Source organism: Variovorax sp. 38R, from assembly GCF_014843395.1.
Classification (GTDB): Bacteria; Pseudomonadota; Gammaproteobacteria; order Burkholderiales; family Burkholderiaceae_C; genus Variovorax; species Variovorax paradoxus_H.
In genome coordinates this window covers 6439071-6807500 of sequence record NZ_CP062121.1, presented here as the reverse complement: position 1 = coordinate 6807500, position 368430 = coordinate 6439071, and the positions used below count along the sequence as shown (strand labels likewise).

Sequence of the window (368430 nt, the reverse complement as noted above, 5' to 3'; positions counted from 1 at the left end):
AGCACGGCGGCCGCGAGGGCCAGCACGAACAGTGCGATCAGCGGACGGGCGCCATGGGCACCGGCACGGGCGGCCTGGATCTGGCCGAAGAGAACTTCGGCGCGACGGACGCCGGGATGTTCGGTGGGTTGGTCAACGTGGACAAAGCTGGTCATGATGCATCCCTCCTAGGGATAAGTGGTAATCAGTGGTGGCGAACAAGGCCGATGGGTCGATATTAGGGATTACCCCAGTGTTTGGCCACTTTATCTTTCTGATGCTTATCATTCACATCGCTGATGGATGTCAATTTCCGCACATTCGACCTGAACCTGCTTCGCGTCTTCGATGAGGTGATGGCGGAGCGCAACCTCACGCGCGCCGCACGCAACCTCGCAATCACCCAGCCGGCCGTGAGCAACTCGCTGCGCCGCCTGCGCGAGCTGCTGGGCGACGAGCTGGTGCGGCGTTCCGGTGCGGGCGTCGAGCCCACGCCGCGGGCGCAAGCCCTCTGGCCGACCGTGCGCGACGCCTTGCGCCAGCTGCAGCACACGCTGGCACCGGGTGAATTCGATGCCGGCACAGCCGACACGACCTTCCTGCTGGCCATGGCCGATGCCACGGCCGCCGAACTGATGCCGGGGCTGGTGAAGATCGCAGAAGAAGAAGCGCCCGCCATTTCACTGCGCGTGCTGCCGCTGACCACGCGCGACCCGCGCCGCATGCTGGAACATGAAGAGGTCGACATGGCCGTCGGCTACTTTCCGGCGGTGATCGCGAGCCTCGCAGCGCGCGGGCAGTCGGGGGTGGGAGTGCCGTTCGAGACCCAGCGGCTCTACCTGGGCCAATATGTATGTGTGATGCGGCGCGGCCATCCGCTGGCAGGTGCGCCGTTGACGCTCGACAGCTACTGCGCGGCGCGTCACCTGCTGGTGAGTTTTTCGGGCCGCCCCTACGGCTTCATCGACCAGACGCTGGGCGCCATGGGGCGCGAGCGGCGGATCGCGGTGACGGTGAACCAGTTCTTCACCGCCGGGCGCGTGGTCGCCAATTCGGACCTGCTGGCGGTGCTGCCGCGCCACTTCGTGAGCGTGACCGGCATCGAGGAGCAACTGGTGGTGCACGACCTGCCGTTCGACCAACCGCCGGTGCACGTGGATGCCATCTGGCATCGGCGCGCCCAGCACGGGCATTCCCACGAGTGGCTGCGAACGGCGCTGTTGCGCTCGGCGGCCGCGGCGTTCGCGGGCTCGGTTCACGGGCAGGCGTGACCCGCCCCTTGAACCAGGGTGCGCCGCTCGAGGCGGCGCGGGTCAGTCAGTTACCTGACGACGCTGAGCCAGGCGGAAGCCGCAGCACGCAGCTCTTGCGCGTGGTGCGCGCCACGGCCGGCACGGCTGTCGGCGCTTTCCATCAGCGCAGCGGCGTGGCTGGGGGTCTGGGTCGGCGACGAACGGAAGAAACGGGCCACTTGGGCAAGAAGACTGAACATGACGGTACGCGGCGTGTGGCTGCGACAGAGTTGATTAACGATGGATGTAGATTAAGGGTAATCCCTAGTAAAACAAGCCCCACGTTATGCATCTCGCGCATAGTGCGATTCACCTAGACTGATCCGACGATGAAGTTGCAACTGCTCTCCGACCTGCACCTGGAATCCCACCCGCGCTTCCATGCCGACCCCATTCCGGGCGCCGACCTGCTGGTGCTCGGGGGCGATATCGGCTCTTATCAAGAAGGCTCCCGCCTGACCGACACCGATTTCGGCCTGGGCCGCTTCTCGCCACGCAACGGCTGGCCGACGCCGGTGGTCTATGTGCCGGGCAACCACGAGTACGACAATCTCGATTTCGACGCCACGCATGCACGCCTGCGTGCGCTGTGCGACGAGCTCGGCATCCTCTGGCTCGAGCGCGAGACCCTGGTCATCGAGGGCATCCGCTTCATCGGCACCACGCTGTGGGCCGATTTCGACGCGCTGGTCGAGCCCCGCGACGGGCTCGCCGAAGCGCTCAAGAAGCGCGGCAAGGCGATGCGTGCGGCCGACTTCTACCTCGAGAAAATGGCCGGAACGCGAAACGGATTGCCCTTCATGGCTGCCGAAATGCGAGAGCAAGCGCTCACCTGCCAGACTTGGCTGCGCGACGCGCTGGCCCAACCCTTCGACGGCACGACGGTGGCCATCACCCATTTCGCGCCCAGCCTCGCCAGCGCCGACCCCCGCTACGGGCTCACGCCCGGCACCGCGGGTTTCTGCAATTCGCTCGACGAGCTGCTGCCGCACGCGCAACTCTGGCTGCACGGTCACCTGCACTGCCCGTTCGATTACGTGAAGGACGGCTGCCGCGTGGTCGCCAATCCACTGGGCTACCGCAGCAACGGCGAACAAGAGGGCTACCAGCCCCAGTTGCTGATCGAGGTCCGCTGACCGGCCGCTTCGCCCGTCAGGCGTTGCGGCCCTTCGCCACGAGGCGAATGCCCGGCATGAGTTCGGCGGCCAGTTCGGGCCGCTCCAGCGCGTAGTCGAGATTCATGCGCGCGATCTCGACGTGCTCTTCGCCGAGCGCCTGTGCGCGCGAGCCTTGGCCGCGCTCGATCGCCTGCACCATCGCGTGGTGCGTGCGATGCGCCTGCCGCATCCACTGCTGCCCCTCTTCCATCGACGACTGCATCGGCAGCATCGCGCTGGGCGCGGCAAAGGGCTGGCCGCCGAGCATGTCCATCACGCGCTTGAGCGCGAGGTTGCCGCAGCCTTCGAGGATCAGCTTGTGGAAGCGGTCGTTCATCTCGACGTACGCGGCGTAGTCGTCGATCTCCATGCTGGACTTGTTGACGGCGCGGTCGCCGTCTTCCAGGCAGTCTTTCAGATCGCGCAGCAACTGGCGCGAAACGCCGTCTTCGGCCAGCAAGCGTGCGGCGAAGCCTTCGATCACGCCGCGCACGCGGATCGCGTCGGCCACTTCCTGGGAGGTGAAGCGGCGCATCTGGTAGCCGCCGCTGGGCGACTGCTCGATCAGGCCTTCGTGCTCGAGGCTGGCCAGCGCCAGGCGCACCGGCGTGCGCGAGGCCCCGAGCTTCTCGGCCAGCGGGATCTCGGCCAGCCGCTCTCCAGGCACGAATTCGCCCTTGAGGATCAGGTCGCGCAGTTGCACGAGCACGCGGGATCGTTGGGAGTCCATCGGGAGGCGCCAGGGCAGCAGGGAGAGGGATGAATGGGCGGATTCTAGGAGAACCGCCCGCCGCTGCACGCAGCATAGCCAAACGGGCGCGTTTGTTGCATGCAGTGCAAATAGATGTGTGTCAAAAACCCACAAACACCTCAGCGTTAACCCTATATATAGCGCCTCACAGCCCCAAAGCAGGGCGAACGAGTCGATGAAAGTTTGACCTTTGTCAAAAATCACCAAGACAATGCATACAACTGCATGCAATGCCTGCAGGCCTTCTGACAAAGACCTCTCGATGGAGCCCGCACGATGATCAGCGCCGAGCAAAACGATTTCATCACCCGCGTCGGACCCGGCGCACCCGCCGGCAAGCTGCTGCGCCGCTACTGGCAGCCGGTGGCCCTAGCCGACGAACTGGCGGGCCCGCGCCCGGTCAAGCCCGTGAAGCTCATGGGCCAGGACTTCGTGCTGTTCCGCGACGAGAGCGGCCAGCTCGGCATGCTCGACCGCGACTGCCCGCACCGCGGCGCCGACCTCGCCTTCGGCCGACTCGAAAACGGCGGCATCCGCTGCGCCTTCCACGGCTGGCTGTTCGACGCCAAGGGCAACTGCCTGGAGACGCCTGCCGAGCCCGCCACCAGCAAGCTGTGCAGTCGCATCAAGCAGTCGGCCTACCCGGTGGTCGAGAAGGCCGGCGTGGTCTTCGCGTACATCGGCGAGGGCGAGCCCCCGGCCTTCCCCGACTTCGACTGCTTCGTCGCGCCCGACACCCACACCTTCGCGTTCAAGGGCCTGTTCGAATGCAACTGGCTGCAGGCGCTCGAAGTGGGCATCGACCCCGCGCACGCCTCGTACCTGCACCGCTTCTTCGAGGATGCCGACACGTCGGAAAGCTACGGCAAGCAGTTCCGCGGCGCCTCGGCCGACTCCGACATGCCCATCACCAAGGTGCTGCGCGAGTACGACCGCCCCGACATCAGCGTCGAGCCCACCGACTACGGCTTCCGCCTCAAGGCGCTGCGCAAGCTCTCGGAAGACACCACCCACGTGCGCGTGACCAACGTGGTGTTCCCGCAGGCCTTCGTGATCCCGATGAGCGCCGAGATGACCATCTCGCAATGGCACGTGCCCGTGGACGACACGCACTGCTACTGGTATGCCGTGTTCACCAGCTTCACCGGACCAGTCGACAAGCAGCAGATGCGTGACCAGCGCCTGAAGCTGTACGAGCTGCCCGACTACACCTCGCGCAAGAACAAACGCAACAACTACGGCTTCAGCATCGAAGAGCAGCTGACCGAAACCTACACCGGCATGGGCGACGACATCAACGTGCACGACCAGTGGGCGGTGGAGTCGCAGGGCGCCATCCAGGACCGCACGCGCGAGCACCTGGGCAGCACCGACAAGGGCATCATTGCCTACCGCCGCGTGCTCGTGAAAGCCATCGAGGCCACGCTCGCAGGCGAAAGCGCGCCGATGCTCATCGATGCCGCGCAGGCCAGCGCCATGACCGGCCCGCCGTCGATCGACGGCATCGGCAAGGTCGTCGATGAAGCTGCCACCGAGGCCTACTGGCAGGACGCCGACCGCGCGCGCCGCCTGAAGTCCGACTGGGCGTCCGCACGCCTGGCCGCCACGGCCTGAGCACGCGCCATGAACAGCCACACCTTCGTCGACCGCTTCGGCCTCTGGTCGGCCGACCAGCATGCGCAAGCGCGCGAACTCGTGCGCCGCATCGACAGCGGCGAGGTGGACACCGTCCGCTTCGCCTGGCCCGACCAGCACGGCCTGCTGCGCGGCAAGACCCTGGTCGCGAGCGAGGCGCGCTCGGCCCTGTGGGAGGGCGTGAACCTCACCTCCACCTTGCTGGCCAAGGACACCTCGCACAAGACCGTGTTCCCCGTGTTCAGCGCCAACGGCGGCTTCGCTATCGAAGGCCTGCAGGGCGGCGCCGACTTCACCATCGTGGCCGACCCCGCCACCTTCAAGGTGCTGCCCTGGGCGCCGCGCACCGGCTGGATTTTGTGCGACGCCTACATGGCCGACGGCCGGCCCTGCCCCTTCGCGACGCGGCAGATCCTGCAGCGCGCGGTGGCGCAGCTCGACGAACTGGGGCTGGACTTCATCGCCGGCCTCGAGGTCGAGTTCCACGTCTTCAAGCTCGAAGACGCACGCATGGGCCTGTCCGACTCGGGCCAGCCCGGCGAACCGCCGCGCGTGTCGCTGCTGTCGCACGGCCACCAGTACCTCACCGAGCTGCGCTACGACCGCGTCGACGGCCTCATGGAGCTGCTGCGCTCGCAGCTCGTGGCGCTCGGCCTGCCGCTGCGCTCGCTCGAGATCGAGTTCGGCCCGAGCCAGTTCGAGCTCACCTTCGGCCCCACGGCCGGCGTGACGCCCGCCGACACCATGGTGCTGCTGCGCAGTGCCATCAAGCAGATCTGCCAGCGTGCCGGCCTGCACGCCACCTTCATGTGCCGCCCGAAGATCCCCAACGTGATGTCCAGCGGCTGGCACCTGCATCAGTCGTTGCGCCGCAAGAGCGACGGCGTCAACGCCTTCATGCCCGAGCCCGGCGGACGCGACCTCAGCGAGATCGGCATGCACTACCTCGGCGGCCTGAAGGCGCACGCCTGCGGCGCAGCGGCACTGGCCAGCCCGACGATCAACGGCTACCGCCGCTACCGCCCCTTCTCGCTCGCGCCCGACCGTGCGATCTGGGCACGCGACAACCGCGGCGCGATGCTGCGTGTGCTTGGCGGCCCGGGCCAGAACGCCTCGCGCATCGAGAACCGCGTGGGCGAGCCGACGGCCAACCCGTACCTGTACCTCGCGTCACAGCTGTTCTCGGGCCTGGACGGCATCCGCCACCAGACCGACGCGGGCCCTTCGGCCGATGCGCCCTACGAAACACCGGCCGAGCAACTGCCGCGATCGTTGAGCGACGCCCTCGCCTGTCTGCGCAAGGACGAAATGCTCAACGCGCAGATGGGCAAGGTCTTCGTCGACTACCTCTGCCACATCAAGGAAGCGGAAATCGCCCGCTTCAACCTCGAAGTCTCGGAGTGGGAACACCGCGAGTACTTCGACATGTTCTGAGTCATTCAATGCCCACGATCCACTACATCCTCAAGGACGGCACCACGCGCGAGGTCGACGCCAAGGTCGGCGCCAGCGTGATGGAAACCGCCATCCGCGGCAACGTGCGCGGCATCGACGCCGAGTGCGGCGGCTGCTGCTCGTGCGCGACCTGCCACGTCTACGTCGACGACGCGTTCCTCGAACTGCTGCCGCCGCCCGACGACATGGAAAGCGCGCTGCTCGATGCCGTCGCCTCCGAGCGCCGGCCCGGTTCGCGCCTGAGTTGCCAGCTCAGCGTGAGCGCCGCCCTCGATGGCCTCACGGTGCGTGTGCCCGATACACAGGTCTGACCAGCGCGTCGGGCATCATCGCCCGCTGCCAAACATCCGGTTACAAGCCAGCGACGCCCGCGCGGCGCATTCCACTCCCACAGAAAGGCGTTTTTTCATGACGACGACGATGACCAAGCGAACCCTCCTCTCGACCCTGCTGCTCGCCGGCCTCGGCATGGCGGGTGCTGCGCAAGCCCAGACCACCGAGCCGCTGCGCATCGGCCTCATCGCGACCTACTCCGGCCCCTACGCCGACTACGGCCGCCAGTTCGACGCCGGCATCGCGCTCTATCTGAAGGAGCACGGCGGCAAGGTGGGCGGACGCACCGTCGAAATCATCAAGAAGGACACCGCCGGCCCCGCACCCGACGCCGCCAAGCGCATCGCGCAGGAACTCGTCGTGCGCGACAAGGTGAGCATCCTCACCGGCCTGGACTTCAGCCCCAACGCCTACGCCGTGGGCGCCATCGCCACGCAGGCCAAGATCCCCACGCTGGTGATGAACGCCGCCTCCTCGGCCATCACCACCAGCTCGCCCTACGTGGCGCGCCTGTCGTTCACCGTGCAGCAGGTCACCGACCCGATGGCGCGCTACATGCTCAAGCAGGGCGTGAAGGACGCCTACACCGTGGTCGCCGACTACGCCTCGGGCGTCGATGCCGAGACCGCGTTCAAGAAGGCCTTCACCGCCGGCGGCGGCAAGGTCTCGGGCGAGGTGCGCACGCCGATGAACAACCCCGACTTCTCGGCCTACGTGCAGCGCATCAAGGACGCCAAGCCCCAGGCCGTGTTCTTCTTCTTCCCCTCGGGCGTGATGCCGCCGGCCTTCCTCAAGGTGTGGAAGGAGCGCGGCATGGAGCAGGCCGGCATCAAGCTCTTCGCCACCGGCGAAGCCACCGACGACAGCTACCTGGACGCCACCGGCGACGTGGCGCTGGGCCTCGTTACCAGCCACCACTACTCGTTCGCGCACAACTCGCCGAAGAACCAGAAGTTCGTCAAAGACTTCGCCGCCGACAACGGCACCAAGCTGCGCCCCAGCTACTTCGCCGTGACCGCCTACGACACCATGGCCGCCATCGACCTCGCACTGGCCAAGACCAAGGGCGACACCGGCGGCGACAAGTTCATGGACGCGCTCAAGGGCCTGAGCTTCGAGAGCCCGCGCGGCCCGATCGAGATCGACGCGGTCACGCGCGACATCGTGCAGACCGTCTACATCCGCAAGACCGAGCGCGCCAACGGCCAGCTGGTGAACGTGGAGTTCGACAAGTTCGAGCGCGTCAAGGACCCGGCCAAGGAAGCCGCCGCCGCCAAGTAAGCCAACGCCAGCCAGCACGCAGCAGCAAGCAGGAAATTCATGGGTATCGTGATCTTCGATGGAGTGGCCTACGGCATGCTCCTGTTTCTCATCGGCGTGGGCCTGTCCATCACGATGGGACTCATGAATTTCGTCAACCTCGCGCACGGCAGTTTCGCGATGGTGGGCGGCTACGCGGCCAGCGTGCTCATGAACCAGTGGGGCCTGGGCTTCGGGCTCTCTCTGGCGGCGGCCTTCGTGGCCGCAGCGCTGGTGGGCGCGGTGCTGGAGTTCGTGTTCTACCGGCGGCTGTACCGCGCGCACCCGCTGGACCAGGTACTGCTGTCGATCGGCGTGGTGTTCGTCTCGATCGCCGCGTTCACCTACTTCTTCGGCCCGACGATGCAGCCCTTCACGCTGCCGAAGGCGCTCGAAGGCCAGGTGTCGTTGCTCGGCCTCGAAGTGGGCCGCTACCGCCTGTTCCTGATCGGCTGCGGCGTGGCCGTGCTGGTCGCGCTGCTGCTGGGCCTGGGCAAGACACGCTACGGCGCCATGGTGCGCGCCGCCGTCGACAACCAGCGCGTGGCGGGCGGCACGGGCATCCATGTGCAGCGCCTGTTCTTCCTCACCTTCTCGCTGGGCTGCGGCCTGGCGGGCCTGGGCGGCGCATTGAGCCTGGGCATGCTGGGGCTGGAGCCGTCGTTCCCGCTCAAGTACCTCGTCTACTTTTTGATGGTGGTGTGCGTGGGCGGTGCGGGCACCGTCACCGGGCCCTTCATTGCGGCGCTATTGGTCGGCATCGTCGACGTGGCGGGCAAGTACTACCTGCCTGAAACCGGCGCCTTTCTCATCTACGTGTTCATGATCGTCATGCTGCTGGTGCGCCCGAATGGCATCGTCGCCAAGAAGGGGCTCGCATGAAGCCGCTGAGCCTCTCCCCTGCGCAACTGCGCGTGGCCGAAATCGCCTTCTGGCTCGCGCTCGCATCGAGCTTCTTCCTGCTGCCCGACAAGCTCACGCTGATGAGCCAGATCATGATCTTCGGACTCTTTGCCGTGTCGCTCGACATGGCGCTGGGCTACGCGGGCATCCTCACCGTGGGTCACGCCGCCTTCTTCGGCGCAGGCGCCTACGCGGCCGGCCTGCTCGCCAAGTACGGCTGGAGCGAGCCCTTCAGCGGCCTGGTGTTCGCGCTCGCCGTGTGCGCCCTGCTGGGCTACGTGCTGAGCTACCTCGTGGTGCGCGGCGCCGACCTCACGCGGCTGATGATCACCATCGGCGTGTGCGTGCTGCTGTTCGAGCTGGCCAACCGGCTCTCGGGCATCACGGGCGGCACCGACGGCCTGCAGGGCGTGGTGATCGCGCCCGTGCTCGGCCTGTTCGACTTCGACCTCTACGGCAAGACCGCGTTCGGCTATGCCTTCGGCGTGGTGCTCGCGATGTTCCTGCTCGTGCGGCTGGTGCTGCGCTCGCCCTTCGGCCTGGCGCTGCGCGGCATTCACGACAGCCGCAAGCGCATGACGGCCATCGGCTCGCCGGTCGAAGCGCGGCTGCGCATGGCCTATGCGATGTCGGCCGCGGTGGCCGGCGTGGCGGGCGCATTGCTGGCGCAGACCACGCAGTTCGTCGGCATCGAATCGATCAGCTTCAACCGCTCGGCCGAAGTGCTGATCATCCTCGTGCTCGGCGGCACCGGGCGGCTGTATGGCGGGCTCATCGGCGCCATCGTCTACATGCTGGTGCACGACTGGTTCGCCGACATGAACCCGCAGTACTGGATGTTCTGGCTCGGCATCTTCCTGATCGCGGCCGTCATGCTGGGACGCGGCGGGATCATGGGTGCGCTCTCGCGCGTGGTTCGCACGGGGAAGGCGCGATGACATCCTCCACCACCACGAACACCACGCACGCCCTGCGCACGCAGAACCTGGGCATCCGCTTCGGCGCCTTCCAGGCCGTGAGCGAGGTCAACCTGTCGCTCGAGCCCGGTGCGCGGCAGGCGCTGATCGGCCCCAACGGCGCCGGCAAGACCACGCTCATCAACCTGCTCACGGGCGTGTTCAAGCCCACCAGCGGATCGATCCGCCTGGGCGATCGCGACATCACGCGGCTGCCCGGCGACAAGCGCGCCCGCATGGGGCTGGCGCGCACCTTCCAGATCAACACGCTGTTCCCCAGCCTCACGCCGCTCTTGTCGGTGGTGCTGGCCATCAGCGAGCGCGAAGGCCTGGGCGCCACGTGGTGGCGGCCGCTCAAGGGCTGCACGGCCGTGTTCGACGAGGCGCATGCGCTGCTCGCCACACTGAAGCTCGATGCCCTGGCCGACGTGCCCGTGGCCGAGCTGGCCTACGGCAAGCAGCGGCTGCTCGAGATTGCGTTGGCGCTCGCCGCCAAGCCCCGCATCCTGCTGCTCGACGAGCCCGCCGCCGGTGTGCCGGAAGACGAGAGCGGCGAACTCTTCGAAGCCATCGCGGCGCTGCCGGCGGACATCAGCGTGCTCTTCATCGAGCACGACATGAAGCTCGTGTTCCGCTTTGCGCGCCGCATCTCGGTGCTGGTGGGTGGACGCATCCTCACCGAAGGCACGCCCGCCGAGATCGGCGCCGACCCGCGCGTGCGCGAGGTCTACCTGGGAAGCTCGCACCACCATGGCTGAAACCGCCGCACTCGCCTTCGACCGCGTCACCGCCGGCTACGGCAACGCCGTGGTCCTCGACCGCCTCGATTTTTCGCTGCGGCCCGGCGAAAGCCTGGCGATCCTCGGGCGCAACGGCGTGGGCAAGACCACGCTGCTCGAAACGCTGATGGGCAACACCCGCGTGATGCAGGGCGCGATCCGCTGGCAGGGCGCCGACATCACGCGCTGGCCTTCGCACCAGCGCGTGCGCGCGGGGCTGGGCTGGGTGCCGCAGGAGCGCGAGGTGTTCCCGTCGCTCACGGTGGAAGAAAACCTCACGGTGATCGCCCGCCCCGGCAGCTGGACCTTGCAACGGGTTTATGAATTCTTTCCGCGCCTGCGCGAGCGGCGCGGCAACTACGGCAACCAGCTGTCGGGCGGCGAGCAGCAGATGCTCGCCATCGGCCGCGCGCTCATGACCAACCCGAAGCTGCTGCTGCTCGACGAGCCGATGGAAGGCCTCGCGCCGATCATCGTGGAAGAGCTGGCGGCAGCCATCCGGCGCCTGTGCGAATCGGAAGGCCTGGCCTCGATCGTGGTCGAGCAGCACCCGGTGCTGGCGCTCGACATGACGCACCAGGCGATCGTGCTGGAGCGCGGCACCGTCGTGCATGCCGGCCCGAGCGCGGTGCTCGCGGCGGACAAAGACTTGCTCGAAGGCTTGCTGGGCGTCGGCATCGCCGAGGCGCCGGCCGGCTGAACCGTCAGACCAGCAGGCCGATCCGCCGGGCTCCGGCGAAGAAACGCCACGACGCCACCCCTGCGGCGATCAGGCTCACGCCCCACGACAGCCACAGGCAGGTGTAGAGGATGAAGGCCAGGCCGATGTCCACCACGCGCGCGAGGAAGGTCGTGTCCTGCCCGAACAGCACGTGGGTGCCCAGGCCCCACCACACGAAGTACGGCAGCGCGGCCAGGCACAGGCCGTAGACCAGGCTGGCCGCCAGCGGGCCGAGGTGCTCGCGCAGCACGGCCCAGCGCACGAGGAAGAACAGGGCCAGGTCCATCAACACCAGGGCCAGCAGGCCGAGGCCCAGGATGAGTTCGAGGGTCATGGCCGCACTGTAAGCACGTCGCCCGGCGAAAGGCGCGCGCTGGTGCCGGCGTACCGGCAGGCGCTACCGCACGCCGCAGCGCGCGGTACGCCTCACCGGCATCAGCTCAGCATCTGCCCACGGCTGCCGATGACGGCCACGTCCACGAACTGGCCGCCTTCGCGGTTCGAACGGCCGTAGTTGATCTTCACGCCGCCGAGGTCGAAGTTCTCGATGCTCGCCATGCCGCCGAGCACGGCGGCGCGCGTCGGCGAAGGACCGGCGCGGCGCAGGCCTTCGGCCAGCACGGCGGCGTTCATGTAGCCCTCCAGGCTGGTCAGCGAGAAGTCCTTGGTGCCGTTGGCCACCATGTCGGCCTGGTAGCGGCGCACGATCTCGAACTTGGTCGAGTACGGCGACGGCACCACGATCACGAAGCCTAGGCCGCGTGCCAGGTCGCCCATGGCCGACAGCGCGCTGGCCGTGATCGACAGGCCGTAGGCCGAGCTGCTGTTGCCCGCGCCGCGCAGCGCCTTCAAAAACACCGGCGCCGTGCCGGCCAGGCCGACCACCACCACCTGCGGCTTGGCCTTGGCGATGGCTTCGGCGGCCGGGCCCACTTCCATGCTCGTGGTGTTGGGCGTGGTGGCGATCACCGCCGGCTCCAGCTTGGCCTTGGCCAGCGCGTTCTTGAACGCCGCCAGCACCGACTGGCCCAGCGGGTCGTTCGAATGCACGAGGCCGATGCGGGTCTGGCCCAGCACGGCGGCCGTGCTCACCAGCTTGTCGACCTCCTGGTCGTAGTTGGCGCGCACCCAGAAGGTGTTGGGCGAGGTCTTCTTGCGCAGCGCGATGGTGCCGGTGATCGGGCCGACCACGGCCATGCCGGGCACCGCGTCCATCACCTCGGCGGTCTGGCGCGTGCCCAGCGGGTGCACCAGCGCGAGCACCGAGCTGTCTTTTTCGAAGGCCAGCGCGTTGGCCTTGGCCACGTCGGGCTTGAAGGTGTCGTCGGCCATCACGAGTTCGACCTTGCTGCCGTGCAGGCCGCCGGCCTTGTTCAGCGCGTTGAAGAACGCGCTGGAGCCCTGGTACAGCCCCTGGCCGTTGGCCTTTTCCACGCTGCTGTTGTCGAAGGTCGTCCCGATGCGGATCGCACGGTTCTGCGCGAACGCCGGAAATCCCAGCCCGACGCCGGCCGCGGCGGCCGTCGTGGCGGCCAGCCCGGAAAGGGCACGGCGGCGGCTGGTGGAAAGCGGCGCGGTCGACTCGCGCGGCACGGGGACGGTCATGATCAAAGCCTCCAATAGTCGGTGACAAAAGTTCACATTTCAAACAGAAATGTAACGCACCTCACTGGATCGGTCATGACAAACCCTAAAGCAGCTCCTCGCCCACGATGGGCAGCAGCAGCCAGTTCTTGAAGCGCAGCCAGAGGAATTCGCCCGGTTCGTCCTCGTGCACGATGTCGCCGCCGGCATCGTCGTATTCCAGCCACTGCACGCGCCGCCCGCCCGGCGCGAGCCGCAGCCGGTAGCCCAGGTTGACGCGCTCGCCGTTCATGAGCTTGTCGTAGTCCTGCACCAGCCGCGGGCTGTCGATGACCAGCCCCATCTCGGTGTTGACGGCGGCCGAGCGGTGGTCGAGGTTCATCGAGCCGACGAAAAAGCGCTGGTCGTCCACGATGGCCAGCTTGGCGTGCAGCCGGCTGATCGACTTGCCGAAATCGCCGAAGCGCCCCGAACGCCCGGAGAGCGTGGGCGCGATCTCGTAGATGGTCACGCCGATCTTCAGCATGTCGGCGCGGTAGCGCTCGTAGCCCGCGTAGGCCAGCGGCTCGTCGGTGGCGCCCAGTGAGTTGGTGATGACCGTGATGCGCCCGCCGCGCTCGATGGCCGTCTTCATCATCGCCATGCCGCGCGCGCCCGGAATGAAATACGGCGAGCCGATCTTCACCTCGTGCTTGGCCGCCTGGATCACGCCGAGCGCGCCCTCGGTCACGCTGCCGCCGTAGGCCGCCTCGGCCTTGCGCGTGATCTTGTCGGGGTCGTCCACGAACAGCGTGGCCGGCGCCCAGTAGCGGTCGATGCGGCCCGTGGTGAGCTGCTCGCCGACCGGCGACTTGCCCAGCACGTCGCGCGGCTGCATCGGCACGTCGGGCACGGCCGCACGCGCCAGGGCATCGAAGCGCCGCTGGGCTTCTTCGAGCGGCAGGCGCTGCGGCACGATGCGCTCGATGGGCCAGGCGTGGTCGCTGTTCCAGTAGCGGTCGAAGCCCTCGGACATGCGGCGCACGATCGGCCCGCTGGAGAGCACGTCCATGTCGATGAAGTTCGCCGCCGTGCTGCGCATGAAGTACTCGTTGGCGATGTTGCGCCCGCCCGAGACCGCGAAGCTGTTGTCGGCCACCAGCAGCTTGTTGTGCATGCGGTGGTTGATGCGGCCGAAGTCGCCCAGCGAGAACAGCAGCCGCGCGGGCAGCGAGCTGGCGCGCGACGGCAGCGGGTTGAACAGCCGCACCTCGATGTTCGGAAAGGCCGAGAGGGTGCTGAACACCTCGTCCTCGCCGCCCGTGTAGAGGTCGTCCACCAGCAGCCGCACGCGCACGCCGCGCGCGGCGGCCTCGCGCAGCTCCTTGAGGAACAGCAGGCCGACGTCGTCGTTGCTGATGAGGTAGTACTGCACGTCGAGCGACTTCTCGGCGTGCCGCGCCAACGAGATGCGCGCGTCGAACGCAAACGCCGCCTCGGGCAGCAACCGGAAGCCCGACAGCGGCACCGCGCTGCCCTGCGGCGCGTCCTTGGCGGCCAGCCGGCCCAGGTCGGTGTCGGCCACGTCGGTGATCGCATTCGTGAGCACCGGGTGCGGTTGCGGCGGCGGCAGGCTGGCGCAGCCCGCGAGCCAGGCGATGGCCAGCCCCGTCGACACCAGGGCGACGAAGCGACGGAGGCGGGAGAGCGCGGCGGCCATGGGTCGCACTGTAGCTCCGCCCTATGATCAACGGCACACACGGCAGCCAACGAAAAGAAGGAAAAAACGCGTGCTCAATGGGTTGTGGCTGGGGTTCTTCGGGATGGCGGCGCTGGCAGCGCTGGGACGCTGGCTCGTCGGCGGCGACCCGACCGTGTTCGCGGCGCTGGTCGAAAGCCTGTTCACGATGGCGCGGCTGGCCGTCGAGGTGATGGTGCTGCTGTTCGGCACGCTCACGCTGTGGCTGGGCTTCCTGCGCATCGCCGAAGCCGCCGGCCTCGTCGGCTGGCTCGCGCGTCTGCTCGGGCCGCTGTTCCGGCGCCTGATGCCGGGCGTGCCGGCCGGGCACCCGGCGCTCGGGCTCATCACGATGAACTTCGCGGCCAATGCGCTGGGGCTGGACAACGCCGCCACCCCCATCGGCCTGAAGGCCATGCGCGAGCTGCAGCGCCTGAACCCCGACCCCGTGACGGCCACCAACGCGCAGATCCTGTTCCTGGTGCTCAACGCCTCGTCACTGACCTTGCTGCCCGTCACCATCTTCATGTACCGGGCGCAGCAGGGCGCGAGCGACCCGACGCTGGTGTTCCTGCCCATCCTGCTGGCCACGAGCGCGTCGACGCTGGTGGGTCTGCTCACGGTGGCGGTGGCGCAGCGCCTGCGGCTGTGGGACCCGGTGGTGCTGGCCTACCTCGTGCCGGGCGCGCTGCTGCTGGGCGGCTTCATGGCGCTCCTGGGCACGCTCTCGGCCGCGGCCATCGCCTCGCTGTCGTCGCTGCTGGGCAACCTGACGCTGTTCAGCGTGATCATCGTGTTCCTGGCGGCCGGGGCCATCCGGCGCATCAAGGTCTACGAGGCCTTTGTCGAGGGCGCGAAGGAAGGCTTCGACATCGCGAAGAACCTGTTGCCGTACCTCGTCGCGATGCTGTGCGCGGTGGGCGTGCTGCGCGCCTCGGGCGCCCTCGACTTCGCACTCGACGGCCTGCGCTGGCTGGTGCAGGCGGGCGGCTGGGACGCACGTTTTGTCGACGCGATGCCGACGGCGCTCGTCAAACCCTTCTCGGGCAGCGCGGCCCGCGCCATGCTCATCGAGACCATGAAGACGCAGGGCGTCGACAGCTTCCCCGCGCTGGTGGCCGCCACCATCCAGGGCAGCACCGAGACCACGTTCTACGTGCTGGCGGTGTACTTCGGGGCCGTAGGCATCCAGCGCGCGCGGCATGCGGTGGCGTGCGCACTGCTGGCCGAGCTGGCGGGGGTGGTGGCCGCCATTGCGGTCTGCTACTGGTTCTTCGGATAGCTCAGGGTCATTCAGGGCGACACTCCCGCCGACGGGGAACCTTGCTCCGCGAATGTCCCCCGCCCTTCGGGCTCCTCCTTGATTTCGCTGCGCAAGGCACCCCATCGACGTGAGCGTTGGGCAGTGCGGTCGTTGATCGACCCGCACAACGACCGCGCTCGGTGTGCGCAGGACACTGGGTGCTTCCCGCAGCGAAATGAATGCGAAGGGACTTCTCGCTTTCTGGTCACGGCATCGAGTGCCAAGATTGATTTGCGAAGTCAATCTGAAACCTTTGAAAGGAGAAGCCCTATGAACGAGATTACCCGAGTCGGCGTGGATTTGGCAAAGCGCGTGATCCAGGTCTTTGCGGTCAATGCCGCGGGCTTGCGCGTCACAGGGGCGCGCCTTGGCACGCGATAAATTCCTGGCTTGGTGTGTGCAACTGTCGGCAGGCTGCCTGATCGCCATGGAGGCCAGCTCCAGCGCCCATTACTGGGCGCGCAAGCTGCTTGCTCTGGGGCTGGATGCCCGCATCATTGCCGCCCCGCACGTCGTGCCTTATCGCCTCCAAGGCAAGAGCGGCAAGAACGACGCCAACGATGCCGCTGCGATCTGCGAGGCGGCCTCGCGCCCGCACATGCACTTCGTGCCGATCAAGAGCGTGGAGCAGCAAAGCATGCTGTGCACTCACCGCCTGCGAGAGGGCGTCAAGGCAGACCGCACCGCCTGCATCAACCGCATCCGGGGCCTGTTGGCGGAGTTCGGATTGGTGTTCGCCCAAAGCCCCGAGGCGCTGCGCCAGGTGCTTCCCGACGCGATGGAAGATGCCAGCAATGAACTGGGCGCTCTGGCCCGGTTGACGCTGCAGCGGGCCTATGCGCAATGGCAAGAACTCGATGCACACCTGCGATGGTGCGACGAGCGCATCGCTGCACACGGCAAGGCCAGCGATCAGGTGCGCCAGGCCGAGCAGTTGCTGGGCGTGGGACCGGTCACGGCATCCGCGGTGGTGGCCACGGTGGGCGACTTCAAGCAATTCAAAAATGGTGCGCAGTTCGGCGCTTGGCTGGGCCTGACGCCCCGACAGAACTCCAGCGGCGGCAAGAACAACCTGGGGCGCATCACCAAGCGAGGCGACGCGTACCTGCGCACGCTGCTAATTCAGGGGGCCAAGTCGATCGTGCTGACGGCGCACAGACGCGACGACCCGATCTCGCGCTGGGTGCAGGCCTTGCGCGAGCGCTCCGGGTGGCAGAAGGCCGTGGTGGCGTTGGCCAACAAGAATGCGCGCATCCTGTGGGCCGTGTTCGCACGCGGGCGGGCCTTCGATGCGCACCACGTCAGTACCAAACCACCAGGCGCCATCGCTGCGGTCATCGCGGTGTAGCGCGAGCTGTTCGAAGAGCCTTTGTTGATGTTTGTTTGTTTGCCAGACGTGAGTTCCAAGATGCAATGAACAGGTCAGACCGGCAGCGGGCAAGCTCGACTCCCCCTTGGTGATGCCAATTGAAGTGGGCATCACGAGAAATGAATGGAGCCCCGCTGAGCGGTTCGTATCTGGGTCCGCACGGCCACACGCCCGTGCAACAAGACCGTCGGTAGATGTGCAGTCTGTTCCTCGTTTCGTTGCGACTCGATCCTCACCGCCTTGCAGGCAATACAGCATGGCAAGAAAACAACCCTGAACCCGTGCTTGACCGCGCGAGAAGTCCCGGTACAAGGGGGAGGCCGCAGGCCGGAGGACATTCGCGGAGGGAAGTACCCGGTGGCCTGTGCACGCGCCCTGAAAAACCTACTTCCGAGGTTCGACCACAGGAAACATCAGGTCGAAGTTATCGAGCATCCCGAACAGCTCACCCAGCTTCGCGCGGTTGCCATCGATCTTCACCTGCCCCGACTGCACCGCCTCAGGAAAGGTCGTCTGCTTCAGCGTGATCGCATCGAGCGTCGCCCGGCTCAACGTGACGGTAGCGTCCGCACCGGCGGCCTGCTGGTTCTTCACATGCGTGAGCGCCGAGTTCTCCAGCGTCAGCACGAACTTCTGGTTCGAATCGGTGAAGTTCCAGTTGACCACCATCGTCTTGCCTTCGGCCTTGGCCGCGTCGAGCCGCACGCCGAGGTAGTCGAAGAACAGCTCGTTGCTCACCGCCTTCAGCGTGTCGCCGTTCGCGCTGCTGCCGCCCGGGATCTTCGGCACGCCATTGCGCAGTTCCATCGCCCCCACGAGGTAGGCGCTGCGCCAGGTGCCCGCCTCCGACTGGTAGCCCATCTGTTCGAGCGCGTCGGCGCCGAGTTCGCGTGCCGCGCGGTTCGCCGGGTCGGCGTACACCACCTGGCTCATCGCGCTCGCCACCCAGCGGTACTCGCCCTTCTTGAAATCGTCGCGGGCACGCGCCACCACCGCGTCGGCGCCGCCCATGTACTCGACCGTCTTCTTCGCTTGCGCCACCGGCGGCAGCGGGTTCAGGTTGGCCGGGTTCGCGTCGTACCAGCCCAGGTACTTCTGGTAGACCGCCTTCGCGTTGTGGCGCAGCGTGCCGTAGTAGCCGCGCGTGGACCACTCCTGCTCCAGGCTCGCGGGCATGCGCAGCGTCTCGGCGATCTCGGGTGCCGTGTAGCCATGGTTCAGCAGGCGCAGCGACTGGTCGTTGATGAACTTGTACATGTCGCGCTGCTTCTTCAGCAGGTCGACGATGCGCGCGCGTCCCGTGGTGGGCCAGTGGTGCTGCGCGATGAGCACGTCGGTCTTGTCGCCGAAGGCCACGCGGGCCTCGTCGATGTACTTGGCCCACAGGTTGCCGTCGCGTACCTCGGCGCCGCGGATCGTGTACAGGTTGTGCATGTTGTGCGTCACGTCCTCGGCCATGTTGAGCACGCGGAACTGCGGCATGTACATGAGCATCTCGGACGGCGCCTCCGAGCCCGGCACCAGCTGGAACACGATCTGCACGCCGTCGATGGTGCGCTCCTCGGTGGTCTTCTCGATGGTCGAGGTGGGCGCGATCAGCGTCACGCTGCCGCGCGCCAGCGCCTTGCCCAGCCCCGTGTCGACCTGCCCGCGCGCACCCGGCGGCAGCAGCGTGCCGAACTGGTACTGCGAGCGCCGGTTCATCGCGTTGCCCGCCAGGATGTTCTCGGCCACCGCCGACTCCATGAAGCCCGAAGGCGCGATCACCTGCACCTTGCCCGCAACCACGTCGGCCTCGCTGACCACGCCCTTCACGCCGCCGAAGTGGTCGGCATGGCCGTGCGTGTAGATCACCGTGCCGACCGGCTTCTTCGGGCGGTGCTGGTAGTACAGCTCGAGCGCGGCGCGCGCCGTCTCGGCGGCCAGCAGCGGGTCGATCACGATCAGCGAGGTGTCGCCTTCGACGATGGTGATGTTCGCCAGGTCGAAACCGCGCACCTGGTAGACCCGGTCGGTCACCTTGAACAGGCCGTGAATGGCATTGAGCTGCGCCTGCCGCCACAGGCTCGGGTTGACCGTGTCGGCCGCCTCGTTCGCCTTCAGGAAGTCGTAGGGCTTCATGTTCCAGACCGGGCGCGGACCGCTGCCCGTCACCAGCGCGTCGGGCACGGTGCCGATGAAGCCGCGCATCGCGTCCTCGAAGTCCTGCTTGTTGGCAAACGGCAGCGCCTTCGCCATGTCGGCGTTGGCCTTCAGCGTGACGGCCTCGGCCGCCTTGGGCGCCACCACCGGCTGCGCCATGGCAGTGAAGGCACAGGCCCAGGCGACGAGGGCCAGGGAGAAACGGGTAGGCACGGAAGCAATGCGGGTCATCGATGTCTCGGGGTTGTTGTCTGTCGAACGACGGGGCACGGGAAAGCACGGGGAAGCCGTGGCCGATTCTCGGAAGCACCCAACCCCTTGGCAAATGCAAAATGTGATCTTGCTTTTGAACCAGAACGCAAAATGCAGCTGCGCCACCTCCAGCACCTGATCGCCCTCGCCGAGCAAGGCAGCTTCGGGCGTGCCGCGCAGGCCGTGCACCTGTCGCAACCCGCGCTGTCGCGCAGCATCGACGCGCTGGAGCAGGCGCTGAAGGCCCGCCTCATCGACCGCGCCTACGGCACCGTGCGCTTCACGCAGGCCGGCGAGCTGGTGCTGGCGCGGGCCCGCGAGCTGGTCGCCGACGCGCGGCAGATCCAGCGCGAGGTGCAGCAGCTCGAAGGCCTCACGCTCGGCAGCCTCGACGTGGGCCTGGGCCCGTTCGCGGCCGGCCTGCTCGGGCGCGCGGCGCTGTCGCTCATGACGCAGCGCCACCCGCAGCTGCTGATGCGCATGGAAGTGGCCGACACCGTCACGCTGTGCGAGCGGCTGCACAAACGCCAGATCGACCTGTTCATTGCCGACACCCGCGACCTGAAGAAACCGTCGGGCCTCAAGCTCGTGCGGCTGCCCAACGTGCCGGTGTCCTTCTTCGTGCGGCCCGGGCACCCGCTGCTGAAGCAACCGGCGCCGCTCACGCTCGAACAGCTCATGGACTACCCCGTGGCCGGCCCGCACCTGCCCAGCGAGGTGGCCGCGTATTTCGACCGGCAGATCCGCCGCACCGACCGCGGCGTGTTCAACGTGACCTGCGACGACGCCGACACGCTGCGGCACCTGGCGCTGACCGCGCACGCGGTGATCCTCGCGCCCCACGCACCCGGCCTCACGCCCGAGACCGCCGCGCTCGCGCCGCTGGCGGTGACGGGCCTGTCGCGCATGCGCACCCACTACAGCCTGGTGACGCTGGCGGGCCGCACGCCCACGGCCGCCGCCACGGTCTATACCCGGCTGGTGACCGAGTTGCTCGGCCCCGCCAAGCAGCCCGGCAAGGCCTGAGCCAAAATGGCCGCTCCTTTGCCGCTCACCGCCTTGCCGTCCGTTCTCCCGTGACCACCTCCCGCCGGGCCCAGCCCCCCACCTTCTCGCCCGGCGAATTTCGCAAGGCACTCGGCATGTTCGCCACCGGCGTGACCATCGTCACCGCGCGCGCGGCCGACGGCAGCCTGGTCGGCCTCACGGCCAACTCGTTCAACTCGGTGTCGCTTGCGCCGCCGCTGGTGCTGTGGAGCCTGGCGCGCGCGGCCGCGTCGATGTCCGCGCTGCGCGCCGGCTCGCACTACGCGGTCAACATCCTGGCCGCCAACCAGAAGACGCTGGCGGAGCGCTTCGCCACCAAGAACATCGACCGCTGGGCCGACGTGGCCTACACCGAAGGCCTGGGCGGCGCGCCGGTGCTGCAAGGCGCGGCGGCCAGCTTCGAGTGCTTCAACCGCAGCCGCTACGACGAAGGCGACCACGTGATCTTCGTGGGCGAGGTGGAGCGCTGCATGCACGACCCCGACGCCTCGCCGCTGCTGTTCCACGGCGGGCGCTTCTACACAGAGCATCCCTTGTGAACCGCCCCACGCTGCTGGCCGTCCTGCTGCTCGCCGCGCGGATTGCCACGGCGCAGGGCACGCCCGAGCCGCCATCGCCGCAACCGCTGCGGCAGAACTGGTTCGACGACCCCTTCTTCCAGGTCGCCACGGGCCTGCCGGCCTGTCCCATGCCCCAGGGCCCGTACTACACCGCCGAGGAACGCCGCGCGCAAACCCACTCGCGGCTGGAGCGCGGCACCAGCTGCTGGCTCGCCGGCAAGTGCACCGACAGCAACGCCTACCGCTACGACAAGCCGCTCGCGCCCAAGGTGCGCGCCGCGCTGCTGGCCGTGCCCGGCGTGCGCCGCAGCAGCGTGTGGGTCACGGTGCAGCGCCGCTGGGTCTACCTGCAGGGCTGCGTGCCCGATGCGGCCCTGGCCCGGAAGCTCGAACGCGCGGCGCGCACCGTGCCCGACGTCGAGACCGTGGTGCCCGACCTGATGGTGGGCACGCGCGGCAAGCCGCCCTACCCGCTGGCCGGGCACTGAGCGACGTCGCACGGCGTTGGCGCCGTCGCGATACGATCATCGGATGAATTCGGCGGCCCTTCCGCCGCCCCTGCCGCCACCGATTGACCGCGAATGATCCAGCGCAAGACCCACCTCGACTCCCTGGCCATCGGCCTGCTCATCGTCTGCTGCGCGTTCTGGGGCCTGCAGCAGATCCTCATCAAGACCACCGTGACCGAGGTGCCGCCGCTGTGGCAGGCCACGGTGCGCATGGTCGGCGCGGTCGCGCTCCTGTGGCTGTGGTGCGCGGTGCGGCGCGTGCCGCTGTTCGAGCGCGACGGCACGCTGTGGCCCGGGCTGCTGGCCGGCCTGCTGTTCGCGGGCGAGTTCGCCGGCATCTACCTGGGCCTGCAGCACACCAGCGCCTCGCGGCTCACCGTGTTCCTCTACACCGCGCCCTTCTGGGTGTCGCTGCTGCTGCCGCGCTGGGTGCCGGCCGAACGGCTGCGCGGCTTCCAGTGGCTGGGCCTGTTCATCGCCTTCGCGGGCGTGGTGCTGGCCTTCAGCGAGGGCTTCGGCCACATGAGTTCGTCGCAGCTCATCGGCGACGGCATGGCCCTGGCGGCCGGCATGCTCTGGGGCCTGACCACGCTCACGCTGCGCACCACGCGCCTGGCCACGGCCAGCGCCGAGAAAACGCTGTTCTACCAAGTGGCCGTGACCGCCGCCGCGTGCCCCCTGCTGTCGCTCGCGCTGGGCGAGACCTGGGGCTTGTCGTACTCCGCCTGGGCCTGGACCTCCATCGGCCTGCAGACGGTGGTCGGCGCGTTTGCCAGCTACCTCACGTGGATGTGGCTGCTGCGGCACTACCCGGCCACGCAGATGTCGTCCTTCACCTTCCTCACGCCGCTGTTCGCGCTGATCTTCGACGTGGCGCTGCTGAAGGAGCCGCTCACACTGCAGCTGGTGGTGGCGCTGATCGGCGTGGCGCTGGGCATCGTGCTGGTGAACCGGCGGCCTGCGGTACAACGCTCGGCATGAGCACGAAGACCCCGACCCGATTCCAGCCCGTCCTCGACGAGATCGTCGCCACCCTGCGCCTGCAGCTCGGCCAGGGCGGCACCGTGGCCAGCTACATCCCGGCGCTGGCGCGCGTCGATGCGCGGCAGTTCGGCATTGCGCTGCGCACCTGCGACGGCGAAGAAGCCGGCGCGGGCGACTTCGAAACACCCTTCTCGATCCAGAGCGTGTCCAAGCTCTTCACGCTCACGCTCGCCATGCAGCGCATGGGCGACGCGCTGTGGGAGCGCATCGGACGCGAGCCCTCGGGCAACCCCTTCAACTCGCTGGTGCAGCTGGAGAACGAACAGGGCAAGCCACGCAACCCCTTCATCAATGCCGGCGCCATCGCGGTGGCCGACCGGCTCGTGAGCCAGGCCAAAGCCAAGGGCGGCAGCGCCAAGACCGACATCCTCGCGCTCATGAGCAGCCTGTGCGGCGAGCGCATCGGCTTCGACGGCGAGGTGGCGCAGTCGGAGGCCGACACGGGCTTTCGCAACGTGGCGCTGGCCAACTTCATGAAGAGCTTCGGCAAGATCGACAACGACGTGGCCGAGGTGCTCGACACCTACTTTCACCAGTGCGCGCTGCGCATGAGCTGCCGCCAGCTCGCACGCGCCGCCGCCTTCCTGTGCCGCGACGGCGCCCACCCGATCGCCGGCGAGCCCGAGGTCACGGGCGAGCGGCAGACGCGCCGCATCAATTCGCTGATGCTCACCTGCGGCACCTACGACGCGGCCGGCGACGTGGCCTTTTCGATCGGCCTGCCCTGCAAGAGCGGCGTGGGCGGCGGCATCGTCGCCGTGGTGCCTGACAAGCTCACGCTGTGCGTGTGGTCGCCGGCACTCGACGCCACGGGCAATTCGCTGCTGGGCATGAAGGCGCTGGAGATGTTCGTGGCGCGCACCGGCCTGTCGGTGTTCTGACGCACGTTCAGGCCGCGACGGCCACCGGTGCCGTCGGCAGGCACCCCATGCCGTCGAGCGCCGCCTCCACGGCTTCTTCGAGCGGCGTGTGCGGCTCGCGTCCCAGAAAAGCCACCAGCTTCGCGTTGTCCATGCCCACGGGCGTGCGCCACAGGTAGCGCATCTCGCGCAGTTCGCGAAAGGTCGCGACGAAGGGCGAGGCCAGCGTCAGCAGCCCCCACGCAAAGGCGCGCACGGGCACCTCGGCGCCAGTGCGGCGCGCCACCACGCTGCGGATGGCGGTGCTCATGCGCGTGCCGTCGGGGTCCCAATGCCCGGCCATGTGGAAACGCGCGAAGGCTTCGAGCCGGTCGCGCCGCGCCAGCAGCTCGACCATGGTGCGCGCCACGTCCGGCAGGTACGACCAGTGGTGGCCCGCGCCCGCATCGCCCGGGTAGCTCACAGCCCGCACCGGCTGCCCCGCTTTCACCAGCCCCTGCGAGAACCAGTTGTTGCCGGCCTTCGGGCCGAAGAAGTCGCCGGCGCGCACGATCAGCACGCGCGCGCCCTCGCGGCTCGCGGCCTCGAGGCGCCGCTCCATCTCGACGCGGATCGCGCCCTTGCGCGTGGCGGGATGTTGCGGCGACGCTTCGGCCAGCAGCGGGAACGCGTCGGGTCCGAAGTTGTAGACGTTGCCGGGCAGCACGAGGGTCGCGCCTTCGGCCTTGGCGGCGGCGATGCTGTGGTCGAGCATCGGCAGCACCAGCTCCGACCAGCGGCGGTAGCCCGGCGGGTTGACCGCATGCACGATGACCGCGCAGCCCTTGGCGGCCTGACGCACGGCCTGCGCGTCCATCGCGTCGCCGGCCATCCAGGTGATGCCGTCGCGCTTCCCCTCGGTGGCGCCGCGCTTCAGCGCGCGCACCTGCCAGCCTGCATCGCGCAGCTGGCCCGCCACCTCGCCGCCGATGCCGCCCGTAGCGCCCAGCACCAGAACCGTGTTGTCGTTGCCTGCCATGAAATGCTCCAGAAGAGTGATCGATGGACGAATTCTGGGCAGGATGGGGTTCGAATGGAATTGCCGAACATATGCCATCGGCCATACATTTCTGTATGACATGGAACATCAGCTGGGAGCTGTACCGCTCCTTCCTCGGCGTGCTGCGCGAGGGCTCGCTCTCGGGCGCGGCGCGCGCACTCGGCATCACGCAACCCACCGTGGGGCGCCATGTGGCGGCGCTCGAAGAGGCGCTCGGCGTGGTGCTCTTCACGCGCTCGCAGGTGGGCCTGCTGCCCACCGAGGTGGCGCTGGCGCTGCGCACGCACGCCGAGGCCATGGAAAGCACCGCGGCCTCGCTGCAGCGCGCGGCCAGCAGCCAGGGCGACGGCGTGCGCGGCGTGGTGCGGGTGTCGGTCAGCGAGGTGGTCGCGGTGGAGGTGCTGCCGCCCGTCGTGGCGCGGCTGCGCGAGGCGCATCCGGCGCTGAAGGTCGAGCTGGTGTCGACCAACCGCGTGCAAGACCTGCTGCGGCGCGAGGCCGACATCGCCGTGCGCATGGTGCGGCCCCGGCAGGCGCAGCTGGTGGCGCGCCGCATCGGGAACATCGAGCTGGGCTTTCATGCGCACACGAGCTACCTCGCACGCCACGGCACGCCGCGCACGCCCGACGACCTGGCGGCGCACGCGCTCATCGGCTACGACCAGCCCTCGGCCTTCGTGCGCGAGGCGATCAAGTCGCTCAAGTCGGCCACGGGCTTCACGCGCGACGCCTTTGCGCTGCGCACCGACAGCGACCTCGCGCAGCTGGCCCTCATCCGCGCGGGTGCGGGCATCGGCGTGTGCCAGGTGGGCCTGGCGAAGCGCGACGCCGCGCTGGTGCGCCTGCTGCCGCGCGCGCTCTCGCTCAAGCTCGACACCTGGGTCACGATGCACGAAGACCTGCGCCACAGCCCGCGCTGCCGCGTGGCCTTCGATGCGCTGGTCGAGGGCTTGCAACAGTACGTTGGCGCGGCGGCGGCCCCCGCGCCCCGGGCGACAATGCCCCGCGCAAGACCCAAAGCTTCTCCCTGAATGACGACGACCGACTCCCCCGACCACCTCCCCCTGCAGGAACCCCGCCTCTGGCGCGACGACCTCTGGACCGCCCGCATCATCAAGAACGAGGAAGACGACGGCTGGGCCGTCGAGATGACCCGCCACGGCGACCCCGAGCCCGCGCTCGTCGGCCCCTGGACCATGGGCCGCGACAAGAAGAACCCCAAGCCGCTGGACACCCCCGCCTTCCACACGCTGGTGAAGACCGCCGCCGAGGTGATCCGCCGCCACGAGCAGCAGCTGCACGCCACGCTCAACAAGAGCGTGACGGTCACCGCGCGCAACGACCAGCGCATTCGCGTGGCGCTGTCGATCGTGCCCGACGAAGACAACCCCTCGGCCACGCTCACGGCGTACGACGATGCCGACGATTCGGAACTGGCGAGCGTGAACGTGTCGCCCGCGTTCCGGCTCACGACCTCGAGCGCGACCGCGTGGATCGAGTCGGACTACGCGCGCCCGCGCAGCTAGCCGCCTCTGATTCACGCAGGCGCTGCGCGCGAATAGCACACGCACCGCCCTTTCGCCAATTAGCGAAAAAGCGTATGTTCACGCCGGGGTGAGGCGAGAAGAATCCGCCCCAACGAGCAATCGTTCCCAGTCATACGACGCCCGCTGCCAGTGCTGCCAGCGAGGTGTCGGGCAATAAAGCCCGAACCGGTTTCACCACCGGTTCGGGCTTTTTTGTTTTTTCGGTCGCAACAACGCCTTTTCAAAACGGATGCGCGTCATCCGGTGGCGCAGCTTTGCCCGAAGAAAAAGCACTGGCAGCACTGCGCTCGTTTGCAGGGGCCGCGCGGCGGGAGGAGACACCCACCCCGCGGTTCCGAAGGTCGGATGTTCCTGATGACTCGCACAAAACCAAAGCAAAGGAATTTGACATGACGAACGCTTTCAACCGCCGCCAGATCGTGAAGACGGGCGGCTCGATGATCGTGCTGGGCGCCGCCGGCGGCGTGGCCGGCCTGGCCCGCGCGCAGGACGGCGCCACCGTGAAGCTCGGCCTGCTGCACTCGCTCTCGGGCACCATCGCCATCGCCGAGGCCTCGCTGGTCGATGCCGAAAAGCTGGCCATCGAAGAGATCAACGCCGCGGGCGGCGTGCTGGGCAAGAAGATCGAGGCCGTGGTCGAAGACGGCGCGAGCGAGAACTCGGTGTTCGCCGAGAAGGCCCGCAAGCTGCTGGAGCGCGACAAGGTCGCGGCCATCATCGGCTGCTACACCTCGGCCTCGCGCAAGGCGCTGCTGCCAGTGCTCAACCAGGCCAAGGGCCTGCTGTTCTACCCGACCTACTACGAAGGCCAGGAGCAGGACAAGCGCGTGTTCTACCCCTCGCAGGAAGCCACGCAGTCGGTGATCGCGGCCGTGGAGTGGATGGCGCGCGAGAAGGGCAAGAACTTCTTCCTCGTGGGCTCCGACTACATCTATCCGCGCACCTGCAACAAGATCGCCAAGCCCGCCATCGCGAAAGCCGGCGGCAAGGTGCTCGGCGAAGAGTACGCACCGCTGGGCCACACCGAGTTCTCGTCGATCATCAACAAGATCAAGGCCGCCAAGCCCGACTGCATCTACAGCACGGTGGTGGGCGGCTCCAACGTGGCCTTCTACAAGCAGCTGCGCGCGGCGGGCCTCGACGGCGCCAAGCAGGTGCTGCTGTCGACCGTGGTGTCCGAGAACGAGATCGACGGCATCGGCAAGGACAACGCCGCGGGCTACTACGCCTGCATGGGCTACTTCCAGAGCATCAAGTCGCCGGCCAACGAAAAGTTCGTGAAGGCCTTCAAGGCCAAGTACGGGCAGGACCGCGTGATCGGCGATCCGATGGAGGTGGCCTACAACAGCGTGTACCTGTGGAAGCTGGCGGTGGAAAAGGCCAAGTCTTTCGAGGTCGACAAGGTCACGGCCGCCGCCGCGGGCGTGGAGATCGAGGCGCCCGAAGGCACGGTGCGCGTGCACGCCACCAACCACCACGTGTGGAAGAAGGTGCGCGTGGGCCGCGCGCGGCCCGACGGGCAGTTCGACATCGTGTGGGAATCGCCGCAGCTGGTCGAGCCCAACCCCTTCCCGAAGGTCTGAACGCGATGAACTTCGACATCGCGGTGATGCAGGTGTTCAACGGCGTGAGCCTGTTCACCATCCTGCTGCTCATGGCGCTCGGGCTGGCCATCGTGTTCGGCCTGATGGGCGTCATCAACATGGCGCACGGCGAGCTGATGGCGCTCGGCGCCTACATGACCTACCTGGCGGCGCGCTTCTTCGCGCACTACGCGCCGGGGTTCATGGACCTGTACCTGTTCGCCGCGATTCCGTTCGCGTTCGCCGTGACCTTCGCGTTCGGTTATGTGCTGGAGCGGGGTTTCATCCGCTTCTTCTACGACCGCCCGCTCGATACCCTGCTGGCCACCTGGGGCCTGAGCCTCATGCTGCAGCAGGCCTACCGCTCGATCTTCGGCGCGCAGGAAGTGAGCGTGCCGCTCGCCTCGTGGCTGGCGGGGGCATGGGAGCCGACGGCAGGCATCCAGCTGCCGCTGAACCGCATCTTCATCGTCGGGCTCACGGCCCTCGTCGCGGTCGGCGTGTACCTGCTGCTGTACCGCACGCCGTGGGGGCTGAAGGTGCGCGCGGTGACGCAGAACCGCGCCATCGCCGGCGCGGTGGGCATCGACACGCACCGCGTCGACGCGATGACCTTCGCGCTGGGCTCGGGCCTGGCGGGCATCGCGGGCGCAGTGTTCACGATGATCGGCTCGACCAACCCCGGCACGGGCCAGCTGTACATCGTCGACTCGTTCATCGTGGTGGTGTTCGGCGGCGTGCAGAGCCTCATCGGCACCGCGCTCTCGGGCTTTGCCATTGCGCAGTCGCAGACCTGGCTCGAGTACCTCATGAGCGGCTCGATGGCCAAGGCCACGATCCTGCTGCTGGTGATCGCGGTGCTGTACTTCCGGCCCAACGGCCTGTTCGCCACGCGCGCGAGGAGCTGACGCATGCACGGTCTTTCTCCTCAACGCACACGCGACCTCGGCGCGATGGTGGCGGTGCTGGTGCTGCTGGCCGTGGTGCTGCCGCTCACGCTCGATCCGTTCCGCCTGAACCTCATCAGCAAGTACCTGGCCTTTGCGTTCGTCGCGGTGGGCGTGGTGCTCACCTGGGGCTACGGCGGCGTGCTGAGCCTGGGCCAGGGCATGTTCTTCGGCCTGGGCGGCTACATGATGGCGATGTTCCTCAAGCTCGAAGCCTCCGCACCCGAACTGCCGGACTTCATGGTGTGGAGCAGCGTCGAGCAGCTGCCCGCATGGTGGCAGCCCTTCCACTCGCTGGGCTGGACGGTCGTGGGCATCCTCGTGATTCCCGCGGTGCTGGCCTATGTGTTCTCGTACGCGATCTTCAAGCGGCGCGTGAGCGGCGTGTACTTCGCGATCGTCACGCTGTCGCTCGCACTCACGCTCACGGTGGTGGTGGTCGGCCAGCAGGGCGACACCGGCGGTGCCAACGGCATCACCGATTTCCGCACACTGCTGGGCTGGGACATCGCGACCGACGAGGCCAAGCGCACGATGTACTTCGTCGAGGTCGCGGCCATCGCGCTGGTGATGATGGTGTCGCTCGCCATCGTGCGCAGCCGCTTCGGCAAGCTGCTGATCGCCATCCGCGACAAGGAAGATCGCGTGCGCTTCAGCGGCTACAACACGGCGCACATGAAGGCCTTCGTGTTCGCGGTGGCAGCCGTGCTGTCGGCCATCGGCGGGGCGTTCTACAGCCTGCAGGTGGGGCTGATTGCGCCGGGCGTGATCGGCGTGGTCGCTTCCGTCGAGATGGTGATCTACGCGGCGGTCGGCGGGCGGCTGTCGATCCCCGGTGCAGTGATCGGCGCCCTGCTCATCGGCTTTCTCAAGTCGTACCTGTCGGAGACCTTTCCCGAAGGCTGGCTGTACTTCCTCGGTGCTGTGTTCATCCTCGTCGTGTGGGCGATGCCGAACGGGCTCGCGGGCCTGGGTGAAAAGCTCATGCGCCGACGTGGAGTGGAGGTGGCGCCATGAACGCCACGATGACCATGCCCAACGGGGGCATGCCGCAAGCGGCGGCGGCGTTCTCGCACTCGAACGAACAGATCCTGCGCATCGAAGACCTCACCGTGTCCTTCGACGGCTTCAAGGCCGTGGACGGGCTGAGCCTCTCGGTCGAGCGCAACGAGCTGCGCGTGATCATCGGCCCGAACGGCGCGGGCAAGACCACGCTGCTCGACATGGTGTGCGGCAAGACCAAGCCCAGCGCGGGCCGCGTGCTGTTCAACGGCCAGGACCTCGGCCGCCTGAACGAGTACGAGATCGTGCGCGCCGGCGTGGGCCGCAAGTTCCAGACGCCTTCGGTCTACGAAGACCTCACGGTGCTCGAGAACTTCGAGATTTCGCTGCCGCGCATGCACGGCCTGCTGCAGTCGCTGACCTTTCGCCGCACGCCCGCCGTGCGCGAACGCATCGACGCGATGGCCGAGCAGGTCTTCCTGAGCGAGCGGCTCGGCCATCGCGCCGGGCAGCTCAGCCACGGGCAGAAGCAGTGGCTCGAGATCGGGATGCTGCTCATGCAGGAGCCCGAGCTGCTGCTGCTCGACGAGCCCGTGGCCGGCATGAGTCCGCGCGAGCGCGAGCAGACGGGCGACCTGCTGCGGCGCATCTCGGCCGGCAAGTCGGTGGTCGTCATCGAGCACGACATGGACTTCGTCAAGCGCATCGCACACCGCGTCACGGTGCTGCACCAGGGCAAGTTGCTGAGCGAAGGCACAGCCGCCGAAGTGCAGGCCGACCCGCGCGTGATCGACGTGTACCTCGGCCATTGAGAAGAAGGAGAAATTCACATGCTCGAAGTCTCCGACCTCAATGTGGCGTATGGCGAATCGCACGTCATCCGCGATGTGTCGCTGCGCGTCGCACCCGACGAAGCGGTCGCCATCATGGGCCGCAACGGCATGGGCAAGACCACCTTGCTGAAGTCGCTCATCGGCTTGCTGCCCGCGCGCGGCGGCCACATCCGCCTGGGCGGCGCCGAACTCACAAAGCTGCCCAGCTACCAGCGCGTGGCGCAGGGCCTGGCCTTCGTGCCGCAGGGGCGCATGGTGTTTCCGTTCCTCACGGTGGAGCAGAACATCCTCGCGGGGGCCGCGAGGTCGGGCCACCGCACGGTGCCCGACTACCTCTACACCTTCTTCCCCGTGCTCAAGGACATGAAGCAGCGCAAGGCCGGCAACCTCTCGGGCGGCCAGCAGCAGATGCTGGCGATTGCGCGCGCGCTCATCTCGGAGCCGAAGGTGCTGATCCTCGACGAGCCCACCGAGGGCATCCAGCCTTCGATCATCAAGGAGATCGCGCAGACGCTGAACGTGCTGCGCGCCGAGCGTGGCTTCGCCGTCGTGGTGTCGGAGCAGGTGCTGAGCTTCGCGCTCGACCTGGCCGACCGCTTTCTCGTCATCGATCGCGGCCGCATCGTGCACGACGAAGCACGCGCCACGCTCGACCAGGACAAGGTCAGGTCTTTCCTGACCGTGTAGCCCTTCCCTCTTTTTCCTCAACCACCCTTCAGGAGCAGCGTCATGAGACATGGTGATATTTCGAGCAGCAACGATTGCGTCGGCGTCGCGGTCGTCAACTACAAGATGCCCCGCCTTCACACCAAGGCCGAGGTGCTGGACAACGCACGCAAGATCGGCGAAATGCTGGTCGGCATGAAGCGCGGCCTGCCGGGCATGGACCTGGTGATCTTTCCCGAGTACTCCACGCACGGGATCATGTACGACGCCAAGGAGATGTACGACACCGCGTCGGCCATCCCCGGCGAGGAGACCGCGATCTTCGCGGACGCCTGCCGCCGCGCCAACGTGTGGGGCGTGTTCTCGCTCACCGGCGAGCGCCACGAGGAGCACCCGAACAAGGCGCCCTACAACACGCTGATCCTCATGAACAACCAGGGCGAGATCGTCCAGAAGTACCGAAAGATCATGCCGTGGGTGCCCATCGAGGGCTGGTACCCGGGCGACTGCACCTACGTGAGCGATGGCCCCAAGGGCATGAAGATGAGCCTCATCATCTGCGACGACGGCAACTACCCCGAGATCTGGCGCGACTGCGCGATGCGCGGCGCCGAACTCATCATCCGCTGCCAGGGCTACATGTACCCGGCCAAGGAGCAGCAGATTCTGGTGTCCAAGGCCATGGCCTTCATGAACAACACCTACGTGGCGGTGGCCAACGCGGCCGGCTTCGACGGCGTGTACTCGTACTTCGGCCACTCCGCGCTCATCGGCTTCGACGGCCGCACGCTCGGCGAATGCGGCGAGGAAGAGATGGGCATCAACTACGCCGAGCTGTCGATGAGCCTCATCCGCGACGCGCGCAAGAACGGCCAGTCGCAGAACCACCTGTTCAAGCTCGTGCACCGCGGCTACACCGGCACCATCAACTCGGGCGACGGCGACAAGGGCGTGGCAGCCTGCCCCTACAACTTCTACACGCAGTGGATCAACGACCCTGAAGGCACGCGCGAGATGGTGGAGTCGTTCACGCGCACCACCGTCGGCACGCCGGAGTGCCCGATCGAGGGCATTCCGAACGAGCCGGCGAAGCATCGCTGAGCCGCCGCCGAATCCCGCACTTCCGCCTTTCCCCCTTCAACGTCAAAAGCAAGAAAAAGAGGTATGCCATGAGTCAGACGCATGTCGACGACACGGTACTCGGCGACGAGTACGAGCACGACCCGGTGCCGCTCTCGAAGCGGCGCAGCACCTTCTCGGTCTCGATGGTGTGGCTCGGGTTCCCGATGATCATCACGGGGGCCATGACCGGCTCCATCCTGGTGGCGGGCATGGGCTTCCGGTCCGCGCTGCTCGCGATGGTCGTGGGCAACCTGCTGATGTTCGCGTACGTCGGGGCGCTCGGCGCGCTGGGCACGGCGCGCGGCCACAACTTCGCGCTGCTGGCCAGTGCCAGCTTCGGCAAGAAGGGCTACGTGTTCGCGTCGGGCCTGCTGTCGACCTTGCTGCTGGGCTGGTACGCGGTGCAGACCGGCATCACGGGCAACCTGATGCACACGGCCTTCAAGTTCGACTACCTGACGATGACGATCGCGGCCGGCGTGCTGTACCTGGGCATCACCTTCGTCGGCATTCGCGGCCTGCACTGGATCGGCATGGTGTCGGTGCCGCTGTTCGTGGTGCTGGGCGGCTGGGTCGCACTGCATTCGGCCGGCGCGGCGGGGTGGAACAAGGTGCTCTCGTACGCCGGCACGCAGCCCGCGCTGCCGATGTCCTTCGGCATCGGACTGACCATCGTGGTGGCGCTGTTCATCGACGCGGGCACGGTCACGGCCGACTTCAACCGCTGGGCCGCCGACCGCAAGAGTTCGCTGATCGCCACGGCCTGCGCCTTTCCCGTGGCCAACCTGGTCGCGATGCTGGTCGGCGGCGTCATGACGGCCGCACTGGCGCTGCCGCAACCGCAGCCCTTCGGCCTGGACAACATGTTCGGCTACCTGCTCGCGCAGAACGCGCCGTGGCTGGCCGTGGTGGCCTTCGTGTTCCTGCTGTGCAACCTGGGCTCGGTGTGCGCGCACTGCCTCTACAACTCGGCCGTGGGCTGGTCGCGCATCGGCAACGGGCGCATGCGCGTGTTCGCCGTGGCGCTCGCCGCGGTGGGCATCGCGATTGCCGCAGCCAACGTGTGGGCGCTGTTCATTCCGTGGCTGTCATTGCTGGGCATCCTGGTGCCGCCCATCGGCGCCGTGCTGATCGCCGACCTGTACTTCGTGCGGCCCGGCGCCGCCATCGGTGCCGACTGGCGCCCGCGCGCCTTCATCGCCTGGGGCGTGGGCTCGCTGGTGGCCTACGCCACCGAGACGATGGCGCCGCAGTTGTCGACTGCGGTGGCGGCCTTCATCGCGGCAGGCGTCTGCTACTTCGTGCTGCACATCGGCAGCGCCGCGCCGGTGGCGGCGGCCACGCCTTCCATCAAGAACTGAACACCTCTTTCGAAAGCGACAACGACCATGGACTACGAGATCTTCGACCTCGGCGACGTGCCCCTGCAACGCGGTGCGACGCTGCGCGATGCGCGACTCGCCTACAAGACCTACGGCAAGCTCAACGCCGACAAAAGCAACGTGATCGTCTACCCGACCTGGTACTCGGGCCAACACTACGACAACGAATGGCTGATCGGCCCGGGCATGGCGCTGGACCCCGAGAAGTACTTCATCATCGTGCCGAACATGCTGGGCAACGGCCTCTCTTCGTCGCCGAGCAACACGCCCGAGCCGTACAACCTGTCGCGCTTTCCGGACATCACGCTCTACGACAACGTGACGCTGCAGCACCGGCTGGTGACGGAGAAGTTCGGCATTCAGCAGGTCGCGCTGGTGGTCGGCTGGTCGATGGGCGCGCAGCAGACCAACCAGTGGGGCTGCCTGTACCCCGACATGGTGAAGCGCATCGCGCCTTTCTGCGGCTCGGCGAAGACGGCGCCGCACAACATCGTGTTCCTCGAAGGCGTGAAGGCCGCGCTCCAGGCCGACGTGGCGTGGAACGGCGGCTGGTACACCACACCGCCGAGCAAGGGCCTGCGCGCGGTAGGCCGCGTGTACGCGGGCTGGGGCCTGTCGCAGCCCTTCTACATGCAGGAGCTGTGGCGCGAGCTGGGCTTCAGCTCACTCGAAGACTTCCTGGTCGGCTACTGGGAAGGCTTCTTTTTGCAGAAGGACGCGAACAACCTGCTCGCGATGCTGTGGTCGTGGCAGCACGGCGACATCAGCGACAACCCGGTGTTCAAGGGCGACTTCAAGAAAGCGCTGGGCGCCATCCAGGCGCGCGCGCTCGTGATGCCGGCCGAGCGCGACCTGTACTTTCCCGTGGCCGACAACGAATGGGAGGTGTCGCACATGCCGAACGCCGAGTGCCGCCCGATTCCGGGCGTGTGGGGCCACTTTGCCGGCGGCGGCAGCAGCCCGGTCGACACCCGCTTCATCGACAACGCCCTCAAGGAACTGCTCGCCACGCCATGAACGCCCCCGTCCACGACCCGCTCGCCAGCTACCGCATCGAGACCGAGCCCTTCTACCGGCCCGCAGGCAATGAGGTGGCGCTGTACCGGCACGCCTACCGCCACCGCATGCCGCTGATCCTCAAGGGGCCGACCGGTTGCGGCAAGACGCGCTTCGTGGAGCACATGGCGTGGTCGCTCGGGCGGCCGCTGGTCACGCTCGCGTGCAACGAGGACATGACGGCGTCGGACCTCGTGGGGCGCTACCTGCTCGATGCGAACGGCACGGCCTGGCACGACGGTCCGCTGACGCTCGCGGTGCGCCACGGCGGCATCTGCTACCTCGACGAGGTGGTCGAGGCGCGGCAGGACACCACCGTGGTGATCCACCCGCTGACCGACGCGCGCCGCATCCTGCCGCTCGACAAGAAGGGCGAGCTGGTGCACGCGCACCCCGACTTCCAGCTCGTGGTGTCGTACAACCCCGGCTATCAGAGCAGCGCGAAGGACATGAAGCCGTCGACACGCCAGCGCTTCGCGGCGCTCGAATTCGACTACCCCGACGGCGCGCTCGAAGCGGAGATCGTCGCGCACGAGGCCGGCGTCGAACCCGCGCTCGCTGCGAAGCTGGTCGCCATTGCGCACTGCTCGCGCGAACTCAAGCACCGCGGGCTCGACGAGGGCGTGTCGACGCGCATGCTGATCTACGCGGGCGTGCTGATCCGCGACGGCGTGTCGCCGCGCGACAGCTGCGACATGACGATGACGCGCGCCCTCACCGACGACCCCGACATGGCGAGCGCGCTGCAGGGCTTTGTCGAGGCGCAGTTCGGATGAACGACGGGCACGGCGCCCTCTCGCTGCTGGCCCGCGGGCTGGCCGGCATCGATGTCGACGTGCAGCCGCTGGCCGGCGCACGCGCCGTGCTCAAGGGCCGCCGGCTGCTGTTGCCCGAAGGCGACGAGGCCGCGCGCCTGCACCGCGCGATGGTGGCGCATGCGGTCGCACACCTGCGCCACTCGACGCCCGCGCGGCCGGCGCGCACGCTCAAGCCGATGGGCATCGCCATCGTCTCGGCCCTCGAAGACGCGCGCGTCGAACGGCTGCTGTGCCGCGACTTTCCCGGCCTGCACGGCTGGTTCACCGCCGCGTTGCCGCCCGCGCCCGATCCGCTGGACCTGCGCTTTGCTGCACTGGTCGCGCGCATGGACCGCGTGCTGCTGCGCGCCGAAGCGACGGATGACAACCACTGGGTGAACAAGGCGCGCCGCCTGTTCGACGAGACCGTCGACCGCGCGGGGCTGGAGGACTACGACGCCTTCCGCGCCGTCGCCTCGATCCTCGCCAACGACCTCGGCCAGATGCGCGTGCGCTTCGAGCCGCAGGACTACGCCGTGCCCGCGCCCTGGCGCGACGACAACAGCTACCTGTGGGATTTCGGCGAGGCCGAGACACCGCCCGACGAAGCCATCGCACTGCAGCAGACGGGCGCGCGACCACCGCCACCATCTTCCGATGCACCGAACGAAGGCAACGAAGCGCCACCCGAAGGCATCGCCGAGATGGAGCTCGGCCGCTACACCTACCCCGAATGGGACCGCACTCAGGAGCGCCTGCGACCCGACTGGTGCACGGTGATCGAGAAGCTGCCCGCGTGGCAGGGCCTGGGCGCGATGGGCACTTCAACAGCGGCGGGCCATGAGCGCATCGTGCCGCTCGCCCTGCCCCGCGCGCGCCACCTCGACCGCACGCACCGCCTGCGCCGGCAGTGGGAAGGCGACGACATCGACCTCAATGCGGCCATCGAGGTGCTGGTCGATCGCCGCCTGCGTTTGCGGCCCGATGCGCGGCTGTTCATGCGCCCGGGCAAGGGGCCGCGCCCGTCGAGCGTGCTGGTGCTGCTCGACCTGTCGGAGTCGGCCAACGACGCGGGCCACGGCGATGGCGCCGTTTCGCTGCTCGACCTGGAGAAGCAGGCCGCGCTGCTGCTCGCTGCCTCGAATGCGCGCGGCATCGACCGGCTTGCCATCCACGGCTTCTCGTCGAACACGCGCGCCGAGGTGTATTACTACCGCCTGCTCGAATTCGGCCAGCCACTGGCCGCACCTTCGCGCGCCATGATCGGCGCGGTGCACGGGCGCTACTCGACGCGCATGGGCGCCGCGCTGCGCCATGCCGCCTCGCACCTGCAGGCCGAACCGGCGGGGCCGCGCGCGATCCTGCTGGTGACCGACGGTGCGCCGTCGGACATCGACGTGCACGACCCGAAGTACCTCATCGAAGACGCCCGCCAGGCCGTGGCCGAGGCGCGCGATGCCGGCGTGCGCAGCGCGTGCATCGCGCTGGACGGCGCGGCCGACGCGTATGTGCGGCGCATCTTCGGCTGGCGCAACTATTGCATCGCCGACGATGCGCGCAGCCTGCCCGCACGGCTGGCCCGCATGAGCACGCGGCTGGCCGCCGCCCATTGATGGAACGCGTGAAGAAAGACACGGAGGAGCACACAATGAGGGTCCACACATCCAGGAGACACCCCAGTGGCTGACAGGGACCCTCTTCGCGTCGGCATTCTGTATTCCGAGACCGGCGTCACCTCGACCATCGGCCTGTCGCAGCTGCAGGGCGCGCTGCTGGCCATCGAGGAAATCAACGCGGCCGGCGGCGTCGATGGCCGCGAGCTCGTGGGCGTGCGCTACGACCCGCAATCGAACCCCGTGCGCTACGCCCAGCTGGCCGAAAAGCTCATCGTGCAGGACCGCGTGAACGTGATCTTCGGCTGCTACATGTCGAGCAGCCGCAAGGCCGTGATCCCGGTGATCGAAAAGTGGAACAAGCTGCTGTTCTACCCCACGCTGTACGAAGGCTTCGAGTACTCGGGCAACGTGATCTACACCGGCGCGGCGCCCAACCAGAACAGCGTGCAGCTGGCCGAGTTCATGACCACGAACTTCGGCTCGCGCGTGTACCTGATCGGCTCCGACTACATCTACCCTTACGAGTCGAACCGCATCATGGGCGAGCTGGTGATGCAGCGGCCCGGCAGCGAAAAACTCGGCGAGCGCTACGTGGCACTCGACGCCACCGAAAAAGACTACCGCGCGATCATGGACGACATCCGCGACAAGCGGCCCGACTTCATCTTCTCGACGGTGGTGGGTGATTCGACGGCCAGCCTGTACCGCGCGTATGCCGAAGCGGGCTTCGATCCGAAGACGATGCCCATCTCGAGCCTCACGACGTCGGAGGCCGAGATCTCGCAGATGGGCCCTGGCGTGGCCACGGGCCACTTCACGGCGGCGCCGTATTTCCAGTCGATCGACTCGCCCGCCAACCAGCGCTGCCTGGCAAGGCTGCGCGCGCGCTTCGGCGACGGCTGCGTGCCCAACCTGTGCTGGGAAGCGTCGTACTTCCAGATGCACATCTTCGCCAACGCCTTCCGGCAGGCGGGCACCGACGGCATCGCGGAGATCCTGCCGCACATCCTGGGCAGCGAGTTCGATGCGCCGCAGGGCCGCGTGAAGATCGACCCGACGAACCACCACACCTGCCTGTACCCGCGCATCGGCCGCGTCGATGCGCACGGGCAGTTCACCATCGTCCGGCAGGCGACGCGCGCGGTGTACCCGGACCCTTACCTCGTCACCCACTCGCTGGGCGACTGGACGGCACGGCTCGACACGCTGGAGCTCTAGGATGACGTCGCGCTGCTTTTTCCACGTTGCAGGGAATGCTTCAGGGCGCACTCACGCCAACGGGGTACCTTGCTCCGCGAATGTCCTCCGCCCTTCGGGCTCCCCCTTGATTTCGCTGCGCAAGGCACCCCATCGACGTGAGCGTTGTTCAGTGCGGTTGTTGATCGACCGGAACAACGACCGCGCTCAGTGGGCGCAGGGCACTGGGTGCTTCCCGCAGCGAAATCAAGGAGGAGGGCGAAGCCCGGGGGACATTCGCGGAGGGAAGTACCCGGTGGCCTGCGCACACGCCCCGAACAGCAGCAACAGCGGCGCCCTGAGAAAGAGCTGACCGTGGACAGCACAGCCCCCAAGCGACACACCCTGCGGGTGACGCCACCGCAGCTCAAGGAGCTGCGGCTGCTGAAGATCGCGGTGATCCACCCCGACGACGCAGACGGCCGGCAGCTCACCCAGCAACTGCAGCGCATCGGCTGCCAGGTGCAGGCTTTCTGGCCACCCGTGCAGCACCTGCCCGAGGGCATCGACGTGGCCTTCATGGCCGTGCTGCCCGACTTCATCAACCTGCGTTTCGAATGGACCCAGAGCGAGGACGCACCCGCCGTCATCGCCGTCGTGACCTACGAGAACCCGACCATCGTCGAGGCCGTGCTCGAGATCGGCGCCAAGGCCGTGCTGCCGTCGCCGGTGCGTTCGTTCGGCTTGCTCTCGGCACTCGTCGTCGCACGCGAGGCGCACAAGGAAAGCCGCTCGCTCGCACGGCGCCTGCGCAAGACCGAGGCCAAGCTGCTCGGCGTGCGCCAGTTGGCCGAAGCCAAGGCCATCCTCATGAAGACGCACGACGTGTCGGAAGGCCAGGCGCACGACCTGATCCGTGAACAGGCCATGAGCAAGCGCACCACCATGGAAGACATTGCCGCGGCCATCGTCAACGCCAACGAAATTCTTTCGCTCGGCGCGCGCGGCAACAAGCCCGGGCCGGGCTGAACGAACTCAGAGCTGGCGAAAGCCCGTCAGCACCTTCAGCACGCTCTGCGTGGCACCGTCGAGCACGGCATGCTGGCGGTGCGCAATGCCCACGCGCCGCGTGAGTTTGGGCGTCACCGGGACGATCTGCATGCGGTCGTTGCGTGCCATGTCGGTGGACTTCTGCAGCGGCAACAGCGCGGCGCCGTAACCTGCTGCGACGAGGCTGCGGATGGCCGCGTCGTAGTTGAGCTCGATGCGCGCACGCGGCGCAAAGCCGGCGGCGGCAAACCACTCCATCGTGAGGCGGTACATGTGCGTGGTCGCCTCGTTGAAGATCAACGGCTGCGCCGCGAGCCACGCCGGCGTGACGCGCTTCGGTGCCTTCCAGCGCTGCGGCACGAAGGCCATCATGGGCTGCTCGCACCACGGCGTGACCACGATGCCGCGCACCGGCGGCTGCGGAATGGCGACGAGGCCGATGTCGAGCGTGCCCGCCGCGAGCCGCTCCATGGCCTCGTACGAGCCGCGGATGCTCACCTCGACGTCGATGCCTGCGTGCTCCGCGCCCAGCGCCTCGAGCACCTGCGGCAGCAGGTCGACCAGCACGCCGGTCGAGGTGCCCAGCCGCACGCGGCCCGTGCGGCCTTCGGCCTGGCGCTTGACGGCCTCCACCGCGTCGTCGGTGTCGCGCAGCAGCTTGCGCCCGCGCTCCACCAACGCTGCACCGGCCGGCGTGGGCAGCACGCGGCGGCTGCCGCGCACCACCAACGGTGCGCCCAGGCGCGATTCGAGTTCGCTGATGTGCAGGCTCACCGTCGGCTGCGCGAGGTGCAGCGCCTTGGCCGCGGCCGAGAAGGAGCCCAGGTCGGCAATGGCGATGAGCGTACGCAGTTGATCGAGGTTGAGCTGTCTCATCAGGAATGCTGATTGAAGGTGTCAGAAATCTCAACTTCCACAATAGCACGCGCCGCCGGAAGATGAGCGCTCCCCTACCAGGAGCCCACCGTGACCGCGCCGAAGCCACCGTCTTTTCATCAACGCCTGCTGCACGCCCTGCACGACTGGCGCCGCCGCGCCGTGACACGCCGCCGCGCCCGCGACGACGTGCAACTGCTGGCGGGCATGAGCGACCACGACCTGCGCGACCTCGGCATCGGCCGCAGCGAAGTGCCCGAGCTGGTCGACAGGCACCGCTACTGATTCACCGAAACGCGCGTGCGGTTTCTTCAGGGACCGCATGCGATTTGAGGTTCAATCCAGGGCGTGCCTTCCATCGCCACCCCTGCCCTTCTCTCCATCGAACTCACCTCGCCGCAGTCCGTCAACGGACGGCGCGCGGCCTTCCAGTCGCTGTGGCTGCTGGTGCGCATGCAGCACGCCCATGCCCACGGCGGCGGCAGTGGTGTCGTGCGGCTGGCCGACCTGCGCGGCGAGGTGTCCGACGCCAGCACGCTGCGCATGGTCGTGAGCCGCGCGTTCCGCGACTTCAAGGCCTGGGGCCTGGAGGTCGGCTGGGGCGAAGACCAGCAGCGCGAGCCGCGTTTTCTCAACGCCGAGCGGCGCAGCCAGGGCCCATTCTGGCTGCCGGCTGCTGAAGCGAAGCGCCTGCGCCTGCTCGTGGACGACCGCCCGGCCACCGCTGCAGAGATCGCGTCGTTTCTCGGCCTGCGTTCGCGCAAGGCGCAGGCCGCCGGCACGGTGACGCCACCCGACGCCGTGCACCTGCAGGACGCCGCGTTCTGGAAACAGCTGGTCGCCTCGCAGCAGGCCGCGCGCCAGGGCCGGTTGATGTCGCCGGTGGCGGGCGGCAACGGCAACGGCAGCGCGCTCGAGTCCATCCGCCTGGCCGGCACGCTGGCCGCGAGCGACTTCCAGCGCGCGCTGGTCACGCTCAACGAGGCGATGCTGTGGCGCCGGCTCGGCGACAACGAGCAGGCGCGCCGGCGGCTGCAGGCGCTCAAGAAGCAGCGGCTCGCGCACCACGTGGCGGGCAACGACTACCTGGGCGCGATGGAGTGCATCGTCTCGGCCTGGTGCGCCTACACCGCGCGCGACCTGCCGCTGGCGCAGTCGCTGCTGGGCGGCATGGCCGAAGACCCGGCGCGCGCGCTGGTGCTGCGCCACCACCCCGACGTGCGCTTCGAGTGGTGCAACCTGTGGGCACTGGCCTGCCGCTCGCGCGCCCTCGCGCTGGCCGCCGACGACCACCCGGCCGCGGCGGCACTCGCTGAAGAATCTTTGCAGCGCTTCGGCGAAGCGCTGGCGGCGGCCTTCGAATCGCACTCCTTCGATGCCGCGCAGCACGTGGCCGCCAACATGGGCATGGCCGCGTGGCTGTTCGACCGCGTGGGCTTGGGCGACCTGCCGGCGCTCGCGCACGACGGCCACCGGGCCGACACCACGCGCCGCGCGGTGCAGTGGATCGCCTTCAGCGAATGGCTGTGCGGCCACACCGACGGCCAGGGCCGCTCGGCATGGAACGCGATCTACCTGATGCGCATCGCGCGCGGCCACTGCAAGCCCGAGAAGCAGCCCACGCTCGCGCAGTTCCGCGCACAGAAGCCGCTCGACCCGGCCGCGATCTCGAAGCTCGCGGGCCCGCTCGCCGATGCCTTCGACGCCGCGAACTGGCCCGCGCGCTGGGTCGACGTGGCGCAGGCGCGGCTGGCCGACCACCAGGCCGGGCGACGCCGCTACCCCGGGCTGCAGCAGGGCAGCCTGCTGTTCGAGCACGCGTGGTACGCGGCGCATGCGGGCGACCTGAAAGCGGCCGAGCACTCGCTGGGCCTGCTGCGCGAGGTTCTGCCGCAGCTTGTGCCGAGCGACCGCGCCTACTTCACCGAGTCGTGGAACGACGCGCTGCCGGCCGAGCTGGTGCTGGAGGCGAAGCCGCCGCGGCGGCCGGCGGTACCTAAGAAAAAGGTGCGCTGAGCGCCTGCTGCACGCGCTCGCGCAGCACCGGCAACACGTCCAGCTCGAACCACGGATGGTGCTGGAACCACGCGGTGTTGCGTGGCGACGGATGCGGCAGCGGGACGAAGCGCGGCGCGTAGTCGGCAAAGGCTTCGACGGTTTCGGTCACGCCGCCGCGCGCAGTCTTGCCGAGGAAGTGGCGCTGCGCGTACTGGCCGATGAGCAAGGTCAGCGCGATGTGCGGCATCTGCGCCAGCAGGCGGTCGTGCCACAGCGGCGCGCACTCCTTGCGCGGCGGCAGGTCGCCGCTGGTGCCGCGGCCCGGGTAGCAGTAGCCCATCGGCACGATCGCGATGCGCGCCGCGTCGTAGAACAGCTCACGGTCGATGCCGAGCCAGCGGCGCAGCTGGTCGCCGCTCTTGTCGTTCCACGGCACGCCGGTCTGGTGCACCGTGAGGCTGGGCGCCTGGCCGACGATCAGCAGCCGCGCGCTCGCACTGGCCTGCACGATCGGGCGTGGCCCGAGCGGCAAATGGGCCTCGCACGCGCGGCAGGCGCGGATCTCGGCGAGCAGTGCATCCACGGTGCTGAAACTAATCGGCGAACGGACGAAAGAAGGCGTTGAGCTCAGTGCCCGGCGTGGCATCGGCAAAGCCGTCGAAGCGACCCTGCTCGGCCAGCGTGCGCGCGGCGCGGATGAAGCCGCCCCAGGCCGCGCGCGCCATGCCACCGCCCACGCTCACGCGGCGCACGCCGAGCGCGGCGATGTCCGCCATCGTGAGCTCGCTGGTCGCGCCGACCAGCAGGTTGACCGGCTTGGGCGCGACGGCGGCCACCACGGCGGCGATCTGCTCGCGCGTCTTGATGCCGGGCGCATAGAGGCAGTCGGCGCCGGCCTCGGCGTACGCACGCAAGCGCGCGATGGTGTCGTCGAGGTCGGGGCGGTTGGCAAAGAAGTTCTCGGCGCGGCCCACGAGCAGCGTGTCGCCGCCCGCCTCGTCGATGGCCCGGCGCGCGGCGCGCAGCCGCTCGACCGCGACGTCGATGGGGAACAGCGGATCGTCGGGGTTGCCCGTCGAATCCTCGATCGACAGGCCGGCCACGCCGGTCTCGACCGCGAGGCGCACGCTCTCGGCCACCCCCTGCGCGTCGGCCGCGAAACCGTTCTCGAAGTCGGCGTTCACCGGCAGGTCGGTGGCGGCCACGAGTTCACGCAGGTGGGCGAGTATCTGGTCGCGCGACAGCGCCCCGTCGGCATGGCCACGCGACCACGCGAAGCCCGAGCTGGTGGTGGCCAGCGCCTGGTAGCCCAGGCCTTCGAGGTAGCGCGCGCTGCCCGTGTCCCAGGGGTTGGGGATGACGAAGCAGCCTTGGGTGTGGAGGGCACGGAAGGCGGCGCGCTTTTGCGCGATGGAGCGGGTCATGAGAGCCTCATCTTTCCTTCGGGGTTCAGGGAGGGGTTGCGGCCACAGGTGCGGCCACCGGTGCCGCCGCGAGGATGTGTGACGCGAGCACGGCGAACTGGTCGGTGCGGACCTCGCTGCGTCGCAGCCAGCCCTTGCTGTTGTCGACACGGTGCACCACGACGAGGTCGCGCTTGCGATCGACCATCATGAACTGGCCGCCGGCGCCCACGGCCAGGAGCAGCTGGTTGGGCCCGCGCTGCCAGAACGGGAAGCCCTTGAGCGGCACCCACCACAGGTAGCCATAGCCGCTCCAACCTGGTCCGACGGTCGTGTACGAGGTGGTGCTTTCGGTCACCCAGCCGGCCGGGACGATGCGCTTGTCCTGCCACAAGCCGTCGCGCGCCATCAGCAGGCCGATGCGGGCCAGGTCGCGCGCCGACAGGTGCATCACCTGGGCCGGATGCTCGGAGCTGCGTTCGAGCCGGGCCTCGGTGTCCTGCGGGTAGCGGAAGTCCTGGAACTGCAGCGGCTCGGCCAGGTCGGTCTTCAGCGCCTCGAAGACGCTGCGTCCGGTGCGGCGTTCGAAGATGGTGCCCAGCACGTTGGCGTCCCAGTTGTTGTAGTACCAGAACTCGCCGGGTGCATGGCTGCCCCGGGCCGGTCGCTCGGCCTTGGCCTGGGCGGTCTCGTAGGCGGCCGGATGGTAGACACCGGAGCGCAGCTGCAGCAGCTGCCGCACGGTGGCCGTGCGCTCGGTGTCGCTGAGCCCGTCCTTGTCGCCGATGCCGAGCTGGCCCAGCGTCTGGTCCAGGTCGATCTCGCCGCGGCCGACGTGAATGCCGTAGAGCACGCTCTGCACGCTCTTGCGCACCGAGGCCAGGTTCATCGGCTTGTCGATGTCGCCGTAGGCATGCACGAGCACGCCCTTGTCGATCACGAGGTAGGCGTCGGACTTGATCGATGCGGCAAACGCATCGGCCACCTTGAGCTTCGCTTCGGACCAATGGCTCGGCTCAGTCGCGCTCGGGGTGGCCCACTGCTCGGAGGGGAACACGCCGGCCGCAGGCACGGCGTGCGCGGCGCACAGCAGCAGCACGGCAGACAGCGCGGTGCGCAACACGACGGGCAAGAAACTGCACGGAAGACCGGCCATGGGCATCTCGACTCCTGAAAGTCGTGCGCCTTGGAAACGACGTGGGAACCTGGGGCTGCGGAGCCCGGCGCGACGAGCCTCGCATTCTGACGCAGCGACGCCAGCCTTGCTGCCTCAGCACTCCACCACGTTCACCGCAAGCCCCCCGAGCGAGGTCTCCTTGTACGTGGACTTCATGTCCTCGCCGGTCTGCTTCATGGTGCGGATCACGGCGTCGAGCGAGACGTAGTGACTGCCGTTGCCGCGCAGTGCCATGCGCGAGGCGTTGATGGCTTTCACGGCGCCCATCGCGTTGCGCTCCACGCAGGGGATCTGCACCATGCCGCCGACCGGGTCGCAGGTGAGGCCCAGGTTGTGCTCCATGCCGATCTCGGCGGCGTTCTCGACCTGCGCGGGCGTGGCGCCGAGCACGGCGGCGAGCGCGCCGGCCGCCATCGAGCAGGCCACGCCGACCTCGCCCTGGCAGCCGACCTCGGCGCCCGAGATGGAGGCGTTGGTCTTGTAGAGCATGCCGATGGCTGCTGCGGTGAGCAGGAAGTCGACGATGCCTTCGTCGCTGGCCTGCGGCACGAAGCGCTGGTAGTAGTGCATCACGGCGGGCACCACGCCGGCCGCGCCGTTGGTGGGCGCGGTGACGACACGGCCGCCGGCCGCGTTCTCTTCGTTCACCGCCATCGCGAAGGCGTTGACCCAGTCCATGGCCGCGAGCGGATCGGCGGCGCCGGCCTGCGCCAGCAGCTCGCGGTGCAGCTCGGGCGCACGACGCCGCATGCGCAGCGGGCCGGGCAGCGCGTGCGCGGCCAGCGGGTTGTCGATGCCGAAGCCGCGCTGCACGCACTGCTGCATCACGCCCCAGATGCGCAGCAGGCCCGCGCGCACCTCGGCCTCGGGCCGCCACACGCATTCGTTGCGCATCACCAGCGTGGCCACGGAGATGTCGTGCGCATGGCACTGCGCCATGAGTTCGTCGCCGGTCGTGAAGGGATGCGGCACGGCCGCCGCGGCAGCGGCCGTTTGCGCCACGGCCTGCCCGCCCTCGACGACGAAGCCGCCGCCGACCGAGAAGTAGGTGCCTTCGGCAAGCACGGCGCCGTCGGCCGCGAAGGCGGTGAAGCGCATGGCGTTCGGATGCTCGGGCAGCGACTCTTCGCCGCGAAAGGCGATGTCGCGCACGCGGTCGAAGGCGATGGGCGTGGTGCCCAGCAGGCTCAGCTGACCGCTGCGGCGCAGCGCGTCCAGGCGCGGTTGCACGGTCTCGGGCCGCACGGTGTCGGGCGCGTCGCCGAAGAGCCCGAGGATCACGCCCTGGTCGGTCGCGTGGCCGTGGCCGGTGGCGCCGAGCGAGCCGAACAGGTCGACGTGCAGGCGTGCGACCTGCGCGAGCAGGCCACGCCGTTCGAGCGATTGCGCGAACAGCAGCGCGGCGCGCATCGGCCCGACGGTGTGCGAGCTGGACGGCCCGATGCCGATCTTGAAGATGTCAAAGGCGGAGAGCATCAGCGCATCATGCGACCGGAAGCTGCTGTTTGACCAGCGCCACCCAGTAGGCCGCACCGAGTGGCAGGATGTTGTCGTTGAAGTCGTAGTACGGGTTGTGCACGTTCGGGTCGTTCGGGCCCTCGCCCGCACCGATGCCGATGTAGGCGCCGGGGCGCTTCTGCAGCATGAAGGCGAAGTCTTCCGAGCCCATGGCGGGCGGAATGTCGGTGTGCACCTGTTCGAGGTCGACCAGGCTGGCCGCCGCCGCGATGGCTGCGTCGGTCTCGGCCGGCGTGTTGACGACGCCGGGGTAGCCGCGGCGGTACTCCAGCGCCACCTTGGCGCCGTGCGTGGCGGCCACGCCGTCGCAGATCTGCTGCATCGCCGCCTGGGTCTTGTCCTGGATGCCGGCGTCGAGGGTGCGCACGGTGCCGCGCAGCACCACGGTCTCGGGAATGACGTTCCAGGTGTCGCCGCCGTGGATCTGCGTGACGCTGACCACGGCCGCGTCGGTGGCGCCGGTGCGGCGGCTCACGATGGTCTGCAGCGCGTTGATGAGCTGGGCCGAGATCACCACCGAGTCGATGCCGGTCTCGGGCATGGCGCCGTGGCTGCCCTTGCCGGTGATGACGATCTCGAAGGTGTCGAGAAAGGCCGTCATGGTGCCCTTGCGGATCGCGAAGCGCCCGCGCGGCAGGCTCGGAAAGTTATGCATGCCGTAGACGGCGTCGGCCGGGAACTGGTCGAACAGGCCCTCTTCCACCATCACGCGACCGCCGCCTTCGTTTTCCTCGGCGGGCTGGAACACGAAGTGCACCGTGCCCTGGAAAGGCTTGTGACGCGACAGGTGCTCGGCCGCGCCCAGCAGCATGGCGGTGTGGCCGTCGTGGCCGCAGGCGTGCATCTTGCCGACGCATTTGGAGGCGTGCGCCTGCGTGCCCAGCTCCTGCATGTTGAGCGCGTCGAGGTCGGCGCGCAGCGCGATGCTGGGGCCCTCGCCGTTCTTCAGCGTGCCGACCACGCCGGTGCCGGCCAGGCCGCGGTGCACGGGCAGGCCCATGAGCATCAACGCATTGGCCACCACGTTGGCGGTGCGGTGTTCCTCGAAGGCGGTCTCGGGGTTGGCGTGGATGTCGCGGCGCCAGCTGAGCATGCGGGCACGGGTGTCTTCGGCAATCTCGGGGTCGCGGTACATGGCGTGAATCTCTCGTGGGATGAAATCAGTGGAAGAACTCGGCGATGAAGGTCGCGCCGAGGAAAGTGCCGGCCGTCGCGGTGAGCGACACCACCACGATGCGCCAGCCGAGGCGGCGGAACACGGGCAGGTCTTTCGCGACCGAGAAGCCGGCCAGCGCCAGCACCGGCGTGGTGAAGGCCAAAAAGTTGAGCTTGGCGGTGAGCGCGATGAGCGCGTCGGAGAACGGGAACAGGCCCGGGATGCCGACCACGGTGGCCACCACCGAGAGCACCAGCACCATCGGCAGGCGCGGCACGAAGCGCTTGATGGCTTCGACGGCGCCGGCAATCGCCACCACGGCGAGCACGCCTTCGAGCGACACCAGCACCGGCACCTTGTAGGTCACGGCATTGCCGATGAGCACGCCGCCGCCCACCACCAGCCAGGCCAGCAGCGTGTCGCGCAGCGAGGTCGGTGCGGCGTGGGCCACGTCGGCGCTCGACACGTTCGCGCCCGCGTCCACGGCGGCGCCCTGTTGGGCGCCGTGCTTGGAGAAGCGGCCCAGCACCGGCTCCAGCTTGCCGTAGAGCCACGAGCACAGCGGCAGCGACAGGAACAGCGTGAAGTAGAAGCCAGCCACCGTGGTCAGCAGGTTCGACGCGGCGGCAATCGCCGTGAGCTGCGGCAGCATCTCGGGCGGGCTCTGCGCGGCGATAGCGCCCAGCGCCGCCGCCATCAGGCTGCCCGAGCCCACGCCGGCGCCCATGGCCAGCGAGCGCGGATCGAAGATGTGCAGGCTGGCGATGAAGCCCGCCAGCACCGCGATGAACAGCGCGCCCAGCACGGTGCCGGTGATGTACTCGGCCAGCACGCCGCGGCCCTCGGGCGAGGCCATGCCGTACTTCTCGCCAATGATCACGAGGTTGCCCTCGCGGCCCACCGAGAAGGTGGCGCCCACGGCCTCGCGCTTGATGCCCAGCAGCAGCGCCAGCGGCAGGCCCAGCGCCAGGGTGCCCAGCGCATGACCGAACTCCTGGAACAGCAGCGCCCAGCCGGCCTGCTTGACCTGCGGCAGCGCAGCGCCGACCGTGAGGCCCAGCTTCACCACGAACAGCAGCAGGCCCGCGTTGAGCAGGCCGCCGGCCAGCGACTGCTGCGCCGTGGCGACGCGCACCACGCCCGGCACGCGCCGGTGCGCGATGCCCCAGGCGGCGGCCATGAGCAGCGCCCACAGCATCGGCAGCAGCACCACCTTGCCGGGGCCGACGCTGAACTGCGTCGGGCCGATGAGTTCGGCCACGGCCACGAGGACCAGGGTGACGACGAGGAGCTTGAGTTTGCCGGCGGCGCTGGAAGGCGCTACGGCTGCAATCGTGGAGGCAGCGGAGGTCATGGGTGGGCGTTTTCGAGGGGTGCCGGCGAGTTTCAGGCGATGAGCCTCTTGCATCAATGACCGCAAATAAGGATATTCGTTGCATTGAATGCAACACTCGGAGACGACCGCCATGGACGACAAGCTCGACACCCGCCGGGTGCGCTACTTCATGCAGGTGCTCGACAGCGGCTCGGTGCGCGGTGCGGCCGACGTGCTCGACATGGACCCCTCGGCCGTGAGCCGCGCCATCGGCATCCTGGAAACCGAGTGCGGCCTGCCGCTGCTGGAGCGCCACGGACGCGGCGTGGTGCCCACCGACGCGGGCCAGTTGCTGGCCGGCTACGTGCGAAGGCAGCAGGGGCAGAAGCAGCACCTGCTGGCGCAGATGGACAGCATCCGCAAGATCGAGAGCGGCCACATCGACATCGTGGCCGGCGAAGGCTATGTCGACTGGCTCATGCGGCACAGCCTGCGCATCTTCATGGCCAGCCACCCGAAGATCACGGTAAACCTCGACGTCGCCAGCACCGACGAGATCGTGCGCCGCGTGATAGAGGAGCGTGCGCACATCGGCATGCTGTTCCAGCCGCCGAAGGACGAGCGGCTCACCTCGCACCAGTCGCACGCGCAGCCGATCCAGGCCATGGTGCTGGGCTCGCACCCGCTCGCGCAGCTCGGACGCCCGCTCAAGCTGACCGACCTGCTGCCCTACCCCGGCGCCACGCTGCACCGCAACTTCGGCGTGCGCCAGCACATCGAGGCGGCCGAGATCAGCGAGGGCGTGCGGCTGCCCGCGCTGCTGACCACCACCTCGTTCAGCGCGCTGGGCCACTTCGTGTCGGCGGGCCTGGGCTACACGCTGGGCACGCGCATCTCGCTCACGCCCAACGCCGACCATCCGGCGCTGGTCGAGCTGCCGATGAAGAACCCGCTGTTGTCGCAAGGGCGCTCGCACATCGTGTCGCGCCACGGCCGCCTGTTGCCGCCGGCCGCTGCGACGCTGCTGCGGCAGGTGGTGGCGGACATGAAGCGCTATGCCGATTCGATCGCAGGCACCGGCACCAGCAAGCCCCGCGCGAACACGAGCACGCGCGGGCGCGGCGCGACGGGTTGAAGGCCATGGGGGCTTGCGTTGCGTGCGCGCACGGTTCGGTGTTCTGATCGGACCCCATGTCCTACCTCGCTCCCCTCTTCATTCACCTGCTGTGCGCCGCCTTCTGGGTCGGCGGCATGGCCGTCATGCACTTCGCAGTGCGCCCCGCCGCCGTCGCCACGCTGGAGCCGCCGCTGCGCCTGCGCATGATGGCCGCGACGCTCCGGCGCTTCTTCATCGGGGTGGACGCGTCCGTCACGCTGCTGTTCGTGACCGGCATCGGTTTGATCCACGCGACCGGCGGCTTTCGCGCCGTGCACTGGCGCGTCGAAGCCATGATGGGCATTGCGCTTGTGATGGCGGCGATTTATGTCTACATCCGCGCCTCGGTGTTCCGCGCGCTGCGCCGTGCGGTGGACGACAGCGCCTGGCCCGTGGCGGCTGCTCGGCTGAACACCGTGCGCCAGCTGGTGACGCTGAACCTCGCGCTGGGCGTGGTGGTGTTCGGGGTGGCGGTGATGGGGCGCGGCGCTTAGGCCGCAGGGCCCTTCAACTCCACGCCGTTGCCATCGGGATCTTCGAGATAGATCGAAGGCCCGTTGCCCTCGGCCCCGAAGTTGTTCTGCACCTCGCCGTGCACCGGCACACCGTGCCGCGCCATGCGCGCGCGGATCGCCGCTTCGTCGAAAGGCTCGACGCGCAAACAGAGGTGATCGACGTTGCGGCCCTCGCGCCCAGCCAGCGCGCCGCCCTGGCTGCCGAGCTTGCCGTCGTGCGTGACGAGGTCGATGAGGCTGCTGCCGGCGCGCAGGTGCACGAGGCCGAGGTCATCGCGACGCTTCTCGAGCGCGCAGCCGAGCACGTCGCAATAGAAGGCCATGGACCGCGCGGCGTCGCGCACGCGCAGCACGACGTGGTCGATGCGCAGCACCGCGAACGGCGCTGCATCGGCAGCGGAAACCACAGGAGACGGAGCAGGCGGGCGCGTCATGCCCGCCAGTGTGTCAGACCACCCCGGCGGCGCGCAATGCCTCGAAGCGCGTGGCGTCGACGCCCATCTCGGCCAGCACCTCTTGCGTGTGCTGCCCGAGCGCGGGCGGTGCGCGGCGCAGCACGGGCGGCGTGGCCGTGAGGCGCAGCGGGCTCGCCACGCCGGTGATGCTGGCGATGCCGTCGCCCGCATCGCGCGGCAGTGTGACGGCCAGACCGCGCGCCTTGACCTGCGCGTCGTCGAAGGCCTGCGCGATGTCGTTGATGGGGCCGCAGGGCACGGCCTTGTCTTCGAGCAGCGCGACCCAGTCGGCGGTAGTGCGGGTGCGCGTGAGCTCTTCCATCATCGGGATCAGCACGCCGCGGTGTTTCACGCGCAGCGTGTTGGTCGCAAAGCGTTCGTCGGCGGCCCACCCGGCATGGCCGGCGGCTTCGCAGAAGCGCGCGAACTGGCCGTTGTTGCCGATGGCCAGCAGCATCGAACCGTCTTGCGTCGGAAAGTCCTGGTAAGGCGCGAGGCTCGGGTGCGTGTTGCCCTGGCGGCCCGGCGCCTTGCCGGTGTTGAGAAAAGCGCTCGCCTGGTTGGCGAGGATGGCCATGCCCACGTCGAGCAGCGCCATGTCGATGTGCTGGCCTTCGCCGGTGCGGTCGCGCACCTGCAGCGCCGCGAGGATGGCGGTGCTGGCGTACACGCCCGTGAACAGGTCGGTGAGCGCCACGCCCACGCGCAACGGGCCGCCACCGGGTTCGCCGTCGGGACGGCCGGTGATGCTCATCATGCCGGTCATGGCCTGGATCATCAGGTCGTAGCCCGCGCGCTCGGCGTACGGGCCGTCGTGGCCGAAGCCGGTCACGCTGCAATAGATGAGGCGCGGGTTGGCTGCGCGCAGGCTGTCCTGGTCGAGGCCGTATTGCTTGAGGCCGCCGGTCTTGAAGTTCTCGACCACGATGTCGGCCTGCGCCGCCATCTGCTGGAGCAGTGCCTGCCCCTCGGGCGTGGCCATGTCGATGGTGACCGAGCGCTTGTTGCGGTTGCAGGACGTGAAGTAGCTGGCCTGGTCGGTGTCGTGGCCGTTCGCGTCCTTCACGAACGGCGGGCCCCAGGTGCGCGTGTCGTCACCGACGCCGGGGCGTTCGATCTTGACGACGTCGGCACCCAGGTCCGCGAGGATCTGCGTGCACCACGGGCCCGCGAGCACGCGGGACAGATCGAGGACCTTGATGCCGTCGAGAGCTGCGGGCTTGGTGATCATGCGTCTGATCAGTTCGCGAAAGCGGCAATACCGGTGATGGCGCGGCCGAGGATGAGCGCGTGAATGTCGTGCGTGCCTTCGTAGGTGTTCACGACTTCGAGGTTCACCAGGTGGCGTGCCACGCCGAACTCGTCGCTGATGCCGTTGCCGCCCATCATGTCGCGCGCCATGCGGGCGATGTCCAGCGACTTGCCGCAGTTGTTGCGCTTCATGATCGAGGTGATCTCGACGGCGGCGATGCCTTCGTCCTTCATGCGGCCCAGGCGCAGGCTGCCTTGCAGGCCCAGCGTGATCTCGGTCTGCATGTCGGCCAGCTTCTTCTGGATGAGCTGGTTGGCGGCGAGCGGGCGGCCGAACTGCTTGCGGTCCAGCGTGTACTGGCGGGCGCGGTGCCAGCAGTCTTCGGCGGCACCGATGGCACCCCACGAGATGCCGTAGCGGGCGCTGTTCAGGCAGGTGAACGGGCCCTTGAGGCCTTGCACTTCGGGGAACGCGTTTTCTTCGGGGCAGAACACGCCGTCCATCACGATTTCGCCGGTGATGCTGGCGCGCAGGCCGACCTTGCCGTGGATGGCGGGAGCCGAGAGGCCCTTCATGCCCTTCTCGAGCACGAAGCCGCGGATCGGGCCGACGGTGCCGCTTTCGCTGACTTCCTTGGCCCACACGACGAACACGTCGGCGATGGGCGAGTTGCTGATCCACATCTTCGAGCCGCTGAGCGAGTAGCCGCCCGGCACCTTCTTGGCGCGCGTGGCCATGCTGCCGGGGTCGGAGCCGTGGTCGGGCTCGGTGAGGCCGAAGCAGCCGATCCATTCACCGGTCGCGAGCTTGGGCAGGAACTTCTGCTTCTGCGCTTCGCTGCCGAATTCGAAGATCGGCACCATCACCAGCGAGCTCTGCACGCTGGCCATCGAGCGGTAGCCCGAATCGACGCGCTCGACTTCGCGAGCGATCAGGCCGTAGGCCACGTAGTTCAGCCCGGGGCCGCCGTACTGCTCGGGGATCGTCGGGCCGAGCAGGCCGAGCGCGCCCATTTCGCGAAAGATCGCGGGGTCGGTTTCGCCGCTGCGGAAGCCTTCGATGACGCGGGGCGCCAGGCGCTCCTGGCAGTAGGCGTTGGCCGCGTCGCGGATCATGCGTTCTTCGTCGGTCAGCTGCTGATCGAGAAGAAAGGGGTCGTCCCAGTGGAATTGCGCTTTGGCGGCCATGTGGATGTCTCCGGAAAAGGAAGAAGAAACAAAAGAAGGGGAATGCGGTCGATCGTAGCCACGCAGGGGGCTCGGCGCAAACGATGAATCCTCACCCAGATATGCGTCTAGCGCACATCTTGAGAGATACATCTTGTTGATTTACTGGTGAAACCATGACGCCAGTCATACACTCCCGGCATACATGCGCCGGAAGATCCCACCCCTGCAAACCCTCGTGTGCTTCGACGCCGCCGCGCGCCACGAGAGCTACACCCGCGCCGCGCAGGAACTGGCGCTCACGCAGAGCGCGGTGTCGCGCCAGGTGGGGTCCCTCGAGGCCTTCCTGGGCGTGGCGCTGTTCCGCCGCACGCGGCACGGCGTGGCGCTCACGGCCAGCGGCGCCGCCTACGCGCGCCAGATCGCCCGCCGCCTGGAAGCCATGGAGCGCGACACGCTCGACGCCATGGCCCACCAGGGCGAAGGCGGTTCGCTGTCGCTGGCCGCGGTGCCCACCTTCGCCACGCGCTGGCTGGTGCCGCGCCTGCGCGGTTTTGCGGCGCTGCAACCCGACGTAGTGGTGCACATCGAGACGCGCACCCGCCCCTTCCTGTTCGCCGACGCGGAGTTCGACGCCGCGCTTTACGCAGGCACACCCGCGCAGGTCGAGAACTGGGCCGGCACGCGCGCCGTGTTGTTGATGCATGAAGACGTGGTGCCTGTGTGCAGCCCTTCCCTGCTGCCCGATGGCCAGGCCGTGTCGCCCGACGCCATCGCGCAGATGCCGCTGCTGCAACAGAGCACGCGCCCCGACGGCTGGCGCCAGTGGTTCGACGCGCAACAGATCGATGCGCCCAACGCACGTGGCGGCCCGCGCTATGAGTTGTTCTCGATCCTTGCGGCGGCGGCCTCACACGGGCTCGGCGTCGCGCTGATGCCGACCATGCTGGTGGCCGACGAGCTGGCGCGCGGCGAACTGGTGGTGGCCTGCCCGCGGGCGCTGTCGGCGGAGCGCAGCTATTACCTGGTGACGCCGGAGCGGGCGGACCAGCGGCCGTTGTTGAAGTTGTTCAGTGACTGGTTGCTGGGGCAGGCTCGGGAGGTCTGACTCGGCCAAAAAAATGCATCTCATACTAGACATTTCATTAGTTTTGCCTAATATGAGATACACATATGCCATCCACCGCACCGCCGACCTTCGAAGGAGCCAGCCGACGCCTTGAAGCGTTCGGCCGGCATATCCATGCCCGGCGGAAGTCGCTCAGGATCAGCGCCACCACGGCCGCCGAAGCGGCGGGCATGTCGCGCATGACGCTGCATCGCATCGAACGCGGAGAGCCCTCCGTCACGATGGGGGCCTACATGAACGCGCTGGCGGCATTGGGTCTGGATGTCGAAGTGACCGCACCGGTCGAAGGTACCGCCAAAGAGATGGTGACGCCGGCGCCCTCGCGCACGCCGACGAAGACCGTCCGGGTCGGCGACTTCGCGCAGCTGCGTCGCCTGGCCTGGCAGTTGCCGGCGGACGCGGAGCTCACACCCGAGGAGGCCTGGGGCACTTACGAACGCAACTGGCGCCACGCCAATCCGTCCGCGCTCGAAGACAACGAGCGCCAGTTGCTGGCCGAGTTGGCCCGCATGCTGGGCCGGAAGCCGCTGGATGTTTGAGCGCGCGCACCATCGCCAGGTCGCCGAGGTGCTCGCGGCGCTGAACGCGACCCTGCTGGTGGACAACCAGTGCCTGTTCGGCGGCGGCACGGCCATCGCGCTGCGCCATGGCGAATACCGCGAGTCGGTCGACATCGACTTCCTCGTGTCCGATGTGGCGGGCTACCGTTGCCTGCGCCAGCTGGCCACCGGCAATGAAGGGCTGCGCGCGCTCGCCCGGGAAGGCGCGACATTGCAGCAGGTGCGCGACGTGCGCGCCGACCAATACGGCATCCGCAGTGCCGTGCGCGTGGGCGAGACCGACATCAAGTTCGAGATCGTGCTCGAGGCGCGCATCGCACTCGAAGTGCCCGGCGCTGCAGACCGCATCGACGGCATCGCCACCCTCACGCCGCTGGACATGGCGGCGAGCAAGCTGCTCGCCAACTCCGACCGCTGGGCCGACGACAGCGTGTTCAGCCGCGACCTGATCGACCTGGCCATGATGCAGCCCGGCAAGCCCTTGCTGCAGCGCGCGGCAAGCAAGGCCCGCCTCGCCTACGGGGACAGCATCGATGCCGATCTTGCAAAGGCGGCCGATGCGCTGCTGACGCGGCCCGGACGCATGGAGCGATGCATGCACATGCTGCAGATGACCGCGATTCCGCCGGCACTGCTGCGCAAGCACATCAAGGCCCTGCTGCCACGAACACCTCGCACGAAGCGCAGCCCCGGCGCTTGAGCTGGGACCCGGGCCGGGCCAGGTCCGATCAGGCCATTGGAGCCGGCCGCGCACCCTGCTCCGCATACGCCTGAATCAACGCCGGGAAGGCCGCGAACTCCGGCAGCTTGCCAAAGCTGTGCACCGCCGGCGTCGTCGCCCAGGGCAGTTTCTCGTCGGTCCAGGTTTCCACGAAGGGCACGACCCATTCGTGCCGGTCCAGCATCGTGGGCCGCAGGTTGACAAACTCGTTCATGCCTTCGGTACGGGTGAACATCCAGCTCTTGCAGTGCGGGCAGAAGAAATGGTGCGAGTCGCCGTGCAGGCCGCCGATGACGGGTTCGCCCGACACCACCTCGAAGCCCGGCGTCGGGATCGCCAACGACAGTGAGAACGCGCTGGCGCTCATGCGCTGGCAACCGGTGCAGTGGCAGGCCATGGCCAGCAGCGGCGGTGCGGCGATGCGCAAGCGCACCTGGCCGCAGCGGCAGCCGCCGCTCCACGGAAGTTGCCAGTCGCTGGCGGTGTCTTGAGGGGCGTTGCTCTGGGTGCTCATGAGGTGCTTTCTGGCTTGATTTTCAGAATGATCGCTCAAGACGTGTCCCGCTTCGTCAGCCGATTCAAAGCCCATGCGATCCCTTCGCGAAACAACAAGAACACTGCCGTCCAGCGCTTCGAAACCCGCGTCCGAAAACGGCGAGCCCGCATTCCGCAGCAGCGCGACACTGCTCCCCATGACCTCCCCCGTCCCCTCCCGCGTCGACGCCCTCGACTGGCCCCGCATCGACGCCGACCTCGCCACGCGCGGCTGCGCCGCCATCGGCGCGCTGTTCACACCGAAGGAATGCGCCGCACTCGCCGCGATGTACGAACAGCCGCAGCATTTCCGCAGCCGCGTGGTCATGCAGCACCACGGCTTCGGCCAGGGCGAGTACCAGTACTTCGCGAACCCGCTGCCGTCCAAGCTCGTGGCGTTTCGCAGCGCGCTGTACGAACGCCTCGCGCCGCTGGCCAATGCATGGGCCACTGCGATGGGCCAGCCGGCCGACTACCCGCCGGACCACGCAACCTACCTCGCGCGTTGCCACGCGGCGGGCCAGCTGCGCCCCACGCCGCTGCTGCTGCGCTATGACGAAGGCGACTACAACTGCCTGCACCAGGACCTGTACGGCGACCTGCAATTTCCGCTGCAGCTCACGGTGCTGTTGAGCCGGCCCGGTGAAGACTTCACGGGTGGAGAGTTCGTGCTGACCGAGCAGCGACCGCGCATGCAGTCGCGTGCCGAGGTGGTGCCGCTCGCGCAAGGCGAAGCGGTGATCTTCGCGGTGAACCAGCGGCCCGTGGCCGGCACGCGCGGCAGCTACCGCGTGACGATGCGCCATGGCGTGAGCCGCGTGCGCAGCGGACGGCGCCACACGCTGGGCCTGATCTTTCACGACGCGCGCTAACCAAAACGAACGCCCGTTCGCAAGCAAGCCCTCGGGCGCGGCAACGTTGCACCGAGCGTGCAAAGTTGCACATATGTACCAATTACAGGCGAAAATCCCGCGCGCATCTGGGGGGATTGCCAGGATGGCCGGCGCACACGATCGGCCCCGCAACCCCCTCCGGACGTCGGACCACGACCTCGTGAGGAGGAGCCGAGGTCCGTTCCGAGTTGTCGTCAGGGAGCTGTATGTACAAGAAATCGTCCGGGCCTCCGGATGTGGCGGGTCGCCCGTCTTTCGCGCACGCCACCACGCCGTTGCCACCGCCTTCGTCCCCCTCTTCTGCTGAACCTCCTGTGCCCCGGCGACCGCGTCGCTTCCGGGTCGATGTCGGCTCCATCGTCAGTGCCGTGGCGCTTGCGCAGTCGCTGCTGCTGGTGACGCTGGGCTACTGGGGCTCGCAGCGGCTGGTGACGACGATCGGCAGCTCGGCGCACAAGTCGAACCACGACCGCATCGAAGACAAGGTGCTGGCCTTCCTGTCCAAGGCCGAATCGGCGGTCGGCGCGATCGGCAGCTCGCCCAGCCTCACGCCCGCGGGCGAGAACGTCGAGCGCACGGCCGAGCTTTTGTGGACGCTGCTGCAGCAGTCGCCCGAACTCGACAGCGTCTACGTGGCGAACGTCGAGGGCAAGATGCTGATGGCGCTGCGCTACCCGGTGCCGGCCATCCGCCACATTGCGCGCAGCGCCGACTTCACCACCGAGACCTGGCAGTACAAGCTGCCGCTGGGCTCCGAGGCCGATGTGCAGCAGCGCTTTGCCACGCAGCGCGTGGAGGCCTACCGCAGCAACTACAACCCGACGCAGCGCAGCTGGTTCGTGCAGGCACGCAAGACGCAGGCGCCGGTCTGGACCAGCCCCTATGTGTTCGCCGCCGCGCAGGAGCTGGGCGTGACCTACGCGCTGCCGAGCCAGCGCCGCCAGGCCGAGGGCAGCCCGCAGGCGATGGTGGTGGCGGGCGACGTGTCGCTGGGCCGGCTGTCGGAGTTCGTGCGGCTGTTCAGCCGCAACGGCAATGGCAACAGCGCGCTGCTCAGTGCCGACCACAAGGTGCTCGCACGCAGCGACATGCCGGGCGTGCTGCACACGCTGGAGGCACCCACCGGCGCACTCGGCGCGCTCGATGCGCAGATGGCGGCCGACGGCATCGCCGGCAGCGGCAGCGACAGGGCCTTCGCGTTCAGCCACGAAGGCAAGCGCTACCTGGTGCAAGCCTCGCGCATTCCCGCCACGGGCTGGCAGCTGGTGAGCTGGGTGCCCGAAGACCTGCTGCTGGGTGGCCTGCGGCGTGCGGTGGCGTGGTCGCTGCTGCTGGCGCTGGTGTTCCTGGGGCTGGCACTGTACATGTCGCTGAAGCTGTCGAAGCTGGTGACGGCGCCGGTCGAGAACCTCTCGCGCATCGCGCACCGCATCGGCCGCCTCGAGCTTGACGACCTGCCGCGCGAGCCGAGCCGCGTGCTCGAAATCCAGCACCTCGATCAGGCGCTCGACGACTCGGCGCGCAGCCTCAAGGCCTTCCGCAAGTTCGTGCCGGTGGACGTGATCAACCAGCTGGTGGCACAGGGCCACGCACTCGCGCCCAACGGCTCGCCGCGCCAGGTGACGGTGATGTTCACCGACGTGGAAGGCTTCACGTCGATTTCCGAATCGATCGCGGCCGACGTGCTGGTGCGCCAGCTGACCGCGTACTTCAACCTCGCGGCCGACGTGTTCGCGCGCCACGGCGGCGTGATCGACAAGTTCATCGGCGATGGCATCATGGTGCTGTGGGGTGCGCCGGCCGACCTGGAAGACGCCGAGTACAAGGCCTGCTGCGCCGCGCTGGAACTGCACGCCGAAATGCACGCGCTCAACCGGCAGTGGGCCGAACAGGGCCTGCCCGAGTTCCGCACGCACATCGGCATTCACACGGGCGTGGTGGTGGCGGGGGTGCTGGGGTCGAACGACCGGCTGTCTTACACGGCGTTCGGCGACGTGGTGAACGTGGCGAGCCGCATCGAAGGCGCGAACCGCCAGCTGGGCACGCGCATGCTGATCTCGGAAGTCACCTACGCGGCCCTGAAGGGGCGGCTGGCCACGCGGCGCATCGAAGAGCTGGTGGAGCTGCGCGGCCGGCAGACGCGCATGGTGCTGCACGAACTGCTGACTTGATCGGGACGGACCCGCGCGAACGTCGCGCGGGTTGGAGTCGATCAGCGCGAGGGACGCGGCGGCGGCGGTGGCGTGGTCGCGCGCACCAGCATCAGGTTGGCGGTCGTGCCGTTGCCCTGCGTGAGCACCGAATACTGCGTGTCGTTGATGAACAGCAGTTGCTCGCCACGCGTGATGCGCGCCGCTACGGCGTAGCGCATGCGCGGGTCGATGCGTGCGGCATCGACGCTCAGTTCGAACGCGAAGGGCGGCTGCTTGCCGTTGGCGGGAATGCGCTGCTCAGCGAGCACGACCGAAGGCGCGTCCATGCGCGACACGTCGAGCAGTTGCACGCGCACTTCGGCTGCAGGGTCGAGCGCGATGCGCTCGCGGTAGGCCACGGTGCCGGTCACGCGCAGCGGTGCGGCGCCCGGTTTGGGTGTGCCCGACGTGTCCGGGGAAGCGCAGGCGCTCAGGACGGAGGCTCCGGCAATCGCGGAGAGCATGAGGAGGCTGGTGCGTCTTTTCATCGGCCCATTATGCGGAGGCACGCTCCGCGGCGAAAGCCACATACCAATCCAGGCTGCCGGGGTTTGCCATCGCCTCGCGGTTCACGACCTTCTCGATGGGCTGCCCCAGCAGCAGCTTCTTGATCGGCAGCTCCTGCTTCTTGCCCGACAGCGTGCGCGGAATCTCGGCCACCTGGAAGATGTCGTTGGGCACGAAGCGCGGCGACAGCGAGGTCTTGATGGCGTTGTTGAGGCGCGTGCGCATGGCGTCGTCGAGCGCCGCGCCGGGGCGCAGCACCACGAACAGCGGCATGTAGCTGTCGCGGCCCAGGTACTCGAGGTCGACCACCATCGAGTCGAGCACCTCGGGCAGGCCCTCGACCGCGCTGTAGATTTCGCTCGTGCCCATGCGCAGGCCCTGGCGGTTGATGGTGGCGTCGCTGCGGCCGTAGATGATGCAGCCGCCGTCGCTGCCGATCTTGATCCAGTCGCCGTGACGCCACACGCCCGGGTAGGTGTCGAAGTAGCTCGACACGTAGCGCGCGTTGCCCTCGTCGCCCCAGAAGTACAGCGGCATCGAGGGAATGGGCTGCGTGCACACCAGCTCGCCGACTTCCCCGATCACCGGCTGGCCCTGCTCGTTCCAAGCCTCGACCGCGTGGCCGAGTTCGCGGCATTGCATCTGGCCCGGCACTTCGGGCAGCTCGCGGTTGCCGCCGACGAAGGCGCCGCAGAAGTCGGTGCCGCCCGAGATGTTGCACCACCACACGCCGCTCGAGCCCGCATCGAGGATCTGCTGCGAGCCCCAGCGCTGCACCTCGTCGGGCAGCGGCGAGCCGGTGCTGCCGAGTGCGCGCACGCGCGACAGGTCGCCGCAGTCTTTCGCGACGAGACCGGCCTTCATGCAGTTGGTGAAGTAGGCCGCGCCCGCGCCGAAGAAGGTGACGCGGTGCTTCGCAACAAAGCGCCACAGCACGCCCCAGTCGGGCTTCTCCTTGCTGCCGGCCGGGTTGCCGTCGTAGATGCAGATGGTGGCGCCGAAGGCCAGGCCCGAGAGCTGCGAGTTCCACATCACCCAGCCCGTGGAGCTGTACCAGTGGTAACGCTCGCCGAGGTTGTTGGCGCCGTAGCTCGCGCCCACGTCGTTGTGCAGGCCGCAGGCGTGCATGGTCAGCAGGATGCCGCCCTGCCCGTGCACGATGGGCTTGGGCAGGCCCGTGGTGCCGCTCGAATAGACGATCCAGATCGGGTGATCGAAAGGCAGCCACTCGGGCTCGAAGGCCGCGACCTCGGCGTCGTCGCGCGCAATGGCCTGCTGCCATTCGACGTCGTGCGCCACCGCGTTCGCAGCAAAGGGCGTCTGCACGAGCAGCAGCTTCTGCACGCTCGGCAGCTGGCCGCGCAGCTCTTGCAACACGGTGCTGCGATCGAGCGGCTTGCCACCGTAGTGCACGCCGTCAACCGCGATGAGCAGCGTGGGTTCGATCTGGCGGAAGCGGTCGGCCACGGCGGCCGTGCCCATGTCGGGCGCGCACACGCTCCACACCGCGCCGATGCTGGAGCACGCAAGAAACGCCACCATGGTCTCGGGCACGTTCGGCATGTAGGCGGCCACGCGGTCGCCGCGGCGCACGCCGAGCGACTTCAGCGTGAGCGCCACCGCGGCCACCTGCCGACGCAGCTCGGGCCACGACAGCTCGCGCACCTCGCCGCGTTCGTTGTCGCTGACGATGGCGGGCAGGCCGGCCGCATGGGCCGCGTCGGCGTGGCGCAGCACCTCGCGCGTGTAGTTGACCTGCGCACCGGGGAACCAGCGCGCACCGGGCATGCGCCGTTCAGCGAGCACCGCGGTGTGCGGCGTGGGCGAGTGCAGGCCGGCGTAGTCCCAGATGCTCTGCCAGAAGGCATCGAGGTCGGTGACGGACCAGCGCCACAGCGCGTCGTAGCTGTCGAAGGCCAGGCCGCGCGTGTCGCGCAGCCAGTTCTGATAAAGGCGGATCTGGGGGATGTGGGGAGCGGGCATGCCACGAGGTTAGCGCCGCGAACGGCCCGGCTCAATGAGGGTTGACCTCAGGGTTTGTACGTGTGTTCAACATTTTTGTACAGCCGTTCAATACGCCCCATGAACGCTCGCACACCGACGGCCCGCAAACGCAGCACCTCACGCGCCTCAGCCGCCTCAAGCGCCGCGCCCGAGGCCGCGCGACCCGACCGCCGACAGGCGATCCTGCTGGCGGCCGAGAAGCTCTTTGCGCAGCACGGCTACCACGCGGTGACGATCCGCCAGATCGCCGAAGAAGCCGGTGTGCCGCTCGCGCTGGTGGGCTACTACTTCGGCCCGAAGCACGAGCTGTTCCACGCGATCTTCGAACACTGGAGCCACAGCATCGACGAGCGGCTCGCGCGCCTCGCGGCCATGACCATCGACCCCGACGACGCGCGCACGCTGCCGCGCATCATCGAGGCCTTCACCGCGCCCGTGCTGGCGCTGCGCGCGAGCACCGAGGGCGAGTACTACGCACTGCTGGTGGCGCGCGAGCTGTACCACGCGACTGAAGAAGCCGACCGCGTGCTGCGCGGCTACTTCGATCCGCTGGCCGAGGCCTACATCGACGCGCTGCATGTGGCGCTGCCGCACGCCACGCGCAGCCAGGTCGCGTGGGGCTACCAGTTCGCGCTGGGCGCGCTGCTGCACCACCTGACCGACAGCCGCATCGAACGGCTCTCGCGCGGCGAGAACACACGCGCCGACCCAGCCGTGGCGCCGATGCTCGTGAACTTCATTGCCGGTGGCCTGCGCGCCGCGCTGCCGAAACCGAAGGCGACTTCAAAGGCCCCCGCCGCCAAGTCCTCACGCACGAAAAAGACCATCCCCAGGAGACCCCAGCCATGATGAAAAGACGCACCCTGCTGTCGGCGCTCGCGGCCGCTTCGGCCACCGCCTCGTTGCCTTCGCGCGCACAGCAGGCGCACCCGAAGATCGTGTTCGGCTACACGGCGGTGACCGACTTCGCCTCGGTCTTCGTGGCGGCCGAAGAGGGCTACTTCAAGAAGCGCAGCCTCGACGTGGAGCTGAAGTTCATTCCGCTGAACTCCACCATCCCGGCCGCGCTGCAGTCCGACTCGCTGCAGATCGGCGGCCCCACGCCTTCGGTGTTCCTGCAGGCGGTGGACGGCGGGCTCGACCTGGTGCTGGTGGCCGGCGGTGGCCTCACCTCGAAGACGATCACGGGCTTCGGCCTCGTGGCACGCGCGGGCTCGGGCATCAAGAACGCGCAGGACTGCGTGGGCAAGAAGATCGGCGTGCCGGGGCTCGGCGCCTTCCTGCACGTGACCTTCCGCGCGTGGCTGAAGGACAGCGGCGTCGACTACCGCAAGGTGAACTTCATCGAGGCTGCGTTCCCGCAGCATGCCGACCTGCTGCGCGGCGGCTCGGTCGATGCGGTGGTGTCCGCCGATCCGTTCATGAGCCGCATCACCGAGAGCGGCGCGGGCTACGTGGCCTCGTACTACTCGACCTTCCTGCCCGAGAACAACCAGACCATCGTGCATGCGGCCAAGCGCGAGTGGGTGGCGAAGAACCCCGCCACGGCGCGCGCGTTCCGCGAGGCGCTGGTCGAATCCGCGGCCTTCATGCAGCAGACGAAGAACGACGCCAAGGTGCGCACGGCCATCGGCAAGTACATCAAGCTGCCGGCCGAAGTGCTGGCCAAGGTGCAGGTCTCGCCACCGGGCCCGGTCGTCACCGACAAGCAGCTGGGCTACTGGACCGGGCTCATGAAAGAGCAGGACATGCTCAAGACGAACATCGACGTTGCGAAGCTGATCGCCAAGTGATTTCCGCACCTGCCCCGATCACCACGCGCGCCGCGCTTTCCGCGAGCGTTGCAGGCTCGCCAACAAGTTCGGCGATGCAAGCCACGCCCTTCCTGCGCTTCGATGGCGTCACCATCCGCTTGGGCGGGCGCGAGATCCTGTCGCCCACGTCATTCGACGTGGCGCGCGGCGAGTTCGTCTGCATCGTCGGCCCGAGCGGCTGCGGCAAGACCACACTGCTGCGCGCAGCCAGCGGCCTCGTCACCGCCAGTGCCGGTGAGGTGCGGCGCAAGGGCGTTGCGATGACGGCGCCCTCGCGCGAAGTGGCCTTCGTGTTCCAGGACTACGGCCGCGCGCTGCTGCCGTGGCGCACGGTCGAAGGCAACGTGAGCCTCGCGCTCGAAGCGGCCGGCGTGCCCACGGCCGAGCGCGCGCCGCGCATCGCCGACGTGCTCGGCAAGGTCGGGCTCGCGAAGCACGCGCACAAGTTTCCGGTGCAGCTGTCGGGCGGCATGCAGCAGCGCGCGCAGATTGCGCGCTGCCTCGCGCAGAAGCCCGAGCTGATGATGATGGACGAGCCCTTCGGCGCCCTCGACGCACTCACACGCCAGAGCCTGCAGGACGAGCTCGCACGGCTGGTGCGCGACGACGGGCTCACGGTGCTGTTCGTCACGCACGACCTCGAAGAAGCCATCTACCTCGGCGACCGCGTGATCGCGCTGCAGGCCAACCCCGGGCCGGGGCGGCCCAGCCTTGCACGGATGATCGACGTGAAGATCCCGCGCCCGCGCGACCAGCTGACGACCAAGGAGCATCCGGACTACCTGCAGTTGCGGCGTGAACTGTTCGCTTTCATCGAGCAGGGCCATGACTGAAGGTCGCCTCTTTCGCTGGCTGCGGCCGTGGGTGTTTCCTGCGGTGCTGGTCGGCGCCTTCGAGTGGTACGCGCGGCGCGCGGCAGCGTTGGGCAGCGATGCACTGGCGCCACCGACCGCGGCCGCCAAGGCCTTCGTCGGCGCGGCGATGGACGGCTCGCTCTGGCAGGCCACGGGCTTCACGCTCGGCACGGCGGCACTTGGCCTGCTGCTCGGTGCGGTGCTCGGCATTGCGCTCGGGCTGGTGCTCGGGCTCTCGCGCCGTGCAGCGCAGCTGGGCTCCGTCTCCATCGAGGTGCTGCGCCCCGTGCCTTCCGTCGCGCTGATCCCGCTCGCGATGCTGGGCTTCGGTTTCGGCGTGCGCATGGAAGTGGCCATCGTCGCCTTCGCCACCTTCTGGCCGCTGCTGGTGCTGGTGCAGTCGGCGGTGCAGCAGATCGAGCCCCGGCTGCTCGAAGTGAGCCGCGTGCTCGGCCTGTCGGCGCGCGAACGTGCCTTCAAGATCGTGCTGCCGGCCATCGTGCCGCGCCTGTTCGTCGCGCTGCGCCTCGGTGTGGCCGTGGCGCTGGTGGTGGCCGTGACGGTCGAGATCGCCGCGAACCCGCACGGCATGGGCTACGCGATGATGATCGCGCAGCAGAGCTTCGACCCCGCGCTGATGCTCGCGTGGCTCGGCTGGATCGGCGTGGTGGGCTTCGCGGTCAACGCGGGCATGGTGCGCCTGCAATCCTTCGTCGCGCGCCGCATGGGGGTGCAGCCATGAACAACCGCAACGACCGACTGGGTCTGGGGTGGTTGGGCTCGGTGGGCGTGCTGCTCGCACTGGTTGCGCTGTGGTGGGTGGCCAGCAACGCGGGCTGGGTCAGCCGCGTGTTCCTTCCAACGCCGCAGGCCACCTTCGCGAGCCTGCTCGAAGGGCTCAACCTCTCTGCGGGCAACGATGGCAACGGCGAACTGCTCGCCTTCACGCAGGCCACGGTGGGCCGCATGGTCGAAGGCTGGCTGCTCGCCTCGCTGTTCGGCGTGCTGCTGGGCGCGGCCATCGGCGTGTCGCCCGCAGTGCGCGCGTGGGTGCAGCCGACGCTGGAGTTCATCCGCCCGCTGCCCGCCTCGGCGCTGCTGCCGCTGGCCATTTCGATCTTCGGGCTGAACCCCGGCATGGTGCTGTTCGTGGTCGCCTTCGGCGCGATGTGGCCGGTGCTGCTGGCCACGGTGCACGGCTTCGCGGCGGTGGAGCCGCGCCTGTCGGAAGTGGCGCGCTGCCTGCAGATGTCGCGCGCCGCGTACATCTGGAAGATGGGCCTGCCCAACGCCATGCCCGACATCCTGGCCGGCATGCGGCTGGCGCTGACCATCGCGCTGATCGTCGCGGTGGTGGGCGAAATGATCGCCTCGCAAAGCGGCCTGGGCCAGGCCATTCTGCTGGCGGCCCGCGCCTTCCGCGCCAGCGATTTGTTCGCCGGCATCGTGCTGCTCGGGCTCATCGGCTTCGTGAGCAACGCGCTGCTGGCCTTTGCCGAAAAGCGCCTGCTGCGGTGGCAGCAGCCCTGATCAATTCCATCAAATCCAACACCCCACAAGGAGCCTCGCCATGCCACGCAAGTTCGTCGACCTGTCGATCTTTCTCGAAAACGACGTGCTGTCCGATCCGCCGGCCTTCGCGCCGAAGATCCAGTACTTCACGCACGACAACACCTTCGAGCAGATCGAGCCCTTCTTTCCCGGCCTGAAGAAAGAAGACCTGCCCGATGGCGAAGGCTGGGCCGTGGAGCTGGTGCAGCTGTCCACGCACAACGGCACGCACCTCGATGCGCCGTACCACTTTCACTCGACGATGGACAAGGCGCTGGGCGAAAAGAAGCCCGCCATTGCCATCCACGATGTGCCGCTCGAATGGTGCTTCCAGCCCGGCGTGAAGCTCGACTTTCGCCACTTCGCCGACGGCTACGTGGTCACGGCCGCCGACGTCGAGGCCGAGCTGAAGCGCATCAACCACACGCTGAGCCCGTTGGAGATCGTGGTGGTCAACACGCGCGCCGGCTCGCGCTACGGCAACAACGACTATGTGTCGGCCGGCGCGGGCATGGGCTACGAAGCGACGATGTACCTGCTGGAGCGCGGCGTGCGCCTCACGGGCACCGACGCGTGGAGCTGGGACGCGCCGTTCGTGCACACCGCGAAGAAGTACGGCGAGACGCAGGACGCCTCGCTGATCTGGGAAGGCCACAAGGCCGGGCGCGACATCGGCTACTGCCACATCGAGAAGCTGCACAACCTCGAGGTGCTGCCGCCCACGGGCTTTTTCATCAGCTGCTTCCCGCACAAGATCCGCGGCGCTTCGGCAGGCTGGACGCGCGCGGTGGCGATCTTCGACGACGCGCTGATGGCGTCGGTGTGAACATGATCGAACTCAACCACACGCACGACGTTGGCGCCCGCAGCTGGGTCGCATCGGCCAACGTCGCGGGCTGCGACTTTCCGATCCAGAACCTGCCGTATGCGATGTTCCGTCGCACCGGCAGCCCCGAGCCGTTTCGCGGTGGCGTGGCGATCGGCGATCAGGTGCTCGACCTCGCGGCGCTGGCCGCCGGATCGCATGTCGACGGCCTCGCGCTCGATGCGGCGCGCGCCGCCGCCCTGCCCACGCTCAACGATTTCTTCGCGCTCGGCCCGTCCGCCTGGCAGGCGCTGCGCCATGCGGTCTTCGCGCTCTTGCGTAGCGATGCACCGTCAGCGACGGCGGATGATCTGCGCGGCTGCCTCGTGCCGCAGGCCGAGGTCGAATACGCCGTGCCCGCGCGCATCGGCGACTACACCGACTTCTACACCTCGATCGACCACGCGCTGAACATCAGCCGCTTGATGAACCCCGACGGCGACGTCACGCCCAACTTCCGCTGGGTGCCGACGGCGTACCACGGGCGCGTGTCGACCATCGGCGTGAGCGGCCAGCGCTTTCACCGGCCGATGGGCCAAGCCATGGCGCCCGGCGCGAAGGCGCCGACCTACCAAGCCTGCGCGCGGCTCGACTACGAACTGGAGCTGGGCGTGTGGATCGGCCAGGGCAATGCGCAGGGCGAGGCGATTCCGCTCGAACGCGCGGAGGCGCACATCTTCGGCCTCTGCCTGCTCAACGACTGGTCGGCGCGCGACATCCAGTTCTGGGAAATGGCGCCGCTCGGGCCCTTCCTCGCGAAGAACTTCGCCACCACGATCTCGCCGTGGATCGTGACGATGGAAGCACTGGCGCCCTACCGTCAGGCGTGGACGCGGCCCGCGAACGACCCGCAACCGCTGGCGTACCTGGAAAGCACCGCGAACCGCGAAGGCGGCGCGCTCGACATCCGGCTCGAGGTGTGGCTCGAAAGCGAAAAGGCGCGCGAACAGAAGACCGGGCCGTCGCGCCTGTCGGGCACGAGCTTCCGGCACCAGTACTGGAGCATTGCGCAGATGGTGGCGCACCACACGGTCGGCGGCTGCAGCCTGAACCCGGGCGACCTGTTCGGCAGCGGCACCATCTCGGGCCCCGGCGAGGGCGAGGCCGGCGCGATCATCGAGCTGACCCGCGCGGCGCAAAGCCCGGTGGCGCTGGCCAACGGCGAAACGCGCGGATTCCTGGAAGACGGGGATGCGGTGCTGTTGCGCGGCTGGTGCGAGAAGCCCGGCCATGCGCGCATCGGTTTCGGCGAAAGCCGGGGGACCGTGCTGCCGGCCCGGGGATAAAGGCGGCGCGCCAATGAAAAAGGCCACCTGGTGAGGTGGCCTTTTTCATGCGATTTGGAGCGGGAAAAGAGTCTCGAACTCTCGACCTCAACCTTGGCAAGGTTGCGCTCTACCAACTGAGCTATTCCCGCGTGAGCCTCAGATTATAGGGTGGTTCGGGGCCGTTTGCCAGCCTCCCCCGAAAAAATTTGAAATCAGGCCCCGAACACCAGCGCGCGGTGCATCGACACCCCGGCGAACAGCCCGTCGGCCGAGGCCAGCGTGGCGTTGGAAAAAGCCATCGCCACATCGCCCGCGGCGTACACGCCGGGCACTGTGGTCGTCTTCATCGCATCGACGCGCAGCACCCGGCCGGTCGGGCCGTCGTCGAATGCGCAGCCCAGCTGTTCGGCCAGCGGACTGGTCGGCCGCGTGTGCGGCGCCACGAACAGCGCCTCGATCGGCACGCGCCGGCCGTCGTCCAGGCGCACGGCCGCCAGGTCCGTCCCCTGCCCTTCGAAGCCGACGATGCGCCCGGGCTCGAGGGTCACGCCGTGCGATTGCAGCCGGACGCGCGCCTCGGCATCCGGCCCTTCCTCGCCATTCAGGAAGAGCGTGGTCGGGCCCCACTCGGCGATCAGCAGCGCGTGGTCCGACGGATGCGCGCTGTGAAAGAGCACGCCCAGCGGTCGATCGCCGAACTCGTAGCCGTGGCAATAAGGACAGTGCAGCACGCTCTTGCCCCACCGCTCGCCGAGGCCCGGAATGTCCGGCAGGCCATCCTGCACGCCGAAGGCCAGCAGCAGCTTGCGCGTCGACAGCCGCTCCCCATTGTTCAAGGAAACCGTGAATCCGTCCGCGCCATCGGCCGTCGCCGCAGTCGCCATGCCCTCGACGAAAGTGACGGACGGATAGGCGAGCAGCTTGTCGCGCGCATCGGCAATCATCTGCAGCGGCGGCATGCCGTCCTGCCCGAAGAAGCCGTGCGAGGCGGCGGCGAAGCGGTTGCGTGGCGCGCCCGCGTCGACAACGCAGACCTTCCTGCGTGCGCGCGCCAGTTGCATGGCGGCGGAGAGGCCGGCAAAGCTGCCGCCCACGATGAGTGCGTCATAACGCATGTGCGATGTCCTTCATGGTGAAGCCGCCGCCCGTCATGCGGCGATGAAAGTCCTTGGAAAGATCGGCCAGCGTGATCCCGTTGAGCCGTCGCAGCAGCAGCGCCTCGGCCTCCTGGCAGGCGCCGTCGAGCGCTGCGTTCACCGCCTGCTCGACGATGCAGCCCGGGCTCTCGGTGCGGTTGCCCATGGCCAGCAGCGCGGGCGCGCCGACGGCGTTGTGGATGTCGCCCAGCGTCACCGAGCCCAGCGAGCACGACAACACCCACCCGCCGCCATGCCCCTTCGCCGAACTGACGAAGCCGGCCTGCCGCAGCCCCGCCATGAGCCGGCGCACGACCACGGGGTTGGTCTGCATCGCCGCGGCGAGCGCTTCGGAGGTAATGGGTGCGTCCAGCTCGGCCATGTGCAACAGCACGTGGAGCACGCCGGAAAGCTTGCTGTCTCGTTTCATGCAACATTATGAGTTGCATGTTTTCACTGACGCGGCGCACCGCGCCCAGAAACCCCGGATCGCGCGGGGATTTGCGAACGCCGCCCTAACGCACGAGCCCCCGATTCCGCCGACGGCCGATTCCCACAGCGTCGAGCGAACGCGCCGCACATGGCGACAACCGAACGGCCCGTCATGGTTGCCCCCGAATCGATCGAACCCCGGTCGGTTCTGCAAACCGTGACTCAGCAACGAAAGGAACTGTCACTCATGACTACACATGCAACCAACCGCATCTTCATCGGCGCCATGCTGGCGGGCCTCCTGGCCCTCGGCGCAACGGCCCAGGCGCAAGGCGTCGGGGTCGGCGTGGGGGTCAACGCCGATGTGAAGGCTTCGGGCAACACCAGCGCGACGCAAGGCGGCGCAGCGGGTGCACGCTCGCAGACCGGTGCGTCGGCCGATGCCAACACGGACACGTCCACCTCCGGTGCGACCGGCGGCGCGGGCAATGCCGTCGGTGGCGTGCTCGGCACGGCCACGGGTGCGGTCGGCGGTGCCACCGGCGCCGTGGGCGGCGCAACGCAGGCCGTCGGCGGTGTGACCAACACCGTAGGCAGCACCGTGAACAGCGCGACCGGTGCCGCAGGTGCAGTGGGCAGCGCGGTGAAACCGGCCACGGCCGGCGCCAAGGCGAGCGGCAAGGCCCAGGGCTCGGGCGCGGTCGACCTGCACAAGAAGTAAGCAGGTCGCACAACGCCACGTTGCAGCGGCCGGACGCGGCTGCTGCAGCGCATCGCTTCGAAAGAAATCAAGCCCGCAACGCTCCGTGCGTTGCGGGCTTGTGTCGTTCAGAGGCCGGGTGCGGGCAGCTTGAAGAGACTGGTGACTTCGGTGTCGAGCACCACCAGCGCGCGCTGGTTGAACAGCCGCCAGCGCCAGCGCAGGATGCCGAGCGTGGGGCGCTTCTCGGAGCGGCGCACCTCGATCACGTCGGCCACGAGCCGCAGCGCATCGCCGGGCCGCACGGGGTTCGGCCAGCGCACGTGCTCGAGCCCCGGTGACGCGAACGATTCGGAGCCGGCCAGCGCGGCCTCGACCACCAGCCGCATCGCGATCGAACAGGTGTGCCATCCGCTCGCGATGAGCCCGCCGAACGGACTGTCGGCGGCCGCCTCGGCATCGGTGTGAAACCACTGCGGGTCGTAGGCCCGCGCGAACTGCAGCAGCTCGGCTTCGGTGAGCACATAAGGCCCGGCCTCGATGACCTGGCCCGCATGGAAGTCGGCGAACTGCATCCGCCGCAGCTTAGTACGTTTCCAAGTGCAGGCGGCCTTCACGCTTCAGTGCGGCGCCCACGGTGTCCCAGTCGAGCCCCGCTTCTTTCGCCACGTCGCGCAGTGCGAGCACCACGCCCTCTTCCATGCTCTTCAGGCCGCACACATAGAAATGGCTCGCGCCGTCTTTCAGCAGCGCGGCCAGGTCGGCGGCGCGTTCGCGCATCAGGTCCTGCACGTAGCGCTTGGGTTGCCCTGCGGTGCGCGAGAACGCGAAGTTGATGTCGATGAAGTCCTTGGGCAGCGACTGCAACGGACCGAAGTACGGCAGCTCCTGCTGCGTGCGCGCGCCGAAGAACAGCATGAGCTTGCCGCCCTCGAACTTGCCGCTCTTGCGCAGGCGCCGGCGCCATTCGGTCATGGCGCGCATCGGTGCGCTGCCGGTGCCGGTGCAGATCATCACGATGTGCGACTTGGGATGGTTCGGCATCAGGAACGACGAACCGAACGGCCCCACCACCTGCACCGTGTCGCCCACCTTGAGGTCGCACACGTAGTTGGAACACACGCCGCGCACCGGGTCGCCTTCGTGGTCCTCGGTGACGCGCTTCACAGTGAGCGAGACGTTGTTGTAGCCGGGCCGCTCGCCGTTGCGCGGGCTGGCCACCGAGTACTGGCGCGCATGGTGGCGCTTGCCGATGGCATCGACGCCCGGTGGCACGATGCCGATCGACTGCCCCTCGAGCACGGGGAACGGCACCACGCCGAAGTCGAGCACGATGTGGTGCGTCTCGCTGTCGAAGCCGGCTTCGGTGCAGTTGAAGTTGCCCACCACCGTGGCGGTGGTCGGCGTCTTCGGCGGAAAGAGGTTGGTGTACGCGTGCGCGGCCGACCAGGGCGGCACGCTGGCACCGTACTGCGCGGAGTTGAAGACCGGCTCGGTGGCTTCTGCCGCCGCCTGGGCCTGCGTCTGCGCGGGCGCTTCTGCAGCCTCAGCGGAAGCGCCGGACACGCCCGCGGCTTCGAGTTCTTCGGGCGACAGCTCGGCGGGGAGTTCTTCCCACGTGAGCTGTTCTTCGACGGTGTACGCGCGCACCAAAGGCATGGTGCGCCAGTTGTCGATCGAGCCCGTGGGGCACGGCGAGATGCAGGCCATGCAGCCATTGCAGACGTCCGCACGCACAACGTAGTTGTTGTCGTCGTGCGTGATCGCGTTCACGGGGCAGGTCGCCTCGCAGGTGTTGCAGCGGATGCAGATCTCGGGGTCGATCAGGTGCTGCTTGATGACCCCGGCTTCAACGACCATGTCCATGTTGTTCTCTCCTGAAAGCCCTCCCCTTCCGGGGGAGGGTTGGGTGGGGGCCAGCGGCGTTCGTCGTGGTCACGCTGCTGGCCCCCATCCCAGCCTTCCCCCGGGAGGGGAAGGAGCAATACCGAAATCCCGAATCAACCGAAACGCACGTACTCGAAATCGACCGGTTGGCGGTTGATGCCCATCACCGGCGGTGCGATCCAGCCTGCGAACTTGCCCGGCTCGATCACACGGCCCATCAACGATGCCACGAAAGCGAAGTCTTCGGAACTCGGCAGCCATTCGTCGCGCTTGGCGGCCCATTCGACCTCGTTCACCACGCGGCCCTCGGGCGACATCTTGATGCCGGCGAGTGCGCCGATCTGGCGGTTGAAGGCCTTGTGCGGCACCGACAGGCGTGTCGGAATGCCGGCCTTCTCGAGCACCTTGTTCCAGCGGCCGACGCCGGCCACCGAGTCCTTGATGAAGTCGTCGCGCAGCACTTCGTTCAGTGCGTTGAGCATCGGCACATCCTTCTCGACGAGCTGGCCGTCCTTCACCTCGAGCACCTTGTAGGTCTGGCCCTTGAGCACGTGGTCGTCGTCGCGCTTGCCTTCTTCGTAGCGGCCCTTCAGGCCCGAGCTGTAGAAGATGGCGGCATTGCTCGACTGATCGGCACCGAACAGGTCGATGGTCACCGAGTAGTGGAAGTTCAAGTAGCGCTGGATGGTGCCCAGGTCGATGCAGCCGGCGGCGCGGATCTTCTGCGCGTCGTCGGTCTTCAGCTCGTTCATGACCTGCGCGGTGCGCGCAATGACGCGCGACACGCCGCTCTCGCCCACGAACATGTGGTGCGCCTCTTCGGTCAGCATGAACTTCGTGGTGCGCGCCAGCGGGTCGAACGCGCTCTCGGCCAGCGCGGCCAGCTGGAACTTGCCGTCACGGTCGGTGAAGTAGGTGAACATGAAGAACGCGAGCCAGTCGGGCGTCTTCTCGTTGAAGGCGCCCAGGATGCGCGGGTTGTTGGCGTCGCCCGAGGTGCGCTGCAGCAGTGCATCGGCCTCTTCGCGGCCGTCACGGCCGAAGTGCTTCTGCAGCAGGTAGACCATGGCCCACAGGTGGCGGCCTTCTTCCACGTTGATCTGGAACAGGTTGCGCAGGTCGTACATCGAGGGCGCCGTGAGGCCCAGGTGGCGCTGCTGCTCGACCGACGCGGGCTCGGTGTCGCCCTGCGTGACGATGATGCGGCGCAGGTTGGCGCGGTGTTCGCCGGGCACGTCCTGCCAGACCTTCTCGCCCTTGTGGTCGCCGAAGTGCACTTCGCGGTTGGCGTCGCCCGGGTTCAGGAAGATGCCCCAGCGGTAGTCGCGCATCTTCACGTGGCCGAACTGCGCCCAACCCTGCGGGTCGACGCTCACGGCCGTGCGCAGGTACACGTCATGGTTGGTCGAGCCTTCGGGGCCCACGTCGTCCCACCAGTTGATGAAGTTGGGTTGCCAGCCTTCGAGCGCGCGCTGCAGCGTGCGGTCTTCGCCGAGGTTGACGTTGTTGGGGATCTTCTCGCTGTAGTTGATCGTGCTCATCGTTGTTCCTTGGGTTGTGCGGACTGCTCTGTGCTCAAACGCGGTTCAGGTCGAAGCCGGCTTTTTGACCGGTGCCGTAGACCTTCAAAGCGCCCTTTTCGCCGACGGCGTTGGGGCGGTTGAAGATCCAGTTCTGCCAGGCCGTGAGGCGGCCGAAGATGCGGGTGGCCATGTTCTCCTTGCTCGCGAAGCGCAGGTTGGCTTCGAGGCCGGTGAGTGCGTCGGGCGACATGGCGGCGCGCTCTTCGATGGCGATGCGGATCTCGTCGTCCCAGTCGATGTCGTCGGGCGCGGCGGTCACGAGGCCGAGCTTCATGGCCTCGTCGGCGTCCAGCGCCTGGCCGGCGGCGGCGCGCGCGGCTTCGAGCGGCGCGGCCTCTTCGTAGAAGCGGCGCTGCAGGCGGCTCTGGTCGTTCACCATCGGGAAGAAGCCGAAGTTGAATTCGTTGAGCGTGAGCTTCGGTGCGCGCGCGGCATCGTCGGGCAGCGCGAGCATGTAGGTGCGGTCGGCCGCAAAGGCCAGCTCGGCCAGCGTGCCGGCGAAGCACGAGCCGGCCTCGACCATCGCGAACAGGCTGCGCGACGACACGTCCAGGCGCGCCAGCGTGCGGCGCAGGCCACCGATGGTTTCGCGCACCAGCCAGTGCTCCTTGTGGGCGAACATCACGGCGTCGGAGGCGAGCACGGCGGCGGCGTCGCCTTCGGTCTTGAGCAGCCAGGTGCCGACGTCGAGTTCGTTGGTGCGCAGGTTGAGGATGGCGTCGTCGAGCTCGCGGCACACGGCCAGCGGCCACCATGCAGCGCCCGCGGCTTCGATGGCGGCGATGTCGGCCGGCTGCGCGCCAGTGGGCGCCTTCACGGTGATCGTCGCCGTGCGCTTGCTCCGGTCGATCTGCACATTGACGTTGGCGTACGCGATGCCGTCGGCGCTGTCGGTGCGCTCGACGCGGGTCAGGGCCACGCCCTTGGCGCCGGCCGGGCGGTCGCTGCCGGCGGCGAGCTGCGTGGCGCGGTCCTGCACGGCGGCGGGGAACTGCGCGGGCTTGGCCACGGCATCGACCAGGCGCCAGTCGACCGCGCGCTGGCCGCGCACGCCTTCGACGCTGGTGCAGAAGATGTCGGCGAGGTCGTGGCGCACGTGGCGCTTGTCGGTCACGCGGGTCAGGCCGCCGGTGCCGGGCAGCACGCCGAGCAGCGGCACTTCGGGCAGCGAGACCGACGAGGAGCGGTCGTCCACCAGCAAAATTTCGTCGCAGGCCAGTGCCAGCTCGTAGCCGCCGCCGGCGCAGGCGCCGTTCACGGCCGCGAGGAACTTCAGGCCCGAATGTTTGGAGGTGTCTTCCATGCCGTTGCGCGTCTCGTTGGTGAACTTGCAGAAGTTCACCTTCCAGGCGTGGCTCGAAACGCCCAGCATGAAGATGTTGGCACCCGAGCAGAAGATGCGGTCCTTGCCGCTGGTGACGATCACGCTGCGCACTTCAGGGTGCTCGAAGCGGATGCGGTTGAGCGCGTCGTTCAGCTCGATGTCCACGCCCAGGTCGTAGCTGTTGAGCTTGAGCTTGTAGCCGGGGCGAATGCCGCCGTCTTCCGCGATGTCGAGCGTGAGGCGCGCAATGGCGCCTTCGAAGCTCAGCGACCAGTGGCGGTACTGAGCAGGTTCGATGCGGTAGTCGACGCGCTGGGGCGCCTGGAGCGTGGTGTCGGTCATGCGGAAGTCTCCTGTGGGGCTGTGTTCAGAAAACCGTGAACAGGAATAATAATGCACTTCCTTGTTCCGATGACATGCATCATGCTGCATGCAAACAGGCAAGTCAATGCCTGTTGTGCTTTTTTTCAGATTGCAGAGGCCTAGACCAGGCCTATGGATTGGCGGGCGACCGTGCGCAGCGCCTGGAAGCTCTGCTGGAGCGTCTTTCCGCTCGTATCGACCGACAGGTCCGCCTTCGAATAGAACGCGGCGCGCCCGTTCAGGATGCGCCGCAGGTCTTCCATGGCTTCCTTGCTGGCGGCCATCGGGCGGGTGTCGCCCTGCGCGGCCACGCGGCCCATGTGCTCCTCGGGCGCGGCCTGCAGCCACACGGTGGTGCAATGGGCCAGCAGTTCGTTGAAGGTGGCCGGGTCGGACACGATGCCGCCGGGCGTGGCAATGACCACCTCGCTATAGATCTGCACCGCCTCTTCGAGCGCGCGGCGCTCGTAGCGGCGGTAGGCGTTGGTGCCATACAGGTCGTGGATCTCGCGCACGCTGCAGCCCGCGAGCTTCTCGATCTCGCGGCTCAGCTCGATGAACGGAATTTCGAGGTCTTCGGCCAGCATCTGGCCCAGCGTCGACTTGCCCGCGCCGCGCAGCCCCACGAGCGCGATGCGCCGGTGCCGCGCCGGGTCGACCGAGGCCGTGCCCAACATCTCGCCGAGCGCCACGCGCACGCGGCGCAGGTCGGCCTCGCTGCGGTGCTCGAGCAGTTCGCGGATCAGCAGCCACTCGGGCGAGCTGGTCGTCACGTCGCCCACCAGCTCGGCCAGCGAGCAGTGCAGCGCCCCGGCCACCTGCTGCAGCACCAGGATGGATGCGTTGCCGATGCCGTATTCCAGGTTCGCCAGGTGGCGCTCCGACACGTCGGCCGACAGGGCCACCGCCTTGCGCGTGAGGCCGCGCTGCGCGCGCAGATTGCGCACGCGGTCGCCCAGTGCCACCAGCAGCGGGTTCTTGGCCTCCCCGGCCACGGCGGCGCCGTGGTTGCCGGTGCCGCCCTCGGGCGCGGTGGCCAGCACCGCGTCTACATGCTCGTTCATGCCATTCCTCGTTCTTCGCCGGGATTGTGCGCGCTCAGGGTAAACACCATAGATGCACTATATTGCTTGACACCTGTTGTCTCGCTGCTTATTGTTCGATCACACGCAAGATACTGCACGCGCAGCCTTCCTGCAAGAAGTCGATAGTTCATCCGTTCGAGGCCCACGATGTCCGACACCCCCACGCCCGCCATCGGCAAGGCGGCATTTCACCAGCTGATCGCCGACCTGACCGCAGAGATCGCCGGCCAGCCGCTGGACGCCACGCTCGACCAGTGGCTCAACGCCACCCACGGCGCCGGCAGCGCCCGTTTTGCGCAACTGCGCCAGGCCTGCATCGGCGGCGTCGCCGAAGGCTGGCTGTGCGACCGCGAAGGTGGCGGCATCAAATACGGCCGCGTCTTCAAGGCCGAGGACGCGCTGCACCGCTTCTCGGTCGACGTGGTCGACATGCAGGACCTCGCCGGCCCGCACCACACGCACCCGAACGGCGAGATCGACCTGATCATGCCGCTGGACGACACCCCCGCCGCCACCTTCGACGGACGGCCCGCGGGCTGGTGCGTCTACGGGCCCGGCACCGCACACCGCCCGACCGTGGCCCAAGGCCGCGCGCTCGTCCTCTACCTGCTGCCCGAAGGGCAGATCAAGTTCACCCCATGACCGACCTTCTCGCCAACCACGTCGCCGGCCGCTGGCAAAGCGGCACGGGCGCCGGCACGCCCCTGTTCGACCCGGTGCTCGGCACCGAACTCGCACGCGTCGACGCCACCGGCCTCGACCTGTCCGAAGCTTTCAGCTTCGCCCGCGCACAGGGCGGCCGCGCGCTGCGCGCCCTCACCTACCGCCAACGCGCCGGCCTGCTCGCTGCCATCGTGAAGGTGCTGCAGGCGAACCGCGACGCGTACTACGAGATCGCCACCGCGAACTGCGGCACGGTGAAGAACGACTCGGCGGTCGACATCGACGGCGCGATCTTCACGCTCGGCCAGTACGCCAAGTGGGGCGACGCGCTCGGCGACGTGCGCGCGCTGCGCGACGGCGACGCCGTGAAGCTCGGCAAGGAGCCCGTGTTCCAGTCGCAGCACCTGCAGGTGCCGACGCACGGCGTGGCGCTGTTCATCAACGCCTTCAACTTCCCCTCGTGGGGCCTGTGGGAAAAGGCCGCGCCCGCGCTGCTGTCTGGCGTGCCCGTGATCGTGAAGCCCGCCACGGCCACCGCATGGCTCACGCAGCGCATGGTGAAAGACGTCGTCGATGCGGGCGTGCTGCCGGCCGGCGCGCTGTCGGTCATCTGCGGCAGCTCGGCCGGGTTGATGGACCAGCTGCAGCCCTTCGACGTGGTCTCGTTCACCGGCTCGGCCGAGACGGCCGCCCTCATCCGTTCGCACCCGGCCGTGGCCGAGCGTTCGGTGCGCGTGAACATCGAGGCCGACAGCCTCAACAGCGCCCTGCTGCTGCCCGGCGCCGCGCCCGGCAGCGAGGCCTTCAACCTGCTGGTGCGCGAAGTGGTGCGCGAGATGACGGTCAAGTCGGGGCAGAAGTGCACCGCCATCCGCCGCATCCTGGTGCCGGCCGAGGTGTACGACGCCGCCGCCGAAGCCATCGGCGCCAAGCTCGCGGGCGTGACCGTCGGCAACCCGCGCAACGAGAACGTGCGCATGGGTTCGCTCGTGAGCCGCGCGCAGCTGAACGCCGTGCGCGACGGCCTCGACGCCCTGGCCGCGCAGACCACCGTGCTGCACGACAGCAGCAACAAGCCCCTCATCGACGCCGACCCCGCGGTGGCCGCCTGCATCGGCCCCGTGCTGCTGGGCGCGCGCGACGCCGACGCGGCGCAGCGCGTGCACGACGTCGAAGTGTTCGGCCCCGTCGCCACACTGCTGCCCTACAACGACCTCGCGCACGGCATCGCGCTCGCGCACCGTGGCCAGGGCTCGCTCGTCACCTCTCTCTATGGCAGCGACGATGCCGCGCTCGCCCAGGCCGCGCTGTCGGTCGCACCGAGCCACGGCCGCGTGCACGTCATCACGCCCGAGGTCGCGCAGGCCCACACCGGCCACGGCAACGTGATGCCGATGTCGATGCATGGCGGACCCGGCCGCGCGGGCGGCGGCGCCGAGCTGGGCGGCCTGCGCGCGCTCGACTTCTATCACCGCAAGAGCGCGGTGCAGGCGAGCCCCGGCGTGCTCGCCGCCCTCGGCCTCTAGAGCCCGCCACGCACAGGCCCCAAGGAGACACACGATGAGCAGCCTGCCCGCACGATTCAACTTTGCCGAACACCTGTTCGCCCTCAACCGCGGCCGCGCCGAGCGCACCGCCTACATCGACGACCGCGGCACGCTGGGCTACGGCCCGCTCGAAGACCGCGCGCGCCGCCTGGCCGCCGCGCTGAAAGCCGCAGGCCTGCGCCGCGAAGAGCGCGTGCTGCTGCTCATGCTCGACGGCAACGACTGGCCCGTGAACTTTCTCGGCTGCCTCTACGCGGGCATCGTGCCCGTCGCCGTGAACACGCTGCTCACGCCCGACGACTACGCCTACATGCTCGACCACAGCCGCGCGCAGGCGGTGCTGGTGTCGGGCGCGCTGCTGCCGACCTTGCAGGATGCGATGTCGCGCGGTGGCCATGAAGTGCAGACGCTGTTCGTGTCGCAACCGACGGGTGCATTGCCCGAGGGCGCGCAAGAGTTCGAGGCCGCGCTCGCCGCCGTCGAGCCCCTGCCCGCACCGGCACCCACCGCGTCGGACGACCCTGGCTTCTGGCTCTACTCCTCCGGCTCCACCGGAAAGCCCAAGGGCACGGTGCACACGCACGCCAACCTGTGGTGGACCGCCGAGCTCTACGGCAAGCCGGTGCTCGGCCTCACCGAAGACGACGTGTGCTTCTCGGCCGCCAAGATGTACTTCGCGTACGGCCTGGGCAATGCGCTGACCTTCCCGCTGTCGGTGGGCGCCACCGTCGTGCTGATGGCCGAACGCCCCACGCCCGATGCCACCTTCCGCCGCTGGACCGAACACAAGCCCACCGTGTTCTTCGGCGCACCCACCGGTTTCGCGGGCATGCTCGCATCACCCAAGCTGCCGGCGCGCGAGGCGGTCGCACTGCGCATGTGCTCGTCCGCCGGCGAGGCGCTGCCGGGTGAGATCGCGCAGCGCTTCAAGGCGCATTTCGGCTGCGAGATCATCGACGGCATCGGCTCGACCGAGATGCTGCACATCTTCATCTCCAACCGCCCCGGCGACGTGCGCTACGGCACCACCGGCAAGCCGGTGGACGGCTACGAGGTCGAGCTGCGCGGCGAAGACGGCCGCCCCGTGCCCGACGGCGAGGTGGGCGACCTGTACATCCGCGGCCCGAGCTCGGCGCTCATGTACTGGTGCAACCGCGAGAAGTCGCGCGACACCTTCCAGGGCGGCTGGACCAAGAGCGGCGACAAGTACACGCGCGATGCCGACGGCTACTTCACGTACGCGGGCCGCAGCGACGACATGCTCAAGGTCAGCGGCATCTACGTGTCGCCCTTCGAGGTCGAGGCCACGCTGATGCAGCACCCGGCCGTGCTCGAGGCCGCGGTGATCGGGAAGGACGATGCGGATGGGTTGACGAAGACCAAGGCCTTCGTGGTGCTGAAGGATGGCGCCGTCGTTTCTGAGGACGAACTCAAGGCGTTCGTGAAGGAGCGGCTGGCGCCGTACAAGTACCCGCGCTTTCTGGAGTTCGTGAGCGAGTTGCCGAAGACAGCCACCGGCAAGATCCAGCGCTTCCGGCTGCGCGAACGCGAGAAGCAGGCATGAGTCGACCCCTGTCTTTTTCTTCCTCCCTCCCCCGCTGGGGGAGGGTTGGAGTGGGGGCTGACGGCCTCCAACGTCGCGCAGCCTCGAAGGCCGCTTGCCCCCATCCCCACCTTCCCCCGGAAGGGGAAGGAGCAATGCGATGAGCATCGACTTCGCCACCATCGACTGGCGCGGCCGCCCCATCCGCATCGAGTGCCAATGGATCGCCCCGGACCGCAGCCCCGACACCCCGCTCATCGTCTTCCTGCACGAAGGCCTGGGCTCCGTCGCCATGTGGAAGGACTTCCCCGCGCAAGTCTGCGAAGCCACCAGTGCACGCGGCCTCGTATTCTCGCGCCCCGGCTATGGCCGCTCCACGCCGCGCGCGGAAGACGAGATCTGGGACGTCGACTTCATGCACCGCCAGGCGCACGAGGTGCTGCCCGCGCTGTTCGCCGCACTGAAGTTCGGCGACGAAAAACCTTGGCTCTTCGGCCACAGCGACGGCGGTTCGATCTCGCTGCTGTATGCCGCGCGCTTCCCCGACAAGGTCGAAGGCCTCGTGGTGCTCGCGCCGCACCTCTTCGTGGAAGACAAGACCGTTGCGAACATCGAGATCGCGCGCAGCACCTACCGCACCACCGACCTGCCCGCCAAGCTCGGCCGCTACCACGACAGCGCGGACTCGGCCTTCTGGGGCTGGAACCGCATCTGGCTTCACCCGCCCTTTCGCGAATGGAACATCGAGGCCGAGCTGGCCACCATCCGCTGCCCCGTGCTCGCGGTGCAGGGCATCGACGACGAATACGGCACGCTCGCGCAGATCCGCGACATCGCACCGCGCGTCAGTGGGAAATGCGAGCTGCTCGAAATCCCTGAATGCGGGCATTCCCCGCATCGCGATCAGCCGGATCGTGTCATCGTCGCGACCGCTTCTTTCATCACCAACAACAGGAGACAGACACCATGACGAACCTTCGCACCGCGCGCCTGGCGCTCACGGCCATCGCCTTCGCCGCACTGGCCACCGCCGCCGGCGCGCAAGGCACGGCAAAGCTCAAGGTCGGCCTGATGCTGCCCTACAGCGGCACCTACACCGCCCTGGGCGTGGCCATTGAAAACGGCTTCAAGCTCTACGTGGAACAGCAGGGCGGCAAGCTCGCGGGCCGCGAGATCGAATACTTCAAGGTCGACGACGAGTCCGACCCCGCCAAGGCCACCGACAACGTCAACAAGCTCATCAAGCGCGACAACGTCGACGTGATCGTCGGCACCGTGCACTCGGGCGTGGCCATGGCCATGGCCAAGGCCGCCAAGGAAAGCGGCACCGTGCTCATCGTGCCGAACGCCGGCGCCGACGCGGTCACGGGCCCCATGTGCGCACCCAACATCTTCCGCAGCTCGTTCAGCAACTGGCAGCCGGCTTTCGCCATGGGCGAAGTGGCGGCCAAGCAGCAGGGCAAGAAGAAGGTCATGACCATCACCTGGAAGTACGCGGCCGGCGAAGAGTCGGTCAACGGCTTCAAGGAAGGCTTCGAGAAGAACGGCGGCAAGGTCGACAAGCAGCTCACGCTGCCCTTCCCCAACGTGGAGTTCCAGGCGCTGCTGACCGAGATCGCGGCGGCCAAGCCCGATGCGGTGTACGCCTTCTTCGCGGGCGGCGGCGCGGTGAAGTTCGTCAAGGACTACCAGGCCGCCGGCCTGAACAAGACCATCCCGCTGTACGGCCCCGGCTTCCTGACCGACGGCACGCTCGACGCGCAGGGCGAATCGGCGCAAGGCATGCTCACCACGCTGCACTACGCCGACGGCCTGAACACCCCGCGCGACAACGCCTTCCGCGTGGCCTATGCCAAGTCGTTCAAGCTGCAGCCCGACGTGTACGCGGTGCAGGGCTACGACGCCGCGCAAATGCTGGGCGTGGGCCTGAACGCCACCAAGGGCGACATCTCGAAGAAGGCCGAGTTCACGGGCGCGATCGAGAAGGCCAAGATCGACAGCCCGCGTGGCACCTTCACGATGAGCAAGTCGCACAACCCGGTGCAGGACATCTACCTGCGCAAGGTCGATGGCAAGGAAAACAAGCTCGTCAGCACAGCTATCAAGGGCCTGTCTGATCCTGCTCGCGGCTGCCGGATGTAAGTAGGTAGCGGGCCACAAGCCCCGACGTTCGTCTCGTTCCCTCGCGGCCCCCGATCAAGTTCACGGGGCTGCGAGCCGCCTTGCGGCAACCACAACCAACTGGGATCTCACGGTGGATTTCGGAACCTTTCTCGTGCAGTGCCTGAACTCCGTTCAGTACGGCCTGCTGCTCTTTCTCGTGGCCTCGGGGCTGACGCTGATCTTCGGGATCATGGGCGTCATCAACCTCGCCCACGGGAGCTTCTACATGATCGGCGCCTACCTGGCGTTCTCGCTGGCGCCGCTGTTCGGCGACCAGTTTCTGCTGATGCTGGTGGCCGGCGTGGTGCTGGCCGCGATCTTCGGCTACGTGCTCGAGTGGGCCTTCTTCAGCTACCTCTACCAGCGCGACCACCTGCAGCAGGTGCTCATGACCTACGGGCTCATCCTGGTGTTCGAGGAACTGCGCTCCATCTTCGTGGGCAACGACGTGCACGGCGTGAAGGTGCCCGCGTGGCTCGACGGCAGCTTCGCGCTGGGCAATGTCATGAGCTACCCCTGGTATCGCCTGTTCGCCTCGGCCGCCTGCATCGTGCTGGCCGTGGGCCTGTACTACGTGGTGAACCGCACGCGCCTGGGCATGATGATCCGCGCCGGCGCCAGCAACCGCGACATGGTGCGCGGCCTGGGCATCGACGTGAAGCGGCTGTACCGCATCGTGTTCGCGGCCGGCGTGGCGCTGGCGGCGCTCGCCGGCATGATCGCCGCGCCGATGTCCTCGGTGTACCCGAACATGGGCGCAAGCGTGCTCATCATCTGCTTCGTGCTCGTAGTGATCGGCGGCATCGGCTCGATCACCGGGGCGCTCGTCGCCTCGCTGCTGGTGGGTTTTGTCGACACCTTCGGCAAGGTGTTCTTCGCCGACCTCAGCGGCATCGGCATCTACCTGCTGATGGCCATCGTGCTGATCTGGAAGCCCGAAGGCTTGATGGGGAGGCGGCCATGAGCCCCGTGGTTGCATCCGCACCTTCGTCGCCCCGGCGCGGCGCCTTCGTCGTGCCCGTGCTGTGCGCCATCGCCCTCGCCGTGGCCGGTCCGCTGCTGGGCAACTACGCGTCGGACTTCATCGTCAAGGTGATGATCCTGTCGATCTTCGCGCTCAGCCTGGAGCTGCTGGTGGGCATGACCGGGCTCGTGAGCCTGGGCCATGCGGCCTTCTACGGCATCGGCGCGTACGTCACCGTGCTGGCCTCGGGCAGCGAGGGCGGCAACTTCGCGGTGCTGCTGGTGCTGTCGATGGGCGCGGCGGCGCTGTATGCGCTGTTCGTCGGTGCGCTGAGCCTGCGCACGCGCGGCGTGTACTTCATCATGGTCACGCTGGCCTTCGCGCAGATGGCCTTCTTCGTGTTCCACGACACCAAGGTCGGCGGCGGCAGCGACGGCATCTACCTGTACGTGCGCCCCGCCCTCGGCGCGCTCGACATGGAAAACCGCAGCGTGCTGTTCTACGTGGTGCTGGCCTCGCTGGTGTTCACCTACGGCCTGCTCGCGCTGGTGCGCCGCTCGCGCTTCGGCGCGGCGCTCGCGGGCATCCGCGTGAACGAGCAGCGCATGCGCGCCGCGGGCTTTCCGGTGTACGGCTACAAGCTCGCGGCCTTCGTGCTCGCGGGCGCGCTGGCCGGACTTGCAGGCTTTCTGCTGGCCTCGCGCGATGGCGTGGTCAACCCCGAGCTGATGGCCTGGCACAACTCGGGCGAGGTGCTGCTGATGGTGATCCTCGGCGGCCTCGGCCACCTGCGCGGCGCGGTGATCGGTGCGGTCGCATTCACGCTGCTGAAGGAAATCTTCTCGACGCATGCGGTGATGGGGCCGCTGGCCGATCACTGGCAGCTCACGCTGGGCATTGCGATCATCGTGTTCGTGGCGCTGCTGCCCAAGGGCCTGATCGGGCTCGTGCAGCGCCTGTCGCCGAAGGGAGGCGCATGACCCGCGTCCTGGCTTCGATTTTGAATTTCTCCCTCCCCTCCCGGGGGAGGGCCGGGGTGGGGGCTGATGGCCTCCAACGCCGCGCAGGCTCGAAGGCCGCGTGCCCCCATCCCAACCTTCCCCCGGAAGGGGAAGGAGCAACACCATGACCGCACTGCTGTCCGTCGACAAACTCACGCGCCGCTTCGGCGGCCTCACCGCCGTGAACGCCGTCACGCTCGACCTGCACATCGGCGAAGTGCATGCGGTGATCGGCACCAACGGCGCCGGCAAGTCGACGCTCATCAACATGCTCTCGGGCGAGATCGAGGCCTCCGAAGGCCGCATCGCGCTCGACGGCGTGGACATCACCGCGCGTGCGCAGTCGCGCCGCGCCCGCGACGGCGTGGGCCGCAGCTACCAGCGCACGACCATCTTCCCGGAGTTCAGCGTGCACGAGAACTGCCGCCTCGCCGCGCAGGCCGCCACGGCAAAACCGTGGGCGATCTGGCAGTCGTCGCAGCGCTGCGCCACCAGCAACGCGTCGGCCGACGCCGCGCTCGACGCCGCCGGTCTCACGGCCGAGGCCCGGCGCATCGCCGGCACGCTGAGCCACGGCGCGCAACGCCAGCTCGAAGTGGCGATGTGCCTGGCCACCCACCCGCGCGTGCTGCTGCTCGACGAGCCGCTCGCCGGCATGGGCGCCGAAGAAACCGACCGCATGCTCACGCTGCTCGCGCGGCTGAAGGCCACGCATGCCATCCTGCTGGTGGAGCACGACATGGACGCCGTGTTCCGCATCGCCGACCGCATCACCGTGATGGTGAACGGCACCGTCATCGCGACCGGCGACCCGAAGTCGATTCGCGAGAACCCCGAAGTGCGCACCGCCTACCTCGGCGAGGAGCAACACTGAAAATGCTGATCGTTCGCGACCTCAACACCTACTACGGCAACAGCCACATCCTGCGCGGCGTGCATGCCGGCATTCCGGCGGCGACCTCGGTCGGCCTGCTCGGGCGCAACGGCATGGGCAAGACCACGCTCATCCGCACGGTCATGGGCTACGTGCGCCCGGCGTCAGGCGAAGTGCAGGTCGATGGCCGCACCGTCACCGGCCTGCCGCCCGAGAAGATGGCCCGCCTGGGCATCGGCTACGTGCCCGAGGGCCGCGGCATCTTTCCGAACCTGTCGGTGCGCGAGAACCTCGTGATGAGCGAACGCGCCGGCGTCGACGGCCAGCGCGCCTGGACCTTCGACCGCGTGATGGCCACCTTTCCGCGCCTGTCGGAACGGCTCTCGCACGGCGGCCAGCAGCTGTCGGGCGGCGAGCAGCAGATGCTCTCGATCGGCCGCGCGCTCATGACCAACCCGCGCCTGCTGATCCTCGACGAAGCCACCGAAGGCCTCGCCCCGCTGATCGTGGCCGAGATCTGGCGCGTGATCAGCGAGATCCGCAGCACTGGCATCGCCACGCTGATCGTCGACCGCGACTACCGCAAGGTGCTCGCGCACACGGACCTGGCGGTGGTGATGGAGAAGGGGCAGATCGTGCGGCATGGGGCTTCGGCGGAGCTGCTGGCGGAGCCGAAGGTGCTGGAAGAACTGCTGGGCGTGTGAGCCTGCGTGGCGGGCATCACCCGGCTCGCTGCGCCATCAGGAAATCGATGAACACCCGCATGCGCAGCGGCACGTGGCGCCCGTCCGGGTACAGCAGCGTGTAGGGCCGCGAACGGCCCGCGAAGGGCTTTAGCACCTCGACAAGCGAGCCGTCCGCCAGTTCCTTCTCCACGACGAAGCGATAGGTCTGGAACAACCCGGCGCCGCTTTTCGCGAGCGTGACGCCGCCGAGCACGTCGTCGGAGCAGCTGTAGGCGCCGTCCGCAAACACTTCGCGGTCCTTGCCGTTCTCCTTGAAGAGCCACGAAATGCGGCGGCCGCTGCTGGGCAGCTCGAACTGGATGCACTCGTGCGCGGCAAGATCGTCCAGCGTGCGCGGCGTGCCGGCCTTCCTCAGGTATTTGCGCGTGGCGACCACGACCAGGTCCGCATCCTCGAGGTGCCGCGCGATCAGCGTGGAGTCGGGCTGGGCCCGCACGCGCACGGCCATGTCGTAGCCCTCTTCCACGAAATCGATGTTGCGGTTGCTCAGGTGCACGTGCAGCCGGATGTCGGGAAAGCGTTCGCGAAACGCCGGCAGCATCGGCAGGATGCGGTGGTGGCCGTAGGTGGTCGGCACGCTGATGCGCAGCGTGCCCGAAGGCAGCGCCTGCTGGCCCATCACCTCGCGCTCGGCCTCGGCGAGCTGCGCCAGCGCCTGCCGGCACTGCGCAAAGTAGGCGCGGCCCGCGTCGGTGAGCCGCACGCTGCGCGTGGTGCGCACGAACAGCCGCAACCCCAGCCGCTTCTCGAGCCGCGAGATCGATCGGCTCACGGCCGCGGGCGTCACGCCGGCCGCGAGTGCCGCCGAGGTGAAGCCGCCGCTCTCCGCCGCGAGGCAGAACAACTCGATGCTGCCCAGGAGGATGTCGCCGAACTGCCGCTGCATGGATTGATTACCTCGCGTATCAAGTGAAGTGCGAGTCTAGTGATTTATCTATGGATGCGTCATCAATACAGTTCTCCCCACGTCATCAACTTCCCTGGAGAACCGACATGCAGGACAACTCTTCCCTCACCGTGGTCATCACCGGTGCCTCGAGCGGCATCGGCCTGGGCCTTGCGCAGGCGTACCTCGCGCGCGGCTTCAACGTGGTCGCGAATGCGCGCACCGACGAGCGGCTCGCGGCCGCCGCGAAGCAGCTCGGCAACCCGGCGCGCCTTCTCGGCGTGGCGGGCGACATCGGCCGCCGCGACACGGCGCAGCAGCTCGTCGACCGCGCCGTGGCGCGCTTCGGCCAGGTCGACGTGCTCATCAACAACGCGGGCATCTTCAACGCGAAGCCTTTCGTCGACTACACCGAAGACGACCTCGAGCAAATGGTGGCCACCAACCTCAAGGGCTTCGTCTACGCCTCGCAGGCCGCGGCAAAGCACATGGTCGCGCGCCGCCAGGGACACATCGTGAACATCACCGCGAGCATCGCGCTGCAGCCGAACCAGCAGGTGCCGGCGGTGTTGCCGGTGCTGATCAAGGGCGGCATCAATGCCGCGACGCGCGCGCTGGCGCTCGAACTCGCGCCGTACAACGTCAAGGTGAATGCGGTGGCACCCGGCATCGTGGACACGCCGCTGTACACGCCCGAGCAGCACGGCTTTCTCAATGGCCTGGCGCCCGCCGGCCGCATCGCGACCGTGCAGGAGATCGCCGATGCGGTGCTCTACCTCACGAGCGCCGATTTCACGACGGGCGTCGTGCTGCCCGTGGATGGCGGCATGAGCACCGGCAAGTGGTAAGGAGCACACCATGCCTTTCATCAATCTGAAGATCACGCGCGACGGCGTCACGCGCGAGCAGAAGACCCAGGTCATTGCCGAGTTCACGGAAACGCTCGAACGGGTGCTGAAGAAGCCACCGGAATGGACGCACATCGTGATCGAGGAGATCGACACCGACGACTGGGGCTTCGCGGGCCTGACGACCACCGAGTACCGCAAGCGGCTGGCCGAGCGCGCCAAACCAGCGCAGTGAAGCAACAGCGGCGGATCGGGCGGCATTGCCCTCGATGTGAGGGGGAGTAACACGTCCGTTCCACCGGGTTTCACCTCTGTCCTGCGACAGTGCGACAGCCGAATCATGTCCGGCTGCGCAGCCTCTCCCCGAGCCGCGCCCACCCACGCACGAGGCTGCGCATGACGTCCCTGCAATCGCGCCACATCGACAACGTCTATTCGATCGCCACCGGCACGGCGCTGCTGGCCGATCCGGCGGCGAGCCTGGTGCACAAGTCATGGGCGCGCTGCGTGCGCGACCACGGGCTTGATCCGTCGAGGCCGACGCCGGCGCGCATCCTGCCGGCGCAGGAGGTGCGCGTGCACCAGCAGCAGCTCGAACACTTTCTGCGCGCCGCGCGTGCGGGCATGGAAGACATCTACCGCCGCGTGGCCGAGCTGGGCTACATGGTGCTGCTGACCGACGCCGAGGGCATCACGGTCGACTACATCGGCAACCCGGCCTGGGACGACCAGTTGCGCCGGGCCGGCCTGTACCTGGGTGCCGACTGGAACGAGGCGCACGCCGGCACCTGCGGCGTGGGCACCTGCCTGATCGAGCGGCAGCCGATGACCTGCCACCAGACCGAGCACTTCGACGCCACGCACATCGCGCTCACCTGCACGACGGCGCCGCTGTTCGATCACAGCGGCAAGCTCACGGCCATCCTCGACGTGTCGGCCCTGCGCTCGCCCGAGGCGCGCGAGAGCCAGCACCTGGTGCGGCACCTGGTGTCGATGTACGCGCGGATGATCGAGGACGCCGACTTTCTGCGGCACTTTCGCGGCCACTGGATCCTGCGGCTGGGCAGTGCCTTCGGGCTGGTCGACGTGGCGGGCGAGGTGATGCTGGCCTTCGACGATGGCGGTACGGTGGTGGGCGCCAACGGCGGCGCGCGCGAGGTCTTCTCGGGGCTGCAGCACCCCCTGCTGGGCGGTGCGGTGTCGGAGCTGCTGCACCTGCCGATGGACGCGATCTGGCGCCTGGGCAACGGCGGTGCATCGGCCCTGCCCTTCGCGCACACGGTGCTGCTGCCCGGCGGCGGCGAATACCACGCCTCGCTGATCGCGCCGCGCTTGCGGCGCTTGCCGGCCACGACGCCCGCATCACCGGCGCCCCAACCGTCGGACCGCCTGCCACCACTCGAACGCATCGCGGGCGACGACGACCCCGCGATGCAGCAACTGATCGCGCAGGCGCGCCGCCTGGTGGACCGCGGCATCCATGTGCTGGTCGAAGGCGAGACCGGCAGCGGCAAGGAGGTGCTGGCGCGCGCACTGCACGGCGCGAGCCGGCGCGCGGCGCTGCCCTTCGTGGCGGTGAACTGCGCGGCCATTCCCGATTCGCTGATCGAGAGCGAGCTCTTCGGCTACACGCCCGGCAGCTTCACAGGCGGCCGCGCCAAGGGCATGAAGGGGCTGATCGCACAGGCCGACCGCGGCACGCTGTTTCTCGACGAGATCGGCGACATGCCGATAGCGCTGCAGACGCGGCTGCTGCGCGTGCTGTCCGAAGGCGAGGTGCTGCCGCTGGGCGCCGAGTCGCGGCAGCGCGTGGACCTCGCCGTGGTGGCGGCCACGCACCGCGACCTGTCGGCGCTGGTCGCGGCCGGGCGCTTTCGCGAGGACCTGTACTACCGCCTGTGCGGCGCGGTGCTGAAGCTGCCGCCGCTGCGCGCGCGGCGTGACCGGCGGTACCTGATCGAGGCGATGTTCCACGAAGAAGCGGCGGCGATGGGCTCGACCGCGCGGCTGTCGGAGGCCGCGATGCTGCGGCTGATGGCGCATGACTGGCCGGGCAATCTGCGCGAGCTGCGCAATGTGCTGCGGTTGGCGCTGGCGCTCTGCACGGGTGCGAGCATCACGCCCGAGGAGCTGCGCCTGGCGCCGCATCGGCCGTCGCTCGACCACCGCGACGCCGCACCCGCGCCGGTCGACGATGAAGACAGCGCCGCCGACGCCACGCGCCTGCTCGACGCGCTGCAGCGCCACCGCTGGCATGTGGCGCGGGCCGCGCAGGCGCTCGGCATCAGCCGCGCCACCGCGTACCGCCACATGAAGCGCTTCGGCATCGTGGCGCCGCAGCGCGGCTGATCCGATCTAACGCGCGAGGATCTGCTCGATGGCGCGCACGGCCGTGCCCAGGCCGTCTTCCGCGCGCATGCGTTCGCCCAGCGCCCGGGCCCGCGCGCGCACCTGCGGGTCGTGCGCGAACGCGATGCCGCGCGCCAGGTCGTCGGCGCCGAACCGGGCACCCGCCACCGCGGGCGGTGCCACGCCCGCCTGCGCGAGGTGGTGCGCCCAGAACGCCTGGTCGCCCGCGAAGGGCACGACCACCGAGGGCACGCCCGCGCGCGCGGCCGAGTGGCTGGTGCCCGAGCCGCCGTGGTGCACCACCAGCGCCATCTGCGGAAACAGCCAGTCGTGCGGGGTGTCGCCGATGGCGTGGAAGTTCGACGGCAGTTGCTGCACATCGAGACCACTCCATCCGGGGTGCAGCACCGCGCGCCGGCCGGCCACGCCGTCGACGAGGGCCGCGAGCAGCCGCGTTTTGTCGAAGCCCGTCATGCTGCCGAAGCCGATATAGATGGGCGCCTCGCCGGCCGCGAGAAAGTCGCGCAGCGACGCCGGCGGTTGCCAGTCGGGCACGGGCGCGAGCCACTGGCCGCACACGACGGCGTTGGCGGGCCAGTCGGCCGGACGCGGCAACAGGCTCGGCGAGTAGCCATAAAGCGCGGGGTGCTTGGTCCACAGGCGCCGGCGCGGCGGCAGGCCGCAGACCTCGGCGCGCGCGGCATTCACGGCCGGCCGGAAGGCGCGCCAGAGCAGCCCGTTGACGAGGTGATGGCTCGCGCGGTTCAAAAAGCGCGGCACGCGGGCGGGCGGCAGAAAGGGCGAGGCGAATGCGCCCGTCGGCGTGAGCGGGAACATGCCCGCGCCGATGGCGGGCACGCCCAGCGCCTCGGCCGCCGACAGGCCCACGAAGGCCGCGAGCCCCGCACAGACGATCGCGTCGCAACCCTGCGCGGTCTCGACGGTCTGGCGCAGCCAGGGCGTGGCGTTGGCATTGGCGATGTCCGCGAGCGCCTTGGCGGCGGCGGCCGGCTTGTCGCCCTGCGCGATGACGCCGCCGAGCGCCTGCCGGATGTCGCCGGCCAGTGGCTGCGAGCGCACGCCGAGCCGTTCGGCCGCGCCGAGCGTGGTCGCGTCCGCCAGCAGCACCGACGCATGGCCCGCGTCGTCCATTGCGCGGCACAGGGCGGCGAGCGGGCGCGCGTCGCCCTCGGTGCCGTAGGTGAGCACGGCGATCTTCATGAGGCGCGCCTCCTTGCCGGGGGTTTGGGGGCCGCGCGTGCGCCACCGACGAAGAGGTCGACGACCACGGCGAACTCGTCGCGCAGCACGAGGCCGGGCAGCGTGAGCCAGCGCATCAGCGCGCCGAAGTACAGGTGGTGCAGCAGGCTCGCAAGGTGCGCGGCCGACACGTCGGTGCGCAGCGTGCCGGCCTGCTGGGCGGCGGTGATCAGCGCCTCGAACAGCCCCGACAGGTCGCGCGGCGTGCCGCGGTCGCCGCCGCCGAGTTCGCTCTCGATGTTGAGGAAGCGAAAGCGGAAGTAGTCGAGCAGGTAGGCCCGGTAGCGCTCGGACCATTCGGCCGAGGCATCAAGCAGGCCGGTGAGCTGCGCCGTGAAACCCGCTTTCGGATCGATCGACGCATGCAGGCGCTGCGCATCGACCACGAGTTCGAGGTGCACCCAGTGCGCCAGGATCGCTTCCTTGGTCGGGAAGTGGTTGTAGAGCGTGCCCTTGGCCACGTCGGACTGCTGCGCGATCTGCTCCATGGTGGTCGCGTCGTAGCCCTGGGCTTCGAACAGGCGCATGGCGGTGGACGCGACGTGGTCGAGCGTCTGGGTGCGGCGGCGTTCGCGGCGGCCGGCGGGATCGGGTTCTGTCACGGTATGCATCCCTGAATTTGAACGTCGTGCAATTTTATACGTCGTTCAACATTCCATACATCGCCGTCGCGTCGCGCATGAAAAAGCCCGCGACGCCGGTCACGGCGCGCGGGCTTCTCGGGTCAGCGTGGTGTTACTGGATCACGCCAATGTGCAGGTAGCCGCGCGTCGGCGACGAAGGACCCCGCTTGCCGATCAGAACGTCGAGCTTGCTCGAGCGCATGGCGAAGTACTGATCCGATGCAGCCGCACCATCGATGGCATCCCGCATGCCGACAGGGGCGTCGCTGCTCAACGCGGTCAGCGCCAGCGACTTGGTGATCACCGGACCAGCGGGCGCCGACAGCGAATACAGCCCGGTCGACACGTTCGAGAGGTTGATGTCCCCGTCCGTGGCCCAACCGGAGGCGTTGAAGTTCGCATAGGTCGCGGCGGCGGGCACACCGATGGCCATCACCTGATTGGCCAAGGCTGTCGACGTGCCGGCGCTCAGGTAGATCTTTTCGCCTTCCACCATGGCGATGCCGAACTTGCCGATGACCGCGCCACTGGCGTCCTTCAGCGTCCACAGACCGGCTTCCGTGTCGGCCGCGACCGCCGTGGTCGCCACGCTGCTGCTCGGGCAGTTCTCGATGCGGTAGATCTTCTGGTCGACGCACTGCTTCATTACCGTGCCGCCATCGGAAATCCGGATCTGCGCGATCGCGGATTCGCGGTCTGCGCTCGTGTAGTCGACGCGCGCGCGGTCGTACGTGCCATCCAGCTTGGCCTGCGTGGTGACAAAGGCGCGCGTTGCGATGAATGGCGCGTTCTTGTAGGTCACCGGCGACGAGAAGGGCACGGCGAACGGGAACCCGCCGGCGAAGCTGTCCTTCAGCGTCAGGAAGGTCGCGTTGTTGGGAATGCCGGGAACGCGGCTGTTGGAAAAGACCCAGCCGGTGCCGTTCGCACTGAAGGTGCCCGAGGTCTTGTCGCCTGCCGCATCGGTCACGTCGTAGGTCTTCGCATCGAAGTCGATGTGCAGCTTCTGGCGCGAGCCGTTGGCGGCGAACACCATGTAGTCGCCGTTGTCGTAGCTGCCGGTCTGGACCGCGAAGTTCACCTGCTTCGTGCGGCCTTCGGAGGCGGAGGCTTCGAGTTTGTAGCTGGCGGCGTCTGTCTTGCTGCTGTTCGCGAAGCGCGAGACCCACTGCGTGGCGCCGGTGTCGACGTCGTTGGTGAGGGTGGCCGTGCCGCCGCCACCGCTGGCGGCCCAGGCGACGCTGTCGCTCGACTTGACCACCACTTCCTGGCCCGGCCGCACGGTGTACGTGCCCGCGCCATCGGGGGTGGCCACGGTGCCTGCGATTTCGACGGTGAGCTTCAGCTCTGCCGCGGGGGGCGGCGTGGGTGCGGGCGCCGGAACGAACCCGATCGGCAACCCGCCTCCACCGCCCCCACCACCACCTCCTCCGCCGCATCCGGCCAGTCCCAAGACCACTGCCGCGGCGAGCGCGGTTCCGATGTTTGCCCTCATGTGTCCCTCGTCCTTTGTATGGATTTTTTGTGCGCTTCCGGCGGCGCCGAAAGGCTTCACGAATGTAACGAAAGCTTTGGATTCATAACCAAAAGTTCACGCCGAAGTGGCCACTGCGCCACAGCTTTTGCGGCGCATCGGATGCGGCCGCAGAAAAGTTAATTCAAAAGTTTTCTTCCTCTGTTCAGTGGGCTCGCCGGCCCGTCTCAGCCGCGTCGCATGTCTGTCGCACGGCGCATGCGACACGCCCGCCGCCTGCGACAAAACCCCGGCCAACCCCTTGATTCTTCGTCGCCCCTCGCACGGCACGAAAGCTGCGCCACGACTCCTGCGTGCGCCTTGCCGCGCCGCGATTCGTTCAACGACACAACGGAGACATGCAATGACAGACCCGACCACCGGCCCCACCCGGGCCGCCGCCCAATGGCTGGCCGACTTCGCCGCCGCGCTCGCACGCGGCGACATCGACACGGCCGTTTCGCGGTTCGAGGCCGACAGCTACTGGCGCGACCTCGTCGCCTTCACCTGGAACCTGCGCACGCAGGAAGGCCCCGGCGCCATCCGCGCGATGCTGCAGGCGCGCCTGGCCGACACGCAGCCCACGGCCCTTGCGCTCGAAGGCGACGCGACCGAGGCCGAAGGCGTGGTCGATGCATGGTTCACCTTCGAGACGCGCGTGGCGCGCGGGCGCGGCCACCTTCGCTTGCGCAACGGCAAGGCCTGGACGCTGCTCACCACGATGACCGAGCTGAAAGGCTTCGAGGAAAAGACTGGCGACCAACGCATCAAGGGCGCCGAGCACGGCGTGCACAAGGGCCGCAAGAACTGGCTCGAGAAGCGCCGCGACGAAGAGGCTGCGCTGGGCTACACCGAGCAGCCCGAGGTGGTGATCATCGGCGGCGGCCAGGGCGGCATCGCGCTGGGAGCGCGGCTGCGGCGGCTGGGCGTGCCGACGATCATCGTGGAGCGCAACGCCAAGGCCGGCGACTCCTGGCGCAAGCGCTACAAGTCGCTGTGCCTGCACGACCCGGTCTGGTACGACCACCTGCCCTACATGCCCTTCCCCGACGACTGGCCCGTGTTCGCGCCCAAGGACAAGATCGGCGACTGGCTCGAGATGTACACGAAGATCATGGAACTCAACTACTGGAGTTCCACGAACGCCACCAAGGCGCGCTTCGACGAGGCCACGCAGCGCTGGGAGGTGCAGGTGGAGCGCGAAGGCAAGCCCGTGACGCTGCGCCCGAAGCAGCTGGTGTTTGCGCTCGGCGTGTCGGGCTACCCGAACGTGCCGAAGGTGGCGGGCGCCGAGAACTTCCTGGGCGACCAGCACCACTCCAGCCAGCACCCCGGGCCCGAGGCCTATGCGGGCAAGAAGTGCGTGGTGCTGGGCTCGAACAACTCGGCGCACGACATCTGCGCGGCGCTGTGGGAGCACGGCGCCGACGTGACGATGGTGCAGCGCTCGTCCACGCACATCGCGCCCTCGCAGTCGCTCATGGAGCTGGCGCTGGGCGGCCTGTATTCCGAGCAGGCGGTGAAGAGCGGCATCGACCACCACAAGGGCGACCTCATCTTCGCCTCGGTGCCCTACAAGATCATGCACACCTTCCACATCCCGGTGTACGAGGAGATGAAGAAGCGCGACGCCGACCTGTACGCGCGCCTCGAGAAGGCAGGCTTCCTGCTCGACTTCGGCGTGGACGGCTCGGGCCTGTTCATGAAGTACCTGCGGCGCGGCTCGGGCTACTACATCGACGTGGGCGCCTCGGAGCTGGTGGCCAACGGCAGCATCCACCTGAAGAGCGGCGTGAACATCGAGCGCGTGAACGCAAACTCGGTCACGCTCACCGACGGCACCGAGCTGCCGGCCGACCTGCTGGTGTACGCCACGGGCTACGGCTCGATGAACGGCTGGCTCGCCGATCTGATCTCGCCCGAGATCGCCGACAAGGTCGGCAAGTGCTGGGGCCTGGGCTCCGACACGCCGAAAGACCCGGGCCCGTGGGAAGGCGAGCTGCGCAACATGTGGAAGCCGACGCAGGTCGAGAACCTGTGGTTCCACGGCGGCAACCTGCACCAGTCGCGCCATTACTCGCAGTTCCTGGCGCTGCAGCTGAAGGCGCGCATGGAAGGGATCGACACGCCGGTGTACGAACTGGCGGCGTCGCACCACAAGCGCTGAGCGGCCCGGTTCCCTCTCCCCTCGGGGAGAGGGAGTAAATCCTTCATTCCTGGATGAAGCGCCGCAAGCCTTCGAGGTCGGTCACCGTGATCCCGCCGTACTCGATGTGCAGGAACCCCGCTTCCTTCAGCCGGTTCAACGCCGCATTGCACCGCTGCCGCGACACACCCGACAGGTTCGCGATCTCTTCCTGCGAAGTCTGCAGATGCGACTCGCTGCCCGGATGCAGCCACGGATGGAACAGGCCGGCCAATGCGCGCGCCACCTGGCTGTCGGCATCGAGCAGGCGGTGCGCGGCGTAGCTGCCCATGAACCAGTGCAGCCGCTCGTTGATCTGCTGCAGCAGGAAGTGATCGAAGCCGCGCTGCGTGCGGTGCAGCCACTCGAAGGTCTCCAGCGGCAGTTGCGCCACGCGGCTGGGGCGCAGCGCAATGATGTCGGCCGAGCGCGGCACGGCGCGCAGCAGCGTGCCTTCGCCGAACCAGCTGCCCACCGACAGGCCGCCCAGCGTGACCGAGCGGCCGTCGCTGGAGGTGATCGACCACTTGAGCAGCCCTTCGAGCGTGCCGTACCAGTGCAGCGGCGTGTCGCCGCGCCGGCACAGCGCGGCGCCGGCCGCCACCTCGACCTCGCGCATCTCGTCGAGCACGCGCTCGCCCGCGCCCACGTCGAGCAGCGGGAACCAGGCCGAGCCTTGCAGCAGCTGGGCAATGGTCAAAGAGGCTGCGGGGATCGCCGGCTTGGTCGGGGGCATGCTGTCTTTTTTTGCTTGTTTACTGCGCGGCCTTGAGGTGCTGCAGCTCGGCCTGCGCCTCGTGCAGTTTCTTCTCGCGGTCGGCGATCTTGCTGGCGCGTCCCTTCTGCTGGGCTTCGCGCAGGTCGCGCTCGCGCTCGGCCACCTTGCGCTCCTGGCTGCGGACGCGCCGCTGGTGCTCGGCCGCCAGCTTGGCGTCGGTGCAGTTGCGGTTCACCTCGGCCAGCGCCGTTTCGAGCCCGCGCACACGCTGCTTCTGGCCCTTGGACTTGGCCATCTCGATGTCGCGGCCGATGGCTTCGCGCTTGGCGTCGCAGGTGGCAGGGCCGGCGGGTTGCGCGGCGGCGCCGAGGGTGGTGAACGCGGCCGCGGTGGCCAGCAGGAAGGGCATTAATTTCATAGAGGGTGCTCCTTGGTGCGCGATGGCGCGACGACGACTTTAGCGCCTGCGCCGCGTAAACCCTGCCCCGGAATGTCGTCGCGATGACTGAGTACAAACGCATCACAAAAAATAATGGCGCGCCCCCATGAACGACTGACAGACCGACCCCAGGAGCCCCGAGCATGTCGAAGCGCAAAGTGATCGTGACCATCGCCCCCACCGGCGGCATGGCGCACAAGTCGCAGAACCCCCACCTCCCCACCCAGCCCGTCGAGATTGCCGCCGACGTGCTGCGCTGCTGGAACGCCGGCGCCAGCGTGGTCGCCATCCACGCGCGCCGCCCCGACGACGGCGCCACCTGCAACGCCGAGGTGTACCGCGACATCAACAGCCGCATCCGCGCGGCCGGCTGCGACATCGTGCTCAACAACTCCACCGGCGGCGGCGTGCACGGCGACATGGTGAAGCCGCTGGCGGGCGACCGCTGGGAGATTGCGTGGGAAGAGCGCATCAAGGGCATGGACGCCGGCGCCGAGATGTGCACGCTCGACGCCACCACGCTCAACCTGAGCTTCGAGGGCAAGCAGATCCTGATGGACACGCCCATCACGCGCGGGCGCGAACTCGCCGCCGGCATGAAGGCGCGCGGCATCAAGCCCGAGTGGGAGGTGTTCAGCCCCACGCACATCCTGCAGGACACGACCACGCTGATCGAGGAAGGCCATGACGACGCGCCCTACTTCATCAACCTGGTGATGAACGTACACCGCAACTTCCAGAACGCGATGCCGTACTCGCCGCGCAACCTGCAGATGATGGTCGACACGTTGCCCCAGGGCGCCATCTTCGGCGTAAGCGGCATCGGCATGTCGCAGCTCGAGGCCAACGTGGCGGCGCTGCTGCTGGGCGGCCATGCGCGCGTGGGGCTGGAAGACAACCTCTACTTCCGCCACGGTGAGCTGGCCACCAACGTGCAGCTCACCGAGCGCATCGTGCGCGTGATCCGCGAGCTCGACATGGAAGTGGCCACGCCGGCCGAGGCGCGGCAGATCATGGGCCTGCCGCGCGTGGGTGGACCGCGGCCCGAGTTCGCACTCGGCTGACAAGACAACAACGACAACGAACAGAGACACGACATATGAACACTTCCCGCACCGCACTGGCCCTCGCACTCGGCGCACTCTTTGCATCGGGCGCCTTCGCCCAGGTGTCCGACGACACCATCCGCATCGGCTTCATCAGCGACATGTCGGGCATCTACCGCGACTACGACGGCCCGGCCGGCGCCGAGGCGATCCGCATGGCCATCGCCGACATGGGCGGCGCCATCGACGGCAAGAAGATCGAGCTGGTCACGGCCGACCACCAGAACAAGCCCGACATCGCCGCCGCCAAGGCGCGCGAATGGTTCGACGTGACCAAGGTCGACATGCTGATCGGCGGTGTCAACTCGGGCGCGGCCATTGCCATGGCGGGCGTGGCGGCCGACAAGAAGAAGCCGTACTTCGTGGTGGGCTCGGGCGCGTCGAGCCTCACCAACGAGTACTGCTCGCCCTACACCGTGCACTACGCCTACGACACGGTGGCGATGGCGCGCGGCACCGCGAGCGCGGTGGTCAAGGCCGGCGGCAAGAGCTGGTACTTCGTGGCGGCCGACTACGCCTTCGGTGCCGCGCTGCAAAACGACGCCACCAAGACCGTGCAGGCCAGCGGCGGCACGGTGGCGGGCTCGGTGAAGCACCCGCTGGGCGCGAGCGATTTCTCGTCGTTCATGCTGCAGGCGCAAAGCTCGAAGGCGCAGGTGCTGGCGCTGGCCAACGCGGGCGGCGACACGGTGAACGCCATCAAGTCGGCGGCGGAGTTCGGCCTCAGCAAGAACATGAAACTCGCCGGCATGATCATCACCATCAACGACGTGCACGCGCTGGGCCTGAAGGCCTCGCAGGGCATGTACCTCACCGACAGCTGGTACTGGAACCAGAGCCCCGAGTCGCGCGCGTGGGCGCGCCGCTTCTTCGACAAGCACAAGCGCATGCCTTCTTCTTTCCATGCCGGCGACTACTCGGCCACGCTGCAGTACCTGCAGGCCGTGAAGGCCGCGGGCAGCGACGACGCCGACAAGGTGATGGCGCAGCTGCGCAAGACGAAGTTCAACGACATGTTCGTCAAGGGCGGCTGGCTGCGCGACGACGGCCTCATGGTGCACGACATGCACCTCATGCAGGTGAAGACACCGGCCGAGTCGAAGGAGCCATGGGACTATTACAAGGTGATCGAGAACATCCCCGGCGAAGCCGCGTGGACCACCAAGACGGAGAGCCGCTGCGCGCGGTGGAAACAAGCATGACCCTCATCAACGACGTGAAGCGCGTCGCCGTCGTCGGCACCGGCGTGATCGGCGCGAGCTGGGCCGCGTACTTCCTCGCGCAAGGGCTCGACGTGAACGCGACCGACCCCTCGCCCGGCGCCGAAGACCGGCTGCGCGCCGCCGTGGCGCAGCACTGGCCGACGCTGGAACGCTTCGGCCTCGCCGAGCGCGCCTCGGTCGACCGGCTGCGCTTTCACGACAGCCTGGAAGACGCGGTGGCCGTGGCCGACTTCGTGCAGGAGAACGGCCCCGAGCGCATGGATTTCAAGATCGACCTGTTCCGCCGCATGGACGCGGCGGCGCCACCCGACACCATCCTCGCGTCGAGCTCCTCGGGCCTGGCGATCAGCGGCGTGCAGTCGGGCTGCACGCACCCGCAGCGCGTGGTGCTGGGACATCCGTTCAACCCGCCGCACCTGATTCCGCTGGTCGAAGTGATCGGCGGCGAGCAGACCTCGGCCGAGGTCATCGCCCGCACGATGGCGTTCTATGCGGCCATCGGCAAGCGGCCGATCCACGTGAAGCGCGAGGTGAAAGGCCACATCGCGAACCGGCTGCAGGCTGCCCTGTGGCGCGAGGCGTTCCACCTCGTCAACGAGGGCGTGGCGAGCGTGGCCGACATCGACACCGCCATCGCGCACGGCCCCGGCCTGCGCTGGGCCGTGATGGGACCGTTCATGAACCTGCACCTCTCGGGCGGCGCGGGCGGCATCGAGCACCTGCTCGCGCACCTGGGCGGGCCGATCGAAGACTGGTGGAAGGACCTGGGCGCGCCGTCGATGACGGACGCGTTGAAGCAGCAGGTGGTGCAAGGCGTGGCCGAAGAACTCGGCGCGCGCCACACCACCGACCTCGAAGCCGCGCGCGACACCCTGCTGTTGAACCTGATTCGCGCCAAGGCCGAGACGGGGTCGCTGGATTGACATGACCGACTTCCTTCTCGACGACACGCTGATCGCCCCGCCCCGCACGGTGCGCATCGACCTCGACGACGGCTCGTTCGTGCTGCGCTCGCCGACGACGTTGCAGCCGTATGCACGCTGCATCGGCGAATGGATCGAACGCTGGGCGCGCGAAACGCCCGACGCGCTGGCCTTTGCCGAGCGCGATGAAACGGGCGAAGGCTGGCGAAAGCTCAACTACCGCGCGCTGCGTGCAGCCGTCGGCGCGGTGGCGCAGGGCCTGCTCGACCTGAACCTGCCGCCGGGCCGGCCGGTCGTGATCCTCTCGGACAACGCCATCGATCACGCCGTGCTGATGCTCGCGACGATGCACATCGGCCGCACGGCCTGTTCGCTGTCCAGCGCCTACTCGCGCATGACCAAAGATCCGTCGCGGCTGCACGGCATGCTGCAGGCGCTGCAACCGGCGCTGGTCTACGCGTCCGACGCGAAGGTGTACGGTGCGTCGCTCGCCGGCTGCGGCATCGAGGCCGTGACGGTGTTCAGCCGCCACGCCGAAGCGCATCCCGGCGCGATGGCGTTCGACCGATTGCTCGCGGCGAAAGAAACGCCTGCCGTCATGCAAGCCTTTGCCGCCGTGGGCCCCGACACGCACGCCAAGTACCTGCTGACCTCGGGCTCCACCGGCAAGCCCAAGGTGGTGATCAACACGCACCGCATGCTGTGCGCCAACCAGCAGATGATGGCGCAGACCTGGCGCTTCCTCGCGCAAGAAAAACCGGTGCTCGTCGACTGGCTGCCATGGAGCCACACCTTCGGCGCGAACCACAACCTGCACATGGTGCTGTGCCACGGCGGCGCGCTCTACATCGACGAAGGCCGGCCCGCGCCGGGGCTCATCGAGAAGACGGTGCGCAACCTGCGCGAGGTGAAGCCCACGCTGCTGTTCAACGTGCCGCGCGGCTTCGACATGCTGCTGCCCTTTCTCGAAGCCGACGACGCACTCGCCACCGAAGTGTTCTCGCGGCTGCGCCTGGCCTTCTACGCGGCCGCAGCGCTCGCACCTTCGACCTGGCAACGCCTCGAAGCAGTGGCCCGGCGCGTGCGGCCCACGCGCCCGCTGTGGCTCACCACCTCGTGGGGTGCGACCGAGACCTCGCCCGCGATCACCTCGGCGCACTGGCAGCTCGACGGCGCCGGCTGCATCGGCGCACCGCTGCCGGGGCTGGCGCTGAAGTTCGTGCCCAACGGCGAAAAGCTGGAGATGCGCGTCAAGGGCGTCTCGGTGTTCCCCGGCTACCGCGATGCGCCGCGCGAGACCGCCGAGGCCTTCGACGCCGAGGGCTACTACCGCATCGGCGACGCCGGCTTTCTTGCGAACCCCGGCGACCCCGCGCAGGGCGTGATCTTCAACGGCCGCGTGGCGGAAGACTTCAAGCTCTCGACCGGCACCTGGGTGTCGGTGGGCACGCTGCGCGTGAAGCTGGTGTCGCTGCTGGCGCCGCATGTGCAGGACATCGTGCTCACGGGCCACGACCGCGACGCGATCGGCATGCTGGTGTTCGCCAGCCCGCAAGGTGCGGCGCTCGCGCCCGACGCGCTGGCCGCGCGCATCGCCGGGGTGCTGCGCGCCGTGCGCGACGAAGGCGCGGGCTCGTCGCAATGCCCGGCCTGTGCGCTGGTGCTGGCCGAACCGCCCAGCCTCGATGCGGGCGAGATCACCGACAAGGGCTACATCAACCAGCGCGCGGTGCTCACGCAGCGCGCGGCCGAGGTGGCACGGCTGCATGCGCAAGAGACTGGCGACATGGACGTGATCCGCGCCACCTGAGCGCGGCGGGGTTGGAGAACCCGGGAATGTTTTCTACGATGGCCGGATCGCCCCGCCACTTCAGCCTCCCGGAGACACTGCCATGACCACCCCGCCCTGCGTGACCTTCGACGTGGACGGCCCCGTCTGCACGCTCACGCTGAACCGGCCCGACAAACGCAACGCCGTGGACGGTGTGGTCGCCGCCGCATTGCGCGCGGCCTTCGAGCGCTTCGAGGCCGACGACGCGCTGCGCGTGGCCGTGCTGACGGGCGCGGGCGGCCATTTCTGCGCGGGAGCCGACCTGGGCGCGGTCGGCGACCCCACGCGCCGCAATGAGCTCGACCCCGAGGGCGGTGGCGCCGGCCCGATGGGCCCGACGCGCATGGCGCTGTCCAAGCCGCTGATCGCGGCGGTGAACGGCTACGCGGTCGCGGGCGGGCTCGAGCTCGCGCTGCTGGCCGACCTGCGCGTGGCCGACGACGACGCGGTGCTCGGCGTGTTCTGCCGCCGCTGGGGCGTGCCGCTGATCGACGGCGGCACCGTGCGGCTGCCGCGCCTCGTGGGCATGGGGCGCGCGCTCGACCTGATCCTCACGGGCCGGCCCGTTTCCGCGGCCGAGGCGCTGGCGATGGGCCTGGTGAACCGCACCACACCGCCGGGCGGCGCGCTCGCCGCAGCGCAAGAGTTGGCGCGGCAGATCGCCGCCTTCCCGCAGCAATGCATGCTGGCCGATCGCCGCTCCGCGTTCGAACAGTGGGACCTGCCGCTGGCCGAGGCGCTGCGCCGCGAAGGCGCGCAGGGCGTGCCGATCGTCGCGGCCGAAGGCGAGGCCGGCGCCGCGCGCTTTGCCGGCGGCGCCGGCCGGCACGGCACCTTCAAGGGCTAGTTCAAGGACTGGATCGCCGCCGCAACGCGGTGCGCAGCGCCTTCGCGAAGCGCGGGTCGGCCATGGCGCCGACATTGAAGCGCGACCAGCGCGAGACATGCGTCGAATCGACGCTGAAGATGCGCCCCGGCGCCATCACGATCTTGCGCGGCAGCAGCTCTTTCGCGAAGGCCAGCGAATCGTCCACGCCGGGCAGCGCGGCCCAGATGTAGAGCGACTGCGGGCTGCGCGCGAAGACCTCGGCGTCCACCGCGTCGAACAGCTTCAGCGCGTCGCGCGTGGCCTCGCCCAGCCGCTGCTGCAGGCGCTTGAGGTGCCGCTGGTAGTGGCCCTCGCTCAGGATGACATCGACCGTGCGCTCGCTGTACTCCGAGCTGCTCACGTGGATCAGCGCCTTCAGGTCGGCGAGGTCGCTCGCCAGGTCGGCCCCGCAGGCGATGAAGCCCACGCGCAGTGCGGCCGAGAACGACTTGGAGAAGCTGCCGATGTAGATCGTGCGTTCCAACTGGTCGAGCGCGGAGAGGCGCGGCAACGCGGTCGGCTTGAAGTCGGCCAGCGGGTCGTTCTCGACGATCAGCAGGTTGTACTTCTGCGCCAGCTGCAGCACGCGAAACGCCTTGGCCGGCGAGATGTCGGAGCCCGTGGGGTTGTGCGCGAGCGATTGCGTGAAGAACAGGCGCGGCCGTTCGGCGATGAGCAATTGCTCCAGCACCTCGAGGTCGGGCCCGTCGGCCAGGCGCGGCACCGCCAGCATCTGCGCGCTCGCGAGCTTGAGCTTGCCGAACAGCGGGTAGTAGCCCGGGTCGTCGACCAGCACCTTGCCGCCGGGCGGCACGAAGTAGCGGATGACGATGTCCATCGCCTCGTTGGCGCCGTGCGTGAGCACGATCTGGCGCGGCTCCGCGCCGATGCCGAAGTCCGCGAGCTTGCGCACGAGATGATCGCGCAGCGGCGCGTAGCCGAAGCGGCTGCCGTAGCGGAACAGCGCACCGAGCCCCGTGCGCACGACCTTCGGGTGGTACTTGTCCAGCCGCACATCGGCGAGCCATTCGACGGGCGGAAAGCCGTCGCCCACGGCCACCGCATCGGGCTGCGTCTTGAGCTGCTCGCGCATGAGCCACACGATGTCCATCGCGCGACCGAGACTGCCGGCGTCTTCCTCCGCCGGCTTGGGTGCGGCCGTGGCCTGCGCAAGCACGTAGTAGCCCGAACCGCGCCGCGGCTCGACGAGGCCGCGCGACACCAGCAGCTCGAAGGCGGCCACGACAGTGTTCTTGGCATAGCCGTGAAGTTGCGCGAGTTCGCGCAGCGAGGGCAGCTTGTCGCCGGCCTTGTAGGCGCCGCTCGCGATCTGGCGCGCGAGGGTGTCGGCGAGCGAATCGGCGATCGTGGTCATGGGCTTCGACTGTGACACAGCAGGCCGCGCTGGCGCACCACTGTCCGCACTGTCCCGCCAAACTGTGCCTTCCGCGGGCGGTACAGCTGGCCTAAATTGCCTGCTCCCGAATTCACCTTCCGAAGAGACACGCACCGATGGCCGCCGATTCCCGCATTCCCAATTTCCGCGCACTCACGCCCGCCCAACGCCTGGCCCACATCGCACAGGCCGCATCGCTCACCGACGACGAGGTGGCGCTGCTCGCGCAACCCGGCGCGCTGAGTGTGGAGCGTGCCAACGGCATGGTCGAGAACGTGATCGGCACCTTCGAGCTGCCGCTGGGCGTGGCCGGCAACTTCACCGTGAACGGGCGCGACTACCTCGTGCCGATGGCGGTCGAAGAACCCTCGGTGGTCGCCGCCGCCTCGTTCATGGCCAAGCTGGCGCGCGAAGGCGGCGGCTTCGAGGCGTCGAGCACCGGGCCGCTGATGCGCGCGCAGGTGCAGGTGATCGGCATCACCGACCCGTACGGCGCGCGGCTCGCGTTGCTGCGTGCGCGCGAAGAAATCCTCGCCGTGGCGAACAGCCGCGACAAGGTGCTGATCGGCCTGGGCGGCGGCTGCCGCGACATCGAGGTGCATGTGTTCGGTGACACGCCGCGCGGCGCGATGGTGGTGATGCACCTGATCGTCGACGTGCGCGACGCGATGGGCGCGAACACCGTCAACACGATGGCCGAGGCGGTATCGCCGCTGGTCGAGCGACTCACGGGCGGCACGGTGCGCCTGCGCATCCTGTCGAACCTGGCCGACCTGCGGCTGGCGCGTGCGCGCGTGCGGCTTGCACCTTCTGTGCTGGCCACGCGCGAGCGCAGTGGCGAAGAAGTGGTCGAAGGCGTGATCGACGCCTACACCTTCGCGGCCATCGACCCCTACCGCGCGGCCACGCACAACAAGGGCATCATGAACGGCATCGACCCGGTGATCGTCGCGACCGGCAACGACTGGCGCGCGGTGGAAGCCGGGGCGCATGCCTACGCCTGCCGCAGCGGACGCTATTCCTCGCTGACCACGTGGGAGAAGGACACGACGGGCGCACTTGTCGGCACCATCGAGATGCCGATGCCCGTGGGCCTGGTCGGCGGCGCGACGAAGACGCATCCGCTCGCGCGGCTCGCACTGAAGATCCTCGACGTGAAGTCGGCGCAGGAACTCGGCGAGGTCGCGGTGGCCGTGGGCCTCGCGCAAAACCTCGGCGCTTTGCGCGCGCTCGCCACCGAAGGCATCCAGCGCGGCCACATGGCGCTGCACGCCCGCAACATCGCGCTCGTCGCAGGTGCGACCGGCGACGAGATCGACCACATCGCCAAGCAGATGGCGTCGGAGCACGACGTGCGCACCGACCGCGCCGTCGCACTGCTCGACGCGCTGCGCAAGAAGTAAGCAACGCGGGAGGAGCCCGCACCACGGTCCGCGGCCGACACCGCGGCGGCTGCGCACGCGGCTGTCACACAACCCAGACGGAGACAACTCGAATGAACGCAGACAGTGCAACGCCCGCCCGCTGGCGGCTGGTGGAGATATGGGGCGACACGGCCGACCTGGGCCACCTCGCGTGGTCGATCGTGATCGGCGTCGCGGTGAGCCTCACGGGGTATCTCGTGGCGAGCCGCGTGCTCGCGAGCGTGGTCAGCACGCCTGAGCTGGCGCGCGCCTACGCGATGCTCGCAGGCCTCGGCGGCTGCGTCGTGTCGGGCCTGATCTGCGCGAAGCTCTTCGCGCCCAAGCGCGAGGTGGTCGAAGGCACCGACCCCGATCCGCGCTGGCGTGAGGAAGTGCTGGCCGAACTGGCCGGCGAGCACGGTGACCTGGGCTCGGTGGACGACCTGCCGCCCTCGGTGGTGCGCGAGATGAAGGAGCTGGAAATCTACGACCTGTTCGCGTCGTACAAGCCCCGCGCCAAGGGCGCCGAAGGAGCCGCACCGTGATCGACGCTGCCCTGTTCAACCAGATCCTCGTCGCCACGGGCATGGGCCTCGTGGGCGCCATCGTGTTCGCGGCCATCGGCCTCGTCTCGGGGACCGACGAAACCACCACGCTCGCACCGCTCACGCTGCTGGTGGTGCTGCTCGGCGTGCCGCCCGAAGGCGTGTTCACCTTCTTCCTGGCGGCGGCCGTGGCCAAGCACATGACGCACGCGGTGCCCACCGCGCTGCTCGGCATTCCGGGCGACACCATGGCCACGCCACTGCTGCAGGACGCGAACGTGCTGCGCAACCTGGGCGTGCCGCACATCGCGCTGCGCAAGATGGTGTCGGGCGCGATCATCGCGGCCTTTCTCGCGGTGCCGCTGGCCGTGCTGTTCGCGGTGCTGCTGGCGCCGTATGGCGCGGCCATCACCAAGGCGGCGCCGTGGATCTTCGTGGTGGCGGCCGTGGCCATTGCCTACTTCTCGAGCGGACGCTGGGCGTCGGTGGCCACGCTGGTTCCGTTCGTGATGGTGATCGTGGCGCTGCAGGCGCTCACCGGCAAGTACGGCGTGAAGCTCAGCATCAGCTATTTCCTGGGCATCGCGATCGGGCCGCTGGTGGCGGACCTGTTCTCGGTGATCTCGCCCGCCGCGCGTGCGCGCATGAAGCGCGACAAGGTCCGCACCTTCTCGCTCGCACCCGACGTGAAGGGGTGGACGGGCTACTTCCCGAACCCGTTCAAGGTGCTCGACCGCGCGCAGGTGAAGTGGACCTTCGCGACCGCCGCGATCTCCAGCGCCACCTTCGTGTTCAGCCCGGTCGCGATGACGGTGGTGCTCGGCGAGCTGGTCGGCTCGCGCATCAAGCACGCGTACCACCGCCTCACCACCACGCTGGCCGCGCGCAACGGTGTGACCGAGGCCACCTACATCGCCGAAGCATTGATCCCGCTGATCGCCATCGGCCTGCCGCTGAGCCCCGTGGCCGCAGGCCCGGCCGCGCCGCTCTTCAATGCACCGCCGGTGTTCACGATCGATTCGGCCACGGGCCAGACCCACAACCTGCACAACCTGTTGAACCACTGGGAGTTCCTTGGCTACGGCATGCTGGCCGTGGTGCTCGCGGCGCTGGTGGCCTACCCGTTCACGATGAACTTCGCGCGCCGCGCGGCACTGTTCGTGTCGCGCAAGGTGAGCCACGAAGCGATCATCGCGACCTTCGTCGGGTTGATCGTGGTGATCAGCGTGTGGGAAGGGCAACTGCTCGGGCTGCTGGTGATCCTCACCATGGGCCTGCTCGGCGGGCTGCTGTCGCGCGCCATCGGGTTCAACACGGGCGTGCAGTTCATGGGGTACTACACGGCGGTGCTGACGGTGCCTGCGGTAATCAAGGCACTGTCCTGATGGCTGGACGCGCGGTTCAGGGCGACGCTCCCGCCGACGGGGAACCTTGCTCCGCGAATGTCCTCCGGCCTGCGGCCTCCCCCTTTACCGGGACTTCTCGCGCGGTCAAGCACGGGTTCAGGGTTGTTTTCTCGCCATGCTGTATTGCCTGCAAGGCGGTGAGGATCGAGTCGCAACGAAACGAGGAACAGACTGCACATCTACCGACGGTCTTGTTGCACGGGCCTGTGGCCGTGCGGACCCAGATACGAACCGCTCAGCGGGGCTCCATTCATTTCTCGTGATGCCCACTTCAGTTGGCATCACCAAGGGGGAGTCGAGCTTGCCCGCTGCCGGTCTGACCTGTTCATTGCATCTTGGAACTCACGTCTGGCAAACAAACAAACATCAACAAAGGCTCTTCGAACAGCTCGCGCTACACCGCGATGACCGCAGCGATGGCGCCTGGTGGTTTGGTACTGACGTGGTGCGCATCGAAGGCCCGCCCGCGTGCGAACACGGCCCACAGGATGCGCGCGTTCTTGTTGGCCAACGCCACCACGGCCTTCTGCCACCCGGAGCGCTCGCGCAAGGCCTGCACCCAGCGCGAGATCGGGTCGTCGCGTCTGTGCGCCGTCAGCACGATCGACTTGGCCCCCTGGATCAGCAGCGTGCGCAGGTACGCGTCGCCTCGCTTGGTGATGCGCCCCAGGTTGTTCTTGCCGCCGCTGGAGTTCTGTCGAGGCGTCAGACCCAGCCAGGCGCCGAACTGCGCACCGCTCTTGAATTGCTTGAAGTCGCCCACCGTGGCCACCACCGCGGATGCCGTGACCGGTCCCACGCCCAGCAACTGCTCGGCCTGGCGCACCTGATCGCTGGCCTTGCCGTGTGCGGCGATGCGCTCGTCGCACCATCGCAGGTGTGCATCGAGTTCTTGCCATTGCGCATAGGCCCGCTGCAGCGTCAACCGGGCCAGAGCGCCCAGTTCATTGCTGGCATCTTCCATCGCGTCGGGAAGCATCTGGCGCAGCGCCTCGGGGCTTTGGGCGAACACCAATCCGAACTCCGCCAACAGGCCCCGGATGCGGTTGATGCAGGCGGTGCGGTCTGCCTTGACGCCCTCTCGCAGGCGGTGGATGCAGAGCATGCTTTGCTGCTCCACGCTCTTGATCGGCACGAAGTGCATGTGCGGGCGCGAGGCCGCCTCGCAGATCGCAGCGGCATCGTTGGCGTCGTTCTTGCCGCTCTTGCCTTGGAGGCGATAAGGCACGACGTGCGGGGCGGCAATGATGCGGGCATCCAGCCCCAGAGCAAGCAGCTTGCGCGCCCAGTAATGGGCGCTGGAGCTGGCCTCCATGGCGATCAGGCAGCCTGCCGGCAGTTGCACACACCAAGCCAGGAATTTATCGCGTGCCAAGGCGCGCCCCTGTGACGCGCAAGCCCGCGGCATTGACCGCAAAGACCTGGATCACGCGCTTTGCCAAATCCACGCCGACTCGGGTAATCTCGTTCATAGGGCTTCTCCTTTCAAAGGTTTCAGATTGACTTCGCAAATCAATCTTGGCACTCGATGCCGTGACCAGAAAGCGAGAAGTCCCTTCGCATTCATTTCATTTCGCTGCGCAAGGCACCCCATCGACGTGAGCGTGATTCAGAGCGGTTGTTGATCGACCGGAACAACGACCGCGCTCGGTGTGCGCAGGACACTGGGTGCTTCCCGCAGCGAAATAAAGGAGCCCGAAGGGCGGGGGACATTCGCGGAGGGAAGTACCCGGTGGCCTGGGCACACGCCCTGAACGCGACGCCAGACCGCTCAACGCTGCGGCGATGCAGGCGGCTTCGGCGCCTTCCTCTTCGCAGGCTCATCCCCGCCGAAGAGCTTCTCCACCTGTTGCCCCACACGCGCCCCGATGGCCGTGCCCACCCCCGGCAGCACCGCACTGCCGACGGCCGCCCCCGCGAGCGCGCCGCCGGTCATCGACACCTCGGGCTCGGCCACGCTGCCGCTGATCTTGAGCGGCACGCCGACGACGCCGTCGACCAGATCGACCGCCATCTCGCCCGTCATCTGGCGATTGAAAAGCCGCAGGTTGCCGCTCGCGGTGAGCACGCCCGAGCGCGCCTTGAGGTTCGTGTAGCGCATCACGATGCCGTCCTCGGTGCCCTGGGTGTCGAGCGTGCCCGTGAGCTCGTCCAGCGCCGTGGTGCCGCCGCGGCTGATGCCGACGGTGGTCACGGCCTTGGCGAGGTCGAGGCGGGTCAGCGTGGCGGGCTGCACCGAGAAGGTGGTGCGGGTGTGCAGGCCGCGGATCAGCGCGCCCACCTCGCGGGCCTCGGCCACCAGCGAGGTGTGGCCCGAGACCTTGCCGGCCACCGCCGAGCGGCGCCCGAAAGCCTGCACCAGCCCTTCGATGTCGACCTGCCGCGGGTCGAGCTCGGCCGACACGCGCAAGCCCCGCCCCTCGGGCAGCACCTGGAGCCGCGATTCGCCGTTCCACGTGCCGCCGCCGGCGTCGATGCGGGTGCGCCAGCGGTCTTCTCCGCCTTCGCGGTCCAGCCGCAGCCGCACGGGCGACGCGGCGCCGGCGCGCTCCAGGCGCAGGTGGCGCGGGCGCCAGTTGTCGTCGAAGGTCACGTCGCCGTCGTAGGCCAGCGCGATCTCGCGGCGGTCGATCCAGACCACGTCGCGCCAGCGCACGCGCTCCACCGGCACGGGCGCCAAGGCCCAGGGCGCGGGCAGCACCATGATGCGGTCGCCCTCCTGCGGCGCGGGGCCCTTGCCTCGGAAGGCGCGCACCGAGTTGCGCGGCAGCACCAGACTATCGACGTCGATCTCGTCGATGGCCACCACGCGGTGCAGCAGCAGCGGCCACAGGTGCAGCCGCACGCTCAGGCGCCGCAGGGTGATGGGCTGGGGCTGGTCGGTGGCCAGCTCGGACAGCGCCAGCACGGGCACCGGCCACAGCGACCAGTGGGCGCCGCCCACGGTCAGGTCGACGCCGTAGCGCTGCGAGAAGCCGGCGGCGATGCGGGCCGCCACCTCCTCGTCGTCGGGCAGGCGCGCGGCCACCACGAGCACCAGCGCGCCGAAGCCCAGCAGCAGCACCGCCACCGAGCCCAGGAGCCAGCGTCGCACCGAAGGGAAGGTCATCGGGCCAAGGTAGCACGCAAAGGCGACTGTCCCTGTCAGCCGTCGTCGCTATAGTGCCCTCGCACCCCCTGTATCTCGGAGACTCCCGCATGCGTATCTGGAAGAAAGACATCTCGGTCGAATCGCTGACCGCCAACCACGTGGGCACGGCCGTGGCCGCCCTGGGCATCGAATTCCTGGAGGTGGGCGACGACTTCATCCGCGCCCGCGTGCCGGTGGACGAGCGCACCCGCCAGCCCTACGGCATCCTGCACGGCGGTGTGTCGGTGGTGCTGGCCGAGACGCTGGGCTCCTGCGGCGCGCACTACTCGGCCCCCGAGGGCGACCGCGCCGTGGGCCTGGACATCAACGCCAACCACATCCGCTCGGCCACCAGCGGCTGGGTCATCGGCACGGCGCGCCCGGTGCACCGCGGGCGCACCACGCAGGTCTGGCAGATCGACCTGACGAACGAGGCAGGCGAGCTGACCTGCGTCTCGCGCATCACCATGGCGGTGCTGCAGCCGCGCTGAGCGCGGGCGCCCCCTTCGGGCGCTTTTCTTCTCCTCGTTTTCTTTCTCCCGCCGGTACGCCTCTTGCGGGTGGAACCCGTGTTCAGCACGGGGTGGATCGACCACAATCTCGCCCCAGGGAGCGCGTCGACCCCCCAACACACACCAACCGAGGAGAAGAAAACACATGTTCAACTGGACTGAAAAGCCGGTGTCCACACTGGCCAATGGCGCCGTCATCGCGCCCGACGAGCGGCTGCCCTGGCTGCAGACGGGCGCGATGGGCATCCAGCACGTGATCGCCATGTTCGGCGCCACGGTGCTCGCGCCGATCCTGATGGGCTTCAATCCCAACATCGCGATCCTGATGAGCGGCATCGGCACGCTCATCTTCTACTTCGTGACCGGCGGCAAGGTTCCCAGCTACCTGGGCTCGAGCTTCGCCTTCATCGGCGTGGTAATCGCGGCCAGCGGCTATGCGGGCAAGGGGCCCAACGCCAACATCGCGGTGGCGCTGGGCGGCATCGTGGCCTGCGGGGTGGTGTACATCCTGATCGGGGCCATCGTGCAGGCCGTGGGCACGGGCTGGATCGAGCGCTTCATGCCGCCCGTGGTCACGGGCGCCGTGGTGGCAGTCATCGGGCTGAACCTGGCCAGCATTCCCATCAAGAACATGGCGCCCACCAACTTCGACGCGTGGATGCAGGCCGTGACCTTCCTGTGCGTGGGCCTGGTGGCGGTGTTCACGCGCGGCATGGTGCAGCGCCTGTTGATCCTCATCGGCCTGATCCTGGCCACGCTGGTGTACGCGGCGCTCACCAACGGCATGGGCCTGGGCAAGCCGGTCGACCTGAGCGGCATCGCCAACGCGGCCTGGTTCGGCCTGCCGACCTTCACGGCGCCGGTGTTCACGACCAACGCGATGCTGCTGATTGCGCCCGTGGCGATCATCCTGGTGGCGGAAAACCTCGGCCACCTGAAGGCGGTGACGGCCATGACCGGCCGCAACCTCGACCCGTACATGGGCCGCGCCTTCATCGGCGACGGCATTGCCACGGTCATCAGCGGCGCCGCGGGCGGCACGGGCGTGACCACCTACGCCGAGAACATCGGCGTGATGGCGGCCACGCGCATCTACTCGACGGCGGTGTTCGTGGTGGCGGCGGTGATTGCGCTGGTGCTGGGCTTCAGCCCCAAGTTCGGCGCGCTGATCCAGGCGATTCCGCTGCCGGTGATGGGCGGCGTGAGCATCGTGGTGTTCGGCCTGATCGCCATTGCAGGCGCCAAGATCTGGGTCGACAACAAGGTCGATTTCTCGCAGAACAAGAACCTGATCGTGGCCGCGATCACGCTGATCATCGGCACCGGCGACTTCACGCTGAAGTTCGGCGACTTCGCGCTGGGCGGCATCGGAACCGCCACTTTCGGGGCGATCATCCTCTACGCCCTGCTGGGCAAAACAAAGAACTAACCCCCAGGCTTGCCCACTTCGTGTGGCCTCCGACCCCCTTGCAGGGGGCGATACCAGCGGCCCGGCAAAGCCGGTTCCGCGGTATCCCTGGAAGTGCAGCAAGATGAAACCTCGTGCAATAAGTGTTGTGCAGGGTCAGTGAACACGACACCAGCCATCGGGCTTTGGCCGGCGCCCGTTAGACTCCAACGCTTTTCGCACCGACGTTCACACACGTTTTCCAATGGCCGATGTTTCCGCCGCTCGTACCAAGGCGGTTTTCGAATTCAAGAGCGCCACACTGCCGCTGATCGCAGTGATCCTCAAGACAGCCGACCTCGACGTGCTGGCCGAGGCGCTCGACGCCCAGTTGGCGGATTCGCCCGACTTCTTCGAGCAGGAGCCGGTGGTGATCGACCTCTCGATGCTGCAGGAACTGGCGGCCGAGGCCGACACTCCCGCCCCCGAGATCGACTTTGCCGCCCTGCGCAGCCTGCTGGCGCGCCACCAGACCCAGCCGATCGCCGTGCGCGGCGGCAGCCCCGAGCAGCATGCCGCGGCACGTGAAGCCGGCCTGTCGGTGGCCGCCATGCCCTCGGCGCCCGCGCCCCGATCGCCGGCCCCGCCCGCCGAGGCGCCTGCGGCTTCGGAGGCCCCGCAGATCGTGCGCGAGCTGCCGGTGCCGGCCAACGGGACGCTGCTGATCGACAAGCCGCTGCGTTCGGGCCAGCAGATTTATGCGCGTGGCGGCGACGTGGTGGTGACGGCCATCGTGAGCTTCGGCGCCGAAGTCATCGCCGACGGCAACGTGCATGTGTACGCGCCGCTGCGTGGCAAGGCCATTGCCGGCGCGCGCGGGAACACCGAGGCGCGGATCTTCTCGACCTGCATGGAAGCGCAGCTGGTGGCCATTGCCGGCATCTATCGCACGAACGAAGTGCCGCTGCCCGAGCCCGTGCTGGGCAAGCCCGCCCAGGTGCGCCTGGACGGCAAAAAAATAGCGATCGACGCGATTCCCTGATGAAAAACCAGGAACGCGGCAGCGCTGAGCATCAATCGACAACTGAATCGAAACAAGAAGGAATGGCGATGGCCAAAATTGTGGTGGTGACCTCGGGCAAGGGCGGCGTCGGCAAGACGACCACGAGCGCCAGCTTCGCGTCGGGCCTTGCGCTCGCCGGCAAGAAGACGGCCGTGATCGACTTCGACGTGGGCCTGCGCAATCTCGACCTGATCATGGGCTGCGAACGCCGTGTGGTGTACGACCTGATCAACGTGATCCAGGGCGAGGCCAACCTGAGCCAGGCGCTCATCAAGGACAAGCAGTGCGACAACCTGTTCGTGCTGGCCGCCTCGCAGACGCGCGACAAGGAAGCCCTGTCGCAGGAAGGCGTCGAGAAAATCCTGAACGACCTGTCGGCCATGGAGTTCGACTACATCATCTGCGACTCGCCCGCGGGCATCGAAACCGGCGCGATGATGGCCATGCACTTCGCCGACGAAGCGCTGATCGTCACCAACCCCGAAGTCTCTTCGGTGCGCGACTCGGACCGCATCCTGGGCATGCTCAGCAGCAAGACCAAGCGCGCCAAGGACGGCGGCGAGCCGATCAAGGAACACCTGCTGATCACCCGCTACAACCCGAACCGGGTGGCCGGCGGCCAGATGCTCTCGCTGGAAGACATCCAGGACATCCTGCGCATCAAGCTGATCGGCGTGATCCCGGAGTCGGAAAGCGTGCTGCACGCCTCCAACCAGGGCGTGCCTGCCATCCACGACAAGGACACCGACGTGGCCCAGGCGTACAGCGACGTGGTCGCGCGCTTCCTTGGCGAAGACAAGCCGATGCGCTTTGTCGACGCCGAGAAGCCCGGCTTCTTCAAACGGATCTTCGGGAGCAAGTAGGCATGTCGTTTCTTTCGTTCCTGCTTGGTGAGAAGAAGAAGACTGCGAGCGTCGCCAAGGAGCGCCTGCAGATCATCCTCGCTCACGAGCGCTCCAGCCTCAGCGGCAAGAAGCGCCCCGATTACCTGCCCGAGCTCCAGCGCGAGCTGGTGGCGGTGATTTCCAAGTACGTGTCGATCAACGCCGACGACATCAAGGTGCACCTGGAAACCCAGGACAACCTCGAAGTGCTGGACATCAAGATCGAACTGCCCGATCCGATTCCGGCGCGCTGAGCGCCAGAACCCGGCAGCCGCCCTGAAGCCTCAGGGCGGACCCACTCACTCCGGTTGGGCCGCGGGCAGCGCCTCCACCCGCTGCGTCCACTCGCGGGCCTTGTCCTCGTCGAAGAGCGGGCTGTCGGGGTCGCCGTAGAACTGCTCCGCCAGAACCTCCATGCAGGCGCGCTGGCTCTCGAGGTTCTCTTCGCAGTCATCGAGCGCGGCGCCGGTGAGCAGCCAGCGCTCGGCGGCTGCCGCGTCTTCCGGCGCGCCCTGGCCCTGAAAGCGCATCCAGCCCAGCTCGTAGCAGGCCCAGCCCTGCTGGCGCTGGGTGCTGTCTTCCGCCACCTTCTGCATCGCGTAGAGGGCCTCGGCATACATGACGTTCACTTCCGCTTCTGGGTGGTCCTGTTCGGCCAGCGCCCCTGCGTGCCGGCACAGCGTGCGGCCGAGCTGCATCGTGGCGCTGGTGTCGCCGGCTTCATGGCCGCGGCGGAAGTAGCCGATTGCGCGCGCCAGGTCGGGCTCCCCGGGTTCGCCGAGCTTGCGGGCCAGCCCCAGGTTGTAGAGCGCCATCGTGTTGTTCTTCTCGGCGGCCCGCTCGTAATGCCGCACGCCGCCTTCCAGGTCGCGCTCGCCCCCCTCGCCTTCGCACAGCATGTAGCCGAGCTGGGCCTGCGTGGCGGCGTCGTCCTCGCCGCCATGGGCGATGGCGTGCAGCAGCCACGCACGCCCCAGGGGGGCGTCGGCGCCGAGGCCCGCCTTGTCCCAGCGCAGCATCACCGAGAGCTCGCGCATGGCCACGGGCAGGCCCTCGGGTGACGCGGTTGCGGGGGCGTCGCCGGGTTCGCGCACACCGGCGGCGCGCGCCATCCAGCGCAGGGCTTCGCGCGGGTCGGCCTCGATGCCCTCGCCGTCGCGCAGGTGGCAGGCCAGCTCGTAGGCGGCCCGCAGGTCGCCGGCGGCATGGCGCGCGGCCATGTGCTCGGTGTGCGCCTGCTCGCGGCCGTCGGCATGCAGCCAGACGTACAGGCCGGTGTCGTTGCGCACGGCCTTCACCGGCTCGCCCGCGCTCCAGCGCTTGCACAGGTCCGAGCGGACCACCGTGGACATCCAGCCGTCAGCGACGGACACGGCGGCGCTGATCCACGGATAGGCCTGCGGATGCAGCACGGCGCCATCGGCGCGCAGCACGCCCACGGCGAGTTGCCCCTTCTCCGCCTTCGCGCTGCGCGGCACCGGATCGGCGACCAGCCAGCCGATGTCCTGCGTGCCCCAGGCCAGCGGCTGGAGCGTGCGGTGCCGGCACGGCACCAGCTCGCGGCCGGCGGCCACGTCGTAGATGCCGCGCAGCCACGGCGCGTTCTTCGCCGTGCGCCCGCCCTTGGACGCCACGCGCACCAGGTCGCGCCGGACCATGGCGTGCGCGCGCTCCTCGCCGGTCAGCGGCTCCAGGGTCTCGAAGCGGCCATAGTCGAAGGGCACGAGCACGCGGCCCTGCCCGTCGACGAGGCCGCACAGGCCGTCGGCGCGTTCCACGGCAAAGCGCTTCGGCCGGGCCGGGGTGCCACGCTCGCTCGACGGATCGTTGTCTTCGCTCGTCAGGCTTTCGATCGGGTATTCCTCGAGCAGGTCGACCTGCTCATACACCGGCTCGATCACGACACGGCCCTGTGCATCGAGCAGCCCGCTCTTGCCGTCGCGTGTGGCTTCGAAGCCCTCCCAGTCGTGGCGCCACTGGATGTTTTCGAACTCCGGCGGCACGGCCCATTCGCCGTCCGCGCGCACCAGCCCCCAGCCGCCCGCGTCGGCACGCGCGGGCGCGAGGCCGAAAGGCGTGAAGTCTTCGGCCTCTTCGAACCGCGGCGCGATGACCCATCGGCCCTGCAGGTCGATGTACCCGATGCGCTCGCCCACGCGGGCACGCACCCGGCCTTCGACAAAGCTCCAGACCTCGTCGACCGAGGGCGCCAGCAGCCAGCTGCCGTCGGTGCGCAGCAGGCCGACGTGGTCGCCGACCAGGGCGGTGGCGATGTCGTCCTCGAAAGCCCAGACCTCGTCGAGCTGCGGCTCGAGCAGCACGCGCGGCGCTTCGACGTCGGCGAGCAGCAGGCCTGATTGCTCGCCCTGCGAGATCCAGAGCAGGCGTCGGTCGCTCCCGCCGGCGTAGCGGATGTCGTCCCACGCGGGCTCGACCACGGTGGTGCGCTGGCTGGCGCCCTCGTCGTCGTACACCAGGCGCATCACGCCCCAGCGGCCGTCGACCTCGAAACGCCAGAGGTCGCCGCCCAGGTGGTTGTCGTAGTCGGGGCGTTCGTCGTCGTCCTCGTCTTCTTCGGGCTCGAAGTCGGCAAAGCGCTCGTCGCGCGGCTCTTCGTAGCCGTCAAAGTACGGATGCGAGAGGCTGCCGAAGCCGAACTGCCAGGCCCAGGACTCCCAGTCGGCAAAACGCTTGATGCCCAGCGCCGCGTCGACACCCGGATGGTTGCCGCTGTCGATGCAGCGCCGCACCTCGGCCCACAGTTCATTGCACTCGCGGCGGTTGCGTTCGATGAAGTCTTCGCCTTCCGTGTCTCCGCCCAGCCAGGACAGTTCGTCGAGGTTGGCGGAGAAGCGCGGCGCGCTGTCGTCCGGCGTGTCGTCGATCAATTCGGCCAGATGCAGCGCCACCGCCTCGAACTGCCGCGCGATCTGCGGCAGCGTGTGCAGCATCGGATGCCGTTCGACAAAGGCGTGCAGCTGCCGGATGCGCGCGAGCGCGGCGTGCGCGTCGCTGGCAAGGTTGTCGGTGCCGGCATCGCCGAAGACGCGCTGGTGGTCGATGGCGTCGCCGGCCGCGCCATCGGCCAGCAGGAGCTGCCAGAGCACGGGGAAGTTGTTGTTGGCTTCGGCGATTTCGTCGGCCGAAGTTTCTTCGGGGTCAGCGACGTCGTCGTCGCCGGAAAGTCTGTGTTCGAGATAGAGCCAGGAACGATTGCCCATGTGTGGTCGCGTGTGTCGTCCACGGCGAAGGCCGTGGGTGGCGCCCAGTTTAGAGGCGCCGTTTCACGCGCACGTGACCGCCGCGGGCGACATCAGAAACTGCGTGACCTGCGCGAGCACGGCCTGCTCTTTCAGGATGCGGCGATGGCCCCAGCCCTGCGTGGGAAAGAGCCGCGCGCCGGCAATCGCATCGCGAAACGCTTCGGCGTCGGCGAAGCGGTTCACGCGGTCGTCACGGTCATGCACGATGAGCGTCGGTTGCGCGATGCGCGGGCCCACGGCGGCAGGCTCGAGCTGCTGCATCAGGATGCCTTCGCGCGCTTCGATCAGGCGCTGCATGCCCGCGCGCGTGCGCTCGCTGAGGCCGAACACCTGCGCGAAGTAGCGCGTGTACTCGCGCGGTGAAGCCGGCGGTGCGAGCAGCACCAGCCGCTGCGCCGGCAGCCCGCGCCCCGCCGCATAGGCCAGCGCATTGGCCCCCAGCGAATGCGCAACCGCCGCGCGCAGCACATGGCCGTCGGCCCCGAGCCGCGCCGCCACGTAGTCGATGGCGCGCGCGAACTGCGGCAGGTTGCTGGCCGTGCCCGCGCTGCGGCCATGGGCCGGCATCTCCAGCAGCACGGGCCGCAGGCCTTCGGCGGCGATGGCCTGCGCGAGCGGCAGCATCTGGCCCGCGTGGCCGCCCCAGCCATGAACCAGCAGCACGACCGGCGCCGACTCGGCGCCCGAGTCCTGTGCGGCGAGGTGGTAGATGCCGAGGTTCGCGTCCTCGAAGGACCAGGCCTCACGGCGCCAGTCGGTGCCGGGGTGCTGGCCGCGGTACAGCCATTTGGGTGGCAGCGGCGTGCCGAACACGCGGTACGCCGCGCGCACGCCGAGCGCGGGCCACAGGCGCTGCGAGGCGCCGAGGCCGAAGCGCATCGCGCGCATCAGCGGGCTGGCGCTGTAGTAGCCCGGGGGAACGGAAGGGGTGGTCGTGGTCATCGAAGAGGTTCCTTGTCGGGGCTCAGTACTGAGTGCTCAGTACCAGACCCAGTCCTGGTTGCTGCGCGGCAGGCTGCGCAGCGTGTCCCGCACGCCGCGCACACCGAGAAGGGCCGCGTAGGCGGCGAGGAAGAGGGCAATGATCAGCATGGTGCTTCTCCTTTTTTATCGCACGATGGTGCGAAATTAAGGCAAACGAAGAGGCAAAGTTCGTCGTCTGCGGGTGCGCCTCAGGCGCGGTAGCTGGAAAGAAGGCGCTGCCAGGTCTGGCCCGCGCGCTCGGCCGCATGCCCGTCACGCAGGAAGCGCGCGTCGTGCAGCTGGTTCATCATGATTCCGTTGATCTCGCTCACGAGCTGGGCGGGATCGGTGTCGGCCTGCAGCTCGCCGGTCTCGACCGCCTGCAGCACCGTGCGGCGCAGCGCGGCACGCCAGCGCGTGATCTCGTCGAACAGCAGGTCGCGCAGCTCGCCTTCGCGGTCGTCGAACTCGAAGGCCCCGGCCACGTAGAGGCAGCCGGTTTGTGCTTCGACGTCGCGCGTGCGGGCGATCCAGCGCGCGACGATGTCGTTCAGGCGGGGCAGGCCCTTGGGCTTCTGCATGGCGGGCACGAACACCTCGGCCAGGAAGCCGCGGCCGTACTCCTCGATGACGGCCTTCTGCAGCGCCTCGCGCGACCCCACGCGCGAGAACACGCCGCTCTTGGACAGCCCGAGCCGGCTCGCCACGGCCTGCAGCGAAATGGCCTCCAGCCCTTCGGCCAGCGCGAGGTGCATCGCCGCGCCGACGATGGCGGCGCGGGTGAGTTCGCTTTTCTGGGTCTTGGCGTCCATGCGGCGGACTTTAGCACAGTCGTGCGAAACATCAATCTCTACACGAAGAATGGCCTCATAGATGTTTTGCTCATGTGAAACCAACAAACGCATCGTTCCCTGCATAAGCGCTTCTACCGAGAATCGCCGGTCGGCCCCGTCCGGGGTCCGGACCTTTCACCTCCTGCGCGCCCGATGAACTTTCAACAACTGCGCTCGGTACGCGAGGCCGTTCGTTGCGGCTTCAACCTGACCGAGGTCGCCCACACCCTTCACACCTCGCAGCCCGGCGTGAGCCGGCAGATCCGCGAGCTCGAGGAAGAGCTTGGCATCGAGCTCTTCGTGCGGGCCGGCAAGCGGCTCACGGGCCTCACCGAGCCCGGCGGCCATGTGCTGCCGATCATTGAGCGCATGCTGATGGAGAGCAGCAACCTCAAGCACGCGGGCCAGGAGTTCGTGGCGCAGCAAAGCGGCCTGCTGTCGGTGGCGGCCACGCACTCGCAGGCGCGCTATGCAATGCCGGTGGCGGTGCAGGAATTTCGCGCGCAGTTTCCGAACGTGAAACTGCACTTGCACCAGGGTTCGCCCAAGCAGATCGCGCAGATGCTGCTCGACGGCGAGGCCGACGTGGGCATTGCCACCGAGGCGTTGGGCGACTACCCGCAGCTGGTCGCCCTGCCCTGCTACCGCTGGACGCACTCCGTGATCGTGCCGCCAGGGCATCCGCTGCTCGACGCGCCGCTCACGCTCGAAGCGCTCACGCAGCACCCGCTGATCACCTACGACACCGGCTTCACGGGCCGTTCGCGCATCGACGAGGCGTTCGAGCAGCGCGGCCTGCAGCCCAACATCGTGCTCGCCGCGATGGACGCCGACGTCATCAAGACCTATGTGCAGCTGGGCCTGGGCGTGGGCATCGTCGCCGGCGTGGCCTATGAGGCCGAGCGCGACACGCAATTGCGCGCGCTCGATGCGGGACGGCTGTTCGGCATCAACCTCACCAAGCTCGCGGTGCGGCGCGGCAACTACCTGCGCAAATATGTCTACGCGTTCATCGAGTCGTTTGCGCCGACATTGACGCGCGCGATTGTCGAGAAGGCGTTGGGCGACGAGGTCAAGGTTTCTCACTACGAGATTTAGCTCAAGCGCAACGAAATCGACACTTCCGGCTCCAGGGTTGAAAAGAATGCGCGCGGCTTCACACAAGCGGCGTACATTCGGGTTAATTCCTTGGCTCCCGGAACGGATCAGCAATGGCATCGACTTCGCAGCAGCAGCAGAAACTACAGGCCACCCGGGCCGCCCAAAAGGCGGCCGATGCAGCGGAGAAGCGCGAACGCCTGAAACGTGCCCTGCCTGCCACCGTTGAACTGCTGCAAAGCCGCCAGGCCGATCGCATCGACGATCGCGACATCGACGCGTATGTCGATCTCAACTGGCTCGAATGGCATGGCGGCGGTTTGCGCCTCACCATCACCGGGCGCAACGTCTGCGCCCAGTCGGCCGCTACCGCGGTGGCCTGACAAACAGCCCACCCGACAGTCCCCCAAAGAAAAACCGCCACAGTCTCCTGTGGCGGTTTTTTGCATGTGCGCGGTGTGAACGCGGAGTGAAGGTTTACTGGCCCGCGATGATCTGCGCGATGAGGCCGGTGGCGATGGCTGCGAGCACATAGTCACCGCCCACGCCGACCCACTGGTAGCCGCGCGGCGGCTGCTGCAGGCGGTAGGCGCGCCAGTCGTTCACCACGTAGTTGCGGCCCCGGTATTCGGTCGGCACGCGGCCACCACGGCGCCACTCGCTGTGCGGCTGCGGGAAGCCCCGGCGATCGAACTGGCGGCCGTCGCGGAAGTCCTGGTCGCCGCGGTAACCGGCGTGAGGACCGCGGTGCGAACGGTGGTCGTTGCGCTGTTCGTAGCGGCCTGCGCCACGGTGGTCGTCACGCTGCTCATAGCGGCCGCCGCCCGGACGTTGGTCGTCGCCCCGGCGATCTTGCGCCAGCGCGCTGCCTGCTGCCAGGGACAGTGCGAGCGCCGCAACGGCGGCAGTGGTGAGGCGCTTGGTACGGAAGATCATCTGGAACTCCTTTTGTTTGTCTGTGATGACGCCTCCATTGTGTGCAGCCCATGTGTCTGCTTGCGATGCATCAGGTCTTCGTCAGATGAAATACGGTAAGCGCAGGTATCTGCGCGGCGTGTTGTCCTGCGCGTCCTTCATGCCGGCGCGTAGCGGTTCACCACCATGCCGCAGTCGTAGGCGCTCGATCCGAGCAACCGAAGCGCATGACCGTGGCGCGTGTCGTGAAACACCGAGCGGCCCGCGCCCACGGCCGTGGGGTTCACGAAGAACTGGAACTCGTCGACCAGCCCCGCCGACGTGAGCGACGACGCAAAGCCGACACCGCCGATGGTGAGGATGTCTTGGCCCGGTTGGCGCTTGAGCGCATTCACTTCGTCTGCCATCGCGCCGCGCGCGATGTCGGTGCGTTCCCAGCGCGAGGCCTGCAGCTTGTTCGTGAGCACGACCTTGCGCACGTCGACGATCCGCTGAGCAAAGGCGTAGTCGGGGTTCGCCGGAAAGCGCGTCGCGGCGCGGCCCCAGTGATCGAGGTAGCCCTCTTCGATGATCTTGCGGCTCAGCAAAATCGTGTCGACGCCCGCGAACACGGCATTGAAGTCACGCTTGAGCGCCGCGTCCCAGCGCCACCGGTCGCCCCAGCCCCACAGCTGCCAGTCGATGTCGCCGTTGGCCGGCGACACAAACCCGTCGACCGACATCTGCATTTGCACGATGAGCTTTCGCATCGGAGTCTCCTGAAGGTCGCTTGCGAAAACCGATCTTGAAATGCAAGCAGTTTCAGTATTCTCAAACCGATGCGAAAATGCAAGCAGTTTCTTGAACCGACGGAATCCCGATGGCCATCCAGCAGAAGTCCCTGTGCCCGATCAACCTCGCGCTCGAAGTCGTCGGCGACCGCTGGAGCCTGCTGATCGTTCGCGACCTGATGTTTGCGGACAAGCGGCATTTCCGCGAGTTCCTGCAGTCCGAAGAAGGCATCTCCTCGAACATCCTCACGGAGCGGCTGAACACGCTGGTCGAACACGGCGTGCTCAGCAAGACCGACGACCCCACGCACAAGCAGAAGGCGCTCTACAGCCTCACGCCCGTGGGCATCGACCTGCTGCCGGTGATCACGCAGCTCGGCATCTGGGGACGCAAGCACCGGCCGGTGACGGCCGAAAGCGGTGCGCCCGCGGCCGCGCTGGAAAAGGGCGGGCCGGCGCTGCAGAAGAAGATGCGGGCCGCGCTGCGCAAGGCGCACCTGGGCGGCCGCCCGACCTGACCCGCCCGGTTCAGTACAGGCCGACCGCGAGCGCGAAGATGGCCAGGCCATGCGCCAGCGTGGCACCCAGCAGCCCCGCACGCCGGCACACGAAGCCGGCCACCAGCCCTTCGATCAGCGTGAACACCAGCACCGGCAGACCCACGCGGGTGACGATCCACGCCAACCAGGCATGGCACAGGCTGAACAGCAGGGCCGCGACGACCAGCGCGCGACTCGCCGGCATGTGCCGCGCCAGGCGCTGCTGCAGCAGGCCGCGGAACAGCAGTTCTTCGTAAGCATTGCCGAGCAGCGCGAAGATCAGGATCGGTGCGTACAAGGCAGGCCCGGGCACCGGCAACGAGGGCAGCGCCAACGCCGCCTTCAATGCCGCGGCGATGGCGCTGATGACCACGGCGCCCACCACGCCCCAGAGCACCGACGACACGACCGCCCCCTGGCGCCACCACGCCATGCCCTCACGTGCGGCGCGCTCGAGCCAGGCCACGCCAACCACCAGCGCGGCCGACATGCCCGCCAGCGCGAGCAGCACCGGCGCCGGCCCATTCAGACGCATCGACCCCGCATTCAACGCCCAGAACCCGGCGGGGCTCATGGCGTCGCGCGCCACCACAAAGAACAGGATGTGCACGGCCAGCCGCACGCCGACCTGCGTGCGCGGAATCAGCAGCAGCAGGACCAGCGCGAGCACGCCCGCAGGCAGAATCGAAACGAGGTAGCCGGACAGTGAAGAAGAAACCATCGAGGAAGTAGGTATGCCAGACCACGCCGTCGCAGCCGCCGTCATCTATGCCAAGGACGTGGCCCGCGTGGGCGCGTTCTACGCCAAGGTCGCGGGGGCTGACGCTCTCGTTACCGGAGCCGGGCTATGCGAGCCTCGCATCACCCGCGTTGCAACTCTTCATTGTCGCGATGAATCCGGACATCGCCGCCAGGGTGCAGATCGCACAGCCACCGGTGCCGCGCGAAGACACCGCGCTCAAATTCATCTTCCCAGTGGCCAGCCTCGCGGAGGCACGGCGCTTGGCCGCCGAGTCCGGCTGTGCGCTGAAGCCGGTGGCGGCCGAATGGGAATTCAACGGCTACCGCCATTGCGACGGGCACGACCCCGAGGGCAACGTGTTCCAGCTGCGCGAACGCGTGGGCTGAGCGCCGCCCTACCCGCCGACCGTGCTGCTCGCCGCGTCGTTGCGCGCGCTGCCCTGCACTGCCAGCCCATCCAGCGGCGGCAGGTCGAGTTCGATCCATGCACCGTGCGCGCGTGCGAGGTCGAAGGTGCCGGTCGATTGCGGCCGGTCGGTGTGCAGCACCAGCGCATACGGGCCCTCGCCGCGCACGGCGATGCGTTGTGCGAGCGCGTCGCCACCCAACTCTGCCGTCGAAGCGCGGTCGCGCGGTGACGACAGCACGAGCACGCTGCTGCCCAATGCGATCACCGCCACGCGCACCTGGCTGGCGGGTACGGCCACAGGTTCGCCGATGTGTGTGGCCGTGTCGTCGGACACGGTGCCCAGCAAGGCGCGGTAGCGCGCCAGCGTGGCGTCGAGGTCGCGCACGGCGATGGCCAGGCTGGCCACGCCGAGCACGCCGTTGGGATGCACGCGCGCGGCGCCCTCGGGCACGCGCAGGGCGCGCCGCGTGAGGTCGCCGCACAGGAACGGCAGGTCGGCCGACGGGGCGCGCGCAGTCTGCCAGCGCAGGTGTTCGCCGTCGGGGCGCACGCGCCCGCCGTCGAGCGGGCCTTCGAGCACGAGACCGCGCGCTTTCGCGTCGGCCACGGTGACTGCGGTGTCGCGCGGCAACAGCGCGAAGTCGACGATGCCTTCGCCGTGCCGCTGCAACAGCTGCCACCAGCGCTCGGCGGGCGCGGGTTCGCGCCACGCGATGAGTTCGAAGTAGCTGCCGTCGCTGAACACGACGAGCGCGTTGTGCGTGCTGCGGCCCGGATGGTCGCCGCCGCGCAGCACATGGAAGCCGAGCGCGACGTAGTCGGCGATGGCGCGGTCGAGATCGTGCACGGCGATCACGACGTGGTCGAGGGTCAAGGGCATGGTGAAGGTCTTCCTCGCAGCAAAAGTGTCGTGGTCAGGAGGCGGTGCGGGCGGCGCCCTCGCCGCCCAGGTAGGCGTCGCGGATGCGCGCATCGGCCAGCAGTGCGCGCGCCGGGCCCGAGAGCACGATGCGGCCCGTCTGCAGCACGTAGCCGTGGTGCGCGATCTGCAGTGCGAGGCTGGCGTTCTGCTCGACCATGAAGACCGAGACGCCCTGCGCGTTGATGCGCGCAATGAGCTCGAGCACCTTGTCGACGTACAGCGGCGACAGGCCCATGGTGGGTTCGTCCATGCACAGCAGCTGCGGTCGGCCCATGAGCGCGCGCGCCATGGCCACCATCTGCTGCTCGCCGCCCGAGAGCGTGCCGGCCAGGAAGCCCAGGCGCTCCGCCACGCGCGGGAACAGTTCGAGCATGCGCGCCAGGTCTTCGGCCACGCCCGCGCGATCGCGGCGTGCATAGGCGCCCATGAGCAGGTTCTCGCGCACGGTCATCGCGGGGAACAGGCGGCGTGCCTCGGGCACCGAGCCGATGCCCTTGCGGATGATCTGCGGCGTGCTGAGGCCGAGCGTCGATTCGCCGTTGAAGCGGACCTCGCCCGAGCGCGGCTTAAGCAGGCCGAGCACGATCTTCATCGTGGTCGACTTGCCGCTCGCGTTGCCGCCGAGCAGGCTGACGATCTGGCCTTTGCGCACTTCGATGTCGAGGTCGAAGTGGGCCTGCACGGGGCCGTAGAAGCTGTTGACCTTCTGGAGTTGCAGCAGTGGCGGGACGGTGCCCACCGAAGCTTGCGTGATGGCGCGTTCAGGCAGATCGTCGTTTCTCCCCTCTCCCCAGAGGGAAGAAGGCGACAGGCCGGTGCGGGCGACGGTCGCGATCATGCGGGCACCGCTTCTTTCTGTGCTTCGCCCACATGGCGATGGCCGAGGTAGGCCTCGATCACCGCGGGGTCGTTGCGCACGTCGTCCGGCAGGCCTTCGGCGATCTTGCGGCCGTCGTCGAGCACGGCCACGCGGTCGGACAGCTGCATCACGAGGTCGAGCTTGTGCTCGATCAGCAGGATGGTCTGGCCGCGCGCCTTGAGGCCGCGAATGATCTCCAGCATCTCGGCCGTCTCGCTCTCGTTCATGCCGGCCGTGGGCTCGTCGAGCAGCAGCAGGCGCGGTCGCAGCGCGAGAGCGCGCGCGATCTCCACGCGGCGGCGGTTGGCGTACGAGAGGCTGTAGGCTGGATGGTCGGTGCGCGGCGTGAGGCGTTCGCCGAAGAGCGCGATGATCTCGCGGGCTTCATTGCGCAAGGCTTCTTCCTCGCGCCGCACGGCGCTTGGTTGCACCAGCGCGAGCGCCAGTTCGGCCAATGCACCCAGGCCCGGTACGCCGCCCACGCGCGGTTTCACGGCACACAGCCGCGTGTGCGCGCCGACCAGCACGTTGTCGAGCACCGAGAGGTTCGCGAACACGCGCCCATGCTGGAAGGTGCGCGCGAGGCCGCGCTGTGCAAGCTGCTGCGCGGGCAGGCCGGTGATGTCGTGCCCGTCGAAGCGCACCTGCCCGGCGTCGGGCTTGTCGAGGCCGGTGACGAGGTTGAACAGCGTGGTCTTGCCCGCACCGTTCGGGCCGATCACGCTCAGCAGTTCGCCCTCGCCCACCTGCAGGTCGACGGCGTTGACGGCCGTGAGCCCGCCGAAGCGGCGCACGAGGCCGCGCACTTCAAGCAGTGGCGAGGGCATCGGCGGTTCGATCGGAAGTGAGGGCGGCCTTCGAGTTCACGAGCTTCACCTCGGCGCGGATGGCCTGCGGATTGCGCAGCAGGTTGAGGATGGGGCAGTTGCGCTCCACCGCTTCGAACAGCGCGTCGATCTCCTCGCGGCTCGCGGGCGAATCGATGTGCACCGTGTAGCCGATCTCGTGCGGCCAGATCGGCGTCTGCTCGTGGCCCAGCTTGCCGCCGCGCGGGTCGATGACGCCGGTCACCTCGACCTCGAGGCTTTCGAGTGGCACCTGCCGTTCGGCCGCCTGGATCAGGAAGATGTGCGTCACGCAGGTACCGAGCACGCCGAGCTGCAGCTCGGGCGAACTCGGGCCGAGGTTGTAGCCCGCGAAATCGGGCGGGCTGTCGCTGATGACCTGGTGCTCGCGGATGCGCAGGCGGCGCACGCCGCTGCGGCCTTCGGCGCGCACGCTGGCCTTGAGCTGCGAAGGCTGTGCGGTGCCGGCCGCGACGGCGGCGTTGCGTGCCAGCACGGCGGTGCGTTTCTCGGCGAGGTAGTCGTTCAGGTGGCTCATGGTGTGTGGTTCTTTCAGACGGTGCCGAGCAGGCCTTGGGGACGGAAGCGAATCAACAGAAGCAGCGCGACGCCGTAGATCAACATGCGGTACTCGGCCGTCACGCGGAACAGCTCGGGCAGGCTCACGAGTGCGACGGCACCCAGCAGTGCGCCGCTGATGTTCCCGAGCCCGCCGAGGATCACCATCGTGAGCGCGAGGATCGAGATCTGCGAGCCGAAGGTCTCGTGGTTGATGTACGAGTACATGTGCGCGGTGAAGGCGCCGCTCACGCCCGCCGCGAAACCGCCGAAGCCGAAGGCCAGCGCCTTGTAGCGGTCGGGGCTCACACCGTAGGCGCGCGCGGCCACCTCGTCTTCGCGCACCGCGCGGAAGGTGCGACCCAGGTGCGAGCGCAAGAGGCGCCACTGCAGCAAAGCCAGCAGCACCAGCGCACCGAACGAGGCCCAGTAGATGGCCTCGTTCGACGACGCATCGCGCCCGAACAGCGACAGCGGCGGAATGCCCGACACGCCGATCGGCCCGCGCGTGAGGCTTTCCCAGTTGAGGATGGTGAGCGCCACGATCTCGCCGATGCCCAGCGTGGCGATCGACACGTAGTGCCCGCGCAGCCGGAAGGCCGGGAAGATCAACGCCGTGCCGATCAGCGAGGTGAGCACGCCCGCGACGACGATGCCCGTGCCCACGGGCAGGTGCAGGTCGAGCACCAGCAGCGACGAGGCATACGCACCGATGGCCAGCAGCCCCGCATGGCCCAGCGAGATCTGGCCGATGGTGCCGGCCACCAGCGTGAGGCTCAGTGCGAGCGCACCGTAGAGCCACGCATTGGTGAGCGTCTGCAGCACGTAGGGCGACGGATCGAACAGCGGCAGCAGCACGGCCGCGGCGAACAGCGCGAGCAACACGCGCGGCGGCACGCGCCACGGCTTGCTCGGTGCGATGAAGGTGCCGGTGAGCGGTTCGGGCGGCAGCACACGCTTGCGGCCGAAGAGGCCGTTCGGCTTCCACACCAGAATGACCAGCAGCAGCGCAAAGGCAAACAGGTTGCGATAAGGCGTGCCGAGGATCGCCACGCCATAGCTTTCGATGAGCCCCAGCAGCAGGCTGCCGACGATGGCGCCGGGCACATTGCCCACGCCGCCGACCACCGTCGCCACCACGCCCTTGAGCGTGGCCTGGAAGCTCATCGCCGGGCTGATGTTGTTGTAGTACATGCCCACCAGCAGGCCCGAGAGCCCGCCCAGCGCGGCGGCGATGGCGAACACGGTCTGGTTCACGCGGTTCACGTCCACGCCCATCTGCTGCGCGGCATCGCGGTCCTGCGCGGTGGCGCGCACGGCCCAGCCGAGTTTCGTGAAACGCAGGAAGCCGAACAGCACGGCCGCGCTCGTGATGCCGATGCCCGCGATCAAGAGGTCGAGCGCGCCAATGGTGCCGGTGCCGATCTGCAGGCGCCAGTCGGGCAGCTGCGTGGGCAACGCGCGCGGGTCGGGGCTGAACACCAGCTGCACGAGGATGTCGAGCACGAAGCTGATGCCGATGGTGGCCAGCAGCGGCGCGATGCGCGCGGCGCCCTGCAATGGCCGCAGCCCCACGCGCTCGATCAGCATGCCCAGCGCCCCCGAGCCGATCACCACCAGCGCGATGGTGATCGGCAGCGGCGTGTGCAGGTAGGTGATGCTGGCCCAGCCGATGTACGCGCCCACGGTGTACACCGAGCCGTGCGCGAAGTTGATGAGGTGCGAGACGCCGAAGATCAGCGCGAGCCCGACCGCCAGCAACGCATAGATGTTGCCGATGATCAGGCCGTTGACCGTGTGGTCGAAGAAGGAGGTGAAACTCATCTACTTGGCCGATGCCAGCGCCGCCGCCTTCTCGTCGATCTGCGCCCACTTGCCGTCCTTCACCACCAGGTTGACGCTCTTCACGCCGATCACGCGGCGCGTCTGCGCATCGAAGGTGGCCTTGCCGAAGATGACGCTGGGCACGTCCTTGATCTTGTAGAACGCATCGCGCACGGCCTTGCGGTCGGCCTTCGGGCCGGCCTGGCGCAGCGCGGCGGCGGCGTACACCACGGCGTCGTAGGCATAGGCGTTGAAGGCGTCGGGCTCCTTGCTGTACTTCGCACGGAAGCTCTTCACGAACTCCTGCACTTCGGCGCGCGGCTCGTCGGGATAGAAGGCGGTGTTGGTGTGGATGCCGTTCACGGCCGCGCCGCCGAGCTCGATGAACTTGGGCGAGTAGACCGAGCCCACGGCGGCGATCGGCTGCTTCAGGCCCACGCTGCGCACCTGGCCCGCGATGAGCGCGCCGTCGGGGTAGTACGAGATCAGCACCAGCCCGTCGGGGTTGGCATCGCGCACGCGCACCAGGGTCGAGCGGAAGTCTTTCTCGTCGGGCTGGTAGCCCTCGGCAATGGCGAGCTGCGCGCCGCGTTCCTGCGCGGCCTTCACGAGCACGTCCTTGCTGGTGCGGCCCCAGTCGGTGTTCAGGAAGAGCACCGCGATGCGCTTGAAGCCCAGCGTCTTCACGGCGAGGTCGGCCAGCAGCGGCTGCGCGTCGGCCTGGCTGATCGACGGGCTCCAGATGTAGTCGCCGCCCTTGGTGAAGTCGGGGTGCGAGTTGGTGAAGCCCAGCTGCACGAGGCCCGCGCGCTGGTAGATGGGCGAGGCGGCCATCGAGGCGGGGCTGGAGAAGTCGCCCAGCTCGATGAGCACGCGCTTGTCGTTCACGAGTTTTTGCGCAATGGCGACGGACTGGCGTGGGTCGCTCTGGCTGTCCTCGAAGTTGTAGGCGAGTGGACGGCCGTGGATGCCGCCTTGCGCGTTGATGTGATCGATCGCGAGGTCGAAGCCGGCCTTCCACTGCGCGCCGTACTGCGCGTTCTGTCCGGTGAGCGGACCGCTCACGCCGAACCACACGGGCTCGCCGCTGGCGGGTGCGGCCCAGGCCGCGAGCGGCGTGGCCAGCAAGGCGGCGGACAGTGCGACCGCATGGCGCAGGAAACGATGGCGGGTGAACAGCGGCGGCATGGGGCGGACCTCGGTGGCAGTGAAGGGATGTGCAGAGCCGCGATTCTTCGCCGCTGTCCCCGTGCCGGAAACGAAAAAAAACGGAGAGGCTTATGCGCTTTCCGAGCAAGCGAAGGGGCAAGCGCCAAGCGCTGCGCAGCCTCGTTTAAGCTGCGCGCCACATGAAGCGACGCCACCTCCTCCACATGCTCGCCGGCGTGCCGGCCACCGCCCTGCTGCTCTCAGCGTGCGGCAAACGAAAGGCCTCAGCCAACGCGTTGAAGCCCGATGCCCGCGTGCTGGCGCTGGGCGACAGCCTGACCTTCGGCTACGGCGCGTCGCCCGAGACGGCATGGCCCGCGAAGCTGGGCGAGCTCACGGGCTGGCAGGTCGAGAACGCGGGCGTCAACGGCGACACGTCGGCGGGTGCGCTGGAGCGCCTGCCCGCGCTGCTGTCCGCCGGCAGCTACGACGCGATCCTGATCGGCATCGGCGGCAACGACATGCTGCGCGGCGTGTCGCCCGCCAGCACGCGCGAGAACCTCGCGGCATTGATCGAGCAGGCGCGCGCGCACACGCCGCACGTGGCGGTGCTGGCCACGCCGGCGCCCGATGCAATGCGCGTGGTGTTCGGCTCGCTCAGCGACGCGCCGTTCTACGAAGAGGTCGCGACGTCGGGGCAGGCGCTGCTGGTCGCGGGTGTTTATTCGGGCGTGCTGTCGGATGCGGCCCTGCGCTCGGACCGCATCCATGCGAACGCGAAGGGCTACGCCAAGGTGGCGGAGCAGCTCGCCGAGCAACTCAAGACTGCGGGCTGGCGCTGAGGCCTGTGGCGCGGTCGTCGGAGCGCATCGCTGCGCGCGCTGTGGCACCGCGCACCGGCAGGCTCTCCAGCACGCCGAACAACAGCTCCATCGCAGTGAAGCCGAGGATGATCAGGCTGGCGCCCTGCGTCACGGCGTAGACCTGCCAGGTGGCGAACAGGAAGCGCGCCACGGCGTCGTAGCGCCCATAGCGCAAGCGCGGATCGCGGATGCGCAGCACGGCCCAGACGGTGACCACCGAGCCGAGCAGGTTGGCCATCAGCATGTGGACCGGGTCGAAGGCCGGAAAGCTGCCCGGCAGCTGCAGCGTCTGGATGGTCCACAGCAGCATGGCGTGCACTGCGGCAAAGGTCCACGGCGTGGCGAAGCCGATGGTCACGACGAGGTCGTACCAGGCGCTGGCGCGGACGATGCGTTGGTAGGTGGGAAGCGCGATCATGAAGAAGAGCCCTGCAGCGAGTGAAGAAGCCCCGGAAGCTAAAGCCTCGGGTACGCTCCAGGGTCAAGCACATTCTTCGGCGAAGGAACAACGACCATGCAGATCGGCCAGCTGGCTTCGGCGACGGGCTTGAGCCGCGACACGCTGCGCTTCTACGAAGAGCGCGGCCTCATCCGCGCGCAACGTGGCAGCAACGGCTACCGGGTCTATGCAAAGGAAACCGTGCAGATGGTGGGCTACATCCGCACCGCGCAGAAGCTCGGCTTCAGCCTGCACGAGATCGGCGACAACCTGCCCGCGGTGTGGGAGTCGGCCGCACCCGACGATGCGATCGCGGCGCTGCTGGCCGACAAGGTCGCGGTCATCGACCAGAAGATCGCCGAGCTGAACGCGCTGCGGCAAGACCTGCTGGCGCGCGTCCCCGCCGGCTGCCCGATGGCTCAGGCGGCCTGCGCGCGCAACAGGTCGACGTAGGCGCCCTGCACCAACTGGCCCTCGGCCACGCCGAGCCGGGCCATGAGCGCATGGGCTTCGGCCACGCCGGCCTCGGCGGGCTCGCCCTCTTGCAGCACCACTTCGAGTTCGAGGAATTCACCGAGCCCTTCGACGCGGTCGAGGTGCACGCGCGTGCGGCCCACGAGGAACAGGCGGCGCTGCTTGCGCACGCGGCCAGCCTGGCCCCAGGCGAGCGTGAGCGATTCGCGCAGCGCATCGGGCGTGGCGGTGGGCGTGATCAGGTAGAACGATTCCTTCGGGCCGCTGCTGTCGGCGCGGCGGTAGAAGATCAGTTCGCCGCGGTCTGGGGCGAAGGTGCGCAGCTTGAGGCGGTCGGCGCTGTTTTCGCAGCGGAAGAAGGTGTCGTCTTGCGCGATCTCGGTGGGGCCCTGGTCGGCGAGCGTCGCGGCGATGTGTGCGATGCGGTCCACGCTGTCGATGCGGGCTTTGATCTCTATGTTTCTGGCCATGTCTTCTCGTTTTCTTGAGGCTGTGTTCGGGGCACGTGCACAGGCCACCGGGTACTTCCCTCCGCGAATGTCCCCCGCCTTCGGCTCCTCCTTGATTTCGCTGCGGGAAGCACCCAGTGCCCTGAGCACGAGAGGCGCTGTCGTTGTGCGGGCCGATCAACAGCCGCACTGCCCAGCGCTCACGTCGATGGGGTGCCTTGCGCAGCGAAATTAAGGGGGAGCCCGAAGGGCGGAGGACATTCGCGGAGCAAGGTACCCCGTCGGCGGGAGTGCCGCCCTGAACAGCAGCAGCGAAGACTCAGGGCGCGTTGCCCTGCGGCCCCACAGGCGGCGGTGCCGCGCGCCCGCTCGAGCCCGGTGCCAGCTTGCGTCCGAAAGACTCGCCCACGTTGCGCACGGGCCGGCTGGCTTTTTCCGACACATTGCTCACGCCGCGCCGCGTGGCCGCATCGGCGCGGTTGACGCCGCGGCCGGCGGCGTTGGTGCCGCGTTGCACGCTGCCCACCACCTTGCCGTTGCGCGACGGCGATGGAATGGTGTGGGCGCGTTCGGCTTGCGGCGGGTTGTCGGCGCTCTGCGCCTGCGCGGTGACGGGCAGCCAGAGCGCGGCGGCGATGGCGGCGAGCGATGCGGTGATGTGGAAGGTTTTCATGGCGTCGTCCCCTGGGAGTGGTCTTCGGATTCGGCGGCGGCCGCGCGGGCCATGCGCTCGCTCTTCCAGTACACGTCGTCGCCGCCGTTCATGCGGTTGAGCACGCGTGCGAGCACGAAGAGCAAGTCGCTGAGCCGGTTGAGGTACTGGCGCGGCGCGTCGTTGAGTTCGGTGGTGGCACCGAGCGACACCACCGCGCGCTCGGCACGCCGCGCCACGGTGCGGCACACGTGTGCGAGCGATGCGGCGCGCGTGCCGGCGGGCAGGATGAATTCGGCCAGGCGCGGCAAGGCGGCGTTGTGGTCGGCCAGGGCGTTGTCGATCTGCAGCAGCGCCTCGGGCTTGAGCAGCGTGAAACCGGGCATCGAGAGCTCGCCGCCGAGGTTGAAGAGCTGGTGCTGCACATCGACCAGCAGCTCGCGCACGGGCTCTGGCAGCGGTTCGCACAGCAACACGCCGATGTGCGAGTTGAGTTCGTCCACGTCGCCCATCGCGTGCACGCGCAGGTGGTCCTTGGGCACGCGGGTGTTGTCGCCCAGGCCGGTGGTGCCGTCGTCGCCGGTGCGGGTGGCGATCTGGGAAAGTCGATTGCCCATGGGCGCTCCTCTCGGTTCAGGTGGTGAGGCTGGCGGCGTCGATCTTGCCGGCCAGCCATTGCAGTCCGGCCAGATGCTGCTGGTCGTGGCTGCACAGGTAATGGATGAGGCTGCGCATCGTGAGCGGGCCGTAGCCCTCGAACACGGCGGTGCGCGCAAGCTGCACGTCGCTCAGCTGCGAGACGATTTCCATCGTCTGCACGCGTGCGAGGCGGAACTCGGCGAGCACGGTCGCCGCATCGGCCGCGCCGTAATGGCGCTCGATGGCCAGCGGCTCGCTGTCGATCGATGCGAGCGTCGGATGGGTCTCGGCCAGCGTGCGGCGAAAGCGCACGTGGTAGCCCTCGATCTCGATGTCGCGCACGTGGCACAGCTGCTCGATGGCGGTGAAGGCTTCGCTGGGCACGCCCTCCCACGAAGGCGGCGCCCAGTGCCGGAAGGCCTGGGGAATGGCCGCGTAGTGGGCTTCGAGCTGCGAGGGAAAGGCCGCAAGGGCTGCAAGGGTCGTGGGGTTCATGTCTTCTACTGAAGCGCATTATGGTGCGCGCTCCGTAAAATGACCGATCCCCCTCAGCCCCTCCAGGAGACGCCCGATGAACGCCCCGACTTCCACCTCGCACCTGATGCCGGCGCTCCATCTGCGCGACGTGCCCGCAGCCCTGATCGACGGGCTGAAGGCGCGCTTCGGCGACAACTGTTCCACGGCGATGGCGGTGCGCACGCAGCACGGGCGCGACGAATCGTCGTTCGACGCACCGCCGCCCTCGGCCGTAGTGTTCGCCGAAAGCACGCAGGACGTGGCCGACGCGGTGAAGCTGGCCAGCGAACACAGCGTGCCGGTCATCCCCTTCGGCGTGGGCTCTTCGCTCGAAGGCCACCTGCTCGCCGTGCAAGGCGGCATCAGCATCGACGTGTCGCGCATGAACCAGGTGCTGTCGATCAACGCCGACGACCTCACGGTGACGGTGCAGCCGGGCGTCACGCGCAAGCAGCTCAACGAAGAGATCAAGAGCACGGGCCTGTTCTTCCCCATCGATCCGGGCGCCGACGCGTCCATCGGCGGCATGACGGCCACGCGCGCCAGCGGCACGAACGCGGTGCGCTACGGCACGATGCGCGAGAACGTGCTGGCGCTCGAAGTGGTGACGGCTGCGGGTGAAGTGATCCGCACCGGCACGCGCGCGAAGAAATCGTCCGCCGGTTATGACCTCACGCGCCTCATGGTGGGCAGCGAAGGCACGCTGGGCGTGGTGACCGAGGTCACGCTGCGCATCTACCCGCTGCCCGAGGCGGTGTCGGCCGCGATCTGCTCGTTCCCGAGCATCGAGGCCGCGGTGCGCACCACCATCGAGACCATCCAGCTCGGCGTGCCGATCGCGCGCGTGGAACTGATCGACGTGAACACGGTGCGCATGGTGAACGCGTACGCCAAGCTGGGCCTGCGCGAAGAGCCGATGCTGCTGATGGAATTCCACGGCTCGCCGGCCGGCGTGAAGGAGCAGGCCGAGACGGTGCAGGAACTGGCCAGCAGCCACGGCGGCAACGCCTTTGAATGGGCCAGCACGCCGGAAGAACGCACGCGCCTGTGGACCGCGCGGCACAACAGCTACTTCGCGGCCGTGCAGTCGCGCCCGGGCTGCCGCGTGATCTCGACCGACACCTGCGTGCCGATCTCGCGCCTGGCCGATTGCCTGCTCGACTCGGTGGCCGAAGCCGATGCCAGCGGCATCCCCTACTTCCTCGTCGGCCACGTGGGCGACGGCAACTTCCACTTCGGCTACCTGCTCGATCCGAACATCCCCGAAGAGCGCGTGAAGGCCGAGGAGCTCAATCACAAGTTGGTGACTCGCGCGCTGGCGCTCGAAGGCACCTGCACGGGCGAGCACGGCGTGGGCCTGCACAAGATGGACTTTCTGGTGACCGAAGCGGGTGTAGGCGCGATCGACATGATGCGCACGATCAAGCGCGCGCTCGATCCGAAGAACATCATGAACCCGGGCAAGATCTTCAGCCTCTGATCTCTCGCGATCACACGTCAGTAAAAAAGCCCGGCGGCTCGCAAGAGCGCCGGGCTTTTTCGTGGGCCCGAAGGCCGACGGTTTCTTACTTACCTGCGGCGACGCGCCGGTGCGGGCTCCGGCGGCACGTAGGTCTGCGACGGCGCAGCACCGCCGTCCACGCCCAAGCGGCCACCGCCGCCCAAGCCCTGCCCTCGCACCGTCTGCGCCTTGTAGTTACGCAGCGAACGAACCATCTGGTTGAAGGCGTCCATGAAGGCCGCGGCAATCACCTTGCCTTGCGCGGTGTTGGTGTAGCCGCCGAGGCCACCGGCGCCGCTGCGGCCGGCCAGGCCACCGAAGGCGCCGAAGTCGGTCTTGGAAGCACTGCCCTCGGCTGCTGCGACCTGCACGCCCGAGCGGTTGTCGATGAGCGTCAGCAGCGCGCTGGCTTCCTTGGTCTGCATGCTGCCGCCGACGGCCGCGATGGCGCGGCCACGGCCACCACCCACGAGGCCGCCGAGCGCGCCGCCGATGCCGCCTGCATCGCTGTTGCTGAACACGATCTCGGGCGACAGGCCGTAGTCGGAGGCCACCATCTGGCCGCGGCCGAAGTTGCTGCCGCCGCGCATCTCGCCCGACTGTTGCAGTGCGCGTTCACGCGTCATGGCGTTCATGCCGGCTGCGCCGCGTTCGACCACGATGAAGCAGTTCGACTGCTGCACCAGCAAACGCAACAGATTTGCAGTAGGCGGCAGGCGGTATTCGCCCGTGAGGATGGTGTACCAGCCGGCGTTGACGTTCTCGACCAGCGACACGGTGCCCAGTGGCGATTCGCAGCGCTCGAGCTGGCTGCTCGCGCCCGCCGTGGCACCGCCGGCGGCGCTGCCCGTGGCCGTGGTCTTGGCCGATTGGCTGCCCATCTGCATGTCGGTGGTGGCGCAGCCCGTGAGCAGCAGCGCGCCGACGGCGACCGCGGCGAACGGGAACTTGGTGGCGAAGAACGGCATGGTGGACTCCCTCGGTTCGATGGTGGTGGTCTTGCAAAACTGGAAGAAAAACCGCGATCGAGGATACGCGGAAAGGATTGCAGGAATCAATCAACCAAACGAACGCAGGGGCCCGCGTTCACAACTAGGCCGTTCGGCGGATGCGCTCGATGAGTCCGTTGAGTGCTTCGATCGAGCCGAAGTGGATCGCCAGCTCGCCGCTTTCGCCGCGCTTCGTGCGCTTCTTGATGCGCACCTCGACCTCGGCCGTGAGCAGGTCGGCCAGCTCTTCTTCGACGCGCTGCAGGTCGCGCGATTTCTCGCCGGCATTGCCGCGCCGCGAGGGCGTGAGCGTGAACTCGGCTGCGAGCTTCTTCACCAGCGCCTCGGCCTCGCGCACCGACATTTTCTTGGCGGCGATCTGGTTGGCGGCAGTGATCTGTGTGCCGCGGTCGAGCGACAGCAGCGCGCGCGCATGGCCCATGTCGATGTCCCCGGCCATCAGCATCAGCTGCGCGGGCTCGGCGAGGTTCAGCAGGCGCAGCAGGTTGCTGGCGGCACTGCGCGAACGGCCGACGGCCTGGGCCGCCATCTCGTGAGTGAGCCCAAACTCTGTGACGAGGCGTTGCAGGCCTTGAGCTTCTTCCAGCGGGTTGAGGTCTTCGCGCTGGATGTTCTCGATGAGCGACATGGCCGCCGCGGCCTCGTTGGGCACGTCGCGCACCAGCACCGGCACGGTGTCCAGGCCGGCGAGCCGGGCGGCACGGAAGCGCCGCTCGCCCGCGATGATTTCGTACTCGGCGTTCTTGGCCGCGGCCGATTCGGCATCGAGCCGGCGCACCAGGATCGGCTGCATGATGCCCTGCACCTTGATGCTCTCGGCCAGCTCGTACAGCGCACCCTCGTCCATGCGGGTGCGCGGCTGGTAGACGCCGGCCACCATCTGGTCGAGCTTCAGGGTGTTGGGGTTCTGCGGGGCGCCGCCCTCTTCTGCCGAGGTGCCGCCGAGCGGGCCGCCCGGATCGGCGGAGGGTGCGGCCGTCGGGCCGAGCAGCGCTTCGAGGCCGCGGCCCAGGCCCTTGGGTTTCTTGGTCGCCATCAGTGCGTGTCTTTCGAGAGGTCGTTCAGGAGTTGTCGGCCTTCGGGCCAGTCGCCCAGGCCGGATTCGGCGTTCAGGTGGCCGCCCTTGCCGGCATCGACGAAGCGTGCGCCCCAGTCGCTGGCCAGCTGCTTCGAGCGCGAGGCTTCGCAGTACGGGTCGTCGTTGGCGGCGATCAGCACGGCCGGAAATGGCAGCGGCTGGCGCACGATGGGTGCCCAGCCGGGAATCAGTTGGCGCAGGTCGTCACGCTCCAGGTCGCCGGGCGCCACCAGCAGCGCGCCGCGCACCTTGTGCGTGTTGCGCGAGTGAGCGGCCCAGGCGGCGGTGAGGATGCAGCCGAGGCTGTGCGCGGCCAGCACCACCGGGCCCGGCGCGGCCAGCACTTCTTCTTCGAGGCGGATCGACCAGTCGCCGCGCAGCGGGCGCATCCATTCGTGCTGGTCGACGCGGCGGTCGCCGTAGACCGACTCCCAGCGGGTCTGCCAATGGCCGGGGCCGCTGTTCTGCCATCCGGGCAGCAGCAGGATGCGGGGTTCACTCATGGCTGGTTGCTACGAACTTGATAGCGCCTGCTGCCCATCGGGCGAGCATCAGACGGGGTTTGGGTCGGTATCGGCGACGGAAGCAGAAGGCGCAGCGGCCAGCACGTCGTCGGGAACCGGCAGGTCGGGCACCACGCGCGGTGCGGGCGTGACCGGCGGTGCCACCGCACCCGAGGCGAAGGCGCTCGCGGGCGGCATCTTGGCGACCAGCTCTTCTGCGAAGGCAATGAAGGCCTGGCTGCCGCGGGCGGACGGGTCGAACACCACGCCCGGCAGGCCGTAGCTCGGTGCTTCGGCGAGCCGCACATTGCGCGGGATCACCGTGTCGAACACCTTGTCGCCGAAGTGGGACTTGAGCTGCTCGCTCACCTGCTGCTGCAGCGTGATGCGCGGATCGAACATCACGCGCAGCAGGCCGATGATCTGCAGGTTCTTGTTGAGGTTGGCGTGCACCTGCTTGATGGTGTTGACCAGGTCGGTCAGGCCTTCGAGCGCAAAGTACTCGCACTGCATCGGCACGATCACGCCGTGGGCCGCGCACAGGCCGTTGAGTGTCAGCAGGCTCAGGCTCGGCGGGCAGTCGATCAGCACGAAGTCGTACTCGGCACCGACCGCGGCCAGCGCGGTGCGCAGGCGTTTTTCGCGCCGGTCGAGCGCCACCATTTCGACTTCGGCACCGGCCAGCTCACGGTTGGCGCCCAGCACGTCGTAGCTGGCTTCGGCCTCGACGAGCTTGTCGGACTTCACCCGCGCCTCGGCCACCGAGGCCGATTCGAGCAGCACGTCGTACACCGTGAGCTCCAGCTGGCGCTTGTCGATGCCCGAGCCCATGGTCGCGTTGCCTTGGGGATCGAGGTCGATCATCAGCACGCGCTGGCCTACTTTGGCCAGGCCGGCGGCGAGATTGACAGTGGTGGTGGTCTTGCCGACGCCGCCCTTCTGGTTGGCGATGCAGAAAATCTTGGCCATGTGTCGTCAGTGCGGGTCGTCGGGGTCGTTCAGCGCGAGATCGCGAGCTTGATGCCGAAGGCGATCAAGAAGGTGCCAGCCAGCTTTTCGAGCGTGGCCGAGATGCGGGGATTGGCGCGGATGCGCTCGGCCAGGAAGTGCGTGAGCAGCGTCGAGGTCAGGCCGTACAGGAAGGTCAGCGCGGCGATGGTCACAGCCATGGCGCCGAAAGTGATGAGGCCCTGGTGGCGCGCCGGGTCGACGAACAGCGGGAAGAAGGCCATGTAGAACACGATCGCCTTGGGGTTCAGCAAGGTGATCGTCAGCGCCTGGCGCAGGAAATGGCTCGGGCGGATGTTCAAAATCGGTGCTGCACCGGGCTTGGCCAGCAGCATCTTGAGGCCGAGCCACGCCAGGTAGGCGGCGCCCAGCCACTGCACGGCCTTGAAGGCGGCCGGATAGGCAGCCAGCACGGCAGACACGCCCGCCACCGCCGCCCACATCAGGACCTGGTCCCCCAGGATCACGCCGAAGGTCGCTGCCAGGCCGCCGCGAATCCCGCCTTTGCTGGTCGAAGTGATCAGCGCCAGATTGCCCGGACCGGGAATCAGAAGGAACAGGACGATGGCGGCGACGAATGCGCCGTAGTCAGCGATGCCGAACATGGGATTTGCCTCGAAAAAGAGAGCCAGGGGGAGGCTTCGAGTCTAAGGCAGGCCGGCGCTGGGAAGATTGCTCCGGCACCGGCTTTTGCCGGCGCCGTCGCATCTTTTACGAAATCAGGTGGCCTCTTTGCGCGCCCAGACGATGCAGCGCTCGGCGTCCAGGCCCGGCACCGTCAGTTGTTCCACGTGAAACACTGCAATGCCGGCCGGCAAGGCGGCCAGTTCATCGGTCGGCAGCTTGCCCTTCATGGCCAGCCAGACACCGCCCGGCGCCAGCAGATGCACCGAGCCGTTGAAGAAATCGGGCAGCGACGCGAAGGCGCGCGAGCTGATCACCTCGTAGCTGCCGGTCAGCGATTCGACCCGCGCGTGCAGACCGCGCAGGTTCGGCAGCTCCAGTTCGGCCGCCACCTGTTGCACGAAGGCCGCCTTCTTGGCGACGGCGTCAAGGCAGCTGACCTCGATGTCGGGTCGCATGATGGCAATCACCACGCCCGGCAGACCGCCGCCGGAGCCGACGTCGAGCAACTTGCCCTTCCCTGCCCACTCGCGCTGCAGCGGTGCGATGGCCGCGAGGCTGTCGAGCAGGTGGTGCGTCATGACCCCGGCCGGGTCGCGCACGGCCGTCAGGTTGTAGACCTTGTTCCACTTGAGCATCAGCGTGCCGTAGGCCAGCAGCTGTTCGCCCTGTGTATCGGACAGGGCCACGCCCAGGGCGGCTGCGCCTGCGCGCAGCGTGTCGAGGGGCGTCGCGCTCATGGGGCGGTGTGCGGCTCGGTGGCAGCAGCTTCGGTGGTGGTGGCGGTATCGGCTGCGGCATCGCGGGCGAAGGCCTTGTGCCCGCCCTTGCGCAGGTGAATCATCAGCAGCGAGATCGCAGCAGGCGTGACGCCCGAGATACGCGAGGCCAGCCCCAGCGTTTCCGGCCGGTGCTTGTCCAACTTCTGGCGCACCTCGAAACTCAGGGCCTTGACCTGGCCGTAGTCGAAATCGGCCGGCAGCTTCAGGTTCTCGAAATGAGCGGCGCGCTCCACCTCGTCGTGCTGGCGCTCGATGTAGCCGGAGTACTTGGCCGAAATCTCGATCTGCTCGATCTCCGATTCGCCCAAGGCCGTGCTGGCGGCGTACTTGCCACCGTCCAGCGACATCAGGGTTGCGTAGTTCACATCAGGCCGGCGCAGCAGGTCGGCCAGGTTGTATTCGTGCTCGATGGCCTTGCCCAGCACCCGCGCCGACTCGGCCGCCGGCAGGTTGCGCGGGTTCACCCAGATCGACTTGAGCCGCTCTGTTTCACGTGAAACAACGTCGCGCTTTCGGCTGAAAGCGTCCCAGCGCGCATCGTCCACGAGGCCCAACTTGCGCCCTGCTTCGGTCAGGCGCATGTCGGCGTTGTCCTCGCGCAGCTGCAGCCGGAACTCGGCGCGGCTGGTGAACATGCGGTACGGCTCGGTCACGCCCTTGGTGATCAGGTCGTCGACCAGCACGCCCAGGTAGGCCTCGTCGCGGCGCGGCAGCCAGGCATCTTCGCCCCGGCACTGCAGCGCGGCATTGATGCCGGCGAACAGGCCTTGAGCCGCCGCCTCTTCGTAGCCGGTGGTGCCGTTGATCTGTCCGGCAAAGAACAGGCCGCGGATCGCACGGGTCTCGAAGCTGCTCTTGAGCTCGCGCGGATCGAAGTAGTCGTACTCGATGGCATAGCCCGGGCGCAGGATGTGGGCGTTTTCCAGGCCCGCCATCGAGCGCACCAGCTGGTACTGGATGTCGAACGGCAGGCTGGTCGAAATGCCGTTCGGGTAGTACTCGTTGGTTGTCAGGCCTTCGGGCTCGAGAAAGATCTGGTGGCTGTCCTTGTCGGCGAAGCGGTTGATCTTGTCTTCGACGCTCGGGCAGTAGCGCGGACCGACGCCGTCGATCTTGCCGGTGAACATCGGGCTGCGGTCGAAGCCCGAGCGGATGATGTCGTGCGTGCGCTGGTTGGTGTGCGTCACCCAGCACGGCATCTGCCGCGGGTGCATCTCGACCTTGCCCATGAAGCTGAACACGGGCATCGGCCCTGCCCCACCGGGCATGCCGTCGCCGGGTTGTTCGGTGCACTTCGAGAAGTCGATGCTGCGACCGTCGAGCCGCGGCGGCGTGCCGGTCTTGAGGCGGCCTTGCGGCAGCTTCAGTTCCTTGAGGCGCGCCGACAGGCTGATCGCCGGCGGATCGCCCGCGCGGCCGGCCTGGTAGTTGTCGAGGCCGACGTGAATGCGGCCGTCGAGGAACGTGCCCGCGGTCAGCACCACGGTGCGCGCGCGGAAAGAAATGCCCACCTGCGTGACGGCGCCGACCACGCGATCGCCTTCGATCATCAGGTCGTCGACGGCTTGCTGGAACAGGCTGAGGTTCGGCTGGTTTTCCAGGCGGTGGCGAATCGCGGCCTTGTACAGCACGCGGTCGGCCTGCGCACGCGTGGCGCGCACGGCCGGGCCCTTGCTCGAATTGAGGATGCGGAACTGGATGCCCGCCTCGTCAGTGGCAATGGCCATGGCGCCGCCGAGCGCATCGACCTCTTTCACGAGGTGGCCCTTGCCGATGCCGCCGATCGACGGGTTGCAGCTCATCTGCCCCAGCGTCTCGATGTTGTGGGAGAGTAGCAGCGTCTTGGCGCCCATGCGTGCGGAAGCGAGCGCGGCTTCGGTGCCGGCATGGCCACCGCCGACGACGATCACATCGAATTCTTCGGGGTACAGCATTGGAAAAAAGGAGCGCACCACAGGACGCGTGCGCGGCGCAAAAAAAGGCACTAATTTTAAGCGGCGATGCCCTGTCGTGCCCCTGGTGTGGACAAGCTAGAGGGCCACGCCAAAAATGGCCAGAGCCCGCGTCAGGATTGCGGAGGGTGCTATATATTTAATAGCAAACAACCCGCGTCAGGCGGGCGATTGCGCGGGCTCTGGCACCGGATCTGGCTTCTCGATGCCTCGCAGCTCGCCGCTGGGGGCCGGCGTGCGCGGCGGCACCGCCTGTTCGTCCTGCAGTTCCTGCACCGTGAGCTTCTTGTCGGTCATGCGCACGGCGCCGAAGATCGTGGAGAAGGCCACGTCCTTCGCGTCGCGCCCCGTGCCCACGCGCACCAGCCGGTCGACGGGCGCCATGCGCGTCGGATCGAACAGCACCCACTGCCCGCCGAGCCAGGCTTCGAACACGGCGTGGAAATCCTGCGGCGGCTCGTCGAACCACACATAGCCCACCACCAGCCGCGCCGGGATGTTGAGCGCGCGGCAGAAGGTGATGCCCAGGTGCGCGAAGTCGCGGCACACGCCGGCGCGCTGCACGAACACCTCGCGCGCGGTGGTGGTCGAGTCGCTGCTGCCCGGCACGTAGACGATGCTGTCGTGAATCCAGTCGGCAATCGCCTGCACGCGGCCGATGCCCGGCGGCAGGTCGCCGAAGAGCTGCTGCGCGCAGCGCGCCAGCAGGTCCGACTCGCAATAGCGCGTGGGCAGCAGGTCGCCCAGCACGGCGTCGGGCAGCTGGCTCACCGGCACCTCGGGCAAGGTGGCCGGCACATGCACCACCGGGCGCCGCACCGTCGCGCGGTAGGCGATGGTCAGCGGGCCGGGTTGGGCGTCGAAGCGCACGAAGCGATTGCCGCTGTCGGCCTCGCAGCCCACCCGCAATCGCGCGGGCGGCTCGATGGCCAGCGTCTCGGCCAGCACCGCCTGCGCGCCCGTGCGCGCGGCCTCGATGTTCAGCCGCAGGTGCGCCGGCGCGTCGACCTCGTACGCCAGGCGCAGGCCGATGTGCGACAGGTGCATGGCATGGGGCAAGGCGGTCAATCGATCACTTTCTTCACCGCGCCCACACCGAGTGCTGCGAGCACCACGAACAGCACCGCCAGCACGAGGAACAGGCCGAACAGCAGCTTGGCGATGCCCGCCGCCCCGGCCGCCACGCCGCCGAAGCCCAGCAAGCCTGCCACGAGCGAGATGACCGCAAAAATGATCGCGTACTTGAGCATGGTGAACCACTCCTTTGCTTCGTTGCGACGGGCGTGCGCCGCCGTGTCCGGACTGTAGGAAGGCCCGGCCCGGCACCCGATAGTCGGCGCGCGCAAGCCGCCGTAGGACAAAAACGCGACGCAGCCAAACCCGCTAGCATCCCCTGCGGTCACACAGATCTTTCCCTTCTATCCATTGGAGTTTTTTTCGAATGAAGCTGTACTACTCGCCCGGCGCCTGCTCGCTCTCCCCTCACATCGCGCTGCACGAAGCCGGCATCGCCTTCGAACCCGTGCTGGCCAGCACCAAGAGCCACAAGCTGCAGGACGGCACCGACTACTACGGCATCAACCCGCTGGGCTACGTGCCGATGCTCGAGCTCGACGACGGCACCCGCCTGCGCGAAGGCCCGGCCATCGTGCAATACATTGCCGACCTCGCCCCCACCAAGAACCTCGCGCCCGCCAACGGCACGATGCCGCGCTACCGCCTGCAGGAGTGGCTGACCTTCATCGGCACCGAGATGCACAAGGGCTTCAGCCCGCTGTTCAACCCGGCCATGCCCGAAGAAGCCAAGACCATCTCCAAGGACAAGCTCAAGGCCCGCTTCGAATGGCTCGACAGCGAACTCGCCGCCAAGCAGTACCTGATGGGCGAGCATTTCAGCGTGGCCGACGGCTACCTGTTCACCGTCACCAACTGGACCAAGCCCACCGGCGTGGACATCTCGGCCTTCCCGAACGTGCTGGCCTGGCACGCCCGCGTGGCCGCCCGTCCCGCCGTTCAGGAAGCAATGAAGGCCGAAGGCCTGCTGAAGTAAGCCGAAGCCCACCGATCCGGGGGAAAACCCGGATCGATTCAGCCAGAAGCCGCCTTGCGCGGCTTTTCTTTCGCCCCATAAACTCTATAAATAGAACTTTAGAGATTGAGACCGATGTCTTCTCCTTCTTCCCCTCAGGACGAGCCCGGCGCCCGCGGCCCGCTCACCGGTGTGCGCGTCGTCGACGTCACCACCATCTTCATGGGCCCCTCGGCCACGCAGATGCTCGGCGATCTCGGCGCCGACGTGATCAAGGTCGAAGCGCCCGAGGGCGACGTGGTGCGCAGCATCGGCGCCCAGGGGCAGCAGAAGATGGGCCCGCTGTTCCTGGGCATGAACCGCAACAAGCGCAGCATCGCGCTCGACCTGAAGTCGCCCGAGGGCCGCGCCGCGCTGCTCGACCTCGTGCGCGACGCCGACGTGCTCACCTACAACGTGCGCCCGCAGGCCATGGAGCGCCTGGGCCTGGGCTACGACGCGCTCGCCGCCCTCAACCCGCGCCTGCTCTACGTGGGCATGTTCGGCTTCTCGCAGCGCGGGCGCCATGCCGCGAGCGCCGCCTTCGACGACCTCATCCAGGCCGCCTGCGCCCTGCCCCAGGCCATGGCCATGGGCAGCCCGGATGGCACGCCGCGCTACCTGCCCATCACCATCGCCGACCGCTCGGTGGGCCTGTATGCCTTCGGCGTGATCAGCGCCGCACTCTACGGCCGCGAGCGCACCGGGCGCGGCCAGCGCATCGACGTGCCGATGTTCGAGACCATGGTGCCGCAGGTACTCGGCGACCACCTCTACAACCAGACCTTCGTGCCGCCGCAGGGCGACTTCGGCTACCCGCGCCTGCTCTCGCCCGAACGCCGGCCCTACCCGACGCGCGACGGCCACGTCTGCTGCCTGATCTACACCGACCCGCAGTGGCGCGCCTTCCTCGCGGCCATCGGCCAGCCCGCGCTGTTCGACAGCGACCCGCGCTTTGCCGACATCCGCGCGCGCACGCGGCACATCGACGCGCTCTACGCGATGGTCGGCGAGGCGCTGGCCACGCGCACCACCGCCGAGTGCCAGGCCCTGCTTGCGGGCACCGACATCCCGGTGTTCCCGATGCACACCTTCGACACGCTGCTCACCGACGCCCATCTGCAGGACATCGGCTTCTTCAGCGAGATGGACCACCCCGACGTCGGCCGCATCCGCCAGATGGCCGTGCCCAGCGAGTGGTCCGGCACGCCGCCCGGCCCCGCCACGCCGCCACCGCGCCTGGGCCAGCACAGCCGCGAGGTGCTGCGCGAAGCGGGCTACGACGACGCGCGCATCGACGCCCTCATTCACAACGGCGCCGTGCGCGCATCCTGATGACCACCACCGCTTCTTCCTTCATCGCCTGCGACATCGACGGCCACGTCGCCACCCTCGCGCTCGACCGGCCCGAACGCCGCAACGCCTTCGACCTCGAGATGCGCGCGCAGATGTTCGATGCGATCCGCAATGCCGTCGAAGACTCGCAGGTTCGCGCCATCGTCCTCACCGGACGCGGCGGCCACTTCTGCGCGGGCGGCGACGTCAAGGGCATGCGCGAGATCGAGCGCCTCGAAGCATCCGCCGGCCGCCTTCGCATGAAGGACGCACAGGCCGGCATGCGCCTGCTGATGCAGAGCGACAAGCCCATCGTCGCGGCGGTCGAGGGCTGCGCCTACGGCGGCGGCTTCGGCCTTGCGCTGACGGCCGACATCGTGCTCGCCGCGCCGAGCGCGCGCTTCTGCATGTCGTTCATGAAGGTCGGCCTCGTGCCCGACTGCGGCGCGCTCTTCACGCTCGCGCGCAGCGTGGGCCTGAACCGCGCCAAGGCGCTGATGCTGTCGGCGCGCGAGCTCGACGCACAGACCGCGATGGACTGGGGCATCGTCCATGAAGTGGTCGCCGCCGACGCGCTGCTGCCGCACGCACAGGCCATCGCCGCCGCGCTGGCCCACGGCCCCGCCACCGCCCTCGCGCTCACCAAGCAAGGCCTGCAGCGCACCTTCGACAGCGACATTGACGCGATGTTCGAGTTCGAAGCCATGGCGCAAGGCCTCGCCTTCGCGACCGACGACCACCGCCAGGCCATCGACGATTTCACGCAGCGCCGGCCGGCACGCTTCCAGTGGCCCGCCTCGCCTTCCTCTTCCTCCTCTTCCTCTTGAACCAAGGACCCACCGCATGACCGACCACGCCCCGCCCCCCACCGAACTGCGCGAGGAAATGCGCGGCGCCGTGATGTGGCTCACCATCGACCGCGAAGCACGCCGCAACGCCATCAGCGCGGACGTGCTCGCGGGCCTGTCCGACGCGCTGGCGCGTGCCAACCGCAACACCGACGTGCGCGCCGTCGTCATCACCGGTGCCGGCACGCGCGCCTTCTGCGCGGGCGCCGACCTGCAAAGCGGCAGCGCGTTCAAGTTCGATTACTCGCAGCCCTACCAGGGCTTCGCCAACCTGTTCCGCCAGGCGAAGCAATCGACCGTGCCGCTCATCGCGCGCGTCAACGGCGCGTGCATGGCCGGCGGCATGGGGCTCATGGGCATGTGCGACATGGCGGTGGCCAGCAGCCAGGCCGTGTTCGGCCTGCCCGAGGTCAAGGTCGGCCTCTTTCCCGCGCAGGTGCTCAGCGTGCTCGGCGACCTGCTGCCGCGCCGCGTGCTGTCCGAGATGTGCATCACCGGCGAGCCGATCACCGCCGCGCAGGCGCTCGAACACGGTCTCGTCAACCGCGTGAGCGACGACGTCGACGAGAGCGTCGACTGGCTGCTCGGCCGCATGCTCGACAAGTCGCCCGCCGCCATTCGCCGCGGCCTGTACACGATGAAGAAGATCGAGGCCATGGCGTTTGAAGAATCGATGGCCTTCACCGAAAGCCAGATCGCGCTCTTCGCCCTGACCGAAGACGCCGCGGAAGGCCAACTCGCCTTCCGCGAAAAACGCAAACCGCAATGGAGTGGCCGATGAACAGCAAGACCAAGAACAGCAAGGACCGCGTCGTCCGCATCGGCGGCGCCTCCGGCTTCTGGGGCGACAGCAGCGTGGGCGCACCGCAGCTCGTGGCCAGCGGGCAGATCGACTACCTGGTCTTCGACTACCTGGCCGAACTCACCATGTCGATCCTTGCGGGCGCACGGCTCAAGAAGCCCGAGCTGGGCTACGCCACCGACTTCGTCTCGGTCGCCATGAAGGCCGTGCTCAAGGACGTGGTGGCGCAAGGCATCCGTGTCGTGAGCAATGCCGGCGGCGTCAACCCGCAAGGCTGCGCCGACGCACTGGCCGCGCTCGCGGCCGAGCAAGGCATCGCGCTGAAGATCGCCGTGGTGAGCGGTGACGACGTGTCGCCGCTGCTGCCCGAGCTGCGCGCAGCGCAACCGCCCGTGCGCGAACTGCAGAGCGGCGCGGCCCTGCCCGAGCGCGTGCTCACCGCCAACGCGTACCTCGGTGCGCGGCCCGTGCAGGCAGCGCTCGATGCGGGCGCGCAGGTGGTCATCACCGGCCGCTGTGTCGACTCGGCCGTCACGCTCGGCGTGCTGATGCACGAATTCAAATGGCAGCCCGGCGACCACGACCTGCTGGCGGCCGGCAGCCTCGCGGGCCACATCATCGAATGCGGCTGCCAGGCCACCGGCGGCCTGCACACCGACTGGGACACCGTGCCCGACTGGCCGCACATCGGCTATCCCATCGTCGAGTGCAGCGCCGACGGCGGCTTCGTCGTCACCAAGCCCGTGGGCACCGGCGGCAAGCTCACGCCCGCGGTGGTCGGCGAGCAGATGCTCTACGAAATCGGCGACCCCGCCACCTACCTGCTGCCCGATGTGGTGGCCGACTTCACGCAGGTGCGCATCGAACAGGCCGGCGAGCACCGCGTGGCCGTGCACGGCGCGCGCGGGCGCGCACCGACCGCCACCTACAAGGTCTGCGCTACCTACGTCGAAGGCTTCAAGACCGCGGCGCAGCTCACCATCGTGGGCTTCGATGCGGTGGCCAAGGCGCGTCGCACCGGCGAGGCGATCCTCACGCGCACCAGCGAGCTGATCGCAGCCGCCGGCTTCGGGCCCTACAGCGGCACGCAGCTCGAAGTGCTGGGCGCCGAGTCCTGCTACGGACCGCACGCCCAGGCCACGCCAACGCGCGAAGCCATCCTGCGTCTCGCGGTGACGCACCCGCGCAAGGAGGCCCTGGAGCTGTTCGCACGCGAGGTCGCGCCGGCGGGCACCTCGTGGGCGCCGGGCACCACGGGCTCGGGCGGCGGGCGCGCGTCGGTCTCGCCGTCGATCCGGCAGTACGCGTTCCTGCTCGACAAGGCGCGCGTGCAGCCGCGTGTCACGGTCGATGGTGCGCCGGTCGAGGTGCCGCCGACGCAGGCGGGCGATGGCGCACCCCGTGCGGCGGTCACTTCGGCTGACACGGTGGCCGACATCGACACCGCCGACAGCATCGAGGTGCCACTGATCCGCCTGGCCTGGGCCCGCAGCGGCGACAAGGGCGACACCTCCAACATCGGCATCATTGCGCGCCATCCCGCGCTGCTGCCGCTGCTGCGCGCGCAGCTCACCGAGGCCCGCGTGGCTGCGTGGCTCGCGCACCTGGTGAAGGGCCGCGTCACACGCTACGACGTGCCCGGCATCAATGCCTTCAACTTCGTCTGCGAACAGGCGCTCGGCGGCGGCGGCATGGCCTCGCTGCGCAACGACCCGCTGGGCAAAGGCATGGGACAGATCCTGCTCGCGATGCCGATGCGCGCAAGCACCGCCCTGCTGGCACTGCTGCCATGAACGCCGCGCGCATCCAGCGGCGCAGGCTGGTGCTGGGCAGCTGCGGCGCCGCAGTGCTCGGCGCGCCGCTGCATGCGCTGGCGCAGCCGGCCTGGCCGTCGCGGCCGATCCGCCTCATCGTCTCCTTCAGCACCGGCAGCGGCAACGACACCATCGCGCGCGAACTCGCCGTCGCGATGACGCAAAGCCTCGGCCAGAGCGTGGTGGTGGAAAACCGCGGCGGCGGCGGCGGCGTGATCGGCACCGAGGCCGTCGCCAAGGCCCCGCCCGACGGCTACACCATCGGCCTGGGCACCAGCTCGCAGCTGGTGATGAACGTGGGCCTGTACCGCTCGCTGCCCTTCGACGTCGAGAAAGACCTGCACGCCATCGGCCTGGTCTCGCGCACGCCACTCGTGCTCGTGACCAGCGCCGACATGCCGGGCACGCTGAAGGAACTCATCGCGCTTGCGAAGGCCAAGCCCGGCGTGGTCAGCTACGGCTCGGGTGGACCGGGCTCCATCAGCCATGTCGTCGGTGAAGCCTTCGCCAAGGCCGCCGGCGTGCAGCTGCTGCACGTGCCCTACAAGGGCAATGGCGCTGCGCTCGTCGACCTCTCGGGTGGCCATGTGAAGCTGCTGTTCGACGGCCTCATCTCGACCGCGCCGCTGGCGAAACAGGGCAAGCTGAAGATGCTCGCGATCTCGGGCGACAAGCGCAGCCCGATGGCGCCCGCGCTGCCGACCTTCGCCGAGCAGGGCCTGCGCGACTACGAGGCCTACACCTGGAACGAGCTGATGGCGCCCGCCGGCACGCCGCCCGAGGTGCTCGCCAAGCTCAATGCCGCGCTCAATCAGGCGCTCGCGTTGCCGGCCGTGCAGGCGCGGCTCGCGCAGGGCGCGTCTGATCCGCTGGGGCCGACCACGCCTGCGCAGGCCGAGGCCTATGGACGGGCCGAGCGCGCGCGATGGGTACCATTCATCCGCTCGCTGCGCATCGACACTCCCTGAGACGCAGTCCCGCCACGCAGCACCGCGCACCGCCCCGACATGAACCTTCCCGCCGCGTCCCCTCTTCCTTCGCCCCTGGGTGGCGACCACGGCGCGGGCGTCACGCAGTACCTGCAGTTGGCCAGCGTGCTGCGCCACCGCATCGCCCACGGCGAACTGCAGCCCGGCCAGCAACTGCCCACCGTGGCGCAACTCGCGGCCGACTACAAGCTCGCGCGCGTCACAGTGCGGCAGGCCTACGGCGTGCTGGCGCGCGAAGGCCTGCTCACCAGCCAGCGCGGGCGCGGCACCTTCGTCGCGGCCCGGCCCGCCGCGTGCGCGGACCCGCTGCTGCGCAACGCCATCAACGATCCGCGGGCGCGCAACATCCGCTTCGACATCCTCGAGCAGCGCCGCCAGCAGCCGCTGCCCGAAGGCCTGGCACGCGGCAGCGCCACCTTCCCGGACTACGCCTTCATCCGCAAGATCCACGTGCACGACGACGAGCCCTTCTGCCTCGTCGAGATCCATGTGGCGTCGGAGATCCACGCGCTGTTTCCGCCCGACAGCGAACAGCACCACAAGATCGCCCACCTGCTCGAACAGCATGCCGCCGAGCGCATGCACAAGGTGCAGCAGACGCTCACCGTGGCGCCGGCCGACCTGCTGCTCGCGCAGTACCTGCACTGCTCCTTCGCCACCCCCATCGCGCACATGGAGCGCCGCGTCTTCGACACCCAGGGCCGCATCGCGCTCGCCGGGCGCTTCTGGTACCGGGGCGACCGCTTCGTGTCCGACATCGAGATGCCCTTCGCCACCTGGGCCAACGCCGGGGCGTCGCTGATCCCCGAGGCCCTGGCGCTGCCCTGAGCTGACTTGCCGTCCCTAGCACCAATCGGGACAACCGTGCGACAGCAGGGTTGAGGCGGGCGGCTTAGCCTCGGGCCTGTTTCAACTCTGCCCCCTCAATCCGCGATGTCCACCCTTTTCGACCCCGTCCAAGCCGGCGACCTCCAGCTCGCCAATCGCATCGTGATGGCGCCGCTCACGCGCAACCGCTCGCCCAACGCGATCCCGCCCGACATCGCCGCCACCTACTATGCCCAGCGCGCCAGTGCCGGTCTACTCATCACCGAAGCCACCGCCATCAGCCACCAGGGCCAGGGCTACGCCGACGTGCCCGGCCTCTACGGCACCGAACAGCTCGACGCCTGGAAGCACGTGACCGATGCCGTGCACGCCCAGGGCGGCAAGATCGTCGTGCAGCTGTGGCACGTGGGTCGCGTCTCGCACACCGAACTGCAACCCGGTGGCGGCAAGCCCGTCGCGCCCTCGGCCATCACCGCCAAGACCAAGACCGTGCTCATCAAGGACGGCGTGCCGACTTTTGTCGAAACCTCGGAGCCCCGCGCTCTCGACGCGGCCGAGCTGCCCGGCATCGTCCACGCCTTTGCGGTGGCCGCACGCAACGCCGTCGAGACCGCGGGCTTCGACGGCGTCGAACTGCACGGCGCCAACGGCTACCTGCTCGACCAGTTCCTGAAGGACGGCAGCAACAAGCGCACCGACGACTACGGCGGCTCCATCGAGAACCGCGCGCGCCTGCTGCTCGAGTCCACGCGCGCCGTGGTCGACGCCGTCGGCGGCGGCAAGACCGGCATCCGCCTGTCGCCCGTCACGCCCGCCAACGACGCGCACGACAGCGACCCGCAGCCGCTGTTCACCTACGTCGTGAAACAGCTCGCACCGCTGAACCTGGCCTACATCCACATCATCGAAGGCGCCACCGGCGGCCCGCGCGAAATCGCCGACCGCCCCTTCGACTACGAAGCCCTCAAGGCCGCCTACCGCGCCGCCGGCGGCAAGGCCGCCTGGATGGTCAACAATGGCTACGACCGTCCGCTGGCCGAAGAAGCCCTGAAGGAAGGCGACGACCTCGTGGCCTTCGGCAAGCCCTTCATCTCGAACCCTGACCTGGTGCGCCGGCTGCGTGAGAACGCGCCGTTGAATGAACTGGACAAGGCGACGATGTACGGTGGGGGCGTCAAGGGCTATACGGACTATCCGGCGTTGGGCTGAGCCCCCGACGGGCCCCCGAGGGCCATGGCAAGATGCAGCGGACCTCTTCTTCATCAACGTCCGTCTGCAGGAGCGCAACGCCATGGCCCGCATCGAACAACGACTCGCAGCACTCGGCCTCGTGCTGCCCCCGCCGGTCACGCCACCGCCCGGCGTCCTCCTCCCCTTCCAGTTCGTCCGCCTCATCGGCCGACGCGCCATCATCTCGGGCCATGGTCCATTGAATGCCGACGGCCGCATCGCTGCGCCACTCGGCAAACTCGGCGCCGAGCTGACCGTCGAGCAGGGCTACACCGCCGCGCGCCTCACCGGGCTCGCCATGCTCGGCAGCCTGCAGCGTGCGCTCGGTGACCTGGACCGCATCACCGCATGGACGCGCGTGTTCGGCATGGTCGCTTCGGCGCCTGGCTTTCAGCAGCAACCGGCGGTCATCAATGGGTTTTCCGACCTGATCCTCGAACTCTTCGGTCCCGAAGTCGGCGCCCATGCGCGCAGCGCCGTGGGCATGGCCGAGCAGCCCTTCGGCATCCCGGTGGAGATCGAGGGCGAAGTCGAGTTCGACGCATGAGCGTCGAAGCCGCGCCCTGGCACCTGCGTCGCGCGAACGCCGACGACGTGGCAGCCGTCACTGCGTGCGCCGTCGAAGCCTTCCGCACCTACATCCCGCGCCTGGGCCTCACGCCGCGGCCGATGACACGCGACTACGCCGAGGCCATCGCGCACCTGCAGGTCTGGGTGGCCGAGCGGCCGGCGCAACAGGTCGGCGCGGCGTTGCTGCTCGATGTCACCGACGAAGGCTTCCTCATCGACGTGATCGCGGTTCACCCCGATCACCAGGGCAGCGGCGCGGGCCGCGCGTTGCTCGAGCTGGCCGAGCGCGAAGCGCTGCGCCAGGGCCATGCGTCGATCTACCTGTTCACGAACGAGAAGATGACCGAGAACCTCGCGCTCTACCAGTGCATCGGCTACGTCGAATACCGGCGCGAATCGCTCGACGGCCGCACGCGCGTCTATCTGCGCAAGCCACTGACGGCCGCGTGAAACCTCAGGCGTCTTCTCCGAAGGTCACGCTCACGCGCAGACCCGTCGGCTCCGCCGCTTCGAGCCGCAACTCCGCCCCCAGCAGCTCGGCATAACGCGCCACGATCGACAGCCCCAGCCCTGCGCCCTGCCCCAGCTTCTGGCCCGCGGGCCCTTGTGCCCAGCGCTGCATGAGGTCACGCTGCGCTTCGAGCGGAATGCCGGGTCCGTCGTCGATCACGCTCAGCGTGCGGCCCGCGAGTTCGACGGTGATCGTGCGCCCGCCGTAGCGCAGCGCGTTGTCGATGAGGTTGTCGAGGATGCCCTCCACCAGCGCTTCGTTCGCAAGCACCGTCACGCCGTCGTCGAGGCCGCGTGCACCCAGGTCCACGCCGCGTGCATCGGCGCGCGCCAGGTGGCGCAGCACGGTCTGCTCAGCCAGCATGTCGAGCGACACCGGCGTGCGCTGCAGGTCGGTGCGTGCCTCGTCGGCCAGCGCGAGCGCGAGCAGCTGGTCGATCAGGTGGCTCGCGCGCGCCTGCCGCTCGGACACGCGCGTGAGCTGCTCGCGCCACACCGCGGTGTCGTGTTGCGCGAGCCCGTACTCGGCCAGTGCGCGGATGCCGGCGAGCGGCGTGCGCAGCTCGTGCGCGACGTTGCCCACGAACTCGCGCTGCGCGCGCACGCTGTAGCGCAGGCGGTCGAACAGCGCGTTGACGGCATCGCCCAGGCGCTGCAGTTCTTTCGAGGTCTGCGCCACGGCCACCGGTGAGAGGTCGCGCACGTCGCGGATGTCGAGCGCGCGCTGCAGCTCGCCGAGCGGACGCAGATCGCGTCGGATGCCATGCCAGAGCCACACGGCCAGCAACACCAGCAGCAGCACCTGTGGCGCCATGGCATAGAACAACAACCGCTGAACGAGCGCGGCGCGGCTCAGCGTGGTCTGCGCCACGATCACGCGGTAGGGCATATGCAGGCCGGGCTCGGCGTCGTGATCGAGGACGACGGCACGCAGCACGTTCCCGTCGTAATCGATGTCGGAAAAACGGTAGCGCGAGCCTTCGCCCGGCAGCGGCGCCTGCAGGTCGGACTTGCCCGAAATCAGTGTGCCGTCGAGCCGCTGCACCGAGAAGTAAACCTTGTCGATCTGGTCGAACAGCACGGTCGCCACTTCGCGCGGCGTCAGCAGCAGCTCGATGCCGCGTTCGCCGGCCTGCACGTTGGCCGACAGCGCATAGGCGTCGTCGAGCATGCCGCGGTCGAAGGCCTGTTCCGAAAAGTAGTTGGCGATGACGAGCGCAATCACCGCGCCCGCCATCCAGGTCAGCGCCAGCGGCACCAGCACGTTGCGCAGCACGCGCCGCGTGAGCGACGGTGCAATGCGTGCGACCGTCGGCGTTGCCTCGCTCACAGGCGGCCTCACACCTCGGCTTCGAGCAGGTAGCCGATGCCGCGCAAGGTGCGAATGCCCGCACCCGAGCCGAGCAGTTTCTTGCGCAGGCGCGAGATGAAGGCCTCGAGCGCGTTGTCACCCAGTGATTCGTCGAAACCCGAGAGCTTGTCCGACAGCGCCCGCTTGCTCACCGTGCGGCCCGGCGGGCTCATGAGCTCCCACAGCACCTCGAACTCGCGCGCGGGCAAATCGAGCGGCGCATTCGCGACCGCGAAGCGCCGCGCCTTGCGGTCGAGCTTGAGCTGGCCGAGCACCACGATGTCTTCGGTGCCCTTGGCGCGCCGCACCAGCGCGCGCAGCCGCGCCTCCACCTCGGCGAGATCGAAGGGCTTGCCCAGGTAGTCGTCAGCGCCCGCGTCGAGTCCGGCGATGCGCTCTTCGGTGCGCCCCCGCGCCGTGAGCACCAGCACCGGCGTGCGGTCGCCGCGCGCACGCGCCTGTCGCAGCGCAGTGAGGCCGCTCGCCAGGCCGCTGGTGGGGCTGGCGGTGGCGGGCAGGTTCAGGTCGAGCAGCACGGCATCGAAGGGCTGCACGCGCCACAGGTGGTCGGCGTCCTCGACGTTGGTCGACACGTCGACCCGGTGACCGGCGTCGGCGAGGCTGCGCAGCATCACGTCGCGCAGCACGGTGTCATCTTCCACAAGCAGGATTCGCATGGTGAGTGAATGAGTGGTGGGTGGATTTGTGGGTCTGCCCTGGCGATGGACGCGTCAGCGGCCGGTCAGTCGCTCACCGCGATAAACGCGACATGAGCATACGACACACCTTCCGATGAGTGCACGCGATCCCTCCGATCCCTTGAGCCTGGTGTCCCCCGCCGTGCAGCGCACCGCGGTGGTTCTGCTCCATGGTTTATGCAGCACGCCTGACGAGCTGCTGACCGTGCAATCGACCTTGCAGCGCCACGGGTATGCGGTGCAGCCGCTGTGCATCGCGGGCTACTCGTTCGACGCCGCCGCGCCACTGCAGCAGGCCGTGCCTTTCGAACGCTGGCTCGACACGCTCGAAGCGCACGTGAAGGCGCTGCGGCGCACGCACGAACGCGTGATGCTGGTCGGCATCTCCGCCGGCGCGTCGCTGGCGCTCGGCGGTGCCATCCGTTGCGGGCGCGAGGTGGACGCGCTGGTGCTCTTGTCGACCACGCTGCGCTTCGACGGCTGGGCCGTGCCGCGCACGCGCTTTCTGCTGCCGCTGGCCTTCTACACACCGCTGGGCCGCTTCTGGCAGTACCGCGAGCGCCCGCCCTACGGCGTAAAGAACGAGCGCGTGCGCACCTGGATCGAGCGCGAGCTGCGCCATCGCCAGGTCTCGCGCGCCGGCAGCGCGGTGATCGGCGTGGGCCATCTGCGCGAGCACGACCGGCTGATCCGCCACGTGCGGCGACGCCTGAACGAAGTGCAATGCGAGCAGGTGCTGGCGCTGCATGCGCGCGAGGACGAAGTGGCCAGCCTGTCGAACCTCGACCTGCTCGTGCGCGGGCTGCGCTGCGCCTCGCTGCGCACCGTGGTGTTGAACAACAGCTACCACATGATCAGCATCGACAACGACCGCCAGCAGGTGGTGCGCGAGACCCTCGCCTTCGCCGAGACCGTGGCTCATGGCCCGGTGCCCGAACCCGTGGTCCGCGCCCGCGGACTGTCTGTTCTCCACGCCTGAAAGAAAGGAACCCCCTCATGTCTTCCTCTCCCACCTTCAACAGCATCGCCTCCATCCTCGAGACCGACTTCCGCGTCACCCGTGCGAACATCTCGCCGGCCACTGCGCTGTCGGACCTCGGCCTCGATTCGCTGGCGCTCATGGAGTTCGTCTTCGCGGTCGAAGACGCTTTTCACCTGCGCATTCCCGAAGACCGGCTCGATCCGCGTGAAGCGGGCATCACGCTGCAGCGGCTGTGCGAGGTGATCGATGCCGAAGGCGAAGCCGCCGCTGCACGCGCCGAGCCCATGGCAGCCGCCGCATGAGCAGCGGCGCCGCCCATGCCGTGCTCGCGGCCGCTTCGACTGCGCACACTGCTGCCGCGCCCGTGCACGTGAGCGGGCTTGGTTTCGTCACGCCGCTCGGCCGCAGCATCGAGGCCTTCGACCACGCGCTGTTCGCCGGCCGCTCTGCCGTGCGCGCGCAGACGCTCGATATCCCGGGCATGGACCCGATGGCGATCGCCGCCGCCACCTGCGACTTCGACGCGGGCGGCGTGCGCAGCGCCTCGCGCCTGCCACTCGACCGCGGCACCGCGATGGCACTGGCCGCCGCACAAGATGCCGCGGCCGATGCCGGGCTCGACCTCGACACGATCGACCGCGACCGCCTGGGCATCTTCTGGGGCAGCGGCCTGGCCGGCGCCGGCACCTTCGACGCCACCACGCGCGCGCTCTACGGCGAACAACGCCGCATGCGCCCCACCACCGTACTCACCGTGATGCCGAACGCGGCCGTTGCCGAACTGGCGCTGCACTTCGGCGCGCGTGGTGCGGCGCTGGCCTATGCATGCGCCTGCGCTTCATCAGCGGTCGCCATCGGCGAAGCCATGCGCGCCATCCGCGGCGGCTGGATCGACATCGCCATCGTCGGTGGCCACGATGCGATGCTCACGCCCGGGGTGATGGCCAGCTGGCACGCGATGCGCGTGATGGCGCCGCCGCCGATCGATGCGCCTGCGTCTGCCTGCCGTCCGTTCTCGGCCGACCGCGCGGGCTTCGCTATCGGCGAGGGTGCGGCTGCGCTGGTGCTCGAATCGGAGGCGCATGCGCGGGCCCGCGGCGCCGGTGCGCAGCCCTTCGTGCTCAGTGGCTACGCGAGCAATTGCGACGGCACGCACATCACGAATCCCGATCCGGCCGGCCAGGTGCGCGCGATGCGTGCCGCGCTGCGCGACGCCGGGCTCACGCCGTCAGACATCGGACACATCAACGCCCACGGCACGGCGACCACAGCAGGCGACGCCGCCGAAGCTGCATCGATCGGTAAACTGTTCGGAGATGCCGCGCCGGTCAGCGCGACGAAAGCAATTCACGGCCATGTGCTCGGCGGCGGTGGCGCCATCGAACTCGTGGCGGCGCTGCGTGCGTTGGCCCGCGAGACCTTGCCGCTCATCGCGCACCTGCAGACGCCAGATGCTGCGTTCGCCAACGTGGACTTCGTGCGCGGTGCGGCACGCGAGGCACGGGGGCTGCGCCATGTGCTGTCGAATTCCTTCGCCTTCGGCGGCACCAACGCGGTGATCGTGGCCAGCCGGCGCTGAACTTCGGGGGGAGAAAAAAAGCGGTGCAGTCGCCGGCACCGCCTTGCTATGCTCGGCCGCATCCTTCCTCTCAGCTGCTACAGAAGAAGCGCGACATGCCCCTGCACCGCCTCGCCACCCCCTCTGATTTCGACGCCGTCTTCGATCTCTACATGCACGAGCGGGTCGTGCCCTACCTGGGCTACGACCCGATGCCGCGCGATGACTTTCGCGCGGTCTTCCAGGGCCTGCTCGACAGCGGTGCTTTCTTCATCTTCGAAGTCGATGGCCAGGTCGCCGGTTTCTATCGCGTGACGCGCTACCCGGGCCGCGCGCAGCATGTGGCGAGCCTGGGCACGCTCGCGGTCGATCCCACACTACATGGCCGCGGCGTCGCGCAGACCATGGTGACCGACGTGCTCGCGCGGCTGAAGGCCGAAGGCGTTCGCCGCGTCGAGCTGATGGCCGAGAGCGACAACGCCACGGCCCTTCGTTTCTATGCCCGGCTGGGCTTCGTGCAGGAAGGCACGCTGCGCCAGTTCTATCGCCGGGCCGGTGAAGCGGACTTCATCGACGAGCACCTGATGGCGCTGCTGTTCGACTGATCCGCGTGTCGCTCGGTCAGTGTTGTTGCTGGTGCTTGGGCTTCCAGCGCCGCAGCAACAGCGCATTGGCCATCACGCTCACGCTCGACAGCGCCATGGCCGCACCGGCCACCACCGGGCTCAACAAACCGAAAGCCGCGAGCGGGATGCCGGCCACGTTGTAGGCAAAGGCCCAGAACAGGTTCTGCCGGATCTTCGCCACCGTGCGGCCCGAGAGCTCGAGCGCTTCGGCCACGAGCGCGAGGTCGCCGCGCATCAGCGTGATGCCGGCCGCTTCCATCGCCACGTCGGTGCCGCCGCCCGAAGGCGCCATCGCGATGCCCACGTCGGCCGCGGCCAGTGCGGGCGCGTCGTTGGCACCGTCGCCGACCATCGCGACGACGTGGCCGTTCTTGCGCAGCGCGCTCACCTGCTCGGCCTTGTCGGCGGGCAGCACGTCGGCGCGCACGTCTTCGGCGGGAATACCGAGCCGCGCTGCCATCGCCTGTGCCGCGCGCAGGTTGTCGCCCGAGATCATCACGACGCGAAGGCCACGGCCACGCAAGGTGCGGATCGCTTCGGCAGCCTGCGGCTTCGGCTCGTCGGCGAAGGCCAGCAGCGCCTGCACATGCGCGGAACCGGCATCATCGAAACGCAGCAGCGCGGAGACCGTGGCGCCTTGCGACTGCAAGCGTTCGATGTCGGCTTCAGCCGGCATCGCATCGAGCTCACGGCACCAGCGCAGGCTCGCGATGGCCCAGGTTGCGCCGTTCACTTCACCGCGCACGCCGCGTCCCGGCATCGCCTGCATCGCGCCGAGCGGCGGTGCCTGCACACCGCGTTCGGCAGCGGCCGTGAGCACAGCACGGGCAAGCGGGTGCTCGCTGCCGCCTTGCAGGCTGGCGGCCGTGGCGAGCAGGTCGTTTTCGTTGGCCAGCGCACCGGCCGCGGGCAGCAGCGCCGTGAGCACCGGACGACCCACCGTCAGCGTGCCGGTCTTGTCGAAGGCCACGGTGTCGACGCGGTGCGCAATTTCCAAAGCGCGCGCGTCCTTGATGAGAATGCCGTGCTTTGCAGCCACGCCAGTGCCCGCCATCACCGCCACCGGCGTCGCGAGGCCCAGCGCACACGGACAGGCAATGACCAGCACCGCGACCGCATGGATCAGCGCGGTCTCGACGCCGGCACCCGCGACCATCCAGCCCGCGAAGGTGACGAGCGCGATCAGCAGCACGACCGGCACGAACACCGCCGCCACCTGGTCGACCATGCGCTGGATCGGCGCCTTGGCGGCCTGCGCGTCTTCGACCAGCCGGATGATGCGCGCCAGCACGCTCTCGGCGCCGACCGCACGCACCTCGATGACCATGCGACCGTCGCCGTTCACCGCGCCGCCGGTCAGGGCATCGCCGGGGTTCTTGGCCACGGGCAGCGGTTCGCCCGTGAGCATCGATTCGTCGACCTCGGACTGCCCTTCGAGCACGCGCGCATCGGCCGGCACACGTTCGCCGGGACGCACGGCGAGGCGGTCGCCGACCATCACGTCGGCCAGCGGCACGTCGCTTTCCTTGCCGCGCGCGTTGATCAGGTGGGCCACTTCGGGCCGCAGCTGCTGCAGCGCGCGGATCGCCGAGGTGGCCTGGCGCTTGGCGCGCGCCTCGAGCCACTTGCCCAGCAGCACCAGCGTGATCACCACCGCCGAAGCTTCGAAATACAGGTGCGGCACCATGCCGTGCCCTGCATGCTCGCCGGTGGCGGCCCGCCACCACAGCCACAGCGACAGGCCGAAGGCCGCGCTGGTGCCCAGCGCGACCAGCAGGTCCATGTTGCCGGTGCGGGCCTTGGCCGCATGCCAGCCCGCGCGGTAGAAACGCGCGCCGAGCCAGAACTGCACCGGCGTCGCGAGCAGCAGCTGCACCCAGGGCGGCAGCATCCAGCTCTGGCCGATCAGGTCGCCGAGCATCGGCGCCATCAGCGGGATCGACAGCGCCAGGCCGACGGCCACGGGCATGAAGCCGTGCCAGGGCGACATCGCGGCCGCCTCGTCCTGCGCAGTGCTTTCAGCACGCGGCTCGTAGCCAGCGGCGCGCACGGCGCGGCGCAGCAGCAAGGCCATGTCCTCGCCGCCGGTGGCCACGATGCGGGCCGACTCGGTCGCGAGGTTGACGCTCACGTCCTGCACGCCGGGCACGTTCTTGAGCGCGCGTTCCACGCGCATCACGCACGAGGCGCAGGTCATGCCGCCGACCGAGAGGTCCAGCGTGGCGGCGGCCGATGAGGGTGGGGGCTGAATGTGTTCCATGGTGCCAAGGCTAAAGCCTGACACCATGGCAAGGTCAAGCGGCGATTCTTCAAAGCCCTAAGCTGGACGTTGACATCGTGAGAGGGTTGAAACTGGCGTTGTCCCCGATTCGGGTGTTCAATCCTTCCACCCTTCATTCAATCATCCATTCCTCACAAGGAGCAACGACGATGAGCCAGAAATTCCAGGTCTCCGGCATGAGCTGCGGCCACTGCGTGGACGCAGTGCAAGACGCGGTACAGACGGTCGACCCGCATGCGCAGGTCACGGTCGATCTTGAAACCGGCCATGTGGACGTGTTGAGCCAGCAGCCGCGCCAGGACATCGTGGCCGCGATCGAGAACGCCGGCTACACGGTTCAATGATGGCGGCGACCACGGCCTCCGGCCGCCAGGTGGCCATCGGCGAGGCCGCGCGGCTGTCGGGCGTGTCGGCGCGCATGGTGCGCCACTACGAAGGCCTGGGCCTGCTGCCGGCGGTGGCGCGCACCGAGAGCGGCTACCGCCAGTACAACGACGCCGACATCCACACGCTGCGCTTCATCAAGCGCTCACGCGATCTGGGTTTTTCGATGGAAGAAATCGCCGAACTGGTCGGCCTGTGGCACAACCGCCGCCGCGCCAGCTCGAGCGTGAAGCGCATCGCCGAAAAACACCTCGGTGAACTGGAGCAACGCATCGCCGACATGCAGTCGATGCGCAGCACGCTCGCGCACCTCGTGCATTGCTGCCATGGCGATGCGCGGCCCGACTGCCCGATCCTCAACGACCTGAGCCAGGTCTGAGCCTGAGCCGCGAGGCTCAGGCGTTCTTGACGAGCGACAGCACCTGGCTCGTGTCCAGCGTGCGCGCCCGTTCCTGGATCGCCGGCAGGTACTGCGTCTGCAGGCCCTGCCCTTCCTTCACCACGTTGGAGAACGCGTCCTTCAGCATCTGCGTGGACAGCGTGCGCCCGCCCGCGTAGTAGCGCTTGGCCACATGGCCCAGCGCATAGGTCGACGCGAAGCTCATGCCCGAGCTCACGGCCTGCTTGCCGAGTCCGCCCAGGAGGCCGCCGCCGACCTTGCCCAGCAAGCCGCCGAGCAGCTTGCGCCCCGCCTGTTCCAGGTACTGCGAGGTCAGGCCGACGCCCACGGTGGCCAAAAAATCCTTGATGTGGCCGGTGTCCAGCTGGTAGCCGTGCGCCTGGCCGATGCGGTAGACCAGCTTCATCTGCAGCGGAATGATCGCCATGGTCGACAGCGTTTCGGGCAGCAGCTCCAGCGCGCCGTTGAGGATGGCGGCGTTGAGGATCGCGCGGTCGAGCTCGGTGCTGTCGGGCGCCTGCGGCGCCGCGGGGGCTGCCGCTGCAACCGCTGTCGCGCCCGTGGCCGCCACAGCCGCCGGCACCGCGGCGGCAATGTCTTCCGCCCGCTGCGAGAACTGCGCCGCCGAGGCGTCCAGGCCGAGCGAGCTGCGCACGTCCATCAGAAAGAGCCGCTCGGGCTCCGACTGCACGCCGTCGGCGTCGCACATGCACACCGCCATCTCGTACGCCAGCTGCCGCGCCTCCGCGCTTTTCAGCTCGCCGGCCACCGAGGCCAGCGACACCCGCTTCATGAGCACGTCCTGGTAGATCGTCGGCAGGTTCACGCCGTCGGCCTGCGACAGGCCCTCGGCGATGCGCTTGATCTCGGCGCGCTCGCGTTCGTGCTTTTCGCCGTCGACGAAGGCCGTCAGCAGGCTCAGGGTGACGATCGCTTTTGTTTCAGAAGGTGTCATGTTCGAGTTTTTTCGTCACGTGAAGGAACGGATTGGGTCCGCGCCACGCCCGAAGGTTCCGCTTCGCGTTCTCCCCACAAAACTGGGACAACTCTGTGAGTAACCCCGGCACTGCTCTGTAGGGGCGTTGCAAGTCATTGATTTACAAGGGAAATCTACAACCTGCCTAAATAACAGGCACTTGATTTCTTTGTCGAAAAACCGCCTTTCGCAGAATTGTGGAAGGCTGTCAAAGGACAACTCTGGGGAGAGTTCTGGCACAAGCCATCGGTTATCCACAGGGCCGGCGGGTTACCCAATGTTGTCCAAGTTGCGGGTACACCACGGAAGCGGGGGTGCGCACAGTGACGCAAGCATGGCAAGTCGTTGTCACGTCAAGGAAAAAGTGACCTTTCCACAGACGAGGGCGACCCTTATCTACTACTACTAATTTGAATAAGAAGAATAAGAAGACAGGAAGAGGACAAGCCTCGCCCGAAAAAAAAAGCCGCGAAAGGCCGCGCCGGTCCCCGGCGCCTCGGGCGAAAAACCGGGCACGGGTCGTCCTTGGGCCTCGCTAACATCGCCGGATGAGCTTCAAACCCCGGATCCTGATTGCCGAAGACGAATCGGGCATCGCCGACACGCTCCAGTACGTTTTGAGCAGCGACGGCTTCCAGCCGGTGTGGTGCGCCACGGCCGAAGAAGCCATCGCGCAGTTCGCGCAGGAACGCCCCGCGCTCGCCATCCTCGACATCGGATTGCCCGACCTGAACGGCTTCGAGCTCTTCAAACGCCTCCAGGCGCTGAATCAGTCGATGGGCGGCCCGGAGGTACCGATGGTGTTTTTGACGGCCCGCAGCGACGAAATAGACCGCGTGGTGGGCCTCGAACTGGGTGCGGACGACTACATTGCCAAGCCGTTCTCCCCCCGGGAGCTGGTCGCCCGGGTCCGAACCATCCTGCGGCGCAGTGCCAGAAATGGCTCAGGAAGCCCGCCAGCGGCCGCAGCGCCAAACCATGGGGTACTTCCTCAAAACGCGCCGGCGCCGCTGGAGGCGGCGCCACAGACCCCTGCAACACCCTTTGCGCTCGACAGCGAGCGCATGCAAATCCGTTACTACGGACGGCTGCTGGAACTCTCGCGCTACGAATACGGCCTGCTGAAACTCATGGTCCAGCGCCCGGGGCGCGTGTTCACGCGCGACGAACTGCTGCAACTCGTCTGGGACGATGCCAGCGACAGCTTCGACCGCACGGTCGACGCGCACATCAAGACGCTGCGCGCCAAGCTCAAGACCATTGCGCCCGAGGTCGAGCCGATCCGCACCTTGCGCGGCACCGGCTACGCGCTGCACGAAGATCTGCCTGCCAGCAGGGCATGACCCGGCGCACGCGGATCTTCATCGGCATCCTGCTGATCTACACGGCGGGCATCGCCTTCCTGCTGTACCGCGTCGTCTCCGACATCGACCCGCGCTACCGCGAGTCGGCCGAAGAATCACTGGTCGAAACCTCGCAGCTCATGGCCAGCCTGGTCGAGCAGGACGTGATTGCGGGCGCCATCAACACGGCGCGGCTGGAACCGCTGTTTCGCAGCGTCTACACGCGCGAGTTTTCGGCCCAGATCTACAACCTGCACAAGAGCCGGGTCGAGCTGCGCGTGTACGTCACCGACCGCACCGGCCGCGTGATGTTCGATTCGCTCGGCCGCCACCTCGGCAACGACTATTCGCAGTGGAGCGACGTGAAACGCACGCTCGGCGGCCTGTACGGCGCGCGCACCTCGCGCGATGTCGACGGCGACCCGCGCACCTCGGTGATGTACGTCGGCGCACCGATCCGCTGGAACGACGAGATCGTCGGCGTCGTCAGCGTCGGCAAGCCGGTGCAGAGCTTCGGCCAGTTCGTCGAAGACGCACGCGTGCGCACCATCTGGGTCGGCGTCGGTTCGGCGCTGGCGCTGCTGCTGCTCACCGTGATCGTCTCGGTCTGGCTGGTGCGGCCCTTCGGCCTGATCCGCGACTACTGGACCTGGGTGCGCGCGCAGCGCAGCCTGAGCCTGTCGCGCATGGCGCGGCGCGCGGTCGATGCGGTGCGCACCGGCTTCGGCGAAATGCGCGACGCGCTCACCGGACGCAACTACGTGGCCGACTACGTGCAGACCTTCACGCACGAAGTGAAGAGCCCGCTGTCGGCGATTCGCGGTGCGGCCGAGCTGCTGCAGGAACCGCAGATGCCGCACGACCAGCGCGAACGTTTTCTGAAAAACATCGAACGCGAAACCCAGCGCATCCAGGAAATCGTCGACCGCATGATGGAGCTCACCGCGCTCGAAACACGGCGCACCCTCGACCGCACCGAACCGGTGGCGCTGGGCCCGTTGATCGAAGACATCGCGGGCAGCGCTCAACCCGCCGCGTCGCGGCGCGGCATCCGGTTGATCGTGAACATTCGGGAGCCCGCGCGGGTTGAAGGCGATCCGTTCTTGCTGCGCCGCGCGATCAGCAATCTGCTCGACAACGCACTCGACTTTTCACCGCCCGACAGCGAGGTGCTGCTGACGCTGGAAACGACCTCGCGTCTGGCGCGCATCAACGTGCGCGACCACGGCCCGGGCATTCCGGACTACGCGCAGGACAAGGTCTTCGAGAAGTTCTATTCGCTCGCCCGGCCGCACAGCCAGAAAAAAAGCACGGGGCTCGGGCTGGCGTTCGTGAAGGAAATTGCGACCCTGCACCGGGGCCGCATCGACCTGGGCAATGCGACGCGCGGCGGCGCCGTGGCGACGCTCACGCTGCCGCTGCTGTCAACGCATCACTGACCGACCAGGGCGCGATACGCGTTGCGCGTCTCGGGGCTCACGGCTTCGAGCAATTGCTCGTACGAGGTCTGATGCCGCGTCAGCATGCGCGCCGAGGCCACGGCCTTCGATTTGCAGAACCAGTGGCAGGTGTGCTGCATCAAGAACAGCTCGGCCGACATCGTGAAGGCCTTCGATTTCGGCGAGCGCTCCGCCGCATTTTTCGCCACGCCCGCGATGCCGCGCGCATGAATGCGCAGCGCTTCGCGCAGGTCGAAACTCGCGGACGGGAACAGCGTGGTGGCGAACGGCAAGGCCACCGGCAGCCGGCTCACGCGCGTGTCGGCTTCGGGTTCGCGCGCCAGGTCGGCGGCGAAGGTCTCGAACTGGGCGGCGAGCTTTTCCTCGGTGCTGTCGAGCAGGTGCCAGATCTGCTGGCGCCGCTCGGCGTCGTCTTCGCCGAGGCAGCGCAGGTAGCCCTGGGTCAGGCTCTCCATCAGCTTTTCGATCTGGTAGCGGCCCAGATGGCGACCGAGCAGCGCGATGCGCTGGCGCTGTTCCTTGGATTTCAGGATGTAGAAGCCGGCGGCAATGAGTGCCACCAGGGTGAGGATTTCCATGGATGCGAGAAAAGGGGAGAGAAGAGAAAAGACAAAAAAAATCGCGGGGGCCGCGGCACCGAGTGTAGGCACCGCAGACCGCCCGCGTTTTCCTCTGCTGGATCGTCTTTTCGTGAAACACCGCGGAACCGGCTTTGCCGGGCCGCTGGTGTTGCCCCCGGCGAGGGGGTTGGCGAAGCGACACGAAGTGCGCGTAGCCTGGGGGAGTGCCGTTACCTGAAGAAATCGAGGATGCGGTTGCGTTCTTCGGGTGGCGGCGGTGCACCGATCGGCGCGCCGGTCAGCACCTCCACCGGCTGTATCGGCTGCTCGGTGCTTTCCAGGCCCAGGCTCGCCACGTTGTGGCCCGGCGTGAAGTCGTCGAAGTACCACTCGCCGTCGATGCTCACCACGCCGGCCGGCTCGGCCGGCAGCATCACGGGCACGCCGCGCAGCGCCGACTGCATGTAGCCGGTCCAGATCGGCAGGCTCAGGCTGCCGCCGGTTTCGCCGCGCACGCCGAGCTGGCGCGGCGTGTCGTAGCCGACCCAGGCGATGCCCACGCGCGTCGGCTGGAAGCCGGCGAACCAGGTGTCGAACGAGTCGTTGGTGGTGCCGGTCTTGCCGAAGAGGTCGTCGCGCTTGAGCGCCTGGTAGGCCTTGAAGCCGGAGCCGCCCTTGACCACACTTTGCAGCAGCGATTCCATGACGAACGCGTTGCGCGCGGGAATGGCGCGGCGGCTTTCGTCGAGCGCCGGGGGCTCGGTTTCCATCAGCACCTTGTCCTTGAGGTCGGTGACGCGGGTCACGAGGTACGGGTTCACGCGATAGCCGCCGTTGGCGAACACCGAATAGCCCACCGCCATCTGCATCGGCGTGACCGAACCGGCGCCCAGGCCCATCGGCAGGTTGGCCGGGTGCTTGTCCTTGTCGAAGCCGAACTTGGTGACCCAGTCTTGCGCGTAGGGCGCGCCGATCGACTGCAGCACGCGCAGCGTGACCAGGTTCTTCGACTTCATGAGCGCGTTGCGCAGCGGCATCGGGCCTTCGAAGGTGCCGTCGAAGTTCTTCGGGTCCCAGGGCTGGCCGCCGTTGACACCGGCATCGAAGACCAGCGGCGCGTCGTTCACCACGGTGGCTGGCGTGAAGCCCTTTTCGAGCGCGGCCGAATAGATGAAGGGCTTGAAGCTGGAGCCCGGCTGGCGCCAGGCCTGCGACACGTGGTTGAACTTGTTCTTGCCGAAATCGAAGCCGCCGACCAGCGCAGTGATGGCGCCGCTGCGCGGGTCCATGGCGATGAAGGCGCCTTCCACTTCGGGCAGCTGCGTGATTTCCCAGGTGTTCTTCGGCGTCTTGGCGACGCGGATCACGGCGCCGCGGCGGATCTTGATGTTCGGCGCTGCCTTCGCGGCCAGGCCGGACTGCGCGGGCTTCAGGCCCTCGCCGGAAATTTCGAAGGCCTCGCCGTTGGCGCGCACCACGGTCACTTCCTTGGCGCTGGCTTCCAGCACCACGGCCGAGATCACGTCGCCGTTGTCGGGGTGCTCGGCCAGCGCTTCGTCGACGGCCTCGTCAATTTCCTTCTGGCCGCTGGCCGGCAGGTCGACGAACTTCTCGGGGCCGCGGTACACCTGACGGCGCTCGTAATCCATGATGCCCTTGCGCAGCGACTTGTACGCCGCCGCCTGGTCGGCCGCCACCAGCGAGGTGTAGACCTTCATGCCGCTGGTGTAGATGCTGTCGCCGTACTGCGCGTACATCATCTGGCGCACCGTCTCGGCCACGTACTCGGCATGCAGGCGGTTCGGGTCGGCGGCGTCGCGCAGGTGCAGTTCTTCCTTCTTGGCTTCGGCCGCCTGTTCGGCGGTGATGAAGCCGGTCTCGTGCATGCGGTCGATCACGTAGAGTTGGCGCGCCCGCGCGCGGCGTGGGTTGGCCACGGGGTTGTTGGCGCCGGGCGCCTTGGGCAGGCCGGCGAGCATGGCGGCCTCGGCGATGGTCACCTGCTGCAGCGGCTTGCCGAAGTAGGCCTCGGAGGCGGCGGCGAAACCGTAGGCGCGGTTGCCCAGGTAGATCTGGTTCAGGTAGATCTCCAGGATCTGGTCCTTGCTGAGCTGCTGCTCGAGCCGGAAGGCCAGCACGATCTCCGAGGCCTTGCGGCTCAGCGTGCGTTCCGAGCTCAGGTAGACGTTGCGCGCCACCTGCATCGTGATGGTCGAGGCGCCCTGCTTGCGCCCGCCCTTGAAGCTGGCCACGGCCGCGCGCGCGAAGCCCTTGTAGTCCACGCCGCCGTGGTCGTAGAAGCGCGCGTCTTCCACGGCCAGCACGGCGTCTTTCATGACCTTCGGAATGTTCGCGAACGGCGTGAGGTTGCGGCGCTCCTCGCCGAATTCGCCGATCAGCGTGCCTTCGGCGGTGTACACGCGCAGCGGCAGCTTGGGCCGGTAGTCGGCCAGCTCGGAAATGTCGGGCAGCTTCGGGTAGATGGCGACCACCCCCACGATGGCGGCGCCCAGCAGCACGACGGCGCCGGCACCGGCCACGACGGCGCTCCAGCCGGCGATGCGTTTCCAGGGGAGCTGGCGCAGCGCACCGGCGGGTTGGGACGAACGAGGTTCTTGGGACATTGGGATGGGGCCAGGGGGCTAGCGAAGAGGTTGGAGCCGTGGCGCGCGCGGGCGTTCCGTCACCCGGGGATCGAGCGCGCCGCGCCGCACGCCTTCCAGCGCGCAGTGCATGGCATCGAAATACTTGTCGTGGTCGTAAGCGATGAGCAGCAGGTCCACCCCGGCGTCGAGTGCGCCCAGGGTGGCGTTGCAAAGACCTCGGTTGTAGGCCCCGCCCATCGTGAGGTCGTCGGTGACGAGCAGGCCCTGAAAGCCCCATTCGCCTCGAATCACCTGCCGCACGATTTTGCGTGAGAAAGAGACCGGCGCGTCCGCGTCGAGTTCCCCAAGGATGACATGGGCCAGCATGATCGCGGCATCCGAATGTTTCGACACGTCTTGAAACGGCTTCCAGTCGTGCGCGGCGAGTCGGGCCACGGGCGTGCGCAGTTCGGTGCCCACGTGGTGCGTGTCTTCGGTCACGCCGGCGAGGCCGGGAAAGTGCTTGAGCGTGCCGCGCACCCCAGCCGATTCAAGGCCTTGCTCGTAAGCGAGCGCCACCTGCGTGGTGATTTCGGGGTCGCTCGAAATGGCGCGTTCCTCGATGCGGGTGTGCAGGTCCCAGCGGCCCGGGGCGCGGCCGGGGCGCAGGTCGACCACGGGGCTGAAGTTCAGCGTGATGCCCAGCGCGGCGAGCGCCCCGCCCTGCTGCGCGCCGTAGGCGCGGGCACGTTGTAACAGTTCGTGTGCGGGCACGTCGGCGTCCAGCAGGCTGGCGAGCGCCGGCTGGTGCGGCACCATCGGCGACAGGCGCGAGACGCCGCCGCCCTCCTGGTCGGTCGCCACCACCAGCGGCGGCAGGCCGGCCGCCTGTCGCAGCGCCTGCAGGCTGGCGATTTCCGCGCGCAGGGTGTCGGCGCTGCGGCCTTTCACATTGCGGCCGGTGATGAAGATGCCGCCGATCAGGCCCCGGCGGGCCAGTTCGTGCAGGTCGTTCGCATCGTCATAGCCGACGATGAAGCGCGCGCCGAGGGCCTGCGCCACCGGGCCCGCGGCTGCGTTCACTTCCAGCCGATGCTGGCGCGAGGCCAGCTCGTGGCCCAGCGCCGTCAGCGTCGCGCCGACCGTCAGGGCCAGCGCCACGACACGGCGTGCGCCGCGCGCGCTGCGCCAGGCGATCGCGCCGCTGGCACACAGCGCGGCGAGCAGCAGCGGCAGTTCCTCCTCGCGCAGGAAGCGCAGGTGCGGGTCCTTCAGGTGCCAGGCCCAGGCGCACAGCACGGCCAGCACCAGCCAGCCGAGCACGCCGGGGATGGCGCGCAGCAGTTTCATGCGTCCACTGCCGCCGGGGCGGCCTCGTTGCGGCGCGACAGCGCATACCAATCGACCTTGCGCGTCACGAGCATGAGGGTGGCCAGCATGCCGAAGATCAGCAGCGCGCCCAACAGCAGCGCATTGCTTTCCGAGGCCAGCAGGCCGTAGAGCGCGCCGTACAGCAATGCCACGAAGGCGGCGAACGACAGGCCGCGTTGCCAGCCGCCGAGCACCGCGCTGAAGTACACGGCCAGCAGCGCCACGCTGGCGCCGGCCGCGCCCGCGTAGGCGAAGTGGAAGGCGAATTTTTCCGACAGCGCGAGCAGCAGCAAGAAGAACAGCGCGATCGACAGGCCCACCAGCCCGTACTGCACCGGGTGCAGGCGCAGCTTGCGGAACAGCTCGAACATGAAGGCCGCCATCAACACCAGGCCGATGAAGAGTGCACCGTACTTGCCGGCGCGCGTGCTCATCGAATACACGTTGACGGGCTGCGCGAGCGACACGTCGAAGGTCTGCAGCGGGCCCGAGGCATGGCGCGGCGTGGACGCCGTGCGCACGACGGCCGCCGCGGCGCTCTGCGCGGCATCGCCTTCGCCGCCCGACAGGCCGGCGCGCACCTGCTCGCGCGCCGTGGTCACGAGCGAGGACACGCGCCAGTGCGCGTCGAAGCCCTGCGGCGTCACCTGGCGCTGCGTGGCCAGGAAGCGACCGCCGAAGCTGGGGTGTGCCCACGGCGATTTCAGGTGCGCGGTGGTTTCCTCGGCGATGGGCACCATCGAGAGCGTGTCCTGGCCCACCAGCGAGAGCTTCATGTCGAAGGCGAGCGGCTTGCCCGCCTGCCAGGCGGCGAGCGCGGCGCCCGAGAGCGGCGCGTGGATGCCGTCGGCGTACGTGGCGTGGTCGGGCAGGCCGGGCACGCGCTGGCGAAAGCGCAGCGCTTCGCCTTCGATCGTGAGCGCGGGCGAGCCGTCGAGGCCGCGCAGGTCGCTCACGTGAAAGGCGACGAGCGGCGGGCGGAACTCGATCGACGAATCGCTTTCGCTGTGCGGCACGGACCGCGGGTCGAAGCCCGCGAAGCCGCCGTCGAGTGCGGCCGTGAGCGTGTAGAACGGAATGCGGAAGATGCCGCGGTAGCGCTCCTGCGTGGCCATGTCGCCTTCGATGTGCAGCTTGTCGGGGAACACGGCGTGCGCCATCTCCTTGCGCTGCGGGGCCTGGCCGATCACCTTGCCCTGCGCGTCGCGCAGCGGCTCCATCCAGCGCTCCACATACGGCACCAGCAGCACGGGGCCGACCATGGTTTGCGGCCCGGCGTAAGACGCGGCAAGTTCGTGCGCGGCCTCCCGCTGGCTTTCGCCGCGGGCGCGGTTGAGGTCGTCGATCCGCGCCAGCGGAATGCACAGCACCAGCAGCAGGAAGAACAGGCCGGCCACCTTGACCAGCACCGAGGCCTGCAGGGCCTTCAACAGTTGAAGCATGGGTTTCTCCCCTCTTTTTTGGGTTTTTTCGTGATGAGGCGCCGATGCTCTGCGCCCGACCCGAAGGCCGTATGAAGCCGCCGCGCGGCGCACTTCACACAGACTTCACACAGCGGCGCATTCCCCTGTGGCGACTTCAACGCGCCTTCCAACTGCCTTCTCGCACGCTCACGACAGTGAGGGCTGTGCAAGTTCGCACGCAGAAGGACACCCGCCATGGACACCCCCACCACCCCACGCCCCGGCCGTTGGCTCTGGCTCGCCACCGTGAGCTTGGCGACCGTGGGTTTCATCGCCATGGGCGCCCGCCCGGCCCACGCGCAGGAAGCGCCCGCCGGTCCGCGCCTGAAGACCGAGAGCCCGTACTTCTTCGTCAAGAGCGACGACCCTTCGGTCGACCGCCTGCCGCTGAAGGGCACGGAGGTCTCGGTCAAGATTTCGGGCGTGATCGCCGATGTCACGGTCACGCAGACCTACCGCAACGAAGGCCAGCGCGCCATCGAGGCGAAGTACGTGTTCCCGGGTTCCACCAAGGCAGCCGTGAGCGGCCTCAACGTGCGCCTGGCCGACCGCCTGATCACGGCGCAGATCCGCGAGAAGCAACAGGCGAAGATCGAATACGACACGGCCAAGAAGGAAGGCAAGACCGCCGCGCTGCTCGAGCAGCACCTGCCCAACGTGTTCCAGATGAACGTCGCCAACATCCTGCCGGGCGACGACGTGAAGGTCGAGCTGCGCTACACCGAGCTGCTGGTGCCGCAGTCGGGCAACTACCAGTTCGTGTTCCCGACCGTGGTCGGCCCGCGCTACAACAGCCCGCAGTCGGAGAACGCACAGGCGAAGTGGCCGGCGCAGCCCACATTGCGCGCCGGCGTGGCCCCCAGCACGAGCTTCAAGCTCACGGCGAGCATCGACACGCCGATGGGCCTGAAGGAAATCCGCTCGGCCACGCACACGATCGACGTGAAGAAGCGCGACGAAGACCAGCACGCAGACATCACGCTGAGTGCCGACGGCCGTCCCGCCGACAACCGCGACTTCGTGCTCGACTACCGCCTGGCGGGCGAGAAGATCGAATCGGGCCTGATGCTCTACAAGGGCCAGGGCGAGAACGCAGAGAACTTCTTCCTCGCGATGGTTGAGCCGCCCAAGGCCGTGACGGCCAGCGCCATCTCGCCGCGCGACTACATCTTCGTGGTCGACATCTCGGGCTCGATGCACGGCTTTCCGCTGGACACCGCCAAGACCGTGCTCGAACGCCTGATCGGCGGCCTGCGCCCCAGCGACACCTTCAACGTGCTGCTGTTCTCGGGCAGCAACAAGATGCTGTCGCCGCAGTCGGTGCCGGCCACGCGCGCCAACATCGAACAGGCGCTCGCCACGATCAAGAACTACAGCGGCAGCGGCAGCACCGAGCTGATTCCGGCGCTCAAGCGCGTGTACGCCGAACCCAAGGCACCCAACGTGTCGCGCACCGTGGTGGTGGTGACCGACGGCTACGTGACGGTCGAGCGCGAAGCCTTCGAGCTGGTGCGCAACAACCTCTCCAAGGCCAACGTGTTCGCCTTCGGCATCGGCTCGTCGGTGAACCGCAGCCTCATGGAAGGCATTGCACGTGCCGGCATGGGCGAGCCTTTCATCATCACCGACCCGGTACAGGCGCCCGAGCAGGCCGCGCGCTTCCGTCGCATGGTGGAGTCGCCCGTGCTCACCAACGTGAAGGCCACCTTCGGCGGCCTCGATGTGTACGACGTGGAGCCGCAGGCGCTGCCCGACGTGCTGGGTGAGCGCCCCGTGATCGTCTTCGGCAAGTGGCGCGGTGAGCCCAAGGGCCGCGTGATCATCGAAGGCCAGAGCGCCACCGGCCCGTACCGCGAGGAAGTGCGCATCACGCCGCAGACGCGCCAGGACACCGCCGCGCTGCGCACGCTGTGGGCACGCCACCGCATCCAGAGCCTGAGCGACCAGGAAGCGCTCGAAGGCAGCGCCGCCTTCAAGGACCGCATCACCGAGCTGGGCCTGAAGTACAGCCTGCTCACGCAGTACACCAGCTTCATCGCGGTGGACAAGGTGGTGCGCAATGTCGCGCCGCAGAACAGCGTGGACGTGAACCAGCCGCTGCCGATGCCCCAGGGCGTGAGCGACCTGGCACTGGGTGCCGAGGTGCCGAGCACGCCGGAACCGGAAACGCTGGGCGCGATCGCCGTCGTGCTGTCGATGCTGGCCATGCTGCGCCGCCGCGCACGCCGCAACGACCCCCGTCGTTTCACCGCCTGAACACAGGACGCACGACCATGTCTCTGGCAACCCTGGCCCATCACCATCCGCGCGTCGTGGACTGGGCCATCCGCATCGACCGCACGCCGGCCTTCGGCTGGCTCGCGCTGCAGTGCGTCGCGCTCGCGCCCACCTGGGTCTGGATGGCCCGCCGCCTGCAGGACGGCTCCGACGATCCGCTGGGGCTCGTGGCGCTGGTCGCCCTGGCCGCGCTCGCCTGGCAGTGCCGGCGCGCGCTGCGGGCCTCGCCGCGTCTGGGCTGGCTCGCGCTGGCCGGCGTCGGCACCGTGCTCGCCACGCTGCTGCGCACGGGGCTCGGTGGCCTGCCCGCGCTGCCGCCGCTGGCTTCGGGCCTGGTGGCGGTGCTCTCGCTCGCGGCCGGGTTGCTGGCCTTCTTGCCACGCGGCGTGGCGGCGCTGCCGGTGGCCGGGCTGTCGGTGCTGGCGTTGCCGTTGCTGTCGTCGCTGCAGTTCTACGCCGGCTACCCGCTGCGCGTGGTGACGGCCGAGGCCAGCCGCTGGCTGCTCGCGCCCGGGTTCGAGGTGGCGCGCGAAGGCGCGACGCTGATGGTCGACGGCCGCCTGGTGATCGTCGACGCGCCCTGCTCGGGCGTGCAGATGGTGTGGCTGGGCTACTTCACGGCCTGCGCGGTCGCGCTGTGGGCGCGGCGCGGCGACCGCGCCTTCCTGCGCCGCCTGCCGGCCGTCGGGCTGCTGGTGCTGGCCGGCAACATCGTGCGCAACAGCGTGCTGATTGCCTGCGAAGGCGCCGGCCATGCGCTCGCGCCGTGGGCGCACAACGCGCTGGGGCTGGTGCTGCTGGCTGTGGTGTGCGGCGCCATCGCGCGCCTGATGGTGCCGGCGCGCGTGGCGCCGCGCATCGACCTCGAACGCCCGCTGCCGGGCCTGATCACCGCCGAAGGAGGCCGCCGTGTCGATACCGTTCGTTGAGCGCTGGTTCGCCAACCATTTCATCAACCGCGTGGGCCACAAGAGCGCCTTCGCGCTGGCGATGCTGCTGTGCGCGCTCTGGTCGGCCGCGGCGGCGCTGCGCGCGCCGGCCGCCGAAGCCGACGCGGTGGGTTCCCACGAATGGCCGAGCCAGTGGGACGGCGTGCCGCTGCGCCCGCTGGCGCTGAGCGAGGTCGAGCAGCGCTTTGCCGATCGCTTTCCGGGCGCCATCGGCCGCATGACCGACGGCCACCAGACGCTGGTGATGCGCGCCGTGAACCGGCCCACGCGCATGCTGCATCCGGCTGCCGACTGCTACCGCGCGCTGGGCTACCGCATCGAGCAGGCGCGGCTGGAACGCGACGCGCAAGAGCGGATGTGGCGCTGTTTTGTGGCGCAACGGCACGGTACGCCAAATTTCCGCGTCTGCGAGCGCATCGTCGATGCCCAAGGCACGGCTTTCACCGACACTTCGGCTTGGTACTGGGCGGCGGCCAGCGGCCAGTCGCATGGTCCATGGCAAGCTGTCACCGTGGCAAGACCGATGTGATGAGAACGCGTTTGTGAAGAAGACCCTGAGATTCGTGATTTACGGGCTGCTGGCCCTTGTGCTGACAGCCCTGGTGGCTATCTTCCTGATAGCCAAGATCGCCCTCGCCCCCTCCGCGGGCGAGTGGAGCACCACGGTCAAGGCCGGCCCGCTCGACTTCGAGGTCGGCGTGCCGACCGCGGTGCGCCTGGCCACCTCGTCGTGGTTCGCGCCGCGGCTGAACGGCCACGCGCTCGACACCCGCTTCGGCACCGTGCATTTCACCTGGGACGAGAAAACCGGCCAGCAGCAGATGCGCTGCGCGCCGTGCAGCGCCGACGTGCCGGCACTCGGCACGCAGCCCATCAAGGTCGAGCGGCTGGTGGCCACCGTGCGGCGCGACGGCAACACGCTGGCCGGCACCTTCGAGGCCACGCCCGAGGCGGCCAACGGCAACGCGCTGCTGCAGGGCACCTGGACCGGCCGCCTCGCGCCGAAGAACCTGCAGCTCGACGTCCGCGTGCAGGACGCGCCCATCGCCCGCTGGTACGCCGTGCTCGTGCCGGCGTTGCCCGAGCTGCAGCGCGCCCGCATCGGCGGCACGCTGGCGGTGCAGGCGCAGCTGCTGCTGCCCGACGCGACCTTCGCGGTGCAGCCGGCCATCAGCCAGTTCACCGTCGAAGGTCTGGGCACCGAGGCCATGCTGGGCGCGCGCACCAGCTGCGGCCCGTCGGGCAAGCTGGCCAACGACAGCTGGCTGGCGCGCGCCGTCATCGCGGCGGAAGACCAGCGCTTCTTCAGCCACGCCGGCTACGACCTGACCGAAATCCTCGCTTCGATCGACCACAACCAGAAGCCCGGCCAGACCCGGCGCGGCGGCAGCACGCTCACGCAGCAGCTGGCCAAGCTGCTGGTCACCGGCAGCGACCGCACGGCCGAGCGCAAGCTGCGCGAGCTGCTCTACGCGGTCGAGATGGAGCAGACGCTGGGCAAGGCCCGCATCCTGCAGCTGTACCTCGACAACGCCCCGTGGGGCGGCAACCTCTGCGGCGGCGAGGCCGCGGCGCGGCGCTACTTCAAGCGCAGCGCGCGCACGCTCGAACCGGCGCAGGCCGTGTGGCTCGCGGCCATGCTGCACAAGCCGCAGGCCGTGCTCGAGCAATGGCGGCGCGACGGCACGATCGATCCCGACCGCACCAAGTGGGTGGCCGAGAGCGTGCGCGGCATCAGCCGCAACCAGCGCGAGGCGCTGCTCAAGAACGTGGCCGCCGCCAAATACGCACCGCCGGAAGCCGTGCAATGAGCATGGCCCCGCACGACATCGAAGCCATCGAGCGCGCCACCGTCGCGGCGGTCGCGCCCGAAGCCTGCGAGGAGCTCGACGGCTGGCTGCTGCCCTTCGACCGCGGCACCGTCGAGCGCGCCCGCTCCGCCGTGCCGCTGCACCGCGACCCGGTCGATGCCGCCACGCTCGACCGCATCGAAGACCGCTGCGACAGCCGCAAGGTCGCGCCTGCGCTGCGGCTGGCCGACGCGGCCTGCTTCGACACGCTGCGCGCCGAACTCGCGCGCCGGCACTACATGGCCGACAACCCGACCTGCGTGCAGACCGGCTCGGCGCGGCGCATGCGCGACCTCGTGGCGGCGGATGTGCGGCTGGCCGATGTCGATGCGTCGCCCGATCCGGATTGGGCCGCGCTGTTCCTCGGTGAAGGCTTCGATCCGGTCGACGGCGTGCACCGCGTGCGTTCGCTGTCGCGCGCCACCGGCTCGCTGTTTGCGAGCGTGCGCGAGAACGGCGCCACCGTGGCCGCCGGCGCCATGGCCTTCGGCCACGGCTGGGCCAGCGTGCACGGCATGCGCACCGAACAGTCGCAGCGCGGGCGCGGCCTGGCCGGGCGCGTGCTCGCCGGGCTGGCGCAGGCGGCACTGTCGCGCGGCGTCGAACGCGTGTTCCTGCAGGTCGATGCGCAGAACCAGCCGGCGCTGGCGCTGTACCGCCGCGCGGGCTTCGAGACGCGCTGGCAGTACTGTTATTGGCAGCGCCAGCAGTGGCCGCGCTGAGCTGAACCCCACCGGCAGTGGGCGCCCCCACCGGTGGCGCGGTCGGGGCTTTGGTGCCACCATGGGCGGCATGACGAACGTTCATGCTCACCACCACCCCACCGATCCCGTCGCCACCCCGCGCGGCATCGACCACATCGTGGCCGGTGTTTCCACCAGTGACGGCGACGGCGTCAAACTCACCCGCGTGCTGCAGCAGCCGCTGCAGAAGCGGCTCGACCCCTACCTGATGCTCGATGCCTTCGGCAGCGACAACGCGGGCGACTACATCGGCGGCTTTCCGAACCACCCGCACCGGGGCTTCGAAACGGTCACCTACATGATCGCCGGGCGCATGCGGCACCGCGACAGCGCGGGCCACGAAGGCCTGCTCGAAAACGGCGGCGTGCAATGGATGACAGCCGGCCGCGGCCTCGTGCACAGCGAGCTGCCGGAGCAGGAAGAAGGCCTCATGGAAGGCTTTCAGCTGTGGCTCAACCTGCCCGCGAAAGACAAGATGCGCGAGCCCTGGTACCGCGACATCCAGAGCCACGAGATCCCCGAGTTCACCACCGCCGGCGGCGCGCATGTGCGCGTGATCGCCGGCATCAGCCATGGTGTCGCGGGCGCGGAGCAGCGCGCGCACACCCAACCGCTGTACCTGGACATCACGCTGCCGCCCGGCGCCGAGTTCGCGCAGCCGCTGCCTCATGATCACAACGCGCTGGTCTACGTGTTCCGCGAATCGCTGTGGATCGCGGGCAGCGAGGTGCCGACGCGGCGCATGGCCATTCTTGCGAACGACCCCGGCAGCGACGGCACGGTGCTGCGCGCTGGCGCCACCAACCACAGCCCGGCGCGCGCGCTGCTGATCGCGGGCAAGCCGCTGAACGAGCCCATCGCGCAGTACGGCCCCTTCGTGATGAACACGCAGGAACAGATCAAGCAGGCGGTGCACGACTTCCAGAACGGCAAGCTCGGCTGAGCCTGTAGTCGCTCGCCTACCGCAAGTCGGCGCAACCTTCGGTTCGCGCGGGCCGGTGCACGGCCTAGATTGCGGTCATGCCTCCCACGATACGCAAAGGTCAGGCGCCGCCGATGCTGCAGCGCGCCGAGTTCCATGACCGCTTCATGCAGAGCTTCCACGATCCGGCATTCCGGGCCGAGGCCGGGGCGCTGCAACGCCTGGAAGTCATCGCCTGGCAAGCGTACGACGAAGGCCGCAAGGCGCCCGTGACGCGCCGTGCCGGCCCGGGCTATGCCGACCCCGACTACGAACTCTCGGTCGACTGGCTCGACGCCCGCGCGCGCATCGACGCGGCGCAGGATGCCTGGGGCCGGCCCGAGACGCGCTCGCGCGTGCTGCTCGTCAACGGCTCGCCGCGCAACGACGGCACCTGCCCCGGCGAAATCTCCAAGACCTGGCGCCTCACGCAGTGCGCGCGCGAGGTGCTCGAAGGCAGCGGCATCGAGGTCGACGTGCTCGACCTGAGCCGGCTCACCTCCGACTACGGCCGCCACATCCACCCGTGCAAGGGCTGCGTCTCCACCGCGATGCCGCTGTGCCACTGGCCCTGCAGCTGCTACCCCAACCACGCGCTGCGCCAGACCGGCGACTGGATGAATGAAATCTACGAACGCTGGGTGGCGGCGCACGGCGTGATCGTGCTCACGCCCACGCACTGGTACCAGGCCGCGAGCCCGCTGAAGCTCATGATCGACCGGCTCGTGTGCGCCGACGGCGGCAACCCCGACCCCACCAGCACGCACGGCAAGAAGCCCGACGAAGCCAAGGCCCTGGAACTCGAAGGCTGGGGCTACCCGAAGCACCTGGAAGGCCGCGTCTACGGCGTGGTGGTGCACGGCGACGTGGCCGGCCCCGAGGGCCTGCGCCGCAACCTCACGGACTGGCTCGACTGGATGGGGCTGGTCGATGCGGGCGCGCAGGCGCGGCTCGATCGCTACATCGGCTACTACGCGCCCTATGCCACCAGCCACGAGGCGCTCGACGCCGATGCCGACGTGCAGGAAGAAGTGCGCAACGTCGCACGCGCCGTGGTGCTGGCGGTGACCGCGCTGCGCGCCGGCAAGCTGCAGGCGCCCGACCGCGGGCTGAAGCCGCCGAGGCCCAAATAGGTCACGCCGCAGGCCGGCAACCGGCGCTGCGGTTCATGCTTCTTTACGCAGGCTCACTCGCGGCTCACGGACGCGTTACAGAGGCGCTCCACACTTCGTCTCACCCGCTGCCCTTTGGCGGCGGACTTCTTCGAAAGGAAGCGACTCTCATGATCTCTCTTCGCCAACGCATCGTCTGGGCCAGCCTGCTGGGCTCCGCCGCCCTCGCCTCTTCGGGCGCCTTCGCCCAGGCACCGGCCGCCACCACGCCTTCGACGGCCGCACCCACGGCTGCCACGGCACCCGCCGATGCCACCGCCGCACCCAAGGCGCAGCACAAGCGCATGGACCCGGCCCAGCGCATGGAGCGCATGAAGGAGCACCGTGCCAAGCGCCTGGCCGCGCTGAAGGACAAGCTCAAGCTCACCGGCGCCCAGGAAGGCGCGTGGAGCAGCTTCACCGAGGCCAGCCAGCCGCCCGCCGGCGCTGCGCGCCCGCAGCGCATGGACCGAGCCGAGTTCGCCAAGCTGACCACGCCCCAGCGCCTGGAGCACATGCAGGCCCGCCAGGCCGAGCGCAGCGCCCGGTTCGCCAAGCGCGCCGAAGCGACCAAGACCTTCTACGCAGCGCTGACGCCCGAGCAGCAGAAGACCTTCGACGCCGAGACCGCGAAGTTCGCGGGCCACGGCCATCGCGGGCACCGCGGCCATGGCGGTCATGAAGGCCACCACGGCGCAGCGCCTGCCAAGAGCTGAGGCTGACCGGGTAGCCGGCTGAAGAGGCCGGCTTCCAGAAAAAGGGCAAGGAAAAGCCCGCGATGCTTCACGCATCGCGGGCTTTTTCGTGGGCGTGCGCAGCGCTACAGCGTTATTGCGGCGTGCCCGTCTTCTCGGTCGGGTTGGTCGGCACCGCCGGACGTTCACCCGGCTGGCCGAAGCGCGGCTTCACGTGCTGCGTCTCGGCGCGCACTTCCGCGCGCGAGCGTTCGCCGGTCGGCGACGGCATCGCGTTGGGCTGGTGGTTCACCGTGGTGCTGGCCTCGCCCTTGGGCACCACGCTGTTGGCGTTGTTGCGGTTCTGTGCGCGGGCCTCGGCCTTCACGGCTTCGCGCGAGGCGGGCACCGAGCTGTCGCCCGCCATGGGTTGCTGGACGGGTGTCGGCATCTGGGCCTGGGCGATGCCGGCGCCCAGCAGGGCGGCGAGCAGCGCGGTGGGGATCGTCAGGCGTTGCAGGGTGGTCATCATGGAAAGCTCCTTTGCAAATGAAAAAAGGGCACAAAGCCGAGCGCGATGGCATCAGCTTTGAAACCACCGTAGGAGCCCCGTTTCGGGCCTTGTGTGGGGGTGCGGCAGGCCTGCCTGTAGGAGCCCGCCGCCCTTGCGTGAAAGGCACGCGAAGAAGGTGGCGCGTTCCTACAGTCGGCGCGGGCGCGGCCACGTACAACGGGAAGACCGATGTCCTCCCCCTTCACTTCCCCGCTGCCCGAGGCCGCTGTCGCCGCCGCACCGGCCTCGCTCAAGGTCATGACCGTGAACACCCACAAGGGCTTCACGGCGCTCAATCGCCGCTTCATCCTTCCGGAGCTGCGTGACGCGGTGCGCACGGTGGGCGCGGACGTGGTGTTTCTGCAGGAGGTGATGGGCACGCACGTGCGCCATTCGCGCACGGTGAACAACTGGCCCGAGGCGCCGCACTACGAATTCCTGGCCGACACCATGTGGCCGCAGTTCGCCTACGGGCGCAACGCGGTGTATCCGAAGGGGCACCACGGCAACGCCGTGTTGTCGAAGTTTCCGATCGTGCATTACCGCAACCACGACGTGTCGGTGAGCGGCCCCGAGAAGCGCGGCCTGCTGCATTGCGTGCTGCGCCTGCCGGGCCGCACGGTCGACGTGCATGCGATCTGCGCACACCTGGGGCTGGCCGAGTCGCACCGCCAGCAGCAGCTGGAACTGCTGTGCCACATCGTGCGCGACGAAGTGCCGGCCGATGCGCCGCTGATCGTCGCGGGCGATTTCAACGACTGGCGCAGCCGCGCGCACGACGTGCTGGCCGAAGGCGCGTCGCTGCGCGAGGTGTTCGTGCATGCGCACGGCCGCGCGGCGCGCACCTTTCCGGCGCGCCTGCCGCTGCTGCCGCTGGACCGCATCTACGTGCGCAACGCGGGCGTGCATGCGCCCGTGGTGCTGCCGCGCCGGCCCTGGTCGCACCTGTCGGACCATGCCCCGCTGGTGGCGGACATCGAGCTGTGAACGCCGAGGCCCCCATGCGCGACACCCACGAGCGCGCCGGCCACTGGACCGGCGGCAACCGCATCGACCTGCTGGAGAACGGCGAGGAGTTCTTTCCGCGCGTGTTCGAGGCCATTGGTGCGGCGCAGCGCGAAGTGATCATCGAGACCTTCATCCTGTTCGAGGACAAGGTGGGCCTGGCGCTGCATGCGGCCATGCGCGCGGCGGCGCTGCGCGGCGTGAAGATCGATTTGATGATCGACGGCTTCGGCTCGCCCGATCTTTCGCACGAGTACCTCGCAAGCCTGGCCGCGGCCGGCGTCAAGGTGCGGGTGTTTGATCCGGGCCAGCGCTTCCTGGGCCAGCGGCTCAACGTGTTCCGCCGCATGCACCGCAAGATCGTGGTGGTCGACGGCGAGCGCGCCTTCGTGGGCGGCATCAACTACTCCGAGGACCACCTGCTCGACTTCGGTCCCAAGGCCAAGCAGGACTACGCGGTCGAGCTGGCGGGGCCGATCGTGGCCGAGATCCACCAGTTCGTGCTGCGCGCCATCGCGGTCGGGGGCAAGGGCGTGGGCTGGTTCCGGCGAAGGCTGAAGCAGGCACCGCCTGCGTCGCAGCTGCAGGCCGCGGCGGGCGAGGCCGATGCGATCTTCGTCACGCGCGACAACCGCCGCCACACCAACGACATCGAGCGCCACTACCGCGCCGCGATCCGCGCTGCGCGCGAGCGCATCGTGATCGCCAACGCGTACTTCTTTCCGGGCTACCGGCTCATCAAGGAGCTGCGGCGCGCGGCGCGGCGCGGCGTGGACGTGCGGCTCATCCTGCAGGGCGAGCCCGACATGCCGATCGTGAAGACCGCCGCCGGCATGCTCTACCACCACCTCCTGCACGCGGGCGTGCGCATCTACGAGTACTGCGACCGCCCGCTGCACGGCAAGGTCGCGCTCATGGACGACCGCTGGAGCACCGTGGGCTCGAGCAACCTCGACCCGCTGAGCCTGTCGCTCAACCTCGAGGCCAACGTGGTGGTGCGCGACACCGCGTTCAACAACCTGCTGTGGGAGCGCATGGACCATCTCATGCAGCACAGCTGCAAGCAGATCGGCGCGGACGACCTGGCCAGCGAATGGAGCGGCTGGCGGTTGGTGCGCAGCTTCTTCGTCTTCCACTTCTTGCGCTGGTACCCGTCGTGGCTCAACCGGCTGCCGCGCCATGCGCCGCGCCTCACGCCGGCCGAGGCGACCGACCTCATGGCGCAGCAACAGAAGAAGCGCGGCGATGAGGGCACGGCGCGCACGGAGACGGCATGAGCGCTTCTGTCGCGCTCACGCACCGGCCTTGGTGGCCATGGGTGCGGCGCGTGGCGATCTGGGCCTTCTTCGGCGGCATCGCCTGGCTGCTGCTGAAGCAGGCGCGCACCATCGACTGGGCCGAGGTGTTCGCCGCGCTGCGCGCGCTGCCGGCGCTCACACTGCTCGCGGCCGGCGCGTTGGCCGCGAGCAGCTTCCTGCTCTACAGCACCTACGACCTGCTCGGGCGCCACCTCACGAAGCACCGGCTCGGCGCCGGCACCGTGGTCGGCGTGACCTTCATCAGCTACGCCTTCAATCTCAACTTCGGCTCGCTGGTGGGCGGCGTGGCGTTTCGCTACCGGCTGTATTCGCGCCTGGGGCTCGGCAACGAAACCATCACGCGCGTGCTGGGCTTCAGCATGCTGACCAACTGGCTCGGCTACCTCGTGGTGGCCGGCGCCGCGTTCTGCTTCTGGCCGATGGCGCTGCCGCCCGACTGGAAGATCGACGGCGGCGGCCTGCGCGTGCTCGGCGCGGCGCTGCTGGGGGTGTCGCTCGCCTACCTGGCGCTGTGCGCGTTCTCGAACGGCCACGTCTGGCGCGTGCGCGGCCACGCGCTGCGCACGCCGACCTTGCCGATGGCCTTGCTGCAGCTGGCGATGTCGTGCGTCAACTGGTCGCTCATCGGCGGGGTGATCTGGGTACTGCTGCAGGGCGAGGTCGGGTATCCGCAGGTGCTCGCGGTGCTGCTGGTCGCGGCCGTGGCCGGCGTCGTCACGCACGTGCCGGCGGGGCTCGGCGTGCTGGAGGCGGTGTTCGTCGCATTGCTGGCGCACGAGGTGGCGGAAACGCGGCTGCTCGCCGCGCTGCTGGCCTACCGCGCGCTGTACTACCTGCTGCCGCTGGCCGTGGCGCTCGTCGCCTACCTCGTCACCGAGGCGCGCGCGCGGCGTCTGCGCGCGGATGCCGGCAACAACCATAAGAAACGTTAAATATTGCCCGCAGAAAGCGACCGATCGGTGAAATGACGGTCAGGAATTGTTGCACTGCAGCAATCTTCACTTCGCAGGCCTATAGTGGCCCTCTGTTCCCTCACGCACCCCTCTTCCCATGTCGTCCTTCAGTACCACCGCCCGTCTGGCCAGTCCGCTGATGCAATGGGTCGACTTGGCCCTCAAGACCCACGAAACCCTGCTGTCGTCCGGCACGGTGATCCGCGTGCGCACCGAGCGCATGGCCAAAGCCGGGCTCACGCCCAGCGCGGCCGACCTCGCGGAGTTTCAGCTGATGGGCCACGAAAAGCTCGCCGCGGCGAGCGAATCGGGCTTGGCCATGGCGAAGCAATGGCACAGCAGCCAGGCCTCGCTGGCCCAGCGCGCGTGGCAGCAATGGCTGCAGGGCACCACCGCCCTCTTCTCGCTGGCCGGCAGTTTCACGCCGGCCCAGGCGGCCACGCACGGCGATGCGCTCGTGCAGGCCACGGCGCGCGGCGCCAGCACGATGGGTCAGTTCACGGGCGTGGCAGCGCGCATTGCGCGCGAAGGCCTGAAGCCGATCCACACCGCCGCCACGTCGAACGCACGGCGGTTGCTGGCCGAACTGCAGGCCTGACGGCCCGCTTCTTCCGTCTCTTCAGGGTTGCGCCGGGACCAGCGTCACCAGCGTGATTTCCGACGGCGCGCCGAAACGCTTCGGCGGCCCCCAGTAGCCGGTGCCCCGGCTCACATAGATCCACATGTCGTGCAGCCGGTGCAGGCCGGCCGTGAACGGCTGCTGCATCGGCACGAACAGGTTCCACGGGAAGAACTGGCCGCCGTGCGTGTGGCCCGACAGCTGCAGCTGGTAGCCGGCCGCGGCCGCCACCGGCGCGCTGCGCGGCTGGTGCGCCAGCAGCACGCGCGTGTGGACCAGCGGCGGCGCGTCGTACAGCGCCAGGTGCGGATCGCTCGCGTGCGCGGCGTCGAAATGGCCGGCGGTGAAGTCGGTCACGCCGGCCAGCACCAGCGCGCTTTCGAACAGTTCTTCGTCGGTCTGCGCGCCGCGCACGTTGCGCGTCTGCAGCACCACGTGCTCGTTCAGCAGCACCTTCAGGCCGAGGCGACGCAGCTCTTCGATCCAGGCGTGCGCGCCCGCGTAGTACTCGTGGTTTCCCGTGACCACGAAGGTGCCGTGGCGTGCGCGCAGGCCTGCCAGCGGCGCGATGTGCTCGCGCAGTTCGGGCACGCTGCCGTCCACGAGGTCGCCCGTGATCGCGATGGCGTCGGCGCCGAGCCCGTTCACCGCGTCGACGATGCGCTGGATGTAGCCGTTGCGGATCGTCGGACCCACGTGGATGTCGCTGAGCTGCGCGATCGTGAAGCCCGCGAGCGCCGCGGGCAGGCCACGGATCGGCACCTCGACCTGCTTCACGCCGGCCGTGCGGCGCGCATTGAAGAAGCCGATCAGCGACACGCCCGTGGCCAGGGCCAGTACCGCCAGCGCGCTCCAGGGCGCGACCGTCTCCGGCACCTGCAGGCCGCCGAGCGCGCTGGCGAGCCACGCCAGCAGCAGGCCGAGGTCGCGCACCAGCGTCAAGATGAACAGCGAGGAGAACCAGCCCATGCTGATCAGGCCGATCCAGTGCAGCGTCTCGCCCGCCGGCTTGGCCTTGCGGTCGGCGCGGTGGCTGCGTGCCACGAACGGCAATGGCATCGTGATGGCCGACACCGCCAGCAGCACGAGCGCGAGCGGCCACGCAGGCGCGAGCGACGCCAGCGCGGGCAGCAGGCGCAGCGCGATATAGACGTGCAGGAGCGCGGTCAGGACGCTCAGGGGACGGATCGGCATCGGGACGGAGGGAGACGCGGGCATGGCCCGGGACACGTCATCTGCAAGGCGCATGCCGCGCATTCAAGGCGCCGAAAGCTGCCTGCGCCGCTATTTTTTCTATAGCGCAAGGCAACCGGATAGCGGGCGTTGTGGCGCCGCGGGCGTGACCGTTCGGTGTCGGCCGCGGTGCGATGCGGCTGCGCCTACCGCACCGTGCGCGTGCCGGCGGAGGCCATGTCGGTGCCCGCCGGCCATTCGAACACCGCCTTGGCCGGTGCGCCCAGTGACACCTGCAGCGTTTGCTTCAGCGTCTGGCCGCCGATGCGAGCCTCCACGTCATAGCGGCCGGGCTCGAGCCGCGCGACCATGAACGGTCCGCCCGAGACCACGTTGTCGAGCAGCGCGGTGCCGTGGCTGTCGCGCACGGTGACGTGCACGCCGGCCGCGAAGTCGGCGCGACGGCCGTCCTTGATCGCAAATTCGAAGCTCGCGGGCCAGCGCGGCGACACGGTTTCCATCAGCTGCGCCTCGTCCTGGCCGACGCCGCCGCTCATGTACTCGACGCCGTGCGCCATGAGGATCGGCGGGTTCATCGCGGCCTGGGCCGGCTGCGCCGAGAGCGCACCGCCGAGCAGCACGAGCAAGGCGGCGCCCGTCGCGGCGGCGATGGGCCGCGCGTGCGAGAACAGAAACAGGGGATTGGTGGTGGTGAGAGACATCGAGGCCTTCCTTTCCGGGCGGTGGTGGCGACAGGCCACGCAGGCAGGCACTGTGCCGGGCACGACTTAAGGAAGACTTAACTGCTGCGCGGGCCGCGGTGGCCCGCGTCCGGTCAGCGTGCGGCGGTTTGCGCGAGCGCCTGGGGCAGCGGTGGCGCGACCGAGGCCATGTCGAAGTTCGACGGCCAGACGAACGAGGCGCGTGCCGGAATGCCGGCGATCACGACCAGCTGCTGCGTGAGCGTGAGCCCGCCCAGCGTCACGTCGACGTCGTAGGCGCCCGGTTCGAGCCGCGCGAGCATGGTGGGCGCCTGGGTCTGCACTTCCATCACCGTCTGGCCCGTGTACTTCTGGCGGATCTGGATCGCTGCCTTGGCCGGGAAGCCGGCCTGCTGCGCGCCCTTGCCGTCGTTCACGCGGAAGTCGATGGTCGCGGCCCAGCGCGGCGCGACCATGTCCAGGAAGGCGGCTTCGCCCTTGGCGGCGCCGCCGCACATGTATTCGATGCCCTGCGCGATCTGGATCGGCGGGTTCGAGAACGCGTGGGCCGGCGACACGGCCCCGAGGAAGGCCGCGGCGACCGATGCGCCGCCCAGAACCAGTGCAGCCATGGGCCGCTGGAAACGCTTGGGGTTCATTGCTCTGTGTGTCCTCGATCTTGCGTGACAGGAAATCCGTCAGGAATTTTGCTTAGCAAGAGTCGGGCTAGATATAGCGTTTACGAGGAAGCTTCTGCGTTGCGCAGGTGAATGCTATTGTTTTCATAGCTAGTGACGCCCGTGTGACGGGCGCCATTCACACTTTTGGGGTGTCTTTCATCGGAAACCCTGAGACGGGGCTCGCGCGCACTCCCTGGGCCGGCGCCCCCCGCATGGTCTGTGCTGAACAGCAACAAAAGACGGAATTAGTGCGCAATTGACTGGGCATACCCTAGCTATTGGCGGGCGCACAAAGAAATTAGGCTCGGCCTTTCTCCCAAAGCGCTGAATCCAAAATGCCTCATTCAAATTACCAGTTCATCTTTTTGCTGATGGGTTTTGGAATGTCTGTCCAGGCCATGGCGCAGCAACCCGCGCCGATCCGCATCGGCGTCATCGGCCCATTCACAGGGCCGTCGGCCGATTTCGGCCTGCCCATGCTCAACGGCGTGAAGATGGCCGTCGACGAAATCAATGCCGTCGGCGGGTATCTCGGGCGCTCGCTCGAACTCGTGATCAAGGACGATCAGGCCAATCCGGACATCGGCTATTCGCAATCCCAGGCCCTCGTCAATGACAAAGTGGTCGCCACCATCGGCTTCTGCAATACCGGCGTGGCGATGAAATCATTGGCGGTTTTCAATGACGCGAAATTGCCGCTGATCGTGCCCTGTGCCACCGGTTCGGCGCTGACCTCGACCTATCCGTCGGCCACGAGTTATGTCTTTCGCACCTCGCCCAAAGACAGCATCCAGGCGCCTTTCGTGGTCGACGATCTGCTGGCGCGGGGCTGGAAACGGGTCGCCGTCCTGCACGACACCACCGGGTACGGCGAGGCAGGCGTGAAAGATGTGGAAAAAGCGCTGGCGGCCAAGAACCTCAAGCCCGTGTACGTGGGCCGCTTTCCGCTCGGCGTGAAAGATCTGACGAAGGAGCTGTCGGAAGCCAAGGCGGCCGGTGCGGACGTCATCTTCAGCTACACCGTGGGCCCCGAAAACGCCGTCATCGCGCGCGGCCGCCAGGCCCTGAACTGGAAGGTGCCGCAGGTCGGGGCCTGGCCGTTGTCCTTCCCTTCGTTCATCGACGGCGCGCGGGATGCTGCCGAGGGGGCGTTGATGGCACAGAGCTTCATCGCCGAGCCCAGCAACGAGCGCCGCTCGTCGTTTCTGTCCAACTACGTGCGGAAATTCAACACCAAGCGCATCCCGGTCCCGATGGCCGCCGCGCAGGCCTACGACGCCACGTACCTGCTGGCGCATGCGATGTTCAATGTACCGACCGGCAAGCTCGAAGGCCCGTTCATCAAGGCCTCACTCGAGCAGCCCAAGCGGCCGTACTACGGCGTGGTCACGACCTATGACAAGTCGTTCTCGGAGAACGACAAGGACGCGATTTCGCCCAACATGCTGGTGATGGGCGTGGTGCGCAACGGGCAGATCACCTTCGCGTACCCGGAGGACGCGAAGCGCAACCTGTTCGTGCAGCGCAAGCAGTGAAGGGGGCGTTTGCAGGACGTCCTCGGCTGAGCAGACGTGGGCGCGGGTTACGTCGGAGTGCTGCCTCAAAGCGCAGCAAGTATTCTCCGTATGCTTCCCTATAGGAAAGCAAATGTTTTGATTTTGCTGCGTCAAGGGCTATCATGAAACCACTAGATGTAAGCCTATGAGCTAGCAAAATGTCCTCTGAACTGAACCAGCTTCGACTTGAGCAACTGCAAGCCACCGTGTCCGCCTATGCCGAGATGGTGAAACGGCCCCGGCCGTCGCGCGGATGGCTGAAGCTGATTCGAGAAGCGCTGGGGCGCACGGAGCGCCAGCAAGCCCAGCGCCTGGGCATTTCAGGGCCGACGCTGCACAAATCCGAACAGTCGGAAGCGGACGACCGAATTACGCTTGGCCAGTTGCGCAAGCTCGCCGACGGACTTGACTGTGAGCTCGTTTACGCCCTGGTGCCGCGCCGCCCCCTCACGGAAATGGTCAAGGAACGCGCCCGAGCCATCGCCATCGAAGAGGTCGGCGGGGTGGCCCACACAATGAGCCTCGAAGACCAACGGCCAGCCTCGGAACGACTTCGCAAGCAGGTGGAACGCAGGACCGAGGAACTGCTGCGCGGCCGATGGTCAGACCTGTGGCGATAGACCTCGAAGCGCAGGATGGCCAGACACCCCTGGACCCCGACGAGAAGGCCGGACTCCTTCCTGAACACCTGGCCACCAAGAGCGACCTGAACGACTGGGAGCAGGAGAACATCCTGCGCGCCGTGCGTTGGCTGAAGCGCTTGCGGTCACCGGACGTCCTCAGCGAGGGGTTTTGCCGGGAGTTGCATGAACAGATGTTCGGCAAAACCTGGGCGTGGGCAGGCACGTTTCGCAAGTCAGACAAGAACATCGGCTGCGACTGGACACAGGTGGGCGTCAAGCTTGCGCAGCTGTTCGGGAACACACGCTGGTGGGTCGACAACGCCACGTTTCCCCCCGACGAAATCGCAGCGCGCTTTCACCGCGACCTGGTCTGGATTCACCCGTTCCCCAACGGCAACGGGCGGCACTCCCGCATGATGGCCGACGCACTTCTACGCAGCCTTGGCCAGCCTGCGTTCTCCTGGGGAAATGGTGGCAATCTGGTCGCCGCCGACGACGCGCGGGTGCGGTACCTGGCCGCCCTGCGTGCCGCGGACCAAGGCGACTACCAGCTGCTGCTCGCGTTTGTTCGCACCTGAGCTCACCCCGAAAACGAGCGAAGGGGCCGGCAAAGCCAGCGCCCTGCTGTGGCTTGAGGAGGAGACCTCCCGATCAAACGTCGATGTTCGACGCGCGCAGCGCGTTCTGCTCGATGAACTCGCGGCGCGGTTCCACCTCGTCGCCCATCAGCATCGTGAAGACGCGGTCGGCTTCGATCGCGTCGTCGATCTGCACGCGCAGCAGGCGGCGCACGGTCGGGTCCATGGTGGTTTCCCACAGCTGCTCGGGGTTCATCTCGCCCAGGCCCTTGTAGCGCTGGCGCGAGGTGGCGCGTTCGGCTTCGCCGATCAGCCACTTCATGGCCTGGCGGAAGTCGTCGACCTTTTCTTCCTTGGCGCGTTCGCCCTCGCCGCGCTTGACCAGCGCGCCTTCGGTGCTCAGCAGGCCGCGGAAGGTGTTGGCGGCTTCGGCCAGTGCCGCGTAGTCGGCGCCGTGCACGAAGTCCTGCGTGATCACGCTGGACTTGATGTTGCCGTGGTGGCGGCGGCTGATGCGCAGCAGCGGCTTGTCGGTGCGGGCGTCGAATTCGCTGCTCACCTCGGCCGGCACGCCGGTCGTGTTGAGCTCGCGCAGCTTGGCCTGCATCGCCACGGCCGAGGCCTCGGCGGCGGGCGGCGTGTCGAGGTCGAGCGCCACGCCGTCGGCGATGGCGCGCAGCGCTTCGGCATCCATGAAGTTGCGCAGGCGCGCAATCACGGCTTCGGCCACCTGGTGCTTGCGCGCCAGCTCGCCCAGCGTCTCGCCCGACAGCGTGGTCGAGGCGGCGCCGCCGGTCTGGATGCTCGCGTCCTTCAGCGCCACCTTGAGCAGGAAGGCGTCGAGCGCAGGGCCGTCCTTCAGGTACTGCTCTTCCTTGCCGACCTTCACCTTGTACAGCGGCGGCTGCGCGATGTAGATGTGGCCGCGCTCGACCAGCTCGGGCATCTGGCGGTAGAAGAACGTGAGCAGCAGCGTGCGGATGTGGGCGCCGTCGACGTCGGCGTCGGTCATGATGATGATGCGGTGGTAGCGCAGCTTGGCGACGTTGAAGTCGTCCGCGCCGCCGCCCGCCGTGGTCGCGCCGGCGCGGCCGATGCCGGTACCGAGCGCGGTGATCATCGTGAGAATTTCGTTGCTGGTGAGCAGCTTCTCGTAGCGCGCTTTCTCGACGTTCAGGATCTTGCCGCGCAGCGGCAGGATGGCCTGGAACTTCCGGTCGCGGCCCTGCTTGGCGGAGCCGCCGGCGGAGTCACCCTCCACCAGGTAGACCTCGCACAGGGCGGGGTCCTTTTCCTGGCAGTCGGCCAGCTTGCCGGGCAGGCCCATGCCGTCGAGCACGCCCTTGCGGCGCGTCATTTCGCGGGCCTTGCGGGCCGCTTCGCGGGCGCGGGCGGCCTCGACGATCTTGCCGCAGATGATCTTGGCGTCGTTCGGGCGCTCCTGCAGGTAGTCGGTGAGCAGGCGGCCGACGATGTCTTCCACCGGTGCGCGCACTTCGCTGGACACCAGCTTGTCCTTGGTCTGGCTCGAGAACTTGGGCTCTGGCACCTTCACGCTCAGCACGCAGCACAGGCCTTCGCGCATGTCGTCGCCGGTGACTTCGACCTTCGCCTTCTTGGCGAACTCGTTCTCTTCGATGTACTTGTTGATGACGCGGGTCATCGCGGCGCGCAGGCCCGTGAGGTGGGTGCCGCCGTCACGCTGCGGGATGTTGTTGGTGAAGCACAGCACCTGCTCGTTGTAGCCGCTGTTCCACTGCATCGCCACTTCGACGCCGATGTGCGTGCCGGGGATGCCGCCGTAGGTTTCGGCCGGCTTCTCGCCTGCTGCATAGAACGAGTTCGGGTGCAGGACGGTCTTGCCCTTGTTGATGAACTCCACGAAGCCGCGCACGCCGCCGGCGCCGGAGAAATCGTCTTCCTTGCCGGTGCGTTCGTCGAGCAGGCGGATGCGCACGCCGTTGTTCAGGAAGCTCAGCTCGCGCAGACGCTTGCTCAGGATCTCGTAGTGGAAATCGTTGTTTTCCTTGAAGATTTCCGTGTCGGGCAGGAAGTGCACTTCGGTGCCGCGCTTGTCGGTGTCGCCGATGACCTTCATGGGCGACACCTCGAAGCCGTTCACGGTGTCGAGCAGGCGGTTCTGCACGAAGCCGCGGCTGAATTCGAGTTCGTGGATCTTGCCTTCGCGGCGCACGATGAGGCGCAGCTTCACGCTCAGCGCGTTCACGCACGAGACGCCCACGCCGTGCAGGCCGCCCGAGACCTTGTAGCTGTTCTGGTTGAACTTGCCGCCGGCGTGCAGTTCGGTGAGCGCAATTTCGGCAGCCGAGCGCTTGGGCTCGTGCTTGTCGTCCATCTTCACGCCGGTCGGGATGCCGCGGCCGTTGTCGGTGACGGAAATCGAGTTGTCGGAGTGGATGGTCACGACGATGTCGTCGCAATGGCCCGCGAGCGCTTCGTCGATGGAGTTGTCGACCACTTCGAACACGAGGTGGTGCAGGCCCGTGCCGTCGGAGGTGTCGCCGATGTACATGCCCGGGCGCTTGCGCACGGCTTCCAGACCTTCGAGGATCGTGATCGCGCCTTCGCCATAACTGGAGTCGGCGACAACGCCTTCGGGCGCCACGATCTGGATTTCGGGGGTGTAGACCGGCTCGGTGTGCGGCACGTCGGGCTTGTTTTCTTCAGCACTCATTCGGATATTCCTCTGTCTCTCACGGCATTCACGTGATTTTTCGGGCTCTCAAAAGCTCAATTCGCCGCCTCTTGAAAGCGCAAACCCGCGGGGGGCCGCGGGTTGTGTGCGCAAGGCGCTGTGTCTTGGGGGGTCTAGATGCGCATCGGCATCACGACGTACTTGAAAGATGCGTTCTCGGGGATGGTTAACAAGGCCGAGCTGTTGGAGTCGGCCAGGTCCAGCTTGACCATGTCCTGGTCCATGTTCGACAGCGCGTCGATCAGGTAGGTGACGTTGAAGCCGATTTCGATGCTGTCGCCGCCGTAGTCGATGTCGAGTTCGTCCTGGGCTTCTTCCTGCTCGGCGTTGTTCGACGCAATGCGCAGCGTGCCCGGCTCGATGTTCAGGCGCACGCCCTTGAACTTCTCGCTGGTCAGGATGGCGGTGCGCTGCAGGCTGGCCAACAGCGGTGCACGGCCGAGCGTGACGGTGTTCTTGTGGTTCTTGGGAATCACGCGGTTGTAGTCGGGGAACTTGCCCTCGACCAGCTTGGTGACGAACTCCATGCCGCCGAAGCTGAACTTGGCCTGGTTGTTCGCAAACTGCATCTCGATGGCGCCTTCGGCGTCGGACAGCAGGCGCTGCATTTCGAGCACGGTCTTGCGCGGCAGGATCACTTCCTGGCGGGGCACTTCGACGTCGAGCAGCGCCGACGAGAACGCCAGGCGGTGGCCGTCGGTGGCGACCAGGCTCAGTTGCTTGCCTTCGGCCACGAACAGGATGCCGTTCAGGTAGTAGCGGATGTCGTGCACGGCCATCGCGAACGAGACCTGCGAGAGCAGGTCTTTGAGCGTCTTTTGCGGCACGCTGAACACGGGGCCGAAATTGGCGGCTTCCTGCACCAGCGGGAAGTCTTCGGCGGGCAGCGACTGCAGCGTGAAGCGGCTCTTGCCGCCCTTGAGCACGAGCTTGCTGGCGCTCGATTCGAGGCTCACGGTCTGGTCGGCCGGCATGGTGCGCAGGATGTCGATCAGCTTGCGCGCGCCGATGGTGGTCGTGAAGTTGCCCTCGTCGCCACCGAGCTCGGCGGTGGTGCGGATCTGGATCTCGAGGTCGCTGGTGGTCAGCTGCAGCTGGCCGCCGGTCTTGCGGATCAGCACATTGGCCAGGATCGGCAGGGTATGACGCCGTTCCACGATGCCAGCCACCGACTGCAGGGCGGCAAGAACTTTGTCTTGGGTTGCCTTCAAAACGATCATGTCTTCTTCCTCTTCTCTTATCTCTTTGAATCAGCTTTCAGGACGCCATTCTCCGCTGTCGCGAGGGGCGTTCTTGATGACATTCGGCTTCAGCCTTTGAGGGTCTGTTCGAGGACGTGGAGCTGCTGGTTGAGTTCGGTGAGCTGCTGGCGCTCGCCCGAAATCTTGCGCACCGCGTGGAGCACCGTCGTGTGGTCGCGACCGCCGAACAGCTCGCCGATTTCCGGCAGGCTCTTCTGCGTGAGCTCCTTGGCCAGGTACATCGCGATCTGCCGCGGCCGCGCAATGCTGGCCGGGCGTTTCTTGCTGTACATGTCGGCGACCTTGATCTTGTAGTAGTCGGCCACCGTCTTCTGGATATTTTCGACCGAAATCTGCCGATTCTGGATCGACAGCAGGTCGCGCAGCGCCTCGCGCGCCAGGGCGATCGAGATCTCCTTCTGGTTGAAGCGCGAGTACGCGAGGATCTTGCGCAGGGCGCCTTCGAGCTCGCGCACGTTGGAGCGCACGTTCTTGGCCACGAAGAAGGCGACTTCCTCGGGCATTTCGGTGCCTTCGACGCGCGCCTTGTTGATCAGAATGGCCACGCGCATCTCGAGCTCGGGCGGCTCGATCGCCACCGTGAGGCCCGAATCGAAGCGCGACACCAGCCGCTCGTGGATGTCGGCCAGACCCTTGGGATAGGTGTCGCTGGTCATCACGATGTGCGACTTCTTGGCCAGCAGGGCCTCGAACGCGTTGAAGAACTCTTCCTGCGTGCGGTCCTTGTTGGCGAAGAACTGCACGTCGTCGATCAGCAGCAGATCGAGCGAGTGGTAGCGCTCCTTGAACTCATCGAAAGTCTTGCGCTGATAGGCCTTGACCACATCCGACACGAACTGCTCGGCGTGGATGTAGAGAACTTTCGAATCCGGCCGGTCGGCCAGCAGCCGATTGCCCACCGCGTGCATCAGGTGGGTCTTGCCCAGGCCGACGCCGCCGTAGATGAAGAGCGGGTTGTACAGGTGGCCCGGCATGCCGGCCACGTGCATCGCCGCGGCGCGCGCCATGCGGTTGGCCGTGCCCTCGACCAGGGTGTCGAAAGTGAGCCCCGAATTGAGGCGGTTCTTGAAGCCGGCGGCGGCCGGCTCCTCGCCCGGGCCGGCCACGTCGCGCGGCACATCCGTTTCGGCCATGATGGCCATGGGAGCAACGCGGACGGGGGCTTCACGCGGAGCGAGCGCTAACTCGATGGTGACCGGCTGGCCGTACATCTTCTCGGCCATGGCCGCAATCTTGCCGGCGTACTGGGCACGGATCCAGTCGAGCTTGAAGCGGTTGGCGACGAACACCGTCATGCGCGAAAGGTCGTCGGCGACCTGCGCGTTGAGGGGTTTGATCCAGGTATTGAACTGCTGCTCGGACAGCTCCTGCGCGAGCTGGTCGACGCAGGCTTGCCACAGGCTTTCGCCGATGCCGTCAGTCGACATGGGTGCTTGAAAAAGTGAGGAAACCTTCGGGCATTTCTTGTATAGGTATTGTGGATATTCTCTGCTGGAAGGCGCCCGGCATTCTAACTTGTCAAAACCTTATCCACATGCTGCGCTGCACATGGAAAGGCCCGCAAATCCAGTCGAAGATTGTTCCCGCGGCCAATGTTTGCGATAATTGCGGGTTTCCCTGAAAAGCCTTCACAGCGTCTTTCGGGGGCCATCCGAAACTCGCTCCCCCAGCGCTCGTCGGGTTTGTGCATGCCTTCATGCGGAAACCGGCGCAAACAGGGAATCAGGAAACCATCATGAAACGCACTTACCAAGCATCCAAAGTCCGCCGCGCCCGTACCCACGGCTTTCTGGTCCGCATGAAGACCCGTGGCGGCCGCGCCGTGATCAACGCACGCCGCGCCAAGGGCCGCAAGCGCCTGGCCGTCTGACGGCACCCCACCTGCCGTTGTCAGCCGCCGATACGTCCGCGCAGGCTCCTGCAGCCTCTGCGCCTGGCCCCGCCAGCAGCGACGTTCGCGGCCCGGCTTCTTTGCAGCGGCTCAAGACCCGCGCGCAATTCCAGGCCGTCCTCGCAGGTGCCACCGTGGCGCGCACTGCCCATTTCGCATTGCACCGCTGTGCGCTCGATGTTTCCGCATCGGGCGTCGCTTTGCTGTTTCCGTCCGATGAGGTCTGGCTGGGCGCCATGGTGCCCAAGCGCTGGGCACGCCGCGCGGTGACGCGCAACGCCATCAAGCGCCAGATCTACACCGTGAGCGCCGCGCCCGGTGTTGTGTTGCCGCGTGCCGCGCACGTGGTGCGTTTGCGCGCCGGTTTCGATCGCAAGGTATTTGTGAGCGCCTCTTCGGACAAGCTCAAGGCCGCCGTGCGCGCCGAGCTCCAGCAATTGCTGGCGCGCGCCGGACGTCCGCCAGCCGCCCCTTCTCCTGCACGCGCCTCCGCATGAAACGCCTGCTGATCGGCCTCGTGAAGGGCTACCGCCTGCTGCTGAGCCCCTGGCTCGGGCAGTCGTGCCGCTTCACGCCGACCTGCTCGGTGTATTCGATCGAGGCACTGGAAGTGCACGGCGCGCTCAAGGGCAGTTACCTGACTCTGTACCGCATCGCGCGCTGCCAGCCCTGGTGCCAGGGCGGCCACGATCCGGTTCCACCGAAATCACAGCGTCGCACTGACAAGTCAGGATCGCTGTTTTCGTCTCTTCTCTCCTCCGACAAGAAGTCTTCGTCATGAACGATATCCGCCGCACGATCCTGTGGGTGATTTTTGGTTTCTCGCTCGTGCTGCTGTGGGACCAATGGCAGGTCTTCAACGGCAACAAGCCGACCTTCCTGCCGTCGACCAAGCCCGCCGTCACGGCGCCGGCCGCCGGTACTGCCACCAATAACGGCGTGCCGACCGCGGCTGCCGCAGCCGGTGGCACCGCAGGTGCCGTGCCCACGCAGGCGGCGCCGGCCGCGCCGCGTGAGCAGGTCGTGGTGACCACCGACCTGTTCAAGGCGACGATCGACAGCGAAGGCGGCACGGTCAACCACCTCGAACTGCTCAAGTTCGACGAAGCCGACCGCACCAAGCGCGTCGTGCTGTTCGAAAACGGTTCGCCCGCCACGCGCTACGTCGCCCAGACCGGCCTGCTGAACCCGGTGGCCGGCGACGCCTTCCCCAACCACCTGACGGCCATGACGCCGAAGGCCGGTCCGCGCGCGATGGCCGACGGCCAGAACACGCTCGAAGTGAGCTTCGAAAGCGCCCCGGTCGGCGGCCTGAAGTACATCAAGACCTACGTGTTCAAGCGTGACGACTATGTCATCGGCGTGCGCCACGAAGTGGTCAACGTGAGCGACCAGCCGCGCGACGCGCAGTTGTACATGCAGCTGCTGCGCCACGGCACCGTGGCTGCGGGCACCATGTTCGGCACCAACACCTTCACCGGTCCGGCCGCGTACACCAACGAGAAGAAGTTCCACAAGCTCGACTTCAAGGACATCGCCAAGGGCAAGATCGAACCGCCGCCGCCGGCCAACGACGGCTGGATCGCGATGGTGCAGCATTACTTCGCGTCGGCCTGGCTGCTCAAGGGCGACCCGGCCAGCGAACAGCTGCGTCGCGAATTCCGCGTGAAGGACCTGGGCGACAACCTCTTCACCGTGGCCATGGTGGCCACGCTGCCGAAGATCGCCCCCGGCGCCACGCAGGTCGTGAACAGCGCGCTGTTCGCCGGCCCCGAAGAAGAAAAGAAGCTCGAAGCCATCGCCCCCGGCCTGGACCTGGTGAAGGACTACGGCATCTTCGCGATCATCTCCAAGCCGCTGTACTGGCTGCTGACGCAGCTGCACGGCATCCTGGGCAACTGGGGCTGGTCGATCGTCGCGCTCGTGGTGCTGCTGAAGGCGGCCTTCTACTGGCTCAACGCCAAGGCGTACGCCAGCATGGCCAAGATGAAGGCCATCAACCCGAAGATCATGGAAATGCGCGAGCGGCTGAAGGACAAGCCGCAAGAAATGCAGCAGGAAATGATGCGGATCTACAAGACCGAAAAGGTCAATCCGATGGGCGGCTGCTTCCCCATCGTGATCCAGATCCCGGTGTTCATTGCGCTGTACTGGGTGCTGCTGTCGTCGGTTGAAATGCGCCACGCCCCGTGGATTGGCTGGATCACCGACCTGTCGGCACCCGATCCCTGGTACATCCTGCCGGTCGTGATGACGCTCACCTCGCTGTTCCAGACCTGGCTCAACCCGACGCCGCCCGATCCGATGCAGGCCAAGCTGATGTGGATCATGCCGCTCGCGTTCAGCGTGATGTTCATCTTCTTCCCGGCCGGCCTGGTGCTGTACTGGATCACGAACAACGTGCTGTCGATCGCGCAGCAGTGGTTCATCAACAAGCGACTGGGCGTGCTGGGCAAATAAATAAGCCGCACGGCCTCCGCCACCCGCAAAGGGCCGCATCCGCGGCCCTTTGCTTTTTGCTGAAAGAATCGCGCTGTCATGACCCTCGCCCGCACCTCCGATCCCATCGTCGCCATCGCCACCGCCCCGGGGCGCGGGGCGGTCGGCATCGTTCGCGTGTCGGGTGCCCGGCTGGCGCCGCTGGTCGAGGCGCTGTGCGCCCGTGTGCTCAAGCCGCGCGAAGCGACCTACCTGCCCTTTCGCGATGCGCAGGGCGAGCCGGTCGATCACGGCCTGGCGATTCACTTTCCGACGCCGCATTCCTACACCGGCGAAGACGTGCTCGAGCTGCAGGCGCATGGCGGCCCGGTCGTGCTGCAGCTCTTGCTGTCGCGCTGCCTCGAGGCTGCGGCTGAAGTCGATCCGGCCACCCACCGCCCGCGCCTGCCCGGCCTGCGCGTGGCCGAGCCGGGCGAGTTCAGCCAGCGCGCCTTTCTCAACGGCAAGATCGACCTGGCGCAGGCCGAGGCCATCGCCGACCTGATCGATGCGAGCACCGAAGCGGCTGCGCGCAGCGCCGGGCGCTCGCTGTCGGGCGCGTTCTCGCGCGAGATCCACACGCTGCGCGACGCGCTGATCCACCTGCGCATGCTGGTCGAAGCCACGCTCGACTTCCCCGAGGAAGAGATCGATTTCCTGCAGAAAGCCGACGCCACGGGCCAGCTGCAACGGCTGCAGGCACAGCTGGCCGCCGTGCAGTTGCGCGCCAAACAAGGGGCGTTGCTGCGCGAAGGCATCAAGGTGGTGATCGCCGGCCAGCCCAACGCGGGCAAGAGTTCGCTGCTCAACGCACTGGCCGGCGCCGAGCTGGCCATCGTGAGCGCCATCGCGGGCACCACGCGCGACGTGGTCTCGCAGACCATCCAGATCCACGGCGTGCCGCTGCACGTGGCCGACACCGCCGGCCTGCGTGACAGCACCGACGAGGTCGAGCAGATCGGCGTGGCGCGCGCCTGGGGGCAGATCGAAAGCGCCGACGCCGTGCTGTTCCTGCACGACCTCACGCGCGCCGACCAGCCGGACTACGCCGCCGCCGACGCTGAGATCCTGGCGGGCCTGCGGCGCAAGCTGCCGGCGAGCGTGCCGGTGCTCGATGTGTGGAACAAGCAGGACGCCGCGTCATTGGCCGCGCCGTCGGCCGAAGGCATCGCGTTGTCCGCCAAGACCGGCGCGGGCATCGAGGCGCTGCGCGACCAGCTGCTCGCCATGGCCGGCTGGCGGGCCGTGCCCGAGGGCGTCTACCTGGCGCGCGCGCGCCACGTGCAGGCGTTGGCCCGGGTCGAGACGCACCTTGCGCTGGCGGCCGCCCACCTGGCGGCGCAGGCCCAACTGCTCGACCTGCTGGCCGAGGAGCTGCGGCTGGCGCAGAACGCGCTCAACGAGATCACCGGCGAGTTCGGCGCGGACGACCTGCTGGGTGTCATCTTTTCGCGCTTCTGTATCGGCAAATAGCGACACATGCGTGCGCTTCGCCGGGGAAAGCGTAAACAGTTGTAGCCGAACCTCGGGGCCTTCGCGGATACTTCGGATCACTTGCGGGGGTTGAGAAAAACATGTCCATCCAGAACCTGAGCCGCTCCATTGCGGAGAACCCGAGCGCCGACGCGTTCGCGCTGACCTTGAGCGTCGCGCAATGGGACACGCTCGCGGGCTACTTGCAGCCCATCGAAACAGCCATCGGCGACGTGCTGATCTCGCAGGGCACGCACGACCGCTCGGTGTACTTCGTCGAAAGCGGCGCCATCAGCGTGCACCGCGTCAGCAGCAAAGAGCAGATGCGCCTGGCCGTGCTGTCACCCGGCTCGGTGGTGGGCGAAGGCTCGTTCTTTTCGCGCGAGCCGCATGCGGCCAACGTGGTGGTCACGGGCGCGGGGCGCGTGTGGCGCCTCACGGCCGTGCGGTTCTCCGAGATGTCGAACCGCCAGCCCAACACGGCGCTGGACATCGCGATGGCGCTCGGCGCCGTGATCGCCAAGCGCATGGCGCACCGCTCCAAGCGGGTGGCCGTCACCTGAGCTGAGCCTTCCAGCTCGCCGCGCGCTGCCAGCCGCTGCACAACAACAAGAACAAGTCTTCGTTTCCGATCCTGAGAATTGCTGGTGAGCCATGGCCTTGATCTGCCCGGTCTGTGACGCGGACAACCGCGACGGTGCCAACTTCTGCAGAAGCTGCGGTGGCCGGCTGTCGGCCGCCGACCGCGTGCCACCCCCGGCACCGAGTCCTGCCGACCGCGAATGGGCCACCACTGCACCGGCCCAGCTGCGTGCGCCGACCATTCCGGCGCCGTTGTTCGATCCCGCCGAGTCGAAGCGCGCATCGTCGCCTTCATCCAACGGCTGGATGCCCGAGCCGCCGCCACCACCGCCGGCGGACGAACGCACCGTGATCGTGGCACCGGGGCGCGGAGGCGCCGCATCGTCCTTGCCTCCCTCCCCACGGGTCGCCCGGCCAAAGACGCGGATCAAGGTCAAGCGCATCAAGCCCCCCGAACCGGTGCTGCGTCCGCGCGGCATCGGGCTGTGGCTGGGGCTGCTCACGGTCGCGTTGCTGTTGGTGGTCGCGGGCTGGCTGGGCTATGGGACCGACAACAAGGCGCCCGAACTGGCCGTGACGCCACCTCCTGCCACTGCGCCAGCGCCGGTCGTGGCGCCTCCAGCGGTCGAGCCACCGCCCCTTGCGACCGAGCCGGCGCCGCCCGTGGTCGAACCGCCACCCGCAGAGGCGGTCGCCGAGCCCGCGGAAGCCGCACCCAAGCCGACGCCTGTCGCCAAGCCGCGCAAGCCGGTGACACCTCCCACACCGACGCCCCAGGCCCCGGCCGCCGCCGCGCCTGTGGCGGCCGCCCCGGCACCCGCGCCCGCAACACCGGCCCCGCCGGCCGATCCGCAGGCCCAATGCGGCGACCGCAACTTCATCGCCAAGGCGCAATGCATGGCGGCCCAGTGCACGAAGCCCGAATACAAGTCGCACGCGCAGTGCGAAGCGGTGCGCCGTCAGCAGCGCATCGACGAAGAAAAGCGCAATCCGTCGCTCTTGAACTGAGCGCGCGCCCGCGCTGGCAGCCTCAGCCTTTCTGCAGCCGCTCGATGGCAATCGCCAGCGCGGCGGGCTTGCCCGACAGCACCAGGGTGTCGCCGTCCGACAGCAGCGTGTCGTCGTCCGGCACGCGCGCCTGACCGTCCTGGCGGCGCAGGTTGGCCACGCGCACGCCCAGCGTCGGCAGCGCCATCCGTCCCAGCGTCTGGCCGATGGCGCGTGCGCCCGGCGTGAGCGTGAAGCTGTTCAGGCGCTCGTGATCGATCTCGTCGGCGTTGTCGTCGTCGGCGCCGTGGAAGTAGCCGCGCAGCAGGTTGTAGCGCGCGTCGCGCTGGTCCTGCACCACGCGGATCACGCGCCGCATCGGCACGCCGACCAGCGCCAGCGCATGGCTGGCGAGCATCAGCGAACCCTCGATGGCCTCGGGCACCACCTCGGTCGCACCGGCGGCCTGCAGTTTCTCGAGGTCGTGGTCGTCCTGGGTGCGCACGATCACCGGCACGTGCGCCGCGTGGGCGCGGGTGTTGGCCAGCACCTTCATCGCGCCCCCCACGTCCAGGTAGGTGACGACCACCGCGCTGGCGCGCGCCAGGCCCGCCGCCATGAGCGCCTGCAGCCGGGCCGCGTCGCCGAACACCACCGAATCGCCGGCTGCGGCGGCCTGGCGCACGCGGTCGGGGTCGAGGTCGAGCGCCATGTAGGGAATGCCTTCGCGCTCCAGGATGCGCGCCAGGTTCTGGCCGCAGCGCCCGTAGCCGCAGATGATCACGTGCTGCGCGGTGTTGATGGTCTTGCGCGCGATGCTGGTCATCTGCAGCGATTGCTGCAGCCAGTCGCTGGCCACCAGCTTGCGCACGATGGCGTTGCTGTACATGACGATGAAAGGCGTGGCCAGCATCGACAGCACCATCGACGCCAGCACCGGGTTGGCCAGCCACGGCGGCAGCAGGCTGCGCTCTTGTGCGAGGGTAAGCAGCACGAAGCCGAACTCGCCGGCCTGCGCCAGGTACAGGCCGGTGCGCAGCGACACGCCCGAGGTCGCGCCCAGCACCCGCGCCAGCACCGTCACCAGCCCCAGCTTGAACAGCAGCGGCACCAGCAGCAGCACGGCCACCAGCAGCCAGCGCTCGACCACGATGTGCCAGTCGAGCGACATGCCGACGGTGATGAAGAACAGCCCCAGCAGCACGTCGTGGAAGGGGCGGATGTCGGTCTCGACCTGGTGCTTGTATTCGGTTTCCGATACCAGCATGCCGGCGATGAAGGCGCCCAGCGCCAGGCTCAGGCCGGCCAGCTCGGTGAGCCATGCCAGCCCCAGCGTGATCAGCAGCACGTTCAGGATGAACAGCTCTTCGCTGCGCCGCCGCGCGACCAGCGTGAGCCACCAGCGCATGATGCGCGGCCCGCCGTAGAGCAGCACACCGATGAGGAAGGTCGCCTTCACCAGCGCGAAGCCCAGCGCCTTGGCCAGCGCCTCGGGCGGCGCACCCAGGGCGGGAATCAGCACCAGCAGCGGCACCACGGCCAAATCTTGAAACAGCAGCACGCCCATCACGCGCTTGCCGTGTTCGCTCTCCAGCTCGAGCCGCTCGGCCATGAGCTTGACCACGATGGCGGTGCTGCTCATGGTGAGTGCGCTCGACAGCGCCAGCGTGGTCTGCCACCCCAGCTGCCAGGCCGGCGGCAGCTGCGTAGCGATGAGCAGCGCGCCGACGGTGGCCAGCGCCATGGTCAGCAGCACCTGCAGCAGGCCCAGCCCGAACACGTGCTTGCGCATGGCGCGCAGCTTGGGCAGGCTGAACTCGAGCCCGATCACGAACATCAGGAACACCACGCCGAATTCGCCCAGGTGGCGGATGCCTTCGGAGTTCTGCGCCAATGCCAGCGCATGCGGGCCGATGAGCACGCCGGCCGTCAGGTAGCCGAGCATCGGCGGCAGCTTCAGCGACCGGCAGGCCACCACGCCGATCACCGCGGCCAACAGATACAACAGCGTGAGATCGAACGAAGACATAGGCGCCGATGCTAGAGCAATGTCCGTGCCCCGGGCTTCCCCGGGCCATGTGATCGCCGACCGCGCCCGCCTCGTAAAATCCGGCGATGAGCTCCCGCCCCGCCCCGACCCCCATGGTCGACCCCGAAGCCATCCTGGCCCGGGCACGCGTCACATTCGACATCGAAGCCGAAGCCGTTCTCGGCCTGAAGGCCCGCGTCGGTCCGAGTTTTGTCGAGGCCGTGCGCAAGATCCTTGAAGTGCGCGGCCGCGTGGTCGTGATGGGCATGGGCAAGAGCGGCCATGTCGGCCGCAAGATCGCCGCCACCCTCGCCTCCACCGGCACGCCCGCGATGTTCGTGCACCCGGCCGAGGCCAGCCACGGCGACCTCGGCATGATCAAGTCGGTCGACCTCGTGCTCGCCATCTCCAACAGCGGCGAGGTCGACGAACTCACCGTGCTGCTGCCGGTGGTCAAGCGCCAGGGCGTGCCCCTGATCGCCATCACCGGCCGTGCCGACTCCACCCTGGCGCGCCATGCCGACATCGTGATCGATGCCGGCGTCGCCAAGGAAGCCTGCCCGCTGAACCTCGCACCCACCGCAAGCACCACCGCGCAGATCGCCATGGGCGACGCGCTGGCCGTGGCCCTGCTCGACGCGCGCGGTTTCGGCTCCGAAGACTTCGCGCGTTCGCATCCCGGCGGCGCGCTGGGCCGCAAGCTGCTCACCCATCTGAGCGACGTCATGCGTTCGGGCGACGAGGTGCCGTGCGTGCCGCCGAACGCCACCGTCAGCGAGCTGATGCGCGCGATGAGCATCAAGGGCTTCGGCGCCGCCGCGGTGGTCGAGCCCGACGGCCGGGCGCTGGGCATCTTCACCGACGGCGACCTGCGCCGCCTGATCGAGGCCGGCGCCGACCTGCGCACGCCCAAGGCGGCCGACATCATGCACCGCGACCCGCGCACCATCCGCGTCGACGCGCTGGCGGTGGAGGCGGCCGAACTCATGGAGCAATGCGGCATCACCCGCCTGTTCGTGATCGACAGCGCGGGGGTGATCGTCGGCGCGGTGAACACCAACGACCTGATGCGCGCGAAGGTCATCTGATGCCGCTTGATTTCCAGGCCGAGACCCTGCTGGCCGCGCAAGATGTGCGCATCGTCTTCTTCGACATCGACGGCGTGCTGACCGACGGCGGCGTGTACTTCACCGAGCACGGCGAGACGCTCAAGCGCTTCAGCATCCTCGACGGCTACGGCCTCAAGCTGCTGCGCAAGGCCGGCATCACGCCGGCCGTGATCACCGGGCGTGACTCCAAGCCGCTGCGCGTGCGGCTCGAGGCACTGGGCATCGAGCACGTGCGCTACGGCACCGAAGACAAGCTGCCCGCCGCCGAGGCCATGCTGAAGCAGCTCGGCTTCACCTGGGCGCAAGCCGCCGCCATCGGCGACGACTGGCCCGACCTGCCCGTGCTGACCCGCGTCGGCTTCGCGGCGGCGCCGGCCAACGCGCACGCCGAGGTGCGTGCCGTGGCGCGCTACGTCACCACCGCGCGCGGCGGCGAAGGCGCGGCGCGCGAATTCTGCGACCTGCTGCTGACGGCCTGCGGCCAGTACCGCCCGTTGCTCGACGCTGCCCTGGGACCCCGACCATGAGCCCACAGCTGCAACGCGCCTGGAACCTCACGCGCGATGTGCTCGATCGCAGCACCATCTACCTGCCGATCATCCTGATGTTCGGCGTGGCGCTGGGCACCTACTGGCTGGTGCGCAACGCGCCCAAGCTGCTGGAGCCCACCGTCAAGGCCGCACCCACGCACGAGCCCGACTACTTCATGCGGGACTTCGTCATCAAGAACTTCCTGCCCAACGGCGACCTGCGCAGCGAGCTGCACGGCGTCGAGGGGCGGCACTACCCCGACACCGACACCATCGAGGTCGACCAGGTGCGCATGCGCTCGATCTCGCCCGAGGGGCTGGTCACGCGCTCGTCGGCGAACCGGGGCTTGTCGAATGCCGACGGCAGCGAGATCCAGCTGTTCGGCAACGCCATCGTGATCCGCGAACCGGCGGTCAGCGCGGGCGGCAAGGCGACGCCGAGGCTGGAGTTCCGGGGCGAATTCCTGCACGCGTTCCTCGACACCGAGAAGGTGAAGTCGAACAAGCCGGTCACCCTCATCCGCGGCAGCGACCAGTTCACCGGCGATTCGCTCGACTACGACAACCTGAGCGGCGTGGCCAACCTCACAGGCCGCGTGCGCGGCATGCTGGTGCCGTCGGCCGCGGTGGGCAAGCCGCGCTGAGCGGCTGCAATACAAAAACAAGTTCCCGGGAGACGACCGATACATGACCACCGCCGCACCGCTCGTCTTCATCACCGGCGCTTCCAGCGGCATCGGCCAGGCCCTGGCCGCGTCTTTCTACGACGCGGGCTACCGGCTGGCGTTGGTCGCGCGGCGCACGGCGGAGATCGACGCCTGGGCTACGGGTCGCCAGCTCGACGCGGGCCGCTACCAGGTCTACGGCGCCGACGTGGCGGAGACCGACAGCATCGTGGCCGCCGGCACCGACTGCATCGCGCGCCAGGGCGTGCCCGACGCGGTGATCGCCAACGCGGGCATCAGCATCGGCATCGACACGGCCGATCGATCGGACCTCGACGTGCTGGCGCGCACCTTCGCCGTCAACAACGTGGGGCTGGCCGCCACCTTCCATCCTTTCGTGCAGGCCATGGTGCAGCGCGGCAGCGGGCGGCTCGTGGGCATCGGGAGCGTGGCCGCCATCCGCGGGCTGCCGGGGCACGGCGCTTACTGCGCGAGCAAGGCTGGCGTGGTCGCGTACTGCGAGAGCCTGCGCGGGGAGTTGCGCACCAGCGGTGTGAAGGTCGTCACGCTCTGCCCGGGCTACATCGACACGCCGCTGACGCAGGGCAACCGCTACGGCATGCCCTTTCTCATGCAGCCCGAAGACTTTGCGGCCCAGGCGCTGCGCGCCATCGAGGCCGGCACCAGCTACCGCGTGATTCCGTGGCAGATGGGCGTGGTCGCCAAGGTCATGCGCCTGCTGCCCAATGCGCTGCTCGACCGCGCGGTGCAGGGCCGGGCGCGCAAGAAGCGCAGCGGCGAAGCCTGAGCGTCAGTACCGAACGGCGGGCGCGCAGGCAAAGAAAAAGGCTCCCGAGGGAGCCTTTTGTGTTTGTGTGCCGTGAGGCATGCGAAGAAGTGAACGGGGGTCAGTACCCACCGTTGCCGCCGCCGCCGTAGCCGCCACCACCGCCGCCGCTGCGACCACCGCCGCCACCGCCACGGGGACCTGCGCCGTAGGGGCTGCGGAAACCGCCATCGCCACCACCGCCGCCGCCACCCGAACGACCACCACCACCGCCGCCGCCGTAGCCGCCGCCACCGCCGGAACGGCCACCGCCGCCACCACCGTAGCCGCCACCACCGCCGCCGTAGCCACCGCCACCACCGCCGCCATAACCACCACCACCGCCGCCGTAGCCGCCACCGCCGCCACTGCGGGGGGGACGTGCTTCCATGGGACGTGCCTCGTTGACGACAACGCTGCGGCCACCCAGGGGCTGGCCGTTCATGCCGTTGATGGCGGCCTGTGCTTCCGCGTCACTGCCCATCTCGACAAAGCCGAAGCCCTTCGAGCGGCCCGTGTCGCGCTCCATCATGACCTTGGCGCTGGTCACTGCGCCGAACTGGCCAAAGGCCTGTTCGAGATCACCGTCGCGCACCGAGTAAGGCAGGTTGCCGACGTAGAGTTTGTTGCCCATCAAGGGACTCCTATAAACACATCAAGAAAAGCGATGGAGTCCCGAAAGCATCACTCAAACGAGAGCCGCCGAGCCGCGCGAAACTGACCGATCACCGAGTTGCTCCCTCCCAAAATCAAGAGGGAGGCTCGTGCATTATGGGTGAAATATCAAAAAAGCAAGCATGAATTTGCGTCTTGAGGTAGCGACTTTTGAAGTCAATGGAAGTTAGCGCACGCCTACCTGTTTGGGCCGGGGGAATTGACGATGCGGCTACAATTTGCCGGTCATTGGGGAGTAGCCGCCTTCCGTATACGAGAAGGGCCCGCGTCAACAGACTTGTCCTTGCCCCACGAGGACATGGCGCGTGCAGTGAACACACCTGGCGAGACCTTTGACCGCACAACTTCGGGAATATGGCCGAAGGTGTTGTGCGGTCAATTGCGTCCTTCGGCCCAAGGAACCCCACATCTCTCATGGAAGCTTTTCTCGTTGCAACGGGCGTGGTCGCGCTCGCCGAAATGGGCGACAAGACCCAACTCCTGGCCCTTTTGCTGGCCGCGCGTTTCAGGAAGCCCTGGCCGATCGTGCTCGGCATCTTCGTCGCCACGGTCGTCAACCACGCGTTGGCCGGCGCGGTCGGCAACTACATCACGCGCTGGCTCGGCCCCGAGGTGCTGCGCTGGATTCTGGGCGGCTCGTTCATCGCGATGGCCGTCTGGATGCTGATTCCCGACAAGCTCGATGAAGACGACGCCCCCGGCGTCTCGAAGTTCGGCGTCTTCGGCACCACCGTGATCGCCTTCTTCCTGGCCGAGATGGGCGACAAGACCCAGATCGCCACCGTCATGCTCGCCGCCCGCTTCACGCAGGACTACGCCTGGGTCGTGGTCGGCACCACGCTGGGCATGATGCTGGCCAATGCGCCGGTCGTCTGGCTGGGCGACAAGATCGTGCGGCGCGTGCCGATCAAGCTCGTGCACGGCATCTCGGCGGCGATCTTTCTGGTGCTGGGCATCGTGATGATCATTGGCTGGTAGCAGAAAAAAGTCACAGGGCTATACTTGCCGGGCGCCGATTTGCTTCAGCTTGCGGGCGCTTTATAAATTCTGCTAAAGACGGCTGCCGAACCCGGCTCGTTTTTGGCGAGGCCGGGTTTTTTCATTCATGTCGTCGCCATCACCTTTGGTCGTCACCCCGCAGTCGATGCAGTTCGCAGGCCCGCTGGCCCTGCGCAGCGGCGCCTCGATCAGCGGCTACACGCTCGCCTACGAAACCTACGGCACCCTCAACGCCGAGCGCAGCAATGCGGTGCTGGTGTGCCACGCGCTCAATGCCTCGCACCACGTCGCGGGCGTGTACGAGGGCCAGGCCCGCTCCGAGGGCTGGTGGGACAACATGGTGGGCCCGGGCAAGCCGCTGGACACCGACCGCTTCTTCGTGATCGGCGTCAACAACCTCGGCTCCTGCTTCGGCTCGACCGGCCCGATGCACGTGAACCCCGCCAACGGCCGCGTCTACGGCGCCGACTTCCCGGTGGTCACGGTCGAAGACTGGGTCGACGCCCAGGCCGTGCTGCTCGACGCGCTCGGCATCCAGACGCTCGCAGCCGTGATGGGCGGCAGCCTCGGCGGCATGCAGGCGCTGTCGTGGACGCTGCAGTACCCCGACCGCGTGCGGCATGCCGTGGTCGTGGCCAGCGCGCCCAACCTCACGGCCGAGAACATCGCCTTCAACGAGGTGGCGCGTCGCGCCATCGTGACCGACCCCGACTTCCACGGCGGCCACTTCTACGAATACGGCGTGGTGCCCAAACGCGGCCTGCGCATCGCCCGCATGATCGGCCACATCACCTACCTGAGCGACGACGTGATGAACGCCAAGTTCGGGCGCATTTTGCGCAGTGCCGTCGAAGGCGAAGTGGCGGGGCTCGACTACCGCTATTCCACGCAGGACATCGAGTTCCAGATCGAAAGCTACCTGCGCTATCAGGGCGACAAGTTCAGCGAGTACTTCGACGCCAACACCTACCTGCTGATCACCCGCGCGCTCGACTACTTCGACCCCGCGCGCCACCACGGCGGCCAGCTCAGCACCGCGCTGGCACAGGCCACGGCCAAGTTCCTGCTCGTGAGCTTCAAGACCGACTGGCGCTTCTCGCCCGCGCGCAGCCGCGAGATCGTGAAGGCGCTGCTCGACAACCGCCGCAACGTGAGCTACGCCGAGATCGACGCGCCGCACGGCCACGACGCCTTTCTGCTTGACGACGTGCGCTACATGGGCGTGGTGCGCTCGTACTTCGAACGCGTCGCCAAGGAATTCCAATGAGTGACCTTGCACACCAACGATTGATTGCCGAGCTCGTGCCGAAGGGTTCGCGCGTGCTCGACCTGGGCTGCGGCGACGGCGCCCTGCTCGACCTGCTGCAGCGCGAGCGCGGCTGCACCGGCTACGGCGTGGAGATTGCCGACGGCAACGTGCTGCAGTGCATCCGCCGCGGCGTCGACGTGATCCAGCTCAACCTCGACGAAGGCCTGGCGATGTTCGACGACGCCACCTTCGACGTCGTGCTGCAGATCGACACGCTGCAGCACCTGCGCAATGCCGAGGTCATGCTGCGCGAGACCGCGCGTGTGGGCCGCTTCGGCATCGTCGCCTTTCCCAATTTTGCGCACTGGCCCAACCGCCTGAGCGTGGCGCGCGGGCGCATGCCCGTGACGCGCCGCCTGCCCTACCAGTGGTACGACACGCCCAACATCCGCGTCGGCACCTACAAGGACTTCGAGGTGCTGGCCGGCAAGAACAACCTGCGCGTGCTCGACGCCTTCGGCCTGCAGAACGGCCGCGACGTGCGCTGGCTGCCCAACGCGCGCGCCAGCACCGCGGTCTTCAAGTTCGAGCGGGGCGGCTGAGCACGCCGCCCTTGCACCCACGGACATCGGGTCGGAATGAGCTTCACGCTCGCGCAGCCGGTTCACAGCGAACTGCTCATCAAGAAAAGCCGCTTCATCGGCTGCGTGCAACCGGTGCCCGACCGCGCGGCGGCGCTGGCGGTGGTCGCCTCGCTGCGTGCCGAACATCCGGGCGCCGCGCACGTGTGCTGGGCCCTGATGGCGGGCGGCCAGTCGGCTGCCAACGACGACGGCGAGCCCGGCGGCACGGCTGGTCGTCCGATGCTCGAAGTGCTGCGCCACCAGCAGGTCGAAGGCGCGCTCGCCACCGTGGTGCGCTACTTCGGCGGCGTGAAGCTCGGTGCCGGCGGCCTCGTGCGGGCCTACACCGATGCCATCGCGCAGGCCTTGCTGGGCGCCACCCTGGTGCCGCTCGTGCGCCTGCGCCATCTGCAGTGCGCCGTGCCCTACGCGTTCGAGGGACTGGTGCGGCGCGAGCTGGCCGCCATCGGCGCGGTGCTGGAAGACGTGCAGCACGGCGACGACGTGCGCTTTGCCTTCGCGCTGCCCGCGCCCGAGGCCGACGCCTTCATCGCGCGCCTCGACGATGCTGCGCAAGGGCGCGTCGTCTGGCCGACGGCGTGAGTCGCTTCGCCGGCGCCTTGCCTGGTGTCGGCTCCACCGCCAGGGCGAGCACGCCGCGCGATGCGAGCGCGATCGGCTCCGCCAGGTCGTCGTCGACACCGCGCCGCGTCATCTCGGCCGTCACGATGCCGGTGGGCACGGCCAGCACGCCCCAGCCCAGCAGCATCATCACCGAGGCGATCGCGCGGCCCAGGTCGGTCTTGGGCACGAGGTCGCCGAAGCCGACCGTGGCCATGGTCGAGATGGCCCAGTAGATCGCCACCGGAATGCTGGTGAAGCCGTGCGTCGGACCTTCGACCACGTACATCAGCGTGCCCATCACCAGCACCACGAGCATCACGAAGCCCACGAACACCGTGATCTTGCGGCGGCTGGACGCCACCGCCGACACCAGCGCGCGGTATTCCACCGAATAGCGCGAGAGCTTGAAGATGCGGAACACGCGCAACAGCCGCAGGATGCGCACGTCGATCAGGTAGGCCAGCTCGGGCGCCAGCGCGACGAGAAAGGTCGGCAGCAGCGCCAGCAGGTCGATCACGCCGTAGAAGCTCAGCGCGTAGCGCAGCGGCTTGTTCACGCAGCACAGCCGCGCGATGTACTCCAGCGTGAAAAGAATGGTGAACATCCATTCGAGCCCATTGAACAGAGGCCGCCACTGCTCGCGGATCGACTGCACGCTGTCCAGGATGACGACCAGCACACTCATCACGATCACCGCGATCAGTGTCAGGTCGAACCACAGGCCGGCGGGCGTGTCGGCCTCGAAGATCACGGTGAACAGCTTGCGGCGCCAACCACTCGCCGGCTTGTCGAACCGCGAGTCGGTGGCGGCAGGCGTGGACAGGGCTTCGATGTTCGGGCGAATCAGGCGGGTCATGAGGGCATTGTCATGGGGCCGGGCGACTTATTCAGTTACGCTTCTTGCGCAATGAAGTGCGGCATGCCGCGAGCGCCTTCTTACGATAGTCCCCTTTCTTGAGGAGCTCCCCATTGGCCACACAGTCCCCCTTTTTCGGCAAGCGCGATCGTGACACCGACTCGCTGACTTCCCGTCCCGCACCATTGGTTGGTTCGGGCACCAATCTCTCGGGCACTCCCGTCAATCCCTCCTCGTTGACCGCGCAGGCCGGCCTGGCCCCGGTGGCAGCCGCTCCCGCCGTCAAGGAAGGCGGCAGCAAGCTCACCGTCGGCCCGAACATCAAGCTCAAGGGCGTCGAGATCACCGATTGCGATACGCTCGTGGTCGAAGGCCTGGTCGAAGCGACCATGGATTCGCGCCTGATGCAGATCGCCGAACAGGGCGAGTTCAAGGGCTCGGCCGAGATCGACATCGCCGAAATCCGCGGCGTGTTCGACGGCAACCTCACCGTGCGCGAAAAGCTCGTCATCCACTCGACCGGCAAGGTCACCGGCAAGATCCGCTACGGCAAGATCGTGATCGAAGAAGGCGGCCAGCTGTCGGGCGAAATCAGCTTCGGCGCCAAGGCGTCGTAAGCCAGCCGATGCAGGCCGCCCCTCAGGCGGCCGGCGGCTCCCATCCCAAGCGCTCCAGCAAGGCACCGGCCGCGGCCGGTGCCTTTTCCTTGGCGCCGTTGATGAAGTACACGAACACGTCGCGCGCCTTCGGTGCAGCGGCCCAGCCCTGCGCGCGCTCGGCCCAGGTGTCGAGCGCCTTCGGCCCGTAGCCCGTCTTGAGCTTCGCGTCGGCCATCATGAGCCGCGCATAGGCGACGTCGCCTTCGGGCTCCTCGAACGACGGAAACTTGTCGGCGTCGGTGAACACGGTCGACACCTTGTGCTTCTTCGCGAGCGCCTTGTAGGCGGGCGTGATGAAGCTCTCGTGGCGCACGTCCATCACGTGGCGCAGCACGCGGCTGCCCTCCTTCTTGGGCAGCAGCTCCAGAAACGCCTCGAAGTCTTCCGCATCGAACTGCTTGGTCGGCATGAACTGCCACACGATCGGCCCGAGCTTGTCGCCCAACTCGGCCACGCCGCTGTCGATGAAGCGCTGGACCGACTCGCCCGCGCTCGCCAACACCTTGCGGTTGGTGGTGAAGCGCGAGGCCTTCATCGAGAACATGAAGCCGTCCGGCGTGTCGTCGTGCCACTTGCGGAAGGTCTCGGGCTTGAAGGTGCTGTAGTAGGTGCCGTTGATCTCGATGGCGCTCACCTGCCGGCTCGCGTAGTTCAACTCCTTCGCGTGGGCGAGGCCTTTCGGGTAGAAGTTGTCGCGCCAGGGCTCGTAGGTCCAGCCGCCGATGCCCACCTTGATCCGCGTCGATGTTGCCTTGCTCACGGTGCCCTCCGGGTTGAGATCGCCCGCACTCTACGCGCGCTCGCCGCGAGGCGCAAAATGCGTTTTTTCGTCCCCGCGGAGAACCCCCCGATGAACGCCCCCCTGCACCGTGAAATGCCCGCCGGCACGCTCGACGCGACGCGCGCCCTCTCTGATGTCACCGCCCAATGGGACGGCGACATCGTCAAGCAACTCACCGACTACATCGCCATTCCCGCCAAGTCGCCCGGCTTCGACAAGGACTGGTCGGCCAACGGCTACCTGGAGACCGTGCTGCGCAACGCCGCGGCCTGGGTCGAGGCGCAGAAGGTCGAAGGCCTGAAGCTGGAAATCGTGCGCCTCGAAGGCCGCACGCCGGTGCTGTTCTTCGAAGTGCCGGCCACTGGCACGAACATGGCCGAGACCGTGCTCATGTACGGCCACCTCGACAAGCAACCCGAATTCACCGGCTGGCGCAACGACCTCGGCCCGTGGACACCCAAGTACGAGAACGGCCTGCTCTACGGCCGCGGCGGCGCCGACGACGGCTACGCGGTGTACGCCAGCGTGGCCGCGCTGCAGGCGCTCAAGGCGCAGGGCGTGGCACATCCGCGCATCGTCGGCCTCATCGAGACCTGCGAGGAAAGCGGCTCCTACGACCTGCTGCCGTACGTGGACGCGCTGCGTCCGCGCCTGGGCCAGGTCGAGCTGGTGATCTGCCTCGATTCGGGCGCCGGCAACTACGACCAGCTGTGGCTCACCACCTCGCTGCGCGGCATGGCCAGCGGCACGCTCAAGGTCGAGGTGTTGACCGAAGGCATCCACTCGGGCGACGCCTCGGGCCTCGTGCCCTCGAGCTTCCGCATCATGCGGCAGGTGCTCGACCGCCTCGAAGACAGCGCCACCGGCCGCCTGCTGCCCGCGAGCTTCCACTGCGAAGTGCCTGCCGACCGCCTGGCGCAGGCCAAGGCCACCGCCGCCATCCTCGGCGACGAGGTCTACAAGCGCTTCCCGTGGGCGCACTACGACTGCGGCGGCTCGACCATGTTCGCGCTGCCGACCACCACTGACCCGCTTGAAGCCCTGCTCAACCGCACCTGGAAGCCCACGCTGTCGGTGACCGGCGCCGAAGGTTTTCCGGCCCTGAAGGACGCGGGCAACGTGCTGCGCCCCTACACCGCCTTCAAGCTGTCGCTGCGCCTGCCGCCGCTGGTCGATGCGGCCGAGACGGTGCAAAAGCTCAAGGCCCTGCTCGAAGACAACGCACCCTACCAGGCGCGCGTCACCTTCGAAGGCAGCGGCGCCACCGGCTGGAACGCACCGACCATCACGCCGTGGTTCGAGGACGCGCTCAACAAGGCTTCGCGCGCGCACTTCGGCGCCTCGTGCGGCTACATCGGCCAGGGCGGCACGATCCCGCTCATGAACATGCTGAGCGCCGGCTTCCCGACGGCGCAGATGATGGTCTGCGGCGTGCTCGGCCCGAAGAGCAACGCGCACGGCCCCAACGAGTTCCTGCACGTGCCTTATGCCAAGAAGCTGACGGCCGCCGTGGCCGAGGTCATCGCGGCCCTGCCGGTCGCGCACCGCGCCGCGGCTGCGGAGCCGGTGGCGGCTTGAGCGCCGCGCCGGGCCGCCCCAAGCAAGCTCGCTCCCGCTTGGCGGGAAGGCGCGCAGCGCCAAGGGTGCGCCCATGATCGACGCGCTGCCTTTGCCGCATCGCGTGTCGCTGTCCACGTCGGACGGTGAGACGCTGGCGCTGCGGCGGCTGCCGGTCGCCGGCGCACCCCGAGCCGTCGTGGTCGTGGTGCACGGGCTGGGCGAGCACGCGGGGCGCTATCACGGCCTGGCCAAGCAACTGCATGCCTGGGGCTTCGCGGTCTGGGCGCACGACCACCACGGGCACGGCGAATCCACCGGTGCGCGCGGCGGCCTGCCCAGCGAACTGCGGCTGGTCGACGACCTGGCGTTGGTGATCGACGACGCGCGCCGCGAGAACCCCGGCGTGCCGCTGGTGCTGCTCGGCCACAGCCTGGGCGGCCTGGTCGCCGCGAGCCTGGTGGCGCGCGGCGTGCGGCCGGTCGATGCGCTGGTGCTGTCGTCGCCGGGGCTCGACCCGGGGTTGAACGGTGTCCAGAAGATGCTGCTGGCCGTGCTGCCGCGCATCGCGCCGAACCTGCGCGTGGGCAACGGGCTCGACGACAACTACCTCTCGCACGACCCGGTGGTGGTGCAGGCCTACCGCGACGATCCGCTCACGCACGACCGCATCGGCAGCCGGCTGGCGCGCTTTCTCGCGCACGAAGGCGCTTTGGTGCAGCAGCATGCGGCGCACTGGCCGGTGCCCACGCTGTTGATCTACGCAGGTGACGACCGGCTCGTGCGGCCGGCTGCGAGCCGCGCCTTCGCGGCGGCTGCGGCGCCCAGCGGCAAGGTCGAGGCGAAGTGCTTCGACACGCTGTACCACGAGCTTTTCAACGAGCTGGACGCGGAGCCTGTGTTCGACACGCTGCAGCGCTGGCTCGACCGGCGGTTTCCGGTCGCGGCCGTGTCGACGCTCGCGGCCTGAGGTCGCTCAGGCCTTGGCGGCCAGTGCTTGTTTGCGCTGGGTCTGCGCGAGCCAGAGCAGCGCCGCGCCGGTCAGCACCACCGGCACCAGCGAGCCGTAGTTCAACAGCTGCCAGCCTTGCGTCGTCACCAGCACGCCCGAAGCGAACGAGGTCAGCGCCAGCGTCGCGAACACGCAGAAGTTGAGCGCACCCTGGGCACGGTCGCGCTCCTCGGCCGTGTAGGCCGTGAGCGAGAGCGTCGTGCTGCCGGTGAACAGGAAATTCCAGCCCACGCCCAGCAGGAACAGCGCCACCAGGAAGTGGTGCAGCTCCACGCCCGACAGCGCCACCACGATGCAGCCGAGGTTCAGCGCCAGCCCCACCCCCATCACCGGCAGCACGCCGAAGCGGCGGATCAGGTGGCCGGTGAAGAAGCCCGGCGCGAACATGCCGATCACGTGCCATTCGAGCACCAGCGCCGCGTCGGAAAACGGCAGGCTGCAGATCTGCATCGCGATGGGCGTCGCGGCCATCAGCAGGTTCATCACGCCGTAGCTCAGTGCGCCCGCGGCGGCGGCCACGATGAACACGGGCTGCCGCATGATCTCGCCCAGCGATCGGCCGCCGGCTGCTTCCTTGCGCGTCGGCGACGGGGGGAATTCGATGAAGCGCATCACCGCCATCGAGAGCAGCGCCACCGCCGCCAGCGCGATGTAGGCGCCGGCGAAGGGCACGGAGAGGGCGTCGCGCGTGAAGGTCGCCAGGTTCGGCCCCGCCACCGCACCGATCAGGCCGCCGGCCATCACCATCGACACGGCCTTCTCGCGCCAGGCCGGCAGTGCCAGCTCGGCCGCCGCGAAACGGTAGAGCCCGGCGTTGGCGTTGTAGTAGCCCGCGACCAGGGTGGCGAAGCACAGCAGCCAGAAGTTCTTCGACGACGCCGCGTAGGCGCACAACAGCGCCGAGCCGACCGCCACCGCCAGCCCGATCTGGAACGAGCCGCGGCGGCCGAAGCGTTGCTGCGTGCGCGCCACCAGCCCCGTGCTCAGCGCGCCGCCCACCACGTAGCCCATCACGGGCAGTGTGGCCATCCAGCCCTGCGGCGCGATGCCCAGGCCCACGAGGCCGTTGATGGCGATGAAGGTGACGTTGTTGGTCAGGAGCAGGCCCTGGCAGATGGCCAGGAGCCACAGATTGCGATTCATGGGGCGCGGTTCTACGCGATTGGGCGACGAAGGCAAGGCGCCGGCCAAAAAAAAGCGCCCTCGCGGGCGCCGGAATTCTGAGAATGAAAATTCGCCGGTGGCAGCTCAGGTCGGCTTGTTGCCTTGCAGCAGGCCGCTGAGCGAACCCAGCAGATCGTCCTGGTTGCCGAGGCCTTGCTCGGGCACCTTGCCCTGCGGCGTGAGCTGGTTGATGAGGGCCGGCAGCATGGTGGCCAGCATCGGCAGCAGCATTTGTGCGTTGATGCCGAGTTTGGAAGCGATGGCGGCGATCGTGTCGCCGCCCAACGCGTTCTGCAGCTGATCGCCGGAGACCTGCTTGTTTTCACCGTTGCCGATCCACGAGCCGATCACGTCGCCCATGCCCGCCTGCTCGAATTTCGAGACCATGCCGCCGAGGCCGCCCTGCCCGCCGTTGTTGGCAAGCAGACCGCCCAGGGCGCCGGCGAGGCCTCCGAGATCTCCCAATCCCCCGAGGCCACCGCCCTGCGGTTGCTGCTGTTGTTGTGCAGCGCCTCCCAGCACCTGACCGAGTACCGAATCGAGCAATCCCATGGCGTTTCCTTGGTGTGTGACAGAACCGGCGGCATTTTCCGACGCCCCGGACCGCAAGCCGAAGGTGGCGTGACCACTTTCAAGCTGGCATCGTGACAAATTACTTGGTCCGCGCAGGCCGTTTGGGAAGCAATGCGGGATTGACCCCTTGCACGCCCACCAAGCCCAGCACGGTGACGAGCGAATTCTGCGCGCCTTTCCATGCATCTGTCACGTCGATCGACTCGGCCAGCGAGTGGAATCCGCCCGACTTGCCGCCGCCGCCGATGATGATGGCCGGGATGCCCAGCGAAATAGGAACGTTCGCATCCGTGCTGCCGCCGCGCAGCAGGGTCTTGTGGCCAAAAGCACTGTTGGCGCGCGTCGCGGCCTCGACGATCACCGAGTCGGGCGCCGTGCGGCCACCCGGGCGGTCGCCGATGAGCTTGGTGCTCACACTCAGCGAGCTCACGTTCCAGCGCTTGTTCTCTTCCGCCACGGCCTCGTCGAGCGTCGCAAGAATCTTCTTCTCGGCCTCGAGCAGCGAGGCCATGTCGTCCGAGCGGATGTCGATCGCCATGCGCGCGTCGGGCGCGATGGTGTTCACCGAGGTGCCGCCGCCCACGGTGCCGATGGTGAAGGTCGTCTTGGGGAAGCTGGGCGTGCGCACTTCGGCGATCTTGGCGATGGCGCGGCCCATGCCGTGGATCGCGCTCGGCACCTGGCCGAAGGCGCCGAAGCTGTGGCCGCCCGGGCCCTTGAAGGTGACTTCGTAGCGGTGGCTCGCGGTGCCGAGCACCAGCACGTGGCCATCGGCCGAGGGCTCGAGACCGACCATGCCGTCGATGTCGAGGTGGTCGCGGAAGATGGCCTTCATGCCGCGCAGGTTGCCCAGCTCTTCCTCGCCGACGTTGGCGACGAACATCAGGTCGCCGACGGTCTGGATCTTGTTGTCGTTGAGCACCTTGAGCCACGACAGCAGCACCGACAGGCCGCGCGTGTCGTCGCCGATGCCGGGCGCGAAGAGCTTGCCGTCGCGCTCCTTCACCTTGACGTCGGTGCCGGCGGGAAAGACGGTGTCCAGGTGCGCCGAAATGAGCAGCTTCGGGCCGTTGCCCGTGCCCTTGCGCATGCCGACCACGTTGCCTTCGGCGTCGATCTTCGCGTCGGTCAGGCCGAGCGCCTTCATGCGCGCCAGGAAGGCTTCGGCGCGCTTCTGTTCCTTGAAGGGCGGCGCCTCGATCTCGGTCAGCGTCTTCAGTTCTTCGACCGTGCGTTCGTGGTCGGCCTTGACCGACTCCAGCAGCTTGCGGATCGCGGGCGAGGCCATGAGCTGGGTGTAGGCCTGGTCGACCGCGGGGCTGACCTGCGCCGGCGTGGGCGCAACGGCCTGGCTCTGGGCGTGGGCGGCGGGCACGGCGCACAGCGCGGCCAGAACGAGGGGAGCGAGACGAAACGCGCGGGATGAACGAGGCATGAGGGAGCGGTCCTTCCGGGAGGCGGATTGAACAAGAAAAAGGAAGCGGCCATTGTTCCGCAGGCGCCCGCTTCGCGCCTCGCGGAAAACCCCCCGGAACGGCTCAGGCGCCGATGAGCGACACCAGCGCGGCGAGTGCGGCGGTTTCTGCGCGCAGCACCCGCGCGCCGAGCGTGGCCGGCGCAAAGCCGCGCGCGATGGCGTCCTGTTCCTCGGTGGCGCTGAGGCCGCCCTCGGGGCCGCTGAGCACGAGTGCGGGCTGCGTGGTTGGGGTGCCCGCAGCCACGGCGGCGACGGCGCGTGTGCCGTCGGCCAGGCTCAGCGCCAGTCGCGTCGCCGCAGTGTCCGAGGCGGCAGCACCGCCGAGCCAGCCCGCGAAGGACTGCACCGGATGGATCACCGGCACGCGGTTGCGACCGCACTGCTCACAGGCTGCGACGGCGATGGCTTCCCAGTGCGCCCGCTTCTTCTCCGCGCGCTCGCCCGACAGGCGCAACACGCCGTGCGCGGTGGCCAGCGGCTGGATGCTGGTCACGCCGAGTTCGGTGGCCTTTTCGACCAGCCAGTCCATGCGCTCGTTGGCCGGCATGCCGACCGCGAGGTGCACGGCGCGGATCGCTTCGCGCTCCACCGGCGTGTGAGCGCCGACCGCCACGGCGACCTCGCTGCGGCCCATGCGTTCGACTGTCGCGGCGTACTCGCCGCCCGCGCCATCGAACAGGGTGAGGGTGTCGCCGGGCTGCATGCGCAGCACCTGCACATGGCGCGCGGCGCCCGGCGGCAACGCCAGGCTGGCGCCGGCGGCCAGCGGCACGGAGCAGTGAAAACGGGGCATGCTATGAAATCAGGAGCTGACGGCGCCCGTGGTGCGGGCGCTACAGCGGTTTTCTTTTTCGGATTTTTTCAGTTTCTCTTCAGACTCGGCCGTAGGCGAAGCCGGTGACGGCTGTCGTGCCCTCGACCTCGTCGATCACCCGCACGAGCGGCGTGAGTTCCATGTAGCGGCTGGCGGTGGCGCGGATGTAGGCAATGAAGCGCGGCGTGTCGGCCAGGTAGCGCGGCTTGCCGTCGCGCAGCGTGAGGCGCGCGAAGATGCCCGCGACCTTGAGGTGGCGCTGCAGGCCCATCCATTCGACCGCGCGGTAGAAGGCGCCGAAATCTTCATCGACCGGCAGGCCCGCCTTGCGCGCGGCGTTCCAGTAGCGGATGGTGATGTCGAGCACGAACTCTTCGTCCCAACTGAGGAAGGCGTCGCGCATCAGGCTGGCGATGTCGTAGCTAATCGGGCCGTAGACGGCGTCCTGGAAGTCGAGCACGCCCAGTGGTTGGCCGGCATCGCTGCCGATCATGAGGTTGCGCGGCATGAAGTCGCGGTGCACGTAGACGCTCGACGAGGCCAGGTTGTTCTCGACGATCAGCGCGAAGGCGCGGTCCAGCCGCTCCTTCAGTTGGCCTTCGACGGCCACGCCGCGGTGCTTGCCGATGTACCACTCGGGAAAGAGCGCCAGTTCGCGCTCGAGCAGCGCCCGGTCGTAGGGCGGCAGCACGCCGGGCTTGGAGGCCAGCTGCCAGCGGATCAGCGCGTCGATGGCCTGGTCGTAGAGCGGCCGGTTGGCGTCGGGCTGGGCCGGGTCGATCACGTCGAGCATGGTCTGGTGGCCCAGGTCGTCCAGCAGCAGGAAGCCGTGGTCGCGGTCCCATTCGAGCACCTGCGGCGCCGTCACGCCCGCCTCGGTCATCAACTGTGCCACCTGCACGAAGGGGGCGCTGTTTTCCTTGTCGGGCGGCGCATCCATCACGATGCGCGTGCGGCCGTCAGTGGTGTCGAGGCGGAAGTAGCGGCGGAAGCTGGCGTCGGCCGAGGCCAGCCGGACGGTGTCCGGGCGCAGTTGCCGGGTGTCGGCGATGCCGGCCAGCCAGCCCCGGAACGCTTCGGCCCGCTGCGGATCTGTCCAGAGAATGGCCTGAGCGGGGTGTGGGGTCGTGGACGCCGGGGTCGAAGGTGCTGTCATGGATAATCAATTCTACAAATCCGCCTGGCGCGGCCCCCCTGTTCAAGGCCGATCCGGCCGGGCGGGGTGGCTGCCGGACCCCCGCAACCCGCCGGCTTGCCGCGCCGTCCCGACGATTTTTCGTTCCGAATCGATGCCTACGACCCCACGCGCTGCCCTGCGACGTTCGAGCCCGCCGCTGCCACTGGCCGTGCTGTCGCTGGCGCTGCTGCACGCGCATGGCGCCTTTGCCCAGCAGGCCGGTGTGCTTGACGGGCCGCTCACGCTGAAGCGCACGCCGCTGCTCACCGAGACACTCACGCCCGCGCAACGCAGCCAGCTGCCCAGCCTCGTCACCGGCGACCGCATTTCCGGCCGCCCCGACCTCGAGACCGTGGTCGAGGGCAACGCCACGCTGCGCCGCGGCCCGCTCGCCATCACGGCCGACCGCCTCGAGTACTACCAGCCCGACGACCGCGCCAAGGCCACCGGCAACGTGCGGGTCAACCAGGCCGGCAACGTGTACGAAGGTCCCGAGCTCGAACTCAAGCTCGAGACCTTCGAGGGCTTCTTCAACAACGTGCGCTATCGCTTCCTCTCGACCGGTGGTCACGGCGAGGCCGAGCGCATCGACTTCGTCGACTCCAACGTCTCGATCGCGCGGCGCGCCAGCTACACCACCTGCCGCCGCGAAGACTTCCCCGGCTGGATGCCGGCCTGGCTGCTGACCGCCGCCACGCTGACCACCGACACCGAGGAAAACGAGGGCATCGCCATCGATGCGCGGATGAGCTTCATGGGCCTCACGACGCCGCCGATTCCGCGCGTGACCTTCCCGCTGTCGAACGAGCGCAAGAGCGGCCTGCTGCCGCCCACCATCGGGCTGGACAACACCAACGGCTTCGAGGTCGCGCAGCCCTACTACTGGAACATCGCGCCCAACCGCGACGCCACCATCACGCCCACGCTGATGAGCAAGCGCGGACTCAACCTGGCCAACGAATTCCGCTACCTCGAGAAGGACTACAGCGGCAGCATCCGCCTGGACCTGATGGGCAGCGACCGCCTCGTGGGCCAGCGCTACAACGAGGCGCGCGCCGAGCAGCTGCAGAGGTTCAACAACGGCGAGATCGCGCTCAAGGACCTGAACCTCGGCAAGCAGCCCGACAGCAGCAAGCGCTGGGGCCTGTGGCTCAACCATCGCCACGACTTCGATGCCAAGGCGCTGGGGCTCGACTCGCTGTCGGCCAGCCTCACGATCAACCGTGTCAGCGACAACGACTACTGGCGCGACTTCACGCGCACGCCGACGCTGGCACAGCGCCAACTGCCGAACGAGGGCTCGCTGAACTGGGTCAAGGGCGACTGGAGCGGCGCCGTGCGCGCCCTGCGTTACCAGACGTTGCAGTACAACCTGTCGCCGGTCGTGCCCTCGTATGACCGCGTGCCGCAGATCACGGCCAACTACGCCAAGTACGACTGGCACGGTTTCGACGTCTCGCTGAACACCGACTACTCGCGTTTTCGCGTCAACACCATCCTGGCCGGCCAGCCTGGCTTCGACTTGCTCCAGCAGTCGCAGCCTGACGGCGACCGCGTGTTCGCGCAGGCGGCGATCAGCCGGCCGTTCCTCACGCCGAGTTCGTTCGTCATTCCCAAGCTGCAGCTGCACGCGACCTCGTACAACTACTACCTGCCGCAGTCGTCCATTCCGAAGGTGTCGGTCAATGGCATCGACTACGTGAACGGGATGCCGTACAACCCGAGCCAGCTGTACTTCTTCCAGACCTCGTCGAACCGCGTCGTGCCGACCTTCAGCCTCGACAGCGGCCTGATCTTCGAGCGCGACGCCAACTACTTCGGCCGCGCCTTCCGCCAGACGCTGGAGCCGCGCGCGTACTACGTGTACACGCCGTACCGCAACCAGAGCATGCTGCCGAACTACGATTCGGCCGCCAACGACTTCAGCTTTGCGACCATCTACACCGAGAACGCGTTCTCGGGCGCCGACCGCATCTCGGACACCAACGCGCTCACGCTGGGCGTCACGTCGCGCCTGATCGACCCCGGCACCGGCGTCGAAGCCGTGCGCTTCGGCATTGCGCAGCGCTTCCGCTACGCCGACCAGAAAGTCACGCTGCCGGGCATCGCGCCGGTCACCGACCGCACCAGCGACTTGCTGCTGGGCGCCCAGATCAACTGGACGCCCAAGTGGAGCCTGGACACGCTGCTCCAGTACAACCCCGATTCGCGCCGGTCCACGCGCAGCGCGATCAGCGCGCGCTACAACCCGGGGCCGTACCGCAACCTCAGCGCCGCCTTCCGCTACCAGGCGCCGAGCACACCCACGGCCACCGATGGCAACAAGTCGATCGACTTCGGCTGGCAATGGCCGCTCAACGACCTGTGGGGCGACAAAGGCAAGGACCTCGGTCCGGGCAAGGGCGAAGGCGGCGGACGCTGGTACGCCGTGGGCCGCCTCAACTACAGCCTGCAGGACAAGAAGCTCACGGACGGCGTGCTCGGGGTCGAGTACGACGGCTGCTGCTGGATCAGCCGCGTGGTGCTGCAACGCATCACCACCGGCCAAGTCACGGCCAACACCCGCATCATGTTCCAGCTCGAATTCGTCGGGTTCTCCGCCATCGGATCGAGCCCGATGCAGGCCCTGCGGCAGAACGTGCAGCGCTACCAGCCGCTGCGTCAACCGACCGAAGCCCCGAGCCGCTTCACCAATTACGACTGAAACGACGACCGTTCACGCCATGAAACACATCCGTTCCCTCCTCACCCTGGGTTGCCTTGCGGCCATCGCCGCAACGGCCGGCGCACAGGGCTTTCGTTCCGGCAGCGGCATCACGGACATCATGCGCGCCGGTCCCCGCATCGTGCCGCCGACGGCCCGCCCTGCCGCTCCCACGGCGGCGCCGGTGCAGCGCGCCGCCGAGTACATCGTGGCGCTGGTCAACTCCGAGCCCATCACCAACACCGAGGTGCAGTCGCGCGTCACGCGCCTGATCCGCGAGAACCCGGACGCCGAGCGCGTGCCGCGCGCCGAACTCACGCGCCTCGTGCTGGAGCGCCTGATCACCGAGCGCGCGCAGCTGCAGCTCGCGAAGGAAAACGGCATCAAGGTCGATGACGTGGCGATCGACCAGGCCGAACAGACCGTGGCCCGCCAGAACGAGATCAGCCTCACCGAGCTGCGCAGCCGTGTCGTGGCCGAGGGCATCTCGCCGCGCGAATTCCGCAACGACCTGCGCGACCAGTTGCTGCTCACGCGCCTGCGCGACCGCGAAGTCGAGTCGAAGGTCAAGATCAGCGACACCGAGGCCGACGAGTACCTGCGCGACCAGCGCGAGAGCGCCGTCAAGAACAACGCGCTGCTCAACCTCAACATCGCCCAGCTGCTGGTGGCCGTGCCCGAGAGTGCCACCGACGCGCAGATCGCGACCGCACAGAAGAAGGCCACCGACCTCGCGCAGCGTGCGCGCAGCGGCGAAGACTTTGCCAAGCTGGTGCGCGAGAACTCCGACTCGCCCGACCGCGCCAATGGCGGCGCGCTCGGCCTGCGCAGCGCCGACCGTTACCCGCCGGTGTTCGTCGAAGCCACGCAATCGACCGCGGTGAACGGCATCGCCGGACCCGTGCGTTCGGGCGCCGGCTTCCACGTGCTCAAGGTGCTGACCAAGGCGCAGGTGGGTTCGTCGGACGCCTCCATCACCCAGACCCAGGTGCGCCACATCCTGCTGCTCAACGACCCCAAGCGCACGACCGCACAGGCGGTGGCGCAGCTGCAGGAATTCAAGCGCCGCGTGCAGTCCGGCACGGCCGACTTCGCCGGCCTGGCGCGCGATAACTCGCAGGACGCCAGCGCCAAGGAAGGCGGCGACCTCGGTTGGTCGCGTCCCGGCCAGTTCGTGCCCGAGTTCGAGGAAGCCATGGACCGCCTCACGCCGGGCCAGATCAGCGACCCTGTGGTGTCGCGCTTCGGTGTCCACCTGATCCAGGTGGTCGGCCGCCGCGAAGCCAAGCTGAGCCAGTCGGAGCAGCGCGAAGCCGCGCGCGCCGCACTGCGCGAACAGCGCGTCGAAGAAGCCTTCACCACCTGGGTGCAGGAAGTGCGCGCGCGCGCCTACGTCGAATTCCGCGAGCCGCCGCAGTCCTGATGGCCGCGGCAGCGTTTTAGGCCGCGATGGCACAACACATTGCAAGAAAGCGGTTCGGGCAGCACTTTCTGTCCGACGGCGGGATCATCGACGGGATCGTGCAGGCGATCGCGCCGCAGCCCGGCGACGCGATGGTCGAGATCGGGCCGGGGCTGGCGGCGCTCACGCAGCCGCTGGTCGAACGGCTTGGCCGCCTCACGGTCATCGAGCTCGACCGCGACCTGGCCAAGCGGCTGCGCGAGCATCCGCAGCTCGAGGTCATCGAGTCCGACGTGCTCAAGGTCGACTTTGCCGAACTCGCAGCCAAGGCCGAACCGAAGCCGCTGCGCGTGGTCGGCAACCTGCCCTACAACATCTCCACGCCGATCCTGTTCCACCTGCTGGGCTACGCCCACCTGATCGCCGACCAGCATTTCATGCTGCAAAAGGAAGTGATCGATCGCATGGTGGCCAAGCCCGCCACGTCGGACTACAGCCGCCTGAGCGTGATGCTGCAGTGGCGCTACGCCATGGAAAACGTGCTGTTCGTGCCGCCCGAGAGTTTCGATCCGCCGCCGCGTGTCGACAGCGCCGTGGTGCGCATGGTGCCGCTCGCGCAGCCGCCGGCGGTCGACGCAGCGCGGCTCGGCGAGATCGTGCAGGTGGCCTTCAGCCAGCGGCGCAAGATCCTGCGGCACACACTGGGCAAGTGGTTGGAGACGCACGGCTTCGAAGGAGCGTTCGACCCGCAGCGCCGCGCCGAGGAGGTGCCGGTGGCCGAATACGTCGCACTGGCCCAGGCCTTTCCCCCATGAAAAATGCCCGTCGATGACGGGCATTTTTTCTGACGAGACGGACTGCAGCAGTTAAGCCGCGGCCAGCCAGTAGCCCGCGTTGAAGGGGCTGCTCATGCGCAGCGCCAGAGGCGACACGTCGACGAGCTTGTCGGTCGGCATTTTCTCGCCGGCCGGCTCGGTGCTGGCGGCGGTGGCCGCAGCGGTTGCTGCCGTGGCGGCAGGGTTGACTTCGATGCCATCGAGGGTTTCAGCGGTGGGCTGAGCCTCGTTCGCCCGTTCTGCTTGGCTGGTAGATGCAGAACGGGCTACAGAAAAGAATAGAAGCAGCGGAACGGGACCTTGCGATCGCCCCAGTAGTCCGAGGCGTCGCGGAAGATGTCGAGCAGTTGCTCGCGCGCTTCCTTGTCGAACTTGGCGTTGGCCGGGATCTGCTCGAGCACGATGACGAAACCAGGCTGCGGGCCCGATTTATGCAGCGGGTCGGTCATGCAGTCGTACAGCGCGTCGAAGTTCTTGCCGAAGTGCGCCGGGAAGGTGAACTGCTGGGCAATCAGGTCGAGCACGTCCTGCTTGGTCTGGGCATTGCCCAGGTTGGCGTACAGGAAGTGCTGGCCGGCCGCGTTGGCGGCATCCTGCAGGTCGTTCACGCGGAACGCGCGGATCGATTGCACGATGTTCGGGCGTACGGCTCGAAGGGATAAGGTCATATCCGCTGGTCTTTCCATAGTCATCATCATCTCGTCGGGGCGCTTCGGGGCGCCGCTCAGGTCGTTGTCATCGCTCATGGCGCAATCCGTCTGAAACTCGCATAGTGATCCGCCGTGTACCAGCAGGCTTCGGGCGCTGCGCGCTGCTCGCCACCGCAAACGATCCGCCGGGCACCGCGGTTGCGCGCGCCGGGCGTTGGCACCGTGTACTCGCGGTAATGCCCGCGACGTGCCGCGGGCAGAATGCGTTCGCGATTGCCGAATACCGTGCCGTCTTTGTCGTACCGGAAGGGGCCACCATCAAGGATGGCCTGGTAGGTTCGCTGGCCCTGGACCGGGAGATCGGTCAGGGCAATTGATTCCTCGGAGGACGTTTTTCCGGCGCCGAACCATCCGCGGGCCTCGGCCCCCGTCGTCAGAGCCACCAGCATCAAGCTGGTGAGCGCAAACTTAGTGACAGAGGACGTGATCGAGGCGTAAGCCGCCATGGGGCACCACAAGAAAAGAGCGGGGGGTTTGAACTGCGCTTAACCTCGGGGTTAACCCGCAAATTCAAGCCCGCGAGTGTGCACCACGCTGGCGAAAATAGCAAGCGACTGCCCAAAGTTTGAGCAGTCGCTGGGACGAAAAGCGACGCCTTAAGTTGGCGTCCACTCTCGCCAAATGGCCTATCTCTCGGCGTTTGCGTCGGCGACTGTCAAGGCCGTCATGTTCACAATGCGGCGAACAGTCGCGCTCGCCGTGAGAATGTGCACAGGTTTGGCCGCGCCGAGCAGAACCGGGCCGATGGCGATGTTGCCGCCGGCCGCGGTCTTGAGCAGGTTGTAAGAAATGTTGGCGGCGTCGATGTTGGGGAACACCAGCAGGTTGGCGTCGCCGGCGAGCGCGCTGTGCGGCATGACGACCGCGCGTTGCTTGCTGTCCAGCGCCACGTCGCCGTGCATTTCGCCGTCCACTTCGAGCCAGGGTGCCTGCACGCGCAGCAGGTCGAGCGTGCGGCGCATCTTGATGGCGCTGGGCTCGTTGCTGGTGCCGAAGTTGGAGTGCGACAGCAGCGCGGCCTTCGGCTTGAGGCCGAAGCGCATCATTTCCTCGGCCGCCATGGTCGTGATCTCGGCCAGTTCCTCGGGCGTCGGGTCGTAGTTGACGTGCGTGTCGACCAGGAACACCTGGCGGTCGGGCAGCAGCAGGCCGTTCATGCAGGCGTACACCGGCACGTCTTGCGGGGTGCTCTCGCAGCCGCCGGGGCGCTTGCCGATCACCTGGTCGATGTAGTGCAGGTGGATCAGCGTCGTGCCCCAGGTGCCGCAGATCATGCCGTCGACCTCGCCCTTGTGCAGCAGCATCGCGCCGATCAGCGTGAGGCGGCGGCGCATCTCGATCTTGGCGGTCTGCACCGTCTGGCCCTTGCGCTCGGTCATGCGGTGGTAGGTCTGCCAGAAGTCGCGGTAGCGGTGGTCCTGCTCGACGTTGACGACGTCGTAGTCGAGCTCTTCCTTCAGGCGCAGGCCGAACTTCTCGATGCGCTGGGCGATGATGGCCGGACGGCCGATCAGCGTCGGGCGCGCCAGGCCTTCGTCCACCACGATCTGCGCGGCGCGCAGCACGCGCTCTTCTTCACCTTCGCAGTACGCCACGCGCTTCTTCGGTGCGCGCTTGGCGGCGTCGAAGATCGGCTTCATGGTGGTGCCCGAGGCGTAGACAAAGCTCTGCAGCTTGTCGCGGTAGGCGTCCATGTCCTTGATCGGGCGCTGCGCCACACCGCTTTCCTCGGCCGCCTTGGCCACGGCCGGCGCGATCTTCATCATCAGGCGCGGATCGAAGGGCTTCGGGATCAGGTATTCGGGGCCGAAGCTCAGCTTTTCACCGACATAGGCCGCCGCCACGCGCTCGCTCTGCTCGGCCTGGGCCAGCTCGGCGATGGCGTGCACCGCGGCAATCTCCATCTCGTCGGTGATGGTGGTGGCGCCCGAGTCGAGCGCGCCGCGGAAGATGTACGGGAAGCACAGGACGTTGTTGACCTGGTTCGGGTAGTCGGTGCGGCCCGTGGCCATGATCACGTCGTTGCGCACCGCATGGGCGTCTTCGGGCGCGATCTCGGGGTTCGGGTTGGCCAGCGCAAAGATCACCGGCTTGGGTGCCATCTTCGCGACCATTTCAGGCTTCAGCACGCCGCCGGCCGACAGACCGAGGAACACGTCGGCACCGGCGATCACTTCCGACAGCTTGCGCATGTCGGTCTTTTGCATGTACTGGCGCTTGTCGTCGTCCATCAGCTCTTCGCGGCCTTCGTAGACCACGCCGGCCAGGTCGGTGACGAACACGTTTTCGCGCTTCAGACCCACCTTGAGCAGCAGGTTCAGGCAGGCCAGCGCCGCGGCGCCCGCGCCCGACGTGACCAGCTTCACTTCAGCGATGTTCTTTCCGGCCACTTTCAGGCCGTTCAGCATGGCGGCCGCCACGGTGATGGCCGTGCCGTGCTGGTCGTCGTGGAACACCGGGATCTTCATGCGCTTGCGCAGCTCGCGCTCGACGTAGAAGCAGTCCGGGGCCTTGATGTCTTCGAGGTTGATGGCGCCGAAGGTGGGCTCCAGCGAGGCGATGATCTCGACCAGCTTGACCGGGTCTTTCTCGTCGATCTCGATGTCGAACACGTCGACGCCGGCGAACTTCTTGAAGAGAACGCCCTTGCCTTCCATCACCGGCTTGGAGGCCAGCGGGCCGATGTCGCCCAGGCCCAGCACGGCCGTGCCGTTGGAAATGACGCCCACGAGGTTGCCGCGCGAGGTGTACTTGAAGGCGTTGGCCGGGTCCTTGACGATTTCCTCGCAGGGCGCGGCCACGCCGGGCGAGTAGGCCAGCGACAGGTCGCGCTGGTTGACCATCTGCTTGGTCGCCGCAATGGCGATCTTGCCGGGAACGGGAAACTCGTGGTACTCGAGGGCGGCACGGCGCAACAGGGCGCGCTTGTCTTCCGGGGTGGGGGTCGAAGGGGACGATGCGGTCAAATCGGACATGTGCCGTTGCTCCTGGTGGCGCTTCTTCTGGGGGCGCCGATTGTAGACCTCGGTCCATACCGCCCTACGCCGCATGGCCTGTGGCAGGCATGACCAAAAGCACGGGGCGCCGTCAAAGCCCTGTGGCAATATGTGCGGCTGGGACACAAACCGACAACATCTCGAGAGGAACGACCATGGCCCTGATGGATTTCATCAAGAAACAGTTCATCGACATCATCCAGTGGACCGAGTCCGGCGATGGCACGCTGGCCTGGCGTTTCCCGATGGCCGAGATGGAAATCCAGAACGGCGCCTCGCTCACCGTGCGCGAGTCGCAGATGGCCGTTTTCGTCAATGAAGGCCAGGTGGCCGACGTGTTCGGCCCCGGCATGTACAAGCTCACGACGCAGACGCTGCCCGTGCTCACGTACCTGAAGAACTGGGACAAGCTCTTCGAATCTCCCTTCAAGAGCGACGTCTATTTCTTCAGCACGCGCCAGCAGGTCGACCAGAAGTGGGGCACGCCCCAGCCGATCACGATCCGCGACAAGGACTTCGGCGCCGTGCGCCTGCGCGCCTTCGGCAACTACAGCTTCCGCATCGGCGATCCGAAGCTGTTCCACACCGAAATCTCCGGCACGCGCGACATCTACTCCGTGGCCGACCTCGACGGTCAGCTGCGCGGGCTGGTGCTGCAGAACATCAGCAACGCCATCGCCTCCAGCGGCCTGCCCTTCCTCGACCTCGCGGCCAACCAGATCCAGTTCGCGACCGCGCTGGCCACCCAGCTGGTGCCCGAGTTCGAGAAGATCGGCATCAAGCTCGAGAACATCACGGTCCAGAACGTCTCGCTGCCTGAAGAGCTGCAGAAGATCCTCGACCAGAAGATCGGCATGGGCATGGTCGGCAACGACATGGGCAAGTTCATGCAGTACCAGACGGCGCAGGCCATTCCGAAGTTCGCCGAAGGCGCGGCCGGTGGCGGCGGCATCGCGGGCGACGCAATGGGCCTGGGCGCCGGCGTGGCGCTCGGCCAGGTGCTGGCGCAGAACCTCGCACAGGGCCTGAGCCCGAACGCGGCGGCCCAGGCCGCGGCCACGACGCAGCAGCCGGCCGTGGCCGTGGTGAGCGCCGCCGACGTGATGACCACGCTCGAGAGGCTCGGCGAGCTCAAGACCAAGGGCATCCTCACGCAGGAAGAGTTCGACGCCAAGAAGGCCGAACTGCTCAAGAAGCTGGTCTGACCCCAGGCTTCGCGCGTTTCGTGTCGCTCTTCCCCGCTCCTTGCAGGGGGCGATGCCTGCGGGCCGGCGTAGCCGGTGCCGCGGTGGTGTCTCCCGCCTCGTTCGTTGTTGCCGTCGTGTCTTCTGCTGTGTGCCATGGCTGAGGAAACCGGCAACCAACGCTACTACCGCGCGCCCTGCCCCGGCTGCGGCGCGCCGGTCGAATTCCGCTCGGCGCAATCGACGCACGCCGTCTGTCCTTACTGCCAGAGCACCGTCGTGCGCCAGGGCGACACGCTCGCGCGCACCGGCAAGATGGCCGAGCTGTTCGACGACTTCAGCCCGCTGCAGCTGTTCGCCGCCGGCCGCATCCAGGACAAGCCCTTCACGCTGATCGGCCGGCTGCAGTACACCTACCCCGGTGGCCGCTGGACCGAGTGGATCGCTGCACTCGACGGCGACCGCACCGGCGTCCTCAGCGAGGACAACGGCGCCTACGTTTTTGCGCTGCCCTTCGACCTGCAGCGCGCCGCGCCGCCGCCAGTCGACCTGCGCGTGGGCGCCACCACCGCCTTCGCCGGCCAGAGCTACACCGTCGCCTCCAACGAGCAGGTGGCGCTGACCTCCGCGCAGGGCGAGTTGCCGCACCTGCCCGAGCTCGGCAAGCCGTTCGCGATGGTCGAGTTGCGCAACGACAAGGGGCTGGTGCTCAGCATCGACTACGGCACCGCCAAGCCCAGCGCGTACCTCGGCCGCTCGGTGCAGCTGGACGACCTGCAGCTCACCGGCCTGCGCGACGAATCCGCGAAGGACGAAAAAGGCCGCAGCTTCAACTGCCCCAACTGCGGCTCGCCCGTCACGGTCAACCTGGCCGACAGCAAGAGCATCACCTGCGGCTCGTGCAACAGCATCATCGACCTGTCGCAAGGCATCGGCGGCGAGCTGAAGCACGCCGAGCAGAACGAGCCGGTGCGCCCGCTCATCGCGCTGGGCAGCATGGGCCAGCTGCAGGGCGCGCAGTGGCAGGTGGTGGGCTTCCAGCACCGCATGGGCCAGGAGCCCGGCGACGACGAGCAGTTCGGCTGGGACGAGTACCTGCTGTACAACAAGAAGCGCGGCTTCAGTTTCCTGGTCGATGCCGAAGACGGCTGGAGCATGGTCAAGCCGACCACCGGCGCGCCCGTGATGGCCGAGAACGGCACCACCGCCACCTACCTCAACAAGCGCTACCAGCAGCAGTACGCCTACAACGCCGAGACCACCTACGTGGCCGGCGAGTTCTACTGGCAGGTCGAGCGCGGGCAGAAAACCTTCAACCGCGACTTTGCGAGCGGCGGTGCGCTGCTCTCGATGGAGCGCTCGGCCAACGAGCTGACGTGGTCCTCGGGCAGCAAGATCGACAGCGGCGCTGTGGCCACCGCCTTCAAGCTCGACGCCAAGAAAGACCTGTTCTCGCGCGGCGACGCGTTGCCCGTGAGCGCCGCGTCCGGCATGGGCTGCGGCACGATCATCCTCGTCATCGTGGTCATCATCTTCGTGCTGATCATGATGAGCAACTGCAGCGGTTCCTCGAGTGGCTACCGCAGCTCGGGCGGTTCGTACGGTGGCTATTCGAGCGGCGGCGGCCACAAATGACGAAGATCGCGCGCAGGCGTTGCGCTCTCATCACTTCTCTTTTTATTGCTACGACTGGAGGTCCCCATGGGAATTGAATGGCTGAAACCGGGCGTGGTCCTCGGATCGCTCGTGTATGCGCTGATCGGCGTGGCGGTCTTCTGGGTCTGCTTCCTCATCATCGACAAGATCACCCCCTATGACCTGTGGGGCGAGATCGTCGAGAAGCAGAACATGGCGCTGGCTTTGGTCGTGGCCGCCATGAGCCTCGGCATCAGCGTCATCGTGGCTGCTGCAATCCATTGAGCGACGCGGCCCTGCCCGCGCGCACCCCGGAGGCGCGGGGGCCGCAACCCGTCGAGATCGCGCTGCTCGCCAGCGTGTTCGTGGTCGCCGCGTGCGGCCTGGTCTATGAACTGAGCGCAGCCGCGCTGAGCTCTTACCTGCTCGGCGACTCGGTGCTGCAGTTCAGCACCATCATCGGCACCTACCTGTTCGCCATGGGCGTCGGCTCGTGGCTCTCGCGCTACTTCGACCGGCAGTTGCCGGCGCACTTCCTTCGCATCGAACTGCTCGTGGCGCTGATCGGCGGCGCGCTGCCGGCGATCCTGTTCCTGGCCAACGCCTACGTGCCGGGCGCGTTCCGGCTGTTGCTGTACGGCCTCGTCGTGGTGGTGGGCACGCTGGTGGGGCTCGAGATTCCGCTGGTGATGCGCATCCTCAAGCGCAACATCGTGCTCAAGGACCTCGTGTCGCAGGTGCTGACCTTCGACTACCTGGGCGCGCTCGCCGTGTCGGTCGCGTTCCCGCTCATCCTTGTGCCGCAGCTCGGCATGATCCGCACCGGCCTGCTGTTCGGCGTGATGAACGCCGCGGTGGCCGTGTGGGCGCTGTGGCTGTTCCGCCATGAGCTGCGCCGTGCCGGCGCGCATGCGGCGGCGTGCTTCCTCACGCTGGCCGCGCTCATCGGCGCCTTCTGGGGCGCCGACCACATCACCACGCTGGCGGAAGACAAGTTCTACCAGGACCACATCGTCTTCAGCGCCAGCTCGCCCTACCAGCGCATCGTGGTCACGCGCGGCGCGCTGGGCCACCGGCTGTTCCTCAACGGCAACCTGCAGTTCGCCGAGCGCGACGAGTACCGCTACCACGAGGCGCTGGTGCACCCCGCGATGGCTGCGCACGGCGCGCCCAAGAAAGTCGCCGTGCTCGGCGGCGGTGATGGCATGGCGGTGCGCGAAGTTCTCAAGTACCCCTCGGTCGAGTCGGTCACGCTGGTCGAGCTCGACCCGAACATGACGCAGCTCTTCACCACGCACGAGACGCTGGCCGCGCTCAACGGGCACGCGCTCTCGTCGCCGAAGGTGAAGGTGGTCAACACCGACGCGTTCCAGTGGCTCCAGCAAGAGGGCGACACGTTCGACGTCATCGTGGTCGACTTTCCGGACCCGACCAACTTCGCCATCGGCAAGCTCTACACCAACAGCTTCTACGCGCTGCTCGACCGGCGCCTGTCGGCCAGCGGCTACGCCGTGATCCAGACCACCTCGCCGCTGGTGGCGCGCAAGAGCTACTGGACCGTGGCGACCACCATCGAGTCGGTCGGCCTGAAGGCCACGCCGTACCACGCGCACGTGCCGAGCTTCGGCGAGTGGGGCTACATCATCGCGAGCCGCCGGCCCTACCGGCTGCCCGATGCGCTGCCGGGCGGCATGCGCTTTCTCACGCCTGCGACGCTGCCTTTGATGTTCGACTTTCCGCTCGACATGGCACGCGTGCCGACCGAAGTGAACCGCCTGTCGAACCAGACCTTGGTCACCACTTATGAGCAGGAGTGGGGCAAGGTCATGGCGCACTAGCCGCGGCATGCAACGGCGCGACTTCCTCGGCGTGGCGGGTGCGGCGGGCGCCCTGGCGCTGGCCGGCTGCGAGGCGCCACCGCCGCCCCTCGAAGGCGGCTTCACCGGCGTCGATGTCGCGCGCGGCCACGCCATGCGCGACGGCGCGCTCAGGTCGCAGGCTCCGGCGACCGTCAAGCGCACCCGCGTCGTCATCGCAGGCGGCGGCGTTGCCGGCCTCGCGGCCGCACGCGCGCTGCGCCTCGCGGGCATCGACGACTTCGCGCTGCTCGAACTCGAAGACACCGCGGGCGGCAACGCGCGCGGCGGCGCGGTCGGCGGCATCGCCTGCCCGCTCGGCGCGCACTACCTGCCCACACCCGGCGACGACGCGCACGAGGTGCAGGACCTGCTCGAAGAACTCGGCCTGCGCCGACGCGTGGCGGGCCGTTGGGCGTATGACGAACGCCACCTCTGCCACAGCCCGCAGGAGCGCTTGTTCTTTCGCGGCGAGTGGCAGGACGGGCTGTTGCCCGTGCATGACGTCGGCGATGCCACGCACGCCCAATACCGCCGCTTCGCTCAGCGCATCGACGCGCTGCAGCACGCCGCGCACTTCGCCATTCCCACGCTGCGCTTCGCCGTCACACCCGAACTGCTCGCGCTCGACGCCGTGCCCTTCGCGGGCTGGCTCGACCGCGAAGGTTTTGACAACGCCCACCTGCGCTGGTACCTCGACTACTGCTGCCGCGACGACTACGGCGCCGGCATCGCGCAGGTGTCGGCCTGGGCCGGCATCCACTACTTCGCGAGCCGGCACGGCTTCCATGCACCGGGCGATGTGAGCGGCAGCGTCAACGACACCAACCCCGACCGCGACGGCGTGCTCACCTGGCCCGAAGGCAACGGCTGGCTCACGAAGCAGCTGGCCGCGCCGCTGGGCGAGCGCCTGCACACGGGCCAGGTCGTCACGCGCATCGCCGAAGGGCGTAGCGGCGTCGAGGTCGACGCGTGGGATGCCGCCTCGAAATCGATGGTGCGTTGGCAGGCCGAGCGCTGCATCGTCGCGCTGCCCGTCTTCATCGCCGCGCGCGTGGTCGAGAACCCGCCGGCGCTGTTGACCAGCGCCGCCGCGCATGTGCGCTACGCCCCCTGGCTGGTCGCCAACGTGCACCTGCGCGGGCCGCTGGCGGACCGCGTCGGCGCCGCGCCGAGCTGGGACAACGTGATCTACGGCACGCGCGGCCTCGGCTACGTCGATGCGCGCCACCAGACGCTCGACCCCACGCCGCGCGGCACCGTGCTCAGTTGGTACCGCCCGCTGGGCCCGAGCAGCTACGACACCGGCGATGGCCGGCAGCTGCTGCTCGAACGCCCGTGGACCGCATGGCGCGACGAGCTGCTGGCCGAGCTGTCGGTGCCTCACCCCGACCTGCCCGCGCTTGCCACGCGCGTCGAGATCACGCGCTACGGCCACGCCATGTCGATCCCGCGGCCCGGGCTGCTCGCGCAGATCGGCGCACACGGCGACCGCGTGGCCGCGGGCCGGCTGTCGTTCGCGCACGCGGACTGGTCGGGCTATTCGATCTTCGAGGAAGCGTTCACGCGCGGCCACATCGCCGGGGCGAGCCTCGCATGAAGACCTTGGTGCTCGGCGGCTACGGCAATTTCGGCGCGCGCATCAGCCGCGCGCTGGCGCAGGACGCGGGCATCGAACTGTGGGTCGGCGGGCGCGACCTCGAACGGGCCACGGCGTTTGCGCAATCGCTGGGCGGCAGTGTGCGCGGTGTGCGCGTCGATGCGCAGTCGCCCGATCTCGCGCAGGGGCTGGGCTTTCTGGGCGTGGACCTCGTCATCCACACCGCGGGCCCGTTCCAGGGCCAGGACTACCGCGTGCCGCAGGCCGTGGCGGCAGCCGGTGCGCACTACATCGACCTGGCCGACGGCCGGCGCTTCGTCTGCGACTTTCCCGCCGCGATGGACGCCGCTTTCCGCCGTGCGGGCCGCACGGCGGTGACCGGCGCCAGCACCGTGCCGGCGCTGTCGTCGGCGGTGGTCGATCACCTCGCCGCCGGCTGGCAAGGCCTGCGCAGCATCGACATCTGCATCGCGCCGGCGCAGGGCGCACCGCGCGGCGAAGCCACGCTCGCGGGCGTGCTCGCCTACTGCGGCGCGCCGATCCGCGTCTGGCAGGGCGGCCACTGGACCGAGCAGCCCGGCTGGGCCCATCCCGCGAAGGTGCAGTTCGCCCGCATGAAGCCGCGCCGCGGCGCCCTGTGCGACATCCCCGATCTCGAACTCTTTCCCGCGCGCTATGCCGGCGTGCAGTCGGTCATGTTCCGCGCGGCGCTCGAAGTCGGCCTGACCCAGCACGCCTTCGCCTTCCTGGCCTTCCTGCGCCGCGCGGGTCTGCTGCGTGCGCCGCAGAAGCTGGCGCCGTTGCTGTATGCGACAGGCGGCGTGTTCGATGCATTCGGCACTGCGCTGGGTGGCATGGTGGTGCGCGTCGAAGGCATCGATGCGCAGGGCGCTGTCGCACGCCGCGCCTGGCACATCGCCGCCGACGACAACCACGGCCCCGAGATCCCCTGCATGGCCGCCATCCTGCTGGCGCGGCGGCTCGCGCGCGGCGATGCGTTGCCGGTGGGCGCGCATGCCTGCGCGGGCCTGCTCACGCTGCCCGAGTTCGATCCCGAGTTCGCGCGCTGGGGCATGGTGACGGATGTGGTCGACGAAGCACCGCCTGCGCCATGACACGCCCTGCTGCCGCTGATGACGATCGCCTGCTGCGCCTGAGCCTCGTCGCCGTCTGGCTCTTCACCGCCATCGCCAGCATCGTGGAACTCGACGGCCAGAGTCGCCGTGTGTTGGCCGACGCGGGCATTGCCTCGCCGCCGTGGCTGGTGCAGTCGCTGATCGTCAGCGGCGCGGCTTCCGATCTTGCGATCGGCCTGGCGCTGTGGCTGCGACCCGGCCGCACCGTCTACCTCGCCGCCTTCGCGCTGATGCTCGCCATGACGCTCGTGGCGACCGTGCTGCAGCCAAGCCTGTGGCTGCACCCGCTCGGCCCGCTGCTCAAGAACCTGCCCATTGCCGCGCTGCTCTGGCACCTGTACCGACGCGCCACGCCATGAACACTTATCTCGTCCTCAAGTGGCTGCACATCGTCTCCAGCGTGCTGATGGTCGGCACGGGGCTGGGCTCGGCGTTCTACATGTTCTTTGCCAACCGCAGCGGCAGCGTGCCGGCGCAGGCGGTGGTGAGCCGGCTGGTGGTGCGCGCCGACTGGTGGTTCACCACGCCCACAGTGATCCTGCAGCCGGTCACCGGCTTCGCGCTGGCGCACATGGCGGGTTGGCCGCTGGCGACGCCGTGGCTTGCGCTGTCGCTGGGGCTCTTCCTGTTCGCGGGGGCGTGCTGGCTGCCGGTGGTCTGGCTGCAGATTCGCATGGCGGCCCTTGCGGCGCAGGCGCACCACGAGGCCACGCCATTGCCGTCGCTGTATCTGCGCTACCAGCGCTACTGGGAGCTGCTGGGCTACCCGGCCTTCGTGGCGATGGCCGTCGTGTTCTGGTTGATGGTGAACAAGCCCGCACTTTCGTTCTGACGCTCGAGACGGGCCGGTGCGCGGGCCTGTGCGGTTTTCACGCAGACTTCACACACAGCGCCGTGGCTTCACAGACCGGGCAGAAACTGCCAGGTGCCAACAAAAACATCAGGGGGAGCTTCCATGCTTCAAGTCGCCAATCGAAAACTCGCGTCGCTCAGCGACGTGCTCTTCACCGGACTGGGCCGCGTGTTCGGTTTTCTGCGTCCTTTGGCACGCGGACTCATCGGTTCCTGGCGACCCCCGGGGTGGCTGCGCATCGTGGGCGCCTTTCTTCTTTTCGGGCTGCAGTGGCTGCAGCAGCGGCTGGCCTGGGTGGTGGTGTTGGCGCTGCTGGTGCTGGCCGGCTGGTTCGCCAGCCCGCATCTGATGAAGTGGTGGCACGGTCTCACGCCCGACCGCGTCGAGCCGGTCGTGTCCACCGCGCAGATCGTGCCGCCACCGCGCACGCAGATCGAAAACGACAAGGGGCCCAACCCGGTCGTCATCAACTTCTCTGCCTCGGTCGCGCCGATTGCGCGCGTCGGCCAGGAGGCGGCCGGCGTCACCATCGAGCCCGCGATCGCCGGGCGCTGGACCTGGGGCAGCCAGAAGAAGCTCGAATTCCTGCCCGCGCAGGATTGGCCGGTCGGCCAGCCCTACAAGGTGCAGCTCGCGAAGGACGCGCTCGCGCCGCACATCGAGATCGAGCAGCGCAAGTACGAGTTCACCTCGCCCGAGTTCAATGCGCGCATCGCGGGCGCGGAGTTCTACCAGGACCCGGTGCAGGCCAACGTGCGGCGGGCGCTCTTCCAGGTGCGCTTCTCGCACCCAGTCAACACGGCCGAGTTCGAAAAGCGCCTGGTGCTGACCTATGACCAAGCCTGCGGCACCGTGATCTTCGGCGTGCGCAATTGCGCGAGCGAGAAGTTCAGCGTCAGCTACGACAAGCTGCGCCTCACCGCCACGCTGCAGTCCGAGCCTCTGCCCATTCCCGAGAAGACGCGCCCCGTCGTGCTGAGCCTCGCAGCTGGTGCGGTCGCGCAGAAGGGCGGGCCCGCGCAGCGCAACGACATCTCGCGCGCGGTCGACATCCCCGGCCTCTTCAGCCTGGCCATCTCCAGCATCGACCCGACCATCGTCACGGGCGAAAACGGCGAGCCCGAGCATGTGATGCACGTCACCGCCTCGATGCCGGTGCACGAGCGCGAAATGGCGCGCGTGGTGCAGGCCTGGCTTCTGCCGGCCACCGAAGAAGCCAAGGGCGACCCGGAAGAAAAATTCGACTGGTCCGCCGACCCCTCGAAGGTCACCGACGCCGTGCTGCGTCGCGCGAAGAAGATCACCCTGCAGCCCATCGCCAGTGAGCGCGAAGTGACCGAGATGATCAGCTTCCGCCTGCCGCAAGCCGAGGGTGGCCGCTACCTGCTCGTGCGCGTGGCCAAGGGCCTGAAGACGCCGGGCGGCTACCAGCTTGGTGCCGCGCGACAGGACGTGCGCCTGCTCAAGATCTTCGCGCCCGAGCTCACCATCATGAGCCAGGGCTCGCTGCTCGCCCTCTCGGGCGAACGCAAGCTGCCGATCCTGGTGCGCGACCTGCCCGGCATCCGCCTCGAGATCGGCCGCCTGCTGCCGCAGCAGCTGCAGCACCTGGTCACGCAGACCAATGGCGATTTCGCGCATCCGCAGTTCAACGGCGGCTTGCAGTCGGACAACCTCGTGGACCGCTTCCAGAAGGAGATTCCGCTCAGCATCCCCGCCGGCAAGGCGCACTACGAGACCGTCGACTTCGCCGAGTACCTGCGCAGCGACGTGGCCGACCGCCGCGGCGTGTTCCTGCTCAAGGTGCAGGGCTTCGATCCCAAGGCCAGGAAGAAGGCCGAAGGCGATGCGGCACAAGTGCAGCCCGAGGAGGAACAACAGGAAGAACAGCCCTCGGAAGGCGAAGGCGACCCTGAGAGCGGCAACCCCGAAGACCAGAAGGACCAGCGCCTGGTGCTTGTCACCGACCTGGGCATCGTCGCGAAGAAGTCGCTCGACGGCACGCGCGACGTGTTCGTGCAGAGCATTGCCAATGGGCAGCCGATCGCCGGCGCATTGGTCGAGGTGTGGGGCCGCAACGGCATGATCGTCGCGTCGCAATCCACCGATGCCACGGGCGCGGCCAAGCTGCCGAACCTCGCGGGCTACCAGCGCGAGAAGGCACCCGTGGTGCTGGTCGTGCGCAAGGACGGCGACCTGAGCTTCCTGCCCTTCAACCGCACCGACCGCACGCTCGACATCTCGCGCTTCGACGTCGGCGGCCTGCGCGCGGCCGGCGTGCCGAACCAGATGACGGCCTACGTGTTCAGCGACCGCGGCATCTACCGCCCGGGCGACACGATGCACATCGCGATGATGGTCAAAGCCGGCAACTGGGCCACCTCGCTGCGCGACCTGCCGCTCGAGGCCGAGATCATCGACGCACGCGGCCTCAGCGTGCGCCGCGAGAAGCTCAAGCTCGGCCCCGGTGGCGCGGCGGAAATCGCCCACACCACGCAGGACACGTCGCCCACCGGCAACTACACCGTCAACCTCTACCTGCCGCGCGAGTCGTCGCCCGGCAACCCCGAGGTGCAGGGCCTGCTGATTGGCAGCACGACCGTGAAGGTGCAGGAATTCCTGCCCGACCGCACCAAGGTCGTCGCCAAGCTCAGCAATGAAGTGGCCGAAGGCTGGGTCAAGCCGAAAGACCTGAAGGCGCTCATCGACGTGCAGAACCTCTTCGGCACGCCCGCGCCCGACCGCAAGGTCGAAGGCACGCTCACGCTGAGCCCGGCCTTCCCGGTGTTCCGCGCGTTCGCGGACTACGCCTTCTTCGATCCGCAGCGCGCCACCGAGAAACAGGTCGACGACCTGGGCAGCGTGCAGACCAGCGCGGAAGGCAAGGCGGAGTTCGACCTGCGCCTGTCGCGCTTCGATGCCGCCACCTACCAGGTGCACGTGCTCGCCAAGGCCTTCGAGCCCGAAGGCGGGCGCAGCGTCTCGGCCGAAGCCCAGACGCTGGTGAGCGACATGCCCTACCTCGTGGGCGTGAAGGTCGACGGCGACACCAGCTACGTGAGCAAGGGCGCCGCGCGCAACGCCACCGTGATCGCCATCGACCCGCAAGCCAGGAAGACAGCCGTGGCCGACCTGAAGATCGAACGCGTCGAGCGCAAGGTGCTGTCGGTGCTCATCAAGCAGGACAACGGCCTCTACCGCTACGAGTCGCGCAAGAAGGAAATCGTGATCGACGAGAAGCCCTTCGCCATTGCCGCGGGCGGCAACACCGTGGCGCTCAACACGGCAGCGCCCGGCAACTTCGCCTACGTGGTGCGCGATGCCGGCGGCATGGAACTCAACCGCGTCGAGTACAGCGTGGCGGGCAACGCGAACGTCTCACGCTCGCTGGACCGCAACGCCGAGCTGCAGCTCACGCTCGACCGCAAGGACTACGAGCCGGGCCAGGAGATCGAGATCAGCATCCGCGCGCCGTACGTCGGCGCGGGCCTCATCACCATCGAGCGCGACAAGGTCTACGCCCACGCGTGGTTCAAGACCGACAAGACCGCCTCGGTGCAGAAGATCACGCTGCCCAAGGACTTCGAGGGCACCGGCTACATCAACGTGCACTTCGTGCGCGACCCGGCCTCGGACGAGGTCTACATGAGCCCGCTGTCTTATGGCGTGATCCCCTTCGCCACGAGTCTGGCCAAGCGCACCGCGAACCTGCAGCTCACCAGCAGCGAACTCGTGAAGCCCGGCCAGACGGTGAAGATGAAGCTCACCAGCGACAAGCCCACGCGCGCCGTGCTGTTCGCGGTGGACGAAGGCATCCTGCAGGTGGCGCGCTACAAGACGCCCGATCCGCTCAAGCACTTCTTCCAGAAGCGCGCGCTCGAAGTGGGCACGCTGCAGACGCTCGACCTGATCCTGCCGGAGTTCAAGAAGCTCATGCAGGGCGCAGCGCCCGGAGGTGACGGCGAAGGCGAACTGGGCAAGCACCTGAACCCGTTCAAGCGCAAGCGCGACAAGCCGGTGGCCTATTGGTCGGGCCTCGTCGATGTGAGCGGCAGCCGCGAGTTCAGCTACACCGTGCCCGAGAGCTTCAACGGCAGCCTGCGCGTGATGGCCGTCGCGGTGAACGACGAGACCACCGCCGCCAAGAGCACCCGCACCGTGGTGCGCGGCGACATGGTGATCCTGCCGAACGCGCCGCTCGCGATGGCGCCCGGCGACACGGTCGAAGTGGGCGTGGGTCTTGCGAACAACATCGTGGGTTCGGGCCAAGGGGCGCCCGTCGCGCTCACGCTCACCGCCTCGGGCGGGCTCGAAGTGGTGGGCGATGCGACGCAGACGCTCAAGGTCAACGAGCGCGGCGAAGCGAGCACCAGGTTCAACGTGCGCGCCAAGCCGGGCGAGCAGGCGGTGCTGGGTTCGTCGGCGCTGGTGTTCACATCGACGCACAAGACCTTCAGCGCGCGCCTGTCGACCGAAGTGAGCGTGCGGCCCGCGTCGCCGTTCGTCACGATGGTGCAGGCGGGGAGCTTCCAGCGTGCGGGCGAGTTGAGCAGCAAGGCCGACCTGTACCCGAACTTCCGCAAGAGCGATGTGGCGGTGTCGGCCGCGCCGTGGGCCTTCGCGACCGGTCTCATGCAGTACCTGGAGGTCTACCCGCACGGCTGCACCGAGCAGATCACGAGCCAGACTTTCCCGGCCGTGCTGCTGTCCAGCCGCCCCGAGCTGGTGAAGGAGATGGCGCGCGGTCGCACCCCCGAGCAGGGTCCGATGCCCGAAGCGCGCAAGACCTTCGAGCGCTACCTCGTGCAGCTGCGCGCACGGCAGACGGCCGACGGCGGCTTCTCGCTGTGGCCCGGCGCGGGCACCGATGCTTTCGCGACGCTCTATGCGGTGCATCTGCTCATCGAAGCCAAGGATCACAAGCTGCCCGTGCCGCAGGACCTGCTGCAAAAGGCGAACACCTATCTGCAGGGCTGGCTCGGCAGCGGCGACAGCTCGCTGGACGGCTGGCGCCAGCGCACGCAGGCGGCCTACCTGCTCACACGCCAGGGCATCATCGCGCCGGCCGCTTTGGCCAACCTGCGTGAAGCATGGCGCAACAAGCAGACGCAAGGCTGGAGCGACGACCTGGGCGCCGTGTACCTCGCCGCGAGCTACCAGCTCGTGAAGCAGGAGCAGGTGGCGAACGAGCTGCTCAACCCGGTGTGGTCCGACCTGCTCGCGCGCACCGAGAAGAAGCAGCGCCGCAACGTCTGGGGCGCGTATTACGACCCGCTGGTGCACGACAGCATGACGCTGCACCTGGTGGGCCGGCACTTCCCGTCGCGCCTGAAGACGCTGAAGCCGGAGGTGTGGGAAGGCATGGGCGCGATGGTGCGCGACGGTTGGTACAACAGCCTGTCGTCGGCCTCGATGCTGCTCGCGGTCGATGCGTACTTCGAAGCGGTGGCGCAGAACGCCGAGGGCAAGCTGACGGCGCAGAGCGTCAACGCGCAAGGCCAGGCCGCGGCGCTGGCGCTGGGCTCGGTGAACCCGATCACGCGTGCCGCGGTGCCGGCCGGTACGGCGAAGCTCAAGCTGTCGAACGACAGCGACTTCAACCTGTACTACAGCTGGGCCGAACAGGGCTTCGAGCGCAATGTGCCCACCACGCCGGTGAACCAGGGCCTCGAGATCTTCCATGAAGTGCTCGATGCCAAGGGCAACCCGATCACCAAGGCCAAGCTCGGCGAAGAGGTCACGGTGCGGGTGCGCGTGCGCAGCCTGGAGCGTGCACAGCTCAACGACGTGGCGCTGGTCGACCTGCTGCCCGGCGGCCTGGAGCCGGTGCTGCAGGCCGTGGGCGACGATGACCAGGCGAATGCCGATGCGCCGATCTGGAAGAAGCGCCTGGGTGGCGGCGGTTCGTGGAAGGTGCAGTACGCCGACATCCGCGAAGACCGCGTGGTGTTTTACGGCGCCGTCGACAAGAACCTGCTCGAAGTGACCTACAAGGCGCGCGCGACCAACGTGGGCGACTTCGTGGTGCCGGCCGCGTATGGCGAGGCGATGTACGACCGGCGCGTGTATTCGCGTTCGGCGGGTGCGCGCTTCCAGGTCGTCGCGAACTGACGCCAACGCAGAGGCTGTGATGCGCTTCAGCGTGAAGTTGGAAAGGCTCAGGAAGCCCGCGCTGTGGGCGCTGGCGGTGGCCTTCCTGCTCGCGCTGCTGCGCTTCTGGCCGCATGCCCCGCTCAGCGAAACCGTCGGCAGCTCGCGCGCCGTGTACGCGCAAGGCGGCGAGCTGTTGCGCCTCACGCTCGCGGGCGACGAGCAATACCGCCTTTGGGTGCCGCTCGATCGCATCTCCCCGACGCTGGTCGATGCGGTGCTGCTCTATGAAGACCGCCGCTTCTACACGCACCCCGGCGTCAACCCCGCCGCGCTCGTGCGCAGCGCCTGGCGCATCGCCAGCGGCGAGCGCAGGCAGGGCGGCTCGACGCTCACGATGCAGCTCGCGCGGCGCGTCTACGGCATCGACAGCCGCACGGCCTTGGGCAAGGTCGCTCAGATCAGCGCGGCCCTGTGGCTCGAAGCACGATTCAGCAAGCGCGACATCCTCGAGGCGTACCTCAACACCGCGCCTTACGGCGGCAATATCGAAGGCGTGCAGGCCGCGAGCCTCATCTACTTTCGCAAGGACGCCGCCAAGCTCAGCCTGCCCGAGGCGCTGACTCTCGCGGTGATTCCGCAGAACCCCGTCAAGCGCATCGCCGAGCGCGGCCGCAATGCCGAACTGCAATCGGCGCGCGAGCGGCTGTGGGCGCTGTGGGCCGAGCGCGACCCGACCGCGAAGCAGCATGCGCCCGATGCGCAGCTCGCGCTCTCGGCGCAGTCGCGCGGCAGCCTCCCCTTTCTCGCGCCGCACGCCACCGACATGCTGCTCGCGCAGGAGCGCGGCGTGCAGGAGGTGCGCACCACCCTCGACCTGCGCATGCAGGCCACGCTCGAACGCGTGATGGGCCAGTACCTGCGCACCCACGCCGACGTGGGCATGACCAACGCGAGCGCGCTGCTGCTCGACGCCTCGACCATGCAGGTGCGCGCGCTGATCGGCTCGGCCGACTGGCACAACGACGCGATCGCGGGGCAGGTCAACGGCACGCAGGCGAAGCGCTCGCCGGGCTCCACGCTCAAGCCCTTCATCTATGCGCTCGCGCTCGACCAGGGGCTGCTGCATCCGAAGACGATGCTCAAGGATGCGCCGACATCGTTCGGCCCCTACACGCCCGAGAACTTCGACCATCGCTTCGCCGGCCCGCTGCCTGCACAGGAGGCGCTGATCCGCAGCCGCAACATCCCGGCGGTGTCCGTGGCCGCGAAGCTCTCCAAGCCGGGGCTCTACGATTTCGTGCGGCTCGCGGGCGTGCAGAAGCTGCAGAGCGAATCGCACTACGGCCTCGCGCTGGTCCTGGGCGGCGGTGAGGTCACGCCCGAGGAGCTCGCGGGCCTCTACGCCACGCTGGCGAACGGCGGCATTTCGCAGCCGCTGCGCTACACACAGCCCGCGTCCGATGAGCGCCCGGCCCAGCCGTTGCGCCTCTTGAGCGAAGAGGCCTCGTTCATCACGCTCGACATGCTGCGCCACACACCGCGCCCCGACACCACGCTGCCCGCGCGCCCCGCCATCGCATGGAAGACGGGCACCTCGTGGGGCTTTCGCGATGCGTGGACTGCGGGCGTGTTCGGCCGCCATGTGCTCGTGGTGTGGGTCGGCAATTTCGACGGCACGAGCAACCCTGCACTCGTGGGTGTCGATGCGGCCGCGCCGCTGTTCCTGCGCATGGTCGATGCGCTGCGCGCCGAGCGGCTGGACCCCGGCGAGATTGCGACGCGCCAGCCGGCCGACCTGCGGCAGGTCGAGGTGTGCACGGCGACGGGCGGGCTGCCCGACGCGCTGTGCCCGGTGCGCACCACGACATGGTTCATCGCCGGCAAGTCGCCGATCCAGGTCAGCAACCTGCACCGCGCGGTGTGGGTCGACGAGACGACCGGCAAGGTGGTGTGCGGGCCGCAACCCAACGCGCGGCAACAGGTGGTCGAGCAATGGGGCAGCGACATGCGCCGGCTGTTCCGCCAGGCCGGCCTGCCGCGCGCGAGCCTGCCGACCGATGGCTGCGAGAAGGGCGAGGCCTCGGAGACGGCACCGCTCATCACCTCGCCCCTGCGCGGCGTGCGGCACACGCTGCGCGTGAAGAGGCCGGAGCCGCTCGTGCTGCGCGCCGAAGCGGCGGCGGGCACGCAGACGATCTACTGGTTTGCCGACGACGCGCTGATCGGCAAGGCGTCGCCTGGCGAAGGCATCACCTGGATGCCGGACATGGCCGATTCGGGCCGGCGCTATGTGCTGCGCGCAGTCGACGACCAAGGCCGCGCCGAGTCGCGCGAGGTCACGGTCGACATCGCGCCTTGAACGGATGTCATGGCTGCGTCACGCGGGCTCGGCATGGTCTCGCGTTTCGACTGAAACCTTTCTCGCTCATGACGCGCCTCGCCTCCCCCTCTTTCATCGCCTTCGCCGCCGCCTTCGCCTGCGGCGGTGCTGTGGCCCAGACCGCCTTCCCCGCCACGCTCGCCGGCCACGCCGTGCTGCCCGCGCAGAGCTTCGTCGCCGCACCGAAGGACGCGCCGGCCGACCTGCAGGTCAGCGGCAAGTTCACGACCGGCAAGCGCGTCGAGGCGCTGGGCACGGTCGAAGGCCTCTCGGCCGGCCGTGGCACCGGCGTGTCGGTGCCCTTCAAGGGCCAACCGCTGCAGGGTCACTCGGGCATCAAGAAGATGGACGACGGCTCGTTCTGGGTGCTGACGGACAACGGCGCCGGCGCGAAGGCCAACTCGCCCGACTTCATGCTCTACCTGAACCACTACAAGGTGGACTTCAAGAGCGGCAAGTTCAACCGCCTGAACACGATCTTCCTGCACGACCCCGACAAGAAGGTGCCGTTTCGCATCGTCCATGAAGGCACGAAGCAGCGCTACCTGACGGGCTCCGACTTCGACCCCGAGAGCTTCCAGTTTGCCGGCGGCGCGCTGTGGATCGGCGAGGAGTTCGGTCCCTTCCTGATCAAGGCCGACCTCAAGGGCAAGGTGCTCGCGGTGTTCGACACGCAGGTCGACGGCAAGGCCGTGCGCTCGCCCGATCACCCCGCAGTCACCACGCCGGGCGCGCCCGGCGGCGCTGTCGATTTCCAGATCAAGCGCTCGAAGGGCTTCGAAGGCATGGCCTCGTCGAAGGACGGCAGCAAGCTCTACGCGCTGCTCGAAGGCCCGGTGTGGAATGCCGAGACCAAGGACTACGAGAAGCTCGACGGCAAGGAAGCGCTGCGCGTGCTGGAGTTCGACGTGGCGTCTGAAAAATGGACGGGGCGCCATTGGAAGTACCCGCTCGAAGCCAACGGCCACGCCATCGGCGACTTCAACATGATCGACGGCACCACCGGTTTGATCATCGAGCGCGACAACGGCGAAGGCACGTCTGACAAGGCCTGCCCCGAAGGCCAGAAGCGTACCGACTGCTTCCACGACATCGCCAAGTTCAAGCGCGTCTACAAGGTCGAGCTGAGCGATGCGAACGTGGGCGGCGCGGTGCGCAAGATCGGCTACATCGACCAGCTCAACATCGCCGACCCGAACAAGCTCGCGCGCAAGCCGTTGAACGACGGCGTGCTCAAGTTCCCGTTCTTCACGATCGAGAACGTCGACGTGGTCGACGCCACGCACATCGTGGTCGGTAACGACAACAACCTGCCCTTCTCCACCAGCCGCGAGCCGAACAAGGCGGACGACAACGAGCTGGTGCTGCTCGAAGCTGGCGCGCTACTGCAGGCGAAGTAAGGCGTACGGCGCCGCCCGCCTTTCAAGGCCGCGCTCGCGGGATGGGCGGGGGCGAGAAAAACCTAGAAGATGAGTATGATTCTCATTCTCCAGGTTTCTCCTCTCCCTCTGTCCCATGAATTTCCGAATGACCTTGCACGCCGTCCGGCGCTCGTCGTGAGCGCCGGCGTCCGTTACCGGATGAGCGTGGCGTCGCGGGCCGTCGCCGCCATCGCGGGCGGCTACGGCGTGGCCGCGCTGTCGGCCGCCGTGCTCGCGCTGGGCCTGCCCGCCCTCTTCGACATGGCGCGCAGCGAAGCCGCGCTGACCGGCACGCTGGCCTCCTTCCTCGTCTACGCCGTGGCCGCGATGTGGGTCTTCGCGGCCCGCTCGGCATGGCGCGCCTGGACCGGCCTCGCCATCGCGGCGGCGCTGCAGGGCCTGCTGTTGCTGCTGTGGACCCAGGGCGGCGGAGGTGCCGCATGAAGGACGGATTCCGCCAGTCGATGGCGTGGCTGCACACCTGGTCGGGCCTCTTGGTCGGCTGGGTGCTCTTCATGGTGTTCGCGGCCGGCACCGCCTCGTACTTCAAGGACGAGATCACCTTCTGGATGAAGCCGGAGCTGCATGCCGTGACGCCCGGCAGCGTGGCCCAGCCGGTCGCGGCCGAGAACGCGGTGGCTTATCTGAACCGCAATGCGGGCAATGCGGCGCGCTGGTTCATCACATTGCCGACCGCGCGCGAGCCGTCGGTCAGCCTGCTGTGGCTCAAGCCCCCGCCGCCGCCCGGTTCGCCGCCGGTGGAGCGGCGCCGCAGCTTCGACCGCGCCACGCTCGATCCGGCCACGGGCCAGGCGATCACCGCGCCGCGCGAGACGCGCGGCGGCGAGTTCTTCTACCGCCTGCATTTCGACCTGCACTACATGCCCGCGCTCTGGGCACGCTGGATCGTCGGCTTCTGCGCGATGTTCATGCTGGTGACCATCGTCAGCGGCATCGTCACGCACAAGCGCATCTTCAAGGACTTCTTCACCTTCCGTCCGAAGAAGGGCCAGCGCAGCTGGCTCGACGCGCACAACGTCACCGCGGTGCTCGCGCTGCCGTACCACGCCATGATCACCTACACCGGGCTGGTCACGCTGATGTTCATGTACATGCCGTGGGGGCCGCAGGTGGCCTACAAGGCGCACGGCGGCAACGACACCTTCTTCGCGGAAGCCTTCCCGGGCGGTGTGCGCACGCAGATCAAGCCCTCGGGCACCAAGGCCGCGCTGGCGCCCCTCGCGCCCATGGTGGCGCAGGCCACGGCCCACTGGGACGGCGCGCCCGTCGGCCGCATCGTGGTGCACCAGCCCAACGACGCCAACGCCGTGGTCTCGCTCGCGCGGGCCGAGGGCCGGCACCTGTCGTACGAGCAGCCGACGATGCAGTTCAACGGCACGACCGGCGCGCTCATCGGCACCTTCGGCGACGTGCCCAAGGCCGCGGCCGAGACGCGCGGCGTGCTCTACGGTCTGCACATCGGCCGTTTTGCCGATCCGCTGCTGCGCGCGCTGTTCTTCGTCTCGGGCCTCGCGGGCTGCCTGATGGTGGCGACCGGCCTGTTGCTGTGGGCCGTGAAGGAGCGCCAGAAATACGCCAAGGCCCTCAAGCAGGGCGGACGCATCGGTTTCGGCCTGCGGTTCGTCGACGGACTGAACCTCGGCGCGATCGCCGGTCTGCCCGTGGCCATGGCCGCCTTCTTCTGGGCCAACCGCCTGCTGCCGGTCGACGTGGCCGGCCGCAACGAGGCCGAGATCCGCTGGTTCTTCATCGTCTGGGGCGCCACCGCCGTGCTGGGCCTGCTGCGCCCGACGCTGCGCATGTGGCAGGCGCAGCTCGCGCTCGGCGCGCTGCTGTTCGCGCTGCTGCCCGTGCTCAACGCCTTCACCGGTCCTGCACCGCTCACGGTCAGCCTGCGCAGCGGACCGAGTTCGGTGGCGGGCTTCGACCTCGTGGTCATCGCGCTTGGGTTGGGGCTCGCGGGGGCGACCTGGCTGGTGGAGCGCAAGCGCCGCAAGGCTTTGGCTGCGCCCAAGAAGGCCGTCAAGCCGCCGCCGACCGAACTCGCTGCTTCGGGGCAGGGGTCGTGATGCCGCTGCTCGGATTGGTGTTCGCGGCCTCACTGGCCGGCTTCTGTGCGCTGAGCCTCGCGATGGATCGCCACAGCGAAGACGTCTTCGGCCGCGGCAGCACGCCGGGCGCCTGGCGCCGATGGCTGCAGCTCGGGGGCACTGCATTGCTGTGCCTGTCGCTGTGGGCCAGCCTGGAGGCAGCGGGCGGGTCGGTGGGATGGGTGTTGTGGCTCGGGGCGCTCACTGCGGCGGCGCTGGCGACGGTGGGGCTGCTGAGCGGGTTGCCGCGCCGTTTTCCGCGCATCGCCGCGGGCGCGACGGTGCTCGCCATCGGGCAGGCGCTGTTCTGCGCGCTGCCCGCCTGACTCACCCCCGCATCAACGCCTCGATCTCATCCGCCTTCACCGGCACGCCCCGCGAAATCAGTTCGCAGCCCGTGGCCGTGACGATCGCGTCGTCCTCGATGCGGATGCCGATGTTGTGGAACTTCTCGGGCACGCCTTCGCCGGGCCGCACGTAGATGCCGGGTTCCAGCGTCAGCACCATGCCCGGGTGCAGGATGCGGCTCGGGCGGTTCTTGATGAGTTCGTTGGACAGCGGGTCCTTGCGCTCGCTCACCTCGCCCACCTGCGTGGGTTCGACATAACTGCCGCAGTCGTGCACGTCCATGCCCAGCCAGTGGCCGGTGCGGTGCATGTAGAACTGAAAGTAGGCGCGCGAGTCGATCACGTCGTCGACGCTGCCGACCTTGTTGCCGTCGAGCAGGCCCAGGTCGAGCATGCCCTGCGCCAGCACCTTCACGGCCGCGTCGTGCGGGTCGTTGAAGCGGTTGCCGGCCTTGGTGGCGGCGGCCGAGGCGTCCTGGCTGGCGAGCACCAGGTCGTACAGCGCGCGCTGCGGGCCACTGAACTTGCCGTCGGCGGGGAAGGTGCGGGTGATGTCGCTGGCGTAGCCGTCGAGTTCGCAGCCGGCGTCGATCAGCACCAGCTCGCCTTGGCGCACGGGCGCGGCGTCGGCGCGGTAGTGCAGCACGCAGGCGTTGGCGCCGGCCGCGACGATGGAGCCGTAGGCCGGGTACTGCGAGCCGCCCAGGCGGAACTCGTGCAGCAGCTCGGCGTCGAGGTGGTACTCGCGCACGTCCTTGCCCTCGCGCAGCATGCGCGCCGACAGCTGCATCGCGCGGATGTGGGCGCGGGCACTGATCTGCGCGGCGCGGCGCATGATGTCCTGCTCGTGCGCGTCCTTGACCAGGCGCATCTCGTCGAGCGGACCGCACAGGTCGCGCTGCTCCTCGGGGCACAGCGCGCCGTAGCGTACGCGCGCGCGCACCGACTGCAGCCAGCCGTCGATGCGGGTTTCCAGGCCCTTGTGGGTGGCGAAGGGGAACCACACGGTGGCGCGGTTCTCGAGCAGCTTTGGCAACTTCGCGTCGAGGTCGTTCACCGAGAAGGCTTCGTCCACGCCCAGCGCGGCGGGGGCGGCGTCGGGGCCGAGGCGGTAGCCGTCCCAGATCTCGCGTTCGAGGTCTTTCGGCGCGCAGAACAGCGTCGCGCGGCCATCGCCCGCCAGCACCAGCCACGCGTTCGGCTCGGTGAAGCCGGTCAGGTAGTAGAAGTAGCTGTCGTGGCGGAACAGGAAGTCGCTGTCGCGGTTGCGTTGGCGCTCGGGCGCGGTCGGGACGATGGCGATGCCGTCCTTGCCCAGTTGCGAAGCGAGGCGCGCGCGGCGCTCGGCGTAGATCGTGGAGTCATTGAGCATGGGATTTCACTTTCGATACGGTGCAAGTCCGGGGTCCGCGGGTACCAGATGTCGCCATGGGAACACATCCTGTGCAAAGTGGCTGACGTAGCCGCCGATCGTTGACTGGATGACCATGAATTGCAGCCCCTGCCGCACGCCCTGCAGCTGCTGCAGCTGGGCCAGGTCGAGGCAGGTGTTGCGCAGCCTCAGCACGCGCAGCTGCGCGCCCACGGGGCTGTGCAGCAAGGCCTCGTAGTCTTCGAAGGCCGTGATGCCACCGGGTGCCCGGTCGGCCGGCCACACCATCTGCTGCTCGGTGGATTCCGAAAAATCCAGCAGCGTGAGACCCGGCAGCTGCGTTGTCGCCGCGGCAAGGTGGCGAATGAAGTTCTGCGTGTCGAAATGGGCGCCGACGCACAGGCTGGTCAGTTGCGGCAGCGGCACGGCGAAGAAGTCGGCGTTCGGTGGGTTCGGCACCGTCAGTTCGCTCAGGTGCGGCGTCTTGCGCACCCAGCGCGCGATGTCGCCGCCTTCTTCGAGGATGCCGTCGCTGGTGCAGACGAGCGACTGGTTGTGGTCCTCGGGCTGCGTCGGCTTGATGAACAGCGAGCGCAGGCGGGGAAACATCACCGCGCTCTCGAGCAGCGGCGTGAACATCCATTCGCGCGAGCCGTTCGCCCCGCTGTCGGGACCGCTGAACGACAGCGAGGTGAGGCAGTCGGCCACGTCCTGCCGGCTCAGGCAGGCGAGCGTTTCGTCAAAGGCGTCGCCCCAGGTCTCGCCGAAATATTCGACATGCCAGCCCTGGCGCATGGGCGCGAGGCTCAGGCGCGTGAAGTCGCTCTCATAGAGCGGCACGGTCAGCGGGTCTTCGGGCGCGCCGTCGTTGCGCTCGGCGGCGGCGGCCAGGGCCAGGTCGTGCAGGCGCTGCGGCAGCAGGCGCAGGGCGTCGGGCAGCGGCGCGAGCGTCGTCATGCGCCCGCTGCCGGCGCGACCCCGGCGTTGAGTTGATGCAGGCGCTGCGGCGTGCCCACGTCGGTCCAGTCGCCGGTGTAGAGCTCGGCGCTCACCTGCTGGTTGTCCATCGCCGCGCGCAGGATCGGGGCCAATGGGGCCTTGATGCCGCCCGGGTTGCCCGCCGGGATGCTGCAGTACGGCGGCGCAAACAGCGCGGCGCGGTACAGGCCGATGGTCGAGAAGGTGTATTTGTCGACCGCCTGGTTCAGCGCGAGCCCGTCAGTCGAGAGGCCGAAGTCGCCCTTGAGGTTGTGCGCCGGGTTCGGCACCAGCCACAGGTGGGCGAGCTTGCCGCTGGCCAGGAAGCGGTCGACTGCGGCCTGGGTGAAGTGGAAGTCGGGCGCGAACACGTCGCCGGCCGCGACCCAGAACACCTCGCCCAGCAGTGGCAGCGCGCGCACGATGCCGCCCGCCGTTTCCAGTGCGCCGCCGAAGTCGCGGCCCTCGTCGGAATACGAAATGGACAGCGCGCCATGCCCGTCCAGTACGGGGTTCGCGCCGAACCGGGCGGCGACCTGCGCGCCGAGCCAGTCGGTGTTGACCACCAGCTCGGTGAAGCCGCCCTCGACCAGTGCTTCCATCGGCCATTGCATGAGCGGCTTGCCGCGCACCTCGAGCAGGGGCTTGGGCGTGGTGTCGGTCAGCGGCCGCATGCGTTCGCCGCGGCCGGCGGCCAGGATCATCGCGCGCACCGCCATCACCGCACCGACCCGGCCACACGGCCGCGTTGCAGCTCGTTGCGTTCGCTGTGGCGGGGCTGGAACAGCGCCACCAGGCACGCCATCAGCGCATGCGCCTTGGCCGAGTGGTCGGCGCCGAAGTTGCAGACGTACACGTCGAGCGTCACGCCGCGCTGCTCGGGCCAGGTGTGGATGCACAGGTGCGATTCGGCCAGCAGCAGCGTGGCCGTCACGCCGCCCGGGCCCTGCGGCGTGGCCGGAAAACCGTGGACCAGTTTGCCCACCGCCTGCAGCCCGGCGGCGGCCACGGCCTTGGTGCAGACCTCGCCGAGCGCGCGCCCGTCGGTGAGCCATTGGAGGCCGCATTGGCAGTCGTGGAGATCGGCGGTGAGGTGCAGCCCTTGCATGGGTGGCAACTCTAGCAGCCGCACTGGGGCACAAGAGAGCATCAGTCGGGTGTTCCCCCTGTATCGCGGCCGGGTGTGGCTCGCCCGGTAAAATCCCGGGTTCTCCCGTATCCCCCACCCACCCTTTTCCCCCGAAAGCCCACTGCCCATGGCAAACCAAGCCCTGATGGCCAACGCGATCCGCGCGCTGGCAATGGATGCCGTTCAACAAGCAAATTCCGGACATCCGGGCGCACCGATGGGCATGGCCGACATGGCCGTCGCCCTGTGGGGCGAGCACCTGCGCTACAACCCCGCCAACCCGCATTGGTTCGACCGTGACCGCTTCGTGCTGTCCAACGGCCACGCCTCGATGCTGGTCTACGCGGTGCTGCACCTCACGGGCTACGACCTGCCCCTGGCCGAACTCAAGAACTTCCGCCAGCTGCACAGCAAGACCGCCGGCCACCCGGAAGTCGACGTCACCCCCGGCGTCGAAACCACCACCGGCCCGCTGGGCCAGGGCATCACCAATGCCGTGGGCTTCGCGCTGGCCGAGAAGTTGCTCGCCGCCGAGTTCAACCGCAAGGACCTGGCCATCGTCGACCACCACACCTACGCCTTCCTGGGCGACGGTTGCATGATGGAAGGCATCAGCCACGAAGCCTGCGCCCTCGCCGGCGCCTGGCACCTGAACAAGCTGATCGCCCTGTACGACGACAACGGCATCAGCATCGACGGCCAGGTCAAGCCCTGGTTCATCGACAACACCGAAGAGCGCTTCAAGGGCTATGGCTGGAACGTCATCGGCCCGATCGACGGCAACGACGCCAAGGAAGTGGCCAAGGCCATCGCCAAGGCCAAGAAGGAAGCCACCAAGCCCACGCTGATCGTCTGCAAGACCACCATCGGTAAGGGCAGCCCGAACCGCGCCGGCACCGCCAAGGCGCACGGCGAAGCGCTCGGTGCCGAAGAAATCAAGCTCACGCGCGAAGCCATCGGCTGGCCCTACCCCGCCTTTGAAATCCCGGCCGACGTGTACGCCGACTGGGACCACAAGGCCGAAGGCGCCAAGACCGAAGCCGCCTGGAACGACACCTTCGCCGCCTACGCGGCCGCGTACCCCGAACTCGCCGCCGAGTTCACGCGCCGCATGAAGGGCGAGCTGCCCAAGAACTTCCACCAGGTCGCCTTCGACACCGTGGTCGCTGCTCACACCAAGGGCGAAACCGTCGCCAGCCGCAAGGCCAGCCAGCTCGCACTGGAAGCCTTCACGGCCGCGCTGCCCGAAATGCTCGGCGGCAGCGCCGACCTCACGGGCTCCAACCTCACCAACACCAAGAGCACCGCCGCGCTGCGCTTCGACGCCAAGACCGGCGCCGTCGTGCTGAACGCGCCCCCCGCACCGGTGGTGCCCCAGGGCGGCGAAGACGAAGCCGCACAAGGCGATGCCGTCGAGCCGCCGCACGGCGAGATCGGCCGCCACATCAACTACGGCGTGCGCGAATTCGGCATGGCCGCCATCATGAACGGCGTGGCGCTGCACGGCGGCTACATCCCCTACGGCGGCACCTTTCTCACCTTCAGCGACTACAGCCGCAACGCCATCCGCATGGCCGCGCTCATGAAGCGCCGCGTGGTGCACGTGTTCACGCACGACTCCATCGGCCTGGGTGAAGACGGCCCGACGCACCAGTCGATCGAGCACGCCGCCTCGCTGCGCCTCATCCCGAACCTGGACGTCTGGCGTCCGGGCGACACGGCCGAAACCGCCGTGGCCTGGGCTGTCGCACTGCAGAACGCCACGCGCCCGACCGCGCTGCTGCTGAGCCGCCAGAACATCGCCTACGCCGCCAAGAGCGACCTGGGCGACATCAGCCGCGGCGCCTACGTGCTGTCCGAGCCCGAGCACGTCGGCCTCAAGAACAAGAAGACCGCAGCGGTCATCATCGCCACCGGTTCCGAAGTGCAGCTCGCGCTGGCCGCCCAGAAGCTGCTGGCCGACAAGAAGATCGCCGTGCGCGTGGTGTCGATGCCTTCGACCACCACCTTCGACCGCCAGGACCTGGCCTACAAGAAGGCCGTGCTGCCCAAGAAGATCCCGCGCGTCGCGGTCGAAATGGGTTGCACCGACGGCTGGTGGAAGTACGGCTGCGCGGCCGTGGTTGGCATCGACAGCTACGGCGAGTCGGCCCCCGCGCCGGTGCTGTTCAAGCACTTCGGTTTCACGGCGGAGAACGTGGCCGCCACCGTGGAAGCGGCCCTGCGCGACTGAGCGTCGCGCGGTTCGTCCTCTTCCCGTCCGATCAAAAAGTTTTTCAACCTTAGGAGCAAGTCAGATGGCTATCAAACTCGGTATCAACGGCTTCGGCCGCATCGGTCGCAACGTGCTGCGCGCAGCCGTGCAGAACTTCAAGAACGACATCGAAATCGTTGCCATCAACGACTTGCTCGAGCCGGAATACCTGGCTTACATGCTCCAGTACGACTCGGTGCATGGCCGCTTCAAGGGTGAAGTGACGGTCGAAGGCAACACGCTGATCGTGAACGGCAAGAAGATCCGCCTGACGCAAGAGCGCGACCCGTCGCAGCTCAAGTGGAACGAAGTCGGCGCCGACATCGTGCTCGAGTCGACCGGCCTCTTCCTCACGAAGGAAACCGCGCAGAAGCACATCGACGCAGGCGCCAAGAAGGTGATCCTGTCGGCCCCCTCGAAGGACGACACCCCCATGTTCGTCTACGGCGTGAACGACAAGAAGTACGCCGGCGAAGCCATCATCAGCAACGCCAGCTGCACCACCAACTGCCTGGCCCCGCTGGCCAAGGTGCTGAACGACAAGTGGGGCATCAAGCGCGGCCTGATGACCACCGTGCACGCGGCCACCGCCACGCAGAAGACCGTCGACGGCCCGAGCAACAAGGACTGGCGCGGCGGCCGCGGCATCCTGGAAAACATCATTCCTTCGAGCACTGGCGCAGCCAAGGCCGTGGGCGTGGTGATTCCCGAACTCAACAAGAAGCTCACGGGCATGAGCTTCCGCGTGCCGACCTCCGACGTGTCGGTGGTCGACCTCGTGGTCGAGCTCGAGAAGGAAGCCACCTACGCCGAGATCTGCGCCGAAATGAAGGCACAGAGCGAAGGCGCGCTGAAGGGCGTGCTGGGCTACACCGAAGACAAGGTGGTCGCCACCGACTTCCGCGGCGACCCGCGCACCTCGATCTTCGACGCCGAAGCCGGCATCGCCCTGGACAGCACCTTCGTGAAGCTCGTGAGCTGGTACGACAACGAATGGGGCTACTCGAACAAGTGCCTTGAGATGGTGAAGGTCGTGTCGAAGTAAGACTTCGCGGCTCTAACGAAAAAAGCGCCCGAGGGCGCTTTTTTCATGGGGCGTCAGCGCGCATGCGCGAGAGGGGTTAACGCAACTTCTCGTTCTTGATGATTTCGCCGCTGAGCGCGGTCGCCATCTGGGTGGCCGCACGCTTGGCGGACAGGCCGAATTCGCCCTTGAACTCGCTGAACTCCGCCTCGCCCCGGCCCGATGCCTTGACGCGGGTGATCTCTGCGCCTGCCGGGCTGGTCACCACGCACGACACATCGGTCGTGAAGTAGGTCGGCGGCCAGGTGAAGGGCGACGGCGAGCCCGAATCGGTCTTGATCTCCGGCGTGAACACCAGCGCGGCGCCCGAGGCCTGGACGACGGCGGCATCGGTGGCCGACGGAATGACCACCACGTCCTGATAGACCGCGCGCAGCGCATCACGGATCGATTTTTCCAGGTCCCGGTACGGGTAGTAGCTGATGCGGTCGCCGCCGCCGCCGGGCGTGATGGCTTGCGTGGCGCGCTGGGCGTCGGTCATGGTGTAGGCGACCTTCTTCTGGATCAGGTTGGCTTCCGTGCGGGGCGGCGCGACGTCGGTACCGATATTGATGGGATGCGCGCAGCCTGCGAGCACTGCCACGGCGACGAGCGCCATGGCGGCGCGGAAAGCTCTGGAAACGATGGACATGAAAGTTCTTCTCCGGGTTCTGTTTTTTTAGGAAGCGAGGGCTGCAGTGAATTGGGGATCGGAATACACCTGCCTCAAGAGCGTGCGCACGAGGTCCGAATAAGCGGCCTGGCCTGCGGGGATGGCCACGATGCCCGCGAAGCTGGACTCGAAGCTGGTGTTCGCCTTGTAGATCTTCTTGAGGCGTTGCGCGCCCTCGCGCGTGACCTCGATCTGCACTTCCATGGCGCCGGTGCCCGTGACGATGTTCGCCACGCTGATTTCATTGTTGAGGATGCGCGCGTCGATCCGTGTGCCGGACTTCGCGTCGTACGCAGAGACCTCCTTGAGGTCGTTCACCAGCGCGTCTTCAAGATATTTGGCGAAAGTGCCGCTGGGCGAGATGAGGCGCGCCCCGCGCAGCGAGAGGTTGTTGACCGGGTCGTTCGGGTCGGTGGGTTGAACCTTCACCACGGCCACGGAGGCCGGTTTGCTTGCCTTGAGCCGGTCCAGGGCTTCATAGTCCGCCGCGTAAGGCGGGGCCTTCAACTGTGCGCAACCTGTGGCCAGAACGGCCAGGGCGCTGAAGGCAAGTCCATGCATGCGAGTCACTGCCACGCTCTCCTCCTTGTGATCGGTATTTTGGAGACGGCACGGTAACACGATGCTACGTATTCAGCATGCACCGTGGCATGCTGGAGACACACGGTGGTGTCGGTTCGCTCAGCGCAATTTCTCGTTGCGCCGGATCTCGCTGCTGAGCTGCGCCGTCATCCGCGTGGCGGCGCGCCGTGCGGCCAGCCCGTAGTCGCCGTTGAACTCGCCGAACTCCGCCGTGCCGTTGCCGACTGCGCGCACGCGCGTGACTTCGGCGCCCGCGGTGTCCGTCACCACGCAGGCGACCTCGGCCGTGAACGCGGTGGGCGGCCAGGTGATCCACGACGACGAGCTCGAATCGGTCTTGATCTGCGGCGTGAACACCAGCGACACGCCCGCCGCTTCGTTGGCCTTGGCATCGCCGGCGGTGCGCAGCACGACCACATTGCGGTAGACCCCGCGCAGCGCATCGCGGATCGACTTTTCCAGGTCGCGGTACGGGTAGTAGCTCACGCGGTCGCCGCTGCCGCCGGCGGTGATCACCTGCAAATCGCGCTGCGCGTCGGTCATCACGTAGGCCACCTTCTTCGGGATGAGGTGCGCGGTCGACCGGGGCGGTGCGGTCTCGGTGATCATCGTGATCGGGTGGGAGCAGGCCGCCAGCAGCACGGCGGTTGCCAGCGCTGCGGCCAGCCGGGGCATCGGAGAAGAAGTAAGAAACGACATGGTGCTTCTCCGGCCTTATTGCGCAGACGGCGCAATGGCCGCAACGAACTGCGGATCGGCATACACCTGCCGCAGCAGCGCCCGCACCAGCCGCGGGTACGCCGCCTGCCCGGCGGGCACGGCCACGATGTTGGCGTAGCTCGAATCGAAGGCGATCTCGCCGCGGTAGGTCTTGCGCAGTTTCTGCGCGGCGTTGCGCGTGACGGTGACTTCGACGTCCATGCGGCCGGAGCCGTTGATCACGCCCAGGTCGAGCTCGTTGACGAGGATGCGTGCCGCGATGCGGGTCGGCGCCTTGGGGTCGTAGACCGAGATCTCGCCCAGGTCGCGCATCAGCGCGTCTTCGAGGTACTGGGCGAAGGTGCCGCTGGGCGACACCAGCCTGGCGCGGCGCAGGCGCAAGGTGTTGACGGTGTCGTTGGGATCGGTCGGCTGCACCTTGCCCACCGCGACCTTGCCGGGGTTGTGGGCCTCGAGCCGGTCGAGCGCCTCGTAGTCGGCGGCATAGGGCGGTGCGCCCAGTTGCGCGCAGCCCGTGGCCAATGCAGCCAGCAGGAGCGCGCCAGTGCGCCAGCGCAGACCCTGCGGTCTGAAGACGATCGCCATGTCTTGAACCCCCTCGTCCGAGATGTCTTCTTCTCCCCGGCGCGAGGGTAGCAGGCATCGCGCCGCGCGCGAAGACAGCGGCGGCGCGGCGCAGCCGACTCAGATCGGCTCGAGCACGTGGATCAGCTTGCTCTCGGTGAACTCCCGGGTCTGGGCGCTGAAGGCGGCCATGTGCGGCGCGACCCCGTGGGCCTGCAGGGCCGGGAGCGAGGCCCATTTCTCGATGACCACGAAGGTGTCGGGCCCGAAGCTGGCCTTCGACGGCGGAACGCCCTGCGCGTCGATCGTGGCCCCGTACTCGATGCAGCCCTCTTCGGCGAGCACGGCGGCGCGGTTGGCGATGAAGGCTTCGAGCAGACGGGCGCGCTGGCCGGGCTTGGCGGTGATGACGGCAACGACTTGGATCATGGAACAGGGTCTCCGGTGAGGTGGTTCAGGGTGAAGGGAGCCACCGAATCTACGAGATCGCGCGCCGACGCGCAGGTCCGGTGGGTGACAAGGCCGCCGCCCGGCCGCCGCATGCACACGCCGCATGCGACACAGTTACCCGCGAGACACACTCTCGCCCCGCCACTGTCGCGCCGAGGTCATAGGATCAGGTCTTCTTCCGCATCGACCAGCCTTTTGCCATGTTCATCGTCACCCTGACCTACATCCGCCCGCTCGAGGAACTCGACGCTCTGATGGATGCGCATGTCACCTGGCTCAAGAAGCACTACGCCAGCGGCCTGTTCGTGGCCTCGGGGCGCCAGGTGCCGCGCAAGGGCGGCGTGATCCTCGCGCGCTCGGGCGACCGCGAGGGGCTCGAGGCGGTGCTCGCACGCGACCCCTTCGTGCAAGGCGGCGTCGCGCGCACCGACGTCATCGAGTTCATCCCCAGCATGACCGCGCTGAGCGTCGAGGTGCTGCGCGGCTACTGACGCTGCGCAGTTTCAGAGGCAGATCAGGCCCCCGGCACTTCCTCGCGCCCGTCCGGGTGCCGCGCAAAGCGCGCGGCCTCGGCACCATGCACCGGCGCCGGATCGGCCCAGGGCCAGCCACCAAATTGCGTGCGGCGGTAGTCGGCCATCGTCTGGCTGATCTCGGCCTGCGTGTTCATCACGAAGGGGCCGTACTGCGCCACCGGCTCGCCGATCGGGCGGCCCTGCATCAGCAAAAACTCGCCGTCGCCCTCGGGGCCGTTGCACAGTTCTACGGCCGCGTCGGCGCGCAGCTCGATGGCCGCCGGCCCGTCCACGCGCTGGCCCGCCACCTGCGCGGTCGCGCCCTTGAAGAAGTACAGCATGCGCCGCGTGCCCTCGCCGGTGGCGGGCGGCAGCGTCCAGCGCGCGCCGGGCGTCATGCGCAGCGTCCAGATCGCCAGGTCGGCGCCGGCCTGCGCGGCCCATGAATCGGGCGGCGGTGCGAGCGGGTCGATGGCCGCCTGGGCTTGCGCGTCATCGGCGCCAAAGCGCCCGGCGATCACCGCCACCTCGGTGCGGCCGCCCTGCGCGTCGTCCGAGGCGAAGCGCGGAATCGCCTCCGACCAGAACATCGTGAAGTGCGGTTCGGCCATCTTGTTCTTCGCCGGCAGGTTGAGCCAGATCTGGAACAGCTCCAGCGGGTTCGGCGCGCTGGTGTCGAGCAGCGGGAACATCTCCGAATGCACGATGCCCTTGCCGGCCGTGAGCCACTGCACGTCGCCGCCGCCGAAGCGCGCCGTGGCGCCCAGCGAATCGGAATGGTCGATCAGGCCCTTGCGCACGATGGTCACCGTCTCGAAGCCGCGGTGCGGGTGCGACGGAAAGCCCGGCACCGTCTCGCCGTGGTACATGCTCCAGCCGTCTTTGCGGCTGAAGTCCTGGCCGATCTGGCGGCCGGCCAGCGAGGCCTCGGGGCCCATGCGGCCGTTGGCCTTCGGGTACGCGTCGTCGTGGTAGACGCAGAACAGGAACGGGTCGAGCGTCTGCCACGGGAAGCCGAGCGGCTGGACCTGGACGATGGGAGACGGGCTGCTGCTGCTTTCGTTGCTGTCGGACATGTCGGGACTCCTGGGTGGGGTGGGCACAGCCGCCATGCGGGCCGTGCCTGAACCAGGAATATCGGGGCGCCGCCGCCTTTCGGTAGGTGCCTTCCGCGCAACGATCAAGAGCGCATATGGAACGATGGGCATCGTCCGGGCCGGTGTTACTGCGCGGGCATCTCGGCGTTCGGGTCCATGTAGACCAGTTCCCACAGGTGGCCGTCCAGGTCCTGGAAGCCGTGGCCGTACATGAAGCCGTAGTCCTTCGGCTCGCTCGGCGTCGTCGCGCCCGCGGCCACCGCCTTGGCGACCAGGTCTTCGACCTCGGAGCGGCTCTCGCACGACAGGCACACCAGCACCTCGGTGCTCGTGCGGGTGTCGGTGATGGCCTTGGTCGTGAAGGTCTTGAAGAAGTCTTCCATCAGCAGCATCGCGTGGATGCTGCCTTCGTGGATGACCATGCAGGCGGCGTTCGCGTCGGTGAACTGCGGGTTGAAGGTGTAGCCCAGTGCGCCGAAGAACGCCTTGCTCTTGTCGAGGTTCTTGACGGGGAGGTTCACGAAGATCTGCTTGGTGGCCATGGTGTCTTTCCTGTGTCGATGAAGGGTGGATCGGGTGTTTGCCGACGTCTTGTGTACGCCGTCCACAAAAGATATCAAAGAAAATGGACGGTGTCCACATGATTTTTTGAGCCCCCGGAATCGGCCGGCACCACGTCGCTGAGGGAGAAGAAGAGCGGGCATCATGAACACCATGGAAATCGAGTTCAAGTTCTGCATTCCCCCCGACCGCCTGAAGGCCGTCGACACCGCATTGCGGCGCGGCGCCGTCGTGCGCACGCGCCTGCAAGCCCGCTATTTCGACACCGCCGACCAGCGCCTCGTCGCCGACGGCATGGTGCTGCGCCTGCGCAAGGAGGGCCGGCGCTGGGTGCAGACCGTCAAGGCCGCTGGCGACAACGCGCTGCACCGGCTCGAGCACAACGTCGACCTGGGCACCGGCGCCGCCGCGCCCGCCATCGACCCCGCGCGCCACGCCGGCACGCCCGTCGGCGAGCGGCTGGCTCGCCTGCTGCAACCGACCGATGGCGCCCCCGTGCCGCTGGTCGAGCACCAGTCGACCGACATCGTGCGGCTCACGCGCGACCTGCGCGTGAGCGGCCCGGGCGGCGCCGTCGTCGAGATGGCGCTCGACGTCGGCAAGGTCGTCGTGCACGCGGGCACGCCCGCGCAGCGCACCTCGCCCGTGTGCGAGCTGGAGCTCGAACTCAAGAGCGGCGACGTGCAGGGGCTCGTGGCGCTCGCGCGGCGCTGGTCGCAGCAGCACGGCCTGTGGTTCAGCACCGTCTCGAAGGCCGAGCGCGGCATGCGCCTGCTGGCCGAGCAAGAGACGGTGCCCGCCGTCAAGGCTGAGGCGCCGCGCTTCCCGCAGGGCCGAGACGGCCGCGCCCTCCAGCAGGCCGTGGTCGCGTCGTGCCTGGACCAGATGCTGCCCAACGCCAGCGAGATCGCCGCGGGCAGCATCGACGAAGAACAGATCCACCAGCTGCGCATCGGCATCCGCCGCCTGCGCACCGCACTGCGCGAACTCGCGGGGCTCGACGCCGACACGAGCCGCTTCGACGCCGCCATCTGGGAGCCGCCATTGGTCGACGCCTTCCGCGCGCTCGGCGACCTGCGCGACCGCGAACAGGTCGTGAAGCTTGCGCAGCCGCGACTGCGCGAAGCGGGCGCGCCGGAGGTCGATCCGATGGCGGACGATGCCGACGGCGGCACAACCGCGTCAGCGCTGACACCCGGCGACATCGTGCGCGCTGCGGCGTTCCAGGACGTGCTGGTGTCACTGATCGGCTTCACCGCCGCCACGCCGCCGTCGACGGGGTCCGCACCGCTGGCCGCCGACGAGGCCCGCCAGCAGCTGCGCGAACAGCTCCAGCGGTTGCACAAGCAGGCCGTGCGCGACGGCGAGCGTTTCGAATCGCTCGCCACCGAGCATCAGCACCGCGCGCGCAAGCGGCTCAAGCGCCTGCGCTACCTGGCGGAATTTGTGGCGCCGTTGTTTGCCGAGGCGGAAGGCGGAAAAAAGAAGAAGGGCGCGGCCGAGCGCTACCTGAAAGCCCTGCGCCCCGCGCAGGACGCGCTGGGCGAATTCAACGACGAGGCCGTGGCGCTCGCGCTGTACCGCGAGGTCGCATCGCGAGACCCGCGTGCGTGGTTCGCGGTCGGCTGGTTCAGCGCCCGTCGCGCGGCGGGTGCGAAGGCGTGCCGCAAGGCGCTGGAAGAGATCGGCGAGGCGCCGAGGTTCTGGAAGAAGAAGTAACCCGCTGCCGAAGCGAGCGCCGGGCCGCGTGGCCCTCGGTGCTCGTCAGCGACTCACTCAGTGATGGTGCCCGTGCGCCCCATGCACATGCCGGTGCTCGATCTCCACCGGCAGCGCCGCGCGCACGTCCGTCACCTGCAGGCTGAACTTCAGCGCCTTGCCGGCCCAGGGGTGGTTGCCGTCGAGCAGCACGACCGGACCCTTGATCTTGGTCACGGTGAAGACGTGCTCGGTGCCGTCGTCGAGCCGGCCCTGCAGCTGGCCGCCGACCTTCACGCCGGGCGGGAACTCGGTCTTGGGAATGGTGCGCACCAACGCCTCGTCGCGCAGGCCGAAGGCGTCTTCGGGGGCGAGGTTCAGCGTGGTCTGGAAGCCCTTTTCCTGGCCGTCGAGCGCTTGCTCGATCTTGGGCAGGGTGTTCTCGTACCCGCCATGCAGGTAGGCCATCGGCTCGGGGCTGGCTTCAATGAGCTTGCCCTGGGCGTCGGCGACTTTGTACTTGAGGGTGACGACGGTGTCTTTTTCGATTTTCATGGCGGGCATTTTCTGTGGAAATCGATCCGCGTCCGAAGTCAGGTCATCCGCGCCCGCCACACATCCGGCAACGCCTCCTCCTCCCGCAGCTTCTGCGTCACCGTTTCAATGAACGCCGACACCGCCCGCGGCAGGTGCTTGCGGCTCGGGTAGACCACGCTCAGTCCATGCCCGGTGCGCTGGTACTGCGGCAGCACCGGCACCAGCCGCCCGGCCTCCACATCGAGCCGCCCCATGGCCGGCGGCAGCAGCGCGATGCCCAGGTCGGCGATGGCGGCTTTGCGCAATGCCTGCGCGGTGTTGCCGCTGAAACGGCCGCCCACCTGCACTTCTTCTTCCTTGCCGCCGGGCCCGGTCAGGCGCCATGTGGTGCGGCCGCTGGGGTGGGCGGGGGTCACGCAGTCGTGGTCGGCCAGTTCGCCCAGCGTGGCGGGCGTGCCGCGCGCGGCCAGGTAGGCGGGGCTGGCGACGAGGCCGTCGGTGCGCGGGCCGAGCAGCTGGCGGGCGACGTACCCCGAGTCGGCCAGCGCACCGCCGCGGAAGGCGATGTCGATCTGCTCGGCAATGAGGTCGGCCTTGGCATCGCTGAGCACGAACTCGACGCGCACCAGCGGGTACGCCGCCAGGAAGTCGGCCACCCAGGCCATGGGGAAGAAGTCGAAGAAGTCGGCCGTGGCCGCCACGCGCACCCGGCCGCTGGGTTCCTGGCTGCCGGTGATGAGCGCCTGTCCGGCCTCGACCAGCCCGTCGACCGCCTCGGCGCAGCGCTCGTGAAAGTCCTGTCCCGCGCCGGTGAGCGTGAGCTTGCGGGTCGAGCGCTGCAGCAGCCGGGTGCCGAGCTGCGCCTCCAGCTGCTGGATGCGCCGGCTCACGGTGTTGGGCGGCAGGCCCAGCCGGCGGCCGGCCTCGGCAAAGCTGCCGTGGCGCACCACCTGCACGAAGACGGCGATGTCGTTGAGGTCGAGCATGACTAAGCCTATTCCTTCTATTGATGGACGAGTGCAATCCGACTCTACCGTCTAGTCGACCAATGCGTGCATGCCTAACCTTGGGTCCATGGCCTTGCGGCCGTCGACCATCCCCATTTCATTCAGGAGCACGCACCCCATGACCGGACAGCAACAACAACAACCGCGCATCGGCATCGTCATCGGCTCGACCCGCGAAGGCCGCTTCGGCGAGAAGCCCGCGCAGTGGATCCACGAGATCGCCAAGCAGCGCACCGACCTGGCCTTCGAGCTGGTCGACCTGCGCGACCACCCACTGCCCTTTTTCGACGAAGCCGGCGCGCCCGCCTGGGGCCCGGTGAAGAACGAGGCCGCGCAGCGCTGGCAGGCCAAGCTGGCCACCTTCGACGGGCTCATCATCGTCACGCCCGAGTACAACCACGGCCCGAGCGCGGTGCTGAAGAACGCGATCGACTGGGCCTACAAGGAGTTCATCCGCAAGCCGATCGGCTTCGTGGGCTACGGCGGCGTGGGCGCGGCGCGGGCCGTGGAGCAGCTGCGGCTGGTCGCGGTCGAGATGCAGATGGCGCCGGTGCGCCACGCGGTGCACATCGGCATGGTCGAGTTCCTCGGCATCTGGCAGCAGGGCAAGTCCTTCGACGACTTCCCGCACCTGGCGCAGTCGGCCACGGGCCTGCTCGACGACATGGCCTGGTGGACCCGTGCACTGAAGACCGCCAGGGAGGCCGCATGACCACCGCCGTTGCAACAGACACCCGCGCCATCGTCTACCGCACGCGCGGCGCCAAGCACGGGCCGATCACGCGGCTCATGAGCCCGGGCGACCTGGGTGAATACCTCAAGCCCTTCGTGTTCCTCGACCTGTTCGGCTTCGACACCACGGGCGGCCACAAGGGCTTCGGCATGCACCCGCACTCGGGCATCGCCACGCTGACCTGGCTCATCGAAGGCGACACCTTGTACGAGGACACGACCGGCGAACAGGGCGTGCTGCGCGGCGGCGGCGTCGAGTGGATGCGCGCGGGCAACGGCGTGTGGCACACGGGCGCACCGGCGCCGGGCGTGACGCGCGTGCAGGGTTTTCAGCTCTGGGTGGCGCTGCCGGCCGCGGAGGAAAACGCGCCCGCGCAGAGCATCTACCTCGCGCCCTCGCAGGTGCCGCAGGACGGTCCGGCGCGCGTGCTGCTCGGGCGTTACGGCGCGGCGCAGAGCCCCATTCCGGCGCCCTCGCCGATGAACTACCTGGCCGTGCAGCTGAAGGACGGCGAGCGCTGGCGCTACACGCCGCCCGCCGGCCACACGGTGGGCTGGGTCGCGGTGAATGCGGGGCGGCTCGACGCGGGCGACAGCACTGGCGGACCCATCGGCACGGGCGAGCTGGCGGTGTTCGAAGAATCCGACGCGGCGCTTAGCTTCGTGGCGCAGGGCGACACGTCCTTCGTGCTCGGTTCCGCCGTGCCGCATCCGCACGAGCTGGTGATGGGCCACTACTCGGTGCACACGAGCCGCGCGACGCTCGACCGGGGCGAGGCCGAGATCCGCCGCATCGGCGCGAAGCTGCGCGAGGAAGGCCGGCTGGCCTGAACCACGCGTAAGCCAGCATGCGCCGCGCGGGCGGCTGCGCCAGAATCGTTCGCTTCTGTTTTCTCGAACGACCCTGCCGCCGCCCGCCATGAATCTCGTCGACGCCTTCGCCGCCCACGCCACCCATTTCATCGACATCCGGCGCGACATCCACGCGCACCCCGAACTCGGTTTCGAAGAGCACCGCACCTCCGAGAAGGTCGCGAGCCTGCTCGCCGAATGGGGCATCGAGGTGCACCGCGGCATCGCGGGCACGGGCCTGGTCGGCGTGCTGCGCAAGGGCACGGGCACCCGCACCATCGGCCTGCGCGCCGACATGGACGCGCTGCCGCTGAACGAGGCCAACGACTTCGCCCACAAGTCCACGCACGCGGGCCGCATGCACGCCTGCGGGCACGACGGCCACACGACGATGCTGCTGGCCGCCGCCTGGCACCTGTCGCAGCAGGGCCCCACCGACTTCGACGGCACGGTGCATTTCATCTTCCAGCCTGCCGAAGAGATGGGCAAGGCCGGTGCGAAGAAGATGATCGACGAGGGCCTGTTCGAGCGCTTCCCGTGCGACGCGGTGTTTGCGCTGCACAACTTCCCGGTTGGCGACGTGGGCCGCTTTGCGCTCAACGAAGGCGCGCTGATGGCGTCGAGCAACACCTACAAGGTCACGCTGCGCGGGCGCGGCACGCACGCCTCGATGCCGCACACCGGCATCGACCCGGTGGCCGCCGTGGTCACGCTGGCGCAGCAGCTGCAGACGATCGTGCCGCGCACCATTCCGAGCACCGAGCGCGCCCTGCTTGCGGTCACGCAGCTGCAGGGCTCCGACGCGCCCAACGTGATTCCCGATGAAGCCTCGGTGGGCGGCACGGTCCGCACCTTTTCCGTCGAGGCCATCGACAAGATCGAGGCGCGCCTGCGCGAGGTGGCCCAGGGCGTGGCCATGGCGCACGGCTGCACGGCCGACATCTTCTTCAAGCGCTCGTCGCCACCGGTGGTGAACCACGCGGCCGAAGCGCGCTTTGCGGCCGGCGTGATGCGCGAGGTGGTGGGCGAGGACATGGTCACCGACGACTTTCCCGCCGTGATGGGCGCCGAAGACTTCGCGCACATGCTGCTGGCGCGGCCCGGCTGCTACGCGTTCCTGGGCAATGGCGACGGCGACCACCGGCTGGACGGCCACGGGCCCGGCCCTTGCATCATCCACAACACCTCGTTCGACTTCAACGACGAGATCATCCCGATCGGTGCCAGCTACTTCGTGAAGCTGGTGCAGCGCTGGCTGCCGTCGGGCGCCTGACCCATTTTTTTGTTGACGATGAAAGCGGCCCCGCCCATGACTTTTTCTCTGCTGACCCGACGTTCGCTGGCTGCCGCGGCAGCCGCCCTGGCCCTGGGCAGCTTCGGCCTGGCCCATGCGCAGCAACGCGTGATCCACATCATCGTGCCCTTCGGCACGGGCGCCGTGCAGGACACGGTGGCGCGCGCCTTCAACAACGAGCTGGGCGCCGCGCTCGGCGGCAGCGCCATCGTCGAGAACCGCGCGGGCGCGGGCGGCACGGTGGGCGCGGCGATGGCGGCCAAGGCGCCGGCCGACGGCAACACGCTGGTGCTGGCGGCGGCCAGCCACAACATCGCGGGCTTCCTGTACAGCAAGCTGCCCTATGACCCGCTGAAGGACTTCGTGGGCGTGGCCAACGTGGGCAATGCGGGCTATGTGCTGGCGGTGGCCAGCGGCATGAACGTGGCGAGCACGGCCGACTTCATCAAGGAGGTCAAGGCCAACCCCGGCAAGTACAACTACGCCTCGGCCGGCAACGGCAGCGCCACGCACCTGGCGATGGCGTCGTTCCTCGCGAAGGCGGGGCTGCAGATGACGCACATCCCGACCAAGTCGACCGGCGAGGCCGTGAACGAGGTGCTCGCGGGCCGCGTGCAGGCGGTGATCTCGTCGAGCATCGGCGTGATGGGCTTCCAGGACGACGCGCGCATGAAGCTGCTGGCCTCCACGGGCCAGTCGCGCAGCCCCTTCCTGCCGAAACTGCCGACGGTGGGCGAGAGCGGCCTGCCGGGCTACGCCTTCGATTCGTGGATCGGATTGCTGGCGCCGGCGGGCACGCCGAAGGCCGAGGTCGAGCGCATCAACGCGGCGGCCAACAAGGTGCTGGCCGATCCGGTGATCCAGGAACGCTTCAAGCGCCTGGGCGTGGAGCCGCGCAGCCAGAACGTCGAGGCTTTCCAGAAGTTGCTGCGCGCGGACTGGGATGCGATGGGGGTGGTGGTGAAGGCTTCGGGGGCGAAGGTCGACTGACCTTTTTGTTCGCTTGATTCAGCGCTCCTGTTCGGGGCGCGTGCCCGGGCCACCGGGTACTTCCCTCCGCGAATGTCCCCCGCTTCGCTCCTCCTGATATTGTTTAACCCGCTCCCCCTGCGCTAAAGGGAGCCCGTTCGGTGAACCCCGATCTCCTCCTTGGGCCAACCAGCCCGCAATCAAGACTGGGAGCCCGAACGGATTCGACGCTGTAGCTCGAACGGTGTCTTGGGGCGTCGCCAGCCGGGCGCTGGCGATGACCCCGCATATCAGGGTGTGCATGTCGAATGCGGCGCATTGATCCTTCAAGCAAGGAGTACTGCGGTGACATGCAAAGTAGGCGTCGACATCAGCAAGATGAAGCTGGATGCGGCATGGCTCAGAGTGGACGGCAAGTACCGATCCAAGGTGTTTCCCAACAATGCGAGCGGCTTCGCGGACCTGCTGCGATGGCTGGATTTCCATCTGCCCGACGGCAAGGCCGACGCCCATGTGTGCATGGAAGCCACGGGCACGTACCACGAGGGCCTGGCGTTTTTCCTGCATGACCATGCCGTGGCGGTCTCGGTCGTGAACCCGCTGCAGGTCAAGCGATTCATGGAGCTGGAGCGGGTGCGCAACAAGACTGACGAAGGCGATGCGAAGGCCCTGGCGCGGTTTTGCGACAAGACAGAGCCACCGGTGTGGGAGGCGCCTTCCGCGGGCGTGCGCTCCCTGCAAGCGCTGGTGGCCCGACTGGACACGCTGCAGGAGCTCAGGCAGGGAGAGTTGAATCGACTGGAAGTCGCTCACGACTCGGTCAAGCCCTCCTTTGTTGCAGTCATCACCAGCCTGGACGAATCCATCGAAGAGGTGCGCAAGAAGATCCGTCAGACCATCGACGACGACCCCGATCTGCACCAGCGCAGCGAGCTTCTGGCCTCGATTCCCGGCCTGGGCGACAGGACAATCCCCCAGCTGCTGGCGTACATCGGGCGTCCCGAGCGGTTCACGTCCGTGAAGGCGCTGATCGCCTATGCCAGCCTGACGCCGATGATTCGGCAGTCCGGAACCTCGCTGGACAAGCGACGAGGCACACACCCGCAGGGGCATCGGGAGTTGAAGAAGGCGCTGTACTTCCCGGCCATGGTGGCGGGCAAGTACAACCCGCTGATCGCCGAGTTCTGGCAACGCCTGAAGGCGCAGAACAAGCCCGGCAAGCTCATCGTGGTGGCCTGCATGCACAAGCTGCTGGCCATCGCCTACGGTGTGCTGAGATCCCGAAAACCCTTTGATGCGAACTACCTCAAGGCAACCAACCCTTGACGAACACAACGGTGTCTTGATTTCGCTGCGGGAAGCACCCAGCGTCCCGGGCACGCCGGGCGCTGTCGTTGTGCTCTCCGTCGGCGGGATCGCCGCCCTGAACGGCTCGTTTGTTCACAGATATCACAGAAGCCCTCAGCCGGAAAGAGCGCTTGCCCCACAGATATCTATGAGATATGTAATTAATATATTTAAACTGCGACAGGTACCCGATGTAGTTGGCCCCTGTCGTTTTTCATTGTTCTTAACCCTAGGACGAAGCATGAAGTCACAAGCAGGCATGGTTTCCTCTCTCAGTCTCGCGGGCCTTGTTGCCCTGGCCGTGGCAAGCCCCGCGCATGCGCAGGAGCAGGTGGTCAAGATCGGTCACAGCGGTCCGCTGTCGGGTCCCAACGCCTTCGCGGGCAAGGACAATGAAAACGGCATCCGCCTGGCCATCGAGGAGCTCAACGCGAAGAAGCTCAGCGTCGGCGGCAAGACGCTGAAGTTCGAGCTGATCTCCGAAGACGACCAGTGCGACGCCAAGACCGGCGTGAGCGTGGCGCAGAAGTTCGTCGACGACGGCGTCAAGTTCGTCATGGGCCCGTACTGCTCGGGCGTGGCCATTCCGGCTTCGCGCATCTACAGCGACGGCGGCACGCTGGTCTCCACCGTGGGCACCAACCCGAAGGTCACGCAGGGCGGCTACAAGAACCTGTACCGCATCATCGCCAGCGACAACCAGATCGGTGGCGCCATGGCCGTGTACGCGGCCAAGGAACTGAAGGTGAAGAAGGTCGGCGTGATCGACGACCGCACGGCCTTCGGCCAGGGCCTCGCCGAAGAGTTCACCAAGGAGGCCAAGAAGCAGGGCCTCACGATCGTGGGCCAGGAATTCACCACCGACAAGGCCGTCGATTTCACCGCCATCCTGACCAACATGAAGGGCAAGGCGCCCGAGGCGATCTTCTTCGGCGGCTACGCGCCGCAGGCCGCGCCCATGGCGCGCCAGATGAAGCAGCTGGCCGTGCCCGGCAAGCTGCTGGGCGGCGACACCGTGTGCAGCCCGGCCACCGGCAAGATCGGCGGCGACGCGGTGAACGACCTGGTGTTCTGCGCGCAGGGCGGCTCCATGCTCGAGAAGGCGCAGAGCGGCCCGGCGTTCAAGGAGAAGTTCAAGAAGCGCTTCAACATCGATCCCGATGCGTACGCCGCTTCGTACTACGACCAGGTGCTGTTCATCGGCGAGTCGATGAAGAAGGCCAACACCATCGACCCCGACAAGGTCGGCGCCGAGCTCTACAAGACCACCTACAAGGGCCTGGCCGCCACCTACGCGTACGACGACAAGGGCAACATGAAGCAGGCGCCCATCACCGTCTTCACGTTCAAGAACGCGGCCCCCGTGCCCATCGCCAGTTACTGAGCCCCACACGCATGCAACGCATCCAGGTCATCGACTCGCACACGGGCGGCGAGCCCACGCGCCTTGTGATCGGCGGCTTTCCCGATCTGGGAAAGGGCTCCATGGCCGAGCGCCGCGCGCTGCTGGCCGATCAGCACGACAAGTGGCGCGCAGCCGCCGTGCTCGAGCCGCGTGGCAGCGACGTCGTGGTCGGCGCGCTGCTGTGCGAGCCGGTGTCGCCCGATGCGGCGGCGGGCGTGGTCTTCTTCAACAACGCCGGTTATCTGGGCATGTGCGGCCACGGCACCATCGGGCTGGTCGCGAGCCTGGCGCACATGGGGCGCATCGGCGTGGGCGAGCACCGCATCGAAACACCCGTGGGCACGGTGACGACCACGCTGCATGAAGACGGCTCGGTGAGCGTGCGCAACGTGCCCGCGTACCGGCACCTGCACCAGGCGGCGGTCGATCTGCCCGGCCACGGCACCGTGCGCGGCGACGTGGCGTGGGGCGGCAACTGGTTCTTCCTCGTGAGCGAACACGGCCAGCGCGTGGCGAGCGACAACCTCGCGGCGCTGACCGACTACACGGCTGCCTTGCGCAAGGCGCTGGCGGCGCAGGGCATCACGGGCGCGAACGGCGCGGAGATCGACCACATCGAACTCTTTGCTGACGACGATGCCGGCGCCGACAGCCGCAACTTCGTGCTGTGCCCCGGCAACGCCTACGACCGCTCGCCCTGCGGCACCGGCACCAGTGCCAAGATCGCCTGCCTCGCGGCCGACGGCAAGCTCGCGCCGGGCGCGGTGTGGACGCAGGCCAGCGTGATCGGCAGCGTCTTCGAGGCCAGCTACGCGATGGACGGCGACCAGGTCATTCCCACGTTGCGCGGCCGCGCGCACATCAGTGCCGAGGCCACGCTGCTTATCGACGACGAAGACCCCTTCGGCTGGGGCATCCGGCTCTGACACCGGCGCGCATGGACGCGGACGTCATCGTCATCGGCGCCGGCATCGTCGGCGCGGCGTGTGCCCATGCGCTGGCACAGGCCGGGCGCCGCGTGTGCGTGCTCGATGCGCGCCTCGGTGGCGCCACCGGCGCGGGCATGGGCCACCTGGTGGTGATGGACGACAACGCGGCCGAGCTCGAACTCAGCCGCCATTCGGTCGCGCAGTGGCGCGGCCTTGCGCCGCGCCTGGGCGCCGACTGCACCTACAGCCCCTGCGGCACGCTCTGGATCGCGGCGAACGACGAAGAAATGGCCGAGGCCGAACGCAAGCAGCAGCGGCTGGGCGCGCTCGGCATCGAGAGCCGCCTGCTGGGCGCGAGCGAACTCGTGCGCGCCGAGCCCGCCCTGCGCCCCGGCCTGTCGGGCGCGCTCGAAGTGCCGGGCGACGGCATCCTCTATGCGCCGAATGCGGCGCGCTGGCTGCTCGCGCAACATGCGGCGTCGGTGCAGGTCGAACACGCGAAGGTCGACGCCATCGAAGACGACGGCACGCTGCGCCTGGCCGACGGCAGCCGCCGTCGCGCGCCGCAGGTCGTGCTCGCCAACGGCATCGAGGCGACGACGCTGTGTCCCGAGCTGCCGATCCGCCCGAAGAAGGGCCACCTGCTCATCACCGACCGCTACCCGGGCACGGTGCACCACCAACTCGTCGAGCTCGGCTACGTGACCAGTGCGCACCACAGCGACGGCGATTCGGTCGCCTTCAACGTGCAGCCGCGGCCCACGGGGCAGTTGCTGGTCGGTTCGTCGCGCCAGTTCGACACGACCGACTTGGCCGTCGAGACGCCGATGCTCGCGCGCATGCTGCAGCGCACGCTCGACTACCTGCCGGGGCTCGCCGGCCTGAATGCCGTGCGCGCGTGGACCGGCCTGCGCGCCGCCTCGCCCGACGGCCTGCCGCTGCTGGGCAAGCACCCGTGGCGAGAGAAGCTCTGGCTCGCCGTCGGCCATGAAGGGCTGGGCGTGACGACGGCGCCGGGCAGCGCGCATGTGCTCGCGGCGCTGATGACCGGCACGACGCCCGATTTCGACGCCGCGCCGTATGCGCCGCGCGGCCTGCGGGAGAGGGCATGAGCGATCAGACGCAACTGCACATCGATGGCCAACAGGTGCGCGTGAAGGCAGGCAGCTCGGTCGCCGCCGCCTTGCGCGTTGCAGGCGGCATGGGCGCGGCGCGCACCTCGGTCACGGGCCAGCCGCGTGCGCCGTTCTGCGGCATGGGCGTGTGCCAGGAATGCCGCGTGCAGATCGATGGGCGGCGCCGCCTCGCATGCCAGACCGTGTGCGCCGAGGGCATGCACGTGGAGACGACGGCATGAGCGGCGTGGCGATCGAAGCTTGCGATGTGCTGGTCGTCGGCGCGGGCCCCGCAGGCATGGCCGCGGCCGTGGCGGCGGCGCCCAGCGGCGCGTCGGTCGTGGTGATCGACGACAACCCCGCGCCCGGCGGACAGATCTGGCGCGACGGCCCCGGCGCGTCGTTGCCGCCGGTGGCACGCCAGTGGCGCGAGGCGCTCGCACGCCACGCGAACATCCGCGTGCGCAGCGGCACGCGTGTCGTCGCTGCGCCTGCTTCGCATGAATTGCTGCTTGAAGACGCCGAGGGCGCGACGCGCATGCAGTGGAAAAAACTGATCCTGTGCACCGGCGCGCGCGAGCTGCTGCTGCCCTTCCCCGGCTGGACGCTGCCCGGCGTGACGGGCGCGGGCGGGCTGCAGGCGCTGATCAAGGCCGGCTTGCCAGTCGAGGGCGAACGCATCGTCATCGCGGGCAGCGGGCCTTTGCTGCTGGCCGCTGCCGCCACGGCCAAAGCGGCGGGCGCGCAGGTGCTGCGCATCGCCGAGCAGGCGTCGCTCGCTTCGGTCGCGGCCTTCGGTGCCAGCCTCGTGCGCTGGCCCGGCAAGGCCGTGCAGGCGCTCACGCTGGCCGATGCGCGCTACCGCACCGCGTCGCGTGTGGTCTCGGCGCAAGGCACGACGCAGGTCGAATCGGTGCGGCTGCGCCAAGGTGATCGCGAGGTCGAGATGGCCTGCGATCGCATCGCCTGCGGCTTCGGGCTCACGCCCAACACGCAGCTGGGCCAGCTGCTCGGCTGCGCACTCACGGGGCAAGCCATCACAGTCGATGCGCTGCAGGCCACGAGCGTCGCGGGCGTCTACGCGGCCGGCGAATGCACCGGCTTCGGCGGCAGCGAGCGCGCGCTGGTGCAGGGCACCATCGCGGGCCATGCGGCGGTCGGCGAGGCCGCCAAGGCCCGCACCCACGACCGCGAACGCGCCCGCTGGGACGCCTTCGCCGCCCAACTGCATCGCCGCTTCGCGCTGGCCGACGACCTCAAGGCCATGCCCCGCCCCGACACGCTCGTGTGCCGCTGCGAGGACGTGCCGTTTTCCGCACTCTCGGCCTGCACCGGCTGGACCGATGCCAAGCTGCACCGCCGCTGCGGCATGGGCGCCTGCCAGGGGCGCGTCTGCGGCGACGCGGCGCAGTTCCTGTTCGGCTGGACGCCGCCCGCGCCGCGCCCGCCGCTGGTGCCGGTCCGCATCGAGACACTGGCCGGGCTCGCAGCGCCCGGCGACGCCCGACAATGACGGCCCCGCATCTGTACACGCACGAGCACACCCACATCCCCACCATGGCCGCCCCGAAGACCGCTCCCCGACCCCCGCCCAAGCGCCGCGCGGCCGACCTGGCCTACGACGCCATCGAGGCGCTGCTGTCCACCATGCAGCTGGAGCCCGGCAGCCAGATCGTCGAGGCCGAGCTGGCCGAGCGCACGGGCCTGGGCCGCACGCCGGTGCGCGAGGCGCTGATGCGCATGGTGTCGATCGGCCTCATCGTGCAGCAGCCGCGCCGCGGCCTGCTGGTGTCGACCATCGACCTGGCCGACCACCTGGACGTGATCCAGACCCGGCGCGTGCTCGAGCAGCTGATTGCCGCCTGCGCCGCGCGCCGCGCCACCGCACCGCAGCGCCAGGCCATCGTGCGCTGCGCCGAGGCCATGGTCGAAGCCGCCGGCCGCGGCGAACTGACCGACTACATGCACGCCGACCGCGCGCTCGACCTCGTCACGCATCACGCGAGCCACAACGACTCGGCGGTGAAGGCGGTGGTGCCGCTCATCGTGCAGTGCCGGCGCTTCTGGTACGCCTACCAGCACGAGGGCGAGATCGTCGAGGGCGCCAACGCGCACCTCGAACTGGCGCAGGGCATCGCCACCGGCGACGAGGCCGCGGCCATCGCGGGCGCCGAGCGGCTCATGGACTACCTCGAAGTCTTCGCCCGAAAAATCATCGACAAGTAGGCCGAAGGGCCTCGCCCGCACGCGTCCACACCGGGGAACTACGCGTGATCTGCCCGCGCCTTCGCCGCATACTGGCCCGATGGCCGCTGCACCCCGCGCTCAACCCGACGACTTCTTCACCCCCGACGAGTGGCAATCGCTCACCACGCGCTCGTCGTGGCGGGGCTTGTGGCTGGTGGCGCACTGCTGGGGCGTGATCGGCGCCGCGATGGCGGTGGGCATCGTGTGGCCCTGGACCATCCCGCTCATGGTGCCGATCGTCGGCACGCGCCAGCTGGGCCTGTTCATCCTCATGCACGACGCCGCGCACGCGGGGCTGCACCGCAACCGCAAGGTCAACGACTGGGTCGGCTACTGGCTGTGCTCGCCCACGCTGCGCGACTACCGGCCGTATCACCTGCAGCACCACCGCTTCGTGCAGCAGACGGAAGACCCGGACCTGGTGCTGTCGGCGCCCTTTCCGATCTCGCGCGACTCGATGTGGCGCAAGGTCGTGCGCGACCTGAGCGGGCAGACCTTCTACAAGCAGCGCTTCGGCCACATCGCCGACGCCCTGCGCCAGAGTGCGCCGGGCGAGTCGGCGTTGCGCGTGTTCGCGCGCGCGCTGGCAAAAGACAAGCGCTTTCTCATCGGCAACGGCCTGGGTCTGCTGGCCTTCACGCTCGCCGGTGTGGGGTGGGCCTGGGTGCTGATGTGGCTGCTGCCGATGGCGACCTGGCTGCCGCTCGTGAGCCGCGTGCGCAACATCGCCGAGCATGCGCTGGTGGCGCAGAACGAGGCCGACCCGCTGCGCCAGGCGCGCACCACGCACGCCGGCTGGCTCGAACGCATCTTCGTGGCGCCCTACTGGGTCAACTACCACTGCGAGCACCACATGTTCACCAACCTGCCCTGCTGGGCGCTGCCGAAGGCGCACCGCCTGCTGCAGCGCCAGGGCGCGACCGCGCGCATGAAAGTGCAGCCCGGCTACCTGCAGCTGCTGCGCCAGGCCGCGCCAGTGGCGTAAGACCTCAGCGGCTGGGCGCCGGCTGCACCGCCGGCACCGGCTGCGCACCGCGCTGCGCCTGCTGGCTCAGCCAGATGCTCGCGATCACGATGCCGATGCCCGCCATCTGCCAGCCCGACAGGCTCTGGCCCAGCAGCGCCCAGCCCAGGATCACCGCTGTCACCGGGCTCAGGAAGGCCAGCGGCGCGATCGCCGAGGGCTCCAGCCGGGCCACGCCGCGGAACCACACGATGTAGGTGAGCGCGGCGCCGATCAGGCCGAGCCAGGCGAAGCCGACCCAGTTCATCGCCGTGAGCGCGGGCAGCGGCGGTTCCAGCCACAGCGCCACCGGCAGCAGCAGCAGGCCGCCCGCCGTCAGCTGCCAGGCCGTGAAGGTCAGCGCCGACACCGGCGGCTGCCAGCGCCGGCTCAGCACCGTGCCGAAGGCCATCGACACGGCCGCCGTGAGCGCCGCGGCGATGCCCAGCGCGTCGAGCGTGGCGTTCGGCGTGAGCACCAGCAGCGCCACCCCGCCCATGCCGATGACGGCCGCCGCCACCGACAGCGCGCGCACCGGCGCGCCCAGCAGCAGGCCGGCGAGGAACACCACGAACAGCGGCTGCACCGAGGTGATGGTGGCCGCCACGCCGCCCGGCAGCCGGTAGGCGGCGAGGAACAGCATCGCCCACAGCACCGAGAAGTTCAGCGCGCCCAGCAGGAAGATGCGCCCCCACCACGCCCGGGGCGGCAGCTGGCGCACGATGAGCATCAGCAGCAGGCCCGCCGGCAGCGCGCGCAGCAGCGCCACCGTCAGCGGGTAGTTCGCCGGCAGCAGCTCGGTGGTCACGATGTAGGTGCTGCCCCAGATCGCGGGCGCAATGGCGGTGAGCAGGACGTCGGTGGTGCGGGAGGTCATGGCCTGAATCTATTCAATTGACCCACGGTTGTGAATGTCCGAATAATGAATTGATTCTTTACCGCCAGTCGTCAATCGAGCGCCTGCCCATGGACCATCTCACCGCCCTCAAGGTCTTTCGCACCACCGCTGCGGCGGGCAGCTTCGCCGGCGCCGCGCGGCAGCTGGGGCTGTCGGCTGCGGCCGTCAGCAAGAACATCGCCGAGTTGGAGGCGCATCTGAAGGTGCGGCTCATCAACCGCACCACGCGCAGCATGAGCCTCACCGAGGCCGGCGCGGCCTATGTGGAGCGGCTCGCGCGCATCCTCGACGACCTGGACGAGGCCGACGCCGCGCTGGCACCCGTGGGTGCGAGCCCGGGCGGTGTGCTGCGCGTGAGTGCGCCGCTGACCTTTGCGCTGACCTGCATCTCGCCGCACATCCCCGCCTTCATGGACCGTCACCCGAACCTGCGGCTCGAACTGAACCTGCAGGACGCCCGCACCGACCTCATCGGCGAGGGCTACGACCTCGCGATCCGCGGCAGCGACCGGCTGGAAGATTCGAGCCTTGTTGCGCGCGAGCTCATGACCATGACCCATGTGCTGTGCGGCGCGCCGGCCTATTTCGCCACCGCCGGCCGGCCCGCCGCGCCCGAAGACCTGAAGGCCCACAACTGCGTGCAGTTCACCCTGTCGGGCCACGCGAACAAATGGACCTTCAGCCGCGCCGGGCGCAGCGTCGCGGTGCCCATCGACGGGCGCTACAAGGTCAGCTCCAGCATCGCCGTGCGCGACGCGGTGCTCGCCGGCTTCGGTGTGAGCCTGATCCCGCGCATCTATGTCGAGCACGAGCTGGCGGCGGGCCGGCTCGAAGCCGTGCTCGACGACTGGGAAGCCGACCGCACGCCGGTGTACGCCGTGTACCCGTCGCGTCACCTGGCGGCGAAGACGCGCGCCTTTGTCGACTTCTTGCTGGAACGGTTTGCGGCGCGCTGACCGTTCAGCAGCCGGCCGATGACGGTGTGGCGCACCAGCAGCTGATAGCTCGCCAGCGCCACCAGCGAGGTGGCCGCGATGTTGAGTCCCATCTTCGCGAGCGCGCCCAGCGGCGCGTGGAACAGCAGGATGCCGAAGCCGATGGTGCCGAGCATGTGCACCAGGTACACCCAGTACGAGCTTTCCGAGAGGTACGCCAGCACCGCGTTCTGGCGCGGCAGGTAGCGCAGGAAGCCCCCGATCAGCGCCAGGCTCCAGAGCCAGGAGGTCGCGTTGTAGGCGAAGGCGATCCAGAACTCGGGGTGCGGCAGGCGGTGCGCACCGGGCCCGCGCATGGCGCCCAGCAGCGCGAGCGTCACAAGCAAGAAGGCCAACCCGGCCAGCGCATGGCCCTTGCAGCGCGCAGCGAAGCGCGCGAGCAGGCGCTCCTGGTCGCGGTGCACGTACCAGCCGAACACGAAGAACAGGCCGCTCTGCACCCACTCGGAGAACGGCGGCAGGAACGCGCCGCTCGCCATCACGAAGCCGGACGGATGGAAGGCGCCCGTCACCGCCAGCGGCAGTGCCAGCACCACGAAGCCCCAGCGGCGTTCCGCCAGCACTGCGAAGCCGCGGGCGACCGCATCGCGCAGACGAACCGGCACAAAGCGCTGCAGCCGCACGCCGGCCCAGGCCAGCACGCTGAACCAGAACAGCTGGTACAGGAACCACAGGTGCATCGTGTTGAAGGGCGAGCCGCCGGGTTGCCGCGCGGGCGTCAGCGCGGTGTCGATGCCCGGCACGCCGCGCACGGTCAGGTGGATGTAGACCATCGCCAGCATCGCGGTCCCCACGAACAGCGGCGGCCAGAAGATCGCGAAGGGCAGCGCGAGCCGCAGGCTGCGGTTCTTCAGCATGCCGTGGGCCCCGCGCCGCTCGACCAGCAGCGCGACGAAGAAGCCCGCCAGCACGAAGAACACCGGCATGCGGAAGCTGTGGATGAAGAGCAGCAGCAGGTCGGCGACCGGCGAGGTCTTCGGGTCGCGCCAGGGCAGCGGCGAATCGACGGTGAGGTGGTTGATCGCCACGTGCAGCACGATGCCGAGCCACATCATCAGGGCGCGGAGGTTGTCGAGCGCGTGGAGCCGTTGAGGTGTGGGTGCGTTGTTCATGCGGCCCACTCTCGAGCCTCACGCAACGTCAGGGTCAAGGGGGTGTGGTGGCGTCCGGCCGAGCCAGGGCCATGGCGCGCAGGAGGTAGTCGCGCACGGCAGGCGTGGCGACCGCGCCGGCCTGCAGCACCGGCTCCGCGGCCATCGCCTGCATCAGCCGGGCCGCCAGGGCCGGGTCGTGGTCGGTGAAGGCCTCGAAGAGCTGCGCCCAGCTGCGCGCGATGGCCTGCACGGCGGCGTCGCCGGGCGCAACGCCGCGCGCCTGCAGGTCGGCGAGCTCGTGCGCCAGCTGGCGCCATTCGTCGTCGGGCGGCTGGCCGAGCCGCGCCAGGTCGTCGGTGCTCAGGTGGCGCAGCAGCGCAGCCATGCGCAGGCCGATGGCCTGTTCGATGTAGGCGATGAGTTCGGCCGACGGCCCGTTGTCGAGCCGCACCACCGGCTCGCGCCGGTACATCTCGCGCCAGCGCGTGACGCGGTCGAAGTTGCTCTCCATCCAGAGGCCGATCAGCGTCATCCAGCGGGCGGCCAGCGGCTGCAGCTGCGGCGAGTCGGCGGGCACGCCGCCGGCCATGCACGCCGTCACCTCGGCGATCAGCGGTGGCCACAGCGCGGCCACGGCCTTCCCGTTGGTCATCAGCGACTGCACTTCGGCCGGGCTGAAGTAACGCGCGTAGGTGCTCATCTGCGCCAGCGTGGCCAGCCAGTCCTGCGGGCCGGGCGGGTCGCCGTCGCTCAGGCGCTGTTCGAGCAGGCCGAGCCGTTCGCGCAGCGCCGTGGCCTGGGCGATCTGCTCGTCGAGCGAGACGATCTGGCGCCGGAGAATGTCCGGCAGCGCCCCGCCCTGCGCCGCCAGCAGGCCGTCGATGTCGGCCAGCGGCAGGCCCAGCAGCCGCAGCGCCTGGATCGCGTGCAGGCGGCCGATGTCGGTGGCGTCGTAGAGCCGGTAGCCGGCCTCGGAGCGCGCCGAGGGAACGAGCAGGCCGATGGCGTCGTAGTGGTGCAGCGTGCGCACCGTGAGGCCGGTGCGCCTGGCGAGTTCTCCGACCTTGAGCCGCACCGTGCGCCCCTGCTTTTCTTAATCGGCGGCTGCGACGGGCTCGGGGCCGGGCCAGCCCAGCAGCTCGGCCAGCCGCTGCACGATCCATTCGGCCTCGGCGGGCGACACGCCGGATTCCGGCGTGGCGAGCCCGGCGTGGATGCGCCGCAGGATCTCGCTTTCGACCGGCACCTCGGTGTGGTGCTGGATCTGCGCGTGGCCTACGAGGTGGCCGGCGAGGTCTTCGCAGATCTCGTAGCGCGCACGCACCACGTCGATCGGCTCGCGCAGGCGCTGGCGCGCGTCGCTGTAGACCGCGAAGAACGAGGGCGGGATGTAGATCTGGTTGTCGTCGGACATGGCGGCCTTGGTTTTGGCGAGCCCAATGACAAAACGCGCCCGGGGGCGCGTTCGTCGTGGCTCCGAAGAAAGAGCCGCGGGGGCTGGATCAGCCGCCCTTGGTGGGGCGCTTGCCCGGGTTCTTCTTGCTGCGCGTGGCGGTGCCGCGCTCGAGGCTGATCTTCTGGCCGCCACCGGTGCGAGGCGCGGTGTAGCCGGGCATGGGCGTCGGCTTCGGGCTGGCAAGACGGTCGGCTTCGGTACGGATTTTCTTGGGCATGGAAAGCTCGGATAAATAGGATGTTCGACCCCCGATTAGGCCACATCGGCAGATTTCATCTGCCAAGCGCCGAAACGAGGGGCCATGGGACGGATGTCAGGTCGACTGCGGTGTCAGCAGGTGGACCCTGACGCTCTTGCCTTTCACACGCCCGTTGTCGAGCTTGCGTGCGGCTTCTTCGGCAATGCTGCGGTCCACCGCAACATAGGTCGAGTACTCGTTGACGTTGATCTTGCCGACCTGCTCCTTTGCATAGCCGCAGTCGCCGGTCAGCGCGCCTAGCACGTCGCCGGCGCGGATCTTTTCCTTGCGCCCGCCGACGATCTGCAGCGTGGCCATCGGCGGCGTGAGCGGCGCGCCCGGGGCCGGCGTGAGTTCGGCCAGGTTGTGCCATTCGGATTCGCGGCCCTGCAGCTGCTCGATCTTTCCGACGAAGCCCATCTCGTTCATGCTGGCCAGGTTGAGCGCCAGTCCTTCCGAACCGCCCTGCTGGCCCACGCGGCCGGTGCGGCCCACGCGGTGGATGTGGATTTCGGAATCGGGCGTCACGTCGACGTTGATCACGGCTTCGAGGTGCGAGATGTCCAGGCCGCGCGCCGCCACGTCGGTGGCCACGAGCACCGAGCAGCTGCGGTTGGCGAACTGCACCAGCACCTGGTCGCGCTCGCGCTGCTCCAGCTCGCCGAACAGTGCCATCGCGCTGAAGCCCTGCCCCTGCAGCACCTCGACGAGGTCGCGGCACTGCTGCTTGGTGTTGCAGAAGGCCAGCGTGCTCACGGGACGGAAATGGTCGAGCAGCAGGCTCACGGTGTGCAGCCGCTCGCTGTCTTTGACCTGGTACCAGCGCTGGCGGATCTTGCTGCCTTCATGCTGGGCCTGCACGGTGATCTGCTCGGGGTTCTTCATGAACTGCTGCGCGAGCTTGGCGATGCCTTCGGGGTACGTGGCCGAGAACAGCAGCGTCTGGCGTTCCTTCGGGCACTGGCGCGCCACCGTCACGATGTCGTCGAAGAAGCCCATGTCGAGCATGCGGTCGGCCTCGTCGAGCACCAGCGTGTTCATCGCCGAGAGGTCGAGGTTGCCGCGCTCCAGGTGGTCCATGATGCGGCCCGGCGTGCCCACCACGATGTGCGCGCCGTGCTCCAGGCTGGCAATCTGCCCGCGCAGCGCGACGCCGCCGCAGAGCGTGACCACCTTGATGTTTTCTTCGGCGCGCGCCAGGCGGCGGATTTCGGTCGTGACCTGGTCGGCCAGCTCGCGCGTGGGGCACAGCACCATCGCCTGGATGGCGAAGCGGCGCGGGTTCAGGTTGGACAGCAGCGCCAGCGCAAAGGCGGCGGTCTTGCCGCTGCCGGTCTTGGCCTGCGCGATCAGGTCCTTGCCGAGCAAGGCCAGCGGCAGTGCGGCGGCCTGGATGGCCGTCATCTGCGTGTAGCCGAGCTGGGTGAGGTTGGCCAGCATCTGGGGCGAAAGCGCCAGCGTGGCAAAGCCGTGGGGTTCGGCCTGGAGGCCGCCGGCTGGGGAGGTGGTGGAGTTCATCGTTCGGCAGCCGGAGACATACAGACAGGAAGACGCAAAAGGAAAAGTGACGCCCGGAAAAGACAAAGGCCTTGCAGGGCCCCCTCCGGGAGGGCGCTCTGCAAGGCCGGCCGGGCGTCGCTCAGCGACGGGGCGAGTTGTTGTTGGTTGGCGGGGGACCGCGGCGTTCCAGGTGACGGAACGTGATGCGGCCCTTCGTCAGGTCGTAGGGCGAGAGCTCGAGCGACACCTTGTCGCCGGCCAGGATGCGGATGTGGTGCTTGCGCATCTTGCCGCCGCTGTAGGCGATCAGCTGGTGACCGTTGTCGAGCGTGACGCGGTAGCGCGAGTCGGGCAGGACTTCGGTCACTGCGCCGTTCATTTCGATCAGTTCTTCCTTGGGCATAAGTGATTACCTCTGAATCGTTCGATGTGTGTTGGAGATGGAATGGGGCGTAATTGTTTCAGGCCGCGCACGGAAGTGCGAGAGGGGCCACCGGTGCGCGTTCGCGCACCCAGCCCAGGCCCTGTTCGATGGCGTAGCCGAGCGCCGCGGCGTGGCTGGCAAAGCGCGGCGTGAAACGCATCACGCGGTCGTGCATGCCGCTGCCGTGGCCGGAGCGGATCGAGACGGAGGCGGCATAGCCGCCGTCGTCCTGGTGTCGAATGAGCGGGGAAACAAGGTACTTGCCCACCGCGATACTGTGTTGAATGATGTCCATGAAGCCTTGGCGCCACGCGCAGAGACAGCGCGCGAAGAGCCTGAAAAATAATTGAAAACGGACGCGGACCGGCCGCAACGGCGCGGGGGATGCGCAATTCGCTTCAACAGGAACGAAGGCAGTGGTGGCAATCATGGGCGCCCGGTCTGGCGCTCCAACACACTGTGAAGCCGGCTTGAAAATGAGAGGCCTGAAGAATCCAAGGACAGTGCAGGTCAGCCGGCGGGAGTGACGAAATTCTTCGTCGTGGTATCGAAACGAACCCGACATTATAGCTTGCAGGGCATGACAGTTGCTTGTCTTAAAAACAACGCCTGCATGAAAAAGGCGTCGAAGTGGCGCCTGTCGTGCGTCATCAGCTATTAAAAATATAGCAACTCAGCTGTCCAGCGGCAGCCGCGTCGTGAACTTGGTGGTCGACAGCACGATGTCGCTCGAATAGTTCTCCAGTTCCAGCGCATCGCCGAGCTGCTCCTGCGCGAAGGCCTGGTATTCGGGCAGCGAGCGCGCGCAGATCACGAGCACGAAGTCGGTCTCGCCGGCCACGCAGTGGCACTGCAGCACCTGCGGCAGCGCATGCACCTTGCGCTCGAAGGCCTGGATCGCCTCGCGCGTGGTGCTGCGCAGCGACACGCGCGAGATCACCAGCACCGGAAAACCCACGCGCGCGGCATCGAGGATGGCGACCTCTTCGCGGATCACGCCCGCGCGCCGCAGCCGCTGCACGCGCTTCAGGCAGGCCGAGGGCGAGAGGTTCACGCGCTCGGCCAGCGTCTGGTTCTGCAGGCCCGCGTCGGCCTGCAGTTCGGCCAGGATGCACTGGTCGATGCGATCGAGGGTGCCGGTTTTCATGGTGCCGCCAGTGTGGCGCAACGCGGCGGCAATCGGCTTCGGTTTGAGGCCCTCACAACGACAGCCGATTTCGCGGCCGATGGCTACGCTGGGGCTCCCCCCGACGAACAAGGAGCATCCGATGGCCGAAGGCGCAACCTACGACCCGGTGGTCAGCAAGCACCTCGTGCGCTACGGCATGGGGCTGAGCCCGCATGTCATCGTCAAGGCGCGCGGCGCCACGCTGTGGGACCAGCACGGGCGCGAGATCCTCGACTTCACCTCGGGCCAGATGTGCGCCACCATCGGCCACAACCACCCGCGCATCGTCGCGGCGATCGAGAAAGCCTGCGAAGGTGCGCTGCACCTGTACAGCGGCTTCGTCGGGCCGGCCGTGCCGGCGCTGGCCGGGCGGCTGGCGGCGATGCTGCCGCCGTCGCTGTCGAAATCGCTGTTCCTGTCGACCGGCGGCGAGGCCAACGAGGCCGCCGCGCGCATGGCCCGCGTGACCACCGGCCGCTACGAGATCGTGGGCCTGAACGGCGGCTGGCACGGCGTCAACGGCGGCATGGCCGCGCTCACCTTCGCCGGCCGGCACCACGTCGACTACGGGCCGCGCAAGCCCGGCACCATGTCGATCCCCGCGCCGCACTGCTACCGCTGCCCCATCCGCCATTGCCGCGATGCCTGCGACACCACCTGCCTCGACGTCGGCTTCGACATGATCGATGCGCAGTCCAGCGGCTCGCTCGCGGCCTTCATTGCCGAGCCGGTGCTGAGCTCGGCCGGCGTGATCGTGCCGCCCGCCGGCTACTTTCCGAAGCTGCAGGCCAAGTGCCGCGAGCGCGGCATGCTGCTGATCCTCGACGAAGCGCAGACCGCCTTCGGCCGCCTGGGCAGCAACTTCGCGTTCGAGCAGATGGGCGTGGTGCCCGACTTCCTCACCGTCTCGAAAACGCTGGGCGGCGGCCTGGCGATCGGCGCCACGGTCACCAGCGAAGCGATCGAACAAGATTGCCACGAGAAGGGCTTCGTGCACGTCACCTCGCACGTGTCCGACCCGCTGCCGGCCGAGGTCGGGCTCGCGGTGCTCGACGTGCTCGAGGAAGAAGGGCTCAACCAGCGCGCCGCCGCCATGGGCGAGCGGCTGAGCCGGGGCCTGGCCACGCTGAAGGCGCGGCACGAGGTGGTCGGCGACGTGCGCGGCCACGGCCTGCTGCAAGGCGTGGAGCTGGTGAAAGACCGCGAGACCCGCGCGCCCGACGCCGAGCGCGGCCGGGCCATCACCGACGCCTGCATGGCGCGCGGCCTGAGCATGAACATCGTGGCCGTCGGCGGCATGGCGGCTGTGTGGCGCATCGCGCCGCCACTGAACGTGAAGCCAGAGGAAATCGACCGCGGCCTCGAGATCCTCGACGACGCGATCCGCGCGACGAGTTAGCCGATCCCGAGCATCCGCCGGTTCGCCGCCACGTCCGCCCCGCCCGCCGCGAAGTCGTCGAAGGCGCGGTCGGCCACGCGGATGATGTGATCGCGAATGAAGGTGGCGCCCTCGCGCGCGCCGTCTTCCGGGTGCTTGATGCAGCACTCCCACTCAAGCACTGCCCAGCCCGGAAAGTCGTACTGCGCCATCTTCGAGAAGATGGCCTTGAAGTCGACCTGCCCGTCGCCCAGCGAGCGGAAGCGCCCGGCCCGGTTGATCCAGCTTTGGAAGCCGCCGTACACGCCCTGCTTGCCGGTCGGGTTGAACTCGGCGTCCTTCACGTGGAAGAGCTTGATGCGCTCGTGGTAGTGGTCGATGTAGGCCAGGTAGTCGAGCTGTTGCAGCACGAAGTGGCTCGGGTCGTAGAGCAGGCAGGCGCGCGGGTGGTTGTTCACGCGCTCCAGAAACATCTCGTAGCTCACGCCGTCGTGCAGGTCTTCGCCCGGATGGATTTCGTAGCCCACGTCGACGCCCACGGCATCGAAGGCATCGAGGATCGGGCGCCAGCGGCGCGCCAGTTCGTCGAAGGCTTCCTCGATGAGGCCCGGCGGGCGCGGCGGCCACGAATAAAGATACGGCCAGGCCAGCGCGCCCGAGAAGGTCGCGTGCGCCGTGAGCCCGAGGTTCGCCGAGGCCTTGGCCGCATGGTGCAGCTGTTGCACTGCCCACTGCTGGCGCGCGACGGGGTTGCCGCGCACCTCGGGCGCCGCAAAGCCGTCGAAGCCCGCGTCGTAGGCCGGGTGCACCGCGACCAGCTGGCCCTGCAGGTGGGTCGAGAGCTCGGTGATCTCCAGGCCGTGGCCCGCAAGCGTGCCCTTGATCTCGTCGCAGTAGGTCTTGCTCTCGGCGGCGCGTTTCAGGTCGATGAGGCGCGCGTCCCAGCTCGGGATCTGCACGCCCTTGTAGCCGAGGCCGGCGGCCCATCCGGCGATGGCGTCGAGCGAGTGAAACGGGGCTGTGTCGCCCGCGAACTGGGCCAGGAAAATGCCCGGCCCCTTGATCGTCTTCATGCGTGTCTCCTGATGCGCCGCACAGCATACTTCGGGGGTTCGGCTGACACACGACCGAAGTTCGATGGGCGCACAATGAACTTTGTCCACAGGGAACCCATCGAGATGTCTCAGCCTGTCGCCGCCCGACTCAAAATCGGCTTGTCCGCCTGCTTCTCGCACGCCGACCCGGCCCGCTCGCTCTTCACGAACAAGACGCTGCAGTACGTCGAACAGTCGATCGCGCACTGGCTCATGTCGGCCGGCGCGATGGTGGTGATGGTGCCCTGCCCCACGGGCGAAACGGCGCGCGGCGACACCAAGCTCTCGCACTACGCCGAATGGCTCGACGGCGTGGTGATGCACGGCGGCGCCGATGTCTGGCCCGGCAGCTACGGCGAAGAGCCACTCAAAGACGCCTGGATCGGCGACCAGATCCGCGACCTGTACGACCTTGCGCTGGTCGAGGCCTTCGAGCAGGCCGGCAAGCCGATCTTCGGCGTGTGCCGCGGCCTGCAGCTGATCAACGTGGCCTTCGGCGGCTCGCTCTACCAGGACATCGAAGCGCAGCACGGCCACCCCGAGACGGTGCGCCACCGCGACCCGGTGACCTACGACCAGAACTTCCACCAGATCGAGATCGTGCAGGGCACGCGCCTGTCGAAGCTGTTCCCCGAGGTGCGCACGGCGCGCGTCAACAGCATCCACCACCAGGGCATCAAGGGCCTCGCGCCGGGCTTCGAGGTCGAGGCCTGGAGCCTGCCCGACCGCGTGCCCGAGGCCATCCGCCGCCGGCCTGAAAAAGGGCGCGGCTACATCGCAGCGACCCAGTGGCACCCGGAGTTCCACAAGTACGGCAGCACCGAGACGGTGGACGACACGCCCATCCTGCACGACTTTTTATGGGCCTGCGCCACCGCCCGCGTGGCGCCGCGCACGAGCATGCGCGAGATGCAGGGGCGGATTCGCAACCGGGCGTCCCGGTTGCTGCGGCAGGCTCTGTTGCGGCGCTGAGCGCCGCGCCGCATCACGCCGCGTCGCGCAGCAGGTGCTTCAGCAGCTTGCCCGTCGCCGTGCGCGGCAGGCTCTCGCGCACTTCGAAGATGCGCGGAATCTTGTAGCGCGCCAGCCGGTCTTCGAGAAAACGCACCAGCTTGCGCGCTTCGAGCGCGCGTCCACCGCGCGCCACCAGCACCGCCGTCACGGTCTCGCCCCACTCGGGGTGCGGGCGGCCGATGATGGCCACGTCTTGCACGTCGGGGTGGGCGCCCAGCGCGTCTTCCACTTCCTTCGAATAGACGTTCTCGCCGCCCGTGATGATCATGTCGCGCAGCCGGTCGACGATGAACAGGAAGCCGTCTTCGTCCACCCGCGCGAGGTCACCCGTGCGGTACCAGCCCTGCGCATCGAAGGCTTCGGCGCTCGCCTGCGGGTTGTCGAGGTAGCCCTGCATCGCGGCCGGTGAACGCAGGTGGATTTCGCCGACCTCGCCCGCGCCGCAGCGCCGGCCATCGGCGTGGCGCACCTCGATCGCCACGCCGGGCACGCCCGCGCGGCCGATGGAGCCGGCCTTGGCGATCGCGTCTTCCGGGTAGAGCACGGTGCCCAGCGGGCCCGACTCCGTCATGCCGTAGACCTGCACGAAGCGGTCGCTGCGGTAGCTGTCGGCCAGCTTGCGCGCCATGTCGGCACCGAGCGGGCCGCCGCCGTAGGCCCACAGGCGCATCGCGCTGAAGTCGTAGCGTTGCACGTCGGGCACCACCGACAGCGGCGCCAGGAAGGCGATGGGCGCGCCGAAGGTGAAGGTGATGCGCTCCTCGGCCAGCGTGTCGAGAAAGGCCTTCGGCGCGTACTCGCGCAGCAGCACCACGGTGCCGCCCATGAGCAGCGTGCCCAGCAGCCAGTTGTTGAGCGGCGACGAATGCCACACGGGCATCGCGACCAGCGTGCGCTCATTGCGCGTGAGCGACATGCCCGCCGCCGTGCACACCGCCGCCATGAAGACGTTGCGGTGGCTGTGCAGGCAGCCCTTGGGCTTGCCCGTGGTGCCCGAGGTGTAGAGCACCTGGGCCAGCGTGTCGGTGCCGGGCGCCGGGGCCTCGTCGTCGCCCAGCGGCACGGCCTGCGCCATCAGGTCGTCGAACATCGGCAGGCCGGCGGCGGCGCTGTCGGTCGCGAGCCAGTCGCAGCGGTGCGCGATGCGCGCGGCGACCTGCGTCGCGAGCGTGCCGTCGGCGACGCACAGGCGCACGCTTGCGTGGGCCAGCACGTGGTCGATCTCCGGCGCCTGCAGCTTGTGGTTGACGGGCACCACGGCCGCGCCGAGGCGCCAGGCGCCGAACATCGCGGCGACGAAACCGACCGTGTTGAAGCACAGCAGCGCGACCTTGTCGCCAGGGCCCACGCCCTGGTCACGCAGCACGGTGGCGGCGCGGCGCGAGAGGTCGGCGAACTCGGCATAGGTCCAGGCGCGGCCTGCGGCGCGCAGGCATTCGTGGTCAGGTTGGGTGCGGGCGTGCTGGTCGAGCAGGGAAACGAAATCCATCCGTGTCGTCTCCGTGTGCTCAGTGCCAGGCGGCGCGCACCAGCGCGCCAGGGTCGCTGGTGCCGGCGCTGATGCCGGTCACCGGGCCCCAGTCGGGATCGAAGCGGCTCGACACGAAAGCGGCCGAGGCGAGCGGGCTCGCGTGCTGCAGCATCAGGCCGGCCTGCGCCGCGCGCACCAGCCGCTGCGTGAAGCGGCGCGCCTGGCGTTCCAGCTCCTGCGGTGCCAGCTGCACCATCTGGCGCAGGGCCTGCACCTCGGCCTGCAGGCGCGTTTCGCCGGCGGTCACTTCCTGCAGGTGGTCGAGCACGAGGTGCGCGTCGTCGGGATTGCGCGACACGGCACGCAGCACGTCCAGGCACATCACGTTGCCCGAGCCTTCCCAGATCGAGTTGACGGGCGCCTCGCGGAACAGGCGGCCCATCGGGCCGTCTTCCACATAGCCGTTGCCGCCGAACACCTCCATCGCCTCGCCGGTGAGCGCCACCGCGCGCTTGCAGTTCCAGAACTTGGCGGCGGGCGTGAGCAGCCGGCGCCAGGCGGTGTCCAGCGGTGCGGGCGAGCCGAAGCGCGACGCCAGTTCCATCGCCAGCAGCGTGGCGCTCTCGGTCTCGAGTGCCATGTCGCCCAGCAGCTCGGTCATCACGGGCTGGTCGACCAGCGCCTTGCCGAAGGCAAAGCGGTTGCGCGTGTAGTGCAGCGCCTGCGCGAAGCCCTGGCGCATGAAGCCGGCGCTGGCGAGCGCGCAGTCCAGGCGCGTGACGGTGGCCATCTCGATGATGGTCGGGATGCCGCGGCCCTCGTCGCCCACGAGCACGCCCCAGGCGTCCTTGAACTCGACCTCGCTGCTGGAGTTGGAGCGGTTGCCGACCTTGTCCTTCAGACGCTGGATGTGGATCGCGTTCTTGGTTCCGTCGGGCCGCCAGCGCGGCACGAAGAAGCACGACGAGCCGTGCTCGTCGGTCTTGGCCAGCACCAGGTGGCCGTCGCACATCGGCGCGGAGAAGAACCACTTGTGGCCGGTGATGAGGAACTCTTCACCCCACGGGCCGCTGCCCGCGGGCACGGCGCGCGTGGTGTTGCTGCGCACGTCGCTGCCGCCCTGCTTCTCGGTCATGCCCATGCCGACGGTCATCGAGGTCTTACCTTCGAGCGGGATGTCGCGCGCGTCGTGCACGTTGGCGGCGAGCTTGTCGCGCAGGTCGGCGTACAGCGCGGCGTTGCGGCGCATCACGGGGATGCAGGCCTTGGTCATGGTGGTCGGGCAGGTCGAGCCCGACTCGATCTGGCTGTGCATGTACAGCGACGCGCCGTAGCCCACCCAGGCCGAGGGCCGCTCGTCGAAGAACGGCAGGTTGGCGATGCCGTTGCGCCGTGCGATCGACATCAGGGTGTGCCACGCGGGGTGGAACTGCACGCTGTCGATGCGCGTGCCGGTGCGCGAGTGCGTGTGCAGCTCGGGCTCGTGGCGGTTGGCGTCCTCGGCGGCACGCAGCGTGGCCTCGGCGCCGTACTCGGCGCCCTGGCGCACCAGCTCGTCGTCGCGCCAGGCGGCGCCGCCGCGCCCCACCGCACCGCGCAGCGCGGGGTCGCTGGTGTAGACGTTGTAGTCCTTGAGCTCGGGGACCTGGTTGTCGGGGTGGATGCCGGTGGTGGTCATGGCGTGGTCTCCGTGAAGCGGTGAAAGAGGGACGTGTTCAGGCGGTGGTGGCGCGTTCGCGCACCACCAGCGTCTGGGTCGCAAGGCCGAGGAGGCCGCGCGTGTCGTACAGGTGGGACACGGTGAGCCCCGCGCCGTCGCCGTGCATCTCGGTGCTGGCGCGCAGGCCGATCCACTCGCCCTCGGGCACGCGGAACAGGTTCAGGCTCAGGTCGGCGTTCGAGAACAGGAAGTCGGTGGGCGGCAGCACCCAGCTCAGGCCGTTGCCGAAGTCGGCCGCCGCCGCCGCGCGCATCGCGGGCGAGGTGGCCACGCCGCGCACCAGCGGCACCGCGAGCCGGAACCACGCGGCGCCCGCGCCGGGCTGCGCGATGTCGCCCTGGGCCAGGCGCGATTCGACGGCGGTCTGGTGGAACGAGATCCCGTCGGGCAGGCCGGGAATGCGTAGCCGCTCGGTGCAGTCCTCGGGCCGCGGCAGCAATTCACGCGGCGCGTCGCCTGCGGGCAGGTTCGCCGGCAGCGTCAGCGGCGAGGTCTTCAGCAGCAGCGCATGCGCGCGGGCCACCACCGTGTCGCCCGCGAGCAGGTCGATGCCCACGCGCACCGTGGCGCGCGAGGCCTGCGACTGCGTGCGCGTGACCAGCGGCGCCACCGGCACCGGCCTCACCAGCTCGAGCGTGAGCCGCGCCAGCTGCCAGCCGGGGCCGGGCGCGGCGCGTTCGGCGATGTGCGCGAGCAGTGCGGCGGGTGCGCCGCCGTGTTGCGCGCGTGGGTCCCACGGGCCGCGCGAGAGGGCGTCGGGCTGCCACGCGTCGCCCTCGCCGGTGTAGACGGCGGGGGGCGTTGTCTCGGGGGCACGGTCGTGCGAGGTCATTGCAGAATGCCTTTCGATGGGATCAAAAATTCTAGGAACAACCCGCCCGCGAGGTGTTCGGGTTCGGCGGCCATGACCGGCGCCCGCGCACCCGCCGCCGCCCCGAGGAGGAAGCCGCGCCAGTCCCGCGCGCGCCACACCTCGCAGGCGTTGCAGGAAGCCTTTGTTCGGCTTTTGGTCGAGAAGGGATTCGCTGCCATCACGATCCGCGAGATCGCGGCCGTGGCGGGCACGGGCCTGGGCAGCTTCTACGAATACTTCGAGAACAAGGAAGACCTGGCGCGCGTGTGCCTGCACCTGCGCTCCAAGGCGCTGCTGCTGGACATGCGTGCGGTCGTGGCCGCGAACGAAGGCCGGCCGTGGCGCGAGATCGTCGATGGGGTGATCGATGCGCAGCTCGACGCGCACCGCGCGCAGCCCGTCGCCTGGGGCGCGCACTACCTGCTGGAGCGCCACCTCTCCAGCCCCGAGGCCTACCGCAAGATGTACGACCGCTTCGTGGCCGAATGGGTGGGCGTGTTGGACGCGGCGGGCGACGTGAAGGCCGACGGCCCGAAGAAGAAGGAAGCGGCGCGCGTGTGCCAGACCATCATCTACGGGCTGGTGGCGCACACCCACCTCGGCACGGGCGGGCGGCCCGACCTGCAGGCGCTGTCACGCCAGTTGCGTGATGCGCTGCGGGGCTACCTGGCGGCGGTCGCCTGATGCGGGGCGCGTTATCGGCTGTCGCTCAGCGCGACGACTTGTTCGTCGTGCCGCTGACGCCGGCGTCGATGGTGCCGAACACCGTCACGCCGCTGCCCGATGAAGACGTGGAGGAAGAAGACGGCGACGGCGCGGTGCCGGCGCAGCCCGAAATCAACAGGCCGGTCGCAAGGACGGCGAGGGCGGCAAGGATCGACTTCACGGCAGGACTCCAGGGAAAAATGGACGTCCCACTATAGGCCGGGGGCTCCGGCCGCCCTGTAACAAAGACACCAGCCGCCGCAGGGGTTGCGGCGTGGTGGCGTTCAGCTCGTTGCGATGCGCGGGTCGGTCGCCAGCAGCATCTCGACCATCGATCGCAGGTCGGCCTGCAGCCGCGCCGCACCGGCTTCGTCGAGCGCCAGCGTGGCCTCGTCCATGTAGAGCTTGCGGTTGATCTCGACCTGGATGCTGTGCCGGTTCGCCGCCGGGTTGCCGTGGCGGCGCACCAGCTCCACGCCCTTGTACGGGTGGTTGTAGTCCACGCTGTAGCCGCGCGCGCGCAGGTGCGCGCACAGCCGCTGCGACAGCGCCGGGTCGGCCGTGCTGCCGTCGCGGTCGCCGATCACGAAGTCGGCGTGCGCCAGCCCCGGGAAGTCGGTGGCGTGGCTGCCCGCAATGGCCGGCATCGAGTGGCAGTTGATGTGGACGCTGTAGCCGTGCCGCGCATGCGCGTCGTCGATGGCCTGCGCCACCGCCGCGTGGTACGGGCGCCAGCACTGGTCGATGCGCTGGCGCACCTCGGCCACCGTGAGCGGCCGGTCGTAGATCGGCAGGCCTTCGTCGGTGAGCTTCCAGATCAGGCCCTTGCCCAGGCGCACCTTCGACAGCACGCGCGGGTCGCTGGACACCGGCTCGGTCCACGGGCCGTCGAGCATGGTGGTGTCGACCTCGGTCATGTCGCGGTTGGCGTCGAGATAGCTGCGCGGAAAGTGCGCCTCGATCCAGGCGGCGCCCCTGTCGCTCGCGAAGGCGTAGAGCTTCTCAACGTGGGTGTCCTCGGCCCGGCGCAGCGTGGCGAGGTCGCACACGGGCCGGAAGTCCTCGGGGTAGACGGTGCCGCTGTGCGGCGAGTCCAGCACCAGCGGGGTGTGCCCGGCGACGCTGGTCACCTGGGCGCGGGTTTGAATCAATTTCAGAACTGGATGCATAGGCAGGGTCGGTCAGTCCAGTCGGATGCGCGCGAAGGCGGCCACCTTCTTCATCTTCTCGATCTCGCTCGCGATCTGCTTCGTGAACTCGGCCGGCGTGGTGCCCGAGGCGTACAGCCCCTGCAGCGCCAGGCGCTCGCGCACCGCGGGGTCCTTCAGCGCGGTGGCCACGGCCTGCTGCATGCGCAGCACCAGCTCGGGCGGCGTGCCGGCGGGCGCGATCATGCCGAACCACGACGGGTCGTTGCTGGCCGCCTGGCCCAGTTCGCCGTAGGTCGGCACGTCGGGCAGCACGTCGAGGCGGCCGCTCCAGGACACGGCCAGCGCCTTCAGCTTGCCGGCCTTCACGTGCGGCAGCGACGAGGCCACCTGGTCGAAGTACACCGGCACCTGGCCCGCGAGCACGTCGTTGATGGCCGGGCCCGCACCGCGGTAGGGGATGTGCACCATCGAGGTTCCGGTGCTGCTCTTGAACAGCTCGCCCCACATGTGGCCGATGGTGCCGTTGCCCGGCGAGGCGTACGACACCTTGCCGGGGTTGGCCTTCAGGTACTTCACGAGTTCCGCGAAGCTGCCGACCGGCAGCACGGCCGGATTGATGACGATCACGCCCGGCGCCTTCACCAGCTCGGTCACGGCCGTGAAGCCCTTGATCGGGTCGTAGGGCAGCTTCTGGTACACGGCCGGGTTCACGCCGTGCGTGGAGAGCGTGGCCACGCCGAAGGTCAGGCCGTCGGGCGCGGCGCGTGCCAGCTCGGCCATGCCGATCGAGCCGCCCGCGCCGGCGCGGTTGTCGATCACCACGGGCTGCTGGAGGATCTTGGCCAGGGGCTCGGAGAGCACGCGGGCCGTGATGTCGGTGGCGCCACCGGGCGGGAAAGGCACGACCAGGCGGATCGGCTTGCCTTGGGCAAAGGATATTCCTGGGGCGAAAGAAGCGGCGGCCAGGATGGAGAGGAGATGACGACGTTGCATAAGGGTTCTTCCAATGGAACGATGAGTGAATGTGCAAAGCTGCAGCTCACCTGAAGCAAAGGATATACCCGATATCATTCCAATCTGGAATGACTTGATGGGCTCCCCCATGCCGCTGCGACGCCTCAACCCGCCCCTGAACCTGCTGCGCGCCTTCTCCACCGTGGTGCGCTTCGGCGGCGTGTCGCGCGCGGCCGAGGCGCTGCACCTCACGCAGGGCGCGGTGAGCAAGCAGGTGCAGGAGCTCGAGCGCTGGATCGGCGCGCCGCTGTTCGAGCGCAGCCGCAAGCGCCTGGCGCTCACGCCGGCCGGCGAGCGCTACGAAAAGGCCGTGCGCGCCCTGCTGGCGCAGCTGGAGGCGGCCACGCTGGAACTCATCACGAGTGGCGATGGCGGTGGTGCGCTGCACCTGTCGACCCTGCCCACCTTCGGCGCCAAGTGGCTGATTCCGCGCCTGCCCGATTTCCAGCAGCGGCACCCGCAGATCACGCTGCATTTCGTGCCCTTCGTGCACGGCTACGACTTCGAGCGGCCCGAGCTCGACTGCGCCATTTTGTTCGGCGACGGCCACTGGCCCGGCGCGCGCTCGCACTACCTCGCGGGGCAGGACGTGGCGCTGATCGCCCCGCGCGCCGCGCAGGCCGAGGCCCCCATCCGCACGCCGCAGGACGTGGCGCGCTGCACGCTGCTGCGCCACGTGAGCGTGCCGCAGTCGTGGCTGCACTGGAGCGAGGCGCACGGCGTGCGCGGGCTCGACCCGCTGGCCGGGCTGCAGTTCGACCAGTTCCAGACCATGATCCGCGCCGTCATGGCCGGCATGGGCGTCGCGCTGGTGCCGCGCTGCCTGGTGCAGGACGAAATCACATCGGGGCTGGTGGAAGAGCCGCTGCCCAACGGCGGCTACCGGGGCAGCGAGGGCTACTGGTTCTGCTACCCCGAAGGACGCGGCCAGCTGGCCACGCTGGATCACTTCCGCAACTGGCTGCTGGCCGAGGTCGACCGCAGCGGGGAAGCGACGGCGCTGCCGCCGGCCGCGTTGGCCTGAAAAGTTATTCGGGCTTCGCGCCCGAGGCCTTCACCGCCGCACCCCAGAGCCCGATCTCGCTCGCCACGAAGCGGTCGAACTCGGCACCGCTCGTCGGTGCCGGCTCGGAGCCCCGGTCGCGGATGAAGCGCGCCATCTGCTCGCTCTTCAGGATGTCGGTCACTTCGTGGTTCAGCCGCGCCACGATGTCGGGCGGCGTGCCTCGCGGTGCCATCAGGCCGAGCCAGCCCACGGCTTCGAAGTTCTTCGTGCCGGCCACGCCGGTCTCGCGCACGGCGGGCACCTCGGGCAGTTGCGACGAGCGCGTGGCCGACGTCACTGCCAGCGGCACCGCCTTGCCCGACTTGATGTGCGGCAGCGCGGCCGTCACCGAGTCGACCATCAGCGGCACCTGGTTGCCCAGGAAATCCGCCTGCGCCGGCCCGCTGCCGCGGTACGGAATGTGCGTGATGAACACATGCGCCGCCGACTTGTACATCTCGCCCGACAGGTGCTGCGTGCCGCCGATGCCGGCGCTCGCGTAGCTCAGCTTGCCGGGCTCGGCCTTGGCGCGCGCCGTGAGGTCGGCCAGCGTGCGGATGCCGCTTTCGGGCGTGGCCAGGAACACCAGCGGCACCTTCGCGATCAGCGAGATGCCGACCAGGTCGCGGCGCGGGTCGAAGCCCGACTTGGCGTAGAGCGTCTGGTTCACCGCCATCGCGCTGCCGGCCACCACGAGCGTGTAGCCGTCGGGCGGCGCGCGCACCACGAACTCGGTGCCGATGTTGCTGCCCGCGCCCGCCTTGTTGTCGACGATCACGGGCTGGCCCAGCCGCTTGCCGAGCTGTTCGGCGAGCGCGCGGGCAAAGATGTCGGTGGCCTGCCCGGGTGGGAAAGGCACGACCAGCTTGACGGGCTTGTCAGGCCAGGCGGCGGCCTGGGCCAGGCCCGCGCCGCCCAGCAGCATCGCTGCACACAGGGCAGTGGCGAGGTGTCTGCGCTGCATGCGTCGTCAGGCCGCGTCGGGCGCCGAGAGGTGCTTGCCCACGATGCCCGCGAGTTCGAACATCGTCACTTGGTCCTTGCCGAACACGGGCTTGAGCTTGGCGTCGGCGTTGATCGCGCGCTTGTTGGTCGCGTCCTGCAGGCCGTTGGCCTTGATGTAGTCCCACAGCTTCTTGATGACCTCGGTGCGCGCCACCGGTTCGGCGCCGATCACCGCGGCCAGCGAGTCGCTGGGCTTGAGGCCCGCGCCTGGCTTGCGCGGCTTGGCCGCCTTCTTCTCGGCCGGTGCCTTCTTGGCGGCGGGCGTCTTCTTCGCCGCGACCTTCTTGGCCGCCGCGGTTTTCGCCGCCGGCTTGCCGAAGGTCTTGCGCGGTGGGAACTTGCTGCCGCCTTCGCGCGGTGCGAACTCGAAGGTCACCTTGCCCTCGTCCTTGTTCCAGGTCAGGAAGGCCTTGAAGGCGCGGCGCGTGCGCATCGACACGAACTTGTCGAGCAGGTCGGTCTTGCCGGTGGCGAGCAGCTTTTCCATCTGGTCGCGCTCCACCGGCTGCTGCAGGATGATCTTGCCGGTCTTGAAGGTGCAGCTCGGGGTCGGCTGCTCGTTCGTGGGCACCGATTTTTCGCAGACGTAGTTGCTGCCGTGATCGAACACCGGCGCGCCGCACACGGGGCAGGGGCCCACGGTGTCCTGCGCGCTGAAGTCGACGATCTCGCCGCTCTCGGCGTTCTTGTCGTCGCCGAAGTCGAATTCGAGCTTCCAGTTCTTCGCCTCTTCCTCGTCGTACTTGAGGATGATCTCGGCGGTGAAAGGCCAGCCCGCCTTGGAGCGGAAGCCGTCGAGCGGGCCGATGTGCTTGTCGCGCACCAGCGCCTCGGCCTCGACCACCTCGAAGGTGCGCCCGGCCGGCGACTTGCCGAACGAGAAGCCGCAGGCGTCTTCGCCCGTGCCGCTCTTGCCGGTGCAGCCGTAGCGGCGGTAGTTTTCCTTCACCACGCCGCCGCAGTTCGGGCAGGGCGTGGCGAGCGTGGCGTAGTCGCCCGGCACGGTGTCGCGGTCGTACTCCTTGGCCTTCTTGACGATGTGCTCCGTCATCTCGGCGATCTCGCGCATGAAGGCGTCGCGGCTCAAGGCGCCCTTCTCCATCTGCGCGAGCTTGTACTCCCACTCGCCCGTGAGCTCGGCCTTGGAGAGTTCTTCCACGCCCAGGCCGCGCAGCAGCGTCATGAGCTGGAAGGCCTTGGCGGTCGGAATGAGCTCGCGGCCTTCGCGCAGCATGTACTTCTCGGCGATCAGCCCTTCGATGGTGGCCGCGCGCGTGGCTGGCGTGCCCAGGCCCTTCTCTTGCATGGCCTCGCGCAGCTCGTCGTCGTCGATGGTCTTGCCGGCGCCTTCCATGGCGCCCAGCAGCGTGGCTTCCGAATAGCGTGCGGGCGGGCGCGTCTTCAGGCCCTTGAGGTCGGCCGACTCGGTGTTGACGATTTCGCCCGGCTTCACCGGCACGAGGCGCTTGCCGTCCTTGTCGTCTTCCTTCTCGTCGTCCTGCGCTTCCTTGCCGTAGATGGCGAGCCAGCCCGGCTTCACCAGCACCTTGCCGTCGGTGCGGAACGGGTACTTCTTGCCGCCCTGCTCCACCGTGCTGATGCGCGTGGTCACCTGGTGCTCGGCGCTCGGGAAGAACACCGACAGGAAGCGGCGCACCACGAAGTCGTACAGCTTCTGCTCGGCTTCGCTCAGGCCGCTCGGGGCCTGCAGCGTCGGGATGATGGCAAAGTGATCCGACACCTTGGCGTTGTCGAAGATGCGCTTGTTGGGCTTGACGTAGTTGCCGTCGACCGCCTGCTTGGCGAACGGCGCCAGGTGCTTCATGCCACTGTCGGCGAGCATCTCCATGGTCTGCTTGACCACCGGCAGATAGTCTTCCGGCAGCGCGCGCGAGTCGGTACGCGGGTAGGTCAGCGCCTTGTGGCGTTCGTACAGGCTCTGGGCCAGCGCGAGCGTGGTCTTGGCGCTGAAGCCGAAGCGGCCGTTGGCCTCGCGCTGCAGCGAGGTCAGGTCGAACAGCGCGGGCGAGGCCTGCGTGGTGGGCTTGCTCTCTTCGGTGACCGTGGCGGGCTTGCCGCGCGAGGCGTCGGCGATGGCGCGGGCTTCCTGCTCGCTCCACACGCGGTCGGCGCGTTGCTCGGCATCGGGCTCGCCGTTGGCCAGCAGCGGCGCGTTGGCTTTCTTCCAGTCGGGGTTGAACCACTTGCCGGGGTACTGGCCGGCTTCGGCCGCGAAGCTGCCGTGCACTTCCCAGTAGTTGCGCGAGACGAACTTGCGGATCTGCTCTTCGCGCTCCACCACCACCGACAGCGTCGGCGTCTGCACGCGGCCCACGGTCGTGAGGAAGAAGCCGCCGTCGCGCGAGTTGAACGCGGTCATGGCGCGCGTGCCGTTGATGCCCACGAGCCAGTCGGCTTCGGAGCGCGAACGCGCGGCGTCGGCCAGGCCCTGCATCTGCTTCTCGGTGCGCAGCTGGTCGAAGCCGTCGCGAATGGCTTGCGGCGTCATCGACTGCAGCCACAACCGCTTCACCGGCTTGCCCAGCGGGCTCTTGCCGCCGGCGTACTGCTCGATGAGACGGAAGATCAGTTCACCCTCGCGGCCCGCGTCGCAGGCGTTGATGAGCTGCGTCACGTCCTTGCGCTTGGCCTGCTTGACCACGGCGTTCAGGCGCGTCTTCGTCTTGTCGACCGGCTTGAGGTCGAAGTGCGGCGGAATCACCGGCAGGTTGGCGAAGCTCCACTTGCCGCGCTTCACGTCGAATTCTTCCGGCGCCTGGATTTCGACCAGGTGGCCCACGGCACTGGTCACGACGTAGGTGTCGTTCTCGAAATGCTCGTCATGTTTGTCGAACTTGCCGGCCACCGGCGTGAGGGCGCGGACGATGTCCTGGGCCACCGACGGCTTTTCTGCGATTACCAAAGTTTTTGTCATCTGAGGGCTCTCTATACTCTGCGGCTTCCCGCGTGCACACGCGCGCACACGCATGTGTGCATATTCAACCTAACAGACTTCGGCGATGCCTTCCAAATCCCCACTTTCCGGCGGCCGCCGCATTCAGACGCGCCGCTCCGATGTCCACGGCAACGGCGTGTTCGCCGTGCAGGACCTGGCGGAAGGCGAAACGCTGATCGAATACAAGGGCCAGGTCATCAGCTGGAAGGAGGCGCTGCGCCGCCACCCCCACGACCCTGCGCAGCCCAACCACACCTTCTACTTCCACATCGATGACGGTCGTGTGATCGACGGCAATGTCGAAGGCAACGCCGCGCGCTGGATCAATCACTCGTGCGAGCCGAACTGCGAGGCCGACGAAGTCGATGGGCGCGTTTATATCAAGGCCCTGAGAAACATCGCTGCCGGCGAGGAACTCAACTACGACTACGGCCTGGTCATCGACGAGCCGTACACCGAGAAGTTGTTGTCCGAGTTTCCGTGCTGGTGCGGCTCCGAGCAGTGCCGCGGCACGCTGCTGACGCCGAAGGACGAGGACGAGGACGAGGAAAAAGACAAGAAGAAAAAGAAGAAGGCCAAAAAGAAGGCCGAGAAGAAGAAGGCCGAGGCCAAGGAAGCGAAGAAGGCTGAAAAGAAAGCCGAGAAGAAAAAAGCGGACAAGAAGGCCGACAAGAAAAAGGCCGACGGCAAGAAGAAATCCGAGAAGTCCAGCAAGGACGACACCCCGTCCGCCGCCGGAGACTGACGATGGGCACGCCGGCCTCCGCCTGGTTCGAAGACCGGATCGCCGCGGCGGTCGCGCCGCTGCTGCCCGGCTTCGCGGTCGAGGCCGTGGCCGAGATCGACTCCACCAACACCGAGTTGATGCGCCGTGCGCGCGCCGGCCGCACCGACCCCGTGCTGCTCGTGGCCGAACGCCAGACGGCCGGCCGCGGTCGCCTCGGCCGCCCCTGGCAGAGCGCGCAGCAACCCGAGGCGCCCGCCTCCCTCACCTTTTCGCTCGGCATGCCGCTGGCGCCGGCCGACTGGTCGGGCCTGTCGCTGGCCGTGGGCGTGACCGTCGCCGAAAGCCTCGACCCGACAGGCGCGCACCACGTCGGCCTCAAGTGGCCCAACGACATCTGGGTGAACGACCGCAAGCTGGTCGGCATCCTCATCGAGACCGCGATGCCGCAGACGGCCCGGCCCGATGCCGCGCGCTACCTCGTGGTCGGCATCGGCATCAACATCGGCCCGCGCGAAGCCGACGGCATGCGCACGCCGCCGGCCTGGCTGCGCCAGTGGCAGCCCGACGCGTCCGCATCCGAGGTGCTGCAGGCGCTGGCCGAGCCGCTGGTGCGCAGCGTATTGGCTTTCGAGGCGAACGGCTTCGGGTCCTTTGCCGAACGCTTTGCGGCGCGCGACGTGCTGCGTGGGCGCGAAGTGACGCTCAGCGACGGCACCGCCGGCCTGTGCGAAGGCGTGGCCTGGGGCGGTGAGCTGCAGGTGCGCACCGACGCCGGCCTGCAACTCATCTCGAGCGACGAAGTGAGCGTGCGCCCGCGCGGCATGTCTTTCTGAGCGAGGGCATGAAGCTGCGCCTGGTCCTCATCGCCCTGCTCGCTGTCAACGCGGGCTACTGGCTGTGGACGCGCGGTGACCTGGCCGGCTTCGGGCTCGCCCCCGCGGCGCTCGACGAGCGCGAGCCGCAGCGCATGGCGCGGCAGATCCACCCCGAGTGGCTGCAGATCCGCAAGGAAGCCAAGCCCGCGCCCTGACCCGGTCAGGCGGCCGCGGCGCGCGCGAACATGCGCCGCGCCTTGGCCAGCGCGGTCTGCAGTTTTTCTTCGGAGGGCGGTTCGTGCGAGCTGGAACTCAGGCCGAACTTCTTGCCCGCGATTTCCTGCACCGCGACCAGGATGCTGCCCAGCACGACCGGATCGGTCTCGGTGTCGAGCGCCTGGCGCAAGGGCTCGAGCGCCTTGGGCGCGGCGCTGCGGCGGTTGAACACGATCTGCATCAGCGCGCTCGCGGCCCATTGCCGGTTCGTGGCGACGGCATCGTGCGTGAGCAGCGGCACCACCTTGGCGATGTCCGTCGTGCCGCCGAGCCAGCCGATCACCCACAGGCCCTTGCAGCGCAGGTCGTCGTGCGGTGACGCGAGCGCGGCGCGCGCCAGGGCTGCGGTCTCTTTCAGGCGGCGGCCCTTGCGGTACTTGAAGGCGCCGAGCATCTGCAGCACCGTGGCCTGCATGGCCGGGTCGGGCTCCTGCTCGAACTGCGCGAGCAGATGGTCCTCGGCCTCGTCGCCGCGCTCGCCGAACTTGCGGCAGAGCCAGTCGTAGAGCTCGCTGTCCATGCCGGTGTCGTGCAGCAGCGCGTAGTGGAAGGCGAGCGCTTCGGGCGATTGCAGCTCGAGCAGGTCGGCGCCGAAGTCGAACATGTCCGACACGTCGGTGTCGGTACGGATCTCTGCGAAGCGCTGGCGCAGCGCGTCGAGCGTGGGGGACGAACTCATTCGGAAGGGGCCTCCTCGAAGCGCACGGTGAAGAGCGCGCCCGGCGGATGCTTGCCGGGGTGCGCGTCTTCCAGTTTCACCCGCGCGCGGTGCTGGTTGGCGATCTCGCGCACGATCGGCAGGCCGAGCCCGGAGCCGTCGGCCTCGTTGCCGAGCACGCGGTAGAAGGGCTCGAACACCAGCTCGCGGTCGGACTCGGCGATGCCGGGGCCGTTGTCTTCCACCTGCACCAGCTGCACGTGGCCGAAGGGGTCGGCCAGCACGCGCGCGGTGATCACGCCGGGGCGTTCGGGCGTCGAGGGCGTGTAGTTGAGCGCGTTGTCGACCAGGTTGCGCACCAGCTCCTTGAGCAGCGTCGGGTTGCCGTCGACCATCACGCCGGGCGCGCCGGCCTGGGCACCGTCGTAGCCGAGGTCGATGCGCTTTTCGATCGCGCGCGGCACGGCCTCGCGCACCACCTCGATGGTCAGCCGCGCGAGGTCGCAGGGCTGGCAGTGCGTCATGGCGCTGGTGCCCTCGGCGCGCGCCAGCGACAGCAGCTGGTTCACGGTGTGCGTGGCGCGCACGCTGGCGCGGCCGATCTGCTTGAGCGACTGCTTGAGCTCGTCGGCATTCGCGCCTTCGCGCTGCGCCAGGTCGGCCTGCATGCGCAGGCCCGCAAGCGGCGTCTTGAGCTGGTGGGCGGCGTCGGCCAGGAAGCGCTTCTGCGTGAAGATCGAGTCGTTGAGCTTGTCGAGCAGCTCGTTCACTGACGACACCAGCGGCACCACTTCGAGCGGCACTGAGGACTCGTCGAGCGGGCTCAGGTCGCCGGGGCGGCGCTCGCGGATGCGCGCCTCGACCACCGACAGCGGCTTGATGCCGCGCACCAGCGCCAGCCAGATCAGCAGCACCGCCAGCGGCAGGATCGCGAACTGCGGCAGCAGCACGCCCTTGATGATCTCGGTGGCGAGCACCGCCTGCTTCTCGCGCGTCTCGGCCAGCTGCAGCAGCGAGGGCGGCACCTCTTCGCTGCCGCTGGGAATCCACAGCGAGGCCACGCGCACCGGCTGGCCATGCACCGTGCTGTTGTGCAGCAGGACCACGTTGGTGCCGGGCGGGTCGTCCACGTTGGGCTGCGGCAGGTCGCGCTCGCCGTGCAGCAGCGTGCCGTGGCCATCGAGCAGCTGGTAGTAGATGTGGCCTGCGTCGTCGGCACGCAGGATCTCGCGCGCCGATTGCGACAGCACGAAGTGTGTCTGCCCCTGCTTCACCGTGACCAGCTCGGCCAGCACCTTCACGTTGTGCTCCAGCGCGCGGTCGTAGGGCGCGTTGGCGATGCCCTGCGCCACCAGCCACGTCACGCCGATGCTCACCGGCACGAGCAGCAGCAGCGGCGTGAGCATCCAGTCGAGGATTTCGCCGAACAGGGAGCGCTGGGCGCGCTGGAAGAGCTTCAAGCCGGTCTCCCGGCCTTTGGATGCACGGCGCGGCGCTGCGTGCCGGTGGCCCGCGGGGTCTGGCGCATCAGGAAGGAATCTTCTCGAGGCAGTAGCCCAGCCCGCGCACCGTCGCGATGCGTATCGGTCCCTTTTCGATCTTCTTGCGCAGGCGGTGGATGTAGACCTCGATGGCGTTGATGCTCACCTCTTCGCCCCATTCGCACAGCCGGTCCACCAGCTGGTCCTTGCTGACCAGCCGGCCGGCGCGCTGCAGCAGCACTTCGAGCAGGCCCAGTTCGCGCGCCGACAGCTCGATCATCTTGCCGTCGATGGTCGCCACGCGGCCGGCCTGGTCGTAGACCAGCGGGCCGTGGCGGATCGCGTTGCTGGTGGCGCCCATGCCGCGCCGCGTGAGGGCGCGCACGCGCGCCTCGAGCTCCTGCAGGCTGAAGGGCTTGGCCATGTAGTCGTCGGCGCCGTGGTCCAGGCCCTTCACGCGCTCTTCCACGCTGTCGGCCGCGGTGAGCACCAGCACGGGCAGCTGCGAGCCGCGGGCGCGCAGCCGCTTCAGGATCTCGATGCCGTGCAGGCTGGGCAGCCCGAGGTCGAGGATCAGCAGGTCGAACTCGCTGTGGGTCATGAGCGCGGTGTCGGCCTGCGAGCCGTTGGCCACATGATCGACCGCCGCGCCCGAGGTGCGCAGGCTGCGCAGCAAGGCATCGGCCAGCACCTGGTCGTCTTCGGCAATCAGTATCCGCATGTGCGCCACCTCCGGCTCAGTCAGTGTCGGCGCCCCTCGGCGCGCGTTGTCCCATGGGCGAAGTCTAGCCCGCCGTATAGGCTTCGAGTCCGATGGTTACCACGGTGGCAATCTCGTCGCCCACGCTGGCGCGGAACTCGCGCTCGGCCTGCGTGACGGCGCGGCGGAAGGCATCGAGCCAGGCCAGCCCGTCGGCCGTGAACAGCACGCGCCGCGCGCGCGCATCGAGCGGGTCGGGCCCCCGCGTGACCAGCCCCCAGGCCTCGCACTGGTCGACCAGCGTGCCCATGGCCTGCTTGGTCATGCCGGCGCGCTCGGCCAGCTCGGTCAGGCGCGAGCCCTCGCGCGCCAGGTGCCGCGTGATGTGGATGTGGGCCGCACTCACCTGCGCGCGCGCCGCGAGGTTCGACAGCGCCAGCGGCACCTCGATGTCGTGCGCCATCAGCGCCAGCACGCGCTCGTCGAAGCGGCGCATCGCATGGCCCAGCAGGCGGCCCAGGTGGGTCTGCCGCCAGGCGTCGGGATCGGTTGGAAAGGCGGGGTCGGACATGTGCCAGATGGTAAGGCAAACTGACTTTAAAGTGGGCTTGCAAAGCGCAATGAGCCCCTACACTACTGTTCAAGCATCCAGCCTGTGATTAAAAGCAGATGGATGACACCCGACACAAACCGTTGATATTCAAGGAGATTTCCACATGGACGCAGTCGTCAAGGGCACAAGCATCTCGGTCGCCAACAGTGAAAAGGCCAAGGCCCTCCAGGCCGCACTGGCCCAGATCGAAAAGCAGTTCGGCAAGGGCACGATCATGCGGCTCGGCGAAGGCGAGGCGCTCGAAGACATCCAGGTGGTCTCCACCGGCTCGCTGGGCCTGGACATCGCCCTGGGCGTCGGCGGCCTGCCGCGCGGCCGCGTCATCGAAATCTACGGCCCGGAATCCTCGGGCAAGACCACGCTCACGCTGCAGGTCATCGCCTCCATGCAGAAGCAGGCCGGTACCTGCGCCTTCGTCGATGCCGAGCACGCGCTCGACGTGCAGTACGCCCAGAAGCTCGGCGTGAACCTGTCCGACCTGCTGATCAGCCAGCCCGACACCGGCGAACAAGCGCTCGAAATCGTCGATTCGCTGGTGCGCTCGGGCGCCGTCGACCTGATCGTCATCGACTCGGTCGCCGCGCTCACGCCCAAGGCCGAAATCGAAGGCGAAATGGGCGACTCGCTGCCCGGCCTGCAGGCCCGCCTGATGAGCCAGGCGCTGCGCAAGCTCACGGCCACGATCAAGAAGACCAACTGCATGGTCATCTTCATCAACCAGATCCGCATGAAGATCGGCGTGATGTTCGGTTCGCCCGAAACCACCACCGGCGGCAATGCGCTGAAGTTCTACGCCTCGGTGCGCCTGGACATCCGCCGCATCGGCACCATCAAGAAGGGCGACGAAGCCATCGGCAACGAAACCAAGGTGAAGGTGGTGAAGAACAAGGTGAGCCCGCCGTTCAAGACGGCCGAGTTCGACATCCTGTTCGGCGAAGGCATCAGCCGCGAGGGCGAGATCATCGACATGGGCGTCACGGCCAAGATCATCGACAAGTCGGGCGCCTGGTACGCCTACAACGGCGAGAAGATCGGCCAGGGCCGCGACAACGCCCGCGAGTTCCTGCGCGAGAACCCCGACCTGTCGCGCGAGATCGAGAACAAGGTGCGCGAGTCGCTGGGCATTCCGCTGCTCGCAGCCGATGCCGGCAGCGAACCCGAGAAGGCCGAGAAGCCCGCCAAGGCTTCGAAGGCCGACAAGGCGGCAGCGGAGTAAGTTCGACAAGGCGGCCTTCGCGTGTTGCGTGGGCCGCGTGAGCGACCCACCCCCGCATGGCTTTCAGCGCCCCCTCCCTCAAAGGCCGCGCCCTGCGCCTCCTGAGCCAGCGCGAGCATTCGCGCGCGGAGCTGGAGCGCAAGCTGGCCAAGCACGAGGAAGAGCCTGGCACGCTGGCAAAGGCACTCGACGAGTTGGCCGCCAAGGATTTCATCAGCGAGCCGCGTGTCGTGGCCTCGGTGCTGAACCAGCGCGCGGCCCGCTCGGGCGCCTTGCGCGTGAAGCAGGAACTGCAGGCCAAGGGCATCGCGCCTGAAGCCATCGCCGAGGCGGTGGCCGGTTTGCAGGAAACGGAAGTCGCGCGCGCCACGGCCCTGTGGCGCCGCCGCTTCGATGCGCCGCCGGCCGATGCCAAAGCGCGCGCGAAGCAGATGCGATTCCTGATGGCGCGCGGTTTCTCGGGCGCTGTCGTGTCCAAGGTGCTCAGGAGTGACTTCGATGACACAAGCGACGACAACCCCGACGAATGAAGGCGGCGCGCCCTCTCGCGTCATCACGCAGCGCGTGAGCTGCGAATGGCGCGACGCCTATGCGCTCGCGTCCGACCCGAAGCGGCTGCCCGATTGGGCCAGCGGCCTCTCGAAAAGCGCGCTGGTGCCGCACGGCGACCACTGGATCGTGCGCACGCCCGAAAGCGGCGAGGCCCGCATGCGCTTTGCGGCACCCAATGAGTTCGGCGTGCTCGACCACTGGGTGGCGCCCGAAGGCGTGCCCGAGGTCTATTTGCCGTTTCGCGTGATCGGCGTGGCGCCGGGTGTGTGCGAGCTGCAGTTCACGCTGCTGCGCCAGCCGCACATGGACGATGCGGCCTTTGCGCGCGATGCCGAATGGATCGCGCGCGACCTGCAGGCCCTGCGCCGCCTGCTCGAGGCGGGCTGAGCCGGGCCTGGCTTACTCCGCGGCGGCGACGTCGTCGGCCAGCGGGTTCTCGGCCTTGTACGAGGCGATGTCGCGCACGTTCTTCTGCACCGCCACCGCGCCGAACAGGCTCAGCAGGAAGGCCATGGCGTAGAAGCCTTTTTCGCTCGCGGCCAGTGAGGCGTTGAACAGGCCCACGGCCAGCAGGCCGACCGACAGCAGCAACGAGACCCAGCACAGGCCGAAGTAGATGCCCGTGACCGAGATGCCCTCGAGCCGGTCGCGCACTGTCTTTTGCAGCGACACCGCGGAGAACAGGCCGTACATCAGGATGGTGAAGTAGTAGCCCTTCTCGTTGAGCTGCATCGCGGCATTCCACAGCCCGACCAGGTAGACGATGGCACCGACGATCAACGCGGCCCAGGAGGCGGCGACGAATGCAGCGGTCGGTTTCTGAAATCTGACGGTTCCCATGGCGATCCTCCTCGTTGTTGTGTGGCGCGATTATGGTGCGGGAAGGCGGTGGCATGATCGCCAGCGACCGGCCTCCCAGGAGGCGGCTTTCCAAAAAACCGGAGGAACCGTTCATGTCGTCACAACCCGCTCGTCCGCAGTCTCTCGTTCGCACCGGCGCCAAGGCCGGCTTCGCCTTCGCCGGCTCGGCCATCAAGGGCGCGCTGATCGGCCTGTTCCTTGGCGGCGGCGTGTTCTTCTATTACCTGAGCCAGCTGCAAGGGCCCGGCAACCCGGCCGCGCGGGCCGGTGGTTTCGGCGCCATCGTGGCCCTGATCACGTCGCCGCCGCTGCTGGTGGCCGTGCTGCTGGCGCTGTTCGTCGGCGTGTACTTTCTGCTCGGTGTGCAGCAGGGCCGCGCCCGCGCGATGCAGCACCTGGTCGTGGCGCGCGGCGAGGCCGTGTCGCAGCGGCTCGGCGACGCGATTGCAGGCCGCATCGAAGCCATGCCGCGCACGCACGGCGGCCTGCAGCGCGTGGCCGACTGGCTGTCGCCCGACGCGCTGTGCCAGCAACTCGCGCCGGTGCTCGGTGAAGGCCGGGCCGTGCGCACCGTGGTCGGCTTCGTGCTGGCCCGCCTGCCCCTGAGCGACATGCTGGCCGAGTGGCAGCAAGAGCGTGCGGCCCAGGGTGCCACCGCACCGGCGACGGGCGAAGGCGCCACGCAAGACCCCGCGCTGCGCGCCCTGCTCACGCGCCGCATCCACGAGGTGCTGCAGGACATGTCGACGCCCTCGCGCAAGCCCTTCTTCATCGCGCTGGCCGTGCAGGCGGTCTTGTTGGGCGTGGGGCTGTGGCTCGTGCGTTGAGAAGGTGCGAACGAACCCGCCATGCCCGCTCATCCCACCCAGACGCGCCCCCTCTGCGTTGCAAATGCTCGCCATAGCCCAAGCTATGGCTGCGCTTTGCGCCTTGATGGGGCGCGTCTGGGCGGGCTGCTCGGCCACGCCGGATTCATTCACACCTTCTGAGCCCGACCGTCTTCCTCGGTCTTAGGGCGCCCAGCCGCCCCCGCGCTGACGCCCCGGCGACAATCAGCGCCCGCGCGGGCCTTGCGGTGTGCGCGGCATCCATGCCTCCCTGCTCGCCCTTCTCCTCGCTTTCATGATCGTCCGGAAACGCCCGTCCGGGCTCAAGCTGTTTCTGTCCTGGCGGGGCTCCGTCCTGCCGCGCATCGCGGCGGCGCTCACGCTCAATGTGATCGTGGCCATCGTCGTCACGGTGCTGCACGGGCGCTTCGGCTCGATCAAGATTCCGCTCGGCACCGTGCCCTTCGCGCTGCTCGGCCTGCCGCTGGCGATCTTCCTGGGCTTTCGCAACACCGCGGCCTACGACCGTTTCTGGGAAGCGCGCAAGCTCTGGGGCGAGGTGATCCTGCGTTCGCGCAACCTGGCGCGCCAATGCCAGAGCCTCATCGACGGCGATGTGCCGGTGAACGCCGGCGCCGACACCGTCCGCCGCCTGGACGACCTGCGCGTGCGCATGACCTTGCGCGCCGCGGCCTTCGCCCATGCGCTGCGTCACCAGCTGCGCGGCACCGATGCTGCCGCCGACACCCGGCCCTTCCTGCGCGAAGCGGAATGGCAGGGCCTGACGCAGGTCGCCAGCCGGCCGCATGCGCTGCTGATGCACATGGGCGCCGACCTGCGCGAAGCGCTGCGCGCGCGGCGCATCGACCCGGCGCTGGCGGCGGGCGTCGACGGCACGCTGTCGGCGCTGAGCGGTGCGGCCGCGTCGTGCGAGCGCATCCTCAGCACGCCGATTCCCTTTTCATACACGCTGCTGCTGCACCGCACGGCGTACCTGTATTGCTACCTGCTGCCCTTCGGGCTGGTGGACTCGGTCGGGTTCATGACGCCGGTGGTGGTGCTGATCGTGGCCTACACCTTCTTCGGCCTCGACGCGCTCGGCGACGAGATCGAGGAGCCCTTCGGCACGGAGTCGAACGACCTGCCGCTCGAGGCGCTGTGCCGCACGCTCGAGATCGACCTGTGTCAGTCGGTGGGCGCCCCGGCGCCGGCGCCGATGCTGCCGGTCGATTACTTCCTGCGCTGACACCCGCCGCGCGCGGTGCTGGCCTCCCCCTTCCCGAAAGAAAGACGCTTTCCCTCCATGTCGCACGAAGACCGCATCCGCCTGCCCGCCCTGCGCAGCAGGATCACCACCGCCGAAGCCGCCGCCGAATGGATTCGCGACGGCATGGTGGTCGGCATGAGCGGGTTCACGCGCGCCGGCGACGCCAAGGCCGTGCCGCTGGCGCTCGCCGCCCGCGCGCGCCGCGAGCCGATGAAGATCACGCTGATGACCGGCGCCTCGCTCGGCGGCGACGTGGACCGCCAGCTCACCGAGGCCGGCGCCATCAGCCGCCGCATGCCGTTCCAGGTCGACACCGTGCTGCGCCAGGCGATCAACCGCGGCGAGGTGATGTTCATCGACCACCACTTGTCGGAAACGGTCGAGATGCTGCGCACGCGGCAGATCCCGCCGATCGACATCGCGATCATCGAGGCCGTGGCCATCACCGAGACCGGCGCTCTCGTGCCGAGCACCTCGATCGGCAACAGCGCGAGCTTCGCGATCCTGGCCGACAAGGTGATCGTCGAGATCAACACCTCGCAATCGACCGCGCTCGAAGGCCTGCACGACATCTTCATTCCCAAGCACCGGCCGCAGCGCGAGCCGATGCCGCTGATGGCGCCGCACGACCGCATCGGCGTCAGCGCCATCGAGATTCCGCCCGAGAAGATCCTGGGCATCGTCATCACCGACAAGGCCGACAGCACCTCCACCGTGCTGCCGGCGGACGCCGAGACCGCGGCCATCGCGGCGCACCTGGTGGCGTTCTTCGAGCGCGAGGTGGCGCAGGGCCGGCTCACCGAGCGGCTGCTGCCGCTGCAGGCGGGCATCGGCACGGTCGCCAACGCGGTGATGTCGGGGCTGGGCGCGGGGCCGTTCGAGCACCTCACGATGTATTCGGAGGTGCTGCAGGACTCGACCTTCGACCTGTTCGACGCCGGCAAGCTCGACTTTGCCTCGGGTTCGTCGATCACGCTGTCGCCCGCGAAGGCGCGGCAGGTGTTTGGCGACCTCGACCGCTACAAGGACCGGCTGGTGCTGCGGCCGCAGGAGGTGAGCAACCACCCGGAGATCATCCGGCGGCTGGGCATCATTGCGCTGAACACGGCGCTGGAGGCCGACATCTACGGCAACGTCAACTCGACGCATGTGCTGGGCACGCACATGATGAACGGCATCGGCGGCTCGGGCGACTTTGCGCGCAACGCCTACCTGTCGATCTTCGCGACCAAGTCGGTGGCCAAGCAGGGCGCGGTGTCGAGCATCGTGCCGATGGTGTCGCACGTCGACCATGCGCCGCAGGACGTCGACATCCTGGTCACCGAGGTGGGGCTGGCCGACCTGCGCGGGCTGGCACCGCGCGAGCGGGCGGCGGCGATCATCGCGAACTGCGCGGCCGAGCCGTACCGCGCGATGCTGCAGGACTACCACACGCGCGCCGTGGCGACCTGCGGCGGCCACACGCCGCACCGGCTCGAAGAAGCGTTTTCGTGGCACGTGCGCTACCGCGACACGGGCACGATGCGACTCGACTGAAAGCAAAAAGGCCGGTCCTTGCGGGCCGGCCTCTTGTTCTTGTCAGCGGTTGACGCGGTGGCTCAGAGCGCCAGCATCAGCTTGAGGTTCTGCACCGCGGCGCCGCTGGCGCCCTTGCCCAGGTTGTCCAGGCGCGCGATCACCACGGCGTGGCGGTGGTCCTCGTTCGGGAACACGCGGATCTCCAGCTGGTTGGTGTCGTTGAGCGCCAGCGCGTCGAGCTTGCCGTCGTCGGTCGGCGGCAGCACCTTCACGAACTGCTCGGGCGTGTTGCTCTTGGCATAGTGCGCGGCCAGGGCGTCCTGCAGGTCGCCGGCCTTGGGCTTGCCGGGCAGCAGGTCGAGGTGCAGCGGCAACTGGACCAGCATGCCCTGCTTGAAATTGCCCACCGACGGAATGAAGACCGGGCGGCGCGTGAGGCCGGTGTAGGCCATGATTTCGGGGATGTGCTTGTGCTTCAGGCCCAGCGCGTAGGTCTCGAACAGCGGCGCCTTGCCGGCCTCGTAGTCCTCGATCATGGTGCGGCCGCCGCCGGAGTAGCCGCTCACCGAAGGCAGCGACACCGGGAAATCGGCCGGCAGCAGGCCCGCATCGATCAGCGGACGCACCATGGCGATGGCGCCGGTGGCGTAGCAGCCGGGGTTGCCGACGCGGTCGGCCTGGGCCACGGCCTGCCAGTGGCCTGCGACGAGTTCGGGGAAGCCGAAGACCCAGCCCGGCGCGATGCGGTGGGCGGTCGAGGCGTCGATGATCTTGGGCTTTTGGCCCGGGAGCTGGTCGATCAGCGCGACCGACTCGCGCGCCGCGTCGTCGTGCAGGCACAGCACCACGAGGTCGACGCCGGCCATCAGCTCGCGCTTGGCGGCCACGTCCTTGCGCAGCTCGGGCGCGATGCTCACGAGCTCGATCTGCGGCATTGTCTGCAGCCGCTCGCGAATTTGCAGGCCGGTGGTGCCGGCTTCGCCGTCGATGAAAACCTTGGCCATATCGGAGTATGCGTAGAGTGGCTAGAAGAAAGTACGTATTGACCGCAACCGCACATCAAGTATTGGTGCGGCGCACCATGATACAGTCCGCGGTTGTTCGCCGCCCCCAGCCGTCAGGCTGCCGTCGCCCGCGAACAACAGAGCAGAAACAACAGTCTCACTCCCGATCTCCCGTTCTCAACCTCCTCCTTCCGAGAGACATCCCTCATGAAGATTCACGAGTACCAAGGCAAGGAAATCCTTGCCAAGTTCGGCGTGCCGGTGCCGCGCGGCATTCCGGCCTATACGGTTCAGGAGGCGGTCGAAGCCGCCCAGAAGCTTGGAGGCCCGGTCTGGGTCGTCAAGGCCCAGATTCACGCGGGTGGCCGCGGCAAGGGCGGCGGCGTCAAGGTCGCCAAGTCGATCGAAGACGTCAAGAAGCTGGCTGGCGAGATCCTCGGCATGCAGCTCAAGACGCACCAGACCGGCCCTGAAGGCCAGAAGGTCCGCCGCCTCTACATCGAAGACGGCGCCGACATCAACAAGGAATACTACATTTCGGCCGTGACCGACCGCGCGACGCAGAAGATCGCGTTCATCGCGTCGAGCGAAGGCGGCATGGACATCGAGGAAGTGGCCCATTCCACCCCCGAGAAGATCATCACGGTCTACGCCGACCCCAAGGACGGCCTGACCGACGCGCAAGCCAAGGAAATCGCCGACGGCATCGGCATGCCGGCCGACTCGACCGCGCAAACGGTCGACATCCTGAAGAAGCTCTACGCCTGTTACATGGAGACGGACGCCTCGCTGGTCGAGATCAACCCGCTCAACCGTGACAGCAAGGGCAACGTCATGGCGCTGGACGCCAAGTTCAACTTCGACAGCAACGCGCTGTTCCGTCACCCCGAAATCGTGGCCCTGCGCGACCTCGACGAAGAAGACGCGGCCGAAGTCGAAGCCTCGAAGTTCGACCTCGCCTACATCTCGCTGGACGGCAACATCGGCTGCCTGGTGAACGGTGCCGGCCTGGCCATGGCCACCATGGACACCATCAAGCTGTTCGGCGGCGAGCCGGCCAACTTCCTGGACGTGGGCGGCGGTGCCACCCCCGAGAAGGTCACGGAAGCCTTCAAGATCATGCTGAAGAACAAGAACGTGGAAGCCATCCTCGTGAACATCTTCGGCGGCATCATGAAGTGCGACACCATCGCCACCGGCGTGATCGCAGCCTGCAAGGCCGTGAACCTGCAAGTGCCGCTGGTCGTGCGCATGAAGGGCACCAACGAAGTCGAAGGCAAGAAGCTGCTGGCCGAGTCGGGCCTGCCGATCATCAGCGCCGACACCATGGCGGACGCGGCCCAGAAGGTCGTGGCAGCAGTCAAGAAGGCCTAAGGAACAAGTCATGTCGATCTACATCAACAAAGACACCAAAGTCATCACGCAAGGCATCACCGGCAAGACCGGTCAGTTCCACACCGAAAAGTGCCAGGAATACGCGAACGGCAAGAACGCCTTCGTGGCCGGCGTGAACCCGAAGAAGGCCGGCGAGTCGATCTTCAACATCCCGATCTTCGGTTCGGTGAAGGAAGCCGCCACGCAGACCGGCGCCACCGTGTCGGTGATCTACGTGCCGCCGGCAGGCGCCGCGGCCGCCATCTGGGAAGCTGTCGAAGCCGACCTGGACATGGCGATCTGCATCACCGAAGGCATTCCGGTCCGCGACATGCTCGAAGTGCGCAACCGCATGAAGGCCAAGGAAGCGGCCGGCGGCAAGAAGACCTTGCTGCTGGGCCCGAACTGCCCCGGCCTGATCACGCCCGACGAAATCAAGATCGGCATCATGCCCGGCCACATCCACCGCAAGGGCCGCATCGGCGTGGTCTCGCGCTCGGGCACGCTGACGTACGAAGCCGTGGCTCAACTGACGGAAATCGGCCTGGGCCAATCGTCGGCAGTCGGCATCGGCGGTGACCCGATCAACGGCCTGAAGCACATCGACGTGATGCAAGCCTTCAACGACGATCCCGAAACCGACGCCGTCATCATGATCGGTGAAATCGGCGGCCCGGACGAAGCTGACGCAGCCCGCTGGTGCAAGGACAACATGAAGAAGCCAGTCGTCGGTTTCATCGCCGGTGTCACCGCCCCTCCCGGCAAGCGCATGGGCCACGCCGGCGCGCTGATCTCGGGCGGCGCCGACACGGCCGAAGCCAAGCTCGCCATCATGGAAGAGTGCGGCTTCACTGTGACGCGCAACTTCTCGGAACTGGCAAAGCTGCTCAAGGGCAAGCTCTAAAAAGCACTCGTACCGCTGGCGGCGTTCCCGCCGCTCGCAATACCACGCAGAAATGAAAAAGCGCCCGCATTGAGTTGCGGGCGCTTTTTTAACTACAACACAGTGGAATCAGAGACATGGAACTTCTTCAAAGCACGGACTTCTGGATCGGTCTGATCAAGATCGTCTGGATCAACATCATCCTTTCGGGCGACAACGCCGTCGTGATCGCCATGGCGGCGCGATCGCTGCCGCCCGCGCAACAGAAAAAAGCCGTGCTGTTCGGCTCGGGCGCGGCCGTCGTGCTGCGCATCGTGCTGACGGTGGTGGCGGCCAAGCTGTTGGCGTTGCCCTACCTGCAGATCATCGGCGGCGCCCTGCTGCTCTGGATCGGCCTGCAGCTCTTGAGCGAGGAAGACGACGGCGACGGCGAGTCCAAGGAGTACGGCAGCATGTTCGTGGCCGTGCGGACCATCCTGCTGGCCGACCTGGTGATGAGCCTGGACAACGTGATCGCCGTGGCGGCCGCCGCGCAAGGCAGCATGGTGCTGCTGGTGTTGGGTTTGGCCATCAGCATCCCCTTGGTGATTTTCGGCAGCACGCTCATGATCAAGCTCATGGAACGCTTCCCGATCATCATCATGCTGGGCGCTGCGCTGATCGGCTGGGTCGGCGGCGAGACCATCGTGAGCGACGTGTCGCTGCATGACGCGCTGGCGGCCAACCCCTGGATGCACTACGCGGGCGCAATTGCCGGCGCGGTGCTCGTCGTGGCCCTGGGCCGCTTCCTGCAACGGCGCGCACGCGCTGCTGCGCACTGATACTTTAAAAAAGCGAGCGCTGACAAACGATGGCAGGTGTTGGCGTTTCCCTTTTCTCCAGTCGACCGGCCCTGAGCTGGGAGTTTGCGGCGCTGACCGATGTCGGGCGCCTGCGCGCGCACAACGAAGACGCCGTGCATGTCGATCCGGCCCTCGGCCTGGCGCTGCTGGCCGACGGCATGGGCGGCTACAAGGGTGGCGAGGTGGCCAGTGCCATGGCCATTTCGCTGATGCACGCGAGCTTCGGCCGCTGGTTCGCCCAGGCCGGCATGCAGGCGCCCGCCCGCGTGGTCCGGCGTGCGCTGCAGGCGGCCACCGACGAGGCCAACGGCGCCATCCTCCAAGCGGGCGTTACCCACGAAGAACTGCGGGGTATGGGCACGACCCTGGTGCTGGCGGCGTTTCGCCCGCAGCGCGTGGTGGTCGGCCACATCGGCGATTCGCGCTGCTACCGCCTGCGCAACAACAAGCTGGAGCAGCTCACGCGCGACCATTCACTGCGCCAGCAGCAGCTCGACGCCGGGGCCATCACCCCGGAAGAAGCCCTGAACTCCCCCACCCGCAACCTCGTGACGCGGGCCTTGGGCGTGGAAGCCCAGGTCTTGCTGGAGATGCACGAGCACAGCGCCAGACCGGGCGATCTCTACATGCTGTGCTCCGACGGGCTCAGCGAGATGGTGCCGGATGCGCAGCTTTTCACGCTTTTGACTCGCGATCTCGGGCTCAAGGAGATGGCTTCACTTTTGGTTGCAATTTCAAACGACAATGGCGGACGGGATAACATTTCAGTTGTTCTGGCCAAGGCGGGCGTCAGCGAAGCGACCCGCGGGGCCATGTAGCAGCCAACCCAGGCGGCGGACCGTTTGCGCCGCCTGACGGTGCTGGATCTTTGCAAACGGGGAGTAATCGGCCATGCCGAAGATGATCATTTCGGTCGATGGCGTCGTCATCGGCCAAGTGGCGCTCGCCAAGAATCGCACGACGTTGGGCCGACGCGCCTACAACGACATCGTGATCGACAATCTTGCCGTCAGCGGCGAGCATGCCGTGCTGCACATGAGCGGCGGCGAAGTCGAAATTGAAGATCTCAACAGCACCAACGGCACCTACGTCAATGCGCTGGCCATCCAGAAGCAGGCGCTCCAGGACAACGACGTCATCGAGGTCGGTGGCTGCCGCATCCATTTCCGCTCGCACAGCAACCTCATGGTCGGCCCCGGCTCCGTGCGGGCCTCGCTCTCCGAGTATTCCGCCCCGATGCCGCTCTCGTCGGCGCCCACCGAATCGGGCGCGCTGGTCGAGCTGGGCGTGCCCATGCTGCGCGTGCTCTCGGGCAGCAACGAAGGCCAGGACGTCCCGCTGCAGAAGGTGGTCACCACCATCGGCAAGCCCGGCGTCGCAGTGGCCGTCGTCACGCGTCGCCGTCAGGGCTACGTGGCTGCCACCGTTGTGGGCAGCGTCACGCTCAACGGCGTGCAACTGGGCGCCGAAGCCGTCGCGCTGCAGGAAGGCGACGTGCTCGAACTCGGCGGCGCGACGCGCATGCAGTTCGTCCGGATCTGAGTCGGCTCGGGCGCCCTGCTCCGCTCCCCGTTTTTTCGCCGTCAGGCACCCGTTGTCCAAGGCTGATCAGCCATGAGCGTGTTGCGGCGGCACTGGCCGCGCATCACCATCACGCTGCTGCCAGTGCTGCTGGCGCTGCTCCATGCCACCGGCGCCTGGCGACTGGGCGTGATCGAGCACCTGGACCACCTGATCTACGACGCCCGCCTGCGCGCCACCATGCCGGGCACGCCCGACACGCGGGTCGTGATCGTCGATGTCGACGACGCCAGCCTGGCGCGCGAGGGCCAGTGGCCCTGGCCGCGCGACAAGATCGCCAGCCTCACCACTGAACTGCTGGCCCGCCAGCACGCGGCCGTGCTCGGCTTCGACGTGATGTTTCTCGAGCCCGACCGCAGCTCCGGCCTTGGGCGCCTGAAGGAAATCGCGGCCGGCCCGCTGCGTGATGTGCCGGGCCTTTCCGCCGAGATCGACCAGCTCGCGCCGACCCTCGACCACGACGCGACCCTGGCCCAGGCCCTGCGCGGCCAGCCTGTGGCGCTCGGCTATTACTTCACGCGCACCGAACAGCCCAGCGCCAAGGGGCTGCTGCCGGCGACGCCGGTGCTGCCGCCCGAGGCTTTTCCGCCGAATGCCTCCTTCGTCACGCTCTGGAACGGCTTCGGCGCCAGCCTGCCGGTGCTGGCGCGCGCGGCGCCGGTCGCGGGGTTCCTGAACACCCTGGTCGGTGACGGCGACGACGACGGCGTGATCCGCAGCGTGCCGCTCATCGCGCGCTACGAAGGCGAGCACGCGTCGCCCGGGCACTACGAGTCGCTGGCGCTGGCGGTGTACCGCCTGGCGAACGGCTCGCCGCCGGTGCGGCCGGCGCTCGTGGCCGGCGATGGCAACTTTCCGCGCCTCCAGGCGCTGGTGCTCGGTTCGTTGCGCATCCCGGTCGACCAGAGCGCGAGCCTGCAGGTGCCGTTCCGCGGCCCCGGCGGTCCGCGTGCCGGGTCGTTCCGCTACGTGGCCGCTGCCGACGTGCTCGAAGGCCGCCTGGCGCCGGGCGAGCTCAAGGGCAAGATCGTGCTGCTCGGCGCCACCGCGCCCGGCCTGCAGGACCTGCGCGCCACCCCGGTCGGCGCCGCGTTCCCAGGCGTCGAAGTGCACGCCAACATCGTCTCCGGCTTGCTTGATCAGCGCCTGCTGGCCGTGCCCGACTACGCGCCGGGCTACGAAGTGCTGACCGTGCTGGCGGCGGGGCTGCTGCTCGCGTTCGGGCTGTCGCTGCTGTCCGCATCACGCGCCGTGCTGCTCGGCGTGGGCGTGGTCGCTGCGCTGGTCGGCCTCAACACCTGGCTCTACATCGGCCACAGCCTCGTGCTCCCGCTGGCATCGGCGCTCTTCATGGCGGCGCTGGCTTTCGCGCTCAACATGAGCTGGGGCTACTTCGTCGAATCGCGCGCGCGGCGCGGGCTGGTGCGGCTCTTCGGCACCTACGTGCCGCCGCAGCTGGTCGACGAAATGCTCGTGCGCCCCGGCCGCTACAGCATGCGCGCCGAGAGCAAGGAGATGACCGTGATGTTCTGCGACATGCGCGACTTCACCCGGTTGTCCGAGCAGATGGCACCGGCCGAATTGCAGGCCTTCCTGAACACCGTCTTCAGCCGGCTCACCGAGGTGATCAGCGCGCACCGCGGCACCGTCGACAAATACATGGGCGACTGCGTCATGGCTTTCTGGGGCGCGCCGATCGACACCCCCGACCACGCCGCGCTCGCCGTGCAGGCCGCGCTCGACATGGCCACCGCCGTGCACGACATCAACCGCCAGCACCGCGCGAGCGGCCGTCCCGAAATCAGCGCCGGCATTGGTCTGAACAGCGGCCTCATGAGCGTCGGCGACATGGGCTCCACCGCGCGCCGCAGCTATACCGTCGTCGGCGACGCGGTCAATCTCGCGGCGCGGCTGGAGGGCTTGAGTGGACACTACGGCGTCGAGATCGTGGCCAGCGGCGCGACCCGCGAGGCGGCGCCCGGCTTCATCTGGCAGGAACTCGACAGCGTGCGCGTCAAGGGCAAGGCCCAGGCCGTCGCCATCTACACCCCGCTTTCGGCGCAGGCCGGCGCCGAGGCGCAGGACACGACGCGGCAGCAGCTCGACCGCTGGAACCAGGTGCTCGCTGCCTACCGCCGCCAGGATTGGGCGCTGGGCCGAAACTTGCTGGCTCCCCTGCTCGCCGCGGATGCCAAAAAAGTCCTTTACCAGCTCTATGCCCAGCGTTTAGCCTCGATGGCGCTACGCCCGCAAGACCCGGACTGGGACGGCGCCACCCGGTTCGACACCAAATGACGACAGACGCAACCAAGGGGTCTTCCACAATGCAGGTACGCGTGCTGGGTTGCTCGGGCGCCATCGCCAAGGACTGCCGCACCACCTCGTTCCTGGTCGATGCGGACCTGCTCGTGGACGCCGGCACGGGCGTCGGCGATCTCACCCTCGACGAGATGGCCGCCATCGACGACGTGGTGCTCACCCACTCGCACCTCGACCACATCGCCGCCCTGCCCCTGATGCTTGACGCCGTCGGCAGCCGCCGCACCCGGCCGTTGCGCGTGCACGCCCTGGCAGCCACCATCGACGCGCTGCGGGCACACGTGTTCAACAACGTCATCTGGCCGAATTTCGAACGCATTCCCAGCCCCGAATCGCCGTTCGTGAGCTTTCACGAGATCGCGGTCGGGCAACGCCTCGCGCTGGGCAGCGACGCCCCCAAGCTGATCGAGGTGCTGCCGGCGGTCCACACCGTGCCGGCCTGCGGCTTCGCCATCCGCCGGGCCGAAGGCGGCGCCCACTGGGTCTTCAGCGGCGACACCGAGCGCAACCCGCCTTTCTGGGAGCGCATCAACGCCATCGACGTGGCGATGCTGGTCATCGAGACGGCTTTCAGCTCCCGCGAAGAGGCTTTGGCCGAACGCAGCCTGCACCTGTCACCGGTGGCGCTGGCGCACGAGCTGGCGCAGATCGACCCGGGCAAGCAATACCCGATCTACATCACCCACACCAAGCCGGCGGAGACCGAAGAAATCATGAGCCAGATCGAGATGCTGGCGGGGCGGGAAGTGGCAGGGCTGGCGCAGCGGGATATCCGCTGGCTCAAGGCGAACGGGGTGCTGACCTTTTGATCGGGCCCGGTCGGGCATGACAAATTTGTCGACACAATTGGCATCTGAGTGCGAGTTGTGTCACATCATGTAACTATCTTGTGACCAAAGTCGGCCCAAAAGAGGGCTGCAGGGCGGGGAAGCCGGGTGGCACGGATGCTGCGGAAGTTATCCCGCTCCGGGCTGGTTCCCGGGCTCTACAAACCAACCTGGAGTTAATCGAATGAACCGTCGTTCTATCGCACGCAATGTGCAAAAGGGTTTCACCCTGATCGAATTGATGATCGTTGTGGCGATCATTGGTATCTTGGCTGCTGTTGCGCTGCCGGCGTATCAGGATTACGTCGCACGCGCCCAAGTGACAGAAGCAATCTCCTTGGCAGAAGGCCAGCGGATCGCTGTGACGGAGAAGTTCACGCAAGACGCGACCTGTGCCACCAACACCGACGCGGCCACAGCCAAAGCGTCTAGCATGGCCGTCGATACGGACATCAAGGGCAAGTATGTGCTGAAGACGACTGCGGGCGGCACCGCTGCTGCTGGCGGCGGCTGCACCATCGTTGCAACGATGCAAGGCTCTGGCGTTGCCACCCCCCTGATTTCCAAGACCCTCACGCTGACCCTGAGCAATGCCGACACGGGTTCGTTCGTGTGGACATGCACCTCCAACATTCTTCAGAAGTACGTCCCCAAGACCTGCACTGGCGCGTAATTCTTGCGCTAGCTGGAAGCCGCCTTCGGGCGGCTTTTTTGCGTCTGCTGATCTGTCCTGCTCAAGATTGACACCTTTCCCTCAAAGGAAAGTCAACGGGAGAGAAAGGCGAGTTCACGGCACAAGAGCGCTACAGCATCCGGAGCGCTCGACGGCACTGGTGTGGCTGCGCAAGCATGCTCGGTGTTCGGCATCATCCGAAAAAACGGGGAAAGACGAGTCGGACTCCAATTTCCAACAGCGTCATTTGCCGATGCAAGGGGCTCGGCTCGTTTCGGCTCGTTGACACGTAGGCGCTCATCGACAGCGCGGTCTTCTGCCGTCGATTCCGAATTCGCCCGATGCGCGCCTGCACGCCTCCTCCCACGAAGCCGGCCCTGCACTAACACCGCCGCAGAAACACTTGAACACCCCGATCCGCCAGATCCGAAAAGGCCCGTCTGACGCTGACGGCGTGGCACGGCGGCATCGGAACCTACTGCTAGGCCCATGCGCAAGAACGGCTGCCGATGGAAGACAACCTAGGTCGCACGCAGGCAATGAACGTTCGCACTGGACGAACTGGTGTGCGCCGCCAGCGAACTGCTGCATGCGCACGGCGGCAACGGCGATGAACGACTCAAGGCGCTGTTCGCCGCGTAATTTTCCACAAGCTCGCCACGGCCCTGCACCCGACTGCGAAACCGACGCGTAGCAGCGCGACGTCAAGGCGGCGCTGATCCAGAAGACGAACCAAGCCTATGCCGCCAATGACCTGCACGCGTTGCTGGAGTTGCAACAACAGATCGAGAAAATGGATGCCAGCTACATCGCGAGCGCCTGGAGATCGGGGTGTCGAGATGCGGTTCTGCGTCGACCACGGGCTTACGCCCGGGCAACACCATCAACCCGCGCAAGTTGGCCAACTGCTTGAGCAGAGCCACCGGCAGTTGCGTTGGCTCACGCAGCGGGCAGCGCTGCGTGAACCGGTGTACAGATTCCTCGTCTTTGAGAGGAAAGGCCGAGCCGCTCCTGATCAGAGGGGTGGACTTAAGGTCGCAGACCGATACGCGCTGACCTACGCCGCCACGCTCTTCCTCAATCCACCGTAGGCACTTCTCGCCAATTAAGAAGCCGCAACCCCAACGCACCAGGCAATTTAATGGGGTTGTTCTGCATGTTTCCCTTCACATCCCCGCTGACCAGCCGCGTAGAACCATCGACGCTGAGGAAGCGCACGTCGTTCACCGCCGCACCCGCTGCCGCATAAGCAATCAGGTTGCCGTTGGCGTCCACCAACGCCGACCTGCCTGTACCGAAGTCGATGGCATAGACACGGCTGGTGCCCGAGGGGGCGCAGGCGTCGCCTGCGGTCTGCAGGGTGGAGAACGCGACCACGCCGCTGTACGAGGTCGATGCATTGACCGCGCGCCAGCCGACTCTGTTGGTCACGCCCAGGTTGATGTACCAGCCGCGGCTGGTCGCCGTCAGTGCAATGCCTTGCGTCAAATCGGCTACTGCCTGCAGGTTGCTGCGCGCAATGGGGAAGTTGCCAGTGCCGACCGGGGTGAACGCGCTGGCTGTGCCGTCGATGAGAGCGTAGTAGCTTTGCTCCTGGGCTGACTGAATGTCGCTGGCGTCCAGCAAGCGGCCCGTGCCCACCAGCACGAAGCGCTTCTTCGTCAATGGCTGGATCTCGATCAACGGCTGCGTGGTGATCGGCTGCGCTTGGGGCGTCGTCGCGCCATCGGTGAGATTGGCAATGCGGGTGGGCGCGGGGTAAGTGGTTGTGTCGGCCCTGGCCGCCGTGAGATCAAAGCGCCACACCTGTCCGTTGAGATCGCCTGCATACACGGCATCGGCGGTGCCATCGGAAAAGTCCTGCACATAGGCCGACGCCTGCGCCATGCCTTCGGAGGCCGTCGGCGTGCTGATCTTCTGGATCAGCTGGCCGTTGGTCGGATTCACGATGTAAAGGTGGCTGCTCGTTCCGCCGCCGTTGTAGCCGCTGGTAAAGATCACCACCCAGCCGTGCTTTCGCGTCTTGACGACCACGGGGGCGCCGAAGCTGTAGCCCATGTCGGCTTCGGTGAATTCCCAGAGCACCTTGGGAGCGACTTTGGCCTCGGTGTTCATGTCCGCTGGATTGGTCACATCAAGGGCGTAGAAGCCCTTGCCTCCTTTGCCCAGCCCGCCGATCAGGACCGTGCGCCAATCCGATGTGGCGGCGGTCGTCGTGGTGAAGGTGCCGCCGGCGCTGTTGAAGTCGATGTCGAAGGTGGAGGGCGTGGCATCGACGAAAAAGCGGTGCTGGTAGTACGGGTTGCCCAGCTGCGACAGCAATCCGTCCGTGTCGGCTGAGGCCGCCTTCGCAAAGAGGAAGCTCGGCACATAGGCGAATTGCTCCTTGCCAGCATCCGTGCCAGTCAGTGCGCCGTTGAAGGCATGGACCATGCCGTCGTTGGCGCCGGCGTACACCATCACCGGTCGATCTTTCCAGGTCGTCTTGAAGGCCGCATAGCCAGGGTTGACCGAATCGGAGTAGGGCAGTGCCGGAGGGCCGGCCGGTGTCACCTTGGCGTTCACGATGTCGCCCAGCCGCAGGTCGCGCATCCGGTAAGCCTTGCTGGCATCGGTGGCAGTGCGTTCGTTGGTGCGGTCGCCGCGCAGCCAGTTGACGTAGTTCTCGGCATCGTTGCCGCTGACGTAGCTGGTGTTCATCAGCGCCTGTTGCTCTACCGTCAGGCTGCCATAACGGAAGGCCACACCGCCCGCGGCGCCGCGCGTCACGACGTTGCGGCCGGTGTTCCACCCGGTGCCGGTCAGTTGTTCTTCGAGCTTGGTCTTGCTTTCCCATACCAGGGTTGCAGAGGGATCGCCGTTGCTGTTGAAGGTGAGCCGGCTGGCGCTGAGAAGACCCGTCCAGTTCTTCGAGTCATATTGCGCCGCGTAGGAGGCGGCGCCGGTGGACGATACCTGCGCGCTCGAGAGCGAGAACGAGGTGGTGTAGGCGGAAATTTCGTTCGAGATCCGTTCAAAAGCCTGCTTCAGGCCGGCCACCATGGTGTCGGGCTGTCCGGCTGCGAAATAGTTGTCGGGACGGGGTACCGTCACGGCCGTGTTTCGCGTGTCTGTCAGCGTGTCGCCGGTGGTCGACCACCAGTCCAGGGGAATGGTCCCGGCGAAGGTGTAGGGGTCGAAATCGGCCGGCAGCTTCTTCTGGTTCAGCCCGCCGAACTTCGCGGCCAGGTAGAACTTGTTGTTCCGGGAGAAGGGCTGTTCCAGAACGTCCACCCAATAGGTCTGTACGGTCTGCTTGCCAACCAGATCGGGTCGAATGTCCTTGGCGTTGGCTTCGAAGGCCAAGCCGGCCATGTAGTCGGTCGAGTAGCTCGAACCCGTGGCGGCGGTTGCCTTGCCGGCGCCCATGCCCTGAAGAAACTTGGCATTGTTCGTGGACTTGACTGCGTCGAACATGGGATCCCCCGTGCTCACCTCGGTGGGCATGGTCGGCTCATGGTCTGTCAACGAATTGCCCGGAACGTTCTTGTCGCGGTGGGTATAGATATCTCCGATACCCAGGACGAAGTTGCGTTGGCAGCTGTACTGAACGGGGTCCGCTGCCTTCCAGTCGGTGATCGCCGGAAAGCCATCCAGGTAGGTTGTCTTCGTGGCCTTGCTGGCGTCGGTCATGGATGTCCACGACGGCACATTCTCCAGGCCTCGCAGGTACCGCAAGGCGGCGTAATACAGTTCGTTGACGGGGTCGATGCTCTTGTAGTTGCCCGGCAGGAGCTGGCCGAACTTGTTGAGGTAGTTCATCACGCCGCTGTCGGCAATCGGCACGCGGTTGGTCACTGCTTCCGCGCTGGCATCGGTCGTAGCGTCAGCGTCCGTTTTATCCGGGTTGCGCAGCATCTGGCCGGTGTCGGCGGTCCACTCCTTCTTGGTGTTGTCGCTCGGAGCCTGGCCCGGCTCAGGCTTGGTCGGGCCGACGAATTTCTGGCGCGCGCGCAGCACACCGCCGTCGCGGTATTCATTGCCGTCGTTCAGATAGCCCAAGGCGCTGAAGCGCATCTTGTCCGCGTACTGCTGGATCAAGCCCTCGGGCTTCCATCCGTCACGGTACTGCTTGCAGTTGGCTTCCAAGCCCACGGTGGCATCGCAGACCTTCGCGCGCATGGTGTAGTCCTGCGTCGACGCGGCGCCCACAGCGGAAGAGAACAGCGTGTAGTTGTTCTGCCCGGGTGGCTGCCAGTTCAGGCGCATCACGGCCCCACCGCCTTGTTCGAAGTACTTGAGCTCCAGGTCGTAGCTTTGTCCAGCCACCAGGTTGATGGAGCCTTCGCGGTTCTCGGTACCGTGCGGCGTCCAGTCGTTGATCAGCAAGGTGCCATTGACCTTCAGCAGCACGCCGTCGTCCGAGGAGGTCTGGAACTTGTAGGTGCCCGTGGAAGGCGCGATACCCGAGTAGGTATAGATCGCGGTGAAATTGTCATTCGGCACGTTGTTGCCGGGACCGCCGTTGCCCCAGCTGTGGTCGATGCTGTCGTTGGTGTTCGTCCACTTGAGTGTGTCGGGCGTCGGGGTCTGGCTCACACCGGCGTAGTACTGTCCGCGCACGCCAGTGGTCATGACCAGCTGCATCGCGAAGCCCCGGCCATCGACGATGACCCGCATCGTCTTGGCATCCGAAAAAGGCGTTGCCCCGGCCACCTCAGTCAACGGCAGCCGACCTTCGGTCCGGGCGTCCTGATTGCGCTCCGGGTAATAGCTGCCTTGCCCGGAATGCCAGCCCTTCTCGACGATGGTCTCGGTCGGGGTATCGACGACACGGCGCCCACCCGTCATCGCCCAGCGAAAAGGGTCGATGGCCGTAAGGGTCGCCCAATTGAGAAAGTTGCCGCTCCACTTCCCGCTGCAGATCCGGTTCGTGGTCACGCTCACGGGCTGGAAATAGCTGGAGTCTCCTTTGTCCAGAGGAATCACCGTGCCGCCGTCGGTCGTCACCTGGTTGGTGTTTTTCTTGTATTCGTAGCACTTCAACGGATCGAAGTAGCCCAGGAAGTTGCGCGTGCTGGTGTAGTCGGCAACATGCGCCACGCGCGTTGCCGTGGGGTATTCCACCGACAGGCTGAGCGCGAGGTTGCCGGGCACTTCCGACGTGGAAAAGATTGGCTGGTTTGCCAGCGCGGTTGTCGCGATGGCCGGCAGCGGAGCGGTGACGAGCGCCAGTGCCAGCACGCTGCACGAAACGGCGCGCAGCCGGGGATATCGGGTCAAGGCAATCATGAAGGGTTCCCGGAGCTGGTTATTTATTGTTCGGGCCTGGCGAAAGAGGCTTGCAGGAACACCTGCGTGTCACGGGGGCCGGTCACACGCATGCTCAGGCGATAGGTGGTCGAAGGCGGTGGCGGGAGACGCGTTGCCATTTCCTGGCTGCTGCCGCCGCGCACATCATTCGCCGCGGGCGGAAAAACGCAGCCCGCAGGGCCCTGCGTGCCGGGTGACGAGGCTGCGCTGCACAGCCGGTCGATCACATAGCGGATCGTGACCTTTGCCGCGTCGTTCTTGAGGTCGTTGTCAGCCTCGCCGATGGTATTGAACACCGTGTTATTCAGCAGCGCGGTGGGCACGCCGCTATCGTTGGTTTCGAGCGTCGTTGCGCTGTAGTTCGCCGATTTCAGGTTGCTGTTGCGGGCTGCAGCGGTGCTCAAACTCCCGCTGCCGCTGAACCTGCTGAGCACCGTAGCGATGGCCTGTTCGCCCTGATTGACGAGGTCGCGCTTGAAGGCAAGGTTGCCCGCGCTGCTGAGCGAAGTGTTCATGGAGCGAATCACGGCCACGCCGCCCGCAAGCAGGATGACCAGCACGACCAGCGCGAAGAGCAGAACCACGCCGCGTTGGCGCGAGCGGGGCGAGAGCGATCGATGTCTCATCATGATGTTGGGAGCAAAAGCATGTTGCGAAGCGGCACGGTGAACTCAACCACCCGGTGGTTGAAATGCAGGTCGTCGCCGGAGATCGCGTACGACTCGTTGAGCGCGTCGGGCAGGTCGTCGAACAGCGTCAAGCTGCTCTTCGACACGACCTCTTTTTCGTAGTTGGTACTTCTCAACACCATGGCCACGCGCACCGCCAGAACGCGACGCACCTTGGCGGGTGTGCTCATCATTTGCTCGATGTTGTAGGCCGTGTCGTTCGGCTTTACCCAGGCATCGTTCGTGAGATCGAAGTTGCCGTCTTCGTTCTTGTCGATGGCGTAGACGGCACGCAGCGCAACCACGCCATCGGCAATGCCTTGCTGCGCAAGTTCATCGCGTTTGGCTGCGGTGTCGCCTCCTGCGTTTTGCATGAGGTCGTAGCTCACCAGTGTCCGGTCCGCGTTGACGCTGAACATCTGCAGTTGCAGGTTGTTCGCGGTCAGGTTGCCGATGGGCGTGAAGAAGGCCGTGCCATCTGCGACGAACGTGGCGAGATCGGTGTTGTCCGCCTGGCCTCTTGGGGCGTAGTAGGTGCCGCCAAGCGGCAGGTTGTCATTGCCGGCCGAATCCAGGAATGCCGGACTGGCATGCACCTGCTCGACCAGGCAATCCGGGGTGCCATTGCGGCTGAGCAGGCCGATGTCGCCCTGGCGCAGCCCGATGGTGTTGTCCAGCCGCAGCTTGTTGGTTGCACTGCCGATCGAACGCACGGGGCGCGCGATGTCGCCAGCGGACGAGTTGCCCCCCATGACGATCAGCACGTCGGAGCCCGAAGCCGGCCGGTAGATCAACACCGGCGCCATGCGCACCGCCTGGGGAACGCCAGCGAACGGCGCGGGAAATGCCGTGGTGCGCGGCAAGACGGCGTCGCTGCCGCGTTTGATATTCAGCTGGCAGCCGAAGATGCCCAGGTCCCAGGCTTGCGTGAAGCCCGAGCCCGCGCTGCGCAGTGCGCGGTCCAGTACATAGGCGGCGTAGTTGCCGGATTGGTTGGCGTCGTTGAACGAGGTGGTGCTGCGTTTGCGGCTCTCGCCCACGATGACCATGCTGGTGACCGCCAGCGTGACCACCAGGCCGATCGCCATGGCGACCAGCAGCTCGATCAGCGTGACGCCACCTGTGCGGCGGCGGCTATGCAAAGTCACGCGGTTCATGGCAGCACCACCCGTGTCGTGAGTCGACTCTTGGTGCTGGCGCCCGGTGATTGCCACTCGATCGTCACGTCTGCCTGGCGGCCGGTCACCTCGTATTTGCCCTCGCCACCGGGCAGGCCGCTCTTGGTCGCGTCCTTGACCTTGTCCTGCCATGCGGTCTCGACACCCGCCGGAACCGTGGGCGTGCGTCGCAACCACATCTCGTTGACCAATTCATTGGCCAGCAAGGCAGCGCGGTTGCGGTCTTCAGTGTCCATCGATAGCTGAATGGCGCGTGACTGCAAGCCGACGAGGCCCAGGATGCCAACCGAAAAAATAAGAACGGCCATCAGCACTTCGATCAGGGCCACGCCCCGTTGATGCCTGGAGTGGTAAGTCATGATGAGGCGGGGCACCCGTCGGGATGGGCGTTGGACATCGTCTTCTTGGGGTCGCACATGCGCACCTGTCCGCCGAGCGCCACGAGAACGCGCAGGGGCCGGTCAGCGCCGTCGAGTTGGATGTCGAAGATGGGGGGGGTCGCTGCGTCGACGCTGCAGGTGGCGCCGCCCGTCAGCGTGCTGAACGCGGAGGTGGTGTTGGGCACGAGCCGACCCACCGAGTTGAAGCACACGACGGCGGGACCGGTGATCGTCACGCCGGCACCGACATCGGTCAGGATGCCCGAGGAAACGAACTCGCTGCTTTCGCCTGCCATGGAGGGCAGGGCGCGAACCGTCCAGTGGTTGCCGTCGGTCTTTGCCGTGAATGCCGAACTGTCGGCCGTGGGTTTGCTGTCGGTCAGCGCGAAGACGACTTGGCGGCTGCGCCGAAGCGACTCGCTTTGTGCCTCGCGCAAGCCATTCTGGAGCGCCTCGCTGACCGCCCGCACCTTGCTGTTGCGCACCCACTCCATCATCGACGGCGCGGACAGCATCATGAGAATGGCCAGCAGGGTCACGGTGACCATGAGCTCGACCAATGTGAAGCCAAAGCTTTCATGCCGGCCAATCCGCTGACTGCTCAGGCGAATCAGCACGATTGCCCCTTCTTCAAGACCCATGCAGTGGCACAAGTACTCCAACCCGAAACGCCTGTGATGGTCGTCGAACGGCTGTCGGCCTGGTCGATGGTGTAGACGAAGGGGCTGGTGCTGCCGCTGCCCGTGGCCTCCAGCACATAGGTGGTGGCGGTGGGCGTGCCGGTTTTGCAGGCCAGCGTGAAGGTGCCAGCTTTTCGCTTGGATGCATCTACCGCGCAGGGCGTGGTGACGGCGGTGGCGCCGGTGCCGACGGTTTGGTAGGTACGGTTGTCCTGAAAGTGGCGCTCCATGTTGGCGCGCATGGCCGCCAAGCCGTTGGTAGCCTCCACGATCTGGCCGCGCAGAACGTAGTCCCGGTAGCTCGGAATGGCAATGGCCGCCAGGATCCCGATGATCGCCACAGTGATCATCACTTCGATGAGAGTGAAGCCAGAGGCGCGACGACGCTGATGGGAGGATGTCGATTGCAAAGTCGTACCTTTCGGAAAGAGGGCCCCGTTCCGGCGCCTGGCTCGAATGCACGAGCGAAAAGATTTGGAAACAATTGGTGAAGAATTGTCTTTATTTGTTGGCGATTGAGAATTCCGCCCGTCCTCGGCGGCCTGCCGCTTGTCGGATCCAGCGGTCATCGATGCGGCGACTTGGGGCGTACCCGGCGGGCAAGGGCGGGCGGTTCCAATGACCTTTGTCGCTGTCCCCGCCCAACCTCTTTCGCGCGACCCCGCGACCCAGGTGATTCAGATCCTTCGCGCGTGCCTCGTGGCATTTCCGTTCTTGTGCCCATTCGTCGCGGGCCCCTCTGCCGGTGCGTGGCAACTGTTCGCTTCCGGCCTGTGCGCTGCGCTGTTCTTGTCTTTGACTCCGAGCGGAGGTTCGATGGCCCGGGGTTTGATGGCGTGGCTGGGCCTGTGCGTCGCCGTCATCGCGTTGTCGAGCCAAGGCGCCATGGACGCGAGGCTGCTGGCGTGTGCCGTGCTGGTGGCCGTCGGGTTGTCGGCTTTTGCGGGAGGGGGCTTGGTCCGAACGCCCCTGGCCGCGCGGGCGCTGGCGTGGGGTGTGCTGGCCACAGCGGTCATCAATGCCGTCGTTGGCCTGTTGCAGTACTACAACCTTGCCGAGGCGCTCCTGCCTTGGGTCACCTCCCCCACGGGAGGCCGCGCCTGGGGTACCTTGCGCCAGCGCAACCAATTTGCCACGCTGATCAGCCTCGGGCTTGTGGCTGCTCTGTGGCTCTACGCGACTCGCAAATCGCAGCGTAGTCCGGTGCTGATGGGAGGCGTTGGCGTGCTCCTTCTGGTCGCGACGGCGGCTTCTGGCTCGCGCACCGGCCTGCTGCAAATCATGTTGATTGCTGGCGGGGCGAGCCTTGTGGCGTGGCGGCAGCGCCGTACAGAGCGCCCGTCTGGAACGTTCAGCTTGCCGCATCCGCTCGCGCTGTTGTCCATGCTCCCGCTCTACTTCGTCGCGAATTGGCTGCTGCCCCGGTTGGGCGGCGGCGGTAGCGGAAAAACCGGTGCTTCAGCTGGCGCTTTGGTCCAGCGCCTTGACCCCGCTACTCTTGGGGGCGACAGCCGCCTGACGCTGTGGCGCAACGTGCTTTCGCTCATCAGCGAGCGCCCCCTCACCGGCTGGGGCTGGGGCGAACTGAGCTTCGCCCACTTCGTCACGCTGTACGACGGCCCGCGTTTCCCCGTAATCCTCGACAACGCCCACAACCTGCCGCTGCACCTCGCGGTCGAGCTGGGCATTCCGGCGGCGTTGCTGATCTGTGGCGGATTTCTCTGGATGGTGTGTGCGGCGAAGCCCTGGCGCGAGCGTGACCCCTTGCGGCTGATGGCGTGGGGCTTGCTCGGCGTCATCCTCTTGCACAGCCTGCTTGAGTACCCGCTCTGGTATGGCCCGTTCCAGCTGGTATTCGGCCTGTGCCTCGGCATCCTGTGGCCAGGATCGCTCAAGCGCCCGAAAGCAAGCAGCAGAAAAATCGCCGCCTTCGCCGCCGCAGCCTGGATCGCCGTCATCGGCTACGCCGCCTGGGACTACACCCGCGTCAGCCAGATCTACCTGCCGCGCGAGGCGCGCCTGCCGGCCTACCGCGACGACACGCTCGCCAAACTCCAGGGCTCGTGGCTGTTCTCACGCCAGGTGGATTTCGCCGAGTTGACGCTCACCGCCGTCACGCCCGCAAATGCTGCGCAGATGCACGCCCTGGCCGCGCGTGTCGTGCATTTCTCGCCCGAGCCGCGCGTCATCGTCAAGCTGATCGAAAGTGCCGAGCTGGTGGGCCGCGATGCCGAGGCTCACATGTGGGCACAACGCTTCCGTGCGGCGTTCCCTATCGAGTTCGCCCGCTGGCTGGAAGACCGCCCGGACGACGCGCCCGAGCTGTAGCCGCGCGGGCTCAGCCCGTCGTCGCGACGTAGCTTCCCGACTTCCCGCCGTGCTTCTCCAGCACATGCACGTCGGTGATCCGCATCCCGCGGTCGACGGCCTTGCACATGTCGTAGATGGTGAGCAGCGCGACCTGCACGGCGGTCAGGGCTTCCATTTCCACGCCGGTCGGGCCGACGGTCTCGACGGTCGCGGTGCAGGCCACCTGCGGCGCCTGGCCGCCCTCGGCGAGTGCGAAGGCCACGGCCACGCGGGTCAGCGCGAGCGGGTGGCACAGCGGGATCAGGTCGCTGGTCTTCTTGGCCGCCTGGATGCCGGCGATGCGCGCGATGCCCAGCACGTCGCCCTTCTTGGCGGTGCCCGATTCGATCAGCGCGAGCGTCGCGGGCTGCATCTCGATGCGGCCGGTGGCCACGGCCACGCGGTGGGTGGCGGGCTTGGCCGCCACGTCGACCATGTGGGCCTGGCCTTGGGCATCGAAGTGGGTGAGGGTGCTCATCGGTGAACGTTCGTTTTGAAGATGCATCATACGAGCCCGAGCCACAGACGAGGAATGCCGCGCTTGACTCCCTCTTCCCCCAAGAAAACACGCCCGACGCCCCTCCGGCATGCGGTGTGCGCTACCTTTTTGATAGCTTCCCAGGTGCTGCTGCCGGTCCCCGCGCTGGCGCAGGTGCAGCAGATCCTGCCGGGCCTCGGTGACGGCGGCGAGATGACGGCGAGCGCCGAGCGCCAGCTGGGCGACCAGATCGTGCGCGAGCTGTACCGCGACACCGACTACATCGACGACCCGGTGATCGCCGCCTACGTGCAGGACATCTGGCAGCGCCTGCTCGCCGCGGCACGCGCGCGCGGCGAGCTCACGCCCGAGCTCGACGAGCGCTTCGCCTGGACCATCCTGCTGGGGCGCGACCGCAACATCAACGCTTTCGCGCTGCCGGGCGGTTACCTCGGGCTGAACCTGGGGCTGCTGGCCGCGGTCGGCAGCCGCGACGAACTGGCGACGGTGCTGGGGCACGAGCTGTCGCACGTCACGCAGCGCCACATCTCGCGCATCATGAGCAAGCAGGGCAAGCAGATGCCTTTGATGATTGCTGGCCTGATCCTCGGGATGATCGCGGCCAGCAAGAGCCGCAATTCCGACGCCGGCCAGGCGGTGATCATGGGCAGCCAGGCGCTGTTCATGCAGAACCAGCTGAGCTTCTCGCGCGACATGGAGCGCGAGGCCGACCGCATCGGCTTCGGCGTGATGACGCAGGCGGGCTTTGCGCCGCAGGGCGCCGCGGCGATGTTCGAGAAGCTGCAGTACGCCTCGCGCCTGAACGACAACGGCTCGTACCCCTACCTGCGCAGCCACCCGCTGACGACCGAGCGCATCTCGGACATGCAGGGCCGCTTCCAGTTCCGCGCCGATGCCGCACCGCCGGTGGTACCGCTGGTGATGGACCACGCGATGGTCGCTTCGCGCGCCCGCGTGCTGACGCGCCCCGGCGTCGACGTGCTGCGGCTGTGGGTCAACGCGGCGTCGAGCGGCGAGTTCGCGGGCAGTTCACCGGCGCAGCAGGCGGGCACGCTCTACGCGGCAGCGATGTCGGCCAAGGAGCTGCGCGATTTCAAGGCGGCGCGCGCGCTGGCCGAGCGGCTCGTGGCGCGCACGGCCGACGATGCGGCCGCGAGCAAGCAGGCGCGCTGGCTGCAGGCCGAGATCGAACTCGCGGGCGGCGGCGCGCCTCGCGCGGCGGCGTTGCTCGACGCCAAGTCGAAGGAGCGGCCCGAGATGATCCTCGCGGCCGAAGCCGCGATCGCCCAGCACCAGCCCGCGCCGATGGTGCCCGTGCTGCGCGACTGGGTCGCCGTTCACCCGCGCGACGCCACGGTCTGGCGCACGCTGGCCAATCTGTACGGTGCGCAGAACGACACGCTGCGCGCGATTCGCGCCGATGCTGAGGCCAACGTGGCGATCCTCGATTACCCGGCGGCGCGCGACCGCTTCAAGGCGGCGCAGGAACTGATCCGCAAGTCGGGCGGGCCCATCGACCACTACGAGGCGTCGATCGTCGACACGCGCGCGCGCGCCGTCGACGTGCTGGTCAAGCAGCAGGCCGAGGAGCCGCCGCTGAAGTGATGAAGAAGGGGAAGAGGGCGTTGCCGCCGGCGCTCAGCGCCGGGGCGACAGCAGCCCGCCCAGCGCGCTCTCGATGAGCAGCCCGAGCAGCGAGTAGATCAGCGAGCCCAGCAGCGCGGCGAAGAAGCCGCTGACGTGAAAGCCCCCGAGCAGGCCCGAGGCGGCCCAGAACAGCAGGGCGTTGATCACGAACAGGAACAGCCCGAGCGTGACGATGGTGACGGGCAACGTCAGGATCACCAGCACCGGCCGCACGACCATGTTGAGCAGGCCGATCACGGCCGCCGCGAGCAGCGCCGAACCGAAACTCTGGACCTGGACGCCGCTGTAGAGGTAGGCGACCGCGAGCAGCGCGACGGCGCTGAGCAGCCATTTGAGGAGGATGCGCATGCGCCGCAGGATACCCCACAGGGCCCGCACAAAAGAACAAGCCCCGCTGCGTTGCCGCAGCGGGGCTTGTGTCGGTTCGAAGGGCGTGTGACCCTGGGCTTACTCGGCCAGCTCGTTCGCCAGCACCAGCAGCGCGCCCATGCCCATCACGGCGCCGGGAAAGGCCCAGCCCGATTGCTTGGGCGGGGTCTGGTCGGGCGCGACCGGTTCCAGGTCGACGCCGATCTTCGGGCGGCGCGCATCGACCACGTGGGTGGCCGCGTGCTCGCGCTTGAGTTGCTGCGTCAGGTCGGTCAGCGGGCCCTTGGCCAGCACCGCCGTCACTTGGCCGCCGTTGCGTTCGAGCAGCGGCAGCATCTGCGCCTGCACCTTGCTGAACCACTTGGCGCGCCAGTTTTCGCGCGCGCTGTGGCTCACCCACTTGCTGATCCGGTGTGTCATGCGCGGCGCGCAGGCCACGAGCACCCAATGGCGCGCCACGACGTTGTCTGCGTCCGGCGCCAGTTCGGCGAACTGCTCGCTGGCATAGACGGCGTCGTCGACGTAAAGAATGATCTTTTCCATGAGTGCTCTCCTTTGATAGTTAGAGTGACAGAGACCGGATTGATGCAAGAAGTTTCAGTGCGGGGCGTTTATCGACCGATGAACGCTCAGTGGGCCGGGGTGGCGGGGGCCGGCTTGCGCGAGGCCACCCACTTGCCGATGGCCAGCACCAGCAGCGCACCGAAGACGCCGGCGGCGTACTTGATGGTGTCGGTCTGCGGCACCTTCGGCACCCAGGTCCAGTTGGTCGGATTCGCCAGGGCCGGGTCGGACACAGCCATCGTGCCGGCAATCCAGCCCAGCAGCATGCCGCCCAGCGTGATGATCATCGGGAAGCGGTCCATCAGCTTGATGACCAGCTGGCTGCCCCAGACGATGATCGGGATGCTCACGAGCAGACCGAAGATCACCAGCGGCATCTGGTGGCCGTCGCCCGCGCCTTGTGCGGCACCGGCGATGGCGATCACGTTGTCCACGCTCATCACCAGGTCGGCAATGATCACGGTCTTCACGGCACCCCAGAGCTTGTCGCTGCCGGTGATGTTGCCGTGCGCGTCGTCATGGTCGGGGGCCAGCAGTTTCACGCCGATCCACAGCAGCAGGATCGCGCCCACCAGCTTCAGGAACGGAATCGCGAGCAGCGTGAGCGCGAAGAAGATCAGGATCACGCGCAGGATGATGGCGCCGGCGGTACCCCACAGGATGCCCTGGGTGCGTTGCGCGGGCGGCAGCTTGCGGCATGCCAGCGCGATGACGACAGCGTTGTCGCCGCCCAGAAGAATGTCGATCATGATGATCTGACCGACCGCGACCCAGAATTCCGGGGTCATGAACTGTTCCATAGATTCCTCATTGTCTTGGCAGCGCGCCCGCAGCTCCCTGGAGGGGACCACGACGGGCAGCGGCATGCCGATGCGTTTCGATTCACCCTGCGCGGGTGCGGTCGAGAGCGGGGGTGCGAAGGCCGGGTGACACCGGGGACTTGCGAACGCTTCGACCAAACCTGCGCAGGTTCAAATCGAAGGTCTCGCTCGACAACAGCAGGCGCGCCGACAGGCGTCGGCGCATGTGTCGCCCGCCAGGCCGGAAGTGTTGTGCTTCGTATTGACGACCTGACGATTCACGCTGCCCGGGGACAGCGATCGGGAGCTACTCCCCTTCGTGGGCGGGATTAGAGCATTGAAGACCGCGCCGAGGCAACCAAAAGTTTTCTTTACAACGGAGGGTGATTCTTCTGAAAGCCGCATGCACTGGGCGATGCATGCTCTATTTTTGGTAGCGTCTATGGCCCTAAGAAGGCGCGGGACATTGCGGGACTATGATCGCCGCTCGCTGTTTTTTCACTCTTCATGGCCGCCATCCACATCACCGACATCGAGGCCGCCATCAACCACTGGCGCGAGAAGTCTCCCTCGCCCGACGGCATCACGCTGGCGCCCGAACTGCGCGCGCTGGCCGAGGTCTACGCGCTCATGGTCTTCCACCACGAAGACGAGGTCGATGAGGTCGGCTTTCCTCCCAAGGCATGGGCCGCCTGGCTCGACTGGTACCACAGCACGCCCGACACGCCCTGCATCGCGATCTGCTCGACGAGCCAGGGCGACGACGAGTGCAAGGGCTGCGGGCGCAGCTTCGACGAGGTGCAGTACTGGCCGGCCATGACGCCGGTCGAGAAGCGCGTCACCTGGCGCCGCATCACCATGGAAGACTCGGCCTGGCGCTTCAACCGCTACGCCGAGCGCGCGCGCGAAGCCGAGCCGGCGCAGCCGGCCGAGGCTGAACCCGAACTCGACCCCGACGACGATAAAAACTGGGCGCCCTGACCATGCGCCGCCTCGCGCAAGCCCCGAACCTCGCGATCGCGACCGTGTGGGCGCACGCCTTGCGCGAGGAGGGTGTGGCCGCGACGGTGCAGCGCGAATTCCTCGGTGCGGTCATGGGCCAGCTGCCGCCCAACCAATGCCTGCCCGAGATCTGGATCGACGACGAGTCCCAGTACGAACTCGCGAAGCGCCTGCTGCACGAACTGCAGAACCGCCCGCAGCGCAGCTGGCTGTGCGTGTGCGGCGAGCAGGTCGAAGGCGGTTTCGAACAGTGCTGGCAGTGCGGCGAGATGATGCCCGCGGCCTAGCGGCGCGGGACTACTTCCAGCGCAGCAGTTCGACGTCGATGCTGTTCACGCCATCGCCCAGCGTCAGCGTGCTTTCCTGGATCGTCGCCTGCAGCTGCATGCTGCGCTGCGCCAGCTTGGCGAGCGCCTGCGAGGCCTCGGTCGGCACGCGGTAGACCTTCAGGTTCTGCGGCCGCGCGAGCTTGTTCTCGATGCCGCGCCACCAGATTTCGGCCGCGTGGTTGAAGCAGTAGACGATCACCTCGTCCGCCTTGCCGCAGGCCTTGATGACGGGCTTGTCTTCGGGTTGGCCGACCTCGATCCAGATCTTGGTCTGGCCCGTGAAGTCGCGCAGCCACACGTCGGGTTCCTCGACGTTCGACAGCCCCGCGCCGAAGGCCAGCGTGCCGTCGCCGTTGCAGATGTCCTGCAGCTGGTGCGCGTTGAGCGCGAGCGCAACCAGCCGGATCATCATCCGCTCGTCGGTCTCGCTGGGGTGGCGCGCCAGGGTCAGCGCATGGTCGGCGTAGTAGCCGTGGTCGATGTCGGCCACCGCGAGGGTGGCCTTGAAGATGGTGGATTTGAGAGCCATGGGTGCGCGAGTGTAGGCCCGACGCCCTCCCGCGCACCCCCGCGCCTCAGAACGCCAGCGACGCCTGCATGTACAGCGTGCGCGGCTGGCCCACGTACTTGCCGCCGTTGTTGTCGACCGAGCGGTTGTAGTAGCGGCGGTCGAACAGGTTCTTCACGCCCACGGCCAGCTTCAGGTGGCTCAGCGAGGGGCCGAAGTCGTAGGCGGCGCGCAGGTTCATCGTGGCGTAGCCGGGGATGTCGCCGAGCCGGCCGGTCGAATCTTCCAGCGTGATGTACCTCGCGCCGTCGTCGGGTGCGCCCGGCGAGCGCTGCTTCGACTGCGCGTACACGTCGGCGTTGACCGTCCACGGCCCGCGCTCGTAGCGCGCGCCCAGCGTGGCCACCTGGCGCGAGTAGAACGGCAGGTCGCGGCCGGCGAAGGCGCCGGCCTTCGAGGTCGCCTGCGTGTACGTGTAGGTGCCCGACACCGACAGCCCCTTGAGCGCGCCACTCAGGCTGCCCAGGTCGTAGCGCAGCGCCGACTCCAGCCCGCGGTGGCGCGTGGCGCCCAGGTCGGTCCATTGGCTGACCTCGCCGGTGATGGAGCGCGCCAGCTGCAGTTCCTTGTCGAAGTTGATGTTGAACAGCGTCAGCTCGCCGCTCCAGGCCTCGCCCTTGTAGTGCGTGCCGATTTCGTAGGTCTTGGCCTTTTCGGGATGCAGGCCGCTGGTCGACTGCGCGAGCTGCGCGTACTGCTGCGGCCCGAACGACACGCCCGCATTCGCGAACACCGACCAGCGCTCGCTCATGCGGTAGAGCACCGACAGCGTGGGCAGCACCTCGTTCGAGTCGATCTTCGGGTAGATCGCGCTGGTGATCCGGCCGCTCGCCATGTTGAACACATCGTTGTGCGAGCGGATCGATTCGTAGCGCACGCCGGGTGTGACGGTCCAGTTGCCGAAGTCGATGCGGTCGTCGATGTAGAACGCGTGCGCCGTCGTGCCGCCCTTGCTGAACTGGTACGTGGGCTGGGCCAGCGAGTAGGCATCGAAGCCCGGGCGCGGCCGGTAGTAGCTGCTGCGCGTGGCCACCTCGGAGGCCTCTTCCTTGAGGTAGCGCGCGCCGACGCTGATCTCTTGCACCACGCTGCCGGAATCGATGAGGCGCGAGTAGCGCGGCTCGAAGGCGTAGGTCTTGTAATTGCGCGGGGCGGCGGTGAGGCGGCGCTGGCCGGCGCTGTTGCCCGAGCCTTCCTGCTCGAGGTGGCTGCCGCGGAACGAGTCCGTGTAGTAGGTCAGCATCTCGAACTTGTTCACGCCGTCGTTGTGCGTGTACTTGACCGAGCCGTCGGTGCGGCTGCCGCTGAACTCGTCGAAGGGGCGGTCCGACTGGAACGGGTTGGCCGCGAACTGCGCGGTGGTCAGCCCGCCCGGCATGCGGGCGCTGCCTTCGAAGCGGTGCAGCGTCACCGCGATGTCGTCGGTCTTCGAGAGGCGGTAGGCGCCCTTGAGCATCAGGTCGTCGATGCGCGTCTTGTCGTTGCTCTGGCGAAAGCCGTTGCCGTGCGTGCCCGAATACAGCAGCGCCAGGCCCAGGCCATTCTCGTTGGTGCCGCCGATGAACAGCGTGGGCGTGGACTTGGTGCCGCCGCCGTGGCTGGCGCTTTCGACGCCCACGCCCACTTCGCCCGCGAACTGCTTCGGAATCGAACGCGTCACGAAGTTGATGATGCCGCCCACGTTCTGCGGGCCGTAGCGCACCGAGCCCGCGCCGCGCACCACGTCGACCGCCTCGAGGCTGCCCAGCGCCACCGGCGCCAGCGACAGCTGCGGCTGGCCATAGGGCGCATAGGCCACGGGCACGCCGTCGATCAGCACCGTGGAGCGGAACGACAGCCGCGAGGTCAGGCCGCGCACGCCGACGTTGAGCGAGATGTCGCTGCCGCCCGTGCCGCTGCTTTCCTGCACCTGCACGCCGGGCACCTGGCGCAGCACGTCGCGCACGCTGGCGGCGCCGCTCTCCTGGATCTGCCTGCGTTCGACGATGCTGCGCGCGCCGGCGTGCTCGAGCACCTTGGTCTCGCTGGGCGAGCCCAGCCAGTCACCGGTGACGGTGATGGCCTCGAGCGACTTCGATGGATCGACCCCGGGCTCGGCGTCGGCCGCCCAGCTCTGGAAGCTGATGGGAAAGAGCGCCATCACGATGGCGGCGGTTTTTGTTTTCTTGAACATGGTTTTTTTCCTCCTCTGGTTGTCGAAAGCGTTGTTGTCTGTTGGTTTGCTTGAATGGGTGTGCCGCGGGTGCTCAGGGCGTCGTGCAGACGCCGCGCAGGCCGCAGTGCGGTGATCGTCGTGAAGTGGGCGCAGTGGCCGAACGCGGCCAGCGGACCGGGCGCGAGGCCGGTCCATCGGTGGAGCGTGAGCCAGTGGTGTCTCAGCAGGGCGCGCAGCATGAACAACGGGGACGTCGAAGCGTCCCGTCAGGGTTGTCGGCTGGCATGCGCCCCGGAGGGGCACGTTGGCTGAAAGGGATCGAGCGGCGAACGAAGCGCACCGGCCGTGGGCAACACGGGCCGGCGGATCGTCGCGGGGGTGCCTAAATTCTACGAGCGAGTTCGGCGGCCTTGCCGGTGTAGCTGGCCGGCGTCATGGCCAGAAGGCGGGCTTTTTCCTCTTCGGGAATCGCCAGCGAGCGGATCAGCCCGTGCAGCGCTTCGGCCGTCACGGTCTTGCCGCGCGTCACTTCCTTGAGCTGCTCGTAGGCACCCTGCACGCCGAAGCGGCGCATCACGGTCTGGATCGGCTCGGCCAGCACTTCCCACGAGGCGTCGAGGTCGTCGGCCAGCGCTTCTTCGTTGAGCTCCAGCTTGCCCAGGCCGGTGGCCAGGCTCGCATAGGCCAGCGTGGCGTAGCCGAAGGCCACGCCGATGTTGCGCAGCACCGTGCTGTCGGTCAGGTCGCGCTGCCAGCGGCTGATGGGCAGCTTCTCGCTCAGGTGGCGCAGCACCGCGTTGGCCAGGCCCAGGTTGCCTTCGGCGTTCTCGAAGTCGATCGGGTTGACCTTGTGCGGCATCGTCGACGAGCCGATCTCGCCCTTCTTCAGGCGCTGCTTGAAGTAGCCCAGGCTCACGTAGCCCCAGATGTCGCGCGAGAAGTCGACCAGGATCGTGTTCACGCGCGCCACGGCGTCGAACAGCTCGGCCATGTAGTCGTGCGGCTCGATCTGGATGCTGTACGGCTGGAAGTTCAGGCCCAGGCCCAGCGGCGCGGGCGTCTCGACGACCTTGCGGCTGAAGGCTTCCCAGTCGAACTCGGGCCAGGCGGCCAGGTGCGCGTTGTAGTTGCCGACGGCGCCGTTCATCTTGCCGAGCAGCTGCACGGCGGCGATTTGCGCGCGGGCCTTGGTCAGGCGCACCGCCACGTTGGCGATTTCCTTGCCGACGGTGGTCGGGCTGGCGGTCTGGCCGTGCGTGCGCGAGAGCATCGACACGTCAGCGAACTGGTGCGCCATTTCGCGCAGCTTGGCGATCAGGCCGTCGATGGCCGGCAGCACCACGGTGTCGCGCGCGGCCTGGATCTGCAGGGCGTGGCTGGTGTTGTTGATGTCTTCGCTGGTGCAGGCGAAGTGCACGAACTCGGCGGCGGCCAGCAGCTCCGGCCGGGCTTCGAACTTCGACTTGATCCAGTATTCGACGGCCTTCACGTCGTGGTTGGTGGTCTTCTCGATGTCCTTGATGGCCAGTGCGTCGGCCTCGGAAAAGTGCGACACCAGCCCCATCAGGTACTTGCGCGCGCCGCCCGTGAGGGGCTTGAACTCGGCGAAGCCGCAGTCGGACAGCGCAATGAACCACGCCACCTCCACCTGCACGCGACGGTGCATGTAGCCCTGTTCGCTCATCAGCGGGCGCAAGGCCGCGAGTTTGGCCGCATAGCGGCCGTCAAGGGGGGAGAGGGCGGAGACGGTGGAAAAGCTCATGCCCGAATTTTAGGCGGCCGCCGGGGGGCCGCGGCGCGGGGGAATTGGGGCGGCGTCTTTTTCCGTTCACCTAAAATGCCTGCGAACAAACGTTAACAAACGATATGGGGAGAGAGCCTTCATGAAACTGATCGGATCCGCCGCCAGTCCTTATGTGCGCAAGGTGCGCGTGGTGCTGGCCGAAAAGCGGCTCGACTACCAGTTCGTGATCGAAGACGTCTGGTCCGCCGACACCACGATCGCCCATTCGAATCCGCTGGGCAAGGTGCCGTGCCTGATCATGGAAGGCGGCGAGGCGATGTTCGACTCGCGCGTCATCGTCGAATACATCGACACCCTGTCGCCCGTGGGCAAGCTCATTCCGCAGCAAAGCCGCGAGCGCGCCGAGGTCAAGACCTGGGAAGCGCTGGCCGACGGCGTCATGGACGCCGGCGTGCTCTGGCGCCTCGAAGCCACCTGGACCGGCCGCGCCGACGGCGAACGCAGCGCCGCCTGGATCGAGCGCCAGCGCGTCAAGGTCGAGGCCGGCGTGGCCGCCATGGCCAAGGGCCTGGGCGACAAGCCTTTCTGCAGCGGCATCCACCTGAGCCTGTCGGACATCGCGGTCGGCTGCGCACTGGGCTGGCTGGGGCTGCGTTTTCCCGAGATCGACTGGCGCGGCGAGCACGCCAACCTGGCCCGGCTGTACGACAAGCTCATGCTGCGGCCGAGCTTCATCGACACCCAGCCCTGAAACGACAAAGCGCCCCCGCAGTCTGTGTAAATAGTCTGCTGGCCGCTTAGATCGAGATGCCCCGCGAGAGCGGGGCATTTTTCATTGGGCGAGCGATTGCCCCAAGGGCCTCAGCCCCGCAGCGCCTGGAGCATCCAGGGCGCTCCCTTCATGTTGAACACCCGCTTCAGGTTGTAGGCCATCACAGCCAGGCTGAACTCCGCACGCGCTCCGCTCGTGTGCCTCATCAGCAATCGCGCATTGCCCAGAATGAGGTACTTGATGCTGGCGAAGGGGTGTTCCACCGTCTGGCGCCTGAGCGCCATCATCCAGGGCTGAGCGGCCAGCCGGCTCGCATTGGCCTCAAGCGCCTCTTCGTGCAGGTGGCGCGAGACGAAGCGCTGGCGCGCCGTGGTGCATTTTGGTTTTTGCTCACAGTCGGCGCAGTCGCTCGGCTGCGCTGCATAGACCACCATCTTGTCCTTGCGCGAGAGCTGCTTGCGCTTTAGGGCACTGCCCGCCGGGCAGGTGAAGCTGTCGCTGGCCGGGTCATAAACGAAGGCGCTGCGCTGGTACAGGTTGCCGCCGCCCTGGTGGTTCACCGAACGCTCGCCCGCCACGTAGCTGGTGATGCCCTGGGCGTCCAAGGCTGCAATGTGCTCCCCATTGGCATAGCCCGCATCGGCCACCACCGTGCAGGGCTGCTGCAGCACCCGGCTGGCCGCCTCGGCCATGGGCTGCAACTGGCGCTGATCGTTCACCTCGCAGACCACCTCGTGCGCCACGATCAGGTGACTTTGCGTCTCCACCGCCGTTTGCAGGTTGTAGCCCGGCTGGCTGTTCAGGCTGCGCATCGGGCGGGCCTCGGGCTCACCGCACACGACGGTGCTCGCGTCGCTGCGCAGGAGTTGCTGGGCTTGGTTGGCGATGGCTCGCCCCTGGGCCTTCAGTCGTTCCAAGGCCGCGCGCACTTCATCGGGCGTACCAGGGCCATCGCCGGGCCCATCGCCGCCCTGGTCATCCTCGCCGTCCCGGCTGTCCAGCAACCGCAGATAAGCCGCGATCTCCTGCGCGTTGCGCTGTGCCTGTGCGGCCAGCTCACGCTGGCCCACCACCGCCTTGCGCGAGGCCACTGCCTGCACCTTGGAGCCATCAATGGCCACTGTCGATCCACGGATCAACCGGCTGGCCCGCGCGAACTGCACGAAGGCCGCACAACTGGCCACCAGGGCCGCCGTGTTCTGGCGCCTGAACTCGGCGATGGTCTTGTGATCCGGGGCCAGGCGCCCCAGCAGCCACATGCACTCCACGTTGCGGTGGCACTCGCGCTCCAGGGCCCGCGAGGAACGGATCGCGCTCAGGTAGCCCCAGATGTACAGCCGCAGCAGATCCCCTGGGTCGTAGGGCGGTGTTCCCAGTCGCTGCGCCTGCGCCTTGGCAAAGCCCAGCGCCTTCAGATCCAGCGCCTGCACCCAGGCGTCCACCACCCGAACCAGTGCGTCCTGGCCCACCAGCTCATCGAGCATCAGTGGGAACAACGTCGCCTGTCCCCGCGCCTGTCCGTGTCTATGTCCCATTGGTCAGCCTCCAATGAAAAATGCCCCTCAGACAAACGCCTGAAGGGCACTTCTCGTGGACTCAGCGCTGACTATTTACACAGACTGCCCGGGGCGCTTTTTCTTTGGGGCCGTTCAGGCCGCGACGTGCAGGAAGGCGGGGCGCTGCGTCATCGCGGGCCCCGCTTCCGGCGGGAAGACAAAAATGCTGCGAGGCGCCCCGACACGAAGGAGGGAGGGAGGGAGGAGGAGAAGAATCGCCTCGGGATTTCAACCGGACGGCAGGCGCCCGGAAGACCTCGCAACATGAAAACCTGTGGGCCTTGGCGGCCCATGCTCAAGTATGAGCGCGGCTCCGGTGCCCGGTTCCCGGTCGAGTGGTAAACGTTTGTGACTCAAAGTTCACATTGCAGGGGCCGCGTCGCGCATCGCCGCAGCCCGGTGCATTCTTCAATCGCCCGCCTTGTCCTGATTCGGCCCGAGCTGTTTCTCGATGACGTTCACAAAGCCGGTTTCGTCCGGTGCCGTCATGCTCGACCAGGCCTGCACCACCTTGCCGTCGCGCCCGATCAGGTACTTGTAGAAGTTCCATTTCGGCGTCGTGCCCGAGGCCTGCGCGAGCTGCTTGAACAGCGGGTTGGCGTCGGTGCCGCGCACCGACGACTTGGCGAACATCGGGAATTTCACGCCGAAGGTGCTTTCGCAGAAGTCGGCGATTTCCTTGTTGGAGCCCGATTCCTGCGAGAAGTCGTTCGACGGGAAGCCCAGCACCACCAGGCCGCGGGCGCGGTACTTCATGTCCAGCGCCTCCAGCCCCTTGTACTGCGGGGTGAAGCCGCAAAAACTGGCCGTATTGACCACCAGGACCACTTTTCCGGCGTACTGGCAAAGGTTCTGGGGCTTTTCATCCTGCAGCCGCGGGAAGCTGTGCTGCAGGATCGCCGGGCACCCGGCAGCGCCGCCCACCGCGGGCGCGGCAGGGGCAGCGGGGGCCGTCTGGGCACCCGCCGACAGGGTGGCGGACAGGCCCGCCACGAGGGAAAAGGCCGTGGCGCAACGTCGCAGCATCGACAATCGGGCGGGGGTTCGCATGACGGGCTCCTGGATCGAAAGGGGGGGTGTGCATCTATGGCGCAAGCGCGCGCGTAAGCACATCATCGCGCGTCTGTCACGGGCGCGCCAAACGGCCCGATTAAAATCGGCGGCCATTGAAAGACTTTGATGCTCTACCCGGAACTCTTCAGACAACTCGAATCCGTCCGCTGGGACATGGACAAGGACATCCCCTGGCAGTCGTTCGACGCTTCCTTGCTGACCGAAGAGCAGGCGCAGACCATCAAGATGAATGCCATCACCGAGTGGTCGGCGTTGCCGGCCACCGAGATGTTCCTGCGCGACAACCGGCACGACAGTGACTTTTCGGCGTTCATGTCGATCTGGTTCTTCGAAGAGCAGAAGCACTCGCTGGTGCTCATGGAGTACCTGAAGCGCTTCAGCCCGAAGCACGCGCCCACGGAGCAGGAGCTGCACGAGGTGCGCTTCGACTTCGACCCCGCGCCCCCGCTCGAAACCCTCATGCTGCACTTCTGCGGCGAGATCCGCCTGAACCACTGGTACCGCCGCGCCGCCCAGTGGCACACGGAACCGGTCATCAAGCACATCTACACCACGCTGAGCCAGGACGAAGCCCGCCACGGCGGCGCCTACCTGCGCTACATGAAGCGCGCCATGGAAAAGTTCGGCGACGAGGCCCGTGCCGCCTTCACCAAGGTCGGCGTGCTGATGGCCAGCGCGCGCCGCACCGCCCAGGCGCTGCACCCGACCAACCTGCACGTGAACAAGGCGCTGTTCCCGAACGACACCATCCAGAGCCGCATGCCCGACCCCGACTGGCTCGAGCACTGGCTGGACAAGCAAATCAAGTTCGACGCCGTCTGGGAAACCAAGGTCGGCGAGCGCATCCTGCACAACCTGAGCCTCTTGATGAACCGCAGCTTCAAGACCGTGCAGGAGCTGAACCGCTACCGCAAGGAAGTCTCGGCCACGCTGGGCCCCAAGCCCGAGTACCAGGGCGCCTGAGCCGCCCCCAGACTTCGATGAAATCGCCCCGCATTCCGGGGCGATTTTTTTTGGCCGCGGGCTGTCACAGCGCGCTGGCGTCAAACGTCTAATCGGGCATGGACGACCCGACCCTCACCTTCGACAGCCACCGCCGCCGCCTCCAGGGCATCGCCTACCGCATGCTCGGCTCCGTCGCCGAGGCCGAAGAGGTGGTGCAGGACGCCTGGCTGCGCTGGCACGAGGCCGACAAGGCCAGTTTCGACAGTGCCGAAGCCTGGCTCGTGACCGTCGTCACGCGCCTGTCGATCGACCGGCTGCGCAGCGCCAAGGTCCAGCGCGAGCACTACATCGGCCCGTGGATGCCCGAGCCCACGCTCACCGGGTCGCCCGACACGCCCGAAGAAACGCTTGAGCGCGTCGACAACATCTCCGTCGCCTTCCTGGCCGTGCTCGAGCGCCTGGCGCCCGAGGCGCGCGCCGCCTTTCTCATGCGCGAGGTGTTCGACGCCGACTACGACGAGATCGCCCAGACCCTCGGCAAGAGCGAGGCCGCCTGCCGCCAGCTGGTGCACCGCGCCAAGGCCCAGGTGCAGGAGGCGCGCCCGCGCTTCCAGGTGTCGCGCGACACCCACCAGCGCCTGCTGCGCGCGTTTGCCGACGCCGCCGCGCGCGGCAGCATGCAGGACCTGAAGCTGCTGATGGCCGAAGACGTCGAACTGATCGGCGACGGCGGCGGCAAGGTGCAGACCTTCAGCAAGATGCTGCGCGGCAGCCAGCGCCTGGCGCAGCTGTACTACTCGCTGTGGCGCCGCATGGGCGCCGGCGTGCGCATGGAGCTGGTCGAGCTCAACGGTGAGCCCGGCATGCTGCGCTTTCTCGACGGCGAACTCGAATCGGCCCAGACCTTCGAGATCGAGGGCGAGCGCATCGTGCGCATCCGCGCCCAGCGCAACCCCGACAAGCTGGCGCGCATCGCCCAATTGTTCGCGGCCAAACGGGGCGCTTGAAGAAAAAATTCGCGCCGCCTGTCACAGGGCCGATGGCTGGCGCGTCTTCAGGGTGTAGCAAGCAGATTTCGTTTCTCTCACCCACCACCCTGGAGTACACACCATGAGCCAAGCCCCCGCCCTCCGTCTCGCCTGGACCAAGTTCGCCCCGAAGTCCTTCCAGGCCATGATCGCCGTCAACGGCAGCTTCGAGTCGAGCACGCTCGGCAAGGTGCTGATCGACCTCGTCTTTGCGCGCGTGTCGCAGATCAACGGCTGCGCCTACTGCCTCGACATGCATGTGCGCGACCTGCGCGTGCAGGGCGAAGACTGGCAGCGCATCAACAGCCTCGCCACCTGGCGTGAAGTGAGCCTCTTCAACGAACGCGAGCGTGCGGCGCTCGACTGGGCCGAAACCCTCACGCGCCTGGCCGATCACCACGCCGACCGCGATGCCGAGTACGAAGCATTGAAGGCCGTGTTCAGCGACCAGGAAATCGTCGAGCTCTCGCTCGCCGTGGCGCAGATCAACGCCTGGAACCGCCTCGGCGTGGGCCTGCGTTCGCAGGTCGTGCCCAAGGCGATGCCCTGAGCCTCAGCGCCTTTCGACCACCATCGGCGCGATGCGCAGGCTGTCGCGCAGCTGCGTGACAGCCTCGCCCGCCGCATTGCGCGACGGGAACGGGCCGGCCTGCAGGCGGTGCGTGCCGGCTTCGCTGAACACGCGCAGCTGCGGTGCCAGCGTGGGCAGGCCGCGCGCGGCCTGGTTTCTCAGACTCTCGGCGCCGTCGCGTTCGCGGAACGCGCCGAGTTGCACCCAGAAGCCGGACGCCGCGGATGCAGGCGTCGAGGGTGCGGCGGGCGCCGCGAGCGGGGCCAGCGGCGCGAGGTCCGTCACCACCATCGCTTCGCGCGGGCCGGCCGGTGCCTCGGGCTCCGACGGTGCAGCGGCCATCACCGGCGTCTGCGGTGCCACGGGCATCGTCGCAGCAGGCGCGGCAGCAGCCGTCATCGCGACCGGCGCGACCCAGGCCGATGGCACAGCCACCGGTGCCGCAGCCACCCGAACGGGTGCCGGCGCTGGCGCCGCGGCATAGGCCGTGCCCGCATCGCGGCGCCAGGCGCCGGTGCGGATGTCTTCGTTGGTGATGCGCTCGATCTCCACGGGCGCCACGCCGCGCAGCAGGTCGAGCTTCAGCGCCGCCGTGTAGCTCAGGTCGATCACGCGACCGTCCACGAAGGGGCCGCGGTCGTTCACGCGCACGATCACTTCGCGCCCGTTGGCCGGGTTGCGCACGCGCACGTAGCTCGGCAGCGGCAGCGTCTTGTGCGCGGCCGTCATGGCGTACATGTCGTAGGGCTCGCCGCTGGCGGTCGAGGCCGCATGGAACTTGCGGCCGTACCACGAGGCGATGCCCGATTCGCGGAACGGCCGGTCGTCGGTGATCGGCTGGTAGCCGCGGCCCAGCACCGTGTAGGGCTTGCTGGTGCCGCCGGTGCTGCGGATGGCCTCGATGCGGGGCTCGGCGTCGGGCACGCGATCGAGGTCGGACGGGATGTTGCTGCCGGGGCCGTCGCGGCCACTGGCCACACCGCCACCGCTGCTGCGCGGTCCGCTGGCGCAGCCGGCCAGCACGAGCGCGGCGGCCAGGGCGCAGGCCGTCAGCGCGCGGGATGCGAGGGCGCCGTCAGCCAAAGACCGCCTTCCACAGCGCCAGCATGGCGTCGCGCTCGGCGCTCAGGGCGGGCGGCGTGACCTGCGTCGGCTCTTCGTTCAGGCGTGCGCGGTGCTGCACGCGGCGCAGCTCGCGGTAGGCCTTGGCCGCGTCGCGTCCCACGCCTTCGGGCAGCAGCCCGGCCTGTTCGGCGCGCAGCAGCAGCGCGATGTTGCCCAGGTTGGGAATCAGCTCGGGGTGCGCGCCCGAGGCCGACAGCACCAGAAACTGCACAGCGAACTCGGCATCGACCATGCCACCGGGGCTGTGCTTCACGTCGAAGCGGTCGGCCTTCACGGGGCGGGCGCCGCGCAGCTTGTTGCGCATGCCGATGATCTCGGCCTTCAGCGATTCGCGGTCGCGCGGGGCGACCATCACGGCCTCGCGCACCTGGTCGAAACGCGCGCCAAGCTCGGCGCCGTGGTCGGCGCTGCCGAGCACGAAGCGCGCGCGCGTCATGGCCTGGTGCTCCCAGGTCCATGCGGTGTTGCTGCCGCGCCCGAGCTGGTACTTTTCGTAGGCTTCGAAGCTGGTGGTGAGCAGGCCCGAATTGCCGTTGGGCCGCAGCGCGGTGTCGATCTCGAACAGGTCGCCCTCGCGTGTCTTCACCGTGAGCCAGTTGATGAGCTTGCGCACGTAGGCCGCATAGACCTCGCCGGCGCGCTCGTCGTCGTCGTCATAGACGAACACGATGTCCAGGTCGCTGCCGTAGCCCAGCTCTTTGCCGCCCAATTTCCCGTAGCCAATGATCGCGAACTGCGGTACCTCGCGGTGCCGGTTGCGCACATGCGGCCAGCACCAGCGCGCGGTCACGCGCAGCGTGGTGTCGGCCAGCGCACTCAGGTCGTCGGCCACCTGTTCGACGGTGATGCGGCCGTCCACGTCGCGCGCCAGCGTGCGGAACACCTCGGCGTGGTGGGCGTGGCGCAGCAGGTTCAGCAGGCGCTCTTCGTCGGCTTCGCCGGTGCGGGTGAGCGAGGTGTGGCGCGCTTCGAGCTCGCGCTCGAATTCGTCGGCGATGAAGCGGCCCGAGAGCATCTCGTCGCTCGCGAGCTCGTCGATCACGCCCGGGTGCTGCATGAGGTAGCGCGCCGGCCATTTCGCGGCGCCCAGCAGGCGCAGCAGGCGCTCCTGCACGGCGGGGCGTTCGACCAGCAGCGCCAGGTAGCTCTCGCGGCGCATCAGCGGCTCGATCCAGTCGGCCCAGCGCATGGCGGCATCGACGTGGCGCGGCGTTTGTCCTGCGCCGTCGCCGTCGGGTTCTTTCAGCCACTGGCCGGTGCGCTGCACCAGCTGGCGCAGGCGGCCCCGGGTTTCTTCGCGCAGCGCGAGCACGCGCGGCGTTTCACACCAGTCGCGGATGCGCTCGGCAAACACCGGCGGCAGGTCGTCGAGCAGGTCGACCAGATCGGCGGGCGCGGTGGATTTCTTGCCGTTGCACTTGCCGTTGCAGGGCTTCTCGCCGCCCAGCAGCTTGTCGAATTCCTGCGCCACGAACTCGCGGTGCGTGTCGAGCTGTTCGAGAAAAGGGCAGCAGTCGGCATAGCCCATCGACTGCGCGATCCAGCGCAGGTCGTCGTCGTTGACCGGCAGCACGTGGGTCTGCTGGTCGTCCAGGTACTGGATGCGGTGCTCCACGCGGCGCAGGAACTCGTAGGCCGCGGCCAACGTGTCGGCCGTGTCCTGCGGCATGAGGTTGGCGCGCGCCAGCCGTTGCAGCGCATCGAGCGTGGGGCGCGTGCGCAGCTCGGGGAACTGGCCGCCGCGCACCACCTGCAGCAGCTGCACGGTGAATTCGATTTCGCGGATGCCCCCGCGCGAGAGCTTCACGTCGTTGGCGCGCTCGGGGCGTCCGGCGCTGCGGCGCGCCGACTGCTCGCGGATCTGGCGGTGCAGGATGCGCAGCGAGTCGAACACGCTGTAGTCGAGGTAGCGGCGGAACACGAAGGGCAGCACCACGGTGCGCAGCGCCTGGGCCTGGCCGTCCTGCACCACGGCGCGCGGCGCGACCACGCGGCTCTTCATCCAGGCAAAGCGCTCCCACTCGCGGCCCTGCACCTGGAAATATTCTTCGAGCGCATCGAGCGAGACCACGCTCGGCCCCGAGTTGCCGTTGGGCCGCAGCGCCAGGTCGACGCGGAACACGAAGCCGTGCTCGGTCACGTCGCCGACCAGCGCATAGATGCGCTTCACGGCGCGCGCAAAGTATTCCTGGTTCGACAGCTTGCCGCGCCCGTCGGCATCGCCGGCCGTGTCGCCGTCGACGTCGTACAGGTAGATGAGGTCGATGTCGCTCGACACGTTGAGTTCGCGCGCACCGAGCTTGCCCATGCCGATGACCCACAGCTGCGAGCGCTGACCTTCGGGGCCGAGCGGCGCGCCGTGCTGGGCGTCGAGTTCATGGCAGGCGTCCTGGCAGGCGATGTCCAGCGCCAGTTCGGCCAGCTCGGTCACGGCCGTGGTCACCACGGCGAGCGGGGCCTGCTGGTCGCAATCGAGTGTGACCAGACGTTCCATGACGAGCTGGCGCACGATGCGCAACGCATCGCCGACGGCCACGCCGCGGGCGCGCAGTTCGTCGTAGGCGACGGTCATCGATTCGCGCCGGGGCTCGCCGGGCGGCAGCAGGCCGAGCTCGGCCGCATAGCGGCGACGCAGCCGCTGGACGAATCGGGAACTGGAAGAAAACGCGGAAGGCGTCGGATTGGATGGCAACTGATTCACACTGGTGTGGGTTGGCGCGGAACCCGGCTCTAGGCTGGCGGTCATAATTCCCGACACAGCGCGACCCTCAATGAACGACACGGCGTCTTCCCCTTCACGTCTGCTCCAAATCACCGCTGTGACAGCGCGCTGGCTATTGGGTCTGCTCTTCGCTGCGTGGCTTCTGCTGGCGCTGTCAGTCGTGGTCCTGCACGCGTGGATTGTGCCGCGAATCGGCGATTTTCGCGGTGCACTCGAGGCGCAGGCTAGCAAGGCCATCGGTGTCCCGGTGCGCATCGGCGCCATCACCGCCCGTTCCGAAGGGCTATTTCCGGCCTTCGAATTGCGCGACGTGGTGCTGCAGGACGCAGACAAACGCGAGGCCCTTCGCCTCGTGCGGGTGGTGGCGAGCGTGTCGCCGCGCTCGCTGTGGCGCCTCAATTTCGAGCAGCTCTACATCGAGGGCCCGCAGCTCGACGTGCGCCGCGACACTCAGGGAAAACTCCATGTGGCTGGATTGCACATGGAGACCGACACCACCGGAGAGACCCGCGCCGCCGACTGGTTTTTCGCGCAGCGCGAGTTCGTCATCGAAGGCGGCACCGTGCGCTGGACCGACGAGCAGCGCGGCGCCGAACCGCTGCTGCTGACCGACGTGCGCTTCGTGTCCCGCAACGGCGCGCGCCGCCACGGCCTGCGGCTGGACGCCACGCCGCCGGCCGGCTGGGGCGAGCGCTTCACGCTGCGCGGCCAGTTCCGCCAGCCGTTGCTGTCGCTGCGCAGCGGCCACTGGCAGACCTGGGACGGCCAGCTCTATGCCGACCTGCCCTACATCGACGTCACCCGGCTCGGCCAGTACGTCTCGCTCGACGCGCGCATCCGCGAAGGCAACGGCGCGCTGCGCCTGTGGGCCGACGTGGACGACGGGCGCGTCGTCGGCGGCGCCGCCGACCTCGGCTTGAACCGCATCGACGCCTCGCTCGGCAAGGGGCTGCAGCCGCTGGTGCTGCGCGCCGTCACCGGCCGGCTGGCGGGGCACCTGAAGGCCGACACCTTCGAGTTTTCGACCACCGCGTTGCAGTTCGACACCGTCGACGGCATGCGCTGGCCCGGCGGCAACCTGTGGCTGCAGCACACGCCGACCAAGGGCCGCACGCCCGAGCACGGCGCGTTGAAGGCCGACCGGCTCGACCTCGCCGCGCTGGCCCTCATTGCCGACCGCCTGCCGCTGGGCGAGGCCACGCACCGCGTGCTGGGCGCCTATGCGCCGCGCGGCCTGGTCGAGCGCATCGACATGAACTGGCAGGGCGCGCCCGATGCCATCGCGCGCTACCAGGCCAAGGGCCGGGTCAGCGGGCTGCGCGTGGCGTCGCAGCCAGCGCCGGCTGCATCGGCCGCGCCGAGCACACCGGCACCGGCGGGCGCTGCCGCCTCGCCACCGCGCGTGCACCCCGGCACGCCCGGCCTCAGCGGCGCCACGCTCGACTTCGACGCCAGCCACACCGGCGGCACCGCCACGCTGGCCATGGCCAAGGGCACGCTCGAATTCCCCGGCGTGTTCGAAGACCCCGTCATCCCCATCGACCGGCTCTCGACCCAGCTGCAGTGGAAGCTCGACAACGGCGCCATGCAGGTGCAGGTGTCGAAGCTGCGCTTTGCCAACGCCGACGCCGAGGGTGAGGCCGAGGCCCACTGGCGCACCAGCGACCCGGCCACCTCGAGCAGCCGCGCACAGCACCCCGGCGTGCTCGACCTGCAGGGCAAGCTCACGCGCGCCGACGGCACCCGCGTGTTCCGCTACCTGCCGCTCGACATTCCGCAGCACACGCGCGACTACGTGCGCGAGTCGGTCGTCAAGGGCACGGCCAGCATCGTCGATTTCCGCGTGCGCGGCGACCTGCACGACATGCCCTTCATGGACCCGAAGCAGGGCGAGTTCCGCATCGCGGCCAAGGTGTCGGACGTGCACTACGCCTACGTGCCGCCGTCGCTCGCGGCGGCCAGTGCGGCCAGCGCGGCCACCACAACCCCGCCGTCGCGCACCGGCCCGCCTGCCGCGCCGCCGCCCGTGTGGCCGGCGCTCACCGGCGTGTCGGGCGAGTTGGTCTTCGAGCGTGCGGGCATGCTGGTGCGCAACGCGCGCGGCCGTGTGGCGGGCGCGCCCGGCGTCGAGGTCACGAAGGCCGAGGTGCAGATCGCCGACATGTCGCACCACGCCGCAATGCTGCGCGTCGACGCGCAGGCCAAGGGGCCGCTGGGCGAAGTGCTGCGCGCCGGTGCGCCGCTGGCCGGCGAGGCCGGGCCTTTCCTGCAGCGCGCGCGCGCCACCGGCTCGGCCGACTACAAGCTGCGCCTCGACCTGCCGCTGGACAACGTCAACAACACCAAGGTGCAGGCCACCGTCACGCTGGCCGACAACGAGCTGCAGCTGGTGCCCGAGGCCCCGCCGTTCACGCAGGCGCGCGGCACGCTCAGCTTCACCGACACCGGCTTTTCGCTGGCCGGCGTGCAGGCCCGCCTGCTGGGTGGCGACGTGCGCGTCGAAGGCAAGGGCCGCTTCAGCGGACCGCAGCGCGAACTGGCGCTGAAGGCGCAGGGCACGGCCAGCGCCGAAGGGCTGCGCGGCGCGCGCGAGGTCGACTGGCTCGCGCGGCTGGCCAAGCACGCAACCGGCAGCACGCCCTACGCCGCCACCTTCTCGATGCGCGACGACACGCCCGAGTTCTCCCTCACCAGCAGCCTGCAGGGGCTGGCGCTGCAACTGCCCACGCCGCTGGTCAAGTCCGCCGAAGAGCAGATGCCGCTGCGCATCGAGAAGAAGGTGCTCACGCGCGATGCCCGCCACGTCGCCACGCAAGACCAGCTGACGCTCGAACTCGGCCGCGTCGGCTCGGTGCAGTACGTGCGCGAGCTGTCGGCCACGGGCGAGGCGCGCGTGCTGCGCGGTGGCATCGGCATCGGGCTGGCCGCGGGCGAGACGGCGCTGCCGCCCGACCGCGGCGTGTTCGCCAACGTCAACGTCGCCAAGCTCGACATGGGTGCCTGGCAGACGCTGGTGGGCACCAGCGCCGCGGCCGCCGCCGGCGAGCGCGCCGACGACCCCGACCTGGCCTACCTGCCCACGCGCATCGCGGTGCGCGCGCAGCAACTGGGCATCGCGGGGCGCACCCTGCACAACGTGGTGCTCGGCGGCACGCGCGAAGGTGCGCTCTGGCGCGCCAACGTCGACGCCAGCGAATTGAGCGGCTACGCCGAGTACAGCCACAGCCAGGACGGCCGGCTCTATGCGCGGCTGGCGCGCCTGAAGATCGCGCCGACCGAGGCCACGCAGGTCGAGACCCTGCTCGACGAGCAACCCGGCACCTTGCCGGCGCTGGACATCGTGGTCGACGACTTCGAGCTGCTCGGCAAGCGCCTGGGCCGCGCCGAGATCGATGCCGTCAACCGCGGCGGGCGCGAATGGCTGCTCAACAAGCTCGCGTTCAGCGTGCCCGAAGCCACCTTCACCGCCAAGGGTACCTGGGCCGCGCCGGCGGGCGGCGGCGCGAACGCCGGCCAGCGCCGCACCACGGCCATGAACTTCAAGCTCGACATCGCCGACGCCGGCGACCTGCTCACGCGCTTCGGCATGCCGGGCGTGCTGCGGCGCGGCAAGGGGCGGCTCGAGGGCGAGGTGAACTGGCGTGGCTCGCCGTTCTCGCTCGACTACCCGAGCCTGGGCGGCCAGCTGCAGGTCGACGTGGAGCAGGGCCAGTTCCTCAAGGCCGATCCGGGTCTGGCCAAGCTGCTGGGCGTGCTGAGCCTGCAGGCGCTACCGCGCCGGCTCACGCTCGATTTCCGCGACGTGTTCAGCCAGGGCTTTGCCTTCGACTTCATCCGCGGCGACGCGAAGATCAACAAGGGCATCGCCAGCACCAACAACCTGCAGATGAAGGGCGTCAACGCCGCCGCGCTCATGGACGGCTCGGCCGACATCGTGCGCGAGACGCAGAACCTGCGCGTGGTGGTCGTGCCCGAAATCAACGCCGGCACGGCCGCGCTGGTGGCCACGGCCATCAACCCGGCCATCGGCCTGGGCACCTTCCTCGCGCAGTGGGTGCTGAGCAAGCCGCTCGCGGCCGCCGCCACGCAGGAGTTCCACGTCGAAGGCACCTGGGCCGACCCGAAGATCACCAAGGTGCCGCGCTCGCTGCAACTGCCCGGTATCTCGGGCGCACCCGCGGCCGGCGAAGGCAAGAAAACGGAGACCACGCAATGAAAGTCGCAGCCATCCAGATGGTGTCCGCCATCACCCGCGAAGCCAACCTCGTGCGGGCCCACGCCCTGCTCGGGCAGGCGGCGCGCGACGGCGCCGAGCTCGCGGTGCTGCCCGAGTATTTCTGCATGATGGGCGCGCGCGACACCGACAAGCTCGGCCTGCGCGAGACCGCCGGCGCCGGCACCGTGCAGGGCTTCCTGGCCGACGCCGCGCGCGAGTTCGGCCTGTGGATCGTCGGCGGCACGCTGCCCATCGAGAGCGACGACGCCGACCACGTGTTCAACAGCTCGCTGGCCTTCTCGCCCGAAGGCAAGTGCGTGGCGCGCTACGACAAGATCCACCTGTTCTTCTTCGACAACGGCACCGAGCACTACGACGAGCGCCGCGTCATCGCACCCGGCGCGCAGCCCGTGGTGTTCGACCTGCCGTCGCGCGACGGCCACGCCTGGCGCGTGGGCATGAGCGTCTGCTACGACCTGCGCTTTCCCGAGCTGTACCGCGCGCTGGCGGGGCAGGGCGCCGACCTGATGCTGGTGCCCAGTGCCTTCACGCGCACGACGGGCGCCGCGCATTGGGAGGTGCTGCTGCGCGCCCGCGCCATCGAGAACCTGGCCTGGGTGGTCGCGCCCGCGCAGGGCGGCACGCACGAGAACGGCCGCCAGACCTGGGGCCAGTCGCTGGTCATCGACCCCTGGGGCACGGTGGTGGCCCAGCAGGCCGTCGAGGAGGGCGTGGTGCTGTTCGACCTCGACGCCCGCCAGGTCGAGCGCACGCGCGCCCAGCTGCCCGCGCTGTCGCACCGCGTGCTCGCCTGACGATGGCCGACGAGGCGCTCGACGTTCCTGCACCGCCGCCGCAACAGCAGCCGCAGCGCGGGGGATGGGTCGTCGCCTTCGCGCGCCTGCGCTCGCTGTGGAAGCGCTGGTTTCTGTGGCTGCTGCTGGCGGTACTGGTGTCGGCGCTGCTGGTCACCGTCGTGTGGCTGGCCGGTCGGCACGAGGTCGAGCAGGTGCAGGCCGCGCTCGAGCGCGACACCGCCGATGCCGTCGTCGACCTGCGCAGCGGCCTGCAGCGAAACGCCCAGAGCCTGCGCGCCACGCTCGCGCCGGGCATGGAGCGCACGCACTGGGCCGACCGCGCGGCGGCGCAGTTGCGCGAGCACCGCGAATGGCTGCGGCTCGAATGGCGCGATGCCGACCTGCGCCCCGTCGAGGCCGTGAACACGCCCTACCGCACACGCATCCTCGAAGAAAGCAACCGCGGCCCCGCGCAGTCCGACGTGGCACTGGCCTGCGCCACCGCGCGCAAGGGCGGCGCGCCCGCCTACTCGCCCAGCCACTACGTGCCCGTGGCCGGCGGCGGCGGCGTCGAGGTGATGGAGCTGTGCCTGCCGATGGACGGCGGCGACTACCTGGTCGCGAGCTATTCGCTGCGCGACACGCTGGTCGAGCTGGTCGGCCCCACGCTCACGCGCGGCCAGGAGGTCGCCTTCACCGAGGCCGACGGCACGCGGCTGGTGGCGCTGGGCACCTCGCGGCGCATCGGCACGCGCGTGTTCACCTCGCAGCAGCGCATCGACCTGCCGGGCGCCTCGCTCATGCTGCGCGTGGACGGCTGGCGCGCCGCGCCCGACCTGTTCCCCAACATGCTCACGGCGCTGGTCACGGCGATCTCGATCGCGCTCGTGTCGGTGCTCGTGCTGCTGGCGCGCGACACCCGCCGCCGCCTGCGCGCCGAACGCGACCTGGCCGATGCGCTGGCCTTTCGCAAGGCGATGGAAGACTCGGTCATCACCGGCCTGCGCGCGCGCGACCTGCAGGGCCGCATCACCTACGTCAACCCGGCCTTCTGCGAGATGGTCGGCTTCACGCCCGAAGAGCTCATGGCCGACAGCGTCGAGGCGCCGTACTGGCCCACCGAGCTGGCGCACGAATACCACCTGCGCCAGACGCGCCGCTTCGCGGGCGGCCTGCCGCCGCGTGAGGGCTTCGAGTCGGTCTTCATGCGCAAAGATGGCACGCGCTTTCCGGTGCTCATCTTCGAGGCGCCGCTCATCAATGCGCACAAGGTGCAGACCGGCTGGATGAGCGCCTTCATCGACGTGAGCGAGCAGCGCCGCGTCGAAGAGATTTCGCGCGCCAGTCAGGAGCGCCTGCAGGCCAGCGCGCGCCTGGCCACCGTGGGCGAGATGGCCTCGCTGCTGAGCCACGAACTCACGCAGCCGCTGGCCGCCATTGCCAGCTACGCCACCGGCTCGCTCAACTTGCTCGGGCCCGAAGTGAAGGGCGAGCAGGCCGAAGTGGCCATGGCCGTGAAGCGCATCGCCGAGCAGGCCGACCGCGCGGGCCAGGTCATTCGCAGCGTGCACGACTTCGTGCGCCGGCGCGACCGCATGCGCGAAGCCGTGGCGCCGCAGGCCCTCATCGACGCCGTGCTGCCGCTGGTCCGGCTGCAGGCGCGCAAGCTCGACGTGACGATCGAGATCGTCTTCGAAGAGCGCCTGCCCGCCGTGGTGTGCGACCGCACACTGGTCGAGCAGGTGCTGCTGAACCTCGCGCGCAACGCCATGCAGGCCATGGACAGTCTCGACAGTCCCGACAACACCGGCAACCGCCTGTTGAGGCTGCGCGTGGCGCGTGCCCTGCCCGTGGGCGCCACCGCGCCGGCCGACGGCCGGCGCTGGCTCGAGTTCTCCGTGGCCGACCTGGGCTGCGGCATCAGCGACGAGGTGGCCGCGCGCCTGTTCACGCCCTTCTTCACCACGCGCCCCGACGGCATGGGCCTGGGCCTGAGCCTGTGCCGCACCGTGGTGGAGCAACATGGCGGCGCGCTGATGTTCGAGCCCAACCGCCCCCGGGGCACCGTCTTCAGGTTTACCCTTCCCGCTGCGGGATAAGGCCGCCTTTTTCTTCTTCGTTTTCTGTTCCGCTGGACCTCATGGCATGCAACCGCTGATCGATGGTTTGATCTTTATCGTGGACGACGACGCCAGCGTGCGCGAGGCGCTGGCCTGGCTGCTGCGTTCGCGCCGCCTCGCCAGCGAGCACTTCGGCAGCGCCGAGGCCTTCGAGCAGTACCTCACCGAGGCGCCGCTGCCCGACCAGCCGCGCTGCCTGCTGCTGGACGTGCGCATGCCCGGCATGAGTGGATTGGTGTTGTTCGACCGACTGGCCGAACGCGGCCTGCTGGCCGAGATGCCGGTGATCTTCCTGACCGGCCATGCCGACGTGCCCACCGCCGTCGAGGCGGTCAAGCGCGGGGCTTTCGATTTCTGCGAGAAGCCGTTCTCGGACAACGCGCTGGTCGACCGCATCGAGCAGGCGCTGGGCATGTCGCAGCGCGCCCTCGAAGTGCAGCGCGTGCGCCGCGGCCTGGCCGACCGCATCGCCGAGCTGACCGACCGCGAGCGCGACGTGATGCGGCTCGTGGTCGAGGGCCTGCCGAACAAGCTCATCGCCGACCAGCTCGCGATCAGCGTGCGCACGGTGGAGGTCCACCGCGCGCGCGTGTTCGAGAAGATGGAAGTGAAGTCGGCGGTCGAACTGGCCAACCGCCTCAGAGACCTTTAGAAGGTCAGATCTTTTCCGCGACGAAGATTTCGACGCGGCGGTTCTGTGCGCGGCCAGCGGCCGTGCCGTTGTCCGCCAGCGGCTCGCGCGAACCGCGGCCGTCGGTGGTGATCACGGTGGTCGACACGCCACGGCCCACGAGGTGGTTGCGCACGCTGTCGGCGCGGCTCACCGAGAGGCGTTCGTTGCCTTCTTCGCTGCCCGTGCTGTCGGTGTGGCCGACCACGCGCAGGCTGGCGGTGGTGGCGCTCTTCAGGCCTTCGGCGACCTTGTCGAGCACCTGGGCGAGGTTGCGCTTGACGTTGGCGCGGCCCGTGTCGAACGAGAGTTCATTCGGAATCACGACGTGAAGCTGGTTGTCGGCGGTCTGCTCGATCACCACGCCGGTGCCCTTGGTGGAGCTTTCGAGCTCGGCCTTCAGCGCGGCCAGTCGGGCGGTCCAGCTGTTGGCCGGTGCGGCCTGCTGTGCGGCCGGTGCTTCGGCCGGCGGGGTCGACGATGCGCAACCCGCGATGAACAACACAGCGGCCATCGCCGCGCTAGACACTACAAACTTCCTCATGAATTTTCCCTCTGCTTGGACCAATGAAAACTGAAGCGGGAACCGGCCGTTCGATGTGGCGGCCGGTTTCCCGGTGGGGCTTCGATCAGCCGCGCGGTGCGCGCTCGCCCACGTAGATCTCGACGCGGCGGTTCTGTGCCCGGCCGGCGTCGCTGTTGTTGTTGGCCACCGGCTCATGCGAGCCGCGGCCTTCGATGCGGAATGCCGCGGCACTCACGCCGCGTGCCACCAGGTAGTCGCGCGTGCTGGCGGCGCGGTCCACCGACAGCGGGTTGTTGATGGCGTCGGAGCCGGTGTTGTCGGTGTGGCCAATGATGCGCACCTCGGCGTTCGGGTTGTTGCGCAGGCCGTTGGCGAACTGGTCGAGCACGGGCGCGAAGTTCGACTTGATGTTGGAGCGGCCCACGTCGAACGACACGTCGCTCGGAATGGCGAGCTTCAGCTCGTTGTTGGCCGTCTGCGTCACGGCCACGCCGGTGCCCTGCGTGGCGGCCTCCATCTGGCGCTTCTGGTTTTCCATGCGCTGCGACCACAGGTAGCCGCCGAGCGCGCCGGCGGCCGCGCCGACCACGGCGCCCGTGCCGATGGCACCGCGGTTGCCGCCGGTGGCAGAGCCGATGGCGGCGCCGCCGAGGGCACCGATGCCGGCGCCGATGCCGGTGTTGCGTTGGGTGTCGGTCATTCCGCCGGCACAGCCGGACAAAACGAGGGCTGCTGCGGTGGTTGCAAGAACGAACTTTTTCATGGCGATCCCTTTCAAGGTTGAATCAAGCGGGCCACAGCTTAGCCCCCGACGGGACCCCGATGGTACGTGCTCAAAGCCCTACGGAAAATAAGAAAACTTTCGCCATCGCCCGTGAATGCTGCGATGATTGCTACTAAAGTTGTAGCAGTGGGGTGCTTGTCCGACAGTGGCGCGCGCCGTGTGGCTACACAAGCAATTCACGCTTTGGGCGGCGAATCCTCGTCGGAACGCTCGGCGTCGGCCTCGTCATGCAATTCACCCTTGTTACGCCCGGAAAACATGGTCCACCAGATGATCAAGATCAGGACGAGTCCCGCGGCGAGGGCTTCAAGCAGAATCAAACCCATGAGAAATGGACTCCAGTGGCTGGTCGGGCTTGCAATCGTAGCAACGCTCGCCGGCTGTTCCCTCGGCCCCCGCGCCCCCGAAGCCCCCACCCGACCCACCGTCACCCCGCCGCGCGACCTCGGTCCGCTGACCGGATCGCTCGCGCATCCGAAAAGCCGCTGGGTGCCCGTGGGCTGGTCCGAACTGCCGGGCTTCAGCGAAGACCCGTTGCATGAAGGGTGGATTGCGCTGCTGGCCAACTGCGCGCGACCCAACGCCGCCTTCGCACCGCTGTGCCGCGAGGTGCGCCAGCTCGCCATCGCCACGCCCGAAGAGCAGCGCCGCTGGATGACCGATCGGCTGCAGCCCTACCGTGTCGAATCGCTCGCGGGCCAGAGCGAAGGCAAGCTCACGAGCTACTACGAGCCCGTGTATGAAGCCTCGCGCGTGCCCTCGGCCGGCTTCAGCGTGCCGCTGTACCAGGCGCCCGAGGGCCTCGTGCCCAAGCGCCCCTGGTTCACGCGCCAGGAAATCGAAACCCTGCCCGAGGCCCAGGCCGCGCTGCGCGGTCGCGAGATCGCCTGGATGGCCGACCCCATCGACGCGCTGATGCTGCACATCCAGGGCTCGGGCCGGTTGCGCATCACCGAGGCCAACGGCTACCAGCACACGGTGCGCGTGGCCTATGCGGCCACCAACGAGCAGCCGTACCGCAGCGTGCAGCAATGGCTGATGAGCCAGGGCGTAGCCAAGGTCGGCAAATGGCCCGACGACACCAAGGCCTGGGTCGTGCAGAACCCGCAGCGCGTGTCGCAGCTGCTGTGGAGCAACCCGCGCTACGTGTTCTTCCGCGAAGAGACCATGAGCGAGCTCGACGCCGCCTTCGGCCCGCGCGGCGCGCAGGGCGTGCCGCTCACGGCCGGGCGCTCCATCGCGGTCGACCGCGAGAGCATTCCCTACGGCACGCCGGTCTGGCTCGCATCGAGCGGCCCGACCGCGCAGCTGCAGAAGCTGGTGGTGGCACAGGACACGGGCAGCGCCATCGTGGGCGCGGTGCGCGCCGACTACTTCGCCGGCACCGGCGCAGAGGCCGGCCGGCTGGCCGCGAGCGTGAACCAGCCGCTGCGGCTGTGGGCGCTGTGGCCCAAGCAGTAAGACTTACGAAGTAATCGAACCGTCACTGCGGATTCACGGGGATGTCACGGGCGATTTCTAGCATGGGGCGTTTTTTCTCCAACACCCCACGAGATCCTCCATGTCAGACCGCATCGATTTCAACGACGAAGACTCCAACCGATCCGCCAATCCCACATTCGACAGCGTGCTGACCAGCCGCCTCAACCGGCGTGGCCTGCTGCTCGGCGGCGTCGGCTCTGCCGTCCTGACTGCCTGCGGTGGCGGCAATGGCGGCGGCGTGGCGTTTCCCATCATTCCTCCGGCGCCCGCACCGGCTCCCGCACCTGCGCCGGGACCGACCGAGAAGCTGCTGGGCTTCGGCGCCGTGCCCAAGAGCCTGGCCGACAGCGTGCTTATTCCCGCCGGCTACAGCGCCAGCGTCCTGTACGCGCTGGGCGATCCATTGACCGGCGCCACGCCGGCCTATGCCAACGACGGCACCGACACCGACTTCGAGAACCGCGGCGGTGACCACCACGACGGCATGGAGTGGTTCGGCCTGGGCGCCGACGGCAAGCGCTCCGACGCGAGCATCGATCGCGGCGTCCTCGCGGTGAACCATGAGGCGACCACCGACCAAAAGCTTTCCTCGTTCTTCCTGCACGCCAATGGCGGCACCACCACGCTGCCCCGCCCGGCGGCGGAAGTGGACAAGGAAGTCGCCATTCACGGCATTGCGGTCCTCGAAGTGCGCAAGAACGGCGGCGGCAAGTGGAGCTACGTCCAGGACTCGGCCTTCAACCGCCGTGTCACGCCCCTGACGGAGATCGACATCGCCGGCCCCGCCAAGGGCGACGCGCTGATGAAGACCAAGTACTCGCCCACCGGCGTGAAGACACGCGGCACGCTCAACAACTGCGGCACCGGCAAGACGCCGTGGGGCACCTTCCTCACCGGCGAAGAAAACTGGTTCGGCTACTTCACCCGCGCCGCGGGCGACGATGCAGCGCGCAGCAACGACAAGAGCGTGACCTCGCTCAAGCGCTACGGCCGTGCCGCGGGCGCGACCAGCCGCCATGGCTGGGAAACCGGTGGTGCGGACGACAAGTACCAGCGCTGGAACATCAGCAAGACCGGAGCTTCCGTCGACGGCACGGACGACTACCGCAACGAGATGAACGGCATGGGCTTCGTCGTCGAGTTCGACCCGTACAACAAGTCGAAGCTGGGCGTCAAACGCACCGCGCTGGGCCGCTACGCACACGAGAGCATCGCGTTCAGCAAGCCGGTCGTGGGCCAGAAGGTGGCCTGCTACATGGGCGACGACGCGCGCAACGAATACTTCTACAAGTTCGTTTCCGATGCGGTCTGGTCCGAGGCCGATGCCCATCCGGCCGATCCGCTTGCCACCGGCGCCAAGTACCTGGACAACGGCACGCTCTACGTGGCGCGCTTCAATGCCGACGGCGCGGGCACCTGGCTGGAGCTGTCGCTGTCGAACCCGGCGGTGGCGGGCTTTGCCGGCTATTCGTTCGCGAACCTGGCCGATGTGGTGGTCAATGCGCGCCTTGCGGCCGACGCTGCCGGCGCCACCAAGATGGACCGCCCCGAATGGTGCGCCACCAACCCGGCCAACGGCGAGGTCTACCTCACGCTGACCAACAACAGCAACCGGCGCATCGAACCGGCCTCGTCGTCGCAACTGACTCCCGATCCGGCCAATCCGCGCGTCTACACCGACATGAAGGGCGCCGAGGCGCAGTCCGGGAATCCGAACGGCCACATCCTGCGCATGGCCGATGCCGGCGGCAATCCGGCGAGCACCAGCTTCCGTTGGGACGTCTACGCCTTCGGCGCCGAGTCGGGCGCCAATGCCGACACAGTCAATCTCTCGAAGCTCACCGCCGACCAGGACTTCTCCAGCCCCGACGGCCTGGTGTTCAGCCGCTCGACCGGCATCTGCTGGATCCAGACCGACGACGGCGCCTACACCGACGTGACCAACTGCATGATGCTGGCCGCGCTGCCGGGCCAGGTCGGCGACGGCGCCAAGAAGACCCTGACCTACCAGCGCGCCGACAGCACGCAGTACACGGTCGACACCATGATCGGCAAGCAGCCGACGGCGGACACGCTCAAGCGCTTCCTGGTCGGTCCTTCGGGCTGCGAACTCACCGGGCTCTGCGAAACGCCGGACGGCAAGGCGATCTTCGTCAACATCCAGCACCCGGGCGAAAACACCAAGCAAGCCGACCTGGCGGATCCTGCGAAGTACACCAGCCAATGGCCTTCCAACGCGGGCTACGGTGCAGGCAAGCGCCCGCGCTCGGCAACCATCGTCATCACCAAGGATGACGGCGGACGCATCGGCAGCTGACGACGATGGTGCGGAGCAGGGCCGACCGCCAGCGGGCGGCCTTGCTCACCCTTTCGACGAAAGAAGCGGCGCTGCTGGCAACGGCAGCGCCGTTTTGTATCTCACCTGCTTCAACGCAAAACTTGACCGGATCTTCTCGATCCCCGGAATCGGCGTCAGCTGTTCCATGATGAAGCGCTCCAGCGCCGCCATGTCGGCCACGGCGATGCGGATCAGGTAGTCGCTGTCGCCGGTCATCAGGTAGCACTCCATCACCTCGTCGTGCTCGACGATGCGCTGCTCGAAGTCGGCCAGCGACTGCTTGCTCTGCGTCGTGAGGCTGATCGAGATGAACACGTTGAGCCCGAGGCCCAGCGCCTTGGCGTTCGCGAGCGCCACATAACGATCGATCACGCCGCTGGTCTCCAGCACCTTCACGCGCGCCAGGCACGGCGAGGGCGACAGGTGCACGCGGCGCGCGAGTTCGACGTTCGACAGGGCGCCGTCGCGTTGCAGCTCGTCGAGAATGCGCAGGTCGATGGCATCGAGTTCCATGAAATTCCGTGAATCTCTTAAATCGCGGCATTTTATGCTTGTGAATAGCCATGAAATCGAAGGTGCCGGTAGATAATTTTCCTCGAGGCGGCTTAAAGTGCTGGCATGAACGCCCCGATCTCCGCCGACCAGATGCGCGCCCTGTTGCTCGACACGCCGCCGTCGCACGACCCCGATCCCGAAGAGACCGCCGAATGGCGCGACGCCTTCCTGGCGCTGGCGCAGACGCAAGGTCCGCAGCGCGCGCGCCAGATGCTGGCCGAGCTGGCGCGCCTGGCGCGGCAGCAGCGCATCGGCTGGCAGCCCGAGCTGGCCACGCCGTACGTCAACACCATCGCCGCGGCCGACCAGCCGCCATTCCCGGGTGACCTCGCCGTCGAAGAAAAGCTCGCCTCGCTGATGCGCTGGAACGCGCTCGCGATGGTGGCTAAGGCCAACCAGGCGTACGGCGAACTCGGCGGCCACATCGCCAGTTATGCGAGCGCGGCCGACCTGTTCGAAACCGGCTTCAACCATTTCTTCCATGCGCGCAGCCCGGCGCATCGCGGCGACCTCGTGTTCTTCCAGCCGCACAGCGCGCCCGGCGTGTATGCGCGGGCTTACCTCGAAGGCCGCCTGAGCGAAGAAGACCTGAACCACTACCGCCAGGAACTCACCGCGCCCGCCTTCACCGACGGCAGCGGCGCGCGTGGCCTGTGCAGCTACCCGCATCCGTACCTGATGCCGGACTTCTGGCAGTTCCCGACCGGCTCGATGGGCATCGGCCCGATCAGCTCGATCTATCACGCGCGTTTCATGCGCTACCTCACGCACCGCAACCTGCTGAACTGCGAAGGCCGCAAGGTGTGGGGCGTGTTCGGCGACGGCGAGATGGACGAGCCCGAGTCGATGAGCGCGCTGACGCTCGCCGCGCGCGAAAAGCTCGACAACCTCGTGTGGGTCGTCAACTGCAACCTGCAGCGCCTCGACGGTCCGGTGCGCGGCAACGGCCGCATCATCGACGAGCTCGAAAAGCTCTTCGCCGGGGCAGGCTGGAACGTCGTCAAGCTCGTGTGGGGCAGCGACTGGGACGGCCTCTTCGCGCAGGACGTGAGCGGCGCCCTGGCACGCGTGTTCGCCAACACCGTCGACGGCCAGATGCAGACCTTCGCCGCGAAGGATGGCCGCTTCAACCGCGACAACTTCTTCGGCCAGAACCCTGAGCTCGCGCGCCTGGCCGAAGGCATGACCGACGAGCAGATCGACCGCTTGAAGCGCGGCGGCCACGACCTCGTGAAGATCCACGCCGCGTATGCCGCAGCCGCTGCCCACAAGGGCCAGCCCACCGTGATCCTCGCCCACACCAAGAAGGGCTACGGCATGGGCAGCGCCGCGCAGGGCAAGATGACCACGCACTCGCACAAGAAGATGGGCGACGTCGACCTCATCGAATTCCGCGACCGCTTCAACCTGCCGCTCACCGACGCGCAGGCCACCGCGATGGACTTCTACCGCCCCGCCGAAGACAGCGCCGAGATGCGTTACCTGCGCCAGCACCGCGAAGCACTCGGCGGCGACATGCCGCGCCGCGAGACCGCGTGCGACGTCGTGCCCAAGCCCGACATCGCGGCCTACGCGAACTTCGCCACGGCCGCCGCCGGCAAGGAGATGAGCACCACCATGGCCTTCGTGCGCATGCTGGGCAACCTCATGAAGGACAAGGCGCTGGGCCCGCGCATCGTGCCCATCGTGGCCGACGAGGCGCGCACCTTCGGCATGGCCAACCTGTTCAAGCAGGTCGGCATCTACTCGAGCGTGGGCCAGCGCTATGCGCCGGAAGACATCGGCTCGGTGCTGAGCTATCGCGAAGCCACCGACGGGCAGATTCTTGAAGAGGGCATCAGCGAGGCCGGCGCCATCGCGAGCTGGACGGCCGCAGCCACCAGCTACAGCGTGCACGGCCTGGCGATGCTGCCGTTCTACATCTACTACTCGATGTTCGGCTTCCAGCGCGTGGGCGACGCCATCTGGGCGGCGGCCGACCAGCGCGCACGCGGCTTTCTGCTGGGTGCCACCTCGGGCCGCACCACGCTCGGCGGCGAAGGCCTGCAGCACCAGGACGGCAGCAGCCACCTCGTGGCCGCGACCATTCCCAACTGCAAGGCCTACGACCCGGCCTTCGCGGGCGAGATGGCGGTCATCGTCGACGCGGGCATCCGCGAGATGATGGTCGAGCAGCAGGACGTGTTCTATTACGTCACGCTCATGAACGAGAACTACGCGCAGCCCGATCTGCCGGTGGGCGCCGAGGCCGACATCCTGCGCGGCTGCTACCGCTTCGGCACGTATGCACCGGCGTCGGGCAAGGCAAAGCAGAGCGTCACGCTGCTGGGCTCGGGCGCGATCCTCACCGAGGTCATCAAGGCCGCGCAGCAACTGGCCGACGAAGGCATCGAAGCCGAGGTGTTCAGCGTCACGAGCTGGAGCGAGCTCGCGCGCGACGGCCAGGCCTGCGAGCAGCGCGCACTGGCCGGCGAGAGGAACGCCGGCACGCCCTTCGTCGCGCAGCAGCTCGGCAAGGGCAGCAGCAAGGCCCCGATCGTCGCCGCCACCGACTACGTGCGCGCCCTGCCCGAGAGCGTGCGCGCCTTCCTGCCCGAAGGCCGCCGCTACCTCACGCTGGGCACCGACGGCTTCGGGCGCAGCGACACGCGCGCCGCGCTGCGCGACTTCTTCGGCGTGGACGCGGCGAGCATCGCGCGGGCCGCGCGCCACGCGCTCGGCCTCTGACACAGGCGAAGGCGCGGCCATGCGGTATGGCGGTGCGGTGCCTGCGTTAGAGTCGCAGACCCCACCGCCTCCCCGCGCCCATGACCGCCCGTTTCCAGTCCCTCGCTCCCGCCGTCCGCCTGGCCGACCAGGTGGCGGATGCGCTCGTGGCCGAGGTGCGCAGCGGGCGCTTGTCGGAAGGCGATCGCTTGCCCACCGAGACCGCGTTGGCCACCCAGTTCGGCGTGAGCCGCACCGTGGTGCGCGAGGCGGTGTCGCGGCTGAAGTCGCTCGGGCTGGTCGATTCGCGCCAGGGCAGCGGCATGTTCGTGCGCGCTGCCGGCGTGGAGCCGTTGCGCTTCGAGATGCCGCATGTGGCGTCGCGCGAAGCGGTGGTGCAGATGGTCGAGCTGCGCCGCGCGCTCGAGGCCGAGGTGGCCGCGCTCGCGGCCGA

At 68.0% G+C, this 368430-nt stretch carries 349 protein-coding genes, 1 tRNA gene, 2 pseudogenes and 1 riboswitch (2 of these 353 running past the window's edge); of the genes and pseudogenes, 203 read left to right on the top strand and 149 right to left on the bottom strand.

All coding sequences use genetic code 11. The features are described from left to right. Positions 1-155, bottom strand: partial view of a hypothetical protein gene (locus tag IG196_RS31685; RefSeq protein ID WP_101490539.1) — the 5' portion only. Its footprint begins 388 nt before the window's first position; the window shows 155 of its 543 coding nt (coding positions 1-155); its start codon is at positions 153-155; its stop codon lies beyond the left edge, outside the window. A gap of 123 nt (positions 156-278) precedes the next feature. Here IG196_RS31685 and IG196_RS31680 point away from each other — a divergent pair, with 123 nt between their 5' ends. Then, entirely contained in the window at positions 279-1250 is a 972-nt protein-coding gene (locus tag IG196_RS31680; protein ID WP_101490540.1) for a LysR family transcriptional regulator, read from the top strand. A 50-nt stretch (positions 1251-1300) separates the two neighbouring features. On the opposite strand, the gene IG196_RS31675 is transcribed toward IG196_RS31680, so the two are convergent. Continuing rightward, positions 1301-1471 (bottom strand): hypothetical protein, encoded by a 171-nt coding sequence (locus IG196_RS31675; RefSeq protein WP_180838940.1) that lies wholly within the window; start codon positions 1469-1471, stop codon positions 1301-1303. Between the two features lie 129 nt (positions 1472-1600). Here IG196_RS31675 and IG196_RS31670 point away from each other — a divergent pair, with 129 nt between their 5' ends. Beyond that, positions 1601-2407, top strand: coding sequence for a metallophosphoesterase (locus tag IG196_RS31670; protein ID WP_192194394.1), 807 nt, complete (start codon positions 1601-1603; stop codon positions 2405-2407). A 16-nt stretch (positions 2408-2423) separates the two neighbouring features. Here the strand turns inward: IG196_RS31670 and IG196_RS31665 are convergent, their stop codons facing one another. Further along, the gene (locus IG196_RS31665) at positions 2424-3158 is read right to left on the bottom strand and encodes a GntR family transcriptional regulator (RefSeq protein ID WP_192194393.1); all 735 of its coding nucleotides are present in this window, start codon (positions 3156-3158) and stop codon (positions 2424-2426) included. Between the two features lie 297 nt (positions 3159-3455). Between IG196_RS31665 and IG196_RS31660 the strand changes: the two genes are divergently transcribed. The 8 genes from IG196_RS31660 (at position 3456) to IG196_RS31625 (ending at position 11239) form a co-directional block, all read left to right on the top strand. Continuing rightward, on the top strand, positions 3456-4793 hold the full coding sequence (locus IG196_RS31660; protein WP_192194392.1) for an aromatic ring-hydroxylating dioxygenase subunit alpha: 1338 nt from the start codon (positions 3456-3458) through the stop codon (positions 4791-4793). A 9-nt stretch (positions 4794-4802) separates the two neighbouring features. Beyond that, positions 4803-6248 carry a glutamine synthetase family protein gene (locus IG196_RS31655; RefSeq protein WP_192194391.1) on the top strand — a complete coding sequence of 482 codons (1446 nt, stop codon included), beginning with the start codon at positions 4803-4805 and terminating at the stop codon, positions 6246-6248. Between the two features lie 8 nt (positions 6249-6256). Beyond that, entirely contained in the window at positions 6257-6580 is a 324-nt protein-coding gene (locus IG196_RS31650) for a 2Fe-2S iron-sulfur cluster-binding protein (protein WP_062470484.1), read from the top strand. A gap of 97 nt (positions 6581-6677) precedes the next feature. Beyond that, positions 6678-7883, top strand: a complete 1206-nt coding sequence (locus tag IG196_RS31645; protein WP_225616865.1) for an ABC transporter substrate-binding protein — start codon at positions 6678-6680, stop codon at positions 7881-7883. A gap of 39 nt (positions 7884-7922) precedes the next feature. After that, entirely contained in the window at positions 7923-8783 is an 861-nt protein-coding gene (locus IG196_RS31640; RefSeq protein ID WP_192194390.1) for a branched-chain amino acid ABC transporter permease, read from the top strand. Next, complete coding sequence (locus IG196_RS31635) at positions 8780-9742, top strand: branched-chain amino acid ABC transporter permease (protein ID WP_101490547.1); 963 nt, start codon at positions 8780-8782, stop codon at positions 9740-9742. The genes IG196_RS31640 and IG196_RS31635 overlap by 4 nt, the downstream gene beginning before the upstream one ends. Then, complete coding sequence (locus IG196_RS31630; protein ID WP_192194389.1) at positions 9739-10518, top strand: ABC transporter ATP-binding protein; 780 nt, start codon at positions 9739-9741, stop codon at positions 10516-10518. Before IG196_RS31635 ends, IG196_RS31630 begins: the two co-directional genes overlap by 4 nt. Next, positions 10511-11239, top strand: coding sequence for an ABC transporter ATP-binding protein (locus IG196_RS31625; protein WP_192194388.1), 729 nt, complete (start codon positions 10511-10513; stop codon positions 11237-11239). Before IG196_RS31630 ends, IG196_RS31625 begins: the two co-directional genes overlap by 8 nt. Before the next feature lie 4 nt (positions 11240-11243). Here the strand turns inward: IG196_RS31625 and IG196_RS31620 are convergent, their stop codons facing one another. The 3 genes from IG196_RS31620 to IG196_RS31610 form a co-directional block, all read right to left on the bottom strand. Beyond that, the gene (locus IG196_RS31620; protein ID WP_192194387.1) at positions 11244-11594 is read right to left on the bottom strand and encodes a hypothetical protein; all 351 of its coding nucleotides are present in this window, start codon (positions 11592-11594) and stop codon (positions 11244-11246) included. A gap of 101 nt (positions 11595-11695) precedes the next feature. Further along, complete coding sequence (locus tag IG196_RS31615; protein WP_101490551.1) at positions 11696-12865, bottom strand: ABC transporter substrate-binding protein; 1170 nt, start codon at positions 12863-12865, stop codon at positions 11696-11698. An 85-nt stretch (positions 12866-12950) separates the two neighbouring features. Next, positions 12951-14543, bottom strand: coding sequence for a phospholipase D family protein (locus IG196_RS31610; protein ID WP_101490552.1), 1593 nt, complete (start codon positions 14541-14543; stop codon positions 12951-12953). A gap of 70 nt (positions 14544-14613) precedes the next feature. Here IG196_RS31610 and IG196_RS31605 point away from each other — a divergent pair, with 70 nt between their 5' ends. Next, positions 14614-15843: a nucleoside recognition domain-containing protein gene (locus tag IG196_RS31605; protein WP_099794478.1), complete on the top strand. Its 1230-nt coding sequence runs from the start codon at positions 14614-14616 to the stop codon at positions 15841-15843. A gap of 291 nt (positions 15844-16134) precedes the next feature. Next, positions 16135-17212, top strand: a pseudogene (locus tag IG196_RS31600) (IS110 family transposase). A 405-nt stretch (positions 17213-17617) separates the two neighbouring features. On the opposite strand, the gene IG196_RS31595 reads toward IG196_RS31600, so the two are convergent. Continuing rightward, entirely contained in the window at positions 17618-19606 is a 1989-nt protein-coding gene (locus IG196_RS31595) for an alkyl/aryl-sulfatase (RefSeq protein ID WP_192194386.1), read from the bottom strand. 132 nt (positions 19607-19738) lie between these two features. Here IG196_RS31595 and IG196_RS31590 point away from each other — a divergent pair, with 132 nt between their 5' ends. From IG196_RS31590 to IG196_RS31570, 5 genes are all read left to right on the top strand, one after another. Next, positions 19739-20653: a LysR family transcriptional regulator gene (locus IG196_RS31590; protein WP_192194385.1), complete on the top strand. Its 915-nt coding sequence runs from the start codon at positions 19739-19741 to the stop codon at positions 20651-20653. A gap of 50 nt (positions 20654-20703) precedes the next feature. After that, positions 20704-21213, top strand: coding sequence for a flavin reductase family protein (locus tag IG196_RS31585; RefSeq protein WP_101490556.1), 510 nt, complete (start codon positions 20704-20706; stop codon positions 21211-21213). Continuing rightward, complete coding sequence (locus IG196_RS31580) at positions 21210-21722, top strand: BON domain-containing protein (RefSeq protein WP_192194384.1); 513 nt, start codon at positions 21210-21212, stop codon at positions 21720-21722. The genes IG196_RS31585 and IG196_RS31580 overlap by 4 nt, the downstream gene beginning before the upstream one ends. 93 nt (positions 21723-21815) lie before the next feature. Beyond that, positions 21816-22724, top strand: a complete 909-nt coding sequence (locus tag IG196_RS31575) for a DMT family transporter (RefSeq protein WP_192194383.1) — start codon at positions 21816-21818, stop codon at positions 22722-22724. Beyond that, a complete protein-coding gene (locus tag IG196_RS31570) occupies positions 22721-23668 on the top strand; it encodes a glutaminase (protein WP_192194382.1) in 948 nt (315 codons plus the stop codon). Before IG196_RS31575 ends, IG196_RS31570 begins: the two co-directional genes overlap by 4 nt. Positions 23669-23675: 7 nt before the next feature. Here the strand turns inward: IG196_RS31570 and IG196_RS31565 are convergent, their stop codons facing one another. Beyond that, positions 23676-24665, bottom strand: coding sequence for an NAD-dependent epimerase/dehydratase family protein (locus tag IG196_RS31565; RefSeq protein WP_192194381.1), 990 nt, complete (start codon positions 24663-24665; stop codon positions 23676-23678). A 95-nt stretch (positions 24666-24760) separates the two neighbouring features. Here IG196_RS31565 and IG196_RS31560 point away from each other — a divergent pair, with 95 nt between their 5' ends. The 14 genes from IG196_RS31560 (at position 24761) to IG196_RS31495 (ending at position 39442) form a co-directional block, all read left to right on the top strand. Beyond that, positions 24761-25717 (top strand): LysR family transcriptional regulator, encoded by a 957-nt coding sequence (locus tag IG196_RS31560; protein WP_192194380.1) that lies wholly within the window; start codon positions 24761-24763, stop codon positions 25715-25717. Further along, entirely contained in the window at positions 25718-26212 is a 495-nt protein-coding gene (locus IG196_RS31555) for a hypothetical protein (protein ID WP_095948507.1), read from the top strand. It begins immediately after the preceding gene. A 410-nt stretch (positions 26213-26622) separates the two neighbouring features. Beyond that, positions 26623-27816 carry an urea ABC transporter substrate-binding protein gene (urtA, locus tag IG196_RS31550; RefSeq protein ID WP_192194379.1) on the top strand — a complete coding sequence of 398 codons (1194 nt, stop codon included), beginning with the start codon at positions 26623-26625 and terminating at the stop codon, positions 27814-27816. Positions 27817-27821: 5 nt separating this feature from the next. Then, positions 27822-28724 carry an urea ABC transporter permease subunit UrtB gene (urtB, locus tag IG196_RS31545; protein WP_225616864.1) on the top strand — a complete coding sequence of 301 codons (903 nt, stop codon included), beginning with the start codon at positions 27822-27824 and terminating at the stop codon, positions 28722-28724. 3 nt (positions 28725-28727) lie between these two features. After that, on the top strand, positions 28728-29780 hold the full coding sequence (urtC, locus tag IG196_RS31540) for an urea ABC transporter permease subunit UrtC (RefSeq protein ID WP_192194378.1): 1053 nt from the start codon (positions 28728-28730) through the stop codon (positions 29778-29780). Positions 29781-29809: 29 nt separating this feature from the next. Beyond that, entirely contained in the window at positions 29810-30577 is a 768-nt protein-coding gene (urtD, locus tag IG196_RS31535) for an urea ABC transporter ATP-binding protein UrtD (RefSeq protein ID WP_099797328.1), read from the top strand. A gap of 18 nt (positions 30578-30595) precedes the next feature. Further along, a complete protein-coding gene (gene urtE, locus IG196_RS31530) occupies positions 30596-31285 on the top strand; it encodes an urea ABC transporter ATP-binding subunit UrtE (protein WP_192194377.1) in 690 nt (229 codons plus the stop codon). 42 nt (positions 31286-31327) lie between these two features. Further along, the gene (locus IG196_RS31525) at positions 31328-32365 is read left to right on the top strand and encodes an aliphatic amidase (RefSeq protein WP_192194376.1); all 1038 of its coding nucleotides are present in this window, start codon (positions 31328-31330) and stop codon (positions 32363-32365) included. A 68-nt stretch (positions 32366-32433) separates the two neighbouring features. Continuing rightward, entirely contained in the window at positions 32434-33747 is a 1314-nt protein-coding gene (locus IG196_RS31520; RefSeq protein WP_192194375.1) for a purine-cytosine permease family protein, read from the top strand. 27 nt (positions 33748-33774) lie between these two features. Then, complete coding sequence (locus IG196_RS31515; RefSeq protein ID WP_192194374.1) at positions 33775-34785, top strand: alpha/beta fold hydrolase; 1011 nt, start codon at positions 33775-33777, stop codon at positions 34783-34785. Then, complete coding sequence (locus IG196_RS31510) at positions 34782-35600, top strand: CbbQ/NirQ/NorQ/GpvN family protein (protein ID WP_192194373.1); 819 nt, start codon at positions 34782-34784, stop codon at positions 35598-35600. Before IG196_RS31515 ends, IG196_RS31510 begins: the two co-directional genes overlap by 4 nt. Continuing rightward, on the top strand, positions 35597-37234 hold the full coding sequence (locus IG196_RS31505) for a nitric oxide reductase activation protein NorD (RefSeq protein ID WP_192194372.1): 1638 nt from the start codon (positions 35597-35599) through the stop codon (positions 37232-37234). Before IG196_RS31510 ends, IG196_RS31505 begins: the two co-directional genes overlap by 4 nt. A 66-nt stretch (positions 37235-37300) precedes the next feature. Then, positions 37301-38455 (top strand): transporter substrate-binding domain-containing protein, encoded by a 1155-nt coding sequence (locus IG196_RS31500; RefSeq protein ID WP_099794449.1) that lies wholly within the window; start codon positions 37301-37303, stop codon positions 38453-38455. 333 nt (positions 38456-38788) lie between these two features. Continuing rightward, positions 38789-39442, top strand: coding sequence for an ANTAR domain-containing response regulator (locus tag IG196_RS31495; RefSeq protein WP_101490572.1), 654 nt, complete (start codon positions 38789-38791; stop codon positions 39440-39442). Positions 39443-39448: 6 nt separating this feature from the next. Here the strand turns inward: IG196_RS31495 and IG196_RS31490 are convergent, their stop codons facing one another. Then, entirely contained in the window at positions 39449-40339 is an 891-nt protein-coding gene (locus IG196_RS31490; RefSeq protein WP_192194371.1) for a LysR family transcriptional regulator, read from the bottom strand. 90 nt (positions 40340-40429) lie between these two features. On the opposite strand from IG196_RS31490, the gene IG196_RS31485 reads away from it, so the two are divergent. After that, positions 40430-40624, top strand: coding sequence for a DUF1127 domain-containing protein (locus tag IG196_RS31485; protein WP_192194370.1), 195 nt, complete (start codon positions 40430-40432; stop codon positions 40622-40624). A gap of 63 nt (positions 40625-40687) precedes the next feature. Beyond that, positions 40688-42355: a hypothetical protein gene (locus tag IG196_RS31480; RefSeq protein WP_192194369.1), complete on the top strand. Its 1668-nt coding sequence runs from the start codon at positions 40688-40690 to the stop codon at positions 42353-42355. Here the strand turns inward: IG196_RS31480 and IG196_RS31475 are convergent. From IG196_RS31475 to IG196_RS31450, 6 genes are all read right to left on the bottom strand, one after another. Continuing rightward, complete coding sequence (locus IG196_RS31475; RefSeq protein ID WP_225616863.1) at positions 42336-42920, bottom strand: uracil-DNA glycosylase family protein; 585 nt, start codon at positions 42918-42920, stop codon at positions 42336-42338. The two genes, IG196_RS31480 and IG196_RS31475, sit on opposite strands and share 20 nt — an antisense overlap. A gap of 10 nt (positions 42921-42930) precedes the next feature. Further along, positions 42931-43761, bottom strand: coding sequence for an isocitrate lyase/PEP mutase family protein (locus IG196_RS31470; RefSeq protein ID WP_192194367.1), 831 nt, complete (start codon positions 43759-43761; stop codon positions 42931-42933). A 25-nt stretch (positions 43762-43786) separates the two neighbouring features. Beyond that, the gene (locus IG196_RS31465) at positions 43787-44896 is read right to left on the bottom strand and encodes a serine hydrolase domain-containing protein (protein ID WP_192194366.1); all 1110 of its coding nucleotides are present in this window, start codon (positions 44894-44896) and stop codon (positions 43787-43789) included. A 114-nt stretch (positions 44897-45010) separates the two neighbouring features. Continuing rightward, entirely contained in the window at positions 45011-46396 is a 1386-nt protein-coding gene (locus IG196_RS31460; protein WP_180838967.1) for an L-serine ammonia-lyase, read from the bottom strand. Positions 46397-46400: 4 nt separating this feature from the next. Then, complete coding sequence (locus tag IG196_RS31455) at positions 46401-47570, bottom strand: M20 aminoacylase family protein (RefSeq protein ID WP_192194365.1); 1170 nt, start codon at positions 47568-47570, stop codon at positions 46401-46403. 25 nt (positions 47571-47595) lie between these two features. Beyond that, positions 47596-48945: a DUF3100 domain-containing protein gene (locus IG196_RS31450; protein ID WP_192194364.1), complete on the bottom strand. Its 1350-nt coding sequence runs from the start codon at positions 48943-48945 to the stop codon at positions 47596-47598. A 112-nt stretch (positions 48946-49057) separates the two neighbouring features. Here IG196_RS31450 and IG196_RS31445 point away from each other — a divergent pair, with 112 nt between their 5' ends. Both IG196_RS31445 and IG196_RS31440 read left to right on the top strand, forming a co-directional pair. Then, positions 49058-50041 carry a LysR family transcriptional regulator gene (locus IG196_RS31445; protein WP_192194363.1) on the top strand — a complete coding sequence of 328 codons (984 nt, stop codon included), beginning with the start codon at positions 49058-49060 and terminating at the stop codon, positions 50039-50041. Between the two features lie 56 nt (positions 50042-50097). Next, positions 50098-50556, top strand: coding sequence for a CopD family protein (locus tag IG196_RS31440; RefSeq protein WP_192194362.1), 459 nt, complete (start codon positions 50098-50100; stop codon positions 50554-50556). Here the strand turns inward: IG196_RS31440 and IG196_RS31435 are convergent. From IG196_RS31435 to IG196_RS31425, 3 genes are read right to left on the bottom strand one after another with little or no spacing between them, the layout of a single operon-like run. Next, complete coding sequence (locus IG196_RS31435) at positions 50553-51011, bottom strand: VOC family protein (RefSeq protein WP_192194361.1); 459 nt, start codon at positions 51009-51011, stop codon at positions 50553-50555. The genes IG196_RS31440 and IG196_RS31435 overlap by 4 nt on opposite strands. Before the next feature lie 13 nt (positions 51012-51024). Further along, positions 51025-52263, bottom strand: a complete 1239-nt coding sequence (locus IG196_RS31430; RefSeq protein ID WP_192194360.1) for a CaiB/BaiF CoA transferase family protein — start codon at positions 52261-52263, stop codon at positions 51025-51027. An 8-nt stretch (positions 52264-52271) separates the two neighbouring features. Further along, entirely contained in the window at positions 52272-53471 is a 1200-nt protein-coding gene (locus IG196_RS31425) for an acyl-CoA dehydrogenase (protein WP_192194359.1), read from the bottom strand. 184 nt (positions 53472-53655) lie between these two features. On the opposite strand from IG196_RS31425, the gene IG196_RS31420 reads away from it, so the two are divergent. The 3 genes from IG196_RS31420 to IG196_RS31410 all read left to right on the top strand — a co-directional run bounded on the left by IG196_RS31420 (position 53656) and on the right by IG196_RS31410 (position 55839). Further along, complete coding sequence (locus tag IG196_RS31420) at positions 53656-54558, top strand: LysR substrate-binding domain-containing protein (RefSeq protein WP_192194358.1); 903 nt, start codon at positions 53656-53658, stop codon at positions 54556-54558. Between the two features lie 65 nt (positions 54559-54623). Beyond that, positions 54624-55118, top strand: a complete 495-nt coding sequence (locus IG196_RS31415) for a helix-turn-helix domain-containing protein (protein ID WP_192194357.1) — start codon at positions 54624-54626, stop codon at positions 55116-55118. After that, positions 55111-55839, top strand: a complete 729-nt coding sequence (locus IG196_RS31410) for a nucleotidyl transferase AbiEii/AbiGii toxin family protein (RefSeq protein ID WP_192194356.1) — start codon at positions 55111-55113, stop codon at positions 55837-55839. Before IG196_RS31415 ends, IG196_RS31410 begins: the two co-directional genes overlap by 8 nt. Positions 55840-55867: 28 nt before the next feature. Here IG196_RS31410 and IG196_RS31405 read toward each other — a convergent pair whose 3' ends face one another. Further along, entirely contained in the window at positions 55868-56374 is a 507-nt protein-coding gene (locus tag IG196_RS31405; protein WP_192194355.1) for a GFA family protein, read from the bottom strand. 178 nt (positions 56375-56552) lie between these two features. On the opposite strand from IG196_RS31405, the gene IG196_RS31400 reads away from it, so the two are divergent. Continuing rightward, the gene (locus IG196_RS31400; RefSeq protein ID WP_192194354.1) at positions 56553-57266 is read left to right on the top strand and encodes a 2OG-Fe(II) oxygenase; all 714 of its coding nucleotides are present in this window, start codon (positions 56553-56555) and stop codon (positions 57264-57266) included. 227 nt (positions 57267-57493) lie between these two features. Then, the gene (locus tag IG196_RS31395; protein ID WP_192194353.1) at positions 57494-59458 is read left to right on the top strand and encodes an adenylate/guanylate cyclase domain-containing protein; all 1965 of its coding nucleotides are present in this window, start codon (positions 57494-57496) and stop codon (positions 59456-59458) included. 41 nt (positions 59459-59499) lie between these two features. Here IG196_RS31395 and IG196_RS31390 read toward each other — a convergent pair whose 3' ends face one another. Together IG196_RS31390 and IG196_RS31385 are read right to left on the bottom strand one after the other, a co-directional pair. Further along, a complete protein-coding gene (locus IG196_RS31390) occupies positions 59500-59967 on the bottom strand; it encodes a YbaY family lipoprotein (RefSeq protein ID WP_225616862.1) in 468 nt (155 codons plus the stop codon). Positions 59968-59974: 7 nt separating this feature from the next. Next, positions 59975-61969 carry an acetoacetate--CoA ligase gene (locus tag IG196_RS31385; protein ID WP_192194352.1) on the bottom strand — a complete coding sequence of 665 codons (1995 nt, stop codon included), beginning with the start codon at positions 61967-61969 and terminating at the stop codon, positions 59975-59977. Between the two features lie 99 nt (positions 61970-62068). On the opposite strand from IG196_RS31385, the gene IG196_RS31380 reads away from it, so the two are divergent. The 7 genes from IG196_RS31380 to fahA are packed head-to-tail and all read left to right on the top strand — an operon-like array spanning position 62069 to position 68360. Beyond that, entirely contained in the window at positions 62069-62839 is a 771-nt protein-coding gene (locus tag IG196_RS31380) for a TetR/AcrR family transcriptional regulator (RefSeq protein WP_192194351.1), read from the top strand. Further along, on the top strand, positions 62836-63783 hold the full coding sequence (locus tag IG196_RS31375) for an ABC transporter substrate-binding protein (RefSeq protein ID WP_192194350.1): 948 nt from the start codon (positions 62836-62838) through the stop codon (positions 63781-63783). The genes IG196_RS31380 and IG196_RS31375 overlap by 4 nt, the downstream gene beginning before the upstream one ends. Next, positions 63780-64637 carry an ABC transporter ATP-binding protein gene (locus tag IG196_RS31370; protein ID WP_225616861.1) on the top strand — a complete coding sequence of 286 codons (858 nt, stop codon included), beginning with the start codon at positions 63780-63782 and terminating at the stop codon, positions 64635-64637. Before IG196_RS31375 ends, IG196_RS31370 begins: the two co-directional genes overlap by 4 nt. Continuing rightward, positions 64630-65400: an ABC transporter permease gene (locus IG196_RS31365; RefSeq protein ID WP_192194348.1), complete on the top strand. Its 771-nt coding sequence runs from the start codon at positions 64630-64632 to the stop codon at positions 65398-65400. Before IG196_RS31370 ends, IG196_RS31365 begins: the two co-directional genes overlap by 8 nt. Next, positions 65397-66188: an ABC transporter permease gene (locus tag IG196_RS31360; protein WP_192194347.1), complete on the top strand. Its 792-nt coding sequence runs from the start codon at positions 65397-65399 to the stop codon at positions 66186-66188. The genes IG196_RS31365 and IG196_RS31360 overlap by 4 nt, the downstream gene beginning before the upstream one ends. 40 nt (positions 66189-66228) lie before the next feature. Then, positions 66229-67035, top strand: coding sequence for a cyclase family protein (locus IG196_RS31355; protein ID WP_056574620.1), 807 nt, complete (start codon positions 66229-66231; stop codon positions 67033-67035). Positions 67036-67037: 2 nt separating this feature from the next. Further along, positions 67038-68360, top strand: a complete 1323-nt coding sequence (fahA, locus tag IG196_RS31350) for a fumarylacetoacetase (RefSeq protein ID WP_192194346.1) — start codon at positions 67038-67040, stop codon at positions 68358-68360. Positions 68361-68415: 55 nt separating this feature from the next. On the opposite strand, the gene IG196_RS31345 is transcribed toward fahA, so the two are convergent. The 3 genes from IG196_RS31345 to IG196_RS31335 form a co-directional block, all read right to left on the bottom strand. Then, positions 68416-68491: transfer RNA gene (locus IG196_RS31345), tRNA-Gly, on the bottom strand. A 63-nt stretch (positions 68492-68554) separates the two neighbouring features. Continuing rightward, complete coding sequence (locus IG196_RS31340) at positions 68555-69457, bottom strand: NAD(P)/FAD-dependent oxidoreductase (protein ID WP_192194345.1); 903 nt, start codon at positions 69455-69457, stop codon at positions 68555-68557. After that, complete coding sequence (locus IG196_RS31335) at positions 69447-69908, bottom strand: Rrf2 family transcriptional regulator (protein ID WP_192194344.1); 462 nt, start codon at positions 69906-69908, stop codon at positions 69447-69449. The genes IG196_RS31340 and IG196_RS31335 overlap by 11 nt, the downstream gene beginning before the upstream one ends. Before the next feature lie 249 nt (positions 69909-70157). Here IG196_RS31335 and IG196_RS31330 point away from each other — a divergent pair, with 249 nt between their 5' ends. Then, on the top strand, positions 70158-70631 hold the full coding sequence (locus tag IG196_RS31330) for an adhesin (protein WP_192194343.1): 474 nt from the start codon (positions 70158-70160) through the stop codon (positions 70629-70631). A gap of 107 nt (positions 70632-70738) precedes the next feature. On the opposite strand, the gene IG196_RS31325 is transcribed toward IG196_RS31330, so the two are convergent. From IG196_RS31325 to IG196_RS31305, 5 genes are all read right to left on the bottom strand, one after another. Next, entirely contained in the window at positions 70739-71185 is a 447-nt protein-coding gene (locus IG196_RS31325; RefSeq protein ID WP_192194342.1) for a MaoC family dehydratase, read from the bottom strand. A gap of 10 nt (positions 71186-71195) precedes the next feature. Then, complete coding sequence (gene boxA / locus IG196_RS31320; RefSeq protein ID WP_192194341.1) at positions 71196-72476, bottom strand: benzoyl-CoA 2,3-epoxidase subunit BoxA; 1281 nt, start codon at positions 72474-72476, stop codon at positions 71196-71198. 134 nt (positions 72477-72610) lie between these two features. Then, positions 72611-74038, bottom strand: a complete 1428-nt coding sequence (gene boxB, locus IG196_RS31315; protein WP_192194340.1) for a benzoyl-CoA 2,3-epoxidase subunit BoxB — start codon at positions 74036-74038, stop codon at positions 72611-72613. 34 nt (positions 74039-74072) lie between these two features. Next, positions 74073-75746 carry a 2,3-epoxybenzoyl-CoA dihydrolase gene (gene boxC / locus IG196_RS31310; protein ID WP_192194339.1) on the bottom strand — a complete coding sequence of 558 codons (1674 nt, stop codon included), beginning with the start codon at positions 75744-75746 and terminating at the stop codon, positions 74073-74075. A 140-nt stretch (positions 75747-75886) separates the two neighbouring features. Then, complete coding sequence (locus IG196_RS31305; RefSeq protein ID WP_192194338.1) at positions 75887-76831, bottom strand: helix-turn-helix transcriptional regulator; 945 nt, start codon at positions 76829-76831, stop codon at positions 75887-75889. A 168-nt stretch (positions 76832-76999) separates the two neighbouring features. Here IG196_RS31305 and IG196_RS31300 point away from each other — a divergent pair, with 168 nt between their 5' ends. The 9 genes from IG196_RS31300 to IG196_RS31260 all read left to right on the top strand — a co-directional run bounded on the left by IG196_RS31300 (position 77000) and on the right by IG196_RS31260 (position 86311). Further along, a complete protein-coding gene (locus tag IG196_RS31300) occupies positions 77000-77494 on the top strand; it encodes a DUF4863 family protein (RefSeq protein WP_192194337.1) in 495 nt (164 codons plus the stop codon). After that, positions 77491-79041 carry a 3,4-dehydroadipyl-CoA semialdehyde dehydrogenase gene (locus IG196_RS31295; RefSeq protein ID WP_192194336.1) on the top strand — a complete coding sequence of 517 codons (1551 nt, stop codon included), beginning with the start codon at positions 77491-77493 and terminating at the stop codon, positions 79039-79041. Before IG196_RS31300 ends, IG196_RS31295 begins: the two co-directional genes overlap by 4 nt. 34 nt (positions 79042-79075) lie before the next feature. After that, positions 79076-80626, top strand: a complete 1551-nt coding sequence (locus tag IG196_RS31290) for a benzoate-CoA ligase family protein (RefSeq protein WP_192194335.1) — start codon at positions 79076-79078, stop codon at positions 80624-80626. Positions 80627-80765: 139 nt separating this feature from the next. Further along, the gene (locus tag IG196_RS31285; RefSeq protein ID WP_192194334.1) at positions 80766-81575 is read left to right on the top strand and encodes an alpha/beta fold hydrolase; all 810 of its coding nucleotides are present in this window, start codon (positions 80766-80768) and stop codon (positions 81573-81575) included. Beyond that, positions 81572-82747: an ABC transporter substrate-binding protein gene (locus IG196_RS31280; protein WP_192194333.1), complete on the top strand. Its 1176-nt coding sequence runs from the start codon at positions 81572-81574 to the stop codon at positions 82745-82747. Before IG196_RS31285 ends, IG196_RS31280 begins: the two co-directional genes overlap by 4 nt. A gap of 112 nt (positions 82748-82859) precedes the next feature. Next, complete coding sequence (locus IG196_RS31275; protein WP_099794373.1) at positions 82860-83732, top strand: branched-chain amino acid ABC transporter permease; 873 nt, start codon at positions 82860-82862, stop codon at positions 83730-83732. Further along, a complete protein-coding gene (locus IG196_RS31270) occupies positions 83729-84712 on the top strand; it encodes a branched-chain amino acid ABC transporter permease (RefSeq protein ID WP_192194332.1) in 984 nt (327 codons plus the stop codon). The genes IG196_RS31275 and IG196_RS31270 overlap by 4 nt, the downstream gene beginning before the upstream one ends. 145 nt (positions 84713-84857) lie before the next feature. Beyond that, positions 84858-85607, top strand: coding sequence for an ABC transporter ATP-binding protein (locus IG196_RS31265; protein WP_192194331.1), 750 nt, complete (start codon positions 84858-84860; stop codon positions 85605-85607). A 2-nt stretch (positions 85608-85609) separates the two neighbouring features. Continuing rightward, positions 85610-86311, top strand: coding sequence for an ABC transporter ATP-binding protein (locus IG196_RS31260; protein WP_192194330.1), 702 nt, complete (start codon positions 85610-85612; stop codon positions 86309-86311). A 16-nt stretch (positions 86312-86327) separates the two neighbouring features. Here IG196_RS31260 and IG196_RS31255 read toward each other — a convergent pair whose 3' ends face one another. Further along, positions 86328-87239, bottom strand: a complete 912-nt coding sequence (locus IG196_RS31255; protein WP_192194329.1) for a LysR family transcriptional regulator — start codon at positions 87237-87239, stop codon at positions 86328-86330. Between the two features lie 107 nt (positions 87240-87346). On the opposite strand from IG196_RS31255, the gene IG196_RS31250 reads away from it, so the two are divergent. The 3 genes from IG196_RS31250 (at position 87347) to IG196_RS31240 (ending at position 90436) form a co-directional block, all read left to right on the top strand. Further along, a complete protein-coding gene (locus IG196_RS31250) occupies positions 87347-88087 on the top strand; it encodes an SDR family NAD(P)-dependent oxidoreductase (protein WP_192194328.1) in 741 nt (246 codons plus the stop codon). A 10-nt stretch (positions 88088-88097) separates the two neighbouring features. Further along, positions 88098-88322: a tautomerase family protein gene (locus IG196_RS31245; RefSeq protein ID WP_192194327.1), complete on the top strand. Its 225-nt coding sequence runs from the start codon at positions 88098-88100 to the stop codon at positions 88320-88322. 161 nt (positions 88323-88483) lie between these two features. Further along, positions 88484-90436: a sigma-54-dependent Fis family transcriptional regulator gene (locus IG196_RS31240; protein WP_192194326.1), complete on the top strand. Its 1953-nt coding sequence runs from the start codon at positions 88484-88486 to the stop codon at positions 90434-90436. Positions 90437-90442: 6 nt separating this feature from the next. Here IG196_RS31240 and IG196_RS31235 read toward each other — a convergent pair whose 3' ends face one another. From IG196_RS31235 to IG196_RS31225, 3 genes are all read right to left on the bottom strand, one after another. Next, complete coding sequence (locus tag IG196_RS31235) at positions 90443-91657, bottom strand: glycosyltransferase (RefSeq protein WP_192194325.1); 1215 nt, start codon at positions 91655-91657, stop codon at positions 90443-90445. Beyond that, positions 91654-92307 carry a TetR/AcrR family transcriptional regulator gene (locus IG196_RS31230; protein WP_192194324.1) on the bottom strand — a complete coding sequence of 218 codons (654 nt, stop codon included), beginning with the start codon at positions 92305-92307 and terminating at the stop codon, positions 91654-91656. The genes IG196_RS31235 and IG196_RS31230 overlap by 4 nt, the downstream gene beginning before the upstream one ends. 124 nt (positions 92308-92431) lie before the next feature. Beyond that, a complete protein-coding gene (locus tag IG196_RS31225) occupies positions 92432-93814 on the bottom strand; it encodes a hypothetical protein (protein WP_192194323.1) in 1383 nt (460 codons plus the stop codon). A gap of 382 nt (positions 93815-94196) precedes the next feature. On the opposite strand from IG196_RS31225, the gene IG196_RS31220 reads away from it, so the two are divergent. Continuing rightward, entirely contained in the window at positions 94197-95999 is a 1803-nt protein-coding gene (locus tag IG196_RS31220) for an NAD(P)/FAD-dependent oxidoreductase (protein WP_192194322.1), read from the top strand. A 43-nt stretch (positions 96000-96042) separates the two neighbouring features. On the opposite strand, the gene IG196_RS31215 is transcribed toward IG196_RS31220, so the two are convergent. Both IG196_RS31215 and IG196_RS31210 read right to left on the bottom strand, forming a co-directional pair. Continuing rightward, positions 96043-96753 (bottom strand): Crp/Fnr family transcriptional regulator, encoded by a 711-nt coding sequence (locus IG196_RS31215; protein ID WP_101490618.1) that lies wholly within the window; start codon positions 96751-96753, stop codon positions 96043-96045. 19 nt (positions 96754-96772) lie between these two features. Beyond that, the gene (locus IG196_RS31210) at positions 96773-97153 is read right to left on the bottom strand and encodes a DUF1090 domain-containing protein (protein ID WP_192194321.1); all 381 of its coding nucleotides are present in this window, start codon (positions 97151-97153) and stop codon (positions 96773-96775) included. A 164-nt stretch (positions 97154-97317) separates the two neighbouring features. On the opposite strand from IG196_RS31210, the gene IG196_RS31205 reads away from it, so the two are divergent. From IG196_RS31205 to IG196_RS31185, 5 genes are all read left to right on the top strand, one after another. Further along, positions 97318-98238 (top strand): 3-keto-5-aminohexanoate cleavage protein, encoded by a 921-nt coding sequence (locus tag IG196_RS31205; RefSeq protein ID WP_192194320.1) that lies wholly within the window; start codon positions 97318-97320, stop codon positions 98236-98238. 35 nt (positions 98239-98273) lie between these two features. Next, a complete protein-coding gene (locus tag IG196_RS31200; RefSeq protein WP_192194319.1) occupies positions 98274-99482 on the top strand; it encodes an ABC transporter substrate-binding protein in 1209 nt (402 codons plus the stop codon). Beyond that, positions 99479-100426, top strand: coding sequence for a 3-hydroxyacyl-CoA dehydrogenase NAD-binding domain-containing protein (locus IG196_RS31195; RefSeq protein WP_192194318.1), 948 nt, complete (start codon positions 99479-99481; stop codon positions 100424-100426). Before IG196_RS31200 ends, IG196_RS31195 begins: the two co-directional genes overlap by 4 nt. A 1-nt stretch (position 100427) precedes the next feature. Beyond that, a complete protein-coding gene (locus IG196_RS31190; protein WP_192194317.1) occupies positions 100428-102236 on the top strand; it encodes a feruloyl-CoA synthase in 1809 nt (602 codons plus the stop codon). Between the two features lie 82 nt (positions 102237-102318). Next, positions 102319-103104 carry a crotonase/enoyl-CoA hydratase family protein gene (locus IG196_RS31185; RefSeq protein WP_192194316.1) on the top strand — a complete coding sequence of 262 codons (786 nt, stop codon included), beginning with the start codon at positions 102319-102321 and terminating at the stop codon, positions 103102-103104. 1 nt (position 103105) lies between these two features. On the opposite strand, the gene IG196_RS31180 is transcribed toward IG196_RS31185, so the two are convergent. After that, entirely contained in the window at positions 103106-104500 is a 1395-nt protein-coding gene (locus IG196_RS31180; protein ID WP_192194315.1) for a PLP-dependent aminotransferase family protein, read from the bottom strand. A gap of 137 nt (positions 104501-104637) precedes the next feature. On the opposite strand from IG196_RS31180, the gene IG196_RS31175 reads away from it, so the two are divergent. The 3 genes from IG196_RS31175 (at position 104638) to IG196_RS31165 (ending at position 107854) form a co-directional block, all read left to right on the top strand. Then, on the top strand, positions 104638-105924 hold the full coding sequence (locus tag IG196_RS31175) for a hydroxymethylglutaryl-CoA reductase, degradative (protein ID WP_192194314.1): 1287 nt from the start codon (positions 104638-104640) through the stop codon (positions 105922-105924). Positions 105925-106016: 92 nt separating this feature from the next. Next, a complete protein-coding gene (locus IG196_RS31170; RefSeq protein WP_192194313.1) occupies positions 106017-106469 on the top strand; it encodes a hypothetical protein in 453 nt (150 codons plus the stop codon). A 41-nt stretch (positions 106470-106510) separates the two neighbouring features. Then, complete coding sequence (locus IG196_RS31165) at positions 106511-107854, top strand: tripartite tricarboxylate transporter permease (protein ID WP_192197205.1); 1344 nt, start codon at positions 106511-106513, stop codon at positions 107852-107854. Between the two features lie 415 nt (positions 107855-108269). Here IG196_RS31165 and IG196_RS31160 read toward each other — a convergent pair. Both IG196_RS31160 and IG196_RS31155 read right to left on the bottom strand, forming a co-directional pair. Beyond that, positions 108270-109347: pseudogene (locus IG196_RS31160) on the bottom strand (IS110 family transposase). A 299-nt stretch (positions 109348-109646) separates the two neighbouring features. Continuing rightward, positions 109647-110984, bottom strand: a complete 1338-nt coding sequence (locus IG196_RS31155) for a hypothetical protein (RefSeq protein ID WP_192194312.1) — start codon at positions 110982-110984, stop codon at positions 109647-109649. A gap of 89 nt (positions 110985-111073) precedes the next feature. On the opposite strand from IG196_RS31155, the gene IG196_RS31150 reads away from it, so the two are divergent. From IG196_RS31150 to minE, 5 genes are all read left to right on the top strand, one after another. Next, entirely contained in the window at positions 111074-111496 is a 423-nt protein-coding gene (locus IG196_RS31150) for a hotdog fold thioesterase (RefSeq protein ID WP_056574715.1), read from the top strand. A gap of 166 nt (positions 111497-111662) precedes the next feature. Beyond that, complete coding sequence (locus tag IG196_RS31145) at positions 111663-112946, top strand: solute carrier family 23 protein (RefSeq protein ID WP_192194311.1); 1284 nt, start codon at positions 111663-111665, stop codon at positions 112944-112946. Positions 112947-113169: 223 nt separating this feature from the next. Next, positions 113170-113946: a septum site-determining protein MinC gene (gene minC / locus IG196_RS31140; RefSeq protein ID WP_101490630.1), complete on the top strand. Its 777-nt coding sequence runs from the start codon at positions 113170-113172 to the stop codon at positions 113944-113946. 68 nt (positions 113947-114014) lie between these two features. Then, positions 114015-114830, top strand: coding sequence for a septum site-determining protein MinD (gene minD, locus IG196_RS31135; RefSeq protein WP_095747381.1), 816 nt, complete (start codon positions 114015-114017; stop codon positions 114828-114830). A 2-nt stretch (positions 114831-114832) separates the two neighbouring features. Further along, positions 114833-115105 carry a cell division topological specificity factor MinE gene (gene minE, locus IG196_RS31130; RefSeq protein WP_099794335.1) on the top strand — a complete coding sequence of 91 codons (273 nt, stop codon included), beginning with the start codon at positions 114833-114835 and terminating at the stop codon, positions 115103-115105. 45 nt (positions 115106-115150) lie between these two features. Here minE and IG196_RS31125 read toward each other — a convergent pair whose 3' ends face one another. The 3 genes from IG196_RS31125 to IG196_RS31115 form a co-directional block, all read right to left on the bottom strand. After that, on the bottom strand, positions 115151-118072 hold the full coding sequence (locus IG196_RS31125; protein WP_192194310.1) for an SEL1-like repeat protein: 2922 nt from the start codon (positions 118070-118072) through the stop codon (positions 115151-115153). 63 nt (positions 118073-118135) lie between these two features. Next, positions 118136-119056: an alpha/beta fold hydrolase gene (locus tag IG196_RS31120; protein ID WP_192194309.1), complete on the bottom strand. Its 921-nt coding sequence runs from the start codon at positions 119054-119056 to the stop codon at positions 118136-118138. 230 nt (positions 119057-119286) lie between these two features. Further along, positions 119287-119889 (bottom strand): TetR/AcrR family transcriptional regulator, encoded by a 603-nt coding sequence (locus IG196_RS31115; RefSeq protein WP_101490633.1) that lies wholly within the window; start codon positions 119887-119889, stop codon positions 119287-119289. Positions 119890-120063: 174 nt separating this feature from the next. Between IG196_RS31115 and IG196_RS31110 the strand changes: the two genes are divergently transcribed. Continuing rightward, positions 120064-121008 (top strand): CysB family HTH-type transcriptional regulator, encoded by a 945-nt coding sequence (locus tag IG196_RS31110; RefSeq protein WP_101490634.1) that lies wholly within the window; start codon positions 120064-120066, stop codon positions 121006-121008. 113 nt (positions 121009-121121) lie between these two features. Continuing rightward, a complete protein-coding gene (locus IG196_RS31105; RefSeq protein ID WP_101490635.1) occupies positions 121122-121391 on the top strand; it encodes a hypothetical protein in 270 nt (89 codons plus the stop codon). 94 nt (positions 121392-121485) lie between these two features. On the opposite strand, the gene IG196_RS31100 is transcribed toward IG196_RS31105, so the two are convergent. Continuing rightward, positions 121486-121944: an RcnB family protein gene (locus IG196_RS31100; RefSeq protein ID WP_192194308.1), complete on the bottom strand. Its 459-nt coding sequence runs from the start codon at positions 121942-121944 to the stop codon at positions 121486-121488. 137 nt (positions 121945-122081) lie between these two features. Then, entirely contained in the window at positions 122082-122672 is a 591-nt protein-coding gene (locus IG196_RS31095) for a dihydrofolate reductase family protein (RefSeq protein ID WP_192194307.1), read from the bottom strand. A 110-nt stretch (positions 122673-122782) separates the two neighbouring features. Between IG196_RS31095 and IG196_RS31090 the strand changes: the two genes are divergently transcribed. Continuing rightward, on the top strand, positions 122783-123211 hold the full coding sequence (locus IG196_RS31090; protein ID WP_192194306.1) for a winged helix-turn-helix transcriptional regulator: 429 nt from the start codon (positions 122783-122785) through the stop codon (positions 123209-123211). A 10-nt stretch (positions 123212-123221) separates the two neighbouring features. Here IG196_RS31090 and IG196_RS31085 read toward each other — a convergent pair whose 3' ends face one another. Beyond that, positions 123222-123953, bottom strand: a complete 732-nt coding sequence (locus IG196_RS31085; protein ID WP_192194305.1) for a CPBP family intramembrane glutamic endopeptidase — start codon at positions 123951-123953, stop codon at positions 123222-123224. Between the two features lie 170 nt (positions 123954-124123). On the opposite strand from IG196_RS31085, the gene IG196_RS32190 reads away from it, so the two are divergent. Continuing rightward, on the top strand, positions 124124-124360 hold the full coding sequence (locus IG196_RS32190) for a hypothetical protein (RefSeq protein WP_225616859.1): 237 nt from the start codon (positions 124124-124126) through the stop codon (positions 124358-124360). 8 nt (positions 124361-124368) lie between these two features. Here IG196_RS32190 and IG196_RS31075 read toward each other — a convergent pair whose 3' ends face one another. Genes IG196_RS31075 through IG196_RS31050 form a run of 6 tightly spaced genes read right to left on the bottom strand, consistent with a single transcriptional unit; the run spans position 124369 to position 130578 of the window. Then, positions 124369-125262, bottom strand: coding sequence for a VOC family protein (locus IG196_RS31075; RefSeq protein ID WP_192194304.1), 894 nt, complete (start codon positions 125260-125262; stop codon positions 124369-124371). A gap of 34 nt (positions 125263-125296) precedes the next feature. Continuing rightward, on the bottom strand, positions 125297-126142 hold the full coding sequence (locus tag IG196_RS31070; protein ID WP_192194303.1) for an ABC transporter ATP-binding protein: 846 nt from the start codon (positions 126140-126142) through the stop codon (positions 125297-125299). Continuing rightward, a complete protein-coding gene (locus IG196_RS31065; RefSeq protein ID WP_192194302.1) occupies positions 126139-126990 on the bottom strand; it encodes an ABC transporter ATP-binding protein in 852 nt (283 codons plus the stop codon). Before IG196_RS31065 ends, IG196_RS31070 begins: the two co-directional genes overlap by 4 nt. Beyond that, positions 126971-127546 (bottom strand): OsmC family protein, encoded by a 576-nt coding sequence (locus IG196_RS31060; protein WP_192194301.1) that lies wholly within the window; start codon positions 127544-127546, stop codon positions 126971-126973. The genes IG196_RS31065 and IG196_RS31060 overlap by 20 nt, the downstream gene beginning before the upstream one ends. Before the next feature lie 14 nt (positions 127547-127560). Then, a complete protein-coding gene (locus tag IG196_RS31055; protein WP_192194300.1) occupies positions 127561-129390 on the bottom strand; it encodes an ABC transporter permease in 1830 nt (609 codons plus the stop codon). Further along, a complete protein-coding gene (locus tag IG196_RS31050; RefSeq protein WP_192194299.1) occupies positions 129391-130578 on the bottom strand; it encodes an ABC transporter substrate-binding protein in 1188 nt (395 codons plus the stop codon). It abuts the gene before it with no gap. 161 nt (positions 130579-130739) lie between these two features. Between IG196_RS31050 and IG196_RS31045 the strand changes: the two genes are divergently transcribed. After that, the gene (locus tag IG196_RS31045) at positions 130740-131381 is read left to right on the top strand and encodes a GDSL-type esterase/lipase family protein (RefSeq protein ID WP_192194298.1); all 642 of its coding nucleotides are present in this window, start codon (positions 130740-130742) and stop codon (positions 131379-131381) included. Here IG196_RS31045 and IG196_RS31040 read toward each other — a convergent pair. Then, entirely contained in the window at positions 131359-131820 is a 462-nt protein-coding gene (locus tag IG196_RS31040) for a hypothetical protein (protein ID WP_192194297.1), read from the bottom strand. The genes IG196_RS31045 and IG196_RS31040 overlap by 23 nt on opposite strands. Positions 131821-131916: 96 nt before the next feature. On the opposite strand from IG196_RS31040, the gene IG196_RS31035 reads away from it, so the two are divergent. After that, complete coding sequence (locus IG196_RS31035; protein WP_095743046.1) at positions 131917-132294, top strand: MerR family transcriptional regulator; 378 nt, start codon at positions 131917-131919, stop codon at positions 132292-132294. Here IG196_RS31035 and IG196_RS31030 read toward each other — a convergent pair. The 4 genes from IG196_RS31030 to IG196_RS31015 form a co-directional block, all read right to left on the bottom strand. After that, entirely contained in the window at positions 132261-132785 is a 525-nt protein-coding gene (locus IG196_RS31030; protein ID WP_192194296.1) for a class IV adenylate cyclase, read from the bottom strand. The two genes, IG196_RS31035 and IG196_RS31030, sit on opposite strands and share 34 nt — an antisense overlap. 298 nt (positions 132786-133083) lie before the next feature. Then, positions 133084-133437, bottom strand: a complete 354-nt coding sequence (locus tag IG196_RS31025; RefSeq protein WP_153281335.1) for a hypothetical protein — start codon at positions 133435-133437, stop codon at positions 133084-133086. Continuing rightward, positions 133434-134033: a cob(I)yrinic acid a,c-diamide adenosyltransferase gene (locus tag IG196_RS31020; RefSeq protein ID WP_062473752.1), complete on the bottom strand. Its 600-nt coding sequence runs from the start codon at positions 134031-134033 to the stop codon at positions 133434-133436. Before IG196_RS31020 ends, IG196_RS31025 begins: the two co-directional genes overlap by 4 nt. 16 nt (positions 134034-134049) lie before the next feature. Next, positions 134050-134550, bottom strand: a complete 501-nt coding sequence (locus IG196_RS31015) for a DinB family protein (protein ID WP_192194295.1) — start codon at positions 134548-134550, stop codon at positions 134050-134052. A gap of 76 nt (positions 134551-134626) precedes the next feature. Between IG196_RS31015 and IG196_RS31010 the strand changes: the two genes are divergently transcribed. Then, entirely contained in the window at positions 134627-136051 is a 1425-nt protein-coding gene (locus tag IG196_RS31010) for an FAD-binding oxidoreductase (protein ID WP_192194294.1), read from the top strand. A gap of 89 nt (positions 136052-136140) precedes the next feature. On the opposite strand, the gene IG196_RS31005 is transcribed toward IG196_RS31010, so the two are convergent. From IG196_RS31005 to IG196_RS30965, 9 genes are all read right to left on the bottom strand, one after another. Then, complete coding sequence (locus IG196_RS31005) at positions 136141-137040, bottom strand: CsgG/HfaB family protein (protein WP_192194293.1); 900 nt, start codon at positions 137038-137040, stop codon at positions 136141-136143. Between the two features lie 124 nt (positions 137041-137164). Beyond that, entirely contained in the window at positions 137165-138118 is a 954-nt protein-coding gene (locus IG196_RS31000; RefSeq protein WP_099794294.1) for a ParB/RepB/Spo0J family partition protein, read from the bottom strand. Continuing rightward, positions 138118-138663: an RBBP9/YdeN family alpha/beta hydrolase gene (locus IG196_RS30995; RefSeq protein ID WP_192194292.1), complete on the bottom strand. Its 546-nt coding sequence runs from the start codon at positions 138661-138663 to the stop codon at positions 138118-138120. Before IG196_RS30995 ends, IG196_RS31000 begins: the two co-directional genes overlap by 1 nt. Positions 138664-138711: 48 nt before the next feature. Beyond that, positions 138712-139632 (bottom strand): ParA family protein, encoded by a 921-nt coding sequence (locus tag IG196_RS30990; protein WP_192194291.1) that lies wholly within the window; start codon positions 139630-139632, stop codon positions 138712-138714. A gap of 29 nt (positions 139633-139661) precedes the next feature. After that, positions 139662-140276, bottom strand: coding sequence for a LysE family transporter (locus tag IG196_RS30985; protein ID WP_099794289.1), 615 nt, complete (start codon positions 140274-140276; stop codon positions 139662-139664). Positions 140277-140390: 114 nt separating this feature from the next. Continuing rightward, positions 140391-141035 (bottom strand): 16S rRNA (guanine(527)-N(7))-methyltransferase RsmG, encoded by a 645-nt coding sequence (gene rsmG, locus IG196_RS30980; RefSeq protein ID WP_192194290.1) that lies wholly within the window; start codon positions 141033-141035, stop codon positions 140391-140393. Beyond that, the gene (gene mnmG, locus IG196_RS30975; protein ID WP_192194289.1) at positions 141032-143011 is read right to left on the bottom strand and encodes a tRNA uridine-5-carboxymethylaminomethyl(34) synthesis enzyme MnmG; all 1980 of its coding nucleotides are present in this window, start codon (positions 143009-143011) and stop codon (positions 141032-141034) included. Before mnmG ends, rsmG begins: the two co-directional genes overlap by 4 nt. Before the next feature lie 177 nt (positions 143012-143188). Next, positions 143189-144097, bottom strand: a complete 909-nt coding sequence (locus IG196_RS30970) for a transglutaminase-like domain-containing protein (protein ID WP_412556361.1) — start codon at positions 144095-144097, stop codon at positions 143189-143191. Then, entirely contained in the window at positions 144094-144279 is a 186-nt protein-coding gene (locus tag IG196_RS30965; protein WP_101490658.1) for a DUF1328 family protein, read from the bottom strand. Before IG196_RS30965 ends, IG196_RS30970 begins: the two co-directional genes overlap by 4 nt. 191 nt (positions 144280-144470) lie before the next feature. Between IG196_RS30965 and gstA the strand changes: the two genes are divergently transcribed. The 10 genes from gstA to IG196_RS30915 all read left to right on the top strand — a co-directional run bounded on the left by gstA (position 144471) and on the right by IG196_RS30915 (position 153963). Next, the gene (gene gstA / locus IG196_RS30960; RefSeq protein WP_101490659.1) at positions 144471-145079 is read left to right on the top strand and encodes a glutathione transferase GstA; all 609 of its coding nucleotides are present in this window, start codon (positions 144471-144473) and stop codon (positions 145077-145079) included. A gap of 114 nt (positions 145080-145193) precedes the next feature. Continuing rightward, positions 145194-146432: a CaiB/BaiF CoA transferase family protein gene (locus tag IG196_RS30955; protein ID WP_192194288.1), complete on the top strand. Its 1239-nt coding sequence runs from the start codon at positions 145194-145196 to the stop codon at positions 146430-146432. Next, on the top strand, positions 146432-147259 hold the full coding sequence (locus IG196_RS30950) for an enoyl-CoA hydratase/isomerase family protein (RefSeq protein WP_192194287.1): 828 nt from the start codon (positions 146432-146434) through the stop codon (positions 147257-147259). The genes IG196_RS30955 and IG196_RS30950 overlap by 1 nt, the downstream gene beginning before the upstream one ends. 16 nt (positions 147260-147275) lie before the next feature. Further along, a complete protein-coding gene (locus IG196_RS30945) occupies positions 147276-148061 on the top strand; it encodes an enoyl-CoA hydratase/isomerase family protein (RefSeq protein WP_101490662.1) in 786 nt (261 codons plus the stop codon). Beyond that, positions 148058-149875 carry an acyclic terpene utilization AtuA family protein gene (locus IG196_RS30940; RefSeq protein ID WP_192194286.1) on the top strand — a complete coding sequence of 606 codons (1818 nt, stop codon included), beginning with the start codon at positions 148058-148060 and terminating at the stop codon, positions 149873-149875. Before IG196_RS30945 ends, IG196_RS30940 begins: the two co-directional genes overlap by 4 nt. Beyond that, positions 149872-150864: a Bug family tripartite tricarboxylate transporter substrate binding protein gene (locus IG196_RS30935; RefSeq protein WP_192194285.1), complete on the top strand. Its 993-nt coding sequence runs from the start codon at positions 149872-149874 to the stop codon at positions 150862-150864. The genes IG196_RS30940 and IG196_RS30935 overlap by 4 nt, the downstream gene beginning before the upstream one ends. A 39-nt stretch (positions 150865-150903) precedes the next feature. Then, on the top strand, positions 150904-151713 hold the full coding sequence (locus IG196_RS30930) for a GntR family transcriptional regulator (RefSeq protein ID WP_101490665.1): 810 nt from the start codon (positions 150904-150906) through the stop codon (positions 151711-151713). A gap of 105 nt (positions 151714-151818) precedes the next feature. After that, a complete protein-coding gene (locus IG196_RS30925) occupies positions 151819-152922 on the top strand; it encodes an alkene reductase (RefSeq protein ID WP_192194284.1) in 1104 nt (367 codons plus the stop codon). An 82-nt stretch (positions 152923-153004) separates the two neighbouring features. Continuing rightward, positions 153005-153490 carry a RidA family protein gene (locus tag IG196_RS30920; protein WP_192194283.1) on the top strand — a complete coding sequence of 162 codons (486 nt, stop codon included), beginning with the start codon at positions 153005-153007 and terminating at the stop codon, positions 153488-153490. Next, positions 153487-153963, top strand: a complete 477-nt coding sequence (locus IG196_RS30915) for a GNAT family N-acetyltransferase (RefSeq protein WP_192194282.1) — start codon at positions 153487-153489, stop codon at positions 153961-153963. The genes IG196_RS30920 and IG196_RS30915 overlap by 4 nt, the downstream gene beginning before the upstream one ends. A gap of 4 nt (positions 153964-153967) precedes the next feature. On the opposite strand, the gene IG196_RS30910 is transcribed toward IG196_RS30915, so the two are convergent. Beyond that, positions 153968-155353: a sensor histidine kinase gene (locus IG196_RS30910; RefSeq protein ID WP_192194281.1), complete on the bottom strand. Its 1386-nt coding sequence runs from the start codon at positions 155351-155353 to the stop codon at positions 153968-153970. Between the two features lie 8 nt (positions 155354-155361). Continuing rightward, entirely contained in the window at positions 155362-156051 is a 690-nt protein-coding gene (locus IG196_RS30905; RefSeq protein ID WP_056574813.1) for a response regulator transcription factor, read from the bottom strand. A 115-nt stretch (positions 156052-156166) separates the two neighbouring features. On the opposite strand from IG196_RS30905, the gene IG196_RS30900 reads away from it, so the two are divergent. From IG196_RS30900 to IG196_RS30885, 4 genes are all read left to right on the top strand, one after another. Next, positions 156167-157051, top strand: a complete 885-nt coding sequence (locus tag IG196_RS30900) for an alpha/beta hydrolase (RefSeq protein WP_192194280.1) — start codon at positions 156167-156169, stop codon at positions 157049-157051. A gap of 17 nt (positions 157052-157068) precedes the next feature. Then, complete coding sequence (locus IG196_RS30895) at positions 157069-157356, top strand: phosphopantetheine-binding protein (protein WP_192194279.1); 288 nt, start codon at positions 157069-157071, stop codon at positions 157354-157356. Then, a complete protein-coding gene (locus IG196_RS30890; RefSeq protein ID WP_192194278.1) occupies positions 157353-158633 on the top strand; it encodes a beta-ketoacyl-[acyl-carrier-protein] synthase family protein in 1281 nt (426 codons plus the stop codon). Before IG196_RS30895 ends, IG196_RS30890 begins: the two co-directional genes overlap by 4 nt. 95 nt (positions 158634-158728) lie before the next feature. Further along, positions 158729-159217, top strand: a complete 489-nt coding sequence (locus IG196_RS30885) for a GNAT family N-acetyltransferase (RefSeq protein ID WP_225616858.1) — start codon at positions 158729-158731, stop codon at positions 159215-159217. 16 nt (positions 159218-159233) lie between these two features. Here the strand turns inward: IG196_RS30885 and IG196_RS30880 are convergent, their stop codons facing one another. After that, positions 159234-161498: a heavy metal translocating P-type ATPase gene (locus IG196_RS30880; RefSeq protein ID WP_192194277.1), complete on the bottom strand. Its 2265-nt coding sequence runs from the start codon at positions 161496-161498 to the stop codon at positions 159234-159236. 170 nt (positions 161499-161668) lie between these two features. Between IG196_RS30880 and IG196_RS30875 the strand changes: the two genes are divergently transcribed. Both IG196_RS30875 and cueR read left to right on the top strand, forming a co-directional pair. Then, positions 161669-161863: a heavy-metal-associated domain-containing protein gene (locus IG196_RS30875; RefSeq protein ID WP_192194276.1), complete on the top strand. Its 195-nt coding sequence runs from the start codon at positions 161669-161671 to the stop codon at positions 161861-161863. Continuing rightward, entirely contained in the window at positions 161863-162282 is a 420-nt protein-coding gene (gene cueR, locus IG196_RS30870) for a Cu(I)-responsive transcriptional regulator (protein WP_192194275.1), read from the top strand. The genes IG196_RS30875 and cueR overlap by 1 nt, the downstream gene beginning before the upstream one ends. Positions 162283-162298: 16 nt before the next feature. Here cueR and IG196_RS30865 read toward each other — a convergent pair whose 3' ends face one another. Beyond that, entirely contained in the window at positions 162299-163258 is a 960-nt protein-coding gene (locus IG196_RS30865) for a YcjF family protein (RefSeq protein ID WP_192194274.1), read from the bottom strand. 569 nt (positions 163259-163827) lie between these two features. Here IG196_RS30865 and creB point away from each other — a divergent pair. Both creB and creC read left to right on the top strand, forming a co-directional pair. After that, on the top strand, positions 163828-164622 hold the full coding sequence (gene creB / locus IG196_RS30860) for a two-component system response regulator CreB (RefSeq protein ID WP_192194273.1): 795 nt from the start codon (positions 163828-163830) through the stop codon (positions 164620-164622). Then, entirely contained in the window at positions 164619-166061 is a 1443-nt protein-coding gene (gene creC, locus IG196_RS30855) for a two-component system sensor histidine kinase CreC (protein ID WP_153281367.1), read from the top strand. Before creB ends, creC begins: the two co-directional genes overlap by 4 nt. Here creC and IG196_RS30850 read toward each other — a convergent pair. From IG196_RS30850 to creD, 4 genes are all read right to left on the bottom strand, one after another. Next, the gene (locus IG196_RS30850; RefSeq protein ID WP_192194272.1) at positions 166055-166660 is read right to left on the bottom strand and encodes a hypothetical protein; all 606 of its coding nucleotides are present in this window, start codon (positions 166658-166660) and stop codon (positions 166055-166057) included. The genes creC and IG196_RS30850 overlap by 7 nt on opposite strands. A 212-nt stretch (positions 166661-166872) precedes the next feature. Further along, positions 166873-169266: a penicillin-binding protein 1A gene (locus tag IG196_RS30845; RefSeq protein ID WP_192194271.1), complete on the bottom strand. Its 2394-nt coding sequence runs from the start codon at positions 169264-169266 to the stop codon at positions 166873-166875. 18 nt (positions 169267-169284) lie between these two features. Beyond that, on the bottom strand, positions 169285-170577 hold the full coding sequence (locus tag IG196_RS30840; protein ID WP_192194270.1) for a glycoside hydrolase family 3 protein: 1293 nt from the start codon (positions 170575-170577) through the stop codon (positions 169285-169287). Continuing rightward, positions 170574-172040, bottom strand: coding sequence for a cell envelope integrity protein CreD (creD, locus tag IG196_RS30835; RefSeq protein ID WP_192194269.1), 1467 nt, complete (start codon positions 172038-172040; stop codon positions 170574-170576). The genes IG196_RS30840 and creD overlap by 4 nt, the downstream gene beginning before the upstream one ends. A 216-nt stretch (positions 172041-172256) precedes the next feature. Here creD and IG196_RS30830 point away from each other — a divergent pair, with 216 nt between their 5' ends. From IG196_RS30830 to IG196_RS30795, 8 genes are all read left to right on the top strand, one after another. After that, on the top strand, positions 172257-174317 hold the full coding sequence (locus IG196_RS30830; protein WP_192194268.1) for a VIT and vWA domain-containing protein: 2061 nt from the start codon (positions 172257-172259) through the stop codon (positions 174315-174317). Positions 174318-174334: 17 nt separating this feature from the next. Continuing rightward, positions 174335-175267 (top strand): exosortase Q, encoded by a 933-nt coding sequence (gene xrtQ / locus IG196_RS30825; protein ID WP_192194267.1) that lies wholly within the window; start codon positions 174335-174337, stop codon positions 175265-175267. Next, positions 175248-175817, top strand: coding sequence for a hypothetical protein (locus IG196_RS30820; RefSeq protein WP_192194266.1), 570 nt, complete (start codon positions 175248-175250; stop codon positions 175815-175817). Before xrtQ ends, IG196_RS30820 begins: the two co-directional genes overlap by 20 nt. Before the next feature lie 34 nt (positions 175818-175851). Continuing rightward, a complete protein-coding gene (locus IG196_RS30815; protein ID WP_225616857.1) occupies positions 175852-177099 on the top strand; it encodes a biosynthetic peptidoglycan transglycosylase in 1248 nt (415 codons plus the stop codon). A gap of 2 nt (positions 177100-177101) precedes the next feature. Continuing rightward, positions 177102-177860, top strand: coding sequence for a GNAT family N-acetyltransferase (locus IG196_RS30810; RefSeq protein ID WP_192197202.1), 759 nt, complete (start codon positions 177102-177104; stop codon positions 177858-177860). 70 nt (positions 177861-177930) lie between these two features. After that, on the top strand, positions 177931-178824 hold the full coding sequence (locus IG196_RS30805) for a pirin family protein (protein ID WP_192194264.1): 894 nt from the start codon (positions 177931-177933) through the stop codon (positions 178822-178824). A gap of 77 nt (positions 178825-178901) precedes the next feature. Beyond that, positions 178902-179975 carry a flavodoxin family protein gene (locus IG196_RS30800; protein WP_192194263.1) on the top strand — a complete coding sequence of 358 codons (1074 nt, stop codon included), beginning with the start codon at positions 178902-178904 and terminating at the stop codon, positions 179973-179975. A gap of 149 nt (positions 179976-180124) precedes the next feature. Continuing rightward, complete coding sequence (locus IG196_RS30795; protein WP_192194262.1) at positions 180125-180709, top strand: Spy/CpxP family protein refolding chaperone; 585 nt, start codon at positions 180125-180127, stop codon at positions 180707-180709. Between the two features lie 112 nt (positions 180710-180821). On the opposite strand, the gene IG196_RS30790 is transcribed toward IG196_RS30795, so the two are convergent. Next, positions 180822-181199 carry a serine/threonine protein kinase gene (locus tag IG196_RS30790; protein ID WP_225616856.1) on the bottom strand — a complete coding sequence of 126 codons (378 nt, stop codon included), beginning with the start codon at positions 181197-181199 and terminating at the stop codon, positions 180822-180824. A 210-nt stretch (positions 181200-181409) separates the two neighbouring features. On the opposite strand from IG196_RS30790, the gene IG196_RS30785 reads away from it, so the two are divergent. From IG196_RS30785 to IG196_RS30770, 4 genes are all read left to right on the top strand, one after another. After that, entirely contained in the window at positions 181410-182207 is a 798-nt protein-coding gene (locus IG196_RS30785; protein WP_101490692.1) for an endonuclease/exonuclease/phosphatase family protein, read from the top strand. A gap of 14 nt (positions 182208-182221) precedes the next feature. Further along, on the top strand, positions 182222-183502 hold the full coding sequence (gene clsB, locus IG196_RS30780; RefSeq protein ID WP_192194261.1) for a cardiolipin synthase ClsB: 1281 nt from the start codon (positions 182222-182224) through the stop codon (positions 183500-183502). Continuing rightward, a complete protein-coding gene (locus IG196_RS30775) occupies positions 183499-184476 on the top strand; it encodes a lysylphosphatidylglycerol synthase domain-containing protein (protein ID WP_192194260.1) in 978 nt (325 codons plus the stop codon). Before clsB ends, IG196_RS30775 begins: the two co-directional genes overlap by 4 nt. Positions 184477-184594: 118 nt before the next feature. Continuing rightward, positions 184595-185095, top strand: coding sequence for a polyhydroxyalkanoate granule-associated phasin (locus IG196_RS30770; RefSeq protein WP_192194259.1), 501 nt, complete (start codon positions 184595-184597; stop codon positions 185093-185095). A 21-nt stretch (positions 185096-185116) separates the two neighbouring features. Here IG196_RS30770 and IG196_RS30765 read toward each other — a convergent pair whose 3' ends face one another. From IG196_RS30765 to IG196_RS30755, 3 genes are all read right to left on the bottom strand, one after another. Then, positions 185117-186373: a metallophosphoesterase gene (locus tag IG196_RS30765; protein WP_192194258.1), complete on the bottom strand. Its 1257-nt coding sequence runs from the start codon at positions 186371-186373 to the stop codon at positions 185117-185119. Between the two features lie 122 nt (positions 186374-186495). Beyond that, positions 186496-187011 carry a hypothetical protein gene (locus IG196_RS30760; RefSeq protein ID WP_192194257.1) on the bottom strand — a complete coding sequence of 172 codons (516 nt, stop codon included), beginning with the start codon at positions 187009-187011 and terminating at the stop codon, positions 186496-186498. Positions 187012-187124: 113 nt separating this feature from the next. Next, positions 187125-187649, bottom strand: coding sequence for a hypothetical protein (locus tag IG196_RS30755; RefSeq protein WP_192194256.1), 525 nt, complete (start codon positions 187647-187649; stop codon positions 187125-187127). A 392-nt stretch (positions 187650-188041) separates the two neighbouring features. On the opposite strand from IG196_RS30755, the gene IG196_RS30750 reads away from it, so the two are divergent. From IG196_RS30750 to IG196_RS30740, 3 genes are all read left to right on the top strand, one after another. Beyond that, positions 188042-189205, top strand: a complete 1164-nt coding sequence (locus tag IG196_RS30750) for an ABC transporter substrate-binding protein (RefSeq protein WP_225617115.1) — start codon at positions 188042-188044, stop codon at positions 189203-189205. Between the two features lie 179 nt (positions 189206-189384). After that, positions 189385-189846: a mobile mystery protein A gene (locus IG196_RS30745; RefSeq protein WP_101490699.1), complete on the top strand. Its 462-nt coding sequence runs from the start codon at positions 189385-189387 to the stop codon at positions 189844-189846. Continuing rightward, complete coding sequence (locus IG196_RS30740; RefSeq protein ID WP_192194254.1) at positions 189837-190427, top strand: mobile mystery protein B; 591 nt, start codon at positions 189837-189839, stop codon at positions 190425-190427. Before IG196_RS30745 ends, IG196_RS30740 begins: the two co-directional genes overlap by 10 nt. Positions 190428-190500: 73 nt before the next feature. Here the strand turns inward: IG196_RS30740 and gyrB are convergent, their stop codons facing one another. The 3 genes from gyrB to dnaA form a co-directional block, all read right to left on the bottom strand. Next, on the bottom strand, positions 190501-193122 hold the full coding sequence (gene gyrB, locus IG196_RS30735) for a DNA topoisomerase (ATP-hydrolyzing) subunit B (protein ID WP_101490701.1): 2622 nt from the start codon (positions 193120-193122) through the stop codon (positions 190501-190503). Positions 193123-193256: 134 nt separating this feature from the next. Beyond that, positions 193257-194363, bottom strand: a complete 1107-nt coding sequence (dnaN, locus tag IG196_RS30730) for a DNA polymerase III subunit beta (protein ID WP_099794246.1) — start codon at positions 194361-194363, stop codon at positions 193257-193259. Between the two features lie 89 nt (positions 194364-194452). After that, positions 194453-195832, bottom strand: coding sequence for a chromosomal replication initiator protein DnaA (gene dnaA, locus IG196_RS30725; protein WP_099794245.1), 1380 nt, complete (start codon positions 195830-195832; stop codon positions 194453-194455). Between the two features lie 308 nt (positions 195833-196140). Here dnaA and rpmH point away from each other — a divergent pair, with 308 nt between their 5' ends. The 7 genes from rpmH (at position 196141) to IG196_RS30690 (ending at position 201837) form a co-directional block, all read left to right on the top strand. Then, positions 196141-196275 carry a 50S ribosomal protein L34 gene (gene rpmH, locus IG196_RS30720; RefSeq protein ID WP_007834827.1) on the top strand — a complete coding sequence of 45 codons (135 nt, stop codon included), beginning with the start codon at positions 196141-196143 and terminating at the stop codon, positions 196273-196275. Positions 196276-196376: 101 nt separating this feature from the next. Then, positions 196377-196793: a ribonuclease P protein component gene (locus IG196_RS30715; protein ID WP_192194253.1), complete on the top strand. Its 417-nt coding sequence runs from the start codon at positions 196377-196379 to the stop codon at positions 196791-196793. Next, positions 196790-197077: a membrane protein insertion efficiency factor YidD gene (gene yidD / locus IG196_RS30710; RefSeq protein ID WP_101490703.1), complete on the top strand. Its 288-nt coding sequence runs from the start codon at positions 196790-196792 to the stop codon at positions 197075-197077. The genes IG196_RS30715 and yidD overlap by 4 nt, the downstream gene beginning before the upstream one ends. Continuing rightward, positions 197074-198756, top strand: coding sequence for a membrane protein insertase YidC (gene yidC / locus IG196_RS30705; protein WP_192194252.1), 1683 nt, complete (start codon positions 197074-197076; stop codon positions 198754-198756). The genes yidD and yidC overlap by 4 nt, the downstream gene beginning before the upstream one ends. 78 nt (positions 198757-198834) lie before the next feature. Then, entirely contained in the window at positions 198835-200247 is a 1413-nt protein-coding gene (gene mnmE, locus IG196_RS30700; RefSeq protein ID WP_192194251.1) for a tRNA uridine-5-carboxymethylaminomethyl(34) synthesis GTPase MnmE, read from the top strand. Positions 200248-200348: 101 nt separating this feature from the next. Beyond that, positions 200349-200810: a Crp/Fnr family transcriptional regulator gene (locus IG196_RS30695; RefSeq protein ID WP_101490706.1), complete on the top strand. Its 462-nt coding sequence runs from the start codon at positions 200349-200351 to the stop codon at positions 200808-200810. A 91-nt stretch (positions 200811-200901) separates the two neighbouring features. After that, positions 200902-201837, top strand: a complete 936-nt coding sequence (locus IG196_RS30690; protein ID WP_192194250.1) for a zinc ribbon domain-containing protein — start codon at positions 200902-200904, stop codon at positions 201835-201837. Positions 201838-201859: 22 nt separating this feature from the next. Here IG196_RS30690 and IG196_RS30685 read toward each other — a convergent pair whose 3' ends face one another. Then, a complete protein-coding gene (locus IG196_RS30685; RefSeq protein ID WP_192194249.1) occupies positions 201860-203845 on the bottom strand; it encodes a monovalent cation:proton antiporter family protein in 1986 nt (661 codons plus the stop codon). Between the two features lie 86 nt (positions 203846-203931). On the opposite strand from IG196_RS30685, the gene IG196_RS30680 reads away from it, so the two are divergent. From IG196_RS30680 to IG196_RS30665, 4 genes are read left to right on the top strand one after another with little or no spacing between them, the layout of a single operon-like run. Beyond that, positions 203932-204933, top strand: a complete 1002-nt coding sequence (locus IG196_RS30680) for a KpsF/GutQ family sugar-phosphate isomerase (protein ID WP_192194248.1) — start codon at positions 203932-203934, stop codon at positions 204931-204933. Beyond that, positions 204933-205481 (top strand): KdsC family phosphatase, encoded by a 549-nt coding sequence (locus IG196_RS30675; protein WP_062473615.1) that lies wholly within the window; start codon positions 204933-204935, stop codon positions 205479-205481. Before IG196_RS30680 ends, IG196_RS30675 begins: the two co-directional genes overlap by 1 nt. Next, positions 205478-206128, top strand: a complete 651-nt coding sequence (lptC, locus tag IG196_RS30670; protein ID WP_192194247.1) for an LPS export ABC transporter periplasmic protein LptC — start codon at positions 205478-205480, stop codon at positions 206126-206128. The genes IG196_RS30675 and lptC overlap by 4 nt, the downstream gene beginning before the upstream one ends. A gap of 43 nt (positions 206129-206171) precedes the next feature. Beyond that, positions 206172-206957, top strand: coding sequence for an SDR family oxidoreductase (locus IG196_RS30665; RefSeq protein WP_192194246.1), 786 nt, complete (start codon positions 206172-206174; stop codon positions 206955-206957). 100 nt (positions 206958-207057) lie between these two features. On the opposite strand, the gene IG196_RS32265 is transcribed toward IG196_RS30665, so the two are convergent. Further along, positions 207058-207609: an RNA recognition motif domain-containing protein gene (locus IG196_RS32265; RefSeq protein WP_192194245.1), complete on the bottom strand. Its 552-nt coding sequence runs from the start codon at positions 207607-207609 to the stop codon at positions 207058-207060. Positions 207610-207868: 259 nt separating this feature from the next. Next, positions 207869-208047: riboswitch (yybP-ykoY riboswitch) on the top strand. Between the two features lie 17 nt (positions 208048-208064). Here IG196_RS32265 and IG196_RS30655 point away from each other — a divergent pair. The 4 genes from IG196_RS30655 to IG196_RS30640 all read left to right on the top strand — a co-directional run bounded on the left by IG196_RS30655 (position 208065) and on the right by IG196_RS30640 (position 211124). Next, positions 208065-208628 carry a TMEM165/GDT1 family protein gene (locus IG196_RS30655; protein ID WP_192194244.1) on the top strand — a complete coding sequence of 188 codons (564 nt, stop codon included), beginning with the start codon at positions 208065-208067 and terminating at the stop codon, positions 208626-208628. Positions 208629-208755: 127 nt separating this feature from the next. Next, positions 208756-209916 (top strand): homoserine O-succinyltransferase MetX, encoded by a 1161-nt coding sequence (gene metX / locus IG196_RS30650; RefSeq protein WP_153281400.1) that lies wholly within the window; start codon positions 208756-208758, stop codon positions 209914-209916. Continuing rightward, on the top strand, positions 209913-210500 hold the full coding sequence (gene metW / locus IG196_RS30645) for a methionine biosynthesis protein MetW (protein WP_062473606.1): 588 nt from the start codon (positions 209913-209915) through the stop codon (positions 210498-210500). Before metX ends, metW begins: the two co-directional genes overlap by 4 nt. A gap of 36 nt (positions 210501-210536) precedes the next feature. Further along, on the top strand, positions 210537-211124 hold the full coding sequence (locus tag IG196_RS30640; RefSeq protein ID WP_192194243.1) for an IMPACT family protein: 588 nt from the start codon (positions 210537-210539) through the stop codon (positions 211122-211124). Here the strand turns inward: IG196_RS30640 and IG196_RS30635 are convergent. Then, entirely contained in the window at positions 211069-212001 is a 933-nt protein-coding gene (locus IG196_RS30635; RefSeq protein ID WP_192194242.1) for an ion transporter, read from the bottom strand. The genes IG196_RS30640 and IG196_RS30635 overlap by 56 nt on opposite strands. Positions 212002-212114: 113 nt before the next feature. On the opposite strand from IG196_RS30635, the gene IG196_RS30630 reads away from it, so the two are divergent. Beyond that, entirely contained in the window at positions 212115-212618 is a 504-nt protein-coding gene (locus tag IG196_RS30630) for a bactofilin family protein (protein WP_099794230.1), read from the top strand. A gap of 22 nt (positions 212619-212640) precedes the next feature. Here the strand turns inward: IG196_RS30630 and IG196_RS30625 are convergent, their stop codons facing one another. Then, complete coding sequence (locus tag IG196_RS30625; protein ID WP_192194241.1) at positions 212641-213420, bottom strand: DUF72 domain-containing protein; 780 nt, start codon at positions 213418-213420, stop codon at positions 212641-212643. A gap of 90 nt (positions 213421-213510) precedes the next feature. On the opposite strand from IG196_RS30625, the gene IG196_RS30620 reads away from it, so the two are divergent. Further along, positions 213511-215019 (top strand): M20 family metallopeptidase, encoded by a 1509-nt coding sequence (locus IG196_RS30620; RefSeq protein ID WP_192194240.1) that lies wholly within the window; start codon positions 213511-213513, stop codon positions 215017-215019. Positions 215020-215092: 73 nt separating this feature from the next. Continuing rightward, positions 215093-215968, top strand: a complete 876-nt coding sequence (locus tag IG196_RS30615) for an alpha/beta hydrolase (protein ID WP_192194239.1) — start codon at positions 215093-215095, stop codon at positions 215966-215968. 6 nt (positions 215969-215974) lie between these two features. Here the strand turns inward: IG196_RS30615 and IG196_RS30610 are convergent, their stop codons facing one another. The 5 genes from IG196_RS30610 to IG196_RS30590 all read right to left on the bottom strand — a co-directional run bounded on the left by IG196_RS30610 (position 215975) and on the right by IG196_RS30590 (position 221194). Then, the gene (locus IG196_RS30610; protein WP_192194238.1) at positions 215975-217153 is read right to left on the bottom strand and encodes an MFS transporter; all 1179 of its coding nucleotides are present in this window, start codon (positions 217151-217153) and stop codon (positions 215975-215977) included. Positions 217154-217258: 105 nt separating this feature from the next. Next, positions 217259-217726, bottom strand: a complete 468-nt coding sequence (locus IG196_RS30605) for a YidB family protein (RefSeq protein WP_101490722.1) — start codon at positions 217724-217726, stop codon at positions 217259-217261. A 100-nt stretch (positions 217727-217826) separates the two neighbouring features. Next, entirely contained in the window at positions 217827-219182 is a 1356-nt protein-coding gene (locus tag IG196_RS30600) for a M20/M25/M40 family metallo-hydrolase (protein WP_192194237.1), read from the bottom strand. Positions 219183-219285: 103 nt separating this feature from the next. Further along, a complete protein-coding gene (locus IG196_RS30595) occupies positions 219286-220017 on the bottom strand; it encodes a 16S rRNA (uracil(1498)-N(3))-methyltransferase (RefSeq protein ID WP_192194236.1) in 732 nt (243 codons plus the stop codon). A 79-nt stretch (positions 220018-220096) separates the two neighbouring features. Next, positions 220097-221194: an aminoglycoside phosphotransferase family protein gene (locus IG196_RS30590; protein WP_192194235.1), complete on the bottom strand. Its 1098-nt coding sequence runs from the start codon at positions 221192-221194 to the stop codon at positions 220097-220099. A gap of 133 nt (positions 221195-221327) precedes the next feature. Between IG196_RS30590 and IG196_RS30585 the strand changes: the two genes are divergently transcribed. From IG196_RS30585 to rsmA, 3 genes are read left to right on the top strand one after another with little or no spacing between them, the layout of a single operon-like run. Then, positions 221328-223919, top strand: coding sequence for an LPS-assembly protein LptD (locus tag IG196_RS30585; protein WP_192194234.1), 2592 nt, complete (start codon positions 221328-221330; stop codon positions 223917-223919). A 19-nt stretch (positions 223920-223938) separates the two neighbouring features. Continuing rightward, the gene (locus IG196_RS30580; protein WP_101490727.1) at positions 223939-225342 is read left to right on the top strand and encodes a peptidylprolyl isomerase; all 1404 of its coding nucleotides are present in this window, start codon (positions 223939-223941) and stop codon (positions 225340-225342) included. A gap of 26 nt (positions 225343-225368) precedes the next feature. After that, a complete protein-coding gene (rsmA, locus tag IG196_RS30575) occupies positions 225369-226136 on the top strand; it encodes a 16S rRNA (adenine(1518)-N(6)/adenine(1519)-N(6))-dimethyltransferase RsmA (RefSeq protein ID WP_192194233.1) in 768 nt (255 codons plus the stop codon). A gap of 287 nt (positions 226137-226423) precedes the next feature. On the opposite strand, the gene IG196_RS30565 is transcribed toward rsmA, so the two are convergent. The 3 genes from IG196_RS30565 to IG196_RS30555 all read right to left on the bottom strand — a co-directional run bounded on the left by IG196_RS30565 (position 226424) and on the right by IG196_RS30555 (position 229842). Further along, on the bottom strand, positions 226424-226849 hold the full coding sequence (locus IG196_RS30565; RefSeq protein WP_095747788.1) for a barstar family protein: 426 nt from the start codon (positions 226847-226849) through the stop codon (positions 226424-226426). A gap of 50 nt (positions 226850-226899) precedes the next feature. Then, positions 226900-227313: a ribonuclease domain-containing protein gene (locus tag IG196_RS30560; protein ID WP_101490729.1), complete on the bottom strand. Its 414-nt coding sequence runs from the start codon at positions 227311-227313 to the stop codon at positions 226900-226902. Between the two features lie 180 nt (positions 227314-227493). Continuing rightward, complete coding sequence (locus tag IG196_RS30555) at positions 227494-229842, bottom strand: NADP-dependent malic enzyme (RefSeq protein WP_192194232.1); 2349 nt, start codon at positions 229840-229842, stop codon at positions 227494-227496. Between the two features lie 176 nt (positions 229843-230018). On the opposite strand from IG196_RS30555, the gene IG196_RS30550 reads away from it, so the two are divergent. The 14 genes from IG196_RS30550 (at position 230019) to IG196_RS30485 (ending at position 250458) form a co-directional block, all read left to right on the top strand. Next, the gene (locus IG196_RS30550; RefSeq protein ID WP_153281417.1) at positions 230019-231068 is read left to right on the top strand and encodes an SPFH domain-containing protein; all 1050 of its coding nucleotides are present in this window, start codon (positions 230019-230021) and stop codon (positions 231066-231068) included. 135 nt (positions 231069-231203) lie between these two features. After that, positions 231204-232682 (top strand): DUF4178 domain-containing protein, encoded by a 1479-nt coding sequence (locus tag IG196_RS30545; protein ID WP_192194231.1) that lies wholly within the window; start codon positions 231204-231206, stop codon positions 232680-232682. A gap of 66 nt (positions 232683-232748) precedes the next feature. After that, the gene (locus tag IG196_RS30540) at positions 232749-232967 is read left to right on the top strand and encodes a DUF350 domain-containing protein (protein WP_192194230.1); all 219 of its coding nucleotides are present in this window, start codon (positions 232749-232751) and stop codon (positions 232965-232967) included. Beyond that, positions 232964-234520, top strand: a complete 1557-nt coding sequence (locus tag IG196_RS30535; RefSeq protein WP_412556360.1) for a polyamine aminopropyltransferase — start codon at positions 232964-232966, stop codon at positions 234518-234520. The genes IG196_RS30540 and IG196_RS30535 overlap by 4 nt, the downstream gene beginning before the upstream one ends. A 7-nt stretch (positions 234521-234527) precedes the next feature. Further along, the gene (locus tag IG196_RS30530) at positions 234528-236138 is read left to right on the top strand and encodes an FAD-dependent oxidoreductase (protein WP_192194229.1); all 1611 of its coding nucleotides are present in this window, start codon (positions 234528-234530) and stop codon (positions 236136-236138) included. Continuing rightward, the gene (locus tag IG196_RS30525) at positions 236135-237253 is read left to right on the top strand and encodes a saccharopine dehydrogenase family protein (protein ID WP_192194228.1); all 1119 of its coding nucleotides are present in this window, start codon (positions 236135-236137) and stop codon (positions 237251-237253) included. Before IG196_RS30530 ends, IG196_RS30525 begins: the two co-directional genes overlap by 4 nt. Further along, on the top strand, positions 237250-237633 hold the full coding sequence (locus IG196_RS30520) for a DoxX-like family protein (RefSeq protein ID WP_192194227.1): 384 nt from the start codon (positions 237250-237252) through the stop codon (positions 237631-237633). The genes IG196_RS30525 and IG196_RS30520 overlap by 4 nt, the downstream gene beginning before the upstream one ends. Continuing rightward, the gene (locus tag IG196_RS30515) at positions 237630-238106 is read left to right on the top strand and encodes a DUF2269 family protein (protein WP_192194226.1); all 477 of its coding nucleotides are present in this window, start codon (positions 237630-237632) and stop codon (positions 238104-238106) included. Before IG196_RS30520 ends, IG196_RS30515 begins: the two co-directional genes overlap by 4 nt. A 123-nt stretch (positions 238107-238229) precedes the next feature. Continuing rightward, positions 238230-244238 (top strand): alpha-2-macroglobulin, encoded by a 6009-nt coding sequence (locus IG196_RS30510; protein WP_192194225.1) that lies wholly within the window; start codon positions 238230-238232, stop codon positions 244236-244238. 19 nt (positions 244239-244257) lie between these two features. Next, entirely contained in the window at positions 244258-246579 is a 2322-nt protein-coding gene (gene pbpC, locus IG196_RS30505; protein ID WP_225616855.1) for a penicillin-binding protein 1C, read from the top strand. A 68-nt stretch (positions 246580-246647) separates the two neighbouring features. After that, a complete protein-coding gene (locus IG196_RS30500) occupies positions 246648-248000 on the top strand; it encodes an esterase-like activity of phytase family protein (RefSeq protein ID WP_192194224.1) in 1353 nt (450 codons plus the stop codon). A 156-nt stretch (positions 248001-248156) separates the two neighbouring features. Further along, entirely contained in the window at positions 248157-248465 is a 309-nt protein-coding gene (locus tag IG196_RS30495) for a DUF3649 domain-containing protein (protein WP_412556359.1), read from the top strand. After that, positions 248462-250111 (top strand): PepSY-associated TM helix domain-containing protein, encoded by a 1650-nt coding sequence (locus IG196_RS30490; protein WP_192194223.1) that lies wholly within the window; start codon positions 248462-248464, stop codon positions 250109-250111. Before IG196_RS30495 ends, IG196_RS30490 begins: the two co-directional genes overlap by 4 nt. Further along, entirely contained in the window at positions 250111-250458 is a 348-nt protein-coding gene (locus tag IG196_RS30485; protein WP_192194222.1) for a DUF3325 domain-containing protein, read from the top strand. The genes IG196_RS30490 and IG196_RS30485 overlap by 1 nt, the downstream gene beginning before the upstream one ends. 1 nt (position 250459) lies before the next feature. Here IG196_RS30485 and IG196_RS30480 read toward each other — a convergent pair whose 3' ends face one another. Genes IG196_RS30480 through IG196_RS30465 form a run of 4 tightly spaced genes read right to left on the bottom strand, consistent with a single transcriptional unit; the run spans position 250460 to position 253937 of the window. Continuing rightward, on the bottom strand, positions 250460-251851 hold the full coding sequence (locus tag IG196_RS30480) for an aminopeptidase P N-terminal domain-containing protein (RefSeq protein WP_192194221.1): 1392 nt from the start codon (positions 251849-251851) through the stop codon (positions 250460-250462). Positions 251852-251857: 6 nt separating this feature from the next. Continuing rightward, positions 251858-252808, bottom strand: coding sequence for a hypothetical protein (locus IG196_RS30475; RefSeq protein ID WP_192194220.1), 951 nt, complete (start codon positions 252806-252808; stop codon positions 251858-251860). Then, positions 252805-253533 (bottom strand): nucleotidyltransferase family protein, encoded by a 729-nt coding sequence (locus tag IG196_RS30470; RefSeq protein ID WP_192194219.1) that lies wholly within the window; start codon positions 253531-253533, stop codon positions 252805-252807. The genes IG196_RS30475 and IG196_RS30470 overlap by 4 nt, the downstream gene beginning before the upstream one ends. A 14-nt stretch (positions 253534-253547) precedes the next feature. After that, a complete protein-coding gene (locus tag IG196_RS30465; protein ID WP_153281429.1) occupies positions 253548-253937 on the bottom strand; it encodes an S-adenosylmethionine decarboxylase family protein in 390 nt (129 codons plus the stop codon). 148 nt (positions 253938-254085) lie between these two features. Between IG196_RS30465 and IG196_RS30460 the strand changes: the two genes are divergently transcribed. Together IG196_RS30460 and gap are read left to right on the top strand one after the other, a co-directional pair. Beyond that, the gene (locus IG196_RS30460; protein WP_192194218.1) at positions 254086-256191 is read left to right on the top strand and encodes a transketolase family protein; all 2106 of its coding nucleotides are present in this window, start codon (positions 254086-254088) and stop codon (positions 256189-256191) included. Between the two features lie 64 nt (positions 256192-256255). Beyond that, positions 256256-257257: a type I glyceraldehyde-3-phosphate dehydrogenase gene (gap, locus tag IG196_RS30455; RefSeq protein ID WP_099794203.1), complete on the top strand. Its 1002-nt coding sequence runs from the start codon at positions 256256-256258 to the stop codon at positions 257255-257257. Positions 257258-257333: 76 nt separating this feature from the next. On the opposite strand, the gene IG196_RS30450 is transcribed toward gap, so the two are convergent. From IG196_RS30450 to IG196_RS30430, 5 genes are all read right to left on the bottom strand, one after another. Continuing rightward, entirely contained in the window at positions 257334-257927 is a 594-nt protein-coding gene (locus IG196_RS30450; protein WP_192194217.1) for a hypothetical protein, read from the bottom strand. A 27-nt stretch (positions 257928-257954) separates the two neighbouring features. After that, positions 257955-258455, bottom strand: coding sequence for a hypothetical protein (locus IG196_RS30445; RefSeq protein WP_225616853.1), 501 nt, complete (start codon positions 258453-258455; stop codon positions 257955-257957). A gap of 174 nt (positions 258456-258629) precedes the next feature. After that, positions 258630-259229, bottom strand: coding sequence for a hypothetical protein (locus IG196_RS30440; RefSeq protein ID WP_192194216.1), 600 nt, complete (start codon positions 259227-259229; stop codon positions 258630-258632). Between the two features lie 15 nt (positions 259230-259244). After that, on the bottom strand, positions 259245-259835 hold the full coding sequence (locus IG196_RS30435) for a hypothetical protein (protein WP_192194215.1): 591 nt from the start codon (positions 259833-259835) through the stop codon (positions 259245-259247). 99 nt (positions 259836-259934) lie between these two features. Further along, positions 259935-260243, bottom strand: a complete 309-nt coding sequence (locus IG196_RS30430; protein WP_101490747.1) for a putative quinol monooxygenase — start codon at positions 260241-260243, stop codon at positions 259935-259937. A 221-nt stretch (positions 260244-260464) separates the two neighbouring features. On the opposite strand from IG196_RS30430, the gene IG196_RS30425 reads away from it, so the two are divergent. Next, on the top strand, positions 260465-260755 hold the full coding sequence (locus IG196_RS30425; protein ID WP_062473524.1) for a YciI family protein: 291 nt from the start codon (positions 260465-260467) through the stop codon (positions 260753-260755). Positions 260756-260778: 23 nt separating this feature from the next. On the opposite strand, the gene IG196_RS30420 is transcribed toward IG196_RS30425, so the two are convergent. Both IG196_RS30420 and IG196_RS30415 read right to left on the bottom strand, forming a co-directional pair. Continuing rightward, entirely contained in the window at positions 260779-261855 is a 1077-nt protein-coding gene (locus IG196_RS30420; RefSeq protein WP_192194214.1) for a pirin family protein, read from the bottom strand. A gap of 146 nt (positions 261856-262001) precedes the next feature. Further along, positions 262002-262418 carry a VOC family protein gene (locus tag IG196_RS30415; RefSeq protein WP_192194213.1) on the bottom strand — a complete coding sequence of 139 codons (417 nt, stop codon included), beginning with the start codon at positions 262416-262418 and terminating at the stop codon, positions 262002-262004. Between the two features lie 163 nt (positions 262419-262581). Here IG196_RS30415 and IG196_RS30410 point away from each other — a divergent pair, with 163 nt between their 5' ends. Continuing rightward, positions 262582-264156 carry a CYTH and CHAD domain-containing protein gene (locus IG196_RS30410; protein ID WP_192194212.1) on the top strand — a complete coding sequence of 525 codons (1575 nt, stop codon included), beginning with the start codon at positions 262582-262584 and terminating at the stop codon, positions 264154-264156. Positions 264157-264213: 57 nt separating this feature from the next. On the opposite strand, the gene IG196_RS30405 is transcribed toward IG196_RS30410, so the two are convergent. Next, entirely contained in the window at positions 264214-264690 is a 477-nt protein-coding gene (locus tag IG196_RS30405; RefSeq protein WP_101490752.1) for an FKBP-type peptidyl-prolyl cis-trans isomerase, read from the bottom strand. 38 nt (positions 264691-264728) lie between these two features. After that, a complete protein-coding gene (locus IG196_RS30400) occupies positions 264729-265658 on the bottom strand; it encodes a LysR family transcriptional regulator (RefSeq protein ID WP_192194211.1) in 930 nt (309 codons plus the stop codon). A 139-nt stretch (positions 265659-265797) separates the two neighbouring features. On the opposite strand from IG196_RS30400, the gene IG196_RS30395 reads away from it, so the two are divergent. The 12 genes from IG196_RS30395 to IG196_RS30340 all read left to right on the top strand — a co-directional run bounded on the left by IG196_RS30395 (position 265798) and on the right by IG196_RS30340 (position 277554). Further along, entirely contained in the window at positions 265798-266391 is a 594-nt protein-coding gene (locus IG196_RS30395) for an NADPH-dependent FMN reductase (RefSeq protein WP_192194210.1), read from the top strand. Next, positions 266388-267242, top strand: coding sequence for a pirin family protein (locus IG196_RS30390; RefSeq protein WP_192194209.1), 855 nt, complete (start codon positions 266388-266390; stop codon positions 267240-267242). The genes IG196_RS30395 and IG196_RS30390 overlap by 4 nt, the downstream gene beginning before the upstream one ends. Before the next feature lie 88 nt (positions 267243-267330). Further along, the gene (locus IG196_RS30385; RefSeq protein WP_192194208.1) at positions 267331-268536 is read left to right on the top strand and encodes a M20 aminoacylase family protein; all 1206 of its coding nucleotides are present in this window, start codon (positions 267331-267333) and stop codon (positions 268534-268536) included. Between the two features lie 18 nt (positions 268537-268554). Next, the gene (locus IG196_RS30380) at positions 268555-269547 is read left to right on the top strand and encodes a tripartite tricarboxylate transporter substrate-binding protein (RefSeq protein ID WP_192194207.1); all 993 of its coding nucleotides are present in this window, start codon (positions 268555-268557) and stop codon (positions 269545-269547) included. 276 nt (positions 269548-269823) lie between these two features. Then, on the top strand, positions 269824-270852 hold the full coding sequence (locus IG196_RS30375; RefSeq protein ID WP_318646657.1) for an IS110 family transposase: 1029 nt from the start codon (positions 269824-269826) through the stop codon (positions 270850-270852). 262 nt (positions 270853-271114) lie between these two features. Continuing rightward, positions 271115-272257, top strand: coding sequence for a branched-chain amino acid ABC transporter substrate-binding protein (locus IG196_RS30370; RefSeq protein WP_192194205.1), 1143 nt, complete (start codon positions 271115-271117; stop codon positions 272255-272257). A gap of 11 nt (positions 272258-272268) precedes the next feature. After that, a complete protein-coding gene (locus IG196_RS30365; RefSeq protein ID WP_192194204.1) occupies positions 272269-273204 on the top strand; it encodes a 4-hydroxyproline epimerase in 936 nt (311 codons plus the stop codon). Between the two features lie 11 nt (positions 273205-273215). After that, the gene (locus IG196_RS30360; RefSeq protein ID WP_192194203.1) at positions 273216-274319 is read left to right on the top strand and encodes an NAD(P)/FAD-dependent oxidoreductase; all 1104 of its coding nucleotides are present in this window, start codon (positions 273216-273218) and stop codon (positions 274317-274319) included. Further along, positions 274316-274564: a (2Fe-2S)-binding protein gene (locus tag IG196_RS30355; RefSeq protein WP_192194202.1), complete on the top strand. Its 249-nt coding sequence runs from the start codon at positions 274316-274318 to the stop codon at positions 274562-274564. Before IG196_RS30360 ends, IG196_RS30355 begins: the two co-directional genes overlap by 4 nt. Further along, complete coding sequence (locus tag IG196_RS30350; protein WP_192194201.1) at positions 274561-275835, top strand: FAD/NAD(P)-binding oxidoreductase; 1275 nt, start codon at positions 274561-274563, stop codon at positions 275833-275835. Before IG196_RS30355 ends, IG196_RS30350 begins: the two co-directional genes overlap by 4 nt. A gap of 44 nt (positions 275836-275879) precedes the next feature. Continuing rightward, complete coding sequence (locus IG196_RS30345) at positions 275880-276548, top strand: GntR family transcriptional regulator (RefSeq protein WP_192194200.1); 669 nt, start codon at positions 275880-275882, stop codon at positions 276546-276548. Positions 276549-276627: 79 nt separating this feature from the next. Continuing rightward, the gene (locus IG196_RS30340) at positions 276628-277554 is read left to right on the top strand and encodes a fatty acid desaturase family protein (protein WP_192194199.1); all 927 of its coding nucleotides are present in this window, start codon (positions 276628-276630) and stop codon (positions 277552-277554) included. A 4-nt stretch (positions 277555-277558) separates the two neighbouring features. Here IG196_RS30340 and IG196_RS30335 read toward each other — a convergent pair whose 3' ends face one another. After that, positions 277559-278449, bottom strand: a complete 891-nt coding sequence (locus tag IG196_RS30335) for an EamA family transporter (RefSeq protein WP_101490763.1) — start codon at positions 278447-278449, stop codon at positions 277559-277561. Between the two features lie 89 nt (positions 278450-278538). Here IG196_RS30335 and IG196_RS30330 point away from each other — a divergent pair, with 89 nt between their 5' ends. Continuing rightward, positions 278539-279426 (top strand): LysR family transcriptional regulator, encoded by an 888-nt coding sequence (locus tag IG196_RS30330; RefSeq protein WP_192194198.1) that lies wholly within the window; start codon positions 278539-278541, stop codon positions 279424-279426. On the opposite strand, the gene IG196_RS30325 is transcribed toward IG196_RS30330, so the two are convergent. From IG196_RS30325 to IG196_RS30290, 8 genes are all read right to left on the bottom strand, one after another. Beyond that, entirely contained in the window at positions 279363-280577 is a 1215-nt protein-coding gene (locus IG196_RS30325) for an acyltransferase family protein (RefSeq protein ID WP_192194197.1), read from the bottom strand. The two genes, IG196_RS30330 and IG196_RS30325, sit on opposite strands and share 64 nt — an antisense overlap. Positions 280578-280611: 34 nt before the next feature. Continuing rightward, positions 280612-281634, bottom strand: coding sequence for a MerR family transcriptional regulator (locus tag IG196_RS30320; protein ID WP_192194196.1), 1023 nt, complete (start codon positions 281632-281634; stop codon positions 280612-280614). A gap of 18 nt (positions 281635-281652) precedes the next feature. Then, positions 281653-281973, bottom strand: coding sequence for a hypothetical protein (locus IG196_RS30315; protein WP_192194195.1), 321 nt, complete (start codon positions 281971-281973; stop codon positions 281653-281655). An 88-nt stretch (positions 281974-282061) separates the two neighbouring features. Further along, on the bottom strand, positions 282062-282232 hold the full coding sequence (locus IG196_RS30310) for a hypothetical protein (protein WP_175543319.1): 171 nt from the start codon (positions 282230-282232) through the stop codon (positions 282062-282064). Between the two features lie 96 nt (positions 282233-282328). Then, positions 282329-283771 (bottom strand): ATP-dependent RNA helicase DbpA, encoded by a 1443-nt coding sequence (gene dbpA, locus IG196_RS30305; protein WP_192194194.1) that lies wholly within the window; start codon positions 283769-283771, stop codon positions 282329-282331. Between the two features lie 121 nt (positions 283772-283892). Beyond that, positions 283893-284156, bottom strand: a complete 264-nt coding sequence (gene infA, locus IG196_RS30300) for a translation initiation factor IF-1 (protein WP_056575080.1) — start codon at positions 284154-284156, stop codon at positions 283893-283895. A 58-nt stretch (positions 284157-284214) separates the two neighbouring features. Then, positions 284215-284472 carry a hypothetical protein gene (locus tag IG196_RS30295; RefSeq protein ID WP_099794174.1) on the bottom strand — a complete coding sequence of 86 codons (258 nt, stop codon included), beginning with the start codon at positions 284470-284472 and terminating at the stop codon, positions 284215-284217. A 378-nt stretch (positions 284473-284850) separates the two neighbouring features. Continuing rightward, a complete protein-coding gene (locus IG196_RS30290) occupies positions 284851-285324 on the bottom strand; it encodes an Lrp/AsnC family transcriptional regulator (protein WP_192194193.1) in 474 nt (157 codons plus the stop codon). A 121-nt stretch (positions 285325-285445) separates the two neighbouring features. Here IG196_RS30290 and IG196_RS30285 point away from each other — a divergent pair, with 121 nt between their 5' ends. Further along, positions 285446-286744, top strand: a complete 1299-nt coding sequence (locus tag IG196_RS30285; RefSeq protein WP_192194192.1) for an aspartate aminotransferase family protein — start codon at positions 285446-285448, stop codon at positions 286742-286744. Here IG196_RS30285 and IG196_RS30280 read toward each other — a convergent pair. Then, the gene (locus IG196_RS30280) at positions 286741-287796 is read right to left on the bottom strand and encodes a sugar phosphate isomerase/epimerase family protein (RefSeq protein ID WP_192194191.1); all 1056 of its coding nucleotides are present in this window, start codon (positions 287794-287796) and stop codon (positions 286741-286743) included. The genes IG196_RS30285 and IG196_RS30280 overlap by 4 nt on opposite strands. A gap of 105 nt (positions 287797-287901) precedes the next feature. Here IG196_RS30280 and IG196_RS30275 point away from each other — a divergent pair, with 105 nt between their 5' ends. Beyond that, on the top strand, positions 287902-288789 hold the full coding sequence (locus tag IG196_RS30275) for a gamma-glutamyl-gamma-aminobutyrate hydrolase family protein (protein ID WP_099794168.1): 888 nt from the start codon (positions 287902-287904) through the stop codon (positions 288787-288789). 13 nt (positions 288790-288802) lie between these two features. Here IG196_RS30275 and IG196_RS30270 read toward each other — a convergent pair whose 3' ends face one another. From IG196_RS30270 to IG196_RS30260, 3 genes are read right to left on the bottom strand one after another with little or no spacing between them, the layout of a single operon-like run. Further along, entirely contained in the window at positions 288803-290320 is a 1518-nt protein-coding gene (locus IG196_RS30270; protein WP_192194190.1) for a class I adenylate-forming enzyme family protein, read from the bottom strand. Between the two features lie 19 nt (positions 290321-290339). Beyond that, positions 290340-291980, bottom strand: coding sequence for an acyl-CoA dehydrogenase family protein (locus IG196_RS30265; protein WP_192194189.1), 1641 nt, complete (start codon positions 291978-291980; stop codon positions 290340-290342). Between the two features lie 37 nt (positions 291981-292017). Continuing rightward, positions 292018-292854, bottom strand: a complete 837-nt coding sequence (locus IG196_RS30260) for a thioesterase family protein (RefSeq protein WP_192194188.1) — start codon at positions 292852-292854, stop codon at positions 292018-292020. A 72-nt stretch (positions 292855-292926) separates the two neighbouring features. Here IG196_RS30260 and IG196_RS30255 point away from each other — a divergent pair, with 72 nt between their 5' ends. Then, the gene (locus tag IG196_RS30255; RefSeq protein WP_192194187.1) at positions 292927-293559 is read left to right on the top strand and encodes a TetR/AcrR family transcriptional regulator; all 633 of its coding nucleotides are present in this window, start codon (positions 292927-292929) and stop codon (positions 293557-293559) included. 25 nt (positions 293560-293584) lie between these two features. Here the strand turns inward: IG196_RS30255 and IG196_RS30250 are convergent, their stop codons facing one another. The 3 genes from IG196_RS30250 to IG196_RS30240 form a co-directional block, all read right to left on the bottom strand. Continuing rightward, positions 293585-293761, bottom strand: coding sequence for a hypothetical protein (locus tag IG196_RS30250; RefSeq protein WP_180838947.1), 177 nt, complete (start codon positions 293759-293761; stop codon positions 293585-293587). A gap of 103 nt (positions 293762-293864) precedes the next feature. Then, the gene (locus tag IG196_RS30245; RefSeq protein WP_192194186.1) at positions 293865-294749 is read right to left on the bottom strand and encodes an N-formylglutamate amidohydrolase; all 885 of its coding nucleotides are present in this window, start codon (positions 294747-294749) and stop codon (positions 293865-293867) included. Positions 294750-294761: 12 nt separating this feature from the next. Further along, complete coding sequence (locus IG196_RS30240; protein WP_101490778.1) at positions 294762-295724, bottom strand: tripartite tricarboxylate transporter substrate binding protein BugE; 963 nt, start codon at positions 295722-295724, stop codon at positions 294762-294764. 109 nt (positions 295725-295833) lie between these two features. Between IG196_RS30240 and IG196_RS30235 the strand changes: the two genes are divergently transcribed. Beyond that, the gene (locus tag IG196_RS30235) at positions 295834-296769 is read left to right on the top strand and encodes a LysR substrate-binding domain-containing protein (protein WP_192194185.1); all 936 of its coding nucleotides are present in this window, start codon (positions 295834-295836) and stop codon (positions 296767-296769) included. A gap of 4 nt (positions 296770-296773) precedes the next feature. Here IG196_RS30235 and IG196_RS30230 read toward each other — a convergent pair whose 3' ends face one another. Both IG196_RS30230 and IG196_RS30225 read right to left on the bottom strand, forming a co-directional pair. After that, positions 296774-297754 (bottom strand): tripartite tricarboxylate transporter substrate binding protein, encoded by a 981-nt coding sequence (locus IG196_RS30230; RefSeq protein WP_192194184.1) that lies wholly within the window; start codon positions 297752-297754, stop codon positions 296774-296776. Between the two features lie 6 nt (positions 297755-297760). After that, the gene (locus tag IG196_RS30225; protein WP_101490780.1) at positions 297761-300730 is read right to left on the bottom strand and encodes a DNA topoisomerase III; all 2970 of its coding nucleotides are present in this window, start codon (positions 300728-300730) and stop codon (positions 297761-297763) included. A gap of 85 nt (positions 300731-300815) precedes the next feature. Here IG196_RS30225 and IG196_RS30220 point away from each other — a divergent pair, with 85 nt between their 5' ends. The 3 genes from IG196_RS30220 to IG196_RS30210 are packed head-to-tail and all read left to right on the top strand — an operon-like array spanning position 300816 to position 302508. Next, positions 300816-301496, top strand: a complete 681-nt coding sequence (locus tag IG196_RS30220) for an SET domain-containing protein (RefSeq protein ID WP_192194183.1) — start codon at positions 300816-300818, stop codon at positions 301494-301496. 2 nt (positions 301497-301498) lie between these two features. After that, positions 301499-302311, top strand: a complete 813-nt coding sequence (locus tag IG196_RS30215; protein ID WP_192194182.1) for a biotin--[acetyl-CoA-carboxylase] ligase — start codon at positions 301499-301501, stop codon at positions 302309-302311. Positions 302312-302319: 8 nt separating this feature from the next. After that, entirely contained in the window at positions 302320-302508 is a 189-nt protein-coding gene (locus IG196_RS30210) for a sporulation protein (protein WP_192194181.1), read from the top strand. 5 nt (positions 302509-302513) lie between these two features. On the opposite strand, the gene IG196_RS30205 is transcribed toward IG196_RS30210, so the two are convergent. The 4 genes from IG196_RS30205 to IG196_RS30190 all read right to left on the bottom strand — a co-directional run bounded on the left by IG196_RS30205 (position 302514) and on the right by IG196_RS30190 (position 305979). Then, positions 302514-303248: a HEAT repeat domain-containing protein gene (locus IG196_RS30205; RefSeq protein WP_192194180.1), complete on the bottom strand. Its 735-nt coding sequence runs from the start codon at positions 303246-303248 to the stop codon at positions 302514-302516. Next, entirely contained in the window at positions 303245-304687 is a 1443-nt protein-coding gene (locus IG196_RS30200) for a sensor histidine kinase (RefSeq protein WP_101490785.1), read from the bottom strand. The genes IG196_RS30205 and IG196_RS30200 overlap by 4 nt, the downstream gene beginning before the upstream one ends. Positions 304688-304754: 67 nt before the next feature. Next, complete coding sequence (locus IG196_RS30195; protein WP_192194179.1) at positions 304755-305429, bottom strand: response regulator transcription factor; 675 nt, start codon at positions 305427-305429, stop codon at positions 304755-304757. Between the two features lie 64 nt (positions 305430-305493). Next, on the bottom strand, positions 305494-305979 hold the full coding sequence (locus tag IG196_RS30190; protein WP_192194178.1) for a MarR family winged helix-turn-helix transcriptional regulator: 486 nt from the start codon (positions 305977-305979) through the stop codon (positions 305494-305496). A 145-nt stretch (positions 305980-306124) separates the two neighbouring features. Here IG196_RS30190 and recA point away from each other — a divergent pair, with 145 nt between their 5' ends. Genes recA through IG196_RS30175 form a run of 3 tightly spaced genes read left to right on the top strand, consistent with a single transcriptional unit; the run spans position 306125 to position 308176 of the window. Further along, positions 306125-307237, top strand: a complete 1113-nt coding sequence (gene recA / locus IG196_RS30185; protein WP_099794154.1) for a recombinase RecA — start codon at positions 306125-306127, stop codon at positions 307235-307237. Between the two features lie 56 nt (positions 307238-307293). Continuing rightward, entirely contained in the window at positions 307294-307767 is a 474-nt protein-coding gene (gene recX, locus IG196_RS30180) for a recombination regulator RecX (protein ID WP_101490790.1), read from the top strand. Then, positions 307736-308176, top strand: coding sequence for an SRPBCC family protein (locus IG196_RS30175; protein ID WP_192194177.1), 441 nt, complete (start codon positions 307736-307738; stop codon positions 308174-308176). Before recX ends, IG196_RS30175 begins: the two co-directional genes overlap by 32 nt. A 12-nt stretch (positions 308177-308188) precedes the next feature. On the opposite strand, the gene yiaA is transcribed toward IG196_RS30175, so the two are convergent. Next, positions 308189-308629: an inner membrane protein YiaA gene (gene yiaA / locus IG196_RS30170; RefSeq protein WP_192194176.1), complete on the bottom strand. Its 441-nt coding sequence runs from the start codon at positions 308627-308629 to the stop codon at positions 308189-308191. A 113-nt stretch (positions 308630-308742) separates the two neighbouring features. On the opposite strand from yiaA, the gene IG196_RS30165 reads away from it, so the two are divergent. From IG196_RS30165 to IG196_RS30155, 3 genes are all read left to right on the top strand, one after another. After that, complete coding sequence (locus tag IG196_RS30165; RefSeq protein ID WP_192194175.1) at positions 308743-309477, top strand: hypothetical protein; 735 nt, start codon at positions 308743-308745, stop codon at positions 309475-309477. A 295-nt stretch (positions 309478-309772) separates the two neighbouring features. Beyond that, positions 309773-310723: a bestrophin family protein gene (locus tag IG196_RS30160; protein ID WP_192194174.1), complete on the top strand. Its 951-nt coding sequence runs from the start codon at positions 309773-309775 to the stop codon at positions 310721-310723. A gap of 57 nt (positions 310724-310780) precedes the next feature. After that, positions 310781-312280: a succinate CoA transferase gene (locus IG196_RS30155; protein WP_192194173.1), complete on the top strand. Its 1500-nt coding sequence runs from the start codon at positions 310781-310783 to the stop codon at positions 312278-312280. Positions 312281-312342: 62 nt separating this feature from the next. On the opposite strand, the gene argC is transcribed toward IG196_RS30155, so the two are convergent. After that, complete coding sequence (argC, locus tag IG196_RS30150; protein WP_192194172.1) at positions 312343-313266, bottom strand: N-acetyl-gamma-glutamyl-phosphate reductase; 924 nt, start codon at positions 313264-313266, stop codon at positions 312343-312345. 207 nt (positions 313267-313473) lie between these two features. Between argC and sucC the strand changes: the two genes are divergently transcribed. The 8 genes from sucC to IG196_RS30110 all read left to right on the top strand — a co-directional run bounded on the left by sucC (position 313474) and on the right by IG196_RS30110 (position 321765). After that, complete coding sequence (gene sucC / locus IG196_RS30145) at positions 313474-314640, top strand: ADP-forming succinate--CoA ligase subunit beta (RefSeq protein WP_099794140.1); 1167 nt, start codon at positions 313474-313476, stop codon at positions 314638-314640. A 10-nt stretch (positions 314641-314650) separates the two neighbouring features. Continuing rightward, the gene (gene sucD / locus IG196_RS30140) at positions 314651-315544 is read left to right on the top strand and encodes a succinate--CoA ligase subunit alpha (protein WP_101490797.1); all 894 of its coding nucleotides are present in this window, start codon (positions 314651-314653) and stop codon (positions 315542-315544) included. Between the two features lie 116 nt (positions 315545-315660). Continuing rightward, the gene (locus tag IG196_RS30135) at positions 315661-316344 is read left to right on the top strand and encodes a TerC family protein (RefSeq protein ID WP_101490798.1); all 684 of its coding nucleotides are present in this window, start codon (positions 315661-315663) and stop codon (positions 316342-316344) included. 29 nt (positions 316345-316373) lie between these two features. Beyond that, complete coding sequence (locus tag IG196_RS30130; protein WP_192194171.1) at positions 316374-317183, top strand: Stp1/IreP family PP2C-type Ser/Thr phosphatase; 810 nt, start codon at positions 316374-316376, stop codon at positions 317181-317183. 73 nt (positions 317184-317256) lie between these two features. Then, the gene (locus IG196_RS30125) at positions 317257-317907 is read left to right on the top strand and encodes an FHA domain-containing protein (RefSeq protein ID WP_192194170.1); all 651 of its coding nucleotides are present in this window, start codon (positions 317257-317259) and stop codon (positions 317905-317907) included. A 72-nt stretch (positions 317908-317979) separates the two neighbouring features. Beyond that, positions 317980-320241 (top strand): CHASE2 domain-containing protein, encoded by a 2262-nt coding sequence (locus IG196_RS30120; RefSeq protein ID WP_192194169.1) that lies wholly within the window; start codon positions 317980-317982, stop codon positions 320239-320241. 29 nt (positions 320242-320270) lie between these two features. Next, positions 320271-321074, top strand: a complete 804-nt coding sequence (locus IG196_RS30115) for a 3',5'-cyclic-nucleotide phosphodiesterase (protein ID WP_192197196.1) — start codon at positions 320271-320273, stop codon at positions 321072-321074. Between the two features lie 202 nt (positions 321075-321276). Next, entirely contained in the window at positions 321277-321765 is a 489-nt protein-coding gene (locus IG196_RS30110) for a pilin (RefSeq protein WP_192194168.1), read from the top strand. Positions 321766-322842: 1077 nt separating this feature from the next. Here the strand turns inward: IG196_RS30110 and IG196_RS30105 are convergent. From IG196_RS30105 to IG196_RS30080, 6 genes are read right to left on the bottom strand one after another with little or no spacing between them, the layout of a single operon-like run. Next, the gene (locus IG196_RS30105; RefSeq protein ID WP_192194167.1) at positions 322843-327036 is read right to left on the bottom strand and encodes a PilC/PilY family type IV pilus protein; all 4194 of its coding nucleotides are present in this window, start codon (positions 327034-327036) and stop codon (positions 322843-322845) included. Positions 327037-327059: 23 nt separating this feature from the next. After that, positions 327060-327641, bottom strand: a complete 582-nt coding sequence (locus IG196_RS30100) for a hypothetical protein (RefSeq protein WP_192194166.1) — start codon at positions 327639-327641, stop codon at positions 327060-327062. A 41-nt stretch (positions 327642-327682) separates the two neighbouring features. Beyond that, positions 327683-328882 carry a PilW family protein gene (locus IG196_RS30095; RefSeq protein ID WP_192194165.1) on the bottom strand — a complete coding sequence of 400 codons (1200 nt, stop codon included), beginning with the start codon at positions 328880-328882 and terminating at the stop codon, positions 327683-327685. Further along, positions 328879-329232 carry a type IV pilus modification protein PilV gene (pilV, locus tag IG196_RS30090; protein ID WP_412556358.1) on the bottom strand — a complete coding sequence of 118 codons (354 nt, stop codon included), beginning with the start codon at positions 329230-329232 and terminating at the stop codon, positions 328879-328881. Before pilV ends, IG196_RS30095 begins: the two co-directional genes overlap by 4 nt. 26 nt (positions 329233-329258) lie before the next feature. Beyond that, a complete protein-coding gene (locus IG196_RS30085) occupies positions 329259-329900 on the bottom strand; it encodes a prepilin-type N-terminal cleavage/methylation domain-containing protein (protein WP_225616852.1) in 642 nt (213 codons plus the stop codon). Then, positions 329894-330532 carry a type IV pilin protein gene (locus IG196_RS30080; RefSeq protein WP_192194162.1) on the bottom strand — a complete coding sequence of 213 codons (639 nt, stop codon included), beginning with the start codon at positions 330530-330532 and terminating at the stop codon, positions 329894-329896. Before IG196_RS30080 ends, IG196_RS30085 begins: the two co-directional genes overlap by 7 nt. Positions 330533-330581: 49 nt before the next feature. Between IG196_RS30080 and IG196_RS30075 the strand changes: the two genes are divergently transcribed. Next, on the top strand, positions 330582-332291 hold the full coding sequence (locus IG196_RS30075) for a PglL family O-oligosaccharyltransferase (protein ID WP_192194161.1): 1710 nt from the start codon (positions 330582-330584) through the stop codon (positions 332289-332291). A gap of 10 nt (positions 332292-332301) precedes the next feature. Here the strand turns inward: IG196_RS30075 and moaC are convergent, their stop codons facing one another. Continuing rightward, positions 332302-332790, bottom strand: coding sequence for a cyclic pyranopterin monophosphate synthase MoaC (gene moaC, locus IG196_RS30070; protein ID WP_101490812.1), 489 nt, complete (start codon positions 332788-332790; stop codon positions 332302-332304). A 54-nt stretch (positions 332791-332844) separates the two neighbouring features. Here moaC and IG196_RS30065 point away from each other — a divergent pair, with 54 nt between their 5' ends. Next, the gene (locus IG196_RS30065; protein ID WP_192194160.1) at positions 332845-334416 is read left to right on the top strand and encodes a M48 family metalloprotease; all 1572 of its coding nucleotides are present in this window, start codon (positions 332845-332847) and stop codon (positions 334414-334416) included. A 33-nt stretch (positions 334417-334449) separates the two neighbouring features. Here the strand turns inward: IG196_RS30065 and IG196_RS30060 are convergent, their stop codons facing one another. The 3 genes from IG196_RS30060 to IG196_RS30050 form a co-directional block, all read right to left on the bottom strand. Then, complete coding sequence (locus IG196_RS30060) at positions 334450-334806, bottom strand: phage holin family protein (RefSeq protein ID WP_192194159.1); 357 nt, start codon at positions 334804-334806, stop codon at positions 334450-334452. A 99-nt stretch (positions 334807-334905) separates the two neighbouring features. Then, positions 334906-335370 (bottom strand): hypothetical protein, encoded by a 465-nt coding sequence (locus tag IG196_RS30055; protein ID WP_101490815.1) that lies wholly within the window; start codon positions 335368-335370, stop codon positions 334906-334908. 86 nt (positions 335371-335456) lie between these two features. Further along, positions 335457-336191 (bottom strand): TerC family protein, encoded by a 735-nt coding sequence (locus IG196_RS30050; protein ID WP_101490816.1) that lies wholly within the window; start codon positions 336189-336191, stop codon positions 335457-335459. Between the two features lie 507 nt (positions 336192-336698). Here IG196_RS30050 and IG196_RS30045 point away from each other — a divergent pair. Together IG196_RS30045 and IG196_RS30040 are read left to right on the top strand one after the other, a co-directional pair. Next, entirely contained in the window at positions 336699-337172 is a 474-nt protein-coding gene (locus IG196_RS30045) for a DUF3717 domain-containing protein (RefSeq protein ID WP_192194158.1), read from the top strand. A 2-nt stretch (positions 337173-337174) separates the two neighbouring features. Further along, on the top strand, positions 337175-337480 hold the full coding sequence (locus IG196_RS30040; RefSeq protein ID WP_192194157.1) for a putative signal transducing protein: 306 nt from the start codon (positions 337175-337177) through the stop codon (positions 337478-337480). A gap of 10 nt (positions 337481-337490) precedes the next feature. Here IG196_RS30040 and IG196_RS30035 read toward each other — a convergent pair whose 3' ends face one another. The 3 genes from IG196_RS30035 to purB all read right to left on the bottom strand — a co-directional run bounded on the left by IG196_RS30035 (position 337491) and on the right by purB (position 342007). Beyond that, complete coding sequence (locus tag IG196_RS30035; RefSeq protein WP_101490819.1) at positions 337491-338051, bottom strand: YaeQ family protein; 561 nt, start codon at positions 338049-338051, stop codon at positions 337491-337493. Positions 338052-338097: 46 nt separating this feature from the next. After that, complete coding sequence (locus tag IG196_RS30030; protein WP_192194156.1) at positions 338098-340263, bottom strand: TonB-dependent receptor family protein; 2166 nt, start codon at positions 340261-340263, stop codon at positions 338098-338100. A 364-nt stretch (positions 340264-340627) separates the two neighbouring features. Next, the gene (gene purB, locus IG196_RS30025) at positions 340628-342007 is read right to left on the bottom strand and encodes an adenylosuccinate lyase (protein ID WP_192194155.1); all 1380 of its coding nucleotides are present in this window, start codon (positions 342005-342007) and stop codon (positions 340628-340630) included. A gap of 121 nt (positions 342008-342128) precedes the next feature. On the opposite strand from purB, the gene IG196_RS30020 reads away from it, so the two are divergent. After that, positions 342129-342740, top strand: coding sequence for a glutathione S-transferase N-terminal domain-containing protein (locus tag IG196_RS30020; RefSeq protein ID WP_153281498.1), 612 nt, complete (start codon positions 342129-342131; stop codon positions 342738-342740). Between the two features lie 110 nt (positions 342741-342850). Here the strand turns inward: IG196_RS30020 and IG196_RS30015 are convergent, their stop codons facing one another. Then, entirely contained in the window at positions 342851-344296 is a 1446-nt protein-coding gene (locus IG196_RS30015; RefSeq protein ID WP_225616851.1) for an IS1182 family transposase, read from the bottom strand. A gap of 429 nt (positions 344297-344725) precedes the next feature. Further along, on the bottom strand, positions 344726-345367 hold the full coding sequence (locus tag IG196_RS30010) for a glutathione peroxidase (RefSeq protein WP_192197195.1): 642 nt from the start codon (positions 345365-345367) through the stop codon (positions 344726-344728). 129 nt (positions 345368-345496) lie between these two features. Here IG196_RS30010 and IG196_RS30005 point away from each other — a divergent pair, with 129 nt between their 5' ends. The 3 genes from IG196_RS30005 (at position 345497) to IG196_RS29995 (ending at position 347914) form a co-directional block, all read left to right on the top strand. Beyond that, a complete protein-coding gene (locus IG196_RS30005; protein WP_192194153.1) occupies positions 345497-346354 on the top strand; it encodes a ferritin-like domain-containing protein in 858 nt (285 codons plus the stop codon). 98 nt (positions 346355-346452) lie between these two features. Next, complete coding sequence (locus tag IG196_RS30000) at positions 346453-347343, top strand: RNA polymerase sigma-70 factor (RefSeq protein ID WP_192194152.1); 891 nt, start codon at positions 346453-346455, stop codon at positions 347341-347343. Positions 347344-347446: 103 nt separating this feature from the next. Then, positions 347447-347914, top strand: coding sequence for a carboxymuconolactone decarboxylase family protein (locus tag IG196_RS29995; RefSeq protein ID WP_192194151.1), 468 nt, complete (start codon positions 347447-347449; stop codon positions 347912-347914). A gap of 3 nt (positions 347915-347917) precedes the next feature. Here IG196_RS29995 and IG196_RS29990 read toward each other — a convergent pair whose 3' ends face one another. Both IG196_RS29990 and glnE read right to left on the bottom strand, forming a co-directional pair. Continuing rightward, positions 347918-349018, bottom strand: coding sequence for a septal ring lytic transglycosylase RlpA family protein (locus IG196_RS29990; RefSeq protein WP_192194150.1), 1101 nt, complete (start codon positions 349016-349018; stop codon positions 347918-347920). Beyond that, positions 349011-351806 carry a bifunctional [glutamate--ammonia ligase]-adenylyl-L-tyrosine phosphorylase/[glutamate--ammonia-ligase] adenylyltransferase gene (gene glnE, locus IG196_RS29985; RefSeq protein ID WP_192194149.1) on the bottom strand — a complete coding sequence of 932 codons (2796 nt, stop codon included), beginning with the start codon at positions 351804-351806 and terminating at the stop codon, positions 349011-349013. The genes IG196_RS29990 and glnE overlap by 8 nt, the downstream gene beginning before the upstream one ends. Before the next feature lie 25 nt (positions 351807-351831). Here glnE and IG196_RS29980 point away from each other — a divergent pair, with 25 nt between their 5' ends. The 4 genes from IG196_RS29980 to IG196_RS29965 are packed head-to-tail and all read left to right on the top strand — an operon-like array spanning position 351832 to position 359567. Further along, positions 351832-355998 carry a YhdP family protein gene (locus IG196_RS29980; protein ID WP_192194148.1) on the top strand — a complete coding sequence of 1389 codons (4167 nt, stop codon included), beginning with the start codon at positions 351832-351834 and terminating at the stop codon, positions 355996-355998. Beyond that, positions 355995-356813: a carbon-nitrogen hydrolase family protein gene (locus IG196_RS29975; RefSeq protein ID WP_192194147.1), complete on the top strand. Its 819-nt coding sequence runs from the start codon at positions 355995-355997 to the stop codon at positions 356811-356813. Before IG196_RS29980 ends, IG196_RS29975 begins: the two co-directional genes overlap by 4 nt. A gap of 2 nt (positions 356814-356815) precedes the next feature. Then, on the top strand, positions 356816-358894 hold the full coding sequence (locus IG196_RS29970; RefSeq protein WP_192194146.1) for a PAS domain S-box protein: 2079 nt from the start codon (positions 356816-356818) through the stop codon (positions 358892-358894). Between the two features lie 46 nt (positions 358895-358940). After that, complete coding sequence (locus IG196_RS29965) at positions 358941-359567, top strand: response regulator transcription factor (protein ID WP_192194145.1); 627 nt, start codon at positions 358941-358943, stop codon at positions 359565-359567. Between the two features lie 4 nt (positions 359568-359571). Here the strand turns inward: IG196_RS29965 and IG196_RS29960 are convergent, their stop codons facing one another. From IG196_RS29960 to IG196_RS29950, 3 genes are all read right to left on the bottom strand, one after another. Continuing rightward, positions 359572-360129 carry an OmpA family protein gene (locus tag IG196_RS29960; protein ID WP_192194144.1) on the bottom strand — a complete coding sequence of 186 codons (558 nt, stop codon included), beginning with the start codon at positions 360127-360129 and terminating at the stop codon, positions 359572-359574. Positions 360130-360214: 85 nt separating this feature from the next. Further along, a complete protein-coding gene (locus IG196_RS29955; protein ID WP_192194143.1) occupies positions 360215-360874 on the bottom strand; it encodes an OmpA family protein in 660 nt (219 codons plus the stop codon). A gap of 197 nt (positions 360875-361071) precedes the next feature. After that, the gene (locus tag IG196_RS29950; protein ID WP_180838952.1) at positions 361072-361221 is read right to left on the bottom strand and encodes a hypothetical protein; all 150 of its coding nucleotides are present in this window, start codon (positions 361219-361221) and stop codon (positions 361072-361074) included. On the opposite strand from IG196_RS29950, the gene IG196_RS29945 reads away from it, so the two are divergent. Next, the gene (locus IG196_RS29945) at positions 361220-362356 is read left to right on the top strand and encodes a murein transglycosylase A (protein ID WP_192194142.1); all 1137 of its coding nucleotides are present in this window, start codon (positions 361220-361222) and stop codon (positions 362354-362356) included. The genes IG196_RS29950 and IG196_RS29945 overlap by 2 nt on opposite strands. Positions 362357-362456: 100 nt before the next feature. Next, positions 362457-364694 carry a PhoX family protein gene (locus IG196_RS29940; RefSeq protein WP_192194141.1) on the top strand — a complete coding sequence of 746 codons (2238 nt, stop codon included), beginning with the start codon at positions 362457-362459 and terminating at the stop codon, positions 364692-364694. A 45-nt stretch (positions 364695-364739) separates the two neighbouring features. Here the strand turns inward: IG196_RS29940 and IG196_RS29935 are convergent, their stop codons facing one another. After that, entirely contained in the window at positions 364740-365228 is a 489-nt protein-coding gene (locus IG196_RS29935; RefSeq protein ID WP_192194140.1) for an Lrp/AsnC family transcriptional regulator, read from the bottom strand. Between the two features lie 105 nt (positions 365229-365333). On the opposite strand from IG196_RS29935, the gene mdeB reads away from it, so the two are divergent. Then, on the top strand, positions 365334-367997 hold the full coding sequence (gene mdeB, locus IG196_RS29930; RefSeq protein ID WP_192194139.1) for an alpha-ketoglutarate dehydrogenase: 2664 nt from the start codon (positions 365334-365336) through the stop codon (positions 367995-367997). An 80-nt stretch (positions 367998-368077) separates the two neighbouring features. Then, positions 368078-368430: the 5' portion of a FadR/GntR family transcriptional regulator gene (locus IG196_RS29925; RefSeq protein ID WP_192194138.1), read on the top strand. 424 nt of this gene lie beyond the right edge of the window; the window shows 353 of its 777 coding nt (coding positions 1-353); its start codon is at positions 368078-368080; its stop codon lies beyond the right edge, outside the window.

Excerpts from the sequence above, each read along its gene's own strand:
- IG196_RS31205 (WP_192194320.1), top strand. The coding sequence starts at position 97,318 with ATGTCGAAGCGCAAAGTGATCGTGACCATCGCCCCCACCGGCGGCATG.
- IG196_RS31520 (WP_192194375.1), top strand. The coding sequence starts at position 32,434 with ATGAGTCAGACGCATGTCGACGACACGGTACTCGGCGACGAGTACGAG.
- IG196_RS31560 (WP_192194380.1), top strand. The coding sequence starts at position 24,761 with ATGACATGGAACATCAGCTGGGAGCTGTACCGCTCCTTCCTCGGCGTG.
- IG196_RS31330 (WP_192194343.1), top strand. The coding sequence starts at position 70,158 with ATGACTACACATGCAACCAACCGCATCTTCATCGGCGCCATGCTGGCG.
- IG196_RS29965 (WP_192194145.1), top strand. The coding sequence starts at position 358,941 with ATGCAACCGCTGATCGATGGTTTGATCTTTATCGTGGACGACGACGCC.
- IG196_RS30615 (WP_192194239.1), top strand. The coding sequence starts at position 215,093 with ATGATCGACGCGCTGCCTTTGCCGCATCGCGTGTCGCTGTCCACGTCG.
- IG196_RS31325 (WP_192194342.1), bottom strand. The coding sequence starts at position 71,185 with ATGCAGTTCGCCGACTTCCATGCGGGCCAGGTCATCGAGGCCGGGCCT.
- IG196_RS31290 (WP_192194335.1), top strand. The coding sequence starts at position 79,076 with ATGAGCAGCCTGCCCGCACGATTCAACTTTGCCGAACACCTGTTCGCC.
- mdeB (WP_192194139.1), top strand. The coding sequence starts at position 365,334 with ATGAACGCCCCGATCTCCGCCGACCAGATGCGCGCCCTGTTGCTCGAC.
- IG196_RS30935 (WP_192194285.1), top strand. The coding sequence starts at position 149,872 with ATGAACGCCGCGCGCATCCAGCGGCGCAGGCTGGTGCTGGGCAGCTGC.
- yidC (WP_192194252.1), top strand. The coding sequence starts at position 197,074 with ATGAACGATATCCGCCGCACGATCCTGTGGGTGATTTTTGGTTTCTCG.
- IG196_RS31445 (WP_192194363.1), top strand. The coding sequence starts at position 49,058 with ATGGACGACAAGCTCGACACCCGCCGGGTGCGCTACTTCATGCAGGTG.
- IG196_RS30165 (WP_192194175.1), top strand. The coding sequence starts at position 308,743 with ATGTCGTCACAACCCGCTCGTCCGCAGTCTCTCGTTCGCACCGGCGCC.
- IG196_RS30540 (WP_192194230.1), top strand. The coding sequence starts at position 232,749 with ATGGGAATTGAATGGCTGAAACCGGGCGTGGTCCTCGGATCGCTCGTG.
- IG196_RS30130 (WP_192194171.1), top strand. The coding sequence starts at position 316,374 with ATGGCAGGTGTTGGCGTTTCCCTTTTCTCCAGTCGACCGGCCCTGAGC.
- IG196_RS30810 (WP_192197202.1), top strand. The coding sequence starts at position 177,102 with ATGGCCCCGCACGACATCGAAGCCATCGAGCGCGCCACCGTCGCGGCG.
- IG196_RS31410 (WP_192194356.1), top strand. The coding sequence starts at position 55,111 with ATGTTTGAGCGCGCGCACCATCGCCAGGTCGCCGAGGTGCTCGCGGCG.
- IG196_RS30010 (WP_192197195.1), bottom strand. The coding sequence starts at position 345,367 with ATGCGAACCCCCGCCCGATTGTCGATGCTGCGACGTTGCGCCACGGCC.
- urtA (WP_192194379.1), top strand. The coding sequence starts at position 26,623 with ATGACGAACGCTTTCAACCGCCGCCAGATCGTGAAGACGGGCGGCTCG.
- IG196_RS30370 (WP_192194205.1), top strand. The coding sequence starts at position 271,115 with ATGAAGTCACAAGCAGGCATGGTTTCCTCTCTCAGTCTCGCGGGCCTT.
- IG196_RS30425 (WP_062473524.1), top strand. The coding sequence starts at position 260,465 with ATGTTCATCGTCACCCTGACCTACATCCGCCCGCTCGAGGAACTCGAC.
- IG196_RS30030 (WP_192194156.1), bottom strand. The coding sequence starts at position 340,263 with ATGTTCAAGAAAACAAAAACCGCCGCCATCGTGATGGCGCTCTTTCCC.
- IG196_RS31490 (WP_192194371.1), bottom strand. The coding sequence starts at position 40,339 with ATGAGACAGCTCAACCTCGATCAACTGCGTACGCTCATCGCCATTGCC.
- IG196_RS31525 (WP_192194376.1), top strand. The coding sequence starts at position 31,328 with ATGAGACATGGTGATATTTCGAGCAGCAACGATTGCGTCGGCGTCGCG.
- IG196_RS31340 (WP_192194345.1), bottom strand. The coding sequence starts at position 69,457 with ATGCGTTATGACGCACTCATCGTGGGCGGCAGCTTTGCCGGCCTCTCC.
- sucD (WP_101490797.1), top strand. The coding sequence starts at position 314,651 with ATGTCGATCTACATCAACAAAGACACCAAAGTCATCACGCAAGGCATC.
- IG196_RS30330 (WP_192194198.1), top strand. The coding sequence starts at position 278,539 with ATGGACCATCTCACCGCCCTCAAGGTCTTTCGCACCACCGCTGCGGCG.
- IG196_RS31660 (WP_192194392.1), top strand. The coding sequence starts at position 3,456 with ATGATCAGCGCCGAGCAAAACGATTTCATCACCCGCGTCGGACCCGGC.
- IG196_RS30685 (WP_192194249.1), bottom strand. The coding sequence starts at position 203,845 with ATGTCTTCGTTCGATCTCACGCTGTTGTATCTGTTGGCCGCGGTGATC.
- IG196_RS31590 (WP_192194385.1), top strand. The coding sequence starts at position 19,739 with ATGCAGCTGCGCCACCTCCAGCACCTGATCGCCCTCGCCGAGCAAGGC.
- urtB (WP_225616864.1), top strand. The coding sequence starts at position 27,822 with ATGAACTTCGACATCGCGGTGATGCAGGTGTTCAACGGCGTGAGCCTG.
- IG196_RS31225 (WP_192194323.1), bottom strand. The coding sequence starts at position 93,814 with ATGAGGGCAAACATCGGAACCGCGCTCGCCGCGGCAGTGGTCTTGGGA.
- IG196_RS31420 (WP_192194358.1), top strand. The coding sequence starts at position 53,656 with ATGCGCCGGAAGATCCCACCCCTGCAAACCCTCGTGTGCTTCGACGCC.
- IG196_RS31575 (WP_192194383.1), top strand. The coding sequence starts at position 21,816 with ATGATCCAGCGCAAGACCCACCTCGACTCCCTGGCCATCGGCCTGCTC.
- IG196_RS31065 (WP_192194302.1), bottom strand. The coding sequence starts at position 126,990 with ATGCCCTCGCCACTGCTTGAAGTGCGCGGCCTCGTGCGCCGCTTCGGC.
- IG196_RS30490 (WP_192194223.1), top strand. The coding sequence starts at position 248,462 with ATGAAGGACGGATTCCGCCAGTCGATGGCGTGGCTGCACACCTGGTCG.
- IG196_RS30135 (WP_101490798.1), top strand. The coding sequence starts at position 315,661 with ATGGAACTTCTTCAAAGCACGGACTTCTGGATCGGTCTGATCAAGATC.
- IG196_RS30110 (WP_192194168.1), top strand. The coding sequence starts at position 321,277 with ATGAACCGTCGTTCTATCGCACGCAATGTGCAAAAGGGTTTCACCCTG.
- IG196_RS30355 (WP_192194202.1), top strand. The coding sequence starts at position 274,316 with ATGAGCGATCAGACGCAACTGCACATCGATGGCCAACAGGTGCGCGTG.
- IG196_RS30990 (WP_192194291.1), bottom strand. The coding sequence starts at position 139,632 with ATGGCCAAGATTTTCTGCATCGCCAACCAGAAGGGCGGCGTCGGCAAG.
- IG196_RS30350 (WP_192194201.1), top strand. The coding sequence starts at position 274,561 with ATGAGCGGCGTGGCGATCGAAGCTTGCGATGTGCTGGTCGTCGGCGCG.
- IG196_RS30050 (WP_101490816.1), bottom strand. The coding sequence starts at position 336,191 with ATGGAACAGTTCATGACCCCGGAATTCTGGGTCGCGGTCGGTCAGATC.
- IG196_RS29995 (WP_192194151.1), top strand. The coding sequence starts at position 347,447 with ATGAGCCAAGCCCCCGCCCTCCGTCTCGCCTGGACCAAGTTCGCCCCG.
- IG196_RS30385 (WP_192194208.1), top strand. The coding sequence starts at position 267,331 with ATGAATCTCGTCGACGCCTTCGCCGCCCACGCCACCCATTTCATCGAC.
- IG196_RS30410 (WP_192194212.1), top strand. The coding sequence starts at position 262,582 with ATGAACACCATGGAAATCGAGTTCAAGTTCTGCATTCCCCCCGACCGC.
- IG196_RS29970 (WP_192194146.1), top strand. The coding sequence starts at position 356,816 with ATGGCCGACGAGGCGCTCGACGTTCCTGCACCGCCGCCGCAACAGCAG.
- IG196_RS31195 (WP_192194318.1), top strand. The coding sequence starts at position 99,479 with ATGACCCTCATCAACGACGTGAAGCGCGTCGCCGTCGTCGGCACCGGC.
- IG196_RS31190 (WP_192194317.1), top strand. The coding sequence starts at position 100,428 with ATGACCGACTTCCTTCTCGACGACACGCTGATCGCCCCGCCCCGCACG.
- IG196_RS30545 (WP_192194231.1), top strand. The coding sequence starts at position 231,204 with ATGGCTGAGGAAACCGGCAACCAACGCTACTACCGCGCGCCCTGCCCC.
- IG196_RS30480 (WP_192194221.1), bottom strand. The coding sequence starts at position 251,851 with ATGCTCAATGACTCCACGATCTACGCCGAGCGCCGCGCGCGCCTCGCT.
- fahA (WP_192194346.1), top strand. The coding sequence starts at position 67,038 with ATGATCGAACTCAACCACACGCACGACGTTGGCGCCCGCAGCTGGGTC.
- IG196_RS30945 (WP_101490662.1), top strand. The coding sequence starts at position 147,276 with ATGACCGACCACGCCCCGCCCCCCACCGAACTGCGCGAGGAAATGCGC.
- IG196_RS30440 (WP_192194216.1), bottom strand. The coding sequence starts at position 259,229 with ATGTCGTTTCTTACTTCTTCTCCGATGCCCCGGCTGGCCGCAGCGCTG.
- IG196_RS30255 (WP_192194187.1), top strand. The coding sequence starts at position 292,927 with ATGACCGGCGCCCGCGCACCCGCCGCCGCCCCGAGGAGGAAGCCGCGC.
- IG196_RS30380 (WP_192194207.1), top strand. The coding sequence starts at position 268,555 with ATGAAAGCGGCCCCGCCCATGACTTTTTCTCTGCTGACCCGACGTTCG.
- IG196_RS30930 (WP_101490665.1), top strand. The coding sequence starts at position 150,904 with ATGAACCTTCCCGCCGCGTCCCCTCTTCCTTCGCCCCTGGGTGGCGAC.
- IG196_RS30550 (WP_153281417.1), top strand. The coding sequence starts at position 230,019 with ATGGCCCTGATGGATTTCATCAAGAAACAGTTCATCGACATCATCCAG.
- IG196_RS31670 (WP_192194394.1), top strand. The coding sequence starts at position 1,601 with ATGAAGTTGCAACTGCTCTCCGACCTGCACCTGGAATCCCACCCGCGC.
- IG196_RS31295 (WP_192194336.1), top strand. The coding sequence starts at position 77,491 with ATGACCGACCTTCTCGCCAACCACGTCGCCGGCCGCTGGCAAAGCGGC.
- IG196_RS31215 (WP_101490618.1), bottom strand. The coding sequence starts at position 96,753 with ATGCCCCCGACCAAGCCGGCGATCCCCGCAGCCTCTTTGACCATTGCC.
- IG196_RS30295 (WP_099794174.1), bottom strand. The coding sequence starts at position 284,472 with ATGGACATCATTCAACACAGTATCGCGGTGGGCAAGTACCTTGTTTCC.
- IG196_RS31045 (WP_192194298.1), top strand. The coding sequence starts at position 130,740 with ATGAAGCGACGCCACCTCCTCCACATGCTCGCCGGCGTGCCGGCCACC.
- IG196_RS29960 (WP_192194144.1), bottom strand. The coding sequence starts at position 360,129 with ATGAGGAAGTTTGTAGTGTCTAGCGCGGCGATGGCCGCTGTGTTGTTC.
- IG196_RS31000 (WP_099794294.1), bottom strand. The coding sequence starts at position 138,118 with ATGGCGACCAAGAAACCCAAGGGCCTGGGCCGCGGCCTCGAAGCGCTG.
- IG196_RS30055 (WP_101490815.1), bottom strand. The coding sequence starts at position 335,370 with ATGGAAAAGATCATTCTTTACGTCGACGACGCCGTCTATGCCAGCGAG.
- gap (WP_099794203.1), top strand. The coding sequence starts at position 256,256 with ATGGCTATCAAACTCGGTATCAACGGCTTCGGCCGCATCGGTCGCAAC.
- IG196_RS31375 (WP_192194350.1), top strand. The coding sequence starts at position 62,836 with ATGATGAAAAGACGCACCCTGCTGTCGGCGCTCGCGGCCGCTTCGGCC.
- IG196_RS30225 (WP_101490780.1), bottom strand. The coding sequence starts at position 300,730 with ATGACAAAAACTTTGGTAATCGCAGAAAAGCCGTCGGTGGCCCAGGAC.
- IG196_RS31335 (WP_192194344.1), bottom strand. The coding sequence starts at position 69,908 with ATGAAACGAGACAGCAAGCTTTCCGGCGTGCTCCACGTGCTGTTGCAC.
- IG196_RS30580 (WP_101490727.1), top strand. The coding sequence starts at position 223,939 with ATGAAACACATCCGTTCCCTCCTCACCCTGGGTTGCCTTGCGGCCATC.
- IG196_RS30845 (WP_192194271.1), bottom strand. The coding sequence starts at position 169,266 with ATGTCCCAAGAACCTCGTTCGTCCCAACCCGCCGGTGCGCTGCGCCAG.
- IG196_RS30775 (WP_192194260.1), top strand. The coding sequence starts at position 183,499 with ATGAGCGCTTCTGTCGCGCTCACGCACCGGCCTTGGTGGCCATGGGTG.
- IG196_RS30040 (WP_192194157.1), top strand. The coding sequence starts at position 337,175 with ATGCGCCGCCTCGCGCAAGCCCCGAACCTCGCGATCGCGACCGTGTGG.
- IG196_RS30160 (WP_192194174.1), top strand. The coding sequence starts at position 309,773 with ATGATCGTCCGGAAACGCCCGTCCGGGCTCAAGCTGTTTCTGTCCTGG.
- IG196_RS30515 (WP_192194226.1), top strand. The coding sequence starts at position 237,630 with ATGAACACTTATCTCGTCCTCAAGTGGCTGCACATCGTCTCCAGCGTG.
- boxA (WP_192194341.1), bottom strand. The coding sequence starts at position 72,476 with ATGGACATGGTCGTTGAAGCCGGGGTCATCAAGCAGCACCTGATCGAC.
- pbpC (WP_225616855.1), top strand. The coding sequence starts at position 244,258 with ATGCGCTTCAGCGTGAAGTTGGAAAGGCTCAGGAAGCCCGCGCTGTGG.
- IG196_RS31170 (WP_192194313.1), top strand. The coding sequence starts at position 106,017 with ATGAACGCAGACAGTGCAACGCCCGCCCGCTGGCGGCTGGTGGAGATA.
- IG196_RS30260 (WP_192194188.1), bottom strand. The coding sequence starts at position 292,854 with ATGACCTCGCACGACCGTGCCCCCGAGACAACGCCCCCCGCCGTCTAC.
- IG196_RS31245 (WP_192194327.1), top strand. The coding sequence starts at position 88,098 with ATGCCTTTCATCAATCTGAAGATCACGCGCGACGGCGTCACGCGCGAG.
- IG196_RS29980 (WP_192194148.1), top strand. The coding sequence starts at position 351,832 with ATGAACGACACGGCGTCTTCCCCTTCACGTCTGCTCCAAATCACCGCT.
- IG196_RS31470 (WP_192194367.1), bottom strand. The coding sequence starts at position 43,761 with ATGACCCGCTCCATCGCGCAAAAGCGCGCCGCCTTCCGTGCCCTCCAC.
- IG196_RS31185 (WP_192194316.1), top strand. The coding sequence starts at position 102,319 with ATGACCACCCCGCCCTGCGTGACCTTCGACGTGGACGGCCCCGTCTGC.
- IG196_RS30365 (WP_192194204.1), top strand. The coding sequence starts at position 272,269 with ATGCAACGCATCCAGGTCATCGACTCGCACACGGGCGGCGAGCCCACG.
- IG196_RS31155 (WP_192194312.1), bottom strand. The coding sequence starts at position 110,984 with ATGACCTTCCCTTCGGTGCGACGCTGGCTCCTGGGCTCGGTGGCGGTG.
- IG196_RS31440 (WP_192194362.1), top strand. The coding sequence starts at position 50,098 with ATGTCCTACCTCGCTCCCCTCTTCATTCACCTGCTGTGCGCCGCCTTC.
- IG196_RS30585 (WP_192194234.1), top strand. The coding sequence starts at position 221,328 with ATGCCTACGACCCCACGCGCTGCCCTGCGACGTTCGAGCCCGCCGCTG.
- IG196_RS30590 (WP_192194235.1), bottom strand. The coding sequence starts at position 221,194 with ATGACAGCACCTTCGACCCCGGCGTCCACGACCCCACACCCCGCTCAG.
- IG196_RS30690 (WP_192194250.1), top strand. The coding sequence starts at position 200,902 with ATGGCCTTGATCTGCCCGGTCTGTGACGCGGACAACCGCGACGGTGCC.
- IG196_RS31385 (WP_192194352.1), bottom strand. The coding sequence starts at position 61,969 with ATGCCCGCTCCCCACATCCCCCAGATCCGCCTTTATCAGAACTGGCTG.
- IG196_RS30995 (WP_192194292.1), bottom strand. The coding sequence starts at position 138,663 with ATGAGTGAACCCCGCATCCTGCTGCTGCCCGGATGGCAGAACAGCGGC.
- creB (WP_192194273.1), top strand. The coding sequence starts at position 163,828 with ATGAGCTTCAAACCCCGGATCCTGATTGCCGAAGACGAATCGGGCATC.
- IG196_RS30290 (WP_192194193.1), bottom strand. The coding sequence starts at position 285,324 with ATGAAAACCGGCACCCTCGATCGCATCGACCAGTGCATCCTGGCCGAA.
- IG196_RS30340 (WP_192194199.1), top strand. The coding sequence starts at position 276,628 with ATGGCCGCTGCACCCCGCGCTCAACCCGACGACTTCTTCACCCCCGAC.
- creD (WP_192194269.1), bottom strand. The coding sequence starts at position 172,040 with ATGCTTCAACTGTTGAAGGCCCTGCAGGCCTCGGTGCTGGTCAAGGTG.
- IG196_RS30610 (WP_192194238.1), bottom strand. The coding sequence starts at position 217,153 with ATGAATCGCAATCTGTGGCTCCTGGCCATCTGCCAGGGCCTGCTCCTG.
- moaC (WP_101490812.1), bottom strand. The coding sequence starts at position 332,790 with ATGAGCACCCTCACCCACTTCGATGCCCAAGGCCAGGCCCACATGGTC.
- IG196_RS30965 (WP_101490658.1), bottom strand. The coding sequence starts at position 144,279 with ATGCTCAAGTACGCGATCATTTTTGCGGTCATCTCGCTCGTGGCAGGC.
- IG196_RS31235 (WP_192194325.1), bottom strand. The coding sequence starts at position 91,657 with ATGAAGATCGCCGTGCTCACCTACGGCACCGAGGGCGACGCGCGCCCG.
- IG196_RS30655 (WP_192194244.1), top strand. The coding sequence starts at position 208,065 with ATGGAAGCTTTTCTCGTTGCAACGGGCGTGGTCGCGCTCGCCGAAATG.
- IG196_RS31610 (WP_101490552.1), bottom strand. The coding sequence starts at position 14,543 with ATGGCCGCCGCGCTCTCCCGCCTCCGTCGCTTCGTCGCCCTGGTGTCG.
- IG196_RS30890 (WP_192194278.1), top strand. The coding sequence starts at position 157,353 with ATGAGCAGCGGCGCCGCCCATGCCGTGCTCGCGGCCGCTTCGACTGCG.
- IG196_RS30035 (WP_101490819.1), bottom strand. The coding sequence starts at position 338,051 with ATGGCTCTCAAATCCACCATCTTCAAGGCCACCCTCGCGGTGGCCGAC.
- IG196_RS30510 (WP_192194225.1), top strand. The coding sequence starts at position 238,230 with ATGCTTCAAGTCGCCAATCGAAAACTCGCGTCGCTCAGCGACGTGCTC.
- IG196_RS30665 (WP_192194246.1), top strand. The coding sequence starts at position 206,172 with ATGACCACCGCCGCACCGCTCGTCTTCATCACCGGCGCTTCCAGCGGC.
- IG196_RS31360 (WP_192194347.1), top strand. The coding sequence starts at position 65,397 with ATGAACAACCGCAACGACCGACTGGGTCTGGGGTGGTTGGGCTCGGTG.
- IG196_RS30235 (WP_192194185.1), top strand. The coding sequence starts at position 295,834 with ATGCCGCTGCGACGCCTCAACCCGCCCCTGAACCTGCTGCGCGCCTTC.
- IG196_RS31455 (WP_192194365.1), bottom strand. The coding sequence starts at position 47,570 with ATGTACCGCGACCCCGAGATTGCCGAAGACACCCGTGCCCGCATGCTC.
- IG196_RS29945 (WP_192194142.1), top strand. The coding sequence starts at position 361,220 with ATGAGAAATGGACTCCAGTGGCTGGTCGGGCTTGCAATCGTAGCAACG.
- dnaA (WP_099794245.1), bottom strand. The coding sequence starts at position 195,832 with ATGTCGACTGACGGCATCGGCGAAAGCCTGTGGCAAGCCTGCGTCGAC.
- IG196_RS30080 (WP_192194162.1), bottom strand. The coding sequence starts at position 330,532 with ATGACCGCTGGATCCGACAAGCGGCAGGCCGCCGAGGACGGGCGGAAT.
- IG196_RS29955 (WP_192194143.1), bottom strand. The coding sequence starts at position 360,874 with ATGAAAAAGTTCGTTCTTGCAACCACCGCAGCAGCCCTCGTTTTGTCC.
- IG196_RS30765 (WP_192194258.1), bottom strand. The coding sequence starts at position 186,373 with ATGCGCGGCATGCGCCTTGCAGATGACGTGTCCCGGGCCATGCCCGCG.
- IG196_RS30865 (WP_192194274.1), bottom strand. The coding sequence starts at position 163,258 with ATGACACCTTCTGAAACAAAAGCGATCGTCACCCTGAGCCTGCTGACG.
- IG196_RS31220 (WP_192194322.1), top strand. The coding sequence starts at position 94,197 with ATGACAGACCCGACCACCGGCCCCACCCGGGCCGCCGCCCAATGGCTG.
- IG196_RS30245 (WP_192194186.1), bottom strand. The coding sequence starts at position 294,749 with ATGCATCCAGTTCTGAAATTGATTCAAACCCGCGCCCAGGTGACCAGC.
- IG196_RS30195 (WP_192194179.1), bottom strand. The coding sequence starts at position 305,429 with ATGCGGATACTGATTGCCGAAGACGACCAGGTGCTGGCCGATGCCTTG.
- IG196_RS31035 (WP_095743046.1), top strand. The coding sequence starts at position 131,917 with ATGCAGATCGGCCAGCTGGCTTCGGCGACGGGCTTGAGCCGCGACACG.
- IG196_RS30240 (WP_101490778.1), bottom strand. The coding sequence starts at position 295,724 with ATGCAACGTCGTCATCTCCTCTCCATCCTGGCCGCCGCTTCTTTCGCC.
- IG196_RS30755 (WP_192194256.1), bottom strand. The coding sequence starts at position 187,649 with ATGAACCCCAAGCGTTTCCAGCGGCCCATGGCTGCACTGGTTCTGGGC.
- IG196_RS30475 (WP_192194220.1), bottom strand. The coding sequence starts at position 252,808 with ATGACGACGCTCGCGCCGCTGCCCGACGCCCTGCGCCTGCTGCCGCAG.
- IG196_RS30840 (WP_192194270.1), bottom strand. The coding sequence starts at position 170,577 with ATGAAACTGCTGCGCGCCATCCCCGGCGTGCTCGGCTGGCTGGTGCTG.
- IG196_RS31650 (WP_062470484.1), top strand. The coding sequence starts at position 6,257 with ATGCCCACGATCCACTACATCCTCAAGGACGGCACCACGCGCGAGGTC.
- IG196_RS30620 (WP_192194240.1), top strand. The coding sequence starts at position 213,511 with ATGAACGCCCCCCTGCACCGTGAAATGCCCGCCGGCACGCTCGACGCG.
- IG196_RS31395 (WP_192194353.1), top strand. The coding sequence starts at position 57,494 with ATGTACAAGAAATCGTCCGGGCCTCCGGATGTGGCGGGTCGCCCGTCT.
- IG196_RS30315 (WP_192194195.1), bottom strand. The coding sequence starts at position 281,973 with ATGTCCGACGACAACCAGATCTACATCCCGCCCTCGTTCTTCGCGGTC.
- clsB (WP_192194261.1), top strand. The coding sequence starts at position 182,222 with ATGCGCGACACCCACGAGCGCGCCGGCCACTGGACCGGCGGCAACCGC.
- IG196_RS31425 (WP_192194359.1), bottom strand. The coding sequence starts at position 53,471 with ATGGCCGCCAAAGCGCAATTCCACTGGGACGACCCCTTTCTTCTCGAT.
- IG196_RS31615 (WP_101490551.1), bottom strand. The coding sequence starts at position 12,865 with ATGACCGTCCCCGTGCCGCGCGAGTCGACCGCGCCGCTTTCCACCAGC.
- IG196_RS30875 (WP_192194276.1), top strand. The coding sequence starts at position 161,669 with ATGAGCCAGAAATTCCAGGTCTCCGGCATGAGCTGCGGCCACTGCGTG.
- IG196_RS31645 (WP_225616865.1), top strand. The coding sequence starts at position 6,678 with ATGACGACGACGATGACCAAGCGAACCCTCCTCTCGACCCTGCTGCTC.
- IG196_RS31100 (WP_192194308.1), bottom strand. The coding sequence starts at position 121,944 with ATGATCTTCCGTACCAAGCGCCTCACCACTGCCGCCGTTGCGGCGCTC.
- IG196_RS30190 (WP_192194178.1), bottom strand. The coding sequence starts at position 305,979 with ATGTCCGACCCCGCCTTTCCAACCGATCCCGACGCCTGGCGGCAGACC.
- metW (WP_062473606.1), top strand. The coding sequence starts at position 209,913 with ATGAGTGACCTTGCACACCAACGATTGATTGCCGAGCTCGTGCCGAAG.
- IG196_RS30595 (WP_192194236.1), bottom strand. The coding sequence starts at position 220,017 with ATGCCCCGTTTTCACTGCTCCGTGCCGCTGGCCGCCGGCGCCAGCCTG.
- IG196_RS31020 (WP_062473752.1), bottom strand. The coding sequence starts at position 134,033 with ATGGGCAATCGACTTTCCCAGATCGCCACCCGCACCGGCGACGACGGC.
- IG196_RS30270 (WP_192194190.1), bottom strand. The coding sequence starts at position 290,320 with ATGGATTTCGTTTCCCTGCTCGACCAGCACGCCCGCACCCAACCTGAC.
- IG196_RS30880 (WP_192194277.1), bottom strand. The coding sequence starts at position 161,498 with ATGGAACACATTCAGCCCCCACCCTCATCGGCCGCCGCCACGCTGGAC.
- IG196_RS30565 (WP_095747788.1), bottom strand. The coding sequence starts at position 226,849 with ATGACTATGGAAAGACCAGCGGATATGACCTTATCCCTTCGAGCCGTA.
- IG196_RS30555 (WP_192194232.1), bottom strand. The coding sequence starts at position 229,842 with ATGTCCGATTTGACCGCATCGTCCCCTTCGACCCCCACCCCGGAAGAC.
- IG196_RS30120 (WP_192194169.1), top strand. The coding sequence starts at position 317,980 with ATGAGCGTGTTGCGGCGGCACTGGCCGCGCATCACCATCACGCTGCTG.
- IG196_RS31570 (WP_192194382.1), top strand. The coding sequence starts at position 22,721 with ATGAGCACGAAGACCCCGACCCGATTCCAGCCCGTCCTCGACGAGATC.
- minC (WP_101490630.1), top strand. The coding sequence starts at position 113,170 with ATGGCCGATGTTTCCGCCGCTCGTACCAAGGCGGTTTTCGAATTCAAG.
- IG196_RS30405 (WP_101490752.1), bottom strand. The coding sequence starts at position 264,690 with ATGAAAATCGAAAAAGACACCGTCGTCACCCTCAAGTACAAAGTCGCC.
- IG196_RS31070 (WP_192194303.1), bottom strand. The coding sequence starts at position 126,142 with ATGATCGCGACCGTCGCCCGCACCGGCCTGTCGCCTTCTTCCCTCTGG.
- IG196_RS30395 (WP_192194210.1), top strand. The coding sequence starts at position 265,798 with ATGACCGGACAGCAACAACAACAACCGCGCATCGGCATCGTCATCGGC.
- IG196_RS29940 (WP_192194141.1), top strand. The coding sequence starts at position 362,457 with ATGTCAGACCGCATCGATTTCAACGACGAAGACTCCAACCGATCCGCC.
- IG196_RS31285 (WP_192194334.1), top strand. The coding sequence starts at position 80,766 with ATGAGCATCGACTTCGCCACCATCGACTGGCGCGGCCGCCCCATCCGC.
- recA (WP_099794154.1), top strand. The coding sequence starts at position 306,125 with ATGGACGCAGTCGTCAAGGGCACAAGCATCTCGGTCGCCAACAGTGAA.
- IG196_RS31060 (WP_192194301.1), bottom strand. The coding sequence starts at position 127,546 with ATGAGCCACCTGAACGACTACCTCGCCGAGAAACGCACCGCCGTGCTG.
- IG196_RS31175 (WP_192194314.1), top strand. The coding sequence starts at position 104,638 with ATGGCCGCCGATTCCCGCATTCCCAATTTCCGCGCACTCACGCCCGCC.
- IG196_RS31085 (WP_192194305.1), bottom strand. The coding sequence starts at position 123,953 with ATGGTTTCTTCTTCACTGTCCGGCTACCTCGTTTCGATTCTGCCTGCG.
- IG196_RS30905 (WP_056574813.1), bottom strand. The coding sequence starts at position 156,051 with ATGCGAATCCTGCTTGTGGAAGATGACACCGTGCTGCGCGACGTGATG.
- IG196_RS31210 (WP_192194321.1), bottom strand. The coding sequence starts at position 97,153 with ATGAAATTAATGCCCTTCCTGCTGGCCACCGCGGCCGCGTTCACCACC.
- IG196_RS31365 (WP_192194348.1), top strand. The coding sequence starts at position 64,630 with ATGACTGAAGGTCGCCTCTTTCGCTGGCTGCGGCCGTGGGTGTTTCCT.
- IG196_RS30065 (WP_192194160.1), top strand. The coding sequence starts at position 332,845 with ATGCCGCGCTTGACTCCCTCTTCCCCCAAGAAAACACGCCCGACGCCC.
- IG196_RS30640 (WP_192194243.1), top strand. The coding sequence starts at position 210,537 with ATGAGCTTCACGCTCGCGCAGCCGGTTCACAGCGAACTGCTCATCAAG.
- IG196_RS31115 (WP_101490633.1), bottom strand. The coding sequence starts at position 119,889 with ATGGACGCCAAGACCCAGAAAAGCGAACTCACCCGCGCCGCCATCGTC.
- IG196_RS30985 (WP_099794289.1), bottom strand. The coding sequence starts at position 140,276 with ATGTTCGGCATCGCTGACTACGGCGCATTCGTCGCCGCCATCGTCCTG.
- IG196_RS31015 (WP_192194295.1), bottom strand. The coding sequence starts at position 134,550 with ATGAACCCCACGACCCTTGCAGCCCTTGCGGCCTTTCCCTCGCAGCTC.
- IG196_RS31510 (WP_192194373.1), top strand. The coding sequence starts at position 34,782 with ATGAACGCCCCCGTCCACGACCCGCTCGCCAGCTACCGCATCGAGACC.
- IG196_RS30125 (WP_192194170.1), top strand. The coding sequence starts at position 317,257 with ATGCCGAAGATGATCATTTCGGTCGATGGCGTCGTCATCGGCCAAGTG.
- lptC (WP_192194247.1), top strand. The coding sequence starts at position 205,478 with ATGAGCCCACAGCTGCAACGCGCCTGGAACCTCACGCGCGATGTGCTC.
- IG196_RS30695 (WP_101490706.1), top strand. The coding sequence starts at position 200,349 with ATGTCCATCCAGAACCTGAGCCGCTCCATTGCGGAGAACCCGAGCGCC.
- IG196_RS31675 (WP_180838940.1), bottom strand. The coding sequence starts at position 1,471 with ATGTTCAGTCTTCTTGCCCAAGTGGCCCGTTTCTTCCGTTCGTCGCCG.
- IG196_RS30230 (WP_192194184.1), bottom strand. The coding sequence starts at position 297,754 with ATGCAGCGCAGACACCTCGCCACTGCCCTGTGTGCAGCGATGCTGCTG.
- yidD (WP_101490703.1), top strand. The coding sequence starts at position 196,790 with ATGAAACGCCTGCTGATCGGCCTCGTGAAGGGCTACCGCCTGCTGCTG.
- IG196_RS30060 (WP_192194159.1), bottom strand. The coding sequence starts at position 334,806 with ATGCGCATCCTCCTCAAATGGCTGCTCAGCGCCGTCGCGCTGCTCGCG.
- IG196_RS31280 (WP_192194333.1), top strand. The coding sequence starts at position 81,572 with ATGACGAACCTTCGCACCGCGCGCCTGGCGCTCACGGCCATCGCCTTC.
- minE (WP_099794335.1), top strand. The coding sequence starts at position 114,833 with ATGTCGTTTCTTTCGTTCCTGCTTGGTGAGAAGAAGAAGACTGCGAGC.
- IG196_RS30175 (WP_192194177.1), top strand. The coding sequence starts at position 307,736 with ATGACACAAGCGACGACAACCCCGACGAATGAAGGCGGCGCGCCCTCT.
- IG196_RS30520 (WP_192194227.1), top strand. The coding sequence starts at position 237,250 with ATGACACGCCCTGCTGCCGCTGATGACGATCGCCTGCTGCGCCTGAGC.
- IG196_RS30095 (WP_192194165.1), bottom strand. The coding sequence starts at position 328,882 with ATGAACCGCGTGACTTTGCATAGCCGCCGCCGCACAGGTGGCGTCACG.
- IG196_RS31405 (WP_192194355.1), bottom strand. The coding sequence starts at position 56,374 with ATGAGCACCCAGAGCAACGCCCCTCAAGACACCGCCAGCGACTGGCAA.
- IG196_RS31655 (WP_192194391.1), top strand. The coding sequence starts at position 4,803 with ATGAACAGCCACACCTTCGTCGACCGCTTCGGCCTCTGGTCGGCCGAC.
- IG196_RS31305 (WP_192194338.1), bottom strand. The coding sequence starts at position 76,831 with ATGAACGAGCATGTAGACGCGGTGCTGGCCACCGCGCCCGAGGGCGGC.
- IG196_RS31145 (WP_192194311.1), top strand. The coding sequence starts at position 111,663 with ATGTTCAACTGGACTGAAAAGCCGGTGTCCACACTGGCCAATGGCGCC.
- IG196_RS31565 (WP_192194381.1), bottom strand. The coding sequence starts at position 24,665 with ATGGCAGGCAACGACAACACGGTTCTGGTGCTGGGCGCTACGGGCGGC.
- IG196_RS31390 (WP_225616862.1), bottom strand. The coding sequence starts at position 59,967 with ATGAAAAGACGCACCAGCCTCCTCATGCTCTCCGCGATTGCCGGAGCC.
- urtC (WP_192194378.1), top strand. The coding sequence starts at position 28,728 with ATGCACGGTCTTTCTCCTCAACGCACACGCGACCTCGGCGCGATGGTG.
- IG196_RS30265 (WP_192194189.1), bottom strand. The coding sequence starts at position 291,980 with ATGACCACCACCGGCATCCACCCCGACAACCAGGTCCCCGAGCTCAAG.
- IG196_RS30805 (WP_192194264.1), top strand. The coding sequence starts at position 177,931 with ATGACGAACGTTCATGCTCACCACCACCCCACCGATCCCGTCGCCACC.
- IG196_RS31620 (WP_192194387.1), bottom strand. The coding sequence starts at position 11,594 with ATGACCCTCGAACTCATCCTGGGCCTCGGCCTGCTGGCCCTGGTGTTG.
- IG196_RS31030 (WP_192194296.1), bottom strand. The coding sequence starts at position 132,785 with ATGGCCAGAAACATAGAGATCAAAGCCCGCATCGACAGCGTGGACCGC.
- IG196_RS31555 (WP_095948507.1), top strand. The coding sequence starts at position 25,718 with ATGACGACGACCGACTCCCCCGACCACCTCCCCCTGCAGGAACCCCGC.
- IG196_RS31090 (WP_192194306.1), top strand. The coding sequence starts at position 122,783 with ATGGCCATCCAGCAGAAGTCCCTGTGCCCGATCAACCTCGCGCTCGAA.
- IG196_RS30000 (WP_192194152.1), top strand. The coding sequence starts at position 346,453 with ATGGACGACCCGACCCTCACCTTCGACAGCCACCGCCGCCGCCTCCAG.
- cueR (WP_192194275.1), top strand. The coding sequence starts at position 161,863 with ATGGCGGCGACCACGGCCTCCGGCCGCCAGGTGGCCATCGGCGAGGCC.
- IG196_RS30680 (WP_192194248.1), top strand. The coding sequence starts at position 203,932 with ATGAGCTCCCGCCCCGCCCCGACCCCCATGGTCGACCCCGAAGCCATC.
- IG196_RS31595 (WP_192194386.1), bottom strand. The coding sequence starts at position 19,606 with ATGACCCGCATTGCTTCCGTGCCTACCCGTTTCTCCCTGGCCCTCGTC.
- minD (WP_095747381.1), top strand. The coding sequence starts at position 114,015 with ATGGCCAAAATTGTGGTGGTGACCTCGGGCAAGGGCGGCGTCGGCAAG.
- IG196_RS30400 (WP_192194211.1), bottom strand. The coding sequence starts at position 265,658 with ATGCTCGACCTCAACGACATCGCCGTCTTCGTGCAGGTGGTGCGCCAC.
- IG196_RS30770 (WP_192194259.1), top strand. The coding sequence starts at position 184,595 with ATGTCGTCCTTCAGTACCACCGCCCGTCTGGCCAGTCCGCTGATGCAA.
- IG196_RS30955 (WP_192194288.1), top strand. The coding sequence starts at position 145,194 with ATGTCTTCTCCTTCTTCCCCTCAGGACGAGCCCGGCGCCCGCGGCCCG.
- IG196_RS31630 (WP_192194389.1), top strand. The coding sequence starts at position 9,739 with ATGACATCCTCCACCACCACGAACACCACGCACGCCCTGCGCACGCAG.
- IG196_RS30390 (WP_192194209.1), top strand. The coding sequence starts at position 266,388 with ATGACCACCGCCGTTGCAACAGACACCCGCGCCATCGTCTACCGCACG.
- IG196_RS31095 (WP_192194307.1), bottom strand. The coding sequence starts at position 122,672 with ATGCGAAAGCTCATCGTGCAAATGCAGATGTCGGTCGACGGGTTTGTG.
- gyrB (WP_101490701.1), bottom strand. The coding sequence starts at position 193,122 with ATGAGTGCTGAAGAAAACAAGCCCGACGTGCCGCACACCGAGCCGGTC.
- rsmG (WP_192194290.1), bottom strand. The coding sequence starts at position 141,035 with ATGAGCGCGACGCCCCTCGACACGCTGCGCGCAGGCGCAGCCGCCCTG.
- IG196_RS31005 (WP_192194293.1), bottom strand. The coding sequence starts at position 137,040 with ATGCCGTTCTTCGCCACCAAGTTCCCGTTCGCCGCGGTCGCCGTCGGC.
- IG196_RS30275 (WP_099794168.1), top strand. The coding sequence starts at position 287,902 with ATGTCTCAGCCTGTCGCCGCCCGACTCAAAATCGGCTTGTCCGCCTGC.
- creC (WP_153281367.1), top strand. The coding sequence starts at position 164,619 with ATGACCCGGCGCACGCGGATCTTCATCGGCATCCTGCTGATCTACACG.
- IG196_RS30210 (WP_192194181.1), top strand. The coding sequence starts at position 302,320 with ATGAAGCTGCGCCTGGTCCTCATCGCCCTGCTCGCTGTCAACGCGGGC.
- IG196_RS29975 (WP_192194147.1), top strand. The coding sequence starts at position 355,995 with ATGAAAGTCGCAGCCATCCAGATGGTGTCCGCCATCACCCGCGAAGCC.
- IG196_RS31435 (WP_192194361.1), bottom strand. The coding sequence starts at position 51,011 with ATGACGCGCCCGCCTGCTCCGTCTCCTGTGGTTTCCGCTGCCGATGCA.
- IG196_RS30760 (WP_192194257.1), bottom strand. The coding sequence starts at position 187,011 with ATGTCTCTCACCACCACCAATCCCCTGTTTCTGTTCTCGCACGCGCGG.
- dnaN (WP_099794246.1), bottom strand. The coding sequence starts at position 194,363 with ATGATCGTTTTGAAGGCAACCCAAGACAAAGTTCTTGCCGCCCTGCAG.
- IG196_RS31515 (WP_192194374.1), top strand. The coding sequence starts at position 33,775 with ATGGACTACGAGATCTTCGACCTCGGCGACGTGCCCCTGCAACGCGGT.
- IG196_RS29950 (WP_180838952.1), bottom strand. The coding sequence starts at position 361,221 with ATGGGTTTGATTCTGCTTGAAGCCCTCGCCGCGGGACTCGTCCTGATC.
- IG196_RS31150 (WP_056574715.1), top strand. The coding sequence starts at position 111,074 with ATGCGTATCTGGAAGAAAGACATCTCGGTCGAATCGCTGACCGCCAAC.
- IG196_RS30745 (WP_101490699.1), top strand. The coding sequence starts at position 189,385 with ATGTCCTCTGAACTGAACCAGCTTCGACTTGAGCAACTGCAAGCCACC.
- IG196_RS31640 (WP_192194390.1), top strand. The coding sequence starts at position 7,923 with ATGGGTATCGTGATCTTCGATGGAGTGGCCTACGGCATGCTCCTGTTT.
- IG196_RS30435 (WP_192194215.1), bottom strand. The coding sequence starts at position 259,835 with ATGGCGATCGTCTTCAGACCGCAGGGTCTGCGCTGGCGCACTGGCGCG.
- IG196_RS30600 (WP_192194237.1), bottom strand. The coding sequence starts at position 219,182 with ATGCCTCGTTCATCCCGCGCGTTTCGTCTCGCTCCCCTCGTTCTGGCC.
- IG196_RS30215 (WP_192194182.1), top strand. The coding sequence starts at position 301,499 with ATGGGCACGCCGGCCTCCGCCTGGTTCGAAGACCGGATCGCCGCGGCG.
- IG196_RS30500 (WP_192194224.1), top strand. The coding sequence starts at position 246,648 with ATGACGCGCCTCGCCTCCCCCTCTTTCATCGCCTTCGCCGCCGCCTTC.
- glnE (WP_192194149.1), bottom strand. The coding sequence starts at position 351,806 with ATGACCGCCAGCCTAGAGCCGGGTTCCGCGCCAACCCACACCAGTGTG.
- IG196_RS30105 (WP_192194167.1), bottom strand. The coding sequence starts at position 327,036 with ATGATTGCCTTGACCCGATATCCCCGGCTGCGCGCCGTTTCGTGCAGC.
- IG196_RS30560 (WP_101490729.1), bottom strand. The coding sequence starts at position 227,313 with ATGGCGGCTTACGCCTCGATCACGTCCTCTGTCACTAAGTTTGCGCTC.
- IG196_RS30420 (WP_192194214.1), bottom strand. The coding sequence starts at position 261,855 with ATGTCCGACAGCAACGAAAGCAGCAGCAGCCCGTCTCCCATCGTCCAG.
- IG196_RS30530 (WP_192194229.1), top strand. The coding sequence starts at position 234,528 with ATGCAACGGCGCGACTTCCTCGGCGTGGCGGGTGCGGCGGGCGCCCTG.
- IG196_RS32265 (WP_192194245.1), bottom strand. The coding sequence starts at position 207,609 with ATGGGCAACAAACTCTACGTCGGCAACCTGCCTTACTCGGTGCGCGAC.
- IG196_RS30205 (WP_192194180.1), bottom strand. The coding sequence starts at position 303,248 with ATGAGTTCGTCCCCCACGCTCGACGCGCTGCGCCAGCGCTTCGCAGAG.
- IG196_RS30940 (WP_192194286.1), top strand. The coding sequence starts at position 148,058 with ATGAACAGCAAGACCAAGAACAGCAAGGACCGCGTCGTCCGCATCGGC.
- infA (WP_056575080.1), bottom strand. The coding sequence starts at position 284,156 with ATGCCCAAGGAAGAACTGATCGAAATGAACGGCGCAGTGACCGAAGTC.
- IG196_RS30360 (WP_192194203.1), top strand. The coding sequence starts at position 273,216 with ATGGACGCGGACGTCATCGTCATCGGCGCCGGCATCGTCGGCGCGGCG.
- IG196_RS31625 (WP_192194388.1), top strand. The coding sequence starts at position 10,511 with ATGGCTGAAACCGCCGCACTCGCCTTCGACCGCGTCACCGCCGGCTAC.
- purB (WP_192194155.1), bottom strand. The coding sequence starts at position 342,007 with ATGAGCTTTTCCACCGTCTCCGCCCTCTCCCCCCTTGACGGCCGCTAT.
- IG196_RS30920 (WP_192194283.1), top strand. The coding sequence starts at position 153,005 with ATGGCCCGCATCGAACAACGACTCGCAGCACTCGGCCTCGTGCTGCCC.
- IG196_RS30485 (WP_192194222.1), top strand. The coding sequence starts at position 250,111 with ATGCCGCTGCTCGGATTGGTGTTCGCGGCCTCACTGGCCGGCTTCTGT.
- IG196_RS30950 (WP_192194287.1), top strand. The coding sequence starts at position 146,432 with ATGACCACCACCGCTTCTTCCTTCATCGCCTGCGACATCGACGGCCAC.
- IG196_RS30285 (WP_192194192.1), top strand. The coding sequence starts at position 285,446 with ATGGCCGAAGGCGCAACCTACGACCCGGTGGTCAGCAAGCACCTCGTG.
- IG196_RS30885 (WP_225616858.1), top strand. The coding sequence starts at position 158,729 with ATGCCCCTGCACCGCCTCGCCACCCCCTCTGATTTCGACGCCGTCTTC.
- IG196_RS31450 (WP_192194364.1), bottom strand. The coding sequence starts at position 48,945 with ATGACCTCCGCTGCCTCCACGATTGCAGCCGTAGCGCCTTCCAGCGCC.
- IG196_RS31240 (WP_192194326.1), top strand. The coding sequence starts at position 88,484 with ATGACGTCCCTGCAATCGCGCCACATCGACAACGTCTATTCGATCGCC.
- IG196_RS30450 (WP_192194217.1), bottom strand. The coding sequence starts at position 257,927 with ATGTCCATCGTTTCCAGAGCTTTCCGCGCCGCCATGGCGCTCGTCGCC.
- IG196_RS31400 (WP_192194354.1), top strand. The coding sequence starts at position 56,553 with ATGACCTCCCCCGTCCCCTCCCGCGTCGACGCCCTCGACTGGCCCCGC.
- IG196_RS31040 (WP_192194297.1), bottom strand. The coding sequence starts at position 131,820 with ATGATCGCGCTTCCCACCTACCAACGCATCGTCCGCGCCAGCGCCTGG.
- IG196_RS30335 (WP_101490763.1), bottom strand. The coding sequence starts at position 278,449 with ATGACCTCCCGCACCACCGACGTCCTGCTCACCGCCATTGCGCCCGCG.
- IG196_RS30220 (WP_192194183.1), top strand. The coding sequence starts at position 300,816 with ATGCCTTCCAAATCCCCACTTTCCGGCGGCCGCCGCATTCAGACGCGC.
- IG196_RS31430 (WP_192194360.1), bottom strand. The coding sequence starts at position 52,263 with ATGATCACCAAGCCCGCAGCTCTCGACGGCATCAAGGTCCTCGATCTG.
- sucC (WP_099794140.1), top strand. The coding sequence starts at position 313,474 with ATGAAGATTCACGAGTACCAAGGCAAGGAAATCCTTGCCAAGTTCGGC.
- IG196_RS31125 (WP_192194310.1), bottom strand. The coding sequence starts at position 118,072 with ATGGGCAATCGTTCCTGGCTCTATCTCGAACACAGACTTTCCGGCGAC.
- IG196_RS30790 (WP_225616856.1), bottom strand. The coding sequence starts at position 181,199 with ATGATGACCACCCTGCAACGCCTGACGATCCCCACCGCGCTGCTCGCC.
- IG196_RS30310 (WP_175543319.1), bottom strand. The coding sequence starts at position 282,232 with ATGCCCAAGAAAATCCGTACCGAAGCCGACCGTCTTGCCAGCCCGAAG.
- IG196_RS31255 (WP_192194329.1), bottom strand. The coding sequence starts at position 87,239 with ATGCAGCGGCAGTTCGGCGACATCCTCCTGGGCAGCATCGAGTTGTTC.
- metX (WP_153281400.1), top strand. The coding sequence starts at position 208,756 with ATGTCGTCGCCATCACCTTTGGTCGTCACCCCGCAGTCGATGCAGTTC.
- IG196_RS30470 (WP_192194219.1), bottom strand. The coding sequence starts at position 253,533 with ATGATCCTGGCCGCCGGCCGCGGCGAACGCATGCGGCCGCTGACCGAC.
- argC (WP_192194172.1), bottom strand. The coding sequence starts at position 313,266 with ATGGCCAAGGTTTTCATCGACGGCGAAGCCGGCACCACCGGCCTGCAA.
- IG196_RS30895 (WP_192194279.1), top strand. The coding sequence starts at position 157,069 with ATGTCTTCCTCTCCCACCTTCAACAGCATCGCCTCCATCCTCGAGACC.
- IG196_RS30075 (WP_192194161.1), top strand. The coding sequence starts at position 330,582 with ATGACCTTTGTCGCTGTCCCCGCCCAACCTCTTTCGCGCGACCCCGCG.
- IG196_RS31050 (WP_192194299.1), bottom strand. The coding sequence starts at position 130,578 with ATGCCGCCGCTGTTCACCCGCCATCGTTTCCTGCGCCATGCGGTCGCA.
- IG196_RS31055 (WP_192194300.1), bottom strand. The coding sequence starts at position 129,390 with ATGAGTTTCACCTCCTTCTTCGACCACACGGTCAACGGCCTGATCATC.
- IG196_RS32190 (WP_225616859.1), top strand. The coding sequence starts at position 124,124 with ATGAATCCGGACATCGCCGCCAGGGTGCAGATCGCACAGCCACCGGTG.
- IG196_RS31260 (WP_192194330.1), top strand. The coding sequence starts at position 85,610 with ATGCTGATCGTTCGCGACCTCAACACCTACTACGGCAACAGCCACATC.
- IG196_RS31010 (WP_192194294.1), top strand. The coding sequence starts at position 134,627 with ATGAACGCCCCGACTTCCACCTCGCACCTGATGCCGGCGCTCCATCTG.
- yiaA (WP_192194176.1), bottom strand. The coding sequence starts at position 308,629 with ATGGGAACCGTCAGATTTCAGAAACCGACCGCTGCATTCGTCGCCGCC.
- IG196_RS30430 (WP_101490747.1), bottom strand. The coding sequence starts at position 260,243 with ATGATCCAAGTCGTTGCCGTCATCACCGCCAAGCCCGGCCAGCGCGCC.
- dbpA (WP_192194194.1), bottom strand. The coding sequence starts at position 283,771 with ATGAACTCCACCACCTCCCCAGCCGGCGGCCTCCAGGCCGAACCCCAC.
- IG196_RS30460 (WP_192194218.1), top strand. The coding sequence starts at position 254,086 with ATGGCAAACCAAGCCCTGATGGCCAACGCGATCCGCGCGCTGGCAATG.
- IG196_RS30015 (WP_225616851.1), bottom strand. The coding sequence starts at position 344,296 with ATGGGACATAGACACGGACAGGCGCGGGGACAGGCGACGTTGTTCCCA.
- IG196_RS31505 (WP_192194372.1), top strand. The coding sequence starts at position 35,597 with ATGAACGACGGGCACGGCGCCCTCTCGCTGCTGGCCCGCGGGCTGGCC.
- urtE (WP_192194377.1), top strand. The coding sequence starts at position 30,596 with ATGCTCGAAGTCTCCGACCTCAATGTGGCGTATGGCGAATCGCACGTC.
- IG196_RS30900 (WP_192194280.1), top strand. The coding sequence starts at position 156,167 with ATGAGTGCACGCGATCCCTCCGATCCCTTGAGCCTGGTGTCCCCCGCC.
- IG196_RS30005 (WP_192194153.1), top strand. The coding sequence starts at position 345,497 with ATGCTCTACCCGGAACTCTTCAGACAACTCGAATCCGTCCGCTGGGAC.
- IG196_RS30020 (WP_153281498.1), top strand. The coding sequence starts at position 342,129 with ATGAAACTGATCGGATCCGCCGCCAGTCCTTATGTGCGCAAGGTGCGC.
- IG196_RS31165 (WP_192197205.1), top strand. The coding sequence starts at position 106,511 with ATGGGCCTCGTGGGCGCCATCGTGTTCGCGGCCATCGGCCTCGTCTCG.
- boxB (WP_192194340.1), bottom strand. The coding sequence starts at position 74,038 with ATGAGCACGATCAACTACAGCGAGAAGATCCCCAACAACGTCAACCTC.
- IG196_RS31105 (WP_101490635.1), top strand. The coding sequence starts at position 121,122 with ATGGCATCGACTTCGCAGCAGCAGCAGAAACTACAGGCCACCCGGGCC.
- IG196_RS31270 (WP_192194332.1), top strand. The coding sequence starts at position 83,729 with ATGAGCCCCGTGGTTGCATCCGCACCTTCGTCGCCCCGGCGCGGCGCC.
- IG196_RS30915 (WP_192194282.1), top strand. The coding sequence starts at position 153,487 with ATGAGCGTCGAAGCCGCGCCCTGGCACCTGCGTCGCGCGAACGCCGAC.
- rsmA (WP_192194233.1), top strand. The coding sequence starts at position 225,369 with ATGGCACAACACATTGCAAGAAAGCGGTTCGGGCAGCACTTTCTGTCC.
- mnmG (WP_192194289.1), bottom strand. The coding sequence starts at position 143,011 with ATGCTGTACCCCGAAGAATTCGATGTGATCGTCGTCGGCGGTGGCCAT.
- IG196_RS31075 (WP_192194304.1), bottom strand. The coding sequence starts at position 125,262 with ATGCCCTTGACCCTCGACCACGTCGTGATCGCCGTGCACGATCTCGAC.
- xrtQ (WP_192194267.1), top strand. The coding sequence starts at position 174,335 with ATGTCTCTGGCAACCCTGGCCCATCACCATCCGCGCGTCGTGGACTGG.
- IG196_RS30045 (WP_192194158.1), top strand. The coding sequence starts at position 336,699 with ATGGCCGCCATCCACATCACCGACATCGAGGCCGCCATCAACCACTGG.
- IG196_RS30750 (WP_225617115.1), top strand. The coding sequence starts at position 188,042 with ATGGGTTTTGGAATGTCTGTCCAGGCCATGGCGCAGCAACCCGCGCCG.
- IG196_RS31200 (WP_192194319.1), top strand. The coding sequence starts at position 98,274 with ATGAACACTTCCCGCACCGCACTGGCCCTCGCACTCGGCGCACTCTTT.
- urtD (WP_099797328.1), top strand. The coding sequence starts at position 29,810 with ATGCCGCAAGCGGCGGCGGCGTTCTCGCACTCGAACGAACAGATCCTG.
- IG196_RS30345 (WP_192194200.1), top strand. The coding sequence starts at position 275,880 with ATGGCCGCCCCGAAGACCGCTCCCCGACCCCCGCCCAAGCGCCGCGCG.
- IG196_RS31265 (WP_192194331.1), top strand. The coding sequence starts at position 84,858 with ATGACCGCACTGCTGTCCGTCGACAAACTCACGCGCCGCTTCGGCGGC.
- IG196_RS31025 (WP_153281335.1), bottom strand. The coding sequence starts at position 133,437 with ATGAAAACCTTCCACATCACCGCATCGCTCGCCGCCATCGCCGCCGCG.
- IG196_RS30525 (WP_192194228.1), top strand. The coding sequence starts at position 236,135 with ATGAAGACCTTGGTGCTCGGCGGCTACGGCAATTTCGGCGCGCGCATC.
- IG196_RS30325 (WP_192194197.1), bottom strand. The coding sequence starts at position 280,577 with ATGAACAACGCACCCACACCTCAACGGCTCCACGCGCTCGACAACCTC.
- IG196_RS31300 (WP_192194337.1), top strand. The coding sequence starts at position 77,000 with ATGTCCGACACCCCCACGCCCGCCATCGGCAAGGCGGCATTTCACCAG.
- IG196_RS31680 (WP_101490540.1), top strand. The coding sequence starts at position 279 with ATGGATGTCAATTTCCGCACATTCGACCTGAACCTGCTTCGCGTCTTC.
- IG196_RS29935 (WP_192194140.1), bottom strand. The coding sequence starts at position 365,228 with ATGGAACTCGATGCCATCGACCTGCGCATTCTCGACGAGCTGCAACGC.
- IG196_RS31250 (WP_192194328.1), top strand. The coding sequence starts at position 87,347 with ATGCAGGACAACTCTTCCCTCACCGTGGTCATCACCGGTGCCTCGAGC.
- IG196_RS31230 (WP_192194324.1), bottom strand. The coding sequence starts at position 92,307 with ATGCATACCGTGACAGAACCCGATCCCGCCGGCCGCCGCGAACGCCGC.
- IG196_RS31380 (WP_192194351.1), top strand. The coding sequence starts at position 62,069 with ATGAACGCTCGCACACCGACGGCCCGCAAACGCAGCACCTCACGCGCC.
- IG196_RS30115 (WP_192197196.1), top strand. The coding sequence starts at position 320,271 with ATGCAGGTACGCGTGCTGGGTTGCTCGGGCGCCATCGCCAAGGACTGC.
- IG196_RS30415 (WP_192194213.1), bottom strand. The coding sequence starts at position 262,418 with ATGGCCACCAAGCAGATCTTCGTGAACCTCCCCGTCAAGAACCTCGAC.
- IG196_RS31180 (WP_192194315.1), bottom strand. The coding sequence starts at position 104,500 with ATGACCACGATCGCCGATTCGCTCGCCGACACCCTCGCGCGCCAGATC.
- rpmH (WP_007834827.1), top strand. The coding sequence starts at position 196,141 with ATGAAACGCACTTACCAAGCATCCAAAGTCCGCCGCGCCCGTACCCAC.
- IG196_RS31465 (WP_192194366.1), bottom strand. The coding sequence starts at position 44,896 with ATGGCCGGTCTTCCGTGCAGTTTCTTGCCCGTCGTGTTGCGCACCGCG.
- IG196_RS31665 (WP_192194393.1), bottom strand. The coding sequence starts at position 3,158 with ATGGACTCCCAACGATCCCGCGTGCTCGTGCAACTGCGCGACCTGATC.
- mnmE (WP_192194251.1), top strand. The coding sequence starts at position 198,835 with ATGACCCTCGCCCGCACCTCCGATCCCATCGTCGCCATCGCCACCGCC.
- IG196_RS31120 (WP_192194309.1), bottom strand. The coding sequence starts at position 119,056 with ATGACCACGACCACCCCTTCCGTTCCCCCGGGCTACTACAGCGCCAGC.
- IG196_RS30850 (WP_192194272.1), bottom strand. The coding sequence starts at position 166,660 with ATGGAAATCCTCACCCTGGTGGCACTCATTGCCGCCGGCTTCTACATC.
- IG196_RS30155 (WP_192194173.1), top strand. The coding sequence starts at position 310,781 with ATGTCGCACGAAGACCGCATCCGCCTGCCCGCCCTGCGCAGCAGGATC.
- IG196_RS30795 (WP_192194262.1), top strand. The coding sequence starts at position 180,125 with ATGATCTCTCTTCGCCAACGCATCGTCTGGGCCAGCCTGCTGGGCTCC.
- recX (WP_101490790.1), top strand. The coding sequence starts at position 307,294 with ATGGCTTTCAGCGCCCCCTCCCTCAAAGGCCGCGCCCTGCGCCTCCTG.
- IG196_RS31110 (WP_101490634.1), top strand. The coding sequence starts at position 120,064 with ATGAACTTTCAACAACTGCGCTCGGTACGCGAGGCCGTTCGTTGCGGC.
- IG196_RS30800 (WP_192194263.1), top strand. The coding sequence starts at position 178,902 with ATGCCTCCCACGATACGCAAAGGTCAGGCGCCGCCGATGCTGCAGCGC.
- IG196_RS30675 (WP_062473615.1), top strand. The coding sequence starts at position 204,933 with ATGCCGCTTGATTTCCAGGCCGAGACCCTGCTGGCCGCGCAAGATGTG.
- IG196_RS30925 (WP_192194284.1), top strand. The coding sequence starts at position 151,819 with ATGTCCACCCTTTTCGACCCCGTCCAAGCCGGCGACCTCCAGCTCGCC.
- IG196_RS30605 (WP_101490722.1), bottom strand. The coding sequence starts at position 217,726 with ATGGGATTGCTCGATTCGGTACTCGGTCAGGTGCTGGGAGGCGCTGCA.
- IG196_RS30635 (WP_192194242.1), bottom strand. The coding sequence starts at position 212,001 with ATGACCCGCCTGATTCGCCCGAACATCGAAGCCCTGTCCACGCCTGCC.
- IG196_RS31635 (WP_101490547.1), top strand. The coding sequence starts at position 8,780 with ATGAAGCCGCTGAGCCTCTCCCCTGCGCAACTGCGCGTGGCCGAAATC.
- boxC (WP_192194339.1), bottom strand. The coding sequence starts at position 75,746 with ATGACCGACACCACGCTCCAGGCGCCCCAGCGCGTCGACTACCGCATC.
- IG196_RS30830 (WP_192194268.1), top strand. The coding sequence starts at position 172,257 with ATGGACACCCCCACCACCCCACGCCCCGGCCGTTGGCTCTGGCTCGCC.
- IG196_RS31415 (WP_192194357.1), top strand. The coding sequence starts at position 54,624 with ATGCCATCCACCGCACCGCCGACCTTCGAAGGAGCCAGCCGACGCCTT.
- IG196_RS30280 (WP_192194191.1), bottom strand. The coding sequence starts at position 287,796 with ATGAAGACGATCAAGGGGCCGGGCATTTTCCTGGCCCAGTTCGCGGGC.
- IG196_RS30465 (WP_153281429.1), bottom strand. The coding sequence starts at position 253,937 with ATGCAAGGGCTGCACCTCACCGCCGATCTCCACGACTGCCAATGCGGC.
- IG196_RS31355 (WP_056574620.1), top strand. The coding sequence starts at position 66,229 with ATGCCACGCAAGTTCGTCGACCTGTCGATCTTTCTCGAAAACGACGTG.
- IG196_RS30785 (WP_101490692.1), top strand. The coding sequence starts at position 181,410 with ATGTCCTCCCCCTTCACTTCCCCGCTGCCCGAGGCCGCTGTCGCCGCC.
- gstA (WP_101490659.1), top strand. The coding sequence starts at position 144,471 with ATGAAGCTGTACTACTCGCCCGGCGCCTGCTCGCTCTCCCCTCACATC.